Annotated in this window: 355 protein-coding genes and 3 pseudogenes (2 of these 358 cut by a window edge); 175 read left to right on the top strand and 183 right to left on the bottom strand. The window is 70.9% G+C overall.

Annotation, left to right across the window (positions count from 1 at the left end; all coding sequences use genetic code 11):
• From O0S08_RS02140 to O0S08_RS02155, 4 genes are all read right to left on the bottom strand, one after another.
• Positions 1-4304 carry the 5' portion of an RHS repeat domain-containing protein gene (locus tag O0S08_RS02140; RefSeq protein WP_269037270.1) on the bottom strand. 3175 nt of this gene lie to the left of the window's left edge, so the window shows 4304 of its 7479 coding nt (coding positions 1-4304); it begins with the start codon at positions 4302-4304; its stop codon lies beyond the left edge, outside the window.
• A gap of 541 nt (positions 4305-4845) precedes the next feature.
• On the bottom strand, positions 4846-4980 hold the full coding sequence (locus O0S08_RS02145; protein WP_269037271.1) for a hypothetical protein: 135 nt from the start codon (positions 4978-4980) through the stop codon (positions 4846-4848).
• Positions 4981-5432: 452 nt separating this feature from the next.
• Positions 5433-7772 (bottom strand): DUF4215 domain-containing protein, encoded by a 2340-nt coding sequence (locus tag O0S08_RS02150; protein WP_269037272.1) that lies wholly within the window; start codon positions 7770-7772, stop codon positions 5433-5435.
• A gap of 206 nt (positions 7773-7978) precedes the next feature.
• Positions 7979-11413: a VIT domain-containing protein gene (locus O0S08_RS02155; protein WP_269037273.1), complete on the bottom strand. Its 3435-nt coding sequence runs from the start codon at positions 11411-11413 to the stop codon at positions 7979-7981.
• Positions 11414-11672: 259 nt separating this feature from the next.
• On the opposite strand from O0S08_RS02155, the gene O0S08_RS02160 reads away from it, so the two are divergent.
• From O0S08_RS02160 to O0S08_RS02170, 3 genes are all read left to right on the top strand, one after another.
• Complete coding sequence (locus O0S08_RS02160; protein ID WP_269037274.1) at positions 11673-12050, top strand: glutaredoxin domain-containing protein; 378 nt, start codon at positions 11673-11675, stop codon at positions 12048-12050.
• A gap of 197 nt (positions 12051-12247) precedes the next feature.
• On the top strand, positions 12248-13978 hold the full coding sequence (locus tag O0S08_RS02165; protein WP_269037275.1) for a DUF1592 domain-containing protein: 1731 nt from the start codon (positions 12248-12250) through the stop codon (positions 13976-13978).
• Between the two features lie 3 nt (positions 13979-13981).
• The gene (locus O0S08_RS02170; RefSeq protein ID WP_269037276.1) at positions 13982-15370 is read left to right on the top strand and encodes a DUF1552 domain-containing protein; all 1389 of its coding nucleotides are present in this window, start codon (positions 13982-13984) and stop codon (positions 15368-15370) included.
• A 107-nt stretch (positions 15371-15477) separates the two neighbouring features.
• On the opposite strand, the gene O0S08_RS02175 is transcribed toward O0S08_RS02170, so the two are convergent.
• Both O0S08_RS02175 and O0S08_RS02180 read right to left on the bottom strand, forming a co-directional pair.
• Positions 15478-15846 carry a carboxypeptidase-like regulatory domain-containing protein gene (locus O0S08_RS02175; RefSeq protein WP_269037277.1) on the bottom strand — a complete coding sequence of 123 codons (369 nt, stop codon included), beginning with the start codon at positions 15844-15846 and terminating at the stop codon, positions 15478-15480.
• Positions 15847-15919: 73 nt separating this feature from the next.
• Positions 15920-16360 carry a CoA-binding protein gene (locus tag O0S08_RS02180; RefSeq protein ID WP_269037278.1) on the bottom strand — a complete coding sequence of 147 codons (441 nt, stop codon included), beginning with the start codon at positions 16358-16360 and terminating at the stop codon, positions 15920-15922.
• Between the two features lie 106 nt (positions 16361-16466).
• On the opposite strand from O0S08_RS02180, the gene O0S08_RS02185 reads away from it, so the two are divergent.
• Complete coding sequence (locus O0S08_RS02185) at positions 16467-21140, top strand: hypothetical protein (RefSeq protein WP_269037279.1); 4674 nt, start codon at positions 16467-16469, stop codon at positions 21138-21140.
• A gap of 137 nt (positions 21141-21277) precedes the next feature.
• Positions 21278-21877 carry a hypothetical protein gene (locus tag O0S08_RS02190; protein ID WP_269037280.1) on the top strand — a complete coding sequence of 200 codons (600 nt, stop codon included), beginning with the start codon at positions 21278-21280 and terminating at the stop codon, positions 21875-21877.
• 362 nt (positions 21878-22239) lie between these two features.
• On the opposite strand, the gene O0S08_RS02195 is transcribed toward O0S08_RS02190, so the two are convergent.
• The 3 genes from O0S08_RS02195 to O0S08_RS02205 form a co-directional block, all read right to left on the bottom strand.
• Positions 22240-22917: a Coq4 family protein gene (locus tag O0S08_RS02195; protein ID WP_269037281.1), complete on the bottom strand. Its 678-nt coding sequence runs from the start codon at positions 22915-22917 to the stop codon at positions 22240-22242.
• A 575-nt stretch (positions 22918-23492) separates the two neighbouring features.
• Positions 23493-25004, bottom strand: a complete 1512-nt coding sequence (locus O0S08_RS02200) for a sensor histidine kinase (protein WP_269037282.1) — start codon at positions 25002-25004, stop codon at positions 23493-23495.
• A 40-nt stretch (positions 25005-25044) separates the two neighbouring features.
• Positions 25045-26112 (bottom strand): DUF418 domain-containing transporter, encoded by a 1068-nt coding sequence (locus tag O0S08_RS02205; RefSeq protein WP_269037283.1) that lies wholly within the window; start codon positions 26110-26112, stop codon positions 25045-25047.
• 102 nt (positions 26113-26214) lie between these two features.
• Between O0S08_RS02205 and O0S08_RS02210 the strand changes: the two genes are divergently transcribed.
• The 3 genes from O0S08_RS02210 to O0S08_RS02220 all read left to right on the top strand — a co-directional run bounded on the left by O0S08_RS02210 (position 26215) and on the right by O0S08_RS02220 (position 29950).
• Positions 26215-26772, top strand: a complete 558-nt coding sequence (locus O0S08_RS02210) for an NUDIX hydrolase (RefSeq protein ID WP_269037284.1) — start codon at positions 26215-26217, stop codon at positions 26770-26772.
• Between the two features lie 203 nt (positions 26773-26975).
• Positions 26976-29459, top strand: a complete 2484-nt coding sequence (locus tag O0S08_RS02215) for a cation:proton antiporter (RefSeq protein ID WP_269037285.1) — start codon at positions 26976-26978, stop codon at positions 29457-29459.
• Complete coding sequence (locus tag O0S08_RS02220) at positions 29459-29950, top strand: hypothetical protein (RefSeq protein ID WP_269037286.1); 492 nt, start codon at positions 29459-29461, stop codon at positions 29948-29950. Before O0S08_RS02215 ends, O0S08_RS02220 begins: the two co-directional genes overlap by 1 nt.
• A gap of 237 nt (positions 29951-30187) precedes the next feature.
• Here O0S08_RS02220 and O0S08_RS02225 read toward each other — a convergent pair whose 3' ends face one another.
• The 3 genes from O0S08_RS02225 to O0S08_RS02235 all read right to left on the bottom strand — a co-directional run bounded on the left by O0S08_RS02225 (position 30188) and on the right by O0S08_RS02235 (position 33093).
• Positions 30188-31081, bottom strand: coding sequence for a DUF6600 domain-containing protein (locus O0S08_RS02225; protein WP_269037287.1), 894 nt, complete (start codon positions 31079-31081; stop codon positions 30188-30190).
• An 8-nt stretch (positions 31082-31089) separates the two neighbouring features.
• A complete protein-coding gene (locus tag O0S08_RS02230; protein WP_269037288.1) occupies positions 31090-31755 on the bottom strand; it encodes a DUF4142 domain-containing protein in 666 nt (221 codons plus the stop codon).
• A gap of 147 nt (positions 31756-31902) precedes the next feature.
• Positions 31903-33093 carry a site-2 protease family protein gene (locus O0S08_RS02235; protein ID WP_269037289.1) on the bottom strand — a complete coding sequence of 397 codons (1191 nt, stop codon included), beginning with the start codon at positions 33091-33093 and terminating at the stop codon, positions 31903-31905.
• A gap of 431 nt (positions 33094-33524) precedes the next feature.
• On the opposite strand from O0S08_RS02235, the gene O0S08_RS02240 reads away from it, so the two are divergent.
• Complete coding sequence (locus tag O0S08_RS02240) at positions 33525-35201, top strand: SIR2 family NAD-dependent protein deacylase (RefSeq protein WP_269037290.1); 1677 nt, start codon at positions 33525-33527, stop codon at positions 35199-35201.
• Between the two features lie 45 nt (positions 35202-35246).
• Here the strand turns inward: O0S08_RS02240 and O0S08_RS02245 are convergent, their stop codons facing one another.
• On the bottom strand, positions 35247-36482 hold the full coding sequence (locus tag O0S08_RS02245; RefSeq protein ID WP_269037291.1) for a serine/threonine-protein kinase: 1236 nt from the start codon (positions 36480-36482) through the stop codon (positions 35247-35249).
• Positions 36483-36883: 401 nt separating this feature from the next.
• On the opposite strand from O0S08_RS02245, the gene O0S08_RS02250 reads away from it, so the two are divergent.
• Together O0S08_RS02250 and O0S08_RS02255 are read left to right on the top strand one after the other, a co-directional pair.
• Positions 36884-37276 carry a hypothetical protein gene (locus O0S08_RS02250; protein WP_269037292.1) on the top strand — a complete coding sequence of 131 codons (393 nt, stop codon included), beginning with the start codon at positions 36884-36886 and terminating at the stop codon, positions 37274-37276.
• A gap of 86 nt (positions 37277-37362) precedes the next feature.
• Positions 37363-37614 (top strand): hypothetical protein, encoded by a 252-nt coding sequence (locus O0S08_RS02255; RefSeq protein WP_269037293.1) that lies wholly within the window; start codon positions 37363-37365, stop codon positions 37612-37614.
• A 21-nt stretch (positions 37615-37635) separates the two neighbouring features.
• Here the strand turns inward: O0S08_RS02255 and O0S08_RS02260 are convergent, their stop codons facing one another.
• From O0S08_RS02260 to O0S08_RS02295, 8 genes are all read right to left on the bottom strand, one after another.
• On the bottom strand, positions 37636-39972 hold the full coding sequence (locus O0S08_RS02260) for a TonB-dependent receptor (RefSeq protein ID WP_269037294.1): 2337 nt from the start codon (positions 39970-39972) through the stop codon (positions 37636-37638).
• Entirely contained in the window at positions 39969-41000 is a 1032-nt protein-coding gene (locus O0S08_RS02265; RefSeq protein WP_269037295.1) for a hypothetical protein, read from the bottom strand. Before O0S08_RS02265 ends, O0S08_RS02260 begins: the two co-directional genes overlap by 4 nt.
• Positions 41001-41186: 186 nt before the next feature.
• Complete coding sequence (locus O0S08_RS02270) at positions 41187-41390, bottom strand: hypothetical protein (protein ID WP_269037296.1); 204 nt, start codon at positions 41388-41390, stop codon at positions 41187-41189.
• Positions 41391-41434: 44 nt separating this feature from the next.
• Positions 41435-43714 (bottom strand): TonB-dependent receptor, encoded by a 2280-nt coding sequence (locus O0S08_RS02275; protein WP_269037297.1) that lies wholly within the window; start codon positions 43712-43714, stop codon positions 41435-41437.
• Entirely contained in the window at positions 43711-44748 is a 1038-nt protein-coding gene (locus O0S08_RS02280; RefSeq protein WP_269037298.1) for a hypothetical protein, read from the bottom strand. The genes O0S08_RS02275 and O0S08_RS02280 overlap by 4 nt, the downstream gene beginning before the upstream one ends.
• Before the next feature lie 185 nt (positions 44749-44933).
• Positions 44934-47426 (bottom strand): FG-GAP repeat domain-containing protein, encoded by a 2493-nt coding sequence (locus O0S08_RS02285; protein ID WP_269037299.1) that lies wholly within the window; start codon positions 47424-47426, stop codon positions 44934-44936.
• Between the two features lie 323 nt (positions 47427-47749).
• A complete protein-coding gene (locus O0S08_RS02290) occupies positions 47750-48859 on the bottom strand; it encodes an amidohydrolase family protein (protein WP_269037300.1) in 1110 nt (369 codons plus the stop codon).
• A gap of 291 nt (positions 48860-49150) precedes the next feature.
• Positions 49151-49918 (bottom strand): TetR/AcrR family transcriptional regulator, encoded by a 768-nt coding sequence (locus O0S08_RS02295; RefSeq protein ID WP_269037301.1) that lies wholly within the window; start codon positions 49916-49918, stop codon positions 49151-49153.
• Positions 49919-50351: 433 nt separating this feature from the next.
• Between O0S08_RS02295 and O0S08_RS02300 the strand changes: the two genes are divergently transcribed.
• Positions 50352-50834, top strand: a complete 483-nt coding sequence (locus O0S08_RS02300; RefSeq protein ID WP_269037302.1) for a hypothetical protein — start codon at positions 50352-50354, stop codon at positions 50832-50834.
• 180 nt (positions 50835-51014) lie between these two features.
• Positions 51015-51926 carry a hypothetical protein gene (locus O0S08_RS02305; RefSeq protein WP_269037303.1) on the top strand — a complete coding sequence of 304 codons (912 nt, stop codon included), beginning with the start codon at positions 51015-51017 and terminating at the stop codon, positions 51924-51926.
• Positions 51927-52009: 83 nt separating this feature from the next.
• On the opposite strand, the gene O0S08_RS02310 is transcribed toward O0S08_RS02305, so the two are convergent.
• From O0S08_RS02310 to O0S08_RS02325, 4 genes are all read right to left on the bottom strand, one after another.
• Entirely contained in the window at positions 52010-52564 is a 555-nt protein-coding gene (locus O0S08_RS02310; protein WP_269037304.1) for a hypothetical protein, read from the bottom strand.
• 52 nt (positions 52565-52616) lie between these two features.
• Positions 52617-53069, bottom strand: coding sequence for a hypothetical protein (locus O0S08_RS02315; RefSeq protein WP_269037305.1), 453 nt, complete (start codon positions 53067-53069; stop codon positions 52617-52619).
• 137 nt (positions 53070-53206) lie between these two features.
• The gene (locus tag O0S08_RS02320; protein ID WP_269037306.1) at positions 53207-55651 is read right to left on the bottom strand and encodes a tetratricopeptide repeat protein; all 2445 of its coding nucleotides are present in this window, start codon (positions 55649-55651) and stop codon (positions 53207-53209) included.
• Positions 55652-56414: 763 nt separating this feature from the next.
• Positions 56415-58574 (bottom strand): bifunctional alpha,alpha-trehalose-phosphate synthase (UDP-forming)/trehalose-phosphatase, encoded by a 2160-nt coding sequence (locus O0S08_RS02325; protein WP_269037307.1) that lies wholly within the window; start codon positions 58572-58574, stop codon positions 56415-56417.
• Here O0S08_RS02325 and O0S08_RS02330 point away from each other — a divergent pair.
• From O0S08_RS02330 to O0S08_RS02340, 3 genes are read left to right on the top strand one after another with little or no spacing between them, the layout of a single operon-like run.
• Positions 58573-60624: an alpha-1,4-glucan--maltose-1-phosphate maltosyltransferase gene (locus O0S08_RS02330; RefSeq protein WP_276082584.1), complete on the top strand. Its 2052-nt coding sequence runs from the start codon at positions 58573-58575 to the stop codon at positions 60622-60624. The genes O0S08_RS02325 and O0S08_RS02330 overlap by 2 nt on opposite strands.
• Positions 60621-62288: a maltose alpha-D-glucosyltransferase gene (treS, locus tag O0S08_RS02335; protein ID WP_269037309.1), complete on the top strand. Its 1668-nt coding sequence runs from the start codon at positions 60621-60623 to the stop codon at positions 62286-62288. Before O0S08_RS02330 ends, treS begins: the two co-directional genes overlap by 4 nt.
• Positions 62285-63712 (top strand): phosphotransferase, encoded by a 1428-nt coding sequence (locus O0S08_RS02340; RefSeq protein WP_269037310.1) that lies wholly within the window; start codon positions 62285-62287, stop codon positions 63710-63712. Before treS ends, O0S08_RS02340 begins: the two co-directional genes overlap by 4 nt.
• Positions 63713-63770: 58 nt before the next feature.
• Here O0S08_RS02340 and O0S08_RS02345 read toward each other — a convergent pair whose 3' ends face one another.
• From O0S08_RS02345 to O0S08_RS02355, 3 genes are all read right to left on the bottom strand, one after another.
• On the bottom strand, positions 63771-63932 hold the full coding sequence (locus O0S08_RS02345) for a hypothetical protein (protein WP_269037311.1): 162 nt from the start codon (positions 63930-63932) through the stop codon (positions 63771-63773).
• Positions 63919-65079 (bottom strand): PepSY-associated TM helix domain-containing protein, encoded by a 1161-nt coding sequence (locus O0S08_RS02350; protein WP_269037312.1) that lies wholly within the window; start codon positions 65077-65079, stop codon positions 63919-63921. Before O0S08_RS02350 ends, O0S08_RS02345 begins: the two co-directional genes overlap by 14 nt.
• Positions 65080-65314: 235 nt before the next feature.
• Positions 65315-66211 (bottom strand): hypothetical protein, encoded by an 897-nt coding sequence (locus O0S08_RS02355; protein ID WP_269037313.1) that lies wholly within the window; start codon positions 66209-66211, stop codon positions 65315-65317.
• Between the two features lie 248 nt (positions 66212-66459).
• Between O0S08_RS02355 and O0S08_RS02360 the strand changes: the two genes are divergently transcribed.
• The 3 genes from O0S08_RS02360 to O0S08_RS02370 all read left to right on the top strand — a co-directional run bounded on the left by O0S08_RS02360 (position 66460) and on the right by O0S08_RS02370 (position 69986).
• The gene (locus tag O0S08_RS02360; protein ID WP_269037314.1) at positions 66460-67686 is read left to right on the top strand and encodes a DUF2891 family protein; all 1227 of its coding nucleotides are present in this window, start codon (positions 66460-66462) and stop codon (positions 67684-67686) included.
• A 102-nt stretch (positions 67687-67788) separates the two neighbouring features.
• Positions 67789-68166, top strand: a complete 378-nt coding sequence (locus tag O0S08_RS02365) for a hypothetical protein (protein WP_269037315.1) — start codon at positions 67789-67791, stop codon at positions 68164-68166.
• A gap of 359 nt (positions 68167-68525) precedes the next feature.
• Positions 68526-69986, top strand: a complete 1461-nt coding sequence (locus O0S08_RS02370) for a serine/threonine-protein kinase (RefSeq protein ID WP_269037316.1) — start codon at positions 68526-68528, stop codon at positions 69984-69986.
• Between the two features lie 101 nt (positions 69987-70087).
• Here O0S08_RS02370 and O0S08_RS02375 read toward each other — a convergent pair whose 3' ends face one another.
• Entirely contained in the window at positions 70088-71053 is a 966-nt protein-coding gene (locus tag O0S08_RS02375; protein ID WP_269037317.1) for a 3-oxoacyl-ACP synthase III family protein, read from the bottom strand.
• Positions 71050-72786 (bottom strand): thiamine pyrophosphate-binding protein, encoded by a 1737-nt coding sequence (locus O0S08_RS02380; RefSeq protein WP_269037318.1) that lies wholly within the window; start codon positions 72784-72786, stop codon positions 71050-71052. The genes O0S08_RS02375 and O0S08_RS02380 overlap by 4 nt, the downstream gene beginning before the upstream one ends.
• 232 nt (positions 72787-73018) lie before the next feature.
• On the opposite strand from O0S08_RS02380, the gene O0S08_RS02385 reads away from it, so the two are divergent.
• The 3 genes from O0S08_RS02385 (at position 73019) to O0S08_RS02395 (ending at position 78122) form a co-directional block, all read left to right on the top strand.
• Positions 73019-73717 carry a hypothetical protein gene (locus O0S08_RS02385; protein WP_269037319.1) on the top strand — a complete coding sequence of 233 codons (699 nt, stop codon included), beginning with the start codon at positions 73019-73021 and terminating at the stop codon, positions 73715-73717.
• A gap of 688 nt (positions 73718-74405) precedes the next feature.
• The gene (locus tag O0S08_RS02390) at positions 74406-76076 is read left to right on the top strand and encodes a hypothetical protein (protein WP_269037320.1); all 1671 of its coding nucleotides are present in this window, start codon (positions 74406-74408) and stop codon (positions 76074-76076) included.
• Positions 76077-76406: 330 nt separating this feature from the next.
• The gene (locus O0S08_RS02395) at positions 76407-78122 is read left to right on the top strand and encodes a DUF3616 domain-containing protein (RefSeq protein ID WP_269037321.1); all 1716 of its coding nucleotides are present in this window, start codon (positions 76407-76409) and stop codon (positions 78120-78122) included.
• A gap of 81 nt (positions 78123-78203) precedes the next feature.
• Here O0S08_RS02395 and O0S08_RS02400 read toward each other — a convergent pair whose 3' ends face one another.
• The 7 genes from O0S08_RS02400 to O0S08_RS02430 form a co-directional block, all read right to left on the bottom strand.
• Positions 78204-78710: a hypothetical protein gene (locus O0S08_RS02400; protein WP_269037322.1), complete on the bottom strand. Its 507-nt coding sequence runs from the start codon at positions 78708-78710 to the stop codon at positions 78204-78206.
• Between the two features lie 468 nt (positions 78711-79178).
• Positions 79179-80066 carry a CHASE3 domain-containing protein gene (locus O0S08_RS02405; RefSeq protein WP_269037323.1) on the bottom strand — a complete coding sequence of 296 codons (888 nt, stop codon included), beginning with the start codon at positions 80064-80066 and terminating at the stop codon, positions 79179-79181.
• Entirely contained in the window at positions 80063-80782 is a 720-nt protein-coding gene (locus tag O0S08_RS02410) for a response regulator (RefSeq protein WP_096329922.1), read from the bottom strand. Before O0S08_RS02410 ends, O0S08_RS02405 begins: the two co-directional genes overlap by 4 nt.
• A complete protein-coding gene (locus O0S08_RS02415) occupies positions 80779-83523 on the bottom strand; it encodes an ATP-binding protein (RefSeq protein WP_269037324.1) in 2745 nt (914 codons plus the stop codon). Before O0S08_RS02415 ends, O0S08_RS02410 begins: the two co-directional genes overlap by 4 nt.
• Positions 83520-85550, bottom strand: a complete 2031-nt coding sequence (locus tag O0S08_RS02420; protein WP_269037325.1) for an HAD-IC family P-type ATPase — start codon at positions 85548-85550, stop codon at positions 83520-83522. The genes O0S08_RS02415 and O0S08_RS02420 overlap by 4 nt, the downstream gene beginning before the upstream one ends.
• A 233-nt stretch (positions 85551-85783) precedes the next feature.
• Entirely contained in the window at positions 85784-87001 is a 1218-nt protein-coding gene (locus O0S08_RS02425) for a sigma-70 family RNA polymerase sigma factor (protein ID WP_267772839.1), read from the bottom strand.
• Between the two features lie 455 nt (positions 87002-87456).
• Positions 87457-88833: a hypothetical protein gene (locus tag O0S08_RS02430; RefSeq protein WP_269037326.1), complete on the bottom strand. Its 1377-nt coding sequence runs from the start codon at positions 88831-88833 to the stop codon at positions 87457-87459.
• A gap of 58 nt (positions 88834-88891) precedes the next feature.
• Between O0S08_RS02430 and O0S08_RS02435 the strand changes: the two genes are divergently transcribed.
• On the top strand, positions 88892-89689 hold the full coding sequence (locus tag O0S08_RS02435; RefSeq protein ID WP_269037327.1) for a DNA alkylation repair protein: 798 nt from the start codon (positions 88892-88894) through the stop codon (positions 89687-89689).
• A gap of 89 nt (positions 89690-89778) precedes the next feature.
• Here the strand turns inward: O0S08_RS02435 and O0S08_RS02440 are convergent, their stop codons facing one another.
• The 4 genes from O0S08_RS02440 to O0S08_RS02455 all read right to left on the bottom strand — a co-directional run bounded on the left by O0S08_RS02440 (position 89779) and on the right by O0S08_RS02455 (position 95830).
• Positions 89779-91617, bottom strand: a complete 1839-nt coding sequence (locus tag O0S08_RS02440) for a WD40 repeat domain-containing protein (RefSeq protein ID WP_269037328.1) — start codon at positions 91615-91617, stop codon at positions 89779-89781.
• Positions 91618-91958: 341 nt separating this feature from the next.
• Positions 91959-93479 (bottom strand): outer membrane protein assembly factor BamB family protein, encoded by a 1521-nt coding sequence (locus O0S08_RS02445; protein ID WP_269037329.1) that lies wholly within the window; start codon positions 93477-93479, stop codon positions 91959-91961.
• Between the two features lie 53 nt (positions 93480-93532).
• Positions 93533-94864 (bottom strand): hypothetical protein, encoded by a 1332-nt coding sequence (locus O0S08_RS02450; RefSeq protein WP_269037330.1) that lies wholly within the window; start codon positions 94862-94864, stop codon positions 93533-93535.
• Positions 94865-95032: 168 nt separating this feature from the next.
• On the bottom strand, positions 95033-95830 hold the full coding sequence (locus O0S08_RS02455; protein WP_269037331.1) for an NmrA family NAD(P)-binding protein: 798 nt from the start codon (positions 95828-95830) through the stop codon (positions 95033-95035).
• A 161-nt stretch (positions 95831-95991) separates the two neighbouring features.
• On the opposite strand from O0S08_RS02455, the gene O0S08_RS02460 reads away from it, so the two are divergent.
• The 4 genes from O0S08_RS02460 (at position 95992) to O0S08_RS02475 (ending at position 102545) form a co-directional block, all read left to right on the top strand.
• Positions 95992-96345 (top strand): hypothetical protein, encoded by a 354-nt coding sequence (locus tag O0S08_RS02460; protein WP_269037332.1) that lies wholly within the window; start codon positions 95992-95994, stop codon positions 96343-96345.
• A gap of 657 nt (positions 96346-97002) precedes the next feature.
• Positions 97003-99390 carry a DUF1588 domain-containing protein gene (locus O0S08_RS02465; protein ID WP_269037333.1) on the top strand — a complete coding sequence of 796 codons (2388 nt, stop codon included), beginning with the start codon at positions 97003-97005 and terminating at the stop codon, positions 99388-99390.
• 137 nt (positions 99391-99527) lie between these two features.
• Positions 99528-100757 carry a DUF1501 domain-containing protein gene (locus tag O0S08_RS02470; protein WP_269041934.1) on the top strand — a complete coding sequence of 410 codons (1230 nt, stop codon included), beginning with the start codon at positions 99528-99530 and terminating at the stop codon, positions 100755-100757.
• Positions 100758-101501: 744 nt separating this feature from the next.
• Positions 101502-102545 carry a dienelactone hydrolase family protein gene (locus tag O0S08_RS02475; RefSeq protein WP_269037334.1) on the top strand — a complete coding sequence of 348 codons (1044 nt, stop codon included), beginning with the start codon at positions 101502-101504 and terminating at the stop codon, positions 102543-102545.
• Positions 102546-102802: 257 nt separating this feature from the next.
• Here O0S08_RS02475 and O0S08_RS02480 read toward each other — a convergent pair whose 3' ends face one another.
• Positions 102803-103369, bottom strand: coding sequence for a hypothetical protein (locus tag O0S08_RS02480; RefSeq protein WP_269037335.1), 567 nt, complete (start codon positions 103367-103369; stop codon positions 102803-102805).
• A 442-nt stretch (positions 103370-103811) separates the two neighbouring features.
• Positions 103812-104696 (bottom strand): transcriptional regulator, encoded by an 885-nt coding sequence (locus O0S08_RS02485; RefSeq protein WP_269037336.1) that lies wholly within the window; start codon positions 104694-104696, stop codon positions 103812-103814.
• Positions 104697-104749: 53 nt separating this feature from the next.
• On the opposite strand from O0S08_RS02485, the gene O0S08_RS02490 reads away from it, so the two are divergent.
• The 3 genes from O0S08_RS02490 (at position 104750) to O0S08_RS02500 (ending at position 108813) form a co-directional block, all read left to right on the top strand.
• Positions 104750-107560: a serine/threonine-protein kinase gene (locus O0S08_RS02490; RefSeq protein WP_269037337.1), complete on the top strand. Its 2811-nt coding sequence runs from the start codon at positions 104750-104752 to the stop codon at positions 107558-107560.
• A gap of 193 nt (positions 107561-107753) precedes the next feature.
• Complete coding sequence (locus O0S08_RS02495; RefSeq protein ID WP_269037338.1) at positions 107754-108203, top strand: hypothetical protein; 450 nt, start codon at positions 107754-107756, stop codon at positions 108201-108203.
• A 427-nt stretch (positions 108204-108630) separates the two neighbouring features.
• Positions 108631-108813 carry a hypothetical protein gene (locus tag O0S08_RS02500; RefSeq protein ID WP_269037339.1) on the top strand — a complete coding sequence of 61 codons (183 nt, stop codon included), beginning with the start codon at positions 108631-108633 and terminating at the stop codon, positions 108811-108813.
• 277 nt (positions 108814-109090) lie between these two features.
• Here the strand turns inward: O0S08_RS02500 and O0S08_RS02505 are convergent, their stop codons facing one another.
• Positions 109091-110014, bottom strand: a complete 924-nt coding sequence (locus O0S08_RS02505) for an alpha/beta fold hydrolase (protein ID WP_269037340.1) — start codon at positions 110012-110014, stop codon at positions 109091-109093.
• 75 nt (positions 110015-110089) lie between these two features.
• Here O0S08_RS02505 and O0S08_RS02510 point away from each other — a divergent pair, with 75 nt between their 5' ends.
• Positions 110090-110551 carry a hypothetical protein gene (locus O0S08_RS02510; protein WP_269037341.1) on the top strand — a complete coding sequence of 154 codons (462 nt, stop codon included), beginning with the start codon at positions 110090-110092 and terminating at the stop codon, positions 110549-110551.
• A 524-nt stretch (positions 110552-111075) separates the two neighbouring features.
• On the opposite strand, the gene O0S08_RS02515 is transcribed toward O0S08_RS02510, so the two are convergent.
• Positions 111076-112086 carry a hypothetical protein gene (locus O0S08_RS02515; protein ID WP_269037342.1) on the bottom strand — a complete coding sequence of 337 codons (1011 nt, stop codon included), beginning with the start codon at positions 112084-112086 and terminating at the stop codon, positions 111076-111078.
• Between the two features lie 1145 nt (positions 112087-113231).
• Here O0S08_RS02515 and O0S08_RS02520 point away from each other — a divergent pair.
• Complete coding sequence (locus tag O0S08_RS02520; protein ID WP_269037343.1) at positions 113232-114764, top strand: carboxylesterase/lipase family protein; 1533 nt, start codon at positions 113232-113234, stop codon at positions 114762-114764.
• 261 nt (positions 114765-115025) lie between these two features.
• On the opposite strand, the gene O0S08_RS02525 is transcribed toward O0S08_RS02520, so the two are convergent.
• Together O0S08_RS02525 and O0S08_RS02530 are read right to left on the bottom strand one after the other, a co-directional pair.
• Positions 115026-116333 (bottom strand): pectin acetylesterase-family hydrolase, encoded by a 1308-nt coding sequence (locus O0S08_RS02525; RefSeq protein ID WP_269037344.1) that lies wholly within the window; start codon positions 116331-116333, stop codon positions 115026-115028.
• An 84-nt stretch (positions 116334-116417) separates the two neighbouring features.
• Positions 116418-118013: a PEGA domain-containing protein gene (locus tag O0S08_RS02530; protein ID WP_269037345.1), complete on the bottom strand. Its 1596-nt coding sequence runs from the start codon at positions 118011-118013 to the stop codon at positions 116418-116420.
• A gap of 131 nt (positions 118014-118144) precedes the next feature.
• Here O0S08_RS02530 and O0S08_RS02535 point away from each other — a divergent pair, with 131 nt between their 5' ends.
• From O0S08_RS02535 to O0S08_RS02555, 5 genes are all read left to right on the top strand, one after another.
• Positions 118145-119470 carry a trypsin-like serine protease gene (locus O0S08_RS02535; RefSeq protein ID WP_269037346.1) on the top strand — a complete coding sequence of 442 codons (1326 nt, stop codon included), beginning with the start codon at positions 118145-118147 and terminating at the stop codon, positions 119468-119470.
• A 63-nt stretch (positions 119471-119533) separates the two neighbouring features.
• A complete protein-coding gene (gene pdxH, locus O0S08_RS02540) occupies positions 119534-120136 on the top strand; it encodes a pyridoxamine 5'-phosphate oxidase (protein WP_269037347.1) in 603 nt (200 codons plus the stop codon).
• Between the two features lie 21 nt (positions 120137-120157).
• Positions 120158-120370, top strand: coding sequence for a hypothetical protein (locus O0S08_RS02545; RefSeq protein WP_269037348.1), 213 nt, complete (start codon positions 120158-120160; stop codon positions 120368-120370).
• Positions 120354-120860, top strand: coding sequence for a hypothetical protein (locus O0S08_RS02550; RefSeq protein ID WP_269037349.1), 507 nt, complete (start codon positions 120354-120356; stop codon positions 120858-120860). Before O0S08_RS02545 ends, O0S08_RS02550 begins: the two co-directional genes overlap by 17 nt.
• 4 nt (positions 120861-120864) lie before the next feature.
• Positions 120865-121785, top strand: a complete 921-nt coding sequence (locus O0S08_RS02555) for a hypothetical protein (RefSeq protein WP_269037350.1) — start codon at positions 120865-120867, stop codon at positions 121783-121785.
• Positions 121786-121837: 52 nt separating this feature from the next.
• Here the strand turns inward: O0S08_RS02555 and O0S08_RS02560 are convergent, their stop codons facing one another.
• Positions 121838-123109 (bottom strand): alpha/beta hydrolase, encoded by a 1272-nt coding sequence (locus tag O0S08_RS02560; protein WP_269037351.1) that lies wholly within the window; start codon positions 123107-123109, stop codon positions 121838-121840.
• A 288-nt stretch (positions 123110-123397) separates the two neighbouring features.
• On the opposite strand from O0S08_RS02560, the gene O0S08_RS02565 reads away from it, so the two are divergent.
• Positions 123398-125806 carry a DUF4215 domain-containing protein gene (locus tag O0S08_RS02565; protein ID WP_269037352.1) on the top strand — a complete coding sequence of 803 codons (2409 nt, stop codon included), beginning with the start codon at positions 123398-123400 and terminating at the stop codon, positions 125804-125806.
• Between the two features lie 61 nt (positions 125807-125867).
• Here O0S08_RS02565 and O0S08_RS02570 read toward each other — a convergent pair whose 3' ends face one another.
• From O0S08_RS02570 to O0S08_RS02580, 4 genes are all read right to left on the bottom strand, one after another.
• Positions 125868-126929, bottom strand: coding sequence for a tyrosine-type recombinase/integrase (locus tag O0S08_RS02570; protein WP_269037353.1), 1062 nt, complete (start codon positions 126927-126929; stop codon positions 125868-125870).
• Positions 126926-127102 carry a helix-turn-helix domain-containing protein gene (locus O0S08_RS51190; protein WP_371879592.1) on the bottom strand — a complete coding sequence of 59 codons (177 nt, stop codon included), beginning with the start codon at positions 127100-127102 and terminating at the stop codon, positions 126926-126928. The genes O0S08_RS02570 and O0S08_RS51190 overlap by 4 nt, the downstream gene beginning before the upstream one ends.
• A gap of 218 nt (positions 127103-127320) precedes the next feature.
• Positions 127321-127524 (bottom strand): helix-turn-helix domain-containing protein, encoded by a 204-nt coding sequence (locus O0S08_RS02575; protein ID WP_269037354.1) that lies wholly within the window; start codon positions 127522-127524, stop codon positions 127321-127323.
• Entirely contained in the window at positions 127514-128248 is a 735-nt protein-coding gene (locus O0S08_RS02580) for a helix-turn-helix domain-containing protein (RefSeq protein ID WP_269037355.1), read from the bottom strand. The genes O0S08_RS02575 and O0S08_RS02580 overlap by 11 nt, the downstream gene beginning before the upstream one ends.
• 232 nt (positions 128249-128480) lie before the next feature.
• On the opposite strand from O0S08_RS02580, the gene O0S08_RS02585 reads away from it, so the two are divergent.
• Positions 128481-129788 (top strand): hypothetical protein, encoded by a 1308-nt coding sequence (locus O0S08_RS02585; RefSeq protein ID WP_269037356.1) that lies wholly within the window; start codon positions 128481-128483, stop codon positions 129786-129788.
• A gap of 554 nt (positions 129789-130342) precedes the next feature.
• On the opposite strand, the gene O0S08_RS02590 is transcribed toward O0S08_RS02585, so the two are convergent.
• Positions 130343-130990 carry a ParA family protein gene (locus O0S08_RS02590; protein ID WP_269037357.1) on the bottom strand — a complete coding sequence of 216 codons (648 nt, stop codon included), beginning with the start codon at positions 130988-130990 and terminating at the stop codon, positions 130343-130345.
• Between the two features lie 1169 nt (positions 130991-132159).
• Here O0S08_RS02590 and O0S08_RS02595 point away from each other — a divergent pair.
• Genes O0S08_RS02595 through O0S08_RS02620 form a run of 6 tightly spaced genes read left to right on the top strand, consistent with a single transcriptional unit; the run spans position 132160 to position 139111 of the window.
• Complete coding sequence (locus O0S08_RS02595; protein ID WP_269037358.1) at positions 132160-133443, top strand: DUF4215 domain-containing protein; 1284 nt, start codon at positions 132160-132162, stop codon at positions 133441-133443.
• Between the two features lie 49 nt (positions 133444-133492).
• Positions 133493-135334, top strand: coding sequence for a serine/threonine-protein kinase (locus O0S08_RS02600; RefSeq protein ID WP_269037359.1), 1842 nt, complete (start codon positions 133493-133495; stop codon positions 135332-135334).
• The gene (locus tag O0S08_RS02605; RefSeq protein WP_269037360.1) at positions 135331-136644 is read left to right on the top strand and encodes a vitamin K epoxide reductase family protein; all 1314 of its coding nucleotides are present in this window, start codon (positions 135331-135333) and stop codon (positions 136642-136644) included. The genes O0S08_RS02600 and O0S08_RS02605 overlap by 4 nt, the downstream gene beginning before the upstream one ends.
• 7 nt (positions 136645-136651) lie before the next feature.
• Positions 136652-137755, top strand: coding sequence for a hypothetical protein (locus O0S08_RS02610; protein ID WP_269037361.1), 1104 nt, complete (start codon positions 136652-136654; stop codon positions 137753-137755).
• Positions 137752-137904 carry a hypothetical protein gene (locus tag O0S08_RS02615; protein WP_269037362.1) on the top strand — a complete coding sequence of 51 codons (153 nt, stop codon included), beginning with the start codon at positions 137752-137754 and terminating at the stop codon, positions 137902-137904. Before O0S08_RS02610 ends, O0S08_RS02615 begins: the two co-directional genes overlap by 4 nt.
• A 1-nt stretch (position 137905) precedes the next feature.
• Positions 137906-139111, top strand: coding sequence for a TlpA family protein disulfide reductase (locus tag O0S08_RS02620; RefSeq protein ID WP_269037363.1), 1206 nt, complete (start codon positions 137906-137908; stop codon positions 139109-139111).
• A gap of 86 nt (positions 139112-139197) precedes the next feature.
• On the opposite strand, the gene O0S08_RS02625 is transcribed toward O0S08_RS02620, so the two are convergent.
• The 3 genes from O0S08_RS02625 to O0S08_RS02635 all read right to left on the bottom strand — a co-directional run bounded on the left by O0S08_RS02625 (position 139198) and on the right by O0S08_RS02635 (position 142994).
• On the bottom strand, positions 139198-140451 hold the full coding sequence (locus O0S08_RS02625; protein ID WP_269037364.1) for a hypothetical protein: 1254 nt from the start codon (positions 140449-140451) through the stop codon (positions 139198-139200).
• Between the two features lie 226 nt (positions 140452-140677).
• Entirely contained in the window at positions 140678-142180 is a 1503-nt protein-coding gene (locus tag O0S08_RS02630) for a serine/threonine-protein kinase (protein ID WP_269037365.1), read from the bottom strand.
• Positions 142101-142994: a hypothetical protein gene (locus tag O0S08_RS02635; protein WP_269037366.1), complete on the bottom strand. Its 894-nt coding sequence runs from the start codon at positions 142992-142994 to the stop codon at positions 142101-142103. The genes O0S08_RS02630 and O0S08_RS02635 overlap by 80 nt, the downstream gene beginning before the upstream one ends.
• Positions 142995-143137: 143 nt before the next feature.
• Here O0S08_RS02635 and O0S08_RS02640 point away from each other — a divergent pair, with 143 nt between their 5' ends.
• On the top strand, positions 143138-144847 hold the full coding sequence (locus tag O0S08_RS02640; RefSeq protein ID WP_269037367.1) for a hypothetical protein: 1710 nt from the start codon (positions 143138-143140) through the stop codon (positions 144845-144847).
• A 3-nt stretch (positions 144848-144850) separates the two neighbouring features.
• Here O0S08_RS02640 and O0S08_RS02645 read toward each other — a convergent pair whose 3' ends face one another.
• From O0S08_RS02645 to O0S08_RS02665, 5 genes are read right to left on the bottom strand one after another with little or no spacing between them, the layout of a single operon-like run.
• Positions 144851-145969, bottom strand: a complete 1119-nt coding sequence (locus O0S08_RS02645) for a hypothetical protein (RefSeq protein WP_269037368.1) — start codon at positions 145967-145969, stop codon at positions 144851-144853.
• Positions 145929-146264 carry a MerR family transcriptional regulator gene (locus O0S08_RS02650; RefSeq protein WP_269037369.1) on the bottom strand — a complete coding sequence of 112 codons (336 nt, stop codon included), beginning with the start codon at positions 146262-146264 and terminating at the stop codon, positions 145929-145931. Before O0S08_RS02650 ends, O0S08_RS02645 begins: the two co-directional genes overlap by 41 nt.
• Positions 146265-146300: 36 nt before the next feature.
• On the bottom strand, positions 146301-146639 hold the full coding sequence (locus O0S08_RS02655) for a MerR family transcriptional regulator (protein ID WP_269037370.1): 339 nt from the start codon (positions 146637-146639) through the stop codon (positions 146301-146303).
• A 36-nt stretch (positions 146640-146675) separates the two neighbouring features.
• Positions 146676-147035 (bottom strand): hypothetical protein, encoded by a 360-nt coding sequence (locus tag O0S08_RS02660; RefSeq protein ID WP_269037371.1) that lies wholly within the window; start codon positions 147033-147035, stop codon positions 146676-146678.
• A complete protein-coding gene (locus O0S08_RS02665; protein WP_269037372.1) occupies positions 147032-147493 on the bottom strand; it encodes a hypothetical protein in 462 nt (153 codons plus the stop codon). The genes O0S08_RS02660 and O0S08_RS02665 overlap by 4 nt, the downstream gene beginning before the upstream one ends.
• Before the next feature lie 454 nt (positions 147494-147947).
• Here O0S08_RS02665 and O0S08_RS02670 point away from each other — a divergent pair, with 454 nt between their 5' ends.
• On the top strand, positions 147948-148256 hold the full coding sequence (locus tag O0S08_RS02670; protein WP_269037373.1) for a MerR family transcriptional regulator: 309 nt from the start codon (positions 147948-147950) through the stop codon (positions 148254-148256).
• Between the two features lie 129 nt (positions 148257-148385).
• On the opposite strand, the gene O0S08_RS02675 is transcribed toward O0S08_RS02670, so the two are convergent.
• From O0S08_RS02675 to O0S08_RS02685, 3 genes are read right to left on the bottom strand one after another with little or no spacing between them, the layout of a single operon-like run.
• Positions 148386-149138 carry a hypothetical protein gene (locus O0S08_RS02675; RefSeq protein WP_269037374.1) on the bottom strand — a complete coding sequence of 251 codons (753 nt, stop codon included), beginning with the start codon at positions 149136-149138 and terminating at the stop codon, positions 148386-148388.
• The gene (locus tag O0S08_RS02680; protein WP_269037375.1) at positions 149132-150451 is read right to left on the bottom strand and encodes a PAAR-like domain-containing protein; all 1320 of its coding nucleotides are present in this window, start codon (positions 150449-150451) and stop codon (positions 149132-149134) included. Before O0S08_RS02680 ends, O0S08_RS02675 begins: the two co-directional genes overlap by 7 nt.
• Entirely contained in the window at positions 150448-150789 is a 342-nt protein-coding gene (locus tag O0S08_RS02685; RefSeq protein WP_269037376.1) for a hypothetical protein, read from the bottom strand. The genes O0S08_RS02680 and O0S08_RS02685 overlap by 4 nt, the downstream gene beginning before the upstream one ends.
• A gap of 48 nt (positions 150790-150837) precedes the next feature.
• Here O0S08_RS02685 and O0S08_RS02690 point away from each other — a divergent pair, with 48 nt between their 5' ends.
• Positions 150838-151518: a hypothetical protein gene (locus tag O0S08_RS02690; RefSeq protein ID WP_269037377.1), complete on the top strand. Its 681-nt coding sequence runs from the start codon at positions 150838-150840 to the stop codon at positions 151516-151518.
• On the opposite strand, the gene O0S08_RS02695 is transcribed toward O0S08_RS02690, so the two are convergent.
• Entirely contained in the window at positions 151479-152504 is a 1026-nt protein-coding gene (locus tag O0S08_RS02695) for a DUF2169 family type VI secretion system accessory protein (protein WP_269037378.1), read from the bottom strand. The genes O0S08_RS02690 and O0S08_RS02695 overlap by 40 nt on opposite strands.
• Positions 152505-152662: 158 nt before the next feature.
• Positions 152663-153118, bottom strand: a complete 456-nt coding sequence (locus O0S08_RS02700; RefSeq protein ID WP_269037379.1) for a protein kinase family protein — start codon at positions 153116-153118, stop codon at positions 152663-152665.
• A gap of 195 nt (positions 153119-153313) precedes the next feature.
• Between O0S08_RS02700 and O0S08_RS02705 the strand changes: the two genes are divergently transcribed.
• The 11 genes and pseudogenes from O0S08_RS02705 to O0S08_RS02755 form a co-directional block, all read left to right on the top strand.
• Complete coding sequence (locus O0S08_RS02705) at positions 153314-154018, top strand: hypothetical protein (protein WP_269037380.1); 705 nt, start codon at positions 153314-153316, stop codon at positions 154016-154018.
• Positions 154018-158280 (top strand): protein kinase domain-containing protein, encoded by a 4263-nt coding sequence (locus O0S08_RS02710; protein WP_269037381.1) that lies wholly within the window; start codon positions 154018-154020, stop codon positions 158278-158280. Before O0S08_RS02705 ends, O0S08_RS02710 begins: the two co-directional genes overlap by 1 nt.
• A complete protein-coding gene (gene pglX, locus O0S08_RS02715) occupies positions 158277-162164 on the top strand; it encodes a BREX-2 system adenine-specific DNA-methyltransferase PglX (RefSeq protein ID WP_269037382.1) in 3888 nt (1295 codons plus the stop codon). The genes O0S08_RS02710 and pglX overlap by 4 nt, the downstream gene beginning before the upstream one ends.
• On the top strand, positions 162161-163321 hold the full coding sequence (locus O0S08_RS02720; protein WP_269037383.1) for an ATP-binding protein: 1161 nt from the start codon (positions 162161-162163) through the stop codon (positions 163319-163321). The genes pglX and O0S08_RS02720 overlap by 4 nt, the downstream gene beginning before the upstream one ends.
• Positions 163314-163868: a hypothetical protein gene (locus tag O0S08_RS02725; protein WP_269037384.1), complete on the top strand. Its 555-nt coding sequence runs from the start codon at positions 163314-163316 to the stop codon at positions 163866-163868. Before O0S08_RS02720 ends, O0S08_RS02725 begins: the two co-directional genes overlap by 8 nt.
• A complete protein-coding gene (locus tag O0S08_RS02730) occupies positions 163865-164464 on the top strand; it encodes a hypothetical protein (protein WP_269037385.1) in 600 nt (199 codons plus the stop codon). The genes O0S08_RS02725 and O0S08_RS02730 overlap by 4 nt, the downstream gene beginning before the upstream one ends.
• Complete coding sequence (locus O0S08_RS02735; RefSeq protein WP_269037386.1) at positions 164461-168162, top strand: DUF6079 family protein; 3702 nt, start codon at positions 164461-164463, stop codon at positions 168160-168162. Before O0S08_RS02730 ends, O0S08_RS02735 begins: the two co-directional genes overlap by 4 nt.
• A complete protein-coding gene (pglZ, locus tag O0S08_RS02740) occupies positions 168162-170939 on the top strand; it encodes a BREX-2 system phosphatase PglZ (RefSeq protein ID WP_269037387.1) in 2778 nt (925 codons plus the stop codon). The genes O0S08_RS02735 and pglZ overlap by 1 nt, the downstream gene beginning before the upstream one ends.
• A complete protein-coding gene (brxD, locus tag O0S08_RS02745; protein WP_269037388.1) occupies positions 170936-172258 on the top strand; it encodes a BREX system ATP-binding protein BrxD in 1323 nt (440 codons plus the stop codon). The genes pglZ and brxD overlap by 4 nt, the downstream gene beginning before the upstream one ends.
• Entirely contained in the window at positions 172255-174393 is a 2139-nt protein-coding gene (locus O0S08_RS02750; RefSeq protein ID WP_269037389.1) for a DEAD/DEAH box helicase, read from the top strand. The genes brxD and O0S08_RS02750 overlap by 4 nt, the downstream gene beginning before the upstream one ends.
• A gap of 774 nt (positions 174394-175167) precedes the next feature.
• Positions 175168-176552: pseudogene (locus O0S08_RS02755) on the top strand (IS3 family transposase); the annotation flags it as partial.
• A gap of 308 nt (positions 176553-176860) precedes the next feature.
• Here O0S08_RS02755 and O0S08_RS02760 read toward each other — a convergent pair.
• From O0S08_RS02760 to O0S08_RS02780, 5 genes are all read right to left on the bottom strand, one after another.
• Positions 176861-177253 (bottom strand): hypothetical protein, encoded by a 393-nt coding sequence (locus O0S08_RS02760; protein WP_269037390.1) that lies wholly within the window; start codon positions 177251-177253, stop codon positions 176861-176863.
• 533 nt (positions 177254-177786) lie between these two features.
• A complete protein-coding gene (locus O0S08_RS02765) occupies positions 177787-178815 on the bottom strand; it encodes a Wadjet anti-phage system protein JetD domain-containing protein (protein WP_269037391.1) in 1029 nt (342 codons plus the stop codon).
• Complete coding sequence (locus tag O0S08_RS02770; protein WP_269037392.1) at positions 178812-183146, bottom strand: coiled-coil domain-containing protein; 4335 nt, start codon at positions 183144-183146, stop codon at positions 178812-178814. The genes O0S08_RS02765 and O0S08_RS02770 overlap by 4 nt, the downstream gene beginning before the upstream one ends.
• 5 nt (positions 183147-183151) lie before the next feature.
• Entirely contained in the window at positions 183152-183895 is a 744-nt protein-coding gene (locus tag O0S08_RS02775; RefSeq protein WP_269037393.1) for a hypothetical protein, read from the bottom strand.
• Positions 183892-185322, bottom strand: a complete 1431-nt coding sequence (locus O0S08_RS02780; RefSeq protein WP_269037394.1) for a hypothetical protein — start codon at positions 185320-185322, stop codon at positions 183892-183894. The genes O0S08_RS02775 and O0S08_RS02780 overlap by 4 nt, the downstream gene beginning before the upstream one ends.
• A 303-nt stretch (positions 185323-185625) precedes the next feature.
• Between O0S08_RS02780 and O0S08_RS02785 the strand changes: the two genes are divergently transcribed.
• Together O0S08_RS02785 and O0S08_RS02790 are read left to right on the top strand one after the other, a co-directional pair.
• Positions 185626-187686 (top strand): serine/threonine-protein kinase, encoded by a 2061-nt coding sequence (locus O0S08_RS02785; RefSeq protein ID WP_269037395.1) that lies wholly within the window; start codon positions 185626-185628, stop codon positions 187684-187686.
• A 33-nt stretch (positions 187687-187719) separates the two neighbouring features.
• Positions 187720-188262, top strand: coding sequence for an RNA polymerase sigma factor (locus tag O0S08_RS02790; RefSeq protein ID WP_269037396.1), 543 nt, complete (start codon positions 187720-187722; stop codon positions 188260-188262).
• Between the two features lie 1032 nt (positions 188263-189294).
• Here O0S08_RS02790 and O0S08_RS02795 read toward each other — a convergent pair.
• From O0S08_RS02795 to O0S08_RS02810, 4 genes are all read right to left on the bottom strand, one after another.
• Complete coding sequence (locus O0S08_RS02795) at positions 189295-189540, bottom strand: helix-turn-helix domain-containing protein (protein WP_269037397.1); 246 nt, start codon at positions 189538-189540, stop codon at positions 189295-189297.
• 111 nt (positions 189541-189651) lie between these two features.
• Entirely contained in the window at positions 189652-190503 is an 852-nt protein-coding gene (locus tag O0S08_RS02800; RefSeq protein WP_269037398.1) for a PfkB family carbohydrate kinase, read from the bottom strand.
• A gap of 317 nt (positions 190504-190820) precedes the next feature.
• Complete coding sequence (locus O0S08_RS02805; RefSeq protein ID WP_269037399.1) at positions 190821-192407, bottom strand: leucine-rich repeat domain-containing protein; 1587 nt, start codon at positions 192405-192407, stop codon at positions 190821-190823.
• Positions 192408-193028: 621 nt separating this feature from the next.
• On the bottom strand, positions 193029-195539 hold the full coding sequence (locus tag O0S08_RS02810) for a hypothetical protein (protein ID WP_269037400.1): 2511 nt from the start codon (positions 195537-195539) through the stop codon (positions 193029-193031).
• Between the two features lie 243 nt (positions 195540-195782).
• Between O0S08_RS02810 and O0S08_RS02815 the strand changes: the two genes are divergently transcribed.
• On the top strand, positions 195783-197096 hold the full coding sequence (locus O0S08_RS02815) for an RCC1 domain-containing protein (protein ID WP_269037401.1): 1314 nt from the start codon (positions 195783-195785) through the stop codon (positions 197094-197096).
• Between the two features lie 70 nt (positions 197097-197166).
• On the opposite strand, the gene O0S08_RS02820 is transcribed toward O0S08_RS02815, so the two are convergent.
• The 3 genes from O0S08_RS02820 to O0S08_RS02830 form a co-directional block, all read right to left on the bottom strand.
• Positions 197167-198021 (bottom strand): DUF1349 domain-containing protein, encoded by an 855-nt coding sequence (locus O0S08_RS02820; protein WP_269037402.1) that lies wholly within the window; start codon positions 198019-198021, stop codon positions 197167-197169.
• A 52-nt stretch (positions 198022-198073) separates the two neighbouring features.
• Positions 198074-199030, bottom strand: a complete 957-nt coding sequence (locus O0S08_RS02825) for an AraC family transcriptional regulator (RefSeq protein WP_269037403.1) — start codon at positions 199028-199030, stop codon at positions 198074-198076.
• A gap of 156 nt (positions 199031-199186) precedes the next feature.
• Positions 199187-199987 (bottom strand): hypothetical protein, encoded by an 801-nt coding sequence (locus O0S08_RS02830; protein WP_269037404.1) that lies wholly within the window; start codon positions 199985-199987, stop codon positions 199187-199189.
• A 7-nt stretch (positions 199988-199994) separates the two neighbouring features.
• Between O0S08_RS02830 and O0S08_RS02835 the strand changes: the two genes are divergently transcribed.
• A complete protein-coding gene (locus tag O0S08_RS02835) occupies positions 199995-200156 on the top strand; it encodes a hypothetical protein (RefSeq protein ID WP_269037405.1) in 162 nt (53 codons plus the stop codon).
• A gap of 49 nt (positions 200157-200205) precedes the next feature.
• Here the strand turns inward: O0S08_RS02835 and O0S08_RS02840 are convergent, their stop codons facing one another.
• Positions 200206-202602, bottom strand: coding sequence for a pyridoxal-dependent decarboxylase (locus tag O0S08_RS02840; RefSeq protein WP_269037406.1), 2397 nt, complete (start codon positions 202600-202602; stop codon positions 200206-200208).
• Between the two features lie 414 nt (positions 202603-203016).
• Here O0S08_RS02840 and O0S08_RS02845 point away from each other — a divergent pair, with 414 nt between their 5' ends.
• Positions 203017-203697, top strand: coding sequence for a hypothetical protein (locus O0S08_RS02845; protein WP_269037407.1), 681 nt, complete (start codon positions 203017-203019; stop codon positions 203695-203697).
• Positions 203698-203712: 15 nt separating this feature from the next.
• Here O0S08_RS02845 and O0S08_RS02850 read toward each other — a convergent pair whose 3' ends face one another.
• The 5 genes from O0S08_RS02850 to O0S08_RS02870 form a co-directional block, all read right to left on the bottom strand.
• Positions 203713-204078, bottom strand: coding sequence for a hypothetical protein (locus O0S08_RS02850; RefSeq protein WP_269037408.1), 366 nt, complete (start codon positions 204076-204078; stop codon positions 203713-203715).
• A 233-nt stretch (positions 204079-204311) separates the two neighbouring features.
• The gene (locus O0S08_RS02855; protein ID WP_269037409.1) at positions 204312-205451 is read right to left on the bottom strand and encodes a hypothetical protein; all 1140 of its coding nucleotides are present in this window, start codon (positions 205449-205451) and stop codon (positions 204312-204314) included.
• 238 nt (positions 205452-205689) lie between these two features.
• The gene (locus O0S08_RS02860) at positions 205690-205884 is read right to left on the bottom strand and encodes a DUF3309 domain-containing protein (RefSeq protein ID WP_269037410.1); all 195 of its coding nucleotides are present in this window, start codon (positions 205882-205884) and stop codon (positions 205690-205692) included.
• A 35-nt stretch (positions 205885-205919) separates the two neighbouring features.
• Positions 205920-206753: an OmpA family protein gene (locus O0S08_RS02865; protein ID WP_269041935.1), complete on the bottom strand. Its 834-nt coding sequence runs from the start codon at positions 206751-206753 to the stop codon at positions 205920-205922.
• 23 nt (positions 206754-206776) lie between these two features.
• Positions 206777-207118, bottom strand: coding sequence for a hypothetical protein (locus O0S08_RS02870; RefSeq protein ID WP_269037411.1), 342 nt, complete (start codon positions 207116-207118; stop codon positions 206777-206779).
• Between the two features lie 542 nt (positions 207119-207660).
• Here O0S08_RS02870 and O0S08_RS02875 point away from each other — a divergent pair.
• The 3 genes from O0S08_RS02875 to O0S08_RS02885 all read left to right on the top strand — a co-directional run bounded on the left by O0S08_RS02875 (position 207661) and on the right by O0S08_RS02885 (position 212796).
• Positions 207661-210270, top strand: coding sequence for a serine/threonine-protein kinase (locus O0S08_RS02875; RefSeq protein ID WP_269037412.1), 2610 nt, complete (start codon positions 207661-207663; stop codon positions 210268-210270).
• Positions 210271-210381: 111 nt separating this feature from the next.
• Positions 210382-211104, top strand: a complete 723-nt coding sequence (locus O0S08_RS02880) for a hypothetical protein (RefSeq protein ID WP_269037413.1) — start codon at positions 210382-210384, stop codon at positions 211102-211104.
• Between the two features lie 21 nt (positions 211105-211125).
• The gene (locus O0S08_RS02885; RefSeq protein WP_269037414.1) at positions 211126-212796 is read left to right on the top strand and encodes a hypothetical protein; all 1671 of its coding nucleotides are present in this window, start codon (positions 211126-211128) and stop codon (positions 212794-212796) included.
• A gap of 44 nt (positions 212797-212840) precedes the next feature.
• On the opposite strand, the gene O0S08_RS02890 is transcribed toward O0S08_RS02885, so the two are convergent.
• Positions 212841-213602 (bottom strand): hypothetical protein, encoded by a 762-nt coding sequence (locus O0S08_RS02890; protein WP_269037415.1) that lies wholly within the window; start codon positions 213600-213602, stop codon positions 212841-212843.
• Here O0S08_RS02890 and O0S08_RS02895 point away from each other — a divergent pair.
• The 7 genes from O0S08_RS02895 (at position 213601) to O0S08_RS02925 (ending at position 224621) form a co-directional block, all read left to right on the top strand.
• On the top strand, positions 213601-213987 hold the full coding sequence (locus O0S08_RS02895; RefSeq protein ID WP_269037416.1) for a hypothetical protein: 387 nt from the start codon (positions 213601-213603) through the stop codon (positions 213985-213987). The genes O0S08_RS02890 and O0S08_RS02895 overlap by 2 nt on opposite strands.
• 225 nt (positions 213988-214212) lie before the next feature.
• Complete coding sequence (locus O0S08_RS02900) at positions 214213-215109, top strand: HD domain-containing protein (protein ID WP_269037417.1); 897 nt, start codon at positions 214213-214215, stop codon at positions 215107-215109.
• A gap of 4 nt (positions 215110-215113) precedes the next feature.
• Positions 215114-217741, top strand: coding sequence for an HD domain-containing protein (locus O0S08_RS02905; RefSeq protein ID WP_269037418.1), 2628 nt, complete (start codon positions 215114-215116; stop codon positions 217739-217741).
• A gap of 24 nt (positions 217742-217765) precedes the next feature.
• Positions 217766-217918 (top strand): hypothetical protein, encoded by a 153-nt coding sequence (locus O0S08_RS02910; protein ID WP_269037419.1) that lies wholly within the window; start codon positions 217766-217768, stop codon positions 217916-217918.
• Between the two features lie 269 nt (positions 217919-218187).
• Positions 218188-219351 (top strand): Kelch repeat-containing protein, encoded by a 1164-nt coding sequence (locus tag O0S08_RS02915; protein WP_269037420.1) that lies wholly within the window; start codon positions 218188-218190, stop codon positions 219349-219351.
• Positions 219352-220570: 1219 nt separating this feature from the next.
• Positions 220571-221656, top strand: a complete 1086-nt coding sequence (locus O0S08_RS02920) for an SEL1-like repeat protein (RefSeq protein ID WP_269037421.1) — start codon at positions 220571-220573, stop codon at positions 221654-221656.
• 460 nt (positions 221657-222116) lie between these two features.
• Positions 222117-224621, top strand: a complete 2505-nt coding sequence (locus O0S08_RS02925) for a PAS domain-containing sensor histidine kinase (protein WP_269037422.1) — start codon at positions 222117-222119, stop codon at positions 224619-224621.
• 74 nt (positions 224622-224695) lie between these two features.
• Here O0S08_RS02925 and O0S08_RS02930 read toward each other — a convergent pair whose 3' ends face one another.
• Positions 224696-225298, bottom strand: coding sequence for a hypothetical protein (locus O0S08_RS02930; protein WP_269037423.1), 603 nt, complete (start codon positions 225296-225298; stop codon positions 224696-224698).
• 236 nt (positions 225299-225534) lie between these two features.
• Positions 225535-226386, bottom strand: a complete 852-nt coding sequence (locus O0S08_RS02935; protein WP_269037424.1) for a 2-oxo acid dehydrogenase subunit E2 — start codon at positions 226384-226386, stop codon at positions 225535-225537.
• A gap of 395 nt (positions 226387-226781) precedes the next feature.
• On the opposite strand from O0S08_RS02935, the gene O0S08_RS02940 reads away from it, so the two are divergent.
• Positions 226782-227099 (top strand): hypothetical protein, encoded by a 318-nt coding sequence (locus tag O0S08_RS02940; RefSeq protein WP_269037425.1) that lies wholly within the window; start codon positions 226782-226784, stop codon positions 227097-227099.
• A 110-nt stretch (positions 227100-227209) separates the two neighbouring features.
• Here the strand turns inward: O0S08_RS02940 and O0S08_RS02945 are convergent, their stop codons facing one another.
• Entirely contained in the window at positions 227210-227413 is a 204-nt protein-coding gene (locus tag O0S08_RS02945; RefSeq protein ID WP_269037426.1) for a hypothetical protein, read from the bottom strand.
• A gap of 285 nt (positions 227414-227698) precedes the next feature.
• On the opposite strand from O0S08_RS02945, the gene O0S08_RS02950 reads away from it, so the two are divergent.
• The 3 genes from O0S08_RS02950 (at position 227699) to O0S08_RS02960 (ending at position 230057) form a co-directional block, all read left to right on the top strand.
• Positions 227699-228127: a hypothetical protein gene (locus tag O0S08_RS02950; protein WP_269037427.1), complete on the top strand. Its 429-nt coding sequence runs from the start codon at positions 227699-227701 to the stop codon at positions 228125-228127.
• Between the two features lie 181 nt (positions 228128-228308).
• On the top strand, positions 228309-229199 hold the full coding sequence (locus O0S08_RS02955; RefSeq protein ID WP_269037428.1) for a hypothetical protein: 891 nt from the start codon (positions 228309-228311) through the stop codon (positions 229197-229199).
• A gap of 144 nt (positions 229200-229343) precedes the next feature.
• The gene (locus O0S08_RS02960; protein WP_269037429.1) at positions 229344-230057 is read left to right on the top strand and encodes a hypothetical protein; all 714 of its coding nucleotides are present in this window, start codon (positions 229344-229346) and stop codon (positions 230055-230057) included.
• A gap of 68 nt (positions 230058-230125) precedes the next feature.
• On the opposite strand, the gene O0S08_RS02965 is transcribed toward O0S08_RS02960, so the two are convergent.
• Both O0S08_RS02965 and O0S08_RS02970 read right to left on the bottom strand, forming a co-directional pair.
• Positions 230126-230758, bottom strand: coding sequence for a collagen-like domain-containing protein (locus O0S08_RS02965; RefSeq protein ID WP_269037430.1), 633 nt, complete (start codon positions 230756-230758; stop codon positions 230126-230128).
• 136 nt (positions 230759-230894) lie between these two features.
• Positions 230895-231785, bottom strand: a complete 891-nt coding sequence (locus tag O0S08_RS02970) for an MBL fold metallo-hydrolase (RefSeq protein ID WP_269037431.1) — start codon at positions 231783-231785, stop codon at positions 230895-230897.
• Between the two features lie 589 nt (positions 231786-232374).
• Between O0S08_RS02970 and O0S08_RS02975 the strand changes: the two genes are divergently transcribed.
• From O0S08_RS02975 to O0S08_RS02990, 4 genes are all read left to right on the top strand, one after another.
• Positions 232375-232884: a hypothetical protein gene (locus tag O0S08_RS02975; protein ID WP_269037432.1), complete on the top strand. Its 510-nt coding sequence runs from the start codon at positions 232375-232377 to the stop codon at positions 232882-232884.
• Between the two features lie 15 nt (positions 232885-232899).
• Positions 232900-233376 (top strand): DUF421 domain-containing protein, encoded by a 477-nt coding sequence (locus O0S08_RS02980; RefSeq protein WP_269037433.1) that lies wholly within the window; start codon positions 232900-232902, stop codon positions 233374-233376.
• A gap of 13 nt (positions 233377-233389) precedes the next feature.
• Positions 233390-234160 (top strand): transporter family protein, encoded by a 771-nt coding sequence (locus O0S08_RS02985; RefSeq protein WP_269037434.1) that lies wholly within the window; start codon positions 233390-233392, stop codon positions 234158-234160.
• Between the two features lie 513 nt (positions 234161-234673).
• Positions 234674-235363: a hypothetical protein gene (locus O0S08_RS02990; protein ID WP_269037435.1), complete on the top strand. Its 690-nt coding sequence runs from the start codon at positions 234674-234676 to the stop codon at positions 235361-235363.
• A 40-nt stretch (positions 235364-235403) separates the two neighbouring features.
• Here O0S08_RS02990 and O0S08_RS02995 read toward each other — a convergent pair whose 3' ends face one another.
• On the bottom strand, positions 235404-237257 hold the full coding sequence (locus O0S08_RS02995) for a glycosyltransferase family 2 protein (RefSeq protein WP_269037436.1): 1854 nt from the start codon (positions 237255-237257) through the stop codon (positions 235404-235406).
• Between the two features lie 34 nt (positions 237258-237291).
• Positions 237292-237639 (bottom strand): DUF2795 domain-containing protein, encoded by a 348-nt coding sequence (locus O0S08_RS03000; protein ID WP_269037437.1) that lies wholly within the window; start codon positions 237637-237639, stop codon positions 237292-237294.
• 20 nt (positions 237640-237659) lie between these two features.
• Between O0S08_RS03000 and O0S08_RS03005 the strand changes: the two genes are divergently transcribed.
• The 4 genes from O0S08_RS03005 to O0S08_RS03020 all read left to right on the top strand — a co-directional run bounded on the left by O0S08_RS03005 (position 237660) and on the right by O0S08_RS03020 (position 244029).
• Entirely contained in the window at positions 237660-237788 is a 129-nt protein-coding gene (locus tag O0S08_RS03005) for a hypothetical protein (protein ID WP_269037438.1), read from the top strand.
• Positions 237789-237981: 193 nt separating this feature from the next.
• The gene (locus tag O0S08_RS03010) at positions 237982-238821 is read left to right on the top strand and encodes a glycosyltransferase (protein WP_269037439.1); all 840 of its coding nucleotides are present in this window, start codon (positions 237982-237984) and stop codon (positions 238819-238821) included.
• A gap of 207 nt (positions 238822-239028) precedes the next feature.
• On the top strand, positions 239029-242685 hold the full coding sequence (locus tag O0S08_RS03015; protein ID WP_269037440.1) for a PAS domain S-box protein: 3657 nt from the start codon (positions 239029-239031) through the stop codon (positions 242683-242685).
• Between the two features lie 120 nt (positions 242686-242805).
• On the top strand, positions 242806-244029 hold the full coding sequence (locus tag O0S08_RS03020) for a hypothetical protein (RefSeq protein WP_269037441.1): 1224 nt from the start codon (positions 242806-242808) through the stop codon (positions 244027-244029).
• A 483-nt stretch (positions 244030-244512) separates the two neighbouring features.
• On the opposite strand, the gene O0S08_RS03025 is transcribed toward O0S08_RS03020, so the two are convergent.
• Positions 244513-245130 (bottom strand): hypothetical protein, encoded by a 618-nt coding sequence (locus O0S08_RS03025; RefSeq protein WP_269037442.1) that lies wholly within the window; start codon positions 245128-245130, stop codon positions 244513-244515.
• Positions 245131-245488: 358 nt separating this feature from the next.
• Positions 245489-246565: a M24 family metallopeptidase gene (locus O0S08_RS03030; RefSeq protein WP_269037443.1), complete on the bottom strand. Its 1077-nt coding sequence runs from the start codon at positions 246563-246565 to the stop codon at positions 245489-245491.
• A gap of 231 nt (positions 246566-246796) precedes the next feature.
• Here O0S08_RS03030 and O0S08_RS03035 point away from each other — a divergent pair, with 231 nt between their 5' ends.
• On the top strand, positions 246797-250681 hold the full coding sequence (locus O0S08_RS03035; protein ID WP_269037444.1) for a hypothetical protein: 3885 nt from the start codon (positions 246797-246799) through the stop codon (positions 250679-250681).
• Between the two features lie 148 nt (positions 250682-250829).
• Here O0S08_RS03035 and O0S08_RS03040 read toward each other — a convergent pair whose 3' ends face one another.
• Both O0S08_RS03040 and O0S08_RS03045 read right to left on the bottom strand, forming a co-directional pair.
• On the bottom strand, positions 250830-251489 hold the full coding sequence (locus O0S08_RS03040; protein WP_269037445.1) for a hypothetical protein: 660 nt from the start codon (positions 251487-251489) through the stop codon (positions 250830-250832).
• A gap of 23 nt (positions 251490-251512) precedes the next feature.
• Positions 251513-252427 carry a hypothetical protein gene (locus tag O0S08_RS03045; protein ID WP_269037446.1) on the bottom strand — a complete coding sequence of 305 codons (915 nt, stop codon included), beginning with the start codon at positions 252425-252427 and terminating at the stop codon, positions 251513-251515.
• Between the two features lie 1071 nt (positions 252428-253498).
• Here O0S08_RS03045 and O0S08_RS03050 point away from each other — a divergent pair.
• Entirely contained in the window at positions 253499-255634 is a 2136-nt protein-coding gene (locus O0S08_RS03050) for a TlpA disulfide reductase family protein (RefSeq protein WP_269037447.1), read from the top strand.
• 133 nt (positions 255635-255767) lie between these two features.
• Here the strand turns inward: O0S08_RS03050 and O0S08_RS03055 are convergent, their stop codons facing one another.
• Positions 255768-256472, bottom strand: coding sequence for a hypothetical protein (locus tag O0S08_RS03055; RefSeq protein ID WP_269037448.1), 705 nt, complete (start codon positions 256470-256472; stop codon positions 255768-255770).
• A 328-nt stretch (positions 256473-256800) separates the two neighbouring features.
• Here O0S08_RS03055 and O0S08_RS03060 point away from each other — a divergent pair, with 328 nt between their 5' ends.
• From O0S08_RS03060 to O0S08_RS03075, 4 genes are all read left to right on the top strand, one after another.
• Positions 256801-257283: a hypothetical protein gene (locus O0S08_RS03060; protein ID WP_269037449.1), complete on the top strand. Its 483-nt coding sequence runs from the start codon at positions 256801-256803 to the stop codon at positions 257281-257283.
• Positions 257284-257295: 12 nt separating this feature from the next.
• Positions 257296-257844: an RNA polymerase sigma factor gene (locus O0S08_RS03065; protein WP_269037450.1), complete on the top strand. Its 549-nt coding sequence runs from the start codon at positions 257296-257298 to the stop codon at positions 257842-257844.
• Positions 257837-258244 carry a hypothetical protein gene (locus O0S08_RS03070; RefSeq protein ID WP_269037451.1) on the top strand — a complete coding sequence of 136 codons (408 nt, stop codon included), beginning with the start codon at positions 257837-257839 and terminating at the stop codon, positions 258242-258244. The genes O0S08_RS03065 and O0S08_RS03070 overlap by 8 nt, the downstream gene beginning before the upstream one ends.
• Positions 258245-259208: 964 nt before the next feature.
• On the top strand, positions 259209-259724 hold the full coding sequence (locus O0S08_RS03075) for a nuclear transport factor 2 family protein (RefSeq protein WP_269037452.1): 516 nt from the start codon (positions 259209-259211) through the stop codon (positions 259722-259724).
• A 757-nt stretch (positions 259725-260481) separates the two neighbouring features.
• On the opposite strand, the gene O0S08_RS03080 is transcribed toward O0S08_RS03075, so the two are convergent.
• The 6 genes from O0S08_RS03080 to O0S08_RS03105 all read right to left on the bottom strand — a co-directional run bounded on the left by O0S08_RS03080 (position 260482) and on the right by O0S08_RS03105 (position 269025).
• Positions 260482-264039 (bottom strand): serine/threonine-protein kinase, encoded by a 3558-nt coding sequence (locus tag O0S08_RS03080; protein WP_269037453.1) that lies wholly within the window; start codon positions 264037-264039, stop codon positions 260482-260484.
• Positions 264040-264122: 83 nt separating this feature from the next.
• Entirely contained in the window at positions 264123-264764 is a 642-nt protein-coding gene (locus O0S08_RS03085; protein ID WP_269037454.1) for an RNA polymerase sigma factor, read from the bottom strand.
• A gap of 45 nt (positions 264765-264809) precedes the next feature.
• Positions 264810-265541, bottom strand: coding sequence for a hypothetical protein (locus tag O0S08_RS03090; protein WP_269037455.1), 732 nt, complete (start codon positions 265539-265541; stop codon positions 264810-264812).
• A gap of 176 nt (positions 265542-265717) precedes the next feature.
• Positions 265718-266395, bottom strand: a complete 678-nt coding sequence (locus tag O0S08_RS03095; protein WP_269037456.1) for a hypothetical protein — start codon at positions 266393-266395, stop codon at positions 265718-265720.
• Positions 266396-266836: 441 nt separating this feature from the next.
• Positions 266837-267985, bottom strand: coding sequence for an ankyrin repeat domain-containing protein (locus O0S08_RS03100; RefSeq protein ID WP_269037457.1), 1149 nt, complete (start codon positions 267983-267985; stop codon positions 266837-266839).
• 188 nt (positions 267986-268173) lie between these two features.
• Positions 268174-269025 (bottom strand): hypothetical protein, encoded by an 852-nt coding sequence (locus O0S08_RS03105; protein ID WP_269037458.1) that lies wholly within the window; start codon positions 269023-269025, stop codon positions 268174-268176.
• Between the two features lie 128 nt (positions 269026-269153).
• Between O0S08_RS03105 and O0S08_RS03110 the strand changes: the two genes are divergently transcribed.
• From O0S08_RS03110 to O0S08_RS03120, 3 genes are all read left to right on the top strand, one after another.
• Complete coding sequence (locus O0S08_RS03110) at positions 269154-269369, top strand: hypothetical protein (protein WP_269037459.1); 216 nt, start codon at positions 269154-269156, stop codon at positions 269367-269369.
• Positions 269370-269806: 437 nt separating this feature from the next.
• The gene (locus tag O0S08_RS03115; RefSeq protein ID WP_269037460.1) at positions 269807-270667 is read left to right on the top strand and encodes a HEAT repeat domain-containing protein; all 861 of its coding nucleotides are present in this window, start codon (positions 269807-269809) and stop codon (positions 270665-270667) included.
• Positions 270664-271500, top strand: coding sequence for a hypothetical protein (locus tag O0S08_RS03120; RefSeq protein WP_269037461.1), 837 nt, complete (start codon positions 270664-270666; stop codon positions 271498-271500). Before O0S08_RS03115 ends, O0S08_RS03120 begins: the two co-directional genes overlap by 4 nt.
• Positions 271501-272239: 739 nt before the next feature.
• On the opposite strand, the gene O0S08_RS03125 is transcribed toward O0S08_RS03120, so the two are convergent.
• A complete protein-coding gene (locus O0S08_RS03125; protein WP_269037462.1) occupies positions 272240-272980 on the bottom strand; it encodes a hypothetical protein in 741 nt (246 codons plus the stop codon).
• Between the two features lie 30 nt (positions 272981-273010).
• Here O0S08_RS03125 and O0S08_RS03130 point away from each other — a divergent pair, with 30 nt between their 5' ends.
• The 4 genes from O0S08_RS03130 to O0S08_RS03145 all read left to right on the top strand — a co-directional run bounded on the left by O0S08_RS03130 (position 273011) and on the right by O0S08_RS03145 (position 277883).
• Positions 273011-273793 carry a tetratricopeptide repeat protein gene (locus tag O0S08_RS03130; RefSeq protein ID WP_269037463.1) on the top strand — a complete coding sequence of 261 codons (783 nt, stop codon included), beginning with the start codon at positions 273011-273013 and terminating at the stop codon, positions 273791-273793.
• Positions 273794-274727: 934 nt separating this feature from the next.
• Positions 274728-276461 (top strand): peptide MFS transporter, encoded by a 1734-nt coding sequence (locus O0S08_RS03135; protein WP_269037464.1) that lies wholly within the window; start codon positions 274728-274730, stop codon positions 276459-276461.
• Entirely contained in the window at positions 276458-277513 is a 1056-nt protein-coding gene (locus O0S08_RS03140) for a phosphotransferase enzyme family protein (RefSeq protein WP_269037465.1), read from the top strand. Before O0S08_RS03135 ends, O0S08_RS03140 begins: the two co-directional genes overlap by 4 nt.
• 43 nt (positions 277514-277556) lie before the next feature.
• On the top strand, positions 277557-277883 hold the full coding sequence (locus tag O0S08_RS03145; protein ID WP_269037466.1) for a hypothetical protein: 327 nt from the start codon (positions 277557-277559) through the stop codon (positions 277881-277883).
• Between the two features lie 210 nt (positions 277884-278093).
• Here the strand turns inward: O0S08_RS03145 and O0S08_RS03150 are convergent, their stop codons facing one another.
• Together O0S08_RS03150 and O0S08_RS03155 are read right to left on the bottom strand one after the other, a co-directional pair.
• Positions 278094-281357, bottom strand: a complete 3264-nt coding sequence (locus O0S08_RS03150) for a serine/threonine-protein kinase (protein ID WP_269037467.1) — start codon at positions 281355-281357, stop codon at positions 278094-278096.
• Positions 281358-281441: 84 nt separating this feature from the next.
• Positions 281442-282302 (bottom strand): tetratricopeptide repeat protein, encoded by an 861-nt coding sequence (locus O0S08_RS03155; RefSeq protein ID WP_269037468.1) that lies wholly within the window; start codon positions 282300-282302, stop codon positions 281442-281444.
• 21 nt (positions 282303-282323) lie between these two features.
• Between O0S08_RS03155 and coaD the strand changes: the two genes are divergently transcribed.
• The 15 genes from coaD (at position 282324) to O0S08_RS03230 (ending at position 298523) form a co-directional block, all read left to right on the top strand.
• Positions 282324-282848, top strand: a complete 525-nt coding sequence (gene coaD / locus O0S08_RS03160; RefSeq protein ID WP_269037469.1) for a pantetheine-phosphate adenylyltransferase — start codon at positions 282324-282326, stop codon at positions 282846-282848.
• Between the two features lie 16 nt (positions 282849-282864).
• Positions 282865-283488 (top strand): hypothetical protein, encoded by a 624-nt coding sequence (locus tag O0S08_RS03165; RefSeq protein ID WP_269037470.1) that lies wholly within the window; start codon positions 282865-282867, stop codon positions 283486-283488.
• A complete protein-coding gene (locus tag O0S08_RS03170) occupies positions 283485-283685 on the top strand; it encodes a hypothetical protein (RefSeq protein WP_269037471.1) in 201 nt (66 codons plus the stop codon). The genes O0S08_RS03165 and O0S08_RS03170 overlap by 4 nt, the downstream gene beginning before the upstream one ends.
• Positions 283686-283695: 10 nt before the next feature.
• Complete coding sequence (locus O0S08_RS03175; RefSeq protein ID WP_269037472.1) at positions 283696-284952, top strand: hypothetical protein; 1257 nt, start codon at positions 283696-283698, stop codon at positions 284950-284952.
• Between the two features lie 54 nt (positions 284953-285006).
• The gene (locus tag O0S08_RS03180; protein WP_269037473.1) at positions 285007-286227 is read left to right on the top strand and encodes a hypothetical protein; all 1221 of its coding nucleotides are present in this window, start codon (positions 285007-285009) and stop codon (positions 286225-286227) included.
• Between the two features lie 25 nt (positions 286228-286252).
• Positions 286253-287413, top strand: a complete 1161-nt coding sequence (locus tag O0S08_RS03185; RefSeq protein WP_269037474.1) for a hypothetical protein — start codon at positions 286253-286255, stop codon at positions 287411-287413.
• Positions 287414-287426: 13 nt separating this feature from the next.
• Positions 287427-288590: a hypothetical protein gene (locus O0S08_RS03190; protein WP_269037475.1), complete on the top strand. Its 1164-nt coding sequence runs from the start codon at positions 287427-287429 to the stop codon at positions 288588-288590.
• Between the two features lie 294 nt (positions 288591-288884).
• On the top strand, positions 288885-289565 hold the full coding sequence (gene mtnB / locus O0S08_RS03195) for a methylthioribulose 1-phosphate dehydratase (RefSeq protein WP_269037476.1): 681 nt from the start codon (positions 288885-288887) through the stop codon (positions 289563-289565).
• Between the two features lie 17 nt (positions 289566-289582).
• Positions 289583-290041, top strand: coding sequence for a 1,2-dihydroxy-3-keto-5-methylthiopentene dioxygenase (locus tag O0S08_RS03200; protein WP_269037477.1), 459 nt, complete (start codon positions 289583-289585; stop codon positions 290039-290041).
• Between the two features lie 43 nt (positions 290042-290084).
• Positions 290085-291425, top strand: coding sequence for an adenosylhomocysteinase (gene ahcY / locus O0S08_RS03205; protein ID WP_269037478.1), 1341 nt, complete (start codon positions 290085-290087; stop codon positions 291423-291425).
• 851 nt (positions 291426-292276) lie between these two features.
• A complete protein-coding gene (locus tag O0S08_RS03210) occupies positions 292277-292852 on the top strand; it encodes a hypothetical protein (protein WP_269037479.1) in 576 nt (191 codons plus the stop codon).
• Positions 292853-293106: 254 nt separating this feature from the next.
• Positions 293107-295125: a transketolase gene (gene tkt / locus O0S08_RS03215; protein WP_269037480.1), complete on the top strand. Its 2019-nt coding sequence runs from the start codon at positions 293107-293109 to the stop codon at positions 295123-295125.
• 301 nt (positions 295126-295426) lie between these two features.
• On the top strand, positions 295427-297526 hold the full coding sequence (gene fusA / locus O0S08_RS03220; protein ID WP_269037481.1) for an elongation factor G: 2100 nt from the start codon (positions 295427-295429) through the stop codon (positions 297524-297526).
• A 126-nt stretch (positions 297527-297652) separates the two neighbouring features.
• On the top strand, positions 297653-298249 hold the full coding sequence (locus O0S08_RS03225; protein ID WP_269037482.1) for a hypothetical protein: 597 nt from the start codon (positions 297653-297655) through the stop codon (positions 298247-298249).
• A gap of 10 nt (positions 298250-298259) precedes the next feature.
• Positions 298260-298523: a BolA family protein gene (locus tag O0S08_RS03230; RefSeq protein WP_269037483.1), complete on the top strand. Its 264-nt coding sequence runs from the start codon at positions 298260-298262 to the stop codon at positions 298521-298523.
• Positions 298524-298529: 6 nt separating this feature from the next.
• Here the strand turns inward: O0S08_RS03230 and O0S08_RS03235 are convergent, their stop codons facing one another.
• Complete coding sequence (locus O0S08_RS03235; protein WP_269037484.1) at positions 298530-300917, bottom strand: tetratricopeptide repeat protein; 2388 nt, start codon at positions 300915-300917, stop codon at positions 298530-298532.
• 703 nt (positions 300918-301620) lie between these two features.
• Between O0S08_RS03235 and O0S08_RS03240 the strand changes: the two genes are divergently transcribed.
• Positions 301621-303462 (top strand): hypothetical protein, encoded by a 1842-nt coding sequence (locus O0S08_RS03240; RefSeq protein WP_269037485.1) that lies wholly within the window; start codon positions 301621-301623, stop codon positions 303460-303462.
• 9 nt (positions 303463-303471) lie between these two features.
• Here the strand turns inward: O0S08_RS03240 and O0S08_RS03245 are convergent, their stop codons facing one another.
• Complete coding sequence (locus O0S08_RS03245) at positions 303472-304509, bottom strand: endo alpha-1,4 polygalactosaminidase (protein WP_269037486.1); 1038 nt, start codon at positions 304507-304509, stop codon at positions 303472-303474.
• Between the two features lie 351 nt (positions 304510-304860).
• Here O0S08_RS03245 and O0S08_RS03250 point away from each other — a divergent pair, with 351 nt between their 5' ends.
• Positions 304861-305529 (top strand): DUF3592 domain-containing protein, encoded by a 669-nt coding sequence (locus tag O0S08_RS03250; RefSeq protein ID WP_269037487.1) that lies wholly within the window; start codon positions 304861-304863, stop codon positions 305527-305529.
• Between the two features lie 63 nt (positions 305530-305592).
• Here the strand turns inward: O0S08_RS03250 and O0S08_RS03255 are convergent, their stop codons facing one another.
• From O0S08_RS03255 to O0S08_RS03280, 6 genes are all read right to left on the bottom strand, one after another.
• On the bottom strand, positions 305593-307839 hold the full coding sequence (locus O0S08_RS03255) for a GumC family protein (protein ID WP_269037488.1): 2247 nt from the start codon (positions 307837-307839) through the stop codon (positions 305593-305595).
• A gap of 142 nt (positions 307840-307981) precedes the next feature.
• A complete protein-coding gene (locus tag O0S08_RS03260; RefSeq protein WP_269037489.1) occupies positions 307982-309193 on the bottom strand; it encodes a cysteine desulfurase-like protein in 1212 nt (403 codons plus the stop codon).
• A 33-nt stretch (positions 309194-309226) separates the two neighbouring features.
• The gene (locus tag O0S08_RS03265) at positions 309227-309805 is read right to left on the bottom strand and encodes a Uma2 family endonuclease (RefSeq protein ID WP_269037490.1); all 579 of its coding nucleotides are present in this window, start codon (positions 309803-309805) and stop codon (positions 309227-309229) included.
• Between the two features lie 26 nt (positions 309806-309831).
• Positions 309832-310287 carry a hypothetical protein gene (locus O0S08_RS03270; protein ID WP_269037491.1) on the bottom strand — a complete coding sequence of 152 codons (456 nt, stop codon included), beginning with the start codon at positions 310285-310287 and terminating at the stop codon, positions 309832-309834.
• The gene (locus O0S08_RS03275; protein ID WP_269037492.1) at positions 310284-310673 is read right to left on the bottom strand and encodes a hypothetical protein; all 390 of its coding nucleotides are present in this window, start codon (positions 310671-310673) and stop codon (positions 310284-310286) included. Before O0S08_RS03275 ends, O0S08_RS03270 begins: the two co-directional genes overlap by 4 nt.
• 5 nt (positions 310674-310678) lie before the next feature.
• Entirely contained in the window at positions 310679-312535 is a 1857-nt protein-coding gene (locus O0S08_RS03280; RefSeq protein WP_269037493.1) for a HEAT repeat domain-containing protein, read from the bottom strand.
• 429 nt (positions 312536-312964) lie between these two features.
• On the opposite strand from O0S08_RS03280, the gene O0S08_RS03285 reads away from it, so the two are divergent.
• From O0S08_RS03285 to O0S08_RS03300, 4 genes are all read left to right on the top strand, one after another.
• Positions 312965-315100 carry a type VI secretion system Vgr family protein gene (locus tag O0S08_RS03285; RefSeq protein WP_269037494.1) on the top strand — a complete coding sequence of 712 codons (2136 nt, stop codon included), beginning with the start codon at positions 312965-312967 and terminating at the stop codon, positions 315098-315100.
• Between the two features lie 14 nt (positions 315101-315114).
• Positions 315115-315390 carry a PAAR domain-containing protein gene (locus O0S08_RS03290; protein ID WP_269037495.1) on the top strand — a complete coding sequence of 92 codons (276 nt, stop codon included), beginning with the start codon at positions 315115-315117 and terminating at the stop codon, positions 315388-315390.
• Positions 315391-315627: 237 nt separating this feature from the next.
• On the top strand, positions 315628-317205 hold the full coding sequence (locus O0S08_RS03295; RefSeq protein ID WP_269037496.1) for an outer membrane protein assembly factor BamB family protein: 1578 nt from the start codon (positions 315628-315630) through the stop codon (positions 317203-317205).
• Between the two features lie 296 nt (positions 317206-317501).
• On the top strand, positions 317502-318215 hold the full coding sequence (locus tag O0S08_RS03300; protein WP_269037497.1) for a hypothetical protein: 714 nt from the start codon (positions 317502-317504) through the stop codon (positions 318213-318215).
• A 58-nt stretch (positions 318216-318273) separates the two neighbouring features.
• Here O0S08_RS03300 and O0S08_RS03305 read toward each other — a convergent pair whose 3' ends face one another.
• From O0S08_RS03305 to O0S08_RS03315, 3 genes are all read right to left on the bottom strand, one after another.
• Positions 318274-318762: a YbhB/YbcL family Raf kinase inhibitor-like protein gene (locus tag O0S08_RS03305; RefSeq protein ID WP_269037498.1), complete on the bottom strand. Its 489-nt coding sequence runs from the start codon at positions 318760-318762 to the stop codon at positions 318274-318276.
• 75 nt (positions 318763-318837) lie between these two features.
• Entirely contained in the window at positions 318838-320154 is a 1317-nt protein-coding gene (locus tag O0S08_RS03310; protein WP_269037499.1) for a DUF6938 domain-containing protein, read from the bottom strand.
• Positions 320151-321368, bottom strand: a complete 1218-nt coding sequence (locus O0S08_RS03315; RefSeq protein WP_269037500.1) for a glycosyltransferase — start codon at positions 321366-321368, stop codon at positions 320151-320153. Before O0S08_RS03315 ends, O0S08_RS03310 begins: the two co-directional genes overlap by 4 nt.
• Before the next feature lie 169 nt (positions 321369-321537).
• On the opposite strand from O0S08_RS03315, the gene O0S08_RS03320 reads away from it, so the two are divergent.
• Together O0S08_RS03320 and O0S08_RS03325 are read left to right on the top strand one after the other, a co-directional pair.
• Positions 321538-322662 (top strand): DUF3419 family protein, encoded by a 1125-nt coding sequence (locus O0S08_RS03320; protein ID WP_269037501.1) that lies wholly within the window; start codon positions 321538-321540, stop codon positions 322660-322662.
• Entirely contained in the window at positions 322659-323273 is a 615-nt protein-coding gene (locus O0S08_RS03325; protein ID WP_269037502.1) for a class I SAM-dependent methyltransferase, read from the top strand. Before O0S08_RS03320 ends, O0S08_RS03325 begins: the two co-directional genes overlap by 4 nt.
• A 105-nt stretch (positions 323274-323378) precedes the next feature.
• Here the strand turns inward: O0S08_RS03325 and O0S08_RS03330 are convergent, their stop codons facing one another.
• Positions 323379-324443: a HEAT repeat domain-containing protein gene (locus O0S08_RS03330; RefSeq protein ID WP_269037503.1), complete on the bottom strand. Its 1065-nt coding sequence runs from the start codon at positions 324441-324443 to the stop codon at positions 323379-323381.
• A 277-nt stretch (positions 324444-324720) separates the two neighbouring features.
• Between O0S08_RS03330 and O0S08_RS03335 the strand changes: the two genes are divergently transcribed.
• Positions 324721-326325, top strand: coding sequence for a tetratricopeptide repeat protein (locus O0S08_RS03335; RefSeq protein WP_269037504.1), 1605 nt, complete (start codon positions 324721-324723; stop codon positions 326323-326325).
• Positions 326326-326337: 12 nt separating this feature from the next.
• On the opposite strand, the gene O0S08_RS03340 is transcribed toward O0S08_RS03335, so the two are convergent.
• Both O0S08_RS03340 and O0S08_RS03345 read right to left on the bottom strand, forming a co-directional pair.
• Entirely contained in the window at positions 326338-326850 is a 513-nt protein-coding gene (locus tag O0S08_RS03340) for a hypothetical protein (RefSeq protein WP_269037505.1), read from the bottom strand.
• A gap of 16 nt (positions 326851-326866) precedes the next feature.
• Positions 326867-328033 carry a hypothetical protein gene (locus tag O0S08_RS03345; RefSeq protein ID WP_269037506.1) on the bottom strand — a complete coding sequence of 389 codons (1167 nt, stop codon included), beginning with the start codon at positions 328031-328033 and terminating at the stop codon, positions 326867-326869.
• A gap of 170 nt (positions 328034-328203) precedes the next feature.
• On the opposite strand from O0S08_RS03345, the gene O0S08_RS03350 reads away from it, so the two are divergent.
• On the top strand, positions 328204-328359 hold the full coding sequence (locus O0S08_RS03350; protein ID WP_269037507.1) for a hypothetical protein: 156 nt from the start codon (positions 328204-328206) through the stop codon (positions 328357-328359).
• Between the two features lie 97 nt (positions 328360-328456).
• On the opposite strand, the gene O0S08_RS03355 is transcribed toward O0S08_RS03350, so the two are convergent.
• Entirely contained in the window at positions 328457-329116 is a 660-nt protein-coding gene (locus O0S08_RS03355; RefSeq protein ID WP_269037508.1) for a DUF1707 SHOCT-like domain-containing protein, read from the bottom strand.
• Between the two features lie 82 nt (positions 329117-329198).
• Here O0S08_RS03355 and O0S08_RS03360 point away from each other — a divergent pair, with 82 nt between their 5' ends.
• A complete protein-coding gene (locus O0S08_RS03360) occupies positions 329199-330395 on the top strand; it encodes an RCC1 domain-containing protein (protein ID WP_269037509.1) in 1197 nt (398 codons plus the stop codon).
• A 207-nt stretch (positions 330396-330602) separates the two neighbouring features.
• On the top strand, positions 330603-331151 hold the full coding sequence (locus tag O0S08_RS03365) for an SET domain-containing protein (protein WP_269037510.1): 549 nt from the start codon (positions 330603-330605) through the stop codon (positions 331149-331151).
• A gap of 87 nt (positions 331152-331238) precedes the next feature.
• Here O0S08_RS03365 and O0S08_RS03370 read toward each other — a convergent pair whose 3' ends face one another.
• The 4 genes from O0S08_RS03370 to O0S08_RS03385 form a co-directional block, all read right to left on the bottom strand.
• Complete coding sequence (locus tag O0S08_RS03370; RefSeq protein WP_269037511.1) at positions 331239-331877, bottom strand: hypothetical protein; 639 nt, start codon at positions 331875-331877, stop codon at positions 331239-331241.
• Positions 331878-332300: 423 nt separating this feature from the next.
• Positions 332301-333188: a hypothetical protein gene (locus tag O0S08_RS03375; protein ID WP_269037512.1), complete on the bottom strand. Its 888-nt coding sequence runs from the start codon at positions 333186-333188 to the stop codon at positions 332301-332303.
• A 328-nt stretch (positions 333189-333516) separates the two neighbouring features.
• Positions 333517-334128 carry a carbonic anhydrase gene (locus O0S08_RS03380; RefSeq protein WP_269037513.1) on the bottom strand — a complete coding sequence of 204 codons (612 nt, stop codon included), beginning with the start codon at positions 334126-334128 and terminating at the stop codon, positions 333517-333519.
• A complete protein-coding gene (locus tag O0S08_RS03385) occupies positions 334125-335696 on the bottom strand; it encodes a SulP family inorganic anion transporter (protein WP_371879527.1) in 1572 nt (523 codons plus the stop codon). The genes O0S08_RS03380 and O0S08_RS03385 overlap by 4 nt, the downstream gene beginning before the upstream one ends.
• A gap of 138 nt (positions 335697-335834) precedes the next feature.
• Between O0S08_RS03385 and O0S08_RS03390 the strand changes: the two genes are divergently transcribed.
• The 4 genes from O0S08_RS03390 (at position 335835) to O0S08_RS03405 (ending at position 340737) form a co-directional block, all read left to right on the top strand.
• The gene (locus O0S08_RS03390) at positions 335835-336248 is read left to right on the top strand and encodes a sporulation protein (RefSeq protein WP_269037515.1); all 414 of its coding nucleotides are present in this window, start codon (positions 335835-335837) and stop codon (positions 336246-336248) included.
• Positions 336249-336591: 343 nt separating this feature from the next.
• Complete coding sequence (locus O0S08_RS03395; protein ID WP_269041936.1) at positions 336592-338586, top strand: hypothetical protein; 1995 nt, start codon at positions 336592-336594, stop codon at positions 338584-338586.
• 34 nt (positions 338587-338620) lie between these two features.
• The gene (locus O0S08_RS03400; protein WP_269037516.1) at positions 338621-339424 is read left to right on the top strand and encodes a Kazal-type serine protease inhibitor family protein; all 804 of its coding nucleotides are present in this window, start codon (positions 338621-338623) and stop codon (positions 339422-339424) included.
• Positions 339421-340737: a hypothetical protein gene (locus O0S08_RS03405; RefSeq protein ID WP_269037517.1), complete on the top strand. Its 1317-nt coding sequence runs from the start codon at positions 339421-339423 to the stop codon at positions 340735-340737. Before O0S08_RS03400 ends, O0S08_RS03405 begins: the two co-directional genes overlap by 4 nt.
• A gap of 63 nt (positions 340738-340800) precedes the next feature.
• Here the strand turns inward: O0S08_RS03405 and O0S08_RS03410 are convergent, their stop codons facing one another.
• On the bottom strand, positions 340801-342609 hold the full coding sequence (locus O0S08_RS03410; RefSeq protein ID WP_269037518.1) for an IgGFc-binding protein: 1809 nt from the start codon (positions 342607-342609) through the stop codon (positions 340801-340803).
• Positions 342610-342888: 279 nt separating this feature from the next.
• Between O0S08_RS03410 and O0S08_RS03415 the strand changes: the two genes are divergently transcribed.
• Positions 342889-343908 (top strand): YdcF family protein, encoded by a 1020-nt coding sequence (locus tag O0S08_RS03415; protein ID WP_269037519.1) that lies wholly within the window; start codon positions 342889-342891, stop codon positions 343906-343908.
• A 234-nt stretch (positions 343909-344142) separates the two neighbouring features.
• Here O0S08_RS03415 and O0S08_RS03420 read toward each other — a convergent pair whose 3' ends face one another.
• Complete coding sequence (locus O0S08_RS03420; RefSeq protein ID WP_269037520.1) at positions 344143-345876, bottom strand: MXAN_6577-like cysteine-rich protein; 1734 nt, start codon at positions 345874-345876, stop codon at positions 344143-344145.
• Positions 345877-346207: 331 nt separating this feature from the next.
• Positions 346208-346360, bottom strand: coding sequence for a hypothetical protein (locus O0S08_RS03425; RefSeq protein ID WP_269037521.1), 153 nt, complete (start codon positions 346358-346360; stop codon positions 346208-346210).
• Between the two features lie 705 nt (positions 346361-347065).
• Between O0S08_RS03425 and O0S08_RS03430 the strand changes: the two genes are divergently transcribed.
• Together O0S08_RS03430 and O0S08_RS03435 are read left to right on the top strand one after the other, a co-directional pair.
• Positions 347066-347224, top strand: coding sequence for a hypothetical protein (locus tag O0S08_RS03430; protein WP_269037522.1), 159 nt, complete (start codon positions 347066-347068; stop codon positions 347222-347224).
• Between the two features lie 181 nt (positions 347225-347405).
• Positions 347406-347636 (top strand): biotin/lipoyl-containing protein, encoded by a 231-nt coding sequence (locus tag O0S08_RS03435; RefSeq protein WP_269037523.1) that lies wholly within the window; start codon positions 347406-347408, stop codon positions 347634-347636.
• A 66-nt stretch (positions 347637-347702) separates the two neighbouring features.
• Here the strand turns inward: O0S08_RS03435 and O0S08_RS03440 are convergent, their stop codons facing one another.
• Positions 347703-349382 carry an IgGFc-binding protein gene (locus tag O0S08_RS03440; protein ID WP_269037524.1) on the bottom strand — a complete coding sequence of 560 codons (1680 nt, stop codon included), beginning with the start codon at positions 349380-349382 and terminating at the stop codon, positions 347703-347705.
• Between the two features lie 700 nt (positions 349383-350082).
• Entirely contained in the window at positions 350083-350244 is a 162-nt protein-coding gene (locus tag O0S08_RS03445) for a hypothetical protein (RefSeq protein ID WP_269037525.1), read from the bottom strand.
• Between the two features lie 226 nt (positions 350245-350470).
• Here O0S08_RS03445 and O0S08_RS03450 point away from each other — a divergent pair, with 226 nt between their 5' ends.
• Positions 350471-351649, top strand: coding sequence for a restriction endonuclease (locus tag O0S08_RS03450; RefSeq protein ID WP_269037526.1), 1179 nt, complete (start codon positions 350471-350473; stop codon positions 351647-351649).
• Positions 351650-351751: 102 nt separating this feature from the next.
• Here the strand turns inward: O0S08_RS03450 and O0S08_RS03455 are convergent, their stop codons facing one another.
• The 7 genes and pseudogenes from O0S08_RS03455 to O0S08_RS03480 form a co-directional block, all read right to left on the bottom strand.
• Complete coding sequence (locus O0S08_RS03455) at positions 351752-352681, bottom strand: hypothetical protein (protein WP_269037527.1); 930 nt, start codon at positions 352679-352681, stop codon at positions 351752-351754.
• A 154-nt stretch (positions 352682-352835) separates the two neighbouring features.
• Positions 352836-353351: an SRPBCC domain-containing protein gene (locus O0S08_RS51195; protein ID WP_371879593.1), complete on the bottom strand. Its 516-nt coding sequence runs from the start codon at positions 353349-353351 to the stop codon at positions 352836-352838.
• A pseudogene (locus O0S08_RS51200) lies at positions 353349-353867 on the bottom strand (SRPBCC family protein); the annotation flags it as partial. The pseudogene O0S08_RS51200 and the gene O0S08_RS51195, both read right to left, overlap by 3 nt.
• A complete protein-coding gene (locus O0S08_RS03465; RefSeq protein WP_269037529.1) occupies positions 353864-354199 on the bottom strand; it encodes an ArsR/SmtB family transcription factor in 336 nt (111 codons plus the stop codon). The gene O0S08_RS03465 and the pseudogene O0S08_RS51200, both read right to left, overlap by 4 nt.
• Positions 354200-354364: 165 nt before the next feature.
• Positions 354365-357958: an ABC transporter permease/M1 family aminopeptidase gene (locus tag O0S08_RS03470; RefSeq protein WP_269037530.1), complete on the bottom strand. Its 3594-nt coding sequence runs from the start codon at positions 357956-357958 to the stop codon at positions 354365-354367.
• Positions 357955-358839, bottom strand: a complete 885-nt coding sequence (locus O0S08_RS03475) for an ABC transporter ATP-binding protein (protein ID WP_269037531.1) — start codon at positions 358837-358839, stop codon at positions 357955-357957. The genes O0S08_RS03470 and O0S08_RS03475 overlap by 4 nt, the downstream gene beginning before the upstream one ends.
• 244 nt (positions 358840-359083) lie before the next feature.
• Positions 359084-360088, bottom strand: a complete 1005-nt coding sequence (locus O0S08_RS03480; protein ID WP_269037532.1) for an AraC family transcriptional regulator — start codon at positions 360086-360088, stop codon at positions 359084-359086.
• Positions 360089-360140: 52 nt separating this feature from the next.
• Here O0S08_RS03480 and O0S08_RS03485 point away from each other — a divergent pair, with 52 nt between their 5' ends.
• On the top strand, positions 360141-360560 hold the full coding sequence (locus O0S08_RS03485; RefSeq protein WP_269037533.1) for a DUF6640 family protein: 420 nt from the start codon (positions 360141-360143) through the stop codon (positions 360558-360560).
• Between the two features lie 3 nt (positions 360561-360563).
• On the opposite strand, the pseudogene O0S08_RS03490 reads toward O0S08_RS03485, so the two are convergent.
• Positions 360564-361315: pseudogene (locus tag O0S08_RS03490) on the bottom strand (endonuclease/exonuclease/phosphatase family protein).
• 157 nt (positions 361316-361472) lie between these two features.
• On the opposite strand from O0S08_RS03490, the gene O0S08_RS03500 reads away from it, so the two are divergent.
• The 6 genes from O0S08_RS03500 (at position 361473) to O0S08_RS03525 (ending at position 367558) form a co-directional block, all read left to right on the top strand.
• Complete coding sequence (locus O0S08_RS03500) at positions 361473-361958, top strand: ester cyclase (protein ID WP_269037536.1); 486 nt, start codon at positions 361473-361475, stop codon at positions 361956-361958.
• The gene (locus tag O0S08_RS03505; RefSeq protein ID WP_269041937.1) at positions 361958-362593 is read left to right on the top strand and encodes an NAD(P)-dependent oxidoreductase; all 636 of its coding nucleotides are present in this window, start codon (positions 361958-361960) and stop codon (positions 362591-362593) included. Before O0S08_RS03500 ends, O0S08_RS03505 begins: the two co-directional genes overlap by 1 nt.
• Before the next feature lie 37 nt (positions 362594-362630).
• On the top strand, positions 362631-363296 hold the full coding sequence (locus tag O0S08_RS03510; protein WP_269037537.1) for a TetR/AcrR family transcriptional regulator: 666 nt from the start codon (positions 362631-362633) through the stop codon (positions 363294-363296).
• Between the two features lie 242 nt (positions 363297-363538).
• Positions 363539-364138, top strand: coding sequence for a putative Ig domain-containing protein (locus O0S08_RS03515; RefSeq protein ID WP_269037538.1), 600 nt, complete (start codon positions 363539-363541; stop codon positions 364136-364138).
• 585 nt (positions 364139-364723) lie between these two features.
• Positions 364724-365509 carry an alpha/beta hydrolase gene (locus O0S08_RS03520; protein ID WP_269037539.1) on the top strand — a complete coding sequence of 262 codons (786 nt, stop codon included), beginning with the start codon at positions 364724-364726 and terminating at the stop codon, positions 365507-365509.
• Positions 365510-365914: 405 nt separating this feature from the next.
• The gene (locus O0S08_RS03525; RefSeq protein ID WP_269037540.1) at positions 365915-367558 is read left to right on the top strand and encodes a DUF4215 domain-containing protein; all 1644 of its coding nucleotides are present in this window, start codon (positions 365915-365917) and stop codon (positions 367556-367558) included.
• A gap of 100 nt (positions 367559-367658) precedes the next feature.
• On the opposite strand, the gene O0S08_RS03530 is transcribed toward O0S08_RS03525, so the two are convergent.
• The 18 genes from O0S08_RS03530 to O0S08_RS03615 all read right to left on the bottom strand — a co-directional run bounded on the left by O0S08_RS03530 (position 367659) and on the right by O0S08_RS03615 (position 386533).
• Positions 367659-369179, bottom strand: coding sequence for a hypothetical protein (locus O0S08_RS03530; RefSeq protein WP_269037541.1), 1521 nt, complete (start codon positions 369177-369179; stop codon positions 367659-367661).
• Between the two features lie 354 nt (positions 369180-369533).
• Positions 369534-370733, bottom strand: a complete 1200-nt coding sequence (locus O0S08_RS03535) for a cytochrome P450 (protein ID WP_269037542.1) — start codon at positions 370731-370733, stop codon at positions 369534-369536.
• Positions 370730-371422 (bottom strand): TetR/AcrR family transcriptional regulator, encoded by a 693-nt coding sequence (locus O0S08_RS03540; protein WP_269037543.1) that lies wholly within the window; start codon positions 371420-371422, stop codon positions 370730-370732. The genes O0S08_RS03535 and O0S08_RS03540 overlap by 4 nt, the downstream gene beginning before the upstream one ends.
• Positions 371423-371661: 239 nt before the next feature.
• On the bottom strand, positions 371662-371955 hold the full coding sequence (locus O0S08_RS03545) for a cytochrome C oxidase subunit IV family protein (RefSeq protein WP_269037544.1): 294 nt from the start codon (positions 371953-371955) through the stop codon (positions 371662-371664).
• Positions 371952-372590 carry a cytochrome c oxidase subunit 3 gene (locus tag O0S08_RS03550; RefSeq protein ID WP_269037545.1) on the bottom strand — a complete coding sequence of 213 codons (639 nt, stop codon included), beginning with the start codon at positions 372588-372590 and terminating at the stop codon, positions 371952-371954. The genes O0S08_RS03545 and O0S08_RS03550 overlap by 4 nt, the downstream gene beginning before the upstream one ends.
• A complete protein-coding gene (locus tag O0S08_RS03555; RefSeq protein WP_269037546.1) occupies positions 372583-374163 on the bottom strand; it encodes a cytochrome c oxidase subunit I in 1581 nt (526 codons plus the stop codon). Before O0S08_RS03555 ends, O0S08_RS03550 begins: the two co-directional genes overlap by 8 nt.
• The gene (gene coxB, locus O0S08_RS03560; protein WP_269037547.1) at positions 374160-375125 is read right to left on the bottom strand and encodes a cytochrome c oxidase subunit II; all 966 of its coding nucleotides are present in this window, start codon (positions 375123-375125) and stop codon (positions 374160-374162) included. The genes O0S08_RS03555 and coxB overlap by 4 nt, the downstream gene beginning before the upstream one ends.
• The gene (locus tag O0S08_RS03565; RefSeq protein ID WP_269037548.1) at positions 375122-375484 is read right to left on the bottom strand and encodes a hypothetical protein; all 363 of its coding nucleotides are present in this window, start codon (positions 375482-375484) and stop codon (positions 375122-375124) included. The genes coxB and O0S08_RS03565 overlap by 4 nt, the downstream gene beginning before the upstream one ends.
• Entirely contained in the window at positions 375477-376544 is a 1068-nt protein-coding gene (locus tag O0S08_RS03570) for a hypothetical protein (protein WP_269037549.1), read from the bottom strand. The genes O0S08_RS03565 and O0S08_RS03570 overlap by 8 nt, the downstream gene beginning before the upstream one ends.
• Positions 376541-377107 (bottom strand): c-type cytochrome, encoded by a 567-nt coding sequence (locus tag O0S08_RS03575; RefSeq protein WP_269037550.1) that lies wholly within the window; start codon positions 377105-377107, stop codon positions 376541-376543. Before O0S08_RS03575 ends, O0S08_RS03570 begins: the two co-directional genes overlap by 4 nt.
• Positions 377094-377621, bottom strand: coding sequence for a DUF3341 domain-containing protein (locus tag O0S08_RS03580; RefSeq protein WP_269037551.1), 528 nt, complete (start codon positions 377619-377621; stop codon positions 377094-377096). The genes O0S08_RS03575 and O0S08_RS03580 overlap by 14 nt, the downstream gene beginning before the upstream one ends.
• A complete protein-coding gene (gene nrfD / locus O0S08_RS03585) occupies positions 377618-378973 on the bottom strand; it encodes an NrfD/PsrC family molybdoenzyme membrane anchor subunit (protein ID WP_269037552.1) in 1356 nt (451 codons plus the stop codon). Before nrfD ends, O0S08_RS03580 begins: the two co-directional genes overlap by 4 nt.
• A gap of 1 nt (position 378974) precedes the next feature.
• Complete coding sequence (locus O0S08_RS03590; RefSeq protein ID WP_269037553.1) at positions 378975-381770, bottom strand: 4Fe-4S dicluster domain-containing protein; 2796 nt, start codon at positions 381768-381770, stop codon at positions 378975-378977.
• Positions 381767-382399, bottom strand: coding sequence for a cytochrome c3 family protein (locus O0S08_RS03595; RefSeq protein ID WP_269037554.1), 633 nt, complete (start codon positions 382397-382399; stop codon positions 381767-381769). The genes O0S08_RS03590 and O0S08_RS03595 overlap by 4 nt, the downstream gene beginning before the upstream one ends.
• Before the next feature lie 365 nt (positions 382400-382764).
• Positions 382765-384144, bottom strand: a complete 1380-nt coding sequence (locus O0S08_RS03600) for an SCP2 sterol-binding domain-containing protein (RefSeq protein ID WP_269037555.1) — start codon at positions 384142-384144, stop codon at positions 382765-382767.
• A gap of 63 nt (positions 384145-384207) precedes the next feature.
• Entirely contained in the window at positions 384208-384780 is a 573-nt protein-coding gene (locus O0S08_RS03605) for a TetR/AcrR family transcriptional regulator (protein WP_269037556.1), read from the bottom strand.
• Between the two features lie 356 nt (positions 384781-385136).
• Positions 385137-385628 carry a hypothetical protein gene (locus tag O0S08_RS03610; protein WP_269037557.1) on the bottom strand — a complete coding sequence of 164 codons (492 nt, stop codon included), beginning with the start codon at positions 385626-385628 and terminating at the stop codon, positions 385137-385139.
• A gap of 212 nt (positions 385629-385840) precedes the next feature.
• On the bottom strand, positions 385841-386533 hold the full coding sequence (locus O0S08_RS03615) for a hypothetical protein (protein WP_269037558.1): 693 nt from the start codon (positions 386531-386533) through the stop codon (positions 385841-385843).
• A 280-nt stretch (positions 386534-386813) separates the two neighbouring features.
• Between O0S08_RS03615 and O0S08_RS03620 the strand changes: the two genes are divergently transcribed.
• From O0S08_RS03620 to O0S08_RS03635, 4 genes are all read left to right on the top strand, one after another.
• Entirely contained in the window at positions 386814-387377 is a 564-nt protein-coding gene (locus O0S08_RS03620) for a prolyl hydroxylase family protein (RefSeq protein WP_269037559.1), read from the top strand.
• A 235-nt stretch (positions 387378-387612) separates the two neighbouring features.
• Positions 387613-389649: an FUSC family protein gene (locus tag O0S08_RS03625; RefSeq protein WP_269037560.1), complete on the top strand. Its 2037-nt coding sequence runs from the start codon at positions 387613-387615 to the stop codon at positions 389647-389649.
• 398 nt (positions 389650-390047) lie between these two features.
• A complete protein-coding gene (locus O0S08_RS03630) occupies positions 390048-390464 on the top strand; it encodes a hypothetical protein (protein WP_269037561.1) in 417 nt (138 codons plus the stop codon).
• A gap of 259 nt (positions 390465-390723) precedes the next feature.
• On the top strand, positions 390724-390951 hold the full coding sequence (locus O0S08_RS03635; protein ID WP_269037562.1) for a hypothetical protein: 228 nt from the start codon (positions 390724-390726) through the stop codon (positions 390949-390951).
• A 63-nt stretch (positions 390952-391014) separates the two neighbouring features.
• On the opposite strand, the gene O0S08_RS03640 is transcribed toward O0S08_RS03635, so the two are convergent.
• The 4 genes from O0S08_RS03640 to O0S08_RS03655 form a co-directional block, all read right to left on the bottom strand.
• Positions 391015-391965 (bottom strand): hypothetical protein, encoded by a 951-nt coding sequence (locus tag O0S08_RS03640; protein ID WP_269037563.1) that lies wholly within the window; start codon positions 391963-391965, stop codon positions 391015-391017.
• A gap of 211 nt (positions 391966-392176) precedes the next feature.
• Positions 392177-393715 carry an FAD-dependent oxidoreductase gene (locus tag O0S08_RS03645; RefSeq protein WP_269037564.1) on the bottom strand — a complete coding sequence of 513 codons (1539 nt, stop codon included), beginning with the start codon at positions 393713-393715 and terminating at the stop codon, positions 392177-392179.
• A gap of 68 nt (positions 393716-393783) precedes the next feature.
• Positions 393784-394254 carry a hemerythrin domain-containing protein gene (locus O0S08_RS03650; protein ID WP_269037565.1) on the bottom strand — a complete coding sequence of 157 codons (471 nt, stop codon included), beginning with the start codon at positions 394252-394254 and terminating at the stop codon, positions 393784-393786.
• Positions 394255-394270: 16 nt separating this feature from the next.
• Positions 394271-394843, bottom strand: a complete 573-nt coding sequence (locus O0S08_RS03655) for a superoxide dismutase family protein (protein ID WP_269037566.1) — start codon at positions 394841-394843, stop codon at positions 394271-394273.
• Positions 394844-395491: 648 nt separating this feature from the next.
• On the opposite strand from O0S08_RS03655, the gene O0S08_RS03660 reads away from it, so the two are divergent.
• The 4 genes from O0S08_RS03660 (at position 395492) to O0S08_RS03675 (ending at position 400313) form a co-directional block, all read left to right on the top strand.
• Positions 395492-396070, top strand: a complete 579-nt coding sequence (locus tag O0S08_RS03660; protein WP_269037567.1) for a TetR/AcrR family transcriptional regulator — start codon at positions 395492-395494, stop codon at positions 396068-396070.
• A 318-nt stretch (positions 396071-396388) separates the two neighbouring features.
• A complete protein-coding gene (locus O0S08_RS03665; RefSeq protein WP_269037568.1) occupies positions 396389-397951 on the top strand; it encodes a c-type cytochrome in 1563 nt (520 codons plus the stop codon).
• 231 nt (positions 397952-398182) lie between these two features.
• Complete coding sequence (locus O0S08_RS03670) at positions 398183-398956, top strand: YkgJ family cysteine cluster protein (protein WP_269037569.1); 774 nt, start codon at positions 398183-398185, stop codon at positions 398954-398956.
• Positions 398957-399179: 223 nt separating this feature from the next.
• Positions 399180-400313 carry an STAS domain-containing protein gene (locus O0S08_RS03675; protein ID WP_269037570.1) on the top strand — a complete coding sequence of 378 codons (1134 nt, stop codon included), beginning with the start codon at positions 399180-399182 and terminating at the stop codon, positions 400311-400313.
• Between the two features lie 10 nt (positions 400314-400323).
• On the opposite strand, the gene O0S08_RS03680 is transcribed toward O0S08_RS03675, so the two are convergent.
• A complete protein-coding gene (locus O0S08_RS03680) occupies positions 400324-401709 on the bottom strand; it encodes a cytochrome P450 family protein (RefSeq protein ID WP_269037571.1) in 1386 nt (461 codons plus the stop codon).
• Positions 401706-402269, bottom strand: a complete 564-nt coding sequence (locus O0S08_RS03685) for a MarR family winged helix-turn-helix transcriptional regulator (protein WP_269037572.1) — start codon at positions 402267-402269, stop codon at positions 401706-401708. The genes O0S08_RS03680 and O0S08_RS03685 overlap by 4 nt, the downstream gene beginning before the upstream one ends.
• A 346-nt stretch (positions 402270-402615) precedes the next feature.
• Between O0S08_RS03685 and O0S08_RS03690 the strand changes: the two genes are divergently transcribed.
• Positions 402616-403530 (top strand): hypothetical protein, encoded by a 915-nt coding sequence (locus O0S08_RS03690; protein ID WP_269037573.1) that lies wholly within the window; start codon positions 402616-402618, stop codon positions 403528-403530.
• A 4-nt stretch (positions 403531-403534) separates the two neighbouring features.
• Here O0S08_RS03690 and gntA read toward each other — a convergent pair whose 3' ends face one another.
• The 3 genes from gntA to O0S08_RS03705 form a co-directional block, all read right to left on the bottom strand.
• A complete protein-coding gene (gntA, locus tag O0S08_RS03695; RefSeq protein ID WP_269037574.1) occupies positions 403535-405031 on the bottom strand; it encodes a guanitoxin biosynthesis heme-dependent pre-guanitoxin N-hydroxylase GntA in 1497 nt (498 codons plus the stop codon).
• Positions 405032-405131: 100 nt separating this feature from the next.
• Positions 405132-405407, bottom strand: coding sequence for a hypothetical protein (locus O0S08_RS03700; RefSeq protein ID WP_269037575.1), 276 nt, complete (start codon positions 405405-405407; stop codon positions 405132-405134).
• A 407-nt stretch (positions 405408-405814) separates the two neighbouring features.
• Positions 405815-407494, bottom strand: a complete 1680-nt coding sequence (locus O0S08_RS03705) for a DUF3556 domain-containing protein (protein WP_269037576.1) — start codon at positions 407492-407494, stop codon at positions 405815-405817.
• 402 nt (positions 407495-407896) lie between these two features.
• Here O0S08_RS03705 and roxA point away from each other — a divergent pair, with 402 nt between their 5' ends.
• The 9 genes from roxA (at position 407897) to O0S08_RS03750 (ending at position 419467) form a co-directional block, all read left to right on the top strand.
• On the top strand, positions 407897-409897 hold the full coding sequence (gene roxA, locus O0S08_RS03710; RefSeq protein WP_443094086.1) for a rubber dioxygenase RoxA: 2001 nt from the start codon (positions 407897-407899) through the stop codon (positions 409895-409897).
• A 10-nt stretch (positions 409898-409907) separates the two neighbouring features.
• Positions 409908-411071: an acyl-CoA dehydrogenase family protein gene (locus O0S08_RS03715; protein ID WP_269037578.1), complete on the top strand. Its 1164-nt coding sequence runs from the start codon at positions 409908-409910 to the stop codon at positions 411069-411071.
• Entirely contained in the window at positions 411068-412306 is a 1239-nt protein-coding gene (locus O0S08_RS03720) for an acyl-CoA dehydrogenase family protein (RefSeq protein WP_269037579.1), read from the top strand. The genes O0S08_RS03715 and O0S08_RS03720 overlap by 4 nt, the downstream gene beginning before the upstream one ends.
• 17 nt (positions 412307-412323) lie before the next feature.
• Positions 412324-413475 carry an acyl-CoA dehydrogenase family protein gene (locus tag O0S08_RS03725; RefSeq protein WP_269037580.1) on the top strand — a complete coding sequence of 384 codons (1152 nt, stop codon included), beginning with the start codon at positions 412324-412326 and terminating at the stop codon, positions 413473-413475.
• Positions 413472-414563, top strand: coding sequence for an NAD(P)-dependent alcohol dehydrogenase (locus O0S08_RS03730; protein WP_269037581.1), 1092 nt, complete (start codon positions 413472-413474; stop codon positions 414561-414563). The genes O0S08_RS03725 and O0S08_RS03730 overlap by 4 nt, the downstream gene beginning before the upstream one ends.
• Before the next feature lie 13 nt (positions 414564-414576).
• Positions 414577-415029, top strand: coding sequence for a DUF4334 domain-containing protein (locus O0S08_RS03735; protein ID WP_269037582.1), 453 nt, complete (start codon positions 414577-414579; stop codon positions 415027-415029).
• A gap of 13 nt (positions 415030-415042) precedes the next feature.
• Positions 415043-416599 carry a long-chain-fatty-acid--CoA ligase gene (locus tag O0S08_RS03740; protein WP_269037583.1) on the top strand — a complete coding sequence of 519 codons (1557 nt, stop codon included), beginning with the start codon at positions 415043-415045 and terminating at the stop codon, positions 416597-416599.
• 118 nt (positions 416600-416717) lie between these two features.
• A complete protein-coding gene (locus tag O0S08_RS03745; RefSeq protein WP_371879594.1) occupies positions 416718-418172 on the top strand; it encodes a coniferyl aldehyde dehydrogenase in 1455 nt (484 codons plus the stop codon).
• 383 nt (positions 418173-418555) lie between these two features.
• Complete coding sequence (locus O0S08_RS03750) at positions 418556-419467, top strand: zinc metalloprotease (protein WP_269037585.1); 912 nt, start codon at positions 418556-418558, stop codon at positions 419465-419467.
• Between the two features lie 102 nt (positions 419468-419569).
• On the opposite strand, the gene O0S08_RS03755 is transcribed toward O0S08_RS03750, so the two are convergent.
• A complete protein-coding gene (locus O0S08_RS03755) occupies positions 419570-420583 on the bottom strand; it encodes a phosphotransferase family protein (RefSeq protein WP_269037586.1) in 1014 nt (337 codons plus the stop codon).
• On the bottom strand, positions 420580-421785 hold the full coding sequence (locus tag O0S08_RS03760) for an acyl-CoA dehydrogenase family protein (RefSeq protein ID WP_269037587.1): 1206 nt from the start codon (positions 421783-421785) through the stop codon (positions 420580-420582). Before O0S08_RS03760 ends, O0S08_RS03755 begins: the two co-directional genes overlap by 4 nt.
• Before the next feature lie 112 nt (positions 421786-421897).
• Between O0S08_RS03760 and O0S08_RS03765 the strand changes: the two genes are divergently transcribed.
• Positions 421898-423109 (top strand): acetyl-CoA C-acetyltransferase, encoded by a 1212-nt coding sequence (locus O0S08_RS03765; RefSeq protein ID WP_269037588.1) that lies wholly within the window; start codon positions 421898-421900, stop codon positions 423107-423109.
• A gap of 23 nt (positions 423110-423132) precedes the next feature.
• On the top strand, positions 423133-425319 hold the full coding sequence (locus tag O0S08_RS03770; protein WP_269041938.1) for a 3-hydroxyacyl-CoA dehydrogenase NAD-binding domain-containing protein: 2187 nt from the start codon (positions 423133-423135) through the stop codon (positions 425317-425319).
• On the opposite strand, the gene O0S08_RS03775 is transcribed toward O0S08_RS03770, so the two are convergent.
• Both O0S08_RS03775 and O0S08_RS03780 read right to left on the bottom strand, forming a co-directional pair.
• A complete protein-coding gene (locus tag O0S08_RS03775; RefSeq protein WP_269041939.1) occupies positions 425264-425926 on the bottom strand; it encodes a DUF6119 family protein in 663 nt (220 codons plus the stop codon). The two genes, O0S08_RS03770 and O0S08_RS03775, sit on opposite strands and share 56 nt — an antisense overlap.
• A gap of 361 nt (positions 425927-426287) precedes the next feature.
• The gene (locus tag O0S08_RS03780) at positions 426288-426488 is read right to left on the bottom strand and encodes a hypothetical protein (protein ID WP_269037589.1); all 201 of its coding nucleotides are present in this window, start codon (positions 426486-426488) and stop codon (positions 426288-426290) included.
• Between the two features lie 46 nt (positions 426489-426534).
• Here O0S08_RS03780 and O0S08_RS03785 point away from each other — a divergent pair, with 46 nt between their 5' ends.
• Positions 426535-427854, top strand: coding sequence for a hypothetical protein (locus O0S08_RS03785; protein ID WP_269037590.1), 1320 nt, complete (start codon positions 426535-426537; stop codon positions 427852-427854).
• 317 nt (positions 427855-428171) lie between these two features.
• Here the strand turns inward: O0S08_RS03785 and O0S08_RS03790 are convergent, their stop codons facing one another.
• The 4 genes from O0S08_RS03790 to O0S08_RS03805 all read right to left on the bottom strand — a co-directional run bounded on the left by O0S08_RS03790 (position 428172) and on the right by O0S08_RS03805 (position 432535).
• The gene (locus O0S08_RS03790) at positions 428172-428756 is read right to left on the bottom strand and encodes a hypothetical protein (protein WP_269037591.1); all 585 of its coding nucleotides are present in this window, start codon (positions 428754-428756) and stop codon (positions 428172-428174) included.
• Positions 428757-429487: 731 nt separating this feature from the next.
• Entirely contained in the window at positions 429488-430102 is a 615-nt protein-coding gene (locus tag O0S08_RS03795) for a TetR/AcrR family transcriptional regulator (protein WP_269037592.1), read from the bottom strand.
• 123 nt (positions 430103-430225) lie between these two features.
• Positions 430226-431665, bottom strand: a complete 1440-nt coding sequence (locus O0S08_RS03800; protein ID WP_269037593.1) for a monooxygenase — start codon at positions 431663-431665, stop codon at positions 430226-430228.
• A gap of 204 nt (positions 431666-431869) precedes the next feature.
• The gene (locus O0S08_RS03805) at positions 431870-432535 is read right to left on the bottom strand and encodes a TetR/AcrR family transcriptional regulator (protein ID WP_269037594.1); all 666 of its coding nucleotides are present in this window, start codon (positions 432533-432535) and stop codon (positions 431870-431872) included.
• A 27-nt stretch (positions 432536-432562) separates the two neighbouring features.
• On the opposite strand from O0S08_RS03805, the gene O0S08_RS03810 reads away from it, so the two are divergent.
• Both O0S08_RS03810 and O0S08_RS03815 read left to right on the top strand, forming a co-directional pair.
• Positions 432563-433465, top strand: a complete 903-nt coding sequence (locus O0S08_RS03810; protein ID WP_269037595.1) for an SDR family NAD(P)-dependent oxidoreductase — start codon at positions 432563-432565, stop codon at positions 433463-433465.
• 294 nt (positions 433466-433759) lie between these two features.
• Entirely contained in the window at positions 433760-434824 is a 1065-nt protein-coding gene (locus tag O0S08_RS03815) for a hypothetical protein (protein WP_269037596.1), read from the top strand.
• Between the two features lie 154 nt (positions 434825-434978).
• Here the strand turns inward: O0S08_RS03815 and O0S08_RS03820 are convergent, their stop codons facing one another.
• Complete coding sequence (locus O0S08_RS03820; RefSeq protein ID WP_269037597.1) at positions 434979-435365, bottom strand: hypothetical protein; 387 nt, start codon at positions 435363-435365, stop codon at positions 434979-434981.
• Between O0S08_RS03820 and O0S08_RS03825 the strand changes: the two genes are divergently transcribed.
• A complete protein-coding gene (locus tag O0S08_RS03825) occupies positions 435352-435576 on the top strand; it encodes a hypothetical protein (RefSeq protein ID WP_269037598.1) in 225 nt (74 codons plus the stop codon). The genes O0S08_RS03820 and O0S08_RS03825 overlap by 14 nt on opposite strands.
• Positions 435577-435899: 323 nt before the next feature.
• Entirely contained in the window at positions 435900-436604 is a 705-nt protein-coding gene (locus O0S08_RS03830) for a hypothetical protein (protein WP_269037599.1), read from the top strand.
• 135 nt (positions 436605-436739) lie between these two features.
• On the opposite strand, the gene O0S08_RS03835 is transcribed toward O0S08_RS03830, so the two are convergent.
• Positions 436740-437042, bottom strand: a complete 303-nt coding sequence (locus O0S08_RS03835) for a hypothetical protein (RefSeq protein WP_269037600.1) — start codon at positions 437040-437042, stop codon at positions 436740-436742.
• A gap of 157 nt (positions 437043-437199) precedes the next feature.
• Between O0S08_RS03835 and O0S08_RS03840 the strand changes: the two genes are divergently transcribed.
• Together O0S08_RS03840 and O0S08_RS03845 are read left to right on the top strand one after the other, a co-directional pair.
• The gene (locus tag O0S08_RS03840; protein ID WP_269037601.1) at positions 437200-437586 is read left to right on the top strand and encodes a hypothetical protein; all 387 of its coding nucleotides are present in this window, start codon (positions 437200-437202) and stop codon (positions 437584-437586) included.
• Positions 437587-438289: 703 nt separating this feature from the next.
• Positions 438290-439000 carry an EF-hand domain-containing protein gene (locus O0S08_RS03845; protein WP_269037602.1) on the top strand — a complete coding sequence of 237 codons (711 nt, stop codon included), beginning with the start codon at positions 438290-438292 and terminating at the stop codon, positions 438998-439000.
• 268 nt (positions 439001-439268) lie between these two features.
• On the opposite strand, the gene O0S08_RS51205 is transcribed toward O0S08_RS03845, so the two are convergent.
• Complete coding sequence (locus tag O0S08_RS51205; protein ID WP_371879528.1) at positions 439269-439670, bottom strand: LysR family transcriptional regulator; 402 nt, start codon at positions 439668-439670, stop codon at positions 439269-439271.
• A gap of 47 nt (positions 439671-439717) precedes the next feature.
• A complete protein-coding gene (locus O0S08_RS03855; RefSeq protein ID WP_269037603.1) occupies positions 439718-441031 on the bottom strand; it encodes a cytochrome P450 in 1314 nt (437 codons plus the stop codon).
• 709 nt (positions 441032-441740) lie between these two features.
• On the opposite strand from O0S08_RS03855, the gene O0S08_RS03860 reads away from it, so the two are divergent.
• From O0S08_RS03860 to O0S08_RS03870, 3 genes are read left to right on the top strand one after another with little or no spacing between them, the layout of a single operon-like run.
• Positions 441741-442307, top strand: a complete 567-nt coding sequence (locus O0S08_RS03860; protein ID WP_269037604.1) for a hypothetical protein — start codon at positions 441741-441743, stop codon at positions 442305-442307.
• An 8-nt stretch (positions 442308-442315) separates the two neighbouring features.
• On the top strand, positions 442316-443722 hold the full coding sequence (locus O0S08_RS03865; RefSeq protein WP_269037605.1) for an MBOAT family O-acyltransferase: 1407 nt from the start codon (positions 442316-442318) through the stop codon (positions 443720-443722).
• Between the two features lie 11 nt (positions 443723-443733).
• Positions 443734-447084, top strand: a complete 3351-nt coding sequence (locus O0S08_RS03870) for an NHL repeat-containing protein (RefSeq protein WP_269037606.1) — start codon at positions 443734-443736, stop codon at positions 447082-447084.
• 72 nt (positions 447085-447156) lie between these two features.
• Here O0S08_RS03870 and O0S08_RS03875 read toward each other — a convergent pair whose 3' ends face one another.
• Positions 447157-448482, bottom strand: coding sequence for a cytochrome B6 (locus O0S08_RS03875; protein WP_371879595.1), 1326 nt, complete (start codon positions 448480-448482; stop codon positions 447157-447159).
• Between the two features lie 611 nt (positions 448483-449093).
• A complete protein-coding gene (locus tag O0S08_RS03880) occupies positions 449094-450632 on the bottom strand; it encodes a hypothetical protein (RefSeq protein WP_269037608.1) in 1539 nt (512 codons plus the stop codon).
• 428 nt (positions 450633-451060) lie between these two features.
• Between O0S08_RS03880 and O0S08_RS03885 the strand changes: the two genes are divergently transcribed.
• From O0S08_RS03885 to map, 3 genes are all read left to right on the top strand, one after another.
• A complete protein-coding gene (locus O0S08_RS03885) occupies positions 451061-456451 on the top strand; it encodes an AAA family ATPase (RefSeq protein ID WP_269037609.1) in 5391 nt (1796 codons plus the stop codon).
• Between the two features lie 68 nt (positions 456452-456519).
• Positions 456520-456840: a response regulator gene (locus tag O0S08_RS03890; RefSeq protein ID WP_269037610.1), complete on the top strand. Its 321-nt coding sequence runs from the start codon at positions 456520-456522 to the stop codon at positions 456838-456840.
• Positions 456841-456890: 50 nt separating this feature from the next.
• The gene (gene map, locus O0S08_RS03895; RefSeq protein WP_269037611.1) at positions 456891-457652 is read left to right on the top strand and encodes a type I methionyl aminopeptidase; all 762 of its coding nucleotides are present in this window, start codon (positions 456891-456893) and stop codon (positions 457650-457652) included.
• Between the two features lie 105 nt (positions 457653-457757).
• Here the strand turns inward: map and O0S08_RS03900 are convergent, their stop codons facing one another.
• The 4 genes from O0S08_RS03900 to O0S08_RS03915 form a co-directional block, all read right to left on the bottom strand.
• Positions 457758-458918 carry an acyl-CoA dehydrogenase family protein gene (locus tag O0S08_RS03900; protein ID WP_269037612.1) on the bottom strand — a complete coding sequence of 387 codons (1161 nt, stop codon included), beginning with the start codon at positions 458916-458918 and terminating at the stop codon, positions 457758-457760.
• 61 nt (positions 458919-458979) lie between these two features.
• Positions 458980-459759, bottom strand: coding sequence for a tRNA(His) guanylyltransferase Thg1 family protein (locus O0S08_RS03905; RefSeq protein WP_269037613.1), 780 nt, complete (start codon positions 459757-459759; stop codon positions 458980-458982).
• Entirely contained in the window at positions 459756-460247 is a 492-nt protein-coding gene (locus tag O0S08_RS03910) for an AAA family ATPase (RefSeq protein WP_269037614.1), read from the bottom strand. Before O0S08_RS03910 ends, O0S08_RS03905 begins: the two co-directional genes overlap by 4 nt.
• The gene (locus O0S08_RS03915; protein ID WP_269037615.1) at positions 460244-461047 is read right to left on the bottom strand and encodes a DUF1338 domain-containing protein; all 804 of its coding nucleotides are present in this window, start codon (positions 461045-461047) and stop codon (positions 460244-460246) included. Before O0S08_RS03915 ends, O0S08_RS03910 begins: the two co-directional genes overlap by 4 nt.
• 54 nt (positions 461048-461101) lie before the next feature.
• Here O0S08_RS03915 and O0S08_RS03920 point away from each other — a divergent pair, with 54 nt between their 5' ends.
• Positions 461102-461373 carry the beginning of a methyltransferase domain-containing protein gene (locus O0S08_RS03920; RefSeq protein ID WP_269037616.1) on the top strand. Its footprint extends 661 nt past the window's final position, so 272 of the gene's 933 nt are visible here — the first part of the coding sequence; the start codon lies at positions 461102-461104; its stop codon lies beyond the right edge, outside the window.

Raw genomic sequence — 461373 nt, forward strand, 5'->3', positions numbered from 1 at the left:
AGGAACGCGCTGATTTCGAGCTTGAACGGACCCGCGGACCACTTGAGGTCGAAGCCGGCGCCCATGCCGATCGAGAAGCCGTCGAAGTCGAGCGGGTCGGCGAGGTCGAGCGGGACCAGAGTGCCGCCGAGGCCGTGGAGCTGGCGCTCCTCGATCATGACGAACGCCCACGCGCGCACGTCGAGGATCTCCGGCAGCAGGGTGATCGTCACCGGGCTGCCCGGGCGCGTCGCGTGGTTGTCGGAGCCGATCCGGATGTACCACGCGTCCCCGCCGGCGAGCGGGAAGTAGGCGGAGATCGGGATCTCGAGCTTGAGGACCTTCGGGATCTCGTACGAGCCGCGGACGCCGATCATGATCGAGGTGGGCTCGATCAAGATCATGCCGAGGATCCGCAGGCCGCCGCCGCCGGAGGGCGTGCCCGACTCGGTCGCCGCGCTCTTGCGCTGGGTGACGAGGTGCGCGTCGATGCCGAAGATCACCGACACGTCGGGGAAGCCGATCGTCAGCGAGCCCTCGGCGTTGAAGGTGAAGCCGCTGTCGGGCAACGTCCCGACCACGGCGCCGACGCCGAAGGCGTACTGGCCGGACTTGCGCTTGTACTTCAGGTCCGGCGAGCGGGTGTACCACTCGAGCTGCTTCTGCACCGGCTCGGTGGCGACCAGGCCGTCGAGGTTGCGGGTGCCGTTGGCGACGAACCGGCCGATGAAGCCGAAGATGCCGAAGCCGGTCGCGCCGAGCGGGATGCCGACCGGCAATTGCACGCCGACCTCGACCGCGACGAAGTCCTGGTCGACGGCCAGCGCCCCGTAGGCGCTGAGCTTGGCGGGGATGACCTCCAGGCTCAGCAGGGCGCGGAACGAGCCGCCGTCGCCGATCGTGACCGCGCCGCGGCCCTTGAGCGCGCCGGGGATGTCGACGGTCGCGGTGAGGCCGCGGAACTCGACCGAGAACGGGGCGCTGTCGTCGGGCAGCTTGAGCCGGATGGTCGCGCCCTCGAGCCGCACGACCCCGAGGTCGAGCGCGAACTCGAGGTCGAACTCCATCCACTGCGAGCCGCTGCCCATGCGGGAGGCGGCGATCCGGATCAGGTTGCCGAGCGGCCCGCCGAGGGTCCACGCGCCGGTGCTGACGACCTCGACGCTCATGTCGTCGTACGTCAACGCGACGCCGTCGAGGCCGCCCCCGGGCTGGCCGTCGAAGCGCAGACCGACGCCCTTGTAGCGCAGGCGCAGGTGGCCCTCCAGCGTGTTGCCGAGGACGTTGACGTTGACCCGCAGGTCGATCGTGTAATCGACGGTCGCGGCGACGTGCGGCGCGCCGTTCCACTTGTACGAGATCGCGAACTTGTCGATGTCGACGCTGCTCGGCGTACCGCCGGAGTTCAGCAGCTCGCCGATCGCCGCGCCGACGGCGATCATCGCCAGGGCCGCGACGAACTGCATCGAGTCGGGGACCACGTCCGCCGCGTCGACCAGCGACGCGAGCACCGGCCCGAACGCCAGCGCCCCGGCCAGCGGGTTGCTCTGCCAGGTCAGCGCGCCGTCGGGCAGGCTGAGCGCGCCGCTCGCCTCGGTCTGGCCGCTGCGCGCGTCGTAGACCCAGTGCAGCAGGATCTCCCAGTAGTCGGGCCCGGTCGGCGGCGGAATTGGCCCCCCGCCCGACGGCAGCTCGATCTCCGCGGCCTTCCAGGCGAACAGCGCCTCGGCCTCGGTCGGGATGGCGTCGGCGGGGCCGACGTAGGTCGGGCTGTCCCACTTGACGCGCAGGCGCACGCGGTAATCCGTCGGCGGCGGCCCGGCGGTGGTCGAGCTGACCCCCGGAGGCGGCGGGCCGTCGGGGCCCGGCACGAGGATCCGCGTCGGCACGCCCGGGCTCGGCGGCACCGTCGGCGGCTCCGACGGGGCGGTGGTGTCGACCACGTAGATCTCGGCGCAGCGGTACGGCCGACGGTTCGGGTCGTTGATCGCCGCGCTGCGATCATCGACCCTGTCCCGGTTCCACTTGCGGTTCCACACCGGCGCCTCGGTGGCGCCGAACGCCGGCGACTGCGGCCACGGCAGCGCCAGTCGGCGAGCCCCGGAGAACCGCGCGGGCGGGCTGCCGGCCGGCGGCGAGCCGAAGCCGCTCGACTCGATCGCCACGGTGATGTCGGCAGGCGTCGCGCCGGCCGCGATCAGGGCGTCGCGGGCCGCGTTGGCGCGCAGGGTCGCCAGGCTGTTGTTGTAGGTGTCGTTCTCGGCCTTGTTGCCGAGCAGCTTGAGGTCGTCGGTGCGGCCGAGGACGTAGTACTTGCGCCCGTTCGGAGCGCCGAGCTCGGCGAGCCACGAGGTCAGCTGCTGCTGGACGTTGTTGCCGTTCGGGCCCGAGCGGCCGGTGAACCCGAGCGCGAGCGGATAGGCGTCGGCCTCGTGCAGGTTGGCGTCGCCGGTCGGCGACCCGGAATAGGGGTAGAGCACGCGGATCGGCGCCGCCTGGTCCCAGTCGTACTGGACCTGCACGACCCGCGGGGTGCTGTTCGGGACGGCCGGCGGCGGCGGCGGATCGTTCGCGCCGGTCGGCACCGGCACCTCGACCTCGGCGTCCGTGCCCTGCGGGACGGTGACGTCGGTGCCGGCGATCGTGGCGAGGGCCGGCGCCGCGGACTGGTCGGCGCGCTCGTGGAACGGCTTGGCGAGGAAGGTGTTGATGACCGAGGTCGGGGTGGCCGCGCCGGTGCCGACGACGGTGACCCGCGACGGCGAGGTGTTGACGTCCGTGTTCTGGTGGCCGACCGCGATCGGGCCGGTCGGCACGACGTCGATCCGCACTCGCCGGGTGCCGTCCTCGTTCGTCACCACGAGGTCGCGCGAGCCGATGTCGGGCAAGAGCGGCAGCGTGATCGACGAGGTCCACGTCCAGCTGGACGGCGCGCTGCCGCCGGTGAGGGTCCAGGTCGCGGTGCCGACGCGCGACGTCAGGGTGACGGTCGCCAGCCGATCTCGCGGGCCGCGGAGGTGCAGGACGTTGCGGAGGGTGTCCCCGTCGATCGTCGCGTCGACGATCGGGCCGATGCCGGTCGGACCGCCGGCCTGCAGCGGGAAGGTGACGGTCACCTCGACCAGCGGGGTCTGACCGGGCGGCACATTGCTCGGCGGCTCCGCGACGAGGCCCGCGGTGCCGGGAGCGCCGACCCGCAGGCTGTATTTCAATTCGGAGGTCGGCGCGTCGAACCACGGAGTGGTCGACGAATTGCCCTCGGAGCCGTCCGGGAGCTTCCACCACACGCCGACCACCGCGAGGTCGGTATGCCCGGGGATGAGCTCGCCGGCGCCGATCTCGAACACCGCGCGGACGCGCCGCTTGACCCCGCCGAGGCCGAGAGTCATCGCGTACTCGAGAGGAGGCCCCCCGCCGACGGTGGTCTCGGGGACGTCGACCTCGGAGCCGTCCGACAGCTGCTCCTTGATCGTCAGGCGGGTCTTGTAGACGTCGTTGAAGTCATGCCCGAACTCGACCCGGATCTCGCCCTGAAGGCCGCCCGGGTCGCCGATGATCACGTCGCGGGCGCTGACCGAGAGGTTGTTGAGCAGCGGCGTTTCGGGCGGGAAATAGAAGGTCGTCTCGCGGAACGCGAGGCCCTGCCACTCCTCGCCGTGGCCGCGCGCGGCGATCTCCGCCGGCGTGAAGGTGCTGCTCAGATCGAGGACGAATTGATCGAGCGTCATCCCGAAGTTCGTGTCGCCGAACACGAAGCTCGGCGGCCGCGCGGTCAGACGAATGACGGCGCCGGTCGGGGCGGTCGGATCGAGCGGGTCCGGTGAATCGACGACCTGGACCTGAGTGTCGCCGCCGCCGCCGCCGCTGATCCGCACGACCCCGCGCGCGACCAGGTACACGTTGCCGGCGCCGGTCTTCTTGAGCGTGAGCGGCGTGACGCCGGTGCCGCCGACCGGCTGCGCCGGGACCGCGCCCGGGATGAGGATCTCGACGTCCCAGACCTGAATGTCGATTGTCCACAGGGTCGGCGCCCCCTCCTGCTCCCCCGCCGGCGGCGCCGCGGGGCGCTCGATCGCCAGCCGGAACGGCAGCCCGTGCGTCAACCCGGGGATCCGCAGCGCCCAATTCTGGGTGTCGAGGTCGAACACGTCCGCGAGCGCCTGCAGCGTGCCCTCGTGGAGGAAGTAGTCGTCGCTGGTGGTGGACCGATGGTCCAAGATCGTGAGGACGCCGATCCGCTCGACGATACCATCGGGGATCTGCAACGCGACTCCCGTGGTTTGCGGCAACAGATCGAGGATGCTGATCCCACGACGGACGGCCATATTGCGAGGCTAGATTATGGCGTCCTCCGCCAATAGAGGGATTCTTCGCACGACTCGCGGGCCGCCTCGCTCGCAGACGAGCGCAGCAATCACTTGCGCGCAGAGAACGATCGGCGATTCCAACATTAACGGACCGGCCCACGGGATTTGATGCAATCGGCGTTTAATTGTGCACACCGCGAAACCGCGCCCGGGAGATCTCTCGCCGGCCGATGCCGCGCAACCATGTTCGAGCGACCTCTGCCGCTGATTCGGCGTATGCCTATTGAAGGTGCGCCCTTATGGGGCATTGAGAGAAAGCCCTGACGTCGCGTCGGCGAGGCACGCGTGCAGCGGTCGAATCGGCCCGCTCGGGGCCCCGGCTCGATGCTCTGAAGATACCGCCGTGCATGCGCCCGGCATGCGCGCCCGGCGTGCGACTTCGACGATGTCGCCCGTACCGTGCGAATGATCGGAGGCGGAATGAGCGTCGGTGACGACGTGGGCCTCGTCGCCGGCGAGCGGGTGAAGCAGTAGAGGACGCGGCGTCCGGATCCGCGAGCTACGGGCGAGGAGGCGGCGACGCGAGCAGATACGCGGGCGGCACGTCCACCATCCGCTTCGTCGCGGGCAGCTCCGTCGAGCCGCCGGAATCGAGGGCGGCCGCGAGGAGCGACGCGAGCGTCCCGTCGATCACCTCGACCTCGTCCGGTGATTGGTGAGAGCGGCGGCGCCGAGCGGGGGTACCGTCGCTTTTCGGACGGACTGGGCTCGAGGGCATCGGTCCGCCCGCGGAGCGAGCATTCACCCTCGCGGAGGGTGGTGCGCGCGACGAAGGTGCCGTCGGGCAGGTCGAGGAATCGCACGGCGTTCTTCTTCCGGCCGTGGGGCAAGAGGAACTCGATCTGCTGGTGCTCTGCGAGCGGGCGGACCCACCACGGACGGGTCGCGGCGAACAGAGTGGCCTCGTCGAGCTCCCGATAGAGACCGATGAAGTCGGCGGGGGTCCGGTTCGAGATGTCCTTGGAGACATGTGAGGCCGGGCCGCGGCGGGAGCAAAGGCGGCGCGCCGCGAGCGGATGTCCGTGAGGACAGGTCCGCCGCGGCGCGCGGGAGGCGGCCCGTGGGGGCCGGGTCAGACGGCTCGGATCAGGCCGGCTTGATCTGGCAGGTGCTGCTGCAGAACGAGCCCTGGGTGCCGTTCTGGGCGCCCTGGTCGCACATCTCGAGCACGCCGTTGCCGTTGGGGCTCTGGACGATGCCGTCGCCGCAGGTGGTCTTGACGCAGGCGTTGCAGGCGTCGGTGTTGACGTTGTTGCCGTCGTCGCAGGCCTCGTTCTGGCCGTTGCCGTTGGGGCTCTGGACGGTGCCGTCGCCGCAGGCGGTCTTGGCGCAGGTGTTGGTGCAGGCGTCGGCGTTCGACTGGTTGCCGTCGTCGCAGACCTCGTTCTGGTTGTTGCCGTTGGGGGTCTGCTTGACGCCGTCGCCGCAGGTGGTCTTCTTGCAGGTGGCGTTGCACGCCTTGGTGTTGTCGTTGTTGGCGCCGTTGTCGCACTGCTCGTTGTAGGGCGCGCCCGGCTGGACGATGCTGTCGCCGCAGGTCGGGGTCTTGCAGGCGTTGCTGCAGGCGTCGTCGTTGACGTTGTTGCCGTCGTCGCACTGCTCCTGGTTCTGCGGCTGCTTGTAGCCGTCGCCGCACTTGGCGGGGACGCAGAAGGCGGTGCAGAGGTCGGTGTTGTCGGCGTTGCCGTCGTCGCAGGTCTCGCCGGCGTTCGGCTGGGTGATGCCGTCGCCGCACTTGGCGGCCTTGCACATGTTGGTGCAGAGGTCGGTGTTGACGTTGTTGCCGTCGTCGCACTCCTCCTGGCCGACCCAGGTCTTGCCGTCGCCGCACTTGGCGGGCACGCAGGTCGACAGGCACGCCTTGCTGTCGCCGTTGTTGAGGCCGTCGTCGCAGGTCTCGTTGTTGCTCGGCTGGATGTAGCCGTCGCCGCACTTCGGGGTCAGGCAGGCGGTGGTGCAGGTGCCGGTGTTGCTGTTGAGGCCGCCGTTGTCGCACTGCTCGCCCGGCTGGATGAAGCCGTCGCCGCACTTGGCCATCTTGCACACGTTGGTGCAGGAGTCGTTGTTGTTCTGGTTGCCGTCGTCGCAGGCCTCGCCGGGGCCGACGAAGCCGTCGCCGCAGAACTGCTTGGTGCAGTTGGCCTTGCAGGTGCCGGTGTTGGAGTTGTTGGCGCCGTCGTCGCACTCCTCGTGGTTCTGCCAGATCAGCCCGTCGCCGCACTTGGCCGCGGTGCACACGAGGGTGCACGCGCCGGCGTTGTTGTTGCCGGGGCCGAGGTCGCACTGCTCGTCGAGGCTGGGCTGGACGATCGCGTCGCCGCACTTCGGCAGGGCGCAGGAGTCGGTGCAGCCGTCGTCCTGGTCGCCGTTCTTGCCGTCGTCGCACTGCTCGCCCGGGTCGATGACCTCGTTGCCGCACTCCTCGAGCTTGCACATCGCGGTGCAGCCGTCGCCGCCCTGGTTGTTGCCGTCGTCGCACTGCTCGGTCGGGCTCTTGTCGCCGTCGCCGCAGGTGTTCAGCTGGCACTGGGCGTTGCACTGCTGGCCCGGGCCGTTGCCCGCGCCGAGGTCACACTCCTCGTCGCCGCTGCCGGTGTTGTGCAGGAGGCCGTCGCCGCACACCCCGGGCTTGCAGGCGAGGGTGCAGTCGCCGGTGTTCGAGTTGTTGACGCCCTGGTCGCACTGCTCGCCGTTGCTGCTCTGGACGAAGTTGTCGCCGCACTTGGCGGCGGTGCAGTTGTTGGTGCACTCGTCGTCGTTGCTCTCGTTGCCGTCGTCGCACTGCTCCTGGGCGGAGATGATGCCGTCGCCGCAGGTGGCGAGCTTGCAGCCGTTGGTGCAGGTGTCGGCGTCGTTCTGGTTGCCGTCGTCGCAGCCCTCGCCGGGGCCGACCTTGCCGTCGCCGCAGAAGGCGGTCTTGCAGTCCGGCTTGCAGGCGTTCATGTCGCCGTTCTCGGCCCCGTTGTCGCACTCCTCGCCGGGGCCGATGTACGTGTCCCCGCAGATGTTGAGCATGCAGCCGAGCTTGCACTCGTTGCCGCCGCCGTTGTTCGGGCCGCTGTCACATTCCTCGCCGGGGTCGAGCACGCCGTCGCCGCAGCCGCCCCCGCCGATGCCCGTGGTCGTGTCGTCGGGCATCGTGTCGCTCGAGTTCGAGTCGGAGATGCCCATGCCGCTGGTGGTCGGCACGCCCGAGTTCGAGTCGGAGATGCCCGCCGTGCCGTCGGTCGCCTCGCTGGCCGACATGCTCACGCCGCCGACCGTCGGCTCGGTCATGCTGCCCGTCGACGTGTCGGTGGCAGAGCCGGAGTTCGACGCGTTGGCGGCGCTGGTGCTGTTGCTGTTGTCGCCGCAGGCCACGAGACCGACGGCGGACAGACAGAGGGGAGCGACGAGCTTCAACAAGAAAGCACGAGAGCGGGACATGCGAGCCTCGATTGGAGACGAGAGATGAAGAAACCAGGTGGTTCGTAGCGACCCGGGAGAAAGACTCACGGGCAGCAGTGGTAGCGACGCGGTGGATCCGTCTGGATCGTCGGAATTACGAAACCGTACCCGAGAACGGGCACGGCGTCGTCACGGAGCAAAAACGCACGCGCACGCCGGCGCGAGGCCGACGCACGCGCGAGGTTTTAATAGCGCGAAGGCGGCGGCGGAGCAGGCGGCGGCGGCGTGTACGGTGCGTAAGGCTGGCCCTTGGGGTCGGGGCCCGAGGGCAGGCGCGGAACGACGACTTGCAGCTCCGACAGCGGCCGGTCGACGCGGCCCAGATCGACGTACGCGCGGTCCTTCATGATGACGAACGGGTGTTCCATGAAGGCGAGACCGCCCTTGCCGTCGTGCTGCACGGCCTGCAGCTTGCCCATGCCGTAGCCCATCGGCCCGCGGCTGTAATAGTGCGCCTGGAGCACGTACGGGAAGGCGGCGGCGTTGCCCGGGATCGTGAAGCATTCAGGGCCGTAACCCGTGGTCACGTCGGCGTACAGCCGTCCACCGGTCGGCAGCTGCTTCTGGCTGAAGAAGGCGTGGCCGCCCTTGCCGTCGTAGATGTGGAAGTCGACGTCGTTGGCGTCGGTCTCCCAGTTGAGGACGAAGCGGAGCGAGGGGCTGCGGTCGGGGGTGACCCCGGCAGCGGCGATCGCCGACTGCGCGGCGGCGTCACCCGGCCGGGCCGTGAGCCAGGCGGCCGCGATCAGGGCGAGGTCCTCCTCGAGGATCTGCTGCACGCCGGCGAAACGCCCGCTCGGGTAGCTGCGGCGGGCGCCGGCGAGCGCGGCCGCGAAGGCCTCGGCGTGCCGGCCGGCCTTGAGCAGCGCAAACGCGTAGAGCCGGTGACTGGCAGGATGGTCGGGACGCTGTGACACGGCCTGCGCATAGGTGTCGATCGCAAGTTGCAGACCGACGTCGCCGAGCGACTCGAGCCGCTCGCCGGCCATGCGCCGGATGTCGGTCCGGCCGGGGAACAGATCGATGAGCGAGCCGTAGGCGCGGGCCGCCAGTGCGCGGTCGCCGACCGCCTCCGCCGCCTCGCCGAGGCCGAGCAGCGCGAGCTCGTCACCAGGGTTGCTGTCGCGCCACTCCCACGCCTTGCTGAGGCCGTTGGCGGCGCGGCCGGCGCGAACCTCGAACATGACGTCGGCGAAACGTCCCTCCCAGGCGTCGGCCTGCTTGGGCTGCTCGAAGGTGGGCTGCGGCATCTGGTTCCACGGCGGCGCCTCGTGGTCGTGGCCGGGGGGGCGATGAGCGGCGCGGGTGGTCGCGGGACGACGCGCGTCCTCGGCGAGGTAGCCCTCGACCTCGCGCATCACCGCGTCGGGGGCGGCTACTTCTTCTTGAGCGGCGGCGATCCGGGAGGGCGGGGCCGGCTCGGCGGGCGGCGGTCCGGGAGGCGGCGGCGGAGCCGCATGCGCGGGGCGGTCGCTCGCCGCTTCATCACGCGGAGGCGACGCGAACGGATCGTTGGGTTGGGGTCCGGCTGCGGCGCCCGGAGCGCCGCCGATGGTCTGCTCGAAAACAGGGCCCCTCTCGAGCTCGAGGTCGTTGCCGCCGCGGTCGCCCTTGGCGCGCATGTCGGCCGGCTTGGGCAGCGGCATCGCCTCGCTCTTGGCCTCGGCGGCCGGCTCGGCGTTGGCCGCGGCGGTGACCGTGGCGGTCGCTTCCTTCTTGTTCTTGCGCTTCTCGTTGCCGAAGAACCAGTCGAGCGGGCCGTCGTCGTCGGCCTCGCCGTCGCGCGCGACCGGTTGCTCGGGGGTGATCGGCTGGTCGACGACGGGCTTGTCGGGCAGGCGCGTGCGGTCGACGACGGCGACGCCGTCCGGTCCGACGGTGAGGATCTCCGCCAACGCGGTGCGATCGATCCCGAACCGCTGGTAGTCCCAGTCGGTCTCGAGCACGAGCAGCGCGGTGTAGTCGGACAGCACGCGGTAGCGCGTCGACAGGCCGATGATCTGCTGCTTGAGATCTTCCTTGGCCTTGGCGTCGCCGGCGGCCTCGTGGCCCATCATCGCGCTCAGGCGATCGATGCTGGCGCGGATCCACGCCCGCTCGAGCAGCGGCCGCGAGCTCTCACCGAGGCTGACCTCGCGGACATCCTCGCCGCGCTCGCCGAGCTCGACGCGCATCGGCTTGTCGACCGGGAGGTCGGCGAACACGAGGAACTGATCGCCGGGCTGCACTGCGCCGAGCGACTGCGGCCACACCCACGTGGCCCCGGGGACATGGACCTTGACGTCGGCCTTGGTCGCCCGCACCAGCCGCGAGGCGACCAGCGGCGCGGGCAGGCGGGCGTCGACGAGGATGCCGGCGTCCTGCAGGCCGGCGGTGGTCAGCTGGCGCAGCGCGGCCTCGTCGCGCAGGCCGCCGTCGACGACCGCGTCGAGGCGACGCACGCCGGCGCGGCCGAGCTCCTGCACGGCGGTGCGCAGGACGTCGCGCTCGATGCCGCCGGCGGTGGCGACGCCGTCGCCGACGAGGATGACGCGGTCATGGACCTTCGACTGAGCCCCGGCCCAGCGCAGCGCGCCGGCGAGGTCGGAGGCGCCGAGGGCCCCGCGCTTCAAGATCGCGTTCTGGGCGTCGGCGCTGAAGCTGCTGGCGTTGCCGGAGAAGACCTGCTCGACGCCCTGGTCGAAGCAGGCGACGGTGAGCGGGAAGTCGACGCCGGCGGCGCCGCGCAGCTCGGCGACCAGCTGGCCGAGGCGCGCGACCTGACCCTTGAAGTCGAGGGCCCGCGAGGCGCTGGTGTCGAACAGCAGGGTGACGCCGGTGACGGGGACCTGCGGCAGCTTGACGTCGGGGGTGATGCGGGCGACTGCGAGGCGGTCGTAGCGGAGGCCGACCTCGGGGGCGCGCCGGCTGGTGGCGAGCTCGAGGTCCTGCTGCGGCATGAAGTTGGTCTCGTGGATCCGGGTCTTCTCGCGGACGCCGCCGCCCTTCGGCACGACGACCTCGACGTCGAGGTCCTGCAGCTGCGGCAGGCCGCGCAGGTAGACGCGGTACGGCTCGCTGCTCGAGGTCAGCTCCTCGGAGTACGAGACGATGATCTCCTTGACGCCACGCGCGGGGATCGGGAACACGCGCGCGCTGAAGCGGTTGCCGGCGCTCTTCTCGAGCAGGGCCGGGTCTTGCCGGCGGTGGAGGAAGTCCTCGTAGGCCTGACGCGCGGCCTGCAGCTCGACGACCTCGGCCTCCTGCCAGCGACCGTCGATCAGCATCGCGAACCGCGAGATCGCCGAGTTGGGCGGGAGGTTGATCTCGAAGCGGCCCTCGATCACGCGGTCGTTGGGGTTCTGGAACGCGAGGTGGAGCTCGGTGAAGGCGAGCGGGTCCTCGACGACGGCGCGGCTCTTGACGCTGAGGAGCTTGAGGCCGGTGCCGTCCTGGGTGGTGAGCGAGAAGGGGGCGACGCCGGCGCTCGGCTGGGGGTCGGGGGCGCGCCACTCGAGCTTGCACTCACCGGTCGACTGCGGCTGCGAGGAGGAGGTGGAGTCCGAAGGGCCCTGGCGGCCGGTGCAGGCGACGAGGCCGGCGAGGCCGAGGCAGACGACGAGCGGGATGTGGCGGCGCATGATCTCTCCGGTGTTGACGAGGGTATCGTTCGCCCGCCTGCAACGCGATCGCCGGCGGCGCGGGTCTTCCCGCGCATGTGGCCGAGACCGGCGTACGCGGCGGCGATGAATGCCGTTCTCGCGGCGAAGGTCCGGCGCGCGCCGGACCGCGACCGCCGCTTACAGGGCCCTTCGGGCAGATCGCTCACGCGGGCCCGCGAGCGGGCGCACGCGCGCGACTGCTTGCCACGGGCGGATCCGGCGCTCACCCTTCGCGCGCATGTCGTCCCGCCCGCTTCTCCCCGAGTCCTCGCTCGCGCCGCACGTCAGCGAGAAGATCCAGAGCTATCACCGCAACGTCGTCGACGCCATCGTCGCCGCGATCGCCCGCGACCCGGTGGTGGTCGTCGGCATGGCCCAGAACCCGTTCGTGAAGAAGGCCCGTCGGGCGCTCGAGGCCGCAGGCGTGCCGTTCACGTACCTCGAGTACGGCAGCTATCTGAGTCAGTGGAAGGAGCGGCTGGCGATCAAGCTGTGGTCCGGCTGGCCGACCTTCCCGCAGGTGTTCGTGCGCGGCACGCTGATCGGCGGCTTCACGGACGTCGAGCGCATGCTCGCCGACGGCAGCCTGCAGAAGATGCAAGGCCCCACGCACTGACACGAATTTCGTCGGTCGTAACCGCGCCCGTCAGCGCGGCTACACACGCAGATCGCGGGGCCGTCGGCCCCCGCGGCGTCGCTGCCAGTCCATCGGGGAACGCCCACGGTTGACATCGCCGGCTGCTGCCGGGACATTGCGTCCGTATGGCTCAGCGACGACGAGCGCTTTGGTGGCGGTCTGTGGGGGCCTGGCCCTTGGGACTGATCCTGTCGGCCGGGTGTTACTCGGGGATGTCGGGGCAACAGTCCGACGGCGATCCCACCGAGGGGAGCGGCGGTCCCGGTGCCGCGACCGAGGGCGGTGGCAACAGCGACTCGACCCCGACGACCAACGATCAACCGACCGACGGCGGCCCCGACTCGGACACCGACACCGGCGGGACCGAGCTCCCCGAGCTGCCGGAGTCGTCGCGGGTGCCGCGGCTGTCGCATCGCCAGTGGGAGAACTCGATCCGCGACCTGCTCCTGCTCGACCAGACCACCGGCAAGTCGTCGCTGTTCATCGGCGACCCGATCAGCGGCGGCTACGACAACAACAGCGAGAAGCTGGTGGTGTCGGCGACGCTGTGGACCGACTACCAGCGCGCGGCCGAAGAGATCGCCGAGCAGGTGATCAATGACGCCGAGCTGGTGGCGCTGCTGGTGCCGGCCGACGGCGACAGCGACGCGCGCGGCCGCGGGTTCGTCGAGTCGTTCGGTCCGCGGGCGTATCGCCGCCCGCTGACGGCCGAGGAGATCGATCGCCACATGCAGGTGTTCCAGGAGGGCCTGGCGCTCGGCGGGGCCGACCCGGTGCTCGAGGGCGTGCGCGTGGTCCTGCAGACGTTCCTGCAGTCGCCGTACTTCCTGTACCGCGTCGAGGTCAGCGACGTGGCCGACGGCGACGGCAACATCCCGCTGAACAGCTACGAGGTCGCGTCCAAGCTGTCGTACATGCTGTGGGACACGATGCCCGACGAGGAGCTGTTCGACGCCGCGAAGAGCGGCGGGCTCGACTCGGTCGCCGGCATCGAGGCCCAGGCCGCGCGCATGCTCGACGACCAGCGTGCCCACGACATGGTGGCGTCGTTCCACTTCCAGACGCTCAAGGTCGACAGCTACAGCAAGATCAACAAGAGCGCCGACAAGTTCCCCGAGTTCGCCGAGTCGATGCGCGACATGATGGTCCAGGAGACCATGATGTTCGTCGACGACGTGGTGTTCTCGCACGAGCTCGGCGACCTGGCGACGCTGCTGTCGGCGCCGTACAGCTTCGTCAACTCGACGCTGGCGCCGCTGTACGGGGCACAGGGCAACTTCACCGACCAGCACGTCAAGACCGACCTCGACCCCAGCCAGCGCGCCGGCGTGCTGACGCAGCTCGGGTTCCTGGCGGCCAACGCGAGCTCGACCCAGAACGACCCGATCCACCGCGGCGTGTTCCTCAACCTGCAGATCCTGTGCACCGGGCTGCCGCCGCCGCCCAACAACGTGCCGCCGCCGCCGCCGGCGATGGAGGGCGAGTCGCTGCGCGAGCTCATCGACCGTCACACCGGCATCGGCACCTGCGGCGAGGCGTGTCACGGCTACCTCATCAACCCGCTCGGGTTCGCGATGGAGCAGTACGACCCGCTCGGCCGCTGGCAGACGATGGACGCCGGCAAGCCGGTCGACGCCACGGGCTCGTTCAACTTCGTGCAGGGCAAGCAGAGCTTCGACGGCGGCGTCCAGCTGGCGCAGATCATCGCCGGCAGCGACGAGGCCCACCGCTGCTACGTGTCGCACCTGCTCGAGTACGGCTACGGCCGCGTGCCGAAGCTGCAGGACAACGCCGAGATCAAGCGCCTCGCCGAGGGCTCGCGCGACGGCATGTACTCGATCAAGGAGCTCATCGTCGAGCTGACGACGAGCGACGCGTTCCGCTTCCGCGCCCCGGTGAAGGAGTAAGCCATGCGACTTCCCAGCAACCTGTCCCGACGCGCCTTCATCACCGGCATCGGCGGCGCCACCGTCGCGTTGCCGTTCCTCCCGAGCCTCCTCCCGCGCGACGTCAAGGCGGCCACCGACCGCCCGCGCTACTGCGTCTACGTGCGCCAGGCCAACGGCTGCGCCCAGGCCGACAACGGCGAGCCGGAGCGCTTCTGGCCCAACGAGCTCGGCGCGGTCACCACCGAGAGCCTGTCGACCGTCGACGCCGAGCGGGCCGTCAACGAGCTGGCCGACTACGCCGACAAGCTGCTGCTCGTCCGCGGCACCCGCTTCGGCTTCCCGGGCAACGGCTGCGGCCACTCCGGCGGCGGCAACCAGTGCCTCACCGCGGCCAAGGTGTCCGACGACCCGTCGGGCAACCTGTCGCTGTCGATGGGCGAGTCGGTCGACAACCGCATCGCCCGCGAGCTCAACCCGGCCTCGAACCCCGACCCGCTGACGCTCTACGCGGGCCGCATGGCCGGCTACATCAACGAGGTGCTCAGCTACCGCGGGCCCAAGGACCTGCGCGCGGCCGACCGCAACCCGTGGAGCGTGTACACCAAGATCGTCGGCATCACGGCGCTGCCGCAAGAAGTGGCGATGAAGATCAAGGCCCGCCGCACCAGCGTCAACGACCTGGTCCGCGAGCAGATGCAGGCGCTCATGTCCAAGCAGGACATGAGCAAGCAGGACCGCGACCGCCTGCAGATCCACTTCGACGCGATCCGCGACCTCGAGATCGAGCTGCTGTGCGAGCTGCCGAGCGACGCCGACATCATGGAGATGGAGGCGCAGCAGGACTACGACGGCGCCGACGAGCTGATCCAGACGATCACGCGCCTGCAGATGAACCTGATCGCGTTCGCGTTCTCGTGCGACTACACGCGCGCGGCGACGCTGCAGATCGGCGACGGCAACGACGGCACGCAGTACTGGATCGACGGCGTCCAGCTGCCCCGCTTCCACCAGATCTCCCACCGCATCTACGCCGACGGCTCGGAGGGCGACCCGATCCCCGACGCGCAGTCGAAGCACCACGTGATCGACCGCGAGCACGCCAAGCTGTTCAAGCACCTGCTCGACCGCCTGTCCGCGCTCCAGACCGACGTCGGCACGCTGCTCGACGACACGGTGGCGATCTGGTGTAACGACCTCGGCGCCGGCGTCAGCCACACCTACAACAACATCCCGTGGGTGTGCGCCGGCAGCTGCGGCGGCTACCTCAAGACCGGCCAGTACCTCGACGCCGGCGGCGTGACCCACAACCAGTTCCACAACACGATCCTCAGCGCGGTCACCGGCGAGCTGGTCGAAGACTTCGGCGACCCCGAGCTCGAGCCCGGCGTCATCGACGCGATGATCGCGTGAGCGGAGCGCCGCCCGGCGCGAGAGACCTGCGAGGCTCGCCTCGCAGGTCTCTTCGTTCGTGTGCATTCATGGACATGTCCCTTGGGGCATGTTCATGAGGTCATCTATCAATCGCACCTGTAGCGCGGCCGCGGCGCGGCGCTGAAGCCGACGTGCCACCGGTGGCCCGGCCTGGCTTCGAGGCGCTTCTGGACGTTGTCGTCGCTGTGGAGCATCTGGACGGTGTAGCTGCCGGGCGGCAGGCCGCGGAAGTGATAGCGGCCGTCGGTGGTCATCACCTCGCGCTGCCCGGCGAGGCAGTCGCACCGGATGAGGATCAGCGCGCCGGTGATCGGCTCGCGCGTCTCGGCGTGGAGGACGTGGCCGCGGATCTCCACGTCGATGCGGGAGGGGTCGACGGCCTCGACGCCGTCGGCGAGGGCGACGTACGGCGCGCACGCGGCGAGCTGCAGCACGACGGCGAGGCTTCGGTCCACGGTTCGAGGATGCCGCCGACGGGCCTGGCGGGGCCGTCAGGTCCGCTTTCGGTCCGATGGGCGAAAACGCCCGTCACTCGCCGCGGCGCGGGAGGCCGAGGCGGCGGTGCTCGGCGAGGGTGCAGCGATCTTCGACGACGTCGACCCCGGCGTCGCGGAGGGTGCGCGCGAATTCGGCGTGGCGGATGCCGAGCTGCAGCCAGACGAGGCGGGGCTTCACGGCCAGGATCTCGGGGACATGGCCCAAGAGGAACTCGGGCCGGCGGAACACGTCGACCATGTCGAGCTCGCCGGGGGCGACCTGGAGGTCGGTCAGCGCGGCGACGCAGGGCTCGCCCCACATGCGACGCCCGGCGAACACTGGATTGACGGCGCGTACGGTGTAGCCGACCTCGTTCAGGTAGTCGGGGACGTAGCACGCGGGCTTGTTGGGGTCGGTGTGCGCGCCGAGGACGGCGACGGTGCGCGTGCGCGCCAGGATCTCGCGCAGCTCGGAGTCGGTGGGCGAAGACACGCAGTCAGGGTGCCACGGTCGGGCCGTGTGGGCGAGGTCCAGTTCGCCGGGGGGCAGCTCGCCCTGTCCGTGTCGCATGGGCTCGCTGTACCCTTGGGTCCCCCTCATGACTCGCTCCACGCCTCGGCCGCTGCACTGGGTCCTCGCGCTGATGATGCTGTTGTTCGCGGCCGAGGCCGCAGCAGCGCCGCCACGGGCCCCGGTCGAGCCGGCCGCCCAGACGCCCGCCGACATCCCCGAGGTGCTGCGACCGTGGGTCCCGTGGGTGCTCCAGCCCCTGTCCGATCGGTCATGTCCGTACGTACATGCGAGTACCAGCGAGCGCCGCTGCGCCTGGCCGTCGCAGCTGGAGCTCGAGCTGACCGACGAGCGCGGGTCGTTCGCGCAGCGCTGGCAGCTGTACGCCAAGGGCGTGGTGCCGCTGCCCGGCGACGCGCGCCGCTGGCCGCAGGACGTCGAGGTCGACGGCCAGCCGGCGGTGGTGGTCAACCAGGGCGGGCGCCCGGCGGTGGAGCTCGGCCCCGGCGCGCACCGGATCACCGGCGCGTTCCTGTGGGACAGCATGCCGGAGCGGCTCAGCGTGCCGGCCGAGACGGGGCTCTTGGCGCTCAAGCTGCGCGGCAAGCCGGAGTCGTTCCCGCGCCGCGACAACGACGGGACGCTGTGGCTGCAGAAGAAGATCGAGGCGGCGAGCGAGCAGAACCTGCTCGACGTGGTGGTGCACCGCAAGGTGACGGACGCGATCCCGCTGCGGATGACGACGGAGATCTCGCTGCACGTGGCCGGCAAGAGCCGCGAGGAGCTGCTCGGCAAGGCGCTGTTGCCCGACTTCGTGGCGATGGAGGTGGCGAGCGAGCTGCCGGCCCGGCTCGAGCCCGACGGCCGCGTGCGCGTGCAGGTGCGCCCGGGCGCGTGGACGATCCGCGTCGAGGCGCGTCACCCCGGCGACCTGCAACAGATCGCCCTCGCCAGCAACGAGGGCCCGTGGGCGGGCGAAGAGGTGTGGGTGTTCGAGCCGGCGCCCGAGCTGCGCCGCGTCGAGTTCTCCGGGCTCATCGCGGTCGATCCGCAACAGACGCAGCTGCCCGACGCGTGGCGCTCGTTCCCGGCGTTCCGCGCCCGCCCCGGCGAGGCGCTGCAGCTGACCGTGACGCAGCGCGGCGAGGCCGATCGCGGGCCCGATCAACTGTCGCTGGCCCGCGACTGGTGGCTCGACTTCGACGGCCGCGGGTTCACCGTCAAGGACCGCATCGAGGGCCAGGTCCAGGGCACCCGCCGGCTCGAGATGCAAGGCTCGGCCCGCCTCGGCGCGGTCGCCGTCAGCGGCCAGCCGCAATTCATCACCGCCCGCGACGACCCCAACAAGGCCGGCGTCGAGCTGCGCAACCCCAACGTGTCGCTGACCGCCGACCTGCGCGTGCCCGCCGGCGGGCTGCACCCGTCGGTCTCCGCGGTCGACTGGGACCACGACTTCGCGTCGGTGTCGGGCACCCTGCACCTGCCGCCCGGCTGGAAGGTGCTGCACGCGACCGGCGTCGACCAGGTCGACGACACCTGGCTCGGCCGCTGGACGCTGCTCGACCTGTTCATGGTGCTGGTGATCGCGATCGCCATCGCCCGCCTGTACGGCTGGGCCTGGGGCGTGCTCGCGGTGGTGACTCTGGCGCTGGTGTTCCCCGAGTGGATGGCGCCGCGGACGGTGTGGATCTTCGTGCTGGTCGGCGAGGCCCTGCACCGCGCGTTGCCCGAGGGCTGGCTGCGCTCGGCGGTCCGCGGCTACCGCCTCGGCGCGCTGGTGATGCTGGCCGGCATCTGCTCGGTGTTCGCGGTCCAGCAGATCCGCCAGGGCCTGTACCCGGCGCTCGAGGAGCGCGGGCGCGACGACTTCGACCTGGTCCTTGCGACAGGTCAGATGGCGCCCCCGATGGCGCCGGCGATCGAGCCGGCGCAGGACTCCGCGGTCGCCAACAACATGGAGTTCAAGCCGAGCGACCTGGCCGCCGCCGACCAGTTCGAGGGCGACATGGACGGGGCGGGCGGGGAGTACCACCGCGGCGAAGAGGGCCGCATGGGCCGGCCGATGAAGGGGAAGAAGGAGGCGGTCGACGAGGAGCTCGAGCGGGAGCAGAACTTGTCGTCGATCGTGCAGTCGACGCGGACCAGCATGAGCGGCGAGTACCGCCAGCGCCAGCAGAAGAAGCTGCGCGAGTACGACGCCGGCACGGTGGTGCAGACGGGCCCGGGCGTGCCGCGCTGGTCGTGGCGCTCGGTGCCGCTGCGCTGGAGCGGGCCGGTCGAGCGCACGCAGCAGGTCCGCTTCATGCTGGTGCCGCCGCACGTGAACCTGGCGCTGGCGGGGGTGCGCGTGCTGTTCCTGGTCGCGCTGGTGATGGCGGTGTTCGGCGTGTTCCGCAAGCGGCGGGTCGTCCCGTCGCAGCGGCCCAACCCGGCGGTCAGCGCGACGATGTTGGGGGCGCTGGCGTTCGCGCTGCTGGTGCCGTCGTCGGCGGCGGCGCAGGTGCCCGACTCTGCCACGCTCGAGCAGCTGCGGGCCCGCCTCACCGAGCCGCCGACCTGCTTGCCCGACTGCGTCACGAGCCCGCGCATGCGCCTCGAGGCCAGCCAGGGGGCGTTGCGATTGGTGGTGGAGATCCACGCGGCGGCCCACGTGGAGGCGCCGCTGCCCGGCTCGGCCGAGCACTGGTTGCCGACGCAGGTGACCGTCGACGGCTCGCCGGTGGCCGGCGGCCTGGTGCGCACGAGCGACGGCGGCCTGCGCCTCGCGCTCGAGCAAGGTCGTCACGAGGTCGTGCTCGAGGGCCCGCTGCCGAACCGCGAGACGGTCCAGCTGCGCCTGCCGGTCGGGCCGCACCGCGTGACCGCCAAGGCCGAGGGCTGGACGGTGGCCGGGCTGCACGAGGACGGCCTCGCCGACGAGGTGCTGCAGCTGACGCGGATCAGCAAGCAGGACGCGGCCCAGCCGGAGACGCTCGAGGTCGGCACGCTGCCGCCGTTCGTCCGCGTCGAGCGGGCGCTGACGCTCGGCCTGTCGTGGGAGGTCACGACCCGGGTCATCCGCGCCACGCCGCGCGGCTCGGCGGTGGTGCTCAAGGTGCCGCTGCTGTCCGGCGAGTCGGTGACGACGGCGGAGCAGCGGGTCGAGGCGGGGGCGGTGCTGGTCAACATCGGTCCCGACGAGGACGTGGTCGAGTGGACCAGCGTGCTGCCGATCTCGCCGCAGATCGTGCTGGCGGCGGCCAGCGGCGCGCCGTGGAGCGAGGTCTGGGAGGTCATGGTCGGGCCGGTGTGGCACGTCGAGGCCGGCGGGATCCCGCCGATCCGCCGCGGCGCCGAGGGCCTGCAGGTCTGGATGCCCTGGCCCGGAGAACAGGTCGTATTGGACATCTCGCGCCCCGCCGGCGTGCCCGGCGAGACGCTGACCCTCGACTTCGCGCGCCTGACCCTTCGGCCAGGTATGCGGGCGGTCGACGCCGAGCTGCAGCTCGAGCTGCGCTCGTCTCGCGGCGGTCATCACACCGTGGCGCTGCCGGCCGAGGCGCAGCTGCAGAAGGTGCTGATCAACGGCGCGCAGCAGCCGATCGGCCAGGAGGGCCAGCAGGTCCGCCTGCCGGTGGCGCCGGGGGTGCAGCGGGTCCAGCTCGAGTGGCGCGAGGCGGCGGTGCTCGGCCAGCGCTACACCGCGCCGGTGGTCGACCTCGGGTCGCCTGCGGTCAACGCCGAGGTGCACGTCGAGTTCCCGCCGAGCCGGTGGATCTTGCTGCTCGGCGGGCCGCGGCTCGGGCCGGCGGTGCTGTTCTGGAGCTACATCGTGGTGCTGCTGATCGCGTCGGCGGTGCTCGGCCGTCTGGCAGTGTCGCCGCTGCGGGCTCACCAGTGGTTCCTGCTCGGGCTCGGCCTGTCGACGGTGACGGTGTTCGAGGCGATGCTGGTGATCGGCTGGTTCCTGCTGCTCGGCTGGCGCCGCCGCCGGGTCGACCTGGCGCCGGGGTGGTTCGCGCTGCGCCAGCTGACGATCGCTGCGTGGACGCTGGCGGCCTGCTCGGCCCTGCTGGCGGCGGTCCACGCCGGCCTGCTCGGCCAGCCCGACATGCAGATCGAGGGCAACGGGTCGTGGGCGAGCTCGCTGCGCTGGTATCAGGACCGCGTCGAGTACGTCGACGGGGTCGGCGGCCTGATGCCGCGCCCGTGGGTGCTGTCGGTGTCGCTGTGGTGGTACCGCGGGCTGATGCTGGCGTGGGCGCTGTGGTTGGCGTGGTCGATGATCCGCTGGCTGCCGTGGGGCTGGCAGAGCGCGTCGCAGGGCGGGTTGTGGCGGCCGCTGTGGCGCCCGGCGCCGCCGAGGACGACGCCGCCGAGCCGTCAGTCGGGGCCGATCCCGGCGCACGCGCTCCTCGAGGAGACGACGCCGGCGCCGCGCGCGGCCCAGTCGGGCGTGTCCGAGGCGATCTTCATGAGCCAGTCGACCGACACGGGCGGCCCGATCGACGAGGACACGCCCCGCCCGCGCGCGTCGAAGTTCCGCACGACCGACACGATGGAGGCGCCGCCGCCCCCGCTGGACGTCGAGCTCGACGCCCCCCGCGGCCCGACTGTCGCCCGCCACAACACCAGCGGTCCCCAGCCGGTGCGCCCGGTGGCCGAGGAGATCACGCCGCCGACGGCGAGCCGCCCCCGCCCGGCCCCGCCGCCCCCGCCGCCCGGCAAGCGCCCGCTGCCGCCGATCCAGAGCGGCGAGGACGACGACACGCCGCCGCCGTGAGGCAGGTGCTCTAAAGGACAGGTTTTATAAATAAATGCTCGGACATGTTCTGAGAGACATGTCCGTGTGTTTATGTCATCGAGGAACTCGGGCTGTTCTCTCGATAGAGCGAGCCCGAGGTCCATGAGGAGGGGAGCATGACGATCGATGGGGTGCTTCAGGCGATCCGGAGCGGCGGCGGTGCGGGCGCGACGGACGAGCTGCGCGCGGAGCTGGAGCGCGGCGCTGCGAGTCTCAGCGGAACAGGCGAGTCGTCCGCGCGTGACGCCGCGTCGAACTGGCGGATCCGCCAGTGGACGACGGAGAGGGCCGGGATCGTGGCGGTCGGTCTGGCCGAGGCCGTCGCGGCCCTCGCCGCGGAGCCCGAGGACGCGCAGGTCGGGCTGTTTCACTTCGAGGCGCCGGGCCGGGTGTTCGTGGTCTTCGCGGCGGACGAGCGGGTGCTCGGGTGCGTGGGGGTGAACGAGCGGCGGTATGCGTATGAATTCAGGACCGATGACAGGTCGCGGTGGTTCTGCGACGAGATCGTCAAGAGGATGGTCGGGCTGTTCGGCTGCTGCATCGACGAGGCCGTGGGGCGCATCAACCGGCAGTGGTCCGGCCAGGACTTCGTCGGCGACGAGACGGACCTCCGCTATCACGAAGAGCCCGAATTCTGGGCCAACGACATCGTCTACGGGGCCAACTCTCGCTGGTGGAAGCGACCGCCGGGACTACGACCGAAGCGATGGCCGTGACCATCCGCGAGCGGTGCGAGGCACCGACGGGCGAGACGGGCGGAGGCGCCGACGTCCGACGAGGCCCGCACCGACGTGCACCTCGTGCGGCGCCATGTCGGCCGAAGAAGCGTGAGACGGACGGAGGCGACGGGGCCGGGGTGTGACGAAGAGGAAGGCTCGAGCCGAGGTGGACCTCGCGCGGCATAGCGACGGTCGACGGCGGGTGAGCGACGGGGCCGGGGTGCGACGACGACGAAGGCTCGACCCGAGGTGGACCTCGCGCGGCGTCACGACGGCCGGCGGCGCGCGCGACGGGGCGGAGGCGACGGGGCCGGGGTGCGACGACGACGAAGAGTCTAGCCGATGGAGCTCGTGCGGCGTCAGGCCGGGGCGCACAGCAGGCGGGACAGCGACGACACCGGCTGCTCCCACAGTTTTTCATAATTCACGCTGAGCAGCTCGCGCGAGCGCTTGCCGCGGCGGTAGGCGGCGCGCAGGCGGCCGAGGTAGGGCACCAGGTCCTTCCAGCCGGCGACCTTGATCCGCCGCGGGACCGAGTAGGCGAGGATCAGCACCGCCTGGCGGACGCCGAGGTTGCCGAGCACGAACGCCTGCAGCAGCATCTCGCCGTGCTCGTCGGTGCCGTAGCCGGTGATCACGTGGAACAGGTCGTGCGTCTCGCGGTAGCGCTTGCTGAGGTAGTCGACGTCGTTGTGGACCGGGAAGGTGGTCTCGAACGGCTCGAGGCCGTTGTCGCGGAAGTAGCGGGCGACCTCGCGGCCGAGGGTGCCCTCGGGCAGCTTCTCCAGCGTCTCGAGGTCGAGCTCGCGGCCCTGCAGGCTCGGACGAGCGTCGAGCATCTGCCGCCCGTCCTCGCTGGTGCGCCACATGCGGGCCAGCTTGGTGTACGTCTCGCTGTCGAGGCAGGCGTTGACCAGCGGGCCGTAGTACGTGTTGCCGGGGTCGTTCGTCAGGACCTTGAGCGCGTGCAGGCTGAGGCGGACGCGGGTGACGAACGACGCGTTCGGGGGCAGGGTCGGGAACGCTGGCTGGTTCATGGGGCACTCTCCTTCGGCGACGAGCGTGGGCCGCTCGGCGCCCTGAGTGTGATCGAAACGGACAGTGATGTCCACTTCGCCCCGGGTGGATCCGCACGGCGCCTCGGCCCCACCGCCGCGGACGCGCGGAGGGATCCTCGGCGGGTGCGCGGGTGTTCACAGCGAATCGTGACGCCAGGCGCGATGGCGCGCCGCCGGCGCGGCTCGCTGCGCCTGCGACTCGAGCCGGGCGGCCGGTGACGGGGTCGCTTGCGAGCGCGGGGCGAGGGACGAGAGACCACGGTCTCTCGTTGAGCCGGCTTCGTGGGACCGAACTTGGCAGGCCTGCGAGGGCAGGTCGGGTAGCGATGTGACCGGCACCGTCCGCATGACGCAGGAGCGTGTGAGCCGGGGGCGTGCCGGGCAGTGAACCGGCCTCCAGCCTTCGCGCGGCCGCTGCGACGAGGGGCTGGTGCGCTCGGCGACGGGCGAGGTCGGCTCGATGCTCGTCGTGTCGTCGCGTCGGGACCCGGCGTGACGCCCGTGGCGGAGATCACTTCAGTACATGTCCATCAGGACATGTCTTTTCATGCTCGTCAAAAATGCGAGACGAGGATCACTCCGGCCTTGCGGGGGTCGACGGCTTCTTGGGGGAGGCGGAGGGTGAAGACCGAGCCGACGCCGGGCTGGCTGCGGACGGTGATGTCGCCGCCGAGCATGCGGGCGTAGTGGCGGCTGATGGCGAGGCCGAGGCCGGTGCCGCCGAACTTGCGGGTGGTCGAGGAGTCGGCCTGGACGAACGGGGCGAACAGGCGCTCGAGCACCTCGGGGGCGATGCCGATGCCGGTGTCGCTGACCTCGAAGCGGTACCACGAGCGGCCGCCCTCGGCCTGGGTCTTGATCGACAGCTCGATGCGGCCGTTGTGGGTGAACTTGCAGGCGTTGCTGAGCAGGTTGCTCAGGATCTGGTGCAGCTTGGTGCGGTCGGTGTGGAGCTGGCCGAGGTCGCGGGCGCAGCGGAGCTTGAGGGTGTCGCCGTTGCGCTCGGCCAGCGGGGCCAGGTGCGACATCACGCTGCCGAGCACGTCGCCGAGCTGGAACGACTCGAGGTTGATGTCCATCTTGCCCGACTCGATCTTCGACAGGTCGAGGATGTCGCTGATGAGCGCGAGCAGGTGCTCGGCGGAGCCGTGGATCTTGCCGAGGTCGTCGTGCAGCTCGCGGAGGTCGGGGCGGACGGTGTCCTCGAGCAAGATCTCGCTGTAGCCGATGATCGCGTTCAGCGGGGTGCGCAGCTCGTGGCTCATGTTGGCGAGGAACGAGCTCTTGATGCGATTGGCCTCGAGCGCCTGCTCCTCGGCCTGACGACGCACGCGGATCTCCGACTCCATCTTGCGGTTGGCGCGGGTGAGGGCGATCGTCCGCTCCTCGACCCGGCGCTCGAGCTCGTCGTGGGCGCGGCGCAGCTGGTCCTCGATCTGCTGGCGGTTCTCCATCTCGCGCTCGAGCCGGCCGAGCGCGGTGCGCAAGATCTCCCCGCTGCGGCCGTGGTGCGCCAGCACGAGGTTGAGCGGCACGCCGGCGGCGGCGACGGTCAGCGCGGCGATCAGCGCCTCCGAGGGCGAGCGGCCGGCGACCACCACGCCGAGGGCCGAGGCGAGGCCGAGGACGGCGACGCAGATCCCCGCGAGCCGCGGGGCGAACGACAGCGGCGCGGCGCACACTGCGGCGAGGCCGAGCAGCATCACCGGCGCCTCGGGCTCGAGCTGGCTCGGCAAGAACACCAGCAGGACGGCGAGGGCCGCGTAGCGCACGAGGTCGCGGGTGCGGGTGCGGGCGCGGTCGAACGAGACCGGGTTGAAGTAGGCGACGGCCTGCACCAACACGAAGGCGAGGCAGCCGAGCACCGCGGCCGGGCTGTGGTCGGCGGCGAGGACCACGACGGCGGCGAGCACGACGCTGACGAGCACGATGGCGCGGCCTTGAGTCGCGAGCGACAGCGCGAAGTCGAGGACCTGCGGCGGCAGGGTGGTGAACCGCGACTTGCGCCGCGAGGACGAAGATTCCCCGGCGGCGGCGGCGGCGGCGAGCACTTGAGCCGGTTGCATAGGCGCGACCAGAGCATGCGCCGGCATCGCCGCGAGCGGTTTAACCGCCGAAGATCCGGAGCAGCCACTCTGCGCCGTAGCGGTAGCCCACACGCTGCCACAGGCGCGCAGCGAGCGCGCACACGATCACCCAGATCGCGACGATGGTGAGCGCGATCTCGGCGCTGAACGCCTGCCATGCGCCGAGGGGTCGCGTCAGCTCGCGGAACACGACGACGTGGACGATCAGCAGCGTGAGCGAGGCGCGGCCGAGGGCGATGAGCCAGCCGCGCTCGTCGATCCGTCCGCGCTGCTCGAGGGCCAGCGCGCCGACGAGGAGCAGCAGGGTGCCCGACTGGAGCAACGATACGATCGCCGGCGTGGCCGGATAGAAGCTCAGGCGGATCTGGAACAGGCGCTCCCACACGCCCTCGTGGGGCCCGAGCCGCAGGCCGACGGCGGCGAGGGCGACACCGGTGACGAGCAGCACACTCGCCATGCGGAGGATCGCGTCGGTGCGGCGCTGCAGCAGCCAGCGTCCGACGACGATGCCGCCGAGGAACAGGCCGAGCCACGGGACGATCGGGAACTGGCCCTCGGCGAAGGCGAGCCGCAGCGGGCCGCCGGCGAGGTCGAGGCGGCGCATGCGGTCGTTGACCAGCAGCTCGGGCGTGGCGAGCCAGTGCTGCACGACGGGCGCGCCGAGCAGCAGGAGCGCCTGTCCGCAGAGCAATGTTCCATTGGACAGGCGCCGCCACAGCGGGGCGGTGAGGATGCCCAGGCCCATGAGGTGGAGGACGAACCACGAGCCGGCGGAGAACCAGCTCGGGGTGAGCAGGTTGAGCAGCCAGCCGAAGCCCATGAGGATGAGGCCGCGGCGGACGAGGATCGCGTCGAGGCCGGCGGTGCGGCTGCGAGCGAGGAGGGTCGTGCCGGCGCCGGCGAGGGTGATGAAGGTCGGCGCGGCGAGGCCCCCGAGGCCGTTGAGGGCCATCAGCACCGGCGCCTGCGCGATCGGCGAGACGTCCGGCCGGGAGCGCCACAGCCACACCGCCATGTGCTGCTCCATCATCAGCACCACGGCGAGGCCGCGCAGGGCGTCGAGGCTGAGCAGGCGGGCGGCCGTCACGTCGCTTGAGGCTACCCGGACGGGGGCGCCCGGTGAAGGTCGAGGTCGGCGCGTGACCGGCAGCCCTGGCCAAAGGGCCGCGCGGCTGCGATAGTCGGGGGGATGTCGAGCCTGCACGACGCGACCAATCCGGCGACCGAGACGATCGGCGACGGGCGCTTCTTGCGCCTGGTGCGCCGCGGGAAGTGGGAATACGTGGAGCGGACCGGGGCCCGCGGAGCCGCCGCGATCGTGGCCGTGACCGACGACGGTCGGCTGGTGCTCATCGAGCAGCCGCGCCCGGCCCTCGGCGGGGTCGCGGTCGAGCTGCCCGCCGGCCTGGTCGGCGACACGCCGGGCGACGAGTCGGAGGAGGTCGCGACGGCGGCCAACCGCGAGCTGGTCGAAGAGACAGGTTACGAGGCCAGCCGCATCGAGCAGGTCGCCCACGGCCCGAGCTCGCCCGGGCTGACCAGCGAGTGCATCAGCATCTTCGTGGCCACCGGCCTGCGCAAGGTCGGGCCGGGCGGCGGCGACGGCAACGAGCAGATCACGGTGTTCGAGGTGCCGCTCGCCGAGGTCGAGGCGTGGCTGGGCGAGCGGATCGCCCGCGGCGCGCACATCGACCTCAAGGTCTACGCGGGGCTCTACTTCGCGCGCCAGCTGGCCGCGCACCGCTGAGGGGGCCGCGAGTGCGGGCCTTGAGTCGGTGAGCCGGGCCGCACGTGGGCCCGGGCCGCGGCCCGGAGCGGGGCCGCGGTGACTCGCCGGTGCGGGTGAGGTCGCAGGGGCCGACGGACGAACGGGAGCGCGGGAGGCCGCGCGGCGGGCAGTGACGGCCGCGAGTGCGGGTCGCGGGCGCTGTGGCACACTGACGGTCCCCCATGGCGCCCGTCACCGTATTCCTCGTCGCCATCGCTTGCCTGCTGGCCGCCGCGGCGGCGGTGCGTCCGCTGGCGCTGCGCACGAACGTGCCCGAGGCGGTGTGGCTGATCGCGCTCGGGGTGGTGCTGCGGACCACGGGGCTGGTGCCGCCGGCGACGATCGCCGCGCTGGCGCCGTTCTTCGCCGCGATCGCGCTGATCATGGTGCTGTTCGAGGCCGGGCGCGACATGGTCTTCGGGGCAGCCAGCGAGCAGGTCGGGCGCGCGCGCAAGCTGGCGCTGGCCGGCGCGGCGCTGGTGGTGCCGCTGGTGGCGCTGTTCAGCCAGGCGCTGTCGGGGCTGCAGCTGCTGCCGGTGTGGAGCTGGACGCACGCGTTCATGCTCGGCGCGCTGCTCCTGTGCACCGCGCCCGAGGTGTACGCGCCGACGCTGTACCGGCGGTCCCACCCGGGCCTGGTGGCCGCGCTCGAGCGCGAGGCGGCGCTGACCGGGGCGCTGGCGATCGCGGCCACCGCGTTCTGCATCGACCTGCTGAGCCTGCGCGTGCCGGTGGGCAAGGCGTACGCGGCGATCGCCGCCGGCTTCGGCCTGGGCCTGGCGTTCGGGACGTTCGCGGGGCTGCTGTGGATCACCGCGATCCGCCGGATCGGGCCCGGCCGCGGGGTCTACCCGTACACCCTGGCGGCGATCCTGGCGCTCTACGTCGTCACCGACACGCTCGGCGGGATCGGGGCGCTGGCGGTGCTGGTGTTCGGCGCGGTCGTCAGCAACGCCGGGCCGCTGGTGGCGGCGCTGTTCCGTCCGCGCGGGGCGGTCGTCGAGGCCGCCGACGAGGACTTTCGCGCGGCGCTCGACGACCACGCGCGCACGGTCGAGATCACCCGGGTGCTGCTGTTTACGTTCCTCGGCATGAACCTCGGGCCGCCGTGGGGCCTGCTGGCGATGGGGATCGTGCTGGGGCTGCTGCTGGTGGTGCTGCGCCTGCTGGCGGCCCGATTGGTGCTTCGCGGGGTCGACGAGCGCACGTTCTCGACGCTGGCGCTGGGCTGGCCGCGCGGGATGCTGGTGGCCGGCCTGGCCGCTTTGCCCCACGCGGCCGCGGTGCCCGGGACGGAGTCGCTGACGACGCTGGTGTTCGCGGCGGTGGCCACCACCTGCGTGGCCTTCGGGGTGGCGGTGTCGCCGCTCGGACATGTCTCGGGGGACATTGCTGAAGAGAAGGGTCCTTCGGGGCATGTTCCAGGGGACATGTCCGTGAGGGCAGAGGCGCCGCGAGCGGTCGCGCCGGCGTCGACGGTCGAGGAGGTGCTCGGCGGGGGCTCGGCGGGGCGGAGCGCGGGCGAGCGGGGGGCGGCGTTGGCCGGGGGGCGAGAGGGGAGAGGTGCGACGGGGATTGTGTCGTCGGAGCCGAGCGTCGGGGCGAACGGCATGGGGCCGGCGGGTGCGACGGGCTTGTCGGGTGAGGATTCGTCGGAGAGTGATGCGGACGTGCGGGTCGCGAGCGCCGGCGAGGCGGAGCGATGGGTGCCCGTCGAGGGGCCGACGCTCTCGGGCGGCTCGACGGTGAGCGAGCGGCTCGAGGGAATGGAGGCAGCGCGTGGGACAGCGGTGCCGGAGGGGCCCGTGGTGAGCGGGAGGACCGTGGTGCCGGAAGGGCCTGCTGTGATTGGGACGACCTTGCCGGTGGAAGGGCCCGTGGTGAGCGGGAGGACCGTGGTGCCGGAAGGGCCTGCTGTGATTGGGACGACCTTGCCGGTGGAAGGTCCTGTGGTGAGCGGGAGGACGCTGCCGCCGGAAGGGCCTGCTGTGATTGGGACGACCTTGCCGGCGGAAGGGCCCGTGGTGAGCGGGAAGACGCTGCCGCCGGAAGGGCCGGTGGTGACTGGGACGACGCTGCTGCCGGGAGAGTCGGGGAGCGGGCGGCGTGGGCTGTTCGCGGTCGACATGCCGCCAGGAGGGCGGGCGCCGGGAGAGCCGCTGGTGGGTCCGCGGACGCTCTTGCCGGGCGAGCCAGCTCCCGCCACGCGCTCCGCGGAGGTGCCTCGCTTCGCGCCGCCGGGGGCGCCGCGCAGCTCGGAGCGCACCGTCCTGCGTGGCTCGGGGGCAGGGGCGCCGGAGCTGGTTCGACACGTGTTCATCAGCGCGCCCGCAGGGACGACGGTGACGCACGAGGCGCCCGTGTTGCCGGTGACGCGGGCGGCGGAGTCGACATTGTCGACGCGAGCGATCGAGCCGCCCGAGACGAAGGTTACGAAGTCGATCGTGCCGGGGACGCCGCAAGGCGAGGGCCCGGAGTCGCCGGCGCCGTCGAGCGCATCCGGGCTCGAGGTCGCGGTGACCTTCGTGGCGCCAGAACCGGCCGCGAGCGAGGGGGCGAAGGAGCCGGCGCTGCTCGAGCTGGTCGGCGAGGCGCTCTTGCCCTCGGGGCATGGCTTGAAGAACCTGATCAAAACGCCAGGTGATGGCGGGGCGAAGGAGGGCTGATGGGGTGGCGAGTGGTCGAGCGCCGGCTGGGCAAGGCCGGGGGCGTCAAGCAGCGCACGGCGCGGCAGCGCGAGTGGGACCGCAAGTACGGCGAGGACCGGTGGGCGATCGGCTACGAGGTCGACGGCGAGTTCGTGCGCCAGGAGGACGCGCTCGAGTCGGTCTATTATAAAAGTTACGAGGTTCACTTCGCGGCGCACCCGGAAGATCTGCGCGAGCTGATCGCCCTGGCCAAGACGCTGCGTAACCCGCACGCGGAGGCGACCACGGGGGTCGACCTGCAGGTCCCGGCGATCAGCGATTATCTGCGCCGTCACGGGCTGCAGCTGGCCGGCACCGAGGTGGTCGACATCGGCACGTGGGACGGCAAGGCGTCGCACCCGATCAGCGTCCGCCTCAGCCCGCTGACGATCGCCTGCGCCGTGGACCCCGGCCGCACGCTCGAGCAATGGTGGCAGCAGCGCAAGGTGCTGGTCGTGTGGGAGGACTGAGACCTCCCCGCGGTTTCGGTCGATGACCCGGCCATCGTCGTCACGCCCGGGTCCGCGGTCGTGCCCTGCAGCGCCGAGGTCGCCTCGGTCTCCATGACGGAGGTGGCGTGGTCCCGAGCGCTGACGACACGGGCCCTCGGGGTATTCGTCGTCAGCACTGCTGTGAGGGGATATGTGACGATGTCTTCGAGGACATGGCCTCGAAGACATTTTATGAATGATTCTTTTTTACATGAATCACAGCAGGCGTTCGCCGCGGTGGCTGCTGCGCGGGAAGCCGCCGCTGCTGCGATGGGGGACGTCGGACACCGGCGCGTGCGTGGTGTGGGGGCGCATCGTGTGCAGCGGGAATTCGGGCGGGTTGTGCGGGAACATCGTCGCGGACGGCGCCTGCTTCGATTCGGCGAAGGGCGTATGTTCGACCCGGTCGCCCTCGACGTGTGAGCGGACCAGCTCGTCGTTGCGCGGGGGCGGCGGCAGGTGGACGGGGGTCTCCGGGTGTCCGGTCGCGGCGGCGATGACGTCGCCGGGCGGGCCGACGCGCCAGCCCGGGCGGGCCTCGGGGTGGGTGGCGTTGTCGGCGAAGACCACCTGGCCGCGCGCGTTGGGCTGGATGTGGCCGGCCAGCTGCGGTCGGGTGAGGTCGCGGGCGGCGACCACGATCCAGTGCGAGCGCGGCTCCTCGCGCACTCCCGCGATTCGCGGCGGCAACGGGGCCCAGCCGACATAGCCGGCGTTCCACCGCCAGTCGACCCACGCGGGGCCCCACACGTCGCCCGGCACCCACATCCAGCCGACGCCGGCGTCGAAGGCCCAGCGGCCGTAGTGAAACGGCGCCCAGCCCCACGCATAGCTGCTGTCGAACATCCAGCCGGCGTCGGTGTACAGCCAGCGGCCGCCCGTCATGTACGGGAAGAAATCGGCGCCGACGATCGCCGGCGAGGGCATCCATACCCAGCCGTAGGTCGCGTCGTCGATCCACGTGCCGTAGGGCGCCAGCGCGCCGTAGAAGCGGGCGCTGGGGCCGGTGGGCGCGGTCGCGGCGACCGGCTGCGCGGTGTCGGTCTTGTGGCAGTCGAGGCCGACGACGACCAGGGCCGCGGCGGCCGCGAGGTGATGGACGGCGCGCATGGCGGGCCTCAGACGGCCGGCTGCGAGCGCAGGGCGTCGCGGATCGACTCGGCTTCCCTGAGGTCGGAGTCGACCTGGGTGCGGACGGTGTTGAGTTCATCGCGCAGCTCGGGCAGGTTGGCGGCGGGCATGAACTTGCGGTCGATCGTGTCGAGCGTGTTGGTGAGCGTCTGGATCTCGTCGTCGATGTACGTGGTGTCGTATTCGTTGCCCTTGGCCGCGGTGTCGAGGTCCTTGTAGGTCTGGTCCATCGAATCCCGGGTCGCGGTGTCGATCTGGCTCGGCTTCGGCTTCAGCTTGTGCCGGACGTGCAAGGCGGTCTGCCGCTTCTTGGCCGCCTTGGCGTTCTTGGCCCGGTTCTCGGCGAACTTCTTGACGCGGCGGTTCTTGGCCGTCTTCTGGACCTTGCGGTTGTGATCCGCGGTCTTGTCGCTGATCGTCTCGATCACCATGAGGATCTCCTCATCGGTCATCTTGTCGGTCGGCGCCTGCACATTGGTCGGGTTCGTGTCGGTGTTGTGCGTCGGGCTGGTGGGCGGATTCGGATTGGTGGGTGCGCCCGAGGTCGGAGGCGTCGGCTGTGACGGGTCGGGCGGCATGTCGGCGGCGGCGACGCCCGGGAGCGCCAGAGCGAGCGCGACGGTGAGGGGGAGGGAGGTCTTGGTGAATGACATGCCCGCAGCGTTGGACGTCTCGACCGCGAATGCCACCACCGCGGCGCCGCGGCGGCCCGCCGCGCGGCGCAATCGCAGGTGCGCCGATCGGGGGATGTCCGGGTGCGCGCCGACCACCCGCCGCCGGGCCGCGCGCTGGTCGGCGGATCAGGCCGGTCGCGGCTGCACCGGCCGCTCGCCGCGGGGCGCCTGCAACTCCAGCCATTTGAGGATGTCGCGCCGGCGCAGGACGCCGACCAGGCGGCCGTCGTCGACGACCGGCAATTGCTCGACGTCCCTGCGGCTGAAGGCCCGCATCGCCGCGGTGAGCTCGTCGCCGGAGCCGACCGTCTCGAGCGCGGCGAGCGGGGTCATGATGGTGCCGACGTCGACTTCGTTCCACACGTCGCGGTCGACGGTGCGCACGTCGTCGAGGCAGGCGATGCCGACCAGCCGATCGCCGGCGAGCACCGGGAAGGCCCGCTGGTCGCTGCGCATCAGGTAGTCGTCGACGAGGCGCGTGACGCTCATGTCCGGCGGGATCACTGCGACGTCGCGGCGCATCAATCGCCGCACCGGGACGCCCTCGACGAGGTGCATGACCACGAGCTGGCGGTAGCTCATGGCCGCGGCGCTGGCGAGGAACCAGCCGATGACGCTGATCCACACGCCCGAGACGATGCCGCTGCCGAACCACGGCAGGCGTGCGCCGAAGATCATCGACAGGCCGGCGAACACCAGCACGAAGCCGATCGCCTGGCCCGACATCGAGGCCCAGCGCGTGGCCGCCTGCAGGTCGCCCGTGGCCCGCCACAGCAGCGCCCGCAAGATCCGCCCGCCGTCGAGCGGGAAGCCGGGCAGCAGGTTGAACAGGCCGAGGAAGAGGTTGAGCGGCCCGAGCCAGAACAGCAGGGTCGCGGTCGGGCCGAGGTCTCGCATCAATCGCTCGGGGTCGCCGCCGAGGCGGGCGAGCCAGCCGCCGAGCAGCAGGAACAGCAGGCCGAGGCCGATGCTCGTCAGGGGGCCGACGATCGCCATCATCAGCTCGGCGCGCGGGGTCTCCGGCTCGCGCTCGATGTTGGCGACGCCGCCGAACACGAACAGATGGATGCTGCGCACCTCGAGGCCGTAGCCGCGCGCGACCAGGGCGTGCGACAGCTCGTGCAGCAGCACCGAGGCGAACAGCAGCACCGCCGCGACGAAGGCGACGCCCCAGCGCATCGCGCCGCCCCACCCGGGGTGCCACGCGGGGAACAAGCCCAGGGCGAGGCTGACTGTGACCAGCCACAGGGCGATGAACAGGCTCCAATCAGCCGCGATCCGCACGCCGAAGATTCTTCCGAGATTCAGGCCGCCCATGCGCAGATCCTTGGGCCGAGCCGCGGCTCGGGGCAATGGCGCGGCGGTCGCCGGGGACAGGCAGCGTGAGCGGTGCCATTCACCGAGTCCCGACTCGGAGGTCGAGGTTGCCTCGCCGGCAGGTGCCTCCGCGTATTCGGCTGAGGTCGCCGTGACGTCCGCGGCCCCAGCACCTGGCCAAAGTGACAGCGCGAACCGGCGGTCAGCGCCCTTTGCGCTGTGCTGCGACGGGTCACTTCGGCGCGACGCGATCCCATCGTCCAGTCGATCGTCTCCGGACGCCGGAGTCGGATGGGAGAGCTCGCGGCGCTCGCACGGTGCTTCTGGGCTGCGAACGCGCGACGTTGGAGCCGGCCTTCGCCGTCGCAGTCGCCGTGCGGGGCGGCGAAGGCCCCCGGCCATGACCTGCCGTGGTACACTGGCTTCGTCGTATGTCCGGCCTCCTCGAGGATATCCGCCAAACGCTGGCCAGTACGCCGAGAAACGTCGTCTTTATCGTGGGTGCGGGGGTCAGCGTCGGGGCGCTGCGCGGGAGCCCGCGTGCGGCTCTCGGGAGTTGGGTCGGACTCCTCGAGGATGGCCTCCGGCGCGCGAGGGACCTCGGCGCTCTGGATGGACGGGCCCACGATCTCTACCGGCAGCAGCTCTCCCTCCCGGACACCCAGGCGGCGCTCGGCGTGGCGGAGGTCGTCTGCCACCGCCTCGGGGCGCCTCACGGGGGCGAGTACAGCCGCTGGCTGCGCGAGACAGTCGGGTCTTTTCACCTCGACGTGCGCGACAGCGCGGTCCTCGACGCGCTGGCTGCCCATGGCCGCAGAGGCGCCCTGCTGGCGACCACCAATTACGATCACCTCCTCGAGGCCGCGACCGCGCTCAAGCCGACCACGTGGCGCCGCCCGGCGGTGGTCGAGCGCGCGCTCCAGGGCGTGGAGCCGCGGATCCTCCACCTCCACGGCGAGTGGGAGGACCCCGATTCGATCGTCCTCGGCATTCGATCTTACGTGGACGTCTCGCGCGACCCGCACGCCCAGACCGTCCTCGCGACCCTTCGCGCGGCGCGGACCTTCGTGTTCGTCGGCTGCGGAGCCGGGTTGTCAGATCCCAACCTCGGCGCCTTTCTCCGCTGGACAGGCGACGTGTTCTCGCGCTCCGAGTCGCGCCATTACCGTCTGTGCTTGACGCACGAGGTCGAGGCGCTGCGCCGCGAGCATCCGCCCGGGCAGCGGATCTTCCCGCTGGCGTACGGCAATAGCCACGCCGAGCTGGCGCCGTTCCTCCGGCGATTGCTCTCGTCCGATGGGTGGCCCAGGGCCGAGACTTCGAGCGCCACGGGGCGAGGGTCGTGGAGCGGGTCCTTGCAAGGCGGGTCTTTCGGGGTAGATCCGTCGCCCGCGGAGCCGCCTCGCGCGGGGGCGACGTTCTCCGCGCTCTCCGAATTCGACGCACCGCCGCGGCTGCTCCAGGCCAGCCCGCGGGGGACGGCGCTCCTCGCGGGCGGCCTGGCCTTCGCCGTGCTCGGGGCCGTTTGCATGCTGCGTGAATCGGGGGCGGAGGCGGAGACCAAGCCGGAGACCGCGCCGGAGGTCGTTCGCGGGGCCACGGCGGCCGAGCCGGGCATCCTCGGCGGGCTGGCCGGGACGACCCCGAAGAGCTCGGCGAGCTGCCCCAAGCAGCCGTCGATCGCGGGCCGATGGCAAGTGACGACCTCGGTCGATTGGGCGGCCGACGCCAAGTACTCGGGCGTGAGCGGCTATTATACGATCGACGTGACCCCGAAGGCCGATTGTAGGGTGTCGGTCATTTTGCGCAAGACCGGCGACTCGGGCAAGTCCAAATACAAGCAGCCCTATCAGGACCGGGTCGAGACGCGACTGGTCGCCGGTGCCACGATGGTCGAATTCGAGGCGTGGCTGGGGCCGGGCAAGCCGCTCGACAAGGCGGGCCTGCGGCGCGACACGGACTGGCATTATCGCTTCGTCCTGCGCGCCGAGAAGGGTCGAATGGAAGGGAGCTGGAAGATGTTCGACCGGAAGTCCGGAGGCACGCAGATGCGCGGCGCCCTGAGCGGGGGCCAGGTCTTGCCGAGCCCCTACGGAGGAGGGTTTTAGGGGCCCACGGTCTCGCCGGGTGCGGCCCGTCGCCGCGGGGATCGCCTAGCCGATCAGCAGCAGCTTGACGAGCGCGGCGAGGCCGACGAGGGCGAGGACGACGAGGCTGAAGTAGAGGGCGACGCCGAGGCGGGGGTGGCGGTCGATGACGCGGCCGCTCTCGCGCATGGCTCGCTTGGTGAAGGAATACATGCAGCGGACCTCGCCGCGGCCCTCGAGGTAGGCGCGCATGCCGGCGAGCATCTCGGCGGCGGACTGGTAGCGCTGAGCCGGATCCTTGGCGAGGCCGCGGCCGGCGACGATCTGCAGCTCGATGGGCGGCGGGCTCTGGTGCGGGCCGTCGTAGGCGCCGGGGCCGCGGAGGACGGGCTTCTCGTTCTCGATCGCGTCGAGCAGGACCGCGAGGTTGTCAGTGCGGTGGGCCAGGTAATGATTGAGGCCGATGAACTCGTGGAGCACGACGGCGACCGAGTAGAGGTCGCTGCGGGCGTCGAGCGGCTCGCAGCGGACTTGCTCGGGCGACATGTACGCAGGGGTGCCGATGAGGCCGGCGATCGGGTCGCCGCCGCGTTCGGTGGGCACGCCCGGATCGGGCTCGTCCATCTTCTTGGCGATGCCCCAGTCCATCAGCCACACCTCGCCGAAGCGGCCGATCATGATGTTGTCGGGCTTGATGTCGCGGTGGACGATGCCGCGCTCGTGGGCGTAGGCCAGCGCGCGCAGCACGGAGATGACGATCTCGGCCCGGCGCTCGAACGGCCACGCGAGGTGCGCCTCCGGGTCGCCGCGCCGCAGCTTGTCGATGACCTCGCCGAGAGTCTGGCCCTCGACGTACTTCATGACGAAGAAGTAGCGGCCCTCGGCGTCGAGCCCGACGTCGTGGATCGGCACGACGTTGGGGTGCTCGAGGCTGCCGACGATCCGGACCTCGCCGACGAAGCGGGCCACGCCCAGCGGGTGCGAGGCCTCGGGCAAGAGCCGCTTGATCGCCACCGGCCGGCCGATGTCCACGTCCTCGGCCCGCTCCACCACGCCCATGCCGCCCTCGCCGACCACGCCCAGCGAGCGGTAACGGTCGCGCGGGTCGTGCACCAGCCGCACCTGGCCGCCGATGTCGGTCTCGACCTGCGGCAACACCGAGAGGCTGCGCCGGCTCGGGTCGATGCGCGTGACCTGCGACGCCGCCGAGGTCCCGGCGACGGTCGAGGCCAGCTCGGCCGGAAACTGGGTCTCCATGCGCGACCACGCGAGGGTCGCTCGGTTGCCGACTGCTGCGTCCATGGCTCTCCCTCCTGTCTGCGGGGACAGGTCGGCGCCAAGTATACGCGCCGAGGCCCGGCGCCTGACGCGGTCGAGCGTGACGATCCGCGGCGCGAGGACGCGCGCACAGGAGCTGCCGTGGCGAACGGCCCGGGTGCGACGTCTGCGTCGGCGCACGTGCGAGTCGCAGACGACGCGACGGCACGTCGCGAACCCGAAGCCCTCTTTTAAACAAGAAAGAGGGAGAGAGGTCGGCGACGGGGGAGGATTGGATGGCCTTTGGGACAGGTCGTGTGCGGAGGCTCGAGGGCTGCGAGATAGATGTCTTATGGGACAGGTCGGTGGGTGCGCGAGCACCCGGCGGACGGCGTCGGTCACGGGACGTCGCGCGGGGTGAACGATCCGTAGTACGGTGGAGCGTCGTGCCGCACCTCAGCAAGATCGTCGTTGTCGTCTACGCGCTGTTCAACCTGCTGATCGCCTACACCCTGATGTTCGACCCGGGACCGCTCGACGCCCAGTACCGCGGCGGGGCGATGGTGCCGACGCGCGAGTTCCTGTGGTTCAGCATCGCCAGCTTCCACGTGTTCGTGGCGGCGGTGTCGCTGTGGACGCTGCGGATGACGCGGGCGGCCGACCGGCGGGCGATCTTGCTGGCCAACGCGGGCTTCTACGCGTGGGACGCGGCGACTCAGTGGCTCTACTGGGGCGGCCGCGTCGGGCTCGCGCCCGCGGACCTGCACGTCAACGCGGGCGTCAGCGCAGTGTGGGCCGCGCTGCTGCTGGTGGTGGCCTGGCGCGACGGAGTGCGGTGATTCTGTCGCACTTGTGATGATCGGCTCGCACGGATCCGAGGCGATGCGGGTCGACATCCGCGCGTCGATCGGTTAGCCCTTCGCTCATGGCCGAGACACCAGCGAAGAAGAGCTTCGCGCCGACGTTCCTCGCCTGCGTGGCGATGTGCATGGGCGCGATCGCGTTCGTGGAGGCGGGCATGAAGGGGCACCGCGCCGGGTGGGAAGAGATGATGCTGTACACCGGGCCGGCGGTGATCTGCGCGCTGCTGGCGATCCTGATGCGGCGCGACAAGTACACCTACTTCGGGCTGGTGTTCGCGGCGCTGGCGATCGTCGCCCTCGTGCTCGGGGCCTGATTCGCGCTCGAACGAGAGATCCTAATAGGTGACCTGCACGCCGAGGACGGGCAGGATCGGCAGGCCGACCGCCGCGCGGGTGCTCGAGAAGTCCTGCGAATAGGTGACGCCCTCGGCATTTTGATGGTTGTATAAGTTCATCACGTCGAGGTAGGCCCCGACGACGCAGCGGCGCAAGATCCACGTGCGGTCGACGCGGAGGTCGAGCTGGTGGAAGACCGGCATGCGGGCGCTGTTGGGCCCGCCGAACAGCGGCAGGGTGCCCTCCGGATACATGCCCTCGCCGTCGATCCCGCCGACGATCGGCGTGTAGGGCAGGCCGGTGACGAGGCGGAAGCGGCCGGCGATCGACCAGCGACGCGGGAGCTTGTAGCCGACCAACATGACGAGGTTGTGGCGCTGGTCGAAGTCGGACGGGACCCGAATGGTCGCCGACGCTTCGGGGAAGGAGAACTCGGTCGTCGAGCGCATCCAGGTGTAGGCGATCCAGCCGAACAGGCGGGCGGTGAGATCGTGGCGCAGCATGACCTCGACGCCGGTGGTGGTGGTGCGGGTGTCGGCCACATCGGGACCGTCGGGATCTTGCGGGGTGTTGGCGCGGAACCTGCGATGAAACAGGGTGGTGTCGAGCTCGAGATGATCGGCGAGGTCGACGTGGAGGTTGGCGCTGTACTGCACGGCCCGGCTGGCGCCGATCCGCCCCTGCGGGTCGAACTCCAGCTGCGGGTCGAGGTAGCGAATGGCGGCCGGGAACACGGTCATGGCATCGCCGGCGTAGATCGTCGGCCCGCCCAGAGTGGGCCCGGAGCTGGGCACTCCGTACTGGGTGAAGAGGCCCGCGGTCACGGTGCTGCGGCGATAGCTGGCCTGCGAGTAGGTGCCGGCGGCGAGCTGGATCCGGACCCGCTCGTGCGGGCTGTAGCGCAGCAGCAGGCGCGGATCGACGGTGTGCGCCGCGTTGACGGTGCCGGTGAAGGCGTTGAGGCGGGCGCCGGCGACGATCGCGTAGCGACCGAGCTCGAGCTGCGAATTGAAGTAGACGCCGGTGCTCGTCAGGAAGCCGCGCGCGCGCGAGTCGACGAGCGAATCCTCGCTCTCGCGGGCGCGCTGGAACGAGCGGTAGCGGTCGAGCTGGGTGTCGACGCCGAGGGTGAGCTGGAGCGGCCGCCACGGGCGGACGCTGGCCTCGGCGCGCAGGAGGCCGACGACGTCGTTGCGCCGCCGCAGGAAGTCGAAGCGGCCGTCGAACTCGGTGCGATCGAAGCGCACGGCAGGGGCGAGCAGGAAGTCCCAGCGGCCGTGGCGCTTGCGGTAGGCGAGGTCGACGCGGTGGAAGCTGCTGTCCATGGCGAGCCCCTCGTTGGGCTCGAAGGAGTGGCGGAACTTGAAGGTGTCGCCGGCGCCGAGGAGCCGCATCGTGAGGGTGCCGCCGCGGCCGACGGGGTGGTCGAGGATGAATTGATAATCGTGGTAGCGCGGAGTGACTGCGGGCAGGCCGCTGGTGGCGTCGTCGGGCAGGGCGCCGAGGGCCAGGTCGAGGTAGCCGCGCTGGGCGGCGAGGAGGAACGAGCCGCCCCTGCCGAACGGACCCTCGAGCCGCGCGCCGGCGGTGATGAGGTCGACCTTGACCTGGCCGTGGAGACCGTCGCGCCGGCCGACGCGCGGGGTGAGGTGGACGATGCCGCCGACGGCGTTGCCGTAGTGCGCGGAGAAGTTGCCGGGCACGTATTCGATGCCCTGCAGGACGCCGGCGGGGACGATGCTGGCGAGGCCGGGGATGTGAAAGGCGCGCGGGAGCGGGTGCTCGCCGAAGAACACCTGCGATTGATTGGGGGCCGCGCCGCGCAGGACGAGGAGGCCGAGGCCGCCGGGGACGCGGGCGACTCCGGGCAGGTTCTGCAATGCGCGGAGTGGGTCGCCCTGGCTGCCGGGGAGGTTGGCGATCTCCTCGGGCTGTAGCTTGGTGCTGACGGGGCTCGGCCGGCTGACGCGCTCCTGCTCGACGATGGTGCGATAGCTGCCGGCGCCCTGCGGCTGGAGGTAGATCGTCGGCGGCTTGCGACGCGACCAGTAGGCGGCGGGCGTGGGTTGCTCGAGGCGCTGGTGGCCGGCGGCGACGACGGTGAGGACGAAGTCGCGGCTCGGCAGGTCGGTGAGGAGGAAGCGGCCGTCGCCGTCGGTGACCGCCTCGCGCGTCCAGGCGAGGCCCTTGCGCGCGCTGGCGAAGACGCGGGCGCCGGCGACGGGCTGGCGCTCGCCGGCGCTGCGCAACTGGCCCTGCGCGGTGGCCCGGGCCGCGGGCTGGCCGGTCGCCGGGGCGGCGGCGAGGAGGAGCGTGACGAGGCCGAGGGCGATCATGCGTCGTCTTCGGGGACGAACCGCAGCTCGACGAAGGCGTGGCCGTCCCGCTCGTCGGCGATGTCGAGCCAGAGAGTGGTGGGCACGACGTCGTGCGGGACGACCCAGCTCGGCGGCGGGGTCGTGGCGCCAGGCGGTCTGTAGTCGGGGGGCTCGTAGTCGACGGGCTGGCTGAACAACACGTCGTAGCTGAACTGCTCGGTCTCGAGCTCGAGCTCGCCCGACCACGGGATGCCGGGCGTGCCGCCGACCTCGACCCAGTACTCCTGCGAGGCGTCGGCAGCGAAGCGCGGCTCGGCGACGATGCGATCGCCGCGGCGGACCGGGACCGCGGCGCCGACGTCGACGACGAGCTCCTCGCGGACGTCGCCGCGCTCGCGCGTGACGGTGAATCCCAGCACCGTCGGGTTGGTGTCGGCCTCCGCCGCGAGGACCTCGGGCGGGGCCCAGGCGGAGTCCGGCAAGAACGGCAGGCCGATGTGACTGTCGCTGACCGGCGGATCGCGCAGGGCGATGATGCACGGCTCCAGCTGCGCGCGCGAGGGCGCGAACAGCCGCTCGAGGCAGACCTCGGGCGTGAGGTCCGGACGACGGCTGCCGACCAGCAACAACGTGAAGGGGGTGCCGACAGCGTAGGCGCCGCCCATGTGGACGCGGATCCGGTGGCCCTCTCCGAGCCGACACGAGTCGACGAGCTCGATCGGCATCGGGTCGGGACAGTCGGGCATGCCCGGGTCCATCGGGTCCCACAGCGAGTTCGAGCACGTCGACGAGCAGGCGATCCAGATCGGCGGCTGCAGCTCGCTACCGGGCGGGACGGCGACCTTCCACTCGAGCTCGACGGTGTCGAGCGGGAGGACGAAGGCCCGGCTCCGATCCGGCGGCACTTTTAATAAAGAGCCGTAGCCGCCCGGCTCGACGACCTCGACGAGGATCCCGCGGAAGCGCGCGCCCGTGACCAGCCAGTCGTACTCGGCCGGGACGCAGGCGCCCAGGAGCGTGGCGAGCGCAAACAGACACCGCCGCATCGCCGTGCACGCTAGCGCGCCGGGGCCGCGCCGACCAGTCTGGTCGTCGTGCGATTTTTCTCGCAAGCACGAAGCGCGGGCCGGGAATGGGAAAGATGTCCCCGAGGTCATGTCGTGCCGTGTGGTCGCGCCGGTGCGCGGCGGCGCGAGGTCTTCTTTGACGTGTCTTTTAGGACATGTCAAAACCTAATAGCTGACCTGCACGCCGAGGACGGGCAAGATCGGCAGGCCGACCGCGGTGCGGGTGCGCGAGAAGTCCTGCGAATAGGTGACGCCCTCGGCATTTTGGTGGTTGTACACGTTCATCACGTCGAGGTAGGCCCCGACGACGCAGCGGCTCAAGAGCCACGTGCGGTCGACGCGGAGGTCGAGCTGGTGGAACACCGGCATGCGGGCGCTGTTGGGCTTTTAGGACATATGCAAAGGGAGCTCGTTCAATAGCTGACCTTGACCCCGAGCACCGGCAAGATCGGGACGCCGATGACCGCGTGGGTGCTGGCGAAGTCGCTCGAATACATCAAGCCCTCGGCGTTCGGGCGGTTGTACACGTTCTGCACGTCGAGGTAGGCCCCGACCACGCAGCGGTGCAAGATCCACGTGCGGTCGAGGCGGAGGTCGAGCTGGTGGAACACCGGCATGCGCGCGCTGTTGAGCGGACCGGCGATCGGGTAGGTGTCCTCGCCCATGCTGTTGATGCCGCCGACGAAGGGCGTGTAGGGCAGGCCGGTGACGAGGCGGAAGCGGGCGGCGATCGACCAGCGGCGCGGGAGCTTGTAGCCGACCAGCATGACGAGGTTGTGGCGCTGGTCGAAGTCGGCGGGGGCGTGGGTGACACCGCCCGTGGGCCACAGGCGGCGGGCGTCGGAGCGCATCCAGGTGTAGGCGATCCAGCCGAACAGGCGCGCGGTCAGGTCGTGGCGCAGCATGACCTCGACGCCGTGGGTGGCCGATGCAGTGTCGGGCAGATCGGGGTACTCGGGGTGGGGCGGGAGGTGGTCGCGGACGCGGCGGTAGAAGATCGTGGCGTCGAGGTCGAGGGCGTCGGTGAGGTCGACGTGGAGGTTGGCGCTGTACTGCACGGCCTGGCTGGCGCCGACGCGGCGACCCGGCTGGAACTCGAGCTGCGGGTCGAGGTAACGGGCGGCGCCGGGGAGGACGAGATAGCCGAGGCCGAGCGGGGGGCCGCCCGGGGTGGTCTCGTAGATGAAGCCGGCGGACTGCAAGGTCCTGCGCAGGCTCGGCTGCGAGTACATGCCGGCGCCGAGCTGGATGCGGACCCGCTCGTGCGGGCTGTAGCGCAGCAAGAGGCGCGGGTCGACGGTGAACTCGGCGTTGTCGGCGGCGGTGAAGGCGTTGACGCGGGCGCCGGCGACGACGGCGTAGCGGCCGAGCTCGAGCTGCGAGGACAGATAGAGGCCGGAGGTGGTGAGCAGGCCGCGGTCGACTTCGTCCTCGGGAGGAGTGTTGAGAGGGGCGACCCGATGGCTCATGTAGCGATCGAGCTGGGTGTCGAAGCCGAGAGTCAGCTGCAGCGGCCGCAGCGGGCGCACGCTGGCCTCGGCGCGCAGGAGGCCGACGACGTCGTTGCGGCGGTTGCTGATGTGGGTCGAGAAGCTCGAGCGGTCGAACCGCACCGCGGGGGCGAGCAGGAAGTCCCAGCGGCCGTGGCGCTTGCGATACGCGAGGTCGACGCGGTCGAAGGAGCTGCGCAGGCGGAAGTTGGGGAGGCCGCTGGAGGCGATCCGCAGGTCGTCGGAGGCGCCGAGGAGGCGCACCGTGAGGGTGCCGCCGCGGCCGGCGGGGTGGTCGAAGATGAATTGGTAATCGTGGTAGCGCGGCTGAATGACGTCACCGTAGATCGCCTCGTCGGGGATGGCCTTGATGACGAGGTCGAGGTAGCCGCGCTGGGCCGCGAGCAGGAACGAGCCGCCCTTGCCGAACGGGCCCTCGAGCAGGGCGCCGACCGAGGTGATGTCGAGCTTGGCGTGGCCGTGCAGGCCGTCGCGCCGGCCGACGCGCGGGGTGAGGTGGACGATGCCGCCGACGGCGTTGCCGTAATGGGCGGAGAAGTTGCCGGGCACGTATTCGAGGCCCGCGAGGGCGCCGGTCTGGACCACGCTGGCGAGGCCGGGGACGTGGAAGGCGCGCGGCAGCGGGTGCTCGCCGAAGAACACCTGCGATTGATTGGGGGCGGCGCCGCGGAGGACGATGAGGCCGAGGCCGCCGGGGACCCGCGCGACCCCGGGCAGGTTTTGTAACGCGCGGAGCGGGTCGCCCTGGCTGCCGGGGAGGTTGGCGATCTCCTCGGGCGCGAGTTTCGTGCTGACAGTGCTCGGCCGGGTGACGCGCAGCTGCTCGATGATGGTGCGATAGCTGCCGGCGCCCTGCGGCTGGAGGTAGATCGTCGGCGGCTTGCGGCGCGACCAATAGGCAGAGGTGGTCGGTTGCTCGAATCGCTGGTGGCCGGCGGCGACGATCGTCAATACGAAGTCGCGGCCCGGCAGGTCGGCGAGGACGAACCGGCCGTCGCGGTCGGACACCGCCTCGCGCGTCCACGCGGGGCCGCGGCGCGGGGTGGCGAAGACCCGCGCGCCGGCGACGGGCTGGCGCTCGCCGGCGCTGCGCAGCTGGCCCTGTACGCTGGCGTGGGCGGGGCGCTCGACCGGGGCCGGGTCGGCGGCCGCGAGGACGAGCTGGAGGCCGAGGGCGATCATGGGGCGTCGTCGGCGACGAACAGGAGCTCGGCGCTGGCGCGGCCGCTGCGGTTGTCCGTGACGTCGAGGAAGAGGCGCGTGGGGACGACGTCGTCGGGGACGACGAACTCGATCGTGGGGTCATCCCAGTCGGTGTAGGAGACCCAGCCGAAGTCAAGGACGGGGGCGTCGAACCAGCCGCGGATCTGCAGGCGCTCCTCCCGGCTGACCGGCTCGCCCGACCAGGGCTTGCCCTCCTCGTCGCCGCTGGTGAGCCAGTAGGTCTGGGCCGAGCCCTCGGTGAAGATCGGCTCGACGGTGATGCGATCGCGGCGGCGCACGCCGACGCTGCTGCCGGGGGCGACGAGGTGCTCGCTGCGCTCCGCGCCGCGCTGACGCGTGACGCGGAACTCGACCACGTCCGGGTTGATGTCGACGTCTTGCGCGAGGATCTCCGGCGGGATGTGGCTCGCGTCGGGGCCGAACGGGAGCGGGGCCCACTGCGGGCCGAGCAAGAGTTCCCACTGGACGAGGATGCACGCCTCGAGCGCGGTGTGGGGGGGCCGGCTCAGGCGCTCGAGGCACGCCGCGGGCGTGACGGCGGCGTCGCGGCTGGCGATGATCAGGAGCTGGAGATCCGGGCGAGCGACGGTGAAGGCGCCGCCGAGGCCGACGCGGATCTGCTGGCCCTCGTCGAGGCGGCACAGCTCGGGCACGCCGAGCGGCAGCGGCGTGGGGCAGTCGGGCACGTCGCCGGCGATCGCCGCCAGCGGGCCCTTCATCACGCAGTCGAAGCCGCAGACGAGCCACACCGGCGGCTGCACGTCGACGCCCGGCGGGGCGGCGAAGAAGGCGGTGAGCTCGATGGTGTCGAGCGGGAGGAAGGTGGCCCGCCGACGGCCCGCGGGGACGTTGAGCAGCGAGGCGTAGCCGCCCGGCTCGACGACCTCGAGGCGGACGCCGCGGAACTGCGGGGCGGTGATCAGGTACTCGGGTTCGACCGGCAGACAGGCGGCGAGCAGGGCCGCAGATCCGCCGAGGAGCCACCTTCGCATGCGGACCGCAGGATACTTCAGCGGTCAGGCCCGGGCCACGTCGGCCTGTGCGTTCGTTTCTGCGCCTCGTGCGCGGCTGGCCGCGAGGACAGGCGCGAAGGGCGAAGCCCGATGCGGTGATCCGGCGGAGAAGTGAGATGTCCCCGGGGACATATGATAGGACCCCGGGGACATGCGCGGGTGCGTCAGCCCGGGCAGATGTCGAGGGCGTCGGCGCCGAGGTTGTTGCCGGGGTGGCAGTCGGCGATCTTGTCGGCGGGGTCGACGTCGACGTAGACGGTGCCGCCGCCCTGGAGGTCGGCGGTGCACATGACCGTCTCGCACTCGCCGGGGGCGAGGAGCTTGGTGGTGACGGCCTCGCAGACGACGGTGGCCTGGTCGACGGGCTGGTTGGGGTCGGTGGTCTCGAGGAACTGGACGACGACGCCGTCCTGCACGGGGTTGGTGCCGCGGTTGCACACCTCGGCCTGGAGGTCGATGGTGCCGCCCTGGTTCTGGCACAGGGTGCCGAGGTCGGTCAGCTCGACGGTGAGGTCGGCGATGTTGAGCTTGCCGGTCGAGCCCTGGTCGTTCTGGCGGAAGTTGTTGAGGCCGGGCGTCTGCCAGTTGTTGACGAACGTGTCGGCGGACGGGACGCGGGCGTCGTCGGTGACGTGGGTGATCGAGTACTGGAACTGGTTCCACACCGGGCGCGAGTTGGCCCAGCGGTCGAGCGGGTCGCGGTAGATGACGAAGCCGGGGCGCGACACCTTGGAGGCCATCGGGTAGAGCGGGTCCGTCGCCGGGCAGCTGTTGTAGCTGGTGCGCGGGACGATGATCTCGGTGGCGAAGTCGCCGTCGACGTCGGCGATCGACGGGTACTCGTTGCCGGTGCCCGAGGAGGCCGGGGCGCTGAACAGGACGTCGCCGCTCTTGCCGTCGTAGACGCGGACGTAGCACTCGTCGCGGTAGACGGCCTCGGCCGCGCCGTCGCCGTTGAAGTCGAAGATCGACGAGCCGGTGATGTTCGACGACAGGTCCTGCGAGGGCTGGACCCACAGCACGCCGTCGGGCAGGTTCTTGGCCTGCTGCGCGGGCGAGCGCTCGCACTTGCCGCCGGGGCGCTCGACCGGGCTCTCGCCGTTCAGCGCGGCGACGCAGTCGGGGTCGTAGACGGCGTAGTAGGTGGCCGCGGCGGTGGCGAACTCGACCTGGCCGTCGCCGTCGAAGTCGCTGACCGTGACCGGGCCGCCCTGGCCGATCGTCTCGTTGGCCTTGGCGTACAGCTGGATCGGCCCCCACACCGTCTCGCCGGTGAGGCTCTGGATCCGCAGGCGGCCGATGCTGTTGCTGACGCTCAGGACCACGACCTCGGGGGCCTGCTCGAATTCGACGCCGTCGACGACCGAGTAGTGGCCGGCGTTGGCGATCGCGAGGTAGCCGCCCGGCTGGTTGGCCGGCATGAACCACGGCTTGTCGACCCACTCGCCGGCGATCGGGTCCCAGCCGGCGACGCGGCGGTGGTTGACGAAGTCCATCAGGCCGTCGAGGTCGACGTCGGCGATGAGCGGCATGTGGTTGGCGCCGCTGGCGTTCCAGGTGGTGAGGACGCAGCCGTCGCGGTCGAACACCTGGTCGCCGACGACGATCTCGGGGAACTCGTCGCCGTCGAGGTCGTGCACGCTCGGGCCGTTGGTGCTGGTGGCGCTCGAGAAGTTGAGGATCGTGTCGGTCTCGCAGTTGCGGCCGTACCACATGCGCTCGAGCTTGGGCGTGTCGCCGTCGTCGACGATGCGGAAGGCGTAGACGTTGAGCGGGGTGCTCTCGTTGGGGCTGCTGACGCGGTGGTAGCCGATCAGCTCGGGGCGGCCGCCCTGCGGGACGTCGCCGTCGAGGTCGGCGATGGCCCAGTGCGCGGCGTAGCCGGGGCGGTTGGCGTCGTCGGGCTCGTCGGCGCCGCCGGCCTGCAGCTGCAGCTCGCAGGTGCGGCCGTCGAAGATCCGCAGGGTGCCGATCCGGCCCATGTTGCCGACGGTGGCGAAGGTGTTGACGATGACCGAGGGCTGCAGCTTGCCGGGGTCGTTGTCGAGGTTGAGGTCGGCGACCATCGGCGTGGTGTAGATGTACGTCGAGTTCTTGGTCGGGTCGTTGGCCGGGTCGGCGACCGCGCTCCACTCGCACTGCACCACCGGGGTGATGCCCTCGGGGATGTCGTCCTTCTGACACTCGGGGTCGTTGATCACGCCGTCCGGCACGCCGTACGGGATGCACTCGCCGTCCTGGTCGCAGTAGGAGTCACCCGGGCAGTCGTCGTAGGTGACGCAGGTGCCGAGGTCGGGGATGCAGGTGTCGTACTTGCACTTGAAGTTGGCCGGACAGTCGCAGCCGTCGGTGGTCTCGGTGTCCGTCTGCGTGGTGCCGGTGACGGCCGGGTCGGTGGTGCTCGAGGTGGTGGTGCCGGTCGGCGCGACGGTCGACTCGGTCGCGCTGTCGCTGTCGCTGCCGCCCTCGCTGGTGCTCGTCGGCGGGGCGACGGTCGAGCTCGCGGTGCCGTCGGTCCCGCCGTCGGTCGTCGAGGCGGTCGGGAGGACCGATCCCGTCGACTCGGTGCCCGGGCCCGTGCCGTCGTCGCTGCAGCCGGCGGCCGCTGCCGCCGCGATGCTCCACATCCCCACCAGAGTCAGTCGCCGTGTACGCATATCGGCGGGACTCTACAGCAAACCCCCGCGCCCGCGGGCTCGCCGGCGCGCAGCGGGCCGATCGTCGCGCCAGCGCGAATGCCACGACTCGTGGCAGCCCCGACCTGCAAGTCCGTGGTCCGCGTGGCGACGTCCTCGGCCGGGTCGGCTTTCTGTCTCTGCAGACAGACAGCGCGGCGACTTCGATGACATGGTCTTCGGGACATGTCGCGCGATTCGCCCGGTCCAGGCGGCGAGCGGCGGCGCGCGGCGATCCGGCCGACGGGTCGGGCGCGGCGGCGCGCACATGTCCCCGGGGGCAGGCTGTCCCGCGGGACAGGTGCCTACAGGACGACCATGCGCAGGGTGTCGGAGAAGCGCACCGGGGCGCCGCTGGCGGCGGCGACGACGCGGCCGTCGCGGGCGACGAGCTCGCCGCGCAGGACGGTGGCGACGGGCCAGCCGTGGTAGCGCACGCCGGACTGGGTGTGCTCGGCGTCGAGGTCGACGAGCACGAGGTCGGCGTCGTAGCCGAGAGCGATCCGGCCCTTGCGGGCGACGTTGTAGATCCGAGCTGGCCCCGAGGACAGGAGCTCGACCAGCTGCGGCAGACCCAGCCTGCCGGCGTGGACGTGGGCGAGCATGGTCGGCAGGAGCGGGCCGCCCTGGGCGACCTCGGGGCCGCTGCCGAGCGCGTCGACGAGGCCGCCGGCGACCGCCCGCCACAGAGCGTCGGCGCCGGGGCCGGCCGGGTCGAGGTCGGCGGCGGCGAGGCCGACGGTGGCGAGCTCGCGGTGCTGCATGAGCAGGGCCAGGGCCTCGTCGCCGTCGACGTTGGAGGCGTGCACGCGCCGACCTGCCCGTTTGGCCATGTTGAGGAAGCGCTGCAGGGCGCGGGCGGCGTCGCCCTCGTCGCGGTAGAGGTCGACCGCCGCGCCGGCGGCGACCGGCTCGGGGTGGGGGTCGGGCTCGCACGAGACCGTGACCCGCCGCTGGCCGCAGAACAGGGCCCGGTGCAGCGGCTCGTCGTCGGTGCCGAGCGAGAGGACCACGCCGCTGCAGCCCGGCAGCCGCTCGAGCCGGTCGAGGTCGTCGAGGTGGTCGGTGGCGGCGGCGATGAAGAAGGCGTAGTCGCAGTGGGCGCGGCCGCGCGCGCGCGAGAGCTTGTCCTCGAGGCCGGCCGCGGTGGTCGGGTGCGGGTGCGCGTCGAACACCGCGGTGACGCCCGCGAGGAGCTGCGCGCTGCCGCCCTCGTCGCGCAGATAACCGCCGGTGTCGAGCACGCCGGGCAGGACGTGGAGGTGACGAGCGTCGAGCTCGCGCTCGGCCTCGGCCCCGGCGAGATCGCCGATCGCCACCACTCGACCCCCCGTGATCCCCAGGTCGCAAGCGGTGATGGCACCGTGGAGCGCGCAGGTCCCGCCGCGGACGAGGAGATCGAGAGGGGGAGCCATGGCGCGCCGGGGACTATGCCAGGAGGCGCCTGGCCCGTCGAGGCGATGCGCGCGCAGCCGGATCCCCCGGGCCGCAGCGGGGCGGCGGTCGCGTGGGCGGGCGATGCGGGGGGCGCGTGCGCGGGCAGGCGGGGATGTTGGCCGGCTCCGGAGCGCCCGTCGCGGCGAGCTCGGCGGGAGATTCTCGTGTTCACGCCCGGTCATTGCCGGGCCGGCGGGCGGCTGTCTTTCGGGACAGATCTCGCCCGGCTCCGGGCCGGCGCCGGGCGGGCGGCTGTCCTTGGGGATAGGTCAAGAGGCGGGCCGGCGGGCCTTGCGGGCGACCAGCAGCTCGAGGCCGTCGAGGACGCGCTCGAGGCCGAAGGCGAAGGCGCCGGCGGGGTCGTGGGCGCCGTAGGCGTCGCCGGCGACCTGGCCGACGCGGGCGGCGAGGGGGAAGCGCTCGGCGTCGAAGACCTCGGCGAGGAAGGGGCCGACCTGGGCCCACCACTGGCGGTCGGTCATGCCGGTGCGCTCCTTGACGGTGCGCTCGCGGGCGGCGCCCCGCACGGCGCCGGCGACGTAGTCGAGGACGAGGGTGAGGGCGCGGTCCATCTCGAGGTCGTCGAGGCCGATGCCCTCGAGGGCGGACAGCTCGAGGTGATACTTGGCGATCGAGTTGGGGCCGAGGACCGGGCGGTGGGTGACGACCTCGATCATCCACGGGTGGCGCAGCACGAGGGCCCAGTTCTGGCGCGCCACGTCGGCCACGCGCTCGCGCCAGGTCGTGCCGGCTGGCGCGCGGATCTCCCCCGTCAGAGCGTCGAGCATCAGGTCGATCAGCTCGGGCTTGCCGGGCACGTAGGTGTAGAGCGACATGGCAGACACGCCGAGGTCCTCGGCGACGCGTCGGGTCGTCAGGGCGGCCAGGCCCTCGGCGTCGACGAGAGCGATCGCGGCTGCGACCACTTCGGCGACGGTGAGGCGGGGCTTGGGGCCCCGCGAGGTCCGAGGCGCACGGCCCCACAGCAGCTCGAGGGTTTTGAGCGGGTCGCCGCGGCCGGAGATGTCGTCGCTCATGACGGGGGTCGAGAGGGGGAAAGAACTGTTTGCGGTGGACGGAGTATGGGGAAGAAAACTCTGTGTGTCGAACGGCGAGGACGCTGCCGTGGGCCCGGCGTTGGCGCTCGGAGGAGACGGACGTCTTGCGCGCGTCCGTCTCTCCGATGCGGCGCGTCGGACGCTCTGGAGGAATTTTGTGATTCCCGGGTCCCGCGTCCACGCCGAACAATCGCTCATGGGAGCAACCGGGCTTGCGGGCGGATCTTCCATCGCAGACACTGTCCCCGTGAGTACGAATGGCCCCCGGATCGAGAATGATCACCTGGTGGTCCCGGTGAGAGCGGCCCTCCCTGGCGTTTGCCTGCGTTGCGGAGCCACCGAAGGGTTGACCTATCATCCTCGGACGTTTCTTCTCGATACGGACAGACCGTCATCCGTCTCATTCGCGAGCTTGGTGGCCATCACCGCGCTGGCTGGCGTCCTGCGGCAACTCTTCGACGACGACGCCCTTCTCCTCGTCACGCTCGTCGCGGTCATGATCGGCCTGCTCGTGATCGGGGGGTGGATCGAGCGCCGTCGATCGCCCAGCGTGGGGCTGCTGCTGCCGAGCTGTCGCAGCTGCCACGAGCTGCAGGCACAACAGGAGCGCCAGGATCGTGGGATGGGGATCTCCTTCGTCCTATCGATTTCCGTGCTGCTATTGGGCATGGTTCTCGATGTCGATAGTTTTACTCTGGCCGGAGGAATTCTGCTCGCCGGTGCGGTCGTATGGCTAATCGTCAGGGTTCGACGTCCTGCGGCCGCGATCCTCGCCGCGTGGGCGAAAGAACAGGAGGTGGCACTCCTCGTGGACGCGAAGATCGCCCGTGCGGTGATTCGGCACGGCGAGGGGCTTGGTGCGGAATCTGGAGAGCCGTCGCCGTCGCCGGGTTGAACCGCCGTGAGCTGCTGCAGCCGAGACCGCAGGGCATGCAGTCTGCGGGCGTCGAATCGCCGCCCACGGCCAGGATTCTCTCCGGTTCATCGAGCGGACTCTCCCTGAGCGCGCGCTGTGACACAGGAGTCCGATCGCGGTAGGACGCCGATTCACTCGGGATTATGGTACACGCCGGCAATGGCGCGACGCTCGCTCGTCCTCACGGGTGCATCACTCCTCGTGCTCGGCGCCTGCTCGTCGCGGACGGCCGACGGGAGGGTCGAGGTCGCGGCCCCGGCGGAGCGGCCCGTCGAGTCGCACGATCGCGGCGCCTGCGACCCGGGTACGTACGTGGACGTCACCGAGCTGCCCGCGGAGCTGCGGTCGCCGCCGACGCCGCTCGGCACACACGAGTTCGCGCTGGGGAGCGAGCGGCGCGTCGGGGAGCTCAAGCTGTGGACGGGCGAGTCCTCGATACCGCAGGGCGGGCACGAAAGGCAGGTGCCCGAGCGGTTTTTCCTCGAAGTGTTCGTACGCGGGGCGATCCTGCCGGATTACGAGCAGGAGGGGATCCACAGCGACAACTACGTGCATTCCGGGCTCGGCAGCGAAGCGCACGTCGTCGGCGGGCTCCGCGAGTTCCGCTGGCTGGTCGATCGCTTCGATGCCAAGACCGGAGAGGTGCGGCTCGTCGTCGACCGCGTCGCTTGCGGGCCGCGCCTGTTCCTGCCGCGCCTGGAGCCCGGTCAGAGCCGGCGCGTCTGGCTCAGCACGCAGGGTGTGCGCAACGTGGTGTTCGCGGACGGGCCGAACCGCGAGGAGCAGGTCGTCGTGGGTCTGTCGTCCGGCGCGGATTGGGAGCGGCGCGACGGCGCCTGGCGCGTGACGCCGCACGTGTGGTCTCGCGAGGGCACCTCCGCCGATGTGCATACGCTCAATCCTTCCTCGCCGGAGTTCCTCCCCGCGGTGCAGGCGGGTCCGTTCACTGTCCACTTCGAACGGGTCGAGACGGGCGACGGCACGCAGTGGTGGGGGAGCGAGCGCCAGGCGCTCGCGGTTCGTCGGATCCCCAACGTCCACGTGCTCGTCCGCATCGAGCGCGAGCGGTGAGCCTCGCGCTCGTCGAGGACCCCAGTCACACCCTGTATGCGGTGCGGCGCCCAGGTAGCGCGGGTGCGGACAGAACCGGAAGATCAACCTTGCGCGATGCTCGGATCCTGCAAAGGCAACCAGGAAGAATGACCGTCGAGCATCGCCAGGATCTCCTGCCGATGGGCGGTGCATACTTCTGCATTTCCCTCGAGATGCCCGTCCAGAGCTTTGCCGAGATCGACCGCCTCTTCGCCCGTCAGATAGAAGACCGCGAAGTTTTCATCATCCTCCACGGTGATGCTGAACAAGAGTCTGGATGCGTTCAGGCCGAGGAGGTGGGTGACGCCGGCGTCCGGATCGAAAGACAGTCTCCGCAAGAGGAGCTCCGGCTGATCATCTTTCAAGTCGACTCGGACGTGAGAGAGCCGCGCGTCTGGCTCTGGTAGCGTCTCTGTCGCGGGATTCAGGCCCAGTGACTGAACCAAGGGCGCGAGGAATTCAGGGCTCTCGTAGAAATACAGGAGCAGACCATCCATATGATGATTTGCCCATGAAGAGAGCCGCGGCCATATCGGGTGGTCGAAGCCGCCAGACGGGTTCGTCGCTCCGATGTGAAGCACAAACGCCGTGATTTCCGGGTCGGTATGGGTGCTCACTTGTTGTCCCTTGCTAGATCGGCGGAGCGGCCGCGTACGTCGGAGCCTCAGCTCACGCGGACTCTTCTCCGCTGTTCGCACGAAGTATCGCTTGAGCCCGTTCGCGAATGTTTTCGTCGCGATCGTGGCCGAGCAAGGCGGCGATCTTTGCCCTGAGAAGGGCCGTCTCTGGGTTTCCCGCGGGAGGGCCGACCTCGTCCAGGGCCGACTCCCTGACCCATTCGTCTTCGTCTTGCGTCATCGAGACAAGCACGACATGGCGTAGATGCGCGCAGCGATCGAGGATGACGCGGCGCGCGGCGGCTCTCACGTCCTCCTCTTCATCCGCGAAGAGCGCACGGAGCAAGGCCGCTTCGATCTCGAGTGAAATTTCGGACAGGCAGCCTGCTGCGCGAACCGCCGTTTCGCGTGCGTATAACGGTTCCAGATAATCCGGGACCACGCCCGGCGCGAGCTCGGGGACGAATCGCCCGAGGATCTGCCGTACGAGTAAGTCTTCCTTCATACTATCTCCTCAAGAGAAGTGCGCTCCGGACGAGAGAACAAGGCCCGCGCCGGCGGTCTGAGCGTCCTGGGCCATCTTCGAACGGCGGCGACATCGGGGTCGACCATACCGGCGAAGGCGGCATGGATGAACAGGCGTCACTCGCCGAGGTGGCGGCGGTGGAACTCGCGCATGCGCTGGCGGTCGGGTTCGCGGGTCTCGAGCTCGAGGGCGCGGGCGAGGACCTCGCGGGCGGTCTTGCGGTCGCCGGCGCGGGCGGCCACGTGGGCGCGTAGCTCGAGGGCGCGGACGTTGTTTGGGTCGAGCTCGAGGGCCTTGTTGATGGCGCGGGTGGCGGCCTTGGGGCTGTCGCCGGCGTCGAACAGGGCACGGGCGTGGAGGCGCCAGGCGTCGCCGTGGAAGGGGAGGGCCTCGGTGAGCTCGCGGGTCATGCCGAGGGCGAGCTTGTGCTGCTCGGTGCGGAGGAAGATGTCGGTGGCGAACTCGACGGCGGCCAGCAGCTCGACGGTGGGGCGCTGCTCGCCGAGCATGCGGTGGAAGCCGGCGCGGGCGTGCAGGGCGGCCTGCTTGCGCTTGCGCTGCTTCAGGGCGATCTCGCCCCAGGCGATGAAGAGGCGGCCGGTGGCGACCTCGTCGCGCCCGGGCTCGGCGGCGTAGAAGCCCTGGCGGATCAAGGTCTCGGCGGCCTCGAGGTCGCGCAGGGCGACCAGGACGCGGGCGGCGAGGATCCGCGCCTCGATGTCGTACGGGCGCCGCCGCAGCAGCTTGTCGAGCTCGCCGCCGGAGCGGGAGAGACCTGTCCCTCGGGCCAGGCCCAGGCGGGCGCGGGCGCAAGTCAGGGCGTCGGCGTCGGCCCCGAGCGCGGCGGCGGCGGCCAGCCAGTCGTCGACCTCGGCCGGGACCGGGGCGCCCTGCTCGTCGGCCCGCGCCAGGGCCAGGCCGAGCAGCGCGAGCGGGGTGGTCGGGTCGATGCCTGGCTCTCGGGTCAGCTCGCGCAGCATCGCCTCGGCGCGCGCGCCCTCGCCGAGGTCGACGAGGTAGCGGGCCAGGGCCTCGCGGTAGCGCGGCAGGCGGAGGCCGGCGGCCGCCGCCTGCTCGTACCAGGCGAGGGCGTTGCGCTCGGCCTCGGGGACCTTGAGCCGGCGGCGCTGCCACACGTCGCCGAGCAGCAGCATGGCCTCGGCCGGGCGGGGCTCCTTCTCGACGGCGCGGGTCAGGGCGCGCTGGGCCTGGCGGAGGTCCTTCGAGTCTGCCCCGAGAGACAGGTAGGCCTCGCCGAGGCCGGTGTAGGCGCGCGGGGCGTAGTGCTCGGCGGCGGCAATGCCCTCGAGCTTGCGCGCCGCGGTCGCAGGGTCGCCGGTGTGGACGGCGACGCGCGCACGCGCGACCTCGACCTCCACCCGCCCCGGCAGCATGCGGTCGGCCCGCTCGAGCCACGGCTCGGCCTCGGCGAACCGCCGCTGCTCGACCAGCGCGAGGCCCTGCAGGTAGGCGACGCGCGGGTGGTCCTGCGGGCAGGCCGACAGCGCGGTGAGGCTGGCCATGACGTCGCCCTCGGCCAGCAGCGACCAGGCGCGCACGATCGACGCCTCGGGCTCGGGCACGCCGAGCTGGGCCAGCAGCTCGCGCGCGCGCTCGGCGTCACCTGCCTCGAGGGACAGCTCGAGCGCGAGCCGGCGGGCGTGCGCGTCCCACGGGGACAGGGCCGGCCAGGCCGCAGCCGCGCGCCCGAGGCCGGCCGCGGGCTCGCCGGCGTGGACGTGGACCAGCGCCCGCGCGAGCGCGGCGTGGGCCTGGTCGCGCGGGCCGAGCGCGGCCGGGTCGAGCGCGAGCAGCTGGTCGGCGAGGTCGGCGACGCCGCTCAGCTCGCGCCGCAGCAGCGCGTGCAGCAGGGCCTCGTCGGCGGCCAGGCCGAGGTGGGCGAGGCCGGCAGTGCGCGCGCGGGCCAGAGTCTGCAGCGCGGCGCCGAAGTCACCTGTCTCGAAGTACAGCCACACGAGCGCCCGCCGCGGGGCGATCGCGGCCGGCTGGGCGGCGATCGTGGCCTCGATCTCGGCGATCGCGGCGGCCAGCTCGCCGCGGCCCGCCAGCGCCAGAGTGCCCTGCAGCCAGGCCCGGGCCGGGCGCGAGAGCGAGGTGGTGGGCAGGGTGACCGCGGTCGCTGCGGCGTCGAGGTCGCCGTCGGCGAGGGCGAGCAGGCCGTCGGCGACGGCGAGGTCGCTGCACTGGGCCCGCTCGGGCTCGGCGCGGGCGATCGCCGCGCGCGCGCCGTCGCGGTCGTCGTCGTACTCGGCGGCGGCCTGGGCCCGCACCAGCGCCTCGGCGGTGAGGCGGCAGGGTGTCCTCGAGGACATGTTCGCAAAGCCATCCGCGGCGGCGTGCAAGTCGGTGAGGCCGCCGCGGGCGATGAGGACCTGGGCAGTGTCGAGGCTGGCGGCCTGGCCGCGGTCGACGTACCAGCGCGCGCCGACGCCGAGGCCGATGGCGAACAGGATGACGAGCAGCCAGGGGATCCGCGGCGGCGGAGGCGGCGGCTGCAACAGCCGCGGGCGCGCAGGCGCGGGGAGGTCGCGCGGGGTCACGAGCGAGCGGGTTTTAGCGCACCCGACGCGCGAGCGCGAGCGTCGCAGACGCGGAGCTCCTTGCGCCGGCATTCCGATCGCGACAGGTCGGACGCCGCGCAGCGACGATCGCGGCCGGCCGAGCCCGCTGCGATCGATGACGCCGGGTCAAGAATGACGGCGGCGAAATCGGCGACCGATCCGGCTGCTGCATTCGCTGCGCACAGGGCCGGGGTGAACAGGTTCCGTCGCGCTCCCTCGCGGGGAATGGGACGATGACGTCCGTGTCAGCTCGAGCTCGACGGCGACGAGGCGATCGCTTCGTCGGGCGAGGGTGCGTCGAGCCTGCCTGCGGCCTCGGGGCCGGTCACGGCTCGCCAGGGGAACCTGGTCTCGTCCGCGTCGTCGCCGGGTCGCTCCGCCGAGGTTGCCGAGGTCGGAAGTAGACGTCCCAGCCGCGCGGCGGGGCGGCCGCCAGGGCGACGGGCTCGTGCGGCGGCGGAGGTCCGCTTCGAGGCGTGCGGGGTCGAAGTCCCCAGGCGACTGCGCTGCGTCGGCAGCTCTGGCTCACGACGCTTCGGGGCCTCCTCGCGGGTGCGCGCCGAAGCTCGCCGAGCGCGCCGCGGCGTGGGCCGCGACGACGCTCGCGGGTCATCGAACCGGCACGAGCATGGCTTCTCGGACATGTATTCGCGAGCCAGTGCGAGCCGGATGCGCCGAAGACCGAGCTCACCATGGATGGCCCTTGGGCCATGTCCTTGCGGACATGTCCTTCAGCGCAGCATCACAGCCGCTCGCCGAGCGCGCGCAGGAGGGCGCGGGTGCCGGCGACGTCCTGGACGCGGTACCTGGCCGCGGTGGCGCCGGGGCCGACCTTGACGGTGAAGGCGCCCTCGGGGGCGGCGGCGAACATGTCCTCGTCGGTGCGGTCGTCGCCGACGACGATCACCAGGTCCTCGGGGCGGACGACCGCGCTGGCGATGAGGCCCTTGTGCACGCCGCGCGGGCGGACCTCGACGACCTTGTCGCCGAGCAGGACCTCGAGCGGGGTGCCGACCAGCAGCTCGCGCAGGTGCAGCCGCAGCTCGCGGGCCTGGTGGGCGCCCTGCTCGCGCTCGGCCAGGCGGTAGTGCCAGGCCAGGCCGGCCGCCTTGAGCTCGACGTGGCTGCCGGGGGTGTTGGCGGCCACGCGCTCGAGGGTGGCCAGCACCTTCTCGCGCAGGTCCTCGGGCACGGCGCCGCGGGCCCGCCACTCGCCGTCGACGCGCGAGTACATGCCGTGCTCGGCGTGGAGGTTGATGCGGAGGTCGCCGAGCCAGCGCTCGACGTCGGGGTACGGCCTGCCCGAGAGGACATGTGTCGAGAGACCTGTCTTCGTGGACAGCTGCTCGAGCAGCCGCAGGAGCTCGCGGTCGGGGGCGGCGAGCTCGGGGCGGGGGGCGATCGGGACCAGGGTGCCGTCGTAGTCGAGCAGGACGACGACGCGGCGGCCGGCGAGGACGGCGGCGCGGGCGGCCTCGGCGACGGCGCCCACGGCCAGCGCCGGGGTCGGCTCGCTCGGCGTGCCGAGCTCGGCGTCGTCCAGCGCGGCCAGGAAGTCCTCGGCCCAGCGGTGGACGTCGAAGCGGAGCACGCGGGCCCGCAGGCCCGCCATGCGGTTGCGCCGCTCGCCCTCCGACATGTCGATCGCCTGCTCGATCGCCTGCGCCATGCCGTCGACGTCGAACGGGTTGACCTGCAGCGCCTCGGGCATCTCCTCGGCGGCGCCGGCGAACTCGCTGAGCACCAGCACGCCGTCGCCGTCGGTCCGCGCGGCGGCGAACTCCTTGGCGACCAGGTTCATGCCGTCGCGCGTGGGCGTGACGAGCATGACCGAGGCGGCGCGGTAGAGCTCGATCAGCTGCTCCTGCGGGAAGCCGCGGTACATGTAGTGGATCGGCGCGTCGATGAGGGAGGAGCAGCGGCCGTTGATCGCGCCGACCATCTCCTCGACGCGGCGGCGGTAGTCCTGGTACGCGACGACCTTCTCGCGCGAGGGCACGGCGATCTGCAGCATGCGCAGCTTGCCGCGCAGGTCGGGCCGGCGCAGCAGCACGCGCTCGACGGCCGACAGGCGGCGGCGGATGCCCTTGGTGTAGTCGAGGCGGTCGACGCCGAGCAGCAGGTGCTCGCCGGGCCGCGGGCGGTACACCTCGTCGCTCGGCTGGACCTTGGCGGTGAAGGTCTCGGTGTCGATGCCCATCGGGAAGGCCCGGAAGCGGACCTTGCGCCCGGCGACGTTGAGCTCGTCGACGACGGGCTCGTGGCCGAGCAGGCGCACCACCGCGGACGCGAAGTTGCGGGCGTACGACGGCGTGTGGAAGCCGATGAGGTCGGCACCGAGCAAGCCGCGAAGGACATCTTCTCGCCACGGCAGCATGCGGAACACCTCGGACGCGGGGAACGGGATGTGGAGGAAGAAGCCGATCCGCGCGTCGGGCAGCTGCTCGCGCAGCATGCCGGGCAGCAGCAGGAGCTGGTAGTCGTGGACCCAAATCGTGTCGCCCGGGCGGTACTGCGCGGCGACCGCGGCGGCGAACTTGGCGTTGACGCGGCGGTACATCTCCCAGCCGCCGGAGTGCACGGGGATCCGGTCGAGCAAGTAGTGAAAGACCGGCCACAGCACGCCGTTGGCGAATTCTTCGTAGTACTGGCGGAGCTCGTCGGCGGTCAGCTCGACCGGCAGGGTGCGCAGGGCCTGCAGCTCCTTCATCGCGGATGCGCGGGCTGCGTCGTCGAGCTTCGACAGGTCGCCGGGCCAGCCGATCCACAGCCCTTGTGAGCGCTCGAAGGGTCCGCGTAGCCCGGTCGAAAGGCCGCCCATACTCGGGGTCACGATCGCGTCGCCTTGCGCGGCGCTCACGGTGACGGGCAAGCGGTTGGAGACGACGAGCAGGCGTGACATGGTCCCGAGTTTGCGCTTACATCCCCGGCGGGCAACTCGCCCCTCGACCCACGCCGTGCCACCGAACGTCGTCCGCTCCTCCTCCCGCCCCCCTGAACGGATCATCATCGAGGCCGTGTCGCCGGCCCTCGACGACGGTCGCCACGCGGTCAAGCGCATCGTCGGCGAAGAGCTGGTGGTCGAGGCCGACATCTTCAAGGACGGCCACGACCGGCTCGCCGCGCAGGCGCGCTGGTGCGGCCCCGGAGGCGGGTGGCAGACCGCGCCGCTGCGCTACGACTACGACAGCGACCGCTGGTTCGCCCGCATCCTGCTCGACCGCACCGGCACCTGGGAGTTCACCGTCGAGGCGTGGACCGATCGCTTCACGACCTGGCGGGTCGAGCTCGAGAAGAAGTTCGCCGCCGGTCAGGCGATCCACTCCGAGCTGCTCGAAGGGGCAGCCATGGTGGACGCCGCCGCGCGCGCCGCGAGCGACGGCGACAGGAGCTTGCTCATGCGGATCGCGGGCGAATTACGCGACCCGGAGCGCGGGCCGGCCGAGCGAGCGGTCGCGGCGCAGAACGCGGAGCTGCGAGCGCTGATGGCGCGACACCACGCGCCCGACGACCGCACCGAGTACCCGCAGGTCTTCCGCGTCCGGGTCGACCGCACGCGCGCCCGCTTCGGCAGCTGGTACGAGTTCTTCCCCCGCTCGTGCGGCGAGCCAGGGGTGCACGGCCGCTTCGTCGACGCCGAGCGGGCGCTGTACCGCATCGCCGCGATGGGCTTCGACGTGGTCTACCTGCCGCCGATCCACCCGATCGGCCTGACCTCGCGCAAGGGCAAGAACAACAGCCTGACCGCGGAGCCGGGCGACGTCGGCAGCCCGTGGGCGATCGGCGGCGAGGGCGGGGGCCACACCGCGGTCGCGTCGGAGCTCGGCACGCTCGCCGAGTGGGACCGCTTCGCCCGCACCGCCCGCAGCCTCGGCGTCGAGATCGCCCTCGACTACGCGCTGCAGTGCTCGCCCGATCACCCGTGGCTGAAGGAGCACCCCGAGTGGTTCTTCGTCCGGCCCGACGGCACCATCAAGTACGCCGAGAACCCGCCGAAGAAGTACCAGGACATCTACCCGCTCGACTTCTGGTGCGACGACCGCGAGGCGCTGTGGCAGGCGTGCAAGGACATCGTCCTGTTCTGGGTCGCGCACGGGGTGACGATCTTCCGCGTCGACAACCCGCACACCAAGGCGCTGGCGTTCTGGGAGTGGCTGATCGAGGAGGTGCAGCAGCAGCACCCCGACGTGCTGTTCCTGGCCGAGGCGTTCACCCGGCCCAAGCGCATGCGCTGGCTGGCGAAGGCCGGCTTCACGCAGTCGTACACGTACTTCACGTGGCGCACGACCGCGGAGGAGCTCAAGGACTACTTCACCGAGCTGACTCAGGGGCCGATGAAGGAGTACTACCGCGGCAACTTCTTCATCAACACGCCGGACATCCTGCCCGAGCACCTGCAGAAGGGCGGGCGCGCGGCGTTCCGGATCCGCCTGCTGCTGGCGGCCACTCTCGGGCCGACCTACGGCATCTACAGCGGCTACGAGGTGGGTGAGAACACGCCGCTGCGCGCCGGCTCGGAGGAGTACCTCGACTCGGAGAAGTACGAGCTGCGCCACCGCGACTACTCGGTCAAGGACAGCCTGGCCGCCGAGATCACCCAGCTCAATCGGGTGCGGCGCGAGCACCCGGCGCTGCAGCGCTACGACAACCTGAGCTTTCACCCCTGCGACAACCCGAACATCCTGTTCTACCTCAAGCGCGCGCCCGGTCCGGTCGGCGACGTGATGGTCGCGATCAACTGCGACTGGTCGAAGGAGCAGGGCGGGTGGGTCGAGGTGCCCCTCGAGGTGCTCGGGATCGCCGCCGACGAGCTCTACATGGTCGAGGACCTGGTCACCGGCGCGCGCTACGAGTGGAGAGGCAGCCGAAACTACGTTCGGCTCGATCCTGCGGGTCAACCCGGGCACTTGTTCCGACTGGTGCGCAATTACATCGACGTGGAGGTCACATGAGCGAAAACGAGCCGCTCTGGTACAAGCACGCCATCATCTACCAGCTCCACGTCAAGTCGTTCAACGACAGCGACGGCGACGGCTACGGCGACTTCCCGGGGCTCACCGCCAAGCTCGACTACTTGGCCGAGCTGGGGGTCACGTGCTTGTGGCTGCTGCCGTTCTATCCGTCGCCGCTCAAGGACGACGGCTACGACATCGCCGACTACGAGTCGATAAACCCGCGCTACGGGACGATGGACGACTTCAAGCGCTTCCTCGCCGAGGCGCACCTGCGCGGGCTCAAGGTCATCACCGAGCTCGTCATCAACCACACCTCGGACCAGCACCCGTGGTTCCAGCGGGCCCGGCGGGCGCCCAAGGGCTCGCCGGAGCGCGAGCTCTACGTGTGGAGCGACGACCCGACCCGCTACGCCGGGGCGCGCATCATCTTCACCGACACCGAGAACTCGAACTGGGCCTGGGACCCGCTGGCCGGCCAGTTCTACTGGCACCGCTTCTTCAGCCACCAGCCCGACCTCAACTTCGACAACCCGACGGTGCGCAAGCTGGTGCTCGACGTCATGCGCTTCTGGCTGGCGCTCGGCGTCGACGGCCTGCGCCTCGACGCGGTGCCGTACCTGTGCGAGCGCGAGGGCACCAACTGCGAGAACCTGCCGGAGACGCACGCGGTGCTGCGAGAGATGCGGGCCGCGCTCGACGCCGAGTTCCCCGGGCGGCTGTTCCTCGCCGAGGCCAACCAGTGGCCCGAGGACGTCCTGCCGTACTTCGGCAGCGACACCGAGCCGGAGTGCCACATGGCGTTCCACTTCCCGCTGATGCCGCGCATGTACATGGCGCTGCGCCGCGAGGACCGCACCCCGATCGTCGAGATCCTCGCGCGCACGCCGGCGATCCCCGAGGCCTGCCAGTGGGCCATGTTCCTCCGCAACCACGACGAGCTCACGCTCGAGATGGTGACCGACGAGGAGCGCGACTACATGTACCGCGAGTACGCCAAGGACCCGCGGATGCGCATCAACATCGGCATCCGCCGCCGGCTGGCGCCGCTGATGGACAACGGCCGGCGGCAGATCGAGCTGATGTGCGCGCTGCTGATGTCGATGCCGGGCACGCCGGTGATCTACTACGGCGACGAGCTCGGCATGGGCGACAACATCTTCCTCGGCGACCGCAACGGGGTGCGCACGCCGATGCAGTGGAGCGCCGACCGCAACGCCGGGTTCTCGCGGGCCGACAGCGCGGCCCTGTTCGCGCCGGTGCTGGTCGACCCGCCCTACAGCTTCTCCGACATCAACGTCGACGCCCAGGAGCGCACCGGCACCTCGCTGCTCCGCTGGATGCGCCGGCTGGTCCGCGTGCGCCGGCGCTTCCAGGCGTTCGGCGGCGGCGGCTTCGAGGCGCTCTACCCCGAGAACCGCGCGGTGCTGGCGTTCTTCCGCCGCCACGGCGACGAGCTGCTGCTGTGCGTGCACAACCTGTCACGCTTCGCCCAGTTCGCCGAGCTCGACCTGCGCGCCTACGAGGGCTTCATCCCGGTCGAGATGTGGAGCGACCGGCCGTTCCCCCGCATCGGCCAGCTGCCCTACCTGCTGACGATGTCGCCGCACGCGTTCTACTGGTTCGCGTTGCAAGCGCCCGACCGGCGCCCGGAGGGCCCGTGACCGCCCGCCCCGCGCTCGACCTCGCGGCCCTGGCCGACCTGTCCTCCGAGACATGGCTGGCCTTCCTCGCCGGCCGGCGGTGGTTCCCCGCCGGCGCCCGCGCGGTCAAGCTGGTCGGCGTCGCCCGCGTCGGCGCCGACGCGGCCCTGTGCCTGCTCGCCGCCGAGGCCGAGCGGCCGTGGACCACCCAGGTGCTGCTGCGCACCCAGCTGATCGATGGGGCAGGTCCTCACGAACATGTCCCGAAGAACAGCATCGAGGTGCCCTGCGAGGGCGCCCGGCTGGCGCTGGTCGAGGCCAGCGACGCGCCGGAGGTGTTCGTCGCCCTGGCGGCGGCCCTGCGCGCCGGCGCCGGCTTCCCCGGCCAGGGCGCCCACTGGACCGCGCGCGCCTCGGGCCGCCCGATCTGCGCCGGCGCCCTGGCGGGCGTGCGCCTGGTCGGCGGCGAGCAGAGCAACACCGCCGCGGTGCTCGGCGAGGCCGGGGTGCTCAAGCTGTTCCGCCGCATCGAGGTCGGCCGCCACCCGGAGATCGAGGTCGGCCGCTTCCTCACCGCCCGCGGCTTCCCCCACGCGCCGCCGCTGCTGGCCGAGCTGACGGTCGAGACCGGCGAGGGCACGGCCGCGGCCGGGGTGCTGCACGCGTTCCTGCCCGGCCGCGTCGACGGCTGGACCTACGCGCTGGCCCGCGCCGACATGACCGGCCCGGCGCGCGCGCTCGGGGCCGCCACGCGGGCGCTGCACGAGGCGCTGACCACCGACGACGAGTCGACCGGGATGGCCACCCGCGCGGTGGTGGCGGCCGACCGCGCCCGCTGGGTGGTCGGCCTGCGCCAGACGGCCGCCGCCGCGCTCGGCCGCCTGGCCCACCGCTACCGCGGCTTGCCGCCCGAGGTCCGCGCGCTCGCCGAGGTCGCGGCGTCCCGCAGCGAGGCCCTGCTGGCCGACGCCGAGGAGCGCCTGCGCACCGCCGCGGGCGTGCAGATCCGTATCCACGGCGACTACCACCTCGGCCAGGTCCTCTACGACCCGTCCGCCAATACGTGGGCGATCCTCGACTTCGAGGGCGAGCCGACCCGGCCGCTGGCCGAGCGCAGCCTCCGACAGCTGCCGCAGCGCGACGTCGCCGGCATGCTGCGCTCGTTCGCCTACGCCAGCCTGGTCGGCAAGGGCGGCCGCGCCTGGGAAGAGGCGACCTCCGCCGCGTTCCTGGCCGGCTACGACGCCGCCGCCACGCCCGGCTCGCCGCTGCCCGCCGCCCAGTCGTCGCCGCTGCTGCGCGCCTGCGTGATCGAGCGCAGCTACCACGAGCTGGCCTACGAGCTCGACTACCGCCCCGACTTCGCGTGGGTCCCGCTGCAGTCGCTGGTCGCCCTGAGCGAGGCCATACCCTCGCAGACCTGGCCGCGCGCGTCGCAGTTCTGAGGCGCCCGGATGTTCTTTCGCGCATGTCCAGACGGACATGCTCTTTAAAACATGTCCTTCAGGACCGCGAGCGGCGCGCTCGCCACCACGCCTGCCCGCCGTAGCCGAGCGGCACGGCGGCGGCCGCCAGCCCCGCGGCGTCCACGAGCCCCTCGCCGAGCAGCATCGCCACCAGGCCGGCGATCGTCACCAGCCCCAGCCACGGCTCACGCCCCTTCATCGCCGGCTCCTTCCGCGGCGCGGCCGGGCCGCAGGCGCTGGGCCCTGCGGCGGTCGAAGAACAGCCACGCGCCGTTGGCGGTGATGAAGAGGGTCAGCAGGTTGCACGCGGTCCACAGCAGCTTGAGCGGCAGGCCGCCGTAGTCGCCGAAGTGCAGCGGCTCCGCCAGGAACATCGCGTGCAGGTAGCCCGGCAGCTCGACGTCGCGGGCGACCTCGCCGGTGTCGGCGTCGATCATCACCGCGTCGATCATGCGCGCCTCGAGGCCCTCCGTGCCGCCGAGCAGCACCGCGTAGTGGCGCGGGGTGGTGAGGTCCATGCCGGGGTAGAGGATCGATCGCACCCCCCACCCGGACCTCGCGTGCGCAGTGGCGACCTCGATCACCCGCGGGACCGACACCGGCGGGTGTCGGGCGTCGACCGGCGTGGCATCGCTGTACTCCTGGCGGATCGCGGCCAGGTCGGTCATCTGCCACACGCCCAGCGCGATGGTGCTGAAGCCGAGCAAGAAGCCCGACAGGCTGACGACCACGGCCCACCCGAGCACCACCGCGCCGATGAAGTTGTGCAGGTCGAGCTGCGCCAGGCGGGCGCCGCGGCCCCTGCGGATGACGCCATAGGCGATCCGTCGCACGTAGGGCGCGTAGAGGACGAGGCCCGACAGCAGCGAGGCGAGCACCAGCAGGCCGACGAGCGCGCCGAGGAGGCGCCCGGGCAGGCCGAGGAACCACTCGGCGTGCAGCTCGAGCAGGACGCCGGTGAAGCTCCTGTCGGGGTCCTCGTCGTCGCCGAGCATGCGCCCGCTCGCCAGCTCGAAGTAGGCCAGCCGCGCGCGCTCGAAGCCGGTCTCCTCGGGCGCGGCGACCACCCCGAGCATCACCCCGGGATGGTTCAGCGGGTCGAGCCCGACGCTGAGCACCCGCTGGTCCGGGAACTCGCGCCCCAGCGTCGCCAGACAGTCGCCGACCCGCGCCTCGCCCTCCGCCGCGCGGACCGGCACCACCCCCAGCGCGGCGTCGATCTCCTCGCGGAAGACCAACACTGCGCCCGTCAGACACAGCACGAGGAACGGCAGGGTGGCGACGAGGCTCGCCCAGCGGTGGATCTGGAGGTTCAGGCGGAACCAGCGGGAGGTCGACGGTTGCACGGTGTGATTTTGACTATCAATATCAGAATGCCGGCCGGCGATCAACGGCCTGCGGCCGAGCGGCGGGGGCTGCTTCGAACCTCCGCGAGCGAGCGGCGGTCCTGCGGTGAGCGCCGGCCCGACGGGAGCCCGAGCCGGAGGCGCGCTCCGTGGGTGGCCCCGAGGACATGTTCCTTCGGGCATTTCGTCGGGGCCACGCCGGCCCCGATCGGCGAGCGAGCTCGCGGGGCCGCGGCTACGAAGGGAGGCCTTGCGAGCTCGCGTCGTCGCTCGGCGGCGAGAGGAGCTCGCGAAGCTCGCTTCGCACCGCTTCGTCCGGATGTTGCTCCGCCCAGGTCTGCAGCCTGCGCGTCACTTCCTCGTCCGCGGGATCGAGCTCGTGGAGCAGGAGAGCGGCGCGGATCTGGTGATAGGCCTCGATCAGGGGATGGGTCGGGCCACTGCGAGCGATGACACCCTCGCCGTCGGGAGTGGAGACCACGTGCCCGTCGTCGAACGCGGTGCGGCCTTCGAGCCCGATCCCGTCCATCAGACCGCGCAGGAATTCGCGGTACCTCTCGCGCGTGTGAGCGGGGTCGGCGTGGGCCAGAGCGGCGACGAGTTCGTAGGCGTCGACCGGGTCGTCTTCGCGGTACTGGGCGACGAGGTCGTCGTACGCTCGCTGGAGCGCCTCCGAGCGGGCGGCGAGGCGGCCGACGATCTCGCGGACGCGCATGACCTGCTCGTAGCGCCACTCCGGCAGCGCCTGCGCGATCTGGCCGGCGATCTGCTCGGTCTCGATGCCGGCGAGGGCGAGGCGGCACAGGGCGTCGGTCGCGTGCGCCTGCGTCCAGTCGTACGCGCCGAAAGCCACCCGGCCGAGGTCTTCCAGCGCGGCCGGGCCGAGGTGGAACCAGATCTCGAAGATCGCCTCCTGGCAGGCCCACATCCAGTCACCGAGGCCCTCGAACTTGCCGGCGAGATGGGCCGGCTTCTCGGGCGGATTCCAGAAGTACGGGCGTGCGCTGCCGAGCACCTTCACGCCGAACTCCTCGGCCGCCTGCCGGGCCCGTCGCGTGAACAATTCGCGATCCTCGACGGCCGCTGCGACGTCGGCGATCTCTGGGCCCGGGTCTCGCTTACGCCAAAACACCGTCGCAGTGTACCCGACGTCGACGTGAACCGCGGGTGCGCTTCGGGGCCGCCTCGCGCCGCTGCGCACCGAGCCGCTGGCCACGGACGCGGGTGTGGCGACGGTGGCACGACGGTGGGCCCGATCGGGCTGATGATGAGGTTGCGGTCCATGAATCGCGTGCGGGGTGCCGGCCGCGGGGCGGCTCACGCCTGCTGCGCGGGCGCGCGGCGTTGACACCCGGGTGACGGCGGGATAGCGCTGCGAGGGTGCGAATCCTCGAGCGTCTGTTCCTGATCTCCGCGTTCGCGCTGTCGGCCTGCGGCGACGACGGCGGCACCTCGGCCGGCGACACCTCCGGCGCGAGCGCGACGGACACGAGCACGACGGACGCGAGCACGACGGACGCGAGCACGACGGACGCGAGCACGACGGACGCGAGCACCACGGACGCGAGCACCACGACCGGCACTGGCGAGCCGACGACCACCGTCGCGCCGACGAGCACGAGCACGAGCACGACCACGGGCGACGGCACGAGCACCACGGGCGACGGCGTGTGGGAGGACTTCGAGGCTCAGCGCGCCTCGCTGCTCGAGACGCTGGCGCCGCCGATCGTCAGCTGCATCGCCAAGGTCGACACCGATCACCCGGTGTGGAACGGCTGCATCGACTGGCACTCGTCGGTCCACGCCACCTATGCCCTGCACATCATCCACGAGCACACCGGCGACGCGAGCTACCTCGAGGCGGCCGAGGCCAAGATGACGCCGGCGGGGCTCGAGGCCGAGCTCGACAACGTGAAGGCGGTCGCGTATCCGCAGGAGATCCCCTACGGCTACGCGTGGTTCTTGACCCTGGCGCGGGCGCGCGAGCGGATCACCGGGGCCACCGATCTGGTGCCGCTGGCGACGGAGATCTCGACGCAGCTGCGGGACTATGTGCTCGACCGGACGCCGGCCCAGTTCGAGGCCGGGATGCTGCGCGACGATTATTTAAACCTGTCGTGGGCGATCCTCAACTTGTGGCAATGGGGGCAGTTCACCGGCGACGCCGCGCTGGCGGCCGAGATGGAGGAGCTGCTGCTGCCCCCCGCGGTGGTCGAGCAATTCGACGCGCTGTGCCCATTCGCGCAGGAGGAGGCCGACGCCGACGACTTCTTCCCGCCGTGCCTGCACCGCGCGCTGGCCCTGGCCACCATGTGGCCGCAGCGCGAGGCGACCGCCTGGCTCGATTCCTGGCTGCCCGCCGACCCGGTGCTGACGCCGATCGCCATGCCCGCGGCGGCGCATATCAGCGGCCTCAACTTCTCGCGCGCCTGGGGCCTCTACGCCGGCTACCGCGCGACCGGTGATACTGCCCTGCGCGACCTGTACCTCGACCACCTGCTGACCCACATCGATCACCCCGAATACTGGGCCGAGGATTATTATAATTATTCGCACTGGGTCGCGCAGTTCGGGGTCCACGCGATCGCCCTGACCTACGAGCCGTGAGGTCGTCGCGGCGAGCCCGGGAGCTCCGAAGCTTCTCGGGCTGCCGCCGGCGAGAAACCGCTTGACCCGGCCCGGCGGGTGCGGTCTCGTCCCCGTACCCCCATGCCCGTCAAGCTGATCGTCGCCCTCGCTCTCCTCGCCCTCGCCACCACGATGCAGGTCATGCGCATCGCCGAGGGCGGCCACACCATCGGCGATTACGTCAACCTCTCGCTCAAGCTGTTCCTGGTGGTCGGCCTCGTGCGGGGCAGCGAGAGCGCGCGGACGCTGGCGCTGGTGGTCGGCGGGCTCAACGTCCTGATCGGCGTCCTGGCTGTGTTCGCCGTCGGCGCCGTCCTCGGCTACCTGTCGCTGGCCCTGCAGCTGCAACTGGCCGTGCCGCTGGTGTTCGGCGCCTATCTGCTGTGGTGCATGAGCCAGGAAGACGTGAAGACCTGGCTGTACAAGCGCGCCTTCGCCGGGGTCGCCGACACCGAGTGAGCTGCGCCGCTCGGGCGCCCGGAGCTGCCGCCCGCGTTCCCGCCGGGAGCTCCGGCGGGCAATGTCGTGCGGCCGTACGTTCACGCAGGCCGCGCGAGGCGAGCGCCTCCGCGCGCCGCAATGTCGCTGTATCGGCGCGCGTGTCTGCTGGCGAGCGAGTCAGGACCGACGACAGCCAATGGTATGTGTGTTCGAGGCCCGGCCGATGGCGGTGTTGTGGGCTGTGCCTCGATTTCGTCGAGCAGCACGTCTTCGCGCGCGAAGACGGCCGGCCGGCCGTTGCCCGTATATGCGCACCGTGAGAGGGACCACAGGCGGCTTGTGAGGCGTCACAGGGTATAGGAAAATCGGGCCCTGACATGGTCGAGGCGGGGGAAGACTGGGCGGAGCTGCGCGCTCACGAACCCGAGGACTTGATCGGTGCGGTATTGGACAACCGTTACCGAATCCTCGAGGTGCTCGGGGCCGGGGGTATGGGGACCGTGTATCGCGCCGAGCACATCGAGCTCGGCGAACAGGTGGCCGTGAAGCTGTTGAGTCCGCGCTTCGCTCACGACGCGGAGTGGGTGAAGCGGTTCCGTCGCGAGGCCAGAGCGGCGCTGCGGATCCGCCACGACAACGTGGTGCGCGTCCTGGACTTCGCCGCGCCGGCCCCAGGTTTCGTGTACATGGTGATGGAACTGATCGCCGGCGAGAGCCTGGCCGATCTTTCGTACCGGGAGGGGTCGATCCCCTGGGATCGGGCGCTGGCCATCGCCGACCAGATCGCCAGCGCCCTGGAGGTCGCCCATGCTCATGGCATTATTCACCGCGACATCAAGCTGTCCAATTGCGTTCGCACGACAGTGGCCGGCCATGATGATTTCATCAAGGTGCTGGACTTCGGCATAGCGAAGTGGATGGACTCGGAGGGGGAGGGGGCGGATGCGCCACGAACCTCGACCGGGGTATGGATGGGCACCGCCGAGTACATGGCACCGGAGATGTTCCGGGGCGAGCAGCCGGACCCGCGCGTGGACGTGTACGCCCTCGGCATCTTGATGTATCGGCTGGTCGGCTGCCAGGCTCCATTCCGCGGTACGCACATGGACGTCGCCATGCAACTCGCGGTCCGCGACGCTGCGCCCCCGAGCCGCTCCGCGCCCCCCGGCGTGCTCATCCCGCCCGAGGTCGATGCATTGATCCTCCGCGCGATCGCCCGTGAGCGCGAGGCGAGGACCCTTTCGATGACCGCGCTGCGCGCCGACATCCTCGCCGCTCTACGTGGTGTCCCCAGCCCCGAGAGTACGAGCGACGACGTGACCGTCGTCCTTCGGCGTGCCCCCGCCGTCGAACAGGTACCGGATCCGGAACCCGTCACCGCGACGACTACGATCGGAGGCCGCAAGCCGCGGCCTGGGGACGTTCGTGTGCAGACCACGGAGCCTGTCGCCGTGCTTCCACGACGAAGGTGGGGGATGGCCTACGGCCTGGGAAGCGCGGCGCTCCTCGGGGTCGCGGCGATCTTGGGATGGGTCGCGTGGCCGCGGGACGAGCCCGTTCACGGGGGCACGGGGGGAGAAATGGTGCCAGAGCCCGCTACCGTGGAGGTGTCTGCGGCGCCCTCGCTCGTCACGGAGGCGGGACCGCCGAGCCCATCCGTCGCGCCGGCCGAACACCCGCTGGCGGGCGCGAGCCCAGCTGCGAGCGCCCCGGCGGTGTCCGAGGCCGCTTCGAAGGCCGAGGCCGCACCGGCGCCCGAGAAGCCGAAGCAGCCCTCGCGCAAACGCCCCACCAAGGGCCGACCCAAGGTGGTCGATCCGTGGCGCTCGGGGCAATGAGGCAGCCAGTAACTCACGCCTCGACGTCACCCTCGTCCCTCTCGCCTCGCCATAGCGATGCCGCCGGGATGGTTCCGTAATATGTCCTTAAGGACATTGCGTCACGTACGGCGCAGCAGCATCGCCGCGAAGTTCTGGCCGCAGCCGAGGCCCATCAGCACCACGTGGCGGCTCTGCAGCGAGCGGGCGTGCAGCGACAGGACGATCGCCGCGGTCGCCAGGGTGCAGTTGCCGAGGGTCTCGACCACGCTCGGCAGCTCGGCCGGGCCGAGGTGTTGTTGCCAGGCCGCGAGGACGGGGCGGTTGGGCTGGTGGGTGACGAGCGCGACGTCGGCCGGCGACAGGCCGTGGCGGGCCAGCAGGGTGCTCCATAGCCGCAGCGGCGCCGCGGTCGCCAGCTCCTCGTAGACGCGGCGGGCGGCGGCCTCGAACACGAAGGTGAGCTGTGGGTCGGGGTTCGGTTCGGCGGCGCGTCGCGGTCGTCGGAGCTGCACAGTCATCGCCTCGCGCAGCTCGCTGTAGGTCTCGCCGAGCTCGTCGACGAAGCGGAGCGAGCCGCCGCGGCCGACCACCACCGCGCCCGCCCCGTCGCCGATCCCGAACGCCCCGGCGTCGGCGTAATCGACCAGGCGGCTCCAGCCGGCGGCGACCACCACCAGCGCGCGCTCGCAGCGGCCGGCGGCGACCGCCTCGCACGCGCTCGTCAAGGCGACCACGAAGTTGGTGAACTCGGAGTGGATCGGCACCACGGTCGCGTCGCGGCGCAGGCCGAGCTCGGCGTGCAGCGCGAACAGGCCGCTCGGCGTCACGTGCTCGGCCGGCGACACCGCGCCGTACAGGCGGTCGATCGCGCCTGCGGCGACGCCGGCGTCGGCGAGGGCGGCCCGGGCCGCGCGCACGCCGAGCGCCTCGACGCGCTCGCCGGGGGCCAGCACGCGGCGCTCGCGGAAGCCGGTGAACGGCGACCCGGCGGCGTGCGGCAGCCCGGCGAACAGCGGGTCGTCGTTGTGGCGGATCGTGTCCGGCACCGCGTGCCCGAGGCCGAGGATCCCGACCTCCGTGATCACGCCGCACCTGCCGGGCCGGGGGCGCGCTCGGTGCCGAAGAACTCCGCCACCGCGCGGGCGCGGCGGGCCAGCGTCGGCGCCATCACGGTCGGGTCGACGCGGACGTTGATCACGGTCGGGCGCGCGCCGGCGAGGGCCTCGCGCAGGGCCGCCCGCAGCGACTGCACGTCGTCGACCTCGACGCCGACGGCCCCGAACCCGCGCGCCACCGCGGCGGCGTCGATGCGGCGGCGGAACCCGTAGAAGCCCGCGTCGCCGCCGAACGCCAGCTGTTCGCCCTGCTGGATCATCCCGTGGCCCGCGTTGTCGAGCACCACCCACGTCACCGGCAGGCCGAGCTCGACGGCGGTGTGGACCTCGAAGCCGTGCATGGCGAACGCCGCGTCGCCGGTGAGCGCCACGGCGCGCCGCCCGGGAGCCGCCAGCGCTCCGCCGATCACCCCCGCGACCGCGCTGCCCATCGCCGCGAGGCCCATGTCGATGAAGTAGGTGCCCGGCCGGCGCGCCTCGAAGTGATGGCCGGCCCACAGGCTCGAGTTGCCGGTGTCGACGAACAACAGGCCGTCGTCGGGCAGCGCCGCGCGCAGCTCGGTGATCACGCGCGGCGGCGACAGCGGCGAGGCCTCGGAGCTCCGCTGCTCCGCCTGCTCCCACCGCGGCACCTCGCGCGTCAGGCTAGCGAGCGCCTCCGGTGCGGCCCGCGGCGCGCCGGTCGGGATCGCCTCCGCGATCGCGTCGAGGGTCGCGCGCGCGTCGCCCACGAGGCCGAGCGTCACCGGGTAGTTCTTGCCGATCTGCAATGGGTCGACGTCGATCTGCACGAACGCGACCGGGGCTCGCAGCCGCTGGCTCCACGCGCTCGACGCGAACTCGCCCAGGCTCGAGCCGATCACGAGGATCACGTCGTCGTCCTCGAGGTAGCGATCGGACCGCGCGTGGCCGCCCATGCCGAACACGCCGAGCGACAGCGGGTGATCCTCGGGGAACACCGACTTGCCCTTCGGCGAGGTCACCACCGGCGCCTGCAGCCGCTCCGCCAGCCGCAGCAGCGCCGGCTCGGCTCTGGCGAGCGCGACCCCGTGGCCGGCGAACAGCGTCGGCCGGCGCGCGCCCGCCAGCAGCCGCGCGGCCTGCTCGATGTCCTCGGCGCGCGCCACCGATACGCGCTGCGGGCGATAGCTGGCCGGCTCGCGGACCTCGTACGGCACCTTCACGCGCGCGAGGTCGGCGGGGATGTTGAGGTGGACCGGCCCGGGGCGGCCCGTGGTCGCGGTGCGCAGCGCATGTCGTAGCATTCGCATGCCCATCTGCGCCGTCACCACCATCGCCGACAGCTTCGTCACCGGCCGCAAGATCTCGACGACGTCGACCCCGTGCCAGGTGCTCTCCTGGATCGCGCCGAGGCCGAACATTCCGGTCGCGACTTGCCCCGTGAGGTAGAGGACCGGCAGCGAGTCGGCGTGCGCCGCGGCCACGCCGGTGAGCGCGTTGGTGGCCCCGGGCCCCGAGGTGACGCAGCAGACGGCCGGCTCGCCGCGGACCCGCGCGTGCGCGTTGGCCATGAACGCCGCGCCCGCCTCGTGGCGCGCCAGCACGAAGCGCATGCGCCCGCGGGCCTTCAGCGCCTCGAACAGCGCGCTGAGCGGCCCGCCCGGCACCCCGAAGAGGTGCGAGACGCCCTCGAGCTCGAGCTGCTCGAGGAGCTGATGAATGAGCGGGGCGTCGGTCGCCATCAATTGGTTGGTGACGCGAGGCGGGCGATCAATTGATGGCCGCGTCCGCGCCGCTCGCGCCAGGGGTCGAACCCTCCTGTCCTTCCGAACAGCTTCTCCGTGGACCGAGCATCGCGGGCTCCAGGTCCCGCCGCGCGGTCACGCGCGAGGACGGCCGCCGACGATTTTTTTCAGGACGCGGAAATTGATCGGCCGGCTCGTGGAACTTGGAGGTTGCGACCAGGAAATTTCGATGTCTGCGCCCCGACCGCTCCTCACCTCCATCCTCCTGTCCACCGCGCTGCTCACCGCTTGCGACGACGACCTGACCGGGTCGCCCGCCGAGCCGGCCGAGCTCGCCACCGTCTCGGCGCCCGAGCGCACGGAGGCCGACCGCGCCAAGTTGTTGGCCAGGCGAGGGAGGCTCGCCGAGTCTCGGGCGCTCGGGCAGGCGAAGGTCGACCGCGCCCTCCTCGACCAGCTCGCCGCCGAACAAATGTTGCGGGTCGATGTCGCCGTGCCGAGCGACGCCCAGCAGTCGCGCTACGTGCTGTTCGCCGGCGAGCTCCCCGAAGCGCCCACCAGCCTCGTGGCGCTGGAGAATGAGCCCGGCGAGGGCGTGCGCAAGGAGATCCTGCTCGGCGGCGAGGATGCCGCCCGGCCGGCCCTGTTCCGCAACGTGGCCGAGGGCACGTACACGGTCTGCGTCGCCGTCAGCCCGCCCGCGAGCCCCGAGGATCGCGCGCTGATGGAGCGGGCGGCTGCGATCCTCGAGGCCGACGGCCCCGGGCCGCTGTCGGCCGAGAAGATCCAGGCCGCCGCCGCCGCCGCGCAGGCCGAGACCGGCCACAAGTTCACCCCCATCGACTGGAGAGCGCGCCCGGTCCGCTGCCAGCGCCTCGAGGTCGACGCGCGCCCGGAGAGCCGGGTCGTCGCCCTCGACCCCGCCTGAGCTGCGGTCCGCGAGCGCGGCCGCGCGCGAGGGAGGACGTTGCCTCCGGCGATCCTCGGCCCGCACCGGCTCTCGACTTCCGAAGACATCGTCCGGGGCGCCGCGAAGGGGCATTTCGCGGGTCAATCGAGCGCGGGGGCGTGCGCGAGGGGCCAGGCCTCGGAGGACAAGTCGCGGCCGTGGAGTCGCAGTCGCAGGGGCCGAACGACATGGGGAGGTCGGCAGGGACCGTGCGCTTTGTTCCGTGACCGTTGCCCTTCGAGAGGCCTCCCGCCGAGATCCGCCAGGCCGGCAAGGCGTGAGGACGGGGGATGCCGGGCGGACCTGGGACCGACGAGCGGCGGCCGACGATGCTCCCATGCCCGCCTGCGCGCGTCGCCGTGAGCTGCCTCGGCAGGGCGCCTCTCTCCGAGCCTCGACAGGTCGGCAAGGCGCGAGGTGGGAGGTCGCCGGGCGAGCCCGGGACCGACGAGCGACGGCCGACGACGCCCATGCCCGGCCGCGCGCGTCGTCACGACCTGCCTCGGCAGGTTGCCTTATACTGCACGTACGCCGATTGCAGCGTCACCGCCACCGCCTGCGCTCGCATGACGCCCGTCCAGTGCAGATTAAAAAATGTCTTTAAGGACATGTCTTTGAAAGAATTGCCAAAAGGACATTGTTTTTCGGACATGTCTCAGGAGACACCATGATCGGCCTCGTCTTGACCGCTCTCCTCGCCCTCGCAGCCCCGCCCGCGGAGTCGCTGACGGCCGAGCTCGAGCGAGCTCTCGCCGGCGCGGGCGAGCCGGGCGTCGACCTCGCCTGCGAGGCGGAGGGGCGGGACCTCGCGCGCGACGGTGCCGGCGTCGGCGCAGCGCTCGAGCGCCTGGTCGCCTGTCATGCTGCGGCAGGCCGGCTCGACGACGCCCGCCGCTGGGCCGAGCGCCTGCTCGTCGCCTCACCGTCCTCGGCGGCCGCGACGCTCGTGGCGCTCGGCCGCCGCAGCCTCGACCTCGGTCGCCTCGAGCTGGCGGCCTGGGCCTTCGAGTCCGAGCCGCGCGCACGGCGAGTCCCTGCGGAGCAGCTCGAGCGGCTGTGGCAGGCCGCGGAGATCCGCCTCGGCCTCGGCCAGCTCGACCTCGTCGCCGCCGACCTCGACGCCATCGACCGCGGCAGCGCCCACGATCCCGGGGCGGCTGCCGAGTGGTTCTGGCGGCGGCGCGAATGGATCGGCGCCGTCGACAGGCGGCTCCTCGGCGCGCTGTGGGGCGTCGCCAGGGGCTCGGGCTACTACCCGCCCGACCCCTACGATCTCCAGCTCGCACACGCTCGCGCGTACCTCCGCCGTCACGCGAAGGCCGGCGGTCTCGCGCGCCGCGCCATCACCGAGAGCACGATCGGCAAGATCCTCTGGGACAACTCCTGCTCTGAATGGTGGTCGGGTCTGTGTGTGAAGCTACAATGGAGGATGCCCCGGGCCACCAGCTGCGGCCGCGGCTACATCACCCTGTCCCGGAAGCGGACGGAGCCCCCCATCCCCCGGGAGCGGCGTCCCATCCGCGCTTGGTGCACCCCCCGCACCCCGCTGCTTGAGCAGGCTGGGCGCGATCCCGCGGGCGCCCGCGAGGCGATCCGGCACTTCGACCGCGCGCTCCGGCTCGCTCGCGGGGTGTCGCTCGCCGCCGAGGACCCGCTGCGCCCCGAGTTCGAGGCCGCGCTGGCGATCGCCGAGCTCCGGACGCTGGATGCCGCGGTGGAGGATTACCTCGGGCGTGAGCTCCCCGAGGATCTGCGGCTCGCCCCCGATCGCTGGCTGCACCGCTCGAGCGCGCCGGAGGATCGCCAGGAGCTGCGGCGGCAGATGGCGCAGGTCGAGGTCGACGTGCGCCGGCGCTATCCGGCCTTCCTCGCCGAGCGCGCCGCCGAGGCCGACGCCCTGGAAGCGCGCCTCCTCGCATTCGCCGACCGCGCCGGCGGCGGTCGCTTCGCGCGCGACGCCTGGTGGCGCGCCGGCATCCTGGCCGCGGCGCACGCACGCTCGATCTGCCGCGTGACGCCCGTGGGCGGCTTTTTCAACGAGGACGCCGCCCGGCTCCACGCCGACGACCTCGACGCGCGCCGCGGACCGCTCCTCGCCGAGGCACAGGCCTACTTCGAACGCTGCACCCGCGACGGCCTCGCCCGCAGCGAGCTCGACGGCGTCTTCTTCGCCTGCGACAGCTACCTGAAGGAGCTGGACCACCCGCTCCCCCACAACATCGCCGAGGTCTTCGGCGCGCCGGAGTACACCGCCAGCCGCCCGCTCACGATCGCCGTCCTGACGACGGATCCCGAGGACCTGTCCCCGGCGACGCTGCCGCTCGCGCAGCTCCCGTGAACCGTCCTTCTCGAGCCTGTCCTTCGGGACATGCGCTCGCCGGCAGTCGGGGACAGGTCGCCCCGGACACCGGCCTCGCTACCTTCGCCGCGCTTCATCCGGGGCCCGACCGCGCCGTGCGACGTCTGGCTCGAACCCATTGCCCATCTACTGTGTGCATGAGCGGCTCGCTGCAACCTCGCGACGCGCTCGCGGACCGTCCGTCACCGATCGATCACGCCGCCGTGACGGGACGCAGCGTGGCCGTGACCGACATGTCACCGCGTTCGTGACTCCGAGGGCGTAGGTTGGCCGGCGCGCGGGCCCGTCCGGCCCGATGTTCGCGCTCTCATGCTCCACACTCGCTCCATTCGTCTCCTCTCATTCGTCGCGGGCGGTGCGCTCGCATTCGTGCCGTTCGGCTGCGAGGACGGCGACGACGCCGTGACCGCGCGCGCCGGCGGGCCGGTGATCGTCAGCTTCCAGGACGGCCAGTCGCCGACCAGCAGCTACGCCGGCACCCGCGACACCATGCTCGACGGCGACTCGCCGAGCACCAAGAACGGCGGCGACACCAGCCTCTCCGTCGAGGAGGCGACCGAGGTCGTTTCCCTGCTGTCGTGGGACCTGAGCGCATCGATCCCGACCACCGCCGTCGTCGAGGCCGTCACCGTCACCCTCGAGATCTCCGACAAGAGCCCCGAGACGTTCTCGCTGTACGAGGCCAGGCGCGCGTGGAACGAGGCGAACGCGACCTGGAACGCGTGGACCACCGGCAGCAGCTGGCAGACCGCCGGCGGCTACGGCACCGGCGATCGCGGGACCGTCGCGCTCGGCTCGTTCTCCGCGGCCGAGACCGGGTCCGTGACCTTCTCGCTCAACGCCGCCGGCGTCGCGCTGGTGCAGCAGTGGGTGGCGAACCCGACCAGCAACCGCGGCTTCTTCCTCGACGGCGCGGGTACCAGCAATCGCCTCGAGTTCCGCGCCAGCGAGTACGGCACCAAGGCCAGGCGGCCCAAGCTGACCGTGACCTGGCACGAGGCCGACGCGGGCGACACCACCGGCGACGGCGGCGACCCCGGCGAGGTCGTCCTCGACCCGACCCCCGGCAATTACAAGCAGAGCTGCGACGGCTCGTTCGGCGTCGCCCTCGACGGCTCGTACTTCCTCGACGGCAACGACGAGGACCAGGGCCTGCGGGTCTACCGACGCGGCGCCGACGCCAACGCGGCCAGGAGCGTCGACGTGTCCGCGAGCATCAGTCTGTCGACCTCGGACGAGGCCGACCTCGAGGATGCGGCGCGGATCGGCGACCGGATCTATATCGTCAGCTCGCACGGCCGCGACAAGAGCGGGAACCTCGAGCGCATGCGCTACCGCTTCTTCGCCGTCGACGTCGCCGGGACCGCGCCGAACGTGTCGCTTACCACCGTCGGGTACACGTCGAAGCTGCTCGACGACATGGTCAAGAGCGCCAACTGGCTGACGCCGAACGCCAGCGTGATCGCCACCCTCGCCACCGCGGCCAACCTGAGCAAGGCGACCGACGCCAACCTCGCGCCCAAGGTCAACGGCAGCAACATCGAGGGCCTCGCGTGGCTGCCGACGGCGCAGCGGCCGAAGCAGCTCGTGGTCGGCTTCCGCAACCCGCTCCAGGGCACCGACGCGATCCTCGTCACCTTGCTCAACGCCGACGCGGTGCTGGGCGGCGCGGTCGCGCAATTCGGCGAGGCGATCCTCCTCGACCTCGGCGGCCTGCGCGTGCGCGGGATGTCCTGGTCGCCGGTGCACGCGGCGATGCTGATCCTCGCCGGCCCGAAGGACGGCGCGGCCGGCCCGTTCCGCCTCTACAAGTGGAGCGGCGTCGCCGGACAGGCGCCCGTGCTGGTCCAGAACATCACCTCGTTCCCGACCGACTCGGGGCCCGAGGCGATCGTCGTCTATCCCGACACCCACGACGTTCAGGTCGTCTTCGACCAGGGCGAGCACCTGATCAGCGGCACGATCTGCAAGGACAAGTCGGTCTCGAGCCGGTACTTCAGCGACGTCATCGTCCACGTGCCCTGAAGCGCGCCGGGGTCCGCGGCCCGGACCCCGGCGAGCTCGCACCGCAGGAGCCTGTCCCTCGGGACAGGCTTTTGCGCCCGCTCAGGGCGTGGTGAGCAGCTTCACGTGACCGATCGGGGCGAAGGCCGAGGTATTGGTCCGGCTCAGGTTGATCTTCAGGTAATAGTAGTAGTTGGCGTGGTCGAGGTTGAAAGTCGACGCCAGCACCTGCGTCTTGTTGTTCCACAGGGTCGTGGCGTAATCGCTCGACTGGAAGATCACGTACGCGGTCCCGAACACGGCGCTGGTCTTGTCGACGGCCACCATCAGGACCTCCACGTGCGCGGTGTTGCCCGTCCCGTCGGAGTCGCGGTACGACACCTGGATGGTGTCGAAGCTGGCGAGGTTCACGTCCACGGGGCAGTGCAAGCTCGCGGTCCCGGTGCCCGTGGAGAGCCCGACGTAGCTGTTGAGGGCGAGGAGGCTGCCGCCGGCGGTCACGGAACACGCGGTCACTGCCGTCTGCTGCTGATCTGCGGCTGCCGCCTCGGGAGATCCCACGATGAAGGCGCTGGCGAAGGTCGTTGCGATGAGAAGTAGCTTTTTCATGTCAATCTCCTGTCGAATGGCTTGATTTCGGCCAGTTGCGCACAATGGACGGATTTTTGAACGTCCGATCGATCTGCCAAAGGCAGACACGTCGCCGCGATCTCGGGCCTCCGCGGCCTGATGGCCCGAGCTGCCCATGTCAGGGTTTGCAGCGTCGGCGATGACGTCCGTCTCCTCATCGCAGAGTGGCCGAATCGGACGATTCAATTGCGCCGACTCCTCTTTTTCTCCGCGGCGCGCCCGCGGCCGCAGCGGCCCCGAAAGCCGCGACGGCGATGTGCGCGAGCCCCCGATGCGTCGACCCGATCGCGGCGAATGGGAGGGGTCGGCCGCGCATCACCGGTTCGGCATGCGAGTATCTCCGATGTGCACGCCGGGAAGTCCCGGGGTCACCGCGGCCCATCGGCTCGGCGGGCGATCGAACGGGGCGACGACATGCCCCAAAAGACAGAAAATATGTCCGAAGAGTCAGCCCACCCGCAGGTGCGCGCGGGCCAGCTCGAGCTCGTCGCGCATCGCCCGGAAGCGGGTCTGCAGCTCGCGGCTCTGGGCGGTGACCTCGGCGGCCAGGGCTTCGGCCGACTGCCGGGCCGCGCGCTCGTTGGCCTCGCTGTGGCGGCGCAGCGCGAGGGCCTTGGCGTAGATGCCCTCCATGCGGCGGATCGATCGGCGCAGCACCGACGTGGTGAAGCCGATCAGGGCCAGCGCCGCGGCCGCGCCGACGACCATCGCCGGGAGCGACCAGCCGCCGGCGGCCTCGTCGTCGCGCAGCCGCTGGTCCTCGGCGTCGACCAGCTGGCGCACCAGCTGGCGCACCGAGTCGAGCTGGGCCTCGCGCGCGGCCAGCTGCAGGCGCGACGCCTCGCCGGGGCGGACCAGCGGCCCGCCCGACTTGGTGGTCGCGGGCGCCAGCCCGGTGGCCCCGGCCCAGCGCCCGTACGCGGCCGCCAGGGCGGCGGCGCGGGCCTCCTGCTCGGGGTCGCCGGCCGTCAGCTCGGCCAGCCGGCGCAGCGCCGGCGGGACCATCACATGTCCCAAGTGCAAGGGCGGAAGGAACATGTCCTCATGATCGATCACGAAGCCGCGCAGGGCCGCCTCCTGGTCGATGACCAGCCGCTGCACGCGGTTGGCCTCGGCGATGACGGTGCGGGCGCGCGCGGCCTCGGTCCCGTCTTCGGCGGCGGCGACCAGCTTGAAGGCCAGCAGGGCGCACAGCAGCAGCATCACGGTGATCGGCAGGACCAGCGCCTTGAGCATGAGCCGGCGCAGGCGCGGCACCGGCAGCTCGTCGGCGACGGCGGGCAGGGCCTGGGTGGTGTTGAACAGCGACGCGTGCAGGTCGCGGGCGGCCGTCATGAGGCGCCTCCGGCGATGTCGTCCTCCGAGCGCAGGCGGTAGCCGACGCCCGGCTCGGTGGTCAGGTAGCGCGGCCGGGCCGGATCGCCCTCGAGCTTCTGCCGCAGCTGGGCCATGTAGACGCGGAGGTAATGGGTCTGGCTGACCGCCTGCGGGCCCCACACCTCCTTGAGCAGCTGCTTGTGGGTCACGACCTTGCCGGCGTACTTGAGCAGGGTGGTGAGCAGCTTGTACTCGTGCGGCGTGAGGTGGACCGGCTTGCCCGCGCGGGTGACGAGGCGGCGCGCCAGGTCGACCGTGACCTCGCCGAGCGACACGATCGGCTCCTCGGTCGGCGTGCGCTCGGCGACCCGCCGCAGCGCCACCCGGATCCGCGCCAGCAGTTCGCTGGTGCCGAACGGCTTCGTCAAGTAGTCGTCGGCGCCGGCGTCGAGCGCCTGGACCTTGTCGCGCTCCTGGCCGCGCGCCGACAGCACGATGATCGGCACCCGCGTCCACTCGCGCAGCCGCGAGGTGACGTCGAGCCCGTCGCCGTCCGGCAGGCCGAGGTCGAGCAGGACGATGTCCGGGTTGTGCTCGGTCGCCCGCTGCAGCCCCTCGGCGGCCGTCTCGGCCTCGACCAGGCGGTAGTTCTGGGCGACCAGCGCCGCCCGCAAGAACCGCCGGAGCGGCGCCTCGTCCTCGACGATGAGTACCAATGGCCCCTGTTCGCTCATGTCGTCGTCTCCGCCTCCAGGCTCGGCGCCTGCTGCAGCAGGATCTTCGCCGTGTTGTGTAGCACGCCCTGAGGGCCGCTCATCGACGCGAGCGAGGTGTCGGGGCCGGGTTCCGGCGGGGGGGTGCCGACGGGCAGGCTGATCCGGAACACCGCGCCGCCCCCGGCGCGGTTCTCGGCCGTGATCTCGCCGCCGTGGGCCGCGGCGATCGCCCGGCAGATCGCCAGGCCGAGGCCGAAGCCCTGGGTGTTGGCCTTGCTGCCGCGCACGAACTTCTCGAAGATCGTCTCCTCCTCACCGGCCGGCAGCCCCGGCCCGCGATCCGCGACCTCGACGACCACCCGCCCGGCCTGCACCCGCGCCACCACCCGCACCGGGCTGCCGGCGGGCGTGTGCTTGCACGCGTTCTCGAGCAGGTTGAGGATGAGCTGCTCGAACAGCACCTCGTCGAGCGGCAACAGCGGCAGCTCCGGCGGCAGCGTGACTTGCACCTCGCGCCCGGCCAGCCGGCGGTCGAGGCGCGACAACGCCGAGCCGATCGGGTCCTCCAGCGACACCCAGTCGGTCCGCAGCGCCACCGCGCCGGCCTCGAGCCGGGTCATGTCGAGCAGGTTGCCGACCAGCCGCCCGAGCCGCTCGGCCTCCTCGTAGATGGTCTGCAGCAGGTCGCGCCGGGTCTCCGGCGCGATCGCGTCGCCGCTGTCCATCATCGCGCTGGCCGCCCCGGTGATCGACGCCAGCGGCGTGCGCAGGTCGTGGCTGACGGACGACAGCAGCGAGCCGCGCAGCTCCTCCTCGCGCGCGCGGACCTCCGCGATCTGGGCCTCCTCGGCCAGGCGGACCCGCTGCAGCGCCAGCGCCACCGGCCCGGTCATGGCGTCGAGCAGCTGGCGCTCGGCCGGGCTGGCCAGCTTGTCGGGGTCGTCGGGGGCGACGCCGAGGACCCCGATCGTGCGCCCGGCGGCCGTCAGCGGCAGGTACAGCGCCTGCGCGGCCTTCAGCGTCTCGGTCCCGCGGCCGGCCGGCCCGTGCTCGAACGCCCAGCGCGCCACGCCCTCCTCGCGCGCGTCGGTGGTCAGCTCGACGTCGGTCCCGGCCACCGGCGCCAGCTCGCCGTCGTGCCCCGGCAGGAGGATGACTGTCCTTGCGGACATGGTCTTTTTGACATGTCTGATCGCACACTCGGCGATGTCGACCTCGCTGCGCAGCTGCGACAGCTCGCGGCTCAGCAGGTAGAGGGCGGTCAGCCGCCGCTCGTCGATGCGGGCCGCCTCGGCCTGGCGCCGGCTGAGCTCGGTCAGGCCCGAGACCCACAGCGCCAGCACCAGCATGCCGAGGTAGATCGCCGCCCGCTGCAGGTCGTCGACGTGGTGGGCGTCGGGGCCGAGCCGCAGCGACGTCTCGACCGCGAGGACGCTGAGCAGCGCCGCCCCGACCGCCGGCCCGCGGCCGAAGCGCGAGCCGACCAGCGAGATGCCGACCAGCAGCAGCAGGATCACGTAGAACAGCGGCAGGTGGAGCAGGCGGGTGGCGGCGATGGCCGCGACCGTCAGCGCGGCCCAGAAGTAGGCGGCGATGCGGATCGGCGAGCGCAGCGCGGGCACCGGCGCGACCTCGTGGGGGGCGATGTCGCCGGCGATCACGTGCACGTCGAGGTCGCCCGAGCCGCGCACCAGCGCGTCGACCAGCGAGCCGCGCAGGACGTCGCGCCAGCGGTGCTGCAGCGGCTTGCCGATGATGAGGCGGGTCGCGCCGCGGGCGCGGGCGAAGCCGAGGATCTCGCGGTCGATGCGGGCGCCGCTGATGTGCACGACCTCGGCGCCGAGCTGCTCGGCCAGGCGCAGGGTCTCGCCGACCTGGGCCCGCGCCGACTCGCCGGCCAGCGCCAGCCGCGGCGTCTCGACGTACAGCGCCAGCCACTCGGCGCGCAGCCCGGTGGCCATGCGGAAGGCCGCGCGGATCAGCCGCGGCCCCAGCGGGCTCGGGTCGATGCACACGAGGATCCGCTCCGACACCGGCCCGGCGCCGAGCCGCGGCGCGCTGCGGTAGATCAGGTTCTCACGACCTGTCCGTTGGGACATGCGGCGCAGCGCCAGCTCGCGCAGCGCCAGCAGGCTGTTCTTGCGGTACATCGCCGCCGCCGCCCGGGCGTCCTGCTCGGGGATGTAGACCTTGCCGTCCTGCAGGCGCGCGAGGATCTCCTTGGCCGGCGGGTCGATGAACTCGACGTGGTCGGCGCGCTCGAACATCGCGTCCGGCACCGGGTCGCGGACCCGCATCGAGGTGATCTGCTGGACCACGTCGTGCTGGCTCTCGAGCTGCTGCACGCACAGCGTCGACATCACGTCGACGCCGGCGGCCAGCAGGTCGACGACGTCGTGCCAGCGCTGGCTGTGGCGCGAGCCGGCGGCGTTGACGTGCCCGAGGTCGTCGACGACGATGAGCCCCGGGCGGCGCACCAGCGCCGCGTCGAGGTGGAACTCCTCGATGAACTTGCCGCGGACCTCGACGGTGCGCGACGGCAGGCGCTCGAGCCCGAGCAGCAGGTCGGCGACCTCCGGCCGCCCGTGGGTGTCGGCCGCGCCGACGACCACGTCGACGCCCTGCCGGCGCAGGCGCTGGGCCGCCTCGAGCATGGCGTAGGTCTTGCCGACCCCGGGCGCCGCCCCGAAATACAGCGTGAGCCGCCCGCGCCGCCCGTCGGCCACGCTCTTCTCCTCGATGGGGTGGATCAGGCTCATAGGTCTGGCGCGAACGCGGCGAACAGCAACAGGTCGAGCGACTTGACGGCCGCCAGGGTGACGACGACGCCGACCAGGGCGGCGGCCAGGCGGCTGCGCGCGGGGCCCCGCCAGCGCAGCGCCAGGGGCGCCACGCAGGCCAGCGTGAGGGTGTGGACGATCAGCCCGGCGAGCACCGCGCTGCGCGGCGAGTGCAGCGCCAGCGGGTCGAGCAGCGACAGTCCTTCGGAACATGTCCCGAGGGACACATTTTCGGCGCCGCGGACCAGCGCCTCGGAGATGACCAGCGGCACCAGGGCGAGCGCCAGGGCGAGGTCGCTGGCGAGGCACCAGGCGGCGATCGTGCCGCCGATGGCCCGCTGCTGGCGCCCGAGCTCGACGGCCTCGACCAGCTTGGTCGGGTCGCCGTCGAGGTCGACCAGGCCGCCGGCCTCGCGCGCCGCCAGCGGCCCGGCGTTGAGCGCCACCGCCACGTCGGCCTGGGCCATCGCCGGGCCGTCGTGGTTGCCGTCGCCGACCATCGCCACCTTGCGGCCCGCGGCCTGGTGGCGGCGGATCAGCGCCAGCTTGCCCTCCGGCGTCGCCTCGGCCAGGAAGTCGTCGACCCCCGCCTCGGCCGCCAGCGACGCCGCCGCCGCCGGCGTGTCCGCCGTCGACACCACCGTGAACACCCCGCAGCGCCGCAGCCGCGCCAGCGCCTCGCGCACGCGGCAGCGCAGCCGGACCACGCCGAGCATGCGCGGGCCGTCGGCCACGCCGATGGCCACGCCGCCGTCGCCGGCGACCGCCTGCACCGCGGCGCGGAACTCGTCCGGCGGCTCGACGCTGCTGTGCTCGCGCACGAACTGGCGGATCGCGTCGGCGTCGCCCTTGCGCAGGTGCCGGCCCGGCAGGTCGACGCCCGTCACTCGCCCCGGGCCCGCGCCGGGCATGAAGCGCGCCTGCTGCAGGCCCGCCGGCACCAGCCCGTAGCGGCGCTCGGCCAGGGCGACGATGCTGCGGCCCTCGGGCGTCTCGTCGGCCAGGCTGGCGAGGAACGCCGCGCCGGCCAGCTCCTCGACCGCGACCCCGGGCATCGGGATCAGCTCGTCGGCCTCGCAGTTGCCGCGGACCGCCACGCTCGCGCGCTCGAGCAGGAGCACGTCGACCTGGCCCAGCGCGCGCACCACTGCGGCCGAGCCGGTCACCACGTTGTGCCGCAGCAGCCGCTTGAACGCCGCCACGTCGAGCGCCGCCTGCAGCCCGGCCAGGCTCGCCGGCACCGCGCAGGCCAGCAGCGCCAGCAGGTTGACCAGCGGCGCCGGGTCGCCGGACACCATCAGCGCCACCCACGGCTGCAGCGCCGCGCCGGCCGCCAGGCCCATCGCGGTCAGCGCCAGCAGCAGCACCGCCAGGCCTTGCGGCTCCTGGCGCGCGACCAGGCGGGCCCGCTCGGCCAGCGCCAGCAATCGCTGGCGAAAGTCCTCGCCCGGGTTGCTCCACACGTCGACGATCAGCCAGCCGGTGAGGACCGCCGAGCCGGCCACCAGCGCGCGGCGGTCCGCCCCGCTCTCGCGCACCAGCGGCACCGAGCGCCCGCTCAGGGTGCTGCGAATGACCGCGCTGCCGGCCACCACCACGCCGTCGGCGGGGATGTTGTCGCCCGCGGGCACGTGCACCAGATCGCCGCGGCGCAGCCGCGACGCCGGAATCACCTCGGCCTGCGCGTCGCGCTTCAGCTCTCGCAGGCGGCGCGCGGTCAGCTCGCCGTCGTGTTGCAGGCGAATCGTGAGGGTGTTGGCCCCCATTCGCACGAGGACGCCCGCGAGCGCGAGCACCACCACCATCACCCAGATCCACACTGCAGTCGCGACGGTGAAGCCGTCGGGACGGAGGAGGGCCAGCACCGTCGCCAGGGCGGCGGCGAGCGCCGTGCCGAGCAGCAGCGGGCGTCGCACGGTCACGCGTGGGTCGAGCTCGCGCAATGCGTCGAGCATCGCCTGACGGACGAACGGACGGCGCGCGTGGGGTTGGTTGCGGGTGGTCACGGGTCCTCGGACAAGACGCCGATCGCCGGACGCATGCGACGGCGCAGTTCAGGAATACGCGAAGTCGTCCGATCTTGCCGCAGACACGGGGGAGCGGGCCAGGGGGTATCGACACCCGCTCGCGCCGCGCTCGCCGCCGTATTCGGGGGCGGCGCGCGGCGCGACGCGAGTGGATCAATGTTCCGTGTCGCGGGCGACGGCCTGCGCGACCCGCTCACCCGCGGCCCATCCATTCAGAGCAGCGCACGCTTCTCGAACTCGCTGCGCAACTTGCTCAGCGCTTGCTCCTGCAGCTGACGGATCCGCTCGCGCGACAGCGAGTAGCGCTCGCCGATCTCCTTCAGCGTCATCTCCGGCTCGTCGTCCATGCCGACGCGCTTGCGGAGGATGTCGGCCTCGATCGGCGCCAGGGTCGCGAACGCCTCCTGCAGACCCTCCATCAGCAGGGCGCTGTCGATCTGCTCCGACGGCAGCACCTGATTGTCGTCTTCGATGGTGTCGAGGATCGTCAGGCCCGACTCGTCGGACAGTGGTTGGTCGAGGCTGATCGGCGCCTCGACCAGCGCCCAGCGCATGCGGCGGATCCGCTCGACGCTGACGCCGGTGAGCGTCGCGATCTCCTCGTCGGTCGGGCGACGGCCGTGCAGCGCCTCGAACTCGCGGCGAGCTCGCTTGACCTTGTTGTAGGCGTCGGTCATGTGCACCGGCAGGCGCACGCTGCGGGCCTTGTCGGTGATCGAGCGGCTGATCGCGTGACGGATCCACCACGAGCCGTAGGTCGAGAAGCGGAAGCCCTTGCGGTGGTCGAAGCGGTCGACCGCCTTCATCAGGCCGATGTTGCCCTCCTGGATGAGGTCCTGGAGCGGCATCGACCCGTGATTGAAGCGGCGGGCGATCGTCACCACCAGGCGGAGGTTGGCCTTGACGAACGCGTTCTTGGCGGCCACCAGCGCGACGTGGTTGGCGCGGACGGTGGTGAGGTATTGAAGGAAGGGCACGCTGCCCTTGCGCGGCAGCTTGACGCGCATGCTCAGGCCGTCGTTGTTGCCCTGCTCGACGTTGGCGAGGTCGGCGAGGATCCGGTCGGACACCAGGCTGTCGACGTCGGCCAGTCCCATCTTCTCCGACAGCGCCTCGCGGGCGGCCTCGAACGCCTTTTGATGGCTGAGCAGGTCGCGGTCGCGGAGCGCCCTCGAGGTGCGCTTCATGGTGTCGAGCGCCTCGGCCGGACTGACCTCTGCGGGCAACACCTCGCGGGCGAGGTCACAGATACCGTCGATGAAGGGCGGATAATTCAGGATCGAGCGCCAAAAAGTGGCGCGCAGGCTGGCGATCCGCACCGCGGCGGCCAGCTCCTCGTCCTTGTTCATCACCTCGACTGCCGATAGGCCGCGGAAATAGGCGGCGAGCAGGCCCTGAGCGTCGCTCACGTCGACGGGGATGGTCGGCAAGACGGTCTCTTCGAGTTCGGCCGGACGCGTCGGCTCCTCGGCGGCAGCCGCGCTGCGGCGCCGACGAGTGGCGGTGGGTCGGGCAAATGCGACGGTCGAAGCGTGTCGATTCATGGCGCAGCATTTCCTTGAAAGAGAGGGTGGTCCGGGCCACACTTGCGATGTCGCGGTTGGACCCGAATGTCGGCCGAAGATTAATCGGCCGACGGCGAACTCGACGCCTTCAAGCCTAAGGGCACCGATGATCAAGTGGGTATCAGGACTTCGGGACCTGATCTCAAGAACCTATCAATATCGGCGTTATGCTCGCAGAACGCCGGCTGCGTGCCCGTGATGCACATTCCACGGTGACCGCGACCACGCCGGCGCAGCGACATCGCGCGCGCTGTTTTTACGCGCAGCGCGTCAGCATCGGCGCTCGTCTCGGGCCGTGTCGCACTCGCCCCGAAAGACTTTCACGCGACCTTGGCCCGCGCGCGCAGCTCCTGCGCGACGCCCTCGACGAGCCGCAACCACGACACGAACACCGTCACTCCGAGCACCAGCGCTGCGAGGCCGAGGCCGAACAATGCTATCGGCGTGCGAGCCAGCGTTTCGCCGAACAATCGCAGCAGTACGAAGGTCCCGCCGGACACTCCGAGCAGCGCGGCCACCAGCCACGCGGCGCGGTCCGCCAGCGCCGGCGCCTGGAGGCTGACCGCCGCGCGACGCAGCGACAGCACCAGCGCCACGGCGCCGATCACCGCCACGAGCTGACCGCCCGCGCCGGCGTAGGTCATCGCTTCCAGGATCACCCGGGGCTCGGCGCGCGAGCTGAATCCGCCCGGCTCCGCGTCGGACCACAGCAGCTCGGCGAACAGAACCAGAGTCATCACCTCGATCGCGAGGCCGACGGCCATCGCGACCAGCGCGACGCCCAGCGCGCCGCGGCCGATCTTCAGCGGCGCGTCGGCGTAGCGGGTGAGCCCCGCGAGCTGGGCGACCACCGCCGGCAGCGGCACCGCCAGCACCGCGAACAGCAGCTTGCCGCGGGTCGTCGGCGAGGTCAGGCCGAACGCCAGAGTGACGACGACGCCGACCACCAGCAGCGTGACGCGGGTGACCAGCGCGCGGAAGTAGAGGTCGAGGCCCGACGCCGCGGCGGCGTAGCGGTCGTCCGCGGGCTCGGCCGGGGCGACGCGGGCGAACGCGATCAGCGTCGCCATCGCCGCCCCGATGTCGGTGACGTAGAACGCGAGGGTCATCCACACGCGGCGGACGTAGTCCGCGTGGTCGACCACGGGCGCGTCCGCCACCATGAAGCCGACGATCAGCGCCAGCCGGAGCGTGTAGAGCAGCGCCGCGATCGACCACGCCATCCCGACCCCGTGGCCCCAGGCCCGCCGCGCCCGCAGCAGGGCCGCGAGCAGCAGGGCCGCGGCCAGCCGGTCGAACACCAGGGCCGCTCGCAAGATCGGGCTCGCCTCCACGAGCGCCGCGGCGTCGCGCAGGATCATCCACTGATAGGACACCAGCGAGGCGGCCACGAGCGCGGTCGACAGACCTGCCCCGAGGAACATGGCCCTCGCGCCAGAGTCGGCGGTACCCCGCCGCAGACGCAGCAGCGCGACCACTGCGAGCCCCGCCATCAGCGCGCGCAGCGGCGCCTCGGCCCGGGCGATCCACCCGAACCAGTGGTACCACCCGAGCCCGAACGCCGAGCCGGCGGCGGCGTCGTCGGCCAGCAGCGGGACGAGGCGGCGCGACAGCTCCAGCACGAGGTCGGTGGCCAGGACGATGAGCAGCGCCCAGGCGCCGGCGCGGGCGGCGTGGGCCGAGGGGGCGGTCGGCATCGGCGCGGAGTATACCGGCTTGACGCCGGCCCGGTGGGGTTGCGACCCTCGGCCGCGAGTGACTGCGGCCCAAGACGTCCTCCATGAGCTCGAGGCCCTCGGCAGCGAGCAGACCCGCAAGACCTACCGCCGCCACGGCGTGACCGAGCCGATGTTCGGGGTCAAGTTCGGCGACCTCGAGAAGCTGCGCAAGCGCCTCGGCCGCGACCAGGCGCTGGCGCGGGCGCTGTGGCAGAGCAAAAACCACGACGCCCGCGTGCTGGCGGCGATGATCGCCGATCCCGCCGCGTTCGACCTCGACGTCCTGCGCAGCTGGCAGGCCGAGGCCGCCTGCAACATGCAGTCGGACACCCTGATCGGCCAGCTCGGCGCGCGCCTGCCGGCGGCGCACACGGCGGTCGGACCGTGGCTCGACGCCGCCGGCGAGTCGCAGCGGCGGGCCGGCTGGGTGCTGGTGGCGCACCTGACCCAAGATTCACCTGACCTCGAGGACAGCTTCTTCGCGGATCTGCTGCCCCGCATCGAGCGCGAGATCCACGGCGCGCCCAACCGCACCCGCGAGGCGATGAACCGGGCCCTGATCGCCATCGGCGTCCGCAGCGACGCCCTGGCCCGCCTCGCCACCGCCTCGGCGAAGAAGATCGGCCCGGTCGAGGTCGACCACGGCGACACCGACTGCAAGACGCCCGACGCGGTCAGCTACATCGCCAAGGCCCGCGAGCACCGCGCGAAGCAGGAGGCGAAGCAGCCGGCGGCGAAGAAGTCGGCCGCGAAAGCGGCGACGGCAAAGACGGCGGCGAAGACGACCAAGCCGGCCGCGAAGCAATCATCCGCCGCGAAGTCGCGCGCGCGTTAGACGAAGCATCGCGCGCGCGAGGGGAGCCCGAGGGTCGTGCATGGACGCCCGCGCGTCATGGGAGCCTCGCAGACGCAGGATTGGCCCGCTCACCGCGCCGCGACGCGCGTGACCAGGCACGATTGATTGTTGCATTGCAGGACGGCATCCCGGCCGACGGTGGCCCAGGGGTGCAGGAGCGGGCCCACCACCGGCGACGCGGGGAGCGGCTGGTCCGTGGGCCAGGCGAAGACCCCATTATCTAATTCCCACAGGGCCGTCGCGTGATCGCTCGCCACCGCTCGCAGCGAAGGTCCGATTCGCGGCAGCTCCTTTCGGGTGCGGCGATCGATCAGGGCGCTGTTGACGACGAGCACCCGGCCCTGCTCGAGCGCGGCGCCCAGGTACACCTGCGAGACGCCCGCGATCGTGAAGCGCTGGCCGGGGGCGCCCGTCGTCGGGTCGATCTCGATCACGCTCGTGTCCCCCGTCGGCGAATCGCCGTGCGCCAGCCCTCCGGGCGCCACTGCGTGGAGGCTCTTCCCGTCGGGCGAGAAGATCAGCTCCTCGATCGATCCGATGCCGGGGATCTCCGTGCGCCGGACCTCCTTCATGCTGGCCGTCTCGAGCACCGTGACGGTCTGCTGGCGGCCCTCGCCCATCAACCCGAGGACCGCGTGCCGGCCGTCGGGTGAGACCGTCCAGTCGGACGGCGACCCGATCTTCGCGGACGTGCGCGCGCCGGTGCGGAGATCCACGCGGTAGAGTGTTCCCTGGTCGAGACCCATCGCGCTCGTGCCGTCGGCCAGGACCGTGAGCTCGAGGAGCGCGGGCACATTGGGGAATGTGGCCACACGGCTGCAATCACGGGTGTCCCAGATCGACAGGTGGCCCGCCGAACTCAGCACCGCGCGGTCTCCCGCCGGCGAGAGCGCCGCGCTCTCGATCTTGAACAGCCGCCCGGGCACCGCGCGGTCCTCACCGGTGACTGCATCGACGACGCGTACGCCGCTGTGCACCGCGTGAGCGACGCGCGTCTCGTCCGGCGAGAAGGCGACGTGCCCGGGATACGGCAGTCCCCATTGCGTGAACAGCGGCTGGCCGGCGGCCACGTCGAGGATGACCAGGCCGAACTCCCAGGCCGCTTGCGATCGCTCGAGCAGGAGGCCCAGCCGCTTCCCGGACGGCGAGAACACGAGCTTGCGCGCGGTCGTCCCCGCGGGCAGCGTGAAGCTCGACGTCGCGGCGCCGGACGGGACGGCGGCGATGCGCAGTTGGTCGCCGTCGATGAACGCCACGAGCCCGCCGTCGCGCGACAGATCGACCTCCCCGAGGTGTTCGCCTCGCCGCTTCAAGAAGGCGATCTCCGCCCGGGAGGACCGGTCGAACACGTGAATCCCGTCTCCCTGATAATCGCTCTCGCCCATCCGGCTGGGCGCGAGCGCCACCCGTCGCCCGTCGCCGCTCAAGGCCGAAGCCCGGAGCTCCATGCCCGCGCACAGCTCGCCCTCCGACTGCAGCGCGTCGCCGAACAGACTCACGCAGGCGCGGCCGAAGCCCTGCCGCTGGAGCGCCGCCGAGCAGTCGTCGGCCGGGAGGACATCCTTGTCGGCGCCCGACGGGAACTGGCGCCTGCTGATCGGCTCGCGCCCCGGCATCCGGACCAGCGCGAGCTCGTCGCCCTCCACCACCGCTGCGCAGGTGCCCGACGGCGAGACACCGGCGGTGACCGTCCCCAGCTCGAATCGCTCGAGGACGACGCCCGACCGGGCATCGGCGATCTCCCAGCTGCCGAGGCCCTCCAGGTACAGTCGATCCGCCGCCGGGAACAGCACCGGGCCGTATTCTCGTACCGTCGCCAGCCGGTCCGAACCGATGCGGCACGTGAAGCCCGGCGGCACGTCTTCCTTGGCCGCGCGATCGTCCGGCGCAGGCAAGGCCGCGAGCACGCGCGCCTCGCCTGGAGCGGTCGCGCCGCCCTCCGCCGGCGGCGCCACGGAAGCCGCCGGCGAGGGCTCGGACCTGGCACAGCCGGCGAGGAGGAGGAGAGCGACGGCCGCCACGGAGCGAGTCCCGACGAGGGCGTGAAGCACCGGCGCATCCAAGCGCACCGGCCCCCGCGACGCAAGTGGCCCGCCGTGCTCATGGGCACGCAGCTCGACGTCCTTCAGGCAGAGCGCCGCCGACGTCCTCGTCAACGTCGGCGACCAAGCCGATCGCCCGAGGAGTGGCGAACGTGGCCAATTGGCCCATTTCCTGTCCGAATGGACAGGCCCGGCTTCAGCGCCTCCTAGGACGCGCGCTTGCGGGTCGCGCTGCCCTTGCCGGCGCTTTTCGTCGCCGGACGCTTCTTCGCCGCGGTCTTCTTCGCTGCCGCGCTGGTCGCCGGACGCTTCTCCGCCGCGGTCTTCTTCGCTGCCGCACCGGTCGCCGGACGCTTCTCCGCCGCGGTCTTCTTCGCTGCCGCGCCGGTCGCCGGACGCTTCTCCGCCGCGGTCTTCTTCGCTGCCGCGCCGGTCGCCGGACGCTTCTCCGCCGCGGTCTTCTTCGCTGCCGCGCCGGTCACCGGACGCTTCTCCGCCGCGCGCTTCTTCGCCGCTGTGCCGTTCGACGCAGTCTTTATCGCCGCGGCCGTCTTCTCCGGCACGCTGCTCGCCAGAGTCTTCTTCGCCGCGGTTTTCTTCGCCGCCGCGCCATTCCCCGCGGGCGCAGGAGTTCCGCGCTGCTTCACCGCGGCTCGCTTCACCGACGAGTCCCGCGGCGAGGTCGCCTCCTCGCGGCTCGACGTCTCTCCACCGATCTGCGGCACTCGCACGATATGCAGCGTCTCGCCGCCCTCCTGCCCGAGCACGCACACCTCGCCTGCGACCAGCCCGCCGCTCAGGTCGAACCCGTGTCGATTCGCCAGCTCACCGCGCAGCGAGCCGTCGGTCCGCGAGAAGGCGGCGAGCGCCTGCCACCCTCCGCCGGCCTTCCTCGCCGACAGCGCGACCACTGCGTCGCGGGTGACGAGCGGCGGCGTGTGCGTCGTCGCCGCCACGCGCTTCGTTCGCCAGCGCAGCGCGCCGGTCGCGAGGTCGAGCAGCGCGAGCTCGCCGAGCCTCGGCTCGAGCACCGCGACCGCGTCCGCGCCCGCGTGGACCTGCACCAGGCTCTGCGCCTGGGCTCCCGGAAACGCGAAGCTCCACACCGGCGCCCCGTCCTCCGGACGCAGTCGCGCCAGCTCGCCGCCGAGAGCGGTCGCCAGCACCACGGACCCGGACGCTGTCACCACGCTGTCGGTCGCCCACATCAACCTGCCCTTTGGGTCATATGCTCGTACCACGTCGTCGAGCGTGAACAGGAACCCGCCGGCGAACGCGGCCAGTCCGCTGGCGAGCCCGCCCTCGACGAGGGTCCTGCGCTCCCCGGTCGTCGCGTCGGCCAGCACCAGCCGGTTCGCCGGGCCGAGCCGCTTCGAGGCCGCCAGGAACGCGAACACGCCGTCGCAGTGGGCCGCCTCCGCCGTGTCCTCCGGCGCGGCCACGCGACGGACCTCACGGCCGCTCGCCGGATCGAGGAACACGAGCGCGAGCGCGAACGGCGGGTCGAGCCGACTGGTCAGGACGACCGGATGACCCTCGAAGATGCCCACCAGCCGGCTCCCGTCCTCGACCTCGACCTCCCACGATCGCTCGCCGGCGAGCGACGCCGCCGCGAACCGGAGATCGTCGGGCGACCAGTAGAGCGCGTGTGCGTCGACGAAGCGGGGAGAGTAGAGCGCGCTGGTCAGCCTGGCGACTGCGTGGAGGTCCGACGAGTTCTTCGGCATCGGGCCGGGAACGTATCACGCCCGCGGCCGCGAGGATCGGCGTCTCGAGTCAATCAGGGCGCCGGCCAGAGCATCAGCTGCGGGTCGGGCCAGCGGAACGGGTTGCCCTCGGCGTCCGCATCAGAAAAATGATCGCTGCAGCCGTCGATGCTGCCGGGCTCGTTCAGCAGCGTCCAGAACGACGCGCAGACCTGGTCGGCGATGAAGGCGCGGCACTCCTCCATCGTGTGCTGGCCGCTCGCGGGGTCTGTATAGTAGGCGCGCACGAATTCCCACGCCAATTGTTGCAGGTCCGCGACCGGCTCCGCGGGCACGCCCTGCGGCACCGGAGCGCCGACCGGCGAGCTGCGGAACACCGCGGCGTGGGTGACGAGCGCCGCGTAATACGCCCCGAGCGGCGTCAGGTGGACGTCGTCGCTGAAGATCTGGTCCATCTTCTCGTTCACCGCACCACCGATGCCCGCGACCTCGTCGGCCAGCGCCGCCTCGACCAGGCGGACCAGGGCGGCGCCGACCGGCAGCGTCGCCAGGCGGTCGGGCCGGCCCTCGGCCTCGAGCGTGTGATTGACCTTGGCCGCCACGCACTCCCAGGCGACCAGCGCGTTCTTCTCGTGGGTGATCCACGCCTCCGGGGCTGCCTTGTCGATGTCGAGCCAGCTGTGATAGAGGAGCGTCTGCCCGGCCGGATTGCCGTCGATCAAGCGATCGTGGTAGTGGCGCAACAGGCCCGCGGTGTCCTCCCACTGGATCGTGCCGAGGATGTCGTGCCGCTCGGTAATCACCAGAGTGTCGTACAGCTCGCCCGGGCCGAGGGTCTGCGGCGCCGCGAGCTCGGCGATGACGTCCATGTCGCTGCCCTCGCGGTTCTTGCCGGTCCTGTAGCCGGGCCAGTCGAGGTTGTCCCAGCTGTCGCCGAGAGTGCGCACGCGGATCGGCGAGCCGATGCCGATCTGTTGATTATATTCGAGGTCGACGCCGAGGCCGGCCGCGACCTCGAGCATATAGTCTGCCAGCGGGTTGTCGGTGAGGCTGTGGCCCGAGATGAACACCCGGGCGTGGTCGCGCGCGCTCCAGCCTGGATCGACGGGCGGATCGCCGGTGGTGTCGCCGGGGCCGGTGGTATCACCGGTGGTGCTCGTCGGCGGGACGCTCGTCGTGCCGGGGCTCGTGGTCTCGTCGCCGGTGGTCGGCGCGGTCGTCCCTTCGGAGCTCGAGCTCGGCGGAGCGGCGGTCTCGCTGGCGCCGGACGGATCGCCGCCCGTCGGGCCTCCGGTCGAGTCCGTGGTCGCGACCGTCCCGCTGTCCGGACAGGCGGAGAGGATCGAGACCAGCGCGAGGCCGATCGTGAGCCGCGACGGGCGATAAGAGAGGAGAGGGCGAGACATGCGGCGACGGTAGCGGAGGTGGCCGGCGCCCGGCAACCACCGGGGGGCGCGGAGCAGCGCCTTCGGGTTTCTCACGGAATCATCATACATGTCTTTCGGGTCATATACTCATTTGCGGCCTGCGAGATCGCCGACGGGCGCCGGCGAGGTGGGGGCGTCCGGCCGCGTCTATGCGCGCGAGAGCGACGCGAGCTTCGCCTCCCCGCTCGTCCGCAGCCAGGTCTCGAAGTCGAGCAGGCCCGGGTGCAGGCGGCGGAGCGCGGGGATGTCGGCTCTGGTTCGATAGCGCTGGACGAACGCCATCACCAGGCCGAGGGCAGGGTTGTGCTGGACGACCTCGGGCGGGTAGGGCTCGTAGGCGATCGTCCGGCCGGCGGCGCGGCCGAGCGCGGCGGCGATCTCGGCGCCGGTGAGCACGTCTCCGACCAGCGGGAGCACCGTCCCTGCGTGCGCTACGGGGTCGGCGAAGGCGATCGCCGCGAACTTGCCGATGTCGTCGGCGGCGACCAGCGGGACCGGGTCCGCGGGCCTGCCGAAGTACACCACCTTGCCGCGCGAGAACCCGAGGCCCTCGGCCACGAAGTTCTCCATGAACGACGCCGGCCGCAGGATCGTCGCGCGCAGGTCGAGCGTCCGGATGTACTCCTCGATCTGCCACTTGGTGGCCAGGTGCGGCGCGTCGCCTGCATCGTCCGCGCCGTCGACCGACGTGTACACCAGGTGCTCCACCCCGGCCGCCCGCGCCGCATCGGCGACGCTCTTGCCCTGGCGGATCTCGTCCTCCGCAGTCACCCCGTATTGAGGCTGTCCCGCGCTCGTCTGGACGCTGAAGACCCCGTGAGCGCCGCGCAGCGCCGCGTCGAGCGAGGCCCGGTCGTTCAGGTCGCCCGGCACGAGCTCGAGCCCCGCCCCGGCCAGGGCCCGCGCCTTCGCGCCTCGCGGGTCCGCCGTCACCCAGATCCCCATGGCCCCGCGCCTTCGGGCGCGCGTTTCTCAGGCAGGCTCCTAGCGGACGCGCCGGCGCTGCCGGCCGGTCGGCTCCAGTCGCCACGCATCGATGTCCGGTGGCGCAGGCAGCAGAAGCCGAGGTGAATGTCGGCCGCGTCGGGCGCGTTCGTGCTCGCGCCATGCGCCCTGCCCTGATCCTCCTCGCCCTCGTCGCCTGCAGCTCGACCTCTCCCCCTGTCGCCCCGAAGGGCCCCGAAGGCGGCGGCACGCCAGCGCCGGCGTCGTGGGTCGGACTCACCGTGGGTCAGGTCCTCTCCCAGTGCGGCACGGTCGCCGGCGAGATGGAGATGGTCGACGAACCCCCTGGCAAGCTCCGCGCAGTCGAGTTCGATTGCCATCAGAGCGATCCGGCGAGACGCGTGATCTTGGAGTTCGAGTACCACGAAGGATTGTTCTCCTCCGAGCGCTCGTGGTCGAACGAACTGGTGACGGCCCAACGGGTGACTCGCGTGCCCGAGTCGCTCGGGTGGTGAATGGGAGGTCGCTCGTCGGGGTACCGCGCCGGAGTGGTCGGCGCAGGCCACGAGCCTCTTCGACGGGTCGGCCGGCGCCGGCGGATCCACGACGTCACGCCGGCATTCGGGCACGCCGTCGCGGCTCGCAGGTCTTGCTCGACCGCGGCCGGCAGCGGCGGGATCGACGAAGTCGACTGCGGCCGTGCCCGTGACGGGGTGCCGGCCCGCTGGCCGTGGTCGTCCTCGCCGCTGTGACGGGAGCTGCGTGAGGGCGTCGGACACGAATCCGCGCATTCGTTCCTGTCCCGATTGTCACGGGTCAATGACAGGAGTGCCGGCGGGAGGACAATCGCGTCCGCGTGCGCGGCGCGGGAGGACCTCAGCGAGATCGGTACGAGGCGATCGTGCTGCGATTGCACGGGGTCGCCGAACCTCGCGGGGACACCCCGGGCCCGCGGACGCGCGGGCCGACCGCGAATCGACGGTCGGCGGGCGGCGAATCGACGGTCGGCGGGCGGCTCCTTCGGCGCGACGCCGACGCTCGCGCGCGCGATCGCATGCAGACCTGCATCCGCGGCCGTCGCGGCTCCCGAGGTCCGGTCGGGGTCACGCGGCTTGTTTCCAGCGAGCTCACCGGTCTACCTTGCCCGCGCACGGGGTGGAGGCGCGAGCGCGATGGTCGAGAACACGCGGCTGAGTCGACGAATCATCTACCTGCCTCTTGGGGCAGCTCTCTTCTCGTTCGGGTGTTACGCCCCCGACGCGCAGGTCGAGACCGAGGGGCCGCAGTCGACCGGGTCGGACTCGACGACGACGGGCAGCGGCGGCGAGACGCCGACGACCGACGCGCCGCCGACGACCACCGACGACAGCGGCGACACCACCGGCGTGCCGGGCGACTGCTACTCGACGCGCGACTACTTCGCCGACAAGGTGTGGTCCAAGGGCATGGGCACGCTGTGCGTGCAGTGTCACGAGCCGACCGGCTCGGCGGCGGCGAAGGGGGCGAAGTTCCGCCTGCTCACGCCGGTGTACCCCGGCTTCATCGAGGCCAACCTGGCCAACATCCAGAGCCTGGCCGGCTACGAGTTCGAGGACACCCCGCTGATCCTCGCCAAGCCGAGCGGCGTGGTCGAGCACGGCGGCGGCGCGGTGCTGCCGGCCGACAGTGAGCTGTACAAGAACATCCAGACGTTGCTCGAGCAGCTCGAGGACCCGATCGAGTGCCCGCCGCCGAGCACCGGCGAGAGCTTCCCGGACGTGATCCTGCTCGACCCGGTGGAGACGCTGCGCAAGGCGTCGCTGCACCTGGTCGGCCGCCTGCCGCTCGCGGACGAGATCGCCGCGGTCGAGGCCGACGGCGAGCCCGGGCTCATGGCTGTCCTCGAGGACATGATGACGGAGGACGCGTTCTACGCCCGCCTCACCGACGTCTTCAACGACACGTTCCTGACGGACATGTACTACGGCGGCGGCTCGCTGAACAACATCAACTCCGGCACGCCCGACTGGCCGAACGTGGCCAAGTACTTCGACAAGATGAACCCGATGCCGGAGGATCAGAAGCAGCGGATCCACCGCGCGGTGGCCCGCGAGCCGCTCGACCTCATCAACTACATCGTCCGCAACGACCGGCCCTTCACCGAGATCCTCACGGCCGACTACACCGTCTTCACGCCCGACTCGGCCTTCATCTACGGCGTCGCGGCCCGCTTCGAGGACCCGAACGACCCGACCGAGCTCAAGCCCGGCGCCCTCAAGGTCACCCGCAACGGCAAGGAGATGACCTACCCGCACGCGGGCATCCTGACCTCGCCGATGTGGCTGAACCGGTTCCCGACCACGCCGACCAACCGCAACCGCCACCGCGCGCGCAAGGTCTACGACCAGTTCCTGGCCACCGACGTGCTCGCGCTGGCCAGCCAGGCGATCGACCCCGACGCCGGGGCCGCGTTCGCCAACCCGACGCGCGACGACCCGACCTGCGCCCAGTGCCACATCACCGTCGACCCGATCGCCGGCGCGTTCCAGATGTTCGACAAGAACAACCAGGAGTTCTTGCTCGAGAAGCCGACCTGGTACCCCGAGATGTTCGCGCCGGGCTACCAGTTCGAGCTGATGCCGACCGACCAGTCCGCCACCGGCGTGCAGTGGCTGGCGCAGAAGGTCGCGAGTGACCCGCGCTTCGCCCTGTCGGCGACCTACAAGATGTACCAGGCGCTGACCGGCGAGGAGCCGGCGCGCTACCCGACCAACGCCGCCGCCCCCGACTACGCGCAGCAGCTGGCCGCGTGGGAGACCCAGGACACCTTCCTGCGCGCGGTCGCGGCCGAGTTCGTGGCCGACAACCACAACCTCAAGACGATCATCGTCAAGCTGATCCTGAGCCCGTACTACCGCGGCGTGCAGGTCGCCAACGAGCCGAGCGAGGAGCACAAGGCCGAGCTGATGCACGTCGGCACCGGTCGGCTGTCGACCCCGGAGCTGCTGGCGAAGAAGGTGATGGCGACCACGGGCGTGCGCTGGGGCGGCACCGGCGACCTGCTGGGCGGCGAGTACAAGCTGCTCTACGGCGGCATCGACTCGAACGCGATCACCCAGCGGCTGACGAGCGTCAATCAGCTGATGGCGAGCGTGGCCCAGCGCATGGCGGTCGAGGTGTCGTGCAGCGCGACCGCGTTCGACTTCAGCAAGCCGGTCGACCAGCGCGTGCTGTTCCCGCTGGTCGAGGCGACCGACTCGCCCGACTTCCAGGAGGCGGCGATCAAGGCCAACATCCAGTACCTGCACGCGCGGATCCTGGGCGAGGACCTGGCGCTGGACGACCCCGAGCTGGAGCGCACCTACGACCTCTACCGCGAGACGTGGCTGGCCGGCGCGCAGAACATCGCCGACGCGCTCGAGGGCAAGAGCCTCGGGCCGTGCGGGGCGACCAAGGACCCCAACACCGGCATGGCGCTGCCCGACGAGCAGAAGCTGACGAACGACGATGCTTACACCGTCCGCGCCTGGCAGGCAGTCCTCGCCTACATGCTGTCGGACTTCGCCTTCCTGTACGAGTGAGCCCACCCAGCGAGATCGGAGTTACGACCATGGATCGCCGCAGCTTCCTCAAGATCGCCGCCGGGACCGGACTCGCCGTCTCCCTGCCGCGCCACGCCCGCGCCGCGCTGCCGCCCTACAAGGGCCCGTTCTACGTGATGATCAGCGCCCGCGGCGGCTGGGACCCCGTGTACCTGTGCGACCCTAAGCCCAAGGGCACGTTCAACCGCCACTACGACTACGACCCGGCCGACCCGACGGCCATCGGCGACGTTCATTACGCCGACATCCCGGTCCCCGCCAACCTGGTGACCGACCCGCTGTCGCTGCCGTACATGATGAAGAACGCCGACTTCTTCGCCAAGTACGCCAGCAAGATGGTCGTGATCAACGGCCTCAACATGGCGACCAACAACCACGACCGCGGGGTGATCACGATCTGGTCGGGCCGCGGCGACGGCAACTACCCCAACTTCGCCGCGCTGGTGGCCGCCACGCGGGCGCCCGAGCACCCGCTCGCGTTCATCTCCAGCGGCGGCTACTCGGGCACGGGCAACCTGATCCCGGTCACTCGCCTCAACTCGGTGGCCTCGTTCCGCAAGCTGGCGCAGCCCAACCGCGTCAACCCGGCCGACCCCAACAACACCACCACGTACCTCCACGAGGACACCTTCGCCCGCATCGCTCAGGCCCAGCAGGAGCGCCTGGCCGCGTTCAAGGCCAAGCAGAACCTGCCGAAGATCGAGGCCGCCGCCGGGCAGCTGTACCTCGCGCGCGGCAACCTCGACCTGCTGTCGTCGGTGGCGCTGCCGGACACGCTCATCGACATGCCCAACGAGATGGGCGACCTCGAGCGCATGGCCCAGCAGACGCAGCTGGCGATGGCGGCGTTCAGCGCCGGCCTGGCCGTCGGCGTCAACCTCGAGATCGGCGGCTTCGACACCCACGCCAACCACGACACGGTGCAGGTGCGCCAGCTGGCCAAGCTGAACTGGGGCATCGACTACGTGATGTCGCAGGCCGCCATGGCCGGCATCGACTCCAACCTGATCGTCATGGTCGGCTCCGACTTCGGCCGCGGCAAGGGCTACAACGGCATGGATGCGGGCTCCGGCAAGGACCACTGGCCTGTCTCTTCGGCCCTGTTCCTCAGCGGCAACCCGGGCCTGATCGGCGGCGGCGGCCGGGTCATCGGCGCGACCACCGAGGCCGAGCAGCTGCCGATCGGCATCAACCCCGACACCCTCGAGCTCGACGAGTCGGAGGACGGGATCGTCCTCACCGCGCCGCACGTCCACCTCGCCCTGCGCGAGCTGGCCGGCGTGGCCGAGAGCCCGGCGGCCAAGAAGTTCGGCATCGTCACCGACGTGCTGCCGCTGTTCGGCTGAGAGAACCGCTGTGGTGATATGTCCGAAAGGGCATGTCACCATCTGCGTTTGCGAATGTGGGCACCAGGGGGCGCGAGACCCCGGTGCCCCACTCAGGGCTGCGCGAAGTCGCGCGCGATCGCGGCGAACAATGTCCCTGCGGTCTGCGGGGGATTCGGGCGCGTTCGCGAGCGGTCGACCGACGGCGCCGCGAACCATGTCAAGCGGCGCTGGAGCCGGCGCTGGGTCCAAGACGACAGGTTCAGGAACAGCTCGCTGGACACTCGTTCGCGTGGCCAGCGCCAGATGCCCGCAGAAAGGCCCCTGCGCCCCGGTTACCGCCGCGTCCTTTGCGCCCAGCCAGATCGGACCGCTGACGGCCGGGATTTCTGGCTGAGTGAACTCACGTCTCTCGCGCAGTCTGATGGGTCCGCTCCAGAAGACTGCGCATTCCTCAGCGCGGCGACCGCCGGCGCACGTGCACCTGGAGACATGTCTCGCGGTCGGTGGGTCTTTTGCGACCTGTTCGAAACGACATGTCCTTTTAGTCATATGTGCAATCACCGCCGAGCGCGCAAATGCGAGCGCGGAGGACACGCATCATTGACGCTTCCTTGAGCCGACGGGATTGTGGGCCGAGGAGGTGTCTCGATGATTCTCGCAAGGACCCTGGCGAAGACGACGATGTGCGTGGCTGTGCTCGCTGTCGGCTGTGTCAACGAAGCGTATGGGCCGGACGCGGAGGAGTCCCACCAATGGAATCCCTTGAGCCTCTCCGACAATCCCGGCGGCGGCGACAGCGGCGGCGACAGCGGCGGCGATAGCGGCGGCGACGAGGGGGGCCAGGGCGACCTCGGGGGGGCGACGGTGGTGGGGGTCGAGACCCTCAATGTCACCATTCCGACGTCGCTGCATGCGCAGGGTCTGGCGATTCCGGCCAAGCTGGTGCGGCCGAAGTGGTCGAAGCCGGTCGGCAAGCAGGCGGCGATGCTGGTCATGCACGGCTCCGGCGGCCTGCTGAAGGACGGCAAGACCAAGGACGCCCCGTGCAGCGACCAGATGGAGTCGCAATTCGCCACCTGGTCGGATCGCCTGGCCAAGCTGGGCTACACCGTGCTGCTGCCCTCCAGCTATTCGGCCCGCGGCTTCTGCGACAAGCACACCCAGGCCTCCAAGATGCCCAAGACCTTCGACGCCAACACCGAGCAGATCATCGGCCGGATCTACGACCTCGACGCGGCGTCGCGCTACCTGTGTGACCGCCCCGAGGTCGACTGCGAGCGCATGGGCCTGCTCGGCTTCTCCCAGGGCGGGACGATGACGATGCTCGGCATGCACTGGCAGCTCGAGCACGCGATCACCTACTTCCGCCAGACCAAGGGCAACACCGTCGACTTCACGATGCCGGACCTGAAGCCGGGGCGGCCGGAGTTCCTGGTCGGGATCGCGTATTACCCCGGCTGCGGCTTCGACGGCACGGTGCCGCTGTCGACCAGCAGCAACGCGGCGGTCGAGAACAAGTACCTGCCGAGCGGGCCGCTGTTCATCCTCCACGGCAGCGACGACCCGCTGGTCGATCACTGCAGCACCGAGTTCGGCGCCGGCTCGCGGCAGATCCAGTCCGGCCAGGTGGCGACCAAGATGAAGGTGCCGAACCTCTACGACATCACGGTCTACCCGAACGCCGGCCACTCGTTCGACAGCGACGGCGCCAACGCCGACGGCGGCACGGCGGAGGGCAACCTCGCGGCGAAGGCAGCGGCCCTGAAGGTCGCGCTCCAGCGGATCGACACCGCGCTCGGCGATTGATCGCCGAGCGCCGGTGCCTCGAGGGCGCGGCGGTCCATCACCAGCTCGTCGCCCTCGAGGCGGTGGATACACGCCTCCGTGTCCTCGTCCGTCACTCGCCGGTGCCTCGAGGCGCGCGGGGCCTTCGCCGTAAGCTGCGCCTCGGGGGTCGAGCAGATGGATGTCGGCGCCGTGGGCCTCGCTGCGCAAGGTCGCGTACGCGCGGGTGTGCGACGCGGGGAGCAGGCCGAAGGTGGGCGAGCCGCGGCGCGGCGGCTTCACGGGAGGTCGCAGAGGGGCTGGCTCAGGCCCGGGAGGGCGCACACGAGGCACACCTCGCCGGGGGCGACGGTGCAGTTATCGACGGCGAAGAGGCCCTCGCAGGATTGCTCGAAGGCGATCGGCGAGCCGAGGGAGTCGAAGTGGATCCGCTCGACCGCGAACGAGCGGGCGGCCACGCCCGCGTAGCCGTGGCCGACGCTGCTGTCGATGCCCTGCAGCCAGGTAACGAGCTGGAACTGCTGCTGGGCGGCGGCCGCCGCCAGAGCGCAGTCGTGCGCCGCCTGCCACTCCTGGGTGGTGTTGTTCCACGGGTCGACGACGCCACAGTCCTGGACCTCGCCGCCGAGCTCGTGGGCCGCCTGGGTGGTGAGCTCGACGAGGTCGCAGACGAACGCCCCGGTGGTCGTGTCGGTGGTGGTGCCTGGCCCGAGAGTGGTGCCGGTGGTGGTGAAGACGCCGTCGGTGGCGGTGGTGACCGGCACCTCGGTGGTGAAGATGCCGTCGGTGGCGGTGGTGACCGGCACCTCGGTGGTGCTGCCGGTCGGGCTGTCGGTGGACGACATGCCCTCGGTGCCGGGCCCCGGCCCGGTGGTGGCGTCGGTATCGGTGGTGTCGCCCTTCGGCCCCGGGCCGCAGGCGGCGAGGGCGAGGACGAGGACGGACCTACGGGCAGGATAAGCGAAGACCATGGCGGGCAGCATAGTCGAGCGGAGCAGGGCGTTCAACGCCGGGGGGCGCGGGGAGGACGGGTGAAAATCGCTCGCCTGGCAGTGCGCACCGGCACGGTCGGCGGCGGATCGATGAAGATAAGATGTCTCTTCGGACATGTCGAAACGCGCCGGTGAATCGACGCTGCCGGCGGTGAGCGTCGCCTGTCCTTCAGGACCGCCGATCTGGGGACAGGGACACTTTCAGGGCGCGAGAATCGAGCCCGGGATCAATATGTCCGAGAGGACATGCCCTTCCGGGCATGTCTTCAGGTCGATGAAGATTTGCGGAAAGACCTCACTGCGTGGGCGGCCCCAGGGAGCCGGCCAGGCTCATGTCGATGCGGCTGCCGATCGCGCGGATCAGCGACTCGATCTCGGCGCCTTCGAGGCGGAGGGTGCGGGCCAGCTGGGCGCGGGTGTCGGCGTGCAGCTTGGCCTGCAGGGCCTTGAGCCAGCGGGCCGCGGTCGAGCGGTGGACGCGGAACAGCGCGCCGAGCTGGTCGACGGTCAGGCGGTCGCGCAGCGACAGGCGCAGGAGGGTGCGCTCGCGGCTGTCGAGCGCGGCCACTGCGGCGCGCAGGGCGGCCCGCAGCTCGTCGCGGCAGCGCTCGCGCAGCAGCACGATCTCCGGGTCGTCGGCCACGGCCGCGTGCTCGAGCAGCTCGCCGTCGTCCTCGACCTCGTGGGCGGCCCGGCGGCGGGCCGAGCGGACCAGCATCAGCGCCTCGCGCACGGTCGCCACCCGCAGCCACGCGCGCAGCGGGCCGCGGCCGGAGTAGCCGGCCAGGCGCGCGGCCTCACCTGTCTCTCGGACCAGGAGGCGCAGGCGCAGCCGCTGGCGGGCCTCTGCGCGCTCGTCGGCGCCGACGCCGACGGCCTGCAGCGCGGCGTCGAGGGCCTCGCCGTGGGCCGCCTCGAAGGCCGCCAGGGCGCCCGGGAGCTCGCGCAGGCAGGCGTCGGCGAGGGCGAGGTCGGCCCAGGCGACCGCGGCGACGTCGACCTCGGGCGCGAGCCGGGGGGCCACGCGGGCGAAGAAGCCGGGCGCGTCGTCGGCGAAGTCGGGCCACGCCGCCTCGACCGCCTGCCACGCGCTCGCCAGCGCGGCCGCGTCGGTCCGCTCGCGCAGCGGCGGGGGGACTTCGCTCCAGCGCGCGACCAGCTGGTCGAGGGCCCGGGCCATGCGAAGCGGATGCTACACGCCGTCGGGGCGTCGGGGTATAAGCGCCGGCCGGCGTGGAATGCCCCGACGACAGCACGTTCGCCGCCTACCTCGAGGGCGCGCTCGCGGGCGCCGAGGCGGCCGCGTTCGAGGGCCACCTCGACGGCTGCGGGACGTGCCGTGAGACCCTGGCGGCGCTGGCCCGGGTGGTGCACCCGGCCGACGAGCTCGAGCCCGCGGGGCCGCGCCTGCGCGCGCGGGGCAGCACCTGCGGGCGTTACCTCGTGCTCGACGTGCGCGGCGCCGGCGGCATGGGCGTCGTGCACACCGCGTACGATCCCGAGCTCGACCGCAAGGTCGCGCTCAAGCTGGTGCGGCCGCAGGCGTTCGGCGGGGCGGCCCACCTGCGCGAGCGATTGGCCCGCGAGGCGCGGGTGCTCGCGCGGATCTCCCACCCCAACGTCGTGCCGATCTACGACGTCGGCGAGGTCGACGGCGAGGTCTTCATCGCCATGGAGTTCGTGCCCGGGCCGACTCTGGCGCGCTGGCAGAGCGAGCAGCCGCGGCCGTGGCGGGCGATCGTCGACATGTACCTGCAGGCCGCCCGCGGGCTCGCGCACGCGCACGCGGCCGGGGTGGTGCACCGCGACTTCAAGCCCGGCAACGCGCTGGTGGGGCCCGACGGGCGCGTGCGCGTGGTCGACTTCGGGCTCGCGGTCGCCGGCGAGCCCGGCCCGGCCGAGGCGCCCGGGCCGGTCGCGTCGGCGTCGCTGACGGCCACCGGGGCGCTGGTCGGCACGCCGGCGTACATGGCCCCGGAGCAGTGGCGCGGGGCGGCCGTCGACGCCCGCTCCGACCAGTACAGCTTCTGCGCCGCGCTGTGGGAGGCGCTGTCGGGCGCGCCGTACCGCCTGCCGCAGACGACCTGGCGCGGCCCGCCGGCGCCCGAGCCCGCGCCGGCGCCGACGGGCGGGCGGGCGTTCCCGCGGTGGCTGCGGCAGGTGCTGCTGCGCGGCCTGGCCGACGAGCCGGCGGGGCGCTTCCCCGACATGCCGGCGCTGATCGACGCGTGCGAGCGCGGGCTGCACCGCCGCCGGGGCACGTTGCTGGCGGCCTTCGGGGCGGTGCTGGCGGCCGCGCTGGCGCTGCTGTGGGGCCGCGAGGGCGCGCCGCCGCCGCAGCTGTGCCGCGACGACCCCTCGCTGCTGGCGGGCGTGTGGGACGGCGAGGCCGCGCGGGCGCTGCGGCAGGGCTTCCACGCCAGCAACCTGCCGTTCGCGGCCACGGTCGCGGCCACGACGGTGAGCGCCCTCGACGCCTGGGCCCTGCGCTGGCACGGCGAGCGGCGGGCGGCCTGCGAGGCGACCCGCGTCTACGGCCACCAGACCGAGGCCGAGCTGGCGCGGCGGACCGCCTGCCTGGACGAGCGGCGCGCGGCCCTGCGCGAGCGCGTGCGCCTGCTGCAGTCGGGCGAGCGCGACGTGGTCGAGGCGGCGGTCGCCATCGCCCACGACCTTCCCGAGCCGGCGGCCTGCCGCGACCCGGCCGCGCTGGCGCAGGGCGGCGAGGGCGACGACGACGACGCGCGCCGCGGCCGGGCCGAGGTCGACCGCGCGGCGGCGCTCGTGCAGGCCGGCCGGTTCGCCGCCGCCGAGGCCGGGGCCGAGACCGCCGGCGCGACGGCGCGCGTCCGCGGCTGGCACGCCCTCGCGGCCGCGGCCCAGCGGGTGGTCGGCGAGGCGCGCCAGGGCCACGGCGACGGCGCGCAGGCCGAGGAGGCGTTTTATCAGTCGCTGTGGGCGGCCGAGGCGGCGGGCGACGACCGGGCGGCCGCGCGCGCGTGGATCGGCGTGGCCACCCTGCTGGCCGACGACCTGGCCCGCCCGGACGAGGCCCGGCGCGCGGTCGCCCACGCCCGCGCCGCGTTCGCCCGCGCCGGCGACGACCCGCGCCTCGGCGCCGAGCTCGAGCTGGCGGCGGCGCTCGGCGAGCGCAGCTCCGGCGACTTCCAGGGCGCCAACACCCGCCTGCGCGCGGCCGTGGCCGCGCTGACGCGGCACGCCGAGCCGGCCGACCCGCGCCTGCTGACGGCGCTGCGCCAGTACGGCCGCAGCTTCTTCGACCTCGGCCAGCACGCGGCCGCGGTGGTCGAGTACCGCCGCGCCCTGGCCCTGGCCGAGCAGCACCTCGGCGCCGATCACCCGGCGGTGGCCGACCTCGCCAACAATCTCGGCACCACGCTGCTCGACCTGCGCGACCTCCCCGGCGCCGAGGCGGAGCTGCGCCGCGCCCTCGCCATCGACCTGCGCGTCCACGGCCCGCTCCACCTCAGCACCGCGGCGGCGTTCGGCAACCTCGCCAACTTCGAGACGGTCCGCGGCGACTTCGCGCGGGCCGAGCAGGCCTACCGCGCGACCCTGCAGATCTACACGCGGCAGGCCAAGCCGCACCCCGACGCCGCCAAGGTCGCCTACAACCTGTCGTCGCTGCTCATCAACAGCGCGCGCCCGGCCGAGGCGCTGGCGCAGCTGCAGTGGGCGCTGAAGGTCCAGCGCGAGACCCTCGGCGAGGACCACCCCGACACCGGCGCCTACCTCACCGGCCTCGGCATCGCGCTCACGGAGCTGCGTCGCCCGGCCGAGGCGATCGCGCCGCTCGAGCAGGCGGTCGCGCTGTTCGAGCGCCGCCCGCGAGACGTCCGCTACCTCGCCGCCGCCCGCAACGAGCTGGCCCGCGCGCTGTGGGACGGCGGCGGCGACAAGGCCCGCGCCCACGGCCTCGCCGAACAGGCCGCCGCGACCTTCCGCGAGGCGCCCGAGTCCGCCAACATGCTGCGCGAGGTCGAGACCTGGCTGGCCGCGCACCCGCTGGCGGGGCGAGGTTAGATTTTTGCTGGTCTTGAGGGCATGTTCTATCAAACATGCCCGTAAAGACATGTTTTTGCGGATGAGCCCGGGTTCGCGTGAATGCGCGATCCGGCCGCACGGGCGTCGATTCGTGGAACTGCGTTCGGACGGACGACTTCGCCCGAACGACAGGGTGGCTTGAACCGGCGGGGGGCGGCGGTATGCTGGGAGCGTGCGGTGGTTCCTCGGCCTGGTCGGCTTCGTCGCGGTGCTCCAGATCGTCCTGGCCTTCCTTCTGATCGTCAATGCGCTGTGGACGGTCGCCTTCGACTCCGCCGCCGAGGTGTCGTGCGCCGTCACGCTCGCGCTGGTGCTCGGCTCCGCGGGCCACTACGCGCGGCGCGGCACCATCGTGCCGCCGCGGCCGCTGCTGAGCCTGACGGCGGCCGTGCTCGCCGCGCCGATGCTGGCCGTCGCGCTCGGCTCGCCGCCCGTCGCCGACGGGGGCCCGGAGCGCCTGGCGCTGGAGTCCGGCTTCGTGCTGTTCCAGATGGTGGGGCTGTGGATCTTCGGCGGCGTGCTGTTCGGCGGTCCGTTCGCCCGCGCCGCGCTCGCGCTCGAACCCGACCGCGAGCTGCAGCACGAGGTCCGCGTGCGCGTCGACTCCCGCCTGGTCGAGTGACCCCCGCGCCAGACCAGGATTGCGTGCGGGACCGGGTCCGTAGGACCGCAGCGACAGCTTCGAACCCTCCGATCTCCGGTGCACGGGACCGGTCGTGGGAGCCGATGCTCTCCTGGCGGCTCAACGGCGCGGCCGGCGGGCGATCGCGTCGAATGCGGCGCCCCGGCATCTCGCGAATTTATTCGCATGACATGTCCCAAGGGACATTTTATCCTGCCTCGCCCATTTTTCCATAGGTGGCCAGCCCAGGTTTGCTCGGGATAGACTCGGGGTGCAGAAAAAAGTTTGCGTGAGGCTCCCGTTCGCTCTGGCTGCGCCCCCGGCCTTGATGTCGAGCTCATCGCGGCTAGAGTCGTCGCAGCCGTGCGAGAGGCTCGGCCCGACAGAGCCCGGGTGGTGGCTCTCCAGTCATTGGGAGAATGAAGACATGAAGACGATCTATACGAACAGTCAGTCGACCCTCCGGCAGGTAATGGACTCGGAGCTCCAGAAGAACCCCAGGGTGGTCGGGTTCAGCCTGCGATTTGAGCGGAACAGGGAGCAGAACACGTGGAGCATCCACAGCGAAGAGTTCGAGTTCGACCTCCCGATCCACGACCCGCAAACCTGAGCCGCTGCACGCGCAGGTCGGCACGGGGCTCGGAGCCGCGGGGCGTGCGAATGAGGCCCCGGCTCCGTCCCTTGGGCTCGAACGGGTCGACGGCCTGCGCGAGCCGGATCCGCCTCGAGCGGCGTCGCTCACCTCCCAACCATTGGCAGCCTGCGGGCTCCACGAGCGTCGCCACGGCCATACCGGCGATCGCCTCGTCGCCGCGGCGCCCTGGCGAGCGGGCCGCGGAGTGCCTGTCTCGAAGGACAGCTCACCGCGGCCCTGGCCGCGCCCGCCTTCAGCGCGGGAGGTGCTCGGAGATCCACCGCGTCGTCTGGGCGACCACGTCGGCGCGATTCGTCTCGTGGAACATCTCGTGGCGACCACCTGGCCACAAGTGCAGGTCGACCTCGAGGCCGAGCTTGCGCATCATCTTGACCAGGGCCTCGACCTGGCGGCCCTTGCCGCCGACCGGGTCGAGGTCGCCGCCGAGGACCGAGTAGGGCACGCGGGGCAGGCGGCCGAGGAACTCGGCGGTCTGCAGCCTGGCCTGGCCGCCGACCAGGTCGCGCCACAGCGAGGTGGTCGGCAAGAAGCCGCACAGGGGGTCGCGGACGTAGGCGTCGACCTGGGCCTCGTCGCGCGACAGCCAGTCGAACTCGGTGCGGTTGGGGCGGAAGGCCCGGTTGTAGGTGCCGAAGGCGGTGGCGTTGAGCAGCTTGCTGCGGCCCCGGACGCCGATCCGGCGCAGCTCGACCTGGATGAGGCCCTGACCGATGCGCAGCAGCGCCCCGACCTTGCCCGTCGCGCCCGACAGCACGACGGCGCCCGGCCGGGCGCCGCTGGTCGCCAGGTCGTGCAGGGCGATCACCGAGCCCATGCTGTGGCCGAGCAGCGCCCAGGGGAGCTCGCCGAAGCGCTCGCGGGCGTGCTCGCGGACGCGCGCGGAGTCGGCGAGGACGGCGCTCCAGCCGTCGCGGTCGCCGAAGAAGCCCAGCTCGTCGGGCCCGCTGGCGGTGTGGCCGTGGCCGCGGTGGTCGTGGGCGACCACCGCCAGGCCTGCCCCGCACAGCCCGGCCGCCAGGCCCTCGTAGCGGCCGGCGTGCTCGGCCAGGCCGTGCAGCACCTGGACCAGGCCGCGGACCTGGCCGTCGTCGGGGGTCCACACGTGGACGTGGGTGGTCACGCCGTCGCCGGGGAGGCCTGCTGTCTCGTGCTTCACGCGCGCACACTACCACGGCTCGAGGTCGGATCGCCGTCTGCCCGGGACAACCCCGTTCGCGTTACCCTCGCGGCCATGGCCAGACCGCGTCTCGTCGCCGCCCTCGCGCTGCTCCTCGCCGGCGGTTGCATTCAGTTCGAGCACGGGCCGACCACCGATGGGCCCGGTCAGGCCGGCACCACCACCGGCGAGGACGAGGAGCCGCCGCCGGTGGTCGACTGCGACCCGCTCAGCCAGGACTGTCCCGACGGGCAGGCGTGCTCGCTCGTCGGCGGCGACTTCAGCTGCATCGAGGTGTTCGTCGACGGCGGGCTCGGCGACCCGTGCCAGGCCGCCGGCGAGTGCAGCCCCGGCCTCGTGTGCCTGCCGGCCGGCGCGCTCGGCGGCTGCGACGGCTCGTCCTGCTGCAGCCCGCTGTGCGACGTGAGCGACACCGGGGCCCAGTGCGGCAGCGCCTCCGAGGTGTGCGCGCCCGTGTTAACCGGCGACGACGTGCCGCCGATGTACGCCGACTACGGGGTGTGCCGGCTGCCGTAGCGGAGGGCGTCGTCATTCATGGTACATGTCCTGAAGGACATGTTTTATCGGGGCGATCGCCAGGAGCGGCCTGGCCGACCTCGGTGACGCGGTGCTGGTCACCTCTGCCGCCGGTGTTCGGGCGAGGCGCCGCGGCTGCGTCTGCTCGACCCGCGGCGGCGCCGTCCGAGCTCGCCCGGCCCGGCGTCGACGATGACCGCGCCGAGCGGCGAGGGGTTCACGGGCGTGGGGGCAGCGCGCGGGAAATCGCGGCGCGTCGGGCGATCGGGGCGCGACGCGTTCGTGAACGCAGCGCACTCGGCGAGCAGGGACGACAGGTTCGTGATCGCAGCGCCCCGGCGAGCACGGCGTGACGCGTTCACGAACGCAGCGGGCGCGGCGAGCAGGGCGCGGCGCGTTCGTGAGCGCGGCGTGCGGATTTCGGCGACCCGGTCGGACCGCGAGGCGCAGTGCTGCGCGGAGCGCGAGTCCGACGATATGTCACGAAGGACATGCCCGAACAGGCATGTCATCACCCTGGCGCCTCACTCCAAGACGGAGCACACGCCCACGCTCCAGTACTGCGGCGGCGGGTCGTCGAGCAGGGGGATGCACTCCTGGCCGACGCCGGGGCAGGTGTTCGGCTCGCCGATGTCGCAGTAGGGCATGCAGCAGCCCTCCGCGTCCTGGTCGCATTCGGCGGCCACGGTGGGCAGCACGCACAGGAGGCCTGGGTCGCAGACGTTGAGGAACATGCAGGCGTCGAAGGCCTGGCCCTCGCGGCCGCCGGCGTCGGGGGCGCAGGCGAACACGTTCTCCTGTGATTGGTGCGGGTAGCAGGCCTCGCCGGCGGGGCAGTCCTGCATCAGCGGATCGCAGCCGGGGAGGCAGAGGATCAGGACGTCGTTGTCGGCCACCGAGCAGTAGTTCTCGGGGTCGGCGCAGCTCGGCGACACGGGCGTGCCCTCGCACATCGCCACGCAGTGCCCCGCGAGCCGGTCGTCGAGGTCCCAGCATTGAAGGTGCTCGTCGCAGGTGTCGAGGCCGGAGGTCGGGTGGTCGGCGACGGTGCACGGTTCGCCGAGCTGCGCCGGCTGCGGGGCGATCGGCACGCACTTGTAGGCGCTCCACGGCTGGTCGCCGCCTTCGTCGTAGGCGGCGCACTTCTGGCCCTCGGGACAGTCTTCGAGCCAGGGATCGCACTCGGCCGGCGGGTCGCCGGTGTCGACGGCGGTCGTCGACGTGGTGTCCTCGCCGGTCGTCGAGGTGGAGCCGGTGCCGAGCGAGTCGGCCGCCGTCTCGCTCGATTCGCCGGTCTCGGCCGGGTCGTCCTCCGAGGTCGCGCTCGCCGAGGGGTCCGTCTCCACGGAGGTGCCGGCGGTGCTCGAGGTGCTGGTCGTGCTGGTGGAGCTGTCGAACATGGCCTCGGTCGGCTTGACGCCGCTGCCATGGGTGTCGTCGGGGCTGCTGCTGCCGCCGCTGGCGTCGGTGTCGTTCTCGACGGCGGGGCAGGCGAGCAGGCTGAGGAGCGGGAGGACGAGGAGGGCGCGGGACATGATCGGTTCCTGTCGTGACGGTGAAGGCGCCGGCGCGGTCCCCATTTAAAAATAGGTGACCTTTCGGGCATGTCCGGAGAGGCATGTCGAGCGGCGGGCCGAGGCGAGGGGGGACGGAGGTGACCCCTTCGACTCGGGCTTGCCCGCGGCGACGCCGGCGCTGACAGGCGGGCGTCCGCGCGTCGCGAGGATGCGCGAAGAAACCCGGATTTTGGGGGCTGCGCGGGCACGGCGGCGCTCCCAGGTCCGATCGGCGTCCGAGGGGCGCTGCCGCGCCAGCGTGCGTCCGGCCGCTCGGGCCGAGCGGCGCGCAGGGGCGACGCGAGCCGGCGTCTCGAGGATGCGCGAGCGACGAGCGAAGCGTCACGAGACTCATCGGCCGTGCCCGCGTCGATGGGCGACCGAGCGAGCGATCAGGTCCGGGGCCGGTCCTCGTCTCTCCGTTGATTCGCAACCTGAACCATCGGCCAGAGACGCAGGCGAGCAGAGAGCCTCCGGCGGGAGCATTGATTTGAAACCTGCCCGATCGGTCAGTTCGAAGACGCGGGCGAGCAGTGAGTGACCGGCGCGAGGATTGATTTGCGGCCGGATCGGTCGAGCGGGGGGCGCGGGAGAACGAAGGTCCTCTGGTCGGCGCGGGGTCGACTTGTGACCGGGCTGATCGGTCGGAGACGCGGGCGAACGAAGGTTGTCGCCGATGCGCGAGGGTCGATTTGCGACTCGAACGATCGGCCAGGTCGGAGACGCAGGATCGCGGAGAGCGTCGGGCGGGCGTTGATTGCGACCGGGCCGATCGATCGGAGACGCGGGCGACGAAGTCCTCGCGCCGGCGCGAGGGCGATTTTCGACATGAACGAGCGGCCAGGTCGGAGACGCGGGGAACGAGGCCTCTCGTGTAGGGGGGGTCCATCGGCGACCTGACCGATCGATCGGGCGGAGACGAGCGGCGGCATGACTGATCGGCCAGGTCGGGGGACGCGGGGTGAATGGGAGCCTCGTGTCGGGAGGGGCGCCTGGTTGCGACCTGAACGATCGGCCAGGTCGGACAGCTCCTTCGGTGGTTCTCCCACTCCGTGCGCGGGAGGGCCCTGTATGGCAAATTGCAACATTGCGCGGCGCGGCTCGACGCTTCAGGCTCAGCGGCGATGACGACCACCAACGCCGCGACCGCGCGCCGACTCGGCGGGCTCATGTTGTGCATCGCGCTCGCCGGGTGCGGCGGCGACGAGGGGCCGGCCGACGACCCGACCTTGGTAAACACCGAGGCCGGCGCGGTGAAGGGCCGCGTCGAGGCCGGCGTGCGCACCTTTTTGAAAATTCCCTACGCCGCGCCGCCGGTGGGCGAGCTGCGGTTCGCGCCGCCGGCGCCGCACCCGGGCTGGGACGAGCCGCGCGAGGCGCTGGAATTCGGCCCGGGCTGCCCGCAGATCGCCGAGGGCGCGCAGGAGCCGAGCGGCGACGAGGACTGCCTCACCCTCAACGTCTGGGCGCCCGACGACGACGCCAGTCATCCGGTGATGGTGTGGTTCCACGGCGGCGGCTTTGTGCGCGGGGCCAGCAGCGAGCCGCAATTCGACGGCGCGACCCTGGCGCGCGAGCAGGGGGTCGTGGTCGTTACATTGAACTATCGACTCGGCGCGCTCGGCTGGCTGGCGGCCGCGGGGGTCTCGGGCAACTTCGGCCTGCGCGACCAGATCGCCGCGCTCGCGTGGGTGAAGGCCAACATCGCCGGCTTCGGCGGCGACCCGGGGCGCGTCACGCTGTTCGGCGAGTCGGCCGGCGGCTCCTCGGTGGCGTGCCTGCTCGGCTCGCCGGCGGCCGACGGCCTCTACCACGCGGCGATCGTGCAGAGCGGCGGCGACGCGAGCAGCCTGCCGGCGCTCGGCGATCCGGACCGCGATCCCGAGGTCTCGGGCGCGGAGATCGTCGCCGCCGTCGGCTGCGACGGCGTGCCCGATCCGCTCGCCTGTCTGCGCGACGTCCCGGCCGACGCGCTGGTCGCCGCCGGCGGCGAGTTCGACCTGCTGGCGCCGGTCAGCGTCGGCCCCGTGGTCGGCGACGAGCTCCTGCCCGAGCAGCCGTTCGCGCGGATCGCCGCCGGCGCCGCGCCCGAGGTCCCGCTGCTCGTCGGCGCCAACGCGCAGGAGTTCGGCCCCTTGCCCGAGCTACTGCCGGTCGCCGACGAGGCCGCCCTGAAGGCGATCCTCGGCCTCCTGTTCGGCGAGCTCGCCGAACCACTATTAAAACTCTATCCCCCGGCGAGCTTCGGCGGGCCGGGGCAGGCCCTGGCGGCCCTGCTCGGCGAGCGCACCTTCGTCTGCCCGGCCCTGGCCCTCGCCGCCGCGGCGCCGCAGCCGAGCTGGTCGTACCTGTTCGCGCACACCCTCGCCGGCGAGGCCGGGGTCCACGGCTCGTTCCACGCCCTGGAGGTGCCCTACGTGTTCGGCAACCTCGCCGCGTTGCCGCAGGGCGTCGCCCCGACCGCCGCCGACGAGCAGGTGTCCGCCTTCATGCGCGACGCGTGGGGTCGATTCGCCCGCGAGGGCGCGCCGGGCGAGGGGTGGCCGGCCCACGCGGAGGGCGGCGCGGTGATGCAGATCTCGACCAGCCCCACGGCGATGGCCGACGTGGACGCCGGCCGCTGCGCCGAGCTGGCGGCGCTCGGCCTGGTGCCCTGATTTCTTCAAGAGCGGACCATGTGTTTTAAAGGACATGACCATGAAGACATGTCCTTTGTGGAGTCCGGCGCAGATCTCGACCAGCCGGCGGCGACCGTCGACATCGACGACGCTCGCTGCGCGGAGCTGGCGGCGCTCGGTCTGGTGCCCTGAATCTCCGAACACAGTGGTGAATCTACAGACATGTCTTCATGGATATGTCTATAGATAATGACTTTCGGGACATGTCCCAGAGGGCATGTCCCGTGATTCACCCGCCGTTCACGGCCCGACGTGCACTGCGTGGCCGGCGATGAGGTCGGCGACCCAGTCGATGAGGGGCGTGTCGCCGACCTTGGCGGTGTAGAGGCTGCTGCTGAGGAAGGTGTGCTGGTCGCTGTTGTCGACGAAGAAGGTGCCCCACACGCCGGCGGGCTCGTTGTAGTAGTTGTCGCGGGCGTCGATGAGGGCCGCCTCGAACGCCGGCTGCGGCGTGTTGGGCAGCAGGGCCGTGCAGTCGTCGGCGCCGAAGCCGAAGAAGAAGCGGATCACCGAGTCGCCGGTCGAGGAGATGAGCGCGAGGTGCTGATCGGCGTGCTTCTGGGCGATATAGGCGCCGATGTTGACGATGCCGCCGCCCTGGCTGGGGAAGCAGTCCTGGCAGCCGGCGGGGATCGTGTCGTCGAAGCCCCACAGGTCGCTCCACTTCTGCTGCAGGCACAGGGGCGCGACCTCGAAGCCGAGGGGCGGGCCGGAGTCGTCGAGCAGGGTCACCGTCGAGCCGGGGAAGGCGTCGGCGATCCGGTCGTAGTTGAAGGCGGCCCCGAAGCCGCCGGCGCTCTCGCCGGTGACGAGCACGTGGCCGACCCCGGTGAAAGTCGGGACGATGCGCTCGAGGTAGGCCGCGACGTTGCGGAAGCCGACGAACTGCTGGATGCCGGCCTCCGACATCTGGTCGGGGCGGTCGCCGGCGTGCACGTCGCCGGTGCAGTAGGGCACGAAGATGTGCGTCCAGTCGCCGACCGGGTTCTGCGGGCCGGGGTCGAAGATGCCGTTGTTGCTGCCGTCGAAGTCGCCGCCGTCGAAGCTGGACGGGTTCTGGGCGCAGGTGAGGGCGTTGAAGCAGGCGCCGCCGCCCTGGAAGTAGATGACCAGGCCGTCGCCGGTGCCGCGGCGGACGCCGATGCCGGTGCTGCTGCCGTCCCGGCACAGCGCGTCGGGGAAGTCGACCCACGTCCACTCGCCAGGCGGCGCGTCAGGCAGCGGCTCGCCGTCCCACGGCGAGGGCGGCGGGTCGCCGGTGGTGCCGTCGGTGGCGCCGTCGGTGGTGCCGTCGGTCGGGTCGCTGGTGGTCGGGTCGCCGGTGGTCGGGTCGCCGGTGGTCGGGGTGGGCCCGTCGTCGGTGGTCGGGCCGGCGCCGGTGGTCGGGTCGTCGGTCGCAGTGCCGTCGCTGCCGCCGTCGCTCGTGGCCTCGCTGGTGCCCGCGGTGTCGCCGTCGGTCCCGGCGTTGCCGCCGTCGTCGCCGCAGGCCGGCAGCAGCACACAGACACAGAGAGGTGCGACGAGCAGGTGACGAACGGGAGTCAGCATCACGCCATGCTAACCGAGCGCGACAGGGCGGCGAGTCGCACAACCCCCCGCCCGCGCCGGCCTAGACTCACACGCCGCGCGCGGTCAAAACCGCCCCTGGACGACGAAGCCGGTCTGCCCGCCGCCGAACGTCGGCGCGAAGCTGACGCGCTGCTTCTTCATGTGGAAGCGCTGGACGATCAGGCCCGTCGTCGCGCCGGCGACCACGCCCGCCCCGAGGCCGAGGAAGAAGCCGCTGGCGAGGCGATGGGCGGTGAAGCAGTCGACGCCCTCGTTGTTGGTGCACACCAGCGAGCCGGTGTCGTTGCCGTTCCAGCGGCCGGTGGAGACGCCGGCCCACACGCCGCCGGTCAGCAATGCGGCCGCGCCGACGCCGAGCTCGGTCCACCACACCCACGGCTTCACGTCGTACTCGGCGGTCAGGCCGGTGGTCCACAGGCCCACGGCCACGCCCATCAACGCCGAGCCCGACGAGCGCAGGCGGATCGCCGGCACCAGCTCGCCGTTGGCGACCTTGGTCAGCTTCTTCTCGTCGTAGACGTTGCTGCCGTGGACCGCGAGCGCGAGGCCGGTGATGAACACCGGCACGCCCGAGACGATGAGGCCGGTCGACAGGCGCATGCGCGTCTTCTTCGGCACGCGCTCGGGCACCGGCGGCGGCGCGGCCTCGGCAGCCGGAGGCGTCGGCGCGGCGCCGGCCTCCGCGGGCGGGGGCGTCGACGTCGGCGCGGCCGTCAACGAGGGCGCCAGCGCAACCGCGAAGGTGGCCGTCGGCTGGGCGCCGAGAGTGACCTTCTCGACGTAGCGCTCGTAGCCGGGGGCCTGCACGGTGACCTCCCAGTCGCCGGGCTCGATGCGGACCGCGCAGCGGCCGTGGCCGTCGAGCGGGCACGGCAGCGGCTCGGCGTTCAGCTGCATCTTCTGCAGCGACACCGTCGCGCCGGCCGCCACCGCCTCGTTCGGCCCGATCTGGAACGACGCCGAGCGGTAGGCCGGATCGCTGGCCAGCGGCACGTCGAGCACGAAGCCCGGCGCACCTGGCTTGATGGACAGGTCACGAGTGGAGGCCGCGTAGGTCGGGGCGCTGATCTTCAGCTGCCACTTGCCGGGGTCGACGTAGATCGTCCTGCCGCCGGCGGTGAACTCCGGGGCGTGCGGCGGCAGCTCGTAGACCAGCGGCGGGCGGCTGTCCTTCTCGTCGTCGACGCGGGTCAAGGTCAGCGTCGCGCCGAGCTCGGCGACCGCCGACGGGGCGACGCGGACGATCACGCCGGTGGCGGCGGCCTGGGCCTTCTTGCTGCGGCTGACGGCCTGCTCGCGGCCGTCTTCGGGGATCGCTTGCTGCTGCAGATACAGCTCCCAGTAGCGGATCGCGTGCGCGCGGTGGCCCAGGGCGAGGCGGGCCAGGCCGGCGTTGAACAGGTCGCGCGGCTCGTGCACGCTGGCCCACAGGTCCTCGAGGATCTGCGCGGCCTCGAGGTACTTCTTCTGGCCGTACAGCGCGGCGGCCTGCTCGGCGCGGGCGTCGGCGTCGCCGGCCGGCGCGGTCGCAGGTGCGGGCGAGGGCGCGGGCGCGGACGCAGGCGAGGACGCGGAAGCGGGTTCGGAGGTCGCGGCCGCGGGCTCGGCGGCCGCGGCGGTCGCGAGGGTCAGGATGAGCCACGAGAGGCTGACGGGCATCGACATCTCCGAGCGTCGGGGGGTCGTCCGGACGCGGCCGGCCGCGCGATGATACGCTCGCTCGTCGCGCGACGGCAGCAATTGTCGCGCCGTCGCTGCAACCCGGTAAGCTCATGTGTCATCCTCGCGCGATGCATCGGCGAGGGCGGGGTTGGGTCTGCGCGGGGGCGGCGAGCGTGGCCGTGGTGCTCGCCGGCGACGCGCGAGCGGCGGGCGCGCGGACGGCCGCATCGACGCCGCCGACACCGATCTTCGCCGGCGCGGAGGCCGAGATCTGCGCCTTTCCGGGGGTGGTCTCGCTCGACGACGGCAGCACCCGCTGCACCGGCGCGCTCGTGCATCCGCGCCTCGTGCTGTACGCCGCTCACTGCGGCGCGACCGGCATGAAGATCGGCTTCGGCCAATCGGCGGTCGCCCCCGATCAGGTCGTCGAGCCCGAACTCTGCCGCGTCCACCCCGACTACGGAGGCCTCGGCGACGAGGCCGTCGACTTCGCCTTCTGCCGCCTCGCCGAGCCCGCGCCGGTGCCGACGCTGCCGATCGCGTTCGGCTGCGAGGAGGCGCTGCTGCAGCCCAAGGCCGAGGCCGTGATCGTCGGCTACGGCGAGACCGAGTCGGGCGCCGGCGACGGCCCCAAGCGCTGGGCGGCCGCGCCGGTGCGGCTGGTGCTCGCCGATTACTTCGAGGTCGGCGGCCTCGGCGAGGCGGGCGTGTGCGCCGGCGACTCCGGCGGCCCCGCGCTCCTCCGCGCCGCCGACGACACCTGGCGGGTGTTCGGCGTCGCCTCGGTGCACGCCGCCGGCTGCGGCGGGATCGGCCACTACGCCTACGCCCGCGAGGCGATCGCCTGGCTCGAAGAACAGGCCGAGCTCGACCTCACTCCGTGCCACGCCGGCGACGGCACCTGGCGGCCCGACTTCCGCTGCAGCGATTTCGCGCCGGCCGACAGCGCCGGCGCCGGCACCTGGTCCGACTTCTGCGCCGCCGCCCCGGCCGGGCCCGCGGGCACCAGCTGCGGCCCGGCCTTCGACGCCGCCGCCGACGACACCCCGCCGACGGTGGCGATCACGAGCCCCGTCGCCGGCCCGCAGCCGGGCGTGGTCGAGGTCGTGGCCGCGGCCGAGGACGTCGGCTGGGGCGTCGCCGAGGTCGCGCTCGAGATCGACGGCGCGGTCCAGGCCAGCGACGACGAGCCGCCGTGGCGCTTCGGCGCCGCCGAGTTCTCGCCCGGGACATACACGCTGGTGGCGATCGCCGAGGATGCGGCCGGCCACGTGACCCGCTCCGAGCCGGTGACGATCGAGGTCGAGGGCGACGGCGCCTCGGGCACCGGCGAGGCGGAGGGCGACGAGGGCTGCGGGTGTGCCAGCGGCGGGGGTCGCGGCGGGCTCGTGTGGCTGGTCTTTTGGACATGGTGGATGGGACATGTCCGAAGAGCAAGACGAGCGCGGGCCTGAACGAGCGCTGACTCACCGCCGGGGCGGGCGCCGGGGCCGGCGTTTCGCGCTACACCTCGCGCGATGTCCGTGCGCAAGCCCGAGCCCGAGCTCCAGCCCCTCGACCTGTTCCAGGAGTGGTTCGCCGCGGCGGCCAGGACCGGCATGGCGATGCCCGAGGCGATGACTCTGGCCACCGCCGACGAGAGCGGCCGCCCGTCGGCGCGCATGGTCCTGCTCAAGGGCTTCGACCCGGCCGGGCGCCTGCGCTTCTTCACCAACTACGACAGCCGCAAGGCCGGCGAGCTCGACCGCAACCCCCGCGCCGCGCTGCTGTTCTGGTGGCCGACGCTCTACGTGCAGGTCCGCGTCGAGGGCGCGGTCTCCCGTCTGCCGGCCGCCGAGTCCGACGCCTACTTCGCCACCCGCCCGCGCCTCAGCCAGCTGGGCGCGATCATCTCGCCGCAGAGCCGACCGATCGCCGACTTCCAGGAGCTGCTCGACGGGGTGTCGCACCTCGCCCACGAGCTCGGCGACGGCCCCGTGCCGCGCCCGGCCAACTGGGGCGGCTACGCGGTCGAGCCCGACGCATGGGAGTTCTGGGTCGGCCACGACGGCCGCCTGCACGAGCGCTTCGTCTACCGCCGCGCCGGCGCCGGCTGGACCTTCAGCCTGCTGGCGCCCTGAGCGCCGTGCTACGCTGGCGCAGTGGACGCCCCGATCGACCTCCGTCCGGTCTTCCGCGCGCACTGGCCCAGCTACGGGCCGGACTGGGACCGCGCGATCGAGCTGGGGATCGATGTGGCCGAACTCGAGCGCAACCTGTCGCTGACGCCCGAGCAGCGGATCTTGCAAAAGCATCGCACGCAGCAAGCAGTCGCGTTGCTGCGCGCAGGACTGACTCGTGCAAGACACGCCTGACCTGCTGCAGCGGCTGCTCGCCGCCGGCTTCGACTTCGTGATCGTCGGCGGCGTCGCGGCGGCGGTCCACGGCTCGGCGCGCAACACCGACGACCTCGACGTCGCCGCGGTGTTCACGGCCGACAACATGGCGCGACTGCTCGCCGCGCTGCGCCCGTTGCACCCGCGCAACGCGACCCGCCCGGACCTCGGCGAGATCGACGCGACGCCGGAGCAGCTCGCCCGCCACCGCAACCTCTACCTCGTCACCGACAGCGGCCGACTCGACGTCCTCGGCGAGGTCCCGCCGCTCGCCAGCGTCGCCGAGGTCGCCGCCGCCGCCGAGCCGATCGAGTTCCTCGGCGCGACCTGCAAGGTCATCGCGCTCAATCACCTGATCACGATCAAGGAGTCGGTCGCCCGCCCCAAGGACCTGCTGGTCGCCGCCGAGCTCAAGGCCATCCGCGATCGCCTGCGCAACCAGCCGCGACCGCCGCGCGGCGAGCAATGATGATATGTCCGCAGAGACATGTCACCTCGTCCTGGTCGCGCCTGCGTACGTGAGCGCCCGCCGCGTCGACCCGCGCGAGTCGATCGCGGCGTTCTTCGACGCGCTCGCCACGACGGAGATCGAGCTGTGGTGCGGCCTCCCGCCCGGCCCGTGGTACGAGCGCGTCGTCCCGCTCGCGCCGGGCGAGCTGCTGGCGCGGACCGGGGAGCTCGCTCCGGGCACCGCGCTCGTGGAGCTGGCGGCGAGCCTCCAGCTCGACGTCGAGGAGCTGTTCGCGTCGGGCTGGGGCCCGCAGGTCTCCGCGCGGCTGGCGGCGGTGACAGTGACCTCGCACGTCACCGCCGCGACCCCGCAGCTGCCCGCGACGCGTCCCCCGGAGCTGCGGCGAGAGGCCCGGATCTGCTTTCCCCTGGGCGAGGGGACGATTCGCTCGCACGAGCTGCACGCGCTCCTGCGCGACGACGTCCCGTGGGAGCCGCTCGGCCTCATCGACGACGCCATCCCTCACCGTCGCTGGCGCGCCGACGACCCGCGGAGCCTCGCCGCGTACGAGCTGTTGCTCCGGCTCCTCGACCTTCTGGCCGGCGGGAAGGCCTGCCTGAGGGTCACCGAGCAGATCCCTCCGTACGATGTGCACGAGGTGGGAGCGACGCTGCAGGTCGACTCGTCGTACTCCACCTGTCATGACTGGAGGCTCGAGCGCGACGGACAGACGCGTCCGCTCGTCGAGGTCCTGTCCCAGCTGCTCGACGCCGGCGACCACGAGGCAGTCGGCCCCGGTCGAGAGTGGATCCTCGCAGGGATCGAGGACCGCCCGTTCCTGTGGGCCGAGCTCGTCGAGCAGATCGAGCAATTCGTCGCCACCCGCGTCGGCGCGCCGCCCGGTCTTTTCGCACGCCTCCGCCGGGCGCCGCGCAAAGCGTGAGCGATGATTTTTTAAAAAGGAGCAGGACGTGGCGGGTCGTCCGCTCACGTCATCACAGCGCCTCCTGGAACTCCGCGACCTCCGGGAACTTCGCCTGCAGCTCATTAAAATTGTCGGCCGCGTCGGTGCAGCGGAGCACCGACTCGAGCACCGCCGACGACGCGTATTGCCCGATCTCCCAGCTCGTCGCGTCCGGCGTGTACTCGGGGTCGCAGTCGAACAGGAAGCTGGCAAACTGCGCCCCGCAGACGTCGTTGGCCTCGGCGACCTGTAAAAAGTCCTGGCCCTGCGAGTTCTTCAGCGAGCACAGGCTCGAGAAGGCGAGGTGGCCGGCGTCGGCGATGCCGATCAGGCGCTTGGGCGCGGGCGAGTCGGCGAAGCCGGTCTGCTGCTTGTTGAAGGCCACCACCTTGTCGGACAGCGCGCCGAGGATCAGCGTCGACTCGAGCGCGTCGCCGGCCTCGACCCCGCCGGAGGCCATCGGGATCAGCACGCGGGCGGAGCCGCCGCCGCCGGCGATCGCCCCGCCGCCTGCGCTGTGGCCGGCCATGCCGATCCGCCCGGCGTCGACGTGATCGGCGATGAACGCGAGGTCGCCCGCCGGAGCGGCGAGCGCCGCCACCATCTGCGCGAGGTCGTCGGCCAGGTGCTGCGGGACCATCGGTACGCCGCACAGCGAGCCGAGCAGGTCCTTGAGCCACAGGCCCGGGTGGTCGGCGGCGAGGACGACGAAGCCGCGGCTGGCCCAGTGGACCATGTATTCGAGCGACTGCGAGCGGAACCCGGCCGTGCCGTGGACGAAGATCACCGCGGGGTAGGGGCCGTGATCGGCGTCGAGCGGGAGGTCCTGCCAGCACTCGCATTCCTGCCACGGGTTGTCGGCGTCGGACACCTTGTCCTTCTCGGCGTCGGGCAGGCCGGTGCGGATGTCGTAGCGGACCTTCTCCTGCCCGGCCTCGCTGCCGGGCTCGGCCGGGTACCACACCTCGACGGTGAGGCCGCCGATCGTCACAGTGCGCGCGCCGACCGGCCACGGCCCCGGCAGCGATGTGTCTTTCGGGACAGGCAAGAACGAGCCGCCGGCGCAGCCGGGGACATCCGCCCCCGCGCCGGTCGTATCATCGCCCGTCGAGGTCCCGGGCTCGGTGGTCGTCGGCGCGGCGGTGGTGGGCGCGCCGGTCGAGGACGTCGCGTCGGTGTCCGCGGTCGCGGCGGTCTCGCCGCTGGTGGTGGTGGTCGTGTCGGTCGCGGTGGTCGTGCCGCCGGAGCCGTTACAAGCGACGGTGGAGAGGGTCAGCAGCGCGAGAGCGACGAGGCGACGCATCGGGGGACTCCTGGAAACCGCGCGCCACGGCACCACAGAAGGCGCGTCGCTGTCAACGTGGCATCCAGGCGACAACCTGTCTCCGCGGACAGATCGATTCACACTTCGATCGCCCGAGAATTGCGGCGCAAGTCTCCGCAAGCGGACCGCGTGATCGCGTGATGAACGCGTCGCAGCGCGTACGAGCGCGCCGACGGGCCGCGCAGCAGGCACATGCGCACAAATGCACTGATGCATGAATCAGCTTTGCGGTTGATGGTTGGCGGGGCCCCGCGTAACCATCGCGGCATGCGGCTCAAACATAGTCTGTCCACCTCCACGGCCCTGTTGTGCGTGAATCTGTTCACCGTCGCGTGCAACAACGACGACTCGGCCACCGCGTCGAGCGAGTCCGACAGCGACACCGGGAGCAGCGGGACCCTGGGGTCGACCGGGACGCCGTCGACCGACAGCTCGCCGACCACGACCGCGTCCCCGGTCACCGATTCGGACTCCGGCGTGCCGACCACCTCCGTGGGTCCGGGCACCGACACCGACACGACGGCGGGCCCGGGGACCGATACCAATACGAGCACCACCAACCCCGGCACCGACTCGACGACCGCGACGGCGACCGACACGACGACCGCGACGGCGACCGACTCGACGACCGCGACGGCGACCGACACGACGACCGCGAGCGGCACCGACACGACGACCGCGAGCGGCACCGACACCGAGGGCACCGACACCAACACCACCGGCAACAACGCGGTGTGCGGCGACGGCGTCGTCGAGGGCGGCGAGGGCTGCGACGACGGCGGCGAGAACGGCCCCGGCAAGGCGTGCAAGGCCGACTGCACCCCGAACGTGTGCGGCGACGGCGACAAGGGCCCGAACGAGGCGTGCGACGACGGCCCCGACAACGGCAGCCCGGACAGCAGCTGCACGGCCGCGTGCAAGGCCAACGTGTGCGGCGACGGCATCCTCGGCCCCGGCGAGACCTGCGACGACGGCGCCAACAACGGCGACGACAAGCCGTGCACCAGCGAGTGCGAGCCGAACGTGTGCGGCGACGGCAAGGTCGGCCCGGGCGAGGCCTGCGACGACGGCAACGACGACGACATGGACGAGTGCACCAACGCCTGCGCCCTCGCCACCTGCGGCGACAGCATCGTCGCCGCCACCGAGCAGTGCGACGACGGCAACATGGTCAACACCGACGCCTGCACCGCCTCGTGCACCGCGGCCGCCTGCGGCGACGGCTTCACCCAGATGGTCAACAGCGAGGTCTGCGACGACGGCGACCAGAACTCCGACCAGAGCGACTGCACCTCGTCGTGCAAGGAGAACGTGTGCGGCGACGGCCTCGTCAACACCCTCGGCATGACCCCCGAGCAGTGTGACCTCGGCGCCGGCAACGGCCCCGGCAAGGCCTGCAACGCCAACTGCGAGACCAACGTGTGCGGCGACGGCGACCCCGGCCCCGGCGAGCAGTGCGACGACGGCAACAACGTCAGCGACGACGGCTGCAGCGCCACCTGTGTGCTCGAGGTCTGCGGCAACAGCATCGAGGACGGCGCCGAGCAGTGCGACGACGGCAAGAACGGCAACCAGGACGACGGCTGCACCGACCTGTGCTTGCTGCCGGTCTGCGGCGACGGCTTCAAGCAGGTCAGCAAGAACGAGCAGTGCGACCTCGGTAACAACAACAGCAACACCGGCGCCTGCACCCTCGTCTGCAAGAACGCCGTGTGCGGCGACGGCTTCATCCGCACCGGCGTCGAGCAGTGCGACGACGGCGCCAACAACGGCAACACAAAGGCGTGCAAGGCCAACTGCACCAAGCAGGTGTGCGGCGACGGCTTCGTCGGCCCCGGCGAGGCGTGCGACGACGGCAACGCCATCAACAACGACACCTGCACCAACGCCTGCAAGCAGGCCACCTGCGGCGACGGCATCAAGCAGGCCAACGAGCAGTGCGACCTCGGCGCCAACAACAGCAACACCGGCGCCTGCACCCTCGCCTGCCTCCTGCCCAAGTGCGGCGACGGCTTCAAGCAGAACACCGAGCAGTGCGACGACGGCAACGGCTCGAACACCGACGGCTGCCTCAACACCTGCAAGACCGCCACCTGCGGCGACGGCTTCCTCAAGGCCAGCCCCGCGCCCGCCGAGCAGTGCGACGACGGCAACGTCGCGAACGGCGACCTCTGCAACGCCAACTGCACCAAGCCGAAGCGCGTGTTCAACACCAGCACCAGCTGGAACGGCAACCTCGGCGGCATCGCCGGCGCCAAGGCCAAGTGCCAGGCCCGCGCCAACGCGGCCGGCCTCGGCGGCACCTGGGACGCATGGGTCAGCAACAACACCAGCAACCCCGCCAGCCGCTTCATCAAATCGACCACCCGCTACGCCCTCCTCAACGGCCAGGAGGTCGCCCAGACCTGGGCCGACCTCGTCGACGGCACCATCGACACGCCGATCAACATCAACGAGTTCGGCGACATGTCCCCCCAGGCCGACATCTGGACCGGCACGTCCGAGAACGGCACCTCGCTCAACGAAGACTGCAGCGGCTGGACCGCCTCCGGCGGCTTCGCAGTGATCGGCTACGAAGGCCGCAACAACGCCATCGACTTCAACTGGAGCGCCAGGTCCGTCGTGTTCGCGTCGAACTGCTCCACGATGCAGCGGCTGTACTGCTTCGAGCAGTGAGATTGTCGAGAATTCGCTCTGTAATTTCGCCTACTTGGCCGTGGGCGAAATTGCGTCTCCACTATCTCTCCAGCGCGTGGAGCGCACCGGCGCTGCCGCGGCGACGGTCGACGTAGTCGCTCGCCGTCTGAAGATCCTTGTGGCGGAGGTGGCTGGCGACGGCCGCCACCCCACCACCGCCCTCAGCGATCCGCGTGCCGCACGACTTGCGGAGGACGTGGGTGCCGCGCCAGGGCAAGCCCGCGTGCTTCACGAGCGCCTTCATCCAGGACTTGATGTGGTGCTCCTGGAAGTGCTTCCCGTGGTTGTCGAGCACGAACGGGCCGGTCTTCGGAAAGCCGCGCAGCGTGTTGGCGAGACGCGTCGTGAGGCCGACCTCGTCCTCGGTCCTGCCCTTGGGGAGGTCGAGCTTGTCCCGCACGAGGTTGTGACGGATCGTCATCACCCCTCGCTTGAGATCGACGTCCGTCCACTTGAGCGCGAGGATCTCTCCGCGTCGGAGACCGCCGTCGAGACCGAGCAGGACAGCGACGACGAACATCGGCCCCATCGCTTGAGCCGCGGCGAGCAGCGCGACCTGCTCCTGGTCGTCGTAGGCGACCGCGGGCTTGCGCTTCCGGCGGGGGATCTCGAAGTCCACCGGAGCGGCCTTGATCTCCTTCTCCGCGATGGCGCGGTTGAACACCCGGCGGAGGGTCTTGAGCACCTCGCACATGGTGTTGTGCGACTTGCTGACCAGCGACTTCTTGATCGCGGTGATGTCCTTCGGCGTCACCTCGTCGAGCCGCCGGCGAGCCAGCACCGGCAGCAGGTACAGGCGCAGATGGACGTCGTAGTTCATCAGCGTGTTGGTCCCGAGCCGGTCGGCCTGGCACAGGTCGAGGAAGGTCTTGGCGAACTCCTCGAACGTCGGGGGCGGCGGCTTCTCGGGCTCGGGCTCAGGCGCGAGCAGCCGCGTGAGGAGCTCCTGCTCCAGATTCCTGGCCCACCGCTCGACGTTGGTCTTGCCGGTGACAGGCGCCTTGACACGGCTCCTGAGCTCGTCACCTCTTGCGTTCCTGACAATGACGTCGACTTCAAATTCATTCTTCCTTCCCTTCCACGGGCGCAGCTTGATCGTCATGACCGACCTCCCGCGCTCGCACTGTTCGCCGAGATCCATTGTGCGATGATCCGGGGGTCGAAGCGCAAGGTCCGGCCGAGACGCACGCCACCTGGGATCCCGCCACGGGCATGGCGGGCATAGACCGCGCCCTTGCTCGTGTGGAGTAGTACGGCGAGCTCTTCGACCGTCATCAGCGGCGGCGGGAGCGGCGGCGCCTCACGCGAACTCACGACGGGTGAACAGCGCTCAGGGGCGATCTCAGAGCGCCTGTCCGAATAGACATGTCGTGCTCGAGACGAGCCCCTGCCGCAAGGATCAGAGTTGTACACGGATCCCTCCTGATTCGACGGATTGACGCTCGACCGCTGGTTTCCGGGCGAGCAGATGCAGAAGCACGACGACGAGCGGCTCAGGGCGCGGACCGCGAGGGCGCCAGCAGCTTCTCGCGCCACGCGATGAGGGTCTCGCGGTGGAAGATCCAGCGATGGATCGCTCGGACGCACGGGATGTCGCCATCCTTGACCCGGCGGTAGAAGGTCGTGCGCGAGAACCCGGTGATCTTCATGGCCTCGCTGGACCCGATGTACTCCGGCGGTGTCGTCTCAGCGGGCATAGGCCTCTCCTTGCTGCTGCGCGCTGCGACGCGCGAGTACGAGACCGACGAGGCCCCCGATCGCCGCGCCAGTGAGCAGACCGGCGGCGACGAGACCGGAAGCGCGACGCACGGCCGGATCCTCGACGAGGACTGCGACACCGAGTGATGCAGCCCCGAGCACACCGCAGCCGAAGACCGCGGCGCGAGGGTCTCTGAACAACTGTGGGAGTAACGTCGCGCCTGCCATCGTCACGCCGAAGGCACCGACCTGCTTCCACGCGGCGCCCTCGCTCGCGGGCGAGGCTTCGTCCATCCCCGTCTGGAGCTCGTCTTCGACCTTGCCGTCGTCGAGGTTGCTCTCGGTCTGCGAGACGACTTCGAGCGGAAAGCCGAGCCCGATAGCGAGGCGGACGATGGTCTCGAGCGTGGGGTTGGCGCTGTCGCCGAGCAACGCGATGATGTGCCCGCGGGACACGCCGGAGCGCCGCGACAGCTCCTGTTTCGAGACGCCGGTTTGCACCCGCACCTGCTCGAGCAGGTCGAGCACGTCGCCGGAGGTGTTCCCGCGAGCGCCGCGGATCTTGCAGTTCGACGCCGCGAGTTCGGCCAGAAGGACCGCGAGGGGCTGTCGGCGCAGGGCTTCCAGCGCCCGCGCCGTCACCACGTCGATGTCCGGGCGCTCGCCTCGGATCATCCCGCGGACGTACTCCATCAGCGTCTTGAAGCCTTCCTCTCTCATCATCTCCAACCTCCCATGTGGTGAGCATAGGACCTCGATCCCCGGGCTACCCGCGTCTGCCAGTGTCTATTTTCGCTCGCGGAGCTATCTGCCAGCCTAATTCCCAAGAAATCTGCGCGTCAGAGCGCACAGGTAGATCAAGCTGGCAAGCTTGGCCTTGGTGATGCTAGAGTTTCAAGATAGTTGCCAACAACGAGATCTCCGTGTCTCCGCCCCCTGAAGGAGTGCATCCACGATGCTCGAGATCCAGCAACGGCTCCGCGAGCTCTTCAACTTCCCGACCGCGGAGGAGCCGTTCACGTACTTGCAGCAGTACTGGCGGCTGTTAACGTCGCAGGCCGTCACCTTCGAGTGGGAACGCCACGGGAGCGATTACTACGCGTGGTGGAAGGACTTCGACATCAAGATCGAGTCGGGGCGTGCACGGAGCCGCGAGATGAAGCTCCGGTTCCGCTGGCCGCGTGGTGGCTCCCGCATCGTCGGCCGCGGCGAGCTTCTGGCGCTGCAGGCTCGCGCGGAGCAAATCTGCCGGAGAGGTGGTCCCCAGGGCGCGCCGTTCGTCACCGAAGACGAGCCTGCTCGACCTGGACGCCCGCAGCGACGGCTCCACCTGACGGAGTTCAGGAGGATGAAGACCCACGACACCGCGCTCGCGCAGGGGTTCGGCGCCGGCTACGAGGCGCGCGTGCGCCCGCTCGGAGCGGACCTCCACGGAGACCACGCTCTCTTCCTGGTCAGCCCCACGGGCGCGTTCGTGTTGGTCGGTTTCGGGCCCGACTACAACTTGACGGCGCTAGCGAACTACTGGCGCGGCAACCTGACCAACGAGTTCTCGAGCGACCTGCACGACGGTGACGAGCCATTCGCCATTCGCGTCCGCGGCGTGCAGCATCGACTCGAGTACGTCCGGCTCCCGGGACTCGCCGGGTACGTGCATACGCCGCTCGGCGAGGTCTACCTTTGTCTCCTGGGTGACGACGACGTCGCCCTCGTCCTCGTCGGCGATGACGGCGCCGCACGGTGCCTGTTCCGAGGGGCAGCGAGCCAGGCGAACGGCCTCGAGCTTCTCCCCGACGAGGTCCCGGTCGTGCTGCTCGAGCGGCCGCGACCCTTCACGCCCGAGATGGTCGCCGAGGCGATCGCGCGCCAGCCCAAGCTGGCTCCGGCGATCCGCGACCACCTCGCGGCACTCGTGCGCGCCGCCCGGGACGAGATCGGCACCGAGTACGCGCGGCACCTGGTCTGGGCGCTCGTGGCAGCGCACGCGCGCGGTCGCAGGACTCCCGTGGTCGGCACGCACACGGAAGTCTTCGCCTGGGTCCTCGAGCAAGGCGACATGCGGGCCCCGCCGAAGGAGCGCGCCGGCCGTGGCGCGTTGCACTGGCTCGCCGCTCGATCCCCGCTGTTCGAGCGCGCGGTCGTCAAACGGATCGCGTACTGGAAGAACCACGTGGAGTGGTTCAGCGAACCGAACGCGGCGTGCATCGCTCGACTCGCGACGCGCGCGGGCAAGGGCCGCGTCGACGACCGCCAGGATCAGTGAGAGGCTGAGGCCTTCTTCGCGTCCTTCGCCTGCTTGCGGCGGAGTCGCTGCCACTCCGAACGGATCGCCGAACAAACGACGTGGGTCCGGGTGCAGTCGAACGCTTCGGCGAGCGTGTTGAGGCAGGCGTCGATCTCTTCCGGAAACCGGAAATGGTGCGAGCGCGGCCGCTGCTTCGCAGCTCCCCGAGGCGGCAGCTTGTAGTCATCGGAGGCTCGGCGTGCTCGTCGACTCTTGCCCTGGCTCGCCTGCCCCGGCTTCGTCGCTGAAGCGGGCGTCTCCGATCGGCTCGGCGGCTCGGTCGCGGCGGGAGCCCCCGAGCGGAGTCCTGGGCGACGGTTCGTACCTCGGTCGCGGTGGTGTCAACGACGGATTCGAGAGCAGATGACTCGCAGGCGAGCGACTCGGCAAGGGGACTCGTCGCCTCCCGGATGTTTCCGCCTTCCTTCAGCGCCACGATGGCCACTGGATGGGCTCCCGCTGGTTGCCTGGCGTGCGCGAAACCCGTCATCCCATAGCGGAGGCCGCTGGTCTTGGACGACTTCGACGCCATGTCACAGCCTCCCCTCGAACCCGCACATCTTCAGCACGTCTCCGCACATCGCCTGCATCGCGCGGTCGCCCTGAGTGTCCTTGCCGTAGGGCACCTTCCACACCGGGCGGAAGTACTCCGACGCCTTGGCGATCGCCGCCGACGAAGGGATCGGCTCGTCCCGCACCGTCGCCTGGGGGATCTGGTGCGCGGCCTCGCGGAGCCCCTCGAGCGCGCGCTTGCCGATCAGATCGCAACGATTCAGCACGATCAAGATCGTGCCCTCGGCCCTCCGCAGCGCGGAGTAGACATTCCCCATGTTCTCCATCGCCAGGCGCCCGTCGATCGGCACGAGCCAGAGATCCGCGTCGACCTGATCGACGACCTCGACGTGCGGCGGGCAGTCCGCGACCACGAGGTCGAAATTGGCGAGGTCCTGCGGCAGCTCCATCGGGCTGTACAGAACCTGGAGGCACTCGTTCACGCGGAAGAAGTGCCCATTCATGAGGTGCTCGTCGCCGCCGGAGAGCCAGCGGCAGATGTCGCCCTGGCGGTCGAGCCCGACCACGAGGGTCCTGATCCGCCGCTCCGAGGCGAAGAGCGCGAGGTGCACGGAGAAGGTGGTCTTTCCGATGCCACCCTTGTTGTTGTACACGACGATGGTCTTCATGCTGTCATCCTGATGAGGGATACGCCGGGCCGCCAGGGTCGTGTGCCCATCTCGAGGTCGCGGACCATCACGATCGTGCCCAATCGTCTCACGCGCGCTGCGTCACGACCGTGCCCAATCGTCCCACGAGGACGACGCGCCATGAATGGAGCGCGCGCCGATTGTTGGACACGCTGGGTCTCGCGGTGATGGCTCTCGAGGAGGCTCGGCGCTCGGGGCCAGGATCCCCGCGAACCCTGTTCGACGGTCACCTGGTGCTCCCCGCGAACGCTGCGCGCGCTCGCCGTCGAGGCTCCGCGCCGGGAGGCACTTGCCTGCCATGCGACGGCTGTTCGGTGAGCGCCGCACAGGCAGGCGATTCTAGCGCGCGGCGCGAGCAGCAAGCGGACGACATCCGACGCCAGGTAGCGACGCGGAGCCGACAGCCAGCGGACGAGCCGACGCACAGGCGAGCGGCGAGCTGACGCGCCTCATCCTGCCGATAGGCGCTCACCTGCCGGCCATCGATCGCACGCCGACTTGCAGGCAGGTGACACCGTCGTTGGTCGGCATCGTACTGCGAGATCGGGCCTGCCGGGCGGGTCAGATGGCAGTCAGATGCCGCCTGTAGGGCCCCGCTCGCGGGCTACGCCCATGGCCACCACGAGGGCCACGCCCCCGCCGGCCGCCGGCCCCACACACGTGGCGCCACTCGTCGCCAAGCGGAGAGCGACGACGCTATCCACGAACAGCACCATCAAGAGGACGACAGGCGTGGCGACGAGCAGAGCCCCGCACGCGGGGGCACTCTCGGCGCTCATCCCCATGGCGGCCGACGTGGCCCTGGAGCGCCGCCAAGATCATGTGGCCGTCGCTCACCTCGGCACGTGGCCACCAATTTTTACCTCGCCCCTCAGCTCTGCGCGAGCGCGTCCATGCGCGAACCGGACGTTCAGGCACGGGCCCGACGACCTGCTCCGGCGGCCGCCCTACACGGGCCTTCCGAGGTCCTGAGAAATGCTGCCGAACGCCGTTCGGACCGGATCGAGTCTTGCGCGGTAGGGTCTCGTTCGATAAGGTCGGGCCCGATGTTCGCCTCCGGACGTGCCGCGCTGTCAGTCGTCGTTCTCTCCGCCGTCCTCCCAGGCCCATTGGGTTGCGCCGACATCCCAGGCAAATGCATCACCGCTGTGTGCTGGGCCCCCGTCGATCCGAGTACCACGACCGATTCGACGACGGACACGACCACCGAGACCAGCACCGACTCCTCGACCACCGGCCCGGGTCTGTGTGGCAACGCGGTAGTCGACCCCGGCGAGACCTGCGACGACGGCGAGGACTGCAGCGCTGGCGTGTGCAACTCCGACGAGTACACCGGCGAGAAGCACTGCAACGCGGCCTGCAACGGCCTCTATCCCGGCTGGTGCGGGGACCAGTCGGAGCAAGCGCCGGAGGCATGCGACGAGGGCGAAGGCACCCAGACCTGCGATGCCGACTGCACGCCGGTTGAGTGCGGTGACGGCGTCCTCAACGCTGCGGCCGGTGAGACCTGCGATGACGGCTCCGACAACTCCGACGCCTACGACGACACGCCCGAGCAACTCGCCTGCAACACCGCGTGCACGGGCAAAGCCACCCACTGTGGCGACGGAGTCTGTCAGGAGTCGAACGAGGATACCTCTTGCGCCGACTGCACCTGCGGCGACGGCATCGTGAGCGCGCCTGAAACCTGCGACGAAGGTTCGGCCACCCCAACCTGCGACGCGGACTGCACCGCGGTCGAGTGCGGCGACGGCCAACACAACCCCGCCGCCGGAGAGTCGTGCGACGACGGCAACATGATCGACAACGACGAGTGCCGTAACAACTGCACGACGTGCGGCAACGGCATCCCGCAGCCGGGCGAGGAGTGCGACGACGGCAACGCGATCGACGACGACGGGTGCAGCAACGAGTGCGTCAAGCCCCGCCTCGTCTTCGTCACGTCGTCGGACTTCAAGGGCAACCTCGGCGGCCTCGCCGGCGCCGACATGAAGTGCGGCACGGCCGGCCTCACCGCCGACCCCAACCTCCCGGCCGCCGCCTGGCGCGCCTGGCTCAGCGACGACAGCGGCTCCCCCTCCACACGCTTCGATACCGCCTTCACCGGCTGGTACCAGCTCGTCGACGGCACCCCCATCGCCAAGGGCTGGTCCGACCTCACCGACGGCACCCTCGCGGCCGCCATCAACCTCACCGAAACCGGCTCGACCCCAGTTGACCCGCTCAACGCCTGGTCCAACACGACTGCCGCCGGCGCGATGGCCGGCACCGAGCACTGCAACAGTTGGTCGAACTCGATGCTCGCCCCGAAAGGCCGCCTCGGCGACACCACCGCGACGAACACCGACTGGGCCGACCTGAACGACGCTGTACTCAACCCCTTCAGCTGCGGTACGTCCCTCCACCTCTATTGCTTCCAGAGCTCGCCGTGACCTCCCAAGGCCCAGCTTTTCACGCAAGAACGCCTCGGCGTACTGGATCATGATCGCGCCCGAACAGCGCACGACGCACCTCGACGACGATGCGGCCACGGCACCCAACCTGCGCCGGCCGCCGGCGGATCCATACATCGGTCTCGAGATCGAGGGCCGCTACCGCATCGAGCGCAAGCTCGGCGCCGGCGGAATGGGGCGGGTGTACCTCGGCCGGCACCTCCGGACCGGCGCCGCTCTGGCGATCAAGGTGGTCGAGTCTCTCCCGGCTACCAGCGCCGAGCTGCAGACGCGGTGCTTCAACGAAGCCCGCGCCATGATGGAGGTCCGCAGCAGCCACGTGGCGCATGCGATTGACGTGGGGGCTCTGCCGCACGGAGAGCTCTACCTGGTGCTGGAATACCTCCGGGGCGAGGACCTCGAGGCGCTCCTCCGGCGCGAGGGTCCGCTGCCGTGGACGCGTCTGGGCCCGATCGCCCTGCAGCTCTGCAGCGGCCTCGGCAGCGCTCACCGCCAGGGTATCATTCACCGCGACATCAAGCCGAGCAATTGCGTCCGCCTCACGATCGACGACAACCCCGATCATATTAAAATCATCGACTTCGGCATCGCCCGCGACATGGACGCCCCCACCGGCCCGACGCAGAAGGGCACGGTCATCGGCACACCCGAGTATCTCGCCCCGGAGCTGGTCACCGGCGACGCCAGGGCCGGGATCCGCACCGACATCTATGCGCTCGGCGCCACCCTTTATAAACTATTGACCGGAGTCTCGCCGTTTCGCGGCGACAGCGCCTTCGAGGTCCTGGGCAAACACGTTCACGGCGAGCGGATCCTCCCGAGTCGCGCGGCGCCCCACCTTGCGATTCCGGCGTCCGTCGACGCCATCATCCTCCGCACCCTCGCAGCGAACCCCGGCGACCGCTACGCCAGCACGGACGAGCTGGCGCAGGCCATCTGCGCGACCCTCGGGATCCGCCGCGCCGGAGTCTCGGGCCCCGCGTTCAGCACTCCCGCGACCGCCGTCATGCCTGCGAATCTTCCGGGCGCCGACCCGCGACCCGGCGCCAGCGCGGGCCAGGGCTCGACCGCCGAGACGATCGCACCGCGGGCTGTCGCCAACCGCGTCGTCACGTTGTTATCCACGATCGGTATGTTCGTGGTCGCCACCCAACTGGTGATTCCGGACGACGAGGCGCCAGACAAGACCGCGACCTCGACGCCCATGTCTGGTTCGGCCGATACCCCCGCGCGCACCGCCCCGCCGAGCCCGGGGCCACCCGAACCCGAGTCACCGAAGCGCGAGTCACCCATAGGGGATGCTTTAGAAAACATGCCCCTTAAGACACCTCCACCGCACGCCGAGGCTCCCGCAGAAGATGCACCCAAGGACATGCCCCTTGAGACGCCTCCGCCGCGCGCCGAAGCACCGCCCTCAGGCGCGAGCATGCGAGCGCCCGCGGAGCCCGAGTCTCCCGTCGCCAGCGAGCTCACCGAGGCGAAGCAAGCTGCTCCGCCGCCGGCCCTCGAGACTCAGCAGCCCCCGCCGGCCCACGAGATGCGGCCGAAGCCACGGCCTGAATCGGGCTTCCCCTACACCGCGGCGAGGTCGGAGATCGCCCAGCAGCTCAAGTTCATGCGGACCACCTGCATGACGACAGGCGGCCTCATCGCCCCCAAGGTCAAGTTCCGCGTCGACGTCGCCCCCAACGGCACGCCCGACGTGCGCGTCTACTCCGCTGACCGTGACCTCCGCGCGTGCTTCCGCAAGGCCCTGTCGTTCCCGTTCGGCAAGAGTCCGCGCGGGGGCGCCTTCGTGTACACCGTGACGCACTCGAGCGCCGATTTCGCGCCTGTGCCGCTTGACCCGGAGAAGGCGGGCAAGCCATGAGCACCGCCAGGCTCGCCGCCGCCGGCCTGCGCTGGCAAGCGCTGATCGCCTGCGCCCTGCTTGGGCTGTTTGGCGCCGCGATCGGCACGTACTTGACCATCCTGAAATTCCGCATGACCTACACGCCGTGCCTCGGCCCGAATGGCGGCTGTCAGGTCGGCGAGATGCGCTGCGAGGACGCTCTGGGCGCGGCCTGGTCGATCGTCGGCGGTCTGCCGATCAGCGCGTGGGGCTCGGCGGCATACCTCTGCATCGCAGTGCTGGCAATCGGCCAGCTCGTCCGCCGTGGCTTCCTCGGTGGCTGTGCGGCCCCGTTGCAGTGGGCCCTCTCGCTCGTGATGGCGCTCGTCAGCCTCGCCTACGCCGCGTACGCGTTCCTGATCCTGCAATCGCCCTGTCCGTTCTGCCTGTCGCTCTACGTCGTCGCGCTGCTGCTCGTGTTGTGCACCGCGGCCGTGCGGCGCGCGGCCGACCCGCGCGAGCAATTCGGCCTGCGGGTCGCGCTCCGCCACCGCAGGGCCTCGCTCATCGACGCCGCCTTCCGCCTCGGCATGCTGCTGACGATCGCCACCGGCCTGCAGTCGCTCGCCTATCATGGCATGCGCCATACGGTGAGCGTGCGCGACGGCTGCCCCGAGCAGGCCGAGCCCTTGCCGGTCGCGCCGATCCGCGTCGGACCTGCCGATGCGCCGGTGATTCTCGCCGCCTATCTCGACATGTCGTGCAGCGCGTGCAAGCGCAAGTTCAAGCAGCTCGCCAGCGCCCTGCGCAACAATCAATTCCCGAAGCCGGTCCAGCTGCGCGTCTACCATGCGCCGCGTCACGCCTGCGATCCCGCGGCTTTCCCCGCCGGGTTTGCCCGCTCCGACGATCGCGCCCGCGACGACAACGCCTGCCTGGCCGCGTGCGCCGCCGAGTGCATGGAGAAGCTCCGGCCTGGCGCCGGCTACCGCCTGATCGGCGGACTGTTCGCATTGCACGACGATCGCCAGGCGGGTCAGCCGCTGTTCACCGCCGAGCGCGTCGGCAATCGCGCCGTCGACCTCGGCATGGAGATCGATCCGGACGACCGCGACAACCCGCTATTCCGCTGCATCGACGACGATCGCGGCGTGCTCGCTACGATCACGGCGCACCAACGGCACGCCGAGGTGCTGAACCTCGCGGTCCCCGCCATCGCCGTGTACGCCGCTCTGAACGGCGAGATCGACTTCGAGCGTCCTCCCTACTGGATCTTCGCCAACACCCCGTTCGACGACCTCGGCATGTACATCGAGCTGCAGGCCGCTCCGCCCGCCCAGGCCAAGTAATCCGACCATGTCCGCGCCCCGCGACCCCGCGACCCTCATGATGCTCGTGCTGACCGTCGCCATGGCGGTCGCGGTCGCTGCGGTCGTCTACCTCGTCACCGACGACACCGACCTCACGCTCGCACAGATCCCGTCCCCAGCCCGCGCCGCCGCTCCGACTTGCGACCTCTCGCGCCCGACGACCGCGACCTGTCCCCCGGGACAGTACTGTCGCCTGAATGCCTGCGTCCCCGTGCCGCCCGAGGTCCTGTGTGGCGAGGGCGACAGCTGCCGCGACTGCGAGTGCGAGGACGACCTCGTCTGTCACAACCTGCGCTGCGTCTCGCCGTCCAGCGTCGATCGCACTCCGCTCGTCTGCGAGGAGAACCAGGCCCTCGCGGACGCGGTCAAGACGCTCGCGCTCAAGTGCTCGACCCGCAAGAAGACCGTCGCCGACATCGTCTCCGCCGGCGCCTGCACCACCGCCGAGTGGGAGCAGCTCGCGCTCGAGGACGAGAAGTTCGACCTCATTCTGTCGGCCTTCCCCGACCGCTTCGCCGTCCACTTCCCGAGCGGCCAGCCGCAAGTGAAGCGCAAAGACTGGCCGCCGCCCGAGGTCCTCGATCACTACCTCCACCAGGTGCGTCGATTCGCCGGCCCGCTGCGCGAGGCCAAGCAGATCTTCGTCATCGGTCGCGCCAGCCCCGACGGCGACGCCGAGGCCAACCACTGGCTGGCGCTGGCGCGGATCAAGTTCGTCGAGAACCTGCTCGACCTCGTGCTCTACGAGGGCATCCCCGAGACCGAGCGCGACAAGCGGCGCGTGCGGATCCGTTCGTTCGGCCTGCCCACCACGCGGACGATCGAGCCCGCTCGCTATCGCCAGACCTATTTGACGGATCCCAGCGGACGGCCGCCGACGGTCGATCCGCTCGTCACCGCCGATCCTGCCAGCGCGCGTGAGCTCCGTGCCGCGCTCGACGGGGCTATCGATCTTCAGGACCGCACCTCGCCGGCCTGGCAGGCGCTGTTCTCGGCGGTCAACCGCGTCGTCTTCGTGATCCCGATCCCCTGCCTCGGCGACGAGTACAGGCCGCCGATCTCCGTCGACCCCGCGGAGGCCCCGCCGTGACCGAACGAAGCGCGCGCCTGTTCGCCCAGATCACGTGTGTACTCGCCATGGCCAGCATCCTCGCCGCTGCGATCGTGGGCGTGCGCTGGCGTCACGAGCGCGACACCTTCGTGCGCCGGCTCGCGGGCGCCTGCGAGCGGGAGCCGTGACGTGACCGCCGATCGCACCCGCCTGTTCCTCGGATGGACCGCGATCAACCTCGTGTTTACGGGGCTGGGGCTTATCATTACAGTGTGGCTGATGGGCCGCCGGACCGACCAGCACCAGCAATTCGTGCGATTGTTGGCAGAGCGACAAGACGCCTGCGCTCCCGTCGCCGGCGCCGAGGAGCCGGCGGCGCCCGAGCCCGCAGAGGTACCGCCGCCGCGCCAGGATCCCGCGAAGTCCGGCTATCTCGGCGCTTCGGGCATGGACATCTCGCCGGCGATGCGTCTCACCCTCGAGGCGCTGTCCCCGGGCGAGGTCGGCAAGCTCCCGCTCGACAACCTGCGCCTCGGCTCGCCGCAGGTGCTGCCGCCGCGGACGATCCACATCGTCAACCTGTGGGCCACCTGGTGCGATCCATGCCTCGCCGAATTGCCCGAGTTCAAGTCGATGTTCGGACGCCACCGCGAGTGGGATAATGTCCGCTTCGTGCCGATCCAGATCAAGGACCACACCGATCCGCTGCGGTCCTATCTTGATTATGCCGGCGTCATGCCGCCAGCGCCGATCCGTCTCGCCGATCGCACGATGAGCGACGCCCTCGCCTCGACGCTGGCCGAGGGCGACGACGGCGGCCTCTACCGCGGCAACCTGCCGGTCACGCTGGTCCTCGACTGCAACCGCCGGGTCCGCTGGGCCAAGTTCGAGCAGCTCGGCGAGGCCGACTTCGCGGCGCTCGAGCCCTTGATCGACCAGCTCCGCGCCGAGCTGACCGACACGCGCCCGGGCGCCTGGTGCACCCAGGAATGGCCCGGAAACGGCCGCTGTGAGGCGATCGAGCGCACCGCGGCGCATCACAGCTTCGAGGACTGTGGCCCGCTGCGCCGGCGCAGCAGCGACCTCCCCGGCACCGCAGAAGTCGTCGAGCCCGAGCCCGCCGAGCCCGTCGCCGTCACATCTCCCCCCGAGATCCTGCCGACCACGTGCCCGCCGAAGACCCGGCTCCGCAATGGCAAGTGCTCTCGCCTTCAGAAGCTCCCCGAGCTGCAGGTGACCGCGCCTGCCTCCTCGCCCATGTGCGGCAACGGCGTCTGCGACCCCCATGAGAGCCGGAGCAGCTGCTGCCAGGACTGCCCGTGCGCCGAGCGGTTCGTATGCAAGAGCCTGCGCCCCAGCGAGCCACCTCGCTGCCGCGCGGCCCTGCAGCCCTGATTATGGTTGCACGCCGCAGTCGCGCCACCCGTGCGCGGCCGCAAGGATCGTTGGCGCGTGACGCGTTCATCCCGAGGGTCGGCGACTCAAAATCTGCCCGAGAGCACGATGCCGGTGTGGCCCGGGCCGGCGCTAGGATCGACGCGAATTGCCCGGGCTCCACCCGGACCGAGGTGCTTGCGCTGGACGATCAGCCCCGTCACCGCGCCCGCGAGCAGACCGACGCCGAGGCCGCGCAAGGTCGCCCCGAGGGCCGGCAGCGCCGAATGACGGTGCTCCCTCCAATGTTCGGACCAGCCCGCGAGCGTGCCCTCCGGATTCGTGTTGTCGCGACTGAACGGGATTGGTCCCCGGACCACCATCACCTCGCCCAGGATGAGGCCCACGCCGCCGACCGCCGCGAGTGCGCTCCATGCGATCATCCGCTGGCGCGCATCGTTCGCGCGCCACACGAGGGCGCTCGCTGCAAGCCCGGCGCCTGCGCCGAGGAGCGTCGAGCCGACATTGCGCACCACGAACGCGTTGGCAAATCGGCGCCGGCAGTCGGCGAGCGTCGGATCGTCGCACGTCTTGACCCGCTGGCCGTGGATCATCCCCACGCCGCCGCCGATGAGCCCGAGCCCGACCGCCGCCACCGCACCACCGCCAATGTAGAGCCCGCGCGCGGTGCCCTTCACGACCTCGGGCGGCACCACGCGCGCTTGCGGCGGCTCGGGTCGCACGATGGGAGCCAGCTCGGGTCGCAGCGAGATCGCCAGCGGCGCCGTGCCGACCGCGACCTGCTGCTCCGCGGGTTGATAGCCGGAACCCTCCACCCGCACGATCCACGCGCCGGGATCGAGCTCGAGCTTCAGCGGCAGCCGCGGGTTCGCCTGCGGAAACGAGAGCTCGGGCCGCAGATCCGCAGGGCTGCTGGAGACGTGCCGCGCGACCATGGTGACGGTCTGCGGGCCTTCGAGCGGCAACGTGATCGTCACGGTCACCGGCGTCACCTTGCGGACCGCCTCCGCGAGCTGCTCCTCGCCCTGCTTGCGATCGTCGGGCCCGATGTCCGTACGCGCCAGGTACTCGCGCACGTAGGCGACCGCGTGCGCGAAATGACCGGCCGCATCGCGGCTCGCGGCGGCGTTGAACAGGAGCGAGGGCTCGTCGGGGTAATCGCGCCGCAGCGCCTCGAACTCGAGCGCAGCCTCGACGTAGCGGCCGCCCTCGAAGAATTCGGCCGCCCGCGCGGTCCGCTCGGCCCTGTCGCTCGATGCGGCCGGCCTGGTCGTCTCGGCGGGCGCGCCCGCGTTCGTGGCCGTGGGGCCCGCTGGCGCCACGAGCAGCAACATCATCATGGAGACGCAGAGAGACGACATGCCGGCGAGCGGGAACGTAGCCCAAAGGCCCGCTCGACGCCAGTCTGTTGATGGGCTCGCGTCCTGCGCGAGAACGTTGTTTAACGCTGGTATAGAGCCCGCGTGGCATTCGCCGTCCGGGGGCAACACGATGTCCATCGGCACGGGACCCCGCGCGGCCATCACGGCGCGAAAGTCCCTCGTGACCTTCAGACCGATCGCTTATCTACAGCTTGATCGTCTCGGCACGTTTCGGTGGGTGCGAGGCAAGCACGCCCTCGACGCAACGCCCGAGCTCGCCCTCCGCAGGCTCGCCGTCGATCTGCGTTTTCTCGCCAGGAACGATGGCGATCTCGATCGACATCGGTCCGGGCGGCTTGCACTTGGCCAGCGCGCGTCGAAGGTTGAATACACGCACGGAGGTAGCCACCTCACGGCGAGAGGCAGTACGCGGCTCGTCGGCGTGCATGTCCACCAACACCTGCGCGTCGGACTTCCACTCTGGCGTCGGCGTGGTTGAAGGCGTGGGCTCCGGGTGCGTAGCGAGCTCCGGGTCCACAGGCGTGGCCACAGGCGGTTCGGGACGGGCAGCCACCACCGGCGATGCCAAGAGCGCCTTCGGGTCGGGACACGCGGGCGAGGTCGGCTCGGGTTGGATCGCGAGCCAGACCGGGACGACGAACAGCGGCGCGAACACCTTCAACCGTCGCGCGCGTCGGCGTCGGTCGTGGAGGTCCGAGAGCATCTTGTCGATCGAGTCATTCGATGGAGCTCGGATGTCCTCGAGCGCCTTGCGGATCGCGTCGGCCATCGACGCGGCGCTGTGGTGACGCCGCATGCGGATCTCGACCGCGCCGAGCAGCACAGCGCGCAGCGTCGGCGGAAGATCGAGCCGTTGTGCGACGGCAACCGGGTCCGAGTCGCGCGGATCGGGAAGCGCCTCGCCGGTGAGCATCGTGTACCACAGCGCACCCACCGAGTAGATGTCGGCCCGAAAGTCTCCTGGGCTGCCGCGCAGGCGTTCCGGGGCGATAAAGTACGGCGTCCCGAAGATCATGGTCGGCACCGATTCGGGCGGTACGCCGAGCTTCAGGCCCTCGGCCTCGGACATGCCCTCGACCACGCGGGCGTAGCCGAGGTCGGAGAGGCGGGCGCGTTCGCATCCGCCGATGTGCTCGAGGATGCAGTTGTTGGGCGAGATGTCCCGGTGCGCGACCGCTCGCTCGTGGAGCGCCGCGAGCCCCGCGAGCACATCGCAGACGATCGAGACGCATCGCTCCCACGGAATCGGCCCGCCCTTGAGCACATTGGCTAGCGTCTGGCCCTCGACGAGCTCCATGGCGATGAAGTGGCGCCCGCCCAGCCATCCGGCATCGTAGGCCGGGATCAGGTTCGGATGCCGGATCTGCGCGGCGAGCAGTCCCTCCTGCTTGAAGCGCTGGACCTCGACCGCGTCGTCGTCGTGGTCGGGGTGGAGCACCTTGAGCGCGAAGATCGCCCCGGTGTTCTTGCACGTCGCCGCGTAGATCGAGGCGGCGGCGCCGTAGCCGATCCGGTAGTCGAGGCGGTATCGCCCTCCGAGAGAGTCTCGCCGGTGAAGTCGTGGGCGATGCGCGGTCGGAAGCCCTGATCCGGTTCCGTGAACATGCTTAGAACTCCATCGTGAGGCGGAGCCCTGCGGGGCCAGGATGCACCGCGAAGCGGCGATCGGTGCGCCGTTGATGCGCATCGATCCCCAGCAGCGTAACCCCGGAGATGAACAGAGCGAGCGCAGGGACACCGAGGCCGAGCGCCAGGTCGTTGGCGCGTTCTCCCTGGCGTGTGAGGTCATGGAAGCGCTGCGCTTGTGCGTGGGGGATCATGGTGCCTGCCGGGTACGTGGCGTTCAGGCTGTCCACTTGCACGTCCATCGCGGCTCCCTTCACGAGCATGGCGATCGCCCCGCCGCCGAGGGCCAGCCCGACGCCGAGCGTGGTCCATCCGGCGATCGGGAGCGGGCGGCGCTCGCTCCGTATCGACGGGCGGTCGGTCGTCGGGGTCTTCTCGGGGCGCGCGGGCTGGACGACCACCGCCGGCGTTCGAGCGGGTGAGGCCGGAGCGTCGGTCTTGGGCTTGCCGTCCGGACGACCGACAGCGACCAAATCGTCGGGGGATCCGTCCGTGCACATCCCAGCGATCCGCGGCTCGATCTCTCGCAGGGCGTCGGCGATGCCCGCCCGATCTCCTGGGCGATCGGCGGGCGGCAGGGTGGCGAGCTGCGCCTCGAACGTTCGCAGAAGCGTGGCGGCGCTGCAGAGCGGTGCTACGTCGTTGCTGGCCTTGTGCGCCTTCTTGTAGAGGCGGACGGCGGAGAACGCGAGCAGAGAGCGCTGGTCGAACGACTCCGGTCCTTCAGGCACGGCCTCGAACGCCCGGCGGCAAGCGTCGCCCGCTTCGGCATGCTCCCCCGCGGCCTTGCGCCGCTGGCATTCGGCCGCGTGTACCTGCCACGGCCCGGCGGAGGCCTCGGCCGGGGCCGGCGACTGCACCACCACCAGGAACACGGGAAGAAGCATCATGACCGCGGATGGTACCGGATCTTTCGGTCAGCAACGCGCCGCGTTTGCGTTTTCAGTGGGCAATTATCTCACATGCGGTTGCCCGCCCCCGCTGACACGGCGGGCGAACTTGCGCTACTGTGGAAGGCATGATCCGGACCGTGCGCCGCCCCCTGCTCGTGATCCATGCTGCCGCGTTGCTGACCTCTGGGTGCTTCGACGGGGCGGACCTGGCGGCTTGCGGCATCTCCATGACCTACTGCGAGGCGGACGCCGGGAGCACCGGAGAAGGAGCGGGCGGCACGTCCAGCAGCAGCTCGGGGCCCGGCATCATGACGTCCGACGCGTTCACCGGCAGCGACAGCGGGGGCGGGGACACGGACACCTCGGGCGGCACCTCGCCGTCGACGGGCGAGCCGAGCGAGCCCCCGCCGTGGATCGAAGAGCTCGCGTGCGATCCGCCGGAGGCGTTCGAGGTCGGCCCGACCGTCGTCACCTACAAGGCGAGCGCCGACGCGGTCGAGGCGGATCTTCTGGACGACGGCGTGGTGATCGCCACGGGCCCCGCGGGAGCGCCCTTCGTCTTCCCGGTCACGAGCGGCCCCGCGAACAACCCGGGCAGCAACCTATCGGTCGTCGTGCGCGACGCTGCCGGTCAGACCGCGGAGGCGTCGATCTACCAGCCGAGCCTGATCAAGGTGCCGGGCAGCACCGTCTGGACCACCCTCGAGCCGAACGACGGCCAGTTCAGCAGCGGCGGGGCAGTCGCGCTGGACGGCAACAACGCCATCGGCGCCGGCGTCCGCTGGGAGAACAACCAGATCCTGGCGACCCTGCGCCGCTACGACAAGTCGGGGACATGGATTGCCACGAGCGACGGGTGGACCCAGCAGCACACGGACTGGACGCAGCGCGCAGAGCTGAAGACCGGGCACCTCGGCCTGAACGCGCTTGCGGTGGACGGCGAGGGCAACATCGTCGCGGTCGGCACGGCGCAGGTCGACGGCGAACCGCGGATGTACGTCGCGCGCTTTGGATCCGGCGGCGGCCTGATCTGGGAGGTGCTCGGGCCGACCGGGACGGAGGCGCGCGGCACGGGCATCACGAAGGACGGCTCGATCTACGTCGCTGGCGCAATGCGCGTGGCGAAGGGGCCCGACGTCTGGGACATGGCGACGTGGGTCTACGGCCCTGACAAGCAGGCATTCGGGCCCGATATCTTCAAGGATCTGGAGGACGAGCTCGAGGAGCGCAGCGAGTATGGACACGCGGTCGCGGTGCTGGCGAGTGGCCGCGTCGCCGTGGCGGGCAGGCGCGAGGTGCGAGATCCGGTGACGAACAAGCTCTATCTCCGGGGAGTTGTGCTGGCGTACGAAGGCAAGGGCAAGCGCGTTGGCGAGTGGACATCGCCGGGCGACACGATGCTGAACGACACGATCTTCGCGGCCGCGCCGGCCACGACTGGCGTCGTACTCTGCGGCTACGCGCAGAACGAGATCAACATCCCGACCAACAAGCCGCAGATTTTGATCCGTTGGCTGAGTGAGGATCTGTCGGAAGCGAAGGCCCCGCGTCTCGAGAGTACGCCCGGCGCGGCGATGTGCTACGGGATCGGCACGAACATGGAGGGCGCGACGATCGTCGGCGCGACCGTCCACGAGAATCTGGGCGGTGATAACGCCTGGATCTTCGCGGTCGAAGACGCGTCCTCGCCCCGCGTCGACTACATGAAGCGCAACGGCATGTCGAACGGGCAGGACCGTGTGCTCGGGCTGGCGTGCGAGTACATGTGCGCGTGGACCGGCTCGGAGGAGGTCGACGGCGCGGTGCAATGGATCATGGGGATGATTCGCGGCTGATGCTCACTGCGGCGGGATGAAGATCGAGCACTGCTCGAGGATCGTCCCCGCCATCTGCTTCATGAACGGGACGTAACTCGGCTCGCACATGCTGGCAAAGCGCCCATGCTTCCCCGCTTCGGCGAAGAGGCGCATCACGTTCGGGCCAGCCTCCGGGCCCTCGCATTTTGGATCCGGCAGATCGCGATCGTGGGAGAACACGAGGGTAACGAGCGCGTCCTCATTGCCCTGCTTGGCCTCGAGGACAGCGGCGTGCCACTCCGCCGGCGTTCCAGGCGTGAGGCCGTCCTCACCAGCCACGATCACGATCGCCAGGAGCGCATCCGGTCGCAGGAAGCCCTTGTTGCAGCCCCACTTGCTCAAGATCTCCGGCTCGAGCGCCTTGAGCATCGAGCGGGCGGCTTTGGGCTCCTTCGGCCCGGCGCCGAGTTTCGAAATGCACTCGAACGTGCCCTTGAGATCGGGATCGTCCTTGGTGATGAAGCGAGGCCCATCTGCAGGCAGGCAGCGCGTGTTCGAGGCGTCGAAGTTCCCGACGATCGTCACTCCTGCGCCATAGACTCCCGTGCACTCCTCGAAGATCTCGTTGCACGGGTAGTCCGGCGGCCCGTCCCACTGCGAGCAGCCCGGGCCTTCACACATCACCTGCGAGCAGGAGTAGCAGATGTCGCAGCTCGGGAGGAACGGAAGCGAGGCATCGACGACCATCACGTGGTAGTCGAAGTCGGCGAAGTCGGCCTCGAGGATCTTGACGAACTCCGGGAACGCCTCCTGGAGCTGGATCTGCTTGTAGGCCATCTCCTCGTTCGACGAGATCACGAACAAGAAGTCGATCTTGCCCTTGCAGCCGGGCGTGGTCGGGAAGTCCGGGATCGAGCCGACGTCGGCAACGCCAGGCATGCTCGTGTTGCTCGAGCCTGCCGTGCTGTCCTCACCGCCGGACCCGGAGCCCGTGCTCGTGCTCGTGCTGCTGCTGCCGCCGGAGCTGTCGGCGCCGCTCGTGGTGAGCGGCGGCATCGTCGTGCTCGGCGTGGTCGTGAAGCCGGTGGTCGCCGTCGAGTCGCCGCACGCGACCGCCAGGCTAGCGGCGGCGACTGGCGCGAGCAGACTTGGGCGCGGCATCGCGCGATCGTACCTTAGAGCGTGCAGCGGCACCAGCCTGTGCGGTGAGCAACTCTGCGATTTGCTCGAGCGACAGGCCCTCGGCTCGCTTGGCGGCGACGAAGCGCGCCTGTCCGAGCGCGCTCATTGGGAATCGATTAAACACCCCGCCGGGGCTGCCGAGCGAGATCTTGATCGGCCGTGGCAAGAGCCCGGCGTTGATCCACGCTGTGACGGTGCGGCGGGTGATGCCCGCGGCTTCCATGATGTCCGTGGTCGTGGCGAACGACGGGTCCAGCCGGCGGCGTTCGGTCATGGTTCGGCGAGGATACGCCGCCAGACGACGTTGGCGCTACTTCCGGCCACTGCTGCGCCCCTTGTCCTTCCGGGGCGGTGTCGCGGCCTTGCCTGAGAGGCCCTGTCGCGCGTCGAGCTCGGCCAGCATCTCGAGGATCTCGTCCTGCGTAAAGCCGGCCGCCCGGCGCTGCGCGACGAAGCGGGCCCGCTCGACCGCCCAAGCGGGGAAGCGGTTGAACACGCCGCCGACGGTGCCCTGCGACACCCGTATCGGCGTGGGCAGGAAGCCGCAAGCAACCCATGCCGCCACGGTCTTCCGCGTGATGCCGGCGGCGTTCATGATGTCTTCGGTCGTGGCGAACGACGGATCGAGGTTGCGTGGCGGCGGCGTCACGGTCCGCGGAGTGTACGCCAGGCGCGGCCCGGGTCGTCAGGCCCAGGGCTGCAGCCGCGTCTCGAAGACCATGCAGGTGCCTTCCCCGAGCGGGATCGACCACACGACCACCGCCTCAGCCTCGTAGCCACGCTGAAGGCTCTCGGGGATGGCGCACGCCAGCACCCAGGCGAGGCTCGGGTTCAGGTGTTCGGCGACCCGCTCGACGATGTAGTCGTGCTTGGAGGGGTAGATGCCGCGGTAGCCGGCCTCGGCGGCCTCGAGGACCTTCGGCTCGGTCGTGCGGAGCGCCAGCGCCAACCGCTCCCGGAAATCCGCAGGTGCTCCGAGCGGGGGCGCCGGCGCATCCTCCGTGACGATGTCGACGTCGGGCTCGGTCGCCGGGTCGAGCGTCATGGCTGGGCCTCCCGTCGTGCGCGCTCGTCTCGGAGCCGCTCGGCCAGATCTTCGGCGACGTACGTGTCGAGGACGATGAGGCCTGGCACAGCACGCGCGAGGACACCGAGTTCCTGGAGCTCCCGAGCCACCTTCTTGCGGCGCTCCTGGTGCGCCGCGTACTCGGCGTTCTTGCGCGCCACGTTCTCTTCCTGGACCTTGCGCGCGGCTGCCGCCTCCTCCACCCACGAGGCCACGTGGTCGCGCGCCCACTGCTTCGCGGTCTCGATGTCGTCGAGGTTCTCGGCACGGACCTTCCCGGCGTACTTGACGGTGTAGCGCCCGTCGTCCTGCCGCACGACGTGGATCGTCCCGCCCATGTCCACCCTGCCGTCACGGTTGCGCATGGCGGGACCAGACGCCTTCCACCGGATCTTGGGCTGCGAGGCGAGAGCCTCTCCGGCAGCGACGGGTTTCATCGCCTCCCTCCCTTCTGCGCGACGGGCCGCGACACCGAGCTGGCGAACGTGGAGGAACGCGGCCGCGCCGCGGGCGCCGTCGCCGCTGGCCGGCCGGGGACCGGCGTCGAGGAGGCGGAGGCAGGCTTGCCCGCACCGAACTCGAGGGGCACGCCCGCGGCGCGCGCGAGCTGGCGGAGCTTCTGCATCGAGACCCCGAGCCGGGCCGCGCAGCTCTCCGCGCTGGGCGCGGACTCGACGGCGTAGCGCACGAGCGCCGCGAGGTTGGCCGCGAGGTTTCGGTCCTCGCTGGAGAACAACAGACGGCCGGCAGAGGTGCGGGTGACGGTAGGCGTGGAACGGATCCGATCCATGAGAACTCAATGTCCTTTTCGATGGGAAATCAAAAGCTATCCTCGAGCGACACGCCCCGCAAGTGGCGCGCCGCCCCCGGCCCGGCTTACACTCCACGACCGTGACGCAGCCCCGCCGCCTGGACCCCGCGTTCGCCACGACCGAAGACATCGTGCGGGCGGCCGGGGTCACGCGCCGGACCGTGGCGGCGTGGGTGGCTCAGGGCCTTCTGCCAGCGCCGACGAAGGTCTCCCAGGGCTCACCGGGGGGCGTGTTTAACCGCTTCCCTGTCTGGGCGGTCGAGCGCGCGCGCTATATCGCGCACCAGCGCGCGGCGGGGTTCACAACCGCCGAAGTGCTCGCCGCGTTGACCGAGCTCAATGCGCTCCAGCGCGGCGAGGGGAGCGCGGCGAACGCGCCGCGCCGCTGAGGCAATCGCTGGGACGGCTACGTGGCTGGCCAGGCCACGACCTTCTCACTGTATGAAGGCCTGCTCGACTCGCCGAACGATGAGGCCGCCATCTGAAATTTCAACAGCGCCAGGGGCATGGTGCAGCGCTCATCTGGAGCGCGTCGCCCAGCGATCGGCGTCGATCTGGAGCGTGGTACCGCGCCCGATCTCCCCCAAGAGCCGGCGTATGGCGGCGACGCTGGGGCCGCCGATCTCGTAGATGAGGATGCCTAAGTTCTCGGGCTTGACCGTGGACTCGGCGACGAGCGTCATGTCGCCTCGTTCGTAAAGTCGGCAGAAGGGACCGGTCGTGATCGGGCTGGTGAAGCCGAGCCCGGCCATTACGGTCTCGAGCTGAGCGGCGGCGGCTCTCCCCGGGTCGACGAAAGCGCCAAAGCATCGGTGGGGCGCGGTCATCACGCAGAACCTAGTCATGGCCCCGGCTGCGATCCATTCGCGGAAGGTTTCGCTGGTGCATTTTTCGGGGCCCGCATCGAGGATCGCGCTGAAGACGACGGCGTCGTCGCGCAGAGGGTGCGCTAGGTCGTAGTAGACGTCGAGCGGCATCAGGGCGTCGGGCATGCGCCCGATGAGGAACTGCGTCGGACCGATGTCGACGCTGCCAGTTCGGTAGGCCTCGAGGACGCTCGCGGCGGTGAATCCTCGCAGCATGGGGTGGAGCGCGCCCACGCTGCCGGCCAGGCGCGAGAGGAACCACCGATAAAAAGGGGGGAAGTCGTGGCCGGTGAGCTCGACGCGCTCCTCGAGCTCCTCGAGATCCTCCGGCGAGGCCCCCGACCACTCGCGCGCGAGGTTGGGGACGATGCGAAGCAGCAGCGCTTCGAGCTCGGGTTCTAGCATTTGTGACACACTCCGGGGTGCGCGGTCTTGTGTGCGCAATGCATCTCACCCTCGGCGCACATCAGCATGGTGAGGATGACCTGGCACGTGCCGCACGGGGGAATCGGCTTTCCCGGCCCGAGCTCTTCAGCTGTGGCCAGGCGGGCTCGCTTGGGGCCCTTGCCGGGTTTGCGGATCCACAGCTTGGACAGCTTCGCCTCGGGATTTGTGGTGTAGTAGCGCTCGGTGAGGCCCATGGGGCGGTCGCCGTGGTTCATGGCCAGCAGCGCCATCTGCTGCGCCGCACAGCTTCCTGGGGGATAGAACATCTCGTCGGTTTCGCCTCGATAGGATTTTTTGGCGAGTAGCTCGAGCTTCTCCCACTCCACGGGCCACGAGCTCAGCGAGCCCTTGCCGTACCTGGCGAAGTCGATGACGTCGGTTTTGAAGTCGTTGCGGTCCGGCTTGTTGGCGAGCGTGCCCGAGGGCGTGGGCGAGTGCCACGCGCCGGGCATTTCGGCCTGGATGTCGGAGTACTGGAACAGGCTCGTCCCGGCGAAGATGAGGCCGTCATCCTTGCACTTGACGACGCCCATCATGCCCGTGAAGTTGACCGCGAGCCCGCGTTCTTCCTTCTCGAGCGCGTCGATCTGCTGCCTGAGGGGAGCGCGCTGCTTCTTCGGCAGCGCGGCCATCGCCGTCTTCAGCGCCGCGATCTCGGCCTGCACCGCGGCGAGCCGGGAGGCGTTGGCCGCGCGCGCCTTCCCGATGGCCCGGTCGATGGCGGCCTGAAGCTGCTCCGCGGCCCCCTTGGTGTCCTCGTCTTCCTCGAGCTTGCCGTTGAAGCCGTGCTGCTTGCGGCACAGCGGGCAGGGCTCGTCGCCGACCACTGCGACCAGTCCCGCCTTCTGCAGCACGCCGACGAGCGTGGCGGAGTTGGGCGGCTTGCCGCTGGGCCCGCAGTTGTTGAGCATCGGGTCGCCGAGGAGCTGCACGTTCTTGCCCTCGATCTTGACGTCGAGCGAGCCCGGGCCGACGAAGCTCGTGGGGCCGTGCGTATTGGCGGAGAACAGACCACCGCCGGTCCCCTTGCTGGCCATGTCGCCCGTCGACCCGAAGGTCGCGCCCTTGACGGCGACCTGCTTGCCCTCGATCGTGACGTTCTTCGAATAGCCCTTGGGAGAGTTCCCGCTCTTGCCGATGTTGGGCAGCGGTGTGGGGACGAAGGGCGCAGGCGGTCCCGGCATCTTGCAGACGTTGGGGATCGTGGCCGCGGCCACGCCCTGGCTGCCCTTCGTGACCGGGGTCTTGGGCGCGTTGACGAGCGTCTTCATGGGCGTCCTTCGAGGCGAGGGTCGTGCAGAAACATCGCGCCGCGCGTGCCGGAGTCCGAGCCGGCCATCACGAGGGCGCGGGGTCCTGGGGCGTAGCCGCGGGCGAACGATTGTGCGGCGGCGATGCTGGCGATCGCGCCGAAGGCGGCGCCGACGTCGCCGATGCTGCCGCAGAAGGTCTGATACTGCAGGGACCGCAGCGCCGCGTGAGCCCGCGTGGCGAACAGGCCCCACTCCTCGCTGCGGTAGCGCTCGCCGTTGATGTCGCAGTACACGGCGTCCGCCGCGTGCGCGGGCAGGTCCAGGCCCGCGGCGGCGTCCAGCACGGCCTTGCTCATGGCGAGCCCGAAGGACCCGGCTTCGCTGTCGCGCAGCTGCGTCTCCTGGTGGACGCCGGCGCCGGAGATCGTCGCGAGAGGCCGACGCTTGAGCAGCGCGCCGAGTCGCCGTCGCCCGAGCACGAGGCACCCGGCAGCTTCACCGGGCGCGAACCCACCACGCACGCCGTCTTGCGCGAGCCTCCGCGCTTCCTCGAGCCAGACGAGACACTCGTCGTCGCAGTAGCTGTCGACGCCGACGACGACATGGAGGCGAGCGTCGTCCTCGGAGAGGATCCGTCGCACGCACTGCATGACGCCGGCGTGGCCTCGACCGCCGATCGTCGCTCGAGTGCGAAATCCTCGCTGGCGTGCTGCATCGGCGCTCGCACGCGCCACTGTGGCCGCAGCGTGGTCGTCAAAACCTGGACGCTGCTCCGGGAGGGCCAGCCAGAGCTCACACTCGGGGACCGCGCCCAGAGCGAGGTCGGCGAGGGCTTCGGCCACGGCGGACGTGGCGAGCTCGACCATGCGCGCGGGACCCTGCAGGGCGTCCTTCAGCCGGGCGTCGGCGCCGATGATGAGCGGTTCGCCTCGCATCGTGGCGAACGCGAATTCTCGGAGGCGACTGATGCCCGCCCGGATCGCCGCGGCGCTGGCCGGCGCCGTGAGACCGACCGGGGTTCGGGCGCCGATACCCAGCAGGTCGATCACGCCGACGCCTCCTCGATGAAGGTCTCGTCGAGGTAGTCCACGTCGCTGGCACGCACCCGCAGCGCGCTCTGCCAGATCAGCGAGAGGCGGCGCTCGTCGGTCTCCAGCAGTACCGTGGTTAACCGTGTGCCGTGCTCATGCTCGGTCGTTCCGAAGCGGGAGCTCAGCGCGAAGCGCTTGCGGGGGAGCTCGACCACCAGCATGCCCTCGGGGGTCATGTTCGACACAGCCATCCGCTCTCCGCCGACGAGCGGCATCGAAGGGCGCTGATCTTGCGGCGCCGCGAGTGCGAAGGCCGGGTCGTAGTCGCGGGGGAGGAGCGGCTTGCGCTCGCGGATCCACGCTTCGTCGTAGGTTCCGGCGAGCTCGCGTCGGGGGAGCCAGCCGCGGTCGATGGGCCCGAACCCCGCGGGCCCGGTCGTCTCGGGGCGCCGCGAGGCGTACTCGATGGTGTGTGCCGGAGTCTCGACATCGGCGGCGTTGACCGCGAAGCCACGGCCCGCCGGGTTGCGTTCGTCGAATCGCCACCGCGCGGGGTCGGGGTCGCGAAAATCGCCGCCGCCGAACGCCGACTCGTACCGCAGCGGCTGTTGGATGAAGGGACGTGGCGAGGTGGTCGTCAGCCCCATGACGCCGTCACGGTAGACCCGCTCGCCGTGGATCACGAGACGCTTGTCGATGGAGCCCAGCCGGAGCATGACCGGGACGCTCGCGGCGGGTCGCTCTCCAGGCGCAACGACGGAGCCATGCACGAGGACGTCGGTGCTGGGCTTCACCTCAAGCAAGTCGGAGTCGTAGCGCAGGCTCGAACGCCCCGCCTCGCCGAAGTGCTCGGGCGCAAGGACCGGAGGGACCTGCTCGTCGGGTAGCGTGAGCCGACCGCGATGGTCGACGTCGTAGGTGGCGCGAATTGCGACGAGCCACCAGTGGACCCCGTCCTGGTAGCGAACCCAATTGCGCGCGGCCGCAAACGGGGTCCGGTTCGTCAGGCACCACATCGCAGCCGGGCCGGAAGTTAGCATGACCCCGCCGCCGATCCTCCGGCAGCACCCCGACCGCCTGCTCGACCAGCGCCTCGAGCTCCGCCGGGATTTGCGCCTCCGGCGCGAGCTCCCGCATCGGCCGGAGCTCGCCCAGCAGCGGCAGCACCTCCGTGCAGAGCTGGTAGATTGTCCCCCTCTTAGTTCGCCACCGACCGCCCGTCGCCCCGTCGAGCTGGACGATGTTCGAGGGCTTCACGTCCCGGTGAATGACCCGACCCGGCGCAGCGCCGCGAGCGCCTCCGCCATCTGCCCGCGACCAGCTCCCGCCACGGCAGCGGCCCGCCCGCTGCGACCTCCAGGCTCGGCCCGTCCAGGTATTCCTGCGCCATGTACAGTGCCCCATCCGCCGCCTCCCCGACCGCCCGGACTGGGTGCGGATCGCGCAGGTTAACCAGCAGCCGGCCCTCATCCGCAAACCGGCACCGCGTGTCTATGTTACCCTTCCGCAGCATCTTGACCGCCGCGAGCCTGTGGAGCAGCAGGTCCTTGCTCAGGAACACCTCGGCCATCCCCCCGCGTCCGATGCGCTTCTCGACCTCGACGCGCCCCCCCAGCACGACTCCCGTTATTTCCTCCCCCCGTTCGGGGAACATCGTTCACGCCTTCGTGTGGTGCGCGGTCGTCGGGGTGGCCTCCGGGGGCCCAGGGGGTGGAGTCGGGGTCGAGTTCGTCATGGCCTTCCCGGCGTATAAGGAAGGCGTTTTCAGAAAAATCAACCTGAAAATTTCAGTTCCGCGTCGTGCCGTGGAGGAAGCCGCGGAGGTCGGGACTAACGAAGAGGAGTTGAAGTGACGAGCCCACTAACCACACAGGCTCGCTCGGCGTTCTACGACGCGGCCGTGCTCGGTCTACGCGCTCTCGACGCTCGGGAGAGCACGCCCCGTCGCTTCGGCTCTGACGCCGAGGAACGCTGGAAGCAGTTCGCCGGCGCGCTCGGTGCGGGTGACCGCATCGACATCCTGCTGCGCGACGCCGCCGGGACGTGGGGCGCCGCATTCTCACCGTCGGAGTGTTTCGGCTTCTTCGGCCTCGCCGACGACGAACCCTTCGGACCCGACTGGGGCGGTCTCGACGACCACACCACGAAGCGTCTGCTCGCCGAGCTCGATCCGCCGGCTACGCTCGAGCAGATCGCTGCCGTCCTCGGCGTGAAGGCGGCGAGCGTTCCCGTCCCGCCGGTCACGCCCTCAACCAAGCTCGTAGTCGCGGGCGGCACGGCTATCGTCTCAGTGGCCAACGCATTCGCCGCGAACAAGGCGCTGTCGTGGACGGACCAGGTCGTGGTCGTCGCTGACAAGGCGGCCTGGCGCCAGCTCGCCGGGCTCGCCGCGGTGCTGCTCGGCGCGCGCGGTCGCACGGCTCTCGTTCGCCCGACGGAAAGCGCCGAGAGCGCGTTACGCGCCGCGGGCTTCGCTCACCTCGATGCGGCCGTGGTCTCACCCGACGCCGAGCCGGAATCCGCGAAGCTCGCGCGCAAGGTGGGGGGCAAGTAGTGGCGTTACCCGAGGCACGTATCCATCGCGGTCGACCGACCCCGTTCCCCTGGGAGCGGCAGGCGCTCGATCTGGTCTACAAGCACGCGTCGCTCTCGGACACCGATCCGCATCAGGCGTGGGAGCTTCACGAGCTCTACGATCCATCATCGGGCCGCCTCTACGAGATCGACCTCCTCTTCATCTCGCGGCAGGGCCTATTCCTCGTCGAGATCAAGAGCCACCCCGGCGTGCTCACGGGTGACATCGTCGACTGGACGTTCACCGAGAACGGGCGGCGTCGCACGATCGAGTGCCCGTACCCCGGCGCGAACCACAAGGCCAAGGTGCTCGGAACCCTGCTCGAGCGACAACTCGGCACCGAGCGCCCCTATGTCCACGCGGCGGTGTTCCTCTCCGACGTCACCGAGATCCGTCTCGACGGTGGTCGACCACCGTGGTTGCTGCTCCCCGACGACGTCGGCAGCAAGCTCGTGAACGGGCTCGATGGCCGCGACGCGCGGCACATCGTCAACCGTCCGATGATGAAGCAACTGCTTCAGGTCGCGTACAAGCTCGGGCTTCGCCCGAGCACCACGGCGCGCGTGGTGGGCGGCTACCAGCTCGGCTCGCTACTCGACGACGGCGAGGGCTACCAGGAGCACCTCGCGGTGAACACGGTCGTCAAGACCGACCAGGCGCGCGTCCGCAGCTACCTCGTGCCCGCCGCCACCTCGGCCGAGCGACGCGCGCAGCTCCATCGCGCCGCCAAGCGCGAGGCGCAGACTCTCGCGCAGATCGGCCAGCACCCGGGCATCCTCGCGTACCGCTCCTTCGTCGACGACGCGCCGCTCGGCCCGGCGGTGCTCTTCGAGGCATTCGAAGACTCGCTCCCGCTCCACGCCTTCATTCGCCAGGAGCCGAACCTCACCTTCGACGAGCGCCTCGGCCTCCTGCAGCAGATCGTCGAGGCGGTCGCGCACTGCCACCGCTCGGGTGTTCTGCACCGCAACCTCTCGCCCGCCTCGGTGCTCGTGCGGCGGGGCAGCGACGGTCGTCTCCACGTGCGCCTGCATCGCTTCCAGACCGCCGCGTGGATCGAGCACTCGAGCGTCGGTACGCGGCACTTCCACCAGCTCTCGCAGGATGTCGATCGCCTGTACCAGGCGCCCGAAGTCCTTGCCGACCCCGAGAAGGCCACCTACGAGAGCGATGTGTTCTCGGTGGGCTGCCTCGCGTGGCTCGTGCTCACCGGACAACACCCGGCTGCCACGGTTCCGGAGCGGGAGCAGCGCATCAAGGGCGTGAAGGACGGCGAGGGGGGCCTGCGCCCGTCGGCAGTGCGCGCGGACCTCGCCATCCTCGACGAAGCCATCGCCTTCGCCACGCAGCCGAACCTCCACGCGCGTGCCGAAGACGTCGCCGACTGGTTCAACGCGTTCGTGCTGGAAGCGCTCACGCGCCTAGTCGCCGAAGTGGGCGCTGGCGCCGACCCGCGCGACGCGCAGAAGGGCGACACACTCCAAGGGGGACTGCGCGTCGAGCGGCGCCTCGGCTCGGGAGGTACGGCGCTCGTGCTCCACGTGCGTCGTGAGGGCCGCGACTTCGCCCTCAAGGTCCCGCACGACGCGGGCTGCGGCGAGCGCCTGCTCTCCGAAGCGAAGATGCTCGACGAACTGCGCCATGAGCACATCGTCGCGCTGCGCGACGTCGTCACGCTGGGCGGGCTCCCGTGCCTCCTCCTCGAGTTCGCTGGTGATCGCAGCCTCGGAGATGTGCTCCGCGAACAGGGCACGCTCCCGCTTGAGCTCGCGCGCCGCTACGGCGACGACCTTCTGTCGGCGGTCCAGTACCTCGAGGAGGCCGGTGTCACCCACCGGGACATCAAGCCCACCAACGTCGGCTTCACCAGCCTCTCGAAGAAGCAGAGCCACCTGCTCCTGCTCGACTTCTCGCTCGCGTCGGCCGACCCGACTGCCATCACCGCGGGCACCTCGGAGTGGCGCGATCCGTGGCTCTACCTGCGCGGCGCGTGGGACGCCGAGGCCGATCGCTATGCCGCCGCGGCGGTGCTCTACCACGCGCTGACGGCCGCCCGTCCGCGGCTCCCGCAGGGCGACGCGACCGCCGAGCTCGTCGTCGAGGCCGAGCGCTTCGACGCGGCCGTGCGCGACCGCCTCACCGTGTTCTTTCGCAAGGCTTTCGCGCGCGATGTGAAGGCTCGCTTCGCCAGCGCCGAGGCGATGCGCCAGGCGTGGGTCCACGCGCTCTCCGTCGAGGCCGAGACCGACGACGGCGCTTCCGCCATCGCGCTCGATCAGGTGCGCCCGGAGACTCCGGTCGACGCGCTGCCGCTCTCGGCTCGCGCTCGCAACGCGCTCGACCGCGCGGGCGTGTCGACGGTCGCGGAGTTGCTGCTCCTGCCACGCAACCAGCTCTCGGTCGTGCGCGGCGTCGGCACCCAGGTCGCGCGCGACATCGTCAAAGTCGCCGACGAGCTTCGCGCCCGCTTCGAGGTCGAGAACCGCCCGGTGCTCGTGCCCGGGTTCGCGCGCCCGCGCCTGGTCCTCGAGGAGCCCGAGGCCGGAATCGACGCGAGCACGGTCGACCGTCTCGCCGCGGCGGGCATCAAGACAACCGTCGACGCTGCGCTCGCCCCTGCGGCGCGCATCGAGAAGTTGCTCGGCAAGCCGCGCGCGGAGGTGCTGCGAGGAAGGCTTGTGGCACTCGCGGCCGCCGAGCCGACACCCGGCTCGCTCGGCGACTGGGCGCACGACCTGATCGGCCGCGCCAGCCAGAGCGAGGCCAACAAGCGCCTGCGCGTCCTCGTCGGCCTCGATCCGCTCCCCGACGAGCGCCCCGACACCGGGCTTCCGGCTGCCCGCACGGTGTCCGAGGTGGCCGGCGCGTTCGGCATCGATCCGGCGCAGGTCCACTCGAGCCTCCAGTTCCTGCGCAGCAAGCGGTGGGTGGCCAGCGCGGCCGCGACCTCGTTGGTCGAGGCGCTGTCCTCGGTCCTCGACGCGCTCGCGCCTGCTGCACCTCTCCTCGACCTGGCGAAAGCACTGGCGAAGGACCGCAACGACGGCACGCCCACCGACGACGACGTGCACACCGCCGCCGCACTCGTGCGCGTGGCCCTCGAGCTGCGTCCGAACCCTCCGGCCACGTGGAAACGCATCGGCAGCACGCCATGGGTCGCGCGCGACCCCGAGGTGCTCGACGCGCTCGTGGCGCTGGCCGAGACCGCCGACAACCTCGCGGTCACCGAGCCGCTTCCCTCGTCCGAGGTGGTGCGCAACAAGCTCGCCGAGGTCGCCGAGGGCACACCGCTGGCGACGCTGGCGGCGGACCAGCGCCTCACGCTCGCGGCGCGCGCAAGCGCGAACGGCGCCGCTTCGGCGCGCCTCGAGCTCTACCCACGCGGCATGGACGCGGCACGTGCCCTGGCCCTGAGCCTCGCGGCGCTCTCGGGCCCAGGCCTCACGCCCGACGTCGTGAAGAAGCGCATCGCTGCGCGCTACCCCGAGGCCGCGCCGCTGCCCGACCGGCCGGCCCTCGACATGCTGCTCGCCCCGCACGGGCTCGTGTTCATGCCGGACATCGGCTCGGGCGAGTATTCGCGCCCAGGCGCACAAGCGCACACGTCGATGACGGTGGCGCTGCCCTCGCGCAAGCCCACGGCCCCCGGCCTGCCCCAGCGGCGCAGCCCCGAGGCGCAGCGTGCGGCAGCATTTCAGGACCAGCTCGATCGCGGTGTCGCGGCGGGCCGCTTCCGCGTCGTGCAAGTGCGCGCCGACGTGGCCAGCCACGCGACGGATGCGCTCGCCGCGGCGCTCAAGACGAAGGCTGTGTCGCTGGACCTCGAGCTCTTCGCCGCCGTTCAAAAGACCGCCGCCGAGCTCGGCGTCGAGTGGGCGAACATCGAGGCCGCCGACCGCGCGGGACCAGATGGCCCCGACTGGCCGCTGCTCCTCGAGCTGGTTCGCCGGGCGACCGACGGTGTCGTCGACGACCTCTTGAAGCGACGCGAGCAGACGCTCGTCCTCGCGTGGCCCGGAGCGCTCGCGCGCTACGGCCTCTCCGGTGCGCTTTCGCGCATCGTCCACGAGGCGGAGCGCGGTGACGCCCCGGCTATCCTGCTCGTGGTTCCGTCGCACGCCGACGGCGCCGCGCCCTCCATCAACGGTCGGCTACCTGTGCCCGCGCCGCTACCGAGCCAGCGGCTCATCATGCCCGACGCGTGGCTGGCGAACGCCCACAAAGCCGCGGAGGCTCCATGACCGCATCGGAAACGACGTGCCGCTGGTGCAAGAAGGCGGCGGACTCACGACACGGAAGCTGCCTGCCCAAGCTGCTTTCGCCCGCGCTCAAGGCGCTCGAGAAGGACCTCCTTGTGCGGGCGAAGACCGAGCGCGTCGAGGCCGGCCTGAAGAAGGCGTGGGAGGATGAAAAGAAGGCCGGACTGACGGGGCTTGGTTTCGACCCGTGGCGGCGCGAGCGCGTCACCCAGCTCGCCGTCGCCTGGATCCTGTCGGTCGTCTTCGTGCGCACGCTCGAAGACCGCAGCTACATCGATCCGCGCGTGGCCGGTGCCACGGGTGAGGCTCTGCGCGCCGCCGAGGACCGCGAGGCGCTGTACCTCCAGATCGCGCCGTTCCTCGGGCCGCGCGAGTACCTGCTCGCGGTGTTCCGTGAGCTCTCGAAGCTCCCCGGTGCGCGCGATGTCTTCGATACGAAGCACAACCCGGTCTGGGTGCTCTCGCCGTCGAGCGTGGGCGCGCAGGGGCTGCTCGATTTCTTCCGCAAGCGCGATGCGAGCGGAGCGCCCGCCTTGGTCTTCTCAGGCGAGGACACACGCTTCCTCGGCGACCTGTACCAGGACCTCTCGGAAACGGTGCGCAAGCGCTACGCGCTGCTCCAGACGCCGGAGTTTGTCGAGGAATTCATCCTCGACCAGACGCTTGATCCGGCCATCGCGGAGTTCGGGCTCAAGGACGTGAGCCTCATCGACCCGACCTGCGGCTCGGGCCACTTCCTCCTCGGCGCGTTTCGTCGGCTCCTCGGGCGCTGGCAGAAGGAGGCGCCGACCAAGAGCATCGAAGACCTCGCGCGCCGCGCACTCGGCCAAGTTTTCGGCGTCGACATCAACCCGTATGCGGTGGCCATCGCGCGCTTCCGCCTCCTCCTCGCGCTGCTCGACGCGGTGGGCATCAAACGGCTCGAACGCGCACCCAACATCAAGTCAAATGTCGTTGTGGCCGACAGCCTTTTGCATCGGTTCGGGACGGAGTCGGACATGCAGACGCGGTTCTCCGAGCAGACCTCGCTGGACGACATCGCGTGGGGAGACCAGCTCTTCCGGCTTGAGAACCGCGGGGCGGTCGAGCGCGTGCTCAGCAAGCGTTTCCACGCCGTCGTCGGCAACCCGCCGTACATCAAAGAGAAGGACAAGACCAAGAAACGCCGCCTAAAGGAACTATACGACAGCATCACTGGGCGCTGGGCTCTCGGCGCTCCCTTTTGCCAGCGCTTCTTCGATCTGGCGGTCGCCGACGGATTCGTCGGAATGATCAACACTAGCGCTTGGACGAAGCGGGACTACGGCAAGGTCCTCATCGAAAAAGTCCTTCCTCGATTCGATGTGCAGAAGGTCATCGACACGTCGGGATGCTACCTGCCCGGTCACGGAACTCCGACCCTGTTGCTCTTTGGCAGGAACCGCTCTCCCGCCGAAGCTCCGATTCCGGCTGTGCTGGGTAAGCGCGGAGAGCAGGAACCTCCGGCGGACCCGGCTCGCGCGCCGGTCTGGTCCGAGATCATTGCGAACCACGAATCCGTCGGATTCGAAGGTCAGTACGTGTCCGTCGAGTCGTTCACTCGGCTCGAAGCCAGACGGCATCCCTGGTTGCTCGCCGGCGGTGGTGCCAGGTCTCTCCACGAACGGCTCACGAAAGCAGCACCATCGCGACTCGGGCAGTTCGCAAAGAGCATTGGCTTCGACGCTATCACGCAGGCATCCCATCTCCTCGAGATCACCAAGGCGAACTACCGGCGTCTGGGGGTCGAAGTCGAAACGCTGCTGCCTTACGTGAACGGGGACATCGTTCGCGATTGGTCTTTTCAAGACACGGGCATTCACATCCCTGTGCCTTACTCTCGCGATACATGGGAGCTATGGCGCAGTCTTGACGCGGTCCCCGGGCTCGCAAGGTTCCTTTGGCCGCACCGCACGTGGATGGCGATCCGGTCCGTGTCCGGCGACACGCGAATGCCCGACGTCGGTCTACCTCACTGGGCAATCCCGCAACTGGCTATCGAGAAGCACCGGACCCACTTTTCACTCGTGTTCGGCGAGGTCGCTACACACAACCACTATGTCCTCGACCGTGGAGGCAAGGTGTTCAAGCAGACGGCCCCGCTCATCAAACTGATGCCGGGCCGGTCCGAGACCGATCATCAGGCGCTCTGCGCGTACCTCAATAGCTCGACCGTCGGCTTCTGGGACCGGCTGTGTTTTTTCCAGAAGGGCGGCGACCAGGTCGGAGAGGGAGCACGTCTCTCGAAAACCCCCTGGCAGCGCCATCTTCAGCGATCCGGGAACATCCTAAAGCAGCTTCCGGTCCCGACACTTGATGGTGTGCGCGACAAGCTGGGCGAGCTCGTGATCGCCGTCGAGGAAACGGTGCGGCACATGGCCGCGCAAGCGCCCGAGCAAGTCGTCGTCAGTACACTCGCAAAGACGCCCTCTCTCGCCGCGCTTCGTGAAGCACGCGCGAGGAGTCTCGCCGAACGGGTGCGCCTGCGCGGTAACCTAGTCTCGCTCCAGGAGGAGATCGACTGGCGCGTCTATGGTCTCTGTGGCCTGCCGACCGTCGAGGCGCCCACCCTTGGCGCGGTGCTCGTTCCCGTCGAACCGAATCATCGCCCCTTCGAGGTGCGTCTCGCGCGCGAAGTCGCGACCGATATCTCGGCGTCCGAGTGGTTCCGCGTCCACAAGCGCGAGGCCCCGACTGACGTCGGCGGACCCCTCGCTGACCTCTATCGCCAGCGCCTGCGCCTCCTCGGCCATCCCGAGCACGGCAAACAGCTCCGCCTGCTCGAGACGCCCGAGACCAAGCGCCGCTGGTCGCCGCCGGATGACGCGAAGGCGTTTCTCGATGTCGTGCGCGCGTGGCTCCTTGATCGCATCGAGGCGCCCTTCCGTGCCCAATCGCAGCCCGAACTGCGCACGGCGCGTCAGCTCGCGCTCGAGCTCGGGCGTGATCCCGCAGTCGCCGCCGCGCACGAACTGCTCACCGAAGAGAGCGGCCTTGATCTCACGAAGCTCATCTCCGATCTCGTCGACAGCGAGGGCGTGCCGTTCCTCGCGGGCTACCGCTACGCCGAGACCGGCATGGAGAAGCGCGCGAGCTGGGAGGAGACCTGGCGCCTCCAGCGACTCGAAGACGAGGGCAAGCTCAAGCCGGAGCTCGACCACCTCAAGCTGAAAGCGATTCCGCTGCCCGACAGCTACAGTCCGAAGGACTTTCTCCGGCACTACTGGAGCCTGCGCAGTGCTGTCGACGTGCCACAGGAGCGCTTCGTTACGATCCCCGGCGGCAACACCGACGAGGACACGACCCCGCTCGTGGGTTGGGCAGGTTGGAATCATCTGCAGTTCGCCCAGGCGCTCTCGGGTCTCTACCAGCGCCGGAAGACCGATGATGGCTGGACGAAGGATCGCCTCGTGCCGCTCCTCGCCGGCATCGACGAACGCGTGCCGTGGCTTCTCCAGTGGCACAACGAGCCGTCGGCGGACTTCGGCGGCATGAAGCTCGGCGAGTTCTTCCGCGACTTCGTCGCGGCCGAGGCGCACTCGCTCGGCGTCGCCGCGGGCGACCTACGTAAGTGGACGCCGCCCGCCGCGCCAAAGCGCACGACCATCGACCCGGCCGAGGTGCTCGCTGCGCTCGCGGCGTGGAAGCCCGAGGTCGAGGAGGACGAGGACGAAGACGGCGAGGAGACGGAACCCCCAGAGGGCCCCACGGACGTCGAGCTCGCCAGCGCCGTGGGCGCCACCAAGGCGCTTGTCGCCAAAGCGCTGAAGAAGCTGATCGCCGACGGGCTCGTGGAGAAGCTCAGCGGGCGCCCTGCTCGGTACGTGGCTACTGGAGACAACACATGACGACCATCGACTGGAAGGCTCTCAAACCCCATGTTCCGCTCGGTCCCGGCGACGCGCAGTTCGTCGAGAGGACTGGCTCAGCGGGCGACGAGATCGCGCGGTGGATTTTGGCCGATCGGTCGCCGTTGCTCGTCGGTGGACCAGCGGGCGTCGGCAAGAGCACGGAGCTGGCGCGCGCCGCCGAACTGCTGCAGCCGGACCGTGTGGCATGCCTCGTACAGCTTGATCGCTTCGAGAGCATGCGGCGGCTCACTCCCGACCGAATGCGCCTGCGCATCGTGCAGAAGGTCGGCTACCTCGCACAAGCGATCCTCCGGCTACCGCTCTCCGAAAGCCTCAGGAAAGCGCTCTCAACGGTGAACGACGATCTGCAGGGCGTTGACGTCACGCACGACACAACGCCGGCCATGCTGCTGAACCTGACCCTCACCGAGATCGCGCGCCTCTCGAGACAGGGACGCGTGACTCTTTTAATCGACGGGTTGGAGAAGGTCCCGCAGAGCCCCGAGAGCCTTGACCTGTTTGAGGCTCTCGCCTCAATGCGCGAAGAAGTCGAGCTGGTCGTAATCATCCCGTGGCACGCGGCTTTTGGCCCGCAGGCCGAGACCGTGATTCGCTCAGGTGAACGCTTCGTCGTGGCGCGCGCGCTCGACGTGGACGGCGAACCTGGTCGCGCGTTCCTGCGCAAAGTTCTGGCGCAGCGGCTCCAATCGAACGAGGAGGAGTTCGACCCGAACACCGTGGTTGGCGCAATTGGCATGAGCCTCGACGAGGCGCGTGCACGAGCCGCAGCGAGACGTGACCTCGTCAACGACGCGATTCGTTGGAGCGGGGGCTTGCTGCGTGTGTTCCTGCAACTCCTCGCAGACGCTGGCTCGTACGCGAAGCTTCGACGCTCGGACCCGTGGCCGATCGTCGAGGACTTGAACGATGCTTGCGCCGATCAGGTCGACAGCTTCCGTCGGCTCCTCCTGCCCGGCGATGTCGACGCGATTCGCAGTGCTGCCGGGACGAGCGGCAGCGAGCTCGATCTGGAGCGAAAGATCCGCCTGATGGCGCACGGCATCTTGCTTGAGCGCCTGCGTGGTGGAGCTCGCTTGCTCGACATCCATCCTCTCGCCCAGGCCGCGCTCAGTGCGGGAGGTGCGCGTGCGTAACGCCATCCAATCATTGTTGAACGCCATCGACCGCGACCCGGGCGGCGTGGCAGTCGTCTTATGCCCCGATTTCGGTCTTCGTGACTGGCTCGTCGAAGAAGTGGAGAGCCTCGTCTCTGACGGTTTGAACGTTGTTCGTGTGACGGACGTAGAGGCGGCGCTCGCGGAGCCGACACGGTTAGTCTTACTGATCCCGGGGGACGAGCGGGAGGTCGTGCTTGAGCTCGACGCGAGTCGTGATCGGCTCCTGCAGGAACCCGTGCGCACTCAGCCCATCGTGCTGTTCCTGCTGCGCGACGGCGATGGTGAGCGCACGCTCGCGAATGAGGCTCCAAGTCTTCGGAGCTGGATCGGAGGAAGCGACGCTGATCCCGAGGAGCTCGCCGAGATCGACGTACCCAAGGAGCGCGCCACGTTTGAGGCGAAGCACGGTCTCACGCCGGAGGAATGGCTCGGGCAGTGGCGCGAAGGAGCCTTGCCTCAAACGGGACCGAACTACCGCATCGCCTACGACGCCATGATGATTGAGAGGAGGGAAGCGTCGTGAAGCCCTGGAACGACCTCTATGAGGCGCAAAGAACGGCTCGCAGCCTCAGCTCGAACTCATGGAGCAACGAGCTTCGTAAGCTCCTCGTCACATTCTCTGATGCCGGGTTCTGCGATCGGTCGGTGGCGGGACGGTTCACGTACAAGCAAGATGGCAAGCTACTCGAGTGGTCGATCCGGGACGGCGGCTCGACCACTCCGGTAGAGCTCCGCAATATTGCTGACCTCGCATCAGCGGAGCTGTCACTGATGGCACTCGCCGACCGGAAGAATCACCTCCACCAGTTCACCGCGATGGTCGAGGGAAAGCGAGCAGACGGCTCGGCATGGTCGCTTGCTGTGCATTTTGAGGACGACCGCGAAACGAAGGAACGCCCAGAAGGAGATCGTAAGGGGACAGGTGCCTGCGGTCACGCAGCATTCCATTGCCACGTTGGTCCTGGCCTCAATGTCGGCCCGAAAGTTCGCGTCCCGCTGCCGGCGTTCGGGCCCGTCGAAGCGCTCCAGTGGGTGCTTTCACAACTCGTTCCAACGCCTCAGTTCGAGCCAGCCCCCTGGAGTTCCTTTACCGCCGTCGTGAAGAAGGCCGCAACATGACACGCATCCACGATCTGCTCGACCTGCCGGAGGCCGTTCGCAAGGGCGACTTCGTTCAGGATCTCACCGGGGGCATCTCGAACCCCGAGCGCACGGTGCGGGACTACGCGATCACGCGGAAGATCGTGCAGACCTTCGAGCACGCCCTGTCGATCATCGGCAGCGCGCTACGTGACGGGCGCAGCCAGGCCGCCTATCTCCATGGCTCGTTCGGCGCCGGCAAGAGCCACTTCATGGCGGTGCTCGACCTGATGCTCGCCGACCACCCGGCCCCGTGGAGCCGTGGCGAACTGCACGCCCTCCGCTCCAAGAACGAGTGGATCGGCAAGAAGAAGCTCCTCCAGCTCCCGATCCACATGCTCGGCGCACAGGACATGGAGTCGAAGATCCTCGGCTCGTACGTCGCATGGGTCGCCAAAAACCACCCCGACGCGCCGACGCCCGCCGTCTACGCCGACCAGGGCCTCTTCGACGACGCGCGCGACTTGCGCCGAAGGATGGGCGACGACAAGTTCTTCGAGGAGCTGAACGGCGGCGTGAAGAAGGCGGCGAGCGGCTGGGGCAAGCTCGCCGAGTCGCGCAAGTGGGACGCTGCCACGTTCGACGCGGCCGCCTCCGCGCAGTATGTCGGTGAGGGAGACCGCGACAGCCAGAGCCCGCGCGCCAAGCTCTTCAGCGATCTGGTGCGGACCTTCTACAAGTCGTGGACGGCGCAGCAGGGGCGCTTCGTTGACCTGGATACCGGGCTTGGCGTCATGAGCCGCCATGCCAAGTTGCTCGGCTTCGACGCCATCGTCCTCTACCTCGACGAGCTGGTGCTGTGGCTCGCGGGCAATTCGAGCGATCTGCCCTTCGTCGGCCGCGAGGTGCAGAAGATGGTGAAGCTGAAGGAGGCACAGGACGCCGACCGCGCGATCCCCATCGTCAGCTTCATCGCACGCCAGCGCGACCTCTCGCAGTTCCTGGGCGAGCACGCGCAGGGAGCGGTACGCACCGAGCTGTCGCGCAATCTCTCGCACCACGACGGTCGCTTCGAGACTGTCACGCTCGCGGACTCGAACCTGCCCGCCATCGTCGCCCACCGCGTCGTGCGCCCAAAGGACGAATCGGCTGCGCAGAAGCTCGCCGACGACTTCGCTAAGACGTGGCGCGCGGCGGGTCAAGCCCAGAGCGTGCTCATCGGCAGTGAGGGCGACGAGGCCGACTTCAGGAAGGTCTACCCGTTCTCGCCCGCGCTCGTCGAGGCGCTCGTCGCGCTCTCAGACTGCCTGCAACGTGAGCGCACGGCGATCCGCATCCTGATGGAACTGCTGGTCAACCACCTGCCGGATCTCGAGACCGGCCGAGTGGTGCCGGTGGGCGACGCATTCGACGCCCTCGCCGAGAGCGAAGATCCTATCGACGACCCGGTCATGAAAGCGCGTTTCGATCGCGCCCGCGACCTCTACCGCGAGAGCTTCCTGCCGATCATCCGGCGCCAGCACAACACCGACCACCCGACCGCGTGTCAGCGCCTGCGGGAGGACCACGACCGTCGCCTCGGCTGCAGCGGCTGCCAGCAGAAGATGTGCCGCAACGACAACCGCCTCGCCAAGACGCTCCTCATGGCGGCGCTCGTACCGGAGGCCAAGCCCTTCAAGGGGCTGACAGTGAAGCGGCTCGCGCACCTGAACCACGGCACCATCGCGTCGCCGATCCCGGACGCGGAGATGCAGGTGGTGGCGCAGCGCCTTCGCAACTGGGTGAGCCAGGTCGGCGCGCTCCGCCTCGGAGAGCAGGCCGATCCAGAGGTGAACATCCACCTCTCGGGCGTCGACCTCCAGCCGATCCTCGCGCAGGCCGCCGAGGCAGACACTGCCGGAGCGCGCAAGAACACGATGCGGCGGCTCCTGTTCCAGGCCCTTGAGCTCGCCAGCGAGGGCACGGTCGTCGAGACCGAGCTGCCCTTCCACGGCACGCGCCGCAAGGGCCGTGTGCGCTACGGCAACGTGCGCGAGATGGACGACACCACGCTCACGTGCCCGCGCGAGTTCGAGTGGCAGCTCATCGTCGACTACCCCTTCGACGAACGTGGTCACGGCCCCGACGAGGATCTGCGCGCCGTCGAGCGATACCGTGACACGCGCCCGGCTGCCGCGCCGCCGAACCCCACGGTCGTCTGGCTACCGACGTTCTTCTCGCACGCGCTTGAGCGCGAGCTCGGCGAGTTGGTCATCCTTGAGCACATCCTCGACGGCGACGCGCGCAAGTACCTCGGCCACCTACGCGCAGAGGACCAGTCGACGACGCGCGCCGACCTCGCGAGTCTCCGCGCCCAGAAGGAGGCGCTGGTGAAGCGCACGCTGGCGCAGGCCTACGGGCTCGCAATGGTGAACGACAGCGCATATCTCGACCAGTCGCGCAGCGTCGACGAGCACTTCATCCCGCTGCTCGGCGACCTCGACATCCGCGCCGTGCTCGCAGGTACAATGAAGGATGGCTTTCGGCAGGTCATCGACACGGTCCTATCGAAGAAGTACCCGCACCACCCGCGCTTCGATGGGACGGTGTCGGTGTCGCGCATGGAGAAGGTCGGCGCGCTGGTCGAGAGGCTGCTCGACGAACGTGATCGCCGCATGAACATTGAGAAGGGCGAGCGCAACGACCTGCGCGCGTACGCCGATCCGCTCGGTATCACCGAGACGGGCGATGTCGCGGTACTGCTGAACGAGCGGCCCTTCAAGGAGATCGAGCAGCAGCGCCAGCAGGCCGGCATCGACACGCCGACCGTCGCTCATGTCCGCGGCTGGCTGGATCCGCAGCGCACGCGCGGCCTGCCCGCCGAGGTGCAGGACGTGCTCATCTCGCTTTACGCCTCATGGAGCGGGCGCACGTTCCGCCGCGACGGCATGAGCTACACGCCCCCGCGTCCGGGCCAGCTGCCCGACGACGTGGAGCTGCTTCGTCCCGAACTGCCCTCGCAAGCCGAGTGGACCGAGGCGCTGAATCGCGCAGGTGAGCTGTTCGGCGTGGCTATCGGCGGTCGCTCGCTCGGTGCGCGCAACCTCTCGGCGTTCGCCGACAAGGTGAAGGCGAAACTGAAGGAGTTCGGCGACGCCATCGAGCTGCCCGCTGCGCTCGAGCCGAAGATTCGGGACTGGTCCGAGCCCGAAGACGCACCCCGCTTGGTGACGGCGCGGGCCTCGGCCACGCTGCTCCAGCAGCTTTCGCGCAGCGATGGCGCGTCCATCGTCCGCGACCTGGCGAGCTTCATGCCGAAGACCTCCCTTACGGCGATGGGCCGCAACTTCACGACGGCGACCGCGAGCAAGCGGCTCCTGCAGGAGGACGCGCGCTGGATTGTGCTGCGGCAGGTGAAGGGGCTCTTGGATGACGCGGAGCGGGGAGAGCGCGCGAAGCTGCTCTTGCAGGATCTCGCTGCGCTGCTCATCGTCGACGAGGTGAACAAAATGCTCGCCGACGGGCTCAGCGAGTTGACCCGCCGCGCCGACGAACTGCTGCGAGTCCCCACGAACACGCCACAGCCGCCGAAGCCGCCGGCTGACGAAGAGCTCGTGCTCGAGGCATCGAGCGAGCTCGTCGACGCCAAGGAGGCCGCCAAGGCGCTGCGTGAGCTGGCCGAGCGGCTCGAAGCAGAGGGCCGAGACGCCTCGCGTATCATGATTCGCATCACGGCGTGGAAGCGGAGGCGGGAGTGATGGAGACGCCGCTGCTCTCGGAGGCCGACGTTCGCTTGGAGGTGGAGCGCCTCTTCCGGCGCGACCACCGCTCCAAGCTGCTCGCGCTCTTTGGTCGAGGGCAGCCCGGGCGCATCGAGCTTGATGGCCTGAAGTGGGAGATCATCCCCACGGCGTGCGAGCTAGAACTGCGCTCGAAGCTGCCCGCGCCTGGCGCCCCATCGGCATCGGGCCGTGTGTACCTGATCGACTGGGTCGAGGACGCGCTGCCTCTCGACATCTCGTGCCGCCTTGCGGGCGGGCGCATTTACCACGTCGCCCGCGATGCACGACTGGCCGCGCTCTTCGGAGCACGGCAGGTCGATCAAGGGTTGGCGTCAACCGCGATCGCACGGCTCGTGCTCTCGGGGGGCGTCGATGGGCTCCGCAAGATCACGGGGCTTCGCCTCACGACCACGGATCTCTGGACGCGAGTGCTTGAAGCCCGATTCGGCATCCCCGAAAGCTCGCTCGATTCAGGGGCGGCGTGGCTCCGCTGGGCGCGCAGTTCCGATGCGGGCCCGGCCTTCGCGCGTGCGTGTGAGGGCGACGACCTCTTGCGGGCGGTGCGGCACGAGCTGCTCGGCTGGCTCGAGGAGCGACTCGGCTCCGTGGGAGTGCTTGGCTTCCGCGCCTGGGAGCTCGGCCTCGTCGACCGCGCGCTCCAGGCGCTCCTGCTGCTCGCGGCAGTTGAGCAAAACGGGGATGCATACCTGCGCGGGCTCGTGAACGGGCAGATAGCGAGCATCGCGCCCGGCCTGGCGAACGAAGTACGCGGCGCGTACGCGAGCGGGAGCGCACAGTCGCTGCTCGAAACGGTGCTGTCAGTGGAGGACGAAGCCGACCGGCGGCTGCTCGAAGGTGCCCAGCAGCACGCGATGAGCGGCGGAGCCTCGGCCCTCGCCACGGCGAGCGACTGGCTGCCCGCCGGGCACGCTTCGCGCGAAGCAGCTGTTGCCGAGGCGCTGACCAAGTTCATCGACGCGCCCAGCGCCGAGGCGCTGGAAGCCGTACTCGCCGTGTTCGACCACCTGAGCGCGCACCGCCTCGATCACGCCATTCGTCGCTCCGAACACATCGAGGCTCGGAAGATGGCGGCGCGCCTCTCGGCCTGGTTGCTCGCACGTCGGGTGCGCCCGCAACTCCCTGAGCATGGCTCGCCGTGGCAGCCGGCGCTCGAGCTCGCGCGCCGCTACACCGAAGAGGGCGGCTTCCTCGATTGGGCGAGGCAGAGTCTGCGCGGAATGCGCGGCGCGGGAGGTGCCCTGATGGCTGCCGTGCGCCGGCTGTCCGTGGCCGTCGACGCGGTGGCCCGTGCCGACGACCAGCGCTTCGCCACGGCGTACGTGTCGTGGGTCGACGCCGGGAAGCCCTCGAATGAGGTGCTACCCATCGAGCACGTCACCAAACGCATCGTCGCGCAGTTCCTCAAGGGCGGCGAGCATCGGCGCCTGCTCCTCGTCTTGATGGACGGCATGAGCTACGCGGCGGCAGTGCAGGTCCTTCAACGTCTGCGCGACCAGCGACGGTGGAGCCCCATCGCGTGGCGCTTGTCGGGCTGGAACGGGCAACTCCCGATCCCGCCTGTGCTGGCAGCGGCGCCGACGCTTACTGAGGTCAGCCGGGCCGCGCTCTTTGCAGGCGTGGCTGATCCGCGCTTCGGCGACCAGGGCACCGACAAAGACGAGGCGCGCTGGGCGTCGAACCCGCACGTGCGCGATCTCGTCGGCGAGGAGCCCCTCAAGGTGTTCTTCCGGCGTGAGATCCACGCCGGGCACGAGCTCATCGAAGAGGTGAAGCAGGCGATTGCGGGGGATCAGCGCGTCGTGGCAGTCGTCGTGAACGCCATCGACGAGCAGCTCAAGGGTAGCCTCCAGGTCGCCGTCGACTACAGCAAGACGCCCATCCTTCCGCTCGAGGCGTTGCTCTCTGCCGCCGACGGTGCCGAGCGCGCCGTACTGCTCGTGGCGGACCACGGGCACGTTGCGGGCGATGCGATGCGCGTCGTCGCAGGTCGCATCCCTGCTCGACGTGAGGGGGGCGCCCGCTGGCGCGCGCTGGCCGAAGGGGAGCAGCCCCAGGACGGCGAAGTGCTCCTGCCCCGGACCTCGTGGAAGCCGCGCGGAGCGGCTGGTGTCGCAGCGCTCTGGGACACGGCTCAAGCGAATCGTGCGCCGCACTATGGGGAGCACGGCGGGCTCTCCCTCGCCGAGGCCGTCGCACCCGCGTTTCTGATCGCGCCAGAATGGCTCGATCGCGTCGCAGGCGACGACGTAGAACTCTCGTGCCGCGTGCTGCCCGAGCCCGATTGGTGGACGCTCAAGATCGCTCGCCCGGCGGTTACTTCCGTCGCTCCGGTGGAGGAGCCGAGCACGCCCGCAAAGGCGCAGCTCAAGCTCATTGCCGAGGAGCCCGCGAAGATGCCCACAGCGTCGTCGCCGCCTGCGTCTACCGAACTCGCGCTTGTCGGGCGACTGCGCGCGTCCAAGCTCTTCACGCAACAGGTCGCGGGTGTGCCGAAGCCCGACGCCGAACGCATACTTACATGGCTCGCCGTTCTCGTCGAGGCGGGCGGCAGCCTAGCTGCCGCCGACTTCGCGTGGCTCTGCGGCGTCCGCCCGCACCAGGTGGGCGGTGTCGTGGCACGCATGGGTGTTCTGAACGCTGACGGATTTGCCATCGTCGAGCACGACGTCGCAGGCCGGCGAATCGTTCTGCATAAGGCGAGGCTGCTCTCTCAGTTTGGAGTGACCGAATGAGCGAGACGAGCGGGCCAAGCCTCCTCCTCCGCAAAGACGTCATCGAGGCGCTGCGCCGGGGAACCGTGCCGCGTCGAGGTCTCGACCTGTTCGCGGTCGGTACCGATCGTTTCTCTGTTTCGCTGAGAGAGGAACTGGACCGCTGCGCAATGGGCGGTGCAGTGTTCAAGGCGTTGCGCGGTGACTTCGGGTGCGGCAAGAGCTTCACCGCGCGCTGGTATCAGCAGCAGGCACTCGCACGCGGTTTTGCGGTCGCTGAGGTGCAGATCTCGGAGAACGACACGCCGTTGCACCGGCTCGAGACCATCTACCGCCGAGCAACCGAAGGCTTGCGAACCGCCGAGTGGGACACGGGAGCGTTCCGCGCGATCATCTCGCAGTGGCTGCTGGGCCTCGAAGAAGAGGTCTCGCGCACGCTCCGCGATCCCGACGACTTGAAGGCGCTGGCCGAGGGCGTCGGCAACCTGCTGGAGGCGCGGCTTAAGGACGTGAGCGCGGTGCAACCGCAGTACGCCGCGGTGCTTCGTGCGTACCACGCCGCCGCGGTCGCTGAAGACCACGCGCTTGCCGAGGGGCTCATCGCGTGGCTGATGGGCCAGCCCAACGTCAGCGCGGACATCAAGAAGCGCGCCGGCATCAAGGGCGAGATCGATCACACCGGTGCGCTCGGTTTCCTGCGCGGGCTGCTCGCGGTGCTGCAGCAGTGTGGGAGGCCGGGCCTCCTACTCGTGCTCGATGAGGTCGAGACCATCCAACGCGTTCGCTCCGACAGCCGCGACAAGAGCCTCGAGGCCATCCGCAAGCTCATCGACGACCTCTACGGCGGGCGCTTCGCGGGGCTCTACATCCTCATCACCGGCACCCCCGCGTTCTTCGACGGCCCGAACGGTGTGAAGCGACTGCCGCCCCTCGCGCAGCGTCTACATGTCGACTTCTCGGGCGACGCGAAGTGGGACAACCCGCGCGACGTCCAGGTGCGTTTGTTTCCGTTCGACCAGGAGCGGCTCATCGAGGTCGGCCGCCGCGTGCGTGACCTGTACCCGACAGAACACCCCGAGCGTATGAAGGCGCGCGTCACCGACGCGGTGCTGGCAGGCTTGGCGAACGAGGTCGCGGGGAAGCTCGGCGGCAAGGTCGGCGTGGCTCCGCGCATCTTCCTGCGGAAGCTCGTGGCAACCATCCTCGACCGCGTCGACCTGTTCCCCGACTTCGACCCGGCCAAGGACCTCAACATCCGCATCGACACGGAGGAGCTCACGCTCGAAGAGCAGGCGGCTGCCGCAGGCAAGAAGCCCGACGACATCGAGATCGACCTGTGACGACCCGCCCGGATGCCATCGATCGCCTAAGCCCCGCTGTTCGCTACCAGATAGCGAACGGCCTGGGTTGGAGCGGTCTGCGTCCGGTGCAAGCGCTCTCTACCGAAGCCGTCTTGGACGGCGCCAACTGCGTCGTGCTGGCGCCCACCGCCGGCGGCAAGACCGAGGCGGCGTTCCTCCCGCTCTTGTCGAAGATGGACGTCGAGGACTGGCGTAATGTCTCGGTGCTCTACGTCGCACCCATCCGCGCGCTCCTCAACAACCAGGAGGCGCGGCTCACGAAGCTCACGGGCCTCATCGGGCGGCGTGCCGGCAAGTGGCATGGCGACGTGAAGGAGCCCGCGCGCAAGCGACTCATCGACGACCCGCCCGATGTCCTGGCCATCACGCCGGAGTCGCTCGAAGCGATGTTGCTCTCGACGCGCACGCCCGCGCGCCGCTTCCTCGCGCACGTACGTGCCGTCGTCATCGACGAGGTACACGCCTTTGCCGGTGACGATCGCGGCGCACACCTCGTTTCGCTCCTCGAGCGCATCGCGCGCATCGCGGAGACTGACATCCAGCGCATCGGTCTCTCGGCGACGGTCGGCGATCCCGATGTCATCGTCGAGTGGCTGAGTGGCAGCAGCATGCGGCCTCAGCGCGTCGTCGACCCGGGCAGTGCCCGGAAGTCCCCAGAACTGCACCTCGACTTCGTTGGCACCCTCGACAACGCGGCGCTCCTCATCGACCGCCTGTACCCAGGCACGCGGAGGCTGGTGTTCGTCGACAGCCGCAGACGCGTCGAGGAACTCGGCCATCGCCTCTCTCAGCGCGGCGTCGACGTCTACCTCTCGCACTCGTCCTTGGCGCTCTCCGAGAGAACCGCCGCCGAGAAGGCGTTCGAGGAGGGCACCAACTGCGTCATCGTCGCGACCAGCGCTTTGGAGCTAGGCATCGATGTTGGCGACCTCGATCACGTCATCCAGATCGATGCGCCAAGCAGCGTCTCGTCATTCCTCCAGCGCATGGGCCGCACGGGCCGGCGCGCGGGCTCGACGGCCAACTGCACCTTCCTCGCGACCGACGGCGACTCGCTCCTGCGCGCCGCCGCCATCATCGACCTCTTCAGGAATGGCTACGTCGAGCCCGCAGCACCGTCCACGTGGACGCCCCACGTCCTCGCGCACCAAGCCATTGCGCTCTCGATGCAGGAGCAGGGCTCGGCCTCGCACGGCTGGTGGAGCTGGCTCGAAGGCTGTGCGGCCTACCGCGACGTCTCAGCGGAGGAGCGCGAGAGCATCGTCCGCCACATGGTCGACAACGACATCCTCGTCGACGCCGATGCAAGGCTCGCGCTCGGCGCACGTGGCGAGCGGCTCTACGGCGCGCGGAACTTCCTTGAGCTCTACGCGGTGTTCTCGACGCCGCGCGTTCTGCGCGTGATGCACGGCCAGTCGGAAGTCGGCGTCGTCGACGCCTCGTTCCTCCAGGACAAGGAGCATAAGGTTCCGAACTTCGTCCTCGCCGGACGTCCCTGGCGCATCGTTGGCGTCGACTGGAAGGGCGGTACGTGTTCCGTCGAGCCCGCCGAGGCAGGCAGCTACCCGCGCTGGTTCGGCCTGCCCGTGAGCCTGGAGCGCTCACTCTGCCAGGCGATGCGTCGCGTTCTCACAAGCGAGGAGACCGATCTGTCGTGGTCCAAGCGCGCCATCACCGCTCTCGAAGCCCAGCGCGAGTCCCACGCTTTTCTCGACGACGGCCCGCTGCCCCTCGAAGAAGACCCCGATGGCCGTTGCCGCTGGTGGACCTTCGGCGGAGGAGCCGGCAACCGCGTCCTCGCGGGACTCCTTGAGCTGGAACTCGGCGAGCGCGTCTCGCCCGGCAACACCTTCATCACGTTCTCGAATGGCGCTGCCGAGAGCGCCGTCGGGATCCGCCGGGCCATCGACCTGCTCGCCGCCCGCGCGCTCACATGGGACGGCGCCGCGCGCCTTGTCGACTCCAACCAGCGCTCGCGCGTCTCGAAGTTCCAGCCCTGCCTCCCGCCGGAGATCGAGTACGGTCTCATTGCTCGCGAGACGATGAATGTCGACGATGCGAACGCGACGCTCGCGGAGTGGAAGGGCAGCACGCAGCAGGAGACGAAAGCATGACCTTCAGACGAAGCACCAGCCTCTCCGCTTGCCGCTTGCGGGACCCCAGGGAGCGCGGAGTGGCGTCGCGGGAACGCGCAGGGCGAGGCTCCGACTGGGGGAGTGCGCAGCCCAACTACGGTGGTTGGGGTGTGGGTTTGGGTGTCGAAGACCGACACCATGAGAGCCACCACCCGAGACGCTACTCTGCGAGGGGGGAAACCCCTACCTGCCAATGTCGTGTGAGACACGGCCCCCACGAAGTTTAGAGAGCAGGGCGAGTCCGTGAATCAAGAGCATGCGCAACCCAACCATCAAGAGAAGCGGCAACGAGGAGCAATCGAGTAGGCAGGGCGTGAGTGCGTCGAGGTCGTCGGCCATCGATGCGACGAGCCAGCAAACAGGGAGTCCAGTCGAAAATCTTGCTCTGCCTACAGCGACCACGAACACCAGGAGTGCCTTCCAAAAGAGCGGCAACGAGGAGCAATCGAGTAGGCAGGGCGTGAGCGCGTCGAGGTCGTCGGCCACCGATGCGGCGGGTCAGCAACGGTGCAGTCCGGCCGAAAGTCTTGCTGTGCCTGCGGCGACCACGAGCACCAGGAGCACCTTCCAAAAGAGCGGCAATGAGGAGCAATCGAGTAGGCGGGGCGAGCGCGCGGGGAGATCGTCGGCCACGGATGCGACGCCTCGGCAACGGTTTCGTCCCTTCGAACTTCTTGCTTCGCCAGGATCGACGCCCGGCGAAGAGCACCCGAGGGTGGAGTTCGGCCTGCAATCGGGCGAGTAAGCGGAGGCATGGATCCGATGGCGACTCAAGCACGAGAGCCCGACCCCGAGACCGCCGAGAAGGCGACGCGTCGCAAGTTCACGCCCGCGTACAAGCGGAAGATCCTCGCGCAGACGGACCAGGCCAGCGAGGGGCAGATCGGCGCCATCCTGCGCGAGGAGGGCCTGTACAGCTCGCTGTTGTCGACCTGGAGGCGGCAGCGGGACGAGGGTATGCTGGGGGCGTTGAAGCCGAAGAAGCGCGGACCGAAGCCGAAGCAGGACCCTGAGCAGAAGGAACTCGAGCGCCTGCGCCGTCGGGTGGCGCAGCTCGAGCACAAGCTTGAGACGGCGGAGCTGATCATCGACGTCCAAAAAAAAGTCTCGCAATTGCTCGGGATCCCGCTCGCGACGATCGATCCGTCCGAGAAGCCTTGATCGCGCAGGCGGACGAGCTGTCCGAGAGGACAGGTCTACCGCGGGCGTGCGAGGCGCTCGGGGTCTCGCGGGCGACCGTGTACCGGCGGCGCCGCCCTGCGCCGCCGCCGCGGACGGCGAAGTCACGGCAGTCGCCGCGGGCGCTGAGCGCGGCGGAGCGCCAGGAGGTGCTGGAGCTGCTGCACAGCGAGCGTTTCGTCGACAAGGCGCCCGAGGTCATCGTGCCGACGCTGCTCGACGAGCAGCGCTGGCTGTGCAGCGCGCGGACGATGTATCGCCTGCTCGCCGCCGAGGGCGAGCTCCGCGAGCGCTGGCGGCAGCGGCGGCACCCCGAGTACAGTCGCCCGGAGCTGTTGGCGACCGCGCCCAACCAGGTGTGGTCGTGGGACGTGACCTGGCTGCGAGGACCGACGAAGGGCCAATACTATTACCTGTATGTCCTGCTCGACATCTACAGCCGCTGCGTCGTCGGCTGGACTCTGGCACGCCGCGAGCGCGCCGACATCGCCGCCCGCCTGATCCGCGCCGCCTGCGACAAGCAGAACATCCAACCTGACCAATTGACCATCCATGCCGATCGCGGCGCCGTCCCGACGTCGCGCGAGCTCGCCGACCTCTACGACGCCTTGGGCGCCCGCCGCTCACACAGCCGCCCCCACGTCAGCGACGACAACCCGTACTCGGAGGCCCACTTCAAGACCCTCAAGTACACCCACGACTACCCCGATCGCTTCGCCTCCTACGACGACGCCCACGCCTTCTGCGTCCGCTTCGTCGACGGCTACAACCATCACCACCGCCACTCCGGCATCGCCTTCCTGGCGCCCGCCGATGTGCATTACGGCCGCACCGAGACCATCCTGTCCGTCAGGACAGCCGCCCTCCACGCCGCCTACGAGGCCCATCCCGAGCGCTTCGTCCGCGGGCGGCCCACGCCGCGCCGGCCTCCCGCCGCGGTCTACATCAACCCCCCGCGCGGCCCCGAGCGCGGTCTTCGCGAGTACGACGTCCATGTCCTTACGGACAGATGCCTCACCGCTGATCCTCTACGGGATTGCTACCATGGCGAAACCTCACATTCACTAAACATGACCCGCGCCGTGTCTCAAAGTCATTGACAGGCTCCGACCCCGCCGCACCGGCGGTTTCTGTCGCATCGTCGGCCGAGTCCCAGGCCACCCCGGAAACGACGTTCCTCGGACAGTTTCTTGGTAGTCCTAGGCCACCCCGGAAACGACGTTCCCTGGGACAGTTTCTTGTAGGAAACCTGCTGTCGAGTGCGAAGCTACTTCGGGCGGAGCACGAGGACCATATCGCCGTGTTCGTCGATAATCTCGCGGTCGCCGTCGTGGTGCTCGACGCGGGCTTGGCCATTGTAGAAGGGTTCGACGGCGGCGAAGCGGCGGCTGTAAAGCGGCTCGCCGCTGCGGTCGACGTGCATCCAGCCGCGGCTGTCTCGGGCGCGGGCGAAGCCCTTGTGGAAGACATCGAGGTCGTTGAACCAGCGGCCGTGGACGAGATGGCCGTCGCGGTCGATGTGGGTGGAGCGGCCGTCTTCGCCCTGGACGACGGCGATCCCGTGGCGGAAGTCGCCGGCGTAGCGCCAGCCGGCGGCGTAGGCGGGGGCCAGGTCGTGGGTGAGGTGGAGGTAGGAGCCGCTCGAGTTACGGACGGTCACGCGGCCGTCCTGGAAGTTGCCGCACCAGGTGAAGCGGGCGTCGCTGGCGAAGCAGCCGTCGGGACGGATGAATGCCCACGCGGATTTCGGCGGAGGCGCGGGTGGCTCCGCAGAACCTCGGCGAGGCGCGGAGTCAAGGCGAGTTCATCCTCGGTCCTCCCTTGGGACATCGAGCTTGCCGCGTACGATGGTTTCCGGCGGGGGGTCTCGAAGTCCACCGGAGCGCACTTGATCTCCTTCTCCGCGATCGCCCGGTTGAACAGCCGGCGGAGGGTCTTGAGCACCTCGCATATCGTATTGTGCGACTTGCTGACCAGCGACTTCTTGATCGCGGTGATGTCCTTGCTTTGGTGGCGGTCAGAACCCGACACCTGACGGCGGCGAGCTGACCCACCTGGACCCTCTGACCGCTGTCGACTGATCGCGACGAGGAGGGTCAGTCAGTCGCGACGAGCGGCCCCACCGGACGGAGGAGATCGAAACCCTGGAATGGATGTGGAGGTGAGGATGCCCGCCAACTACCGGCCTCAAGATCATTCCTGACGGCGACATTCCCGTAGTTGATCCCATCCGACAAGCTCCTGCGGGAGGCGCCGACCGGTGACCAGCAGTGGTCTCACCTGGGCTCGGAGGCGCTCGGGGAGCCACTGCAGCCCTGACTCGGGAGCGTTCGGTTCGACGTCGGGCAGCGAGCGACCTGCGCCCCGCTCGAGGAGCAGTTCGTACCATCGCTCCGCGGGCAGGAGGGGCAGAGCGCCCAGCGCCCGGGCTGCGGCGGCGGGGATCTGCAGACCCTCGGCGTCGAGATCGCCGAAGTAGTGGATCTCAAAGGCGCCGAGTTCGACGACGATGCGACCGAGGTCGTCGAGCATGCCGGCGAACGCTTTTCCGGAACCGTAGACCACGGCGAGGTAGCCGCCTTCACGGGCGTTCCAGCGGCGGAACGAATCATAGGTGTGCAGGTTCTCGATCACGAGGATCGTGGTGGCATCGCTGGCGGCGGGCCCGGGCTCCCATACGATCGGGACCGGGACCGCGCGCACGCGCAGGAGCTCCGGGCCGAGTCCGACGCGAGCGGCCAGCCGCGAGCGCAGCAGGACGTCGAGGCGCTTCTCGTCGCCGAGGAGTTCGACCGAGCGCTCGCGCAGCGGCACCGGCTCGCGCCGACGACCGCCGTCGGCGAGGAAGCGCTTGATCTCGAGGAGGTCCGCGAGCACGTCGGCGGCGATCCTCGGCTCGTCGATCAGGCGCGCCAGTTCGGGCGGCCAGGCGATGCTGCGGTGGTCGATCGGCGCGCCAGCCGGGGCGGAGGCCGCGAGTTGAACCCAGCGCGGGAGCGGGGGCGCGGGCGTAAGGTCCCACTGGTTGCGCTGTTGCGGGAGCTGCAGGTGGCCCTGGTCACGAAGGGCCGTGAGGTAGGCGGCGAGGGCCTCGCGTCCGCGATCGCTGTACTCGATCGCCAGGGCGCTGCGGAAGACGTGCCAGACGTCGTCGAGCGCGAGGCGCCGGCGCTTGCCGGCGCGCTCGCGCAGGGCGAACAGGAGGGCCTCGGCGGCGCTCACGCGGTCCTCGCATGCAGCCGCACGCCCTCGACGGGGTCGTGGTCGTCCTCGGTGACGTGGAGGTCGCCGGTCCGGCGGTCACGGTGGGCGTTGCGCAGGCGGATCGTGTTCGGGAGCACGGCGATCGCGTCCGGGTCCTCGACGCCGGTGGTGTAGACGAGCTGGACGCCCATCTTCTGGGCGATCGTCCGCTGCATCTCGAGCAGGGCGCGGTTGGAACAGGTGCCGATCGGGTTGTCGAGGATGAGGGTGCCGGCGTCGACGATGGCGCGGCCACGACCGCGGCGGCGAGCCCGGATCTGGACGATCGTGCAATAGAGGAGGATCGCCGCGGTGAGCTGTTGGCCGCGGCTGAAGGTACTGAGCAGCTCGACGGGGACCGGGTCGGGGCGGAGGATCGCGTCGGGCTTGAGCACCGTGACCTTGAAGGCGTCGTGGCGGCCGCCGGCGAGCTCGAAGATCGCCTGCTGCACGAGGTCGAGCGCCTTGGGCACGTTCGCCGTGTCCATGAGGCGGTCGATCAGCGGGGCGATCCGGGCCTGCTTGTCGGCGTCGCCGTCGGGGATGTGGAAGTCGACGCGCAGGTAGCTGCGGCCCCCCCACGCCCCGAGCGTCTCGGGCAGCACGCTGGCGCGGGCGGCCTGGCGCAGGACCTGGGCGGCGTCCTCGCCGAGACCGATCAGGTTAGTGATGAGGATCCGGCGGTGATCGTCGAGCTCGGAGATCGCGGCGTCGAGGACCTCGCGCGCCTTCTCGAATTCATCGACGAACTTGGACGCGTCGGCGGCGAGCTCGGCGGCGTCGGCCCGCAGGCGGTCGCGGGCCTGGTTCTTGAGGCTGGCGAAGCGCTCGTCGGCGGCGATGTTGCGGACGGCGTCGCTGCAGTTGCGCACGCGCAGGGCGCTCCGCTCGTCGGCGGTGCGGGCGTTCTGGAGGCGTGAGCACAGGTCCGTGACGGACGACCGCACGGCGGCGTCGTCGTCGGGCAGGTCCCGCGGCGGGCGCTCGTCGAGCTCGTCGGCGACGACGGTCAGCAGCAGCTCGAGGGCGCTCTCGTGCGCGGCCTTCCTGGCCTCGAGCTGTGTGGCGGCGTCGTTATGCTGCTGCGCTTCGCCGTGCCAGCGCTCGTGTGCGGTGACGGCGACCTGCGCCTCGTCGCGGAGCTGCTCGACCAGGACGTCGGCGTCCTGGCTGGTGGTCGGCAACGGGCGGCCGTCGGTCGGGACGTCGTCGGCGTCGCGCTTGCGTGAGAGCGCGGCGACTGCCTGCTGCGCGGCCTCGTGGGTGTGTTCCGCCCGAGCCTGATCGCGGACGGCGTCCCCGAGGAAGGCCTGCGCGCGGGCGAGCTGGCCCGGCAAGTCGGCGCGGGCGAGGGCCGCGCGGACCTCCGGCTCGTCGAGGCCGCGTTCGAGCTGGTTCGCGTAGGCGGTGCGCACGCGGACCAGGTCCCGCTGCAACTGTTCGAGCTCCCACTGCAGGCGGTTCTCGCTGGTCTTCTGCTCGTAGCTGGCGCGCAGCTGCTCGTACTCGGCCTCGGCCTCGGCGAGCGCCGGGATGTCGTCGTCCTCGTCGGCGCCGTGGTAGAGGACGGCATCAAGCTGGCGGCGGATCGATCGGCGCTGGTGGCCGAGCTCGTCGACCCGGCGCTGGGCCTCGTGGGACCGCTCGCCGGCCTGGGCGATCAGCACGGCGAGCTCCTCGAGCCGGCGACCGAGGACGTCGGACTCGCGCTGCAGCCGCTCGAGCTCGTCGGTCCAGGTTTGGAAGTGGCGCTCGTGCTGTTCGATGAAGGCACCGACGCGTGCGGCGTGCTGCTTCGCCCGCGTGACCTCTGCCTCGGCGGCCTTCCGCTCGTCGGCGGCCGCCGCGATGTCGGCCGCGAGCTGGCCGAGGCGCGCTTCGACGTCTGCGATCTGCTCGGCGAGCTGCTGCGCGTGCCGGACCAGCGAGGCGAGCAGGGACTCGTGGGCGTCGAGCTTGCCGCCGCCCCAGGCGCCCAGCCAGCGGGCCAGCTCGTCGGCGGCGGCGTTGCAGGTCTGTTCACGGCGGCGCAGGTCGTCGACCACGCGTCGACGAGCCTCGTTCGCCTCGGTGAGCTCGAGGCGGCGGACGTCGGCGGCGGTCCGGTCGTACGTGGCGGGATCGGGCGGCAGGACGCAGGGGGCGGGGCCGCTGGGGCTATCCGCGCCGACCCAGGTGACCTGGATCGGCGTCCGCAAGCGCATGTCGAGCGCCGGGAGGTCGCGGGCGACGGAGAGGTCCTCGGCGCGGAGGACGACGACGCCGGCGTGCCGGGCCGGATCCCGGGCGATGGCATCGCTGGCCTCGGCGCTGGCGTGGTTCTCGGCCAGGTAGCGCAGGCCGGCGTGCGCGGCGATCTTGCGCGCTCGCAGCGTCCGCACTACCTCCGCGACGTCGCGGGTCGGGGGCAGGAAGCCGTCGGAGCGCAGGGCGTCGAGCGAGCGCTCGTCCTCGGCCGCGTCGACGCCGAGCTCGAGGATCCGGCGGCGGGCGGCCTCGGCCTGCTCGCGCAGCAGCGCCTCGAGGCGCGGCTGCTCGAGGTCGGCCTCGTCGACGCCCTGGATCTCGCCGAGGAGCGGCGTGCGGCGCAGTCGGTCGCGCCAGGCGAGCGCCTGCTCGAGCGTCGCCCGGGCGGCCTTAACCTGCGCCTCGATCCGGCCGCGCTCCTCGCCGAGCGGGCGCAACGTCGCGGCGAGCTCCTGGCGCTCGCGCGTGCGCTGCTCGTGGCGCCGACCGGCCTCCTCGACGCGGGCGGTCGCGCGGGCGGCGAGCTCCTGCCAGCGGGCGAGCGCGTCCTCGGCCTTCTCGTAGCTGTCGAGCGTCCCGTCGCGGGCGAGCATCTCGCGCGCGTGCTCTCGCTCCTTGAGACGCTGGCGGCAGGTGCGGGTCTCCGCCGTGAGGCCGCCGATGCGGGTGTCCGCCTGGCTCTTTTCGTCGCGCAGCGCCTGCTCGGCCGCCTTGCAGCCGTGGAGGTGCTCCGTGGCATCCTGCTCGCGCTCGGCGTGCAGCGCGTCGCTGGCCCGGAGTGCACCTCGCAGCCGCGAGCCGGCGCGCTCGAGCGACTCCTTCAGAGGGACGAGCTCGCGCGTGCTGCGGTCGAGCGCGGCCTGCTTGGCGACGACCTGGGCGGACAGCCCCTCGAGCTGCTCGAGGGTGCGGGCGGCCTCGATGCTGTCGACGTCCCGTCGGCGCCGGGCCCAGGCCCCGCGTGCTCGCTGGAGCGCCTCCTCGGCCTCGCCGGCGCGCAGGCGGATGGCGCGGCGCTCGACGCCGAGGGCCCAGCGTCGCTTGAGATCGGCCTCGTTGCTGGCGAGGCGGGCCTGGCTCTGGGCGCGCTCGTGGTCGCGGCGGCGCTCGGCGGCGCGGCGCTCGAAGCTCTCGGCGCGCTGGCGGAGGGCAGCCGCGGTGCCGGCCGCCGCGTCGATCGTCGCCGCGAGGTAGCGGCGCGCGGCCTCGCGGGCATCGACGGCGGCCGCGAGCTCGCGCAGCGGCGGCAGGGCGGCGTCGAACAGCTGGCGCTCGAGCAAGAGCACCGGCCGCTGCTTCAGCTTGCTGCGGAAGGTCTCGAGGTTGGCCGACAGCTCGCCGGCCTTCTCGGTGTCCATCGCGAGCTGCAAGAAGAAGTCGACGAATGCCCGGGGGTCCTGGAAGCGGAAGCTCTCGTCGGCGGCGCCCTCACGGGTGTTCATCTCGATCTGGACCTTCATCAGGTCGGGGTCGAGGCCGAGCTGCCCGAGGTGCGTGCGCCAGGGCGACGGCGCGTCGGTGTAGAACACCTCGCGCGCGGGGCTGCGGCTCTTGTGTCCGGCGAGCCACTCGCGAAATGCGTCGAACGAGGCCACCGGCTCGCCCAGGCCGCGGACCGGGAGGTCGTCGAAGCCGAGCTCGGGCCCGGCCCGGAAGCTGAACAGCAGCTTGCGCAGCTTGGACTCGTCGGGGGAGCGCTGCAGCCCCTTCCAGCTGAGCACCTGTCCGAGCACCTGGACGCGGGCCGGCGGCGAGGCGAACAGGTCGAGCCGCGGGGCGAGGTCCCACTCGCTGACGACGAAGGCGAGATCGCCGTCCTTGACGTAGTCGGCGAGGCGGCGGCTCTTGCCCTCGGCGGCGCTGCCGAGGAACTCGCGGACGCCGGGCCGGATCAGCGAGAAGAACAGGTTGAGGATCGACGACTTGCCGCCGCCGTTGCGCAGCCACAGCACGGTGTCGACGCCGGTGCCGTGGTGCTCGTCGCGGAAGTCGAGGGTCAGGGGGGAGAGACGGGCGTCGCGGTGGCCGATCGACGCGAAGTGGAGGCGCATGAGGCGAGGCATGATCGTTACTCCTGGGCGGCGGCGTCGCGGGCGGGGCGGACGCTCTGGACGAGGGTGAAGGCGTCGTGCGCGGCGAGCTCGCGTACGTGGATCCGGTAGGCGGCGAGGGCCTGCCAGGTGCCGCCGTCGTCGTCGGACAGGCGGCGGACGAGGCTTCCTTTGTCGAGGACCTCGAGGGCGTACTCGACCATGCCGTGCAGCGTGCTCGCGGCGCGGCGGCCGTCGGGGGTGGCGCGGGTCTCGGGGCGCTGGAGGATCGCGCGCCACGCCTCACGCAGCTCGGGCGAGCCGAGCTCGGGGTCGTGCTGGCTGCGGCGTTGCAGCTCCTCGCTCAGCCGGACGACGTAGGCGACGACCTTGTTGGTCGAGAAGCGGAGGCCTGCGCTGTCGTCCGAGGCCGCGAGATCCTGGGCCGCCGGGAAGCACCATGCGGCGATCGCCAGCTGCACGAGGCCGTGGCACATCCGGTCCTCCACGCTCAGGGTGGTCCGGCGGTAGTCGGCGAGCTTGTGGGCGAACGGGCCGTCCTCGTTGGCGCCCAGCACGACCCCCTGGGGCGTGAACCCGAGGACCGCGAGGTGCAGCCCGCGCGCGACCGCGTCGGTGCAGTGACGCATGGTCGGGTCGGTCCGGTAGCGCTCGATGAGCTGGGCATAGGCGGGCTCGCGCGCCGGCTTGAGGCCCGGGGTCAGTCCGAAGGCGACCAGGCGCGCCGCGGATTCGATGGTTTCGAAGTGGAAGGGGGTCACGGGGTCGGCACCTTTCGCAGGAGAACGAGGTCGTCGCCGGAGAAGTCGGGATCGATGAATTGCCGGCCGCTGCTGCAGATGCTGTAGCGGCGAGCGAGCGGGTCGTCAGGGTTGCCGAACAGGGCGAGCAGGCGGAGCCCGAGCAGGCGGAGCAACCGCGCCTCGACCCCATCGGCGCGCAGCTCGGCGAACCACGTGGACAGCAGCAGTTCCCGGGGCGGGAGCGAGGTCAGCAGGTCCTCCACGACGGCGTGGTCGTCGGCCGTGAAGTAGGTGCGCGTGGCGTCGACGGTCTCGAGGTCGGCCAGCTCGGGCGTCACTTCGGTGTCGTCGCTGGCGCGCCGCGGCGCGAGCAGCTTGTCGATCAAGGTGCAGAGCCGGAGCTGCGGCGGCGGCCTGGGCGGCTGGAACCGGGCCAGGAGGCCGTCGGCGAGGGTGGCCAGAGCGCCGGCCGGCAGCTCGAGCGCAGTGCGGAGGACGTCGGCCTCGAGGTCAGGGTAGGAGGCCGCGAGGCGCGGGCGAAACACCTGACGGTCCTGCTCGCGCAGGTAGTCCTGGTTGGCGGGGATGATGCGGCCATGGAGCTGCATGTGGCGGCGGTAGCACTCCTCCACGGTGTCGCGGAGGCGGGCGAGCGCGCCGGCGTCGCTGTCGCCGGCCGCATCGAGGCGGTCTTCGATGCTGCGGAGGAGGTCGTGGTCGTGGCGCTGGCGGTCCTCGAGATGGGCTCGCGCGCCGGCGAGGAAGGCCAGGACCTCGTGGATCCAGTCGACCTGCGTGACGTCGCGGCGGGCGGTCTCGAGGTAGGCCTGGATCTTCTGCTCGTACTCGATGCTGCGCATGCGGTAGCGCTGGGCCGTCTTGACCGCGTCGGCGATCAGGCCCCGGTGGATCTGCGAGCGCAGCACCGCCTCCTCGGCGATCTGGGCGTCCTCGACGGGATACTCGAGCATGCCCGCGTAGATGTTGATCGCCTCGGTCGTCGCCTTGAGGACGATCGTGCCGTCACCGAGCTCGGACTCGCGGAGCAGCCGCAGGCAGATCTCTCGGTGGACCACGCGCTCGCCGTCGAAGGCGGCGTAGCGCTCGCGGAACTCGCGTCGGCGGTCGCGCTCGTTGAGCAGGTCGAGCACGACTGCCTCGGCGACATCACGGCATTCGGGCAGGCTCAGGTCGGGGCGCATGCGGCCGACGATCGGCTCGAGCTCGTCGCACAGCTCGTCGTGCGTCATGCCCGTGCCCAGACCCATCCGCTCGATCGTCAGGTCGAGGGCCCGCAGGCACAGCGCGCGAAGGTCGATGCCCTCGAGGTCGTCGTCGCGGTGGACCTTCACCGCCTCGATGCGGTGCAGCGGTCCGAGGCGCACGAGGGTGCGCAGGCGGCGGGTCACGGCGTCTTGCCAGTTGTCAGGCGCGACTTCGCTCATGGTCGCGGAGCCTAACGGAACCGGCTGACAGCGGGTAGCCACGCGGCGCCGCCATGCGGTGTCGACGCAGCGGCCTCGCGGTAGGCCGCGGCGTATCGGGCGAAAGACGGGGCGAGTCGGGGGCATGTCGTATCGGCTCCTCACGACCCTCTCCCGCCAGCCCGGCGGATCGGCTCACGGTCCCGGCAACAATTTTCGGACCCCGCGTATTTGTAGATCAAACGATGTTACGCCCGGGACCGGCGCTATCGCGCGCAGCGCCGGCTGGAGTATCGTGCGGGCGTCGTGTCGACCGTGACGTTCATGCACCGTCTGGAGGACGTGGAGGCCCTGGAGCGGCGGCTCCGCGAAGAGGTCCTCACCGCGAACCTCGCGCGCACGGCGGTCACGAGCAGCGACGGCAAGTTCCAGGTGCTCCGGGTGCTCGATCACGGGGCGAGCAGCGTGGTGTGCGAGGCGCTCGACACCAAGCTCAAACGGCGCGTGGCCCTCAAGCTGTTCCCGGGCCTGGCCGACGACCGGCTCGCCCGCGGGGTCAAGCGCGAGGCGCAGGACCTCGCCGGGGTCTCGCACCCGAACATCGTCATCGTCCATGACTTCGACGTCCTCAAGCTCGTACCGGGCGAGCACCGCTGCTTCTTCGTCGCCATGGAGCTCGGGGTACCGCTCAAGCAATGGCTGGAGGAGGCGACCCGCAGCCACGAGGAGATCCTCGCCACGTTCAAGCGCGTCGGCGAGGGGCTCGCGGCGATCCACGGGGCCGGGTTCGTGTACCGCGACTTCAAGCCGGGCAACGTGGTCCTCGTCGCGGGCGTGCCGAAGATCGTCGACTTCGGGCTCGCCCTCTCGGCGGCGGCCGGCGGCGACGCGAGGCGAGCGCGCGTCGGTACGCCGGCGTTCATGTCGCCCGAGGCGCTCGCCGGTCAGCCGCAGGACGCACGCAGCGACCAATTCTCGTTCGCCGCCGCGCTGTGGAAGGCGCTGTGCGGCGCGCTGCCCTACGACCCCAAGTCCGACGATCCCGAGCAGCGCCGGCCGCTGCATGCGCCGAAGGTGCCGCTCCCGGCACCCGTGCTGGAGGCGCTCCGGCGGGCCCTCGACCCCGTGCCCGATCGTCGGTTCCCGGACATGCCGGCGCTGCTGGCCGCGCTACCGCTGACCGAGCCAGCGCGCAGGTCGTCGGCGACCGGGCCCGCGCCTGCCCTCGGCATCGACGTCGACTCGACGACCGAGCTCGTGCCCGTGCGTCGATCGACGCGCCGCAGCGTCGCGCCCTGGCTGGCGTTCCCGGCGGTCGGCGCGCTGTCGGTCGGCGGCGTGCTGACGGCAATGGGGTTCTGGGACGCTCCGCAAGCGGCCGAGGAGGAAGCGACGGCGAGCGAGGAGCTCGAGATGATGGAGAGCCCTGCGGCGCGGCCGACGACGATGGACGCCGAGTGTCCCGACGTCGACTCCGTAACCGGGGCCTGGAGATTCTCGGCCACCGCCGAGTGGGCTGAGCAGATTGTCCACCTCGGGAAGGTCGGGCGGTACACGCTCGAGCTGACGCGCGATGGTTCGCCCTGCGGCCTGTGGGTCGACCTGCGCAAGCTCGGCAACGACGGCATCGTCTACCCGCAACCCCGAAGCGACCGCCAACGCGTCCAGCTCGCGTGGTCGCGGCCTTTTACCGGCGGCTTTGCAGGGCGCTTCAGCCCCCGCAAGGACGGCGAGGCCACCGCTGATCACACATACGAGTTCTCCTTCATCGTCGACAGAGATCGGCTGTACGGCGACTTCCACGCGGAAGCGGCGAGCGGCAAGCAGCGCTTCTCCGGCGTGGTGCGTGGCGCGCGTACGACGGTCCAGGACGCGCCGACAGACGACCTGCCTTGCACGGCTCTGTGCGGCGCGCGTTGCCTGGGCGCCGAGGCGACGGCCGAATGCCGCCAGACGTGCACGGCCGACCCCTGGGCGGAGCCTACCTGCCCGCCGCCCGATCCGACCGCGACGATCGGCTTGCCGGCGAAGACTGGCGCGTGCCGCGACGCCAGGGGGTTCGCCGGGCGATGGCTGGTCCTCGCGCGCGACCGCATGAGCCGGGAGCAGCGCGCCTACGAGGTCGAGCTCGGCGCTGCGGGGTGCGACCTCGTCATCGCGTCGGCACGCGACCGCGAGCGCCCGGACGTCCCGTTCGAAGGCAAGGGTCGCGTCGACGGCTCCGGCCTGTGGCAGATCGAGCTGACGAGCGGACGGAGCGCGCGCGAGCGTGTGCGACACGTATGGTCGCTCGTCGGCCGCGACCTCGCCTTCGGCGAGTTCACGGCCCGCCACGGCGACGAACAACTCGCGGCCGGCGTCCTCGCGGCGTACCGGCGCCCGTGAGCCGAACACCCCGCGTCGCGGGACAGGAGCAGCATGGCCAAACCCACCCCGACCGAGATCGCCGCGCTCGTGCGCGCCCACTCTCACCGCCTGCACCGCTTCTTCAGCAGCAGCGGCGTCCCGCGCGCGGAGGCGCAGGACCTCGTGCAGGCTACCTTCGAGGTGTTCCTCCGCAAACTCGACGGTCCGCTCGACGACGTCGAGCGCTACCTGTGGGGGATTGCCCGCATGAAACTGCTGCACGCCCGGACCCGGCTCAAGACCTACGAGGAGTTCCACCAGTCGCATTTCGCGGCGTCGACGACGACCGTCAGTCAGAAGGTCGATCGCCGCCTGCGGGTGTCCGTCCTGCTCGCCCGCCTCGACGAGGAGGAGCGCACGATGTTCCTCATGCGCTGCGAGGGTCTGACGATCGAGCAGATCGCCGCGGCCACCGAGAAGGGCCCCGCGACGGTCAAACGCCGCCTCGCGGAAGCCCGGCGTCACATCGACGCGATCGCCAGCGAGACGCGGACGCCGGACGACGCCATCGGCGTCGAGGACGTCGAGGACAGCTACCGGCACGACGGGGCGTGAGCCGCTCTGCCCGGCTGACGGGAACATCTCCAGGCCCATCGCTACAGGAGGACCCGATGCCGAAGCAGACTCCCTTTGAACCCGAGAAGGTGTCGATTCTGCGCCCCGGCGAGGCTTCATCTGGTCAAGTAAAGCCACCGATGACGCATTCACGAAGAGCGTTGTAAAGATCCGTTGCCGCCCGCGGGTGACCCACCACGGCGGCGCCACCAAGATGGCAGTGGGGTCATACGTGCGAGACGGCCACCTGGGCGATGACGGCTACCGTTGGGTGCTCCTGCAAGAAGGCGGACTGGGGTCGTGAACTACCGGAGCGCGGCAAGAATGTCTGCGCTCGGCTGTGCGCGCTCCTGGAGCGTCTCCATTATCTCTCCACGACACAGGTCGACGCCCGCGAGCCCTGGGGACTCGCGGGCGTTCAAAGAAGGAGCGAATTCATGAGCGTCTACGCGGATTTCGGCGAATTTGCGAGCGCGATCAACGGGTTGAGAAAATCCGCGTAGTTACTGCTTCGAGCAGTGAGGCCAGCCACTTGAACACATGAGAGCCCGCGAGTCCCCAGGACTCGCGGGCTTCGACCTGTGTCATGGAGAGCTGATGCTGGCGGTGGCGCGGCTTTTCTCGTGAGTTATCATCACACTCAGCTCAGATCGCGCCCGGACGGCTCGGTCTATGTGCATTCAAATCGCGCGGAGTGGAAGCGGTGCTCATCGAGCCGGTAGGACAGCATTTTCTGTTGACCTCGGCGGCGCACGGGCTCGCACTTGGGGGCGAACCTGGACGATCATGTCTACACACATTCAAATACCTATGCATGGGAACAATGGAGCTACACTCTGTGGTAGTGCGACGCTCCAGCGTGCGGCGCACTGCTCCCTGGCGCTGGCGCGCGCCCCTGGCCATCGAGCCGAGGTTGTCGACGTCGGCGGTCGCGGTCCTTGAAGACGTCGAACAGGCGTACCACGGCGGGTGGACCCTGCCGCCGCGGTCGTCGACACGAAGGGCTTCGCGGAGGGGCTGAAGCGTTCGTCCTCAGGCAGTCGCCGGGGAGGTCTCGCCGCCGTCGCTTTCGGCTCCCGCGGGTGCCGACCCCCGCCCGGGCTGGGCCGGCCGCGGCCAGGTGATGCGGTGCTTCTTGATCCGTCGCTTCATCTCCTGCCGGGTGATGCCGCGGCGATAAGCCGCGTCGACGATGTTGCCGGCGAGCTCGAGCGCCTCGATGCAAAGGCAGCGCTCGACGGCTTCCAGGTCGAAGTCTTCGCGGGTGACCGAGGGCATGGCGCCTTGTACTTCCCTCGCTTGGTCTCGCGCAGATCGAGCGACCCTCGAGCGGCTTGCGGCCGCTCGTGCGGAGTGCTGCCGTGAACGTGCCGGCCCGCGGCAAAGCGTTCAATGATGGGATTTTTCAATAGATAGATCTTCGCGGCCGAGCTGGCCGCCGTGGGGGCCGCGGCCGGTCAGGGCGGCGGCGCCGCAGCGGGCTGCGAGTTGGACGGCCTCGTCCGGGGCCAGGCCGGCGCCGAGGGCGTAGGTCAGGCCGGCGGCGAACGAGTCGCCGCAGCCGTAGGCGTCGACCACCGGGCCCGGCAGCGGGGTGGCTGCATAGTCGTGGCGCCGGCCGTCCGCGAGCTCGTAGCTGCCACCGGCGCTGCCTGCGGTGCGCACGACCAGCGGCGGCGGCGGGTCGAGGTCGCCTGCGGCGTAGCGCTCGGACGGATCGCGCGAGCTGCCGACGAGCGCGTCGAGCACGACTCCGGCGGCGCGCAGGATGGGGAGGATCCGCGACGTCGCCACCAGCTTGCGCGCGCGGCGGGCGAGTCGCACGGTGTCGACGTCGCCGGCGGTCAGGTAGACCGCGTCGACCTCGGCCAAAAGGTCCCACGCCAGCGGGTCGGCGGCCTGCGGCGCGAGTCGCTCGCCGATGACGGTGATCGTGCGCTCGCCGGCGTCGTCGACGTAGGTGAAGCCGCGGCGCTGCGGGAGCGGGCGCACTGCGGCCTCGAGCCGGAGGCCCATCGCCGTCAGCTCGGCGCGGGCCCGCGTGCCGAGGGCGTCGGTGCCGAGCGCGGTGTAGAAGGTGCATTCGCCGGCGAGCCGGGCGAGCTGCACGGCCGCCACCGCGCCGCCGCCACCGGGCGCCTCCCACCACTTCGATGCGTGGACGATGTCCCCCGGCGCCGGCACCCGGGCAACTCGCACGAACTCGATCCACTCGACATGCCCGATGACGGCGACGCGCATGCCGCGAGGGTGAACCAAGCTCGCCCCCGCGTCGAGTGGCCGGCAGGACGGGGAGCCGTTGTGGTCGAACGGAGGGGGAACCAAGCGCGCCCGCGCGTCGAGTGGCCGGCAGGACGGGGGAGCCGTTGTGGTCGAACGGAGGGGGAACCAAGCGCGCCCGCGCGTCGAGTGGCCGGCAGGACGGGGAGCCGCGCTGGTCGAGCGGAGGAGGAACCAAGCGCGAGCGTCGAGTGGCCGGCGGGGCGTGGAGCCGTGCTGGTCGAGCGGAGGTGAACCGAGCGCGCGCTTCAAGCGGTCTCTTCGAGCTTCGCGGGGCGTCACGGCGGGATGACGAGGCATTCGCACGCCTCGGGCGCGCCGCCGTTGTTGCACAGCACCTCTTCGGGGTCCCAGGTGGTCTCGGCGAGGTAGTCCGCGAGCATCGTGGTGGGCAGCATGGGGTTGTCGATCGCGGACAGGTACTCGAGGCCGATGCCCTGGGGGATCGCCGCGATGGTCTGCAGCAGGTCGTTCTCGTAGAGGTTGATGGCGTTGAGGGTGGTCAGGTTCTCGAGGCCCTGGAGGTCGATCAGGGCGTCGTTGCCCTGGTTGCCGCATTCGCCGATCTCGAGGGTCCCGGTGATCGCGGTCAGGTTGGCGAGCGCGGCGAGGCTGATCAACTTCGGGTTGTCCTCGAACCAGAGGTCGTTCACCTGGGTGAGGGTCTCGAGGCCGTCGAAGGCGACGAGCTGCGGGTTGCCGTCGATCTCGAGGGTCTCGACCTGGGTGAGCGCCGCGAGGCCCTCCAAGTTGAGCAGGTTGGGGTTGCTCATCACGCGCAGGCTCTCGGACACGCTGGTCAGGCCCTCGAGGCCCGACAGGTCGACGAGGCCGGGGTTGTCGGAGATCTGCAGCCAGCCGACCGTCTGGACCGACTCGAGGCCCTGCAGGTCGGTCAAGAGCGGCTGGCCGCCGATGATGAGGGCCTCCATGTTCGGCGCGACGAGGTCGGCGAGCGGGAGCAGGTCGGTGAGCTTGGAGTTGTCCTGAACGTAGAGGCGGCCGGCGAAGTCGGTGATGCCCGCGAGGCTGGCGAGCGAGGTCAGGTTGTCGTTGCCGAAGATTTCGAGGCTCCAGCTCGGCTCGACGATGCCGGTGAGGCCGGTGAGGTCGGTGAGGGCGTCGCAGTCGGCGATCATCACCAGGTCGACGTGCTGCAGGGCCTGCAGCCCGGAGATGTCGGTGAGGGCGGGGTTGTCGATGATGTAGACGCGAGCGTTGAAGCCCTTGCCCTCGACGCTCTCCAGGCCCGCGAGGCCGGAGAGGTCGGTCAGCGCGGCGTTTTGCTCGATCTCGATGTTGTTGCCGACGCGCTTCAGGTTGGCGAGCTCGGCGAAGGACACCAGCGACTGGGTGTTCTGGATGATGAGGTTCTCGGTGATCTCGACGATGCACTCGAGGCTAGCGAGGTCGGTCGCGTCGGTGATGAAGAGCTCGCCGACGTGGATGATGGCCTCGTCGCAGCCGGGTGGCGGGTCGATCGGCGAGGTGGTGCTGCCGGTCGTGGTCTCGCCCTCGGTGGTGGAGGTCGAGGTGTCGGCGGTGGTCGAGGTGGAGGTGTCGGAACTGGTGGAGGTGTCGGAACTGGTGGAGGTGTCGCTGGTGGAGGAGGTCGAGGTGTCGAAGTTCGAGGTGGTGGAAGGGTCGACGGTGGTCGAGGTGACGGGGTCGACGGTGGTCGAGGTGACGGGATCGACGGTGGTCGTGCCGGTCGGCGGGTCGGGCTCGGTCGTGGGCCCGCTGGTCTCGGAGGCGGTGGCGGGGCCGGGCCCGGTCGCCTCCGTGGTCGACGCATTGTCGGTGTCGCTGGCCCCGGTCTCCTCCATGCCCGGCCCGGACGGACAGGCGAGCATCAGGGCTACCATGCCAAGTGATGTAAATCGAATCGACATGCGGCGAGGATGCCCGCATCGATGCCGGATGACCAGAGTGCATGGACGCTCACCGCGAGGTCCGGCAGCAATGTGGAGTGGTCATGGCCGGCAGGCGCGCTATCCGTCTGGCGGCGGGCGAAGGGGTGGTGGCGCGAGCTCACGGGAGTTCACGCGTCGCCCGGCGGCCTCGGCCCCGCTGCGCGATCGATCGGCCAATGGCAGGAGCGCGATGCGTCGACGAGATCGATGATCAGGGGCGCATGCGAAGTGTGATTCGGGCGATGGCCGGCGCGGCCAATGTGAAGAGCGCGGATTTGCCAGGGGTCATGACGTGGGGTCTGTCGGGGTCGTATGTGTCGAGGAGCGACCCCGGCGGCCGAGCGACGACTCAGGTCGTGACGGCGGAGTCGGTCGAGGTCGTCGAGGACGCGAGGCCGGGCCGGCGAGCTCGACGAGAGCCGTCGTCGTGCTCCTCGGCGAGGAGGGCAGGGCGACGATTCAGGTCGTGACGGCGGAGTCGGTCGAGGTCGTCGAGGACGCCAGGCCGGGCCGGCGAGCTCGACGAGGGCCGTCGTCGTGCTCCTCGGCGAGGAGGCAGGGCGACGATTCAGGTCATGACGTCGGGGCGCGGTCGAGGTCGTCGAGCAGGGCGATGCAGGCGGGCAGGTCGGGGCCGGCGAGCTCGACGAGGGCGCGCGTGAGGCCGGGTTCGACGTCTTCGTAGTCGCGGTCGTAGGGCTGCTCGACGGCGAGGGCTCGCAGCAGGTCGGGGCGGCCGGAGCGGCCCGCATCCGCCAGCGCTCGCTCGCACAGGTGCGCGAGGACGTCGCGCGGCAGTTCGCGCAGCAGCGGACCGAGCGGGCGCAGGCTGTGGCTGTGGAGGCAAAAGCCGGGGTCGTCGGCGACTCTTCGCGAGATCCGCTCGAGGAGGCGCGATTGTCCCTCCGGCGAGAGCTGCGGGGCGATGCGGGCGAGATCGTCGATGTCCGTCGGCGGGAGCACGTCGAGGAGCGCGTCGCCGAGACCGGCGGCGGCGAGGGCCGGTACGCAACGCCAGCCGCCGTACGTGCCGCGGCGCAGGTCGCCGAAGAGCTGGCGAGTCACTCGCTCGCGCTCTTCCGCCGCGAGGAAGGGCAGCGCGTGGGCGAAGGCCGCGAGACGGTGCGGCCGACCGGCGCCTTGGAGCAGCGGCCGGAGGAGATCGAAGGCGCCCTGCTCGGCGAGCGGACGGGCGAGGGCGACGATCACCGGTTCGCGCCGGTTGCCGAGCTTGGTGTACATGCGCTTCCTGGGGATCCGCTCGACCAGCCACTTTTGCTCGGCGGGCGAGAGCCAGGGCACTGCCTCGAGGATGTCGGGGAAGTCGAACATGTGCGAGTCTTCGAAATCCTCGAGCAGGACGGCGGAGATCCGCGGGTGCAGCTCGGCGTCGGCGTACTGCAGCAGCAGCGGCAGCACGTACTCGGCGGCGCGCCGCCCCTCGTCGCTGTCGCCGAGGAACAGCTCGGCGAGCGGACGGACCGCGCCGGCCTGCAAGGCGGCGGCGACGATCGCCCTCACGTGGTTGACGAAGCTCCAGGGCCCCGCGACGGCGCGGGCCACGAGCGCGCCGGCGTCGTCGGGCGGGAGCGCGGCGAGCAGCGGCGGGAGGTCGTGCATGAGCTCTCCGTCGATCTCGTCGGGGAGCAAGGCGAGGGCGCGGCGGGCCAGCTGCGGGCGACGCTCGGGGTCGACGTGCTCGAGCAGGTAGCCGAGGGCGATCGACGGGCGGCTGCTGGCGAGCGCGAGAGACTCGGCGCGGGCGAGCACGCGGGCGCGCGCGTCGGGGTCGGGGAGGTGAGCGCCGAGAGCGGCGATGGCGGCCGCGCGGTAGTGGGTGTCGTCGATGCGCAGGGCCGCGGCGAGCAGGCCGAGGGCCGCGGACCGGCGCTCGTCCGGCGCGAGGTGGACGGCGATTCGTGCCCGCAGGCGGGCGGGGGTCGGCGATCCCGGGCTGGAGTCGAGCTGCGGTTCGTCGACGGGCGGCGGCCAGGCGTCGAAGCAGTCGGAGATCGATTCGCGATCGATGTCGGGTGCAGCGAGGATGGTCCACGCTTCGCGGGCGGCGTCGTGGCGGCCGGCGCCCGCGAGCGCGGGGAGCAGCGAGGCGAGGCCGAGGAGGCGGTCGACGACGAGGTCGTCGCCGAGCTGGCGCACCGCGGCGAGCGCCTCGTCGAGGAACTCGTGGTGATGCGCTGCGAGGTGCGTCAAGGCCACTGCGCGTCGATAGGGAGTGGCGAGACCGCGAGCGAGAGTCGCCAGCTCGGGGCGCTCGTCGGGGTCGGCGGGCAGCGGCAGGTGAGGGATCGATCGGCCGGCGGCGAGGCGCTCCGCGGTCTCCTCGCGCCAGGTGGCCCACGCCTCGGCGCGCTGGGCTCCACGGCACCACGGGATCACCGCGGCGAGGGCCTGCGCGCGCTCGGAGGGCCCGTCCTCGGCGTCCACGAGCTCGATGGCGCGGGCGACTGCGCCGCTCCGCGCGACCCACTGCAGGTGGAGCGGCTCGACCGGGAACTCGCCGAGCGCGAAGAGGGCGTCGTTGATGAGGGCCTTGCGACGCTCGGGGACGAGTCGCGCGAACAGCAGGCGGGCGATGCAAGCGTCCTCGTCGCCGCTGAGGTCGAAGTCGGCGAGGCCGCGGCTCACCGCGTCTGCGCGCAGATCGGCGGGCAGACGCTCGGCGACGCGGGCGACGACCAGGCCGCGCGCGTTCTGGGGCAGGCGGGTCAGCGCATCGAAGACTTCCTGCGTGGCGTCGAGGTCGAGCAGGCGCCCCAGCAGGGCGACGACGCCGACGACGCGCCCGAAGCTGCCGCGAAAGTGGTCGCCGGCGAGGATGGTCTCGGCGCGGGCGAGGGCGGTGAGGGCCTGCTCGCGGGACAGCCGCGGGGCGAGGGCCGCCACGCTGCGCGGGTCGTCGAAGTCGATGGCCTCCAGCGCCTCGGCCGGCGACCAGATGCCCTCGTCGATGAGCAACGGGGGCAGCTCCGCGGGCAGCTGCCGGCTGATGGCCTCCCGACCGGCGCGCTCGAGGGCGCGCCGGAGCAGGGTGGTGGGCGGCTGAGCGGAGCCGTCATTCGTCATGGCGGGGAGAGTATCAAGCCTTCGAGCCCGGCTTCGTGCCACTCGAGTGAGGGCGCGCGAATGCGTCGACGTCGACTCGCTGGCGCAATCGCGGCACCGTCGTCGGTGAAACAACGAGGTGGAAGTCCGGGCCTCCCGCGCTCCGGTACGCCTTGGAGGCGGCCTGGAAGCGTGCTAGCAAGAGGCCGAGTTCGAGCCCGATCTGCGGCGCGAGATCGCGGATTGCTCGCGCGAGGAGCGACCGTGCATCGACTGACTCGACCTGTCGCACCCATCGTCCGCCTCGGCTTCGCTGCGGCGATCGGTGGTTGCGTGGCCCGGCCGGCGGCGCCCGAGCCGATTTCGTCCGCGTCGACGGTCGCGGGCTCGACCACGACGCCCGCGATCGCTGCGCCGGCGGACCACCGGATCGCCGCCGGCGAGGGGCACACCTGCGTGCTTCGCGGCGACGAGTCGGTGTGGTGCTGGGGGCGCGACTCTCTCGGCCAGAGTCGCAGCGAGGCGGCGCCGGCGGCGGTCCCCGGGCTCCTCGGGGTTCGTTCGCTCTCGGCCTACGACGCGGCCAATTGCGTCGTCACGAGAATGGGGCTGGCGTGCTGGGGGGACGATCTGTTCGGCCAGATCGCCATGCCGCCGAGCAGGCAGTTTTATCCGCGACCCGAGCTGCGTCGCGCGCCCGACGGCAGCGTGGACCAGGACGGCGTGCTCGGGCCGCAGGCGACGTGCGTGCTGGCCGGCGGGCGGGTCGAGTGCTGGGGCGAGATCGGCAGCTCGCACGTGCCCGGCGAGGACTCGCGCTTCGGCCCGATCGCCACGGGCGAGCAGGGGGTGAATCCGATCACGGGCTGGAGAAATTCTCCGCGACGCGTGGTGCCGGGGATCGACGGCGCGGTGCAGGTCGCGATCGGCAGCGAGCACCTGTGCGCATTGATGCCCGACCTGACGGTGCGCTGCCTCGGCAGCGCGCGCCACGGCCAGCTCGGCCGGGTCGAGCGCGACCTCGAGGCGCATCACGCCGCGGCGCCGGTCGCCGGCCTCGTCGAGGTGGTGCAGATCGAGGCCGGCCCGAGGGCGACGTGCGCCCGCACCGCGAGCGGCGAGGTCCACTGCTGGGGGAGCAACCTGTTCGCCCAGCTCGGGGTGGGCGACGCGTCGAAGTTGATCGCCGCTCGAACCGTGTTCCCCGGCGACGTCGACCCGCACGACCGGTTCTCGCCAGTGCCGCTGCGGGTGGAAGGTCTGCCGCCGGTGCGGCAGATGTCGGTCGGGGTCTCGCACGTGTGTGCGATCGGCGACGACGGCCGGGCGTACTGCTGGGGCACGAACGAGGGCGGCCAGCTGGGCGACGGCTCGACCGAGCGCCGCGCGACGCCGGTGGCGATGCTGAACGTCGAGGACGCGGTCGACGTCGCCGCCGGCAAGTTCGGGCCGACGTCGCACACGTGCGTGCTGCTGGCGTCGGGGAAGGTGCGCTGCGCCGGGCACAACCGGCGCGGCGAGCTCGGTCGCGGCGGGCCCGAGCTCGATCCGACGCCGGCCGACGTCGAAGGGCTTTGAGGATGTCTTTCAGGACATGTCTTCGTGGGAATGTCTTTCAGGTCATGTATGATGATTTGCACCCGGCCCCTCACGGGCTCGACGTCGGGCGGCGGAAGCGGATCCAGTCGAAGCGCGCCACGAGGTCGGGCTTGCCGTCGGTGCTCACGCGGCTGTTGTAGGCCCGCACGCGGTTGAAGACGAAGTAGGACCGCGACGAGTTCCAGTCGGTGTAGGCGATGGGGCCGACCTGCAGGGTCGCCGGCATGTCGGGCTTCTCCTCGCGCCGGGCCAGCACCCACGCCTCGCCCTCGAAGCGGCGGAGCAGCAAGAACGTCGCGCCGCGGCGGACCAGCCGCAGCTCGACCCAGCCGGTCTTGCCGGGCGAGAGCTGCAGGCGGCTGACGCTGCGGACCGTGTTCTTGGTCTCGATCTGCGGCACGTCGCCGTCGCCGGTGCCGGCGGTGATGAAGATCCACTGCTCCTGTCCCTTCCGCCAGGCGCTCGCGCCCTCCGGGTGCGGGGCGCGAGCCATCAGACCGGCCAGCGAGTATTTTTGCCGCGGGACCTCGGTGGCGGCGCCGGTGACCCGCACGCGCGTGGTCACCATGAAGTCGCCGGTCACCTCGCGGAAGAGGAACGGGGCGTGATAGTCGTACAGCCAGAAGCTGGTGTACGGGACGAAGGTGAGGTGGCCCGGCTCGGTCGCGCCGACGTCGATCTGCCTGGCCTGCTCCGGCCACCCCTCGGCGCGGCTGAACGACTGCCAGCCGGCCAGGCTGGCGGGGTCGGCGAACTCGTCGTCGAGCGCGGCCAGCTCGTCCGGCGGCGGCTCCTCGGGCGCGGCGAGGGATTGCTCGTGGTCGGCGAGGCGGGCCGTCGGGGCCGAGAGACGGGTGACGATGCACCCGGACAGGATGAAAAGCGCAAGGATCGAGGCTCGCATGGCGGGGCCCGAAGCTAGGAGGCGCCGCTCGCAGCCGACAGAGCCGGCGGCGTCAAAGTTGGTGAGGATCGCGTCCGCGGCCCCGCGGGGTGGTGCCGGTCCAGCGCAGATAGGCGCGGCGAAAGCCGCTCGGATCGGCGAAGCCGAGCCGCTCGCCGATCTCCTCGAGGCCGAGCCGTGGATCTCGCAAGAGCTGCTCGGCCTGGCGACGCCGCACCGAATCGACCAGACCCTGATAGCTGAGACCGAGCTCGGCGATCCGCCGCTGCAGGGTGCGCGGGCCGACGTGCAGCCGCTCGGCGACGCTCGCCAGCGAGAGGCCGCTCCCGAGCTCGGCCTCGATCGCGCCGATCAATCGCTCGACCCATTCGTCAGGGTGAGGCACTGCCTCGAGCCGGGCCTCGGCGGCCTGCTCGAGATAACCCACCAGCGCCGCGTCGGCGTCGCGCATCGGCTGGCGCGCCGACGCGGGCGAGAGGACGATGTAGTTGCGCGGCTGGTCGAAGCGCGGGTGACAGCCGAACAGCGCCAGGTGACCGGCGACGCTGGCGGGCTCGGCGTGCTGGAAGGCGGCCGATTCGACGCGGATCGGCGCGCCCGACCAGCCGGCGGCGAGGGTGACGAAGCAGCCCATCACCGCCTCGGCGAGGTGACGCGGCCACGGCTCGGTGCCGACCTGCGGGCCGTCGGCGATCGTGAGCGCGCCGTCGGTCGCGAAGACGGCGTCGACGTCGCTGGCGTCCATGAGGAGCCGCTGATAGCGGACCACCCGCGCGACTGCGTCGCCGACGGTCGCGCTGTGACGCGCGAGGTAGCCGAGCAAGCCGAGCGCCCGCGGGCTGGCCCGCTCGGCGAAGTGCAGGCCGAAGTCGGCATCACCGCTCCACTCGGGGATCCGCGTCCACAGATCGTCGAGGACGTGACGCGGCACGCGATCGTCCGGCTCGAGCTCCTCGAGCTTGCTCAGCCCCAGCTCGGCGGCGATGCTGCGCCGCCGCTCGGGCGGCACCTCGAATAGCAGCTGCGCCAGCCATCCTGCCGAGACTGCGCGGTTGGACTTCGGCTCCGTCAGCGTCGGACACCCCGGGCGCCGCGCAAGGGCGGTGGCATGATTGCGTGGACCGGCATCGGCTTCGCGGCCGATGGTACCACCGGCGGGACGCTGTCAGTCGAGCGACAGGGCCTTCCAGAGATCACCGTGCGACATCCACTCGGGATCCGCGATCCACGGCTCCGCGGGTAGCCACGCGTGTCGCGTCGACAGATACACGCGCACCTCCACCCGCGGGAGCGGGCCGCCAGGGCGCTGCCACTGCGCGCCCCAGTCGGCCGGCGCGCCCGGGCCGAGGCTGCGCGACTCCGCGTAGAACAGGTCGTCGGCCCAGCTCCGCGGCTGCTCCAGCGCGGCGAACGGGTGACCGCCGGCCGCCAGAGTCATGGCGGCCATCTCGGCCAGCGCGGCGAACTCGCTCGTCCGCGGGAACTCCAGCCCCGACCGCAGCGCCTGCATCGTCCACGTCAGCACCGGCGTCTCGGGCGCGGGGAAGACCTCCGGGAACGCGCGGTGGAGCAGCCAGTGCGCCGTCCACCGGAACCTCCGCGCCCGCGGTACCTCGGGCTCGTCGAAGGTGCGGGCGCCCGGGGCCGCCATCCGCATCACGTCGGCGATCTCGGCCCTGGCTCGCTCGACCTGCTCGCCCCGCCAGCGGAGGTAGTCCTCGTCGTCGCGCAGACTGTCGTCGAGCTCGCCGTCCGGATCGAACACATACTCGGCGTCGAACCACAGCATCCGCGCGACCTTGGCCGCGCCGGCCTCGCGGATCCGCGGGACCAGCTGCGAGGTGGTGCCCGTCCGCAAGCCGCGGTCCGTCAGCTCCTGGTCGATATGGTCGAGGACGTCGCTGTCGTACTTCTCCGGTGCGCCCACGCCGACCTCGCGCGGGATGACCAGCCAAAGATCCATCATGCGCCGGATGCTAGCAAAGATCGCGGCGAGCGAGGGCGAGCTCGACGCAGCGCTCAACCCGGGCGGCCGCCCGTTCGTCGAGGCGGTCGCCCCGATCGGGACCGGCGTCTTCGAGGCGCTGCGAGACGTCATGAAGCAGATCCTGGGCCCCTTGCGCGCGGCGTCCTGACGCGGCGCACCGGTTCTTCGGTGCGCCGCGAGCTCGAGCGGCGCGCGTGCTAGCGCCGAGTGCCGAGGCTCGTGCGGACGAGCAGCTGCGAGAAGCTCTCGAGGAACTCCTGCTTCGACAGGGCGCTGTCGCGGCTGGTGTCGCTCGAGCGGAGGAACTCGTGGATCTCCTCGCTCGAGTAGCCCATGGCGCGGAACCTCGCCTCGACCTCGGCGCGGTCGAGCTTGCCGTCGTGGTTGGCGTCGATCTCCTCGAACACCTGGGCCATCGAGTCGCGGAACAGCGCCCGCGAGATGGCCCGGCGGAACTCGCGTTCGAGCATGTCGAGGAAGCTGTCGTCGCCGAAGTCGGTCAGCCACGGGTTCATGATCGTCGAGCGCAGGACCGTGACCGCGTGGCCCGGGCCCTCGACGCCGAGCCTCCGCTTGTAGCTCGACATGAACACCTCGCCGTAGTGCGCGTCCTCGAAGTCGGTGGTGGTGACGAGCAGCGGGTGGCCGGACGGGTCCTCGCCCGGACGCAGGCTCAGGACCTCGTAGACGGCCTTGTTCAGGCGGTTGGCCTGCGCCAGGCTCGCGTTCATGCTGCCGTCGGGGCGCTTGAAGTTGAAGGCGTAGGTGAGGATGTTGAGGTCGGGCCCGAGCTCGGCCAGCAGCGCCATCGCCTCCTCGTCGGCCAGCAGCTCGTCGGGCGCGCGCTGGTCGATGCGCCAGCGGATGAACTCGATCTGCGCCGCGACGTCGCCGCCCGTGAGCTCGGCCGGCAGGCGCGGCACGGGCACCACGACGAAGTTGTCCTCGGGCCGCGCCATGCACAGCAGGCGGGCGTAGACCCGCCGGCAGTTGAACATCGCCTTGCGGTGGATGCTGCCGTAGCCGCTGCGGGTCGGGCGGATGACCTTGTGGGCCAGGAACACCGCGGCCACCGCGGCGCCGGGCTTCGAGCCCTCGACGCCGTAGATGCCGACCGAGGGCTCGTCCTCGGCGTGCAGGATGTAGGGCGCCTTGAAGGTGACGAGGTCGCGCATGGCGGCGTTGCGGTAGCAGAGGGCGCCGGCGGGGTAGGGGATGTAGCCCGACTTGTGCGGGTCGACGGTGACGGAGTCGGCCTCGTGCAGCACCGCGTACTGCTCGCCGGTGAAGCGGCTGAAGCCGACCTCGGCGCGCGGGCTTTCGCCGCGCGCGGGGCTCGGGCCGTCGTCGTCGTCGCGCAGGATGCTGACGTGATAGCCGCCCCAGGCGGCGTCGGCGTGGACGGTGAACTCGAGGCCCTCGCCGCGCAGGCGCTCGCGGAGGGCGAGGATCTCCCGCAGCGGATCGACGGCGCTCTCCTCGGTGCTGCCGATCACGCCGACGACGGTGTAGACCGGCCGCCGCTCGGCGAGGCAGGCGCGGAGGATCCGCTCGAGCTCGGGGATGCTCATGCGCGCGTTCTCGTCGAGCGGGACGTCGAGCACGTTGGCGGCGCCGATGCCGAGGATCGCGGCGGCCTTGGGGAACGAGTAGTGCTTGGTCGCCGGGACCAGGACCACCGGCGGGCTGCGCAGCTCGGGGGCGTAGCGGCTGAAGAAGGCGTGCATGCCCAGGCTCTGCGGCGAGACCCGCGACAGCGCGGCGGTGATGACTTCGGGCGAGATGCCGTGCTCGGCGGTGAGGCGCGCCGGGAGGGCGAGGATGTCGTCGCCTCGCAGGTTGCACAGCGACCAGGCGTCGAGCTCGCGCAGCAGCACCGACTCGCCGGCGGGCGAGCGCACGCGCAGCTCGGCGGCCGCGGCCAGCGACGGGTCCTCGCGCAGCGCGGCCTGCATGGCGATCGGGTAGAGCTTGAGGTTGCGCGCCGACCACAGCGCCTCGATGTTGGCGACGGTGCCGCCGGAGGTGATGTGACCCCACGGGCGCACCGCGCCGGCCTTGCACGCGGCCTCGTCGGGCAGCGGGAAGCCGACCATGCGGCACAGATCGTCGCCGACGAGCAGCTCGAGGATCGTGGTCGCGGTCGAGCCCTCGAAGGCGACGTTGTTGGGGTTGTACAGCATCGCCGCGAAGTAGCCGAGGACGGCCGGCATCGCGGTGTCCCAGTTCATGTGCCCCTGGTAGCGGGTGCTGAAGAACGGCATCGACTTCTTCAAGAAGCCGAGCAGCGAGCGGTAGCTGTCGGTGAGCGCGCCCATCGCCTGGACGTATTCGGGCTGGCGCTTGACCGCCTCGGTGACGAGGGTCGGATCGCCGGGGTGGAAGTTGCGGCGCCAGAACGCCTGGTCGCGGATCGCCTCGACGATCAGCCGCTCGAACTCCTCCGCGTTCTCCGCCTTGGACCCGAGGAACCACGCCTCGGGCGACGAGGTGCCCGGACCGTCGAGGTGGGGGATCTCCACGTGCTGCAGGAACTGGTCGACGGCGCCGGCAGAGACCTGGGGCCCGCGGCGCTTGTTGGATCGTCTGGTCATCGCTCGCTCTCCTCGTACTGCCGAAATGTGGGCGGAGCTTCGCACGCCCCGCATGGGCGACCAACCGCAGGGCGGTGACATTGGCGGTACGTCACGGGAGCGGTGGTTCGCGAGCGCGCGCTTTCGTGGCGGTGGCGAGGGACCGCGAGAATGTCGTGAGCGGGCCGACGCGCCGGGGGTGCGCTTCGCGGCGAACGAGGATTCACCGGCGCAGGAGTGGGGCGACGTCTCGGGGTCGTCCCCAGGCGCGATTTCGAAGCGCGTCGTGGTGTATCCTCGGCGGGCGATCGAGGGCGCTCCCGAGTCGTGGCATTGACCTCGACCGCAGGGCCGCCCGGGCGCCGAGGTGCCATGCCGGACAGCGAGCGAACCCGCGGTTTCCAGGGCCTTCATTCCGGGGACGCTGTCCGGGCGGTGCTGCCGTTCCTCATCGTCGCCGGCCTCGCCAGGTTCCTGCTGTTCAGCGGGAGCTTCCGCATGGACCCGCCCGGGTGGATTTATTTTTCGCTCATCAGCGCGGGGCTGGTGATCAGCGGGGTCCGGATCTTCGGCCTCGAGGCGCTGCGGCCCCGCGATCCCGCGATCATCATCACGCGGACGCGCGACCTCGGCGCGGTGGTGGAGCTCATGATCGCCGGCTTCGGCGCGTTCCTGCTGTGGACGGGTCTGTTCGCGGTGATCCTGAGCGGCACCACGGAGACCTGGGGCGGCGTGCCGAGCGACAAAGTGTCGATCGAGCCCGCGGAGCTGGTCCTGGCATTGGTGATGATCGGGCTGCCCGGCTTCTTCATGGTGTACTGGCGGCCGATGTTCGTCGTCGACCTCCATGCGCGGACGATCCGCCGCTACCCGTTCGGGCGGGCGCTGGGCCTGGGGCGCAGCTTCCCGGGCAGGGAGCTGCGGATCTTCGCCGAGGGCTACTGGATCACCAACACCGGCCGGCGGCTCGGGCAGATGGTCCGCGGCACGGTCGGCAAGTACACGTTCGAGCTCGAGTTCATCTCCGGCCAGGCCGCCGCGGAGCAGGTGGCCGAGCGCGTGGCGTGGTGGGCCCGGGCCCTCGACGCGCAGGTCGCCGCCGAGGCGCAGAGTTAGTGACGGGCAGCCGCGTCACTGGCTCAGCCGGAGAGTGACGGGGAAGCTCCAGAACACGCCGAACTGCGGATCGAGGGTGGCGGCGCCGACCGACTCGACGCCAGGCCAGATGGCGACCTCTCGCCGCAGCGCGCCGAGCGGGTCGGCCTCGTCGCCGAACGGCGGCTCGTTCCACGCGGACCCGACGAGGACGAGCACGCGCTCGCCCCGGCCGCGCGAAGGGACCGGCCTCGGCTCCGATGCGCCCAGGCTCGAGAGTCCGGCGATGACTTCGGGCTCCACGTGTCCCGCCCGCTCGATGTGTTCGACGAGGCGCCAGTCGTCCTCGAGCTGCGCGAGCGCGCGGGTGAACTCTTCCACCGTCGTCACTGCCTTCTTCACGGCCCGACGATACCAGCGAAGTCACCAGGGCGGGGCCGCGAGCGGCGTTGCCCGCGGCGGCCCTGTTGCTCGCTCACTCGGGGGCCTTCAGCGTCGAGTGCGTCGGCGAGGACTGCACCTGCCCAAGGTCGTACTCCCGATGTTCGGCCCTGCTGGCGGTGATGAGTGTAGAGCCGGGGTGCATCGAGCCCTCCTGGAGGGCGCGGGTGCGCTGCGCACAGCGCTCGAGCTTGCTACTGTGACCCGGCGGCTTCGAGGGCGCGCGTCTGTTCGGAGATTCGCTGGCCTTCGGCGTCGCGCAGCGCCGCGAGCCGGGCCCGCGCCTCTTCGTCGCCGACGTGCCCGGCGAGCGCCGCGAGTCGCTCGAAGTTGTCGAAGCAGTGACCGTGACCCTGCTGCGACAGTGCGTCGGCGCGGGCGAACGCGCGAGCACTCACTCCCACCTCGTCGGCTTCCCACGCCGACTCGCCGAGCTCGAGCCAGCGCTCGAGCTGCATTCGCCATTCCCACGCGGTGCGCCCGAGTGCGGCGGCCAGCGCGGCTGCAGCGAGCATCTCGACCTCGGCTTCCTTGTGGCGCGCGGCGGCGACGAGCGTGAGGACGAGCCGATCGCGTGCGCCGAGCTCCTCGGCCGCGGACGCGCGGGCGAGCAGCGTGCGGGCGGCTGCCTCGGCGCGGTCGTGGAGGTCGAGCGCGCTCGCCCAGTGACACAGCTCGCGCAGCGCGGCGTCGTCCAGCTCTCGCCCCGAGAGCCACGCGTCGAGCAGCGCCGGCCCTTCTTCCGGCGCGAACCGGATCGCCCGATCGATCCGCGTCTCGAGCGCCTCGTCCTCCTCGCGCGCGGGGAACCACGCGGTCATGCTCGCGCGCCACTCCGCGACCTCGGCCTCCGTGTAGAGGCAGGTGCCGTCCTCGGCGAGCAACAACTCGAGTACGTCGTCTCGCAGCCGGTGCTCACTGTCGCGGACGTACGCCAGCGTCGCGGCGACGCCGGCCGCGAGCATGAACGTCCTGTCCATCCCGCAGTACGTGTCGAAGTTGGCGTGCTTGGCCTCGTTCATCTGCCACACGTCGGCGGGGTCGCCGAGGCGCGCGACCAGCCACGCGGCGAGTCGGAGCTCGTCCTCGTAGCCCTGGAACGGCGCGCGGCTGTGGGCAGCGATCTGGGCGGCGAGCAGGAAACGGGCCAACGCAGCGTCCTTCGCCGGCTGGAAGTCGTACTGCAACGCCAGCAGCAGCAGCGCCCGGTCCTCGCCGGCCGCGTCTCGACGCGACCCCGGGTCAGCCTCGTCCTCGACCTCATGGTAGGCGAAGCGCCCGGCGTCGGCGCCCTCGCGCAATTCGGAGAGCCAGCGGCGGGCGGACTCGAGCACGCGGCGATGGTACTGCAGGCGCGCGGCGAGGTCGAGCGTCGCCGAGGCCGCGAGGCGGACCCCTCATTACTCGGACGTGATTCGACGAGCGTTGCGAGAACTCGCCGGACTGAGTCGTCGACTTCTACAACTGAGGGGAGAATCACTTATCATTGTAGGAGATCGTGTTTGGGTGGGGCAATCTCCCAGCGTACCCAGTGTCGTGGCGCGTCACGCACGCGACCGGCGAGCGCAGCGGTCAAGGCGGGGGCCCCGGCGCGGGCCACGGCCACGAGAAGGCGATGAACTTGAACCACATCAAGCAGATCACGGCGAGCAGCACGAGGCCGATGATTCCGCTCGGGTAGTAGCCCCAGTTCCGGCTGTACTGAAACGCCGGCAGCGCGGCGAACAGCGCGATCGCAAGGATGAGGACGAGCCAGAAGCCGAACATGGCGGTGTCTCCGGGCAAAAAGGGCGAAGCGAACGTCACTGCGGCGGGGGTTGAATGACGATCTCGACGCGGCGATTGTTGGCACGGCCCTCGGCGGTCTTGTTGCTGGCGACGGGGTCGCTCTCGCCCATGCCGCGGGCCTGGATCCGCTCGGGGGCGACGCCGTGCTCGACCAGGAAGTCGCGGACCGCCTGCGCTCGCTCCTCCGAGAGCCTCTCGTTGAAGGCATCGCTGCCCTTCGAATCCGTGTACCCCTCGACGACGAAGGTCGAGCCGGGATCGCCGGCGGCCAGAGCCTCGGCGACCTGGGTGAGGCGCGAGGTCGCCGAGGGCAGCAAGGTGGCCTTGCCGCTGACGAACAGGACGCTGCCCGAGAGGGTGACGACCGTGCCGCGCGCCTCGTCGGCGACCGCGGCGATCTCGGCGAGGGCGGCGATCGCCAGCGCCGCGCGGCGCTCGGCCTCGGCGCGCTGCTCCTGCTCGGTGGCCAGGCGGGACGCAGTGGCGGCGTTCTCCGCCTGCTCGGCGGCGAGGGCCTCGCGCGTGCGCCACAGCTCCGCGTTCCTGGCGGTCTCGACGTAATCGGCGGTGCGGCCCATCACCCGGGCGAGCTCCGCCTTGCGCGTGGCGATGTAGGCGCGGTCGCGCGTCTTCGGGGTGTTGCCCTCGACGACGAACGAGCGCTCGGCCAGCGCCAGCGAGCGGCGCGCCTCGTCGAGCTCCGCCGGGGTCTCCTGCCGGGTCGATGGATCGGCCGCCGCCTGTTGATACGAGGCGCGGGCCTCGCGGAGCTCCTCCGGCGGCTTGTGGGCGCAGGCGACCACGACGAGGGACGCTGCGATGAACGTGAGCGGTCTTTTTGTCGACATCAACACGAGGACCTCCGCAAAGATCAGGGGTTCGGCGCAGTCGCGCCCGGGGTCGCCGCTTGCTCGGCCGCCTCTCGGGCCTTGAACGCGCGGACGAGGGCGATCGCCAGCGCCGCGTCGCTCTCGGCCCGCAGCGCCATGAGCAGGGCCCGCTCGTGCCGGCCGTTGATCATCAACGCCTTGGCCCAGGCGACCTCGTGCTGGGCGTATTCCAGGGCCTTGGACGCCTGCGGCACGTTCGCCGCGCCGAGCTGCTCGGCGGTATTGACCGAGGCGGCCGAGTCGGACAGGGCCTGCTTCGACGGCGCGGTCGCGCAGCCGACGGCGAACATGGTGAATACGAGGCTGATGAAGGGTGCTCTCATGCGTACCTCCGCGGCGGAACTCGACGCACTCCACTATGACATGAGCACGATTGCAATCAACCGGGCGCGACGGCAGCCCGTGAGAGCGAGCGAGCGGGCCGCGGTGTGCACATTCGCCGGTCGCTCGCCCGCGACGCCGAGCTGTTCATTCGTGGTCGCCGCTGGACAGCGGGTCCTGCGGCGGTGGCGAGAGGGCGGGAGATGGGAGTCGGCGCAGCATCATGGCGGCCTCGAAGCTCGCGGTCGATCGCCGCTGTTCCTGACCGAGGCCGGCCTCACCGACGAATGGCGGCTGCACGGCACGGGGCGCTCGTTCTCCGCGGATGGCGGTCTCCGGCGGCGCGGTGGCTCGGCGGCATCTCAGACGCATTATTTCATTGCTCGACTTCCCTGCGCCGCGAGGTAGCGAGCAATAAAGTAGTGAGCGCAGGATTCCGCGGCCCTGTTGAACAATTCCACCGACCTGCCTGAACGCACATGATGGTATGTTCAGGTCGCAAAGGACAACCTGGAGTGAGGTGCGTGTGGCAACCTGAGCCGTGATGGACAGCTCGCCCACGCCGGTCCCGGGGACGAATCCTACGTGGCCCATCCACGCCGAGTTCGGCGCCGACCCCATCGGTGAGGTGATCGACGACCGCTACCGCATCGTCGAGCGGCTGGCGAAGGGTGGTATGGCCCATGTGTTCCTGGCCAAGGATCTGTCGCGCAGGTGCCACGTGGCGCTCAAGCTGCTGCACCGGACCGGGCCGGAGGCGCGGCGGCGCTTCGAGGTCGAGGCCGAGGTCCTCAGCAACATCCAGCACCCGCACATCGTCCGGGCGATCGCGTTCGGGCACATGTTCGATGCGCAGCCGTACATGGCGCTCGAATACCTCGAGGGCGAGACGTTGGCGCAGCGGCTCGCTCGCGGTCCCTTGCCGTGGCGCGAGGTCGTGGAGTTCGGCGCCCAGATCGCGGGCGCCCTGCACGCGCTGCACAGCACCGGCGTGATTCACCGCGACGTCAAGCCCGACAACATCATGATCGCAGCCGGCGCCGATCGAGCCGTCGCCAGGCTGATCGATCTCGGGCTCGCAAGCGTCGGGACCCCCTTTCACGAGGCCCAGGACGCGCGATTCGCCTCGCAGGTGCCGGAGCGGCACAGGACCCAGCTCGGCCGGGCGATCGGCACGCCGGCGTATCTGCCGCCCGAGGCCGGTCTGCGCAGCGCCGAGCCGCGTCTCGACGTCTACTCGCTCGGCGTCACTCTGTATCAGCTGTGCACGCGGAGCTTGCCCGATCTCGCGGAGATCCTGCCGATCCAGGAGGTTTGTCCCGACAGCGACGCGCCCGCCGATCTGTCGCGGCTGCTTCGCGCCGCGATCGATCCGGAGGCGGCCGAGCGCCTGCCGTCCGCAGATCACCTGCGGCGCGGGCTCGAGGCGATCCTGGCGGCGCACCCGCGGACGCCGCGGCCGCTGTTCGGCGGCTGCTACGATCGCCTCGAGGTCATCGGCGTCGGCGCGAGCGCGGTCGTCTATCGCGCTTCGGATCGTGAGCTGTCGCGGGAGGTCGCGCTCAAGGTGCTGCGCGACGCGAGGCCGAGCGAGGACGACACGCTCCGTTTTCGTCGCGCAGCCAAGATCCTGTCGGCGCTGCGTCATCCGAACATCCCGCAAATTCATCACTTCGGCGTCCATTTTTTGAACGATCGGGCGCGGGATGAAGGGCAGCGCTTCGCGGTGATGGAGCTGTGCCGCGGCTCGCCCGCGTCCGAGTTCACGCGCCCGGGCCAGCACCTGCGAATCGACGAGGTGATGGCGGTGGGTCGGCAGCTCGCGAGCGCGCTCGCGGCGGTGCATGCGGTCGGGGTCGTCTATCGCGACCTGCACGTCGGCAACGTTCTGATCGCGCGCGGCGAAACCCCGCATGCGTGGATCTTCGACTTCGATCAGGCGCAGGTGTCGCCCGTGTTCTATGCCCGGGTGACGGAGCGCTGGGCGACGCCGCCCGAGGATCGCGCGGAGCCGGCGAACGAGCGGCCGCTGCAGCGCATGGACTACGCACCGCCCGAGGTGCGCGCGGGGGATGCATTCACCGCGGCGAGCGACGTGTTCGCGCTGGGGCACTTGTTGTATCGCCTGCTCACCGGGCTGCGGCCGTTCCCGCCGGGAGCCGTCGAGGCGACGCCCGCACGGAAGGCGTGTCGCGGGTGTCCGCCCGGCCTCGAGCACTTGTTGCTGTCGATGCTCCGCGCCGACCCGAGTGAGCGCCCGACGCTGGCGATGGTGCAGGCAGTCCTCGAGGACGAGCAGGCGGAGCTCGAGGCGGAGCGTGATGCGGAGCGCGAGGAAGCGGCGCTCGTCGCGGCCGCGAGCGCGCCGCGAGCGACGGCGGTGAGGACGAGCGGGGGGGCGCGGGCGGAGGCAGCTCCGGGACGGAAGGTAGTGGCGAGCTCGGACGGCACGGTCTCGCTCGCTACAGGGACTTCCCCGGTTGCGGCGCTGCGAAGAGCGAGTCGCCTCGCGGTGGGGCTGGTCGCAACGCTCGGTGTCGTCGCCGCGTGGTGGTGGTTCCGGTCCGGAGAGATGCACGTCGCGCCCGCTCGTGAGCAGGCTCCCGCGGAGCACGAGGCAGCAGCGGCTCCGCCGGCGGTCTTGCTTGAGCGCGGAGAACGATCGCATCACGGCGAAAGAGACATGTCTTTTAAAAAGACACATGGCGATGGAGTCGCGCCGGTGAACGTTCCTGTCTTCGATCGGACGCCGGACGCGTCGACTTCGGAGGCCGAGAGAGACATGTCTTTAAAGACACATGAGGATAGAGCCGTGCCGGGGAAGTCATCCGAGCAGATGCCGGATACGCCGAGCTCGGAGGTAGGCACCGCGAGGCCGCAGGGCACGGCGACGCGACCCGCTCGGTCGCGCAAGCAGGATCCTGTCGTCAGCTGGGAGGCCCGCATGCGCAAGGCCGAGGCCCGGGCGCGCCGTTGCCTCGACGCCGCGGGGGCGGAGCCGCGTCGCGTGGTCGTGACGCTGTCGCCCGGCGCGCCGGTCGAGTTCGGCGGAGTGTCCTCCAGCTCGGTCCACGCGCAGTGCCTCCGCGATGCGCTCGCGGGCCTCGACCTCCGCGATGTCCGTCGTCGACACACTTTTTTCGAAACCCCGTAGGAGACCGCCATGCTGACTCGCATCACGCTCGCCCTCACGCTGCTCGCGCCGCCCTCGCAGAAGGACGCGGACGCTGCGTTCAACGCCGGTGATTATCGCGAGGCGCTCGAGATGTACCTCGAGCGCGCCGCAGACCCGGAGGTGCACAGGCCCGAAGCGCTCCACGGCGCGCACGACAGCCTGATCGCCTTGCACGACGACACGACCCAGGGCGCGTATCTCTGCAGCGCGCTCGAGATGGCCCGCGATCTGCTCGCCAGCGGCGCTTTCGCCGACGAGGAGGAGCGCGCGGCGTGGGTCGAGATCGAGGCGAGGGACGCCGGCAAGAGCGAGCGCGCGGGCATCGTGTGCTCGACTGCGCCGCCGAAGGATGCGCCTCCGGCTCCGCCGACGGAGGACGATGCGGATGCCGTCGTGGAGATCCCCGCAAAGGCTCGCGCCGAGGGGCCCGCGCCGTTGCCGAGCCGCGGCGATCCGACATCGTCGGGTCGACCGCGAGGGCGGGTCATCGCCGGTGCGAGCCTCCTGGCGGCCGGGGCCGGGCTGGCCGGAGGCATGGCTGCGAGCCTCGTCGCGCGACGGCAGGCCGACGCGGCGATCGTCGTCCTCGACGGGCAGGCCACAGCGGAGGGCCGCGCGCTCTCGGAGGCAGAGCTGGCGGAGGCGAGGGCCGCCGATCGCAAATATCAAGGGCTCACGATCGCGGCCGGGGTCCTGGGCGCTGTCATGATTGTAAGCGTCCTTACAGGTTTGGCATTGCTGGCCGCACCGCCGAAAAACACTCGCCACGCGCGCCTGCGCGTGCAGCCCGGTACACTCGTTTACTCCTTTTAAAAGACATCGGAAGACGTTTTCATGCTGATCCACCACGTACTCAAGGTCCTGTGCGCCATGCTGGTGCTTGTAGCGTGTTCTTTCCACGCGCCGGCGTGGTACGGCCTCAGCGACGAAGCTCCGCCAGATCTGGGTGGCACGAGCGGTTCGACCAGCGGCACGAGTAACGACGCGCCACCCGACTCGAGCAGCCCCGATCCCGGGAGCAGCACCACCGGCGGGAGCGCGAGTCATGGTGAAGGCTCGAGCTCGGAGGGCGCCGGTGACGACGGCGGCAAGGCGGTGCCGGTCGAGGTCGAGATCTCCTTTTTAAATCCTTCGCCGATGATCGAGGTCGGCGAGGTGCAGGTCTCGGTGTGGACGTCGCGGCCGGTCGCGTCGGTCGACATTTTTAATGGTGACGCGCCGCTGGTGCTCGGAGCGGCGCCGCAAAACCCTGTCCACGTGTTCGAGGTGACGTCCGACGACGTGCCCGGCGACGGCACGCACACGATCCGCGCGGTCGCACACGCGGCCGACGGCGTCAGCGGCGAGGACGTGGAAGCACTGACGATCGACGTCCAGCCCGGAGGGACCGACGTTTGGCCGCCCTACGTGAAGGCCGGGCCGATCAACGGTTTTACAAGTGCGGCGATCCGCGGCAACGGGATCGACGTCGCGGGTTACTTCGAGACGAAGGATGGACTCGAGGCGGTGGCGGTGCGCATCGATGGAACGAAAGGACAGCCGGAGGGCGAGCCGATCGAGCTCGGCTCGGTCGCAGTGACAGGCGGCGGGCGTGGGCCGGCGATCGCGGTCGGTGATGAGGATGACGCGGCGTTCGTGGCGTGGACGATGCCGGACAGCGGGTCGACGCGGTGGGCCATGTCGCGGGTGAAGTTCGGCGAGGGGAAGGAACCGACGACGATCGGGGGGCTCGGGAGCTCGGTCAACGCGATAACCGTCGATGGAGACGTGTTGATCCTCGTCGGCGCGGACGAGGTCAACGCGGGCACGCATGACCTCAAGGTCTGGTGGCTCTCGGCGACGGGCGGGCAGGTGCTGGACGAGCAGACGTTCGCGGCACCAGGTGAAGACGATTTTTTCAACGAGTGGGACGAGGTCGCGCGCGGGGTGGCGATCGTCGACGGCGAGATCGTCGTGGTCGGCGAGCGGCAGATCTTGGGCAACAACAATCAACTTGTCCGGCGGACGATTGTCTTGCAGTATGGCCTGGGCGGTGAACCACTCGCCGAGTGGACCTCCTCGGGCGAGCTGCTGGACGAGGATGCGGGGATGGCCGTCGCGCCGCTGCACGCGGGGGGCTTCGTCGTGACCGGGTGGGGGCGCGACAAGGGGTCGATTCGCCAGGTGCTGACGCGCTGGTTTTCGGCCGAGAACGAGACCGGCACCCTGCGGATCGAGCCTACCCCCTCAAATGACGCAATTGGCTTCGCTATCGGCGAGGACCGCGAGGGCAAGATCGTCATCGCTGGCGCACTCCAGCAGCCGAAGACCGACGCTAACGCCTGGATCTTCGCCATCCCGGGTCCGGTGGGAGTACCGGTGTGGGAGGTGATCCGCAACGGGCCGGGCCAGGGACCCGACGAGGCCGCGGGTCTGGCGCTCGATGCGTGGGGCTACGCGTACGTCGCGGGCAGCGAGTTCGACGAGCTGCAGCCGCGAGCGTTCGCGCTGCGCCTGTACCCGTAGCCCCTCACACGTGGCTACCAAGTCGTGCTTCCTCGCTGTCGCCGTCACTGCGGAACGAACACGTCGCACTGCGACTTGAGCATCATCGCTGCCGCATCGAAGAACGACACGTAGTCCATCGCGCAGGCCGAACCGAACAGCGCGTTCGGCTTCATGAGCTCGGTCCAGGTGCGGAGTTCGTGTTCCACACCTGGATCGTAACCGCATAGCCCATCAGGGTCGTCGACGTCGGTCGAGATCACGAGGAGAACCACCGCGTCGACATCGCCGCCCTTCGCGTCGACCAGCGCGTCTCTCCAGTCCTCCGCGGTGCCCTCGCTGAACTGGTCGTAGGTGTCCTGGATGGCGACGACGAAGAGGAGCGCGTCGGGTCGGAGAAAGCCCTCGTTGCAGCCGCCCGGCGCGTTCATGTCGCCGGCGAGGGCCTTGACGGTCGCCTCCGCGACTTGATCTCCGCCGTTCGTACCCATCGACGCGATGCAAGTGAACGCGCTCTCGAGGTCGGGCTCGTCGCTGGTGATGTAGCGGCGGCCGCTGGTGAGGTCGCAGCGCTGGTTGGTCGCGTTGTCGCCCCGGGGGAAGGTGACGCCGGCGCCCTGGACGGAGTCGCACGGCTCCAGCGCGGCGCTGCAAGGGTAATCGGGCGTCTGGGCGCAGACGTCCTTGCAGCCCGCGCACCACGGCAAGGCCCACGAGCCGAACGTGTTGGTCGAGAGGATGTGATAGTCGAAGTCGGCGAACTGGCTCTCGAGCGTGGCGATGAAGCTCGGGAAGCTCGCCTTGAGCGCGCTCTGCTGGTCCAGCATGGTCGACGCGGAGCTGATCGTGAAGACGATGTCGACCTTGCCCTTGCAGCCAGGGGGCGGGCCGTCGCCGGCGTCGGGGATCTCGCCGAGATCCGGGATGCCGGAACCCGTGCTGGTTGAGCTGGTCGAGGTGCTCGACCCCACCGAGCTGGCCGAGTCCTCGGCCGAGCTGGTCGAGGTTGAGGTGGACGTGTCCGCACTCGTCGAGCTGGTCGCCGGGGGCGCGGTGGTGATGCTCGAGTTAAAACCCAGTTCTTGGCCGTTGTCACCGTGGCAGGCAATCAGGACAAAGGCGGCAAGAGCGGCGGGGCGCACGAGGACGCACAATAGCGCAGGATGCGGAACGTGTCATGAACTGCCGAATAGAGTGTCGTGCATTCAGTAGGCGTCGCTCACGCCGTTGCCGGCGCGTGCCGGGCAACCGGGGCGACCGATCCCGCCGCGAAAGTCGAAGCCCATCACGGCGAAGCACCGGCCGGGCGCAAAGCCCGCTTCAGACCTTCCTCATCTGAAGACCTACCAAGGCACGTCGGCAGGGGAGTCTGCTGACATTGACTCAGCAACTGGGCGCGTGCCAACCTAGAAGTCACCACCCTGAACACGAGCCAACATGTTCCATCTGTCGCTCACCGACCTTAAGCTGTTCAAAACCCTTCAGAGGAGAGCGGAGACAGACCCACGGGCTCTGGCATTCACTGGTGTACTGGTGCCCGTTACTGGAGATGCGGCAGAATACCTGGGTTATGTCACAAAAACATTTCCGACATACACTCGGCACAATATTCAACATTCATGGACGATCTTGGAAAAGATCGCTTGTTTCGTCTCTGAAGAAGCTCTGAAGGAACTCTCCAGCCTGGAGCTCTTTTCACTTATCCTTGCGGCCGTATTCCACGATACGGGAATGGTAGCGAGCACGACTGAGAATATTTCGGCCGACGCAGTTCGAGACCATCATCCGAAGCGTAGCGCTGAAGTACTTCGACAGTACCTCAATGAACGACTAAAAATTATGTCCGAATACACGAACCGCTTGGCATCAAATATTGGTTTCATCATTGAGGCCCACGGTCTCGACTGGAAGGATATGCGTGCTCGAAAAGAGTTCTCAACACCAGACATGCTCGGGAATCAGGTCATGAGGCCGGGTCTTCTCGCCCTATACTTACGCATCGGAGATCTCCTTGATCTCGACTCCGATCGAACATGCGATGTTGTGACTGCTATGATCCCTGAGGTTTTCCAAGATCGCGTCTCCAGACAGCATCATGAGCGCCACAAGTTGGTTTCCAATCACTTTGTGAGTCCTAAGGCAATCCGCGTCCATGTACAGTGTGAGAACGAAGAACAGCACATCATCTGGGAAAAATGGCTCGGCTACCTTCGCCGAGACATCGAGCTTGCAAACACATATGTTTTGATTGACGATTTGGCGGTTTTTCGACTGCCACCTCCAGATTGTAAAATCGAAGCCGCAACCGGGGCGCAGTACTCTCTGGGGGATTAGGATCATGTTTATTCAATCCCTTACTGATGTTAAACTTTTCAAGTCTCTGCAAGCAAGAACGGACCCTGTCTCAACAACGCTTGCGGGCGCATTGATACCTTTACTAAACGATTCAACTCTGTACTGTCAGCAAACCTCGGCTCAGAAACAGCAACACGCATGGCAGATTTTGGAGAGAATATCGCAATTTGCATCATCGACCGTAATTTCCCAATTATCAAGCCTTGAAATCTTCATTTTAATTCTGTCTGCGTCTCTTCACGAGAGAGAAGGAACTGGACAAGACGGCTGCGCAGCGACTCCAGATGGGGCACAGGATTTAGCCGGCGATCTAAAGACGCGGCTAGCATTCATGGCGCAACATGCGAGTCGGATTGCGACTACGGTCCAAGCGGTCGTTCACGCTCACGGCCTCGATTGGGACGAGAATCGATCAAACAAGCGATTTCTTACGCCGGATATGATTGGGGATCAGAAGGTACGCGTACATGTGCTGGTCACATATCTGAGGATCGCCGATCTTCTCGACCTCGAGTCCGATAGATCCTGCAAACTGGCGCGACGATGTATGACTGTCTCTGCAAGACCAGATCATTGCATGCAGGGTCTTGGAGGGTCGGCCTCCAGCCGAATTATTAATCAATACGTTGATCCAGAGATCATTCGGGTCGTTGTCGAAAATGATTCTAGAGTTGAATATCATCGATGGCACCAGTGGCTATCTCATCTTCGGCAAGAGATCGAGCGTGCCAATACATATATGTTCGTAGGGGATTTCCAGGATTTTCGGCTTCCGCCGCCGGACGAGGTTAAGGTTCTGCGATCTTCGCAGGCTACCTATGAGGTTTGGGGACTAAAGTTCGAAATTGATCAGACAGGAAGAATTTGGGATCTCATTTCGAGATCTGTATACACGGGCAGATGGGATTTTATAAGAGAATTGCTACAGAACGCAATTGATGCGACGGCGCTGCGTCTATTCTTGGATTCGGGGGCTTCTGTGGCTTTCGAGTCCCCTCGGGGGTGGAAGCCATCGGCGTCTTATACCCCGCGGGTCACGATCACTAGCAGCGCAAACGGGATGAGCTTGGCAATATTTGACAATGGTATCGGGATGACTCGCTCGGATTTAGAAAACTTTCTCTTCACTGTGGCGGATTCAGGATATTCTAAACGGCCAACAGGCCGATCTTTTCGCTTTCACTCTATCGCTCGGTTCGGGATCGGATTTATCTCCATACTTACACGGGCGAGGACTGTCTTGATTAGGACTCGCCCTCATGATGGAAGCGATCTCGGGAGGCGCGTGTTCTTGGAGGCAGGTTCGAGAGAGGCTTATGCAGAGATTGACGCGGAGGCTCCGATTGGCACATCGATTAGTCTCACTCTTAAAGATCCAATCTCTTTTCATGAGCTAGAGACCTACTTCAAGCGCGAATTCCGATTTGTTTCAGCCCCGGTAAGATGGATTAGTTGGGATGCCGTGAGCGCTGGTGTCAAGTTCGCACGGTCCATTGAAGTTGAAATAAACCCCCGACTGGAGCACGACCTCACTAAGGTAGTAGGCACCACGGGCGATCAGGCTATTATCGAAAAAATGCTCCACGAATTTACTGAAGTACACCAGACTGTCCTGGAACGACTTCGTCGAACGACCCCAAACAGAAGGGCCCCTCGTTGGCCTGCATATGACGTCCCACTCCTCTTTCCGAGCGGGACCGCCCTGCCGGGCGCCCTCGTCGTTGTTCTCGACGAATACTTTAACATCTCGCAGATTCACCAGGCATCTCATTTCTCGGGGTCTAAGAAGCGACTCATCGTTTGGGTTCCATGTCACCTTGTCGATTTGAATGCAGGAATAGAATGGAGCTCCATGCACGGTTTTCTGGTCGAGAACGGCCATGCCGTTACGTCAATTACATCAGCGCCAAAGGCTCACGAAGTTCTCGGAGACGAACTCTATAACGAGGACTTGGCCCTCCAGAATCGACTTATGCAAGAACGGGATCTTTACGCTTTGGAAGATGAGGATGGATCCTCCGATGCGGCTACAGCCACATCGCTGACCATGGGGGAAGATCAGATCACTATCGCCTCGTTAGAAGGGGGGGAAGTATTTGAGAGCAGAGATATGTTTAGTGGCCTTGAGGCAAAGATGGTAATGCGCTCGGCAATGAGTGGATTGCGAAAGAAGGGTGGGGCAAAGGATGTTCGCTTGGAATCCTTGTTTAATCAATTAGTGACCGCCCTTCAGAGTTTGGATAATAGTGCTTTCCAGGATGGTGTTCGGCTTCCTATTGCTGCAAATCATGTGGCGCCAATAGGGGCGTGTCGGGCACTCATGAATCTTTCTGCGGTTTCTCGCCTACCCCTGAATGCTTCTAGATCATCCATTGACGAATCTCCTACGCTTTTGAACCAATGGGCGGGAGCAGGAGGGCGGTATGTGCAAGGTCGAATTTTGGAAGAGATTGAGCGGGTGTTGCGACACCTCGGGATTGTCTGGGAGGAAGCCGGAATAATCCGCGCAGGCGTCTTTTCATCGGTTACCTCAGAGCTCGAGCGTCATACAAGGCGAACTATTCGACATGCGATCAATGATATCCGCTCCCGCCTTAATGAAGAGGCGTGAGCTTTCGTAAAGCGGAACGTCTTCATGCGTGAGGTCGCCGGGGCGTTCGGGGCGTTTTCTGTTCTGATCGTCCTGTCGTTGTGCCTCGGGTGGTGGCAGCGCCGCCTGCTCGGCGCGCAGCTCGGGGCCGGGGAGCAGGCAGGCTCGGCGCTGCCAGGGGCGGCGCTCGACAGGTAGTGGACTGAAGACAGCGTCCCCGTCCAGGTGCGCGAGGTCGGGACGCGCAACGCCGATCGGGCCACCGGGGAGACCACCAGCGAGGTCCCCACCGGGGAGACCACCAGCGAGTACACCATCGAGATCCCCGAGAAACCCGACGCGCGTCCTTCGAGTCGAAGGCGAGCCTCGTGCGGCGTCGGTCTCGACCCCGCGGCGAGTCCACCCCACGCGACGTCACACTCATGCGAACTCTGAACAAAAGGACAAGCGCGCTGGCGCTTTCACTGGTGCTATTGCTTGGCTGCACCGGCGGACCCCCGGCCGCCGACACTGCCTCGACCGGCGAGGATTCGACCGGTACTTCCGACATCAGCTCGGGCGTCACTTCGAGCCCGACCACGAGCAGCGGCGGGGAGGACACCGACGACGAGAGCACCACCGGCGGACCCCCGATCTGTCCCCCCGGCTCTCACGCCGCCGAGAGCGGCGAATGTGAGGCCGAACTGACGGGATGGACCGCCGCGGGCGAGCTGCTCAAGGCGCGCGACCACCACGTGACGTTCGTCGCCGAGACCCCGGCCGGAGTCTTTCTCTACGTCGCCGGAGGCACCGATGGGGTGGCGGTGCTGAAGAGCATCGAGCGCGCGAAGATCGGCGCCGACGGGGTCCTCGGGCCATTCGGGGCCGCCGGAGAGCTGCCGGAGGGGCTGATCGGTGCAGGTCTCGCCCAGGTCGGGCGCGTCGTCGTCGTCGCGGGCGGCCTCGGTGTGGACAACAACTCGCAGACGGTCGCCTTTGTCGGCGTGATCGCCGACGACGGCGGCGTGACGTTCACGTCGGGTCCTTCGTTGCTGCGCTCGCGCTATCACCTGACCCTGACGGCGCACGGCGGTTACGTGTACGCGATCGGCGGCCTCGAGCAGAACGTCGATGTTCAGCCGCCGGCCCAGGCGGCCGTCGCGGACGTCGAGCGGGCTCCCCTGACGGACGGCGAGCTCGGCCCCTTCGAGGCCCTGCAGCCGCTGCCCGATCCGCTGACGCATCACGCAGCGGTCGTGCACGACGACACTCTGTACCTCGTCGGCGGGATCTCCGGCACGAGCGTGCGCACCGAGATCATCGGGGCCGAGCTCGCCGGCGGCGAGCTCGGGTCGTGGGCGCTGGCCGGGTACCTCCCCGAGGCCAGGGCGACCGCGGCGGCCACCGTGTTTCTCGACGAGCTCTACGTGATCGCCGGCGCCACGAAGACGCAGGGCGGAGAGGTCGACACGGTGCTGCGGGCCCCGTTCGCCGACAACGGCGCGGTCGAGGCCTTCGAGGAGCTGCCGGCGCTGTCGCTCACGCGCGCGCACGCCCACCAGGCGCCGCTCCACGCCGGCGCCCTCTACTCGGCCGGCGGCTCGATCGACCACGTGCCGCAGAGCGAAGTGCTGCTCGGCCGCCTCGAGTGAGCGTGTATCTGCTGGCGTGAATACGACCGAGGGAGAGCGGGCCACGGATTCGTGGGTGGACAGGGGACGCGGGCGCGCCTCGTCGATTCGCGGCGATCTGCAGCAGCGACACCGCCGGGCCCTGGGTGGCGATGAATCGCTCGCCGCTGGTCTCGGGGGCGGTCATGGCCCGCAGGGGGAGGTCGGCGGCGGCGGCGTCGGCCGCTGCGTCGTCGCCGGGTGGTACCATGACGCGCGGAGGGGCCAGTGCAGCGGGCGACGGCGGGCGAACGGAGGACCAGGAGTGCAGGCGTCCGGTAGGGCGGCGGTCGGGTCGCTCTGGAGCTCGGGCCTCCTTGCGGTCGCGCTGAACGGCGGCTGTGAGCGCGCACATGGCGAAGCGCCGGCTCCGGGGCATGTGGCCGAGCCGTCGACGAAGGCGGGCCCTGACGAGCTCGCGCCCGATGGCGACCCGTGTGCACAGGGGGATGGAGGCGCGTGCGCGAGGGCGGCGTTGCGGCGCCAGCACGGCGATCGGGCGAAGCTCGATGTCGCGGAGGCCCTGTCGCTGCACCGACGCGCGTGCGACCTCGGGTATGCGCGCAGCTGCGTCCACGCTGCCACGTGGACGCTGCGACAGCGACTCTACAGCGACGAGACCGCGAGCGCTCTGGCGGCCATGACGGCGGGCTGTCAGGACGGGCTCCCGACCGCGTGCATCTTCCTGCTCCAGCTGAAGCACGGGACGATCGTGTTCCGCGAGGCTCTGCGGGACGCGAGCATCACCGTGGACGCGCAGGCTCTCGCGTCGGCATGTGGGGGAGGAGACGACGACGCATGCGCGGCCGGGTTGGAGACGATCGAGATTTGTGGCGCGCAGGAGTCCTGGGCGTGCAAGGTGATGGACCTGCGGCCTTCTCGCGAGACATCGCTCAATGGCGAGATCATGGCCGGTGCGGCGCGGCCGTTCACGGAGGCGCTGCGCGAGCGATGCGGAGAGGGCCGACCGCGGCCGTGCGCGTTGCTGGCCGCCTGGGGACCCGCGGGGGACGCGGAGCGGCTGCACGGGGATGCATGTGCATGGGGATATGCTCCGAGTTGCTTGATTCGCGCGGACGCGCTGACCGGAGAGGGGACGGCCGCCGAGCGCGAGGCCCTGCTGAAGCGCGCGTGCGATGCCGGGCTGCTGCGCGGCTGCTCCGGGCTGCTGCGCGAGGAGATTCGTCGCGCGGGGGAGACCGTGGAGCGCTGGCGCGACGGGTGCGAGCTGGGAGACGCCGCGCTGTGCACGGCGTACGCCCGCGCGACGGCCACGAGCGGTGCGCCTGACGAGGCGCGAGCGCTGTACGAGCGCGCGTGCGACCTCGGAGACGCCGAGGGTTGCGACGCCGCCGGGCTCCTCGGCATGCCGGCGAGCATCGACGACGACGCCGAGCTGCTCCGACGCAAGGGCTGGTTCCACCGGGCCTGCGCCCTGCGCCACGCTCCGAGCTGCGAGCGAGTCGAGGCGCTCGACCGAGACCGAGCCCTGGGCGCAGAGCTCACGGCATGCCGAGGGGGACAGCTCGATCGATGCTCCCTCGCCGTCGGAGCCCTGGCGAGGCACGACCCGAAAGCGGCGAGCGAGCTCGTCGGGGTCGTCTTGAAGCGATCCGAAGCGGCTTGCCGAAGCTCCTCGGAGGCGTGCGACGCGATCCAGGAGATACACTCGTTCACCGGCTGCGGTGATTATGGTGTAGAGCGGTGCGAGAACCGCACCTCGGCCGAGATGGGCCAGCGGAGGAAGGCCCGGGCGCTCGACGCTCGCTATCACTATCTCCTCCTCGCAGAGTGCGACCGCGGCGTCGCGTCGTCGTGTCGAACGCTCGGGAGCATCGTGACCGGGAGCTCGCCCGAGCGCGCGGAGAAGCTGTTCCTCCGCGCATGCGAGCTGGGAGATGCGAGCAGCTGCGGTCAAGTCTTCTCTGTGGGCTCGAACTATCGAGATATGGGCAAAGAGGAGATCTACGAGTACCTGCAGATGGCCTGCACCGGCGGTGATCACGTCTCGTGCCTCGGTGTGTCCAAATATTGGTCTGCTCGGGATCCTCGGCTGTCGGAGTCGCTCCGGAGCCGCGCGCGCGAGCTCCTCGAACAGGGATGTCCGATCGGACAGCCCCCCGGCGGCTGGTGTTCGGGTGATGCAATCCTCGAGTCGCTCGCAGAGCTGGGCATGTACGCATTCGTCGTCGACGCGCTGCGTCAGGCGTGCCCCCGAGCGGATGATCGGTCGAGCTGCAGCAGCCTCGTCGACGTGCTCGGCGCTCCCCGTGACTCGTGGACCTGACCGCCCGAAGCGCTGCCTGAATGTCGAGATGATGGTGTCTCACACGACATTGCCAGGTCGGGTGGGTGTCGGCGGCCAAGGCGGGCGAGCGGGGGGCGAAGGGAGTCGCCTCCATGCTGCTCGATTCTGTTCTGATCGTCCTGTCGCTGGGCCTCGGGTGGTGGCAGCGCCGCCTGCTCGGCGCGCAGTCGGGGCCGGGGAGCGGGCGGCGGTCGACAGGTAGCGGACTCAAGATAGACCCCGTCGATGCACGAGGGCTGGTGCGCGCGTGCCGACCTGGCTTTCGTTCGCGTGGCGAGGCTCGCGCTGTCGCGTCTCGTCGCGAGTGGTTTTAAACTGAGGGGACATTTCCCCCTGGAATGAGAGAATGGCATCGTCTGCGCCGTCGATTCGCCCCGGGCCCGTGCATGCGCGCGTCTTTCCGTGCGCTTGCGAGATCGGCGAGCGGTCGAGGTTGCTCGTGACGGCGGCCATCGGGCTCGCCTTGCTGGCGTTCGTGGCCCGTTCGCCGGGCGTGCTCGGGCTGCTGGCGGCGGCGAGCACGGCGTTGGCCCTGCGCGCGGCGCTGGGGGCGACGATTCGAGCGCGACGGGCGGAGGCGGAGCGCGAGGTGTTCGCGGACGAGGCGAGGCGCTGGCGCGGGGTCGTCGAGGTCGCCGAGCAGGCGATGGCGACCGTGACGCGCGGCGGGATCGTGACGAGCTGGAACCCCGCGGCCGAGCGCCTCTACGGCTGGCTTCGGCACGAGATCGCGGGGCGTTCGCTGCTCGAGGTCGTCGACCCCGGGCGACGCGCCGAGGTGACGGCGAGGCTGACGCGCTGCGCGGGTCGCGAGGGCGGGACGTTCGAGTCCGTCGGGCTGCACCGGGACGGGACGCGCGTCGAGGTCGCCGTGACGATCGCGCCGATCGTCAGCGGGCGCGGGCAGTGGGTCGTGGCGGCGGTGCTGTGGCGCGACGTGCGGGAGACGAAGACCCTGCGGGCGATGTGCCGACAGCTCGAGCGGGACTACGACGATCTGGTCGAGCACGCCGACGACGGGGTGTTCCTCACCGACCACGAGGGTCGGCTGGTGCGCGTCAATCAGGCCGGGTGTCGCCAGCTCGGGGTCTCGCGCGACGAGCTGGTCGGTCGACCGCTGACCGGGTTCGTGGCGGGGGAGCAGGCGCAGCGGCTGGCGGAGATCCGCGCCGCGCTGGTGCCGGGGGTGCCGCGGGTCTGCGAGGTCCCGCTGCGGCGGCGCGACGGCGGCCTGCTCGAGGCCGAGGTGCGGACGGTCCTGCTCGGCGACGGGCGGGTGCAGAGCTTCGTCCGCGACCTCGAGCTGCGCAGGGCGGTCCACGCCGAGCTCGTACAGGCCCACGCCGCCGAGCGCGGCCTGCGGGTCCAGCTGCAGTCGTTGTCGCAGGCGACCTCCGCCATCACCGACGCGGTCGCGCGGATCCCCGAGACCGACCTCGACGCCGTCCTCATGGTCGTCGTGTTGCAGGCGCAGACGCTGACGAACGCCCGCTACGCCGCCCTGGGCCTCGGCACCGACCCGACCCGGCCGTTCGAGCGGTGGGTCTACGCCGGCATGACCTCCGCGCAGGCCGAGGCCATCGGTCGCGGGCCGCGTCCGGTGGGGCTGCTCGGGGCGGTCGCGGTCGGGGCGCGCGCGGTGCGGCTGCGCGACATGGCGGACAGCCCCGAGCACATCGGCTTCCCGCCGAATCACCCGCCGATGCACGGCTTCCTCGGCGTGCCGATCCTCTACGAGGGGCGCAGCCGCGGCAACCTCTACCTGGCCGACAAGCTCGACGGCGGCGAGTTCACGGCCGCGGACCAGCAGGCGCTCGAGACGCTGGCGGCGCGCGCCGGGGCGGCGCTCGAGATGGCCCGGCTGTACCACGAGGAGGCGCTGGCGACGTCGTGGTTGCGCGGGGCGATCGACGGCATCCCCGAGGCCGTGATCCTCGTCGACGCCGGCGGGGAGGTCTCGCTCAACGCGGCCGCGCGCGAGCTGCTGCCGGAGGACCAGAAGGGCGAGGGCGGCCTGGCCGCGGTGTCGCGGCTGCTGCTGTACGAGACGAGCGGGGCGCCGCTGGGCGAGGCCGACCTGCCGCTGACCCGGGCGCTGCGCGAGGGGGTGACGACGATCGGCCTCGAGTGCTCGTCGCGCGACCACAAGGGCCAGCCGGTCCCGCTGCTGGCCAGCGCGTCGCCGCTGCGCGACGACAGCGGCCGTCCGGTCGGGGCGGTATGTGTCCTTCGGGACATCTCGTCGCTCAAGGAGATCGAGCGGCTGCGCGAGCAATGGACGGCGGTGATCGCCCACGAGCTGCGGCAGCCGGTGCAGATGATCCACGCGTGCGCGCGGACCATCGAGCACGCGCGGGTCGGCGAGCGCGATCCGCTGACTGCGAAGTCGGTGGGGCGGATCCTCGGCGCCGCGAACCGCCTCGAGCGGATGATCAAGGACCTCCTCGACGCGGCGCGGATCGAGGCGCGGCAATTGTCGCTGCAGCACGAGTCGCTCGACCTCGGCGAGCTGCTCGCCGAGGTGATCGGACGGATCGGCCACACCACCGACCGCGTGCTGCGGCTCGAGCTGCCGCCGCAGCTGCCGCGGGTCTGCGGCGACAGCGGACGCATCGAGCAGATCGTCGAGAACCTGCTGACCAACGCGCTCAAGTACGGCGACCCGGGGGCGCCGATCGTGGTCGACGCGCGGCCGCGCGAGCGCGACGTGCTGGTGTCGACCACCAACCAGGGGCACGGCCTGGCGCCCGCCGAGGTCGACTGTCTGTTCAAGCGCTTCTACCGCTCGCGCGCGGTCGGGTCGATCGAGGGCCTGGGCCTCGGCCTCTACATCGCGCACGGCCTCGTCGAGGCCCACGGCGGGCGGATCTGGGTCGAGAGCGGCGACGGGGGGACGAGCTTCCGCTTCACCCTGCCGATCGAGCCGCCGGCCGCGAGCCAGTGAGCAGGCGGTCCGAAGCGGGCCGCGAGGGCCGGGACAACTTCGAGGCGGAGCTCGCGAGCGAGCCGCCGGCTGCGTCAGAAGCGGGCCGCGAGGGCGAGGCCGAGGTGGCCGCGCGCGAGGGCCGGGACCACCGTGAGGCGGAGCTCGCGGTCGGGCGCGTACTTGCGGTAGGTGAGGCCGTAGACGAGCAGGCTCGAGCCGGCGACCACGCTCGACAGGCCGACCTGCAGCAAGATCCACGGCGTGGTCGAACCGCGCGAGGCCTCGGCGAACTGCCAGGCGAGCCCGGACGCCATCAGGACGAGGCCGCTCGCGGTGGCCAGGCCGCCGAAGGAGATCCACGGCGAGGCCGCCGCGCGCGAGCGGCCGCGGGCGCCGCGGACACGGCCGTGCAGGCCGGCGCCGACGGTCAAGAGGCCCAGGCTGGCGGTGTTGAGCGCGACCGCGGCGAGGCTGGTCGCGGGCAGGCGCGGGGGGCAGGCCTCGCAGCGCTCCAGCGCGGCCAGCTGGTGCGCGCCGGCGAGGCCGAAGCCGAGGCCGGCGACGCCAGCCAGCCCGCCCGCCGCCAGCCAGGCGACGCCCTCGGTGCGCCGCGGCACCTCGACGAACGGCGAGGCTGGCGCGATCGGCTCGATCCGCGGGGTCGTGGCCAGGAACAGTGCGAGCGCGAGCGACATGGACGTGGACCGCGAGCGGACGGCCGGGCGACCGCAGGACCGCGGGGCCGTCCCTGTTCATGCCACGCGTCGCCGGGCGGGCCATCCTCCGTCAGGCGGCTTCAGCAGGCGGCGAGCGCCGCGCCGAGCAGGTGGCCCATATCACGAGTCCAAAAGGACATGTCGTAAAATTTATGTTCAAAAGGACATTCTCTAATAAACATGTCGTAAAGGACATTTAGTAAAAGAGCATCGAATCAGACTGGCGCGTCGTCGCCCGGGTCGAGCAGCTCGGGGCGCGTGAGCAGCTCCTCCATGCGCGTCGACAGGCGGGCCGCCTGCACGCCGTCGAGGACGCGGTGGTCGAGGGTCGCGTGCAGCGGGAGCACCGGGCGGACCTCGACGCGGGCGACGCCGTCGACCTCGACCACCCACGGGCGCGGCTTCACGGCGCCGATCAGCAGCAGGATCGGCCAGTGCGCCGGGGGGAACAGGGGGGCGTGGGCCCAGCGGACGCCGAACATGCCGAGGTTGGAGACCGCGGCCGAGCCGAACGCGTCGCGCGGCAGCCCGGGGACGCGCAGGTTGAGGCGGTACTGCACGACGTCCAGCGCGACCTGGAGCGGCCGCAGCAGGGCGGGCGGGAGCGCGGCCAGGCGCCGGCGCAGCGCCCCCAGCTGCGGGTCGCGGTCGCGGCGGATCTGCGTCAGCCGCTCGCCGAACTCGCGGGCGATCGCGGCGAGCGACTTGCGATCGGCGGCGCGGATGACCAGGCCGGACAGGTCGCACGCGCCGGCTCGCGCCTCCGTCAACGCGACCTGAAAGAAAACGTCGACCTGCTCGCGCGCGTGGAGCCGGCCGCGACGGGCCAGCATGTGGAGCTCGGGCCGCTCGGCCAGGACGACGGCGAGCGCCCGGCCGACCAGGTGGGTGAGGGTCGCGCGCTCGCCGGTGCGCGCGTGCAGGGCCTCGAGGTGAGCGAGCGCGGCGGTGGCGTCGACCTCGAGGGTGCCGTGAATCGACGGGTCGCGTGGGTCGTCCCACGCGGCCAGAGCGAGGCGACGGAAGGTCGAGAGGTCGCCGGCGGGTCTGGCCTTGAAGTTGCGCATGACCTCGAATTGCAGGGAGTCGCGGCGTCGGGCCGCGCGACGCGTGCGAGGCGGCTGGCGATGCTTCCGCGCTGCGGCACGGCGCGGGATGGGCTCGCGAGCGGTGGCGGCGCACGGGGCCATGGCGGCCTCTTCGTCGGCGTCTCGGCGAGCGAGGCGGCGCCCTCGACCGGAGCCCGGCGAGGGGGGATCGAGCTCGGGCAGCGCCGGGCCGATCGGACTTGTCCAGCGATTCGAGCGAGCGACGGTCGCATGAATCCGCTGCGGTCGTCGCGGTCGGATCATTGGCCAATCGGCGGACTCGGGTGATTGCCGGCCACGCCTATGCGAGCCGCCAAGGCCGTCCGCTTGCGCGAAGGCCGTTCTCGCCCACGAAGGTCGAGGGAGTGAGAGCTATGATGCGAAAGATCCTCGGATTCGTGGCGCTCGGCGCCTTCCTCGCCGGCGCCTGCAGCGAAGAAGAAAACAAGCCGGGCGCGACCCTCACGGAGATCAAGGCCGGCTGCAAGGCGTACTGCGCCACGGCCAGCGAGTGCAACAAGGCGGTCCGCCCCGAAGCGTGCGAGAAGCGGTGCCAGAACCGGCTGGGTCGCTGCCGGGCCAACGAACAGGCCGACACCCTCACCGACCTCAAGTCGTGCGCCGGCGACAAGTGCGGTGATTTCGCGGTGTGTGCCGTCGGCGCGGGGCTCGAGTGCACCTTCGGCCTGTAGCGCGCGGACTGCCGTGAATCGAAGGGCCGCGCGCCGGCTCGCGGTCGTCACTTCACGTCGACGGCGTCGAGTCGGATGAGGCGCTCGGCGGTCGCGGTGATCGCGTCTTGCTAGCTGCGCGGCTGCCAGCCGAGCAGGCGCTTGGCGCTGGTCGCGTCGCGGGCCTTGCCGAGCAGCGGGACGAGGTCGCGGATCTCGACGTTGAACAGGCCGATCAGCTTGACGACGAAGTCCGGCAGCTTGCGCGTCGGGATCTTGCGAGCGCGCTCGCCGGGGCGCTCGCGCAGGGTCGCGGCGATCTGCAGCAGCGACACCGCCGGGCCTGGGTGGCGATGAAGCGCTCACCGCTGGCCTCGGGGGCGGTCATGGCCTGCAGGTGGAGGTCGGCGACGTCGCGCACGTCGACGATGCCGAACCACAGTTCGGGGCAGGCCGGCATGCTGCCGTCGAGCAGGCGCTTTATGAAGTCGAGCGACGTGTCGCCGCGCATCGAGCTCATGCGCGAGACTGGACCATCCGTCGATCCAAGCTCCGCGGCCTGCGGCCGCCGAGCCGTCGATACGAGCCGAGCCGCGATGTCCACGCAGGTCGTAGGTACCATGCGCCACACCGCGCGTGGAGCGGGCAGCGGCGATCATGTAGAGTCGACGAGGGCCGACGCCAGATCCACCAAACGGCGGACGTCGGGCCAGATCCGGGGGAACCATGAGGAGTACTTATCGGGGAGGGTGGAAACCAGATCTCCCAGAGCCGTCGCAGCAATCGTCGTCGTCCTCTCAGACCCTGCCGACCCCGCCGACCCCGCCGTCGCAGCATACGACGACGTCGACGCATACGACGACGTCGACGCATCCGACATCGGAGCATACGACGACGTCGACGCATCCGTCGTCGGAGCATACGACGACGTCGACGCATCCGTCGTCGGAGCATACGACGACGTCGACGCATCCGTCGTCGCAGCATACGTCGTCGTCGCAGCATACGACGACGTCGCAGCATACGTGGTCGTCGGCGTCACGGCATGAGCACCCCGGGTCCACGGAGCCCAGGCCATCACTCCTCGGCCTCGGGCGCGGGGCCACGGCATCGACCCTCCCGAGCTCCCTCATCGGCCCACCGTCGCAAGCCGCTTCGCTGTCGTCGCAAGGCGCTCCGCTGTCGCTTTTCGCGCCGGCGAAACCTTCCTCGGCCGGCGGGGCATGGGCGATGGGGCAAGGGATCACTTCGGGTGTCGGTACCACGCCGCGGATCTCTTACCAGCGGGGGTCGACCGTCTCCACTTCCACCTCGGAGAAAAAATCAGGGCAAACCGCTCCGAATACGCAGGAGGAAGGCAAGGCCGACGACAATGACAGCAAGAACGCTGCCGGCAGCGATCCCTTGCGGGAGCTGATGGACGCGGCCGAGAGGATGAGCAAGGGCGTTCGGAGTCGTCTGAGGCCGGACAACATCCTGGTCGGCGGCGAGGTCGAGCGGTGGCCGCCGATGGGAGCGGCAGACAAGGCAGTAGACGGTGAAATACGCGGCGCCGGGTTCATGATGGCCGCGAAACGCCATGTCGCCAAATCGCTCGTCAACGAGCGGCGAGGCCTCGGCAACTGCGGCGAGATGTCGACGGCCGTCCTGCGCGAACTCGTCGATTACCTGTTGCAGCACAGGAGGACCGCGCGCATCGACTCGATCCAGCAGGGCGACCACGAGTTCGTCGCGATCGATCCACCGAAGCCGGGCAACGGGATCTATCCCGGGAATTTCTTGGATTGGCCCGAGGACTCCATCATCGTCGATCCCTGGATGGAGATCGTGTGCCCGGCGCCCGGCTACCCGGACGCGATGCGGGCGAAAGCCGCGGAGTGGGCGAGTCAGAACAAGACCATCGGCACCACCGTGATGGTCTCCAAGAAGAACGGTGGTAGGGATTGGGTGCCCAAGGAGTTGTCCCCGCAGGAGTTCGTCGATAGCATCCTGGGAAAGGGCGGCTGGACGAACACCAAGTCCCACGAGCTTGGTAGTCTCGAGAAGCTGAAGACGGAGATGGATCTCGCCATCCAATGGGTCGACGATTTGTACGCCAAGGCGGCCAAGACGTCGAACTGAGCGCACCCGCCGCGAAGGGCGTGCGCCGCGAGGGCCGTCTGCGTCGACCTCGGGGGGGTCGACGAGCAGCTCGATGCCCTCGCCAAGCTCGACGCCACGTCGGCTCGCCGCCGGACCTTCAGCCTGGTCTGCCCCCACCTCGGGATGGGCGCGATGATGCCGAGGCAGTCGACGGATTTCGCCCGATTGCCTTGCAGAAATCCACGGGTTGACTTTCGCCGGGCGCGCGACGAAGCTCGGCCGCCGGAGCAGGCGAGGATCGATATGGGTTGGAATTTCGGCGGCGTCGTCATCGATTTCGACTTTCGCAGCGTGGTCGACGAGCTCTTGGAGCCGGCGGACCGGCGATTCATCAACGGCCGCGAGACGCCCGAGGAGAGGCGGCAGAAGGCGTTGATGGACGTGGGCACGCTCGTCCTGCGGCTCCTCGGGTACGGCGCGGACGTGGCCGATGCGCCGATCGAGTTCTCCGACGCGGCGAGCGCGTCGTTCGAGGATTACGCGGTGGGGGAGATCGGCGGCAAGACGATCGTCCTCGGCGCAGGCATCGCGCTCGCTCAGGAGACGGCGGAGCTGGTGGAGCGCCTCGCCGCCATCTCGCGCGAGCGCGGCGCGGTGCTCGTATTCTGGTTCAACGACGCCTCGGGCAGCTACATGTTCTCGGTCTTTCGCGACGGCGCGCGGGTCCGTTTCCGCAGCACCGGCCCCGGCCTCTCGGGCGACGAGGGGGAGCGCGTCGCGGGCGAGCCCCAGGCGCCCTGCCATGGGCACGATTACGAGATGGCAGTGCTCGAAGCGTTCGTGGGGCGCCCGTTCCGGGAGCTCGAGCACCTGCAGATGGAGCGCTTCGACGCGTAGCGGCGGCCTCCGTCGATTGTGAATAGCCGCGGCTCCGGATACCTGGCCCGGAATCGCGGCCGATCGCGTCAGCGCGCCCGGTCGCCCATCTCGCCGGTCGCCGGAGGGTTGTTCTTGTGCGGCTCGGGCTCCTTCGGCGTCCTGGGGTCCTGCGAGCCGGTCGGCGGAGGGGTGTTCATCGTGCCCTGCTGGTTGCGGGTGCCGGTCGGCGGATCGACGCCCATCTCGCCCTGCTGGCCGTTGGGGCCGACCGGCGGATTGGGGCCCTGCGGATCGCGAATGCCGTCCGGCCGAGGGGTGCCCATCGCGCCCTGCCCGGTCGGGGTATTCCGCGTACCCTTCTGCTCCGAGGGCGGATTCTGGCCCATCGAGCCCTGCGGCGTATCGCGGGTCTCGACGTTGCGGCCCAGGCCGACGTCGCCCGGGGCGGTGTCGGACGGGCGTTGCGAGCTCGGCGTGCCCATCGAGCCTGGCGACGCGTTCGGGCCGCCGACTGCGCCGCCTTCCGCGGGCGTCGGGCTCGAGCTGTCGGCGCCGCCCTGGCCGCTCAGGCCGCGGGGCGGGCCCTGCGTGCGGGTGTAGACCGTAGAGCGGTCCGACTTGTCGGCGGGGGCGTCACGGGGGCGGCTCTGGCAGCCGGCGGCCGGCGCGATCAGCAGCAGCGTGAGCAGCCAGCGGGATTGATTGCACCACGGAATCATCACAGTCCTCCTCGCATCAATGGCGGGGCCGATTCGCGGGTCCCCGCGCGGTCACGAAAACGTACCGCGGGCGGCTCGCTCCGCAAGCTCAGGCGAGGTCGATCACGGCGGGCGGTCGGCGGCGAATCGGGCCAGTTCAACTCGCTCCGAGGCCGGGCGACTGCGGCGCGTGCGGGTGGGGCGGCTCGCCGTGCGGGCTGCGGGCGGCCCACGCCTCGAACTCGACCGGGTCGTGGGCACACAGGACGCGGACCTCGTCGCGGCGCTGATACACCAGGTCGCGCAGGCGCTGCTGATTGCGCAGTCGGGCCCGGCGATCGACCTCCATCATCGCCTGATAGGCGCGCAGGCCCAGCGGGCAGTGGACGCGGTCGGTGTTGAGCTCGCCGCGGTAGAAGTACGCGTCGCCGGCGTGCAGCAGCCAGCCTTCCCCGGTCTGCACCGCCACCCCGGCGTGACCGGCGGTGTGGCCCACCAGCGGGATCAGCAGGAGCTCCGGCGGCAGCCCCACCAGCCCGCGCACGCACTCGAAGCCGAACCAGGCCTCGCCTTCCTGCGGCGAGTAGGTCTGCCACGAGCCCGCGGTCGACCACTGCTGCGGCCGGTAGCGGCCGCGGGCGATCGCCCCGACCCGCTGCTGGGCGGCGTCGGCCTCGTCGGCGAGCAGGTGCACCTGGGCGTGCGGGAAGTCGGCGAGGCCGCCCGCGTGGTCGAAGTCGAGGTGCGTCAGGACGATGTGGCGGACATCGCGGGGCGACAGGCCCAGGCGCTCGATCTGCCGGACGGCCGTCTCGTCCTCGTCCAGGCGCGGGCGCATCATGCCGACGAAGAAGCGGCTGAGGCGGGTGGTCGGGCTCTGGATGTCCTCGAGGCCGAGCCCGGTGTCGACCAGCACCAGGCCGCGGTCGGTCTCGAGCAGCAGACAATGACAGGTGAGCCGCGCCGGGCCGGGGTCGTCCGCCGGCTTTCCCATCAATCGCCCGCCGTACGGGCACATGGTTCCACAATTGAGGTGATGAATGCGCACGACGAACTCCGAGGTGAAACTGGGCGGCAGTGGCCGGCGCGTCAAATCCGAGCCCGCACCCGCCCAGGGCCGCGCGCCGCCAGGGCCGCGCCGGCCCCACGTTGGGCGAGGGGCGCGGACGGCGAACGCGGAGGCGCCGTCGAGCCTGGCGCAGGGTCGACTGCGAGGACTCGCCCTGGCCCTCGTGCACCCGTCAATCGTCATGACGCCGGGCCGCCGAAGGTCGACGGTCGAGCCCGGCGCAGGGGCCGAGCGCGAGGAATTACCCTGGCCCTCGCGCGCCCGGCGATCGTCATGACCCCCGCCGAACCATGACGGTCGAGCCCGGCGGGGAGGGTCGAGTGCGAGGAATTATCCTCGCACCGGTCGCGCCAATCATCGAGAGCCCCACTGCGACGAGCGACGGCCCCGCGCCGCTGCCGCGCGGCGAGTCGTCGCCATTGCCACGAGGCGCGATACCGCGCCTTCTGCGCCGATTGGCGTGCTCCCGGGGCGCGGGGCCCGGAATCGTCGCTGCACGAGCGAACGGGGGCGCAATCACGGCCGCTCGATTGGCCGCGACATGCATTGCGTGCAACCCAAGGCCTGCATGCGAGAGCCGGACCATCCGCCGTCGCCGCCGGAGATCGAGCGGCGCCTGCAATTCCACCGCGAGCAATTGCTGCTGCTGCCGCTGATGCTCGTGGTGCCGATCATGGCGCTGCTGGGCCTGCTCGGCGGGCCGCGCGTGCGCGAGGAGATCGAGCTGCGCGGGGTCCGGCTCGGGGTGGAGTTCGCCCCGCGCGACCACCTCGAGGACTGGGGCCGCATGCACGTCACGGTCGACAATCGCTCGCCGGCGCCGCTGCCGGGCGCGCGGGCGGAGTTCGCCCGCGCCCTGCTCGATCCGCTGTGGCAGCCGTCGTTTCAGCCGCCGCTCGCGCGGATCGACGGCGACTGGTACGTGGTCGCGCTCGGCGACATCCCGCCGGGCCAGGCCCGCGTCGTCACCCTCGACTATCGCAGCACCGAACCCGGCGAGCTCACCGGGGCGATCCGCGTGCGCGCCGGCGACGAGGCCCCGGTCGAGCTGCCGATTCACATCACGGTGCTGCCGTGAACGCGAGGTGAGCGCGTGGAGACCATCGTCCGTATCGTCATCATCTACACGGTCATCATCGTCGGCCTGCGGATCCTCGGCAAGCGAGAGTTCGGCCAGCTGTCGCCGGCCGAGCTCGTCACGCTCCTCATCATCCCCGAGATCGTCTCGCCGGCGCTGGTGCGCGACGATCCGTCGCTCACCAACGCGATCGTCGGGACCACCACCCTGTTCTCGCTGGTGTTCGTGGTCTCGCTGCTCATGCACCACGTCCCCCCGCTCGAGAAGGTCGTCTCGAGCTCGCCGACCCTGCTGGTGAGCGACGGCCGGTTCCTGGCCGAGAACATGAACAAGGAGCGGATCTCGCCGGAGGAGATCTACACGGAGATGCGCAAGGCCGGCGTCTACGAGCTGTCCCAGGTGCGCTGGGTGGTGCTCGAGTCGGACGGCAAGATGTCCGTGATCCCCCGGCCCGGGGCCGCGCGCGTAGCGAATGACGACACCTCGAGTTGACGAGCGCAATGGTATGTGGACACTCTGCCTCGCCCTCTGGAGGCTCCTCGCCGGCGACGAGGAGCCCCGTCGCGTCGATCCCGATCGGCCGACGATCACCAACACCACCTCGACCGTGCCGCGCGGCGCAGTCCAGATCGAGGCCGGCGTCGACGCGCAGGTCTACGGCCGCGCGAGCCAGGACGAGTTCCTGGTGGCGACGCCGCTGATCGTCCGGATCGGCCTGCACGACCGCGTCGAGCTGCGCGTGTTCGACGGCGACCCGTTCCGCTGGGCGCTCGGTCAGACGGCCGCCCGCCAGCAGCAGGAAGTCTCCCTCGGCGCCAAGATCCTGCTGTTCGAGCGCGGCACGCGGACGAAGACGTCGCTCGGCCTGCAGCCGCAGCTGCTGCCGGTGTCGCCGCTCGGCAAGGAGACGTTCTGGGCCCCGCTGCCGGCCGTCGTCCTGCTCCTCAGCGTCGAACCCGGGGAGTGGAACATCAGCGTCAACGCCGGCATCAAGACGGCCCCCGCCGACACCGGCCGCTGCTGCGAGATCAGCGACCTGTTCACCGCCTCGTTCTCGCGCACCATCGTCGACCAGCGCCTGCGCTTCTGGGGCGAGGCCTACGCCCGCCTCGACTTCCCCCACACCGAGCTCGCCGAGCTCGCAGGCGACGCCGGCCTGATGGTGCACCTCCATCCGAGAGTCGCCCTCGACGTCGGCGCGCTGGTCGGCCGCGCCCGCCGCACCCTGGTGGTGTCGGCCCTCGCCGGCCTGTCGGTGCGCTTCGGCCCGCGCTGAGCGAGTGGTCGCATTCGCCGGTGGACCGGCGAACGCGAGCGGTCGCGAGGGACGCATTCGTGGGCGCGACCGCGCGCTCGCGGGAGCCTCGGAGTGACTCGCGCCGTGGCGATCCTCGTCGCCGCCGCGGTCGTCGTCGTGTTCGTGATCGGCCTGATGGTGTGGTTCATGCTCGCCGATCGACCGGGCCCGGACTTCGCCGCGCCGACAGGCCGACCCGGCGTTCGCGCGCGGACACTGCCTGATCGCGTGCGAGCGCTCGTGCATGCGCAGCGCCGAGCCGAAGCGGGCCCTCGCCTGCAGCGAGGAGTGCGAGCCGTGGTGCGCCGGCGCGGGCCCGTGACTCGCCCCGCGATCGAAGCCGCGAGCTCGAGCACTACTACGTCGAGGACGAATTTTCTCGGAGCACCCGCTCGTCGTCCTCCGCCGGAGGTCCTCCGGTTCTGCTCCAGCAGCGCCTGCGGGGCCGAGATCGCTTGCCCTCCGCGTCGCGCGGGGGTCACAATCCAAGCCATGAAGCCTTACTTACCTTGTCTCGCCCTGTGCATCCTCGTCGCCTGCGGCCCCGAGTCGGGCAGCGACAGCGCCGGCACCGACACCGACGCGACCGACGCGTCGACCTCCGGTACGTCGACCTCCGGCGCGTCGAGCACTGCCCCGACGACCGGCGTGTCGAGCACTGCCCCGACGACCGGCGCGTCGAGCACAGATCCGACCACCGACGACGAGCCGTTCGAGAACTCGTGCGACTGCTCGGGCCCGTGCGACCTGCCGCTGTGCGACGCCTTCACCGTCAATTGCGAGACGGACTCCTGCGACCCTGCCTGGTGGTGGGCGGTGACCGACGAGGCCGCGCTGGAGTGCGCGATCGCGGGCCTGCGGGACGGCAAGCCGGGCTTCATCGAGTGGTCGCGGGAGTTCGGGTTCCACGCCGGGACCGACGAGGTGGTCCGCGTGATGGTCCTCCCCGGTGGGTCTGTCCTCCGCAGATCGAGCACCCCGAAGATCTGCAAGAGCGGCCCGACGATGCGCGTGGCGATCGCGGAGCCCGGCCACTTCGAGGGCTGTCTGGCCGAGCCCGACGGCCTGGCCCGCTTCTTCTGCATGACCGACGGCCTGCTCGACGAGTTCTTCGAGTGCACCCCCGCCGGCCCGGGCGAGTGCGAGCCGGACGAGCCGGACCCCGACTGGCCGGAGGAGTAGGCCGCGCCGAGATCGGCGCTATGAACATTCGCCGCCGGGTCTATGCATTCGGCCGCAGGCGCGCGACCTCCCCGAGGAACGCCAGCAGGTCGTCGGCGTGGCGGTCGAACGTGAATTCGTCGCGGGTGCGCCACACTTGCTCGCGCACCGCCTGGATCCGGGCGGTGTCTCGCAGCTGCGCGGCGAGGTCGGGCATGTCGCGGGCGAACACGCCGACGCCGAGGCGGCGGGCCAGGTTCTGGCTGGCCACCCGGGCGCCGTCGTTGTCGCGCTGGATCATCGGCAGGCCCGCGGCCGCCAGCGTCGCCGCGCGCGCGGGGATGTTGAGGTCGTCCCAGTCGGCCCGGCCGATGTCGCCGTCGTTGCCGCTGGCGAAGAAGTGCAGCCAGCCGGCGTCGTAGCGCGAGAACTCCTCGACCCATCGCCGCTGGTCGACGTGCGCGTGCAGGTGCAAGTGGCGCGGCGCGACGGCCCGGGCGCTGTCGATCCAGGCGCGCCACTGGCCGTGGGTGAAGTCGCCGTAGAAGTGCAGGTGCACGTCCTCGGCCGCGAGCTCGCCGACGTGGTGCGGGTGCAGGCCGATCGGCCGCCCGGGCACGACCGTGTGGAGCGCCCCGTCGGCCTGCGACAGCCGCGGCGACGGCTCGCCGGCGAACCACTCGCGGCGCGGCAGGTCGCCGTCCAGGATCCTCGACGGGATCGCGGCGGCGCCGGCGGGCAGCACCGTGGCGAACCACTCGCGCATCTCGGGGCTCGAGTACACGAGGCCGTCGGCGCGCGTGTGCAGGTCGACCAGCGCCTCCCAGGTGCCCCTCTCGCGGCAGATGAACGGCCCCTCCTTGAAGTGCCAGACGAACGGGACGCCGGTGCCCTCGGCCAGCACCTCGCGGGCGAACGGGACCGCCTGCCAGTTGAGCAGGGCGTAGATCACGTCGGGCCGCAGGGCGCGGATCATCGTCCGCCAGTCGTCCCGCGGCAGGTCGCGCACGCGGCCGAACGGCAGCGGCCCGACGGTGTTGTACCAGTGCGGGTCCTTCATCCACAGGCCGTACAGCGAGTGGCCGCGCTCCTCGAGCGCGAGCACGCGGTCGGCGTTGTAGGCCAGCTCGCCGACCAGCAAGATCGTCAGGCCGTCGCGGGCCCGCGGCGTCGGCGGCCGCTCGCGCGCGCGGCGGTAGTGCTCGACCTCGTCGACCGCGTTGCCGACGCTGCTGTGAAACCGCAGCGGGTGCGGCACCGCGAAGCGCTGGCGAAAGGCATTGAGGCCGCCCAGCGGCTCGCGCAAGAGCTTGTGCAATTGGCCGGGGTGGTCGACCCATTCGCAGGTGACCCGCCCGGTCGCCACCGCCGGGCCGGCGGCGAGCAGGCGGTCCCACAGCATGCGGCCGAGGTCGTCGGTGACCAGCTCGTCGCGCTCCAGCCAGCGCGCGTCGGTGCTGCGATGCATCACCTGCACCAGCTGCAACGAATGGCCGGCGATGGCCCCGTCGGCGCGGCGATTGTAGTGATGACGGACCCCCGAATAGGCCAGCGTCGCCGCCGGTTCGGCGTCGAGCCGGGCGGCGAGGGCGTCGAGGTGGTCGGGCCAGTAGCGATCGTCGGACGGGAGGTAGGCGATCCGCGGCGCGCGGGCGCGATCGAGGCCGACGTTGAGGGCCGCGCCGAGGCCGAGGTTGGCAGGCAGCCGCTCGTAGCGGATCCGCGGATCGGCGAGGTAGGGCGCGACCACGGCCGCGGTGTCGTCGGGCGAGCCGTCGTCGACGACGAGCAGCTCCCAGTCGCTCCGCGCCTGCGCCAGCAGGCTGCCGATCGCGGCGGCGATGAAGCGCGCCTGGCCGTAGGTCGGCATCAGGACGGAGATCGCGGGCGCGTCGGCCGAGGGGGCGAGGGTCATGGGTGCTTTCGGTCGGCGATCGTTCGCGGGCCCTTCAGCGCCTCTCGCGGCCGCCGCCGCGCTCCGATTCGTCGCTCCGGCGCTCCTCGCCGCGCGAACGCTCCTCGCCGCCCTCGCGCGCCTCGCCGCCCTCGCGCTCCCTGCTCCGCGAACGCTTGCGCTCTCCGCCCTGCTCGTCTTCCTCTTCGGTCTGGCCCATGGCCCGCGTCACGTCTTTCATGCTGCGAAACTCCTGATCGGGCATCGCCTCGAGCTCGCGCACCACCGCGTCGCCGGCGTTGTTGTCGCGGGCGTGGCGGATCAGGTCCTTCTTGGTGACGGGGAAATCGATGCCGCGGAGCTGGTGCGTCAGCTCGATGGGGGAGGTGGCTGTCTTGGTCATGATCGTCTCCTGCGGGCCCGATGGGTAGCACCCGCGTCCTGCTCGTCAAGCAGGGGCCCGGCCTCAATCACACCACCTCGAGCGACGATGATTCACCGCACCACGAGCGCCGGGCCGGCGTCGTCCGCCCTCCGCGCATTGTCTGGTAAATACCCGCGAGCGGGCCGGGCCGCGGCCGAAAGCATCGTCTCGCGCGGGTCGCCGGGCTCCGCGGGCCGTCCTCGTGCTTGCCCGATCGACCCGCGGGGGCATGCTTGCGCGACGAGCCGCGGCTGCGGTGGTTGCTCGCCCGGTCGGAGCGCCCGAAAGCTTGCGCGTGCAATCTCATCCGTCGTCAAGTTCATGCCGACCCTCGACGTCCTGATCCCGACCTGCGATCGCCCGGCCGCGCTGGCCGTCACGCTGACCAGCCTGAGCGCGCAGACGCTGGCCGCGCCCGGGGGGACGCCCTTCCGCGTGGTCGTGTCCGACCAGGGCGAGGCGCCGGTCGCCGACGCCGGCGAGCTGCGCGCCGTGGTGCGGGTGCTGCGGGCCCACGGGCACGAGGTCGTGCTGCACCGCCACCTGCCCCGGCGCGGCCTGGCCGAGCAGCGCCACTTCCTGCTCGAGCAGGCCCGCGCCGACCAATTGCTGTTCCTCGACGACGACCTGCTGCTCGAGCCGTGGGTGGTCGCGCAGATGACCGCCGCCCTCGCGCAGCAGGGCTGCGGCTTCGTCGGCAGCGCGGTCATCGGCCTCAGCCTGGTCGACTCGGTGCGGCCGCATCAGCAGCGCGTCGAGCTGTGGCCCGGCCGCGTCGAGCCCGAGCTGGTCGAGCACGGCAGCCACGCCTGGCAGCGCCACGAGCTGCACAACGCCGCCAACCTGTGGCACGTCCAGCGCGCGCTCGGGCTCGGGCCGGCGGCGACGCGCTGTTACAAGGTCGCGTGGGTCGGCGGCTGCGTGCTCTACGACGCGGCCAAGCTGCGGGCCGTCGGCGGCTTCGGCTTCTGGACCGAGCTGCCGCGCGAACACTGCGGCGAGGACGTGCTGGCCCAGCTGCGGGTCATGGCCCGCTTCGGCGGCTGCGGCCTGATGCCGAGCGGCGTGTACCACCTCGAGTTGCCGACCACCGTGCCCAATCGCGAGGTCGACGCGCCGCGGGTGCTCCCGGTCGGGCCTGCTCCTTCGCGAGTGCCCTGATTCGCGTTTCCTGCTGCGCCGGCGGCGGCGCGGCGGTACGTCCGCCGCTTGCGGGGTGCGTGACCGCTCGCGGGCCCCGCTTGCGACGGCCGCGGCCTCGGCCTAGCCTCGCTCCCTCATGGCCTCCTCGCCGCGATCTGCAGTCTCCGCGCGCCGCGACGGCCGGAGGACGCGCGCGGCCCGTGCTGGAGCGGTCCGCGCGAGTCGATGATGACGCGTGACGACGACGAGCTCGCCAGAGAGCGCGAGCGGCTGCAGATCACCCTCGCCAGCATCGGCGACGCGGTGATCAGCACCGACGTCGAGGCCCGCGTCACCTACCTCAACCCGGTCGCCGAGGCGCTGACCGGCTGGCCGGCGAGCGAGGCGGTCGGTCGCCCGCTGACCGAGGTGTTCCAGATCCTCCACGAGTACACGCGCGCGCCGGTGGAGAACCCGGCGCTGAAGGCCCTGCGCGAGGGGGTGGTCGTCGGCCTGGCGAATCACACCAGCCTGCTCGCCCGCGGCGGCGGCGAGCGCCCGATCGACGACAGCGCCGCGCCGATCCGCGACTCCGGCGGGCGCCCGGTCGGGGCCGTCCTCGTGTTCCGCGACGTCAGCGAGCGCCGCCGGGCCGAGGAGGCGCAAGCCCGCCTGGCGGCGATCGTCGCCTCGTCGGAGGACGCGATCGTCAGCAAGACCCTCGACGGCGTCATCCGCACCTGGAACGCCGGCGCCGAGCGGCTGTTCGGTTACACCGAGGCCGAGGCCGTGGGCCGGCCGATCACGCTGATCATCCCGCCCGAGCGGATCGACGAGGAGAAGCGGATCCTGGCGCGGCTGGTCCACGGCGAGCGCGTCGAGTGGTTCGAGACCGTGCGCGTGGCCCGGGACGGCCGCCGCCTCCACATCTCGCTGACCGTGTCGCCGCTGCGCGACGCCGAAGGTCGGGTGATCGGCGCGTCGAAGATCGCCCGCGACATCACGGCGCAGAAGCGGGCGGAGGCGGCGTTGCGGTCCAGCGAGGGCCGCCACCGCTTCCTCGCCGAGCTGGCGGCCGCGACCCAGCCGCTGACCGACCCCGACGCGATCCTGACCGTCACCGCGCGCCTGCTCGCCGAGTACGTCGGCGCCGACCGCTGCGCCTACGCCGAGGTCGAGGACGACGTGTTCGTGATCGCCGGCGATTACGCGCGCGGGGTCCCCAGCATGGTCGGCCGCTGGCCGGTGGTCGGGTTCGGCCAGGCGCTGATGGACACGATGTGGGCCCACGAGCCGTTCGTGATCGAGGACGTGGACCTCGATCCGCGCGTCGGCCATGACCTCTCGGCCTACCGGGCGGCCCACATCGGCGCCGGGATCTGCGTGCCCTTGCACAAGCAAGGAAGATTCATCGCCACGATGGCGATCCACACCCGGGCGCCGCGGCGCTGGCTGGCGGAGGAGGTGACCCTCCTGCGCACGGTGGCCGATCGCTGCTGGGAGGCGCTCGAGCGGGCCCGCGCGGCCCGGCGCCTGCGCGACAGCGAGGCCCGCTACCGCGCGATCGTCGAGGCCACGCCGGAGTGCGTCGACCTGCTCGCGCCCGACGGCACCGTGCTGCAGATGAACTCGGCCGGCCTGCGCATGCTCGAGACCGACGGCGAGATGGCGCTGGGGCGCAGCATCTACGAGGCCATCGCCCCCGAGGACCGCGCGGCGTTCCGCGCCTTCCATGACCGCGTGTGCCGCGGCGAGCCGGGCACGCTCGCGTTCGACATGGTCGGCCGGCGCGGCACCCGGCGACACATGGAGTCGACCGCGGTCCCGCTGCCCGCGGCCCGCGGCGGCTGGAACCACCTCGCGGTCAGCCGCGACGTCACCGAGCGGACGGCGGCCGAGCGAGCGCTGGCCGACAGCCGGGCGCGCCTCGACTTCGCGGTGCGGCTGTCCGGGGTCGGCTTCTGGTACTGCGACCTGCCATTCGACGAGCTGCAGTGGGACGAGCGGGTCAAGGAGCACTTCTGGCTGCCGCCCGCGGCGCGCGTCACCATCGAGACGTTCTACGAGCGCATACACCCGGAGGACCGCGAGCGGACGCGGGCGTCGATCGAGGCATCGATCGGCGACGTGGCGCCCTACGACATCGACTACCGCACGGTCGACCCGGCCACCGGCGCGATCAAGTGGATCCGCGCGCTCGGCGGGACTGTCCGCGCCGCCGACGGCACGCCGCTCCGCTTCGACGGGGTGACGGTCGACATGACCGAGCGCAAGCGCGACGAGCAGCGCCTGGAGGCCGCCCTCGCGCGCGAGCAGGCGCAGGCCCACATGCTGCGGCAGGTGGCCGACGCGTCGCTCGCCATCCACTCGGCGCAATCGCTCGAGTGCGTGCTGCAGACGGTGGCCGAGCAGGCGCGGCGGATCATCGGCGCCGGCCATGCCTGCGCCGGCCTGACCGCGATCGACGACTCGTCGGCCGCGCTGGCCGTGACGACCACGCTCGACGGCGTGCGCCGCGAGTACGGCGCGCCCGCCGGCGTCGAGGTGCTGGTCGACCTGGTATCGCGGAGCCAGCGGCCGCTGCGGCTGGCCGCCGAGGGCTCCGCCCCGCGCGGCGACGGCGGCGGGCCGCGGCGGTGGTTGGCGGCGCCGTTCGTCGCTCGCAACGGCGAGAACCTCGGCCTGGTGCAGCTGTGGGACGAGCGCGACGGCGGGTTCGACGAGAGCGACGAGGTCGTGCTGGTCCAGCTGGCGCACATCACCTCGGTGGCGATCGAGAACGCCCGGCTGTACGCGGCGCTGCGCGAGCAGGACCGGCGCAAGGACGAGTTCCTGGCGCTGCTGGCCCACGAGCTGCGCAACCCGCTGGCGCCGATCCGCAACGGCCTCGAGGCGCTGCGGCTGTCGGACGACCCGGTGCTGCAGGCCCGCACGCAGGCGGTGATGGACCGCCAGCTCGGGCACATGGTCCGGCTCATCGACGACCTGCTCGACATCTCGCGGATCAGCCGCAACAAGATGGAGCTGCGCCGCTCGCGGGTGCTGCTCGCCGACGTGGTGAGCAACGCGATCGAGACGGCGCGGCCGTTCATCGACGCGGCGCGGCACACCCTCGAGGTCTCGCTGCCGCCCGGGCCCGTCGTCCTCGACGCCGACCTGACCCGGCTCGCGCAGGTGTTCAGCAACCTGCTGACCAACAGCGCCAAGTACACGCCGCCCGGCGGTCACATCCAGCTGTCCGCCGAGCTCGGCGACCGCGAGGTGCGGGTGGTGGTCCGCGACGACGGGATCGGCATCCCGCAGGCGGCGCTGACGAGCATCTTCGACATGTTCTCGCAGATCGATCGCTCCATCGAGCGCTCGAACGGGGGCCTCGGGATCGGGCTGGCGCTGGTCAAGGGGCTGGTCGAGATGCACGGCGGGACGGTCACCGGCGACAGCCCGGGGCCGGGCCAGGGCAGCTTCTTCACCGTGACGCTGCCGGTGATCGCGGCGGCGCCGCGAGCGACCGGGGCAGGCGGCGGCAACGAGCGCGACGGCGGCGGAGGACAGCGCGTCCTGGTCGTCGACGACAACGAAGACTCGGCGCTGACGATGGCGATGATGCTGCGCTTGCTCGGCCACCAGGTCCAGACGGCGCACGACGGCCACCAGGCGCTCGCGGCGGCGGAGTCGTTCCGGCCCGACATCATCCTCATGGACATGGGGATGCCGCGGCTGAACGGCTATGACGCGACGCGGCAGATCCGGGCGAAGCCGTGGGGCGCCGCCATTCGCATCATCGCCCTCACCGGTTGGGGGCAGGACAGCGACCGCTTGCGCTCGAAGGAGGCGGGTTGCGACCTGCACCTGGTCAAGCCGGTGTCGCTGGCGGAGCTCAAGAAGCTGCTCGCCTCGTCGTGAGGCCGCGCGAGCTCCGCGGCGCCCGTGCGGGCGCGCTCGGCCGGGCTCCGCGGCGAGGTACCGCTCGCGAACGGCGAGAGGCTGGCGCCGCGCGGCGGGTTCAGCCACGAGAACGGGCGAATGACGCGGCGCGCCGATCGGGACGAGGCAGAGCTCGACGAGCTCTACGCGGCGCCGCTGGCCGAGTTCACCGCGGTGCGCGACGCGCTGGCCAAGCAGCTGCGGGCGCAGGGGGACAGCGCCGGCGCGACGCGGGTGAAGTCGCTGCGCAAGCCGAGCACCTCGGTGTGGGCGATCAATCAATTGGCGCGCCGCGAGCCGAAGCGCCTCGAGGCGCTGCTGCGCGCGGGTGAACGGATGCGCGAGGCCCACGGGGCGGCGGCGGTGCGCGAGGCGACGCGGGCCCACCACGAGCTGGTGTGGGAGCTGCTGCAGAAGGCCACCGACGTGCTGGCAGAGGCCGGCATCCGCACGCCCGGGGCGCACCTCGACGGCATTCGCATCACCCTGCAATCGGCCCCGACTGCGAGCGAGCACGAGCGCGAGCTGCTGCGCCGCGGGATGCTGACGGCGGAGCTCGAGCCGGCCGACGTCGCCGACGTGATGCACCTGCTCGCGGGGCGAGTCGGCGGGGCGATCGAGGCGCCGGAGGCGAAGGAGGAGCGCGCGAAGGAGGAGCGCGCGGAGGAGGAGCCCGCGGAGGAGGCGCGGAGCGAGCGAGCGGAGACGAGGCGCAAGCGGGCGAAGGCGACGCGCGGCGCGAAGGAGCGTCGCCAACGGGCGCTCCCCGAGCGGGCGAAGCGAGCGAAGCCCGGGCGAGCGAAGGCGACGCGCGGCGCGAAGGAGCGTCGCCAACGGGCGCTCCCCGAGCGGGCGAAGCGAGCGAAGCCCGGGCGGGCGAAGGCGGAGCCGAAGCGCGGGCGGGTCGCAGTCGATCGGGCAGCCGAGAAGGCGGCGCGGGCAGCCGAGAAGGCGGCGCGGGCAGCCGAGAAGGCGGAGCTTCAGCGCGAGCAGGCCGAGCAGCGCCGCGCCGAACAGGTGGAGCGGAAGCGACAGACGACGCTCCGCCGCGCCCACGAGAAGGCGACCCGCGAGGCGCGACGCCGGGCAGAGCTGACGGAGCGCGCCGAGGCAGCCGCGCGAGAGGCCGACCGCGAGGCCCGAGCGGCAGAACGCGCGGCGCAGGCGGCCAGACAGCGGGCGGACAAGGCGGAGCAGGCGGCGTCGGAGGCCCGCGCGGAAGCGGAGAGCGCCGAGGAGGCGCGCGCGGCCGCCGAACGCGAGCTCGACGAGGACGCTTCGAAGTCCTCACGCGGGCGCGCGAGGTCGGGGCGGGCGCGTTGAGCGGGAGGGTCCCGGCGGTCCGAACGCGGCGCTCGCGGGCTGACTTCGGCGGAGGGGCAGGGAGCCGTTCGGCGGCTCGAGCAATCGCTGCGTCTCACGGGCACTGGCGACTGTGAGCACAGTCCAGCGAGAGCTACCCGGGGGGCCATGATCGGCGAGGTCGAATCAGCCCATCGCGGCCCTATTGGGCCAGGGAAGGCGAGCAATGGAGGCGCTGCGAGGGCCGCGGCAAGGGCGAGCCGGCGAGGTCGGCACGGCGCTTGGGCGAGCGAGCAATGGCGGCACTTCGGGATCGGCCTTCGGCGGTTCGCGCGCGAGGCCGCGGCGGACGCTCGCTCCGGCGGCCCGAGCAATTGCCGCCCGAATGCCGCCGTGACGATGAACTCGCGCGAGGTTCCGTCCGCTGGAGGTCGGCCGTACGCAAGGGCTCGCTTGTCGCGCGACGAACCTGGCTCATTTCTTTTAATAAGATAAGCAAGAGAATCATGCCGACCGAGCAAGGGCCGCCGCGTCCGGATGAGCAGTCGCCGTGTGACGAGCGCGCGCGCCGGTGGATCCACGACCGCCGCAATCAGGACGAATACGACGACCGGGAGGAGCGCGAGGACGTGCCGACTCCGCCGGAGCCGCGTCCGAAGAGTCGCTGATTCGCGGCGCCGCGGGTCGATCGCGGTCGCGCGATTCGCCCTCCTGCGCGAACACCAGCCAGAGTCCGACGAAGACGGCGAGCAGCGAGCCGGACAGGGCCAGGGAGAGCGCCACGCTCTTGGTGACGCGCGAGGTGATGATAGAGAGATCGATGGAGACCGCGAGCATGAGCGGCACCAGGCCGAGGGTCGCGTAGATCGTGGCGAGCCGGGCGAGGTCGGCGGCGATCGTTCCCACGCAGGAGTCGCGGACCCGCGCCGCCTCCGCGCCGCGCGGCGCACCGCCGAATCGGCCGGCGCGGGTATTTCCCAGCGCGGAACAGCCGCTGCCGGACCACGGCGATTCGCCGCGCCGGATCGGCCCGCGACGATCGCGGCTCGCAGGGCGTCGTTGCGCGGGCGCGAGGCTCTGCTTGAATGAGAGGCGGCGACGGACCGAGTCGCCATCGGCCATCGCTGTGTCCGATCGGGGGTCCGATCACGGGCGCTCCCTCGGGGCGCCCGTGATCGGTTTTTTAAAGAAATACAGAAATACGAGGCCCGCGAGCGGAGGACGAACTCCCGCGGAGTCGCGGGCCTCTTCGTACTCACGCCCACGTCGCCGAGTGGCTCGAGTCGGCGCGCGAGCGTGCTCGAGGCCAGCGCCACCGCCACTTTCAGCCAGCCGACGGTGCGCGACGTCTCCGGCCTGACCTGCACCGGCTCCACTCTTGAGCGTGCATTCCGGGCGGACGCGCAATGTGACGACCGAGCGGCGGAGATCCGTGGCCTATATATATTTATATATATATAATACAGGTCGGAGCGTCGGTTCAGCGCACGAGCAGGTCGGGCCGTGGTCGGCCGTGGACCGGCACGGTCGGCCAGGACGGATCGACCGTGAGGAACTCGAGCTCGCCGCCGCGGAGCAGCGCGGTGTCTTCGATCTTCATCCCCGGCAGGGAAGGGTTGTAGGCGACTGCGCCGTCGTCCGCGAGGGTCTGGGAGTTCCCCGGGCGGACGAGGGACTCGCGGGCCGCGTAGCCGCACGGGCCGCCCTGGTGGTGGGCCTCCTCGGCCCTGGGCTGGCCCGCGTGCGCGTAGGCGGCGGTCATCGCCGCGAACACCGCCGACAGCTCCGCGCCGGGCGTCGACGCTGCGAACGCTGCCGCCTCGACCTCGGCGACGACGGCGGCCGCGCGGCGCTCCGCGGGCGTGGGTGTCCGAAAGTACAGGTGACGCGTCAGGCAGGCGTAGAGGCCGTGGCGGCGGGCGCAGAACACCATCATCGCGCGGGCGCCGAGCGGCTCGTCGCGCGGGGTCGGGTGGCGATAGAGCGGCAGGCGGCGCTCGCCGGCCGCGAGGATCAGCGCCGGTTCGATGCCGCGCGACCCCAGCGCCTCGCTGCCTGCGCCGGCCAGCTGCAGCTCCGTCCATTCCGGGCGGGCCGCCTGCAGCGCCGCAGTCATCGCCTCCGCGGCCGCGCGACCGAGTCGGCGGTAGCGCTCCTGCTCGGGCCCCGTCAGCGACCAGCGCGCGCGCGCCAGCGGGCCCGGCAGCGGGACCTCGTCCGCTTCGGGGCGATCGGAGGCGACCCGGCCTCCGCCGGCGCAGCGGGCGACGAATTGCTCGCGCTGCTCCGGCGCCGCCCACGGGTGCGACCACAGCGGCAGCTCCGTGACCTCCTCCGCCTGCAGGCGCTCGCGCTCGATCGCGTCGGTCAGGACCCACGCCTCGTCGGCGGTGATCAGCACCTCGGCCACCCCGCGCTCGCTGGTCGCCAGCACGACGCTCGAACCGCCGGCAGTCGCCCACGCGAACCAGTCCGAGCCGCGCAGGCGCACTGCCGCCAGCCGCGACGCTCGCAGGCAGCGGCGGACCAGCGCCAGCTTGTCGGCGATCTCCGTCATTCGCGGCACATCGGGCGGAGGCTCCGCCGAGCAATGGTTGGCGATCTCCGGCGATCGGCAAGCGGGCTGCAGCGAGAATTGACAGGACCTCCGCAGGCGAGGCGCTGCGCAGCTTGCGACGCCCCGGCGACGGTCGCGGACGCGACGGGGCGGAGGCGTGCTGGCGTCCGTCATTGGCGCGACGTGGCCGTCGACACGAGCGTCCGCGACATTGCCGACTACATCGAGGCCATGCCGCAACCGCAGCCGCAGCCAGTCCACCACGAGGTCCGGACATCCGGGGAGTATGTGACCGCCGTATTGCCGCGCGAGGACTTCGGGCGGCTGTCCATGCCGCTCGTCGGCGACGTCGACGTCGCTCTCGGGCTGGCGCAGCCGCTGCGCCTGGAGATCGACGCCGACGCCATCGAGCTGCAGTTCGGCAGCGGCCTCGAGGTGCGTCCGGTCGAGCTGCCGTCGGCGCAGCTGCGGCGGCTCTACGTCGACCTCGTCGACGGCGTGGTCGAGACCGACAGCGACGGCCTCGGCGCCTTCCTGCCGCGCGCGCTCGCGGTCGCGCTGTGCAGCGTCCTGCGCCACACGCTCGGCTGGCGCCCGGGCGGGAGCATGCTGCACGCGGCCGCGGCCCGGCTGTTCCCCGGCGAGTCGCAGGCGCGCCATCTCCAATTTCGGCGCCGCTTCCCCGGGGTCGTCGCCGCCCTCGACCCGCTCGCCATCCTCTCGGTCGAGCTGCGGGGCGACGCGCTCGAGGTCGCGGTGTCGCGGCCGCTGATCGTGCGGGCCATCGGGCTCAGCGTCTCGGTCCTGCGGGTCCGCTACGTGTTCGCCACCGCCTCCCTCGAAGTCGTCAGCGCGCCGCTCGGCCCGGTGCGGCGGGCGGTGGTCCGCGCGGTCGAGAAGCGGGCCACTCGCTGGCTGCGGAAGCGGCTGCCCGCGGCCATGGCCGAGCCCGGTTACGATCTGTTCGCCGACCCCGATCGCCGCGACCACCTCGTCGACCTCGTCCACAGGTTGCGGGCCGACGACAAGGCGCTGCAGGAGGGCGAGGCGGCCGAGCCGGCGGGCGCCGAGGGCACCGCCGGCACCGCCGGCACCGCCGGCACCGCCGGCACCGCCGGTCATCCGCGCGCGCGCGAGGGGGCGGGCGGCGCTGCCAGCCTGTTCTCGGGCCTCAAGGCCGGACTCGCGGCGGGCCTCGCGACCCTGCGGATCTCCGCCGACGACCCGCCGGAGGTCACGCGCAAGCTCTTCACAATTCCTCTCGGACCGTTCAGCTCGCTCGCGGTCGCCACCGATCGCGGCGGCGACGTCGCAGTGATCAAGCGCGAGGACGGCCTCAGCCTCGACGCCCCGCGCGGGCTCTACCTCTACTCCGATCAATTCCCCGAGCTCGCCGAGCTCCGCCTGGTGCGCTCGCGCCTCGGCTTCGACCGCGACGACATCCCCGTCGTCGACGTGCACACCGAGCCGCCGCTCGGGCCCCTGCTCGACGCGGTGGTGCAGCGCGCGTCCGACCGCTACCTCGCGCCGCACCTGCCGCCTCGCTGGCTGCGCGACCGCGGCGTGCTGCGGCCGTCGCAGGGCAGCGAGCACCACGTGCTGTGGCGCCAGCCCGTCGGGCGCGAGCCGATCGTGGCGCACACCCGGGCCGGCTTCGAGGTCGAGCTGCGGCACACCGAGGACGCCCTGGTGCTGACCGCCCCGGCCGGGCTGTCGCTCGCGTTCCCCGGCGCCTGGCACCTGCCGGCGGCGCAGCTGCGGCGGGTTGTCTACCGCTGGGAGGACGGCGCGCTCGAGATCGACGGCGACCCGGGGCTGGGCGAGTTCGGCCAGGCGGTGCTCACCGAGATGTTCCGGAGCCACGCGGCCGGGGGCGCCCCTGACTGGCTCGGCCTGCGCCGCCAGGGCGCGCCGACGATCGACGAGGACCGCCTCGCGCGCGCCTCGGTCGAGATGTTCGGGCTCTCGCTGCCGGTGCTCGGCCAGCTCGAGCTGCGCATGGACCCGCAGGACACTCTCGGCGGCTCGCTCGGCCCGGCCGAGCTGTCGGTCCGCAGCGAGCGCGGCCTGTTCCTGGTCGCCCGCGACCTCGGCCTGATGCTCGAGCTCCGCAGCGCCCGCTACGACCTGCCGCGCCGCGAGCTGGTGATCGACGCCTCGCCGCCGGTCGGCGACTACCTGCAGGCGCTCGGCGCCGGGGCCCTCGATGCGTTCGTCGTCCCGGCCCTGCGCAAGCTCGTGCCGCTGTGGCCGGACGCCGACCCCAACGAGACATGGCCCTTGCGACATGTCCTTTCGGGCTTCATCGGCGAGAAGCTCGGGCTCGCGGTCGACCTGTCCCTCCCGCCAGGTGCGTCCTTGACCGCGGCACGGGTCGCCGGGGCGCTGGTGCTCGGCGCGACCGCGCCGCTGCAGGTGCGCCCGGTGGGCGAGTCGCTGATCGGCGAGTTCGCGGTCGAGGCGATCCGCTGGCGCCCCGACGGCGAGCAGATCGAGCTGGTCACGCAGCCGCCGGCGGGCCCGCTGCTGCACGCGCTGGTCCGGCGCCTGCACGCGCACTTCACCCCCAAGGTGGTGCTGCACGCGCTGGCCGAGCGGCTCGGCCTGCCGCAGGCGTGGCCGCCGCCGCCGCTGCCGCCCGCGCCCGCGGCCCCGCCGATCGGCGTCCTCGAGCTGCCGGTCGTCGGCCCGCTGACCCTCCACCTCGACCGCCAGCGCCCGCTCACCGTCGAGCTGCGCCGCGACGGCGCCCGCCTCGACTTCGGCGAGGGCTTCGTCGCCCGCATGCCCGACCTCGGCATCCACGTCGACACCCTCGGCGCCGCGATCACCCTGCTGCCGTTCACCGTCGAGCTGACCAGCCGGCCCGCCGCCGGCGAGCTCGACAGCTGGCTCTTGAGCCATGTCGTTCGGGGCATGTTGGCGCGGGTGCTGCCGTGGTTCTGGCCGGCGCGGCACGCCACCGCCGCGGGCGAGGACGTGCTGGTGGCTTTCGGGGCCAACCACGCGTGGGGCCCGATCGAGCTGTGCACCGAGCCCGGCGGCGCGCTCGAGCTGAGCGTCGACGCCGAGGGGGTCGCGCTGCGCTCGCCCGCGGGGGTGCGCCTGAGCGGCCCGGCGCTCGCGGAGATGCCGTCGTTCACCCTGCACGAGGCGTCGTACCGGTTCGCCGACGGCTCGGTGCAGATCGGCGTCGCCGGCATCCAGGAGCGGTACTACCGCGAGCCGGTGGCCGTCGGCGCGCGCACCGAGGCGGTCCTGGCCGACCTGCTGCGCGTGCTGGTGATCCCGCACGTGCCGGCGTGGCTGCAGCGGCTGGGCCTGCGGATCTTGCCGCTGCCGCCCGAGCCCGAGCCGGATCCGGGCCGGATCACGGTGCTGCAGGCCCAGCTCCCCGGCGGCTTCGCCCAGGTGCGCGTGCACGTGCAGCCCGGCGACGTCCTGACCGTCGCCGCCAACCGTCGCGAGATCTCGATCGTCAGCGAGCGCGGCCTCCAGTGGGACATGCCCGGCCTGCGCCTCAGCCTCGACTTCCAGGGCGCGCGCTACCACCTCGAGTCCGGTGAGGTCCAGATCGGCGAGTTCGGCCAGCTGGAGAACGCTCTGGTGGAGGCGATCGTGCGCCGCTCCCTGGTCGCCTACGAGCCGACCGCCGCGCGCTCCGACTTCTCGGCGGTCGCGGCGCTGCTCGACCGCTTCCCGGTCGACGACGAGGGCCGCCGGGTGCTGTTCGACTCGAAGCTCGCGCGCGTGCTGCTGCCGCCGGACACCATGCTGGTGGTCCGGCTCAGCGAGCACGGCCTGCTCCTCACCGCCGACCCGCCGCTCGAGATCGACGGCGCAACGGTGCTCGACTACCGCTTCGCCGGCCTGTCCTACAGCTTCGACGACGCGGCGTTCCACCTCGACCTCGAGCGCGACGGCGTCCTCGCCGGTCTGCTCCGCGGCAAGCTGGTCGAGGAGGGCGAGAACCAGCTCGACAACCTGCTGCGCCCGCTGCTGCCCGCCGCCATGCGCACCCCCGGCTACCGCCTGTCGCGCGATCCCGATCCGAAGGCGACGATCGCCGCGCTCATCCGCACGGTCGTGGGCGGCGGCTGGTTCATCTCGAGTTAGATGTCCGGACGGACAGGTCGCCGAGACAGCCGGCCCGTGCCGGAGCAATCACGAAGAAGCAGTGACGGCGGCGGGACCATCGACCTCGATGGCCCGCCGCGTCGCTGCGAAGTCTCGACCATTCGCCGACCCGGAGGCCGGCGCCGACTCAGAAGGTGCAGACGCCGACCACGACGCCGACCTGCGGCACCGGGGCGCCCTCGCGGTGGGCGAAGTCGTAGCCGAGGCGGACCACCCCGGCGACGATGCCGCGGCGGCGCGAGCCGAAGCGGAGGCCGACCCGGCCCTCGGCCTCGACCATCGGCGAGAAGAAGCGGACCGCGAAGCCGCCGCCGACGCTGGCGAAGCCGCGGCCGCGCGCGCCGAAGCTGGTCAGGGCGGTGATGTGATAGCGGTGGGTGAGGAGCCCGGACCAGTAGCGCTCGGCGAACCCGACCGACAGCGTGAACTGGAAGCCCAGCGCCCACGGGCTGTGCTTCAGCCGGGCGCCGAAGAAGAACGGCAGGTTGCCGGAGGGGAAGAAGTGGAGCCCATACGTCGGCCCCGGCAGGAACGCGAACACGAACCGCGACTTGTGGGTCGGCGCCGGGGCCGGCGGGTAGGCTGGCGGGGCGGACATGTCCTGATAGACAGGCGCGGGCGCGGGCGCGGGCAGCGGGGCCGCCGAGGGGTCGGCGGTCGCGTCGAGCGGGGCCGTCGCGGGGGCTGCCTCGTCCGCGGGCGCGGGCGCGGCGGGGGGCGGGACGGCCACGCCGGCGTCGGCGGGCGGCGCCTGGAGCTGACCGAAGAGACCTGTCGAAAGGGACATTGTCAAGAAGAGAACATGGGAGATCATGACGCACCTCCGGCGGCGCGGCGGCGACGGCGGCCGAGCGTGCCGATCCACAGCAGCGGGGCGGACAGCCACAGCGCCAGCGGCGAGGTGTCGCCGATCACCGCGCAGGGCGTGTAGATGAGCTCGCGGTGGTAGTCGCCGCGGTCGAAGCGGCGCGTCTCGCCGCGGGTGCCGTCGGCGGCGACCGGCGTGAACTCGAGGCCGCCCTTGGTCGGCGGCATCTCGATCCTCGTCGTCCAGACTTCGGGCTCGCGGACGGCGAACACCTGGCCGTCGTCGTAGAGCACCTCGACGTAGCCGCCCTCCTGCAGCCACGGCTGCACGTGGTCGAGCTGCAGCTCGAGGTAGCTGATGGCCTGGCAGCAGCCGTCGTCGCCGCGCTTGAACTCGAGCGCGATGTCGTCCAGGGAGCCCGGGGCCGCGGCCGGCGTGGGGTCGAGGCGCGAGCGCACGACCGTGTACTGGCCCTGCTCGTCGTTGACCGCCGGGCCGTTGGCGTCGCACGCGAGCACGTAGGTGCGGTTGGGGATGAGCGAGCGCTCGGGCACGTAGCGGACGATCGCGTCGGGGAAGTTTTCGCCGCCGACGTACGAGGGCTCGACGTTGCAGTGCTCGCCGCCGTCGACCTCGACCGCGACGGGGATGACGTCGTCGCCGCGCTCCAATCGGCAACCCGAGGGCGCCACGAAGTCGTACGCGCAGCCGCGCAGCTCCCAGAACTGGGCGTCGACCGGAAACTCGGCGTCCGGGTTGCGCAGGGAGCCGGGCATCGCCCACTCGTCCTCCCACGCCGGACCGTCGCACGAGAGCGCCGCCGCGGGCCGCTCCGGTAGGACGAACAGCGCCGCGCAGGCCAGCCCGGCCAGGGTCCGCGCGCGCGTCGTCGAAGAGATGTTCGCTGTGCTGTGCATGATGGGCGTCACCGTCCGGGCCTGGAGTCGCCGCAGCCGGCGGAAAAATTGCGAGGGGCGAAAATTGGCGCTCTCGCGGCGCTGGAAGGGGTTTGGCGGGCCTGGGCGGGGCGAAAGCGCGCGGTCGGGGGGGACGGAGACAGGGCGCGAGCGGGGCGGCGTGCCCCGCCTCGCGCGGGGGCGGGCTGGTCGGTGAAGGACATGTCTCACGAGACATGTGCGCGGCCGGGCCGCGCTCGCGGGCACGGCAGCGATGGATGCGTGCGTGACCGGGCGACTCGAGGTTCATCGCCAGCGAGTCGCGAGCGGCTGCGCCGGGAAGCCCGGGACGCGAGTCGGCCACGCGGCCGATATGTCCGTGGAGACGTGTTTGTATCGGCGAGGAGGCGGTGGCCGGTGAACTTCGGGCGGCCGCGACGGATGCGAGCGTGGCGGGCGGCGCGAGTCGTCAGGGCTGCGCCGCGAGGCCCGGACGCGGGTCGGCCTCGCGGACGATATGTCCCTGGAGACATGTTGATACGCGCGAGGACGCGGTGCCTGGTGAACTCGGGCGACCGCGGCGGATGAGAGCGCGGCGGGCGGCGCGAGTCGTCAGGGGCTTCGCCGCGAGGCCCGGACGCGGGTCGACCTCACGGACGATATGTCCTTGGAGACATGTCAATACGCACGAGGACGCGGTGGCTGGTGAACTCGGGCCGCGGTTCGACGGAAGCGGGCGCAGCGGGCGGCGCGAGGCTCGTCGCCGACGAGTCGCCAGTGGCTGCGCCGGGATGCGAGGGCGAGGCGAGGATATGTCCTTGGAGACATGTGACAGTCGACGTGCTCGCCCGATCGTGGCTTCGGCCGCGAGCTGCCGCGGCCGCTGTGTCACGATGTCCGGCCTATTGGCATCGGCGTGACGAAATGGCGGGAGCGTCGAAGCGCGCGAATCGGCCGTCGCGCGGGTTTTTTCGCGGGCCGAGTTTGCACCCCGCCGGGAATATGGGACGTTAATCAAACGTTGTGATCGCTCGTATGCCTCGCCGGTCTTTATCCCGTCGACACAATCTCGCGTATTTTTTCCTCGTCTGGATGATGTCGCTGCTGTCGGCCGCGTGCGGCGAGCGGAGCGAGGCCGAGCCGCGCGCCGCGGTGATCACCCGGGCCGCAGCGGCCGACGGCGCCGCGGCGCAGGTCCGCCGCGCCTATCTCGGCCGCGACTACTGGGCCTGCGCCCGCGACGGCGCCGCGCTGCGCCTCGTGCACCCGGACAGCGCGCCGCTGCAGGCGTGGACGATCCTCTGCGTCGCGCGCTCCGGCGTCGACGCGGTGCCGCTGGCCGAGGCGATGCTGGCCGAGCGGCCCGGCGATCCGTGGGCGCTGTTCGCCCGCGCCGGCGCCCTCGTCGATCACCCCGGTCGCGGCGCAGAGGAGGCCGCGCCGGCGGCCCGCGTCGCGCTCGCGGCCATGCCCGACCACCCGGACGCGGTGTGGTTGCTCGGGCGGGCGCTCGTGGTCCACGCGCCGCGCGACGAGGCGGCCGCGTTCTTCGCCGAGCGGCCGCAGCCGGCGCCGGCCGACCTGGTCGCGCTCGAGCTGGCGTTCGCCGCCCAGCAGCCGGAGGCCACCGAGTCGCGGGTGTCGGAGCTCGCTGCCCGGGTCCGCGCCGCCGATCCGGGCAACGTCGACGCCGAGTTCATGACTGCGACCTGGCAGTTGCAGAACAGCCGCGCGAGCGAGGCCGAGGCCTCGCTGCGCCGCGCGCTCGAGCTGTCGCCGCATTCGCCTGCGTTGCACAGCAAGCTGTGGCAGGCGATCCGGCTGTCGCCGGTGCGCGAGGCGGCCGACCGGCGGGCGGCGATCGACGCCGACGTCGCCCTGCTGCTGCGGCACCGCGGCGACGCCCCGGCGGCGCTGCAGGCTGCCGCATATGTCTATACGGACATGGCTCCGGAGACATATCAAGAGCTCACCGCCGAATTGCTGGCGCGCTTCCCGGACAGCGCCGAGGCCGACTGGGCCCGCTACGGGCAGATCCTCGCGCTCGACGAGGCCCGTTACGGGCGGGAGGGGCGGGTCGACCCGGCGGCCGACGCCGAGGAGCTGCGCCTGCTCGATGCGTTCCTCGCCCGCCGGGTGATCGTCACGCGGCTCCTCGCGGACGTGACGCGCATGCGCTACGGGCTGCTGAGCCAGGCCGAGGGGGTCTCGTCCGAGCAGCAGCTCGCGGCCCTGCAGGCGTGGGCGCGGCACGACCGGATCAACGTCCACGGGCAGGCCGACGCGGTCGCCCGGTTCAGCGCGCGCACCGATCACGACGCCGAGGCGGAGGCGATCGCGCGGCTGATCCTCGAGCACGGCGAGGCGCGCCTGGCCGAGCAGCGGCGGATCGATCCGTCGGAGGTCGACGCGGGCTCCATGCTGACGCCGCTCTACGCGGCGCTGGCGACCACGCTGCAGGCGCAGGGGCGCGACGGCGAGGCGCGCGAGGTGCTCGGCCGGGGGCGCGCGCACCGGTACAAGGCGCCGGAGTTCCTCGTGCAGCTGGCGGCGGTGGCCGAGGCCGACGGCAATATCGACGAGGCCGAGCAATGGCTGGTCGAGGGCCTGTCGCGCTGGGGCGGCGAGGCGGTCTGCGGCGAGGCGCTGCGGCAGCTGTACCGCCGGCAGCACGGCAGCGAGCGCGGCTACGCGGAGCACCGCGCGCGGCTCGAGGTGGAGCACGTCGAGCGGCGGCGCGCCGCGCTGCTGGCGAAGAGCGCGGTCGCCGAGCCGCAGGCGCTGCGCCCGTTCGTGCTGGCGAAGGTCGGCGGCGGCGAGCGCGACAGCGCCTCGCTGCGCGGCAAGCTGGGCATCATCAACTTCTGGAGCCGCAATTGCGGCCCGTGCGTGCGCGAGATGCCGGCCCTGCAGCAGCTCGCCGACGCCCTCGCCGGCTCGCCCGACGTCGTGGTCACCACGGTCAACGCCGACGACGATCCCGCCGGGCTGGCAGAGTGGATGACGGGGCGCGAGCTCCGGCTCGAGGTCCTGCTCGGCGCGCGCTACTTCAACGACCTCGGCTACCGCGGCGTCCCGCAGACGCTGTTCGTCGCCCCGGACGGCCGCGTCCTGTTCGCCCACGAAGGGGCGCCGGCGCGGCTCGTCGAGGAGTTCGGCTGGTACGTCGAGGCGACGCGCGAACGCGCCGCCCGCGAGGCCGGCGCGTCGCTGCATGCCGCGGGCTGAATCCTGGCGCGAGCGGTCGCGACGCGTAGGCGCGGTGGGATGAATTGCTGAACCGGCGCCGGGCGAGCGGCGCCGGTCCATTCATGGCAGTCGCGTCGCGCGGCGACGGACCGTCATGGGCGCGGGCCTGCGATCACGGGAGGTCGCACAGGGTCTCGCCGTTGCTCAGGCCCTCGCAGCTGAAGCAGGGGGAGCCGAGGAAGTCGAGACAACCGTCGATCATGGCGAGGGACGTGCAGTCCGCCTTGCTGGTGATCGGGACGCCGATGGAGTCGTACCAGATCTCCTCGATCGTGTACGAGCGGGCGGCGACGCCGATGTAGCCGCGGCCGACGTCGCTGTCGATGCCCTGCAGCCACACCACCAGCTGGAACGGCTGCTCGGCGGCCGCCGCCTTGGACGCGCAGTCGTGGGCGGTCTCCCACTCCTCGATGGTGTTGTTCCACGGATCGACGATGCCGCAGTCGAGGACCTCGCCGCCCAGCGCGTGCGCCCGCTCGGTGGTGATCTCGACGAGGTCGCAGACGAGGCCGTCGGTGGTGGTGGTGCCTTCGGTCGTGGTGCCGTCGGTGGTGGAGGCGTCGGTGGTGGCGTCGGTCGTGGTGGTGGTGGGGTCGGTGGTCTCGGTGGGGCTGGTGCTCGTGGTGGTGGGGCCGGTGGTGGGGGTGGTGTCGGTGTCGGGTTCGCTGGTGGTCGAGGTGCCCGCGGATTCGGTGCCCGTCTCCGTGGTCGTCTCGGTGCCGGCGGTGGTATCGGTGGTGTCGCCGTTGGTCCCGGGGCTGCACGCAGCCAGGAGGAGGACGAACGCGAGGGGGCGAGAAGGACAAGCGAGGGTCATGGGGCGCAGCCTAACCGACGGCGAGCGCCTTCAGGAACTTTGTTCGGGAGCGGCGTCGTGGCTCCAACGGCCGCTGGACGCAGGCGCGTCGCGGTTTCGGGGCCGGCCGGAGACGGAGCGTCGGTGTCACACTGACGGAGAACGCAGGTGCTCGAATAGACATGTCCTAAAAAACATGTTCGTCGAGACAGAGGTGAAACGCGTGCGTCGCGCCGCTCGCCCCTGCACATGCGGTCAGCGTCGCGGCGCTGCCGGCGAGCGCGGCGCGGCGCGAGGGGCTGTTAACCTCGGGGGAGGGGCCGGCGTCTTGGCTGCAACGGAGTCGCCCATGGAAGTCGAGCTCGAAGCCATCCTGATCCCGCTGACCTTCTTCTTTCTCGTCGGGTTCATCGTCCGCCAGACCCGGCTGCGGGCCGAACACGAGACGCAGCGGCGGTTCGAGCTCGGCGTGCGGACGCTGGAGCGGTTCGCCGATCCCGAGGCCCTCGAAAAATTCCTCGGCGGCGCGGCGGGGCAGGAGTTCCTGCGCCTGCTCGACCAGGGCGAGCCGCCGCTGCAGCGCCGGCTGCTGCGCAGCGTCCAGGGCGGCATCGGCCTGGCGGGCCTCGGCCTGGCGTTCCTGGTGCTGTCGGCGGCCCTCGAGGGCTACGGCGACATGGTGATCCCGGGCGTGCTGCTGTTCTCCCTCGGCGGGTCGCTTCTCCTCGGCGCGGCGGTGGCCTACAAATTGGCGCAGCGGTGGGAGATCCTCGGGGACCGAGGCCGGGGCCGCAGCGCCTCGCCGTACCGCCGCGAGGTCGCGGGCGCGTGAGCGCGGGACTTCATGGACGAAGACCAATTCCAGGCGCTCTACGCCGCGACGCACGCTCGCCTGTGGGCCTACGTCTATCGCCTGACGGGTGAGCGGGCCGCGGCCGACGATCTGGTGCAGGACAGCTATTGCCGGCTGTTCCAGCTGCCCGCCGGTCGGGTCCGCGCCGGCGCCGAGCGGGCCTATCTCTACCGGATCGCCACCAACCTGGTCACCGATCATCACCGCCGGCGCACCCGCCTCGGCGCCCGCCTGCGCGAGCTCCTGCTGGCGCACGAGGCCGCCCCGCCGCGCGCGCCCGAGCCCGGCGAGGGCAGCGAGCTGCAGGCGGTGTTCGACCGCCTGCCGCGGCGCGACGCGGCGCTCCTGTGGCTGGCGTACGTCGACGGCCACGATCACGCCGAGATGGCGGAGATCCTCGAGGTCAAGCCGGCGAGCGTCCGCGTGCTGCTGAGCCGCGCCCGCGCGCGGCTGGCCGACCTCCTGCAAACCGAAAGCAAGGACCACCATGCGTTCCCACCCGCCCTCGCGTCCTCCCGCGGCCCTGGCCCCCGTGACTGAGACGACCCGCGCGCCCGACGACGACCCGCGCGCCCGCGCGGTGGCTGTCTTCATGGACAGCCTGGCCCGCAGCCCGCTCCCGCGGCCGCGCGCGGTCGACCCGGTGGCGCTGATGCGTCGGGCGCCGCTGGTCGACGCCCTGGCCCACCTGCGAGCCCGCGAGCGCCGGGTGCTGGGGCCGGCGATCGCGCTCGAGGTGCTGACGTTCGCGGCGGCGGCGGCGGTCGGCCTGCAGGTGGCCGCCACGGCCGCGCCGGCCGGGCCGCTGCGCACGCTGGTCGAGGCGGCCGTTCGCTTCGCCTGGGCCCCCACCGGGCTGGCGCTGCTGGTGGCCGCCCTGCCGCTGCTGTGGTGGATCGCCGAGGCCGCCGCCGGGCCGGCGCGGCGGCTCGAGCGGTGAAGATCTATCAAGATGTCCTCATGAACATGTCCTGAAGGTCAGTGTCGGCGAGACTCCGTCATCGGAGGCGGGCGGTCGAGCGGATCGAGGGCGGGGGGGCGTGAACGGGCACGTCGCCGGCCGCGGCGGTCGCCTGTCTCTCGGGACACGTCCCGGTGCGTCCTCGTCGCGAGGCCGCGCGTCCGCACGAGGGCTGGACCGCTCGACTCGAGCGGCCCCGGGTAGCCGTCGCTCGGTCGCTTCATGAAGTCACACCGGGAGAGCGACAGCGACCCGATGGGCCGCACAGGCAAGAGCGGGCCAGCGAAGGGGGGCCTGTCCTGCGTCGGCTCGAGTCCCGGTCGAGGAGACCGTCCTCGGCCGCCGGGTGGAGCGGAGAGCGGGACACAGGCGCGAGTGAACACGCCCCGTCCCCGCGTCTGCCTGCCTCTCGGGACAGTACGCCGGCGCGTCCCCGTCCTCCGTGAGGCGGCGCGCCCGCACGAGGCGGCCTGCGCCGCATCGTCGGCGCGAGCCCAGGTCGAGGGGCCCGTCCTCGACCACGGAGTCGCGACAAGCGTGATACCTGTCTCTCGGGACATGTCTGCGCAGCGCGGACGTCTCGAGAGACACGCATTTCGGGCCGAAGCATGCGCCCGGCTGCCGCGGAGGCGCGCCGGCTCATGTGTCCCATCGGACATGTTCTGCTCGAGGCCCGTCCTTCCCCGCGTCGCCCAGGACCATGGCTCGGTCTCACCGCCGCGCCCGGCGCCGGCCGGCGTCCGATGAGCGCCGGCAGATCGGGCGCTCCTGCAGAGACGTCGGCGGCCGCCCGACGTCGGCGATCGTGACACCCGGCGGCGCGCGCATTCTCCCGTCGAAACGGCGTTGCCCCGTGTTAAACTGAAGAATGCGCCCTGACGGCCGTGCGGCCTGTCCGGGCGCGTTTGTGGTGTACGTCGACGACTTGCGAAAGGTCTCGGGGATGTCTCAGAGCGAAGCCGACACGATCCTGTCCTTGGTCCATCTCTACGCGCTGGCGATCGACACGCAGCAGTGGGACCTGTTCGACGAGGTGTTCACCAGCGACGTGATCGCCGATTACGGCGAGGGCGCGGTGTGGACCGGCCTCGAAACTTTTAAACAGATCTTCGCGGTCATCCACGCGGTCTACAGCGGGACGCAGCACACGATGTCGAACACGCTGTGGGAGCTCCAGGGCCACGAGGGCTGGGCGATGACCTACGGGCACTTTCGCCTGATCAAACCCGGGACGCCCGGGGGGGACTTCTGGGAGGGCCAGGGCTACTACGACGACCGCCTGGTCAAGGTGAAGGGGAAGTGGCGGATCCAGCATCGCATCAACCGGATGACCTGGTCCGGCGGCAACCCGAAGGTGCTGGAGACGACGCCCGGCGTGCCCGTGATCGTGCCCATCACCTCGCTGCACGATGTCGGCGGCGACATCCGTTTTTTGAAGGAGCGCAAGCCGGGCAAGTGAGCGGCGGCGTCGCGGTGACTCGGCGCCGGTGGTGCTCCAAGAGAAGCGACCGATCATGGGGGCGCGGGCCGGTGACGCACCGTCTCGTGCGAGAGGGCGCTGCGCCGGCGACGGCCCGTGAACTCGCGCCTGTCGCGGTGCCTCGCCGATGACCGCATCTGTCCCCGGGGACATGCGCCGCGGTGCCGCCGAGAGGGCGGCACCGCGGCGGCGGCTCGGTCGCCGATGGTGCTCATCGCCATCTCGTCGCCGGCGCGGATGCCGGACGCGATGGGGACCTGCTTCGGCTCCTGCTCCGGCGGTCGCGTCAGCGCAAGTCGCCGATGGTGCTCATCGCCATCTCGTCGCCGGCGCGGATGCCGGACGCGATGGGACCTGCTTCGGCTTCGGCTCCGGCGCTCGCGTCAGCGCAAGTTGCCGATGGTGCTCATCGACATCTCGTCGCTGGCGCGGATGCCGGACGCGATGGGGACCTGCTTCGGCTCCTGCTCCGGCGGTCGCGTCAGCGCAAGTTGCCGATGGTGCTCATCGACATCTCGTCGCCGGCGCGGATGCCGGACTTGATCGGGACCTGCTTCGCTTGCTTCTTCTTGGTCTTCATCGGGTACCTCCTCCGACGGGTACGTTAGCGGATGGACCCGGGGCCGGCGTGAGCGAAGACCGGGCGCGAAACTCCGCAGAGCGGGCCCGCCCCGGGCGGTCGGGCGCATGGTGTCTCTTTGGACATGTCGCCAAGGACATGCCTGTTTGCGCATGTTCATTGTCTGCCGAGCTGGCGGCTGCGCGCCTGCAGCCAGCTCGTCAGGGTCGCGGCGTCGCGCGGGACCGACTCGGCGGGCTGGGCGGCGACGCGCTTGTACATCTCCAAAAACGCGAAGGTGGTGCCGTCGGCGCCGGCCGCGAGCCCGACGCGGGTCCGGGAGGACAGGCCGTCGAGCGGGCCGGTCCAGCTGCGGCGGATGACCGCGGCCTCGCCGATCACGGTGTCGACGCGGATCAGCGCGCCGGTCTCGCCCAGCACCGCGAGCTGGTCCTCGCCGACGAACGCGAGGCCGCGCGCCTCGTCGGGCAGGGCGAGCTCGCGCCCGGGATCGTCGATGCCCTGCACGAGCAGGACGCGACGCCCCGCGACCGCCACGGCCAGAGTCGCGCCGCTCGGGCTGTAGGCGGCCGTCGGCATGGTCGGGAGGACGAGCGGGCGGCGGGCGGTGGCGCCGGTGGCGAAGTCGTGGACGGCGAGCGCGTCCTGGCCGGGCAGCGGGACCACTGCGACCGCGGCCTGCGGGTGGACGAAGGTCGGCGGCGGCCGGTAGAAGCTGGCCGCCGGGCCCGGATCGACGGCGGCGATCTCGATCGCCCTGTCGGCCCCGTCGGCGAGCGCGAAGACCTTGCCGGTGCGCGTGTGGGCGAGCACGCCCTCGCCGCTGCGCGTGGGCACCAGCTCGGCGACCTCGGCCCCGAGCTCCCACTTGCGCGGGGCGGCGTCGACGTCGCGCCAGGTGAGGACGACGCCGTCGCGGAAGCCGACCGTCAGCGCGGCGCCGGCGTCGGCCACCGCCGCGGCGCTGATGCCGGCGGGGACGGCGAACTCGTGGCGGCCGGCGGCGTCGCTGAGGCAGGCCTGGCCGGCCTCGTCGACGAACAGCACCCGGCCGCTGCCGCCGACGGCCACTCGCGCGCCGCGGTCGAGGAGCTGCTCGGTGGTCAGGCGGTCGACGCAGGAGTCATGATATGTCCCTTCGAACATGTCCCGAAGGCGGGGCGAGCTGCCGTCGACGCGGGAGAAGACGATCCCGCGCCGGCCGTCCTGGGAGACGACCGCGGCCTGCAGCGTCGCCAGGCCCTGCGCGCTCGGGCTCGGCGACGCCGCGTCCCACACGTGGAGGTCGTCGTGGTGGGCGAGCGCGAAGCGGCCGTCGCCGGCGAAGGCGCCGTGCCGGTCGCCGCCGGTGTCGAGGCGGCGCAGGAATTGGCCGTCGGCCTGCGAGCCGAGCAACCAGTGGTCGGGGGTGCGCAGGGCCAGGCCGTCGCCGTGCATGTCGACCGCGACGTCGTACTCCTGCGAGTCGCCCCACTCGACGAGGTTGCCCGACTCGACCGGCTCCTCCTTCCACAGCGCCTCGCCGGTGGCCAGCGAGCGCAGCGACAGGGAGATCATGCCGGTGAAGTCGTCGGGGTCGAGGACCAGCGCGCGGTCGTTCGGCGCGAGCGCCAGGGTCCAGCGCCCGAGCGGGTGGACCTCCCCGGTGGCCGGCGTGTAGGTGACGTGCCGCGCCGGCTTGTCGGCCGCCCAGGCGACGAGGTGCGCGCCGCTGCTCGAGTAGTGGAGCGGGCCGCCGATCGCCGGCACCGGGTTCGACTCGCCGCCGGCGCGCAGGAAGCTCTTGTAGCCGGTCTCCTCGTAGGCGACGGCGCGGCCGTCGGGGCTGAGGGCGGCGGTGCGACCGCGGGTGCCGGGGACGACGTCGAGTGTGGCTGGCTTTTGGGTCAGGTCCCAGAGGTAGGCCGGCGGGCTGGCGGCGGCGCCGTAGCTCGAGGCCGGCTCGGTGAGGGCGGCCAGGGTCTCGCCGCCGGCCGACATGTCCCAGCGGTAGTGCAGCGCGCGGTACATCCCGCGGTCGACCATGCCGATGTCGAGCTGCTGCGCGGCGCCGTCGCGCTCGACGCGGGCGCTGCGGGCCCCGATGGCGGCGAAGGCCGGGACGTCGCGGGCGGCGACGATGATCACGTCCTGCTCGCGGAGGTCGAACACGCGCGCGCCGGTGCCCTCCTGCGGGTCCCACTTCCACACGTCGCCGGAGAGGTCGACGCTGACGAGGCTGCCGTCGGCCAGACCGACGACCTGGGAGATCGGCCGCGCCTGGCCCTGCAGCACCCGCGACGGGGCGCCGCGGGTCTCGGCCGCGAGGGCGAGCAGGCGGGCCCGGCGAGCGACTGTCTCTTCGGACAGGTCGGCCTGCGCCAGGGCGCCGAGGGTGCCGACGAGGTCGCTGTCGAGGGCGGCGCGGGCCTGGGCCAGCAGCGACTCGGTGGTCTGCTTGCGGGCCACCGCGAGGGCGGCCTCGGCCTCGCCGCGGGCGGCCTCGGCGTGCACCTGCGCGGTCTCGGCGGCGTCGCGCTGGTGGCGGATGTTCTGCACGGCATAGGCGCCGCCGACGGCCAACGCGGCCAGCGAGGCCGCGGCGACGCCGACGACGGCCCGGTGCCGGCGCAGCCCCAGGCGCACGACCTCGCCGGCGGAGTAGCGGTGGGCGTCGACGAGGCGGCCGGTGAGGAAGCGGCGCAGGTCGTCGGCGAGGGCCTCGGCGCCGGAGTAGCGGTCCTCGGGGCGCAGGGCCATGGCCCGCTGGGCGATCGCCACCAGCTCGCGCGGGGCCTCGGGGGCGCGCTCGCGCAGGTCGTCGACCGCGCCCTCGACCACGCGCGAGGCGAGCGCGCGGCTGTCGACGTCGGCGTACGGCGGAGCCCCGGCGAGCACGTGGTAGAGCACCGCGCCGAGGGCGAACACGTCGCCGCGGGCGTCGACGGCCTCGCCGCGGGCCTGCTCCGGCGGCATGTAGCGCAGGGTGCCGAGGATCGTGCCCTGCTCGGTCATGGTCGAGATGAAGCCGTCGGTGCCGGCGGCCTGCGCGTTCGCCGACGGCTCGGGGCCGGAGTCGTGGGTGTCCTTGGCCAGGCCCCAGTCGATCACCACCGCCTCGCCGAGCTCGCCGACGAGGATGTTGGCCGGCTTGAGGTCGCGGTGGAGGACGCCGTGGCGGTGCGCGTAGGCGACCGCGTCGGCGGCGGCGATCACGTGCTCGAGCAGCGCCAGGCGCTCGGCGAGCCGCGGGCGCCGGCGGATCTCGTGCTCGAGCGTCTGGCCCTCGACCAGCTTCATGCAGTAGTACGGCTCGCCGGTCGAGTGGCGGCCGATGTCGTAGAGCGGGACGATGCCGGGGTGCTGCAGGCGGGCCGTGATCGCGGCCTCGAGCGCGAAGCGGTGCTCGGCGGCGGGGTCGGTGCGCAGCAGCTCCTTGACCGCGACCTCGCGGCCGAGGCGGCGGTCGCGGGCGCGGCGGACGACGCCGAGGCCGCCGGTAGCGAAGGCCTCGCCGAACTCGTAGCGCTCGTCGTCCTCGGGCTGGCCGGGCGCGCGCGAGGGGCCGGGCCAGGCGGTCGGATCGGCGAGCACGGAGGGGCCGCCGGCGGGGGGCATGGTCGGTGAGATCGAGGACTGCGCGTCGCCTCCGCCGATTTGGGCGAGGAGGCGGGCCTGGGCGGCGCGGACGACGTGCGACGCGGGGACTTCGGGGCGGGCGGTGACTGGCGGCATGACGAACTCCGGGGGTGTGGCCGCCAAGTGCCGCGACCCCTGAGGCTGATCCCCGGGGCCCGAGAAATTTTTTTCGTCGCCGGTCACTCCGGGCCCTGCCCGCGCGGGGCGGTGCCGAAGCGGCGATCGACCTCGACGCGGATGCTCTCCATGCAGCTCTCGAGGCCGCGCAGGGTCCGGTCGCGCAGGGCCGGGTCCTCGACGAGCCGCTCGACGGCCGCGCGCAGGCGCGCGCGGGCCCGCTGGAGGCGACGGGCGACGGTCGCCTGCGGGACCTCGAACAGCGCCGCGAGCTCGGCCTGGGTGAGGTGCTCCCAGTCCTTGAGCTCGATGATCAGCTGGTCGTCGAGCGCCAGGCCGCGCAGCGCGGTGGCGACGATCTTGACCAGCTCGCGGTCGGCGAGCAGCCCGGGCAGCGAGTCGGCGTCAGCCGGCAGGCTGTCCTCGGTCGGCTCGAACCGCCGCTGCCGCCGCGCCCAGCCGATCAGGACGAAGCGGGCGACGCCGAACAGGTAGGCGCGGAAGCTGCCGTCGCCGCGGTAGGCGTCGCGCCGGCGGCACACGACCTCGAATGTCTGTTGGGACAGATCCTCACAGACGGCGTCGCGGACCTTGCCGAAGAAGAACCGGTAGACCGCGGAGTAGTGGCGCTCGACCAGCTCCTGCCCGGCCTTGCGCTCGCCGGATCGCCAGGCCTCGAGGAGGCGTCGGTCGTGGTCGTCCATCGGCGCCGAGGATAGCGCGAGGCGAGGCGCGGCGGCCAGGCGGGCTCACGTCCTGGCGTCGGCGTCGCCCTCGCGGATCATCCGCAAGAACGCCTTGATGCCGGAGATGAGCTCGCGGTTGTCGGTCAGGCGGTCGAGGCTGTCCTCGAACTTGCGGGCCAGGGCGCCGATCTTCTGCTCGAGCTCGACGCGCTGGCGATCGGCGCGGGCCGCCAGCTCGTCGTGCTCCTCGCGCAGTTCCTTGAGCGACTCCTCGAGCTGCTCGACGACGGTCTCGTGGCGCCCGACCTGGCCGCGCAGCTTCATGACGTCGTCGCGCGGGAAGCGGGTGTCCTCGGCGATCGCCTCGAGGCGGCGGCGGACCTGCTGCATCGAGGCGGTGGCGGGGCGCACGAGGCACGACAGCAGGTAGAAGCCGGCGAACGGGTAGCCGAGGTCGGAGCCGGTGACGACGGCGATCGCGAGGGCGACGCCGGCGGAGACGAAGTGGATCGTCAGACTGGTGAAGAGGGTCCAGCGCTTGACCCGCTCGGCGAACGCGACCTGCTCGTCGGTCACCTTGATCCCGGCCTCCCGCGAGCGCCGCATCTCCGCCAGCACCTCGCGCGCCCGGAAGTGCAGGTTCCACGGCAAGGTCACCAGCACGACCAGCCAGATCAGCGCGGCGCCCCCCGCACCCCAGGTCAGCAGCGTGCCCGGCGAGACGTCGCTCCACACGGCGACGCCGAGCGCGGCGAGGTAGGCGAGGATGAGCAGCGCGAGCGCGGAGCCTTGCATGGCCCGAGCATAGCCCGCGCGCCCGGCCGCCACCCGCCCGCATGAGAGGGCGCGGTTGCCCGCGCCCGGGCTCGAAGGCGCGCGGCCGGGCGGAGCCGCGCGAGGCGGCGCGGTATGAACAATCGGTAATGATTGATAAGACATGACCGATGGGACATGTCCTTCGCGGGCGCGCGTCAGTTCTCGAGCGGCGGGACGTCGCCCCAGGAGCCGGCCATGACCCACGACTCGGTGACCGCGTCCTGGCCGCGCACCTCGTCACGGACGGCGATCCAGCCGCGGGGTTCGGCGGCGAATTCGACGTGCACCTCGCCGGAGGCGCCGGCGGCGGTCGGCCGCAGCGTGCCGCTCAGATCGGCGAACTCGAACCGGGCGATGATCCACGGGGCCCCCGGGCGCTCCGCGCCGTGGACGAGGTCGCCCGTGAAGCTGTCCTGCAGGGCGCCGTCGCTGGTGGTGATCGTCAGGCGGACCGGGATGTACAGGTTGGCGCCGCAGTGGGCGTTCTCTTCGGTGCTGCCGGTCTGTTCGGTGACGACGTGGCGGACGGCTCCGGGGGCGCGCTCGATCGCCACGTCGACGCTGACCGTCGCGTCCGGATCGGCGTTGGTCGGGTTCTGCCCGTCGGGGGTCCGCAGCCAGGAGAGCGCGAGCAGGTGCGGCTGGGTCAGCTCGAGGACGTCGAGGGCGCTCATGCCCTCCGGCGAGGCTTCGTCGTCGGCGAGGGTCCTGCTCTCGACGACCTCGCAGCTGCTCGTGCCGGCGGAGCACGCGGGCAACAGGCCGACCGCGTACAGCAGCGCGAGAGGGATCGCAGGGGACAGCCCAAAAAAGCTCGATCGGTCGCTCGACATGGGGGCGCTCGTTTGTCACCCGGCGGTCGATGAAGCGCGGCGGCCGAGCATGGGTGCAGGGTACACGGCCGCCGCGCCGAAGTCGTGCGGGTCCGACGAGATCGCGTGGCGACGGAGTTGCCGGAGCTGCGAAAGCATGGACGACGCGCGGCGGGTCCGGGTGCGCACGTGCGGCGGACTCCGAGCCTGTCGTCCGGCGGGGGCCCGGGTGGGCGCTTGCGGGACTCGCCCGCGCTCGTCAGCGCGGCGATGAAGCCGCCCGGCCGCTCCCGGCGCGGCAGATCGAGGGGAAATCAGGTGCTCCGAGGAGCATGTTCCGAGAGACATGCTCCAAAAACATCCTGGGGCGAGAGACATGCACGCGACAGGGCGAATTGGACATGCCCTGGAGGACATGTCCTCGAGCGAGCGACGAAGCCGTCGGCGTCGGCCGGCGCCCGGTCACAGCAGGCCGAGGGCGTGCAGCAGGAGCACGCCGGCGACGATCGCTACGGCGATGGCGAGGCCGAGGAGCGCGGCGGCGCCGGTGGGGTCGCGCGGGGCGGCGTGCTGCGAGGTCGCGGGAGGTTCGCTCGGGACGCCGAGCTCGGTGAGGTAGGCGCGGGCCTCGGCCAGGCGCACGCTCTGAGGCCAGCGCTCGACGTAGGCGCTGAGGCCCCGGCCGGTGGCGTCGCGGGCGTGGCGATCGGCGCCGAGGGCGATGAGGCGGCGCATGTGCTGGATGTGATGGCGGTCGGCGGCCATCAGCAGGGCGGTCATGCCCTCGGCGTTGCGGGCGTCGAGGTCGCCGTGGCACTCGCGGGCGAGGGCGAGGAGGGCCTCGGTGCGGTCGGAGACGTCGAGCCCGCAGGTGACCGCGAACGCGAACAGCTGGCCGGCGGCGGCCTGTCCCGCGGCGCGGGTGATCCGCCGCAGCATGTCGTACTGGGCGGGGGTGCCGTTGCGCAGGAACGCCAGGGCGGCCGAACGCAGCGCGCGCGGCAGGTCGGGCTCGCCGAGCTGCAGCAGGCGCCCCCACATGCCCGATTGACCGCTGTCGGCCGCGGCCTCGAAGGCCCATTGCAGGTAGTGCGCGGACACCTCGTCGCTGCGGGCGCGCACGCGCTCGAACAGGGCCGGATCGCCGCGCCGGACCGCCGCCGCCAGCAGGGCGCCCTCGATCGCGTCGAGGTCGCGGACCGAGGCGGATTCGGAGGGCAGCGCCGCGAGCAGGCGATCGACGGCCCACAGGTCGCCCGCCTGGGCCGCGGCCAGCAGCGCCGCGTCGGTCGGGCGGGCGCCGCCGGCGAGCAGCAGCTCGATCGACGGGTGCGCCTCCTCGCCGAACTCCTCGATCGCCACCGTCAAGGCGTCGGTGTCGTTGGCCGAGGGGGCGTTCGGATCGGCGCCGGCGTCGAGCAGCAGCCGGGCGACGTCGACGCGCCCCAGCGCGATCGCCAGCTCGAGCGCGGTGTAGCCGTACGCGTGGTTCCGCGTGTCGAGGTCGGACGTGGTGGCGGCGAGACGCCGCCGGACGTCGTCGAGGCTGCCGGCGCGCACGGCCTCGAGCAGCGGAGCGTCGACCATCGGTTCGATTTCATCCGGTGCCATGACCGTGCCGCAGTGTACGCGAGGCCAGGCCGGACCGACGGCCGCCGCGGGCCGACGACAGTGCGACCTCGTGTCGCCTGGCTCACGATATGTTGTCGCTCCGAAGCCTCAGGGTCGAGGGCGCAAGTCGGTGCATGTCTTCCAGGACATGACCTTTTTACAATGTTTTATAGGACATGTCCTGAAGGTCAATCCCCCTCGCGGCCGAAGGCCCGGCGGATCCGCTGCCACAGCGAGGGGGCAGGACGCGGTTCGGGCCCGGCGGGCGAAGCGGCGGGCGGGGCGGCGGGAGCGGGCGGGGCCGCGGGAGCGGGCGGAGCCGCGGGAGCGGAGACGGACAGGGCTTCCTTCAGCGGGACGGTCTCGCCGATCTCGAGGCGGAGCTCGCCGCGGGCCACGAGGTCCAGAGTCTGCGCGACCAGCGGGCGGACGACCTCGGGGGGGTCGCCGCGGCGGTGCTCGAGGATCGTGATCGCGTGGCGCTGGAAGAACTCGGCCAACTGCGCGATCTCGCGGGCCCCGCCGCCGTCCAGGCGGGCGCGCGTGTCGGCCAGCGAGCCGGCCAGGCAGTCGCCGCAGCGGAAGGTGGTGACGAAGTCGGCGGCGCTGTCGTTGAACCACGGGATCACGCGGACCTGCGACGCCGGCACCAGGCGATAGCAGCCCGAACACAGCGCCGAGGGCTCGACGATCGGCAGGCGGGTGTGCCTCAGCAGGTCGAGCAGCGCCAGGGCCTCGTTGCGCACGCGATCCATGCCCTCGCCGGAGGCGGGAGGGTCGAGCGATTCGCTCATCAGGCCGCGCGCGCGCACCAGCGCGTGGAGGGTGAGGAGCGGCGTCAGGTCGTCGCGCGCGTCGTCGGCGAAATCGAGCCCGGCGACGTGGGCGCAGGCATCGTCGAGGGCGGCGCTCGCGTGGGCGCTGCAGTAGTAGCCGTCGACGTAGCGCTCGTCGGCGGCGGCGAAGGTCGGGACGTTGTGCGATTCGCTCTCGGGGCGGATGACTCCGCAGGCGCTGCATTGCACGTGACGTTCGGACATGCGCGCGGAGGATAGCGCGTCCGATCTCGCAGGGGCACGACTCGAATGTCACGGTTGCCCCGCCGCTGGCCCGCTCGTATCGTCGTCAGCGAACGCCGGTGCTTTCCCGGTGTGGCCGAGAGGTCGACATGTTCAATTTTCATAGAAATAACAAGGGCTCGGCTGGCGGTCGGCCAGCGGCGCCGCGGCTCCCCGATCTCGAACAGTCCGTCGCGCCGCTGGCGGCCGACGAGGGGCCGCTGCAGGTCCGCAAGGACGGGGTGCTCCACGTGCGCACCAGCCTGCGCGCCGGCGACCTCGGGGGCGAGGGCACCGGCGGCACCGATCGCAGCAACACGCCGTGAACGAACCGGTCATCCGGGATGGACCGGTGTTCGAATGGCGCGAAGCGTTGTTCGTGGCGGATGGCGACGAGGCGCGAAGGATCGCGGCGTCGCGCTCGCCGTCATCCAGGATGGACCTGTGTTCGAATGGTGCGAGGCGGTGTTCGTGGCGGTTGGCGATGAGGCGTGAAGGATTGCGAGCGACGAGGCCCGCGGCGGGGCGCTCGCTGTCATCCAGGATGGACCGGCTTCGACTGGGGGCGAAGCGATGTTTCGTGTCGCTAAGGATCGCAAGCGACGGCCCGGGTGGAGCGCTCGCGGTCGCGTGGGGGCGAGGCGTTGCGTGGCATTGCAGGATGGGGAGCGATGAGGTGTGAGCGTCCGCGGGCGGCGACGGAGGGCAGGTCGCCGCTCGGGATTCGCGGTCGACGAGGAGCGTCGTCGCGGGGAGGCCGGCGATGACGCCCGAGCGCTTGCAGGAGCGCCTGGAACGCTGGCCCGAGCTGGCGATGTTGGTGGCAGACGCGAGCGTCGCGGAGGACGCGGAGGGGTTCTTCGCCCGGGCGGACGCGTTTGCGGCGCTGCTGGGTTCGCCGGGGCTGCACGAGCTGGTGCGGCGCGAGTTGACGGCGCTGGTGGCAGACCCGGCGCGCAATGTTCAGGACAGCTTCGAGGGCGTGTGGGTGATCGCGGCGGGCGAGGCCTTCGAGCTGACGCTGGTGACGGCGCCCGAGGTGGACGACGGGCGGCCGGCGATCCTCCACGGATCGCCGCGACACCGGCTCGTCGGGGCGTTCTGGCCCGAGGCGATCGAGGTCGAGCTGTTTCGTCATCCGCGGCCGCACCCGAGCGACGTGTTCGATGTCTCGCTCGTGCTCGAGCCGTTCGGGGCGCGGACGTTGCGGCGCGGCGAGGTCCTGCGCCAGCGCGCGTGGTTCGACGTCGTCGAGCTCGCGCCGGCGTCGGCGCCGGCGTACGCGCTGGTGTTCGCGTCGGCGCCGGTCGATCGGCTGCGCTGGACGTACGAGCGCGCGAGCTTGCGGCCGCATCGGCCCACGCCGGCGAGCCTGGCCGCCAGTCACCTCGAGTACGCGATCGGCACTCTGGTCCACCTCGAGCCTCCGGACGCGGCGGAGGCGATCGCGGGGCTGGCGACGCATCCGGCGCATCACGTCCGCTGGAGCGCGATCCGGGCGGTGTCAGGGCTCGACCGCGAGCGCGGGCTGGTGCTGCTTCGAGGAGCGCTCGCCGATCCGCACCCGCACGTGCGCAACGCGGCGCGGCGCGGGCTGGCGGGCCTCGACGAAGGGGAGGCGTGAGCGTGCCGATTTTGTTGGCGACCGCCGCGGACCGGACGATCTCGCTGGCGGAGTACGTCGAGCACGTGCGCCGCGAGGTCGATGTGCGCGACCTCGACAGCGCGGCCGCGTCGGCGCCGATGCTGGCGGCGCTGGCCAACGACCGCGGCTTTCTCGGGGCGCTGCTCGGCCGAGAATTGCGCGACCCGGCGCGCTTCCAGGCCGACAACGACTACATCTCGCCGAGCTTCATCCTGGCCCGCGGCCGCGGCTGGTTCGTGCGCGCCAACGTGTGGACGCCGCGGGTGGACGACGAGCCGGAGCTGCAGGACCGGGTCAACTTCTACGCGCTGGGCCACGACCACAACTTCTCGTTCCTGACCGTCGGCTACCGGGGCCCCGGCTACGAGACGGCGCTCTACGAGGTCGAGCCGGGCAGCTTCGCGGAGGAGGTCGGCGCGCCGGTGGAGCTGCGGTTCATCGGCCGGACGACGCTCGCGCCGGGGCAGGTGATGCTGTACCGGGCCTCGCGCGACGTGCACGAGCAGGCGCCGCCGCCCGAGCTGTCGATCTCCCTCAACCTGATGCTGGTGCCGCCCGAGGCGAGCCTCGTCAGCCAGCACTACTTCGACCTGCAGGCCGGCCGCGTCGCCGCGATCGCCGGGCTGGCCACGCGCGGCCGGATGGCCCTGTGCCGGCTGGCGGGGCTCCTCGGCGACCCGAGCCTGGCCGGGCCGCTGGCGCAGCTGGCCGCGCAGCACCCGACGCCGGTGGTGCGGCGCGCGGCGGCCTCGGCCCTGGCGCAGCTCGAGGGCGGCGGGGCGGGGCAGGACGTCGAGGCGCCCGGCGCGTGAGGTCGGGCGGTGCTCATGATTGATGTCTTAGAGGACATGTCTGAATCGACATGCTCGAAGCGGCATGCTCTTGAGGGCATGTCCTGAAGGACGCATGAGGCGAGCCCGCGCTCGCGGCGGGACGTCGACGCATTCGCTGTCGAGTTGGGGCGAGCGAGGTCCTGGCTGAGCTCGGGCTCGGGCTCGAAAGGGCTCCTCGACAGAGTCGGGGCTCGCGGCGGATGTCGGCGCTCGCGGCCTCCAGCCTCGCGGCCGAGGCTGACGCTGTCGAAGTTGTGGCGGGCGATGTCTTGGGCGAGCTCGGGTCGGCCTGGAAGGGACTCGTCCGCTGAGCTCGAGCTCGTGGCGGGATCTTGGTGCGGGTCGCCTCCAGCGGCTCGCGGTCGGCCCTGACGCTGTCGAAGTTGCGGCGGGCGATGTCATCGACAGAGTCCGGGCTCGCGGCGAGATGTCGGTGCTCGCGGCCTCCAGCCTCGCGGCCGAGGCTGACGCTGAAGTTGTGGCGGACGATGTCTTGGGCGAGTTCGGGTCGGCCTGGAAGGGGCTCGTCCGCTGAGCTCGAGCTCGTGGCGGGATCTTGGTGCGGGTCGCCTCGAGCCGCTCGCGGTCGGCCCTGACGCTGTCGAAGTTGCGGCGGGCGATGTCCTCGACAGAGTCGGGGCTCGCGGCGGATGTCGGGGTTCGCGGCCTCGACCTCGCGGCCACGGCTGAAGTCGTGGCGGGCGATGTATTTTTTTAATCAGTCGAGCTCGAGCTCGCGGCGGCGGGCGAGGATGTCGGCGATGGTCGCCTCGAGCTGGTCGCGGCCGGCGCCGCTGCCGACGCTGTCGAAGTTGTGGCGGGCGATGTCCTGGCTGAGCTCGGGGTCGGCCTTGATCGCGCGCTCGGCGAGGATCAGGAACTCGGGGCCGAGGCGGGCCATCTCCTCGCGGAAGCGGGCCTCGGCGGCGGTCTGGGCCTGGCGGCGGATCTGGTCGAGGAGATCGGCGCGGATGCACTGGATCACCGGATCGGGGGTGCGCCGCAGCAGCGGGACCAGCGAGTCGGGGGTCAGCGGGCGGCGGGCGTCGACGCGGGTGTAGGCCGGGTGGAACGCGACCATGTAAAAGCGCGCGGGGGCGCGCGGCAGGCCGGCGTAGACGTCGCGGACCTCGCGGACGAACTCTTCAAAGTGCTCGGTGTCGGCGAAGGCGCGCTCGCTCGCGGTCGGAGCCGGCGGGGTGCCGGGCAGGGCGCCGCGCGTGATGAAGGTGAGCAGCACGACCTCCGCGTCGGGATGCGCGGTCACGAGGTCGGCGAGCCGGCGCGCGGCCTCGTGCGGGCTCGGCGGGTTCAAGAAGGTGGGCCGGTGCAGGCGCCCGAGCTCGCGGCACTTGCGAGCGAAGGGGCACAGGCTGAGCTCCTCGACGACCTCGACCACGTAGCGCGCGTGGAGGGCGTCGAGCTGGGGCCGGGGCGGCCACGGGCCGGGTTTCTCCATCGCCGGCGAGAGTGTATCCTGACCCCGCGCATGTCAGGCACACGCTCTGCGATCGCCTCGACCCTCGGGTGCCTCACGCTGGCGGCCACGCTCGGGTGTGCGCGCAACGTGATCCGCGTCGACACCGAGCCGGCCGGCGCCGAGGTCACGGTCAACGGCGAGACCAGCCGCGACCAGCGCTGGTCGGTGTCGGACGACGACCCGACGGCGCTGCGGGCGAAGTGGCCCGACGGGCGAGAGGTCGCCGCGCAGGTCTACGTCGACCGCGACGCGAAGATCACCCTGCGCCGCGACGGCGAGCCCGGCCAGGTGGTCGGGGCCCGCGTGGTCGGCATGGCGCCGAGCCCCCCGCCGGGCCCGGCGCCGACCGATCCGGGGGCCGCGCCGAACCCCGAGCTGGGCGGGCCCCTGCCGCCGCCGCCGTCGACGATCACGCCCGGCCCCGGCGACCCGATGGCCAAGGCCCGCAAGCTCTACGACGAGGGCCAGAAGGCCTACGAGCTGACCGACTTCGACGTGGCGATCCAGAAGTTCCGCGCGGCCTACGAGCTGATCCGCAGCAGCAACGACCCGGCCGCGCCGGAGGTGCTCGGGGCGGTGATCTTCAACCTCGCGGTGGTCTATGAGCGCAGCTACGAGGTCACGCCCGACCCGGAGCGGCTGCGGCGCGCGCGGGTGATGTATCGCCAGTACGACGAGCAGATGGCCTCGATCCAGGCCAATTGGGCCAAGTCGTCCGAGCACGCCGACGTGCTGGCCCGGATCCGTGCCCTCGAGGCCCGCCTCGCGCCGCAGCCGCAGCCGCAGAAGTAAGCGGCCGCTGGGCGCGGCGCTCGCCAGGGACCGGCGTCGTCGGCTTCGCGCAGGGGCGGCGAATCAGCGGTCCCGCTGGTGCTTGCGCGGCGCGAGGTGCGGTAAGGAGACCGGCGTCGTCGGCTTCGCGCAGCGGCGGGGCGAATCAGCGGTCCGACTGGCGCTTGCGTGGGAGGTGAGGGACCGGCGTCGTCGGCTTCGCCAGCTCCAGGCGACGAATCGGCGGCTCGACTGGCGCTTGCGTGGGAGGTGAGGGACCGGCGTCGTCGGCTCGCCAGCTCCAGGCGACGAATCGGCGGCTCGACTGGCCCCTGCGTGGGAGGTGAGGGACCGGCGTCGTCGGCTTCGCCAGCTCCAGGCGGCGAATCAGCGGTCCGACTGGTGCTTGCGTGGGAGGTGAGGGACCGGCGTCGTCGGCTTTGCCAGCTCCAGGCGGCGAATCAGCGGTCCGGCTGGCTCTCGCCCCGGACAGGCGTCGTTCACTTCGCGCGGCTGCGGGCGACGAATCAGCGGTCCGGCTGGCCTCGCCCGTTCGCTTCGCGTGGCTGCGTGCCCGCGAATCAGCGGTCCGTCCGGCCTCGCCTGGCGCTGAGGAGAGGGCGAGGGCCAGCGTCGGTCGCTTCGCGCAGCTGCGGGCCGCGAATCAGCGGTCCGTCCGCGCGAGCTGTCGGCGGAGAAAGTCGCGGCGAGGTCGACGGTGAATGCACGTTCGCAGCCCGCGGCCGCGGCGTGGTGCATGCGGCTGCGCAGTGGTTTGCGGGCCACGAACCGGCCCCTCACACGGCGTGCGCGTGAGTCGGCGTGGGCGCTGCGGGCGGCGGGCGGGGAAGGCCGGGTGATTGGTGGCGAGGCTGTGTGGGCGGGCCGCGCTCCGGCCGCCGGGCCCCGGATTCGCTCTTGTCGCGCGGGCTTGTCGGGCCCTATCGTGGCCCCGATGTTCAAGAACCACCCGCGCGGTCTGCCGGTCCTGTTCTTCACCGAGATGTGGGAGCGCTTCGGCTTTTACCTCATGCTCGGGATCTTCACCCTGTACATGAAGGCGGGTGCGGACGCGGCGATGCCGGCGAAGTCGGGGCTGGGGCTGGCGCCGCAACAGGCCAGCGACATCTATGGCACCTACATCGCGCTGGTGTACCTGACGCCGTTCATCGGCGGTTTGCTGGCGGACCGGGTCCTCGGCTATCGCCGCGCCATCGTGATCGGCGGCGTGCTGATGGGCCTCGGCTATTCGGGCCTGGCCATCCCCGGCTACGGCCCGTGGTTCTTCCTGTCGCTGCTGCTGATCATCATCGGCAACGGCTTCTTCAAGCCGAACATCTCGACCCTGGTCGGCAACCTGTACAACAACGAGCAGTACAAGGACTACAAGGACGCCGGCTTCAACATCTTCTACATGGGCATCAACATCGGTGCCTTCGTCTGCAACTTCGTCGCCGCGTACCTGCGTAACACCTACGGCTGGGGCTACGCCTTCCTGGCGGCCGGCATCGGCATGTTCTTCGGCGTGGCCTGGTTCCTCACCGGCATGAAGCACACGGCCGAGGCCGACGTGCTCAAGCCGACCAAGCCGGGCGACCAGCCGGTCGGGCAGATCCTCGCGGCGGTGTTCGGGCCGGCGGCGGTGTTCGCCGCGCTCGGCTGGTTCGTCCCACCGCTGCTCGGCGGCGAGGGCTGGACGGTGTTCGGCTCGAAGTCCAACGACGCGTTCCTGTTCGCCTGCGTGCCGGTGACGTGGTTCTACTACCGGCTGTGGAAGGGCTCCGACGGCGAGGACCAGGAGCGGATCGGCGCCCTGCTGCCGCTGTTCGCCGCGGTCATCGCGTTCTGGGCGATCTTCCACCAGAACGGCGACGCCCTGACCACCTGGGCCGACCGCTACACGCGGCGCGAGATCCCCGAGGCCGCTGCCCCGCTGCTCGAGGGCGTCGGCGGCGTCCAGCGCGTCGACACCGGCCTGCGCGAGATCACCATCACCGACGACCACGGCAACCCCGTCCTGGGGCCCGACGGCAAGCCGGCCAAGGAGCTCGGCCCCGACCCGTACTTCAACAACGTGCCGAAGAGCGAGTGGCCGCCGCCGCCGGCCCCGGCCTGCAAGGCCGAGGTGCTGTCGCCCGAGACCGAGGCCAGCTGCAAGGCGGCCCAGACCAAGCTGGTGTCGACCGAGCTGTTCCAGTCGGTCAACGCGTTCTTCGTCGTGTTCCTGACCCCGTTCGTGGTCGGCTTCTTCGCCTTGATGCGGCGCAAGAACAAGGAGCCGTCGACGCCGGCGAAGATCTCGATCGGCCTGGCGATCACCGCGCTGTCGACCCTGGTGATGGTCGCCGCCACCTTCGTCACCCACAACGGCGCCGACAAGGGCTCGGCCCTGTGGCTCATCGGCACCTACGGCGTGATCACCGTCGGCGAGCTGTGCCTGTCGCCGATGGGCCTGTCGCTGGTGTCGAAGCTCAGCCCGGCCCGCCTCACCGCGCTGATGATGGGCGGCTGGTTCCTGTCGACCTCGATCGGCAACAAGCTGTCCGGCATCCTCTCGGGCCTGTTCACCATGTTCGAGCACAAGTCGGCGGTGTTCCTGATCAACTTCGGCGGCGCCCTGGTCGCGTCGCTGCTGATCGTGCTGATGCTCCCGCGCCTGCGCCGGGTCATGAACAAGTACCTGAAATGACGCGCCCGCCGCCCGACGCGGCCGCGATCGCCCGCGCGCTGGGGAGCTTCCCCGAGCTCGCGGGCGGCGCGGCCAGCCCGCTCACCGGCGGGCTCATCAACGCGACCTTCGCCGTCCGGGCGCCCGCCGGCGAATTCGTGCTGCAGCGCCTGCACCCGATCTTCGCCCCGGAGATCCACGACAACATCGCCGCGGTGACGGAGCACCTGCGCGGCCGCGGCGAGACCAGCCCGCGCCTGGTGACGACCACGACCGGCGGCCGCTGGGCGGACCTCGGCGACCTTGGGATCTGGCGCGCCATGACGCGCGTGCCGGGGGTGAGCTTCGAGGCGGTGGCGAGCCCGGCCCAGGCGCGCTCGGCGGGGGCGCTGGTCGGCCGCTTCCACGCGACGCTGGCCGACCTCGACCACCCGTTCACGGTCCGCCGCACGCTCCACGACACGCCGGCCCACCTGCGCACTCTGGCCGAGGCGGTCGCGGACCACCGCGAGCACCGCCTGTTCGCCGAGGTGGCGCCGCTGGCCGCGGCGGTGTTCGCCGCGGTCGAGACGCTGCCGCCGCTGGCGCCGGCGCCGCTGCGGGTCGGTCACGGCGACCTGAAGTTCAATAATTTGCTGTTCGATGAGACAGGTCCCGAAGGACAGGGCGCCGCGCGCTGCCTGATCGACCTCGACTCGGTGGCCCCGATGCCGCTGCATCACGAGCTCGGCGACGCCTGGCGCTCGTGGTGCAACCCCGCCGGCGAGGAGCGGGGAGCGCCGAGCTTCGACGCGGAGATCTTCGCGGCGGCGCTGGACGGCTGGCTGGGGGCGCTGAGCTTCCCGCTCGAGGCGGTGGAGCGCCGCAACCTGGTCCACGGGGTCGAGTGGATCGCGCTCGAGCTGACCGCCCGCTTCGCCGCCGACGCGCTCAACGAGCGCTACTTCGGCTGGGACCCGCAGCGCTTCCCGGCCGCGGGCGAACACCACCTGCACCGCGCGAAGGGCCAGTGGGCGCTGCACCAGGCGACCCTGGCCTCCCGTGAGCTGCGCGCGGAACTGCTGCTGCGCTGAGCGGCGGATCGACAGGCGGCGCCGGCTCGGCGATCCTCCTCCGGTGAGCCTGCAGTCACGCGGCAGCCGCAAGTTCCGCGTCGGCGACGAGGTCTATGCGTGGACGATCCGCCCGCGCCCGACCGACGCCCAGGCCGCCGGCCTCACGCGGATGACCCTCGCGATCCAGCGGATCGAGCCGCTCTCGCCGGCGGTGCTGGTCGTCGACCTCCGGGTGACGCGCTGCGACAACGACGTCCGGCCGCACTCCACCGGCGTCCATCCCGCGATGGTGCGCGAGATGCTGGCGCGGGCGCTGGCCGAAGGCTGGCGCCCGGAGTCCGGCCGCGGCCATCGCCTGGAATTCGGGCTGATCCGCGACCGGCCGTGATCCGGGGGAGGCTGAAGTCGACCACTCGCGAGCTGCCCGCGGAACTGCTCCTGCGCCGAGGTGACCGGCGCGCAGCGCGAAGGCGCCGTCTACGGGGCCAGCGCTTCGTGGTGACCTGCCACCTGGGCAGCGAGCAGTCGAGCCGGCGTCGGGCGACGACGAGGCCGCCGTGTGGGACCCGGCGGCCTGGACGTGGCGCGGCGAGAGCCGCTAGAACGCGAAGGTGTGGAGGCGCGAGCCGCCTTGCTGGCTCTCGTTGAAGCGGCTGGTCTCGACGAAGTTCTCGACGCAGTTGCCGAGGGGGGTGCCCTTGAACTTGTCCTGCGCGGCGGCCTTGGTGTTGCCGTGGACGTCGACGGTGATCTTGACGTTGACGCGGGCACCGGCGGCGCCGGGGCTGCTCGAGCAGGCCTTGACGACGCGCGGCTCCATCGCGGTGAAGTAGGACTTCAGGCGGATCGGTTCGATGCGCAGCGGCAGGTCGCTGTCGGGCGCCTTGGGCTTGGGCTTGGCCTTGGGCTCGGCCTTGGGCTCGACCTTTGTCGGCACGGGCGGCGGGGGCTCGGTCTTGGCGGGCGGCGGGGGCTCGACCTTTGTCGGCACGGGCGGCGGGGGCTCCTCGACCTTGGCGGGCGGGGGCTCCGGGGTCACGGCGGTCGGCTGCGGGATGGCCTCGGGGACAGGTTGAGGCGGGATGGCCTCGGGGACAGGTTGAGGCGGGATGGCCTCGGGGACAGGTTGAGGCGCCGCACCGGAGGCGCCGACGACGATCGGCTCGGGCTCTTCGTCGGCCTGCTTGCGGGTGTCCCGGGTCGGCTTGCGCGGGCGCGGGGCTTCCTTCTCCTTGGTCCGGCGCGGGGCCTCGGCGACCGCGTCGTCCTTGCGCGGCGGCGGGTTCTGGCGCCGCGACGCGAGGATGACGAGGAACAGCAGGGCGGCGCCGAGGATGACGGCGATGCTGACGTTGCGGACGAAGTTGGTCGCCGGCACTGCGGCCGTCGGCGGGGCGACGACGATGACCGGCAGGGGCGCGGTCTTCGGCCGCGGCAGCACCGGCTCGGGCGCGCGGATCGGCGGGGCCAGGTGCGCGAGGATCATGCTCGGCTCGGGCCGCGACGACGAGGAGGTGGTCACGCCCGGCGCGGCGTTCTTGACCACTGCGGGGATCGGGATGGCGCGCGGCTCGGACGGCGCGGAGACGCGGGGCTGCGGGACGGGGGTGCTGCGGACCGGCCGCGCGGGGGGCGGCGGCGGGGCGTCGAGCACGGCGGCGGCCAGCTCCGGGTTGCGCAGGCGCAGGTCGCTGGTGAAGGTCGCCAGCGGCGGCGGCTCGGCCTGGGCCGGCGGCTCGGCGTTGCGCGCGGCCTCCTCGTCCCAGAAGGTCGGGTCGAGCGCGAGGATCGCGGTGGCCCGGCGCAGCTCGCCCTCGCGGGCGCGGGCGGCCAGCACGGCCTCGTGCAGCTCGCGGACCGTGCCGTAGCGCTTCGACGGGTCCTTGGCCAGCGCGCTCAGGACCACCTCCTCGAACGGCTCGGCGATCTCCTGCTGCGGGACGACCAGCCGCGGCGCGTTCGGCTCGTCGTACATCTGCTTCTTGATGATCGAGAGGAAGCTGTCGCCGCGGAACGGGGTCCGGCCGGTGAGCAGCTCGTACATCATCACGCCGAGCGCGTAGACCGAGGTGCTCTCGCCGGGGAAGCCGCCGCTGGCCAGCTCGGGGGCCATGTACTCGGCGTGCCCGGGCGGGGTGCCCTTGGACTCGACGAGGTTGCCGTCGAGCGAGCGGTAGATGCTGGCGACCGGGGCGATGCCGACGCCGAGCAGCTTGATCGGCTGGCGCCGCCGCGCCTCGTCGTCGTGGGTGTGCAGGCGGATGACGCTGCCGAGGTTGAGGTCGGTGGCGACGATGCCCCGCTCGGCGGCGACGATCAGGGCCTCGCAGATCTGGGTGACGAGGATCGCCACTTGCTGCCACGGCAGCGGCCCCTCGGACCGCAGCACGGCGCTCAGCGAGTCGCCGTCGACCTGCTCCATCACGTAGTAGGTGAGGTGGTCGGTCGTGGTGCCGGCGTCGATCACCTCGACCAGCGACTCGTGGCGCAGCTTGATCAGCTGCTGGGCCTCGTAGAGGAATTGACGGGCGCGGCGGCCGGCCGGCGAGTGGGTCGGGCCGAGCAGGCGGATCGCCACGTGTCGGCCGCTCTGCTCGTCGACGGCGGCGTAGACGCGGGTGGTGATGCCGTGGGTCAGCGGCTTGATGAGGCGCCAGCGCTCGAGGTCGCGGCCGATCAGCTCGTCGGGGTCGCTCCACAGGTCGAGCGGGAACGGCTCGCCGAGCGGCTCGCTGGGCGCCGGCGCCAGCTTGACCGGCGGCCCCATCATGCTGTCGCCGGCGTCGTCCACGTCGTCGTCGTCGTCGTCGTCGAGGTCGCTGACGCGGATCGGGGTGCCGGGGCGCGGCCTGTCCTGAGAGACAGCCAGGGCGGACAGCGGCTGGTCGACGTCGGCCTCGTCGGGCGGCGGGGCCGGCTCGTCGTCGTCGAGGTTCGACGCCACGTCGACGCGGGTGAACGCGACCCCGCTCTGGGCCGAGCCGGTGGCGATCAGCGGCGGCAAGGTCTCGCTGTCGGACAGCGCGGCGGCCATCGGCGGCGGCGGCAGCGGCTCGTCGTCGATCGGGTGCAGCGTGACCTCGAGCGCCGGCGCCAGGCCGGAGCGGTCGAGCGCGGCGCCCACGGCCGCCGAGTCGACCCGGCGCTTCATCGTCGGCGCGTCTTGCTCGACCGGCGGCGCGGCGGTCGGCCGCGGCTTGGCGGCCGGGAACGCCCGCGACGGCTCGTTGAGGTCGCCGAAGTCGTCCTCCTCGCGCGAGGCCCGGCGCTGGGCCGCGACCATGTCCGCGAGCGGGTGCCGCCGCTGCGGCTCGTCGAAGTCGTCGTCCGAGTCACGACTGGCCTTCGAGACAGGTGCTTTGGGCCAGCTGGCGCTCGCCGGCCGCTGCACGGGGATGGCGGTGGTGGGCGCGTCGTCGTCGTCGTCGGCCCACGGCGGGGCGGGCTCGTCGTCGGCGGGGGTCAAGGCGGCGCCGAGCTCGGCGTCGTCGTCGTCGACGACGTCGCGGAAGGGGAAGCGGCTGGCCTGGCTGCGGACGACCTGCGAGAGGCCGGGCGGGAGCGCGATCTCGCCGTCGTCGAGGAACGCGCCGCGGCGTTCCCGCAGGGGCGAGGGCGGCGAGCGCTGGGGGTCCTGGTTCAGGCCGGAGTCGGCGAAATCGTCGTCTTCGACGGGCGCCTCGTCGACGAGGTCGGCGGCCAGCTCGGGGAAGCTCTCCGCCGGCCCTTGCGGACCGGGCAGCGGGGGCTCGTCGTCGTCGTCGGTGAACTGAAACGTCGCCGGTCGGCCCGGAGGCGGAGGCTTATGACCTCCGTTCCGCGGGGGCGGAGGAGGACCGGAACCGTTGCGCTTATTGTCCACGGGGGCGCTCAAGGGTCGCACATCGCGCGGCGGCTGGTCAAACTACGCGCCTTCCCGCGGGGCCGCTGCCGCGATTGGCGGCGATTACTTCGAGGTGTCGCGCTTCGCACTCTTGCCCTGCGCAGGCGCCGTGGTCGGCGCGGGCGCCGGCGCCTGCCCGGCCTCGGCGCGCACCTGCGCGATCCGCCGCTCCAGGGCGGGCAGCGCGTCGGGTTCGGTGGTGCGGATCGAGTCGCGGTAGCGTTCCAGGATCGTGAGCGCTTCCGCACTCCGGCCCGGGACCTGCGACAACAGCTCGCCGGCGTCGTGCAGGTACTTCAACTCGCCGGGCGCCAGCTCGAAGGCCCGCTGCAGCGCCTCGGCCGCGTCGGCCTCCCGCCGCGGCAAGCCCTGCAGCACCTCGGCCAGCGCCACCCAGTCGGGGGCGGTCGGTTCGGGCAGGCGAGCGATGCGCCGCTGCAGCGCGACGGCCGCCTCGGGCAGCATCGGCGCGGCCCGCAGCGCCTGGGCGAGGCGGCCGTAGAAATCGGCGTCGGCGGTCGGGTCGTCGTCGGCGAGCGCCTGCTTGAGGTAGTAGTCGGTCTCGGCCTTGTGGCCGGGGGACTTGGCGAGCACCAGCGCCAGTTCGCCCTCGCAGCGGGTGCTCCTGGGGATCTTGTTGGCGCAGGGCAGGAGGACCTGGGTGACCTCGACGTCGTTGCCGGCGGCGCGGGCGGCGGCGGCGGCGGCGAGCGCCTGGTCGAGCTCGGCCTGCGGGAGCTGCGGTTCGGAGCGCGGGGGCGGCGGGTCGCGATCGGCGCGGCGGAACGGGTTGTGCGCGTCGCGGGGGACCGGCTGCTGCTCCGAGGGGTGCGCCGACGCCTCGACCTTGGTCGGCGGCGGCGGGGTCGGCGTGCCGCCGCAAGCGGCGAGCAGGGCGGCGACGAGGACGGCAGGGCGGAGCATGCGGCGGAGTATACTGCGCCGGTGTCAGCCACCGAACCCGGCTCGTCGACCGAACTCTCGCGCCCGCTCACGGCCGTGTACCCCGGCTCGTTCGACCCGATCACCAGCGGACACGTCGAGATCGTCGAGCGCGCGCTGCGGCTGTTCGACCAGGTCATCGTCGCCGTCGGGCGCCACCCGACCAAGACCGGCTATTTCAGCGTCGACGAGCGGGTGGCCCTCATCGCCGAGTGTATCGCCCACCTGCCGCGCGCCCGCGCCGCCAAGTTCGACGGCCTGATGATCGACTTCTGTATGCAGCAGGGGGCCCGCGTGATCGTCCGCGGCCTGCGCGCCCACGGCGACTTCGAGCCCGAGTTCCAGATCGCCTCCGCCAACCGCGACCTCCAGCCGGCCGTCGAGACCGTGTTCCTCATCCCCGGCCCGGCCCACCAGTTCGTCTCGAGCTCGCTGGTCCGCGAGATCGCCGGCCACGGCGGGGACTTCGCCCGCTACGTCCCCGGCCCGGTGGCCGCGGCCATGCGCGAGCGGATGGGGGATGAATGAGAGGACATGTCTGAAGATGACTGACTCGAACGACATGTCCGAAGAGGCAGGTCCAAAGGGACAGCTGGCGCGCGCGGACCGGCCGTGGCGCGGCGACGAGCACGCGCTGCAGCTGGCGGCCGCGCGCGAGGCCGGGCTGCCGGCGGGGCAGACCGCGATCGACCTCTACACCGAGGGGTTCCGCCGCGGCCTGCAGGAGCGCGACCCGGGCGACGGGGCGATCGTGCTGCGCGGGCGCACGGTGCTGCGGGCCGAGGAGATGATGCGCAGCCTCAAGCCGATGCTGCGGTTCCTGCGGATCGGGCCCGACGCGATCGGCCTGCGCGTGGTCGAGGGCGAGTTCGAACTGCGCGTGGCCGGGCAGGCCGCGGACGCCAGCGAGCCGGTGCAGGGCGCGGTCCGCATGGTCCTGTTGATCTGGGTGGCGAGCGGGCTCATCGGCCTCGCGCTGCTCCAGGGCGGCTCGCAGATGGCGGCGCTGTTGGTCTGGGGCGTGGGCCTCCTGGTCGGGGCCTCGGCGCTGCGGCGCGGGCAGGTCAGCGGGCGCACCATGCTCGCGGCCCGCCTCGCGGTGGGGCTCGGGATCCTCGCCCATGAAGAGCAGCTCATCTTGCCGCCGGCCGATCGGGGAGGCGCGTGACCGTCGTCTCACCGTCGCCGGGGTTGTGCGCCGGCTGCGTGTCGGGGCGGCGCATCGACTCGGCCAAGGGGTCGACGTTCTGGCGCTGCGCCGAGCACGACCGCGATCCGAGCTGGCCGAAGTATCCGCGCCTGCCGGTGCTGCGCTGCAGTCGTTTCGTCGCCGGGGAGGTTCCCGCGGGCCCGGCGCAGGGGTAGATTGTCGGTGATGCGCTCTGTCCGTCCCTGCATCCTCGGGCTGCCGCCGGTGCTGGCGGCGCTGCTCACGCCGGCGCTCGCGCGGGCGGGCAACGGGATCCACGAGCGCACCCCGGTGAAGTGGCCGGACGACACCACGTGCATGACGGTGATCGATCGCAGCCAGGGCGCGGTCGTCCACTTCGACTACGAGATCCCGGCGGAGGACACGATGATCACCGCCGACGAGGTGTCCGACAGCCGGCGGCACCAGTTCGTCGCCTTCTGCCGCAATCACACGCCGCAGGAGCCGCTGCCGGTGTGGCTGTCGTGGAAGGACGTCGAGATCGCCGACGCCGCGGGGATCTCCGACAAGGCCGACGCGACCGACCAGGACGTGCTCGAGACGCACTCCATCTACAAGGACTGCTTCTCCCGCGTCACCGGGGACGACGAGCGGCGGCCGATCACCTTCGCCGAGGCGGCCAAGGGCTTCGACTGGGACACCACGGCGCTGGCGGCCGGGCCCTACATCCTGCAGGGCTACACCTGGGAGCCGGCCTTCAACATTTGGAGCAAGAGGCCCGGAGTGATCCACGTGGTCGACGGGCCCGATTTGTCCGCGGTCGCGCCGGCGGCGGCGCTGATGAACACCGAGGACTTCCTGTTCGGCGAGGACACTCTGGTGCTGCACGGCTGCGTGCGGGCGATGCCGGGCTCGACGATGAGCGGCTACTGGGCGGTGACCGGCGCCGACACGCTCGACTGGAAGCCGTTCGCCGAGGGCGTGCCGATCGACGGCGAGGCGCTCGAGCTGCCGTTCAAGCCGCCGCCCGAGGCGCTGGTGGAGACGGTGGCGCTGCGGGTCGACGTGACCGACCCGATGCAGCGGACCTTCTCGGCCTTTCCGCAGGCGCTGGTGGTCGTGCTGCCGGGCAGCGGCGACACCACCACCACCGGCAGCGACTGCAGCGACACCAACGCCTTCATCGGCAACGAGAGCTGCGGCGAGGCCAGCAGCAGCGGCGGCGACGTCACCGGCGTCGCCAGCAGCACCGGCGAGGCGCCGACCGGGACGACCTCGCCGGACGCGACCTCGACGGGCGGGGCCACGACCTCGAGCGACGTCACCGGCGAGTCGGCGTCGACGACCTCCGAGGAGCTGCCGACGCGCGAGAGCTGCGGCTGTCACAGCGGCGGCCTGGCGGGCTCGTGGGCGTGGACCGGCCTGGTGCTGCTGGGCCTGCGCCGGCGACGACGTGGGGTTTTCGCACCCGCGCGGCGCTGAGCGGGCTCGGCTGCACGCGCGGCGCCAGTGGCGACGTCGGAGTACACTGGCTGCGTGCGAGCTCCCATTCGCGTCGCGCTCGTGATCGTCGGCCTCGCCTGGCCCGGGCTCGCGCGCGCCGGCAACGGCGGCCACCCGCGCACCCCGGTGAAGTGGCCCGACGACGTGCCGTGCATGACGGTGATCGATCGCAGCCAGTCGAGCACCCTGCAATTCGAGTACTCGATCCCCTACGAGGACACCGAGCTGACCCCCGACGAATTGCCGACCAGCCGGCGCCACCAATTCGTCGCCTTCTGCCGCGACGACAGCCCGCAGACGCCGCCGCCGGTGTGGCTGTCGTGGACCGACGCCAATGTCTGGCTCGATTGGGCGGCCGAGAAGATGATCGACGCCGAGCTGATCGAGGACGACGATGTTCTCGAGACCAACCCGCTCTACAAGGATTGCTTCGTCCGGATCACCGCCGACGACGCGCGCCGGCCGATCACCGAGGCCGAGGCGATGAAGCCGGTGGTGTGGGACACGACGGGGCTGCCCGCCGGCGCCTGGCGGATCGACGGTTATACGTGGGAGCCCGAGCTCAACCGCTGGTCGCGGCGGCCGGGCGTGGTCCACGTGGTCGACGGCCCCGACCTCGCCGCGGCCCCGCCCGCGGCGGCGCTGACCAATCCCGAGGGCGCGTTCGTGGTGGCCGGCGAATCGTACGTGCTCGAGGGCTGCGCGCGGGCGATGCCGGGCTCGACGCTCACCGGTTACTGGGCGCTGGCCGACAGTCTCGAGTGGCAGGAGTTCGCCAGCCAGCCGCTCGAGGGTGAGGCGATCTCGCTGGCATTCACGCCGCCGCTGGAGGTCGCGCCCGACTCCGTGGTGTTGCGGGTCGACGTCACCGACCCGATGCAGCGCACCTATTCGACCTACCCGGTGTCGCTGTTGTCGGTGCTCGCGCCGAGCGACCCCTCGACCGGTGGTTGTAGCGACAGCGGGTCGTTCCTCGCCCAGGGCGGCGAGGAGACCTGCGGGGACAGCGGGAGCACCACGGGGACCAGCGGGGACGGCCCGACGACCGGTGCGGCGACCGATGCGTCGAGCTCGAGCGGCGAGGGGACGAGCGACAGCGCGACGACGTCGCCGATGACTGGATCCGACCCGAGCGGGTGCGGCTGCCGCAGTGATCGCTCGGGATCGGCGGCGTTATGGCTGCTGCTGCCGGTCCTCGGGCTCCGAAGGCGCCCGCGGGCGGCGCGCGGGGGCGTGATATCGTTCGACCGATGAGGTCGGTCGCGCGACGAGGTGGGTCGTGATCGCAGCGACGGCGCTCGCGGTCGTGGTGGCGACGAGCGAGCTCCATCCGCGCACGCCGGTGACCTGGCCCGAAGACACGCCGTGCATGACGGTGGTCGATCGCAGCAAGGGCAGCGTGCTGCACTTGAGTTACTCGATCCCCTTCGAGGATACGATGGTGTCGCCCCCGCCGGCCGAGGTCGCGGACAGCCGGCGGCACCAGTTCGTCGCGTTCTGCCGCGGCCACAGCGCGCAGCGGCCGCTGCCGAACTGGCTGTCGTGGACCGACGTGGCGGCGGCGCAGCTCCTCGCAGAGCCGCCCGAGGACGTCGGCGACGCCGAGGTGCTCGAGACGAGCGGCGAATGGGCGCCGTGCTTTCATCGCATCACGGCCGACGACGCGCGGCGGCCGATCACGTTCGCCGCGGCGGCCGAGGGCGTCGATTGGGACACCTCGCTGGTGCCGCCCGGGCCCTACGTGATCGAGGGCTACACCTGGGAGCCGGTGTTCAATCGCTGGAGCTCGCGGCCGGGCGTGGTCCACGTGGTCGATGGGCCAGGTCTCGAAGTGACGCCGGCGGCGGCGGTGATGACCCGCCAGGATTACGTTTTCGCCGGCGAGCCGCTGCTGCTCGAGGGCTGCGCGCGGGCGATGCCCGGCTCGCAGCTCCGGGTCTGGTGGTCGATCGCGGACGACATGGAGCTCGACTGGCAGCCCGACGCCGCCGGGTCGCCGCTGATCGGTGAGACGTTCGCGGTCTCGTTCACGCCGCCGCCCGAGACGTTCGGGCAGATGTTGGCGCTGCGCGTCGATGTCACCGACCCGGCGCAGCGGACATTCTCGGCGCACCCGCTGCAACTGGTGGCCGCGTTGCCGCCGCCGTGCGAGCGGGGGTTCCTCGGCGACTGCGGCGAGGATGACTCCGGCACCACGACGGACGCGGAGACGGGCGCGGGCGAGGTCACGAGCGGCCCGGCCGAGCCGGAGCAATCGAGCACCGACGGCCCGCAGTCCGGTTCATCGTCGACGTCGGGGGCTTCGACCGACGGGTCGCCGATGGAGGATTCGGGACTCGGCGCGCGGGGGTGCTCGTGCGAGTTCGACGCCGCGCCGGCCCCGACGACGCTCGGCCTGCTCGCAGTGGTGGGTTTGAGCCGTCGGCGCCGCCGCTCGTGATATCGTCGAGGCGATGGCGAGTCGGCTGGTCGTCGGTGGGATCGCGGCGATCGGGTGCCTGGGCGCCGCCGCGACGGCGCGGGCGGACGGCGGCATCTGGCCGCGCACTCCCGCCCTGTGGCCGGACGACACGCCGTGCATGACGGTGGTCGATCGCAGCCAGAGCGCGGTGTTGCAATTCACCTACCGGCTCGATCACGAGGACACGTACGTCGAGCCGGAGGAGCTGCCAGGCAGCCGCCGCCACCAATTCGTCGGCCTCTGCCGCGTCGATCCGTACTGGTGGCTGCCGACGTGGATCTCCCAGGCCGACGTGGCGGCCTGGAACGCGTGGGAGGTCGGGCTCGATGAGTCGCCGATGGTGGTGGACCCCGAAGATGTCCTCGAGACCAGCAGCGAGTACGGCGATTGCTTCGCCCGGATCACCGCCGACGACGCCCGACGGCCGATCACGTTCGCCGCGGCCGACGAGGCGGTGACATGGGACACCACGGGCTTGCCGGCCGGGGGTTACGTGATCCGCGGCTACACCTGGCATCCGCCGTTCAACGCGTGGTCGCGCCCGCGAGTCGTGCACGTGGTCGACGGGCCCGATCCGGCGACGGCGCCGCCGGCGGCCGCGCTGGCGCTCACGGACGACTTCTTCTTCGCCGACGAGGGACTGACGATGACCGGCTGCGCGCGGGCCGAGCCGGGCTCGACGTTGCGCGCGTACTGGGCGGACCACCCGCAAGACGGGGTCAGCTACGAGTGGAACGGCTTCGTCGAGCAGCCGCTGGTCGGCGAGACGTTCGCCCTGACGTTCCTGCCGCCGCCGGAGGCGCTCGAGAAGACCGTGCTGTTGCGGGTCGACGTCACCGATCCGCAGCAACGCACATTCAGCGCCCACTCGGACCTCCTCGTGACGGTCCTGCCGGGACAGCAGCCGGACTGCTACAACTCGTTCCTCTCCTGCATGGACAGCGAGACCGGCGCGAGCCCGACGACCGGCGATGATTCGGGGGCGCAGCCGACGTCGACCGGCGCCGGGGACTCGGCGGGCGGGCAGACCGGCGAGCCCGCCGGCGGCTGCGGCTGCGCGACGGCCGCGAACGGCGGGGGATGGGCGCTGGCGGGGCTGCTGGCGCTGATGCGGCGCCGGCGGCTGCGAGGATTGACCGGCGGCGCTGAAAAATAAGATGTCCCGAGAGACAGCTGTACATCGCGGCGAGCTCGGACCTGCCGGCGAGCGGGCGACGAATGAGGCCGGACCGCGATCGCGGGCGCGATCGGACGTCCGTGCCACGCGGGCGTGACATTCACCGCGACCGCCAATGGATGGGGGACGCGCCGAGAGCGGGGTTCCAGGCGGTCGCGCGGCGGGCGGCGCGAGCGTCGGCCAGGGTTCGCGGGGGTCGGCGCGGGAAGCGAGGATCCACACTCGGCCGGCTGTGACGGGCCTGGGGACGCGGGGTAGACTCCGCGCGCCTCGATGTCCGCAGCGCCCCGCGAAGACGCGTCGAACCAGTCGATTCCCGAGCTCATCTGCGAGCTCTGCCGGCTGTTCTATCAGCTCGGTTGGGTCAGCGGCACCGGCGGCGGCATCTCGATCCGCGGACCCGAGGGCATTTATATGGCGCCCTCGGGGGTGCAGAAGGAGCGCTTGCGGCCGGAGGACATCTTCCTGCTGAGCGACCAGGCCACCGGCGAGCACGACTGCGAGGTCGTGCGCGGGCCGGTGACGGGGCTCAAGGTCAGCGAGTGCCGGCCGCTGTTCTTCAACGCCTATCGCCTGCGCGGCGCCGGCGCGGTGATGCACTCGCACTCGGTGTGGGCGGTGCTGGCGGCGCGGCTGTTCGCGCCGCAGGGCGGGCCGGGCGAGTTCGTGTGCCAGGGGCTCGAGATGCAGAAGGGCCTGCGCGGGTTCGGTTGCTTCGACACGCTGCGGGTGCCGATCATCGCCAACACGCCGCGCGAGTCGCAGCTGACGGCGAGCATGGCCGAGGCGATGCTGGCGTACCCCGACGTCGACGCGGTGCTGGTGGCGGGGCACGGGGTGTACGTGTGGGGCCGCGACTGGGTGCAGGCCAAGACGCAGGCCGAGAGCTACGACTATTTGTTCCGCGCGGTGGTCGAGTCGCATCGGCTCGGCCTGCCGATCGGCGCGAAGTGACGCGGAGGCGAGGGATCATGCAGCTCGGTTGGCTCGAGGACTCACTCCACGGCCCGGACGCGCCGAGCGAGGGGCCGACGCTGGCCGACCTCGCGGCCGTCGGGGTGCTCTACGAGCGCCTGCCCGACGACGATTACCAGGGCGCGCTCGACCGCCTGAAGGCGGCCCGCGGCTACGTCGCGCAGGACATGATCGAGCTGCGGCCGGACACGCCGAACCTGGACGGGCTGCTGGCCAAGTTCAAGGACGAGCACCTGCACCGCGACGACGAGGTCCGCTTCGTGCTCGAGGGCGAGGGGATCTTCGACATCCGCGGCCAGGGCGAGCGGTGGATCCGGGTCCAGGTCGAGCGCGGCGACCTGATCGTCGTCCCGGCCGACCTGTATCACCGCTTCTTTTTGACCGAGCGGCGGCAGATCCGCTGCGTGCGCCTGTTCAAGGACGCCGCGGGCTGGGTGCCGGAGTACCGCGCTTGATGACGCTGGATTCGCATTGTTCGCGAGAGGATCAAGGTAGACGATGACTGCAAGCACTGTGTCGAAGGAAAAGCCGCCCACCACGCCCGACTACAAGGTCGCCGACATGGGCCTGGCCGATTGGGGGCGCAAGGAGATCGCCCTGGCCGAGAAGGAGATGCCCGGGCTGATGGCGCTGCGCGCCAAGTACGGGGCGGAGAAGCCGCTGAAGGGGGCCAAGATCGCCGGCTGCCTCCACATGACGATTCAGACGGCGGTGTTGATCGAGACGCTGACGCACCTCGGGGCCGAGGTCCGGTGGTCGTCGTGCAATATCTTCTCGACGCAGGACCACGCGGCGGCCGCGATCGCGGCCACCGGCGTGCCGGTGTTCGCGTGGAAGGGCGAGACCGAGGAGGAGTACTGGTGGTGCGTCGAGCAGACCATCCGCTGGCCCGACGGCAGCCCGCCGAACATCCTGCTCGACGACGGCGGCGACCTGACGCTGGTGCTGCACCGGCCGGAGCACATCGGCTCGCTCGAGCAATGCCTCGGCGTCAGCGAGGAGACCACCACCGGGGTGCACCGCCTGTATCAGATGGCCGAGCGCGGCGAGCTGAAGATCGCCGCGATCAACGTCAATGACTCGGTGACCAAGTCGAAGTTCGACAACCTGTACGGCTGCCGCGAGAGCCTGGCCGACGGCATCAAGCGCGCGACCGACATCATGGTCGCCGGCAAGGTCGTGGTCGTCGCGGGTTACGGCGACGTCGGCAAGGGCTGCGCCCAGTCGATGCGCGGGTTCGGGGCCCGGGTGCTGGTCACCGAGGTCGACCCGATCTGCGCCCTGCAGGCGGCGATGGAGGGCTTCCAGGTGACGACGATGGACGAGGCGGCCAGCGTCGCCGACATCTTCGTCACTGCCACCGGGTGCTGCGATGTCATCACGCTCGAGCACATGCGGAAGATGAAGGACGAGGCGATCGTCTGCAACATCGGCCACTTCGACAGCGAGATCGACGTCGCCGGCCTCGTCAGCGACAAGTCGGTCCGCGAGATCAACATCAAGCCGCAGGTCGACCGCTTCGTGTTCCCCGACGGCCACGCGATCATCCTGCTGGCCCGCGGCCGCCTGGTGAACCTCGGCTGCGCCACCGGCCACCCCAGCTTCGTGATGAGCAATAGCTTCACGAATCAGGTCCTCGCCCAGCTGTCGCTCTACACCGAGCGCAGCCGTTATGCGCGGGGCAAGGTGTACGTGCTGCCGAAGCGCCTCGATGAGGAGGTCGCCCGTCTCCACCTCGGAAAGCTCGGCGCCAAGCTCACCCGCCTCAGCGACAAGCAGGCCGAATACCTCGGCATCTCGCAGGAAGGTCCGTTCAAGCCCGAGCACTACCGGTACTGACCCGGACGGCCGCGCCGGGCCTGCCTGGTGCGCCGATGTCCCGACTGCGAGGGGGGCGGCCTTGGCCGTCCCCCTCTTCGCTTTCAGCGGCCCTTAAAAGGTAGTCAGTAACGAGTCGGCCTCCTGAGAATGGCTGCGCGCGCCCGCGCATACGCTGCGGCGGGGCGGACGAGCGTCCGGCGAAACGAAGTACGTACGCAGCTAACATCGGACTGACGCGCGTTCGCGGGATACTGCACAGGGGCGCGCGGGCTGCCGCGCAGGTAGCCGCCCGATGCCGACGAGTCGGAAGTCGGCAGTGCCGCCGATATGAACAGTGTCGCGGGCGGACGGCCGCCGGCGATTTCCGTCGCCGGGCGGGCGAGCGCCCCAAAGCGCTCTCGCGGCCGTAAAGCGGCGGGCGCGGCCGGGGGCGCAAAGACGCGGGTCCGTCGAAGCAGGCGGGCAGACGAAACGGCCGTGTAAACGCGGGACATCCAATAGCTCCGCATGGGCCGATCGGTTGCGGGCACCGATGGGGGGACCCCGACGGTTGGGGGGACCCCAACGGTTGGGGGAACTGAGGAGTGGGGGGAACTGAGGAGTGGGGGGAACTGAGGAGACGGGGAAGGACGCGAGGACAGGGGGAAGGACGTAGGGAGTGGGGTAAGGAAGTCAGGGCCCGGGGAACAGGGCCCAAAAGGCAGGGGGAGCGGGGAAAGTGGGGGGAGCGGGGAAAGTGGGGGGAGCGGGGAAAGTGGGGGAAGCGGGGAAAGTGGGGGGAGCGGGAAAGTGGGGGGGACAAAAAAGTGCGGGGAGTGAAGATTTTTGTCCCGACCTGCCGAATATGGATTGACCTCGGATCTCGGGTCATGCAAAAAGCTAAGACGATGTCTAGGTTCGAGACGACCTTCCGCAATGCCGTCGCGAATGCCGAGCGCGACGTGATGATCGAACAGATCCGTTCAAATCCCCAGATGAGCCTCGCTGAGCTCGGCAAGCTCGCGACGGGCGAGCTAGGCTCGCTCCTGAAGGGGATCACGATCGGTGAGCTCCTGGGCCAGGGCGGCGCAGCGGCCCCCGCCCCGCGCGGCGGCGGCGCCGGCAAGCCGGTCAAGGTCCCGAAGGCGCTGGCCAAGGCCCCCGAGAAGGCCGGCCGCAAGGGCCGTGGCGCCGCCGCGCCCGCCAAGGAGGCGCCGGCGCCGGCTGCGAAGCGTGGCGGCTCCAAGGCGGTCGTCGACACCCGCACCCCCGCGGGCCGTGACGCCTACGACCAGGGCATGCTGAACGCCCTCAAGAACGCCCCCGGGCCGCAGGCCGCGCCGGACCTGTCGGCCGTGGTCGGCGGCACCCCGCTGCAGGTCCGCACCGCCCTGGCGCGCCTCATCGAGCGCGGCCTCGTGTCGTGGACCGGCCAGGCTCGCGGGACTCGTTACACTGCCGTCTGAGGAATCGCCGGTCCGGCGTCAGCCCTAAGCCCTCTGCTCGAGGCCGCCGGGGCTGCGCCGGGTCCGCCATTGCCGCTCCGTAAAGTCGTCCGGGCCATCGGTCGTCCGGCGGGTCCCGTGTTTGTCCGCGCGAGTCGAACTTCGCGGACCATGCGGTAGATTCGCCGGCGTCGCCCGACGGTCCCGCGTTCGGTCACGCCGCCCTACTGGCGCCCGGCCGGCCCCCGCCGTCGCAATCGTGATAGCACCCGGCCATGCCTGCCGTGCCGCCTCGCGAGTTCCCTGCGACCTCGAACCCCGATCCCCGACTGTCGGGGCTCCTCGTCGACACGATCAAGACCCTCGCCATCGACGCCGTGCAGAAGGCGAACTCGGGCCACCCGGGGATGCCGATGGGCGCGGCGGTGATGGGGTCGGTGCTATGGACGCGATTCCTCGTCCACGACCCCGAGCACCCGCGTTGGCCCGACCGCGATCGTTTCGTGCTGAGCGCCGGCCACGGGTCGATGCTGCTCTACGCGTTGCTGCACCTCACGGGCTATGATCTGCCGCTCGAGGAGCTGAAGCACTTTCGTCAGTGGGGCAGCAAGACCCCGGGCCATCCCGAGTACGGACATACCGTCGGGGTCGAGGTGACCACCGGTCCGCTCGGCACTGGATTCGCTGCGGCCGTCGGCATGGCGCTGGCGGAGCGCTTCCTGGCCGCGACGTACAACCGGCCGGGACACGACATCGTCGATCACTTCACCTACGGGATCTGCAGCGACGGCGACCTGATGGAGGGGATCGCCTCGGAGGCCGCGAGCCTGGCCGGGCACCTCGGGCTCGGCAAGCTGGTGTTCCTGTATGACGATAACAAGATCTCGATCGACGGCTCGACCGACCTCGCGTTCACCGAGGACGTCCTGGGCCGCTTCGCCGCCTATGGCTGGCACGTGCAGCGCATCGACGGCGCCGACGCGGCCCAGGTCGAGGCGGCGCTGGTCCTCGCGCGCGCCGAGACGACGCGGCCGAGCCTCATCGCCTGCCGCACCGTCATCGCCGCCGGCAGCCCCAACAAGGCCGGCACCCACGGGGCCCACGGCGCGCCGCTCGGCGACGCCGAGGTCGCGGCGACCAAGAAGGCGATGGGCTGGCCCGAAGACCAGTTCTTCCGCGTGCCCGACGAGGTCCGCGCCGCGCTGACCGAGCAGCGGCGCGCGCTGGGCGAGCAGCGCAAGGCGTGGGAGGCCAAGTTCGACGCCTATCGCAAGGCCCACCCCGAGCTGGCCGCGCAGTTCGAGGCGCTCCAGAGCGACGTCGTCCCCGAAGAGGTGCTGCGGGCGATCCCGAGCTTCGAGCCGGGCACTGCAGTGGCCACCCGCAAGGCCGGCCAGAAGATCCTCGAGGCGCTGGTGAAGGCCCACCCGACGCTGATCGGCGGCTCCGCCGACCTCGCCGGCTCCAACGGCGTCGAGCTCAAGCTGCCGGCCCAGAGCCGCACCCGGCCCGACGGGCGGGTGATGCACTTCGGCGTGCGCGAGCACGGCATGGCCGGCGTCTGCAACGGCCTGGCGCTGCACGGCGGCGTGCGGGCCTACGGCGCGACCTTCCTGGTGTTCTCCGACTTCCTGCGCGGGGCGCTGCGGCTGTCGTCGCTGATGCGGGCGCCGGTGGTCTACATCTTCAGCCACGACAGCTTCTGGGTCGGCGAGGACGGGCCGACGCACCAGCCCATCGAGCAGCTGATGAGCCTGCGGCTGATCCCCGACCTGTACGTCGTGCGGCCGGCGGACGCGCGCGAGACGGCCGCCGCGTGGCGCCTGGCGCTGCAGCGCGGGCACGCCGACGGCGCCACGGCGATCCTGCTGACGCGTCAGGACCTGCCGATCATGGCGGAGACGCGCGAGCAGATCGACGAAGGCGCCTACGTGTTGTGGCAGCCCGAGGGCCCGCTCGACGGCATCCTGGTGGCGACCGGCTCCGAGGTCGCGACTGCGCTGGCCGCGGCCAGGACCCTGCACGCCGATCACGGAAAGCGCGTGCGGGTGGTCTCGATGCCGTGCTGGGAGGCCTTCCTCGCCCAGCCGAAGGCCTATCAGGACAGCGTCCTACCGCCCGAGATCTCGCGCCGCCTGTCGGTGGAGGCGGGCACCACGTTCGGGTGGGACCGGTTCGCGGCCCACCAGCACGGCCTCGACCACTACGGCGCCAGCGCCCCCGGCAAGCTCCTGGCCGAGCGGTTCGGCTTCACGCCGGCGGCGGTGGTGAAGCACTGGCTGGAGCTCCCCTAGGCGCCTGCGGCGCGCAAGGCGGGTGCGGACGATCACGCCCCGCCGGGCAGCCTCAAGCGGCCAAGCGGGGCACCTTGTGGCATGCTCCGCGCGCTCAAAAGCACCCCAAGGGGTTGTCTTTCGGGCTCCAGGGCAAAACTTCAACCCCCCGACCGAGGCCATCCAGGCTCGAGGCTCGCGGGGTTGAGCAGCACAACAGGCTCGGAGGGCCGGGCGGCGGACTCGCTCCGCACCCTTTTGCCGGGACACCCGGACCCCCGACACCTGCACTCGTCATCGGCAAGGTCAGCAGAGCACTACCATGGAACTCGCAAAGGTCCGAAACATCGGGATCTCCGCGCACATCGACTCCGGCAAGACGACGCTCTCGGAGCGCATCCTGTTCTACTCGGGGAAGATCCACAAGATCGAGGAGGTCAAGGGCAAGTCAGGCGTCGGCGCGACGATGGACTCGATGGACCTCGAGCGCGAGAAGGGCATCACGATCCAGTCGGCTGCCACCTTCCTCGAGTGGAAGGACCACTTCCTCAACCTGATCGACACCCCCGGACACGTCGACTTCACGATCGAGGTCGAGCGCGCCCTCAGCGTGCTCGACGGCGCGATCCTCGTGCTGTGCTCGGTCGCCGGCGTGCAGTCGCAGTCGATCACGGTCGACCGGCAGATGAAGCGCTACAACGTGCCCCGGCTGGCGTTCATCAACAAGATGGACCGCTCGGGCGCAGACCCGTTCAAGGTCACCCGTCAGCTGCGCGAGAAGCTGCGTCACAACGCCCACCTCGTCACCTACCCGATCGGCGCCGAGGACCGGTTCGAGGGCGTCGTCGACCTGCTCACCCGTGAGGCGCTGTACTTCGACGGCGACAACGGCGAGAACATCCGGCGCGAGCCGTGCCCCGAGAACCTCAAGGACGCGGTCGAGGAGTACCGCCTGAAGCTGGTCGAGGCGCTGGGCGACTTCGACGACGGCATCATGGAGCGCTTCCTCGAGGGCGAGGGCGCCAACGTCACCGCCGAGGAGATCGTGCCGGTGCTGCGCAAGGCGACCCTGTCGCTCAACTTCACGGCGGTGTTCTGCGGCTCGGCCTACAAGAACAAGGCCGTGCAGCACCTGCTCGACGGCGTGGTCAAGTACCTGCCGGCGCCCGACGAGGTGAAGAACGTCGCCTACCAGATCGCCAGCGACGGCAAGGAGACCGAGGTCCAGCTCAAGAGCGACGAGGCCTCGCCGCTGTGCGCCCTCGCGTTCAAGCTCGAAGAGGGCAAGTACGGCCAGCTGACCTACATCCGCATCTACCAGGGCCACGTCAAGAAGGGCGACACGATCTTCAACACCCGCACGGGCAAGAAGAACAAGGTCGGCCGCCTGGTGCGCATGCACGCCGACGAGATGGTCGACATCGAGGAGGTCGGCGCGGGTCACATCGCGGCGTTCTTCGGCATCGACTGCGCGTCGGGCGACACCTTCACCGGCCCCGACGTCATCTACTCGATGCGGTCGATGTTCGTGCCGGCGCCGGTCATCAGCTACGCCGTCACCCCGACCAAGAAGGACGGCCTGGCCAACTTCTCGAAGGCGCTCAACCGCTTCTCGAAGGAGGACCCGACCTTCCGCGTCCACCGCGACGAGGAGTCGGGCGAGACCATCATCCAGGGCATGGGCGAGCTGCACCTCGACATCTACATCGAGCGCATGAAGCGCGAGTACCAGGTCGAGACCACCGTCGGCGAGCCGCAGGTGGCGTACCGCGAGACCATCACGCAGGAGGTCCCGTTCGTGTACATCCACAAGAAGCAGACCGGCGGCTCCGGTCAGTACGCGAAGATCGGCGGCGTGATGCGCCCGCTGCCCGAGGACGCGCCCGACAAGACCTACCGCTTCGTCGACAACGTCGTCGGCGGCAAGATCCCGCGCGAGTACATCCCGTCGTGCGACAACGGCTTCCGCCAGTCGCTCGACCGCGGCGTGCTCATCGGCTTCCCCGTCGTCGGCGTCGAGATGGAGGTCAACGACGGTGCGGCCCACGCGGTCGACTCGAGCGACATGGCGTTCCAGATCGCCGCCCGCGCGGCCTTCAAGGAGACCATGCCCAAGGCCTCTCCGCAGGTGCTCGAGCCGATCATGAAGGTCGCCGTCGAGACGCCCGAGGAGTTCCAGGGCGGCATCCAGGGCGGCCTCGTCCGCCGCCGCGGCAACATCATCAACTCGGAGTCGAGCATGGGCATCAGCGTCATCGAGGCCCACGTCCCGCTGGCGACGATGTTCGGCTACTCCACCGAGCTCCGCAGCATGTCGCAGGGCAAGGCCGAGTACACGATGGAGTTCGAGCGCTACGAGGCGGTCCCCCGCCAGGTCCAGGACGAGCTCATCAAGAAGTACGCCGGCAACAAGAAGGGCTGACGCCCACGCGGATCACGGTCCGCACATTCGAGGGCGGTGCGAGCGATCGCGCCGCCCTCGGCGCTTTCTCGGGGCCTAAACGGCGTGCGCGTTGACGCGCATGGCGCCGGTTACTATCCTCTCGAGGTGAGCGCCGCCGAGAACATCCGCAGCCGGTTCCACAAGAACCTCAAGCGGACTCATCACTTGCTCGAAGTGTTTCGCACGCTCCACCGCGGGGGCGAGAGAGCCTCCGAACTGCATGCCGACGTGGTGCGGGCCGCGGTCGTCTTCATGCACGCAACCCTGGAAGACTTGCTGAGGTCGACGGAAGAGTTGCGGCTCCCCCTCGCTCCGGCCTCGGCCTTCGAGCGCATCGGCCTGATGCTCCCAGGCGCGGACAGGGCCAAGGAGCGGTTGACGCTCGTCGAGCTGGCGCAGCTCCGCGGGCAGACCGTCAACGAGGTGTTGCTCCGGGCCTTCCAGAAGCATCACGAGCAGTCCAACTACAACAACGAGCAAGACGTGGTCGGCGCGCTTCAGCGGATGGCTCTCGAGATCAGGCCCTTCGAGTCGTACTTCTCGGATCTGGCCGCGATGATGAAGCGGCGCCATCTCATCGCTCACCGCGCCGATCGGAACCCCCGGTTTCCGCGGCTCACGAACGTGATGAAGATCAAGGACGCCGAGCGCTGGGTGGCAACGGTGGAGACGTTTGGGGAACAGCTGCTGTCGTCGCTGTGAGGAGGTCGTCGTGAAGGCAGAGGAACTGAGGAAGGCTCTGGAGCAGCTCGGCACCACCGAGGTCGAGGAGGATGGCGGTCGCTTCGTCGCGCACGTCGTGTCTCCGCGGTTCGAAGGGATGGAAGACGCCGAGCGGCAGTTTCAAGTGTGGGAGCGGGTCCGTCAGCAGTTCGGCCTGCGCGCGGGGGTCGATATCGAGTTCATCTTCACCTACAGCCCCAGCGAATGGGAGCGCCTCAATCGCGGCGAGCAGCTCGACGAGCTGCAGGATTGACCTGTCCTAGCGGACAGCCTGCGCCAGGGCTCGCTCGAGCGCGTGGCGGCGCTGCAGGGCGGCGCGGTCGCCGGGGCGGGCGAGCAGGCGGGGCATCAGGTCGCGGGCGCGGGCGAGGGCGTCGGGTTGGCCGTCGCGGAGGTACGAGCCGAGCAGCTTCTCCTCGACGAGGGCGATCTCGGCGGGCTCGCTGATGAGGCCCCCGGCGAGCGCCTCCTCGAGGTCGCGCTGCAGCTCGCGCTCTCGCGGGACCCGCTGGCTCTCGAGCGCGCGGGCCAGCAGCAGGTGGCTGTGGACCTCGTGCGGCGCGAGCACGCGGAGCAGGCGCGCGTAGTGGAGGGCCAGCGACGGGTTGTCGAGGGCGAGGGCCAGGCGGACTTGCATGTGCAAGACGGGCGGCTCGCGGCCGTCGACCTGGCTGCGCGCGGCCGCGAGGATCGCCGCGTAGGCGGGCGCCTCGGCGATCAGCGACTCCATCACCACCGTCCACGGCGCCAGCTCCTTCGGCATCAGCGGCGCCAGCTCCTCGGCGTTGGGGTAGCGCCCCAGCAGGTAGCGCGTCAGGTCGAGGTCGGGCGGGTGCCTCATCGTCGCCAGCGTCCGCGCCAGCGCGCTCGCCGACTCGGCGGCGTCGCCCAGCTCGCGCGCCGCGTGGGCCCGCCGCAGCCACGCGTCGGAGTTGGCCGGCTGCAGCTCGCTGGCCACGGTCGCCCGCGCCCGCGCCTGCGCCCAGTCCTCGATCTCGAGCGCGCGCTGGGCCAGCAGGATGTGCAAGGAGGCGTCGAGCGGGCGCATCCGCTGAGCTGCCTCCGGGGACATGTCCCCAGAGACAATCGCCGCGTCGCCCTGGGAGCGGTTCTGCCAGGTGTACGGCTGGGCCCACAGCGCCAGCGCGGCCGCGCCGGCGAGGCTGAGGCCGCCGACGAGGATCGCCGGGCGGCCCGGGACGCGGAAGTAGCCGCGGCGCTCCGACAGCGCGCCGGCCAGGGCGCACAGCGGGGCGGCGACGCCGAGGAACTCGAGGTTGAAGTCGGCGAGGTTGTGGATCGCCAGGGCCAGCGGGCCGCACAGGGCCACGCGACGGGCGCTGACGTGACGGCCGCTGCCGGTGGTGTAGACCGCGGCGATCCACCACCACAGCAGGCCGAGCGCGACCAGGCCGCCGCCGACCGGGCCCCACTCGACCAGCATCGCCGCCGGGGCCGACTCGAGGTGGGTGTGGACGACGCCGAGCGGGCGCGAGTCGACGCCGGGGAACAGGTCGAGGAAGGCGCCGCGGCCGACCCCGAGCGCCGGCGACAGGTCGATCAGCGCCACCGCGTCGGAGGCGATCCGGAACTTGGTCTCGGCCTCGTTGACGCGCCACAGCGTCGACAGCTCGGCCCACGCGCCCTGACGCGCGACCACCAATGCGAGCAGGCCGAGCCCGACCGCCAGCGCCCCGCGCTGCAGCCACAGCCGGCCCTGCGGGTCGTTCGGGCGAGACCTGCCCGCAGGGACAGGTCCGTTGCGCCAGGCGAGCATCAGCGCCACCGGGGCGACCACCGCCAGCGCGACGATCGCGGCCCGCGACAGCGACAGCAGCAGCGCCGCGCCCTGGATCGCCAGGGCCGCCAGGGCCGCCAGCCGACGCTCGCGCAGGCGGCCGACCAGCGCCGGGTCGGTGGCAGTGCGGCCCTGCAGCCGCATGTGCACCGCCAGCGCGCCGGCGCTGAAGATCCCGAGCAGGAACAGGCCGGCCTGGTGGTTGGCGTTGACGAAGGTCGTCAGCAGCGCCGGCGTGACCGTCGGGTCGACCTGCAGCGGCTGATACAGGCCGTAGATCGCCTCGACGCCGAACGCCGCCTGCGTGAGGCCGATCAGCGCCACCAGCGAGCCGGCCAGCGCGACCAAACCGGCGCTGACGCGCCACGACAGCTGCGCCGCGCCGACGAACAGGCCGGTGAGCGCGAGCAGTCGCGCGGCCTCGAGGGCGCTGTCCCCGGGGACAGGTGAGAGCCCCGGCCAGGCCGTCGCGCCGCTGCCGGACAGCGCCGCGGCCACCCGCCCGGTCAGCCCGGGGGCCAGCAGCTCGCGCACGAACAGCGGCAGCGGCATCCACTGCAGCAGCGTCAGCCCGGCGGCGAACAGGCCGATGAACGCGCCCGACGGCACGCGCAGCGGCTGCTCGCTGCGCGTGCACAGGCGGATCCACAGCGCCAGCACCACCGCGCAGAAGCCAGGCACCACGATCGACGGCACCCCGCCCAGCCACAGCGCCGGGCCGCCGATCGCCATGCCGAGCAAGATCCGCGACCACGGCGGCTGGGACGGCCGGTCGCGCGCGATCGAGCTGACCGCGGCCTCGGGCTCGAGGCCGCGAACCACCACGGAGGGGATCTTGGGAGGGGACATCAGCGAAGGCCGCGACGAGGGGGGCGGGCGCGATAAGGGAGGTCGCAAGAACGCGCGTCAGGTCGAGTCGGCGGAGGTCCGGCGCACGTGACAAGGATACTAGCCCGAGCCCGACCCGGCCTGCCGGGCCGCGTCGGACCCCGCTCCTGCCGGGCGAATGCACGGCCAGGCCGGTCCGCTGCCGTGCTCGCGCCGCAGAGATCTACCCCACAGTCCTCGCCGGCATTTCGCCCGCGAGGCCCCCGCCCGCTCGGCATCGGCCGGTGCGGAGCCGCCACCGGGAGCCAACCAACGGGCGGTCCCGACCCTCCGCGCCTCTCGCACCCCGTCGTACCACCCCCAGGGCCGCCGTCGACGGATGGATGCCTCAGAGGGCATGGCACTACAGGAATGTTTAAAGGGACATGTTGTAAAGAGCATGTTGCAACATCACGGGTGCGGACCTCGGCGGACGAGGCCTCGGCTCGCTGGTAAAATTAGATGTTCAAAGGGACATGCTTTAAAGAGCATGCCGTAAAGAACATGTCGCTGTCACGGCCTGAGGCGAGCGAGGCGCGCACAGCCTTCGGGGGCTTCGGGTGACGACCTCGGCAGACGCGTGCCCCCACCTCGCGGCCGGAAGAACGCGTTGCCACCTTGCTCGCCGCCTCCGCGAGCAAGCTCGCGCCTTGTTCGGCCCGCGGGCGGTTGATAGCTTGCCCGCATGGCATCCTCGTACGCGGTCGGCCTGCGTCGCTGCGCTGCGCTGTGCAGCATTCTCCTCGTCGGGAGCACTGCCTGTCCTGCGGGCGGAGGCGCGACCACCGACGCGAGCGGCAGCGAGACGGCGGCGACGGGCGAGTCGACGACCACGACCACGGGCGCCACGACCGGGACGAGCGCGCCGACCACGAGCACGGACCCGACCGGCGGGCCCACCACGTCGGCTCCGACGACGGAGGGGCCCGGGCCCGACCTCGGCGGCGTGACCACCGAAGACAGCAGCACCGGCGACGACTCCACCACCGGCGCGGCGCAGTGTCCTCCGCCGCTCGAGCAGCCGCCGGGCAGCTGGACGTCGCAGATCGTCCCCGTCGAGGGCGACGCGCTGACCTACGTCGCCGACGAGCAGGGCAACCGGATCCCCGACTTCAGCTATGCCGGCTACCACCGCGGCGAGGCGCCGATCCCCGACGTGCCGATGGTGCTCGGCGTCGGTCCGATCGCCGGCGACAACACGGCCCACCTGCAGCAGGCGATCGACGAAGTGGGGGCGATGCCGCTCGGGGTCGACGGGCTGCGCGGCGCGGTGCTGCTGGCGCCCGGGGAGTACGAGATCCACGGCACGGTGCTGCTGCGGCACAGCGGGGTGGTGCTGCGCGGCGCGGGCGACGGCGACGACCCGGCGACCAGCACGATCTTGCGGGCGATCGGCGACGAGCCGCACCAGCGGGCGGTGCTGGTGGTCGGCAACGGGGACAACGACCGCTGGAAGCCCGAGCTGCCGAACACGCGCAGCGACATCGTCAGCGAGCTGGTGCCGGTCGGCGCGCGGACGTTCGAGGTCGAAGAGCCGTCGCTCTACGCCGTCGGCGACCACGTGGTGATCGTGCACCCGTGCACGGAGGCGTGGCTGGCGGCGGTCGACCACGGCGGGACGGCGGCGGACGAGCCGTGGGCGGGCGACATCCTGCCGCTGGTGTTCAAGCGGCAGATCCTGGCGATCGACGGGGCGACATTGACGATCGACGCGCCGGTGTTCAACCACCTCGACCGCGGGCTGTCGCAGTCGTACGTGTACAAGGCGGACCGCGAGGGGCTGGTGACCGAGGTCGGGGTCGAGGACCTGCGCATCGACATCGAGACGCTCGGCGGCGACGACGAGGACCACGCGTGGTCGGCGATCGCCGTGCGCGGGGTCGAGGACGCGTGGGTGCGCCGGTTCACCGCGCTGCACTTCGGCTACGCCGCAGTCACGGTCCAGACGGGCGTGCAGGTCACCGTCGCCGAGGCGCGCGCGCTCGACCCGGTGGCGCAGATCACGGGCGAGCGCATGTACAACTTCGACGTCAGCAACGCCCAGCAGGTGCTCTTCACCGACTGCCACGCCGTGGGCGGCCGCCATCACTTCGTGTCCAACGGGACGTCGTACACCTCGGGGATCGTGTTCCACCGCTCGACGTCGACCGGGCCCAACGCGTCGAGCGAGGGCCACCGGCGGTGGAGCATGGGGCTGCTCTACGACAACATCGTCGAGTCGGCGCCAGCGAAGGACGGAATGGTGGTGCTCGGCCTCTACAACCGCGGCGACTACGGCACCGGCCACGGCTGGTCGTCGGCGCACTCGGTCGCCTGGAACTACGCGACCGGCGACGGCGTCGGTGTCCTCCAGCGCCCGCCCACGGCCCAGAACTACGCGATCGGCGGCTCGGGCACGTTCTCGGGCCAAAAGCCGCCGGCGCCGTTCGCCCAGCCCGAGGGCTACATCGAGGGCACGAATCAGGGCGGGCTCGTGCCCGAGTCGCTGTACGAGCGCCAGCTCGCCGAGCGCCTGTGCGGGCTGTGATGGCGCGGCTCAGCAGGCCTGGCGGACGTAGTCGGGCGAGCCGGGGGCGAGCAGATCGAGGTCGCGCAGGACGATCGACATCTGCGGGTACTGCTCGCAGCCGGTCATGAAGTCGGCCTCGACGTACTCGACCATCAACACCGCGTCGCCGTACGTGCCGATGTAGTCGTCGCACTCTTCGTAGGTGTTGCACTCCTCGGCCACCGCGAAGTCGGTGCCCATCTCGTCCTTGCGATCGAGCAGCTCCGTGGAGTTCTTCTGCGCGATCGCCAGGCCCTCGGCGTGGGCCGCGGCCGACAGCAGCGCCATATAGGCGACCGCGTCGTCCTGGGTCAGCAGGTCCTGCGAGCGCGAGTAGGAGTCGAGGTTGTCGATCTCGACCGCGTCGAAGCCGTCGGCGGCGCAGCCGGAGATCCATCCGCCGACGATCTCGGCCAGGGCGGCCCGCTTCTCCGGCGTGCTGGTGTCGAGCAGCATCTCGTCCCAGTCCTTGTCGATCACCGGGTCGCCCATGTCGTCACGCAATACCAGGTCGGGGTGGTCGTCGAGCCAGAAGTCTTCCTCGTCGGGCTGGGCCTGGAAGCCGTTGACGTAGCAGATGTTGTAGAGGCCGCCCGCGGGCGAAGCGTTGCGATCGCGCGAGAGGATCTGCACCGTCCTCGGTGGGTCGTAGGGGTCGCCGAGCTGGTAGTCGAACTCGCCGTCGGGCGGCGGCAACTGGACCGCCATGTCGCCGGTGGTGCCCTCGGTGGTCGACGGTTCGGTGGTGGTGCCCGGCTCGTCCGTGGTGCCGGTGGTGGTCTCGCCGGTCGGGTCGACTGTGGTGCCGGTGGTGGTGTCCGCGGTCGGATCGGCAGAGGTGGAGGTCGGCGCGGTCGAGCCGTCGGTGGCGTCGTCGGTGGTCGTGCCGGGGTCGGTGGCGGCGTCGGTGTCGGTGCCGGTCGCCGACGCGGTCGAATCGCCCCCGGAGCTGTCGTCGGAGCCGGAGCCGGAGCAGGCCCCGAGGAGCAGCACCGACAACGACCACACCTGCGAACGTCTCGTCATGTCTCGAAGGTACCACGAGGTCGCCCGGCGAGAGCGCGCGCGGCTCGGTCCGCGCTCGCCGCGTGCTCGCGTCATTCGCCGGCGCGAGACAGGATGAAGCATGTCGGGGACGCTCACGTCGCGGTGAATCAACCTGTCTCGAAGACCATGTCATACCCGCGGTGGCGATCGCGTGACCTCGAGTGGGGGCCCGGCGCGCGCGGGCGAGGACGCGCGCCGCGGGCCGCGGTCGCGACCGGCGTGACACGTGCCGTCGCGAGGACCTGAAGCCGCACGGTCGCGCACGCGCAGAGCCGCCGGGCCGCGTGGATTCGCCTTGTGCAACGACGTTCGGCGCGTCACTCTGGGAAGGTGCGGGGTTCCACGGCCGTCGGCTTCTTCGGGGTCGTGCTCATGGTCGTCGGCCTGATCCTCGCCGTCGTCGGCTCGCGCGTGTTCGCGGAGACGCAGCTGGTCGAGGGGCAGGTCGTATCGCTGAGGCCGGTCGACGAGCTGTACGCGCCGGACATCGCCTACGTCACGCACGCGGGCGAGTCGCGGCTGTATCAGTCGGGCATCGCCACGCAGCAGCCGTACGAGCTCGGCGCCCGGGTGCCGATCGTCTACGACCTGGACGACGAGGAGTGGGCCGACATCGACACTCTCGGCTCGCGCTGGCTGCTGCCGCTGATCTTCGCCGGCGCGGGCGCGCAGCTGGTGTTCTCGGCGCTGATCTGGTTCCTCGTGGCGCGCCGGCACGAGCGGGCGATCGCGGCGCTGCTGCGCGACGGGGCGCGCGTCGACGGCACGATCGTCTCGATCGAGCAGGACAAGTCGGACGACGAGGTCGAGACCCACCCGTGGGTCATCCTGTGTCAGTTCGTGCTGCCCGGCGATCCGCGGCTGCGGATCGTCAAGAGCCAGCTGTTCTGGTACGACCCGCGGCCGCACCTCAGGGGCTCGACGCTGCCGATCTGCTACGACCCGCGCGATCCCCAGCGCGTGGTGATCGACACCCGCGCCCTGCCGCCCGACCCGTAGCGGGGGCGAAGATCGAGGATGGTTCGAAGGACATGCCCCATCGGGCATGTCTTCATGGACACGTTATGCCGGGCTCTGCGGCGCGGCGGCGTTGGGGTCGGCGTGGTACGAGTAGTAACCGGCGCCGTAGCCGGCCTCTTCGCGGCGGGCGTCGACCTCGTTGAGGACCACGCCGAGCAGGTTGGCCTCGCTGCGGCGCAGGGTGGCGAGGGCGCGCTGGAGGCCGGCGCGGGTGGTGGCCTGGCAGCGGGCGACGACGACCACGCCGTCGGCCATGCGGGCGAGGATCAGCGGGTCGCTGACCGGCAGGACGGGCGGCGTGTCGAGGACGACCAGGTCGAAGCGCTCGCCGAGCTCCGCCAGCAGCTTGCGCGTCTGCGGGCTCTCGAGCAGCTCCGACGGGTTTTGCGGGATCTCCCCGCACAGCAGCAGCGACATGCCCTCGGGGACATCTCCACCGGTGATCAGCGCCTCGTCGAGCGTGCACTTGCCCGCGAGCACGCGCGCGAGGCCGTCGGCCTCGCGGCCGATCGGCGGCTCGAACACCTGATGCAGCCGGGGGCGGCGCATGTCGGCGTCGATGAGGACCACGCGCTTCTTGGCCTGGACGAAGCTCATCGCCAGGTTGACGGCGGTCGAGCTCTTGCCCTCGCCGGAGTTGGGCGAGGTGACGACGAGGGTGTGCAGGCCGTCCTTGCCGGCGGCGAAGCCGAGCGAGGTCCGCACGCCGCGGACGCGCTCGGCCATCAGCGACTGCGGGAACAGCAGGGTGTGGAGGTCGCGCTGGCGCCGCTGCGCCCGCAGGTTGCTGACGCCGATGCGCGCGTCGGCGGGCAGGAGCGGCAGCTGACCGAGCACCGGCAGGCCGAGGCCGGCGAGGGCGCGCTCGAGGTCGAGGAGGCCGCGGATCCGGTTGTCGCGGACGTCGACGCCGAGGGCCAGCAGGGCGCCGAGGGTGAGGCCGCTGACCAGCGCCACCGCGACCAGCAGCGCCTTGGGCGGGAACACCGGCTTGCGGCCCTTGGTGGCGCGGTCGAGGATCTCGATGTCCTCCGACTGCACGCGGCCGAGCATCTCGATCTCGGTGTCGCGCTTCGACACCAATTCGTAGGACTCGGCGGCGGCCTTGGCCTCGCGCTCGAGCTCGCGGTACTGCCGCTCGAGCAGGGTGAGGCCGAGGGCCTTCTCCTTCTCGCCGTCGAGCGAGCCGCGCAGGCGACCCTCGGTCGTGCGGGCCGCGTTGGCGCGCGCCTTGAGGCCCGCGAGCAGCTCCTTCTCCTCGTTGGCGATCCGGCCCTGGATCACGCGCAGGCGCTTCTTGGCCTGCTGCAGCTCGGGCATCTTGTCGCCGTACTTGATCGCGAGCTGCTCGACCTCGCGTTCGGCCTCGAGCTCCTCGGCGCGCATGTCCTCGAAGACGCGGCGCTCGAGCGGCGGGAGCAGGCTGGCGCCGGCGATGCTGCCGGCCTTGTGCAGGCGCTCGGCCTCCTCGTGGACGGCGCTGGCGGCGAACGACTCGGCCTCGGCGTCCTTGAGGTTGGCGGTGGTCTTGATGATCGCCTCGGTGATGACGTTCTGGCGGTCGGCGAGGGAGATCGAGCTGATGCCGTGCTGCTGCTTGAAGTCGGACAGGGCCTTCTCGGCCAGCTGGAGGGCGGTGAGGGCCTTGACGCGCTCGGTCTCGACGTTGGCCTTGGCGGCGTCGCCGGTGCGGGCGCGCGAGGCGTCGACGTGGGCGAGGTAGGCCTCGGCGAGCGAGTTGGCGATGTCGGCGGCGATCTGCGGGTCGGGGTAGTCGGCGGAGATCTTCAGCACCCGTGAGCCGCGGACCTCCTCGACGAAGACCATGCCGCGCAGGCGCTCGATCGGGTCGATCTCGGCGGCCCTGGCCACGCGCTCGGCCTCCGAGCCGATGTCGGCGATGCCGAGGAACACCGGGTCCTGCGCCAGCCCCAAGGTCGCGAGCGCCCGCTCGGCGACGGTGCGGCTGCTGATGATCTCGCGCTGGGTCTGGTAGTACTCCTTGTAGGCCAGGAGCCGCGACTCGGTGTCCTCGGTGACGTTCTTGACCTTGTCGAGCACCTGCGGGCCGCCGAGGTGGAGCACGACCGTGGCGCTGGCCCGCCAGCGCGGCTGCAGGGCGGTGATCGCAATCGCGGCCCCGGCCAGGGCGAGCACCGTCATGACCGCGACCACCAGCCAGCGCCGGCGCAAGATCGCCAGGAAGCGCATCAGCTGCTCCATCGCCCGGTCGGCCTCGTCGGGGCCGGTCGGGTCGGGCGCGGGCGCGGTTCCGGGCGGGGCAGTCACTGTCGGGACAGCTTAGGCCGACCGCGTCGCAGCGCCAAGAGAGCGACGCGGAGGGAACGACCCGCGCCGGCAGTGACGGATCGCCCCCGTGCCGGCGACGGCCCGCGGCGCGTGCGGCGGCGGGCCCCAGGTCCCGGGCCGCTCAGGCGACGATCGGGCGCAGGGCGGCGATCAGCCGCTCGACCTCGTCGTGGCTGTTGTAGTGGACCAGCGAGACGCGCACGACCCCGCCGTGCGCCCGCAGGCCCAGCGCGTCGACCAGGGCGCGCGAGCAGAATTCGCCGAAGCGGATGCCGACGCCGTGCGGGTCGACCTGCGCCGGGATGCCCGGCGAGGGCACGCCGTCGACCACGAAGCTGATCGTCGGCACGCGCACCGCCCGGCTCGAGCTGCTGTCCCCGACGACATGAACTTTTGGACATGACCGAAGGAACCCGAGGAGGTGCTCGGCGAGGTCGGCCTCGTGGGCGGCGATGGCGGCCCAGGCCCGGGCGCGCGGGTCGGGGCCGGGGCCGAGCGCCTCGCCGAGGTCGTCGAGGTAGGCGGCGATCGCCGCGCTGCCGGCGACGAGCTCGTAGTTGACGCCGCCGGGCTGCAGGCGGTACGGGCCGCAGTCGTAGAAGTCGTGGTTGATGTTGGCGAGCTCGGCGAACAGCTCGGGCCCGAGGTACGCGGCGGCCAGGTGCGGGCCGTAGACCTTGTAGACGCTGAAGACGTAGCCGTCGACGCCGAGCGCGGCGACGTCGATCGGGCCGTGCGGGGCGTAGGCGACGCCGTCGACGAACAGACGCGCGCCGGCGCGGTGGACAAGCTCGGCGGCGGCGCGGACGTCGACGATCGTGCCGAGCACGTTGGAGCAGTGGGTCATGCACACGAGCCGCGTGCGCGGGCCGAGCAGCGCGGCGAGGCCGTCGAGCTCGAGGCCCTGGCGGGCGCGGTCGATCTTCCACGTCCGGACCTCGGCGCCGCGCTGGGCCGCGACGCGCCGCCAGGCGCCGACGTTGGCCTCGTGGTCGGCCTCGGTGACGACGATCTCGTCGCCCGGCCGCAAGGAGGGCCCGAGCGCGGCGGCCAGGTTGAACACGATCTGGGTGGTCGACGGGCCGAAGACGACGGTGCCGGGACCGTCGCCGAACAACGAGGCGAGCGCCTGCTTGCCGGCGGTGACCCGCTCGGCGGCCCGCTGCGAGGCGCCGTAGGTGGCGCCGTGCTGGACGTTGCAGTCGCGCAAGTAGGCGCCGATGCCGTCGATGACGCCGCCGAGGATCTGCGAGCCGCCGGCGTTGTCGAGGAAGACCTCGTCGCGAGCGAGGCCGGGGAAGCACGAGCGGACGTGGTCGAGCGGGAAGATCACGCGCCGAGGATAGCCGAGCCGCGGCGGCGACGGTCAAGCGGGCGGCGACGGCAGCGGCGGGAACAGGCGGCCCACGGGCAGCTCGATCGCCTCGAACGGCGGGATGCGGGCGAGGGCGGTGTCGTCGTACGTGCCGGCGATGCGCCACTGTGCGCCGTCGAGGACATAGGCCTCGAGCACGCGCTCGGCCGGATCGATCAGCCAGTAATGCGGCATGCCGTGGCGAGCGTAGAGCTGCTGCTTGCGCACGCGGTCGATCTTCTCGGTCGAGGGCGAGAGGACCTCGCAGATCCAGTCGGGGACGACGTCGATCGGCCGCATGTCCCAGGGCTCCGGCAGACGCGCGCGTCGCCAGCCGACGACGTCGGGGCGGACGACGTTGTGCGGATCGAAGCGGACGTCCATCTCGATAAATATCCACCAGCCGTCCGGGCCTTGGGTGTCGTCGTCGAAGGGGCCGCCGATGAAGTGGCTCAGCGACCGCTGCGCTCGGCTGTGACCGGGGAGCGCGCTCGGCTGGACGTGGATCTCGCCGTCGAAGATCTCGGTCTTGATCTCGCTCGGGTAGGCGAGGAGATCGTCGTAGGTGGCGAGCTTGCGGGCGGTCGACACCCGCTCACCATAGCACAGCCGCGCGCTCACGCCTCCGGTGCGGAACGCAGGCCGAGCAGCACCAGCAGCGCGGCGACCACCAGCAGCGCGCCGCCCACCGGGACGAGCAGCACGGCGAGGCCGGGGTCGCCGGCGTAGTGCCACAGGCCGCCGAGGAAGAAGCCGAGCGGGAGCAGCAGGCTGGCGAGGTCGAGGCTGACCGATGCGACATGCCCGTGAGAACATGTCGCAAGGGACGGGTTGGCGCGGACGGTGGTCGCGAGCCCGAGGTGGACCAGGCCGAGCAAGGCGCCGTGCGCGTGGGCGAGGGTCCACATGTGCCGCCGCACCGCCTGGTCGAGGTCGAGGTAGGCGGCCACCTTGAGGCCGTGCAGCGACTCGAGCGCGAGGCCGGCGGCGAGGAACACCAGGAGGCACAGCCAGCCGCGGCGGAGGTGACGAGCGGCGTAGCGCTGGGCGGTCGCGGGGTCGGGGGTCGTCATCCGCTGCTCCTCGAGATCGATCGCGCGAGCCCCTTCTCGAGAGCGCTCGTGCGCTGACGGCGAGCCGCGAGCGATTGCAGGGCGAGGCCGGAGGCGGGCCTCGGCTGTTCCTTGCTGTCGATGTCGTCGCGGCGAGCCGCGAGCGATCGAGGGGCGCGGTCGGAGGGCATCGGCCGCTCTTTCACGTCGATGTCGTCGCAGCGGGTCGCGGGCGATTGCAAGGCGAGGTCGGAGGTGAGCGGCGGCCTGTCCTTGCTGTCGATGTCGTCGCGGCGCGCAGCGAGCGATTGCAGGGCGCGGTGAAAGGTGGGCCTCGGCCGCTCGTTGCTGTCGATGTCGTCGCGGTGTGCCGCGAGCAACTGCTGGGCGGGGTCGGAGGTCGGCATCGAGGCTATTCCTTCAGGTCGATCGGCCGCTCGTCGCGGCGGGCGGCCAGCGCCTGCACTGCCGCGCCGTCGTGGTCGCCGGCGGCGTCGACCAGGCGCGCGGGGTCGGGGGCGGGGCGCGGGCCGGCGCGCCAGCGCGTGAGCACCTCGGCGGCCGCGGCGGCGCGGGCTTCGGGGGGCGCGAGCGCGTCGAGGTCGACGCCGGCGGCGCTCGGCAGCCGGCGCAGGCCGCGGGCGGCGATCTGCCGCACCGCGTCGTAGGGGTCGGCGAGCAGGTGGGCGAGGAGCGGCGCGCGCCAGTCGGGGCCGACGACGTCGCCGCGGCCGAGCGCGTCGGCGGCCAGGGCCCGCTGGCCGGCGTCGCCCGAGATGGCCCAAAGGACAGCCGCGGAGACGGTCCGCTGATCGCCGTCGAGCTCGGGCTCGGGCTGGCCGTACCAGGCCCGCAGGCGGTCCGCGGTCCAGGCCAGCGGGCGATCGACGTGGCACAGGCTGCAGGCGTCGGGGCGGCCGGTGGCGAGCGTGACCGCCAGGTCGGGGCTGTCGATCACGTGGCTGCGGATCGCCTTGAGCAGGCCGTAGGTGGTCCGCGGCATGTGGCAGTCGTAGCACGAGACGCTGCCCGCCGGGTGGCGGGTGTGCGCCTGGATGTCCGGAAGGACATGGCACGAAGTACAGGCTCCGTCGCCGCGCGCCGACGCGGCCAGCTGGTCGTCGGGGTCGGCTCCGTGCAGCTGATGGCACGACAGGCACGACAGCTCGCCGCGCTGGAAGCAGGCGGTCTCGAGCAGGGCGGTGTACTCGCGGCCCGTGACGCGCACGTGGCCGTCGGACCACATGCGACCGGCGAGGTACTCCGGGTCCTCGTCGAGGACCGCGTCGAGCCACGGCTGGGCCTCGCGCACCGGGTGGCGGACCAACTGGCGATGCGGCGCGAGCGGCTCGCCGGGGCGGTAGGCGTCGCCGCGGGCCAGCCAGGCCGCCTCGTCGGGGAAGCGGGCGACGCCGTGGCACTGGCCGCACAGCTCGGCGCTGCGGCGGTGGTCGAGCCGCGCGGGCTGGACGATCGATGGATCTGGCTCCGAGGACAGGTGCAGGGCGTAGCGGGCGAGCGGGCTGCGGCGGGCGTCGACGTGGGCGCGGCCGGGGCCGTGGCACGACTCGCAGGCGATCCCGAGCTCGGCGACGCGGGTGTCGACGCGCTCGTCGTCGATCCGCGGCTGGCCGGCGACCGCGTGGCAGGGCACGCAGGCGCGGTTCCAGGTGTAGACGACGTCGCCCTGCGGCGGCCGCAGCAAGGTGCTCTCGACCGGGACCCACCGCTGCTCGTCGGTCAGCCAGGCGGAGGGGAAGGCGTGCAGCCGGCGGTCGCGCGGGCTCTCGACCCAGTAGACCTGCATGTGGTGGGCGCCGGTGGTCATGACGACGCGGCGGGTGACCGTCGGGACATGTCCCAAAGGTAAGCCGTCGGCGGCGCGCGCGAGCTTGACCTCGGGGTCGGGCAGCTCGGCCCAGAACTCGTCTCCGCGGCGCAGCGGGCGGTGCGGGCCGGCGGGGCCGTCCAGCGCGCGGCCGTCGAACGGGGCGAGCACGCTGCCCGGGCCGGCGCGCTGGGTCATGGTCCGGTGGTAAGTGGCCGACCAACTGGCGTGCGCGGCCGGGTGACACGGGGCGCACGCGGCCGAGCCGACGTAGCCTGCCCGACCGACCGCGGGGGTGTGGCGGACCAGGGCGTCGTGGCTGCGCCGCCGCTGGTGGTGTTCGCCGAGGCGGCCGGCGATCGAGGCGGCCGCGGCCGCGACGGCGAACGCGGCGACGGCGAGCAGCGGGGCGCGGCTCCGGGCGAGGCGCACGTCGGCCATGATGGCACAACCGCAGGCGCGCGCCCGGGCCGCCGCAGCCGCAGGTGGGGCGCCCTCGGGGGGCAGGCCGGGGCGCGTCGGGCCCGGCGTGGTGCGGACGAGGCGTGCCTCGCTCGTGCTGCGCGGAGCTCGTCGTGTCGCCGCCGCTCGCCTCGCCTCGAGGCCGCGCGTGCGTGAGGAAGGTCGAGACGACTTCGGGCTCGCGGGCGTCGGGTGTTCGCCGGTCCGCCGCGGCCCGTCAGCGCGGGGGCCGCGATGTGGAATGTCCGAAGGGGCATGTCTTGAAGGACATATCAAGAACAGCCCCGCCCAGGGGCCCGCCGGGCCGCGGGGCGCGGTCTCGCCCGGCGGCGCGCGGAACAGCCCGCGCGGCCCGGCGCGTTGCACCGGCGCGCGCGCGCGTGATAAGAGCCGGACTGGAGGTCGGCGATGGATTCGGAGCTGCTGCTGGTCGCACGTCAAGCAGATCGCTCGTGTACGTTCGAGATCGAGGGGCTGACCGACAACTTCTGGGTCGTGCGCTTCAGCGGCAGCGAGGGCGTCTCGTCGCTGTACGAGTTCCACCTCGACGTCGTCGCCCGCCACATCGAGGTCGGCGAGCTGGTCGGTTGCAACGCGCTGCTCAAGGTGGTCGGCGTCGGCGAGCCGCGGCTGGTCCACGGGATCATCCTCCGCGCCGAGTACACCGGCGAGATGCGGCCGCGGGCGATGTACCGCATCACCCTGGTGCCGGAGCTGTACAAGCTGCTCCTGCGCACGAACTCGCGGATCTTCCAGCAGATGTCGACGCCGGACATCGTGCGCAAGGTGCTCGACGAGTCCGGCATCCGCCGGCGGCTGCAGCAGTTCGAGCTGACCGGGACCTACGAGCCGCGCGACTACTGCGTGCAGTACCGCGAGAGCGACTTCCACTTCATCAGCCGATTGATGGAGGAGGAGGGCATCACGTACTGGTTTGACCACGCGGCGACGCGGCACGTGATGGTGATCAGCGACCGGGCCGCCGGCGCGCCGCTGATGAGCGGCGAGCCGACCCTGCCGTTCCGCGTCGACGACATGGTGCGCGACAAGGAGCACGTCGGGACCTTCCGCATGAGCGAGGAGATCCGCCCCGACCACGTGACGCTGCGCGACTTCAACCTGAACAAGCCCGACTTGCTGATCGAGGCCGAGCACGCGGGGGCCCAGCCGGAGCTCGAGCTCTACGACTACCCCGGCGAGTTCCAGGAGGTCGCTCTCGGCAAGCGGCTGGCGAAGCACGAGTTCGAGGCGGCGCAGGCGATGCGACGGGTCGGCCGCGGCACCAGCGACTCGCCGCGGCTCACGCCCGGGTTCGGGTTCAAGCTGGCCGACCACCCGCGCGTCGAGCTCGACGGCGAGTACCGCGTGCTGCGCGTGCACCACTTCGGCGAGCAGCCCGGCACCATCGACCACACCGCCGACCAGGCGATGGTCTACCGCAGCGAGTTCACCTGCATCCCCAGCGCGGTGCCCTACCGGGCCCCGCGGGCGACGACGCGGCCGGTGGTGCGCGGGGTCCAGACCGCGACCGTGGTCGGCCCGGCCGGCGAGGAGGTGCACGTCGACGACTACGGCCGCGTGAAGGTGCAGTTCCACTGGGACCGCCTCGGCAAGTCGGACGACAAGTCGTCGTGCTGGGTCCGCGTCAGCCAGGCGTGGGCCGGCAACGGCTACGGGGCGATGTTCATCCCGCGCGTCGGCCACGAGGTGATCGTCGACTTCATCGAGGGCGACCCCGACCGGCCGATCATCACCGGCCGCGTGTATCACGGCCTCAACGCCACGCCGTACGCGCTGCCCGACCAGAAGACCAAGAGCACGATCAAGACCGAGACGTACACCGGCGGCGGCTTCAACGAGCTGCGCTTCGAGGACGCCAAGGGCGCCGAGCAGGTGTTCGTGCACGCCCAGCGCGACATGGACCTGACCGTGCGCAACGATCGCCGCGAGACGGTCGGCCACGACGAGCACCACAAGGTGCTGAACGACCGCAAGGCGCAGGTCGTCAAGGACGAGCACCGCACCGTCGGCGGCAACGCGATGACGAAGATCGGCGGGGAGGCCCACACCGAGGTCGTCGGCGCCTCGCACAGCCGGGTCAGCGGGGTCGCGAGCGCTCGCTTCGACTCCTCGGTCGACGTCGAGGCCGCGGGGAAGGCGACGGTCGGCGTCCTCGGCCTCGACCTCAAGATCACCGGGGCCCAGCGGATCTCGGTCGGCGGCTCGCACGACTGCAACATCACCGCCAACAGCGCCGTCAGCGTCGGCGGCGCCGCCAGCCTGAAGGCCACCGGCGCGGTGGTGGTCGAGGGCCTGACGCTCGTCTTGAAGGCGACCGCCGGCATCACCCTGCAGGGCCCGGGCGGCTTCATCACCATCGACGCCGGCGGCGTCAGCGTCGAGGGCGTCATGGTCAAGCTCAACAGCGGCGGCGCGGCGCTCGGCGGGGCCGCGACGTCGCCGGCCTCGCCGACCTCGCCGTCGGTCACCACGCCCACCTCGCCCGCTGCGCCCACCCCGGCCGAGCAGGCCCCCACCGGTTGAGAAACGAGGAACCAATGCCCCCGGCAGCCCGCGTCACCGACCTCCACACCTGCCCGTTGCCGCTGCACGTCGGCGGCCCGATCGCCGCCGGCGCGCCCAACGTGCTCATCGGCTTCCTGCCGGCCGCGCGGGTCGGCGACGCCGCCGTGTGCCTGCTCGGCGCCGACAGCATCGCCACCGGCTCGATGACAGTGATGGTCGGCGGCAAGCCGGCCGCGCGCATGGGCGACCCCACGACCCACGGCGGCGTGATCACTGCCGGCTACCCGCAGATCCTCATCGGCGGCTAGACGGCGGCGGCGGGCCCGAGCTGCCCGATCGGACATGTTCGATCGGTACAACCGGCGACCGCGGGCCGGAGCTGCCCGATCGGACATGTCCGATCGGTCCAACCGGCGACCGCGGGCGGGCTCGACGATGGCGTCGCCGGCGCAGAGGTCGGCGTACCCGTCCCGCCGGCGGCTCGCTGAGGTCTGCGGTCCGCTTCCAAGGGCGCGGCCGATCCGCTATGCGGACCTGGAGGTCCCATGCGAATCGCCCCGCACACGTCCGTCCTCGTCGCCGCGCTCGCGGGCTGCGGCGCCGAGCCCACGCCGCCGACCGGAGCGGAGCCTCCGCCGCTGTGGGCCGACGAGCACTGCACGCTCGCCAACCCCGCGCCCTATCCGCCGGCCGGCACGTACGCGAGCAATCACTCCGGGCGCGAGAACAGCAACGCGATCCCGTGCGCCGGCCCGCGGGCGTTCGACCTCGAGTGGCACGTCCTGGCGACGCACGCCTCGGCGCAGCCCAACACCTTCGCGCCCGACGGCGAGACCACCTACCTCACCACCACCCCCGGGGACGACGGCTGCAACGCGTTCGCGGTCGACACCGCCACCGGCGAGGTGGTGTGGAAGCGCTGCGACCTGCCGTTCGAGGCGCTGGCCTCGACGATCGACGTCGACGAGCACGGCGACCTGTTCCTCACCGCCGGCAACACCGTGCGCGCGCTCGACCCGGCCACCGGCGCCGACCGGTGGGTCACCGCGCTGGCCAACACCAGCGCCGCCGGGGCCAGCTACGGCCTCAAGTTCACCGCCGACGGTCACCTGGTGACGCAGGTGTCCGATGGGACAGTTTACATGGTCGAAAGAACAGGCGGTAAGATCCTCGCCGAGCTCTCGGTCGCCGGCGAGACCGGGTTCGTGCCGGCCGAGCCGACCATGCTGCCGATCGAGAGCGCGCCCGACTACGTGCTCGCCCGCCTGCGCCGGCTGGTCGGCGACAAGCACTACGACCAGGCGATCGCCGGCCTCGGCGGCCTGCTCGGCGCTTCGGGTGGGTTCGCCGACAACACCGTGTGCACCACGGCGCGCCGGCAGGTGCTGGCGGTCGGCGGCGGGCCGGACAAGCACACGGGCGCCGCGGTGGCGCTCGACATCGTCGGGACCGCGGACGCACCTGACCTGAAGTTCAGGTGGGCGATGCCGCTGAAGGCGGGCAGCGCGAGCTCGGTGGTGGCCAGCAGCGACGGCGAGCGGGCGGTGCTCGGCGACGGCGACGGCCACATCCACATGATCGACGTGCCGGCCTGCGACGACAACACCGACGCCGACCCGGAGCCGGACCGCTGCGCGCCGGCGTGGGTGTTCGCGCACCCGGGCGGGCGCCTGCTCGGCACGGTCGCGCTCGACGGCGACGGCACGGTCTACGCGTTCACCAGCGGCGCGGAGCGGGTCGAGGAGATCTACGCGCTGCGCGACCGCGGCGACACTTACGAGCTCGAGTGGGCCAGCGACTTCGGGCCGAGCGCGCAGATGACGACGGTGCTGACCGTGACCGACGACGCGATCTACGGGGTGCTCAGCCAGGTCGAGCCGTCCGTCACCGTCGGCGTGCTGACGCTGCCGAAGTCGGTGAGCAACGAGGCGGTGGTGATCGACAAGGAGACCGGGGTGATCTTGCACCGCGAGAGCACGCCGGACTCGTCGCTGACAGAGCTGGTCCTGTCGCCGCGCGGCGAGCTGTTCCTGACCGCGCTCGGGATCTACGAGATCCTGACGCTCGACCCGAACGCGCGCGACCCGGTCGGCGGGCTGCGCAAGTACGTCGCGCGCGAGTGACGGCCGCTCGCTTCGTCGCACGGCCGGGCGCCCGGTCGAGCGATGCGGCGTGAACCGGACCAGGATCTATCGACGTCCGCGATGTCCCGGCGGGCATGTTCGCCGCCGAGCTGTCGGTGCGAGCACGAGGCGTCCGAGCGCTCGCTCGACGGAGCGGATGCGCTCGATAAACCTTCGCTCCCCGAAACGGAGGAGTTCGAACGATGCTGAAGAGCGCTCTGATTGTTGGATTGGCCCTTTCGCTGGCGAGCGGCCCGGGCTCCGCTCCTGACGCGGCCGAGGAGGCTGAGCGTGGCGTGCGACGCGACAAGACCCGCTACAAGGTCGGCGACTGGGACGGGGACGGGCGGGACAACCTGGCGGTGCGGCGCGGGAATCACGTGCTGAAGGACATCAATTTCGACGGCGTGCACGACTTCGATCAGGGGTACGGCGGCGGCGGCCCGGAGGACGAATACCTGGTGGGCGACTGGGACGGAGACGGGCGGGACAACCTGGCGGTGCGGCGCGGGAATCACGTGCTGATGGACATCAACTTCGACGGCGTGCACGACCTCGACCAGGGGTACGGCAACGGCGACGACGAGGACGAGTACCTGGTGGGCGACTGGGACGGGGACGGGCGGGACAACCTGGCGGTGCGGCGCGGGAATCACGTGCTGATGGACATCAACTTCGACGGCGTGCACGACATCGACCAGGGGTACGGCAACGGCAACGACGAGGACGAGTACCTGGTGGGTGACTGGGACGGGGACGGGCGGGACAACCTGGCGGTGCGGCGCGGGAATCACGTGCTGATGGACATCAACTTCGACGGTGTGCACGACATCGACCAGGGGTACGGCAACGGCAACATGGAGGACGAGTACCTGGTGGGTGACTGGGACGGGGACGGGCGGGACAACCTGGCGGTGCGACGCAAGAATCACGTGCTGATGGACACCAACTTCGACGGCGTGCACGACATCGACCAGGGGTACGGCAACGGCAACCTCGAGGACCAATAGTCGGGGCTGGCCGCGACGACGAGCCCCGGTCGAAGGCCGGGGCTCGTGAACAGCGACGTCAGCCGACGCGGCGCGGGGCCGCGAGCTCCTTTTCGTAGGTCCCGACCAGCTCGGCGCGGGCGAGGATGTGCCCGGCGACCGCGGCCTCGAGCTCGGCGCGGGTCGGCGCGTGCAGGGCGTCGAGCCGCGTGTCGAGGGCGTAGAGGGCGAAGAAGTAGCGGTGGCGGCCGATCGGCGGGCACGGGCCGCCCCACGCGGTCTTGTTCCAGTCGTTCTTGCCGTGGCGCGCGCCGGTCGGCAGCCTCGCGGCGGCGCCGGGCGGCAATGCGCGCAGGTCGGGCGGCAGGTCGACGACGACCCAGTGGACCCAAATGCGGCGCGGCGCGGCGGGGTCGGGCGCGTCGGGGTCCTGCACGAGCAGGGCGAAGCTCTGGGTGCCCTCGGGGACGTCGCTCCATTCGAGCGGCGGCGAGGTGTCGTCACCCTCACAGGTATGAGCCCGGGGGATCGACCCCATCGATTCGAACGCGGGAGAGCGGAGCTGCATGGCGCCGCGAGTGTATGCAGGTCGGCGATTGCGCCGGGGCGCGCATCATTTCAGGCGAGTTACGGGCCGGGCGGGTCACGCGCCCGTCGATCGGGCGCGGCCGTCGCCGTCGACGGAGTAACCGAGCAGCTCGAGGATCCGGTAGGTGCCGGTCTTCGGCAGGCGCATGAAGCCCGACCACGCGCCGGCCGCGAGCGTGCCGTCGAGCAGCCACTCGTCGATCCACTGCGCGGTATGCCGCGGGTCCCACTGCTTGAAGCCCGCGCCGGCCTCGAGCAAGAAGCGACGATTGAGCCGCTCGTGGTGGCCCACCGGCCGCGCGCACACCAGAGGGATCCCCAGGGCCGCGAAGAAGCTCAGCTCCGACGGCTTGGTGTAGAGAATGTCGGTCTCCGCCAGCAGCGCGTTGAAGGCGGCGAAGTACGCGGGCACCGAGTCCGCCTGCAATACTCGTACACCCTCGTGCGAGTCCAGCCCCGCGCGGTGGAGCTGGCCCTTGAAATAATCGGCGACCGGCTTGCGCACGCCGGCGACCAGGGCGAGGCGCAGGCGGCCGGCCTCGATCGCGGGGCGCATGCGCGGCAGGAACAGCTCGACCATCTCGGCCTGGGCTCCGGCGCCGCCGACGGCGAAGGTGAGCAGCGGCGCGATCGACCTGCCCTCGGGGACAGCTCCGAGGAACAGCCGCAATTCGTCGCGGTACATGGCGCGGAAGCTGCCGGTCGGGTCGAGGCGGACCAGGCGCTCGCGCAGGCGCTCGCGCAGGCCGGCGAGGTCGGGGCCGCCGAGCAGGCCGGGCGGCAGGGGGAAGCCGGTGACGACGATCTGCGCCGGGGGCACGCCGTAGACCCGCAGGCGCCGCATGGCCCGCTGGCTGGGCACGAGGTAGCGGATCTTGCTGCGCCGCGGGAGGATGGGGGCCCAGATCCGGTGGATGTCGGTGTCGGTGACGACGCAGTCGATGCGGTCGAGGCCGGCGTGATCGGCGATCAGCGCCGGCGCGTAGAACGTGGTCAGGAGCGGCCGACCGCTGCGCTTCAGCTCCTCGACGAGGCCGGACCCGAGGCCGCGGTCGATCATCCGCCGCAGGGCGCGGATCGACAGGTCGGGGGCGCTGAGGTCGCGGTATGGATAGAGGTGCGGGATCGCCGTCAATGCGTCGAGCACCGCCCGCAGCGGCCGGCCGACCACCGGCACCTGCGAGCCGCGCGAGATCAATTCATAAAAGGCGCGCGAGCGGGCCCAGCGCTCCTGCTCGCGCGCGTCGGCCAGCGGGGCGCGATCGACGTGCAGCACCTGGACGCCGAGCGGCTCGGCGAGCGCGTGGGCGGCCCGCAGGTGGCCGTAGCCCATGTCGATGGCGACGACTGCGGGGCGGCGGTCGTAGGTCACGGCGACCTCGCCTGCGAGGCCTCCGGCGCGGCCGGCAGCGGGGCGTCGGTCGGCAGCGACTCGAGCCGCGATTGCACGCCGATCCGCATCCAGTGGCCGCGCCACTCGACGCGTCGGCGCCACAGGCCGACCCACCACAGCGCGAAGATCAGCAGGTCCTTGACCGGCGCCAGCACGAAGGCGCGCAGCGGCAGCGACTCGCCGCGCAGGCGCTGCCACAGCGCGGCGTCGGCGACGAACGTGAGCGCGAGCCCGGCCAGGGCCAGGCGCGCCGGTGATTCGCCGAACACCGCGAGCTCGGGCCGGGCCGCCGCGACGGCCAGCAGCGCCAGCAGCAGCGGCGTCGGCTGGCCGAGCAGCTCGAGCGCGTAATAGCCGAGGTGCTGCCGGCGCCGCATCTGGGCCCAGCGCAGGTGACGGCTGAGGAATCGCCGCAGGTCCCAGTGGCCGTTGATGGTGGTGAGTGGGTGGGTGGAGAGGCGGACGACGCGGCCGGCGGCGGCGATCCGGCGCGCCAATTGATAGTCCTCGGCCAGGAGGTCCTTGACCGCCGCGAGGCCGCCGGCGCGCTCGAGGTCGTCCCGGTGCATGAGCATCGACTTGCCGATCACCACCGGCACGCCGGCGAGCGCCTCGGCGGTGCACACCGCGGCGACGACGAAGCTGGCCAGGTGCAGGTTCTCGAGCAGGGCGCCGGCGCTGCGCTCGCCGGCGCCGACCAGGACGTTGTGCACGAGGCCCACGCGCGCGTCGGCCAGCTCGTCGGCGATCGCGGCCAGGTAGCCGGGATCGGGGCGGACGTTCGAGTCGCTGATCAGGACATGAGGATGGGTCGCCAGCGGCAGCAGCTGCGCGAGGTTGTTGACCTTCGGGTTGTGACCGATCGGCGGACCGCCGGCGACGATCCGGATCGGCGTGCGCGGGAAGTCGCGCCGGACCTGGGCCGCGACCGACAGCGCCGGGTCGTCGGGGTCCTCGGCGCCGACGAGGATCTCGAACTGCGGGTAGTCCTGGGCCGCCAGCGCCGCGAGGTTGTCGCGCAGGCCGTCGTCGAGGCCCCGCACCGGCCGCAAGATCGAGATCGGCGGTCGCGGGCCGCCGGGCCGGGCGCGCCGGCCGAGCAGCGCGTGGGTGCTGACGTGGGCGACCCCGGTGAACACGAGCGCGGCGCCGCACACCAGCGACCAGGCGTGAAGGACAGGTGAGAGGTCCACGAGCACGCACGTTCGCGCACCGGCGTCACGCGCGATCGACAGCCGCGCGGCGCGGTCGTCGCGAGCCGACGACGTCTCGAGCACGTGGCCCGGACGTCACGCGGAGCGAGCCGAAGATTTGCGGCGATGCGGCCGAGCAGTGACGCGCGGGTGGTCTCCTGCGCCGCGGATGCACCTGCGCGACCTGGCCTTTCAGCACATCTTCTCGCGGCTGTTCGTCTACAACATCTTGTGGGAGGACAGCGAGGTCGACGAGCAATTCCTCGACCTCGACGAGACCAGCACCGTCCTCGGGATCTCCGGGGCAGGTTGCAGGATCGCCGGCCACCTCAGCGCCCACCCGCGGAGCATCGACGCGGTCGACATCAACCCCCACCATTTGGCGCTGGCCGCCCTCAAGACCGCGGCGGCCCAGCGGCTGCGCAGCTACGAGCTGTTCTATGACTTGCTCGGCCGCGGCGCGCACCCCGAGCACGAGTCGGTGATCCGGTGGTTGTCCGGGACGCTGCCGGAGTGGATCCAGCGCTACTGGCAGAAGCGGCACGCCATGTTCCAGCGGGCGTTTTATCGCGAGGGCCTGACGGCGCGGATGTTCACCGCGCTGACGCGGCTGGCGGGGATCGACGGGGCGTGGCTGCGGCGGCTGTGCGCGACGCCGGTCGAGCAGCGGGCGGCGATGATCGACGCCACGCTGACGCCGGTGATGCGCCACCCGCTGGTCGCGCCGGTGCTGCAGAGCCCGCTCAACCTGGTGGCGATCGGCGTCAACTTCGCCCAGCGCGACCGGATCCTCGAGTCCTCGCGCACGGGCATCGTCGACTTCCTGGTCGACCACGTCAAGCGCGTGGCGGCCACCGACCTGGCCCGCAACTGGTTCGCGTGGACGGCGATCGCCGGTCACTACAATCACGACGAGCCCGACGCGGTGCCGCCGTACCTGCGCCGCGATCGCCACGCGCGCTCGTTCGGCGCGCCGACGCGGACGCGGTTCCACCGGCGCAACATCTTCGACGTGCTCAAGGAGGCCGGGCCGAACACGTGGTCGCATTACACCCTGTGCGACGCGCCCGACTGGATGCCGGCGCCGGCGCAGCGCAAGCTGTTCGCGGAGATCCTCCGCACCAGCCGCGACGGCGGGATCGTGATGTACCGCAGCGTCGAGCCGCACTCGCTGATCGCCCGCCACGGCCTGGGACGTCACCTGCAGCCGCTGTCGGCCCGCAGCACCGCGGCGGCGCGGCTCGACCGCTCGCGCCAGTACCAGGGCGTCAACTACTACAGGATCGTCCATTGACCCCCGAACAGTCCGAACACCGCGTGTTCCTCAACCGCTATTACAAGGCGGCCCGCCCGATCTACGACGTCACGCGGAAGTACTACCTGTTCGGCCGCGACCGCGCGATCGATGACTTGCTGGCGACGCCGTGGTCGTCGCTGATCGAGGTGGGGCCGGGGACCGGCCGCAACCTCGAGCTGTTGCAGCGCCGCCGGGCGTGGGCGCTGTACGGCGGGGTCGAGGCGGCCGACGCGATGCTCGAGCGGGCGGCGGCGCGTTGCCCGTGGGCCCACTTCCAGCGCGCGTTCGCGGAGGACGCCGATTACTCCGCGGTGCTCGGGGTGCCGCCGGAGCGGATCTTCTTCTCGTACTGCCTGTCGATGGTGCAGCGGCGCGACGAGGCGCTGCAGCACGCGCTCGCCCAGGTCGCCCCGGGCGGTGAGGTCTACGTGGTCGACTTCGCCGACCTGCGCGGCCTGCCGCGCCCGCTCGCCGCCGGCCTGCGCGCGTGGCTGGAGCTGTACCGGGTGACGCCGCTCGAGCCGGGGTGGCTGGCGGCGCACGGGGCCGACATGGTCTTGGGGCCAGGTCGCTACTACGTGCTCGCGCGCCTGCGCCGCCCGCGGTGAGCGAGATCTCTGTTCGCGGCCTTGATGCGGTCGCACGAGCGGTGTCGAGGACGCCGGTGCACCGAGGCGCGGGACGACTCGGCGTGCGAGCCGTATGCGGGGCGCTCAGGGCTCTGGAACGCCGAGCGACGCGGCCATCGCGGCGCGCGTGGTCGGCAGGTGATATTCGCGGAGGAGAAAGTGCCGGTCGCCCAGGTGCCACAGCGCCTGGTTCTCGAGCATCGCGGTGAGGGCTCGCCGCTGCTCGAGGGTGAGCGTGTTCGGGTCGCGCGCTGCTGGTTCGGCGCTGCCGAACGTGAAGTGGAGCAGCGGCTCGACCAGGCCGAGGACGGCGAAGCCGTGGGTACGTTGCAGCGCGGCGCACAGCGGTGGAACGGCGCGCGCGCCGAGAGCGGGCGGCAGGTTGCAGAGGACGCGGCCGAGGTCGGCGACGCCCAGCTCGACGCACGGCACGCCTTCGAGGCCGGGGACGGCGTCGGGGTCGGCGAGCGCGGCGAGGATGGTGGCGAGGGCGAGCTCCGGCACCTCGCCGACGCCGCGGAGCAGGCCGACCGCCGCGATCACGCGGACGGCGGGGTCGGGGTCGTCGGTGTGGAGCCCGGCGAGCCGTGGATCGTCGGGTCGCAGGCGGCCGAGGGCGAAGGCGAGGATGGCCCGCACCACCGGGCCGGGCGAACGAATCAGGCGGGCGTGCAGGGCGGGCACGATCTCGTCCGCGCGGCGCCACATGCTGGCGAGGAAGTACACTGCGGCCACGCTCAGCCGCTCGTCGTCCGACTCGACCCACTGCAGGCAATGCGGGACGGCGACCTCGGCGGCCTGGTAGATGTCGCGGAGGATCGGGTGGACGTCGGGGCCGCCGTCGTCGAGGATCGGCGGCGAGGCGACGCTGAAGGGGCCGGCGACGCTGCAGGTGAGCATGCCGAGCAGGGCGGCGCGGTCGGGGGTGCGCGGATCGACGACGAGCTCGACCAGGAACGGCGCGGCGACGGCGGTGGCGTGATTGCGCAGGCCATCGTCGAGGAGGGTCGAGAACAGGTGACGATGAGCTCGGCGGCGGCGCTCGGGATCGCCGTCGAGGAGCGCGCGCAAGGCGTCGGGGGTGTCGGTGGCCGGGCCGTAGGCGTGATGTACGCGGGACCAGTCGACGGTGTCGAGGCGGTCGAGCATCGGACGGCTTGCCTAGCACGAGCCGCCCCGGCGAAAAAGCGGGAGATGAGACATGTCCGCGGGGACATGTGATTTCGGCGGACGAGCCGGGCGCAGGAAATGCTGCGAGTGCTCGCGCGCGGGGCGATCGCCGGGCGCAGTCCCGAGAGTTGTTCGGGGGCGGTGGTGCCTCGCCGAGAGAACGGCGTACGAATCGGCCCACTGCGGCGACGAGGTCCGGGACACCCGCGTGCGGGGACCGTCACCGGTCTGTCGGGTGTCTGATAGTCTGCGCTGCATGGTAGCCGTCGACGGGAGTGACGAGCGGCGACGCGTCGCGCGCGTGGCCGCGTGGCTGGTGGGGACGATCGCGTGCGCGTGCGCGCCCGCCCTGGGCCGGCCGTTCACGCCGCCCGAGGACGGCGGGCCGCCGTGGACCGAGCTGACCTCGCGGCACTTCGTGGTCCGCACCGACCTCACCGAGACGCAGGGACAGGAGGTCGTGGCGGCGCTCGAGCAGGGGTACGGCCTCCTCGCCGACGTCGCGTTCCCGTTCGAGGCCAGGCCCGACGGGCGGACGGTCGTGCTCGTCACCCGCTCGCGCGAGGAGTACGAGCTGCTCGCGCCGCCCGGGACGGCGGGCTTCTTTCGCCGGCAGCTCGACCCGGCGTTGCCGTCGCTGCACTTCTACGGCGGGCCGACGGAGGCGGCGCAGGTGACGATGCTGCACGAGCTGGCCCACCGCTTCACCAACTTTTATTACCCGGGCGCGCCGCGGTGGGTGCACGAGGGCCTGGCCGAGTATTACTCGACCGCGGTGCTCGCCGGCGGCAAGGCGCTGTTCGGCCGGCACCCGCCGGGCCTCCGCTTCCGGCCCGGCATGCTGTGGGACCAGCAGCAGACGGCGAAGGGGGCCATCGTGTGGGTGCCCACGGGCAGCGTGCCGATCGTCGAGACGATGATCGCTACCAGTCCGCGGGACTTCAGCGGCCGCGCGGACCAGCCCGGCGAGGAGCAGAGCGAGGCGAGGCGGGTGATCGCCAACTACGCCGGCGCGTGGGCCCTCGTCCACTTCCTCAAGAGCACCTCGACGTACGAGTCGAGGTTCGCGTCGTTCCTGTCGGCGCTGGGCGCCGGCGAGTCCCCGGAGCAGGCGTGGCAGGCGGGGTTCGGCACGGTCGCGAGGACGGAGCTCGAGGCGGAGTTCCAGCGCTACTTGAACGACCGGACCCACATGGTCTTGCGGACAGATTATGTCCCGCCCGCGCAGCCGCCCGCGGCGGCCCGGACGATGACCGCCGACGAGGTGCACCTGCTGTGGGCGGCGATCCGGCCGTGGACCGACGCGGCGGCGCTGCGCCAGGCTCGCGCCGACGTCGGCGCTGCGCTGGCGATCGCGCCGCGGTCGGCGGACGCGCGGCTGTGGCTGGCCAGGCTCGAGGTCGCCGAGGGCAAGCCCGCCGAGGCGGAGCGCAACCTGCGGCTGGCGCTCGAGCTGCGACCCGACGACGAGCGGGCGCTGCTCGAGCTGTTCCGGCTCTACGACGCGCAGCTCGACGTCGGCGCCGACGGCCAGCGCGACTTCGGCCGCACCGACGCGCTCCTGCCCGCGCTGCAGCGCAGCGCCACCCTCTCGCTCACGCACAACGCGGTCGCCTGGCACCTGGCGTGGGAGCGCGGGCGGCTCGACGAGGCGCTGCCGTACGCGAGCACGGCCGTGCGCGACTTCTCGTGCTTCGAGTGCTTCGACACCCTGGCGTTCGTGATGGCGAAGAAGGGGGCGTTCTCGCAGGCGTTCAAGATGCAGTCGATCGCGCTCAACACGATGCCCGACGGCTACTTCGACGCGGACGTGCTGGCGCGCTGGGAGAGCTACCGCCAGGCCGCGACCGCCGGCAAGTGATCCGGCGATTCGTCAGTGCGCGGCGCCGGATTCACCGTAGAGGGCGCGGAAGTCGGACAGCAGCCGCTCGGCCCGCTCGGCGGAGAGGGGGCCCTGGGGCGGGTGATCGGCGGCGGGCATCGCTCGATCCCAGGGCTTGCCGGTGAGCATGAGCGACAGGGAGGGCTCGCCGAGCGGCGCGACCGCGTGCCAGCCGTCGGGCTCGCCCATCTCGTAGACCGAGCCGGGCGCGAGCTCGAGGCGCATCGCCACCGGCGGGGCGGCGACGCCGGGGCCGTGGCCGACGGTCATGCGATAGCGCCCGGAGAGGAGCTTGATGATCGACGGCCAGGGGTGCGGGTGGAACAGCACCTCCGTCGATGCCGCGGTCGGCATGATGCGGTGGAGGTTGATCCGCAGGTCCCCCCATTGCCGCCACAGGCGCTCGACCTCGGGCGGGTGATAGGTGATGTGCATGCTGTGCCAGCCGTCCCGGCGGAGGAGGGCCGGCAGCTCGGACTCGACCCGGGCGAGGGCGTCGAACATGGCGTGCTCCTCCGAATCAGCGCGGCGGGACGAATTCGTCGCAGGCGTAGTCGATGACGCCGACGGCCTCCTGGAAGAACGGGCTGTAGTCGGGGGCGCAGATGCTGTCGATGATGCCGCGGTCGCCGAAGTAGCCGACGAACTCGACCATCTTGGCGGTCGGGGTGCACTCCAGGCCCGCGGTCTCGGCGTCGCCGTTGAGCGAGAGCATGACGATCGCGGTCTCGTTGCCGCCCTTGAGCGCCAGCAGGTCGGCGTACCAGCTCTGCGGGGTGCCGGGCGAGCCGTTCTCCTGCTCGTCGGAGATCATGGTGACGACGAGGACCGCGTCGTCGCGCAGGAAGCCGGGGTGACAGCCGCCGGCCTCGGTCTGCGGGCCCAGGGCGGTGAGCAGGGCCTCGGCCGGGCGCTCGTTGGAGTTGCCGGTGGCGCCCATGTCGGCGACGCAGTCGAAGGCGCCCGGCAGGTCGGCCTGAGCCTGGGTCATGTAGCGCAGGCCGCCGTCGATCGGGCAGGCCAGCGGCGGGCCGCCGGCCCCCTTGTTGCGACCGGCGCCGAGCGATTGATCGCAGGCCTCGGGCGGCGGCGGCTCCATGCCGCAGATGATGTCCGGGAAATAGACGGTCAGGCAGTTGTCGCCCGGATCGTCGGTCATGCACTTGTTATGGCACTTGTCCCACTTCTCGCCCCACTTGTCCTGGTCGTCGGTGTCGATCACCATGATGTGGTAGTCCTGCGCCTGCACCTGCGACTGAATGGTGCTGATGAAGCCGGGGAAGCTGTTGGCGAGGTTCTGCTGCTCGTCGCCCATCGAGATCGAGTTGTCGAGCACGAACAGGAAGTCGACCTTGGTGCAGCCGTCGCCGCTCGGCGGGGCGCCGAAGTCGGCCATCGCCAGGTCGAGCTTGGGGCCCTGAGAGTCGTTGCTCGTGACGCCCGCGGTCGGCTCGTCGGTGCCGTTGCCGCTGGTCGGGACGCCCGATTCGGTGCCGGTGCCGCTCGCGTCTTCGGTGCCGGCGGTGGCGCTCGTGGTGCCCTGCGTGTTGCCCTGGGTGACGCTGGTGACGCCGGTGACGTTGGTGGCCCCTGCAGTGCCGGCGGTGCCGTCCTCGGCCGGACCGCAGCCGACGCCGCCGAGCATCGCGCCCGCCAGGGCGACCGCTCGCACGCTTGCCTCGCGCATGACTCGCTTCATTTCCGGCCAGGATCGCCCGACCGTCGGGGCGGCGTCAACATGTCCAAAGAGACAGATTTCTCGGGGCCTGGAGGCCACGGCCCGCGAGAGACAGGGGCTGCGCTCGCAGGCGCCTGCCCGAACGCGCGCAGGCGCACCCGAGGGCGGCCCCACCCGCGGTGACCGGCCCCGACGAGACCATCCTGCTCGAGGACGCCGCCGACTTCGACGGCTGCCTCGCCGAGGCCGACCCACTCGCCCGCTTCCGCTGCATGCAGGAGCCGGTGACGACCACGCTGTCCGAGTGCGCGCCGCGGGTCGACGCCTGCGGGTGAGCGGTCAGGCCGAAAGGACATGTCCTGATGAGCATGGCGAATGCGACATGCCCGTCGAGATATGTCTTTTAGAACATGCCCCGAGGGGCATGTGGCATCAATCGTCGCCGGCCGGCAGGGCGCGGGCGCTGCGCTGGGCCAGGGCCTTGTGCTCGCGTTTGCGGCGCTTGCGGGCGGTCCAGGCGCTCTCGCCGGGGAGGCGCTCGTGGATGGTCAGGCTGCCGAAGATCACGCGGCCGCGCAGGCGCAGGATCTGGCCGGCCTTGCCGGGCGGGGGCGGGCCGCTGAGCTGTTCGACGGAGCCGAGGATCGCGCCGCAGTCGTTGTCGAGCTGCCAGCCGGGCGGGATGATGAGGTCGAGGTTGCCGAACACGACGTGGAGGTCGAGCTCGATCGGCCCGCCCGGCAGGACTGCCTGGCGCAGGTCGAGGGTGGCGTTGCCGAACACGACCCGCACGTGGGTGCGCTGGGCGACGTGCCACGCGCCGGTGCGGTCGATCGAGCTGAACAGGGCGCGCAGCCGCGAGGAGGTCGCGGGCACGGCGAGGGCGGCCTCGGCGGGCACGAGGGCGGCGGTCGGGGCCGGTCGCAGGTCGGCGGTCAGGGCGTCGATCTCGGCGACTGTGCCGGCGCGCTCGACGGCCTCGAGCCGCTCGTCGAGGGTGTCCTGGTCGATGAGGTCCTGCGCGTAGCCGTCGCCGAGGTGGGCCCGGGCCTGCTCGCGCGCGCGTTGCAGCTGTCCTGCCGGCGAGTCCACGAGGCGCCTTGTACCATGTCGGCGGGCGCGCCAGGGCCGCGGCGATCGGGTATCCTGCCGGCGCGTGCGGTGGCCTGCGGTAGTGCTGACAGCGGCGCTCTTCGGCTGCGGTCCGGGGTGGTGGGGCCGCGCGCCGGTCGAGGTGAGCGAAGAGCCGACCGCGAACGGTCGCGGGCCGGTGGTCGAGGAGCTGGCGGCCGGGTCGTTCCACACGTGCGCGCGCCTGCGCGGCGGGCAGGTCCGCTGCTGGGGGATGGGCGCGAGCGGTCAGCTCGGCGACGGCTCGGCGGCGCGGAGCGAACGGCCGGTGGTGGTCGCGGGCATCGACGACGCGGTGCAGATCGCAGCCGAGGGCGAGCGCACGTGCGCGGTGCGGGCCGACGGCAGCGTGTGGTGCTGGGGGCAGAACCCGGCGCTCGAGGTCGAGGCAGCGCCCTCGCGCGCGCTGCCGCAGCCGGTGCCCGGCTGGCGCGACGTGCGTCAGCTGGCGCTGGGGTTCGATCACGACTGCGCGGTGGTCGGCAGCGGCGGCGTGGTGTGCAGCGGGCAGGGCGACCATGGCGCGCTGGGCGACGGCGGGTTTTTCTCGGCCGGTCCGGTCGCGGTGGTCCGGCTCGAGGCGGCGGTCGAGGTCGCGGTCGGTTATGCGTTCAGCTGCGCGCGCACGACCGCGGGCGAGGTGTTCTGCTGGGGCTGGAACGAGCTCGGCCAGTGCGGCGACGGGTCGGGCCGCGATCATCTGACGCCGAGCCAGGTGCCGGGGATCGCCGAGGCGCGCGCGCTGACTGCCGGCTTCGATCACGCGTGTGCGTTGCTGGCCGATGGGACAGCCGCGTGCTGGGGCGGCGACACGTTCGGCCAGCGGGGCGACGGCGGTGATACGACCGTCGGACCGCCGGCGCGGGTGGCCGGCCTGCGCGAGGCGGTGGAGCTGTCGGCCGGGCAGTACCGGACGACCGCCCTCCTGGCCGATGGGACAGCTCGCGGCTGGGGCCGCGAGTGGGGCCCCGAGCGCATGCTCTGGCCCGATTGCGGTGAGCCGCGCGAGTACGTGGTGACGGACGCCGCGGCCTCGCCCCGGCGCGCGCCGCCCGAGCCGTACTGCGCGGCGCCGGCGATGCTGCCGCTGGCCGGCGCGAGCCAGGTGGTGGTCGGCCAGCTCCACGCCTGCGCCCGCACCGACGACGGCCAGGTGCTGTGCTGGGGAAGCAACGCCTACGGCGGAGTGGGCGACGGCGGGGTCGACGACCGTCTGCAGCCGACGCCGGTCGCGTGGTGACCGCCCGGGCTCCGCGGTGATTTGCGGGTGACCGATGCGGCGCCGCGGGCGCGGACATCTGGACGTGTCCCCGTAAAAAGATCGGGGCGAGGCCGGGTGCGATATGTACATTCTTTTTTAAAGGCAGAAAAGAATGTGAGCTGGCCTCGGTGACAGGTGTGATCGATGGGGCAGAGAGGTGGTCCGGAACGCTGCTATTTTTCGCCGATGCACGACATGGACGGGGTGCGAGACGACGGCGACGACGCGGAGACGGCGCTGCGGCGCTCGCTGGCGCCGCGGGCGGTGAGCTCGACGCGGAGCCGACAGCTGCTCGAGGTCCGCGGCTCCGAGGTGCACGGTCGCGGCGTCTATGCCCGCAGCGACATCGCCGTCGGCGAGCCGGTGCTGACCTTCGGCGGGATGCTGGTGGCGGCGGCGACGGTCGCCGAGGAGCTGTACGCGATGCAGGTCGGCCCGGAGCTGTGGCTGGTCAGCCCGCCGGGCTCGGAGGACATCGAGGACTTCATGAACCACGGCTGCGAGCCCAACCTCGGGTTCGTCGACGGCTCGGTGACCCTCCACGCGCTGCGACCGATCCGCGCCGGCGAGGAGGTGCTGTGGGACTACAGCACGTCGATGTGCGAGCCGGGCTGGAGCGTGCCCTGCTCCTGCGGCGCGCCCGGCTGCCGCGGCCGGATCGCCAGCTTCTGCGACCTGCCGGCCAGCGCCCAGGAGCGCCTGCGTCCGCGCGTCCTGGCGTTCCTGCGCGGGTAGACAAGTCCTCCGGGACATGTCACTCGGAGAATGTCTCGAAGGGCATGTCCAGTGGGACATGTCACGAGACGGAAGGCGGGCGGCTGTTTAAAAATTGATCTGGACCGAGCCTGCCCCGAAGGTCAGATTGGCGGTGGGTCGATTGCGGTTGTGGCGGGCCAGGGCGACGCCGTTGATGATGCTCGAGACCAGGGAGATCTTGCCGAGCACGAGGGCGCCGAGGCCGAGCACGGGGCGGCCGAAGATCCCGCAATCGCGGCAGTCGGACGGGGGGAAGGCGGCGATCATGCCGAGGGTGAGGACGCTGAGGCCGAGCACGACGCCCCAGCCGATCTGGCGCCCGCGCAGCTGATCGTGGCGCTTGGCCCACTTGCGCCAGGCGTCGTCGGCCAGCGCGGCCGGCTCGCTCGGGATCGGCAGCGGCGCGGGCAGGGCGGCCGGCGGGAGGTAATAGCCGGGTGGCGGATCGTACCAGCCGGGCGGCGGATCGTAGTACCCCGCGGGTGGATCTTTAAAAATGGGGGGGGCGCCGGGCGTGTCCGATTCGTAGTACGCGGGCGGTGGATCGTAGTAGCCGGGCGGCGGATCGTAGTACCCCGCGGGCGGGTCGGCGTAGATCGGTTGCATGTAGCTCGGCGCGCTCGTGGACTCGGCGGCGGCCGGCTCGCCGGCGGCGGCGACGAGGAGGCTGGACGCGACCACGAGCGACGTAAGCGAGGCAAACATCGCCCGACGATATCGCGTCCCGCGAGGTCGCGCTCGCAGGCCCGACGCCACTGCCGCGCGGTCGGAGGAGAGGGCGGCGAATCGCCGTTCTCGCGGCGCCCCGAGGGCCGACTGTCACAGCGAGCGGGCGCCGTCGCGCCGGCGGGGCCGAAGACGCGAGACCGCGCAGGAGGCGCGCTGGGGTCGGAGGAGGCTCTGGTGCCAGCAAGGCTGCGCGGAGGAGAGCCGGAATTCTGGTCGCCATCCCGCTGCTAGCCGCCGGCATCACCATGTTCGTCCTCGGCGTCCGCGAGCCGCGCGTGAACAAAGCGGATTTCCATGAGAGGCGGCAGGCCGCTCGTACGATTTTTGAGGCGGCGGCGCGAGGGGCGACGCCCGCCATCTGTCCCAAGGGTCATGAGCCCCGGGCCGGTCCGCGAGCGGTCACGACGGGCACGCGGGCGGCTGCTCGTCGCACATGCCGAGGGTCCACGGCAGGAAGTAGCCCTGCGGGGTCGGGTTGTGCGGCTCCGGGGTCGCGCCGACGAGGCAAAGCGCCAGGTTCTCGGGGGACGGATCGGCCAGGCAGTCGTCGAAGTAGGTCGTCGGCTGGAGCAGGACCCGCCGCGACTGGGTCGCACTGTCGCCGCAGCAGGTGAAGTATTCCCACTCCCAGGTCATCAGCACGGCCTCGTCGCCGAGGATGTCGACGTTCGCCAGCACGTTGACTGCGATGTCGCCGTAGAAGCCCTGGAGGTCGCCCCACTCGACGGTCACACGCCCGACGGTGCGGTCGCGCAATTGTTGGAGCACGCAGACGGCGTCCTCGACCGGCGAGTTGAGGACCAACTTGTCCGGCGACTCCTCCGTGTTCTGGATCTTGAGCGGCGGACAGGTCTGCGGCAGGCCGCAATCCCACGGAGTGAACACGCAGGTGGGCTTGCAGTCGAACATGTCCTCGTCGTCGCACTCGATCGGGATCGGCGTCATGCACTCGTCGATCGCGCAGGCGGTCAACGGCTCGTCCTCGGTGGTGGCCTCGGTCGTCGCTTCGGTGGTGGCGACCGTGGTGCTGGTCGCCTCGGTGCTCGTGGTGTCGAGGCTCGTCCCGACGGTGGCGTCGGTGGTGGTCGGGCCGGTCGTCGGAGAGCTGTCGGGCGCGGTCGTGCCGGTGGTCGTCGGCTCGGTGCTGTCGCTCGCGGTCTCCTTCTGCTCGGGACCGCAAGCGAGCGCGAGCGCGGCGCACAGGGACATCGTCGTGGTGAAGATCGAGTGGGTGCTGGCCATCGCCGCGGCGCCATGCAGGGCCCGCTCCAGCGGCGTGGCGTGCAATTCCCTCCATTTTCGCCGTGGCCATGAGGATGGTCATGACATCGTCGTCGGCTCGGTCGATTCCCCATGTCGCGGCATGAGGGACGGCGCGTTCCTGACTCGGCCCGCAGTTCACGAACCCGAGCGTCGGGCAGCGACGCCGCGGCTCGCTTCCGGGGCTGACCGTGAAGCTCGGCCGCCCCGGATCGGCTGGCCCGGCGCCGCATCGATGGGGCCGACCTCTTCTGTTCCCTGGCCCTTCTTCTCGCGGGTCACGCCGCTCTGACATGTGTATGAGATGTCTCTCGGGACATGCTCATCAGAGCATGTCCTCGGAGACATTCTGTCATCACAGCAAGGTCTGCGGGCCCTTGGGGCTCAGGGTCAGCAGCGGCTGGATCAGGCCGTCGGGCAGCGAGTAGACCCACGCGTGCAGGTAGGGGTTGTCGCGGCCCGCCCAGGCGTTGCGGATGACGTCGGTCTCGGCCAGGCGGTGGACCTGGGCGACGGTGTTGAGCTCGACGAGCTTGGCCCAGCGCTCGTTCTCGGGGAGCAGGTCGAGCTGCTTGCGGTGGCGCTGGTAGATCTCCGCGACCGGCTCGAGCCAGTGGGTGAGGCGGCCGGGCGGGGCGCCGTTCATCGCCGCCTTGACGCCGCCGCAGCCGTAGTGACCGCAGACGATCACGTGGCGCACCGCGAGGGCCTCGATCGCGTACTGGATCACGCACAGGACGTTGGTGTCGTCGGCGCGGACCAGGTTGGCGACGTTGCGGTGGACGAACAGCTCGCCGGCGTCGGTGACCGTCAGCTGGGTCTCGGGCACCCGGCTGTCGGAGCAGGAGATCCACAGGAACTCGGGCTGCTGGCCGGCGGCCAGGCGCTGGAAGAACTCGGGGTCGATGGCGCGGCGCTCCTGCGCCCAGGACTTGTTGGCGAGGAGCAGGCGACGAGCGGGGTTCATGCGGCCTCTGGCTTGAAGTGGACGTTCAGGCTGGTGGCGCTGCGGCGCAGCTCCACGACGATGTTGCGCGCCCTGGCGGACAGCAGGAAGTCGTCGATCGCGTCGACGATGTCGGGGTCGATGAACTGCGCCCGCGTGCCGTCGATCAGCACCGTGGCGCCGGCCGGGATGGCCGAGAAGGCGCGCAGCAGCGCCGGCTTGTTGAGGAACGAGACGTCCTTGGCGAACCGGATCAGGTACTCCGGGCCCTCGTGGGCGACGACGATCGCCGACTTGAAGTTGCTGCGGATGACGTAGAAGATGCCGACGCCGACGCCGATGGCCACGCCGACCAGCAGGTCGGTGAACAGGATGGCCGCGAGGGTGACGACGAACGGCACGAACTGGTTCTTGCCGCGCTGGTACTGCTCGTGAAACACCCGCAGGCTGGCGAGCCGCAGGCCCATGACGATCAGCACCGCGGCCAGCGCCGACAGCGGGATGTGGTTGAGGATCGGCGCCAGCACCAGGACGCTGAGCAGCAGCAGCAAGCCGTGCAAGATCGTCGACATCCGCGTGCGCGCGCCGGCGTCGATGTTGGCCGACGAGCGGACGATGACGGCGGTGAGAGGGAGGCCGCCGAGCAGGCCCGAGACGATGTTGCCGGCGCCCTGGGCCTTGAGCTCGCGGTCGGTCGGGGTGATCCGGTGGAACGGGTCGAGCTTGTCGGAGGCGCCGACCGACAGCAGCGACTCGACGCTGGCGATGACCGCGATGGTGGCGGCGATCCGCCACACCGCCGGGTCGCCGATGCGCGAGAAGTCGGGGAACGGCAGGGCGAACAGAATGCCGTACAGGCCGCTCAGATCGGGGATGGCGACCATATGGGTGTTCTCGCTCAGGAACATGCCCGGCGCGTAGAGCTTGAACAGCTCGTTGGTGGCGGCGCCGACGATCACGGCGACCAGGGCCGGCGGCATCCACGAGCCGACGAGCTTCTTGCCGAACTTCTGCCACAGCAGCAGGGCCGCCAGCGCGGCGGAGAAGATGATGAAGGCGCCGAGGTCGGCGTTCTGCACCGCGGCGATGATGTCGGTGAAGGTGTTGCCGCCGCTCTGACCGGCGAAGCTCTCGTCGCCCTCGAAGTCGAGGTCGTAGCCGAGCGCGTGCGGGACCTGCTTGAGCACGAGGATGCAGCCGATCGCCGCCAACATGCCGTGGACCACCGCGACCGGGACGAAGTGGGCGACCACGCCGGCCCGCAGCAGGCCGAAGACCAGCTGCATCGCCCCCGCGAGCACGACCGCGAGGATGAAGGCGGAGTAGGCGCCGAGCTCGCCGATGCCGGCGGCGACCACCACTGTCAGGCCGGCGGCCGGGCCGCTGACGCTCAGGGGCGAGCCGCTCAGCGCGCCGACGACGAGGCCGCCGACGAACCCCGCGAACAGCCCCGAGAGCAGCGGCGCCCCCGACGCCAGGGCGATGCCCAGGCACAGCGGGAGAGCGACGAGGAAGACGACGAGCGAGGCCGGGAGGTCCGCGGCCAGGTGCCCGTGCCAGGGCTGTTTGTCTGGAGTCAATGGTGACATCGAGGATGAAGCTGGCTTAATCGAGATGCGGGGGAATGTGATGGCAAGAATCCGGAAGAGCGTCCACCGATAAGAAATACTGGAAGATTCCTTCAGATGAAGGATGCATCATGCAGTGCTACAGAGCCATGGGTAGCCATGGGATTCATCGAACGGATCAAGCACGCCATCGTGAGCAACGGGGAAGGGATCGCGCTGCGCGACCTGAAGGCCGCTGTTCGCGCCGGCGAGGACCTCCGCGCCACCCTGGAGCTGACCGGGGGCGAGCATGATGTGAATCTCGAGGGCGTGCTCCTGCGCCTCGACGAGGAGCGCCTCATCTACGACAACCCCCGCCACGGCGACTTCGACTTCTGGCGCGAGGCCGCCGCCGTGACGATCCCCCTCGGCCGCTCCCTCGCCCCCGGCGAGCGCCTGCAGGTCCCCCTCGTCCTCCGCCTGCCCGCCGACCTCGAACCCTCGGCCACCCACCGCCGCTACCGCGTCACCGCCAAGCTGCAGGCCTCCGGCCGCCACCCCAAGGCCAGCGCCGTGGTCGACGTGGTCGCCTGAACGTCCCCACGCGCCGAAGGCCGCGCGATCACCCCGTGGTCGCGCGGCTCGTCGCGATCTGCAGCCCGGCACCTCGTCGCGGCCGAGCTCGCCGGCTCGCTGCACGCCTGTCCTTCGGGACATGCGCGAGACGCGTCGGTCCGGATACACTCGTCCGGTCGTGTCCGCCCCCGTCCGCCTCCGCCCCGGTCTCCGCTCCCTCGCCCCGTTCGTGCTCGCGCTCGCGTGCGACCGCGGCCCAGCGGGAGGTCCGCCGCCGCCGACGAAGGCCGCGCCGGCGACCGCCGCACCGGCGCCGGTGGCCGCGGCGCCCGAGACGACCGCGACGCCGGAGAACCAACCGATGACCCCGCCCGACCTCACGGCGCTGACGACCGAATTGCTGCGCGTCCACGGAGAGGGCCAGCGCGCCCGGATCGATCGCGGCCTGGCGCAGGTCGCGGCGCTGTGGCGCCCGGAGGACGGCGACCTGGCGGCGTTCGTGCGCGAGCAGTTCATCAGCGAGCCGGTCGCGCTGGCGGCGACGTTCGCCCGCCTCGAGTCGGTGTTCGAGCAGATCGAGGGCCACACCCACGAGGTCGGCCGCGAGGTCCGCCGCGCCACCGACGTCGACACCGGCCCGCTGCTGGCGGTCGACCCGCTGCTGGCGACCTACGATCCTTTCGCCCACGTCACCGAGGACCTGTTCCAGGCCAAGGTCGGCTTCGTGGTCCTGCTCAACTTCCCGCTGACGACGCTGGCCGAGCGCAGCGAACATGGCCCGAAGTACAGCCGCCAGGAGTGGGCCGAGGTCCGCCTGGGCGCCCGCTTCGGCCGCCGCGTCCCCGCCGAGGTGCGCCAGGCGGTCACCCGCGCCACCGCCGACGCCGACCTGTACATCTCGCAATACAACGTGTGGATGCACCACCTGGTCGATGAGACAGGTGCTCGGCCGTTCCCCTCGGGCCTGCGCCTCATCAGCCACTGGAACCTGCGCGACGAGCTCAAGGGCCGCTACGCCGACCCCGACGGGCTGAAGAAGCAGCGGATGATCGTCAAGGTGATGGAGCGGATCGTGACCCAGACGATCCCCGCGGCGGTGATCGACAACCCGCACGTCGACTGGGACCCGTTCACCAACGCGGTGTCGGCCGCGCCCGCGAGCGAGGTCGAGGCCGACGCCCCGCCGCGCGCGGTCAGCCTCGACGGCGCGCGCGAGGACGACGTCCGCTACGCCAAGCTGCTCGCCAACTTCCACGCGGCCCGCCAGGAGGACAAGTACGTGCCGATCGCCCCGACGGCGATCGCCCGCAGCTTCGAGCTCGGCCGCGAGCTGCCGGAGGAGCGCGTCAAGGCGCTGCTCGAGCAGGTGCTCACCTCGCCGCTGGTCGCTCGCACGGCGGCCTTGATCGAGCAGCGCCTCGGCCGCGAGCTGGGGCCGCAGGACCTGTGGTACGCCGGCTTCCGCGGCAACGCGGCCCACTCCGAGGCCGAGCTCGACAAGCGCACCAGGGCCCGCTACCCGACGCCCGAGGCGTTCGCCCGCGACATGCCGCGGCTCCTCCAGGGCCTGGGGTTCGCGCCGCCGCGCGCCAAGTTCCTCGCCGAGCACATCCTCGTCGACCCGTCGCGCGGGGCCGGGCACGCGCTGCAGTCGCTGCGCCGCGGCGACTTCCCCCACCTGCGCACCCGCGTCGGCGCCGGCGGCATGGACTACAAGGGCTACAACATCGCGGTGCACGAGCTCGGCCACAACGTCGAGCAGGTGTTCTCGCTGTACAGCGTCGACCACACGCTGCTCGCCGGGGTGCCCAACAACGCGTTCACCGAGGCGCTCGCGTTCGTGTTCCAGGCCCGCGACCTCGAGCTGCTCGGCGTCGGCAAGCCCGACGCCGCCAGCGAGCGCGAGCGCGTGCTCGCCGACTTCTGGGCGACCTTCGAGATCGCCGGCGTGGCCCTGGTCGACGTCGCCACCTGGCACTGGCTGTACGACCACCCCGAGGCGACCCCGGCCGAGCTGCGCGAGGCGGTGGTGAAGATCGCCCAGGACACCTGGGACCGCTATTACGCGCCGGTCCTCGGCGGCAACGGCACGCCGCTGCTCGGCATCTACAGCCACATGATCTCGTACCCGCTGTACTTGACCGACTACCCGCTCGGCCACCTGATCGCGTTCCAGATCGAGGAGCACATCGCCAAGGCCGGCAAGCTCGGCCCGGAGTTCGAGCGCATGGCCTCGCTCGGCGCGCTCACGCCCGACCTGTGGATGACCCAAGCGACAGGTGCGCCGGTGGCCGCCGAGCCGCTGCTGCGCGCGACCGAGGCGGCCCTCCAGGGCGCCGCCGCGCCGTCGCCTTGACGGCCGCCCTCGCGGGTGCTTTCCTGTGGGAGGAATGCTTGGATTTATTCTTTTTACAGTAATTGACATCACGGGCCAGGCCGACGCCGACCGGATTCGCATCCAACAACACCTCGAGACGGTCGAGACGGAGCTGCGCGCGCGCGACACCTCGCACCTGCCGCCCGCGCTGCAAGCCGAACGGGCGCGCAACCTCGACCGCCTGCACACCTATCAGATGGCGGGCCTGTTCCCGCGCAACCCGGAGTTCATCGGCGAGCGCGTGCCGTTCTTCATCGACGAGGACGGGGTCGCCTGCGCCGTCGGTCACCTGGTCATCGAGTCAGGTTTCGCCGACGTGGCCGGCGAGATCGCGGCGCGCGAGAACAACGCCCGCCTGCTCGACATGACCCACCCGGCCCTGTCGGGGTGGATCGCCCAGAGCGGCCTGACCGCCGAGGAGTGCGCGCGGATCCAGCCGACGTACTGCGGCTGCGGCGACGAGTACGCGCCGGTCTGCGGCGTCGACGGCCAGACCTACGGCAACGCCTGCTACGCCGAGACCTGCGCGAACGTGGCGATCGCCCACGAGGGCGCGTGCAAGGCCGAGGAGAGCACGAGCGACTGGCCCGACGCGGGCACGAGCACCGGCCCGGGTGACTCGACGGGCAGCGATTCGACGGGCAGCGAGACGACGGGCGAGGAGCCCGGCAGCTCGAGCGGCTCCGGCAGCGCGGGCGAGCCGCACGAGGCGGCCGAGCGCAAGGGGGGCTGCTCTTTGGGACAGGAACGGGCGGGGGCGCCGGCGCTGGCGCTGCTCCTCTTGCTGGCGGCGCGGCGGCGGAGGGCCCGGTCATGACGTCGGCGAAGATCGCGGTCATCTCCCTGTCCCTGCTGGTGGCGTGCGGCGGCGCGGGCGGCGAGTCCGAGACCGACGGCAGCAGCGGCACGAGCAGCGGCTCCGACACCGAGGAGCCCACCGACGGTCCGCCGACGAGCTCGAGCGGCGATCCGACAGGCGACGAGCCGGCGCCTGCGTGCACGCCGGGCGACGAGCCCGGCGCGCTCGAGTGGTCGCAGAGCGCGGCGGCGCTGCCCGGCTTCGTGCCGTCGCTGGCGGCCGGGCCCGAAGATTCGGTGGTGCTCGCCGGCCACGCGCCCGGGAACGACGCGTTCGTCGAGCTGCGCGACGCCCAGGGGGCGAAGGTGTGGAGCGACGTCTACGCCGGCGTCCACGGCCTCGACGACGTCGCGCTCGACGTGGCGGTCGACTCGAAAGGGTTCGTCCACGTGCTGGTGCGCGAGGTGATCCTGCACGCCGTCGCCGAGATGATGGAGACGTTCGACGCCCGCCTGGTGGTGCTCCGCTACGCGCCCGACGGCGCGCACGTGTGGCGCTGGGAGCACGAGCGCGCGCCCGTCGAGCCGTGGGGCTCGTACTCGCCGGAGGGCAGGCTGGCGGCCGCCGGCGAGTCGATCGTCGTGCTCGAGTGGGCCTACAACCAACCGTTCCAGCACGTGCGGCTCGACGCGTTCGGCAACGTGCAGGCCGAGGTGACCCTCGCGGTGCCGGACAACAGCTACCGCGTCCGCTTCGACGTCGGCGCCGACGGCTCGGTGGCGCTCGCCGACACCCTCGAGAGCCCCGAGCGCCTGTGGGTCGGCCGCTTCGACGCCCACGGGGCCCCGGCCTGGTCGGTCGAGTTCGAGGGCGACGAGCTCAAGCCGGGCTCGGTGTTCGCGGCGGCGGACGGCGGGGCCTACCTGGCCGGGTCGCTCGACGCGAATCCGGGCCTCTCGTTCTCGCTGCGCAAGTTCGCCGGCGACGGCGCGGTCGAGTGGAGCCAGGGGCTGCCGGTCGAGGGCGCCGACGACCTCCGCTTCGGCGGCGCGCTCCGCTGCGACGGGGCGCTGCTGCTGGTCGGCGGCACCGACAAGCCGCCGCAGCCGGACAACGAGTGGGGCCAGCGGCGCGACCTGTGGGCGGGGCTGATGGGGCCCGACGGGGCGCTGCTGTGGAGCTTCGAGCACGAATTCGGCCCGCCGTTCAGCTGGGGCGACGGCAACGCCGCGGCGTTCACCAGCGGCGGCGCCGCGGTCGTCAGCGGCAGCTTCCTCGGCGAGGACGGCGCCAACTACCAGCCGTGGCTGGGCCGCTTTTCGGGAGGCTGAGCGAAAGAGCATGTCCTGAAGGGCATGGCTGATACGCCATGCCCTTCAGGCCATGTCCTGAGGTCACATCGGCGTCGGGTTGACGATCTTGGTGCCGGTGCCGCCGAGGTACGAGTAGCTGTCGTGCGTGTCCCAGCCGATGACGATGACGCTGAACGGGACGTCGCCGCCGTCGAGGACGTGGACGCCGTCGCCGAGCGGGACGCGGGCGACCTCGTAGTCGCTGTCGGCGACCGGGTTCCACTGGGCGTCGGGGATCGCCACGCCGTCGACGGTGACGGTGGCGCCGGCCTCGCGGGTGAACACGCCGACGTCGTTGATCCACGTCGAGGGCACGAGGATGACGTAGCGCGGCAGGAACTGCTCGACCGAGGGGATCTGGACCGCCGCGGGGTCGCCGACGCTGAAGAACTCGACCGGCAGGTTCTCGGCGCCGGTCATGTAGTTCATCACGCCGATCGGCTTGTCGCTGTTGATCTCGAAGTCGCCCGGCTCGGCCGTCGGGCCGCCGGCGTAGAACTCGACGACCTCGCCCTTGTCGAGGATGATCGGGTTGGCCGGCAGGCCGGTGACCTGCGCGTCGGCGTTGAGGGTGACGGTGGTGCCGTCCTCGGCGCCGTAGATCTGCCACAGCGACGGCTCCGGCGCGTTGTTGTTGCGCACCGCCGTGCGCGCGCCGATGAAGTGCTTGCCCCACAGGCGCACGCCGCTGATCTGCTCCTCCATGTGGTCGCAGCAGCAGGTGTTGGCCGGGATCAGCGCGCACTCCTGGCCCGCGAACAGCATGAACGGGGTCTCCTTGTCGCTCTCGAAGATCGTGCCGGTCATCGAGGTGCCGAGGTTCTGCACGGCGACGCTGAGCACGTCGCCCTCATTGAGGGTGAGCTCGAACGGCACGCCCGGCTGACCGGCCGGCACGCCGGCGCCGGCGGCGGTCACGGTGCTCGGCGTGACCTTGATCTTGGTGTTGTCCATCACCGCGACCGCGCTGGCGTAGCTGTGCTGGAAGGTGCTGGTGTTGTCCATCATCGACGTCCACGCGATCACGTGGTTGATCGAGTCGAGGCCGGTGACCGGGTAGAGCATCGAGGCGTCGGACAGGAACGAGGAGGCGCCGTCGACCGGGTTGAACTGGTAGGCGATCACCGGCACCGTCGACTTGACGCGGTAGGCGAAGCCGGGCGCGAGCTGGCTGTCGTCGGTGTGCTGGTCGGGCAGGTTGAAGGTCTGCAGGCCGAGCGCGTTGATGTTGGTGGGCCCGGCGATCATGTTCCACACGCCGCCCTGCTTGCGCTCGATGGTGACCGTGGCCTGCTGGTCCTTCTGCACGTTGGCGACCGCGACCGCGAACTGGCCGGTCTCGGAGAAGTCGTGCGAGTCCATGTCGAGGGCGTAGAAGGCGCAACCGACGGTGCTCTTCGACAGCTCGGCCTGCTCACAGGTCTCGGGGATCTCGCCGAAGAAGGGGTCGTCGCCGGTGGTCGAATCGCCGGTGGTCGAGGTGGTGGTGTCGACCGCGGTGGTGGTCCCCTGCGTGGTCGTGGTGGTGCCCTCGGTGGTCGTGGTGGTGTCCGGACCGGTCGTGGTCAGCGGCCCGTCGGTGGTGCCCGGACCGGTCGTCGTCACGCCCTGCGTGGTGCCCGTCTCCGTCATGCCCTGCGTCCCCGTCCCCTCGGTCGGGGGGGTCGTCGTCGGCGTGTCGGTGTTGCTCGACGGGCTGGTCGTCCCCGGCTCGGTCGCGGTCGAGGTCGGCCCTGCGGACATCGTCGCGACGTTGGTCGCAGTGCTCCCACCGTCGTCGCCGCAGGCGGTCAGGAGCGAGGCCGCGAGGGCAGCCGTGGTACACGCGTTCATAGACAGGCGATTCGTCATGGCGGCAGCGTAGGGGCTGCCCCTCGCGCCCGTAAAGGGTTTTCGACGTTCGCGGGGGGATCTCGGCGCGCCCCGGCGCTCGCAGGAGCCAAGCGCGAGATCGCGAGCGGCCGGCGGGCATCAATCGATAGACATGTCCGAAGGGACATGAAGGTTTCGGCGTTTTGCCGGGCCCGGCGCGCGCGGTCCTCGACCGCCGTCACCCGCAGACGAGGAGTTCCACCCGATCGCGCCCGCGCCGGGAATGTCGGCGCGCGCCGGGGCGTGTAGGGGACGACGATGCCCGCCGAGGACCACCACGGCCTTTACGCTCGCGTCCGCGCCTGGCTGCCGGACGTCGGGCTGGCGCTCGGGGTGTTCGTCGCCCTCAACGTGGTCGGGGCGCTGATCGTCGGCGACGGGTTCGACGTCACGGCGGCGTGGATCAGCCTGCCCGAGGGGACAGGTACATCTGTCTTCAAGGCCATGTTGGCGGCGACCCTGATCGCCCGCGGGCTCGGGCCGCTGCGGCGGCGGTGGGCGCGGGCGCTGGCGGCCGTGTGCCTGCTGGCGGTCGCGGCGGCGGCGGCGTGGGACACCGCGGTCTACTTCGCGCTGCTGATGAAGGGGCGGATCGCCACGCCCCTGCCGTTCCCGAGCTCGGTGCTGGTGCTGGCCCTGTCGCTGGCGCTGGCCGCGACGGCGGCGCGGCCGGGGCCGCCGCGGAGGTGGTCTTCGGGACAGGTGGCGCGCAGCCTGACGATCGCGGCGGCGGTGGCGTGGACCCTGCCGCTGGTGCTGATGCTGACGTTCGGCCCGACCCGCTACGCCCGCGAGGCCGACGCGATCGTGGTGTTCGGCGCGCGGGTGTACCGCGACGGCAGGCCGTCGCACGCGCTGGCCGACCGCGTCGACGAGGGCGTCCGCCTGTACCACCGCGGGCTGGCGCCGATCGTGATCATGAGCGGGGCGATCGACGAGGACCACGGGGCCTCGGAGCCGGAGGCGATGAAGGCGAGGGCGATCGCGGCGGGGGTGCCGGCGGCGGCGATCGTGCTCGACGAGCTCGGGGTCGACACCGCGGCGACGGTCGAGGTCACGGCCGAATGGCTGCAGCGCCGCGGGGCGCGGCGCGTGCTGGCGGTCAGCCATTATTATCACCAGCCGCGCGTGAAGCTGCTGTTCCAGCGCGCCGGAGTGCTCGCATACACGGTGCCGGCGACGATGAGCCGGCGCCTGCTGAAGGAGCCGTGGTTCGTCGCCCGCGAGGTGCTGGCGTATTACGCGGCCTGGCTGGCGCCGTTCCTGCCGGGTCGGTAGACAGGGCCGCTCGGATCGAGGGAGCGCCGCATCGGACATGTCATGAGCCTGGCCGCGTTCTCGCCTCGGTGAGGTCGGGGACGCTGCAGAGGCCCGACGTGGAGGGGCGGAGCCGGTGGCACCGAGAGACGACGATCACGCCGGGAAGCACAGGCGTGATCGTGGGGTGATGATGGCCAGGAGATCGTCACTTCGCTGGACGACGACGATCACCCGGGCATGATCGTGCGATGATTACGGCCAGGAGATCGTCACCTCGCCGTTGCCGAGGCGCGCGCCCGGTTGATTGTCCTGATTGGTGCCGGCGTTGAACGAGCCGCCGCCGCCGCCGCCCGCGCGACACGAGCTGCCCTCGCCCGCGCCGCCGCCCGAGTAGCCGCCGCCGCCGCCCGCGCCGCACACGGCCCCGCCGCCGCCGCCGAAGCCGCCCTGACCGCCGGGGCCGAAAGTGTTCCCGCCGGCGCCGCCGGTGAACAGGAGCGGCGGCTTGCCGCCGGTGCAGCCGGTGCCGTAGGTGGAGTCCTGGCCCGCGCTCTTCCAGCCGGCGCCGCCCGAGCCGGTGCCCGAGGGCGCATTGCCGGCGCCGCCGTTGCCGTTCATTCCGCCGGCGGCGCTTGGGGCTCCGTTGCCGTTGGTGCCGTGGATGCCGACGACGCCGTCGAGGCCCTTGCGGCAATTGAGGTCGTTGTTCCAATTGGTGTTGCCGCCGCCGCCGCCGCCGGCCGCGATCAGCGGCTCGGTGGCGTCGGCGACCCGCCACACGAACGAGCCGCCGCCGCCGCCGCCGGTCGCCGACGGGCCGCCGCAGTTGTTGACCACTCCGCGCTCGCCGACCACGACGCCGAGCTCCTCGCCGGGCGTGACGGTGAACGAGCCGCTCATCCTGGCCCCGCGACCGCCCACGTCCGAGCCGCCCTGGGCGCCGAAGGCGGTGATCTTGACGGAGTTGATGCACGTCGGCACGACGAATGACTGGAGCGCGCCGGTCGGCGAGAACACCTTCTGGCCGGGTGCGCCGCCCATGAGGACGACGTCGATGCAGCTCGGGGTCGACGAGGCGCAGCCGTCGCTGTAGGTGACGCAGACCTCGCCCGCCATCACGCCGAACTCCACCGTGATCGCGGACGTGCCCTGACCGGCGCTGACTGTGGCGTCGCCCGGCACGCTCCACGTGTAGCTGACCGCGCCCGGCACGTCGGGGACGGTGAACATGGCCTCGGCGCCGCCGCACACGCTCGTCGGCCCCGCGACGGCGTCGGCCGCGGGGAGGCCGGGCGGCGCTTCACACTGCGAGTCGGAGCAGACCTGGCACATCGCGCAGGCCTGGCCGCAGCCGCCGCAGTGGGCCGGATCGGTCTCGGTATCGACGCAGGCGCCCTCGCAGTCCGCCTGTCCCATCGGACATTCGAGCGCGCAGGCCCCGTCTCCGCACACCTCGCCGTCGAGGCACGGCTGATCGCAGCCGCCGCAGTTGTTCGGGTCGGTCTGGGTGTCGACGCACGCGCCGTCGCACAGCTCCTGTCCCCGGGGACATGTCACGACGCAGCTGCCCTCGCTGCAGGTCTCCATGACCCCGCAGGGCTGATCGCAGCCACCGCAGTGGTCGGCGTCGGTCTGGGTGTCGACGCACTCGCCGCCGCAGTCGACCAGCCCCTCACAGGGGCCGATGGTCGTGCCGTCGGTGTCGATCGGATCGGTGGTCGAGGTCGTGCTCGTGGTGGTCGCGTCGGTGGTGGTCGAGGTCGAGGTCGGGTCAGTGGAGGTCGGGGGCGTCGCGTCGGTGGAGGTCGGGGGCGTCGCGTCGGTCGAGGTCGGCGGTTGTGCCTCCGTCGTCCCGGCGCTGCCGGTCGTGTCGGTGCCGGTGGAGGTCTCGGTGAGCGAGCTCGAGGTGTCGGTCTCACCGCACGCAGGGAGCCAGGTGGCTCCGCACAGCGCGGAGAGCGTGATCGTGCGCCAGCTGCTTGTCATCGTCGCCATCGTAGGCCGCGGGCGCCGGCGACGTCGACGTCCGCACGCGAGTGTCCGATTGCGAGCGAGGTCGCTCGGGGGCGGTGCGCGGCGAGGATGGCGCGTTGCTTCGTCTCCCGGGCACTCCACGCCCGGCGCGGCATCGATCGGGAATCGATGCACCGGATCCTGCGAAATCATACCAGCACGCATACGGCCCGCTCGGAGCTCCCAGGACCGCGCCGGCGCATGCGCAGACCACGAACGCGGGCCGGCGCGGCGTGTCCGCGTCGAGCGAGCCAGGACGAGCGGCCGCCGATCGAGGAGCTCGCAGGGCCCGGGGGCTGTCCCTTCAGCCAGGCGCGCTCTTCTTGGCGAGGAAGTGGCGAAGGATGTCGACGAGCGTGCCCACGCCGAGGCCGATCGCGCCGAGCACCAGGAACGTCGCGACTGCGGCCAGGTCTTCGAAGCCGCCGCTGCTCTCGGTCGTGAAGGCGCGCAGCATCAGGACGTAGCCGATCAGGAGGCCGACCTGCGCGAACAGGAAGCCCAGGCGGGCGCCGAGGAAGCCGAGGAGGGGGGGGCGGTCCGGCGATCAGCAGCAGCAACGACGAGGCGCCGCGCACCGTCTCGAGCGTGGGCGGCTGGCCGGTGTTGAGATAGGCGACCAGCAGCGCCAGGCCGGTCCACACCGCGGCGTTGACGACGAGGACGACGAGCCAGCGCGGGCTGAGGGCGGGCGGGAGCATGCCCGGAGTGTAGCTCCGCCGCGCGAGGAGGCATCGGGCCGCGCTGCGGCGAGGGCTCTTGCACGGCCGACCTGTCTCGGCGAAGCAGAGCGCGCTCGCGGAAGCGACGGCGCTCCGACGCCGCTGCGCCGAGCTGCGCGACCTCGTGCGTGCCCGGCCGAGCGGCGCCGGGCTCGACCACGGCGCTCCCGGCCGGCTGAACAGCCTCGCGGACGACCGCCGATCGGCCGGCGCCAGCGCGGTCGATCGACTCGACTCGTAACAGGTTCGTGCGACGACGCGCGACTGTCCGCTCCTCGCGATCGCTGCCGCTACACCGCGAGCGGGCCGCCCTGCCGAACGTCGCAGGATGACGAAGAAGTCGCCGAGGCGGTCTGCAATTTTGCAGCACCACGAAATGGGGTGACCAGCATGGCCATCCCCGGAGCGTCTTATCGGGTACCGTCGAGACTGTCAGCACAGTGGAGTTGGCCGCGAGGCAGAATGGCCGCGAGATCACGGTGCGGCTCGACGGCGGCGAGCTGCGCGTCGTCACGCGACAGTATACCGGGGAGGTCTTCTCTGCCGGTGATCGGGTGCGCGTGTCGTCGGCGGAGAGCGTCACCCGTGTGACGCACTGAACCGCGCATCGCTCCCCCTCGCCCGCCCGCCGCGGGCGCCCACGGGCGCCCACGGGCGCCCGCGCGTGAGCACCACCCGCGATGGAAAGGCCGAAGGGCCGAGGCCCTTCGTTGCGCTCCTGGTCGCACCAAGTGTATACGTTGGGCCGTCAGGAGGGCGGCGCCGATGATCGATGTAGTCATGCCCCAGCTGGGCGAAGATATTGCCGAGGGTACAGTCGCGCAGTGGTTCGTGCGCGAAGGGGATTACGTGGTGAGGGACCAGGTGCTGCTGGAGGTCGAGACGTCGAAGGCCGACACCGAGATCCCCTCGCCGACCAATGGCGTCGTCACCTCCATTGACGCTGCGGTCGGGGAGGTGGTCCCCAAGCAAGGGCTGCTCTGCCGAATCGACGAGACCCGCACGAGTTGAGGTCTCCTTCGACTCCGCCGAGCAAAGGAACGATTCGCCCGGGTCGAGTGATTCTCGGCGCGGGCGTCAGCCGGGGGGTTGGTTGATCTCGCCGAGGCTGAGGCCGCCGGGGTAGGCGTAGCTGATCCGGCAATCGTAGCCATAGACCTCGATGCCGAACTTGACCGACTGGCTGCGGATGTCGTGCGGGCCGTCGGGGATCAAGAAGCGCGCGTAGGCGAGGTCGCCGACGCCGAGCGGGGTGAGGGCCGGCAGGGCGTCGCCGTCGAGCTCGATGGTGTCCCAGCCGGACTCCGGGGCGACCACCGTGAGCATGTCCCAGCCGTAGGTCTCGGGGGTCAGGAAGGTGTAGTTGTTGCGGTGCTGGGCCGTCGGCGGGATGAAGGTGATCGCGGGGTCGCCGAGCTCGGTGGTGTCCTGCGAGAGGATGTCGCAGTTCTTGGAGATGAAGTCGCCCGGGTACTCGTCGTCGTTCTTGGGCCCGTGCGACTGGTCCTGGCTCAGCATGTAGTGGGCGACCATGAAGGCCTCGGTGCCCTCGACGCGGAACGAGGCGGCGGTGAGGAGCTCGTGGAACTGGCCCTCGTCGAGCGTCACCTCGCCCTGCTGGTCGCCGGTGAAGGTGAGGACGGTGCCGTCCTTGTCGGCGATGAAGCGGTAGAGGTCGGGCTCGTCGCTGCGCGGGCGGAACTTGACGACCGCGTAGTCCTTGCCCCAAGCGGTGCGCGGCGGGACCTGCTCCTCGAGGTAGTCCTTGTAATAGTTCATGCCGGGGCCGGGCAGGCTCATCGCCGGCGAGCCGGTCATGACCGCGACCGGGGCGGTGCTGCTGACGCGCATGCCGGTGAAGTCGGCGACGCTGCCGCTTGGCGAGACGATCCGCAGCGCCTGCTGAGTATTGACGGTGTGGGTGGTGCTGCCGCCGCCGGCCAGCCCCGGGACCTCGCCGCCGCCCTCCGTACCGCCCTGCATGGCGGTCGGCATCTCCACGGTCACCTCGTTTCCGTCGACCATGCTGATGATGCTGACCCAGCTGGCCGAGAAGTCGGTGTTGTGATAGCTCGGCACCAGGTAGTCCTGGCCCCACGCGTGCGCGGGCAGGAGCAGCGAGGCGTCGGCGGTCGCGACCTGCGAGGACGAGTACGGGCTGAACTGATAGGCCACCACCGGCACGTCGCTCTCGAGCCGCAGGACCTGCTTGAGGATGCCGGTCTGCACCGGCATGGCGTGCTGCGTCAGCGCGGCCGAGTCCTCCGGGAGGATGAAGGTGTGCAGCTGCTTGGGCGCGACCACTGCGGCCTCGATCACCTCGCCTGCGGCGCCGAAGAGGGTGACGCTGGCGTCGGCGTTGCCGCTGGTGTTGGCGGCGACGACGGCCCACGGCAGGTCGGTGCCGCTGTCGCCGACGGTCGGCGCGAACAGGCAGCCGGCGCTGGTCAGGTTCATCGCCGCGAGCTCGCAGGTGCTCTCGTCGACCGGGCCGGTGTCGTTGATGTCCGGCATCGCGCCGAGGTCGAACTTGGCCAAGCCGCCGGTGCTGGTGCCGCTCGGACCGGCGGTGGGCGAGGTCGTGGGCGCGCTCGCGGTCGAGGTGGAGGGCTCGGTGGTGCCAGGGTTCGCGGTCGTCTCGGTGGCGCCGGAGAGCGAGGCAGTGCCGGTCGTCGTGCCGCCGTCGGTGACGGCTGGGGGCCCAGCGGCACAGGCGCAGAAGAGGACGAGGAGGCCAAGGGGTAGGCTGCCGCGCATGTGCAGATGGTAGGCCGAACACCGTCTCGAGGCGATCGCTCGCGGGTGGAATTGCACCTGACCGAACGGCCATGCGCGCGGGCGAGCGCCGCTGGCGAATGCCGGCCGCCCTGGCGGCGTGGCAGCCTCGGGGCCGCTTCGGAAAATCAATGGCGCATCACGAGCGGTCGAGGCACGGGCCCGATCGCCTCACCACGCTCACCACGGAGGCCGCGGCCCGGCTCCGCGGCCGCGATTACGCCGTCGCCGAGGCGCTCCTGAGCGGCTGCGCCGCGGACGATGCGAGCGGTCACGCCGCTGCGCTGCTCGGCGGCGCGTACTTCCTGCGAGGCGGCATGCGCAGGCGGCGGAGTGCTGCCGCGTCGCACTGGCGCGGGTGCCCGCGGCGGCGACGGGGAGGTCGAGGCGACGCGCGCGTGGCAGGGCGCACAGGTCGGGGCCGACGCGGCGATACCTTTGCCGGGAGCAGTTCCTCGAGCACGTGGCGGCGGAGCGGCTTGCGGGCGAGCCGCGGCCGTCGACGCCGAGCTGCGACGACGACGAGCCATCGGCTCCGCGCTCGGAGCTCGCAGAGGCGCTGCACCGCGTCGGCGACGTCGGCGGAGTGCTGGCCGACGTCGCCGGCGGAGTGCTGCACGCGCTCAGCGACCTGGCCGGGAAGATCGGGATCACCGTCGAGGTGTGGACCGGTACCGCGACGTCACCGGCTGCCGCAGGTCGGCGACGAGGCGCTGGCGATCTTCAAGCTGGCGTACATGCGCCGCGCTCTGTTCGAGAACAACATCGTGCGCACCTGTCCGGGCGAGGCGACGAGCAGGGCAGGCGCGTGACGGGGTCCGACCCGGTGGGATCGAGTGGACACCTTCCCCACTCTCGAGCCACCGTCATTTGCAGTGGTACCCCCAATCGGCGTCGACACCGCCTCGCCGATGAGGCCGTCCCGGGGCCATAAGGGTGCGACGATACCGCAAGGGACTATTGACAGAGGCGCGAAATCGTCCCTCCAAAGAATCGCCCAGGCTATGCCGAATTTCGGCCTGCTACGAACAGTTGACGACGCGTGTGGGCCGAGTGACTCTGCGCGTTGCATGAGCACGCGCAAGCCGAGGTCGAAGCCCGCGAAGAAGGAGCCCGCGACCCTGGACGAGCTCCTCGAGGAGCTCGCCATACACGGGCAGAATTTTATCGACGGGGAGCCGCTCTGGGACAAGCTCGTCGCGTACGGTGTCGAGCTGATCCCGACGCTTCTGGAGCGCACCGAAGGCGACAAACCGTTCAAGCTGGTCGACAAGGCGCTGCAGAGGATTCTCGAGCGGACGGACCCCGATACGCGGGGGCGAGCGGCGAGGCTGCTCGCTGAATCCATCACCGGAAGGTTCTCGCCCAAGCGCCGCATGATGGCGATTCAGGCCCTTCCGCACGTCTCGGCCAAGGACGCCTCTGCCCACAATCTACTCCTCCACATCGCCACGGACCCCACCGATCCCGCCGAAGTACGCGCCGCGGCGTTCCGAACCCTCGCAGAGATGCACCCCGTGGGCGAGCAGGCAGAACGCCTGCTCTCCGTGCTGAAGTTATACGAAGACGAGTGGTCTTCTGATGAGAAGATGTGCGATGCTCTGCTCTACTGCCTGCGTGAGCACGCGCCCCGGCTCGCCGGGAAGAAGCTCCTGGAGGATCTCGAGCCGTTCCTGACGCACGAGAGTGAGCGCATCCGTCGCCGGGCGATCGAGCTCCTGGCTGCCTTCGGGGACGTCGACACCGCCGAGGGGCTTCTCGCGCTCCCCGACGCACCCTCGCATCGAAGCGAGATCTTCGAGGCCCTGAAGAAGATCGGGAGCCGGCCGATCAACCTCCTCGGCCTTCGCCCCGAGGCGTTCGAGCTGTTCGTGGGTCGATGGTTGAGACGCTCGGGGCACAAGAAGGTGAAAGTCGAGCGGTACTGCAGAGACGATGGCGTCGACGCGACCTCCTACAAGACGGGCGAGAACGCCTCGGGGGAGGAGATGTTGCAGAAGTGGGTCGTGCAGTGCAAGCGTTACAGCTCCAAGGCGATCGACGAGGAAACGCTGCGTCAGTTCGCGGAGACAGTCTCTGCTCAGGAAGCCCACTTCGGTCTGTTCGTGACGACCTCGGACTTCACCGCGGGGGCTGTCGATTTCGCCAGGAGAGACAAGCGCCTGGAGCTGGTCTCCGGCAAGGAGCTCCTCCGGCGCTTGCAGGCGCTCTTCGGAGCAGAGCGCTATTCGATTCGTGTACGAGAGTGAGAGGGGACGGTGGAGGACCATCCATTGATCGGCGTCTTCAGCATTGAACAATGACCGAGGCGGCCGGGCGACGAATGTGTGTATTCGGGCGCTCGGCCTGCTTCAGGCCCTCGGCGAGTCGGCGAGGGGCGGGAGCGTGGCGACGTAGGCGTCGATCGCGGCGCGCAAGAGCTGGCCGATGAGGGCGAGCGCGTCCGGGGCGAGCTCGTCGCCGTGCAGCAGCTCGTCGTATTCGGCCATCGCCCGCGAGTACCAGCGGTCGAGGTCGTGCTCGGCGGCGTGCACGGGGTAGATGGCCGTGCGGCGCAGCTCGAACAGCTCGCCCAGGGCTTCGTGGGGGGAGAACGCGCAGGCGAGGACGGCGAGGGTGCCGAGCCGCGCGGCCTCCCAGGCGTAGGCGCGCTCGTTGAGCACCGAATCGGTGGTGGCGGCGTCGGCGGCGTCGGCGGCGCAGCGGGCGACGCGGTCGCAGCGCTCGGCCAGGCGGCGCAGCTCTTGACCGATCTGCGCGAGGCGGCGGGTGGCGCCGGCTTCGGTGGCCGCGCGCAGGTCGGCGAGGCTAGCGAGCAGGGTGGTGTGCACCGATTCGTCGCAGGCGCGGCGCAGGTCGTTCAGCAGGTCGGCGGTGTAGTCGAGCGCGAGGCGGGCAGCCGGCGCCCGGGGCCAGGGGAGATGGGCGGAGACGGGCTCGGTGAGCTCGAGGCCGTCGCCCCAGGCCTCGCCGAAGACGATCGCGTCGCGCAGCGACCACGGCTGCTCGCCGCCGATCGTGTAGCTGGCGCGGCCGCTCATGAAGGTCCACGGGACGGCGCCGCCGTGGCGCACCATGGCCGCGCGCACGAGCAGCGGGCCGGGATCGTCGTCGTCGATCCCGAGCTCGTCGTTGAGCTCGACCAGGGCCTCGGCGACCCGCTCGAGCTGTTCGAGGGTGAGGGCGTGAGCGGTGGCGATGGCCAGCAGCGCCGCCGGCTCCTCGGCCGCGACGGCGGCGGCGACCTTGCCCTCCAGCTCGTCGTCGGTCAGAAGGCCCATGCGTCGAGCGCGACGATAGCGGGCGGCCACTGCGGGGTGCAAGCGAGCTGCGATCGCTCGCAGCGAACGGAGGGCGCGGGTTCACGCGTCGCCGCGGGCGCGCGAGCACGTGCTCGCATTTGTCATGCTGTCCGAACGGACAGCTAATTCCGCGCTACCCGGGCACGGTGGTCCAGACGTGGTCCATCGCCGGGAACATGATGTCGCTGGGCTGGGGAAGGCCCCGGAGGAAGTCGTCGAGGTAATAGACGGCGACCTCCCAGCCGCTGCCGGTGCCGCGGGCCTCGTCGGCGGTGCGGCAGGCGAAGTGCTCGAGCTCGAGCAGGGTGCCGGCGTCGCCGCGGGTGAGGCGGAGCTCGACCTCGCTGTCGCCGAAGTCGCCGTAGCGCCAGGTGGTGCGCAGGCGCGTGGGCGGCTCGCACGCGACGATCTTGCAGGTCGTGGGGTGGGGCTGCGAGAGGTCGAGGACGACGGCGCCGCCGACGGCGAAGGTGCCGGACGGCTTGCCGAACCACTTCGGGAGCACCTCGGGGTCGGTCCACGCCGCCCACACGCGCTCGATCGACGCGTCGAGGCGGCGGCGCAGCAGCGACGACCAGGTGCCGCCGTGATCGCGGATCTCTCGGCCGACGTCCGCGGACCAGCGGAAGTACTCGTCCATCACCTGCATGCGCTCGGCGTAGCCCCGCTCGGCGAGCTCGTGGGTCGACCAGAAGCCGCGCGGGGTCTGGTCTGCCAGCACGTCGCCGAGGATCGCCAAATGAGCGTGCCAGCCGGAGGCGGTGCCGACGAGGTCGTCGCGGGTGGCGAGGCGCCGGGTGGTCACGACGAGGCGCACCTTGTCGTCGACCGGGGTGAGCTCGAAGGACACTTCGGCGGGCTGGTCCGGGCCGCCCCAGGTGAGCCTCAGCAGCCGCGGGGCTTCGCAGGCGAGCACCGTCTCGACGCCCTGTGCCCCCTCGGCGCTCTTGTAGCGCTCGGGGTAGGCCTTCTCCGCGGAGAGCGAGGCGTGGTCGAAGCGGAGCTCGGCGCGACCGCCGGGTCGCAGCTCGAACTCGCCGGCCGCGAGCCAGCGGGCGCGCTTGTCGGATTCGGTGATGTAGCGCCAGACCCGCTCGATGGGGCCGGGGAGCACCCGCTCGAGGCGTACGGTGCCGGGGTCGAGGATCTGTCCGTGGTCGTTCATGGCTGCTCCTTGCATTCGGGGTCGTCTTCCGCGGCGAGCAGGGCCTCGAGCGCGTCGAGCCGCGAGGACCAGAACGCGCGCGTCTGTTCGACCCATGCCGCCAGTTCGTCGAGGGGTCGTCGGTCGGCGGTGAGGAGGTGTTCGCGGCCCGCGACGCGCCGATGCACGAGGCCGGCGCGCTCGAGCACGCGGATGTGCTTCGAGACGGAATTCAGCGAGATCGGGAACCGCTCCGCGACGTCGGTCACCCGCGCCTCGCCGCCGCTGAGCCGCTGAAAGATGGCCCGGCGCGTCGGGTCGGCGAGGGCCGACAAGGTGTGGTCGAGGCTCATGCGCGAAGATGTTCACCCAGATGGGTGAATATTGCAAGCGCGAAAACATTCGGGCCCGCAGGGCGTCCAGGTGCCGCTGTGGGCCAGAATGCGCGAATCCGCGCGAGCCCCGGTGGGGCCCGAAGGTGTCCGTAAAGACATGTCCTTCGGGCCCGCCCGCGGGGCTCACAGGGCGGCGGTGTTGTCCTTCGGGTTGCGGTCGATCAGGAGGTTGCGGGCGTCGATGCCGACGCGGTGCGGCGGCTGGTCGACGACGACCTCGATCTCCATCTCGTTCGCGGTGAACTTGCGCCGCTCGAGCCAGAGCGGCGCGCCGAGCTCGTGGTCGCCCGGGCGCGGGGCCGCGTACACGCCGACGTCGATGTAGTCGGCCAGCGGGACCTCGCTCTCGAGGCCGTGGCCGTCGGCGCGCAGCTTGCGGGCGCCGACCTTGAAGCGGACGCGGACCTTGCCGCCCTCGAGCGGCTCGCTGGTGGCCTCGAGGACCTTGTTGTCGTAGAGGGTGATCGTCTCGAACATGTCCTCGATGAGGTACGCGTATTCGGGCGGGGTCTGCTCGCGGAGCAGGGCGACGAGGTCGCGCGTGGTCGGGAACGGGGGCGGCTTGAACGCGTACCGCTCGACCATGGTGGCCAGGGCGGCGTTGAGCCGCGCCTCGCCGATGTACTCGCGCAGGGCGTAGAACACCAGCGAGCCCTTTTGATAATGGATGTACTTCTGGACCTCGACGAGCCCGAGCGGCAGCTCGTGCTTGCGCTCGGTGGCGCGGCCGATGAGGTAGTCGCGCAGCTCGACGGCGAGGAACCGCTTCATCGCCTGCGGGCCGTACTCCTTCTCCATCACCATCAGCGCCGAGTACTCCGCCAGCGACTCGGACAGCATCGTCGTGCCCTGGACGTTGGCGGCGACGAGCTGGTACGCCCACCACTGGTGCGCGACCTCGTGGGCGGTGACGAAGAACGGATAGTCGTTGTCCTCGGGGTCTTCGGGGCGGACGCGGGTGATGAAGCCGATGTTCTCGGAGTAGGGGATCGTGCCCGGGTTCGCCAGGGCGAATTGCTCGTAGCGCGGGAACTCGAGGATCCGGAAGTGGCGGTGCGGATAGGGGCCGAAGTTGCGCTTGAAGTAATCGAGCGACTGCTTGACCGAGGTGATCATGCGCTCCAGGTTGTACTCGTGGCCCTTTTGATAGTAGACGGCGATCGCCACGCCCTCGTGCTCGTCGCTCCGGACCTCCCAGCGGCCCGACAGGAACGACAGGCCGGGGCGGATCTTGCCGTCCGGGGCGTAGGCGAAGCAGCGGCGGTCGCCCTCGGTCCACTCGCGCTGCAGCTCGCCGATGGTGATGGCGAGCTGGTCGCCTGACGTGCACACGGTCGCGGTGTAGGTGATCCACGTGCGGTCGGGCTCGCCGGGGAACCGATCGCGCTCGTACAGGTCGTCGATCGGCGGCAGGCGCGGGCGCTCCGGGAGGCCCTGCTCCTTGCGCCGGTCGTCGTCGTCGAGCTCGAGCGCTCGGTTGTAGCCGATTTGGGGGAGCAGGAAGTCGCCCATGAAGAAGGTGCCGTTGTCGACGACGTGATGGTCGCGGCCCTGGTTGCCGAAGCCCTCGCGCAGGTAGGCGAGGTCGAAGCTCAGGCTCATGGCGCCGCCGGGCGCGAGGGGCTCGGCGAGGCGATAGATGCGGTAGTCGAGGCGCGCGTCCTCCTCCTCGAGGGTCGCGGGGCGATCGAACTCGAGCGCGCGGACCGTGAGGTCCGGGCGCATGGAGACGTGGACGGTGTCGATCGGGACGGCGTCGCGATTGACGAGCTCGTAATGGCCGGTGATGCCGGCGTGGCCGCGCTCGGGGAAGAGGTCGACCCGCACGTCGATGGCGTCGATCTTGGGCTGGGGCAGGCGGCGGTACTGGCCGTAGTTGCGCTCGTAGTCGGCCTGCAGGGCGTCCTGGTCCTCGCTGCTGAGGTAGATGTTGCGGACGTTGGTGTTCCAGTAGATAAAGCCGCCGAGGCCGAGCCAGGCGGCGCAGGCGAGCGCGGCGGCGGCGGCCCAGCGGCGGGTCATGGCCGCTCGCGCCAGGCGGACGCGGTCGCGCCGGCCGGCCGGGGTGCCGTGGACGAGCCACGGGCGGGCGAGGATCAGCAGCAGCACGGCGAAGGCGAAGTGGTAGAGGTTGAACCACGTCGCCGCGGCGACGTGCGGGCCGTAGCCGTTCATCGCCGAGTAAACGACCTGCGGGCTGAAGGCGAAGCGCAGCAGGTTGTGGTCGATGCCCCAGGCGCCGAAGGCCTGGGTCAGGACCCAGAACGAGAACGCCAGCAGGATGCCGACGTACTTGTGGCCGGCGACGATCTGGAAGAAGAACCCGAGCATGCCGAGCAGCACCAGCTCGGGCAGGAAGAAGCCGTAGAGGACGCCGAGGTAGACGTCGAGCTCGTACTGGTGGTAGCCCTTGGCGGTCTGGATCAGCACGCCGCCGGCGATCATCACCGCGAGGAAGGTGGCGAGGACGAGGGCGAAGCCGGCGACCTTGGCGGCGAGGATCGCGGTCGGCGAGGCCGGGGTGACGTCGAGGATCTGGTCGGCGCGGACGCCTCGCTCGCGCCACATCACCTCGCCGGCGTAGAGCGGGATGAGGATGATGAAGAACAGGCGGCCGTGGTTGCGGAGCACGTCGGTCATCGCGTACGTGACCGGCCAGGTGGTGGTGCCCCAGAGGACGTCGGTGTAGCCCGCGGCGTGCATGGTGAACAGCAGGCCGACGGCGGCGAGGGCGAGGAAGGTCCGGTCGTGCACGAGGCCGAGCCAGTAGAAGCGGACCAGGGCGAGCAGGCGAGCGAGGGCGGCGGCGCGGCCGCGACGCAGCGTGACTACCGGCAGCGGCGCGTGGTCTCCCGCCGCCGGGGCGACGTCGTCCTGCTCGAGCCGCCGCGGCGCGCGACCACGGAGGCCGCGCGCGGCCTCCATGCGGAACCGCGAGTAGGCCGCGACGAGCACCAGCAGGCCGACGCCGACCCAGAGCAGGCGGTTGTAGAGCAGGAGGCCCTCGAGCGCGGTGACGAGGGTGTTCTTCTCGATGACGGTCCAGTAGCGCTGGGCGACGTCGGTGGCGACGATGCCGAACGGATCGAGCAGGGCGGCGAACGCCTCGTTGTCGAGCTTCGCCAGCGAGCCCAGGCCGATCGAGTAGGCGACGAAGAGGGCGACGCCCTGGACGTAGACGGCCATGTAGCTGCGGGTCAGCACGCCGACGGCGAAGTACAGCGCGGACAGCAGCAGGGTGTTGGGCACGATGTAGAAGACGAGCGGGACGAGGTAGGCGCCGGGGACGTGGGGGCCGAGCTTGTCCGGGTCGAGCCACGGCATGTGCGCGCCGAGCCACAGGCCGAGCACGCTGCAGGCGAACACCAGCACGCCGACGACGTAGGCGCCGAGGAAGCGGCCGAACACGAAGCTCGACTTGCGCAGGCGGGTGGTGAACAGCAGCTCGTGGGTCTTGAACTCGAAGTCGCGGAGGATCGCGGTGCCGGCGATCGCGGAGGTGAGGATCATGCCGACCAGGGTGACGAGCATGACGCTGTTGTTCAGCGCCCACGGCGAGTTGCGCTTCACCGCGCCGCCGATGCCGAACACGCTGCCGGCCTCGGTCGCGGTGAACAGGAACGACAGCAGCAGCAGCAGCGCCATGTGGAGGTAGGTGACGGGCCGCCGCAGGTGATACGCGACCTCGTGGCGGGCGGTGCTCAGGAGCTGGTTCACGGGGCCCTCCGCGACTTGCTGGTGATGTGGAAGAAGTACACGTCCTCGAGGCCGGGCTCGATCGGCTCGAAGCCGGGGCCGGGCGACTCGGGGTGGTGGACGTGGACGATCGGCCGGCCGGCGACGAGGCGGGTGGCGATCACGTGCAGCTCGCGCTGCAGCTCGGGCAGCTCGGGCCGGCTGGCGACGCGGCGCCAGATCTGACCGCGCAGCGCGGCCACGGCCGCCGCGGGCGAGCCGGAGTACAGCACCTCGCCGTGGCTGATGATCGCGAACTTGCTGCACAGCTCGTACACGTCCTCGACGATGTGCGTGCTGAGGATGACGACGATGTCCTGGCCGATCTCGCCGAGCAGGTCGAGGAAGCGGTGGCGCTCGGTCGGGTCGAGGCCGGCGGTCGGCTCGTCGACGATGACGAGGCGCGGGCGGCCGAGGAGGGCGATGGCGATGCCCAGGCGCTGCTTCATGCCGCCGGAGAAGCCGCCCACGGCCTGCTTGCGGGCCGCGAGGAGGTTGGTCTGGTCGAGCAGGGCGTGGACCTGGGCGGCGCGCTCGCGCCGGTCGGTCACGCCCTTCAGCACTGCGAAGTGGTCGAGGATCGTCTCGGCCGAGAGGTTGGGGTAGAGCCCGAACTCCTGCGGGAGGTAGCCGAGGACCTCGCGCAGTCGATCCTTGTGGGCGAGGACGTCGAGCGCGCCGAATTCGACGGCGCCGCTGTCGGGGTCCTGGAGCGTGGCGATCGTCCGCATCAGAGTCGACTTGCCGGCGCCGTTCGGCCCGAGCAGGCCGAACATGCCGGTCGAGATCGTCAGGTCGACGTGTTTCAGCGCGCGAACACCGTTGGGATAGGTCTTACAGAGGTCACGGATTGTCAGTTGCATGGGAACCACCGTGGAGACATCGCGTCCTGACAGCGCGTATTCGCGGCGGTTCCGCGGGCAGGCGAAATTGTTCGTTCTGTCGCGTTTTGGGCGCGGAGGATCCCATAACCGGACGGTCCAGTCCCATTTGCGAACAGCGGGGCTCGCGACCGGACGGTCCAGATGGAATGTGAAGTGTCTATATTCTGTAGTCTCGGTACTTCGAGGTCGTGAATGAATGGATGTCTCGAGGGACAGGTGATCGTCAGCGCCGCGCAGGTTCGGGGCCGAGGCCGCGGTGATGGGGGCGGACCTGCTTGGCGGCCTCGCGGGCGGCGCGGCGGTACTGGCCCGGGGGCAGGCCGGACCAATGTTTGAAGGCGCGGCTGAAGGCCTCGTCGGAGCCGTAGCCGACGCGCGCGGCCAGCTCCTTGAGGCTGGTGGTGGCCTCTTGCTCGAGCGCGCGGGCGGCGGTGCGCATCCGCCAGGTGGTGACGTAGGCGAGGGGCGGTTCGCCGACGAGGCGGTGGAACGCGGGGGCGAAGGCCGAGCGCGACATGCCGGCGCGCGCGGCCATGGCGGCGACGGTCCAGTCGGCGCCGGGGTCGGCGTGCACCGCAGCGAGGGCCCGGGCGACGGCGGGGTCGGCGAGGGCGCGCAGCCAGCTGTGATCGGCCGCGCCGGCGGCGATGCAGGCCCGCAGCGCCTGGATGAACAGCAGCTCGGCGAGGCGCGTGAGCACCGGCTCGGCGCCGAGGCCGGGGCGCGCGACCTCGCCGGCGAGCGCGTGCACGAGGCCGAGCTGACCCGCGCTGGCGGCCTCGGCCGGCAGGTGGACCACCGGCGGCAGCGCGGCGGTGAGGAGGTCGCGGCCGGCCTCGTCGAGCTCGAGGCAGCCGACCACGAGGGTGGTGCGCGGGCCGTCGCCGCCCCAGCGGACGGTGCGGCTGTCGACCCGCGGGGCGCGACGGAGCCGGCGGAACGAGACCACGCCGCTGCGCGGGGCGTCGCGGATCGCGTGGACCTGACCGGCGGCGACGAGGGCGACGTCGCCGGCTCGCAGGGCGATGCTCTGCCGCCGCCCCTCGAGCTCGAGGTGCGCGCCGCCCCGGACGACGATGTGCACCGCGAGGTCCTCGAAGCCGGGCGAGCGCAGGCCCCACGGCGCGCCGAGCTCGGCCACCCCGAGCACCGTGCCGCGCAGGCGCACGAGGTCGAGGACGCCGGCGAGCGGATCGGCAGGGGCGAGGCTGGACGCTGCATCAACCATGACGCACAGACTATCATGGAGCGTCCAGGCGGGCCGCGGTTAGGCTCAACGCATGGCAGATCGAACAATGCGAGCGACGCCGACGGGGCCGCGCGTGCTGGCCAGCGTGGTCGCGCTGCTGACCGTGGTGCTGCCGTTCGCGGCCGACTGGAACGCGACGCACCTCTACAACCCGGCGTGGAGCGGCCACGCGAAGTTCCACAGCGCGCACACGATGGCGCTCGGGGCCGGCCTCGGGCTGCTCGGGCTCGTGTGGCTGTGGCGGCCCGGACGCTTCGCCTCGGGGCTGGCGGTGCTGGCGATCTACTGGCTGACGCAGGCGTCGGCGCTCGCGTTTCCGGGGACTGCGGTGATCGATCCGGAGTTCGCCGACCGGCTGCCGCGGGTCGGCGGGATCACCCTGAATCAGCTGTGGGGCGACGCGGTGTTCGTCGGGCTGCTGGCGATCAGCTGGGTCTGGGCGCGCCGCTGAGATTCAGGTCGAGGAGCTGGCGACCAGATCGATCTGCAAGCCGAAGTGGTCGGAGACGTGGGCAGGAGGCGAGCCGGCGAGCTTCTCCGTGCCGAGCCGTTCGATGTGGCGGACCTGCCAGCCGTCGCCATGCAGCAGGGCGCGATCGAGCCGTGCTCGCTGGGCGGCGACGCCCTTGCTCTGCGCGCGCATCACGTTGACCTCGGAGTCGACGGTGTAGCCGGGTTCGCCGGGGTGGCAGTCGAGCCAGGCGTCGCGCCAGCCGGCGAGCGGCGCGTTCTCGGGGCGGTCCTCGTCGGCGGGATAATTCATGTCGCCGACGAGGATGGCGTTGGGCTCGCGCGCCAGCCGGACCGTGATGTCCTCGAGCTGGCGCACGCGAAACGCGGTCATGTCCGTGGTGCTCTCGAGGTGGACCGTGGCCACGGTGAGCGGCGGATCGACGTCGAGGCGCGCGGACAGGAGGTTGCGGCCCATGAACGAGAACAGCGGCATGCGTTCGCTGCGGAGGACCGGGATCTGCGAGATCAGGAGGGTGTCGTAGTCGCTGGCGGGGCCCTTGCTGATCCAGGCCCCGCGTCCTTCAGCGCCCGCAGGCCCGGGGTCGCGAGCAGCCCGGGCAGGACCTCCTGCAGGCAGATCACGTCGGGCCGGAGCTCGGCGAGGGTCTGCCACAGGGCCTCCTGACGGCGCGCGCGTTCCCACTCGTCGAACCATATGTTCCAGGTGACGATGCGCAGGCTCCGGCGGCTCATGCTGGAACCGTAGCACGGGTTTGCGGGTCGTGAAGGATGTCCTGATGGACATGGTCGATAGGACAGATTCTTGCTGGATTAAAAGATGCGGAAGCGCGCCTCGGACGGGCGAAATCGAACATTTGACTTTAGTAAACAATATTGAATATGGTTCCACATGCCCATCTTCATCACGCCCGCGAGGCTGCAGGCCCTCGCGGTCGTGCTGTGCCTGCCGGCCTGCACCGAGGAGGTTGCGATGTCCGAGACTCGAGTGGCCGCCGCCAACAAGGCGGCGGTGTTGCGCCTGTTCGACGAGGTCCTGAACGGCGGGCGCGATCACGTGCTGCCGGAGCTGATCGCGGCGGAGTTCGTCAACACGAACACGGGGATCGCCGGGCCCGAGGGGATGGCCTCGGGGGCGAGGTTCTTGCGGACCACGTTCGAAGCGCCGCGCTTCGTGGTCGAGGACGCGATGGCCGAGGGCGACCGCGTGGCGGTGCGGTGGAAGCTGCTCGGGCGCCACGTCGGGCCGTTCCGCGGCGCGCCGCCGAGCGGGGAGGCGGTGGTGATGCCGGCGATGTCGATGTACCGGATGGTCGAGGGCAAGATCGCCGAGTCGTGGGTGCAGAGCGGGCCGTTGCAGCCGGGAGGGGCGTCGTGATGCGCCTGGTCGTGTTCGGAGCGACGGGCGGCACCGGCGAGCGGCTGGTCGAGCAGGCGCTGCAGAGCGGGCACACGGTCACTGCGGTGGCGCGCCGGCCCGAGGCGATCGCGCTGCAGCACCCGCGGCTCAGCGTGCGGCGCGGCGACGTGCTCGCCGCGGGCGACGTCGAGGCGGCGATCGCCGGGCACGACGCGGTGCTGTCGGCGCTCGGCGCGGGCAGCTCGCGGGCGCCGACGACGATCTGCCGCGACGGCGTGGGCCACATGCTGGCGGCGATGGAGCGCTGCGGGGTGCGGCGGATCAGCTGCGTCTCGGCGCTGGGGCTCGGCGACGGCGCGCTGCAGCCGTGGCCGATGCGGCTGTTCATGCGCCACGTGCTGCAGCCGCTGCTGCGCCACCCGTTCGACGACCTGCGGGCGATGGAGGCGAGGCTGCGCGAGAGCCCGCTCGAGTGGACGATCGTGCGGCCGCCGCGGCTGACGAACGGCGAGCGGGTCGGCCGCTACCGCTACGCGATCGACACGCCGCTGGCGCGAGCGCTGACGATCTCTCGCGCGGACCTCGCCGACTACATGCTGGCGCACCTCGACGACCGCGCGACCGTCCGCACGCTGGTCGAGGTCGCGTACTGAGGCCGCGGCTGCGGTATCGTGGCCGCGAGACGACGCGATGGCGAAGCCCGAAGCCCGTCCGTATCACTCGCCGAGCCGGCGCCGCCAGGCCGACGCGACGCGCCAGCAGATCCTCGCGGCCGCGCGCACGCTGCTGGCGGCGCACGGCTACGAGGACACGACGATCGACGCGATCGCCCGCGCGGCCGGGGTGGCGGCGCCGACGGTGTACGCGGCGTTCGGCTCGAAGCGCGGGATCGTGGCGGAGCTGATCCATCAGGCCCGGTTCGGGCCGGCGTACGACACCGCGGTGACGGCCGCGCTGACGACGGAGGACCCGGCGCAGCGGCTGGCGTTCGCGGCGAAGATCGCCCGCACGGTCTACGAGGGCGAGCGCGTCGAGCTCGAGCTGTTGCGCGGCGTCGGGGTGGTCGCGCCCGAGCTGGCGGCGCTCGAACGCGAGGGCGAGGCCGATCGCCGCGAGGCCCAGCGCGGGCTCGTCGAGGGGCTCGCGGCCGCGGGACAGTTGCGCGACGACCTCGACGTCGAGGCGGCGCGCGACGTGTTGTGGGCGATGACCAATCGCGAGCTGTTCCGCCTGCTGGTGCTGGGGCGCGGCTGGCCGGCCGATCGCTATCAGACATGGCTGGCAGGGATGCTGGCCTCGGCGCTGCTGCGCGACGCCGGCGCGGCGCGCAAGGTCCCCCGCAAGAAGCGCGGGTGATTTGCGGCACGAGGGCGCAGATCTCGAGCCACGATTGCGAATACCTGTAGAGTGACGCGGCAATGAGGTGCTCACCGAGGCTGGTGCCGCGGTCCGGCCGGGGGCATGACACGCGTGCCCTGGTGCGATGCGTGAGGAGCGACGCGCTGCGTCCGAGCTCCCGCGCGTGCGATCGTCGATCGTGGTGCACATGCGTGCGTTGCGGCTCGACGACCCCGGGCGCGCGTGCTAGATGCGCCCGCATGAATCGGCTTCACTTGCTCACGAAGATTGCGAACCCGCGCGCGTGCGCGTGGATGTTGAGCCTGGCGCTGGTGGCGTGCGGGGACGACGGCGGGGACAAGACCTCCGACACGAGCACGGGCACGGACCCGACGACCGACGCGACCAGCACCGACGGCACGAGCGAGCCCACGACCAGCGCGGGCGAGAGCACGACCACGGACGCCAGCGGCGGCGAGACCACGGACGCGACCGACGGCGAGACCACGGAGGACGTCGGGACGACGGCGGAGACGACGACGACCATGCCGCCGCTGACCACGGGCGGCCCGTGCGAGAACTTCCTGCCGCCGATCCAGCCGGAGACCCTCGAGCCGCTGACGGTCGGGCTCGCGGTCGAGATCGCCTTCACGGTGCCCGGGCTCGAGGACAACACGTCGTGGACGTTGATGGGCGACCTGCCGCCGGGGCTCGAGTTCACCGCGGAGACGGGCGTCCTCGCCGGCACGCCGTCCACCGCGGGGACCTTCGAGTTCTCGCTCGAGGCCGGGCCGACGATGGACAACCCGGACTGCCCGACGCTGCCGTCGTTCACGATGTACGAGCTCGTCGTCCAGTGACGCAGGCTCGTGGTCGCTCGAATCCATGCGTGACCTGTCCCTGAGGACATCCAGCGCACGGCCGGGGCCGTGCGCGGGGTAGTCTCCGGTCGGGCGCGTCGATGCCAGTGGAGCGCGGCTTCACGGGCGGCGCGTGTCCGGGCCGTGAGGCCGCGTGACCTGTCCCGAAGGTCCGCGCGAGCTCGAGCGCGGCCTAACCGACGGGCTGCGCGTCCGGTCGCCTGCGGCTCTTGACCGCCGGCCCGGGCTGGGCGAAACATTCTCCATCGCCCGCCGCAACCTCTCCGCGTCCCTCGTGGGGCCGGCCATCACCACGTAGTCGCCGCCGCCGGGCGGTCTGACCAGCTCTGCGCCTCTCCGGCAGCGACCGGACCGGCGTGAGCGTGGTCGTCCGTTCGGCATCCGCCGGCGGCCCCAGCGTCCTGCGGGCTGCTCCGTTCGGCCGGGTCGATCCGCTGTGTCTTCGCCTCGGCGTCGCCGGTGGCCGCGATTCGAACCGCGGCGGCCGGCGCGGCGAACCCCGCTGCGCCGCGTTTCGCCTGCATGCATTCAGTCCTTCATTCGCACACAAATCACAGGAGAACCATGTCCATCGATATCACCAATCAACCGCTCGTGTACTCCCTCCCCGGGGCGGCGGACGTCGTCGTCGAGTCTCATCATTACGAAACCGACGCCGGCCCGCTCGGCTTCGATCTCTACCGCCCGCCGCGGCGCGACGTGCCTGCGCCGGCCGTCGTGTTCGTGTCGGGGTTGCCAGATCCGGGCGTCGTCGGCCTGTTCGGCAAGCCGCTCAAGGACTGGGCCTCGTATGTCGGCTGGGCGCGCATGGTCGCGGCCGCGGGGCTCGTCGGCGTCACCTACCTCAACCGCGAGCCCGGCGACGTCGTCGCGCTCGTGCGTCACCTGCGGGCCCACGCCGGCGAACTCGGCCTCGATCCGGCCCGGCTCGCGGTCTGGGCCTGCTCCGGCAACGTGCCCACCGCGCTCGGCCTGCTCGCGCGCGAGCGCTTCGCCGGCGCGGCCCTGCTCTACGGCTACATGCTCGACCTCGACGGCGCGACCGACGTGGCCGAGGCTGCGCGTCAGTATTACTTCGCGGTCCCGCCGGTCGGGCTCCACGAGCTCCCGCGCGATGTCCCGCTGCTCCTCGTCCGCGCCGGCCGGGACGCCACGCCCGGCCTGGACGCGACTCTGCGGCGATTCGTGGCCGCGGGGCGCGGGCGCGGGTTGTCCGTGACGGTGCTCGAACACCTCGAGGGGCCGCACGCCTTCGATCTGGTCGACGACTCTGCCGCCACGCGCGAGGCGATCGAGGGGGTGCTCTCGTTCCTGCGCCGCGCGCTGGGCCGGGGCGAATCGTCCGGGTGAGCGTCTCGCGGCGGGCGCGAGCGTGGGTCGCGCCGATTCGTCGGCGACGATTGACGCGTCGCGCTCGCGTCGCTACTTCGGTACGTGAGCCTCCGGCGGCGAGCGCGAAGCATCGCGCCGATTCTTCGACGGAGAAGCTCCACGCGTCGCGCTCGCGTCACGGGATCGAGGCAGCTGTCCGTACGCAGCGGTTCCACCGCCGCCGTCTGCGGGCGCGGAGCGGGTGCGAGGGATCGAGCTCGAGGGGCGATTTACTGCGCGAGGCCTCGTTCGCACCGGGGGCCGCCGAATGATTTTGCAGCAACGACCCGAGCTCGATCACCTCGCGGGCGCGACGCGAGCGCCGGCCTCCGCGATCATCGACGGCTCGCGCAAGGGTCGACGATCTGCGTACCATCCCGCTCCATGAAACTGGGTATTTGGGGTGGAAGGGGCGCGTTCGCGGCGGTGCTCGTCGCCGGTGGATGCGGGGACAGCGGCGTCGCGGCGACGACCGAGGCGATGACCGAAACGGAGACGACGCAGGCGACGACCAGCGACGGGAGCACGAGCGAGCCGGCGCCGACGACGGGCGCGCCGACGACGAGCGAGACCAGCGCCGGCACCGGCAGCGCGAGCGACGTGACCACGGGCGGCGACACGACGACCACCGGCACGACCGAGGCGGCGACGACCGACGCGGAGACGAGCGAGCCGGGCACGAGCACCGGGCCGGCGCCGTTCTGCGGCGACGGAGACGTCGACGACGGCGAGGCCTGCGACGCCGGCCCGGACAACGCGGACGACGGCGCCTGCACGTCGGCCTGCGCGAACGCGGTGTGCGGCGACGGCCTCGTGCAGGCCAACGTCGAGGCGTGCGACGACGGCAACGCGGTCGACGACGACGCGTGCACCAACGACTGCGCCCTGGCGAGCTGCGGCGACGGCAAGCTGCAGGACGGCGAGGGCTGCGACGACGGCGACGAGGACGACACCGACGCGTGTCTCTCGACCTGCCTGCCGGCGGTGTGCGGCGACGGCCACGTGCAGGCGGGCGTCGAGGAGTGCGACGACGTCAACGCGGACGACACCGACGCCTGCCTCTCGACCTGCGTGTCCGCGGCGTGCGGCGACGGCCACGTGCAGGCGGACGTCGAGGCGTGCGACGACGGCAACGACGAGCAGACCGACGCGTGCCTCGGCGATTGCACCGCGGCGAAGTGCGGCGACGCGATCGTGCAGGCCGGCGTCGAGGAGTGCGACGACGGCAACGACGAGGACGGCGACGCCTGCCTGGCCGATTGCAAGGCCGCGGAGTGCGGCGACGGCGTGCTCCACCTCGGCGTCGAGGCGTGCGACGACGGCAACATGGTCGACGGCGACGGCTGTACCAGCGTGTGCACCGTGCCGCAGACCTGCGAGGACCTGCACGCCGCGCTGCCGATGCTCCCGAGCGACGTCTACGTCGTCGACCCCGACGGCGTCGGCGGCCAGCCGGGCTTCCCGGTGTTCTGCGACATGGTCACCGCCGGCGGCGGCTGGACCGTGCTCGAGCGCAGCCCGCTCGGCGCGCAGACGATCGGCAAGGCGCTCTACAACGACGTCCCGGTCAACGCGGCCGATCCCGCCAACGCCCGCCACCGCCTCACCAAGGCGACGATGACGGTGCTGCGCGACCTGTCGACCGACATGCGCATCGACTGCCGCGGCGGCGACTATCTGCTGACCGCCGCGACCAACCTGTTCAACGGGCAAGGCGGGCCGAACAGCTGCTTCAACTGGTCCCAGGTGCTCTACAAGGAGGCCAGCCTCAAGGGCAACTTCGTGCAGAACAAGACGATCTGCACCTGGCACGTCGGCACCTCCGAGGGCTGCGCCGGCGCGTGGCACATCGACGAGATCGCCCAGAACCAGTACGGCTGCGGTCTGGTCAACTACCCGTGGAAGGGCGCGGCGGTGGTCTCGCCCTCGGCCGACACCTTCGCCAGCGATCCCAACACCCTCGACGCGGTGGGCCCGGTCCACGACTGCCACAAGGCCGGCGCGGCCCGCTGGCTGATGGTGCGCTGATTCGCGGCCGCCGCGATTCGTCGTCGGTGAGTTCGCAAATGATACGAGGGCGCGGCCGGACCGGCCGCGCCCTCGTCAGGTCCTCACGAACGCGCGGGGCTCAGCCGCACAGGCCGAGGCACTCGTCGTAGCAGACCTCCTCGCAGAGGCAGAAGATCTGCTGGTTGTAGAGGTCGATGGTCGCCGGTTCGGCGTTCATGGCGCACGTGTTGACGCAGGTCTGGGTGCCGCAGCCGTTGATGCAGGTCTCGAGCGTCTTGCAGGCGGCATTGGCGGCGCAGGCGTCGTTCTCCGCCTTGCACCCGCCGGTCTCGGACTCCGCGGCGCAGGCGTTGCACGCGTCGGGGCCGTTGCAGGTGCCACCGTTGCACGTGTCCTCGCCGGTGCAGGCGTTGCCGCAGTCGCCGCAATTGGCGTTGTCGTACTGCACGTCGACGCAGGTGTCGTCGCACACGGCCTCGCCGGGGTTGCAGCCCTGGAAGCCGTGGAACTCCGTCGAGCTGGTGACGATCCGCAGGTAGCCGACCGGCTGCACGGTGACGCCGGTGAGCTCGCCCGTGGTCGTCAGGTCCTTGTAAAGGTCGGTGCGCTGGCGCTGGATCGACACCGAGATGTTCGCGGCCGATTCGCCGTCGACGGCCGCCTTCAGCGCCTCGCGCGGGATGTCGAAGCTGCCGCTCGGGTCGTCGGCCTTGCAGGTGATGCTGCCGGTGACGAAGTCGCTGGTGGTGACGGTCGCGGTGATCGTGACCTCGCCGTCGCCCGGGACCCAGCGCACCGGCAGCGGGCCGGAGCCGAACACTTCGGCGAAGCCGAGGGTGTCGAGCTTCGGGCTGGTCTGGATGAAGTCGGTGCCCGTGAAGTCCTTCTCGAACGCCTCGAAGCCGGCGTTGCTCGCTCCCGAGGCCTGGACGCTGGCGGTGCCGCCGGGGGCGAAGGGCGACGCGTTGTCGTCGCTCGAGAACGAATAGGGCGGGAACAGGGTGATCGGGATCGGCGTGCCGAGGAAGGTCAACGCGCCGGCGTCGAACGACTCGATCTTCTTGCAGCCGGGCGTGTCGGGGGCCGGGAAGTAGCAGACCTCGTCGGCGCCGCACTGGGCGTCGCAGATCCGCTGGCACTTCGCGTTGCACGAGTCGTCGAAGCCGCAATACTCGTCGGCGTCACAGCCGCCGCCGCAGTCGGGCAGGACCGCCAGCTGGCAGCCGGCGACGCTCTCGGTGCAGCCCTGGAGCCCGCTGCCCTCGGCGTCGGGGATGAAGCTCGCGGATACGGCCGGCGCGGTGTTGCCCCCGACGGTGGGGTGGCTCTCGCCGAGGAAGATCGTGCCGAGCGCGTGAGGCCCGTCCGGTTCCCCACCGGTCGGGTCCTCGGTGTCCCCCGTCCCACCCTCGGTCGGATCGCCGGTGGGATCGCCCTCGGTCGGGTCGCCGGTGGGATCGCCGGTCGGGTCGCCGCCGGACGGGTTGCCGGACGGGTTGTTGGTGGTCGGACCGGCGGTGATCGTCGCGGTCGCCGTCAGCAGCGGATTATTGTCGTCTCCGCAGGCGGGGAGCGAGAGGAGGCCGAGACCGGCCACGACGAGCGCGGCCGCGTGAGGGATACGATGTCGGTGCTTCAAGGAGTGCATCCTGGGGTCCGCCGTCGACGTGCCTGCGGGCCAGAGCACGCAACGGCGAACCGCCTCTTACCGCGAGTCCGACGATTCCTTGGCGTGAGCTTCTTCATCACTCCATCGTCCTCGTGCCTCTCGCTCCAGGTCGAGGTTCCGAGGTTCGGCGATCGGCAGCGACGCCGCACCATTGACGGGCGTCCGGCGATCTGCTTTGCCGCGAGCCCGCAGACGCTCCGCCATGGTTCGGCGCCGACGCGATCGAGGGCGCGACCGACGGACCGCGGAGCGCCGCGAGTGTCCTAGAACATGTCCCAAGAGACATTCACCTGCGGTGCCGCAGGCGAGCGCCGCGGCTTCGGCTCACGACAGCAGCAGCGGCAGCTTGCGCACGCCGGTCATGTTCGGGCTCGGGATGAACTCCGGGCGCTCTTCGGGGTCGACGCGCAGGTCGGGGAAGCGGCTCAGCAGGATGTCGAGCGCGACGCGGCCTTCGAGGCGGGCCAGCGGCGCGCCGAGGCAGAAGTGGATCCCGCGGCCGAAGCCGATGTGCGGGTTGGGATCGCGGGTGGGGTCGAACTCGTCGGGGCGGGCGAACTGCCGCTCGTCGCGGTTGGCCGCGGCGATCCACACCATCAACACCTTGTCGGCGGGGATCTGCTGGCCGCCGAGCTCGACCTCGGCGGTGGTCGCTCGACCGAGGGTGGCGAACGGGCTGAGGAAGCGCAGCGACTCCTCGATCGCCCCCGGCAACCGCCGGCGATCGGCGCGGACGCGGGCCATGTGCTCGGGGTGCGCGTCGAGGCACAGCACCGTGTTGCCGAGCAGCATCGTCGTCGTGATGTGGCCGGCGATCAGCAGGACGGTGGCGAAGTTGACGACCTCGTTGGTGCTGAGGTGCTCGCCGTCGACCTCGGCCTGGACCAGCTTCGTCAGCAGGTCCTCGCGCGGCCGCCGGGCGCGCTCGGTCGCGTGGGCGGTGAGGTACTCGGTGAGGTGCTTCCGCTGCGCCAGCGCCGTCTCGATCGCCCGATCCTGCTCCGCGCTCTTCTTCACCAGCGAGAACTGGCCGGCGAACTCGAGCATCTTGTCGACCCATTGCTTGAACAGGTCGCGGTCGCTGCTCGGCACCCCGAGCAGCTCGGCGATCACGATCACCGGCAGGGGGTAGGCGAGGTCGGCCACCAGCTCCATCCGGCCGCGCTCGACCGCGGCGTCGAGCAGCTCGTGCGTGAGCGCGGCGATCCGCGGCTCGAGGTCGGCGACGACCTTCGGCGTGAACGCCTCGCTGACGAGCCGACGCAGCTTCTTGTGGTCCGGCTCGTCCATCTGGACCAGGTTGCCCTCGGTCATGTTCCTGTCCCGGGGCAAGACGCCCGCGGGCACGACCCGCATGGTGTCGGACGAGAAGGTGGCCGGGTCGCCGAGGACCTTCACCACCTCCGGGTAGCCGTACACGTTCCACATGCCGGTGGCCGGATCGAAGCGCACAGGCTCCGGCCGTTGACCGCGCAGCCAGAATTGCTGCGGATTGATGCCCCACTGTTCCGCGACATTCGTCATGGTGTCCCTCCTTCGTAGATCCACACGCGAAAGGTCGAAATCATGCTCTCGAGCTCGCCCGCCAGCTGCGCCGCGGCGTCGGCGACCACCGCCGGGTCCGGCGCGCCGGCCGGCTCGAACGCGTTGCGCACGACCTGCGCGAGCGCGTCGGCCTTGGTCTCCGCGGTCATCTCGCGCGTGCCCGGGTCGATGCTCTCGAGCAGGTAGAAGCCGAGCACCGAGGCCCGCATGGCGTAGTCGACGTGCGGGATGTCGCCGCGCAGCAGCCCGCGCTCGATCATCATTCGCCCGTAGCGATCGCCCGACTGCGCCTTCAGCCGGCGCAGCGGCCCCTCGCCGAGCTTCCCCAGCAGCTCGCTGTCGCCCATCAGTTGCGCGAGCATCAGCGGCCGCCGCACCACCGCGAGGAATGAGGAGCGCACGAACCGGTGCGGCAGCACCTCCGACGGATCGGCGCGCAGCTGCGCCAGCAGCTCCTCGGTCAGGTCGATCGACGTCCGCACCACCAGCGCGGTGAACAGCTGCTCCTTGCTGCGCCAGTGCAGGTACACTGTCCCCTTGCCGACCTCGGCCTGCCTGGCGACGTCGTCGATCGTCACCTTTCGATAGCCGTGCCGCAGGAGCAGCACTCCGGCGGCGTCGAGAATGCGGTCTGCGCGGTTGACGCTCTCCTGCGAACGATCGGGCACCTCGGCGCTCTCCTTTGACTCAGTGACTGGTTTAGAAATCCGGTCACGAAGTCAAACAACCATGGCACCCCGTCCACGGCCTCGCAAGGAATTTTCTCCACAGGGCTCGGGTTTCTCTCGCGCGAGATCGAGCTGGGCGAATTCGCTCTGATGCGCGAACCCGCGCTGCGCTGATGCGATGAATGGAGGTGCTCGAGTCCGCGGATTCGCCGAACGGGCCGCTAGCGAATCACCGCAGTTCAGCCGCCGCCGAGGTGGCGGACGTCGACGACCACCAGGAGCATGAGGATCGACAGCAGGATCACCGACACCAGCGCGACCAGGCGGGTCGCGGGCGCCTCGCGCATCAGGTGCATGAAGACTGCGACCACCAGGCCGGCCTTGATCGCCGCGATCGACATCGCCAGCGCCACGTGGACCGCGGGCGGGAGCTCGAGGAACGCGAGCGCCACGGTGGTCGCGGTGAGCGCCAGCAACGCGAGCAGGGCCAGGAAGGCGGCGGCGATCGTCGGCGCGGGGGACTCGTGATTCACGGCGCGAGCCTCCCTGCGAGGTACAGCGCGGGGAACAGGAACAGCCACACGATGTCGACGAAGTGCCAGTACAGGCCGACCGCCATGACCGGCGAGCCGCGGAGGTCGCTCGCCGGCGTGCGCCAGGCGGCGACCGCCAGCCACCCGAGGGCGCCCAGGCCCCCGAGCACGTGCAGCGCGTGGAAGCCGGTCAGCACGAAGTAGACGCCGAAGAACGTCGCCAGGCCCGGACCCCGGCCGAGGCCGGCCAGATCGATCTGCGGGGTCTCGCCGTGCTCGAAGTGGTGCGCGTATTCCCAGCCCTTCAGCGCCAGGAACGCGGCGCCCAGGATCATCGTCGTCGACAGCGCCAGCACCAGGCTCCGGCGCGCGCGCGTGAACGCGAAGCGCACCGCCAGCGCCATGGTGAAGCTGCTGATCAGCAGGGCGACGGTCATCACGGTCGCCAGGCGCCAGTCGAGGCGCGGGGCGAAGGCCGCGAACAGCTCGGGGTGGCGCACGCGCAGGCTGGTGTAGAACACGAACAGGACGCCGAAGAACAGCACCTCCTGGCCGAGGAACGCCCACATGCCGAGCGCGACCGCGTCGCGCTGGTGGGCCGGGTCGGCGAACGGCTCGCGCACCGCTTCAGGCATCGCCGACTCCGGTGATCGTGGGCTGCGGGGCGCGCGGATAATCGTAGGGGTCGTCCGTGACGACCGGCGGCCGGACGAAGTTGTGCGGCGGCGGCGGCGAGCTGGTGCACCACTCGAGGCCGGTCGCGCCCCACGGGTTGTCGCCGGCGGGGCGGCCGCGGACCAGCGACGCGAGCAGATAGACGCCGGGCAGGACGTAGCCGACGGCGAGGATGGTCGCGCCGGCGGACGACAGGCCCTGCAGGAATTGAAACTCGGGCGGATACGAGGCGGTGCGCCGCGGCAGGCCCTGGGTGCCGAGCACGAATTGCGGCAGGAACGTCAGCAGGAAGCCGATGAACAGGGTGTAGGCGGCGATCCGGCCCCAGCGCTCGGAGTACAGGCGGCCGCTGATCTTCGGCCACCAGAAGTGCAGGCCGCCGAGGTAGGCCATGAGCATGCCGCCGACCATGATCGTGTGGAAGTGGGCGACGACGAAGTAGGTGTCGTGGAGGTGGACGTCGACCGCGAGCATCGCCAGGGCGAGGCCGGTGCCGCCGCCGATGGTGAACAGGGCGATGAAGCCGAGCGCGTAGATCATCGGCGTGGTCAGCCAGATCGATCCGCGGTGCATGGTCCCGAGCCAGCTGAACACCTTGACGCCGGAGGGCACCGCGACCGCGAACGACAGGAACGAGAACACCACGCTGGCGAAGTACGACTGGCCGGCGACGAACATGTGGTGGCCCCACACGAGGAAGCCGAACACCGCGATCGCCAGGCTCGAGGCGGCCACGAAGCCGTAGCCGAACGGGCGGTTGCGCGAGAAGCAAGGCACGAGCTCGCTGATGACGCCCATGCCCGGCAAGATCATGATGTAGACGGCCGGGTGCGAGTAGAACCAGAAGAAGTGCTGGAACAGCAGCGGGCTGCCGCCGGCCTCGGGGTCGAAGATGCCGACGTGAAGGCCGCGCTCGATCGCCACCAGCAAGAGCGTCATCGCCAGCACCGGGGTCGCCAGCACCAGGATCAGCGAGGTCGCGTAGAGCGACCACACGAACAGCGGCAGGCGCAGCCAGGCCAGGCCCGGCGCGCGCAGGCGGTGGGTGGTGACGATGAAGTTGATGCCGGTGAACACCGACGACAGGCCGGCGAGGAACACCCCGAGCACCGCGAGGATCACGTGCGAGTCGCTGAAGGTGGTCGAATACGGGGTGTAGAAGGTCCAGCCGGTGTCGAGGCCGCCGGCGACCATCGCGGTCAAGGTGAGCAGGCCGCCGGCGACGAACACGTACCAGCTGGCGAGGTTGAGCCGCGGGAACGCGAGGTCCGGGGCGCCGAGCATCAGCGGCAAGAGATAGTTGCCGAGGAAGGTCGGGATCGAGGGGATCAGGAAGAAGAACACCATGATCACGCCGTGCAGCGTGAACAGGCGGTTGTAGGTGTCGGCGGTGACGAGGTCGGAGGCGGCGGTCGCCAGCTCGACGCGGATGACCGTGGCGACGAGGCCGCCGAGCGTGAAGAAGAGCGTCATCGTCCCCAGGTAGAGCAGGGCGATCCGCTTGTGATCGGTGGTGGTCAGCCACGACTTCATGGGCTCACCCCCTCGGCGTGCGCCAGCGAACGGATGTAGGCGACCAGCAGGAGCAGCTCGTCGTCGTCGACGAGGCCGGCGTAGGTCGGCATGACGCCGCCCTGGTAGTCGGCGACGACCTCGGCGTCGGGCCGGAGGATGCTGCGGCGGATGTAGTCGTCGTCGGCGAGCACGCTGCTGCCGTCGCGCAGGCTGACCGCACGGCCGTAGAGGCCCTCGAGCGGCGGGGCGCGGCGACGCAGCCGGGTCTCGTGGCAGGCGCCGCAGTCGAGGCGCTCGAACAGGGCCCGGCCGGCGGCGGCCAGCGGCGGGCGCCCGTCGTCGCCCTGCGCGAGCCAGCGATCGTAGTTGTGCGCCTCCATCACGACGACCTCGGCGCGCATGAGGGCGTGCTCGGTGCCGCAGTACTCGGCGCACGCCAGGGCGTAGGTGCCGGGCGCGGTGGCGCGGAACCAGGCGGTGCGCAGCCAGCCGGGCACGACGTCCTGCTTGAGGCGGAAGGCGGGCACGTAGAAGCTGTGGATCACGTCCTCGCTGGTGAGGTGGAGGCGGACCACGCGTCCGGCGGGTACGTGCAATCGAGACAGCTCGCGGCGGCCGTTCGCGTGCTGGAACGACCACATCCACCGCTTGGCGGTGACCGAGATGTCGACCGCTTCGGCGCCGGCCGGGACGCGCTCGACGCGATCGAACTCGAGCGCGCCGAGGACGAAGAGGCCGAGGAACACCGCCGCAGTGATCCCGCACCAGGTGAACTCGAACCGGCGAATGGTGGCGAGGTCGTGGCCGCGGCCGGTCAGGTTGCCGGGTCGCCGGCGGTAGCGGACCACGAACAGGACCATCGCCAGGAGCACGCCGAGGCTGACGACGCCGATCACCGCGAACACCAGCAGGACCACGACGTCGACCGCGACGCTGGTGGCGCTGGCGGCCGCGGGCAGCAGCTCGAAGGGCGTGCTCATCGGATCGTCCTCGCAGTGACGTGACGCGGCGGGTCGCGCCGGGTCGGGAAGCCGCGCGCGAGCGAGAGCTCGACCGCCCGCGACACGGGGATCCGCGCGACCCCGCGGCCGCGGTCGAGCCACTCCCAGGCGACCGCGCGGGCCGACCACTCGGCCTCGAGCGTGACTCGCAGCTGGCGCAGGACGTCGGTCGGCAGCGCGCCCTCGAGGCCCTCGCTCGGCGCGGGCCCGAAGATCCGCGCGGCGATCGTCGCGACCACGAAGCCTCCTATCAACAGTCCGCCGACGACGCCGCCGGCGCCCTTCAAGGCGCGGCCGTGGTCGGCCAGATCTTCGCGCTCGTAGCGACGCTCAGACATGATCGATGTCCTCCTCCGGCACCGCCAGCAAGGGCCCGCGCCCGAGCAGGCGCACGCACGCGAGACCCCACAGCGCGCCGAGGCCGAGCGGCACCGCGAGGTCGAGCCAGCCGAGCGGCGCTGCGCGCGAGGGCACGACCAGCCACACCAGCTCGACGTAGTGCATCACCAGGAGCAGGGCCGCCACCGCGGCGAGCCGCGCCAGGTCGCGCTTGATCGGCCGCTGCAACAACAGCAGGAACGGGACGGCGAAGTGCAGGCCGACCAGCGACCAGGCGACCATGCCCCACTCGCCGCGCAGCCGCGGCAAGAACCACCCGACCTCGCGCGGCAGGTCGGCGCCCCACACCAGCAGGTACTGCGTGAAGGCGATGTAGCCCCACAGCATCAGCGCGGCGAACAGCAAGGTGCCGAGCTGCTGCACCCGCTCGCGGGCGATCAGCGGGGCGCGGGCGCTGCGGCCCTGCACGAGCGCGGCGGCGAGGATGACCGCGCTCCAGCCGGCCACGGCGTCGCCGGTGGCGACGGCGAGGCCGAAGGCGCTGGTGCTCATGTCGGGGTCGAGCGAGAGCACCCAGTCGACCGCGGCGACGGTGACGGTGATGGAGAAGACGACGAGGGCGAGCGCGGCGAGGCCGGGCCGCCGCCCCGGTCGCGCGAGCCGCACGGCGAGGAGGCTCCACGCGACGAGGATGACGATCGCGCGGGCGAGGAAGAAGCCGGTGTCGAGGTAGGCGGCCTTGGCGGCCCGCAGCGGGGCGGCGTAGAGCCACGCGCGGTCGGTCCACGGGTAGAGGACGTCGAGGTCGAGGGCGATCGGCAGGAACAGGAGCGCGAGCAGGGGGATCGTCCGCGTCATGGCCGACAGCAGCGGATAGACGACGACGCCCCAGCGGCTGCGCATGAGGTGACGGAGGCAGAGGAAGACGAAGGCGCCGAGGGCCACGCCGAGCCACATCAGCCAGGCGAGCAGCCAGGCGTGCAGGAACGCCGGCGAGACCCAGCCGGCCGCGGCGGCGAGGGCGGCGAGGACGAGCGTCGCGCCGAGCACGAGGATCATCGCCGGGCCTCCACGAGGTGCATGCGATCGTCGGCGGACAGGACCGCGGCCGGGGCGTGCTGGCTCAATTGCAGCACCTGCACCCAGGCGACGATCCGCCAGCGGTCGTGGACGTCGAGGTGATCGTAGTCGGGCATGGTGGCCCGGCCGTGGGTGACGACGTCGAACAGGTGCCCGGGCGGGGCGTCGCGCAGGCGCGGTGTGGTGAACGGGAGCGGCGCAGGATAACCGCGCAGCACGGCGATCCCGTCGCCGTCGCCGAGCCGGCCGTGACACGGGGTGCAATGAATGGCGTAGCGCTGCTCGCCGCGCGCGAGGTCGGCCCGGGTGATGGTGAACGGATAGGTGGCGACGAGCAGGCCGTCGGCGGTGCGGCCCTCCCACAGGTGCCGGTCGAGGCGGGCCTGGCCGCGCGGGACCACGCCGGCGGGCAAGGTCTGCGCCTCCATGTCGTCGGCGAAGAACATCGCCGGCTCGAGCGGGTCGAGCCGCTGTTGATCGCGCATCTTCTGCTGGCAGGCGGCGAGCCCGAGGAGCAGGACGAGCGCGTCACCGCGGGACATCGTGGACCTCCAGCGGGGCGTGCGAGACGAGGAAGGCGCGCACGGTCGGGGCGGAGAACCTCGGGTCGTCGGCGCCGATGAACAGGAAGAAGCGGTCCTGGCTGGCGCGCCCGAACGCCGGCACGGCGAACAGCGGGTGGTGCAGGCGCGGCAGGCCGTTGCGCACGAACATGGCGAACACGGTGGCGAGCGCGGCGCAGAGGATGGTGATCTCGAAGGTCGGGACGATGAACGCCGGGGCGGCGAAGGACCGCCGACCGCCGATGTCGAGGTGCCACTCGATCGCGTGCACCCAGCCCTGGAACAGGAAGATCGCCGCGCCGCCGAGCAGGCCGGCGACGAGGGTGACCCGCGCCAGGCGCGTGCGAAACGCCAGCGCCTCGGCCATGCCCTCGATCGGGTAGGGCGAGAACACCTCGAGCGCGACGTAGCCGGCGCGCCGCGCCGCCCAGGTGGCGGCGAGGACGTCGCCGGGCCCGGCGAACTCGGCCAGCATGCCCTGAAGGGCGCTCATGCGCCCTCCGGGCGGCGATCGCCGACGAGCTCGCGCAGCTCGGACATGGCGATCACCGGGACGAAGCGGATGAACAGCAGCATGAAGAAGGCGAAGAAGCCGAAGGTGCCGGCCAGAGTGAGCCAGTCCCAGAAGGTCGGCCAGTAGTGACCGCCGGTGGTCGGCAAGAGGCCGTGCTCGAGCGAGGTGATGACGATGAGCCAGCGCTCGAGCCACATGCCGAGGTTGACGCCGATCGACAGGACGAACAGCCAGGCGGTGCTGCGCCGGGCGGCGCGCCACCACAGCGACTGCGGGAGGGCGACGTTGAGGCCGATGACGGTCCAGAACAGCGGGGCGGAGCGGCCGTGGAGGTGGCTGGCCAGCAACTCGCGCTCGTGCGGGTCGCCGCTGTACCAGCCGAAGTACAGCTCGGCGGCGTAGCCGTAGGCGACGACGAGGCCGGCGGTGAGCATGAGCTTGGCGCACTGGTCGAGGTGCCGGTCGGTGATGAGGTCGCGCAGGCCGAGCCAGACGCGCACCGGGATCAGCAATGTGAGCACCAGGGCGAAGCCGCTGAAGATCGCGCCGGCCACGAAGTACGGCGGGAACACGGTGGCGTGCCACCCGGGCAATTGCGCGACCGCGAAGTCGAAGCTGACGACGGTGTGGACCGAGACGACGAGGGTGGTGGCCAGGCCGGCGAGCAGAAGATAGGCGAACTGGTGGCGCTCCCAGTGGCGCGCCGAGCCGCGCCAGCCGAGCGCGAACACGCCGTAGACGCGCGCGCGCAGGCCGGTCGAGCGGTCGCGCATGGTGGCGAGGTCGGGGACCAGGCCGACGTACCAGAACACCAGCGAGACCATGCCGTAGGTGGCGACCGCGAAGAAGTCCCACACCAGCGGGCTGAGGAATTGCGGCCAGTAGCCGTAGGTGTTGGGGTACGGCAGGAGCCAGTAGAAGAACTCGGGCCGGCCGAGGTGCAGCAGCGGGAACATGCCGGCGCAGGCGATCGCGAACAGGGTCATGGCCTCGGCGAAGCGGTTGATCGAGCGCCGCCAGGTCTGATTGGCGAGCAGGAGGATCGCGCTGATCAGGGTGCCGGCGTGGGCGATGCCGACCCACCAGACGAAGTTGGTGATGGCGATGCCCCAGTAGACGGGCGTGCGTACGCCCCAGATCCCGACGTACCACCAGAACACGCCGAACACCGCGAGGGCCAGGGCGCCGAGGCCGAGCGCGGCCGCGGCGAGGGCGACCAGCCAGACGTTGCGGGTGCGCGGCGACTGCACCGTGTCGACCACGCAGTCGTTGATCGCGGCGACGTCGTGATCGCCGTCGATCCACCGCTCGTCCGGGCCGCCGCGGGTCACGTCAATCCTCCTCGGGCCGCGCCTCGCGGCGCAGGGCGGGGTTGGGCTGGACCAGGCGCGCGAGGTAGCTGGTCCGAGGGCGGGTGCCGAGCTCGGGCAGCAGGGCGTAGGCGCGGGAGTCCTTGCGCAGGACGGTGACCGGATCGTCGGGGCGGGCGAGGTCGCCGAACTCGATCGCGCGGGCCGGACAGGCGGCCTGACAGGCGGTGACGACGGCGCCCGGGGCCATCGCTCGACCCTCGCGGTGGGCGGCGATCTCGGCCCCGCGGATCCGCTGCACGCAATAGGTGCACTTCTCCATGACCCCGCGCGTGCGCACCGTGACGTCGGGGTTGCGCTGGAGGCGGAGGGTGGCGACGTCGCGGTCGACGTAGTCGAAGAAGTTGAAGCGCCGGACCTTGTACGGGCAATTGTTGGCGCAATAGCGCGTGCCGAAGCAGCGGTTGTAGGTCATGTCGTTGAGGCCGTCGTGGCTGTGCTGGGTGGCGCCGGTCGGGCACACGACCTCGCACGGGGCGTGCTCGCATTGCATGCAGGGCACCGGCTGGAACCGCCAGCGCGGGCCGTCGCCGCGATCGTCGGCGTAGGTGTCGATGCGGATCCAGTGCAGCGCCCGGTCGCGCGCGGCCTCGACGGGGCCGACGGTGGGGATGTTGTTCTCGGCCTGGCAGGCGATCACGCAGGCGTTGCAGCCGATGCAGGCGTTGAGGTCGATGGCCATGGCCCACGCGTGCGGCTCGTGAGGCCGGGTCGGGTTCAGCGAGGCGGGCTGCAGGTCGGGCGAGGGCAGGCGGGCCGGCTCGCCGCGGAGGAGCCAGCGGGCGTACTCGTCGCCGTGCTCGTGCTCGTCGCCGCGGTGGCGATCGACGATCAGATGGCCGGGGCGCGCGAGCGGCTCGATGGCGACCGCGACGGCCCACGGAGCGGCGACGGGGCGCAGGCGCGCGGCGTCGAAGCCGACGCCGGCCGCGGGGGCGCGGCGACCGTAACCGAGGTGGACCGTGAGCTGGTCCGGCGGGTGACCGGCGAGGACGTAGACCGGCGCGTCGACGCTGCGCTCGCCGACCTGCAGGCGCACGCAGGCGTCGTGCTCGAGGCCGCGGGCGCGGGCGGTCTCGGGGGCGACGAAGGCGGCGTTGCCCCACATGAGGCGGGTGATCGGCCGCGGCAGCTCCTGCAGCCACGGGTCGAGCGAGAAGCGGCCGTCCCAGGCGGCGGGGTCGGGGCGGAAGGACAGCACGAGGTCGGGCGACGATGTGTCCGATGGGACATGTTCGGAGAGCAATGTCCTGAGGATGTCGCCGCGGATCGCGGTGGTCACCGCGGTCGCCGGCGAGGGCAGGCGGCCGTCGTGGATCGCGGCGCGCCACCACTGCTCGCGGTCGACGTCGCCGGGGACCCGGTCGCTCCATGTCCTTTCGAGCAGGTCGCGCCCGCGCGCGGGGTCGTCGGCCAGCGCGGCCAGCAGCTCGGGCGCGGTGAGGCCGTCGTAGAGCGGGCGGATGGTCGGCTGCGACAGGGTGACCTCGCCGTCGTCGGCGGCGGCGTCGCCCCAGGCCTCGAGCGCGTGCGCGAGCGGCAGGTGCCAGCGGCAGCGCTCGCCGGTCTCGTCGCGGTAGAGGCCGAGGTGGGCGGTGAACGGGACGCCGGCGAGGGCGTCGGCGAAGCCGAGGTCGGCGGGGGCGGTGAAGACCGGGTTCGCGTCGAGGATGAGCAGGGCGTCGAGCTCGCGGCGGGCGATCGCGGTGACCAGTGCGGCCAGAGAGTGCTCGGGGCCGTCGGGCTGACGCTCGAGCCGCTCGGTGTAGACCATGGTCCGGCCGGCGGCGCCGAGCAGGTGATTGGCCGCGTGGACGGTGGCGTGCACCTGCGGCGGCTGGTGCGGGCCGGCGACGACGAGGCCGGCCGCACCGGCGGTCTTGAGGTCGGCGACCGCGGCGGCCAGCCACGGGTCGTCGACCGGGTCGCCGAGGAGGCCGCGCAGGACGTCGCGGGCGAGGTCGGGGACGTCGGTGACGCGGACGGCGCGGCGATGATCGGCGGCGGCGCCGGTGAGGCCGGGGAAGCTCTCGACCGCGTACAGGCGCAGGGCCTCGGCGGGCATCAGCTCGGCCCGGCGCCGCAGGGCGAGCGCGCGAGCGTGGCGCAGCCGGCCGGGATCGACGAACAAGAAGTCGTCGTCGAGGCTGAGGACCACGTGGGCGCGGTCGAGGCGGTAGTGACAGGCGAGCGAGGCGCCGAGCAAGCGCTGCAGGCCGGCGTGGACGTTGTCGCGGCCGACCGGGCTCCACGCGAACCAGCGCAGGCCGGGGCAGCGCGCGCCCAGCCGGGCGACGCCGGCCGCGAGCATGCGCGAGCTGGTGGGCCCGGTCAGGACGGCGACGCGGCGGCCGGCGCCGAGCCAGCCCCGAGCCTCGCGCAGGAACGCCGGCCAGCTGCTCGGCTCGGACCCGCGACGCACGCCGGTCGAGCGCCGCGGGTCGTACAGCTCGCGCACCATCGCCTGGCCGAAGGGACATGTCGCGCCGAGGCTGGCGCGGTGTTCGGCGTGGCCCTCGATCTTGGTCGGGCGGCCCTCGTGGGTCTCGACGAGGATCCCGTAGGCGTGGGCGTCGAGGGTGAAGGCCGAGGCGAAGAACAGCGGGACGCCGGGGACGACGTACTCGGGCTGGCGCGCGTAGGGGACGATGCGCTCGGGCGGGTCGCGCTCGAGGCAGCCGCCGAGGCCGGCGGCGGCGAGGCCGGCGGTCATGCGGCCGAGGAAGGCGCGGCGGCCGAGAGTTGCGTCGTCGATCATCGATGGCACTCCGAGCAGCTGACGTGGGTCTCGTCCTCGAGGATCACCGGCGGGGCGTCGGGCTCGGGCCGCCAGCCCATGACGAACACCGCGTCGCGCGGGCGCAGGTGCGGGGTCGGGTCGCGGTGGCAATCGAGGCACCACTTCATCGACAGGTCGGCGACCTGGCGGATCCGCGGCATCCGGTCGACGCGGCCGTGGCAGGTCTCGCAGGCGACGCCCTCGTGGACGTGGATGCTGTGATCGAAGTAGACGAAGTCGGGCAGGTCGTGCACGCGCTGCCAGCGGATCGGTCGATCGTCGGCCCAGCTGTCGCGCACCGGCGCGAGCAGCGGGGCGTCGGGGAACAGGTGGGCGTGGCAATGCATGCAGGTCTCGGTCGCGGGGAGGCCGGCGAAGGCGGCCCGCTCGACGGTCTCGTGGCAATAGCGGCAGTCGAGGCCGGCGCCGCCGACGTGGTGGTCGTGGCTGAACGGGATCGGCTGCGCGGGCGACCAGCCGACGCCCGTGCTCCAGCCCGAACGCGAGAGCGCGTAGCCGACTCCCCCGACCAGAGTGAGGCCGACGGGGAGGCCCCACAGGACCAGGCGGATGCGGCGGTCCGCGGATGGGCGAAAGAGCTGGGCCAACGGGTTCTCCGGCGCTGCGGCGAGGCGCTCGTTTGCGAGCGGGCCTCTGCTATGCCGGTGATTCACGTCGTCGCAAGCGATCGCCGGGGCGAGGCGCACGTCGCCCGGCGGAGCGGCCCGAGGCGGCGACGACCCTCGCCGATGGCATGACCCACGTCACCGCGGCGAGAGCCCGCGCGGGGCAGCCGCCGTCGCTCGCTCGTTCGCGGCTGCGAGCGAGCGGCGCAAGGCGTGACCTCGCGGGCGATGCACCGGGATCAGCTCCGGGCCCGCTCGCGTCCGAGGGGCCCGGCGTGAAGCTGCGGTCGCCGTGTCGCGCAGCGTGGACGCGGCCGAGACGATGCTGGCCGGAGGGCGAGCGCCTTTCAGCTGGGGAAGCAGCGCGCGAAGCGGACGAGGAGCCCACGATCGCCGCGCACCTTGAGCCGCCCGGTCAACGCCGCCAGCAGCGGGCTGCGCTTCTTCTCGAGGATCTCCATCCACACCGCGCCCTCGCACGAGAGCGCGAGGTCGGGCTCGCCGTGCAGACCCGGCGTGACGGTGAGCGTCCCGTCGTCGATCCGCACCGTGGCCATGGCCGCGTCGTCGCCGCGGAAGTCGAGGTGGAAGGTCGCCTTCCACCCGCGTGCCGGGCCGCGCTGGAAGCTCAGCGGCAGCGCGCGGACGAAGTGCGCCGCGGAGCGCGGCCGCAGGCTCGAGCGCACCACGCGGATGCGCTTGTGCGGGAAGCGCTTCTGGACGTGCGCCTGGGCGTCGGTGCCTTGCACGACGTAGATGGTCTCCTCGCGCTCGGTCAGCGGCTTGACGACGCGGCGCAGGTACCCGGCGCGATCGGCGAGGAAGGGAGCGATCACGTCCTCGCCCGCGGGGCACACCGCGAGGCAGTACGCGGCCTTGTAGTTGGGCCCGTACGCGAGGCTCTGCCACATCGACGCGCTGTCCGCCTGCGACACGCGCTCGCGGAAGTCGCGACGATCGCGGCTGTCGGCGACCTCCTCCACGAAGTCGGTGAACCCGCTCATGAACTCGCGGTAGTTGTGCGTGTAGCAGGCGGAGAACCGGAACGCCCCGTCGGGCTCGATCGCCCCGACAGGGCACGCGGCGACGCACAGCTTGCACGAGATGCACGGGTCGAAGTCGAGCCTGGGGCTGCGACCCTCGATCTCGGCGGTCGTCAGCACGGTGCCGAGGAGCACGAAGGAGCCGAAGCGCGGGTGGATCACGTTGCGGTGGAGTCCCATGGTCCCGAGGCCCGCGGCGACCGCGACCCGCTTGTGCGAGACGATCCAGGAGCGCTCGGGGAACGACTCCATCTCCATCGGGAACGCCATCGCCGGGTGAATGCTCGGGTGGCCGAGCCCGGACAGCGCGACGGCCAGCTCCCGCGCGACCTCGTCGACCTCGTGCCCCGTGCGGTGGAATTCGACGTTGGCCACGCTGCGCGTCGGGCTGCGCACGTCGTCGACGTGCATGCGCAGGACGATGGGCACCAGCGTGCGCACGCCCGGCAAGGCCCGCTCGACGTGGGGGCGCTCCTCGGCGAGCGCGGGGTCGTCGATCGAGACCACTCCCGCGTCGTCGGCACCGGCGGCGAGCGCCAGCTCGCGCACCCGGGCCAGCGTCAATCGCTCGGGGGCCGGCGGCGCCGGCCGGGCGCGCACGGCGAGCACGGTCGGATGGTCGTCCAGGGGGGTTCGTCGGGGGCGGTCGTCGGGCATGGTCACCTCGAGGGGAAGAGCGATCATGGGATGATCATCGACATCTCTTGCGGCGCGAGACGCGGGCGCCGGCTCGCGGGGCGCCCGAGCTCAGGTCGCGCGGCGCACGAGGCGTCGCGTCGCCGCGAGCACGCGGTCGGCGAGCGACTCGTCGCGCACCAGGCGAGCGAGCACGATGCCGCCGATCATCGCGGCAGTGATCGCCAGCGCGTCGTCGTGGAGCTCGCCCTGCGGCGCCCCGCGACGGACCACTGTGTCCATCTCGGACAGGAACCTCCGGGCGATCTCCGCGAAGGCGCGCCGGACCTCGGGCGTCTGGCGAGGCGCCTCGGCCCCCAGCGCCGCGAGCGCGCAGCCGTGCTCGGCGTCCGCGCGGTGCGGGGCGGACAGGTAGGTGTCGAGCACGGCCGCGAGCGGATCGGCGGCGCCGACGGCCTTGCCGAAGATGCGCGGCAGGGTCTCGTCGGCGGCCGCGCGCAGGGCCTCGGCGACGAGCTCGTCCCGGCTCTCGAAGTGCCGGTAGAAGCCGCCGTGCGTGAGGCCGGCGCGCTTCATCAGAGCCGGGATGCCGACGCCCGTGAGCCCGAGCCCGCGGAGCGCCCGCGAGGCCGCGGCGACGATCCGCCCGCGGACGGCATCCTTGTGGTCGTCAGGGTAGCGCATGTTGGATGACGAGTATCATCGCATAGCTCGGGGCCGGTTGCAAGGGCGGCGACGGGCGCGACACACCGAGCCCGTGCGACCTCGCCCCGCGAGGGTGCGACGGGCTCGGCGGATGTAGCCGTCGACGAAGCCTGATCGCTCTGATATCGCCTCGAGCGCCGCTCGCCTGCGCCGCAGCTTGGGCTTCTACCCGACTGAAGCGCCGGCAGCAGGGCCGCCAGCAAGAACGACTCTTCGGTTCCCTCGCGAGTCGGCGTCCGTGGCACTGCTTCGTCCGCTGCGACGAGCCGCACGACGACCGCTTCCCGTACGATCATTCGCACCGCGAGCCGCGGGCGTGAGCTGCGAGGATTCGCTCAGCCGGTCGAGCGCCGGCGCGACTCGGGGCGCACGCGCTCGTCGACGTCGACGGCGCCGCAGGCGGACAGCAGGCGGGCGACGTTGTCGGCGTCGATCTCCCGCGTGCGCACGGTGACGACCGCGCCGCCGCGGTTGAACGCGTCGGAGAACTTGCGCGCCTCCGGCTCGGGGATGCCGATCTTCACCAGCGCCGGCGCGAGCCAGTCGGGGATGTCGACCTCCTCGGAGCCGACCGCCCCGAGGGCGCCGAGGATCGGGCCGGCCGCGATCACGGGGCCGGCGTAGGGGACGCCGAAGGCGGCCAGACCGATGATCGTGCTGAGAGCGCCGGTGGCGATCTGGCCGGCGTGCGGCGGCGCCTCGTGCAAGGTGGCGAGGTCGTTGGCGACCACGCTGATGTCGGTGCGGTCGTACTTGCGGAGGAGCAGCGCGTCGACCGCGTACTTGGCGTCGGCCGCCGTGTCGAACAGGGCGATCACCGTCTTCATGCCTATCGGGGTCATCCGCCGGCCTTTCGTGGAGGTGCAAACGATGTATGCAGCAGACCGGCGGCGCGGGCACACGCGCGGCGCAGGAGCGGCGCTCCACGCCGGCTCGAGCCTTTCCCGGCGAGCTCGACCGCGGCGGCCTCGCGGTCCGCGCTCTCACGATCCATGGTCGGGCCCGCTAGGAATCGGACTCGTCCGTATCGCTGCCTCGCTTAAAGCGCGGGCTGATCGGCCTCGGCGTCGGACAGCGGGGTGTCGAGCTCCGCGCGCTGAAGCAGTGCGTAATGGGAGTGTTCGCGTGGGGTGCGATTCAGCCTGGCGATGCGACGCTCGGCCGTCACCGCCGAATCGTGGATGGAGTCGAAATCTCGGCAGATCTGGCCGAAGCCTTCGTCGTAATCGCTGACCACGAAGACCTCGACCGCTTCTGCGGGACCGGGGAGGCTGATGATGACGAGGTCGTCCTCGACCAGGCCGTCGGCCTTATGGGCCTGCTCATGCCACGGGTCGCTGGCCGGATCGGCCGCGCATTTTTTTGAAAGATAGGCGGCGCGGGCGGCCTGGGCTCGCTCGGGGCTGGTGAAGACGCCGAGGAGCACGTCGGCGCCGGTGTACGCGGAGATCCGCCGGACCAGCAGGAACATGTCGACGTGCTCGGAGGACATGACCGGCCGAGCTTGCTCGCTGCCGGCTGCGATCGTCAACCGCGAACAGGGCGTGGCGGGCGAGCTCGATCGGCTGGAGCAGGGCGTAGGATCTTCATTACCGGCGATCGTGGCTTCGCCCTCGGGGCGCTGGTTGCTCTGCGAGTGCCAGCGGATGACGCCGTGATGGTCGAGCAGGATGATGGCCGGCGGCTGGCGGATCGACTCGAACCAGGCGGTTCCTCCCTCGAAGCCGCGCATGAGGGCGCGCTTGTGCTCGATCGCGGTCGCGGCCGCGACAGCCCGGTCGCCCATGCGACGCGGAGATTGCGGCCGCGCAGGCAGTCGGAGCGGGCCTCCACCTCGGGCGGGGCGCTGAGAGGGCTGCCGGCGCGGACGCCTGGAACCGGAGGACCGTCGAGGTCACTGCGACCCTATCGGGCGCGCGGCGAGCCGACTGCGAGGGAGGCGACGACGGAGGTCTGCCGGCGAGCGCGATCGGGCCTGTCGCGGCCGCCGGGGTGAATGCTACGTTCTGCCGATGTACGCCGGCTTCCTCGACCTGACCTGCCCGCTCTGGTGGACCGTCGACGCGGCGCTGTCGCCGGCAGAATGTGCGGAGTACGTGGCGAAGATGCGAGCCGGGCAGGCCGAGGTGGCGCCGATCGTCGGGGCAGGCGGCGGGCCGGTGATCGAGCCGGAGACGCGCAACAACACGCGGGTGATGTGGGACGACGCCGACGAGGCGAACGGGCTGCTCGAGCGGGTGGGCGCGCACGTGCCGGCGCGGCTGTCGGGCCAGGTGCTGGCCGGCGCCAACCCCCGCCTGCGGCTGTACCGCTACGGCCCGGGCGAGCGCCACGGCGCCCACTGGGACACGATCGTCGAGCTCGCCGACGGGGTGCGCAGCCTGCTGACGCTGGTGTTCTACCTCAACGAGGGCTTCGAGGGCGGCGCGACCGACTTCGTCGAGCTGGGCGCCTGCGTGACGCCGCAGGTCGGCCGCGCGCTGCTTTTCCAGCACCGGGTGATGCACCGCGCCTGCGAGGTGACCCGCGGCGAGAAGTTCGTGCTGCGCACCGACGTGCTCTACCGACCGGCGTGATGGCTCGGTCCTCGCGGACATGCTCCCGAGGGCATGTCCGATCGAGCATGAGCGATTGAACATGTTCGATCGAGCTTGTGATGTTTCTGTCACGAGCCTCTCGGGACACGTGGCCGCGCCGCGACCTGCGCCGGGCCGCCTCGGCGCGCGAGGGGCCGCGGCGTGGTCCAGCGACGGCGCGGGCGCGGGCGTCCGGTTGCGCGCCGCTCGCTTCGCGCCATAGATCGACCCGGCCATGGCGCAGGCGAACACCCGGCGCGGGTTCGATGCGGCCCACCTCGCGGACGTCGTGGTCATCGCCGACGCCGAGCTCGTGCGCCTGCGCCAGGCGGCGCGCGTGACCCTCACTGCGATCGCGGCCGCGGCCCTGCTGCACCCGCTGGCGCAGGCGCTCGGCCAGCCGACCAGCGTCGCCCTGGTCGGCATCAACGTGGCGATGTTGGGCGTGGCGACCGTCAACGACCCCACGCCGCGGGCGCAGCGGATCACGACGGCCCTGGTGCCGCCGGTGGCCTGCGCGGCGCTGGTGCTCGGCACTCTGGTGCACGCCTACCCGTGGCTGCGCGACGGGCTGTTCCTGACGCTCGCGTTCGTCGCGGTGCTGGTCCGCCGCTTCGGCCCCCGCGGCCTCGCGCTGGGGATGACCGGCTTCCTCGCCTACTTCTTCGCGCTGTACTTCCGCGCCGACGCGGCCCGCCTGCCGCTGATGCTCACGAGCGTGTGCATCGCCACCGCGCTGGCCTACGCGGCCCGCTTCTGGGTGGTGCGCGAGCGGCCGGAGACGCGGCTGCGGCTGCGGCTGGCGGCGCTGCGGCGGACCGTGGCGGTGGCGCTGCGCCAGCTGGCGGCGATCGTCGCCGAGGGGCGCGAGGCGCCGCGGCGGATCCACGCGCTCCGCCGCACTCTCGGGGCGATCAACGAGTCGGCGCTGGCGATCGACGAGCAGATCGATCGCGTCGATCCGTCGAGCCCGACGTCGGCGACGCTGCGCGAGCAGGTGTTCGCGCTCGAGCTGGCGCTCGAGGAGGTCGCGGCCGCGGCGGTGGTGGCGGTGGTGCTCGGGCCGCCCGCGCGCGAGGCGATCGCGGCGGCGCTGCTGGCCGCGCGCGGGGCGGTGCGTACGGGCGACCAGGCGGCGGCGCAGGCGGCGATCGCGGCGCTGGCGAAGGTGACGCGCGGGGCGTGCGTCCTCGAGAGGGCGCTGCGCTCGCTGCTGGCGGCGCTGCAGCTCGACGCCCGGCTGCCGACCGCGCGCGACGTGACGCGCGAGCCGGAGCCGGCGACGCCGACGACGACGCCGACGTGGAAGTGGTCGCTGCGCCTGGCCGCCCAGGCGACCCTGGCGACCGGCCTGGCGCTGGCGGCCGGGCACGCGGTCGCCAGCTCGCGCGCCTACTGGGCGGTGATGGCCGCGTTCATGGTGTTCAACCGCGCCAACACCCGCGGGGCGATGCTGGTGCGCGCGTGGCAGCGGCTGATCGGCACCCTCGTCGGGGTGATCGTCGGCCTGCTGGTCGCGCAAGCGATCCAGGGCCTGGTCGCCGTCGAATTGGTGGTCCTGTTCGCGTGCATGTTCATCGCCTATTACACGCTGCAGTTCTCCTACGCGTGGATGGTGGCGGGCTTCACGACCCTGATCGCGGTGCTGTACAGCCTGCTCGGCATGTTCTCGCACGAGCTGCTGTACCTGCGGGTGATCGAGACGCTGGTCGGGGTGCTGGTCGGGGCCGGCGTGGCGATGCTGGTGTTCCCGGTGTCGACGCGCGGGACGATCCGCAGCCACATGATCGACGCGCTGCGCCTGCTCGCCGACGACCTCGAGCTGGTCTACACATCGCCCGGCCCCGACCGCGCCAGCCGGCGCGCGACCGCACGCGCGCTCGACCGCAAGCTCCGCGACGTCCGCAGCGAGGTCCAGGGCGCCGGCGGGGTGCCGCTGCTCCCGACCCGCGAGACGGACCGGCTGTTCTTCGCGTTCGCGGCGGTGTGCTTCCACGCGCGCCCGCTGCTGATGTTCGACCCGCGCGCGTTCGACGAGGCCGCGGTGCAGCGGGCCCACACGGTCGCCCTCCGCCTGGCCGGCCGCGCCCGCACCCTCGCGGAGGCGCTCGCCGCCGGCGACCCGCCGACGTCGCCGCGGGCGATCGATCGCCCCGATTCGTCGGACCCCGCGCTGAGAGGACTTGCCCGCCTCGACCGCGCGCTGTCGACGTTCGCCCGCGTGGCCCGCGAGACTCGGCTGCCGCGGGCCGGCGGGGTGCGGGCGAGTTAGCCGCGAAACTCTAACTGCAGATCACGAGGTCGAATCGGACTCCTCGCCAGGAGGGGCGGCCTCGAACTTGAGGCTGCGGCGCAGGCCGCCGCCTGTGGTGAGCGCGATAAGGTCGTGGTCGCCGGCGCCCAGCGCACCTCGGCGACGACGGGACGCAGCATCGTGCGGCGGGTCCAGCGACCGCTGTCCATCTGCTGGCTAGAGCGGTCGCGGGCGCCGCCCCCGTGCGTTTAGCTGCCAGGCACAACGTCGGTGGTCGTCGATAACTGGCCGCCTTGGCACCGCATTCTTAAAAATGCTTGCCGCTGGCAGTGCAGTGCCCTACGGAATCATATGTCTCGTGTCAGCGAACGATCGCACGGTGCGACGATCGCTGAACTTCACCTCAAGGAAGAATCATGAAGCACTGTATTGTCATGACGGCCACGCTTATGACCCTTCTCTCGAGCGCCCGTGCGGTCGCCGGGCCCGCTACTTTGACGCTCCACAACAAGACCAACCGGGCGGAGGTCAATTGTGCGATCGTCCGTTGGGACGAGGGATCGAATTTCTGGGTCACTCATCACTGGTACCTCATCGAGCTCGGTGAGTCCAGGACGTTCTCCAATGTCGAGTACTACCGATGTGAAGAGGTGGGTGGATCCGGCGTTTGGGACGGAGACGGCAGCTTCTCGGCTTGCGTGACGCGGGGAGACAACTATGTCAATCCGCTCTATAACAGCACCTCCGTCGATGATTGCAATGAGGCGGGCGGTACGATGACGTCGTTCGGGTATGTCGAGGGTCCCACGCGGAACGTGCACCTGACGCCCTGACGATTTCGCAGATGGCGGAGCTCGAAGGATTCGAGTTCGGCGCGGTATGTCTGAAGCGACTGCAGACGCCTGGTGTCGCCGTCGCCCATCCGTCTCGCTCAGCGGGCTCCGCGCCCGCGGGCGAGGCTACCAGAAGTGAAGATTCGCCAGGACGACCCGGATCTGCTCGACGTTCGTTCGCGGATCATGGCGCGGGATCGACCGTCAGCGGCGGCAGGAGGCGCGCCGACCCGGCGACGTCGTGCTAGCGTCGTCCGCCATGCGCGACGAGATCTGCGGCTGTCACTTCGGCGGGTTACCAGGCCGCTGCCGAACGGAGCTGTCCCCGGGAGGGAAGGGGCTGTTCTGCCCCTATTGCGACGATGCGCCGTTCCACCGCCATTGCATGGGCTGCGGGACGAACGCAGTGCCGATCACGTTCGACCCGATCGAGCTCTATTGTTCGACGTGCCGGGCTGGCGATCCGCGACGAAGCGAGGCGAAGTAGTCGGTGCCCGCGCGCGCTCGCGGAGCGAGCAGCGATCGGGCATGCACGGGGCGAGCGCGCTCGTCAGCTCGCCGAGCTGCCGACGATCCAGAGGAAGCTGCCCAGGTGCTCCTCGCAAAGGTTCTCCCAGGAGCTGGCCAGCAGGACGTCGTAGTCACGCCCCTCCGCGGAGAGCGTCCCGCGGTTGCGGGCGAACAACTCGATGGACGGGCCGGAGGTGTGGCTGAACTCGTAGGTGTAGTACCTATCGCATTCGCCGCCGCAGCTGGCGACCGCCTCGAAGGAGAGCGGCGCGAACGCGTCGTCGGCGATCGGGTAGTTGTCCGCCGCGGCGAGCACGAGCGCGCCGGTGTCGGGATCGTGCAGGGAGAACCACCGGATCTCGGGCTCCCAACTCTCGTAGTGGAAGTCGGCGTGGATCTGTTGAAGGTCGTCGAGGTCGATCTTGAAGTCGAGCGGGACGCCCAGCTCGATGTCGGCCGGCGCGTCGACGACGAGGTCGGTGCTGCAGAGCAGAGCGATCGCCACCTTGCCGCCGACGTTGCTGGCGGCCTCGACCGTGCATTCGGCGCTCTTGCCGAAGAGCGAGGCGTCGACCTCGAACAGATCGATGCGGGCCTGGAGCTCCGGATCGCCGTCGGGGCAGGCGTCTGCGCCAGTGTCGGTGTCGCCCTCGGTGCTCGCGGTGTCGCCCTCGGTGCTCGCGGTGTCGCCCTCGGTGCTGGCGTCGGTGTCGGCGTCGCCCTCGGTGGCCGCAGTGTCCACGGAGGTGTCGGAGAGCGTCCCGAGAGTCTCGGTCCCGGCCGTCGTGTCGGTCGTGTCGACTGTGGTGCTCGGCGCCGCGGTCGTCTCGCCCTCGGTCGCGGGCGCGGAGGTCTCGACGGTCGTGCTCGGGTCGGTCGTGGTCGAGGGGTCGAAGTCGGTCAGCAGGCCGTCGTCGCCGGGGCAGGCGGGGAGCAGCAGGCAGGGTACGAGAGCGCGCGTCAGCAGGCGGGGGCGAAGTAGATCAAGCATGATGCGCTGGTTTCCCGAGCGCCCCTCCATCCGTCACGACTTTCGGCGGCCACGCGCAGAACGGCCGGACCGGGGCGGATGCGTGGCAGAACGAGGGCGCTCATCGAGGCGTCGCGACACCGCGTGACTTGCCCCGTGACATCGATGTCGCGGGGACCTCCGCGCCGCCGTGCTCGCGCTGCCGGCGAACGTGCGAGTCTTTTATTTAAAATCACCGCAGGGTCCGCGGGTCGAGCACGCGCAGGCCTGCGCGCGCGGGGCCGGCGAGCACGTCGCCGAGGCGATCGAAGCGCGAGCCGTGGCACGGGCAGTCCCACGTCTTTTCTAAATGATTCCACGTCACCGAGCCGAGCAGGTGCGTGCAGGCGGCGGAGCAGGCGTGGAGGTCGCCGGTTTCGTCGCGGTACACGGCGACGCGCGACAGGCCCGAGCGGAGGATCGCGCCGCTGCCGGGGGCGACCTCCTCGACCGAGGCGACCTCGCCGGGTCGCAGCCAATCGGCGTACTGCGCGGCGACGTTGGCGTTCTCGCGGATGAACTCGCCGCCGGCCTTCAGCGGCCGGCGCCGCGGATCGTACAGCTGCGACCATTCGCTCTCGCCGTCGCAGATCCGGGCGCACAGCATCATCGCGGCGATGGTGCTGTGAGTCATGCCCATGCCCGAATCGCCGGTCGCGATGTAGACATTGGCGGCGCCGGCGGGGTCGGGGCCGATGTGGGCCAGGCCGTCGAGCGTCTCGAACACCTGCCCCGACCAGCGGTACAGCCGCTCCTGCGCGGCGGGCACCCGCGCGCGGGTCCACGCCTCGAGGGCCGCGAATCGCCGCTCGCCGTCGTCGGCCTGGCCGGTCTTGTGATCCTCGCCGCCGACGAGCAGGACGTCGCCGCGGCCGTCGCCGCCCGGCTGGAGGCGGACGTAATGATAGGGGTCGATGGTGTCCCAGTAGAGCCCCGGCGGCACGCTGCCGGGCGGGAGCTGCAGGCCGATCGCGTAGGTGGTGTAGGACGCCTGCTTGCTGTGCACGGCGAAGCGGTCGCAGATCGGCGAGCAGGTGGCGACGATGGCGGCGCCGCTGCGCACGCGGTGGCCGTGCGCGGTGGTGGTGACGACCACGGGCCCGCCGGCGATGTCCTCGACGCGGGTGTCGCCGTAGATCACCGCGCCGCTGCGCTGAAGCGCGGCGCACAGGCCGGCGAGGTACTTCAGCGGGTGGAACTGGGCCTGGTCGGGGAAGCGCAGGCAGGGCCGGCCGAACAGCGGGTCCTCCTCCATCGCCTGCACCGTGTGCCAGCCGAACGCGTGCACGGTCTCGAGCTCGCGGCGCAGGCGGTCCGGGTCCTGGTCGGGCGCGAGCCACAGGTAACCGTCGAGGCGCTGGAAGTCGCAGTCGATGTCCTCGTCGCGGGCGATCGCCTCGATGCAATCGATCGCGGTGGCGTGGCTCTCCCACGCCTGCCGGGCCGCGTCGAGGCCGCGCACCCGGGCGAGCTCGCTGAAGCGGTCGTCGAGCGCGCTGGCCAGATGCGCGGTGGTCCGGCCGGTGTTGCCGCGGCCCGGCTGGTGACTGTCGAGCACGACGACGCGACGGCCGGCGCGGACCAGCCGCAGCGCCGCAGTCAGGCCGACGAGGCCGGCGCCGACGATGCACACGTCGGCCTCCACGTCCTGGGTGAGGGGGGCGAAGCTCGGCACGTCGCAGGTGGCCTGCCACAGCGAGCTCGTACCTTCCACGGGGGATTCGAGCGCCATGCCGTGAATGTTGACGAACGAGCGCGAAGGTCAAGCGAAGAGCCGCGGATCCGTCGCGCTCGCGCGCGTCAGGCCGCGCCGCGCTGTTCGCCGAGGATGTACTCCCACACGCGGTCGCGCTCGGTCTCGAAGAGGGCGCCGAGCCGCTGCGCTTCTTGCGGCTCGAGCACGCGCCGGGCCAGCGGGAACAGCTCGCCCTCTTCCTCGTCGACGTGGCGCCCGACCATGTCGGCCAGCACGCGCGCCCGGGCCGCCCAGTGGTCGTCGCGCGGCGACATGGCGAGCAGCTCCTCGAGCAGCGCGTCGACCTGCCGGTGCTCCGTGAGGCCCACGCGGACCTTCTCGGCGGTACGATCGTCGTCCAGGAGGCGCAGGTAGAACACGGCCGCCTCGGCGCGGGAGTGCGGCACCAGCTTGAGCCGCACCCGCGTCAGCAGCTCGGCGGCGATCTTGCCCCTGGCCGCCACGAGCTCGTGGAGCAGCTCGCCGATCTCCTCGTGTTCGCGCGCCAGGAGCTCGTAGATCTCGGGGCGTCGCATGGGGCGTCCTCCGCGATCACTTCGGCGCGGTGACCGGCTGGGTGTCGCCGTCCTTCAGACGAATGACGCCGCAGGCGATCCGCGCCCCCGAGTTGCCGGCCGGCTGCGAGGTGTAGTCGTCGGGCGCGGCGTGGACCACGACCGAGCGGCCGACGATCCCGCGCGCCCCGGTGTCGAGGGTGAAGCCCTCGAGCTTCATGTCGAGCGTGGTCTGCTTGCCGCTGCCCGCGCCGGCCAGGTTGCCGAGATCGCCGGCGTGGTGGCGCGTGGCCTTCGGCGCGCCGTGGTCGGTGTGGTCGGGGTTGAAGTGCTCGCCGGCCGACTTGCCGTCGGGCGCCGAGCAGTCGCCGAACTCGTGGATGTGAAAGCCGTGGTCGCCGGTCTGGAGGCCGTTGATCTTCGCCTCGACGTGGACCTCGCCGTTCTTCGAGGTGAAGGTGACGGTGCCGTCGACCGCGCTCGCGCCCAGCGGGGCGAGCTCGGCGACGGCCACCGCCTCGTTGGACTTCGACGAGCCGCAGGCCGCCGGGGCGGCGAGGGCGAGCGAGACGAAGCAGAGGACCGAGGCTCGCGCGAGATCGTGAGACATGATTCACCTGAGGCCGAGGCAAGGAGGAATCGATGCACCGTCGAGCCCGCACGGCCGACGGTTGACGCTGCAACTATGATCACCCGCCCCGGCGCGGCTCGCCGCCCGCCACCGACCCGAGGCGCCGCGGCGCCGGTTTCGGCGGATCGCGGCGGGCAGGAGCGGGAGTTCGCCGACTCGCCCGGGCGCCGAATTCCGCCGGCCTCGTCCGTCGTTGCGCAACTCGCGTCGCGGCGGGGCGGACGCCGGCGCGAGCGGGCTCATCGCGCGAATGCGAGGATTCGGACCCTCGATGCATTCGCCGCCGGGCTCAGCCATTGTCGCCACCTTAAAAAATCGTCGTTCGCCCGCGAGCGCGATCCTGCGGCGGGCGCGATCGAGCGGCCGTGCGTGCCTGCGAACGCCGACCTGTCCGCGCCGGCCACCAGGCCGCAGGTCCGGCCGAGCGCGCACCCTGTCGCACCCCGAAGGCCGCAGAACGCTGAGCAGAGGCCTTGACGCGGGCAGCGCCATTTTATAACTTGCTTGTCGCCAGCAAGTAAGGTGTGATGAGGTCCGAAGGGCTTTGACAACTGCGGGCTTAGACAAGAAAAAAACTTCTCGATGATTTCCGAGGCAAGAAGGCGGACCCAGGAGGAGCGAACGGCGATGTCCGAGCAGTCGATGACCGAGGCGGCCGTGAGCTTGCTGGTGGAGCGAGGGATCGCCGGCACCACGCTCGCGGGCATCGGCGAGCGCTCGGGTTATTCGCGCGGCCTGGTCACGCATCGCTTCGGCTCGAAGGCGGGGCTCTTGGCCCACGTGCACGACAGCATCGCGGCCGAGTGGCTGCGGCGGGTGCAGGCGGTCGTCGGTCGGGCCACCGGGGTGGCGGCGCTGCAGCGGGTCACCGACGCGCTCTACAAATTCATCGTCGACGAGCCGAAGGGGCTGCGGGCGATGTACCTGCTGCGATACGCCAGCATCGACCCGAGCGCCGAGTATCGGGCCAACGTGGCCAAGCTGAACAAGGCCCACGTCCGGGCGCTCAAGCGGTGGATCGAGGAGGGCCAGGCGCACGGCGAGATCGCGGTCGAGGTCGACCCCGGGCTCGCGGCCGAGCTGTTCGCCAGCGTCGTCGACGGCCTCCTCTATCGCTGGCTGGTCAACCCCGACATCCCCGTCAAGGAATTGCACGGGCTGATGCGCGCGCACGTCGCCCGCGCGTTGCGAGCGGCCCAGGCCTGAATCGGGGTGTTAACACCCCAATGATCATTCCGGCGCGCCGGAATGTAGATAACTCTCCATGTTCAGTCTCACCGCGAACACCGTACAATCGTCCGAGGCCGCAGCGCGCGGCCGGTGGCGGCGCGGCGTCGTGGGTGGCGCCCGGCCGGCCGCGATCGCGGCGGTGCGCGGGGGCGAAGAGGTCCAGACCGAGGTCGTCAGGAGCGGAGTCCCGGCGGGGGTGTGGCGATTCGCCCGTCGTCGCTCCGAGAGGAGGCGCGACGGTCCAGGAGAAGGAGTGACGCGATGGGGTCGATGACGCAGCGAACATTGATTGGAATGGCATGTCTGGCTCTGGGCGCCTGCGGCGGGGACAATCCGCCGGCTCAGGGCAGCGACGGCGATACCGGCGAGAGCACCGGCGGCGGCGGCGGTCCCGGCACGACGGCGGAGACCGCCGGCCCCACCACCGGCGAGGCCAGTGATTCGGGGGTGGAGCCGCCCACCACTGGTTCATCGCACGGCGAGACGACGACGGGCGGCGACCCGCCGCCGGCCGCCTGCGCCATGGGCTACCCGATCCCCGGCATCGAGCAGGTCCAGGGCGACGCTCAGGCCGGCTACCACGCATTGCTCAACGAGGGCTATGTGTCGTGCGGGATCCCGTTTGCCCTGTTTCCGATCGCCGCCCCCCTCCTCGGCTCCTTCGGCGAGGGCGAGCCGCTCCCGGGCCGCACCGGCAAGAACGCCCAGGTGCCCTACAACTGGACCGTGCACACCTCGAAGAGCAGCGGCGCGGAGATCGTCTCGCTCAACTGCCTCGAGTGTCACGCGGGGCACTTCAACGGCGACCTCGTCATCGGCCTCGGCAAGGCCGACGCCGATTACACCGAGCAGATCGGCGGGTTCCTGGCGGAGATCCCGATCCCCGGCATCCCGATCCCGGGGCTCGAGGAGATGACGCGGATGGCCCAGCGCTACCAGGCGGTCGGCGACTACACGCGCATGATCACCGTCGGCACCAACCCGGCCGACTCGCTGGCCGCGGTGCTGTCGACGCGGCACGACGCCAAGACGCTCGAGTGGCTCGACGAGCCCAACACCGTGGTGCCCGACGTCATCTTGCCGGTCGACACGCCGCCGTGGTGGCACGCCAAGAAGAAGCACGGCCTGTTCTGGAACGGGATGTCGCGCGGCGACCACCGGGCGACGATGATCTACGCCAGCGCGCTGTGCACCGATTCGGTCGAGGAGGCCGAGGGCATCTTCTCGTACTTCAACAACATCCGCGCGTTCATCGAGTCGGTCGAGGCGCCGAAGTACCCGTTCGCGATCGACGCGGAGCTGGCGGCCCAGGGCCAGGAGATCTTCACGCGCGACTGCTCGTGCTGCCACGGCACCTACTCCGACGACCCGGCGCTCGAGACCTACCCGAACATGCTGCTGCCGCTCGACACGATCGGCACCGACCCGCTGCTGGCGTTCGAGGCCGACGCGCGCCCGTTCGCCGACTGGTTCAACTCGTCGTGGTACGGCGACATCGGCAAGCTCACCACCGGCGACCCGTTCGTCGGCTACGTCGCCCCGCCGCTCGACGGCATCTGGGCCAGCGCGCCGTACCTGCACAACGCCTCGGTGCCGACCATCGAGCTGGTGCTGAACAGCAAGGCGCGGCCGGTGTGGTGGCGCCGCGTCGACTACGACAGCACCAACTACGACGAGGAGGCGGTCGGCTGGCCGTGGGTCGAATTGCCGTACGGCCAGGACGGCGCGCCCGACGACGAGCGCAAGCACGTCTACGACACGACGATCACCGGCCACTGGAACACCGGCCACCCGTTCGGCGATCACCTCGACGACGGGGAGCGACGCGCGGTGCTCGAGTACCTCAAGACGCTGTGAGCGCGGACCGGGCGGCGGGGTCCCACGACGCGTGGCACCCGCGCCGCCTCGGCGGCGGCGACATCGAGCTCGAGGTCCTGGCGGCCCTGGCGCTGCGGTGAGCGCCTTGCGGGCCCGGACGCGCGCGCGTACCATCCGCGCATGGGCAAGGAGTCCAGGGCTCGCCGAGAACGGGCGCGGGGGCGTCGAGAGCGAGAGGCGCCCACTCCTCGCAGCCCCGGGGCGCCGAGCGTGCGTGACAGCGGCCCTGAACAATTGCTCGCCAAATATGGGGTCGAGCCGATCGCCGACCTCCCGGACGAGACAAAGAAGTTCCATCTCAGGGTCCTCAACGACGTGCTCGCGGGCCACGACAGATGCCAGACGTCGCTCGGAGCGCTCTGGGCGACCCAGACCTGGCACAAGCACCACGACGGACTCGCCGCATCGCGGCCGAGCGCGCTGCTCTTCGGTGATACGGAGATGCACCTCGCGTGCAAGCCGGGCTGCAACCACTGCTGCCATTCTCCTGTCGGGGTGGTCGGCGCGGAGGCGGTGCTCATCGCTCATGTCGTGGCCCGCAGTTTCTCGGCCCAGGACCGGCTGGGGCTCGAACGGCGGATGGCGGAGCGCAAGGCCGCGCTGCAGAGCGGCGACCCGCAGCGGGGGTACCTGTGCCCGCTCAATGTCGGCGGAAACTGCTCGGTCTACGAGTTCAGGCCGTTCAACTGCCGGATGTTCCACTCGTTCGATGCGGACGCGTGCGCGAGCATCCGCGATGACGGAAAGGCGCGCGGCGGCCTCCCGATCGACCGTGTCCGCAGGCAGTTCGACAAGTTGATCGTCGCCAGCGCGAACGTCGCGCTCGGGGCGCTGAAGCTCGACATGAGATTGCTCGAATTCACGGCGGCCCTGGAGCTCGCGCTCGCGGCCGGCGATGGCAGGTGCGAGCGCTTCGCTGCGGGAGAGAACCTCTTTGCGAGCCTCCCCACCATCGCGTCGTCGTCGGCGGCAGCGCCTGAATAGCTCGATGGCGCCGGCCGAGCGCCCCGGCCCCGCCGCTGGCCGATCGGGGCGTGCCCGGGGCATGACGGTGCAGCGCTCCGCGTCGCGAGTCGGGCGAGCGGAGGATTCATCGCACCTCGCCGGCCGTCGCGGGCGATAGAACCGATTCCAAGCGCGCGCCAGCGCGCCGGCGCGGTCGGATGTGGAAGGGGACAGGCGACAGAACCTCGGATAAACAGTGTCTGTGAGTGAATCGAGCATCCTGCAGCACGCCCCGTTGATCGTGATCGAGGTCGACGCCGGCTTCACGGTGGTCGCCTGGAACCGGCGCGCCGAGCTGGCCTTCGGGACAGATGCTGCCGCGGCCGTCGGCCGCGACCTCGCCGAGGTGCTGCCGCTCGTCCGCGGCTCGTGGCGCGACCTGGCCGACGAGACCGGCGCGAAGCCGAAGGTGTGGGAGGTCCGCCGGGGCGAGGCGACGCTGGCGCTCGAGGTGTGGACGCAGGCGGTCGCGGGCGAGGCGAGCGGCGAGCGGCGCACTGTCCTCTACGGCCACGACGTCACCGCCCGCGTGGCGGCCGAGGCCCGCGCGGCGCTCGAGTCGACGATGCTGACGGCGATCAAGGACAACCTCGAGGTCTCGCTGTGGTCGACCGACGAGCGCGGGACCTTCCTGTACATGGACGGCAAGTCGATGCGCACGCTCGGCATGACGCCGGACCAGTTCGTCGGCCACAGCATCTACGAGATGTACGGCGCCGCCGGCAACAACGACCGCATCGCCGCCGCGATCGCCGGCCAGCCGGAGTTCACCGGGGGCGTCGAGCTGCACGGGCACTTCTTCGACACCTGGTACATCCCGATCGCCGACGACCCGAACAAGGTGCGCCTGGTCGGCGTGACCCTCAACGTCACCGAGGCCAAGCGCGCCGAGCTCGAGCTGCGCAACAAGCTCGAGCTGATCGAGCGCCAGCAGGAGGTGATCCGCGTGCTCGCCACGCCGATCATCGAGGTGTGGGACGGGGTGCTGACGATGCCGATCGTCGGCCTCATCGACACCGCCCGCACCGCCGAGATCATGGACAGCCTGCTGCAGGCGGTCACGCAGACGCGGGCTCGCTTCGCCATCCTCGACCTCACCGGCGTCGAGGTCGTCGACACCGGGACTGCGAGCCACCTGATCAAGATGATCCAGGCCATCCGGCTGCTGGGCGCGGAGGGCATCCTCACCGGCATCCATCCGACGATCGCCCAGACGATGGTCGCCCTCGGGATCGATCTGTCCCGCGTCTCGGTCCACGCCAAGCTGCGCGACGCCCTCAAGCACTGCATCCGCAGCAGCTCGAAGGCGGCGCAGCCGGTGCGCCCCGGGACGTAGAGCTCGCGGCTCAGAACAGGATCGGGATGCTGCTGAAGCCGCGCAGGCCGGCGGCGGCGCCGAACTCGAGGTCCTCGGCCGGGACCGCGAGGCGCAGACGGGGCCACCGCTGCAGCAGGGCGCGCAGGGCGACCTCACCCTCGAGGCGAGCCAGCGGGGCGCCGAGGCACATGTGAATGCCCTTGCCGAAGGCGAGGTGACGATTGGCGTCGGGCCGCGCGATGTCGAAGGCGTCGGGGTCGCGGAAGTGCCGGGCGTCGTGGTTGGCGCAGGACAGGCCGATGGTGAGCTTCTCGCCGCGAGCGAGCGGCGTGCCGGCGAGCTCCATGTCCGCGGTGACGACGCGGGGGATCGACACGAACTCGACGGGGGCCCAGTAGCGCAGCGCCTCCTCGACGGTGTTCTTGACCAGCGAGAGGTCGCCGCGCAGCCGCGCCAGCTGCTCGGGGTGGGTGAGGAGGGCGACGACCGCGTTGCCGATCAGGTTGACGGTGGTGAGGTGACCGGCGAAGTAGAGGAGGAACACCATCGAGAGCATCTCGACGTGCGTCAGGCGATCGCCGTCCTCCTGGGCCCGGAGCATCTCGGAGATCATGTCGTCGCCCGGCTCGCGCCGCTTGCGTTCGAACAGGTCCTCGAGATACGCGGTGAAGTCGGCCATCTTGCCGCCGGCCAGCACGTCCGCGACGACCTGCGGCTGATCGGCGCCGACCAGGCCCTCGGCCCAGCCGTGCGCCCGCTCGCGGTCCTCCTCGGGGATGCCGAGCATGTCGCTGATGACCGCGACCGGCATGGGATAGGCGAACATCGCCACCAGCTCGCCGGAGCGCTCGCCCGCCGCCTCGCCGCGCGCGGCGGCCTCGTGCTCGGCGCGGTCGAGGAGCGCGTCGGTGATCCGCTGGACCCGCGGGCGCAGGGCCTCCATGGCCCGCGGGGAGAAGCTCGGCTGGACGAGCTTGCGCAGCCGCGTGTGGTCCGGCGGATCGAGGAAGAGGAGGTTGTGGAGCATCGGCTTGATCTCGCGCGGCAGGAGCTCGAGCAGCTGCCGCTGCTCCGGGCTCATGAGGGCGCGCAGATCGGAGGAGATCCGCGGATCGAGCAAGGTGGTGACGACCTCGTCGTAATGGGCGACGAAGAGGTGATCGCTGGTGCTCGCGGCGTCGTCGGTGCCGCTCCGCAGCTTGCTCATGAAGTTCTCGGCGATGCGGGCGCGCACGAGCGGCCCCTGCTCGCGCATGCGCGTGTAGATCTCGAAGGCCTGGGCGAGGAAGGCCGGGTCGTCGCGCTTGATGACGACGTCGTCGATGCGCGGCACCCGGTGCCCGCCCGTGACGGGGCAGCCGCTGCGTTGCGAGCCCTGGCTCGCGGAGTCTTCGCTCGTTCGGTCGGTGGTCATGATGCTCTCCGTGGTGGTTTGCGCGCCGCGGCGGGGCCGCGCGTTCGCGGCTTCGCCGACGCGGCGCCGGACTTGCGCGGCCGCGGTGACTTGCCCGCCGGCTTGGCCGCCAGGGCCTGCTCGAGCTCGGCGAGCACACCGTCCATGCGGTCGAAGGCGCGGCCGAGCTCGGCGAGCTCCGCCGCGGTCGCGCCGGCGAACTGGGCGCCGAGCTCCCGGGCGAGCCGCTGTTGCACTGCGTGGCAGATCTTCAGGCCCGCGTCGGTGAGGTGGAGCGAGTGCCGCCGCCGATCGTCGGCCGCGACCTCGCGGCGCACGTAACCCTGACGCTCGAGCCGGGCGAGGAGGCCGGTCACCACCGCAGGGGTGACCATGAGCCGCGCCGCGATGTCGCTCGGGGAGTGGATGTCCCGCCGCAGCGCGGCGAGCACGGCGAACTGCCGCAGGCTCAGACCCTCCAGCCCGCCCGTCCTCACCGCCGACGAGGCCCAGCGGTTGAAGCGCGGGAACAGCGAGAGCGCCCGCGACGCGAGCTCCATGGCGAGGTTCTTGGCGGCCATCGTCGATCTGTTTCCCAAAGATGATTTGCTTTGCAAAGCATATCATTCGCGAGCCCGCTGGCCAACGGTCGAGTTCGGCGCGCTCGCGGGCGCGACGGGTCGGCCGAGCGCCGATGTCGCTGCACGGCCCCACGTCTTCCCGCACGTCGCGCGGCGATCCTCGCGCGGATGCGACGCGGTGAGTCTCGGGTCTCGCCGCTGTCCGCTCGCGGTGGCGTCGCGGTCGCGGTCGACGCGGTCGCGCGGGCGTCGGACGACCGGGCTAGCGGCCGCGGCCGAAAGGCGCCGCCGCGCGGCGGTACGGGTGCATCTCCAGCGAACCGTGCCATGACTCGGGACGAATCGCATGCCGCAGCCCGACACCACCGCCGTCCCGACCGCGCTCGATCCGAGCGACCCGTTCGCGCAGCTCGACGACGCCTTCCTCGAGGCCTACGCGGCGCGCCAGCGGGCTGTGCTGGACAGGATGGGCCCGGCGGTGGCGCACGTCGACGATTCGCTGTACTTGCGGATCGGCGGGCGGCGCGAGGTCGGACCGGCGCGGACCTGCCTGTACCATCAGCTCAAGACGATCTGCCACGTGCCGCTGGCGCTCCAGAGCATCCTCGGGGACGAGGGCGGCGAGCTCGACGACGCCGCGCGCGGCCGCCTGGTCGAGCTGGCCCGGCGCGCCGAGGTCGCGGACGGGGCGCTCGCGGAGGCCGGGTTCGACCCGGAGCAGCTCGTGCGCCAGCGCCGACTGCTCGACGCCTCGCGCGGGTTCATCGCCGAGGTGCTGCAGGCGGGGGGCGTCACCGCGGTGACGCTGATCGGGTTCCTGCGGGCGCAGATGGACGACATTCGCGCCAACATCGCCGACGCGGCGCGGGACCAACTGCACACGATGCACGCGACGTTCTCGGCCTGGGTCGCCGAGATGACCCCCGAGCAATGGTCGCAGCTGCGGGTGGTCGTCGGCTCGGGTCACATGGACCGCACCGGCAACCTCGCCGCGCAGTACTTCAGCCTGGCCCTGGGCGATCGCTGGGAGGGCCGCTTCGAGCGCGAGGACGAGGACCCGGCGCGGCGGCGGGTCATCACCTCCGAGGGCGCGACCGACGAGGAGAGCGCGTTCGCGTTGCTGGCGACGAGCGTGTTCGACACCCGCACCTCCAACGCCTTCTTCGGCGAGGAGAGCCGGATGGGCCGCGACGTCCTGGCCGACGCCGGCGAGCGCGAGCTCGTGGCGATGTTCGGCAGGCAGCCCGAGGCCCCGACCTGAGCCGTCACTCGGCGAGCAGCTCGAAGTCGATCGGCTTGAGGCTGCCGGCGTTCGTGACCTCGCTCGAGCAGGCGGTGAGGCCGACGATCATGTCCATCTCGGCGCGCAGCTCGATGCAGTCGCCGGCCGCGCTCGCAGGCGGGGCGATCGTCATCTTGCCGGTCGACGGATCGAAGCGGACGTCCATGAAGATGTTGAAGGTCGAGCCGATGCTGTCGGCAGCGACGCCGAAGGCGGACAGCGGCCCGCGCAGGTTCTCGTAGCAGCTCGGGTGGGTGCCGTCGTCGCCGCGCAGCCTGCGGTACATCTCGGGGCTGCACGGGGTCAGCACCAGGTCGTGCCGACCGACGTCGTCGCGCCCGATCGTCCACATCGGCCGCTCGCGGTTGCTGTAGAGGACGTCGCCGGTGGTCAGGTAGAGCTTGTCGGCGTAGTCGATGCTGCGGCCGGAGCTCAGGTGCTCGCGCAGCTCGCCGCGGGCCAGGCTGTAGAGGTCGCACACCTGTCGGCCCGCCGGATCGATGATGCGCAGCCGCTGGCCGCGCTCGATCGCAAAGGCCACGCCGGACTGCCTGGGGATCCGGTAGCGGACGCCGGGGCGCGGCTGCAGGACCTGGGTCGCGGTCACCACGGAGTGATGCGGGCAGGTCGGCTCGGCGGTCGCGTCCGTGTCATCGCCGCGCGGGTGGAAGGGCGCGTGCCAGTCGGGCTCGACCTGTCGCCCGCTGTACTGGCGCGCCTCGCTGTCGCCGCCGAAGTCCTCGAGCGCGGGGTTGATGTCGCCCTGGAGCGCGCGGTCCTTGTCGCGCACCACCGCCTGCATGCGCTCGTACTTGCCGGTCTCGCGCAGGCGCTCGAACTGCGCGTGCGGGTTGAAGACCAGCGCCGGCCACGGGAACCGGCGGCTCAGGCGAGCGCTGCCGGGGTGGAGGCCGACGATGAAGAAGGCGGTGCCGGCGTAGCTGAACGAGAAGTGAGGGTCGTCGGGATCGTTGCTGACCGACGGATCCCACGGCGCGGCGTCGGCCTCGTGCAGCGCCTGCAGCTGGGCCCACAGGGCGCGCTCGAAGGTCTGTTCGTCGACGTCCTGCGGGCTGGTGAAGATCGCCACGAAGGTGGCGAAGGCGCCCTCGATCGCGTCGATGTCGCGGGTGAACGCGGCCAGGTCTCGCGCCAGCGCGGCGGTCGCAGTCGGGCTGCCGAGCGCGTCGTAGACCCCGAGGCGATAGCTGTTGTTGTGGACCGCGCTGCGCGCCCCGACGCAGGGGTAATGAGGGTCGAGCACGAAGGCGCGAAAGGCCCCGTGCATCGCCGTCGCGGTCAGATCGGCCTGGGCTCCGTCGGCGTCGGGACCGACTCGCAAGAGCCGCTCCGGGTGCGACGGATCGGGGCGATAGAAGCGGACCAGCGGCTCCGCCTCGTCGGCGCCGGGAGGCCGCTCGGAGTGCGGTTCGGAGACGTGGACGCTCGAAGTTTCGCTGCCCGGGTGGAAGTCAGACATGATCGTCCTCGTCGCCGGCCCTCCGGCGAAACAGCCGGGGCCGCTGGGGCGGAGGCGCGGAGGTGCGGCGAGGGCCGCACCTCCGCAGGTTCGCCGCAGCTCAGGGCAAGTTCGGCTTGCCGTCGTTGGCCTTGAGCTTCTCCTCGCGCTCCTCGAGCCGGTCCTCGCGCTCCTCGAGGCGCTCGTCCTTGGCGGCGCTGTTGTCGGGGTCGGCCTGCTTCTCGTCGATCCGCTCCTCCCGGCGGTCGATCCGCTCTTCCTGGCGCTCCATCGCGCCCTCGGTCCGCTCCTTGCGGTCGAGCTTGGTCTGCGCGCAGCCGAAGGCCGGAACGAAGCTGAAGGCCAGGGTCAGGAGAATGGGTGTACGGAACTGCATGGTGATCCTCGTCGTCGAAGTGATGGCTCTCGTGTCGTCATGACTGAGGCATCGGCGGTGAAGTCGCGTGATGCCGCGGCCCGGCGCACCGCGCTCGTGCGCGATGCACCCGTGAACGCGCTCCCCCGAGCCGAAAAACGGGAGCGCGGCGCGAGCTCAGGCTTACGGGTGGAGGCCCCTCCGCAGCTCGGAGGCTTCGCGCCCGAGCTGCTCCCACTCGCCTTGAACTTGCTCGCGGTTCATCGGGGCTGCTTCCCGGACATGATTGTATTTGCAGTTGCGTGCGCAGGCGTTCCGACTAATCGCCGCGGACCCGGCGAAGCCGGTCGTCCGCGGCCGCTCGGCTGGTGTTCTGTTTGCGCTGGAGGGAGCGACGGAGCCAATCGCGCACGCTGCGCGAGCTCGCCTCAAGCGCCGCCCGGTCGCGGCGCTCCGCCCGGCGGGTCGAACGACCACGGCTGGAGCTCGCGCAGGTCGGCGATGGCGATCTCGCCGCGGCCGAGCTCGCCGGTGGCGGCGTCGTGGATCCGCCACAGCATGGTCTGCCGGTGCAGCGGCTGCGACTCGACGAGGATGCAGCGCAGCTCGCCCGGCTCGAAGCCGCACTGGGCCTGCAGGGCCGCGATCAATTGCTCGTCGTGCAGGTGGCCGTCGCCGAAGTTCCAGCCGAGCGCGAGGCCGGCGACCAGCTCGCCGTCGACCCATTCGTAATTGGCGGGGTCGTCGACCGCCCGCGGCACCAATCGACACAGCGCGCGGCCGGCCAGGTGCATCAGGCGAAACGCGATCACCTTGCCGACCAGGCCGACCGACACCTTGCGCTCGTAGAACACGTCGAGCTGGTCGTACAGCCACTTCGACGACTTGCGCAGGCGCTCCAACTTTTTGTGGCTCTCGCCGCGGAACAGCCACACCGAATACGGCCAGTTGCCGGCGTAGTAGCGCATCGACAGCAGGAACGACAGGCGGTGCGGCGCCAGGTTGCCCCACAGCGGCAGGACCACCGTGAACACGGCGACGAACGCGGCCAGCGCCGGCGTGCTCAGCAGACCGGCGAGGCTCACCTCGGCGTGCGCGCCGAACAGGAAGAAGCCGCCGTACAGCACGACCACGTTCCACTCGATCGGCACCCCCATCGGCACGGTGCTGAGGATGAAGCCGTGCAGCATCACCATCATCACCAGGCCGACGGTGGTGACGACGCCGCCGTCGCCGAGGATGAGGACGATCGGGACCGACAGCTCGAGCAGGGTGCCGACGTGGGCCATCACCGTCGCCAGCGTCGACGGCCGCAGGTCGTCGGGGTAGCTGCGGTAGACGAGGCGGCGGATCCACTCGAAGCGGGTGACCGGCGAGTTGCTGGTCATCACGCACACCACCGCCGGGAAGTGGTGATTCAGCTTCGACACGCCGGCCCAGAACCACAGCGCCGCCTGCACGGCCTTGGCCCCGGCGATCCACGGGCTGGCGAACGCGAACACCACCAGCATGACCCAGTAGTGCTCGGCGCGCGCGGCGAGGAACACGGTCTTGTCGAACAGGCCGCACAGCGGCACCAGCACGACCAGCGGCACCAGCAGCGCCGCGTCGAGCTGCGGGGCCACCAGCGCGCGCACCAGGCCGATCAGCAGGACCGCGTAGAGGACGACGTCGAGGGCGGTGCGGGTGTGGCCGCCGACCCGCGGCAGGCCGCGCAGGAGCGGCAGCTTGGTGGTGCCGGGCCGCAAGAAGTGGAGGAAGCCGCCGACCGGCGGGAAGTAGCGCCCGGTCAGCGGCCCGCTGCCGCAGCCGAGGCCGAGCACCTCGAACAGCAGGCTCCACAGGATCGCCTTCTGGAACGCGACCGGCTCGAGCCACCATTGACCGATCGCCCCGAGCTCGCCGAGACCCGGGGTGAACCCGCAGAAGAAGATCCACCCGCCGACGTAGAGCGCGACCTTGAGCAGATAGGCGAAGTAGACCGCGACCGGGGTCCCGTAGCCCTGCAGGGCCCACGAGCGACACACCATGCGGCTCTTGTCGGGGAGCGGCTTCGCGGCCCACTCGAGGGGGTCGTACGGCGGCGGGATCGGGTCGAGCAAGCCCATCGAGTCGAGCGATCATAGCCGCGGGCCGCCCGCCTGGAAATCGTCGATTCACCGCATTCGCAGCCCGCCCCGACGCGAGCCAGGCGGGGCAGACCGGCCTCGACAAATGCGTCGTCCGCCGGAGTTCTCGCTGGGCGAAATCGCGCTGGCGCGGTCGCTTGACGGTCTCTTGCACGATCTGTATACTTGCTAGTCACCAGCAAGTAAATGTTCGAACGACGAAATCACGAGCGATTTCGGGGTCATGGGTGCCACGGTAGGGGCTGTCATTGCACCATGATGGGCTGGAAACAGGAACCAAAGTTCGTCGAACAACCTGGGCGCGGGCCGGAGCGAGGTCGAGGCGACGGGTTGATTCGACTCGGGGAGAGGGAGGGTCACATGAGGACGGGGACGACACGAATGGTGGGCGCGGGGGCGCTGGGGGTGGTGACATTGCTGTGTACGGCGGAGCCGGCAATGGCGAGCCCGCTGCTCGACACCGCCACGGTCCGCTCGCCGCTCGCGGCCGGCTGCGCGGGCAAGCCCGACAATACGCCGATCCCGCTCGACCCGCGCACTCTGGTGGTGCCGGGGGTCAACACGCCGGGGGCCGCGGTGCAGTTCAACGCCTGGTGGGTCGACCTGCACGACCCGCCGGCGCCGTTCCAGACCACTCTGGCGGCCAATCCGCAGACCTGCGGCGAGTTCCGGGCCAGCGTCGAGCGCGGGCGCAAGAACCTGGTCGAGCGGGCCTACTTCCAGTCGTTCTCGACCGCCAAGAACTACTACGAGCTCTACAAGCAATGGGGGTACCTGTTCCGCCCGGCCGACTTCGACGAGCAGGTCATCAAGCGCTACGGCATGGCCAAGGCGCCGTTCGACAACCCGTACCCGTACCCGTGGGAGAACCCCAACCTCACCAAGGGCGGCAGCGGGCAATTGCCGCTCGGCCTCGTGCAGGCGAAGGACGCCAACGGCAAGTGGACCGGCCTCATCTCGTCGTCGTGCTCGGGCTGCCACGACTCGCGCCTCGGCACCCCGGCCGAGCTGCCGTTCGTGTGGGGCCGCTCGAACGACGCCAACGACTCGGGCCTCCTGCAGGCCGACTTCTTCCAGGCCAACAAGCTGCTCAACGTGCTCTTGCTGGCGCCGATCCCGTGGAGCGTCGGCCGCGGTTCGAGCGACGCGATCGGCATCGTCGACCTCCTGCCGGCGCTGTTCGACATGGACTCCATGGCGATGGTCCCGAGCCTGCTCGAGTACTTCCCGACCCACGCCGGCGGCATGTCGCGCGCGCCCAATTGGTGGTACCGCGCGTTCAAGACCCGCCAGTTCTGGGACGGCGCGCTGACCTCCGACAACGTCCGCTCGGAGATGGCGTTCGGCATCGCCAACCTGCTGCGCAGCGCGTCGGAGCGGCGGGCGCTGACCGCCGAGTTCGAGGACATCGACAACTTCTTCCTCTCGCTGTCGCCGCCGGCGTACCCGCACGCGATCGACGAGGAATTGGCCGAGTGGGGCGCCGAGCTGTTCCACGAGCGCGACCTGTGGGAAGACGGCCAGAACCCCGACATCCCCGCGCCCGAGGGCAACGGCTCGTGCGCCAGCTGCCACGGCGTCTATTCGCCGCAGTACGCCGACGACCCGGCGTACCTGCCCGACTCGCGGCTCAAGGGCGTCGCCGGGGTGATCACGCCGATCGAGATCATCGACACCGACCCGGCGCGCTTCGAATTGATGGCCGACGAGCGCAAGCGGCGGGCCTGGAACACCTCGTTCCTGGCCTACAACGACATGAGCCCCGACCACCCCGGCTTCTTCGACGACCCGATCACCAGCGCCGTGCGCCGGGTCCCGCGGGCGGCCTACGACAACGGCCAGGGCCCGGTCTTCTCGCCGCTCGGGCCCAACGAGTGGATCGAGCCGTTCGGCTACATGGCGCCGCCGCTGTACGGCGCGTGGGGCAACGCGCCGTTCTTCCACAACGGCAGCGTGCCCGACCTGTGGGGCGTGCTCGACCCCGACGCGCGCCCGGCGGTGTGGAAGCGCCAGTACACCGCCGCCAACGTCCTCGGCACCAACGCCGGCTACGACCCGAGCTTCGCCGCCTACGACTTCGACAAGCTCGGCTGGAAGTACAGCGCGCTGCAGTGCGAGGACAAGCCGGGCAACAGCACCTTCCTCCCGTGCTCGGAGGAGATGGCGACCATCGACGTCCTGTTCGCCAACATCGCCAACGCGGTCGCGCAGTACAACTCGCTGGCCTATCAGTCGCCGCCGCCGATCACGCAGAAGCAGATCCGCTCGCGCATGATCTTCAACAGCCACCTCTACGGCATGGGCAACCACGGCCACGACTTCACGCAGTCGCTGACCGACGACGAGCGCTGGGCGCTGCTCGAGTACATGAAGACGCTGTGAGTGCGGTGCGATGACCCCAAGAACGATCTTCGAGGCCGAACACGAGATCTTCCGCGCGGCGGTCGGCAAGTTCTTCCGCGCGGAGGCGACCCCTCACGTCGATCGCTGGCGACGCCAGGGGGTCGTCGACCGCGCGATCTTCAGCAAGGCCGGCGAGCACGGGTACCTGTTGATGTGGGCGCCCGAGCGGTACGGCGGGCTCGGGCTCGAGGACATGCGCTACGAGCAGATCGTCCAGGAAGAGAACTTCCGCCACGGCGACCCCGGCCTGTGCCTCACCCTGCACTCGCGCGTGGTGGCGCCGTACATCGGTGAGCACGGCAGCGAGGCGCAGAAGCAGCGCTGGCTGCCGCCGGCGGTCCGCGGCGAGAAGATCCTCGCGGTGGCGATGTCCGAGCCGGCCGCGGGCTCCGACCTCGCGGGCATGCAGGCCCGCGCCGAGGAGCACGCGGACCACTGGGTCCTGCACGGCTCGAAGACGTACATCTCGAACGGCCTGCTCGCCGACCTGGTCGTCGTCGCCGCCAAGACCCGCCCGGGCCAGGACCGCGCGATCGGCCTGTTCGTGGTAGAAGAGGGGATGGCGGGGTTTCTGCGCGGTCGCAAGCTCGACAAGCTGGGCCTCGACGCGCAGGACACCGCCGAGCTGTTCTTCGACGGTGTCGTCGTGCCGAAGGACAACGTGCTCGGCGACCCGACGCAGGGCTTCCGCTACCTCGCGCAGGCGCTGGCGGTCGAGCGGCTGCAGATCGCGATCGGCGCGATCGCCCACGCCCAGGTCGCGTTCGACGTCACGCTCGAGTTCATCAAGCAGCGCACCGCGTTCGGCCGGCCGATCGGCACCTTCCAGGACCCGCGCTTCCGCATGGCCCGCATGCGCGCCGAGCTCGACGCGATGCAGAGCCACGTCGACCACTGCGTCATGCTGGCCAACGCCGGCGCGCTGTCGGCCGAGGTCGCCAGCGGCGCCAAGATGCTGGCCACCGAGCTCGAGGGCCGCGTGATCGACGACTGCTTGCAGCTGCACGGCGGCGCCGGTTACATGGAGGAGTACCGCATCAGTCGCATGTACCGCGACGCGCGGGTGACCCGCATCTTCGGCGGCACCAGCGAGATCATGGCCGAGATCATCGGTCGACGATTGGGACTCGACGAACGCAGGCTGACCCGATGACCACCACCGCGCCCAGCGATAGCTCCGAACAGGCGACCTTCCGCGCCCACTGCAAGGCGTGGCTGGCCGCCAACCTGCCGCCGCGGCCGAATTTCCGCCTGCCGCTCGGGCCGCTCGAGATCGCCACCATCGAGCAGCTCGAGTACCTGTGCGCCTGGCAGAAGGCGGCTCATTCGGCGGGGCTGGTCGGCTGCGACTACCCGCGCGAGTACGGCGGCGGCGGCCTGCGCGATTGCCAGTGGATCGCCAACCATGAGCTCAAGGCCGCGGGCGCGCCGTTCTTCCCCAACATCGTCGGCCTCGGCATGGCCGCGCCGACGATCTTTCACCACGGCACCGAGGCGCAGAAGCGGCGGCTGCTCGCGCCGCTGTTCGCGGCCGACGAGATCTGGTGTCAGGGCTTCAGCGAGCCGGGCGCGGGCTCCGACCTCGCCAACGTGCAGGCGTTCGCCGAGCGCGACGGTGAGCGGTGGATCGTCAACGGCCACAAGGTGTGGACCACCCTCGCGCACTTCGCCACGTGGATGATCCTGCTGTGCCGCACCGACCGCAGCCGCAAGTACGAGGGCATGACCTACTTCGTCGCGCCGATCCGCGACGGCGTCGGCCGCGGGGTGGCGATCCGCCCGCTGGTCAAGATGACCGGCGAGCTCGGCTTCAACGAGGTGTTCTTTGAGAGTTACCCGATCGAGGACGACCTGCGCCTCGACGAGGTCGGGCGCGGCTGGGCGGTGGCGATGACGACGCTGCTGCACGAGCGCGGCGCCGGCTCGCTGGTCACGCCGTCGTCGGGCGGCGGCGTCGGCGACGACGGCGAGACGACTCTCGGGGCCGGGGGGCTGATCGAATTGGCGAAGCGCTCCCATCGCAACGGCAGGCCGGCGAGCGACGATCCGCGGCTGCGCGACGCGATCGTGCAGATGCTGATCCGCCAGCGAGCGTTCGCCCAGAACGAGCGGCGCGCGGCCGTGCCGGCCCTGGTCGATCACCCGCTGCGCCTGCCGCTGCAGCACAAGCTGACGCTTTCGGAGCTGCTGCAGGACACCGCGCGGCTGGCCTGCGAGATCGAGGGCATGGCGGCGACGCTGCACCAGACCGATCCCGGCGCGCCCGCCGGCGGCCGCTGGCCGCACGCGTACATGAACTCGTACGGCTTCACGATCGCCGCCGGGTCCAACGAGGTCCAGCGCAACATCCTCGGCGAGCGCGTGCTCGGCCTGGCCAAGTCGAAGTGAACGGAGCGACGCACCGCATGACTCGACCTCACGACTTCGGCTTCGACGACGCCGCGCAGATCTTGAAGGACACCGCGCGCCGGCTGCTGCAGGACCACTGCGCGCCCGAGGCCCTGCACCGGCTGGTGGCGACCAGCTCCGAGCCGGCGCGCGCGTCGGAGTGCGTGTGGGACGAGGCGCTGTGGCGCAGGATGCTCGACCTCGGCTGGACCGCGGTCGCGGTGCCCGAGCGCGCCGGCGGCTTCGGCATGGGCCTGGTGGCGATCGCCGGCCTGGTCGAGGAGCTCGGGCGCGCGGCGGTGCCGTCGCCCCTGGTAGCGACCCTGTGCAGCACCTACGTCGCGGCCGCCTGCGACACCGACGCGGCCCGGCAATTGCTGCTGCGGATCGCGGCTGGCCTTTCGGTCAGCCTGGCGATCACCGACCGGCGCGGCTCGTGGGCGCCCGAGGACACCGACGTCGCCGTCGACGAGGCCGGCGCCCTCAGCGGGACCGCGTGGTTCGTGCAGGACGCGCGCAAGGTCGCGGGGCTGATCGTCAAGGCGAGGTCGCCGCGCGGCGTCGGCCTCTACCTCGTCGACGTCGACGCCGCGGGTGTGACGATCGTGCCCGACGCGATCCTCGACCTCACGCGCGACCAGGCCCACGTCGAGCTGCGCGACGTCAGGGACGCGCAGGTCCTCGCCGGCCCCGGGGACGGCGTGCGCGCGCTGGTCGCGGCCGAGCCGGCGCTGCTGACGATCGTCGCCGCGGACATGGTCGGCGCCGCCGAGTGGCAGCTGCAGACCACCGCCGAGTACGCGCGCACGCGGGTGCAGTTCGAGCGGCCGATCGGGTTCTTTCAGGCGGTCAAGCACCCGCTCGTCGACATGATGGTGCAGATCGACGCGGCCCGCTCGCTGGTCTACGACGCCGCCTGCGCCTTCGACCACGAGCCGGAGACGGCCGAGGTGTGCGCGCGCATGGCCAAGGCCGCGGCCAGCGACGCGGCCGCGGATTGCTCGGGGCGATCGGTGCAGCTGCACGGCGGGATCGGCTTCACCTGGGAGTGCTTTATTCATCTGTGGTTCAAGCGGCAGAAGCACAATGAGGTGCTGTACGGCGACGGCGCTCATCAGCGGGCCAGGCTGGCCGATCGGCTGCTCGGACGGATCGGTGAGACCGCATGAAGATCCGCGCCGCAGTCGCGCGCGCGCGCGAGCCGTTCCGCATCGAGGACGTCGAGCTCGACGAGCCGCGCGACGACGAGGTCCTCGTCGAGGTCGAGGCGTGCGGGATCTGCCACACCGACCTCTCCGCCAAGGAGCATGATTACGGCACCCCGCTGCCGGCGGTGCTCGGGCACGAGGGCGTCGGCCGGATCGTCGCCCTCGGCGCGGGCGTCACTCGCTTCGCCGTCGGCGAGCGCGTGGTGATGAGCTTCGGCGCGTGCGGGCGCTGCCCCAGCTGCGTGGCCGAGCTGCCGCCGTATTGCCGCCACGCGCGCGACTTCAACCTGTTCGGGCGCCGCCTCGCCGGCTCGTCGCCGATCTCTCGCGCAGGCCAGCCGCTGACGGGGCACTTCTTCGGCCAGTCGTCGTTCGCCAGCCACGCGGTGGCCGCGGCGCACAACCTCGTGCGGCTCGCCGACGACCTGCCCCCCGAGTTGATGACCTCGCTCGCGTGCGGGGTGCAGACGGGCGCGGGTGCGGTCGTCAACGTGCTGCGCGCCGAGCCGCACGACGCGATCGGCGTGTTCGGCTGCGGCACGGTCGGCCTCTCGGCGGTGATGGCGGCGAAGGTCGCCGGCTGCGCGCGCATCGTCGCCGTCGACGTCCGGGCGGGGCGGCTCGAGCATGCGCGCGCGCTCGGGGCCACCGACGTCGTCGACGGCTCGCAGGTCGACCTCGGGGCCGCGCTCAAGAAGCTCGGCGGATTGACGCTCGCGTTCGACAACACCGGGCGGCCGGAGGTGATCGAGGCCGCCTACAACTCCTTGCATTCGCGCGGGCGGATGGTGCTGGCCGGGCTCAGCGCGCGCGGGGCCGGCCTCACCCTCGACCTCAATCGCCTGATGGCGAGCGGCCGCAGCCTGCGCGGCACCGTCGAGGGCGACTCCGACCCGCGCACCTTCATCCCGCAGCTCATCGACTGGTACCGGCGCGGCGAGCTGCGGCTCGACGCGCTCGTGACCACCTATCCCTTCGAGCAGATCAACGAGGCCGCGGCCGACATGCTGGCCGGGCGGGTCATCAAGCCGGTCCTGCGAATGTCATGACGAGGAGACTGCCATGAACGCCACCGACGCGCTTTCCGAGCTGATCGCCAGCGGCCGCGAGACGACCGCCGAGGCCCTGCACGCGCTCTACGACGCGCTGCCGCCGATCGACACCGCGTTCATGCGCGGCGAGTGGGAGGGCGGGGTGTTCCACACCGGCCACCCGGGCGAGCAGCAGCTGGCGGCGATCGGCTGGGTCGGCAAGTCGTTCCACCACGACGACGACGTCGACCCGATCGTCTCCCGCGACGAGCACGGGCGGCGGGTCGCCAGCCCGGTCCTCGGCAAGGCCTCGCTGCGGCTGGTGCACTACCGCGGGGCCGCGACCGCGACCATGATCTACGACAAGCACCCGATCTTCGATCACTTCCGCAAGCTCGACGACCAGCGGGTGCTCGGCGTCATGGACCGCAAGGGCGACGCCGCGCCGCTGTTCTTTTACCTGCGCCGGCTGCAATCACCGTAGAGGAGGCATCGACATGACCACGATCTCGTCCGTGATCCGCACTCACGCCGCCGAGCGCGCCGACGCGGTGGCGCTCGTGTGCGGCGACCAGAGCCTCACCTGGGGCGAGCTGCACGCGCGCTCGAACCGGGTCGCCGACGCGCTGCGCCGGGCCGGGGTCGGCTTCGGCGACCGCGTCGCCTTCCTCGACAAGAACTGCAACGAGTACTTCGAGCTGCTGTTCGCCACGGCCAAGCTCGGCGCGGTGCTGGTGGCGGTCAACTTCCGCCTGACCGCGCGCGAGGTGGGGTTCATCGTCAACGACGCCGAGGCGCGGGTGTTCGTGGTCGGCGCCGAGTTCATGCCGCTGGTGGCGGAGCTCGCGGGCGCGCTCGAGTCGGTGCAGACGCCGCTGGTGATCGGCGGCGGCGAATCGCAGCAGTCGTACGCGGCCTGGCGCGACGCGGGCGCCGACGTCGACCCGGGCGTGGCGACCACCGGCAGCGACGTGGCGTTCCAGTTCTACTCCTCGGGCACCACGGGCAACCCGAAGGGCGTGCTGCTCAGCCACGACAACGTGTTCGGCCTGCTGCCGACGTCGTCGCAGATGTGGGGCGTGACGGCCGACTCGGTCAACCTGGTCGCGCTGCCGCTGTTCCACGTCGGCGGCGGCGGCTGGGCGATGGTCGGCATGTTCCACGGCTGCAAGTCGGTGGTGGTCCGCGACGTCGACCCGTCGGGATTGATCAAACTCATCGGCCAGCACCGGATCTCCCACGCCTTCCTCGTGCCGGTGCTGCTGCACTTCATGCAACAGGTGCCGGCGGCGGCCACCGGCGACTTCTCGAGCCTGCAGCTGATCGTCTACGGGGCGTCGCCGATCAGCGAGCCGGTGCTGGCCGGCGCGGTGCGGCTGATGGGCTGCAAGTTCGCCCAGGCGTACGGGCTCACCGAGACCACCGGGGCGATCGTCACCCTGCCGCCGGAGGATCACGACCTGCAGGGGGCGCATCGTCACCGCCTGCGCGCCGCCGGCAAGCCGCACGGGGGCGTCGAGCTGAAGATCGTGGCGCCCGACTCGGGGGCCGAATTGCCGGTCGGAGTGCCCGGGGAGATCTGGACGCGCTCGCGGCAGAACATGGTCGGCTATTGGCGCAACGCCGAGGGCACCGCGGCCAGCTTGACCGCCGACGGCTGGCTCAAGACCGGCGACGTCGGCTACTTCGACGACGACGGCTATCTCTACATCCACGACCGGGTGAAGGACATGATCATCTCGGGCGGCGAGAACATCTACCCCGCCGAGGTCGAGAACGTCCTCATGAAGCACCCTTGCGTCGCCGACGTCGCGGTCATCGGGATCCCCTCCGACGTGTGGGGCGAATCACCGTTCGCCGTGATCGTCGCCAAACCGGGCGCGACCGTCGACACCCCGGAGTTACTGGCGTTCGCCCGCCAGCACCTGGCAAAGTTCAAGGTCCCGGTCGGCGTATCGGTGGTGCCGGCGCTGCCGCGCACGCCCACCGGCAAGCTGCTCAAGCGCGAGCTGCGGGCGCCGTTCTGGCAAGACCGCGAGCGAGCGGTCGGCTGAGCGGCGAGCCGGGGGCAGCAGCCCGCGACGATGCGGTGTTGAAGTCGTCGCGCTCGCCGGTAATCATGACTGCAGCGAATCGACGACTTTCGTGTCAAGCAGCAGCGAGGAGACCACCATGGACGATCAGCAGGCCTCGAGCGATGAAGCGACCCTCGCGCACATGCGCGACGTCTTGCGACGCCAGCGGGAGGCGTTCACGGCGGAGCTGCCGGTCGGCGCGGCGATCCGCAAGGACCGGCTGCGGCGGGCGATCGACCTCGTGGTCGGCAACAAGGACCGCCTGACGCAGGCGCTGTCGGCCGACTTCGGCCACCGCTCGGTCACCCAATCGATGGTCACCGACATCGTCTCGTCGGTGAAGTCGCTCAAGCACGCGCTCGCCAACGTCGACCGCTGGATGCGGCCCGAGAAGCGCAAGCTCGACTTCCCGCTGGGCCTCCTGGGCGCGCGGGCCCACGTCGAGCACCAGCCCAAGGGCGTCGTCGGCGTGATCTCGCCGTGGAACTTCCCGGTCTACCTGACCTTCTGCCCGCTCGCGCAGATCTTCGCCGCCGGCAACCGGGCGATGGTCAAGCCCTCGGAGCACACGCCGCGCACCTCCGAGACGATGCGCGAGCTGGCGGCGCAGTTCTTCCCCGAGCACGAGCTCTCGTTCATCCTCGGCGGGCCGGCCGTCGGCAAGGCGTTCGCCGGCCTCGCGTTCGATCACCTGATCTTCACCGGCGGCACCGGCATCGCCCGCCACGTGCTGCACGCGGCCGCCGACAACCTGGTGCCGACCACGCTCGAGCTCGGCGGCAAGTCGCCGGTGATCGTCGGCGAGAGCGCCGACGTCACCCGCACCACCGAGCGCGTGGTCGTCGGCAAGATGCTCAACGCCGGCCAGATCTGCCTCGCGCCCGATTACATGCTGGTGCCCAAGGCCAAGGAGGCGGCGATCGTCGCCGCGCTGCAGCAGGCGGTCGCGCGCATGTACCCGACGCTGCTCGGCAACGACGACTACACGTCGGTGGTCGACGGCCGCCACCGCGAGCGATTGCAGGGGCTGCTCGACGACGCGAAGGCCAAGGGCGCCGAGGTGATCGCAGTCAACCCGAGCAACGAGGACTTCGCGAGCGCGAGCGGCAACAAGATGCCGCTGCACCTGGTCCGCAACACGACGCCCGAGATGCGAGTGGTGCGCGAGGAGATCTTCGGGCCCATCCTGCCGATCTTGACGTACGACCGCACGGAGGAGGCGATCGCGTACGTCAACGCGGGGGAGCGGCCGCTGGCCCTCTACTACTTCGGCGAGGACACCGACGAGGAGCGCCGCGTGGTCCAGCGCACCGTGTCGGGCGGGGTGACGGTCAACGACGTCATCTTCCACGCGATGCCCGAAGACCTGCCGTTCGGCGGCATCGGCCCGTCGGGCATGGGCAACTACCACGGCTTCGACGGTTTCAGGACGTTCAGCCACCCGAAGGCGGTGTACCGGCAGCCGAAGATCGACCTCGCGGCCCTCGCGGGCCTGAAGCCGCCGTACGGCGAGAAGACCCGCAAGACGATCAAGCGCGAGATGGGCGGCTAGCCCGCGAGGCTCGTGGAGAAGAGCGCCGTGCACCGTCGGCGGGCGCACTGTGATCGGCGGTGAATCGGCTCACTGGGTCGCAGGGGGAGCGACACGCCGCGGACGACCGGGCAGCGGGCCGGTGCAGGACTGGGTGGAGCGCTCGGCCGACTCCCGCAGCGGCCGAGCGCATTCGACCGCCTGTACGCGGGGCGGCGGGCGTCACCGGAGATCCGGCGCTGCGAAACGACGCACATTCGACTGGTATGAATGAGCCGCGGGGCCTACCTCCCCGCACGGTGTGGCGCGCTCGACCTTGCGATCGGTCCGCCGCTGGCTCTCGCGCACGATCTCGCCAACCCTGATCCTGAGCCCCGAGCGGGCGGGAGATGGATATGAAGACCATGGGACTGTGGCGAATCGGCGTCTGCGCGGCTGTGTTCGCGTGCGAGGCGGCCGAAGATGTCGAGGGCAACGAGGCGCGCGCGGTCATCGACGACGAGCGTGGGTTCTGCGAGGGCGAGGACGAGCCCTGCGGCCCCGAGAGCCTGGCGATCGAGCCGGAGCACGACGGCGGCTGCGGCAACCACCCTGCGACCTCCGAGGTCGTCGCGCTGGAGAAGGACTTCGCCGAGTGGCTGGCCGCCGCGCCACCGCCCGCGTTCGGTCGGGCGACGATCCCGGTGTACGTCCACGTGATCAGCGACGACAACGGCGTCGGCGACGTCACGGAGGAGCGCGTCAACAAGCAGATCGAGGTGCTCAACCAGGCCTTCGCCGGCACAGGTTTCAACTTTTCGCGCGCCGGTATCACTCGCACCCGCAAGACCGCCTGGTACAACATGGCCATGGACAGCGTCGCCGAGTCGCAGGCGAAGAGCGCCCTGCGGGTCGGCGGCAGCGGGACCCTCAACATCTATGTCGCCAACGCCCTGAACCTGCTCGGGTGGGCCACCTTTCCGTGGAAGTACGGCCTCGATCCGGACGCCGACGGCATCGTCGTCGACCGCGCCACCTTGCCCGGCGGCACCGCGACGAACTACAACAGCGGCATCACGGCCGTCCACGAGGTCGGGCACTGGCTGGGCCTCTATCACACCTTCCAGAACGGTTGCTCCGTGTTCGGCGACTTCGTCGGCGACACGCCCTCCGAGAGCTCCGCCGCCACCGGCTGTCCCGTGAAGCGCGACACCTGCGGCGGCTCCGGCACCGATCCGGTCGACAACTACATGGATTATACCAACGACAGCTGCAGGAGCCGGTTCACCGCCGGCCAGCGGAGCCGCATGTCGTTTCACTTCACGTGGTTCCGCTGAGCGGATCAGCCGGCCTGGAAGAGCGACCGAGCGGGGGCGAGGGGTCGGGCATGCTTCGCCGGCAGGATACACCTGCGCATCGACGGGGGGGCGACGACGAGCTCAGGCCGACAGCCGGTCGATGCCCGCGTGCAGCAGCGGCAGCACTGCGTCGCCGGTGGTGGCGAAGCCGTCGCCCACGGTGAGGCCGGCCTGGTAGCGCTGGTGGATGCCCTCGGCGATCACTGCCAATTTAAACAGGCCGAGCGCCACGTAGAAATCGAGGTCGGCGAGGGCGCGGCCGGACTGCCGTGAATAGCGCTCGATCAGCGCGTCGGCCCGGGGGAAAAAATTCTCGCCGCTGCGGATGTGCTTCACGCCGAGGACGGGCTCGGTGAGCGGGTCCCAGTAGACCAGGGCGAGGCCGAGGTCGGCCAGCGGGTCGCCGAGGGTGCACATCTCCCAGTCGACGATCGCGGCGATCTCGAGCCGGTCGGGCGCGAGGATCACGTTGTCGAGGCGGTAGTCGCCGTGGACGACGCTGCGATCGCCGCGCGTGGGCAGGGCCAGGCGCAGGCGCCCGGCCAGCTCGACCGGCTCGGCGAGCTCGCGGGTGTGCACGCGCTCCCACTGATCCATCCACCGGCGGATCTGCCGCTCCAGATAGCCCTCGGCGCGGCCGAAGTTGTCGAGGCCGACGGCGGCCGGATCGACCGCGTGCAATTGACACAGGCGATCGACGAGCTCCTCCCCGCATTGCCGCTGCTCGTCGGGGCTCAGGCGCGCGGCGTCCTCGGCGCTCTGAATCACCCGACCCGGGACGAATGCGGTGACCGCGAACGGCACGCCGATCACCGAGGTGTCCTCGCACAGCAGCATGGCCGGAGCGACCGGCACGCGGGTCGGGCCGAGGGCGGCGACGACCCGGTACTCGCGGGCCATGTCGTGCGCGCTCGGGGTGAGCGTGCCGAGCGGGGGCCGGCGCAGGACCCAGTCGTGCACGCCGTCGCGCAGGCGGTAGGTGAGGTTCGACTTGCCGCCCGCGAGCAGCTGGGCGTCGAGCTCGCCGCCGTAGTCGGGCACGCGCTGGGCGAAGAAGCGGTGCAGCGCGGCGAGGTCGAGGCCGGGGGGGTTCATGCGCCGCCCCGCTTCTTGAACGCGGAGACGCTGCGCTTGGCGATCGACCAGCGGTGCGTCTCGCTCGGGCCGTCGTAGATCCGGAACGGCCGGACCTCTCGCCAGTAGCGCGACAGCAGCAGGTCGCCGGAGGTGCCGACTGCGCCGGTCATCTGCATCGCGCGGTCGACGATCCGTCCGACCGCCTCCGACACGAAGGTCTTGGCGATCGACGAGGCAGTGCCGGCGTCGCCGCCGGTGTCGAGGACCCACGCGGTGTGGAGAATCAGCGAGCGGCTGGCGGCGAGGTCGATCTCGTTGTCGGCGATCTGCTGCTGGACCATGCCGAGCTCGGCGAGGCGGCTGCCGAACGCCTCGCGCTTCGTCACGTGCGCGAGGGCGAGGTCGTGGGCGCGGCGCGCGAGGCCCAGCCAGCGCATGCAATGAGTGAGGCGCGCCGGGGCCAGGCGGACCTGCGCGTATTCGAAGCCGCGGTCGACCTCGCCGAGGATCGCGTCGTCGCTCACGATGCAATGATCGAAGGTGACCTCGCTGTGGCCGGCGAACAGGCCGTGGTCGAGGGTGTCGAGGTCGCGGACGATCTGCATGCCGGGGTTGTCGCCGGCGACCAGGAACATGGTCGCGCCGCCGGGGTCGCCGGGCGCGCCGGAGGTGCGGGCCATGACGATCGCAAACGCGGCGCCGCGCGCTCCGGTGATGAACCACTTGGTGCCGTCGATGCGCCAGCCGCCGTCGACGCGGGCGGCACGAGTGGCGAGCGCGCGCGGGTCGGAGCCTGCTCCGGGCGGCGGCTCGGTCATGGCGAAGCAGCTGCGGACCTGCCCGGCCGCGAGCGGCGCCAGGTACTGCTGCTGCTGCGCCGGCGTGGCCACGCGCTCGAGCAGGTGCATGTTGCCCTCGTCGGGCGCCGAGATGTTGAGCGCCAGCGGACCGAGCAAGGAGTAGCCGGCCTCCTCGAACACGGCCGCCTGGCCGCGGACGTCGAGGCCGCGGCCGCCCCACCGCGCGCCGACGTGCGGCGCCAGCAGGCCGGCCTCGCGCGCCCGAGTTTGCAAGCGGCGGCGGATGTCCTCGGCGTCGGCCGCGTCGTGCAGCGAGCCCTTGCACGCCAGCTCGACGGGGAGGACGACGTCGCGGATGAACTCGCGGGTGCGCTGGACCAGCGCGGCGAGCTCCGGATCGAGGTCGAAGCGGATGGCCATGATAAAGCGCCCCGAAAGCAAGGGTTGCCCGTAACCCGGCTGTGAGTCAAGTCTGCGGGCGTTCTTTTTTAATTCGTTGTAAAAATTGCGGCGGTCGCCTAGATTGCCGAGCATGGCCAAGAGCGCGTTCATCTACGACGCGATGCGGACCCCTCGCGGCAAGCTGAAGGGCGGGGCGCTGAACAGCATCAAGCCGGTCGACCTCGTCGTCGGGCTCATCCACGAGCTGGTGCCGCGCAACCCCGGGCTCCGGCTCGACCGCATCGACGACATCGTCCTCGGCGTGGTCTCGCCGGTGGGTGAGCAGGGCGGCTGCATCGCCCGCACCGCGGCGCTGGTGGCCGGGCTGCCGGAGACGGTCGCCGGCGTGCAGCTCAACCGCTTCTGCGCCTCGGGCCTCGAGGCGGTCAACACTGCGGCGGCCAAGGTCGCGTCGGGGTCGGACGACCTCGTGCTGGCCGGCGGCGTCGAGTCGATGTCGCGGGTGCCGATCGGCGCCGACGGCGGGGCCTATCATCAGGACCCGACCACCGCGTACGACGCCTACTTCGTGCCGCAGGGCATCGGCGCCGACCTCATCGCCACTCTCGAGGGCTTCAGCCGCGAGGACGTCGACTCGTTCGCCGTCGGCTCGCAGCGCAAGGCCGAGCACGCGTGGCAGAACGGTCACTTCAAGCGCTCGGTCGTGCCGGTCAAGGACATGAACGGCGTGCTGGTGCTCGACCGCGACGAGCACCGCCGGCCCGAGTCGACGGTGCAGTCGCTGGCGGCGCTGCCGGCCTCGTTCACCAAGATGGGCGAGCTGGGCGGCTTCGACGCGGTGGCGCTGCAGAAGTACCACCGGGTCGAGAAGATCCACCACGTGCACACGGCGGCCAACTCGTCGGGCATCGTCGACGGCGCGGCGCTGATGCTGCTCGGCAGCGAGGAGGCCGGCAAGCAGCTGGGGCTGCGGCCGCGCGGCCGCATCGTGTCGATGGCGGTCACCGGCAGCGAGCCGACGATCATGCTGACAGGGCCGACGCCGGCGACCAAAAAGGCGCTGGCGCGCGCGGGCCTGAAGATCGACGACATCGACCTGTTCGAGCTCAACGAGGCGTTCGCGTCGGTGGTCCTCAAGTGGCAGCGCGACCTCGGGATCCCCGACGACAAGGTCAACGTCAACGGCGGCGCGATCGCCATGGGCCACCCGCTCGGCGCGACCGGCTGCATCATCCTGGGCACGCTGCTCGACGAGCTCGAGCGCCGCGACCTGCGCTACGGCCTGGCGACCCTGTGCGTCGGCGCCGGCATGGGCATCGCCACCATCATCGAGCGCGTGTGAGCGCGTACTCCGAGGGCACCGAGATGACGAGCGAGTCGAACACCCACAAGGCCTCTGCGATCCACTGGACGCGCGACGACGACGGGGTCGTGATCCTCACGATCGACGACCCGAGCTCGAGCGTCAACACGATGAACGACGCCTACACCGAGTCGATGGCGGCCAGCGTCGAGCGGCTCGAGGCGGAGCGCGCGTCGATCACCGGGGTGATCGTCACCAGCGCTAAGAAGAGCTTCTTCGCCGGCGGCGACCTCAATCGCCTGCGCAAGTACGACAGGTCGCGCGCGGCCGAGCAGACGGCCCACATCGAGCGGGTCAAGAGCCACCTGCGCCGGCTGGAGAAGCTCGGCCGCCCGGTGGTCGCCGCCATCAACGGCACCGCGCTCGGCGGCGGCCTCGAGGTCGCCCTGGCCGCGCATCGCCGCATCGTCGCCGACGTGCCCGGCTGCCAGATCGGCCAGCCCGAGGTCACTCTCGGCCTGTTGCCCGGCGGCGGCGGCATCACCCGCATCGTCCGCATGATCGGCCTGCAGAAGGCGCTGACGCAGGTGATCCTGCCGGGCACGAAGTTCAGCCCGCGCGAGGCGCTGGAGCTCGGGCTGGTCGACGAGGTCGTCGCCTCGGTCGACGAGCTGATCCCGCGGGCCAAGGCGTGGATCGCCGCCAACCCCGACGCCGCCAAGCCGTGGGACAGGAAGGGCTTCGAGATCCCCGGCGGCAGCGCGTCGAGCCCGGCGCTCTCCAGCATTCTTCCGGCGATGGCGGGCAACCTGCGCAAGCAGGTCAAGGGCGCGCCGATGCCGGCGCCGCGGGCGGCCCTCGCGGCGGCGGTCGAGGGCTCGCTGGTCGACTTCGACACCGCGTCGCTGATCGAGACCCGCTACCTCGTCAGCCTCACCACCGGGCAGGTGGCGAAGAACATGATCGGCGCGTTCTTCTTCGACCTGCAGAAGATCAACGCGGGCGCCAGCCGCCCGGCCGGGTTCCCGAAGTTCCAGGCGAAGAAAGTCGGCGTGATCGGTGCCGGCATGATGGGCGCGGCGATCGCCTACGTCGCGGCCAAGGTCGGGATCGAGGTGGTGCTCAAGGACGTATCCCTGGCGGGAGCCCAGAAGGGCAAGGGCTACGCGGTCAAGCTCGAGCAGAAGGCGGTCGAGCGCGGCAAGACGACGCAGGAGAAGGCCGACGCGCTGCTCGCTCGCATTCACCCGACCGAGGACCCGAAGGACTTCGCCGGGGTCGACTTCGTGATCGAGGCGGTGTTCGAGAGCGTCGAGCTCAAGCACAAAGTTTTTAAAGAGATCGAGCCGTTCGTCGACGAGGCGGCGGTGCTGGGCTCGAACACGTCGACGCTGCCGATCGCGCTGCTGGCCGAGGGCGTGCAGCGGCCGGCCGACTTCATCGGCATCCACTTCTTCTCGCCGGTCGACAAGATGCAGCTGGTCGAGATCGTCCGCGGCAAGAACACGTCGGACGCGGTGCTGGCCAAGGTGTTCGACTTCGTGCTGCAGATCCGCAAGACCCCGATCGTCGTCAACGACGCGCGCGGGTTCTTCACCTCGCGGGTGATCGGCAAGTTCATCAACGAGGCGGTCGCGGCCGTCGGCGAGGGCATCGAGCCGGCGACCATCGAGCAGGCGGCGCTGCAGGCCGGCTACCCGGCGGGCGCGCTGCAATTGCTCGACGAGCTGACGATCACGCTGACGCAGAAGATCCGCCAGGAGACGCGCAAGGCCGAGGAGGCCCAGGGCAAGACGTGGGTCCCGCACGGCGCCGAGGCGGTGGTCGACCGCATGATCGACGAGCTCGGCCGCAAGGGCCGCTCGACCGGCGGCGGCTTTTATGAATACGACGAGTCGGGCAAGCGCATCGGCATCTGGCCGGGCCTGCGCGCGGCGTTCAAGTCGGGCAGCAAGGAGATCCCGTTCATCGACATGCAGGAGCGGATGCTGTTCGCCGAGGCGATCGACACGGTCCGCTGCGTCGACGACGGCGTGCTCACCTCGGCCGCCGACGCCAACATCGGCTCGATCTACGGCATCGGCTTCCCGGCCTGGACCGGCGGGGTGCTGCAGTACATCAATCAGTACGAGGGCGGCCTGCGCGGCTTCGTGGCCCGCGCCCGCGCGCTGGCGGCCGCCTACGGGCCGCACTTCAGCCCGCCGGACTCGCTGGTGGCCAAGGCCGAACGGGGCGAGCGCTACGAGTGATGAGGGCGCGGCTCACAACCACGAGCGACTGAGGTCTCTCCGCGCACTCACGGGCCTCGACGCCAACGCGCTCAAGAAGCATGATGAGGCGTGCCGCCTCGGCCCACGCCTCGTGCAGGGTCCTGCCGTCGTCGACCTTGCGGAGATCATCGATGAAGTCGAAGTGGTTCGCGTAGTGCGGTAGGCCGTAGATGCGGTCGAGCTCGGCGCAGAGCTTCGGTAGGGCCGAGGAGAGGCCGTTCCAGCGCAGTCGGAATGAATCCGCGCCCTCGACGTATCTTCCCCAACCTCTTTTGGGAGGTACCGCGACGGTGACGGACTTTAGGATCTCCTGCGCGGAATCGAAGCCCAAGACGTCGAGTGCCACTTCCCTGGAAGCGTGCACGTCGGTGACGAGGCCCTGGCCCAAATGGGAGCGGAGGCCCCGCCGCAGGGCGGTGCCGTTGTCGACGAGCTGTCCCGAGCTGTCGTACAGGAGGTTGAGAGCGATTCGCCGGCCCCAGCCGCGGGAGATCTTGGTCGAGTCGATGAGGAAGGAGCCGCCTGCTCCGAACGGCAACGCGTACGTCGAGCCAGGCGAACGGACAGCAGGACGCCCCGCGTCGATTGACCGCCGATCTCGGGGACGTCAGTGAAGTGCTGTCCCATCAGCGATAGCCATGTGATCGCCGCGGGGTCGGATCGATCGTAGGCGAAGAGAGCGTCGGAGAGCGAGAAGGTGCCTGGTTCTCGCGCAATTGGCTGACAGACTTTGACGCCCGAGGTCTCAGTCAGAAGTTTCTTCAGAGGCGCCTTGGAGTCGAGGCGGTAGACAGTAAGAGGGATCGAAGACATGGCCCGAGCGGACGCCGAACGGAGGTCGCCCGTACGGGATGTGCCGGGGAGGAGGCGAAGCGATCAGCTCACGGCATCCGCCGCGCTCGCTCGGGCACGCGAGCGGCCGGAGAGCGGTCATGGCCCGGCCAGGGTCAGCCGGCGAACAGCGCCGGGTGGCCCATGCCGTAGCGGACGAAGTCTTGCGCGGCCTTGACGAGGTCGGCGAGCGAGCACATGCGCGGGTTCCACCACTCGGCGGCCCAGTTCATCGAGCCGAGCAGGAGCAGGGGCGAGACGTTGACGTCGAGGCCCGCACGCAGTTCGGGGCCCTGCTCCCCCGAGCACCGCCGCACGGGGGAACGCCGCGGCGACTGTCTCATAGTGGAGGTACGCGGCACCTTGCCCAAGCAAGGTCGACTTGATATCCTGTGGGTGCTGGAGCCACATTGCGGCGCGCATTTTCGCTCAACCATCCAGCAAGGCAGTGAGATGAACATGGAAGATGAAGACGACAGCCTGGAGAGCCAGTTCGGCAAAACGAGGCTTACGCTGGAGCGGAGGAGCGTGACGTCAAGAATGGATGGTGCTCATGGGTCCTACAATCCGTGCGAGGCCTCAATCTTTGTCGATGCCGGCATTCAAGGTCTTGATCTGCTGTATACAACATATCATGAGTACGTTCACGGGCAGTTGGGTAAATCAGACTGGGGCGAAATGATACGCCGCCTCAACACCCTTCAGCTAAAATACACTCTTCCTCTTCAGCTAATCCGTTCTGGTGAGATCATGGCCGTCGAGCGAGCGCATTTCGGGTCCATCCAGCCGGCCGCACGTCGCGTGATACTTGCAAAGGATAAAAGCTTCCGGGCACAAATCCGTGAACGCTTGCGCGCAAACCCAGTGTTCCAGCGCGGCGCGCGCAGGCTGTTCGATCTCGGTCAGCGAATCGGCGTCATGAATTCCCTCTGGGTGCGAACCCAGGAAGGCATCGCCACCTGGTTCGGCTTGCGCCTGTGCAAAGACTTTCTGCGCGAATACCCTCAGGTTTACGACGAACTGTTCCGACACAATGTTGCGTTGCTCTCGGGCCCGTATAGCGATGGATACGAACTGTTTGACAAGATCGCGCGCTGCTCCATGCTGGAAGAGAACGAAATCGTGGTCGTGGCGTTCTTCTGTTGCTCGGTTGATTTTCGAAGTCTTGACCTCGTCACCTCGGAATTGAGTTCTTGCCGAGAGGCGCTCGCGGGCGTGTCCTTCTCGCCCGACCTCCGGCTGGCCTGTCTCGCAGCTAAGATCGATCGGGAAACGCGAGAGTATAGCCTTGGCGATCTAATGAGCGCTGGCATCATCCCGCGTGCGACGTGGTCCGCCGCAGACCTCGAGGATTACTACATTAATCGTATGATGAAGAGCGCCGCTCTCGACCGAGAGATACGCGATTGCTGGATAGAGGCTGGACGTCAACTAGACTGGCTTCAGCCGGCACACATCCTCGACTTCGAAGACCTGCCGATTTCGTTTGAGCAAATTGAACTTTCAGGGAGCACTGACTCAATGGTGGACGGGTTCACTGTGCATGGAGTCGAAGAATGGATCGAGAACCACGCTTCGGACACGGATCCCATCGCTGTCTATCAACGAAGTACTCGTTTAAAAGATATCTTGCTGCAAACCCTCGTCGGCGAGGACATCCTCATCGAGGCTCCTACTCCGTAGCGCCGAGCATCGTCGTCACCCGGCCGCGATTGCGTGGTACGATGTCGGGGAGTGCTTCCCTCGTGGCGCCCACGCGGAGTGCAGGTCATCGAGAAGTATGAGCGAAGGGCTGACTTACGAGCATCTCGCCGAGCCCTTCAGCGTGGGACGAGCGACCGTAGAACGCTTCGTCTCAGGCGAGAGACGGGGCGGTCGAGCCCCAGCCGCAGGGAGGCGGAGTCGCGCGACGGGCCACGGCCCGGGAGCAAGAGTTGCTCATCGAGCCGTGGCCAGGGCTTGATCCTGTCGCAGAGGATCAAGACGTCATGAACTTTCTGTTACACCCCCGATGCGCTCCATCGACCCTCTCCATCCTGGCTCGCAAGCGATACCACCGTACCATCAGAAAGTCGTATCTTTGACAAGATCGTGAGAAATTCGCTCACATCGCCGTGGGAGAACGGCGGATTGCTGGCGTCGATCTCTAGCAGCGCGGCATGCAGAGATTCGATCGACAGGCCACCCGGGGCTGCCCGCAGAATCGAAAGAATCCTATATTGGAGCGGATCAAGGTGTACTCCTTTCTTCATAATTGAACGTCCGGTCTTGAACAGAGCCGCTGCAATCCCGACGAGAGCCTGATTCGTCACCGTTCCGGCAAAGAAGTTAACACTGGCCGCAGCCGCGGTCGCAGCCCACACTGAATCCATCAGTTTGAGGTCATCATCTCGCACCACCCATCGGGTCACAGGAACCATAAGTGAGAACGTTCCAGGACGAGGGGAGGGGAGCCGCATGGTCACAAACTCAGCAGCAATTGCTGATGCGAACCGCCGCGCCAAGTCCTCGGAGAGCGCATCGATCCGGCTGGCGTATTCAGCGATTACATTCGCGCACTGAATCTCAGTCTGGAAATCTGGCATTTGACACCCTCCGTGGCCAAGACTCGCGTATCGCCCGCAAGGCGGCAAATCCGAACGTAGGTCGGCTACAGGTCGGCGTGTGAACTTTGTCACATTAAGTCCGGCGCGCTCCTCCAAGCGCCGCTGCTTTCTCGCCACCTCCGCCGATACAACGTAAGCTCCGTGGTCCCCGGCAGCGCCTCCGGCTCGGCCCACATGCGCGGCCTTCAGACCGGATCAGCAGGCACGGGCGCTCCGAGGGCGGGCGGATCAGCAGAGCGAGCTCGCCGTCGCCATCGCCGACCTTGAGCGCGCCCCGCTCGAGCCCTGGCGCCGCGCCATCCGCTGCCACGAGGCGAACTTCAGCCGCTCGGTGCCGTACGCGGCGTACAGCGTCATCGACGCCCGAGATGTCGACCGAGAGTGAGGCCGCCTTCGTCGAGGTGCTCGATAATCTCGAGCCGCAGGGGGTAATCGTATTGGGATACAGGTTGTGGAATCACCTCGCCGACCTCGACGGCGCGCAAGACGAGCCAATCGTGGGCGCGAGCCAGACCCAGACCTGGCGTTACCCACTGTCGAAGGGAGGGACTTGCCTCGCGTACGGCATCCGGCATCCGGCTTCACAGGTAGCAGGTGGCAACCCCACATCCTCGAGGTGATTCTTGCTCCTGATGCCGAGGCGCAAGAATCCCCGCCTTTAGCGGCCTCATTGCATGTAGGTAGAGAGCGCTGCGGAGAGGGCCGGCGGCTCACCCGGCGAACAGCGCCGGGTGGCCCATGCCGTAGCGGACGAAGTCCTGCGTGGCCTTGACGAGGTCGGCGAGCGAGCGCATGCGCGGGTTCCACCACTCGGCGGCCCAGTTCATCGAGCCGAGCAGGAGCAGGCGCGAGACGTTGATGTCGAGGCCCGGGCGCAGCTGACCTGCGGCCTGGGCCTGGGCGAACAGGTCGCGCCACAGGCGGCTGTAGGTGGCCTCCTCGGCGGCGGGACGGACGCGCAATTGCTCGGGGACCTGGTTGGCGTTGCGGATCGAAGCGGTCGTGTAATCGGAGATGTGGAGCTCGTAGCGGAGGTGGGCCGCGACCGCCTCGAGGATCTTCTCAAAGGGGCTGGTGCCCGGCGGCAGCGCGGCCAGCACCTCCTCGACGTGCATGCGCACGCGGTGGGCCCCGACCCACATGACCTCCTCGATCAGCGCGTCGCGCGACTCGAAGTAGTAGTAGATCGCCGGGGCCTGGACCTCGGCGGCCTCGGCCACGTCGGCCAGGCGCGTGCCCGCGTAGCCCTTGCGGCTGAGCACCCGCGCGGCGGCGTCGAGGATCCGCTCGCGGGTCCGGGCTGACTTGGTGTCTTCGCTCGCCATGCCGCCGCCGAGTATAACCGCTCGCGCCCGCCGCCGCAGCCGGCGCGCTCGGTGCGTCCGCGCGCGCGGAGCGAGCGGCTGTCTCTTCGCGCATGCCCTTTTAGGCATGTGCGAATGGACAGATCAAGGGGAGTCGGTGCTGACGTAGACCATGCCGAGGCACATCTCGTCCTCGGTGCCCTCGCCCCACTTGAGCGAGGAGTCGCCGGCGGAATTATCGAAGTGGCACTCGAGGCGGACGGTGTCGGTCGGCTCGACGGTGAGCGGCGCGGCGAACTCGTAGATGCCCTGCCAGTTGAAGTCCCAGCGCGGCACGTCGATGAGGCAGGCCTCGGGGGCGCCGCCGCTCTCGACGACGAGGCTGGCCCGGGCGCCGCGGGTGTGCATGTGCACGCCGGCCATGTGGGCGAGCAGCGGCTTGCCGACGCCGATGGCCTCGTCCTTGTAGAGGTACTGGATGACCGAGCCGAGGTCGATGGTGAACGAGTGCACGACGTCGGCCTCGCCGGCGGGGATCGTCATCGCCGGGGCGTCGACCATCCAGCCGGGGTGGGCGATCGGCAGGAGCAGGGCCGGGCGAGCGACGGTCTCGGCGGTGCGGACCATGATCGTCGACTGGTCGGCGATCGGCGCGCCGTTCGGGTGGTAGTGCATCTGCATGGCGATCTTCGAGCCCGGCTTGACGCGGATGCCGGTGCCCTCCGGCAGCGCGCCGGAGCTGGCGCCCGGCACCCACGCGCCGAGCCACTGCGCGCGCGGGCTGGCCTCGCCGCCGGGGCCGCCGTAGCACGGGTAGCCGGGCCCGGGGTCGGCGGCGTCGAGCGCCTCGAAGTCCGCGAGCTCGTCCGGCGGGATGATGAAGGCGATCACGTGGTGCACGATCTCCCGCGCCCCGGGCTCGATCGTGAAGGCGGTCGCGTAGGTCTCCTGGTCTTTGGGCCAGTCGAGCAGGAAGCAGCGATAGTCGTCGGCGACGCCCTGGGGCGGCGTGAACGGCTCGGGGATCCCGATCTGCACGTCGTAGGCGATCGGCGGGGCGTCGTCGTCGGGCGGCGGCGGGGCGTCGTTCGGGTCGCCCTCGGGCGCGTCGGCGGCGATCCACGCGAGCACCAGCTCGCGCTCGTCGTCGGTCAGGTCGCGGTCGTGGGCGAATTGATTGCAGTCGGCGCCCGGGGGCCACGGCGGCATGATCCGGCTCTCGATCGCGGGCCCGAGGATCTTGGCGAACATGCCGGCCTCCTCGTAGGTCGTCAGGGAGAACGGGGCGATGTCGCCGGGGCGGTGACAGGTCGCGCACTTGGCGTCGAGGATCGCCTTGATGTCGCGGTAATAGGTCGGGCCGGCCTCACCACCGGTGGTGCCCGTCGGCGAGGTCGTGGTCGGCTCGTCGCTCGTGGCCGAGGTGGTGGTCGCGGGAGGGTCGGTGCTCGCGTCGGTGCCTGCTGTGCCGGGGTCGGTCGCGGCGGTGGTGCTCGCGTCGGTGCCGGTCGTCGGCGAGTTCGACGATTCGTTGCAAGCAGTGAGAGCGACCAGCGTGACCACGAACGAGCGCGCGCGAGACATCACAGCCAGGATATCGCGCGCGGGCCGGGCGGGGGAGCCAGGGCGGCGAGAGGAATCGCGGTGGGACGCGGGGCCGGTGGCCGCGGCGGGGTCGCGCAACCGGCGCGAAGGCGAGGCTCGGTATCGCGGCGTGCGTCGGGCCGGGCGGTGCGTGGAGACGTCGGCGCGAGCGGCTGCCTCGAAGGACAGGTTGATGCGCGGGCCTCAAGTGGCCGCGCGAGGCCGGTCGCCGCGCAACCAGCCGGCGAGCATGCCGACCATCTCGTCGACGAGGGCGCCCGAGCTGGTGTCCTCCTGGCGCTCGAGCACGCCGTGGTAGACGACGGACCTGCAGATCGTCGCCAGCATCCAGCCGGCCAGGTCGAGCCGCGGCGAGCGGACGCCGGAAGCGGAGAGGAAGCGGGTGACGTCGGCCGCGCAGCGCTCGCCGGCGGTGGCCGAGCGCCGCCCGCGGAGGCGCGGCACCTCCTCGGTGAAGACCCGCTGCAGGGCCGGCTCGATCGTCTGCGCGGCCACGTAGGCCTCGACCAGCGCGCGCAGGGTCGACTCGAGGCCGCCGCCGCGCGGGCGCGCGAGCGCGGCCATCATGGCCGCGTCGGTGCGCTCGCCGTGGCGCCGCTCGAGCTCGACGACGATCGCCTCCTTGTTGGGGAAGAACTGGTAGAGCGAGGCGATGTTGACCCCGGCCCGCTCGGCGATCCGGTTGGTCGTGAGGCGGGCGTAGCCGTCGCGCACCAAAATGTAAGCTGCAGCTTGCAAAACGGCGTCGACGGTCGCCTGCGAGCGGGCCTGAACGGGGCTGCGGCGGGGATCGATGCGGCGCTTGGCGGCCATGCGAGACAGGGTGGCGAACGCAAGCTGACGAGGCAAGCAATTGCTTATATTTTTAAAAGTGTGATGAACGAGATGCACGTCGAGCGGCCGCTCCGCGGTCACAACTACGTCTTCAGCGGCGGGACCGCGGGGATCGGCCTGGCCGCGGCGACGGCGATCGCCCGCCGCGGGCCGGCGATCTTGCTGCTCGGGCGCGACGCCGAGCGGGGCGAGCGGGCGGCGGCCCAGGTGCGGGCGGCGGGGGCCGAGGAGGCGGTGTTCCGCGCGGTGGACCTGACGACGATGGCCGGGGTGGGGCAGGCGATCGAGGCGATCGGGGAGTGGCGTCCGGTGCTGCACGGGCTGGTGCACACTGCGATGACCGCGGCGATGCGGCGCGTCGACACTGCCGAGGGCTTCGAGCGCGCGTTCGGGCTGCAGTACCTGGCCCGGTACGCGCTCAACCGCGGGCTGCTGGCGGCGCTGGCGAGCTCGGGCGACGGGCGGATCGTCCATGTCGGGGCGAAGGCGCCGAAGGGCCTGCTGCCGGACCTCGACGACCTGCATTTCGAGCGCCGCCGCTGGTCGCTGCTGGCGGCGTTGATGTCGTCGCAGGTGCTCGGCTACCTGCACGTGCAAGCGGCGGCGCAGCGCTGGCGCGACCTGCCGGTCACGGCGAGCATCGTCTGCGTCGGCATGACCCGCACCGATACAGTGCGCGGCTGGCCGTGGTTCATCCGCGGGCTCTATCGCCTGTTCGGGACCTCGCCCGAGCGCTCGGCGGCCAACGTGGTCGGGCTGCTCACCGCGGCCGACGTCCGCCGCGCGAACGGTGCCATCTTCTTCGACCCGCGGCGCTTCGAGCCGACGCCGATGAGTTTCGATCCCGCGCTGGCGCGGCGCACGTGGGAGCTGTCGGAGGGGCTGGCGCGGTCGCGCGGGCTGGTGCTGCCGGAGGACGGGTATGTTTATAAGGACATGTCCTGAAGGCGGGGTGAAGCGAGACGTCGTCTCTTCGACCGGCGGCGGTTCGAGCCGACGCCGCTGGCCTCGTACGCCGCGCTGGTGAGATGTCCAAGAGAACATGTCCTGAAGGCGTGGTGGCACGAGGCCTCATTCGCGCGGGCCTCGCCCGGCGCGCGCACGGACGCGCGGGCGTCGGCGCGAGTTTGCCCGTGAACGGCGTGCGACGGGCCGCCAGCGCGCGCGCGCTTGCGAGGGGCGGGGGGCGCCGGTAGCGTCGAACCCTGACATGCAGGGTGGCGCACCGCGGGAGGCCGCATGAACAAGCACGGGACGATCCTCGGGCACCTCGTCGGCTGGGGGCTCTCGCGCCGCTACGAAGACGCGGCGACCGAGGGGCTGGCGTATCTGCTGCGGCAGTTCGAGCCGCTCCGGCAGCAGTTCGTGGCGCTGCTGCGGGCGGCCCAGCCGGGGCTCACGGCCGAGCTGCACTTCGCCACGCAGCTCACGACGGAGGGGGGCCGGCCCGACATGGTCGGCAAGGCCGGCGACGCGTTGCGCGTGTTCGTCGAGGCCAAGTTCTGGGCGGGGCTGACCGAGCATCAACCGCTGTCGTACCTGCAGCAGCTGCAGCAACGGCCGGAGCCGTCGCTGCTGATGGTGGTGGTGCCCAGGGCCCGGATCGCGTGGATCTGGCGGGAGATCCGCGAGCGCCTGGGCGGCGCGAGCGTGGTCTGGTCGGAGGTGGCCGAGCGCAACCCGCAGCAATTCGCCGAGCTCGTGGCGGTCGACCAGGTGCGCCTCGGGATCACCAGCTGGGAGGCGCTGCTGGCGGCGCTCCGCGTCGCTGCGGCCGACGATCCGCGCGCGCTGGCCGATCTCGAGCAATTGGCAGGAGTGTGCGGGGCCGCCGACGAGGACGCGATGCGGCCGCTGGTGCGCGAGGAGCTGAGCGACCCGCAGGTGCCGACGCGGCTCCTGCAATACGCGACGATCGTGCAGGATGCGGTGGAGAAGGCCTGCCAGGACGTGCTGACGATCCACGGGCTGCGGCCGACCCACAGCTGGACGACGATCGGGCGCTATGTACAATTCGCCGGCAACAACGCGCCGGGCGCGTGGTTCGGGGTCGACCTCGAATTGTGGCGCAAGTACGAGGCCGGGCCGATCTGGCTCGAGTTCAGCCCCGGCATGTGGGGCCAGGCGACGCAGGTCCGCGAGCGCATCGCGGCATGGGTGCAAGAGAACAATTTTTTGATGTGTTTCTTGCCCAGCGGCGGGATCGCCCTGCACATGGAGCTGCTGACGAATCGCGAGCAGGACGCGGTGGTGGGCGCGCTGGTCGAACAGATCCGCACGATCGGCAAGCTGCTCGTCGGGTGAGCGGCGAAGTCCGGGACGCCGCGTGGCGCGCAGTTCCTGGGGCACATGCGGGACGCGGTCGACGAATGGGAGCGCGTCCTGCCTCGCTCGCGCTGTGTCGCGAGCGGCAGGAATGTGGTAACTTGCGACGCATGATTTGTGTGCGTCCCTTGTCTTACCTGGTAGGTGGTTTGCTGCTGGTGGGGTGCGTGGAAAAAGCTCCGGACCAGGACACGGATTCGTCGGCGACCGGCCAGACAGGCTCGTCGGCCGCCGAACCCACGGGCTCGTCGGCCACCGGGCAACCGACCTCGTCGACGACGACCACCGGTTCGACGGGTGAGTCGACGTCGACGACGACGTCGACGTCGACGTCGACGTCGACGTCGACGAGCTCGACGTCGGCGACGGATACGGTGTCGACCGCGGATACGGGCTCGATGACGGCGACGGACAGCGATGCGGGCACGGTCTCGGAGACGGGGACGCTCGAGCCGCAGGGCGCCAATCCGTGCGGGATGTGCGGGCGGGGGCAATACTGCAGCTGGGTGGATACGGACATCCCAGCGTGCGAAGATACTGGGTGTTGGAACGAGCGGGACCCGAAGTGCAAGGCATGCTTCGCCGCGGCGACCGAGTGTCCCGCGGCGACGATCGACCAATGCACCAAGGACAAGTGCTTCTTCGGCGGCGTGAAGAGCGTCTTCCTGGCGGAGGACGGGACCGTCGTCGTCGAATGCGGGGTATGGGAGGACACGGGCTGCGGTCCGTGAGCTCGGAATGGCGGCTGTGGCCGCGCTCGTGCACCCGGCCGCGACCAGCGCGTCGCACGGCTCGTGCCGGGCTCAGGCGCGGAGGTGACCGGGCCACGCCTCGGAAATGTTGGCGAACGTACCGAGAGGGTGGGCGCGGATACGAGCGATCGGCCTGAAGCGGGTCTCGGGGAGGTGTAGCCTGCCTCGAGGCCTCACTCGGTGGAGCCGGCGAGCGCACGGCCCGCTCGCCAGGGAAACTTTCTCGTCCAGAGCGCATGGACCACGGACTCGTCGGCGAGGTAGGTTCGCCTGGAAGGCAGACCTCTCGACCAGGAGCACGCATGTACGCGTCCTTGAAAACGGCGCATGGAAGTTTCCAGGCGGATGATGGCGGGACATGGTTCGTACAAAAGGACGAACGCTCGACCGCCGAGATCGAGAGGGAGGTGGAGTACTCGACGCTGTTCGCATTGATCAGGGTGCTCAATCCATTGCGAATGTCGAGGCCGGAGAGTCGCCCCAGGGTCATGTACTTGTTCACGGAGATGCCGCCGGACCCGGTGCGTGAGGCGGTCGCTTCCGCGGGCGGTCACCTGATTCATGCGTCCAGGGACGTGCCCTTCGACGAGCCCTGGCGCGCGCCCGAGGACCTCGTCGAGCACTTCCTCCCCAGGATCGCGCGGACGGTCGCGGCCGAGCGCAAGCTGGAATTCTCGTACGAAGGCCTGGATCAGCTCGAGCAGGCGCTGGCCCACGCCCGAGGTGCCGACGAGGCGACGTACTGGAAGGCAGTGTTCGACCTCGGTGCGTTCGCCGGTGAGACGCTGAGACAGGCCGGGGGAGAGCGGTGGATCCGTCGGGACGAGGCCGGCGTCGTCCCGTTCGCATTCGCATGCACGTTCAACTCCGAGCCCGCCGTACTCTTCCTTCTGGCCAAGGCGATGAAGTTCCTCGCCAACGGCCCGGAGGACAGCTTGACGGCGTTCGTGGGCCTGGCAGGACGGGCAGAGCCGAAGAAGGGCTTCTGGTCGAAGCTCTTCGGCTAGCGCCGTGACCGCGACGTAGTGCTCTGAAGAGCAGTGCGCGAATTTGCGCTCCGGCTGGGAACCTGATCTACAGGGACCCCGAGGGTGCTCTCAAGGGCACCTCGGGGGGAAGACTACAAGCTACATATCCGTCGCCTAGTCCAGTTGCTTCCTCACAATGAGGTAAGTAGCCGAAGAGGGATGCCACGTTCCCGAGCCTCCCGGAGGTTCGTTCATGCCTCGGAACTTGCTCCTCGCGGTCACCGTCCAGCCATACGGACCCTCGACTACAGCGCTGCACTCGAACCTGAGCAACGCATTATCGCCTTCGGAGCCGTCTTCGTTGCGACCCATGGCTTCGGGAGAAACGATGATCACCCAGTTGTCGACGGTGCCCTCCGGAACAGCGAGACTATCACCATCAGAGCACCGGCCGGCGAACGCGATTTGCTTGGCCATATCTCACCTTCCTTCCCGATCGTTGACGGTGAATGCACTGCCCGACCCCCGCCTGTGATTCGCAGCACAGAACGCGTTCAGACTGCCACGTCGTGGAAGCAGGCGGCTTTGTCGCTTTCGGCGCCACTCGAGTGAGTTCAACGGAGGTCTCGCCGCCATGGCTGCCTCAGCCGCTCAAGAAACTCTCAGAGCGATACCAAACCTGGAGCGAAGAGTAGCACACGAACGTGCTGCCCCCAACAACGCCGACCAGAAGGCTGGTCTCGAACGATTCGCCAGAGCGGTCGCCCAAGCCCGGATCGCCCACAAGCCCAAAGAGAAGCCCGAGGACATCGCCAGCAGGATCGAGTTCTGCGCGCTCTGGATCGAGGGCGACACGCTGGAGAGCTTCCGGCTCAGGACTCGGCGCTGGGCCGCAGGCGCGATCCAACAGCGGCTGTCGGTGATCCGGCGCCTGCTCGGCACGCCCAAGCATCAGCACCACAAGCCCTACGGCACCGCCCAAGCCTTCATCCAGATGCACGAGAGCCGGAACGGTCGATAGCGCTGTGATATCATCAACTCTGGTGTGAGCACCGCAACCGAGCATGTGCTGGGGGATCCGGACAGCCCTTGCAGGATCCCGCGACGTCCTCGTCGATCTCGTTCAGCAGGTCCGAGGCCGAGCCGTCGCCGCTGTGCTCCCGTTGACCCGCCCGAACACCTGTTCCCTTGGTGTCGGGAGCCAGCCGAGAGCTATCCGCGGCCGATCAAGCCGCCGCTGTGGGATCACGACGTCTTCAAGAGCCTCGGCTGCTTGAAGGTGATGGGTCCCCACGCACCTCGCCACTGCGCGATCCAGCGGATGAGCCTCGCGGGGGTGCCCCCGGACGTCATCCGCCAGATCACCGGCATGCCGACTTCCGCATCTTGCAGGAGTACCTCCACGACGACGTGGAGGCGACGGGGATGGTCGCTTCCAAGCTGTCCAACCTCGACTTCGACCCCGATCCCGACTTCGAGGTCGCATCCAGGTTTCTGGAGAGATAATGAAGACTAGTGCAAGAAAAGAGAGCGCGGAAGTGCACAACCTCGCCAAAGCGAGGCGTAGCAGGGGGTGAGAGAGCGATCGCAGGGTGCGCATCGCCGGAGACTGTAAAGCGACGGTAATCCGGCGTGCACTGGGTTCGGGGGCGACCAATATCAGGACGCGAGCCGGGGACATGACCCGCGCGGCGATGGCCGCCCCCGGCACGAGGAGAGACACCATGACACGCATCACCAAGGCCGCCTTCCTGTCCCTTTCCCTCCTGTTCGTCGCTTGCGACAAGGAGGACACCGAGGAGCCCACCCAGCAGGAGCTCGAGCAGGTCGAGGACGGACACCACAAGGGCGGCTTTTTCGCCAAGTTCGACGCCGACGGCGACGGCGCGATCTCCCGCGAAGAGGCCAAGGGCCACCGCTTCGAGGCGAAGTTCGCCGAGCTCGACGCGGATGGCGACGGCAAGCTGACCCGCGAGGAGCTGAAGGCGATGAAGGGCCATCGCGGCGGCCGCGGCGGGCACAAGGACCCGGAGGAGCGGGCGAACATGCTGCTCGCCAAGTTCGACGCCAACAGCGACGGCGCGCTGTCCCGCGACGAGGTCACCGAGGGGCCGCTGGCGCACAAGTTCGCCGAGGCCGACGCCGACAGCGACGGCAAGCTCAGCCGCGAGGAGCTGAAGGCGCTGAAGGGCCGCGGCGGCAAGCACGGCGACGGGCCCAAGGACCCGGCCGAGCGCGCGGCGATGATGATGGCCAAGCTCGACGCCAACAGCGACAACGCGCTGACGGCCGACGAGGTCGCCGGGCACCACAAGCTGGCCGAGAAGTTCGCCGAGGCCGACGGCAACGGCGACGGCAAGCTGACCCGCGAGGAGCTGGTGGCGTTCAAGCAGGCCCACCACGGCGACAAGCACCGCGGCCCGCGCGGCGAATGAGCGGACCCCTCGCACGCGGCGGGTCACGTGCATGATGCGCCGCTGCCCTCACGGGCGGCGGCGCTTCGTCTTGGTGCCGGTGCCGTCCTCGGTGCCAGGCGGGGATGCCTCGAGGGTCAGAACGGCTGGGCGGCGGCGCTTCGTCTCGGCGCTGGTGTCGTCGTCGGCGCCAGGCGGGGATGCCTCGAGGGGCAGAACGGCTGGCGGGGCGGCGCTTCGTCTTGGCGCTGGTGTCGTCCTCGGCGCCAGGCGGGGATGCCTCGAGGGGTCAGAACGGCTGGCGGGGCGGCGCTTCGTCTTGGCGCTGGTGTCGTCCCTCGGTGCGGTGATGCGTCGGAGGGTCAGGACGGCCGACTGCGCGTGGCGATTGGGACATGTTCCATTGGACCTGTCCCTTCAGGCATGTCTCTTGAGAAGGATTCGGCGACGGCTCGGCGGGCGGCGTCGACCTCGGCGAGGATCGCCCGGGCGTGGGCGAGGAAGCGCTCGCCGGCGGGCAGGAGGCGGACGCCGCGGGGGGTGCGGTCGAACGGCGGGTGCCGAGTTCGTCCTCGAGCTGGCGGATCTGCCGGGTCACGGGCGGCTGGGACACGTGCAGCCGCTGCGCCGCGCGGCCGACGTGCTGCTCCTCGGCGACGGCGACGAAGTAGCTGATCTGGGTCAGGCTCACGGGCCCAGGCTACGCGCGGGCGGCCGCGCCAGGCAAGCCCGCGCGCGTCAGCGCCGGCGGATGACGGGGACGCCGCCCTTGGGGCCGATGGTGGCGGCGCGCACTCCCGTCCGCGCCGGCGCGGCGGCGAGCTCGAGCTCGAATTCGAGGACCAGGGTCGCCAGCACGATCTTCATTTCGTGCAGCGCGAAGGCGGCGCCGAGGCAGCGCCGGGCGCCGCCGCCGAACGGCAGGTACTCGTGCGGCGTGGGGTGCTTGCCGTCGAGGAAGCGCTGCGGGCGGAAGGCCAGCGCCTCGGGGTAGCGCTCCTCGCGGAGGTGAGCGAGCAGCAAGCAGGCGCCCAGGCCGGTGCCGGCCGGCAGGAGGTGGCCGCCGAGCTCGAACGGCCGCAACAGCTTGCGCGAGACCAGCGGGATGAGCGGGTGCAGCCGCAGGGTCTCGGCGCACACTGCGTCGAGCAGCGGCGACTGGGCGACGCGGTCCGGGTCGCCGTCGAGCGGCCGCAGCTCCTCGCGCAGGCGAGCGAGCAGCTCGGGCTGCCGCAGCAGCTCGTCGACCGCCCACGCGAGCGCGGTGGCGGTGGTCTCGTGGCCGGCGATCACCATCGTGAACAGCTGCTCGACGATCTCCTGCTCGTCCATCGCCGCGCCGGCCTCGTCGCGCGCGGCGACCAGCAGGCTCAAGATGTCGTCGCCCGGGTGGGCCGGATCGCGGGCGGCGATCTCCTGGCGCAGGAGGTCGTGCACGCCGGTCAAGTGCCGGCGGAACCGGGCCCACGGACCGAAGCCGCCGAACTCGCGCTGGAGGGCGCGAAAGGTGGCGACGAGCGGGCCGAACGCGGCGATCGTGTCGCGCACGCCGCGGGCGCAGGCGGCCATCCGCTCGCCGGTCGAGACGCCGAAGATCGTGCGGATGATGACGTCGAGCGAGATGTCCCGAAAGACATCTTCGATCGGGACCCGCCGGTCGCGCGGCACCGCGGCGAGGTGGACGCGCGCGCTGTCCCGCATGGCGGCGCCGTAGGCCCGCATGCGCGCGCCGTGGAAGGGCGGCTGCATCAACTTGCGCGCGCGCCGGTGGGCTGCCCCGTGCTGCAGGAGGACCGAGCCGCGCCCGAGCACCGGGGCCATGGCGTCGGCGGCGAACGGGGCGAAGGTGTCGGGCTCGGCGGAGAAGATGGCGCGAATCGCTTCGGGCGCGCTGGCGACCACGAGCACGCCGCCGAGGCTCGGCAAGCTGAAGAGATCGCCGTAACGCCGACCCAGGTCGAGGATCGATCCGACAGGATCGCGGAGATAGCGAAAGGTCTGCCGGACCGCGCTCGTCGGCCCGGCGGGGAGTCGCTGCGTGCGCTCGTTCATCGGCCCCCAGGAGTGTGCCCGCGCGCGGAGGTACCTGTGTGTGAGGTGCTGCGGGGGCTGCTCGCGCTGAGGTGGGGCGCACAGAGCGGTTCGGGCGCCGGGAGCGGCAGGGCGACGCGGTCGCACGGCGGAGGTCTCGCCGTCGCAAGACCCCATGATCGGGCGTCGAAGTGTCGGGCAGGACGGCGTCGACGTCGTCGGCGTCGACGTCGTCCTGAGCTGCTTCTCGGTGATGTCCGTCGGGCCGGCGAGGGTCGCGGTTTTTTCTGTCTGCGATTCGCAGTCACGAGCGAGGCGCGAATCGTCATGTCGTCATTTCCTCGGGAGCCGGAGTCGTGCTCGTCGCATTTCCTGCTCGTCGCCGTCCTCCGAGCCATCATTGCCGCTGACTATTTCGTATGTCGCCGGACCGCGTCACTCGTGACAGGCCCCGGGACAAATTTGTCGTGACCAGGCGCCTGCGACGCCGCATTTCAGGGGCGAAAGGAACCGGGTAAAAGAGAGCGGTGGGTTGTCTTCTCCGACCCGTTCCGACGACCGAACGCAGCGGCGTGCGAGGCCCGCAGAGGCTCGCGCGCGCGCGTGGGGCCGAGGCGTCCGCGAGGGACGGTGACTGCGTGGTCGATTGCGCCGGATGCGATGCCCCGCTCCTCGGCGGGCCCGAGACGCGTCGAACGAGGCTGCGACGGAGACCCCGAGGAGCTCGCGCATGAACCCTGCGCTCCTGCACCTGCAACGATCCGAGAACGGCCATTTCGTCCTCACCGAGCCGGTGTCGCAGACCGTCGTGGTCGCGGAGGGGCTGGCCGAGGCGTACGCGCGGATGTGTGAGACGCTGGCGGAGCAGCCGCCTCCCGCCCAGCCCGCGCTCGACGGCGGCGGCCTGTTCGCGTGGCGCGGGACCCCGCGCGCGCTCATCCTCGCGGCGGCGCTGCTGGTGCCCACGCTGTGGGCGGTGCGGATCGCGTTCGACCTGCGCGCGGCCCAGGTGGAGTGCAACACCCCCGCGACGCGCAGCCAGGGCCATCCGACCCGCGTGGCGGCGACGCGCTCGGCGGACGCCGATCGCGAGGGGACCGAGGACGAGATCGATCCCGACGCGGAAGCCGACGACGAGGCCGCGAAGCCGGAGCCCGCGACCGCGATCGTGGCGGAGCCCGCCGGCGGCGAGGCGGCCGGGGCCGAGCAGGCCGCGCCCGCGAAGGCGGAGCCGGCGAAGGCGGAACCGGCGAAGGCGGAGCCGGCGAAGGCGGAGCCGGCGACGGCCGCTCCCTGACTGCTGTCATGGCCTTCAACTCCCTCGAATACGCGCTGCTGCTGGCGACGACGGCGATCCTGTTCTTCGGGCTCGGCTATCGCGGTCGGCTCGTCGTCCTGGTCGCGGCGAGCGTGGTGTTCTACGGGGCGTTCAGCGTGCCGCTGCTGGGGCTCATCGGCCTGTCGGCGCTGGTCGACTTCGCCGCGGGGCTGGCGATCGGCAGGGCGGAGAGCCCGGCGCTGCGACGGCGCTGGCTGCTGCTCAGCCTGGCCACGAACCTCGGCCTGCTCGGGTACTTCAAGTACGCCAACTTCTTCCTCGACAGCGCCGGGACGGTGCTGGGGCGCGACTTCTCGGAGCTCCGCCTCGACATCGTCCTGCCGGCGGGGATCTCGTTCTACACGTTTCAGACGATGAGCTACACGATCGACGTGTATCGCCGGCGGATCCAGCCGACGACGTCGCTCCTGCGGTTCTTCCTGTTCGTCTCGTTCTTCCCGCAATTGATCGCAGGGCCGATCGAGCGCGCCGGTCACCTGCTGGTCCAGTTCGATCACGCGGCGACGCGTCGGTTCCGCGTCGACAACCTCGTCGCCGGCCTGCAGATGATCGGCTGGGGCATGTTCAAAAAAGTGGTCATCGCCGACCACTGCGGGGCGGTCGCCGACCGGTTGTTCGCCTCGCCGGCCGCGTATGACGGCTGGAGCGCCCTGGTCGCCGCGTATGCGTTCACGTTGCAGATCTACTGCGACTTCTCCGCCTATTCGGAGATCGCCCGCGGGTCGGCGCGGATCTTCGGCGTCGACTTGATGCAGAACTTCGACCAGCCCTACCTCTCGCGCAACATCAGCGAGTTCTGGCGGCGCTGGCACATCTCGCTGTCGGAGTGGTTCCGTGACTATGTCTATATCCCGCTCGGGGGCAATCGCGGCTCGCGCCCGCGAGCGCTGGCGAACCTGACGATCACGATGCTCCTCTCGGGGCTGTGGCACGGCGCGGCGTGGGCCTTCGTGGTGTGGGGGCTGTACCACGGGTTGCTCCTGCTGGTGCACGCGCTGGCCCGCCCGCGATTGGCCCGGCTGGCGGCGCTGCCGGGCCTCGGGCGGGTGATGGGGCCGCTCGCGTGGTTCGTCACCCTGCACCTCGTGATCGCCGGCTGGGTCCTGTTCCGCGCGCCCACTCTGGCCGACGCGGGGCGCGTGTTCGCGTCGATCGCCTATCTCGCGCCGGGAGCGGCCGCGCCGGCGCAGCTCGGCTTCATCGCCCTGTTCTTCGGCTTCGTCGGGCTGCAGGCGCTCGATCGCCGCCATCACCTGCTGGCCCGCATCCACGGCGACGCCTCGCTGTCGCTGGTGTTCTACGCGGTCGTGATCGTCGCGTGCATCCTCCTCGGCAAGGAGGGCGGCGCCGACTTCATCTACTTCCAGTTCTGAGAGGGGGCGAGGTGGCGGGCGAAGATCGCACAGCAGCGTGGATCGACGGCAGGATCGCCGACAGCTGGCCCCGGCTGGCCAGGCCGCGGCACGTGCTCATGGCGCTGGCGCTGCTCGTCGCGCTCGCGGATGCAGTGCTGGCGGTGGGGCTCCGCGAGGCCGAGACGGACGACGCGCAGGCGCTGTCGGCCACCGACGCGCGGAAGATCCTCGCCGAGGCCGCGGCCGACCCCGGCGCGTGGCTGTTGCTCGGCGACTCGGTGCTCGCGGGCGACGCGATGGCGGGGCGCGTGCCGGGCTGGCAGCACCACCGCGTCCTCGACTACCTGCGGAGCGAACAGGCGCCCTCGACCGACGAGGCGGCCGCCGACGGGGTGCGCTTCCGTCAAGTCGCGCTCGATGGTCTGCTGCCGGCGGACGTCGACCGCCTCGTCGCCGAGCTCGATCGCCACGATCCGCGCGGCAAGGTGCCGCTGGTGATCGAGCTCAACCTGCGTCACTTCTCGCGCCACTACGCGGACGAGGCCGGCTGCACGCGGTCGTGGCTGTGCGAGCTCGGGGGGGCCGACGCGAGCAGACAGGACATCACGAAGCTGGCGATCTCGCCGCTCGCGTGGGTCGCGGCCGAGCTGCGACCGTGGCTGCCGGTCCTTCGTCACAAGCGCAGCGTCGACCTCGATTCGTCGCTCGCCGGGTTCGGCGAACGACTGGCGGTGGCGCGGAGCGGCGAGGCGCTGCAGTCGCGCGCGGACGAGGGCGCGGCGCGGATCGCCGAGCACTACCGTGACAGCGCGCTCGAAGGCGAATCGACGCAGGTCCAGGCGCTCGACCGCGTGCTCGCGCGCCTGCGGGCCCGCGGGCGCAAGGCGGTGTTCTTCACCACGCCGCTGCGAGACACGTTCGTGGCGGAGGTCGCGAGCGAGGCGGAGATCGGGGGCCGCTACGCCGCGCTGGCCGAGCGCATCCACGACTCGCGGGCGCCGGCGACGCTGGTCCAGCTCGATCACCCGCTGTTCGTGCCGGAGCTGTTCCTCGATCACTGCCACCTGGGCCCGGACGGCAATCGACTGCTCGCGCTCAACCTGCTGCAGGCGCTCGACGTGCCGCTGGCGAGCCGCCCCGGTCCGCTCGAGATGATCCGCGCCGAGGGGCCCCACGAGACGCTGGTGGGGCGGGTCGACACCGGTTACGCGGAGGGTGCGAGCTGGCAGGCGCTGTTCGATCACCCGCGAGGCCTGGCGGTGCGCGCCAAGCCGCGCGAGATCGTCGTCGCGGACACCGGCAACCACGTGCTGCGGCGGCTCCGCGGCTCGCTCGAGACGACGGAGCTGCTCGCGGGGACGCCCGGCGAGGCGGGCTCGGTCGACGGCCCCGGTCCGGAGGCCCGGCTCGACGGGCCGCAGCAACCGTGCTTCCTCGGCGATTCGGTCTACTTCCTCGACGGCCCGCAGCGACGGCTGCGCGTGCTCGAGGGCGGAAAGGTGCGCACGATCGACTCGCCGCGGACGCGCGACGCGGCGGCGCTGCGCTGCCACAACAAGCGGGTGTGGCTGCTCGTCGGCCGGGAGCTCCGCGCGTACGACCCGGGCGACGGCAAGATCGCCAGCTACACGTTCGCGGGCGAGGCGCAGAGCAGCATCGGTCGGACCTTCACGATCGCCCGCGACGGCCGGATCTTCGTCGTCAGCAAGAGCAACCAGATCTTCTCCGGGCGCCGGCCGAAGGAAGGAAATCGGCTGAGCCTCGAGCGCGTGTTCGCCAACTCCGGCGCGGGGCTGCTGCCGAAGGAGCGCAAGAAGCGGTTCCCGTTCGCGTTCGACGACATCCGCTTCGACGAGATCGTCGACATCGCGTTCGTCGAGCGCTACGGCGGCCTCCTGGTCCAGGTCGTCGAGGCGCCCAGGGTGCCGGTGGTCGGTCTGACCGAGAACGTGCACCTGCGTTACCTCGAGCTCCGGCAGCGCAAGATCTTCCCGTGGATCAAGCCCGAGGTGTATGGCCAATCGTACCTGATGTACAACGACAGCTCCGAGTCGCTGGTGTCGGGGTATCATCAGGGGAGCATGGCGCTCGATCAGGCCAGCGCGTCGCTGTTCTACGTCGAGCACGCCCGCTCGCGCCTCTACCGGGTCGACGACGGGCTGCTCGGCGCGGCCAAGGTCAGCCACTTCGGCGGCAACGCGGCGAAGTTGAAGCAGCCCGACCGGTTCGGCGGCAAGATGGCCGGGCTCGTGCAGGCGCGGATGCACCCGCACAAGCACATCGCGGCGCGGTGGCAGCGGAAGCCACGGCGGGGGCCGTACCTCGGGCTGATCCTCGGCTCGTCGAAGAGCGCGTATCACGACATCCTCGGCGAGTACTCGATCGGCCGGCGCATCGAGCACGAGCTGGTGTCCGAGCTCGGCTATCGCGACCGGGTCGGCTTCGACCTGTATCAGCGCACGAGCCCGGGCGCGTCGCTGGCGAAGATGGTCCAGACGATCGCGGAGTCGGAGGAGCAGGGGCTGCCGTTCGACGTCGCGTTCCTCGAGGTCTACTCGCTCGCCGATCGCTTCCTGCAGGACACCCTGACCGAGGCGGAGCAGCTGGCGCGGCTCGCCGAGCTCGACGCGATCCGCCGCGACACGGGCATGCTGATCGTGTTCCTCGACACGACGTCCCTGGGCTCGCGGCGGCGCGACGCGATGCGGGCCGCGCCGCGCGAGGCGGTCGAATTCATCGCCCTGGCCGAGCGGCTCGGCTTCCCGGTCCTGCGTCCGAGCGATCGCCTGATCCGCGAACACCTCGACCACTCGGCGTGGAGCAATCAGCCGTGGAGCCGCAAGCGCCGGCAGCATCACGGATCGACGTGGGGCATCGACCTCACCGGCGAGATGCTGGCGTCGATGGCGTATCCGATGGTCGCGGCGTACACCCGCGCGGCGGCGCCGCGGCACGCCCGCGACGACGCCGGAAGCGGTCGGCGCAAGGCCGGGCCCGAGGCCGAGGCGCGGCTGTTGGCAGGGGTGCTCACTGGCCGCGCGATCAAGGCGTCGGCGCTGCCGGCGATCGACCGCGAGATGGTGCAGGTGCGCTACGACAAGGGCCACCTGCGCCTGTTCGTCGACCGCGGGAAGCCGGGCGCGCAGGGCGACGCGGAGGGGGTGGTGCTGGCGGCCCTGCACGCGTTCCTGGTCGACGACGTCTACGGGGCGCTGGTCGAGCGGGTGACGATCGACCTGGCGCGCTTCCGTTCGTACAACGAGTACGGGGTCGGGGTGCTCGACGCGGCGGAGCTCGAAGCGCGCTACGAGTTCGAGCGCGAGGCGCTCGACACGTTCGTGGCGGAGGCGCTGACGCGGCACCCGGAGTGGGGCCGCTGAGGGGCGTCGACCGATGTCAGCCTTCGAGGCTGGGACGGATCGTCCAAAATTCATGTCCTAAGAGACATGTCGTCACAAGCAGCGCAGGAAGGCGGTCAGGTCGGTCTTCTCCTGCTCCGTCAGCCTCAGCGACAGCACCAGGTTGAAGAATTCGACCGTGTCCTCGAGGGTGAGGAGCCGGCCGTCGTGGCCGTAGGGCGGGCTGTCCTTGATGCTGCGGAGGGTGAACGTCTTGATCGGCCCCTCGGCGAGGTTGAACTGGTCGCCGATCGTCTCCGGCGTGTAGAAGCGCTCGAGGTGCAGGTCGTGCATCTTGTCGTCGAGGAAGACCGGCGGCGGGTGGCACTCCGCGCACCGGCCCTTCTCGTAAAACACCTTCTCGCCGCGGAGCTCGGACTCGGAGGCCCTGGCCGGGATCAGCCGCCCGAACTCGTCCAGCTTCGGCGCGGGCGGGAAGTCGAACATGTTCTGCATCTGGGCCATCATCACCACCTGACTGGCGCGGTCCGGCAGGTTCACGCCCTTCTTGGCGGCGATGACGTGGTCACCGTCGAAGTAGGCCGTGCGCTGCTCGAACTCGGTGAAATCCTCGATCGAGCGGAGCGACCGCTTGGAGCCGTGGATGCGCTGATTGAACATTCCTCGCAGGGAGACGGTGTCGAGGCGGAACCGGGCCGCCTGCGGTCGGGTGTCGGGGTTCTGGTGGAACGCCGCGTTGGTGTGGCCATTCTGGTGGCAGTCCAGGCACGTCACGCCGAGGCTCTGCTCGACGCTCCGGCGGTCCTCGGTCTGATTGAACTGCTGCTGCGGGAACGGGGTCAAGAGCAGGCGGAGGCCCTCCATCTGGACGGGCGTCAGGATGCCGACGAAGAGCTCGTAATAGTTGTTGCGCGTGAGGAGCTGGCCGCGAGACACGTCGCCGAGGTCCGGTCGCGAGGACAGGAAGATCGGCGCCGGGAACTCCGGCGTGAGGTGGTCCGGCAGGTCGAACTCGACGTCGAAGCGCTCGAGGTTGCGGCTCTCGGCCTTGAGGATCGCCTCGATGTGGTTGGTTGGAAACACCTGGCCGCCGCTCAGGTGCTTGACGTGCGGGAGCGGGCGAAACCCCATCGGGAACGAGTTCTGCGCCCGGATCTGCTCGGGCGTCAGGTCGGTCAGAGCGCTCCAGCTGTTCACCCGCGCGGGCAGCTTGACGCGCACGCCCTGCTGCACGGCCTTGCGCCCGCCCGACATCATCACCTCCGAGGGGAGGTCGCGCAGGTCGTAGCGCGCCTCGAGCAGCGCTCTCTGGCGGCTCATGACCCGCGGCTTGTCGGCGACCTCTCGCTGGTGGAGCGTCTCGAAGCTCTCGGGCAGCACCACCGGCATGTACGTCTGCCGCGGCAGCTCCGCGGACATGCTCGCCGCGGCGGGCTGCGTCGGCGGCGCCTCGGACTCGACCGCCACCACCTTGCCCTGTGCCGCCGGCGCCTCGGGTCCGCCGCCCGGCTCCGCGGCGCGCTCGCCTGCCGTGCAGCCGATGAGCAACACCCACCATGACGATGGTCCGATTCGCCTGTTCGCTGCCATTGTGAGGATCTCCTGCGAGGTGCGGCGAGCCGCGAGTGCGGCGTCCATGCATCGACTCGCCCAGGATGATGGACGCCAGCGCAGGCGCCATCCGTCAGAGGCAGCGAGCTCGGCCGGGATCCGGCAGGCGAGCCGCGCCTGCCCACTCATGGCAATCTCCTGGCCGTTCGCTCGCGCGGGTCGCAGCGATCTGCGGCTCGACGGCCGAGGATCGGTGTTCACGCCGTGCCCTCGTATGCTCACCCGTCCGCCTCGTCGGCGAAGGACGTGCGGCCGTCCGGCACCGCCGTGCTGTGGCGTCCACCACAGTGCGATGCGGATCCCTCGCGCTCGCCGGCGGCGTGCGCATGCGCCGACCCTCGGCTGCGCGACGAGTCGAAGCGAGCGCTCGACGCAGCCACCATTTCAGGTGCATCGCCTCGTCGCGCTCGCCGGGCGGCTCAGGGCGCGAGGGCGTCGAGCTCGATGCGGAGCGCGCGGACGACGATCTCGCCCGGGAGGGCGCCATGCAGGCGCAGGCCGACCGCCAGCGAGTCGCCGAACGCCTGCGCGTGCGTGGCGACGAGGGTGTTGCCGAACTCGGACCAGGCGCCGTCGACAGCGAGCCGCGGGAGCGGCAGGGTGAGGACCTCGAGCGGATCGGCGTCGTCCATGGTCACGCGGAACACGTGCAGCGTCGAGGTGGTGGCGTCGCTGACCACCGAGGGCAGGCAGAAGCAGCCGAGGCGGTCCTGGCAATCGAGGGTGTATTCATAGGTGGTGTCGAGCTGGGTGGTGACGACGACGGCCCAGGCGAGGCCGTCCGGGGTGCGGGCGAGCGTGGCGGTGCTGTCCTCGAAGCCGGTGGCGGTGGTGGTGCACGGCCCCGGGCACTTCATCTCGTCGTCGGGAAACTCGGTACCTTCGCACTGGCCTTCGAGCAGCTCGAAGCCGGAGAGCTGGGCGGCGGCGCTGGTCTCGTCGTCGATCGGCCAGGCGACCTCGAGGAGGTTCTCGTCCTGGATGAGCGCGGCGAACGGAGCGCCGACCGGCGGGGTCGGCTGCGCGCTCGGGACCAGAAAGTAGTGCTGCCAATCGGACGAGTTGAAGTTCTTGCCGAGGCGCTGCACCGCGCCGTCGACCTCGACGTCGAGCCAGTAAAGGGTGTCGTCCTTTCGCATGTCGGCGGCGAGGAGGCGCCCCCCGGCGTCGCGCCCGAACTTGGGGGTGCCGTAGCCGCCGGCCGGGAAGGCGACGGGCGTGCCGGTCCATGCGCCCTGATCGTCGCGGACGAGCTCGCGAAAATCGTCGGGCCCGTCGCCGAAGTGCCAGATGTGCGGGCGGCCGTCGGGGAGGACCTGGAACCCGGCCAGCGGCTCGCCGGCCATTCCCACGTGGGCGGTCTCCTCCGTCCAATCATTTGTCTCGGCGAGGTAGGCGATGTCCGCGTCGATCGGATCGATCATGCCCCGGACCTCGGCGGCGACGTGCAGGTCGCCGCCAGGGCCGGCGGCGAGGTGAATCGTGCTGCGCGCGAAGCGGGCCGGGAGGGTGACTCGCTGGGCCGAGTCGGATGTGACGCGGAAGAGCATGCTGTCGGAGCCGCTCGCGGTGGCGACCCAGGTGACGTCGGGCGTGGGAGCGACGCGGACGCCGGGGGAGCCGAAGTCGAAGTCGGCGCACCGCAGCTCGACGTCGGCGGAGATCGGGCACTGGCCGGAGGGGCAGACGGCGGCGGCGTGGTCGCCCGGGAAGACCTGGACGTCGCACGCGGGCGGCGGCGGATCGACGGTCGTGGTGGAGGTCGTGGTCGGCTCGTCGAGCGTGGTCGTGGAGGTCGGCGTGGTGGTGGTCGTCGTCGTCGTCTCGCCGGGCTCGGTGGTGCCTTCGGTGGTCGTCTCGGTGCCGCCGTCGGTGATCGATTCGCTGGTCGAGCTCGAGGGGCCGCACGCGAGGGACAACGCGCCGGCGCTCGTGGCGAGAATAAGTAAGTTGCGCATGCGCCGGAGGCTATCACACGCCGCGGCGCGGAGGCGCGAGCGCGGGCACCCGGGCGCAGAGCGACGCGTACGCCCAGGGGCTCGCAGAACGCCGACTCAGTGGCGGATCTGCGGTTCAGACCGCTCGCGCCGCGACGGCCTCGGGCGCGCCCCGCGGCAGCAGCGGACGAGGACCGCCGGTGATCGAGCTGGATAGGGTGGCCCGAGGCTCTGCCGCTCGCCGCTCGAAGCGCCGCGCGTCTCGGATGCCGCGCGCGCCGTGCGTCTCGGGCTGTTCGGGCGCGGCGCCGCTCCCGAGCAGCCCGAGACGCGCGGCTTCTGCTAGGATGGTTGGCTCCGAGAGTCGTGGCGGCTCTTCCAGAGCCTGCCCGATCCGCCACCCCGGGGCGGGGCGCCTGCTCGACGTCAGGCATGCGGAGGACATACCCATGACCCACCTTTCGATGGAGCAAGGAACGGTTCAGATCAAAGGGTATCACGTCCTCGCGAAGACCGGCGAGACGGCAGGCTCGGCCACGTATCGCGCCTACCGCGAGGCCGACGGGGCCCGCGTGGCGATGAAGGTGCTGCACACCGATTATACACGGATCGCCGACATCACGCGCCTGAAGCACGCCTACGGCATCATCAAGCGCATTGATTCGCAGCGGGTCGTCAAGGTGCTCGATGTCGAGGAGCACGGTGATGGGCTGGTGCTCATCACCGAGTATTTCCCGGGCGACGCTCTGTCCGTGAAGAGCCGCGGCGAGCTCGACGTCCGCGCGTTCCTGGACGCCGCCGTCTCGCTGGCCGAAGCCCTGGCCGACATTCACCGGCGCGGTCTCATCCACGGCGACGTGAGGCCTCCGAACATCCTGCTCGGCGCGGGAGGTCAGGCGAAGCTCACCGGGTTCGGCGTCGATTCCGACGTGACGCGCGAGAAAGAGGAGATCTATAGCCCCCGCGTGCTCTCGGAGGTGCTCCCGTACATATCGCCCGAGCAGACCGGCCGCATGAACCGCAGCGTGGACTACCGCACCGACATGTACTCGCTCGGGGTCGTATTCTACGAGATGCTCGCCGGGCGAAAGCCGTTCGAGTCGACGGACCCGCTCGAACTGATGCACGCGCACATGGCGGTGAGGCCGGTGCCACCGGCGGAGATCGACCCGCAGGTGCCGGACGCGCTCTCTGCCATCACGATGAAGCTCCTCAGCAAGAACGCCGAAGACCGCTATCACAGCGCCAGGGGCCTGGTGGCCGATCTGGAAGAGTGCCGGAGGCAATGGGAACGCAACGGCCGGATCGGGTCGTTCAGCCCCGGCCAATACGACAGGAGAGACCTCTTCGAGATCCACCAGAAGCTCTACGGCCGCGAAGAGGACATCCGAACGCTCATCGAGTCGTTCGACAGGGTGCTCCAGGGGAAGCGCGCGATCGTCCTCGTCTCGGGCTATTCGGGCATCGGCAAGTCGTCTCTCGTGCAGGAGATCCTGAAGCCGCTGGCGCGCGAGAAGGGCTACTACATCAGCGGGAAGTACGACCAGCACAACCGCGACACGCCCTACAGCGCCATCGTCCAGGCGTTCGACTCGCTCGTCAGGCAGCTCCTCTCCGAGAGCGAGGAGAGGATCACGAAGTGGCGGGGCGCCATCCTGGACGCCCTCGGGAGCAACGGGCAGGTCATCTGCGACGTCCTCCCGTGCCTGAAGCACATGCTCGGCGAGCAGGCGCCGGTCCCCGCGCTCGGCCCGGTCGAGGCCCAGAATCGATTCAACTTATACTTCCAGAAATTCGTCGCGGTATTCGCCAGGCACGCCCATCCGCTCGCGATGTTCATCGACGACCTGCAATGGGTCGATTCGGCCAGCCTCGGCCTCATCACGGCCATCCTCGGGAGCGAGGGCATGGAGTCGCTGTTCTTTTGCGGTGCTTATCGCGACAACGAAGTCGCCCCGACGCATCCGTTCATCGTCGCGCTGGAGGCGCTGCAAAAGAGCGGCCTCGAGGTGGTGCACATCGTCCTCGGACCCCTCCGGCTGGTCCACCTGCTCGAGCTCATCCACGACAGCCTGCAGATCTCCGACGGACGCGCGCTCGCCAGCGCCGTCTTGAAGAAGACCGGGGGCAACCCGTTCTTCGTCAAGCAGTTCATGAGGCATCTTTACGAGACGAAGGTCCTCGTCTTCGAGCCCAAGGCGGGCTGGCGCTGGGACCTGCTGCAAATCGCCCGGCTGGAGTACACCGACAACGTCCTCAGCCTCATGGCGGAGACCATTCGTCGCCTGCCCCAGGCGACGCAGGAGGTGCTGCGGCTGGCCGCGACGATCGGCAACATGTTCGACCTGGACGTCCTGAACACCGTCAGCGAGCACCCGCCCGAGGAGACGTACGGGAGCCTCGACAGGGCCCTCGGTGAAGGTTTGATCGTGAGGGCCGACGGGCAGTACCGCTTCGCGCATGACAAGATCCAGGAGGCGGCCTACTCGCTGATCCCGGCGGCAGACCGACCGGCGTTTCACTACCGGATCGCAAAGCTCCTGCTCGGCAGGCTGGACCCCGGCGCGGGGCGCAACCTGTTCGATATCGTCAATCACTTGAACAGCGCGGGCGACCTGATCCAGGCCGCGCAAGAGCGCATGCAATCGGCCAGGCTCAACCTGGAGGCCGCCAGGCGAGCCGAGGAGTCGGCGGCCTTCACCGCGGCCTTGAAGTACCTGGAGCACGGCATGACCATGTTGTCCGCGGACGCGTGGGCCTCCGAGTACGAGCTGGCGTTCGTGTATCACACGAAGAAGGGGTTGATGGAGTCGCTCTGCGGGCGGCACGACGACGCGCTGGCGACCCTCTCGGGCTGCCTCGATCATGCGAAGGGGCGCCTCCACAAGACCGAGGTGCGGCGCCTGAAGACGAGCGTGGAGATCCTCAAGAACGATCTGCCCGCGGCCCTGGAAGAGGGGCTCGCGGCCCTTCGGGCGTTCGACATCCATTTGCCGCCCTACCCCGACGACAGCATGCTCGCCGCCGAGTTCGAGCGGACGATCGCCATCATCGGCGACCGTCCCGTCGCATCTCTCGTCGACCTGCCCGCCCTGGACGATCCCGAGATCGCCGTCCTGCAGGACGTCCTGCAGGAGATGTTCTCGCCGACCTATCAGCTCGGGACCAACAATTTCGGGATCACGGTGATGCGGATCCTGCAGAATACGATCGAGCACGGGATCTCGCGGAACTCGATCTACGCGTACGTGAATTTCGGGACGATCCTGTGCGCCAGGCTCGACATCGAGAAGGGCCACGAGTTCGGGCGGGCGGCGGTCCGCCTCAACGAGCTCCATCCGGACAAGAAGTCCGAGTCCATGCTGTGCAACATGTGGGGGGCGTGGGTCCAGCACTGGAAGGACACCTACGAGCACTCGAAGGCGTCCCTGCGCAAGGGCATCCACGCGGGCATCGAGACGGGGCAATACATCTGGGCCTTCTACAACACGTGCAACGCGTGCATGAACAGCCTGCTCCGCGGGACCCACCTGCGCGAGGTCTTCGAGGAGGCGAAGCTGTACCTGCCGCTCTGCAAGCTCGACAAGTTCAACGCGATCACGTGGATGGTCGGGGCGGTCGCGCGGTACGCCGAGGAGTTCGGCGCGCCGGCCGAAGGCGAGCCGACGCACGCGGCGTGGGCGGACCTCGACGCTGTGACCGCGGAGGCCCGCAGGATCAACAACCAGGCGTCCCTCTACTTCTTGAACATCTTCGACGTCCTCGCCGGCGTGTTCCAGGGCGCGTACGAAGAGGTGGCGCGGATCTGGGGCTCGACCGACCCGGGGCGCCTGGGAATGCTCGCGGCGTGGCACGCGAGCCCCTGCTATTATTATTATGGCGGGCTGGCCTTCGCGCGCGCCGCAGGGACCGCCGCCCCGGCGCTGCGAGAAGCATACCTCGCGCGGCTCGGGGAGTGCGCGCGCAAGGTGGAGCTGTGGGCGCGGTTCGGCCCGGCGAGCTTCGGCCACCGCAGCCTGATCCTGCAGGCAGAGCTCGCCCGGGTCGAGGGGCGCGAGGATGCGGGCGCTCTTTACGACTGTGGGATCGCCGCCGCGCGGGAGGGGCGATTCCTGCATGATGCGGCGCTGGCCAGCGAGCTGTGTGCGCGCCATTACCTCGACCTCCGCAGAGAATTCCTGGCGTGCGCCTACATGACCGAGGCGCATCGCCTGTACGCGCGCTGGGGGGCCGTTCGGATCGCGGAGCGCCTGGAGAGAGACTTCCCGCGCCTCCTCCGGCGCGAGGCGACGCACCGGCGGGCGGCCAGGCACGTCGAGATGGACTTCGCGACCGTGCTCAAGGCCTCGCAGGCGGTCTCCGGCGAGCTCGTCCTCGACCGGCTCATCGAGACGCTGCTGACGATCGCGGTCGAGACCGCGGGCGCGGAGCGAGGCCTCTTGCTCCGCCCTCGTGGCGCCGAATGCGACATCGAGGCCGAGGTCGTCGTCGTGCGCGACCGGGTCGAGGTCAGCCTGCGCCAAGCTCCCATCACCCCGGCCGATCTCCCCACTGCCATTCTGCATTATGTGATGCGCACGCGGGAGACCGTGATCCTCGACGACGCCGCCGCGCCCAACCTGTTCTCGGACGACGCCTATGTGCACGAGCGGCGCCCCCGCTCCGTGCTCTGCCTCGCCCTGGTGAAACAGGGCACGCTGGTGGGAGTGCTCTATCTCGAGAACAACCTGACCCCGCGCGTCTTCACCGCCGACCGGATCGCCATGCTGGAGCTCCTGGCGTCGCAGTCGGCCATCTCGCTGGAGAACGCCCGCCTCTATACCGAGCTGCAGCGAGAGAACAGCGAGCGCAAGCGGGCGGAGCTGGCGCTGCGGGAGCGGGAAGCGCGGATCCGGTGCCTGGTGGACTCCAATATCATCGGCATCGCGTTCTGGGACCTGGATGGCCGGATCACGTACGCGAACGACACATTTCTGCGCTTCATTGGCTATAGCCGGCAGGATGTGGTCTCCGGGAGCGTCTACTGGACGAAGTGCACGCCGCCGGAATTTCACGCGGCCGACGAGCGAGCGCTGGAGGAGATGCGTTTGACGGGCGAGTTCAGGCCCTTCGAGAAAGAGTATCTCCGGAGGGACGGCAGCCGCATCCCGGTGCTCCTCGGCGGTGCGCGATTCGGCGGGTCGGCGAGCGAGGGGGTGGCGTTCTGCCTCGATTTGACCGAGCGCAAGCAGGCGGAGGAGCGCCAGAAGCTGTTGCTGAACGAGCTGAACCACCGGGTGAAGAACACGCTGGCGATCGTGCAGGCGATCGCCGCGCAGACGCTGCGCACGACGGACTCGCCCAGGGCCTTCGCAGAGGCCTTCGGGGCCCGGCTCCTGGCCCTGTCCCAGACGCACAACCTCTTGAACGAGGCCTCCTGGCAGAGCGCCAGCCTCCGCGACATCGTCGGCGCCGAGCTGGCGCTGTACTCCGATGGCGACGCCGGCCGCTTCAGCCTGGCCGGCCAGGACGTGCGCCTACGCCCGGAGGCGGCGGTGACGCTCGGCATGGTCTTCCACGAGCTGTCGACCAACGCGGCCAAGTACGGAGCGCTGTCCGTGCCGTCCGGCCACGTCGATGTCGCGTGGAACGTGAACACCTGCGCGGCCGAACGGCGGATCCACCTGGAATGGCACGAGATGCACGGGCCGCCGACGCAGGCGCCACGCCGCAAGGGGTTCGGTTCGCGCCTGATCGAACGGGACCTCGAGCGACAGTTCGCCGGCGCAGTGCGCCTCGAGTTCCTGCCCGAGGGAGTGCGTTGCGTGATGGACCTGCCCCTGGATCGCGTAGCCGTATGACGAACTCGGAGCTCCAGAACGCGGGCGTGCTGCAGGGACTACGGGTCCTCATCGTCGAAGATGAACCGATGCTCGCCGCGTTCCTCGAAGACGCCCTGACCGACCTCGGCTGCGAGGTGATCGGCCCGGCCTTGAACATGAAGGACGCGCTTCGGTTGGCCCGCGAGGCGCGGATCGACGGAGCAGGCCTGGACATCAACGTCGCCGGCGAGGAGGTCTATCCCGTGGCCGACGTCCTGGCCGAGCGGGGCCTACCGTTCGTCTTCATGACCGGGTACGGAGAAGCAGGGCTGCGCGAGTCCGATCGCGGCCGGCCAGTGTTGCAGAAGCCGTACAGCTTCGATCGACTGGTGGAAATCATGAGACAGTGGCGCTCGTTCTCGTGCTGATACCGAAATGGTATTGGACCGGCCCCGGCGGTCGGGCGCACGCTCGTGGCATGTCGGTGACGATTTACGGGCCGCGGGAGATCGCGGCGATCGAGCGCGCGGGGGCGGCCGCGGCGGGGACGCTGGCGTACGTGGCGGAGCGGCTGCGGGCGGGGGTGACGACGGCGCAGATCGACGCGTGGGTGCGCGAGGACACGGCGCGGCGCGGCGGGCGGCCGAGTCAGCTGGGCTATCGCGGGGCGGGGCCGGGGCCGTTTCCGGCGAGCGTGTGCACGAGCCGCAACGAGGTGGTGTGTCACGGGGTGCCGCGGGCCGACGTGGTGCTGGAGGACGGCGACATCGTCAACGTCGACGTGACGACCGAGCTCGACGGGTTCCACGGCGACACCTCGGCGACGTTCTGCATCGGCGCGGTGTCGGCGGAGGCGCAGACGCTGGTGGCGACCACGCGGGCGGCCCGCGACGCCGGGATCGCGGCGGTGCGACCGGGCGCGCGGCTCGGGGACATCGGCGCGGCGATCGTCGAGGTCGCGCGGCGCGGCGGCTACGGGGTGGTGAGCGACTTCGGCGGCCACGGGATCGGCCGGCACATGCACGAGCCGCCGCACATCCCCCACGTCGGCCGCCCGGGCACCGGCCTGCGCCTGCGCGAGGGGATGGTGTTCACGATCGAGCCGATGCTGACCGTCGGGACCGCCGAGGTCGAGGTCCTCAAGGACGGCTGGACGGTCGTCACCACCGACCGCAAGTGGAGCGCGCAGTTCGAACACACGATCTGCGTCACCGCCGACGGGGCGCGTGTGTTGACGTGACCGAAGGGGCATGTCCTGCGGGACATGCCGTGCCGGGGGCCGGCGCGTAGGCCCGGCTCCTCATTGAACATAGCCTGCGGGACATGTCCCGTAGGTCAGATCCGCTCAGCCGCGGGCGAGCAGGGCGGTGAGGTCCTTCGTGAGGTTCTTCTGGTGGGCCTCGATGGTGCCGCCGCCGATCTCGAGCAGCTTGGCGTCGCGCCACAGGCGCTCGACCGGGAACTCCTTGCAGTAGCCGGCGCCGCCCATGACCTGCATGGCGTAGTCGGCGACCTGCTTGCCGACGGGGGCGGCGAACAGCTTGGCGGCGTCGGAGCCGACGCGGTTGCGGACGTCGGGGCCGATGTCGCGGGCGACGTTGTAGACCAGGCACTTGGCGGCCTCGGTCATCGCGTAGCCGTCGGCCAGGTAGCGCTGGATCTGTCCGAAGCGGTTGATGCTCTGGCGAAACGCGTGGCGCTCCTCGGCGTAGCGGACCATGATGTCGACGCAGCGGTCGGCGATGCCGACGCTCATCGCCGCCAGGGTGGTGCGCTCGATCTCGAGGTTGCGCATCATGTGCGTGAGGCCGCTGCCGACCTCGCCGAGGACGTTGGCGCAGGGGACCTTGCAGTCCTCGAAGATCAGCTCCGACATGGTCGAGGCGCGCATGCCGAGCTTGTCGATGTGATTGCTGGTGCGGAAGCCGGGGCAGTCGCGGTCGACCACGAAGGCGGTGATCCGGCCCTCGACCTTGGCGTAGACGAGGAAGCAGTGGCCCTCGCAGCCGTTGGTGATGTACGTCTTGGTGCCGTTCAGGACCCAGCCGTCGCCGTCGCGCACGGCGGTGGTGCCCATGCCGAGCACGTCGGTGCCGGCGCCCGGCTCGGTCATGCCCATGCCGGCGACCCACTCGCCGCTCAGCACGCGCGGCAAATAACGCGACCGCTGCTCGGCGTTGGAGCAGTGGTAGAAGTTGTTGACGAAGAGCATCGAGTGGGCCAGGTACGCCAGGGTGAAGCCGGGGTCGTACTTGGCGAGCTCGTGGTGGACGATGACTGCCGCGACTGCGTCCATGCCGGCGCCGCCGTCGGCCTCGGGGATGGTGATGCCGAGCAGGCCGAGGTCGCCGAGGCGGCGGAACAGCGGGACGTTGAGCTCGCCCTTGTGGTCGTGCAGGGCGGCCTGCGGCTCGACTTCGCGCGCGGCGAAGTCGGCGACCATCTGCCGCAGCATGCGGTGCTCTTCCGTGGGGTTGAACAGCAGGTCCGAGGCGAGTCGCTCCATGTCGAAGCAAAGGTTGGCACCGCTCGGCGCCCGCGCAGAAGCCCGCCGGGCGTGCGATGGCTCATCGCTGCGGCTGCTCACCGGGCTCGTGAGTCGCGTCAGCGGGCGCCTCACGCCGCGGCTCGACCAGTTTGGCCCGCACGTAGGCCTCGTAGTCGGCGCGCATCGGCAGCTCGAGGTCGGGGGAGATCCACGGCCGCTCGTCGGCGTCGCGGGTCCACGCCAGGCCGACGCCGCGGCGCTGCCACGCCGGCAACTCGGCGAAGTGAGTGCCGGCGCGGAACAGCAGCTCGTGCCGCGCGTCGGGCCCGAGGCCCGCGAGCGCGGCGGTCGCTTCGCCCTCGCTGCGGCCGGCCGCTCGCAAGGCCCAGTAACAGTGCGCGTTCAGGCAATTGCGGGCGGCGTCGTCGGCTCGCCAGCGGAAGTAGTCGACCACGCGATCGACGTCGGGCAGCTCGGCGACGCGGCAGTCGAAGCAGACGACCTGGCCGAGCAGCAGGCTGAACTTGGCGCTCGCCTCGCCGGCGAGGATCGAGTGGTACTTGCGCAGCAGGCGGCCGAACGCGCGCTCGCGCGGGTGGAACAGCAGCGAGATCTCGTCGCTCTGCGTGTAGGCGTAGACGACCTGAAAGCCGCACTGCATGAGGTGGCGCGCCGTGTCGATCATCATGTCGCGCACGCGGACGTCGTACGGCCGCGCGAGCTCCGGCAGGCGCTCCTTGGTGAGCTGGCTGAAGCCGCGGCCGTCGAGCCGCGCGACCATGTGAAAGCCCGGCGGGACGCGGCGGTCGCTCGCGGTCTCGAACGGGCGCAGGCGGCCCGAGAGGTCGTCGCTCTTCATCGGGCCTCCTCGCTCGCCGGGGCCTCGTCGGCGCGCCAGGCCTCGACCACGAACTCGCCGGCGTCGTCGATGCGCACGTAGTGGAGGACGTCGAAGCCCTCGTCGCGGCGCGGCGGGACCAGCCGCGCGGCGGTGCCGAGGACGCCGCGGTCGGGCACGCGCTGGGCCTCGGAGCGCCCGGCGTTGCGCGCGAGCGCGGGGGCGACGCGCGACTGGAAGTAATAGCCGACGACGACGAAGCCGGCGGCCCGCGCCGGGGCGATGTAGCGGGCCCGCTCGGCGGGCGTGGGGCTGGTGTTGTCGATGACCACCGACTGGCCGCAGCGCAGGCAGGCGTCGAACAGGGTGGCCTCGCGGTGACGCGTGCGCACGAGGTCGAGGCCGATCCGCAGGTGGCTGTGGAACAGCCGCCGCTGGAAGAAGGTGCTCTTGCCGGTGGCCTGGATCCCGCAAAAGATCACGAGCTCGGGCGGCGGTGCGGCGGTCACGTGGCGAGCCTCCGGTCGGTGCTCTCGAAGATCTTGTCGGCCGAACCCTCGATGAAGCCGCGGAACAGCCGGCCGTCGGGGCCGGGCCAGCGGCGCGCGAACTCGTAGTAGCAGGCGGGCACGGCGAAGCGGCCGTCGCTGAACTCGACGTCGACGAGGTCGGCCAGAGTCGACGATTGCTCGAGGCCCTGGGCCGGCGAGCCCTTGATCTCGCCGCCCTCGCCGTTGAGGCGCAGGCCGTGAGCCTTGAGGAACTCGCCCAGGCGCGCGAGGTCGCCCAGGCGGACGAGCGCGTGGACGGCCACGGTGAAGTGGTTGGCCCGCCAGCCGAACGCGGCCAGCCAGGCGGCGTACTCGCTCTCGCGCCGCAGCGCCTCGACCTCGGCGTGGGCGACCCGCCACGGGCGGCCGAGCGCGCACAGGTCTGGCGCCTGGAACATGTCCTCGGGGACCTGTTCCAAGAGGCTTCTCACTCTGTCCTGAAGGGCAGGCGAAAACGCGCCGAGGTCGAGCTCGCTGATGAACACGAGCGGGAGGGCGGGGTCGTCGTGGGCGAAGTGACGGGCGACCAGGCGCTTGCCGGGGAAGCGGTACGCGCCGGCGGCGCGGTAGCCGGCGCGCACGAACGGGCGCGCGAGAACGTCGATGTCGCAGCGCGGATCGGCCCAGGTGCGCAGGGCGACGTGGTCGTCGACGACGCGCTCGCCGGCCGCGGCCAGGAGGGCGTCGATCCGGTCGACCTGTGGGTTCAGGGCGGCGTAGTCGCGCCTCAGGCGATCGAGGAGGTCGCGGAGCTCCATGCCGGCGAGGATAGCGCTTGCGGCGGCGGCGTGGACGCGCCAAAGTTCGCGCGCGTGGATCTCCGCTCGTTCAAGCTCCATCGGCCCGATCGCCACGTGCGCGCGGTCGTCGTCGGCGCCCGCGGCGAACAGGGCCGCGACCTCGAAGGCGAGGCCTATTCCCGCGTCGACGCGGTCGCCGAGCCGATGTGGGCGGCGCTCGAGCGCCACGCGGGCGCCCAGGTCCGCGCCGTCGCGGTCGACGCGTTCGCCCGTCACGCGACCCTGTCGCTGGCCGACCCGGCCCGCCCCGGGCTGCGCCTGTCGACCGTCGAGTTCGAGGCGTT

Source organism: Nannocystis punicea (genome assembly GCF_026965555.1).
GTDB lineage: Bacteria > Myxococcota_A > Polyangia > Nannocystales > Nannocystaceae > Nannocystis > Nannocystis punicea.

Bases quoted from the DNA above. Each gene is read 5' to 3' on its own strand.
- O0S08_RS02445 (WP_269037329.1), bottom strand. From the start codon at position 93,479: ATGCCGAAGAACTCGTCGGACCTCCACGCAGTCGCCAGGCTGACCAGC.
- ahcY (WP_269037478.1), top strand. From the start codon at position 290,085: ATGACTGCAAGCACTGTGTCGAAGGAAAAGCCGCCCACCACGCCCGAC.
- O0S08_RS03755 (WP_269037586.1), bottom strand. From the start codon at position 420,583: ATGAACCCCCCCGGCCTCGACCTCGCCGCGCTGCACCGCTTCTTCGCC.
- O0S08_RS03690 (WP_269037573.1), top strand. From the start codon at position 402,616: ATGCCGCAGCCCGACACCACCGCCGTCCCGACCGCGCTCGATCCGAGC.
- O0S08_RS03010 (WP_269037439.1), top strand. From the start codon at position 237,982: ATGCCGACCCTCGACGTCCTGATCCCGACCTGCGATCGCCCGGCCGCG.
- O0S08_RS03520 (WP_269037539.1), top strand. From the start codon at position 364,724: ATGTCCATCGATATCACCAATCAACCGCTCGTGTACTCCCTCCCCGGG.
- O0S08_RS02560 (WP_269037351.1), bottom strand. From the start codon at position 123,109: ATGCGTCGCCTCGTCGCTCTCGCGCTGCTGACCCTCTCCACCGTCGCT.
- O0S08_RS03105 (WP_269037458.1), bottom strand. From the start codon at position 269,025: ATGTCCGAACGTCACGTGCAATGCAGCGCCTGCGGAGTCATCCGCCCC.
- O0S08_RS02500 (WP_269037339.1), top strand. From the start codon at position 108,631: ATGAAGACGATCTATACGAACAGTCAGTCGACCCTCCGGCAGGTAATG.
- O0S08_RS02230 (WP_269037288.1), bottom strand. From the start codon at position 31,755: ATGTCATTCACCAAGACCTCCCTCCCCCTCACCGTCGCGCTCGCTCTG.
- O0S08_RS03640 (WP_269037563.1), bottom strand. From the start codon at position 391,965: ATGCTTGATCTACTTCGCCCCCGCCTGCTGACGCGCGCTCTCGTACCC.
- O0S08_RS02910 (WP_269037419.1), top strand. From the start codon at position 217,766: ATGCGTGAGGTCGCCGGGGCGTTCGGGGCGTTTTCTGTTCTGATCGTC.
- O0S08_RS03295 (WP_269037496.1), top strand. From the start codon at position 315,628: ATGCGAATCGCCCCGCACACGTCCGTCCTCGTCGCCGCGCTCGCGGGC.
- O0S08_RS03100 (WP_269037457.1), bottom strand. From the start codon at position 267,985: ATGGCACCGGATGAAATCGAACCGATGGTCGACGCTCCGCTGCTCGAG.
- O0S08_RS02380 (WP_269037318.1), bottom strand. From the start codon at position 72,786: ATGGCGACCGACGCCCCGCTCATTCATCAGCTCCTCGAGCAGCTCGAG.
- O0S08_RS02530 (WP_269037345.1), bottom strand. From the start codon at position 118,013: ATGCCCGTCAGCCTCTCGTGGCTCATCCTGACCCTCGCGACCGCCGCG.
- O0S08_RS03365 (WP_269037510.1), top strand. From the start codon at position 330,603: ATGCACGACATGGACGGGGTGCGAGACGACGGCGACGACGCGGAGACG.
- O0S08_RS02400 (WP_269037322.1), bottom strand. From the start codon at position 78,710: ATGAAAAAGCTACTTCTCATCGCAACGACCTTCGCCAGCGCCTTCATC.
- O0S08_RS03655 (WP_269037566.1), bottom strand. From the start codon at position 394,843: ATGTCTCACGATCTCGCGCGAGCCTCGGTCCTCTGCTTCGTCTCGCTC.
- O0S08_RS03090 (WP_269037455.1), bottom strand. From the start codon at position 265,541: ATGCAAGGCTCCGCGCTCGCGCTGCTCATCCTCGCCTACCTCGCCGCG.
- O0S08_RS02680 (WP_269037375.1), bottom strand. From the start codon at position 150,451: ATGAAGACGCTCGTCAACGCGCCCAAGACCCCGGTCACGAAGGGCAGC.
- O0S08_RS02220 (WP_269037286.1), top strand. From the start codon at position 29,459: ATGGGGTGGCGAGTGGTCGAGCGCCGGCTGGGCAAGGCCGGGGGCGTC.
- O0S08_RS03730 (WP_269037581.1), top strand. From the start codon at position 413,472: ATGAAGATCCGCGCCGCAGTCGCGCGCGCGCGCGAGCCGTTCCGCATC.
- O0S08_RS03660 (WP_269037567.1), top strand. From the start codon at position 395,492: ATGTCCGAGCAGTCGATGACCGAGGCGGCCGTGAGCTTGCTGGTGGAG.
- O0S08_RS02200 (WP_269037282.1), bottom strand. From the start codon at position 25,004: ATGCAACCGGCTCAAGTGCTCGCCGCCGCCGCCGCCGCCGGGGAATCT.
- O0S08_RS02480 (WP_269037335.1), bottom strand. From the start codon at position 103,369: ATGTCGTCCACCGACAGCCCGACCGGCAGCACCACCGAGGTGCCGGTC.
- O0S08_RS02415 (WP_269037324.1), bottom strand. From the start codon at position 83,523: ATGAGCCTGATCCACCCCATCGAGGAGAAGAGCGTGGCCGACGGGCGG.
- O0S08_RS03745 (WP_371879594.1), top strand. From the start codon at position 416,718: ATGGACGATCAGCAGGCCTCGAGCGATGAAGCGACCCTCGCGCACATG.
- O0S08_RS03320 (WP_269037501.1), top strand. From the start codon at position 321,538: ATGCACCTGCGCGACCTGGCCTTTCAGCACATCTTCTCGCGGCTGTTC.
- O0S08_RS03140 (WP_269037465.1), top strand. From the start codon at position 276,458: ATGACGCGCCCGCCGCCCGACGCGGCCGCGATCGCCCGCGCGCTGGGG.
- O0S08_RS02365 (WP_269037315.1), top strand. From the start codon at position 67,789: ATGCCCGTCAAGCTGATCGTCGCCCTCGCTCTCCTCGCCCTCGCCACC.
- O0S08_RS02835 (WP_269037405.1), top strand. From the start codon at position 199,995: ATGCTAGCAAAGATCGCGGCGAGCGAGGGCGAGCTCGACGCAGCGCTC.
- O0S08_RS03735 (WP_269037582.1), top strand. From the start codon at position 414,577: ATGAACGCCACCGACGCGCTTTCCGAGCTGATCGCCAGCGGCCGCGAG.
- O0S08_RS02645 (WP_269037368.1), bottom strand. From the start codon at position 145,969: ATGCCGCGCCCAAGTCTGCTCGCGCCAGTCGCCGCCGCTAGCCTGGCG.
- O0S08_RS03465 (WP_269037529.1), bottom strand. From the start codon at position 354,199: ATGAGCCTCGACCACACCTTGTCGGCCCTCGCCGACCCGACGCGCCGG.
- O0S08_RS03275 (WP_269037492.1), bottom strand. From the start codon at position 310,673: ATGCCGACCTCCGACCCCGCCCAGCAGTTGCTCGCGGCACACCGCGAC.
- O0S08_RS02860 (WP_269037410.1), bottom strand. From the start codon at position 205,884: ATGTTCGGCTTCTGGCTCGTCCTCATCCTTGCGATCGCGCTGTTCGCC.
- O0S08_RS02675 (WP_269037374.1), bottom strand. From the start codon at position 149,138: ATGCTAGAACCCGAGCTCGAAGCGCTGCTGCTTCGCATCGTCCCCAAC.
- O0S08_RS02570 (WP_269037353.1), bottom strand. From the start codon at position 126,929: ATGACGATCAAGCTGCGCCCGTGGAAGGGAAGGAAGAATGAATTTGAA.
- O0S08_RS02255 (WP_269037293.1), top strand. From the start codon at position 37,363: ATGGCCGAGACACCAGCGAAGAAGAGCTTCGCGCCGACGTTCCTCGCC.
- O0S08_RS03845 (WP_269037602.1), top strand. From the start codon at position 438,290: ATGACACGCATCACCAAGGCCGCCTTCCTGTCCCTTTCCCTCCTGTTC.
- O0S08_RS03135 (WP_269037464.1), top strand. From the start codon at position 274,728: ATGTTCAAGAACCACCCGCGCGGTCTGCCGGTCCTGTTCTTCACCGAG.
- O0S08_RS02405 (WP_269037323.1), bottom strand. From the start codon at position 80,066: ATGACGGCCGCCCGCGACCTGCACGCGTCGCTGTTCAACACCACCCAG.
- O0S08_RS51195 (WP_371879593.1), bottom strand. From the start codon at position 353,351: ATGCAGGTGATGGACGAGTACTTCCGCTGGTCCGCGGACGTCGGCCGA.
- O0S08_RS02275 (WP_269037297.1), bottom strand. From the start codon at position 43,714: ATGATCGCCCTCGGCCTCCAGCTCGTCCTCGCGGCCGCCGACCCGGCC.
- O0S08_RS02625 (WP_269037364.1), bottom strand. From the start codon at position 140,451: ATGATGATGTTGCTGCTCGTGGCGCCAGCGGGCCCCACGGCCACGAAC.
- O0S08_RS02810 (WP_269037400.1), bottom strand. From the start codon at position 195,539: ATGACGAATGACGGCTCCGCTCAGCCGCCCACCACCCTGCTCCGGCGC.
- O0S08_RS03630 (WP_269037561.1), top strand. From the start codon at position 390,048: ATGAAGCACTGTATTGTCATGACGGCCACGCTTATGACCCTTCTCTCG.
- O0S08_RS03420 (WP_269037520.1), bottom strand. From the start codon at position 345,876: ATGACAAGCAGCTGGCGCACGATCACGCTCTCCGCGCTGTGCGGAGCC.
- O0S08_RS03615 (WP_269037558.1), bottom strand. From the start codon at position 386,533: ATGCGCGGCTTCGAGGGAGGAACCGCCTGGTTCGAGTCGATCCGCCAG.
- O0S08_RS02290 (WP_269037300.1), bottom strand. From the start codon at position 48,859: ATGGCTCCCCCTCTCGATCTCCTCGTCCGCGGCGGGACCTGCGCGCTC.
- O0S08_RS02720 (WP_269037383.1), top strand. From the start codon at position 162,161: ATGACGACCATCGACTGGAAGGCTCTCAAACCCCATGTTCCGCTCGGT.
- O0S08_RS02395 (WP_269037321.1), top strand. From the start codon at position 76,407: ATGCTCCACACTCGCTCCATTCGTCTCCTCTCATTCGTCGCGGGCGGT.
- O0S08_RS02195 (WP_269037281.1), bottom strand. From the start codon at position 22,917: ATGAACCAGCCAGCGTTCCCGACCCTGCCCCCGAACGCGTCGTTCGTC.
- O0S08_RS02575 (WP_269037354.1), bottom strand. From the start codon at position 127,524: ATGCCCGCTGAGACGACACCGCCGGAGTACATCGGGTCCAGCGAGGCC.
- O0S08_RS03865 (WP_269037605.1), top strand. From the start codon at position 442,316: ATGGCCTTCAACTCCCTCGAATACGCGCTGCTGCTGGCGACGACGGCG.
- O0S08_RS02580 (WP_269037355.1), bottom strand. From the start codon at position 128,248: ATGATGAGAGAGGAAGGCTTCAAGACGCTGATGGAGTACGTCCGCGGG.
- O0S08_RS02215 (WP_269037285.1), top strand. From the start codon at position 26,976: ATGGCGCCCGTCACCGTATTCCTCGTCGCCATCGCTTGCCTGCTGGCC.
- O0S08_RS03110 (WP_269037459.1), top strand. From the start codon at position 269,154: ATGTTCAATTTTCATAGAAATAACAAGGGCTCGGCTGGCGGTCGGCCA.
- O0S08_RS03580 (WP_269037551.1), bottom strand. From the start codon at position 377,621: ATGAGCGCCCTTCAGGGCATGCTGGCCGAGTTCGCCGGGCCCGGCGAC.
- O0S08_RS03650 (WP_269037565.1), bottom strand. From the start codon at position 394,254: ATGCGACGCCCCGAGATCTACGAGCTCCTGGCGCGCGAACACGAGGAG.
- O0S08_RS03750 (WP_269037585.1), top strand. From the start codon at position 418,556: ATGGGACTGTGGCGAATCGGCGTCTGCGCGGCTGTGTTCGCGTGCGAG.
- O0S08_RS03055 (WP_269037448.1), bottom strand. From the start codon at position 256,472: ATGACCCTCGCTTGTCCTTCTCGCCCCCTCGCGTTCGTCCTCCTCCTG.
- O0S08_RS03800 (WP_269037593.1), bottom strand. From the start codon at position 431,665: ATGTCTCGCGCGCGCTCGTTCGTGGTCACGCTGGTCGCTCTCACTGCT.
- O0S08_RS03840 (WP_269037601.1), top strand. From the start codon at position 437,200: ATGGCTGCCTCAGCCGCTCAAGAAACTCTCAGAGCGATACCAAACCTG.
- O0S08_RS03455 (WP_269037527.1), bottom strand. From the start codon at position 352,681: ATGGGCCTTCTGACCGACGACGAGCTGGAGGGCAAGGTCGCCGCCGCC.
- O0S08_RS03345 (WP_269037506.1), bottom strand. From the start codon at position 328,033: ATGCGCGAGGCAAGCGTGCGAGCGGTCGCCCTGGCGGGCGCGATGCTC.
- O0S08_RS03905 (WP_269037613.1), bottom strand. From the start codon at position 459,759: ATGAAGAGCGACGACCTCTCGGGCCGCCTGCGCCCGTTCGAGACCGCG.
- O0S08_RS02305 (WP_269037303.1), top strand. From the start codon at position 51,015: ATGGCGCGACGCTCGCTCGTCCTCACGGGTGCATCACTCCTCGTGCTC.
- O0S08_RS03760 (WP_269037587.1), bottom strand. From the start codon at position 421,785: ATGGCCATCCGCTTCGACCTCGATCCGGAGCTCGCCGCGCTGGTCCAG.
- map (WP_269037611.1), top strand. From the start codon at position 456,891: ATGTCGGTGACGATTTACGGGCCGCGGGAGATCGCGGCGATCGAGCGC.
- O0S08_RS02150 (WP_269037272.1), bottom strand. From the start codon at position 7,772: ATGTCCCGCTCTCGTGCTTTCTTGTTGAAGCTCGTCGCTCCCCTCTGT.
- O0S08_RS02155 (WP_269037273.1), bottom strand. From the start codon at position 11,413: ATGCGCCGCCACATCCCGCTCGTCGTCTGCCTCGGCCTCGCCGGCCTC.
- O0S08_RS02610 (WP_269037361.1), top strand. From the start codon at position 136,652: ATGTCCGCGCCCCGCGACCCCGCGACCCTCATGATGCTCGTGCTGACC.
- O0S08_RS03855 (WP_269037603.1), bottom strand. From the start codon at position 441,031: ATGAACGAGCGCACGCAGCGACTCCCCGCCGGGCCGACGAGCGCGGTC.
- O0S08_RS03685 (WP_269037572.1), bottom strand. From the start codon at position 402,269: ATGGCCGCCAAGAACCTCGCCATGGAGCTCGCGTCGCGGGCGCTCTCG.
- O0S08_RS02685 (WP_269037376.1), bottom strand. From the start codon at position 150,789: ATGAGCAAGGCCGTGCTGGACGCCGCCGCGGGCCTGGACCTGCCCGCG.
- O0S08_RS03715 (WP_269037578.1), top strand. From the start codon at position 409,908: ATGACCCCAAGAACGATCTTCGAGGCCGAACACGAGATCTTCCGCGCG.
- O0S08_RS03900 (WP_269037612.1), bottom strand. From the start codon at position 458,918: ATGGAGCGACTCGCCTCGGACCTGCTGTTCAACCCCACGGAAGAGCAC.
- O0S08_RS03395 (WP_269041936.1), top strand. From the start codon at position 336,592: ATGACCCCGCCCGACCTCACGGCGCTGACGACCGAATTGCTGCGCGTC.
- fusA (WP_269037481.1), top strand. From the start codon at position 295,427: ATGGAACTCGCAAAGGTCCGAAACATCGGGATCTCCGCGCACATCGAC.
- O0S08_RS02770 (WP_269037392.1), bottom strand. From the start codon at position 183,146: ATGCCTCGCCTCATGCGCCTCCACTTCGCGTCGATCGGCCACCGCGAC.
- O0S08_RS02525 (WP_269037344.1), bottom strand. From the start codon at position 116,333: ATGCTGACTCCCGTTCGTCACCTGCTCGTCGCACCTCTCTGTGTCTGT.
- O0S08_RS03425 (WP_269037521.1), bottom strand. From the start codon at position 346,360: ATGCTGCGCGCCTTCACGACCGAGAGCAGCGGCGGCTTCGAAGACCTG.
- O0S08_RS02935 (WP_269037424.1), bottom strand. From the start codon at position 226,386: ATGCGCAACTTCAAGGCCAGACCCGCCGGCGACCTCTCGACCTTCCGT.
- O0S08_RS02235 (WP_269037289.1), bottom strand. From the start codon at position 33,093: ATGGGCGGCCTGAATCTCGGAAGAATCTTCGGCGTGCGGATCGCGGCT.
- O0S08_RS03340 (WP_269037505.1), bottom strand. From the start codon at position 326,850: ATGTTCGACGCCCTCGCCCGGGTCGAGTCCGAGCTGCCGGCCCTCCTC.
- O0S08_RS02820 (WP_269037402.1), bottom strand. From the start codon at position 198,021: ATGCGAGCCTCGATCCTTGCGCTTTTCATCCTGTCCGGGTGCATCGTC.
- O0S08_RS02585 (WP_269037356.1), top strand. From the start codon at position 128,481: ATGCTCGAGATCCAGCAACGGCTCCGCGAGCTCTTCAACTTCCCGACC.
- O0S08_RS02695 (WP_269037378.1), bottom strand. From the start codon at position 152,504: ATGCTAACTTCCGGCCCGGCTGCGATGTGGTGCCTGACGAACCGGACC.
- O0S08_RS02880 (WP_269037413.1), top strand. From the start codon at position 210,382: ATGTACCTCGAGCGCGCCGCAGACCCGGAGGTGCACAGGCCCGAAGCG.
- O0S08_RS02345 (WP_269037311.1), bottom strand. From the start codon at position 63,932: ATGAAGGGGCGTGAGCCGTGGCTGGGGCTGGTGACGATCGCCGGCCTG.
- O0S08_RS02650 (WP_269037369.1), bottom strand. From the start codon at position 146,264: ATGACCGAACGCCGCCGGCTGGACCCGTCGTTCGCCACGACCACGGAC.
- O0S08_RS03005 (WP_269037438.1), top strand. From the start codon at position 237,660: ATGGGTAGCACCCGCGTCCTGCTCGTCAAGCAGGGGCCCGGCCTCAAT.
- O0S08_RS02780 (WP_269037394.1), bottom strand. From the start codon at position 185,322: ATGAGCGAAGTCGCGCCTGACAACTGGCAAGACGCCGTGACCCGCCGC.
- O0S08_RS03700 (WP_269037575.1), bottom strand. From the start codon at position 405,407: ATGCAGTTCCGTACACCCATTCTCCTGACCCTGGCCTTCAGCTTCGTT.
- O0S08_RS03030 (WP_269037443.1), bottom strand. From the start codon at position 246,565: ATGACGGAGATCGCCGACAAGCTGGCGCTGGTCCGCCGCTGCCTGCGA.
- O0S08_RS02995 (WP_269037436.1), bottom strand. From the start codon at position 237,257: ATGACCCTCGCCCCCTCGGCCGACGCGCCCGCGATCTCCGTCCTGATG.
- O0S08_RS03770 (WP_269041938.1), top strand. From the start codon at position 423,133: ATGACGAGCGAGTCGAACACCCACAAGGCCTCTGCGATCCACTGGACG.
- O0S08_RS02590 (WP_269037357.1), bottom strand. From the start codon at position 130,990: ATGAAGACCATCGTCGTGTACAACAACAAGGGTGGCATCGGAAAGACC.
- O0S08_RS03130 (WP_269037463.1), top strand. From the start codon at position 273,011: ATGTCAGGCACACGCTCTGCGATCGCCTCGACCCTCGGGTGCCTCACG.
- O0S08_RS02520 (WP_269037343.1), top strand. From the start codon at position 113,232: ATGACGACCACCAACGCCGCGACCGCGCGCCGACTCGGCGGGCTCATG.
- gntA (WP_269037574.1), bottom strand. From the start codon at position 405,031: ATGTCTGACTTCCACCCGGGCAGCGAAACTTCGAGCGTCCACGTCTCC.
- O0S08_RS03065 (WP_269037450.1), top strand. From the start codon at position 257,296: ATGGACGAAGACCAATTCCAGGCGCTCTACGCCGCGACGCACGCTCGC.
- O0S08_RS02955 (WP_269037428.1), top strand. From the start codon at position 228,309: ATGGGGCAAGGGATCACTTCGGGTGTCGGTACCACGCCGCGGATCTCT.
- O0S08_RS03095 (WP_269037456.1), bottom strand. From the start codon at position 266,395: ATGTCGAGCGACCGATCGAGCTTTTTTGGGCTGTCCCCTGCGATCCCT.
- O0S08_RS02990 (WP_269037435.1), top strand. From the start codon at position 234,674: ATGAAGCCTTACTTACCTTGTCTCGCCCTGTGCATCCTCGTCGCCTGC.
- O0S08_RS03035 (WP_269037444.1), top strand. From the start codon at position 246,797: ATGCCGCAACCGCAGCCGCAGCCAGTCCACCACGAGGTCCGGACATCC.
- O0S08_RS03720 (WP_269037579.1), top strand. From the start codon at position 411,068: ATGACCACCACCGCGCCCAGCGATAGCTCCGAACAGGCGACCTTCCGC.
- brxD (WP_269037388.1), top strand. From the start codon at position 170,936: ATGAGCGAGACGAGCGGGCCAAGCCTCCTCCTCCGCAAAGACGTCATC.
- O0S08_RS02900 (WP_269037417.1), top strand. From the start codon at position 214,213: ATGTTCCATCTGTCGCTCACCGACCTTAAGCTGTTCAAAACCCTTCAG.
- O0S08_RS03765 (WP_269037588.1), top strand. From the start codon at position 421,898: ATGGCCAAGAGCGCGTTCATCTACGACGCGATGCGGACCCCTCGCGGC.
- O0S08_RS02985 (WP_269037434.1), top strand. From the start codon at position 233,390: ATGTGGACACTCTGCCTCGCCCTCTGGAGGCTCCTCGCCGGCGACGAG.
- O0S08_RS03380 (WP_269037513.1), bottom strand. From the start codon at position 334,128: ATGAACCCCGCTCGTCGCCTGCTCCTCGCCAACAAGTCCTGGGCGCAG.
- O0S08_RS03040 (WP_269037445.1), bottom strand. From the start codon at position 251,489: ATGTCCCTTTCGACAGGTCTCTTCGGTCAGCTCCAGGCGCCGCCCGCC.
- O0S08_RS02790 (WP_269037396.1), top strand. From the start codon at position 187,720: ATGGCCAAACCCACCCCGACCGAGATCGCCGCGCTCGTGCGCGCCCAC.
- O0S08_RS03610 (WP_269037557.1), bottom strand. From the start codon at position 385,628: ATGAAGACGGTGATCGCCCTGTTCGACACGGCGGCCGACGCCAAGTAC.
- O0S08_RS51190 (WP_371879592.1), bottom strand. From the start codon at position 127,102: ATGACGGTCGAAGAGCTCGCCGTACTACTCCACACGAGCAAGGGCGCG.
- O0S08_RS03820 (WP_269037597.1), bottom strand. From the start codon at position 435,365: ATGTCCGTATCCACCCAGCTGCAGTATTGCCCCCGCCCGCACATCCCG.
- O0S08_RS03570 (WP_269037549.1), bottom strand. From the start codon at position 376,544: ATGATCCTCGTGCTCGGCGCGACGCTCGTCCTCGCCGCCCTCGCCGCC.
- O0S08_RS03270 (WP_269037491.1), bottom strand. From the start codon at position 310,287: ATGACGACCCCCGACCCCGCGACCGCCCAGCGCTACGCCGCTCGTCAC.
- O0S08_RS03020 (WP_269037441.1), top strand. From the start codon at position 242,806: ATGACGCGGCGCGCCGATCGGGACGAGGCAGAGCTCGACGAGCTCTAC.
- O0S08_RS03880 (WP_269037608.1), bottom strand. From the start codon at position 450,632: ATGCGCAACTTACTTATTCTCGCCACGAGCGCCGGCGCGTTGTCCCTC.
- O0S08_RS02795 (WP_269037397.1), bottom strand. From the start codon at position 189,540: ATGCCCTCGGTCACCCGCGAAGACTTCGACCTGGAAGCCGTCGAGCGC.
- O0S08_RS02830 (WP_269037404.1), bottom strand. From the start codon at position 199,987: ATGATGGATCTTTGGCTGGTCATCCCGCGCGAGGTCGGCGTGGGCGCA.
- O0S08_RS03200 (WP_269037477.1), top strand. From the start codon at position 289,583: ATGCAGCTCGGTTGGCTCGAGGACTCACTCCACGGCCCGGACGCGCCG.
- O0S08_RS02450 (WP_269037330.1), bottom strand. From the start codon at position 94,864: ATGTCTCGCCCTCTCCTCTCTTATCGCCCGTCGCGGCTCACGATCGGC.
- O0S08_RS02185 (WP_269037279.1), top strand. From the start codon at position 16,467: ATGACTCGCTCCACGCCTCGGCCGCTGCACTGGGTCCTCGCGCTGATG.
- O0S08_RS02210 (WP_269037284.1), top strand. From the start codon at position 26,215: ATGTCGAGCCTGCACGACGCGACCAATCCGGCGACCGAGACGATCGGC.
- O0S08_RS03335 (WP_269037504.1), top strand. From the start codon at position 324,721: ATGGTAGCCGTCGACGGGAGTGACGAGCGGCGACGCGTCGCGCGCGTG.
- O0S08_RS02330 (WP_276082584.1), top strand. From the start codon at position 58,573: ATGGTCCCGAGTTTGCGCTTACATCCCCGGCGGGCAACTCGCCCCTCG.
- O0S08_RS02465 (WP_269037333.1), top strand. From the start codon at position 97,003: ATGGTCGAGAACACGCGGCTGAGTCGACGAATCATCTACCTGCCTCTT.
- O0S08_RS03435 (WP_269037523.1), top strand. From the start codon at position 347,406: ATGCCCCAGCTGGGCGAAGATATTGCCGAGGGTACAGTCGCGCAGTGG.
- O0S08_RS03620 (WP_269037559.1), top strand. From the start codon at position 386,814: ATGTACGCCGGCTTCCTCGACCTGACCTGCCCGCTCTGGTGGACCGTC.
- O0S08_RS03635 (WP_269037562.1), top strand. From the start codon at position 390,724: ATGCGCGACGAGATCTGCGGCTGTCACTTCGGCGGGTTACCAGGCCGC.
- O0S08_RS03305 (WP_269037498.1), bottom strand. From the start codon at position 318,762: ATGCAGCTCCGCTCTCCCGCGTTCGAATCGATGGGGTCGATCCCCCGG.
- O0S08_RS03860 (WP_269037604.1), top strand. From the start codon at position 441,741: ATGAACCCTGCGCTCCTGCACCTGCAACGATCCGAGAACGGCCATTTC.
- O0S08_RS03550 (WP_269037545.1), bottom strand. From the start codon at position 372,590: ATGCCTGAAGCGGTGCGCGAGCCGTTCGCCGACCCGGCCCACCAGCGC.
- O0S08_RS02515 (WP_269037342.1), bottom strand. From the start codon at position 112,086: ATGTCCCGCGCCCTCCTCGTCCTCCCGCTCCTCAGCCTGCTCGCCTGC.
- O0S08_RS02905 (WP_269037418.1), top strand. From the start codon at position 215,114: ATGTTTATTCAATCCCTTACTGATGTTAAACTTTTCAAGTCTCTGCAA.
- tkt (WP_269037480.1), top strand. From the start codon at position 293,107: ATGCCTGCCGTGCCGCCTCGCGAGTTCCCTGCGACCTCGAACCCCGAT.
- O0S08_RS03515 (WP_269037538.1), top strand. From the start codon at position 363,539: ATGAATCGGCTTCACTTGCTCACGAAGATTGCGAACCCGCGCGCGTGC.
- O0S08_RS03025 (WP_269037442.1), bottom strand. From the start codon at position 245,130: ATGGCCGATGGCGACTCGGTCCGTCGCCGCCTCTCATTCAAGCAGAGC.
- O0S08_RS03060 (WP_269037449.1), top strand. From the start codon at position 256,801: ATGGAAGTCGAGCTCGAAGCCATCCTGATCCCGCTGACCTTCTTCTTT.
- O0S08_RS03210 (WP_269037479.1), top strand. From the start codon at position 292,277: ATGCAAAAAGCTAAGACGATGTCTAGGTTCGAGACGACCTTCCGCAAT.
- O0S08_RS03815 (WP_269037596.1), top strand. From the start codon at position 433,760: ATGAACAAGCACGGGACGATCCTCGGGCACCTCGTCGGCTGGGGGCTC.
- O0S08_RS03605 (WP_269037556.1), bottom strand. From the start codon at position 384,780: ATGCGCTACCCTGACGACCACAAGGATGCCGTCCGCGGGCGGATCGTC.
- O0S08_RS02160 (WP_269037274.1), top strand. From the start codon at position 11,673: ATGTCGTCCCGCCCGCTTCTCCCCGAGTCCTCGCTCGCGCCGCACGTC.
- O0S08_RS03400 (WP_269037516.1), top strand. From the start codon at position 338,621: ATGCTTGGATTTATTCTTTTTACAGTAATTGACATCACGGGCCAGGCC.
- O0S08_RS03390 (WP_269037515.1), top strand. From the start codon at position 335,835: ATGGGATTCATCGAACGGATCAAGCACGCCATCGTGAGCAACGGGGAA.
- O0S08_RS02285 (WP_269037299.1), bottom strand. From the start codon at position 47,426: ATGCGTACACGGCGACTGACTCTGGTGGGGATGTGGAGCATCGCGGCG.
- O0S08_RS02960 (WP_269037429.1), top strand. From the start codon at position 229,344: ATGGGCGCGATGATGCCGAGGCAGTCGACGGATTTCGCCCGATTGCCT.
- O0S08_RS02265 (WP_269037295.1), bottom strand. From the start codon at position 41,000: ATGCGGCGGTGTCTGTTTGCGCTCGCCACGCTCCTGGGCGCCTGCGTC.
- O0S08_RS03510 (WP_269037537.1), top strand. From the start codon at position 362,631: ATGGCGAAGCCCGAAGCCCGTCCGTATCACTCGCCGAGCCGGCGCCGC.
- mtnB (WP_269037476.1), top strand. From the start codon at position 288,885: ATGTCCGCAGCGCCCCGCGAAGACGCGTCGAACCAGTCGATTCCCGAG.
- O0S08_RS02190 (WP_269037280.1), top strand. From the start codon at position 21,278: ATGACGATCGATGGGGTGCTTCAGGCGATCCGGAGCGGCGGCGGTGCG.
- O0S08_RS02485 (WP_269037336.1), bottom strand. From the start codon at position 104,696: ATGGCCCGGGCCCTCGACCAGCTGGTCGCGCGCTGGAGCGAAGTCCCC.
- O0S08_RS02240 (WP_269037290.1), top strand. From the start codon at position 33,525: ATGTCCGGCCTCCTCGAGGATATCCGCCAAACGCTGGCCAGTACGCCG.
- O0S08_RS02735 (WP_269037386.1), top strand. From the start codon at position 164,461: ATGACACGCATCCACGATCTGCTCGACCTGCCGGAGGCCGTTCGCAAG.
- O0S08_RS02875 (WP_269037412.1), top strand. From the start codon at position 207,661: ATGGACAGCTCGCCCACGCCGGTCCCGGGGACGAATCCTACGTGGCCC.
- O0S08_RS03370 (WP_269037511.1), bottom strand. From the start codon at position 331,877: ATGTTTGCCTCGCTTACGTCGCTCGTGGTCGCGTCCAGCCTCCTCGTC.
- O0S08_RS03575 (WP_269037550.1), bottom strand. From the start codon at position 377,107: ATGTCCCGCGGTGACGCGCTCGTCCTGCTCCTCGGGCTCGCCGCCTGC.
- O0S08_RS03080 (WP_269037453.1), bottom strand. From the start codon at position 264,039: ATGCCGCCAGTCACCGCCCGCCCCGAAGTCCCCGCGTCGCACGTCGTC.
- O0S08_RS02630 (WP_269037365.1), bottom strand. From the start codon at position 142,180: ATGCGCATCAACGGCGCACCGATCGCCGCTTCGCGGTGCATCCTGGCC.
- O0S08_RS02535 (WP_269037346.1), top strand. From the start codon at position 118,145: ATGCATCGGCGAGGGCGGGGTTGGGTCTGCGCGGGGGCGGCGAGCGTG.
- O0S08_RS03450 (WP_269037526.1), top strand. From the start codon at position 350,471: ATGAGCACGCGCAAGCCGAGGTCGAAGCCCGCGAAGAAGGAGCCCGCG.
- O0S08_RS02390 (WP_269037320.1), top strand. From the start codon at position 74,406: ATGATCGGCCTCGTCTTGACCGCTCTCCTCGCCCTCGCAGCCCCGCCC.
- O0S08_RS03410 (WP_269037518.1), bottom strand. From the start codon at position 342,609: ATGACGAATCGCCTGTCTATGAACGCGTGTACCACGGCTGCCCTCGCG.
- O0S08_RS03050 (WP_269037447.1), top strand. From the start codon at position 253,499: ATGATGTCGCTGCTGTCGGCCGCGTGCGGCGAGCGGAGCGAGGCCGAG.
- O0S08_RS03290 (WP_269037495.1), top strand. From the start codon at position 315,115: ATGCCCCCGGCAGCCCGCGTCACCGACCTCCACACCTGCCCGTTGCCG.
- coxB (WP_269037547.1), bottom strand. From the start codon at position 375,125: ATGAGCACGCCCTTCGAGCTGCTGCCCGCGGCCGCCAGCGCCACCAGC.
- roxA (WP_443094086.1), top strand. From the start codon at position 407,897: ATGGTGGGCGCGGGGGCGCTGGGGGTGGTGACATTGCTGTGTACGGCG.
- O0S08_RS02660 (WP_269037371.1), bottom strand. From the start codon at position 147,035: ATGACGCTCGACCCGGCGACCGAGCCCGACGTCGACATCGTCACGGAG.
- O0S08_RS03645 (WP_269037564.1), bottom strand. From the start codon at position 393,715: ATGGCGCTCGAATCCCCCGTGGAAGGTACGAGCTCGCTGTGGCAGGCC.
- O0S08_RS03190 (WP_269037475.1), top strand. From the start codon at position 287,427: ATGGCGAGTCGGCTGGTCGTCGGTGGGATCGCGGCGATCGGGTGCCTG.
- O0S08_RS03795 (WP_269037592.1), bottom strand. From the start codon at position 430,102: ATGGCGAGCGAAGACACCAAGTCAGCCCGGACCCGCGAGCGGATCCTC.
- O0S08_RS02975 (WP_269037432.1), top strand. From the start codon at position 232,375: ATGCGAGAGCCGGACCATCCGCCGTCGCCGCCGGAGATCGAGCGGCGC.
- O0S08_RS03565 (WP_269037548.1), bottom strand. From the start codon at position 375,484: ATGTCTGAGCGTCGCTACGAGCGCGAAGATCTGGCCGACCACGGCCGC.
- O0S08_RS03480 (WP_269037532.1), bottom strand. From the start codon at position 360,088: ATGGTTGATGCAGCGTCCAGCCTCGCCCCTGCCGATCCGCTCGCCGGC.
- O0S08_RS02470 (WP_269041934.1), top strand. From the start codon at position 99,528: ATGATCAGCGCCCGCGGCGGCTGGGACCCCGTGTACCTGTGCGACCCT.
- O0S08_RS02940 (WP_269037425.1), top strand. From the start codon at position 226,782: ATGATGCGAAAGATCCTCGGATTCGTGGCGCTCGGCGCCTTCCTCGCC.
- pglX (WP_269037382.1), top strand. From the start codon at position 158,277: ATGACCGCATCGGAAACGACGTGCCGCTGGTGCAAGAAGGCGGCGGAC.
- O0S08_RS02895 (WP_269037416.1), top strand. From the start codon at position 213,601: ATGGTCGACGCGGAGCTGATCGTGAAGACGATGTCGACCTTGCCCTTG.
- O0S08_RS02605 (WP_269037360.1), top strand. From the start codon at position 135,331: ATGAGCACCGCCAGGCTCGCCGCCGCCGGCCTGCGCTGGCAAGCGCTG.
- O0S08_RS03475 (WP_269037531.1), bottom strand. From the start codon at position 358,839: ATGCAACTGACAATCCGTGACCTCTGTAAGACCTATCCCAACGGTGTT.
- O0S08_RS03705 (WP_269037576.1), bottom strand. From the start codon at position 407,494: ATGGGCTTGCTCGACCCGATCCCGCCGCCGTACGACCCCCTCGAGTGG.
- O0S08_RS02295 (WP_269037301.1), bottom strand. From the start codon at position 49,918: ATGAGCGACGACATCTCCGGCCGCGGCGACCCGCTCAAAACCCTCGAG.
- O0S08_RS02510 (WP_269037341.1), top strand. From the start codon at position 110,090: ATGGCCAGACCGCGTCTCGTCGCCGCCCTCGCGCTGCTCCTCGCCGGC.
- O0S08_RS02870 (WP_269037411.1), bottom strand. From the start codon at position 207,118: ATGAGAGCACCCTTCATCAGCCTCGTATTCACCATGTTCGCCGTCGGC.
- O0S08_RS02260 (WP_269037294.1), bottom strand. From the start codon at position 39,972: ATGATCGCCCTCGGCCTCGTCACGCTCCTCCTCGCCGCCGCCCCGGCG.
- O0S08_RS03440 (WP_269037524.1), bottom strand. From the start codon at position 349,382: ATGCGCGGCAGCCTACCCCTTGGCCTCCTCGTCCTCTTCTGCGCCTGT.
- O0S08_RS02930 (WP_269037423.1), bottom strand. From the start codon at position 225,298: ATGTCGCTCGCGCTCGCACTGTTCCTGGCCACGACCCCGCGGATCGAG.
- O0S08_RS03085 (WP_269037454.1), bottom strand. From the start codon at position 264,764: ATGGACGACCACGACCGACGCCTCCTCGAGGCCTGGCGATCCGGCGAG.
- O0S08_RS03015 (WP_269037440.1), top strand. From the start codon at position 239,029: ATGATGACGCGTGACGACGACGAGCTCGCCAGAGAGCGCGAGCGGCTG.
- O0S08_RS02385 (WP_269037319.1), top strand. From the start codon at position 73,019: ATGTCTGCGCCCCGACCGCTCCTCACCTCCATCCTCCTGTCCACCGCG.
- O0S08_RS02245 (WP_269037291.1), bottom strand. From the start codon at position 36,482: ATGGACGCAGCAGTCGGCAACCGAGCGACCCTCGCGTGGTCGCGCATG.
- O0S08_RS03915 (WP_269037615.1), bottom strand. From the start codon at position 461,047: ATGGAGCTCCGCGACCTCCTCGATCGCCTGAGGCGCGACTACGCCGCC.
- O0S08_RS02785 (WP_269037395.1), top strand. From the start codon at position 185,626: ATGCACCGTCTGGAGGACGTGGAGGCCCTGGAGCGGCGGCTCCGCGAA.
- O0S08_RS03240 (WP_269037485.1), top strand. From the start codon at position 301,621: ATGGCATCCTCGTACGCGGTCGGCCTGCGTCGCTGCGCTGCGCTGTGC.
- O0S08_RS03600 (WP_269037555.1), bottom strand. From the start codon at position 384,144: ATGATCGCTCTTCCCCTCGAGGTGACCATGCCCGACGACCGCCCCCGA.
- O0S08_RS02325 (WP_269037307.1), bottom strand. From the start codon at position 58,574: ATGTCACGCCTGCTCGTCGTCTCCAACCGCTTGCCCGTCACCGTGAGC.
- O0S08_RS02565 (WP_269037352.1), top strand. From the start codon at position 123,398: ATGCGGCTCAAACATAGTCTGTCCACCTCCACGGCCCTGTTGTGCGTG.
- O0S08_RS02840 (WP_269037406.1), bottom strand. From the start codon at position 202,602: ATGACCAGACGATCCAACAAGCGCCGCGGGCCCCAGGTCTCTGCCGGC.
- treS (WP_269037309.1), top strand. From the start codon at position 60,621: ATGAGCGAAAACGAGCCGCTCTGGTACAAGCACGCCATCATCTACCAG.
- O0S08_RS03280 (WP_269037493.1), bottom strand. From the start codon at position 312,535: ATGGCCGACGTGCGCCTCGCCCGGAGCCGCGCCCCGCTGCTCGCCGTC.
- O0S08_RS03680 (WP_269037571.1), bottom strand. From the start codon at position 401,709: ATGACCACCGACCGAACGAGCGAAGACTCCGCGAGCCAGGGCTCGCAA.
- O0S08_RS03665 (WP_269037568.1), top strand. From the start codon at position 396,389: ATGGCATGTCTGGCTCTGGGCGCCTGCGGCGGGGACAATCCGCCGGCT.
- pglZ (WP_269037387.1), top strand. From the start codon at position 168,162: ATGGAGACGCCGCTGCTCTCGGAGGCCGACGTTCGCTTGGAGGTGGAG.
- O0S08_RS02460 (WP_269037332.1), top strand. From the start codon at position 95,992: ATGCGCCCTGCCCTGATCCTCCTCGCCCTCGTCGCCTGCAGCTCGACC.
- O0S08_RS03385 (WP_371879527.1), bottom strand. From the start codon at position 335,696: ATGTCACCATTGACTCCAGACAAACAGCCCTGGCACGGGCACCTGGCC.
- O0S08_RS03115 (WP_269037460.1), top strand. From the start codon at position 269,807: ATGACGCCCGAGCGCTTGCAGGAGCGCCTGGAACGCTGGCCCGAGCTG.
- O0S08_RS02270 (WP_269037296.1), bottom strand. From the start codon at position 41,390: ATGCCGGTGTTCCACCAGCTCGACCTCCGCGTCGACCGCACGTGGCTC.
- O0S08_RS02430 (WP_269037326.1), bottom strand. From the start codon at position 88,833: ATGCCGACCGCCCCCTCGGCCCACGCCGCCCGCGCCGGCGCCTGGGCG.
- O0S08_RS03175 (WP_269037472.1), top strand. From the start codon at position 283,696: ATGCGCTCTGTCCGTCCCTGCATCCTCGGGCTGCCGCCGGTGCTGGCG.
- O0S08_RS03740 (WP_269037583.1), top strand. From the start codon at position 415,043: ATGACCACGATCTCGTCCGTGATCCGCACTCACGCCGCCGAGCGCGCC.
- O0S08_RS02950 (WP_269037427.1), top strand. From the start codon at position 227,699: ATGCGCCACACCGCGCGTGGAGCGGGCAGCGGCGATCATGTAGAGTCG.
- O0S08_RS03405 (WP_269037517.1), top strand. From the start codon at position 339,421: ATGACGTCGGCGAAGATCGCGGTCATCTCCCTGTCCCTGCTGGTGGCG.
- O0S08_RS03500 (WP_269037536.1), top strand. From the start codon at position 361,473: ATGCCCATCTTCATCACGCCCGCGAGGCTGCAGGCCCTCGCGGTCGTG.
- O0S08_RS03075 (WP_269037452.1), top strand. From the start codon at position 259,209: ATGTCTCAGAGCGAAGCCGACACGATCCTGTCCTTGGTCCATCTCTAC.
- O0S08_RS02665 (WP_269037372.1), bottom strand. From the start codon at position 147,493: ATGAAACCCGTCGCTGCCGGAGAGGCTCTCGCCTCGCAGCCCAAGATC.
- O0S08_RS03535 (WP_269037542.1), bottom strand. From the start codon at position 370,733: ATGACGAATGTCGCGGAACAGTGGGGCATCAATCCGCAGCAATTCTGG.
- O0S08_RS03045 (WP_269037446.1), bottom strand. From the start codon at position 252,427: ATGCACAGCACAGCGAACATCTCTTCGACGACGCGCGCGCGGACCCTG.
- O0S08_RS03155 (WP_269037468.1), bottom strand. From the start codon at position 282,302: ATGCTCCGCCCTGCCGTCCTCGTCGCCGCCCTGCTCGCCGCTTGCGGC.
- O0S08_RS03245 (WP_269037486.1), bottom strand. From the start codon at position 304,509: ATGACGAGACGTTCGCAGGTGTGGTCGTTGTCGGTGCTGCTCCTCGGG.
- O0S08_RS02700 (WP_269037379.1), bottom strand. From the start codon at position 153,118: ATGTTCCCCGAACGGGGGGAGGAAATAACGGGAGTCGTGCTGGGGGGG.
- O0S08_RS02800 (WP_269037398.1), bottom strand. From the start codon at position 190,503: ATGCGCGTCGCCGTCATCGGGCATGTCGAGTGGATCGAGTTCGTGCGA.
- O0S08_RS02315 (WP_269037305.1), bottom strand. From the start codon at position 53,069: ATGAAGGAAGACTTACTCGTACGGCAGATCCTCGGGCGATTCGTCCCC.
- O0S08_RS02600 (WP_269037359.1), top strand. From the start codon at position 133,493: ATGATCGCGCCCGAACAGCGCACGACGCACCTCGACGACGATGCGGCC.
- O0S08_RS03000 (WP_269037437.1), bottom strand. From the start codon at position 237,639: ATGACCAAGACAGCCACCTCCCCCATCGAGCTGACGCACCAGCTCCGC.
- O0S08_RS02640 (WP_269037367.1), top strand. From the start codon at position 143,138: ATGATCCGGACCGTGCGCCGCCCCCTGCTCGTGATCCATGCTGCCGCG.
- O0S08_RS02410 (WP_096329922.1), bottom strand. From the start codon at position 80,782: ATGAGCGAACAGGGGCCATTGGTACTCATCGTCGAGGACGAGGCGCCG.
- O0S08_RS02555 (WP_269037350.1), top strand. From the start codon at position 120,865: ATGTCCGCAGAGACATGTCACCTCGTCCTGGTCGCGCCTGCGTACGTG.
- O0S08_RS03125 (WP_269037462.1), bottom strand. From the start codon at position 272,980: ATGGAGAAACCCGGCCCGTGGCCGCCCCGGCCCCAGCTCGACGCCCTC.
- O0S08_RS03505 (WP_269041937.1), top strand. From the start codon at position 361,958: ATGCGCCTGGTCGTGTTCGGAGCGACGGGCGGCACCGGCGAGCGGCTG.
- O0S08_RS03885 (WP_269037609.1), top strand. From the start codon at position 451,061: ATGACCCACCTTTCGATGGAGCAAGGAACGGTTCAGATCAAAGGGTAT.
- O0S08_RS02865 (WP_269041935.1), bottom strand. From the start codon at position 206,753: ATGTCGACAAAAAGACCGCTCACGTTCATCGCAGCGTCCCTCGTCGTG.
- O0S08_RS02965 (WP_269037430.1), bottom strand. From the start codon at position 230,758: ATGATTCCGTGGTGCAATCAATCCCGCTGGCTGCTCACGCTGCTGCTG.
- O0S08_RS03790 (WP_269037591.1), bottom strand. From the start codon at position 428,756: ATGCCAGATTTCCAGACTGAGATTCAGTGCGCGAATGTAATCGCTGAA.
- O0S08_RS02170 (WP_269037276.1), top strand. From the start codon at position 13,982: ATGCGACTTCCCAGCAACCTGTCCCGACGCGCCTTCATCACCGGCATC.
- O0S08_RS03415 (WP_269037519.1), top strand. From the start codon at position 342,889: ATGCCCGCCGAGGACCACCACGGCCTTTACGCTCGCGTCCGCGCCTGG.
- O0S08_RS03725 (WP_269037580.1), top strand. From the start codon at position 412,324: ATGACTCGACCTCACGACTTCGGCTTCGACGACGCCGCGCAGATCTTG.
- O0S08_RS02805 (WP_269037399.1), bottom strand. From the start codon at position 192,407: ATGGTAGCCCTGATGCTCGCCTGTCCGTCCGGGCCGGGCATGGAGGAG.
- O0S08_RS03835 (WP_269037600.1), bottom strand. From the start codon at position 437,042: ATGGCCAAGCAAATCGCGTTCGCCGGCCGGTGCTCTGATGGTGATAGT.
- O0S08_RS02280 (WP_269037298.1), bottom strand. From the start codon at position 44,748: ATGCGAAGGTGGCTCCTCGGCGGATCTGCGGCCCTGCTCGCCGCCTGT.
- O0S08_RS03810 (WP_269037595.1), top strand. From the start codon at position 432,563: ATGAACGAGATGCACGTCGAGCGGCCGCTCCGCGGTCACAACTACGTC.
- O0S08_RS02890 (WP_269037415.1), bottom strand. From the start codon at position 213,602: ATGCTGGACCAGCAGAGCGCGCTCAAGGCGAGCTTCCCGAGCTTCATC.
- O0S08_RS03625 (WP_269037560.1), top strand. From the start codon at position 387,613: ATGGCGCAGGCGAACACCCGGCGCGGGTTCGATGCGGCCCACCTCGCG.
- O0S08_RS03590 (WP_269037553.1), bottom strand. From the start codon at position 381,770: ATGATCGACGACGCAACTCTCGGCCGCCGCGCCTTCCTCGGCCGCATG.
- O0S08_RS02455 (WP_269037331.1), bottom strand. From the start codon at position 95,830: ATGGGGATCTGGGTGACGGCGGACCCGCGAGGCGCGAAGGCGCGGGCC.
- O0S08_RS03285 (WP_269037494.1), top strand. From the start codon at position 312,965: ATGGATTCGGAGCTGCTGCTGGTCGCACGTCAAGCAGATCGCTCGTGT.
- O0S08_RS02225 (WP_269037287.1), bottom strand. From the start codon at position 31,081: ATGCGCGCCGTCCATCACCTCGCGGCCGCCGCGGCCCTGGTCGTCGTC.
- O0S08_RS03525 (WP_269037540.1), top strand. From the start codon at position 365,915: ATGAAACTGGGTATTTGGGGTGGAAGGGGCGCGTTCGCGGCGGTGCTC.
- O0S08_RS03330 (WP_269037503.1), bottom strand. From the start codon at position 324,443: ATGCTCGACCGCCTCGACACCGTCGACTGGTCCCGCGTACATCACGCC.
- O0S08_RS03890 (WP_269037610.1), top strand. From the start codon at position 456,520: ATGCTCGCCGCGTTCCTCGAAGACGCCCTGACCGACCTCGGCTGCGAG.
- O0S08_RS03555 (WP_269037546.1), bottom strand. From the start codon at position 374,163: ATGAAGTCGTGGCTGACCACCACCGATCACAAGCGGATCGCCCTGCTC.
- O0S08_RS02370 (WP_269037316.1), top strand. From the start codon at position 68,526: ATGGTCGAGGCGGGGGAAGACTGGGCGGAGCTGCGCGCTCACGAACCC.
- O0S08_RS03165 (WP_269037470.1), top strand. From the start codon at position 282,865: ATGACTGACTCGAACGACATGTCCGAAGAGGCAGGTCCAAAGGGACAG.
- O0S08_RS03830 (WP_269037599.1), top strand. From the start codon at position 435,900: ATGTACGCGTCCTTGAAAACGGCGCATGGAAGTTTCCAGGCGGATGAT.
- O0S08_RS03875 (WP_371879595.1), bottom strand. From the start codon at position 448,482: ATGTCCGCGGAGCTGCCGCGGCAGACGTACATGCCGGTGGTGCTGCCC.
- O0S08_RS02885 (WP_269037414.1), top strand. From the start codon at position 211,126: ATGCTGATCCACCACGTACTCAAGGTCCTGTGCGCCATGCTGGTGCTT.
- pdxH (WP_269037347.1), top strand. From the start codon at position 119,534: ATGTCCGTGCGCAAGCCCGAGCCCGAGCTCCAGCCCCTCGACCTGTTC.
- O0S08_RS03485 (WP_269037533.1), top strand. From the start codon at position 360,141: ATGGCAGATCGAACAATGCGAGCGACGCCGACGGGGCCGCGCGTGCTG.
- O0S08_RS03235 (WP_269037484.1), bottom strand. From the start codon at position 300,917: ATGTCCCCTCCCAAGATCCCCTCCGTGGTGGTTCGCGGCCTCGAGCCC.